Origin of the sequence: Dickeya sp. NCPPB 3274, assembly GCF_000406205.1 — a bacterium.
Classification (GTDB): Bacteria; Pseudomonadota; Gammaproteobacteria; order Enterobacterales; family Enterobacteriaceae; genus Dickeya; species Dickeya fangzhongdai.
In genome coordinates, this window is the sequence record NZ_CM001979.1 from 2,768,922 (window position 1) to 3,169,520 (window position 400,599).

Annotated in this window: 332 protein-coding genes, 3 tRNA genes, 1 other RNA gene and 4 pseudogenes; 152 read left to right on the plus strand and 188 right to left on the minus strand. The window is 55.5% G+C overall.

The window, feature by feature from the left end; all coding sequences use genetic code 11:
- Positions 1-201 (minus strand): annotated as a pseudogene (locus DXX3274_RS12540) (phage tail protein); the annotation flags it as partial.
- Positions 202-282: 81 nt separating this feature from the next.
- Between DXX3274_RS12540 and DXX3274_RS12545 the strand changes: the two are divergent.
- From DXX3274_RS12545 to DXX3274_RS12605, 14 genes are all read left to right on the plus strand, one after another.
- Positions 283-858 carry a recombinase family protein gene (locus tag DXX3274_RS12545; RefSeq protein ID WP_042860036.1) on the plus strand — a complete coding sequence of 192 codons (576 nt, stop codon included), beginning with the start codon at positions 283-285 and terminating at the stop codon, positions 856-858.
- A 163-nt stretch (positions 859-1,021) separates the two neighbouring features.
- On the plus strand, positions 1,022-1,687 hold the full coding sequence (locus tag DXX3274_RS12550) for a phage tail protein (protein WP_042860037.1): 666 nt from the start codon (positions 1,022-1,024) through the stop codon (positions 1,685-1,687).
- A gap of 2 nt (positions 1,688-1,689) precedes the next feature.
- Complete coding sequence (locus DXX3274_RS12555) at positions 1,690-2,301, plus strand: tail fiber assembly protein (RefSeq protein ID WP_042860038.1); 612 nt, start codon at positions 1,690-1,692, stop codon at positions 2,299-2,301.
- Positions 2,302-2,527: 226 nt separating this feature from the next.
- Positions 2,528-3,697, plus strand: a complete 1,170-nt coding sequence (locus DXX3274_RS12560; protein WP_033567520.1) for a phage tail sheath protein — start codon at positions 2,528-2,530, stop codon at positions 3,695-3,697.
- A gap of 14 nt (positions 3,698-3,711) precedes the next feature.
- The gene (locus DXX3274_RS12565) at positions 3,712-4,230 is read left to right on the plus strand and encodes a phage major tail tube protein (RefSeq protein WP_012769535.1); all 519 of its coding nucleotides are present in this window, start codon (positions 3,712-3,714) and stop codon (positions 4,228-4,230) included.
- A 60-nt stretch (positions 4,231-4,290) separates the two neighbouring features.
- Positions 4,291-4,581 carry a phage tail assembly protein gene (locus tag DXX3274_RS12570; protein ID WP_042860039.1) on the plus strand — a complete coding sequence of 97 codons (291 nt, stop codon included), beginning with the start codon at positions 4,291-4,293 and terminating at the stop codon, positions 4,579-4,581.
- Between the two features lie 32 nt (positions 4,582-4,613).
- Positions 4,614-4,733, plus strand: coding sequence for a GpE family phage tail protein (locus DXX3274_RS22880; protein ID WP_071603950.1), 120 nt, complete (start codon positions 4,614-4,616; stop codon positions 4,731-4,733).
- Positions 4,726-5,832: a hypothetical protein gene (locus tag DXX3274_RS12575; protein ID WP_042860040.1), complete on the plus strand. Its 1,107-nt coding sequence runs from the start codon at positions 4,726-4,728 to the stop codon at positions 5,830-5,832. The genes DXX3274_RS22880 and DXX3274_RS12575 overlap by 8 nt, the downstream gene beginning before the upstream one ends.
- Positions 5,833-5,843: 11 nt before the next feature.
- A complete protein-coding gene (locus tag DXX3274_RS12580; RefSeq protein ID WP_042860041.1) occupies positions 5,844-6,338 on the plus strand; it encodes a phage tail protein in 495 nt (164 codons plus the stop codon).
- Complete coding sequence (locus tag DXX3274_RS12585; protein ID WP_042860042.1) at positions 6,335-7,513, plus strand: contractile injection system protein, VgrG/Pvc8 family; 1,179 nt, start codon at positions 6,335-6,337, stop codon at positions 7,511-7,513. The genes DXX3274_RS12580 and DXX3274_RS12585 overlap by 4 nt, the downstream gene beginning before the upstream one ends.
- Positions 7,514-7,609: 96 nt before the next feature.
- Positions 7,610-7,801: an ogr/Delta-like zinc finger family protein gene (locus DXX3274_RS12590; RefSeq protein WP_012769529.1), complete on the plus strand. Its 192-nt coding sequence runs from the start codon at positions 7,610-7,612 to the stop codon at positions 7,799-7,801.
- A 387-nt stretch (positions 7,802-8,188) separates the two neighbouring features.
- Positions 8,189-9,505, plus strand: a complete 1,317-nt coding sequence (gene guaD / locus DXX3274_RS12595; RefSeq protein WP_042860043.1) for a guanine deaminase — start codon at positions 8,189-8,191, stop codon at positions 9,503-9,505.
- Between the two features lie 313 nt (positions 9,506-9,818).
- The gene (locus DXX3274_RS12600; protein ID WP_042860044.1) at positions 9,819-11,633 is read left to right on the plus strand and encodes a diguanylate cyclase domain-containing protein; all 1,815 of its coding nucleotides are present in this window, start codon (positions 9,819-9,821) and stop codon (positions 11,631-11,633) included.
- A 251-nt stretch (positions 11,634-11,884) separates the two neighbouring features.
- Positions 11,885-13,573, plus strand: a complete 1,689-nt coding sequence (locus tag DXX3274_RS12605) for a methyl-accepting chemotaxis protein (RefSeq protein WP_042860045.1) — start codon at positions 11,885-11,887, stop codon at positions 13,571-13,573.
- A gap of 93 nt (positions 13,574-13,666) precedes the next feature.
- On the opposite strand, the gene DXX3274_RS12610 is transcribed toward DXX3274_RS12605, so the two are convergent.
- Complete coding sequence (locus DXX3274_RS12610; protein WP_042860046.1) at positions 13,667-14,905, minus strand: alginate lyase family protein; 1,239 nt, start codon at positions 14,903-14,905, stop codon at positions 13,667-13,669.
- 932 nt (positions 14,906-15,837) lie between these two features.
- Between DXX3274_RS12610 and DXX3274_RS12615 the strand changes: the two genes are divergently transcribed.
- On the plus strand, positions 15,838-17,382 hold the full coding sequence (locus DXX3274_RS12615; RefSeq protein WP_042860047.1) for a PAS domain-containing methyl-accepting chemotaxis protein: 1,545 nt from the start codon (positions 15,838-15,840) through the stop codon (positions 17,380-17,382).
- A gap of 61 nt (positions 17,383-17,443) precedes the next feature.
- Here DXX3274_RS12615 and DXX3274_RS12620 read toward each other — a convergent pair whose 3' ends face one another.
- Positions 17,444-17,713, minus strand: coding sequence for a hypothetical protein (locus tag DXX3274_RS12620; RefSeq protein ID WP_050569952.1), 270 nt, complete (start codon positions 17,711-17,713; stop codon positions 17,444-17,446).
- A 429-nt stretch (positions 17,714-18,142) separates the two neighbouring features.
- Positions 18,143-18,742 carry a metallophosphoesterase gene (locus tag DXX3274_RS12625; protein ID WP_371206777.1) on the minus strand — a complete coding sequence of 200 codons (600 nt, stop codon included), beginning with the start codon at positions 18,740-18,742 and terminating at the stop codon, positions 18,143-18,145.
- Positions 18,743-18,843: 101 nt separating this feature from the next.
- On the opposite strand from DXX3274_RS12625, the gene DXX3274_RS12630 reads away from it, so the two are divergent.
- Positions 18,844-20,133 (plus strand): chloride channel protein, encoded by a 1,290-nt coding sequence (locus DXX3274_RS12630; protein ID WP_042860048.1) that lies wholly within the window; start codon positions 18,844-18,846, stop codon positions 20,131-20,133.
- A gap of 52 nt (positions 20,134-20,185) precedes the next feature.
- Here the strand turns inward: DXX3274_RS12630 and DXX3274_RS12635 are convergent, their stop codons facing one another.
- The 6 genes from DXX3274_RS12635 to DXX3274_RS12660 form a co-directional block, all read right to left on the minus strand.
- A complete protein-coding gene (locus DXX3274_RS12635; protein ID WP_042860049.1) occupies positions 20,186-21,787 on the minus strand; it encodes an ABC transporter substrate-binding protein in 1,602 nt (533 codons plus the stop codon).
- Positions 21,788-21,880: 93 nt separating this feature from the next.
- Positions 21,881-22,564 (minus strand): ABC transporter ATP-binding protein, encoded by a 684-nt coding sequence (locus DXX3274_RS12640; protein WP_042860050.1) that lies wholly within the window; start codon positions 22,562-22,564, stop codon positions 21,881-21,883.
- Complete coding sequence (locus DXX3274_RS12645) at positions 22,557-23,405, minus strand: ABC transporter ATP-binding protein (protein WP_042860051.1); 849 nt, start codon at positions 23,403-23,405, stop codon at positions 22,557-22,559. Before DXX3274_RS12645 ends, DXX3274_RS12640 begins: the two co-directional genes overlap by 8 nt.
- Complete coding sequence (locus DXX3274_RS12650) at positions 23,392-24,261, minus strand: ABC transporter permease (RefSeq protein WP_042860052.1); 870 nt, start codon at positions 24,259-24,261, stop codon at positions 23,392-23,394. The genes DXX3274_RS12645 and DXX3274_RS12650 overlap by 14 nt, the downstream gene beginning before the upstream one ends.
- On the minus strand, positions 24,258-25,298 hold the full coding sequence (locus DXX3274_RS12655; RefSeq protein WP_050569872.1) for an ABC transporter permease: 1,041 nt from the start codon (positions 25,296-25,298) through the stop codon (positions 24,258-24,260). Before DXX3274_RS12655 ends, DXX3274_RS12650 begins: the two co-directional genes overlap by 4 nt.
- A gap of 140 nt (positions 25,299-25,438) precedes the next feature.
- On the minus strand, positions 25,439-26,116 hold the full coding sequence (locus DXX3274_RS12660; RefSeq protein ID WP_042860054.1) for a gamma-glutamylcyclotransferase: 678 nt from the start codon (positions 26,114-26,116) through the stop codon (positions 25,439-25,441).
- Between the two features lie 560 nt (positions 26,117-26,676).
- Here DXX3274_RS12660 and chaA point away from each other — a divergent pair.
- Both chaA and dauA read left to right on the plus strand, forming a co-directional pair.
- Positions 26,677-27,777, plus strand: a complete 1,101-nt coding sequence (chaA, locus tag DXX3274_RS12665; RefSeq protein ID WP_042860055.1) for a sodium-potassium/proton antiporter ChaA — start codon at positions 26,677-26,679, stop codon at positions 27,775-27,777.
- A 360-nt stretch (positions 27,778-28,137) separates the two neighbouring features.
- Positions 28,138-29,853, plus strand: coding sequence for a C4-dicarboxylic acid transporter DauA (dauA, locus tag DXX3274_RS12670; protein ID WP_042862098.1), 1,716 nt, complete (start codon positions 28,138-28,140; stop codon positions 29,851-29,853).
- A 53-nt stretch (positions 29,854-29,906) separates the two neighbouring features.
- Here the strand turns inward: dauA and DXX3274_RS12675 are convergent, their stop codons facing one another.
- Positions 29,907-30,347, minus strand: a complete 441-nt coding sequence (locus DXX3274_RS12675) for a hypothetical protein (RefSeq protein ID WP_042860056.1) — start codon at positions 30,345-30,347, stop codon at positions 29,907-29,909.
- Positions 30,348-30,587: 240 nt separating this feature from the next.
- Between DXX3274_RS12675 and rstA the strand changes: the two genes are divergently transcribed.
- From rstA to DXX3274_RS12695, 4 genes and pseudogenes are all read left to right on the plus strand, one after another.
- Positions 30,588-31,331, plus strand: coding sequence for a two-component system response regulator RstA (rstA, locus tag DXX3274_RS12680; RefSeq protein ID WP_038668381.1), 744 nt, complete (start codon positions 30,588-30,590; stop codon positions 31,329-31,331).
- On the plus strand, positions 31,328-32,683 hold the full coding sequence (rstB, locus tag DXX3274_RS12685; protein ID WP_042860057.1) for a two-component system sensor histidine kinase RstB: 1,356 nt from the start codon (positions 31,328-31,330) through the stop codon (positions 32,681-32,683). Before rstA ends, rstB begins: the two co-directional genes overlap by 4 nt.
- A gap of 75 nt (positions 32,684-32,758) precedes the next feature.
- Positions 32,759-33,154 (plus strand): annotated as a pseudogene (asr, locus tag DXX3274_RS12690) (acid resistance repetitive basic protein Asr); the annotation flags it as partial.
- 367 nt (positions 33,155-33,521) lie between these two features.
- A complete protein-coding gene (locus DXX3274_RS12695; RefSeq protein WP_042860058.1) occupies positions 33,522-34,340 on the plus strand; it encodes a serine protease in 819 nt (272 codons plus the stop codon).
- A 178-nt stretch (positions 34,341-34,518) separates the two neighbouring features.
- On the opposite strand, the gene hrpA is transcribed toward DXX3274_RS12695, so the two are convergent.
- On the minus strand, positions 34,519-38,406 hold the full coding sequence (hrpA, locus tag DXX3274_RS12700; protein WP_071603951.1) for an ATP-dependent RNA helicase HrpA: 3,888 nt from the start codon (positions 38,404-38,406) through the stop codon (positions 34,519-34,521).
- 318 nt (positions 38,407-38,724) lie between these two features.
- Between hrpA and DXX3274_RS12705 the strand changes: the two genes are divergently transcribed.
- The gene (locus DXX3274_RS12705; RefSeq protein ID WP_042860060.1) at positions 38,725-39,330 is read left to right on the plus strand and encodes an FMN-dependent NADH-azoreductase; all 606 of its coding nucleotides are present in this window, start codon (positions 38,725-38,727) and stop codon (positions 39,328-39,330) included.
- Between the two features lie 80 nt (positions 39,331-39,410).
- On the opposite strand, the gene DXX3274_RS12710 is transcribed toward DXX3274_RS12705, so the two are convergent.
- Together DXX3274_RS12710 and DXX3274_RS12715 are read right to left on the minus strand one after the other, a co-directional pair.
- Positions 39,411-39,668, minus strand: coding sequence for a YnbE family lipoprotein (locus tag DXX3274_RS12710; RefSeq protein ID WP_050569873.1), 258 nt, complete (start codon positions 39,666-39,668; stop codon positions 39,411-39,413).
- 23 nt (positions 39,669-39,691) lie between these two features.
- Complete coding sequence (locus DXX3274_RS12715) at positions 39,692-42,295, minus strand: YdbH family protein (protein ID WP_042860062.1); 2,604 nt, start codon at positions 42,293-42,295, stop codon at positions 39,692-39,694.
- 306 nt (positions 42,296-42,601) lie between these two features.
- On the opposite strand from DXX3274_RS12715, the gene DXX3274_RS12720 reads away from it, so the two are divergent.
- Together DXX3274_RS12720 and DXX3274_RS12725 are read left to right on the plus strand one after the other, a co-directional pair.
- Positions 42,602-44,155: a PAS domain-containing methyl-accepting chemotaxis protein gene (locus DXX3274_RS12720; protein ID WP_042860063.1), complete on the plus strand. Its 1,554-nt coding sequence runs from the start codon at positions 42,602-42,604 to the stop codon at positions 44,153-44,155.
- 195 nt (positions 44,156-44,350) lie between these two features.
- Positions 44,351-45,343 carry a 2-hydroxyacid dehydrogenase gene (locus tag DXX3274_RS12725; RefSeq protein WP_039694919.1) on the plus strand — a complete coding sequence of 331 codons (993 nt, stop codon included), beginning with the start codon at positions 44,351-44,353 and terminating at the stop codon, positions 45,341-45,343.
- A gap of 46 nt (positions 45,344-45,389) precedes the next feature.
- On the opposite strand, the gene DXX3274_RS12730 is transcribed toward DXX3274_RS12725, so the two are convergent.
- Positions 45,390-45,668, minus strand: coding sequence for a DUF333 domain-containing protein (locus tag DXX3274_RS12730; protein WP_042860064.1), 279 nt, complete (start codon positions 45,666-45,668; stop codon positions 45,390-45,392).
- Positions 45,669-45,983: 315 nt separating this feature from the next.
- Here DXX3274_RS12730 and DXX3274_RS12735 point away from each other — a divergent pair, with 315 nt between their 5' ends.
- A complete protein-coding gene (locus DXX3274_RS12735) occupies positions 45,984-47,948 on the plus strand; it encodes a methyl-accepting chemotaxis protein (protein ID WP_042860065.1) in 1,965 nt (654 codons plus the stop codon).
- 109 nt (positions 47,949-48,057) lie between these two features.
- Here DXX3274_RS12735 and DXX3274_RS12740 read toward each other — a convergent pair whose 3' ends face one another.
- The 4 genes from DXX3274_RS12740 to DXX3274_RS23770 all read right to left on the minus strand — a co-directional run bounded on the left by DXX3274_RS12740 (position 48,058) and on the right by DXX3274_RS23770 (position 50,456).
- Complete coding sequence (locus DXX3274_RS12740) at positions 48,058-48,555, minus strand: hypothetical protein (RefSeq protein WP_042860066.1); 498 nt, start codon at positions 48,553-48,555, stop codon at positions 48,058-48,060.
- Complete coding sequence (locus DXX3274_RS23760) at positions 48,552-48,926, minus strand: hypothetical protein (RefSeq protein WP_152495262.1); 375 nt, start codon at positions 48,924-48,926, stop codon at positions 48,552-48,554. The genes DXX3274_RS12740 and DXX3274_RS23760 overlap by 4 nt, the downstream gene beginning before the upstream one ends.
- Before the next feature lie 508 nt (positions 48,927-49,434).
- Positions 49,435-49,950 carry a hypothetical protein gene (locus DXX3274_RS23765; RefSeq protein WP_042860069.1) on the minus strand — a complete coding sequence of 172 codons (516 nt, stop codon included), beginning with the start codon at positions 49,948-49,950 and terminating at the stop codon, positions 49,435-49,437.
- Between the two features lie 254 nt (positions 49,951-50,204).
- Entirely contained in the window at positions 50,205-50,456 is a 252-nt protein-coding gene (locus DXX3274_RS23770) for a hypothetical protein (protein WP_042860073.1), read from the minus strand.
- A gap of 2 nt (positions 50,457-50,458) precedes the next feature.
- On the opposite strand from DXX3274_RS23770, the gene DXX3274_RS23775 reads away from it, so the two are divergent.
- From DXX3274_RS23775 to ttcA, 4 genes are all read left to right on the plus strand, one after another.
- Entirely contained in the window at positions 50,459-51,190 is a 732-nt protein-coding gene (locus DXX3274_RS23775) for a pesticin C-terminus-like muramidase (RefSeq protein WP_152495263.1), read from the plus strand.
- Positions 51,191-51,352: 162 nt separating this feature from the next.
- Positions 51,353-51,802, plus strand: a complete 450-nt coding sequence (locus DXX3274_RS12765; protein WP_038668351.1) for a lysozyme inhibitor LprI family protein — start codon at positions 51,353-51,355, stop codon at positions 51,800-51,802.
- A 57-nt stretch (positions 51,803-51,859) separates the two neighbouring features.
- Complete coding sequence (locus DXX3274_RS12770; RefSeq protein ID WP_042860076.1) at positions 51,860-52,297, plus strand: lysozyme inhibitor LprI family protein; 438 nt, start codon at positions 51,860-51,862, stop codon at positions 52,295-52,297.
- A gap of 118 nt (positions 52,298-52,415) precedes the next feature.
- Positions 52,416-53,357, plus strand: coding sequence for a tRNA 2-thiocytidine(32) synthetase TtcA (gene ttcA / locus DXX3274_RS12775; protein ID WP_042860078.1), 942 nt, complete (start codon positions 52,416-52,418; stop codon positions 53,355-53,357).
- Positions 53,358-53,728: 371 nt separating this feature from the next.
- On the opposite strand, the gene zntB is transcribed toward ttcA, so the two are convergent.
- Positions 53,729-54,715, minus strand: a complete 987-nt coding sequence (zntB, locus tag DXX3274_RS12780; RefSeq protein ID WP_042860080.1) for a zinc transporter ZntB — start codon at positions 54,713-54,715, stop codon at positions 53,729-53,731.
- A gap of 152 nt (positions 54,716-54,867) precedes the next feature.
- Entirely contained in the window at positions 54,868-56,499 is a 1,632-nt protein-coding gene (locus DXX3274_RS12785) for an ABC transporter substrate-binding protein (RefSeq protein ID WP_042860081.1), read from the minus strand.
- Positions 56,500-56,890: 391 nt separating this feature from the next.
- Here DXX3274_RS12785 and mpaA point away from each other — a divergent pair, with 391 nt between their 5' ends.
- Together mpaA and tpx are read left to right on the plus strand one after the other, a co-directional pair.
- Entirely contained in the window at positions 56,891-57,625 is a 735-nt protein-coding gene (gene mpaA, locus DXX3274_RS12790; RefSeq protein WP_042862101.1) for a murein tripeptide amidase MpaA, read from the plus strand.
- A 55-nt stretch (positions 57,626-57,680) separates the two neighbouring features.
- Positions 57,681-58,184: a thiol peroxidase gene (gene tpx, locus DXX3274_RS12795; protein ID WP_038668336.1), complete on the plus strand. Its 504-nt coding sequence runs from the start codon at positions 57,681-57,683 to the stop codon at positions 58,182-58,184.
- 88 nt (positions 58,185-58,272) lie between these two features.
- On the opposite strand, the gene DXX3274_RS12800 is transcribed toward tpx, so the two are convergent.
- Positions 58,273-59,685, minus strand: coding sequence for an MFS transporter (locus DXX3274_RS12800; protein ID WP_042860082.1), 1,413 nt, complete (start codon positions 59,683-59,685; stop codon positions 58,273-58,275).
- Positions 59,686-59,819: 134 nt separating this feature from the next.
- On the opposite strand from DXX3274_RS12800, the gene DXX3274_RS12805 reads away from it, so the two are divergent.
- Positions 59,820-60,752, plus strand: a complete 933-nt coding sequence (locus DXX3274_RS12805; protein ID WP_071603952.1) for a helix-turn-helix transcriptional regulator — start codon at positions 59,820-59,822, stop codon at positions 60,750-60,752.
- An 8-nt stretch (positions 60,753-60,760) separates the two neighbouring features.
- On the opposite strand, the gene DXX3274_RS12810 is transcribed toward DXX3274_RS12805, so the two are convergent.
- A complete protein-coding gene (locus DXX3274_RS12810; protein ID WP_042860083.1) occupies positions 60,761-63,088 on the minus strand; it encodes a penicillin acylase family protein in 2,328 nt (775 codons plus the stop codon).
- A 116-nt stretch (positions 63,089-63,204) separates the two neighbouring features.
- On the opposite strand from DXX3274_RS12810, the gene DXX3274_RS12815 reads away from it, so the two are divergent.
- The 3 genes from DXX3274_RS12815 (at position 63,205) to DXX3274_RS12820 (ending at position 64,597) form a co-directional block, all read left to right on the plus strand.
- Entirely contained in the window at positions 63,205-63,753 is a 549-nt protein-coding gene (locus DXX3274_RS12815; RefSeq protein WP_042860085.1) for a GNAT family N-acetyltransferase, read from the plus strand.
- Positions 63,754-63,858: 105 nt separating this feature from the next.
- Positions 63,859-64,395: a hypothetical protein gene (locus DXX3274_RS23995; RefSeq protein ID WP_193747095.1), complete on the plus strand. Its 537-nt coding sequence runs from the start codon at positions 63,859-63,861 to the stop codon at positions 64,393-64,395.
- Positions 64,370-64,597, plus strand: coding sequence for a hypothetical protein (locus tag DXX3274_RS12820; RefSeq protein WP_238556040.1), 228 nt, complete (start codon positions 64,370-64,372; stop codon positions 64,595-64,597). The genes DXX3274_RS23995 and DXX3274_RS12820 overlap by 26 nt, the downstream gene beginning before the upstream one ends.
- A gap of 209 nt (positions 64,598-64,806) precedes the next feature.
- On the opposite strand, the gene tyrR is transcribed toward DXX3274_RS12820, so the two are convergent.
- The 5 genes from tyrR to DXX3274_RS12845 all read right to left on the minus strand — a co-directional run bounded on the left by tyrR (position 64,807) and on the right by DXX3274_RS12845 (position 72,460).
- Positions 64,807-66,372 carry a transcriptional regulator TyrR gene (gene tyrR, locus DXX3274_RS12825; RefSeq protein WP_042862103.1) on the minus strand — a complete coding sequence of 522 codons (1,566 nt, stop codon included), beginning with the start codon at positions 66,370-66,372 and terminating at the stop codon, positions 64,807-64,809.
- A gap of 118 nt (positions 66,373-66,490) precedes the next feature.
- Positions 66,491-68,050, minus strand: a complete 1,560-nt coding sequence (locus tag DXX3274_RS12830; protein WP_042862104.1) for a M20/M25/M40 family metallo-hydrolase — start codon at positions 68,048-68,050, stop codon at positions 66,491-66,493.
- 259 nt (positions 68,051-68,309) lie between these two features.
- Positions 68,310-69,650 carry an MFS transporter gene (locus DXX3274_RS12835; RefSeq protein WP_238556125.1) on the minus strand — a complete coding sequence of 447 codons (1,341 nt, stop codon included), beginning with the start codon at positions 69,648-69,650 and terminating at the stop codon, positions 68,310-68,312.
- Between the two features lie 342 nt (positions 69,651-69,992).
- Complete coding sequence (locus tag DXX3274_RS12840; RefSeq protein ID WP_042860088.1) at positions 69,993-71,048, minus strand: YcjF family protein; 1,056 nt, start codon at positions 71,046-71,048, stop codon at positions 69,993-69,995.
- Positions 71,045-72,460 (minus strand): YcjX family protein, encoded by a 1,416-nt coding sequence (locus tag DXX3274_RS12845; RefSeq protein WP_042860089.1) that lies wholly within the window; start codon positions 72,458-72,460, stop codon positions 71,045-71,047. Before DXX3274_RS12845 ends, DXX3274_RS12840 begins: the two co-directional genes overlap by 4 nt.
- Here DXX3274_RS12845 and DXX3274_RS24000 point away from each other — a divergent pair.
- Complete coding sequence (locus tag DXX3274_RS24000) at positions 72,459-72,611, plus strand: hypothetical protein (RefSeq protein WP_193747030.1); 153 nt, start codon at positions 72,459-72,461, stop codon at positions 72,609-72,611. The genes DXX3274_RS12845 and DXX3274_RS24000 overlap by 2 nt on opposite strands.
- Here DXX3274_RS24000 and pspC read toward each other — a convergent pair whose 3' ends face one another.
- The 3 genes from pspC to pspA all read right to left on the minus strand — a co-directional run bounded on the left by pspC (position 72,612) and on the right by pspA (position 73,930).
- Complete coding sequence (gene pspC, locus DXX3274_RS12850; RefSeq protein WP_042860090.1) at positions 72,612-72,971, minus strand: envelope stress response membrane protein PspC; 360 nt, start codon at positions 72,969-72,971, stop codon at positions 72,612-72,614. It lies immediately after the preceding gene.
- Positions 72,971-73,201, minus strand: a complete 231-nt coding sequence (pspB, locus tag DXX3274_RS12855) for an envelope stress response membrane protein PspB (protein WP_042860091.1) — start codon at positions 73,199-73,201, stop codon at positions 72,971-72,973. The genes pspC and pspB overlap by 1 nt, the downstream gene beginning before the upstream one ends.
- A gap of 63 nt (positions 73,202-73,264) precedes the next feature.
- The gene (gene pspA, locus DXX3274_RS12860; protein WP_042860092.1) at positions 73,265-73,930 is read right to left on the minus strand and encodes a phage shock protein PspA; all 666 of its coding nucleotides are present in this window, start codon (positions 73,928-73,930) and stop codon (positions 73,265-73,267) included.
- 219 nt (positions 73,931-74,149) lie between these two features.
- Here pspA and pspF point away from each other — a divergent pair, with 219 nt between their 5' ends.
- Positions 74,150-75,145 carry a phage shock protein operon transcriptional activator gene (gene pspF, locus DXX3274_RS12865; RefSeq protein WP_042860093.1) on the plus strand — a complete coding sequence of 332 codons (996 nt, stop codon included), beginning with the start codon at positions 74,150-74,152 and terminating at the stop codon, positions 75,143-75,145.
- A gap of 161 nt (positions 75,146-75,306) precedes the next feature.
- Here pspF and zigA read toward each other — a convergent pair whose 3' ends face one another.
- Positions 75,307-76,497: a zinc metallochaperone GTPase ZigA gene (gene zigA, locus DXX3274_RS12870; RefSeq protein ID WP_042860094.1), complete on the minus strand. Its 1,191-nt coding sequence runs from the start codon at positions 76,495-76,497 to the stop codon at positions 75,307-75,309.
- A 264-nt stretch (positions 76,498-76,761) separates the two neighbouring features.
- Here zigA and sapA point away from each other — a divergent pair, with 264 nt between their 5' ends.
- From sapA to fabI, 6 genes are all read left to right on the plus strand, one after another.
- Positions 76,762-78,474: an ABC transporter substrate-binding protein SapA gene (gene sapA / locus DXX3274_RS12875; RefSeq protein ID WP_042860095.1), complete on the plus strand. Its 1,713-nt coding sequence runs from the start codon at positions 76,762-76,764 to the stop codon at positions 78,472-78,474.
- Positions 78,471-79,436: a putrescine export ABC transporter permease SapB gene (sapB, locus tag DXX3274_RS12880; RefSeq protein WP_042860096.1), complete on the plus strand. Its 966-nt coding sequence runs from the start codon at positions 78,471-78,473 to the stop codon at positions 79,434-79,436. The genes sapA and sapB overlap by 4 nt, the downstream gene beginning before the upstream one ends.
- Entirely contained in the window at positions 79,423-80,313 is an 891-nt protein-coding gene (sapC, locus tag DXX3274_RS12885; RefSeq protein ID WP_042860098.1) for a putrescine export ABC transporter permease SapC, read from the plus strand. Before sapB ends, sapC begins: the two co-directional genes overlap by 14 nt.
- A 15-nt stretch (positions 80,314-80,328) precedes the next feature.
- Complete coding sequence (sapD, locus tag DXX3274_RS12890) at positions 80,329-81,321, plus strand: putrescine export ABC transporter ATP-binding protein SapD (RefSeq protein ID WP_042860099.1); 993 nt, start codon at positions 80,329-80,331, stop codon at positions 81,319-81,321.
- Positions 81,321-82,136: a putrescine export ABC transporter ATP-binding protein SapF gene (gene sapF, locus DXX3274_RS12895; protein WP_038668299.1), complete on the plus strand. Its 816-nt coding sequence runs from the start codon at positions 81,321-81,323 to the stop codon at positions 82,134-82,136. Before sapD ends, sapF begins: the two co-directional genes overlap by 1 nt.
- A 151-nt stretch (positions 82,137-82,287) precedes the next feature.
- Positions 82,288-83,079 (plus strand): enoyl-ACP reductase FabI, encoded by a 792-nt coding sequence (gene fabI / locus DXX3274_RS12900; protein WP_042860100.1) that lies wholly within the window; start codon positions 82,288-82,290, stop codon positions 83,077-83,079.
- A gap of 123 nt (positions 83,080-83,202) precedes the next feature.
- Here fabI and DXX3274_RS12905 read toward each other — a convergent pair whose 3' ends face one another.
- Positions 83,203-84,102 carry a LysR family transcriptional regulator gene (locus DXX3274_RS12905; RefSeq protein ID WP_042862106.1) on the minus strand — a complete coding sequence of 300 codons (900 nt, stop codon included), beginning with the start codon at positions 84,100-84,102 and terminating at the stop codon, positions 83,203-83,205.
- Positions 84,103-84,305: 203 nt separating this feature from the next.
- Between DXX3274_RS12905 and DXX3274_RS12910 the strand changes: the two genes are divergently transcribed.
- The 6 genes from DXX3274_RS12910 to DXX3274_RS12930 all read left to right on the plus strand — a co-directional run bounded on the left by DXX3274_RS12910 (position 84,306) and on the right by DXX3274_RS12930 (position 92,743).
- On the plus strand, positions 84,306-86,615 hold the full coding sequence (locus DXX3274_RS12910) for an FdhF/YdeP family oxidoreductase (protein ID WP_042860101.1): 2,310 nt from the start codon (positions 84,306-84,308) through the stop codon (positions 86,613-86,615).
- Positions 86,616-86,788: 173 nt separating this feature from the next.
- Positions 86,789-86,995 carry a hypothetical protein gene (locus tag DXX3274_RS12915; protein WP_042860102.1) on the plus strand — a complete coding sequence of 69 codons (207 nt, stop codon included), beginning with the start codon at positions 86,789-86,791 and terminating at the stop codon, positions 86,993-86,995.
- A gap of 17 nt (positions 86,996-87,012) precedes the next feature.
- On the plus strand, positions 87,013-87,186 hold the full coding sequence (locus DXX3274_RS23780; RefSeq protein WP_238556041.1) for a hypothetical protein: 174 nt from the start codon (positions 87,013-87,015) through the stop codon (positions 87,184-87,186).
- A 141-nt stretch (positions 87,187-87,327) separates the two neighbouring features.
- The gene (locus tag DXX3274_RS12920) at positions 87,328-89,259 is read left to right on the plus strand and encodes an exoribonuclease II (protein ID WP_042860104.1); all 1,932 of its coding nucleotides are present in this window, start codon (positions 87,328-87,330) and stop codon (positions 89,257-89,259) included.
- A gap of 103 nt (positions 89,260-89,362) precedes the next feature.
- Positions 89,363-90,280, plus strand: a complete 918-nt coding sequence (locus DXX3274_RS12925) for an aldo/keto reductase family oxidoreductase (RefSeq protein ID WP_042860105.1) — start codon at positions 89,363-89,365, stop codon at positions 90,278-90,280.
- Between the two features lie 396 nt (positions 90,281-90,676).
- On the plus strand, positions 90,677-92,743 hold the full coding sequence (locus DXX3274_RS12930) for a carbon starvation CstA family protein (protein WP_042860106.1): 2,067 nt from the start codon (positions 90,677-90,679) through the stop codon (positions 92,741-92,743).
- An 87-nt stretch (positions 92,744-92,830) separates the two neighbouring features.
- Here DXX3274_RS12930 and kdgT read toward each other — a convergent pair whose 3' ends face one another.
- Entirely contained in the window at positions 92,831-93,847 is a 1,017-nt protein-coding gene (kdgT, locus tag DXX3274_RS12935; RefSeq protein WP_042860107.1) for a 2-keto-3-deoxygluconate transporter, read from the minus strand.
- A 383-nt stretch (positions 93,848-94,230) separates the two neighbouring features.
- Positions 94,231-94,926 (minus strand): L-ribulose-5-phosphate 4-epimerase, encoded by a 696-nt coding sequence (gene araD, locus DXX3274_RS12940; RefSeq protein ID WP_042862107.1) that lies wholly within the window; start codon positions 94,924-94,926, stop codon positions 94,231-94,233.
- A gap of 330 nt (positions 94,927-95,256) precedes the next feature.
- On the opposite strand from araD, the gene osmB reads away from it, so the two are divergent.
- On the plus strand, positions 95,257-95,472 hold the full coding sequence (osmB, locus tag DXX3274_RS12945; RefSeq protein ID WP_042860108.1) for an osmotically-inducible lipoprotein OsmB: 216 nt from the start codon (positions 95,257-95,259) through the stop codon (positions 95,470-95,472).
- An 83-nt stretch (positions 95,473-95,555) separates the two neighbouring features.
- On the opposite strand, the gene yciH is transcribed toward osmB, so the two are convergent.
- From yciH to pgpB, 5 genes are all read right to left on the minus strand, one after another.
- A complete protein-coding gene (yciH, locus tag DXX3274_RS12950; protein ID WP_193747031.1) occupies positions 95,556-95,885 on the minus strand; it encodes a stress response translation initiation inhibitor YciH in 330 nt (109 codons plus the stop codon).
- Positions 95,882-96,640 (minus strand): orotidine-5'-phosphate decarboxylase, encoded by a 759-nt coding sequence (gene pyrF / locus DXX3274_RS12955; RefSeq protein WP_050569875.1) that lies wholly within the window; start codon positions 96,638-96,640, stop codon positions 95,882-95,884. Before pyrF ends, yciH begins: the two co-directional genes overlap by 4 nt.
- Positions 96,641-96,794: 154 nt before the next feature.
- Positions 96,795-97,964: a lipopolysaccharide assembly protein LapB gene (gene lapB / locus DXX3274_RS12960; RefSeq protein ID WP_038668281.1), complete on the minus strand. Its 1,170-nt coding sequence runs from the start codon at positions 97,962-97,964 to the stop codon at positions 96,795-96,797.
- A gap of 11 nt (positions 97,965-97,975) precedes the next feature.
- A complete protein-coding gene (locus DXX3274_RS12965; RefSeq protein WP_039694962.1) occupies positions 97,976-98,284 on the minus strand; it encodes a LapA family protein in 309 nt (102 codons plus the stop codon).
- A gap of 193 nt (positions 98,285-98,477) precedes the next feature.
- Positions 98,478-99,248 carry a phosphatidylglycerophosphatase B gene (pgpB, locus tag DXX3274_RS12970; RefSeq protein ID WP_042860110.1) on the minus strand — a complete coding sequence of 257 codons (771 nt, stop codon included), beginning with the start codon at positions 99,246-99,248 and terminating at the stop codon, positions 98,478-98,480.
- Positions 99,249-99,503: 255 nt separating this feature from the next.
- On the opposite strand from pgpB, the gene ribA reads away from it, so the two are divergent.
- Positions 99,504-100,097, plus strand: a complete 594-nt coding sequence (gene ribA / locus DXX3274_RS12975; protein ID WP_038919406.1) for a GTP cyclohydrolase II — start codon at positions 99,504-99,506, stop codon at positions 100,095-100,097.
- 58 nt (positions 100,098-100,155) lie between these two features.
- Here ribA and DXX3274_RS12980 read toward each other — a convergent pair whose 3' ends face one another.
- Both DXX3274_RS12980 and acnA read right to left on the minus strand, forming a co-directional pair.
- Positions 100,156-101,775, minus strand: coding sequence for an ABC transporter substrate-binding protein (locus DXX3274_RS12980; protein WP_042860111.1), 1,620 nt, complete (start codon positions 101,773-101,775; stop codon positions 100,156-100,158).
- Between the two features lie 417 nt (positions 101,776-102,192).
- Positions 102,193-104,886 carry an aconitate hydratase AcnA gene (gene acnA, locus DXX3274_RS12985; protein WP_042860112.1) on the minus strand — a complete coding sequence of 898 codons (2,694 nt, stop codon included), beginning with the start codon at positions 104,884-104,886 and terminating at the stop codon, positions 102,193-102,195.
- Positions 104,887-105,340: 454 nt separating this feature from the next.
- Between acnA and gstA the strand changes: the two genes are divergently transcribed.
- Complete coding sequence (gene gstA / locus DXX3274_RS12990) at positions 105,341-105,955, plus strand: glutathione transferase GstA (RefSeq protein WP_042860113.1); 615 nt, start codon at positions 105,341-105,343, stop codon at positions 105,953-105,955.
- A gap of 74 nt (positions 105,956-106,029) precedes the next feature.
- Here the strand turns inward: gstA and pdxY are convergent, their stop codons facing one another.
- The 5 genes from pdxY to anmK form a co-directional block, all read right to left on the minus strand.
- Positions 106,030-106,890 carry a pyridoxal kinase PdxY gene (gene pdxY, locus DXX3274_RS12995; RefSeq protein ID WP_042860114.1) on the minus strand — a complete coding sequence of 287 codons (861 nt, stop codon included), beginning with the start codon at positions 106,888-106,890 and terminating at the stop codon, positions 106,030-106,032.
- 210 nt (positions 106,891-107,100) lie between these two features.
- Positions 107,101-108,378: a tyrosine--tRNA ligase gene (gene tyrS, locus DXX3274_RS13000; protein ID WP_038669566.1), complete on the minus strand. Its 1,278-nt coding sequence runs from the start codon at positions 108,376-108,378 to the stop codon at positions 107,101-107,103.
- Between the two features lie 137 nt (positions 108,379-108,515).
- The gene (pdxH, locus tag DXX3274_RS13005; protein WP_238556042.1) at positions 108,516-109,229 is read right to left on the minus strand and encodes a pyridoxamine 5'-phosphate oxidase; all 714 of its coding nucleotides are present in this window, start codon (positions 109,227-109,229) and stop codon (positions 108,516-108,518) included.
- Positions 109,230-109,326: 97 nt separating this feature from the next.
- Positions 109,327-109,632 carry an MliC family protein gene (locus DXX3274_RS13010; protein ID WP_042860115.1) on the minus strand — a complete coding sequence of 102 codons (306 nt, stop codon included), beginning with the start codon at positions 109,630-109,632 and terminating at the stop codon, positions 109,327-109,329.
- 106 nt (positions 109,633-109,738) lie between these two features.
- The gene (gene anmK, locus DXX3274_RS13015) at positions 109,739-110,851 is read right to left on the minus strand and encodes an anhydro-N-acetylmuramic acid kinase (protein WP_042860116.1); all 1,113 of its coding nucleotides are present in this window, start codon (positions 110,849-110,851) and stop codon (positions 109,739-109,741) included.
- Between the two features lie 345 nt (positions 110,852-111,196).
- Here anmK and DXX3274_RS13020 point away from each other — a divergent pair, with 345 nt between their 5' ends.
- Positions 111,197-111,664 (plus strand): glycine zipper 2TM domain-containing protein, encoded by a 468-nt coding sequence (locus DXX3274_RS13020; protein WP_013318322.1) that lies wholly within the window; start codon positions 111,197-111,199, stop codon positions 111,662-111,664.
- A 395-nt stretch (positions 111,665-112,059) separates the two neighbouring features.
- Here the strand turns inward: DXX3274_RS13020 and slyA are convergent, their stop codons facing one another.
- Together slyA and DXX3274_RS22885 are read right to left on the minus strand one after the other, a co-directional pair.
- Complete coding sequence (slyA, locus tag DXX3274_RS13025) at positions 112,060-112,497, minus strand: transcriptional regulator SlyA (protein WP_038919414.1); 438 nt, start codon at positions 112,495-112,497, stop codon at positions 112,060-112,062.
- Between the two features lie 173 nt (positions 112,498-112,670).
- The gene (locus tag DXX3274_RS22885; RefSeq protein WP_071603953.1) at positions 112,671-112,910 is read right to left on the minus strand and encodes a DUF1289 domain-containing protein; all 240 of its coding nucleotides are present in this window, start codon (positions 112,908-112,910) and stop codon (positions 112,671-112,673) included.
- A 264-nt stretch (positions 112,911-113,174) separates the two neighbouring features.
- Here DXX3274_RS22885 and gloA point away from each other — a divergent pair, with 264 nt between their 5' ends.
- Complete coding sequence (gene gloA, locus DXX3274_RS13030; RefSeq protein WP_033569846.1) at positions 113,175-113,582, plus strand: lactoylglutathione lyase; 408 nt, start codon at positions 113,175-113,177, stop codon at positions 113,580-113,582.
- A 141-nt stretch (positions 113,583-113,723) separates the two neighbouring features.
- Positions 113,724-114,401 carry a ribonuclease T gene (gene rnt, locus DXX3274_RS13035; RefSeq protein WP_042860117.1) on the plus strand — a complete coding sequence of 226 codons (678 nt, stop codon included), beginning with the start codon at positions 113,724-113,726 and terminating at the stop codon, positions 114,399-114,401.
- Positions 114,402-114,511: 110 nt separating this feature from the next.
- On the opposite strand, the gene DXX3274_RS13040 is transcribed toward rnt, so the two are convergent.
- On the minus strand, positions 114,512-114,862 hold the full coding sequence (locus DXX3274_RS13040; RefSeq protein WP_038668251.1) for a Grx4 family monothiol glutaredoxin: 351 nt from the start codon (positions 114,860-114,862) through the stop codon (positions 114,512-114,514).
- A gap of 331 nt (positions 114,863-115,193) precedes the next feature.
- On the opposite strand from DXX3274_RS13040, the gene DXX3274_RS13045 reads away from it, so the two are divergent.
- The gene (locus DXX3274_RS13045) at positions 115,194-116,165 is read left to right on the plus strand and encodes a C40 family peptidase (RefSeq protein ID WP_042860118.1); all 972 of its coding nucleotides are present in this window, start codon (positions 115,194-115,196) and stop codon (positions 116,163-116,165) included.
- A gap of 130 nt (positions 116,166-116,295) precedes the next feature.
- Here DXX3274_RS13045 and DXX3274_RS23785 read toward each other — a convergent pair whose 3' ends face one another.
- Complete coding sequence (locus DXX3274_RS23785; RefSeq protein WP_193747032.1) at positions 116,296-116,385, minus strand: YnhF family membrane protein; 90 nt, start codon at positions 116,383-116,385, stop codon at positions 116,296-116,298.
- 386 nt (positions 116,386-116,771) lie between these two features.
- Here DXX3274_RS23785 and purR point away from each other — a divergent pair, with 386 nt between their 5' ends.
- Both purR and cfa read left to right on the plus strand, forming a co-directional pair.
- The gene (gene purR / locus DXX3274_RS13050; protein ID WP_042860119.1) at positions 116,772-117,797 is read left to right on the plus strand and encodes an HTH-type transcriptional repressor PurR; all 1,026 of its coding nucleotides are present in this window, start codon (positions 116,772-116,774) and stop codon (positions 117,795-117,797) included.
- Positions 117,798-118,218: 421 nt separating this feature from the next.
- Positions 118,219-119,370: a cyclopropane fatty acyl phospholipid synthase gene (cfa, locus tag DXX3274_RS13055; RefSeq protein ID WP_042860120.1), complete on the plus strand. Its 1,152-nt coding sequence runs from the start codon at positions 118,219-118,221 to the stop codon at positions 119,368-119,370.
- A gap of 108 nt (positions 119,371-119,478) precedes the next feature.
- Here cfa and DXX3274_RS13060 read toward each other — a convergent pair whose 3' ends face one another.
- A complete protein-coding gene (locus DXX3274_RS13060) occupies positions 119,479-120,135 on the minus strand; it encodes a riboflavin synthase (protein WP_042860121.1) in 657 nt (218 codons plus the stop codon).
- A 278-nt stretch (positions 120,136-120,413) separates the two neighbouring features.
- On the opposite strand from DXX3274_RS13060, the gene DXX3274_RS13065 reads away from it, so the two are divergent.
- Together DXX3274_RS13065 and DXX3274_RS13070 are read left to right on the plus strand one after the other, a co-directional pair.
- Positions 120,414-121,787, plus strand: a complete 1,374-nt coding sequence (locus DXX3274_RS13065; protein WP_042860122.1) for an MATE family efflux transporter — start codon at positions 120,414-120,416, stop codon at positions 121,785-121,787.
- Positions 121,788-121,948: 161 nt separating this feature from the next.
- Positions 121,949-122,025: transfer RNA gene (locus tag DXX3274_RS13070), tRNA-Val, on the plus strand.
- 266 nt (positions 122,026-122,291) lie between these two features.
- On the opposite strand, the gene DXX3274_RS13075 is transcribed toward DXX3274_RS13070, so the two are convergent.
- Positions 122,292-122,894 carry a helix-turn-helix domain-containing protein gene (locus DXX3274_RS13075; protein WP_042860123.1) on the minus strand — a complete coding sequence of 201 codons (603 nt, stop codon included), beginning with the start codon at positions 122,892-122,894 and terminating at the stop codon, positions 122,292-122,294.
- Positions 122,895-122,937: 43 nt separating this feature from the next.
- Here DXX3274_RS13075 and DXX3274_RS13080 point away from each other — a divergent pair, with 43 nt between their 5' ends.
- Together DXX3274_RS13080 and sugE are read left to right on the plus strand one after the other, a co-directional pair.
- Complete coding sequence (locus DXX3274_RS13080; protein ID WP_042860126.1) at positions 122,938-123,636, plus strand: B3/4 domain-containing protein; 699 nt, start codon at positions 122,938-122,940, stop codon at positions 123,634-123,636.
- 133 nt (positions 123,637-123,769) lie between these two features.
- Positions 123,770-124,087, plus strand: coding sequence for a quaternary ammonium compound efflux SMR transporter SugE (gene sugE, locus DXX3274_RS13085; RefSeq protein ID WP_038668235.1), 318 nt, complete (start codon positions 123,770-123,772; stop codon positions 124,085-124,087).
- 237 nt (positions 124,088-124,324) lie between these two features.
- On the opposite strand, the gene DXX3274_RS13090 is transcribed toward sugE, so the two are convergent.
- On the minus strand, positions 124,325-125,272 hold the full coding sequence (locus tag DXX3274_RS13090; protein ID WP_042860127.1) for an AEC family transporter: 948 nt from the start codon (positions 125,270-125,272) through the stop codon (positions 124,325-124,327).
- 97 nt (positions 125,273-125,369) lie between these two features.
- On the opposite strand from DXX3274_RS13090, the gene DXX3274_RS13095 reads away from it, so the two are divergent.
- Positions 125,370-126,254, plus strand: a complete 885-nt coding sequence (locus DXX3274_RS13095; protein ID WP_042860128.1) for a LysR substrate-binding domain-containing protein — start codon at positions 125,370-125,372, stop codon at positions 126,252-126,254.
- A 417-nt stretch (positions 126,255-126,671) separates the two neighbouring features.
- A tRNA-Val gene (locus DXX3274_RS13100) sits at positions 126,672-126,748 on the plus strand.
- Positions 126,749-126,911: 163 nt separating this feature from the next.
- Here DXX3274_RS13100 and solL read toward each other — a convergent pair.
- The 11 genes from solL to DXX3274_RS13155 form a co-directional block, all read right to left on the minus strand.
- Entirely contained in the window at positions 126,912-128,309 is a 1,398-nt protein-coding gene (solL, locus tag DXX3274_RS13105; protein ID WP_042860129.1) for a solanimycin export family MATE transporter SolL, read from the minus strand.
- A gap of 105 nt (positions 128,310-128,414) precedes the next feature.
- Positions 128,415-128,957 carry a MaoC family dehydratase gene (locus tag DXX3274_RS13110; protein ID WP_050569876.1) on the minus strand — a complete coding sequence of 181 codons (543 nt, stop codon included), beginning with the start codon at positions 128,955-128,957 and terminating at the stop codon, positions 128,415-128,417.
- 301 nt (positions 128,958-129,258) lie between these two features.
- Positions 129,259-130,539 (minus strand): solanimycin biosynthesis cytochrome P450 SolI, encoded by a 1,281-nt coding sequence (solI, locus tag DXX3274_RS13115; protein ID WP_042862111.1) that lies wholly within the window; start codon positions 130,537-130,539, stop codon positions 129,259-129,261.
- A 143-nt stretch (positions 130,540-130,682) separates the two neighbouring features.
- Positions 130,683-136,475: a non-ribosomal peptide synthetase gene (locus DXX3274_RS13120; RefSeq protein ID WP_042860130.1), complete on the minus strand. Its 5,793-nt coding sequence runs from the start codon at positions 136,473-136,475 to the stop codon at positions 130,683-130,685.
- On the minus strand, positions 136,472-139,963 hold the full coding sequence (gene solG, locus DXX3274_RS13125) for a solanimycin non-ribosomal peptide synthetase SolG (RefSeq protein ID WP_042860131.1): 3,492 nt from the start codon (positions 139,961-139,963) through the stop codon (positions 136,472-136,474). The genes DXX3274_RS13120 and solG overlap by 4 nt, the downstream gene beginning before the upstream one ends.
- 103 nt (positions 139,964-140,066) lie before the next feature.
- Positions 140,067-146,972 carry a non-ribosomal peptide synthetase gene (locus tag DXX3274_RS13130; protein WP_042860133.1) on the minus strand — a complete coding sequence of 2,302 codons (6,906 nt, stop codon included), beginning with the start codon at positions 146,970-146,972 and terminating at the stop codon, positions 140,067-140,069.
- Between the two features lie 3 nt (positions 146,973-146,975).
- The gene (gene fabD, locus DXX3274_RS13135; RefSeq protein WP_071603954.1) at positions 146,976-148,868 is read right to left on the minus strand and encodes an ACP S-malonyltransferase; all 1,893 of its coding nucleotides are present in this window, start codon (positions 148,866-148,868) and stop codon (positions 146,976-146,978) included.
- A gap of 71 nt (positions 148,869-148,939) precedes the next feature.
- Positions 148,940-149,209, minus strand: a complete 270-nt coding sequence (locus tag DXX3274_RS13140) for an acyl carrier protein (RefSeq protein WP_038919430.1) — start codon at positions 149,207-149,209, stop codon at positions 148,940-148,942.
- 24 nt (positions 149,210-149,233) lie between these two features.
- A complete protein-coding gene (locus DXX3274_RS13145; protein ID WP_042860135.1) occupies positions 149,234-150,478 on the minus strand; it encodes an aminotransferase class I/II-fold pyridoxal phosphate-dependent enzyme in 1,245 nt (414 codons plus the stop codon).
- Between the two features lie 51 nt (positions 150,479-150,529).
- The gene (locus tag DXX3274_RS13150; protein WP_042860136.1) at positions 150,530-151,519 is read right to left on the minus strand and encodes an NAD-dependent epimerase/dehydratase family protein; all 990 of its coding nucleotides are present in this window, start codon (positions 151,517-151,519) and stop codon (positions 150,530-150,532) included.
- Positions 151,516-167,664 carry an SDR family NAD(P)-dependent oxidoreductase gene (locus tag DXX3274_RS13155; protein WP_042860137.1) on the minus strand — a complete coding sequence of 5,383 codons (16,149 nt, stop codon included), beginning with the start codon at positions 167,662-167,664 and terminating at the stop codon, positions 151,516-151,518. The genes DXX3274_RS13150 and DXX3274_RS13155 overlap by 4 nt, the downstream gene beginning before the upstream one ends.
- Positions 167,665-168,695: 1,031 nt before the next feature.
- Here DXX3274_RS13155 and DXX3274_RS13160 point away from each other — a divergent pair.
- The gene (locus DXX3274_RS13160) at positions 168,696-169,190 is read left to right on the plus strand and encodes a hypothetical protein (protein WP_042860138.1); all 495 of its coding nucleotides are present in this window, start codon (positions 168,696-168,698) and stop codon (positions 169,188-169,190) included.
- A 52-nt stretch (positions 169,191-169,242) separates the two neighbouring features.
- Here the strand turns inward: DXX3274_RS13160 and DXX3274_RS13165 are convergent, their stop codons facing one another.
- From DXX3274_RS13165 to licT, 5 genes are all read right to left on the minus strand, one after another.
- Entirely contained in the window at positions 169,243-170,427 is a 1,185-nt protein-coding gene (locus DXX3274_RS13165) for an esterase family protein (protein WP_042860139.1), read from the minus strand.
- Positions 170,428-170,484: 57 nt separating this feature from the next.
- Entirely contained in the window at positions 170,485-172,083 is a 1,599-nt protein-coding gene (locus tag DXX3274_RS13170; protein ID WP_042860140.1) for a carbohydrate porin, read from the minus strand.
- Between the two features lie 184 nt (positions 172,084-172,267).
- A complete protein-coding gene (locus DXX3274_RS13175; protein WP_042860142.1) occupies positions 172,268-173,665 on the minus strand; it encodes a glycoside hydrolase family 1 protein in 1,398 nt (465 codons plus the stop codon).
- Positions 173,666-173,697: 32 nt separating this feature from the next.
- Positions 173,698-175,593 carry a PTS beta-glucoside transporter subunit IIABC gene (gene bglF, locus DXX3274_RS13180; RefSeq protein ID WP_042860143.1) on the minus strand — a complete coding sequence of 632 codons (1,896 nt, stop codon included), beginning with the start codon at positions 175,591-175,593 and terminating at the stop codon, positions 173,698-173,700.
- 419 nt (positions 175,594-176,012) lie between these two features.
- Positions 176,013-176,864, minus strand: a complete 852-nt coding sequence (gene licT / locus DXX3274_RS13185; protein WP_042860144.1) for a BglG family transcription antiterminator LicT — start codon at positions 176,862-176,864, stop codon at positions 176,013-176,015.
- A gap of 1,196 nt (positions 176,865-178,060) precedes the next feature.
- Here licT and pykF point away from each other — a divergent pair.
- Together pykF and DXX3274_RS13195 are read left to right on the plus strand one after the other, a co-directional pair.
- Positions 178,061-179,473 (plus strand): pyruvate kinase PykF, encoded by a 1,413-nt coding sequence (gene pykF / locus DXX3274_RS13190; RefSeq protein ID WP_038668161.1) that lies wholly within the window; start codon positions 178,061-178,063, stop codon positions 179,471-179,473.
- A gap of 307 nt (positions 179,474-179,780) precedes the next feature.
- The gene (locus DXX3274_RS13195) at positions 179,781-180,017 is read left to right on the plus strand and encodes a major outer membrane lipoprotein (protein ID WP_012769424.1); all 237 of its coding nucleotides are present in this window, start codon (positions 179,781-179,783) and stop codon (positions 180,015-180,017) included.
- Between the two features lie 219 nt (positions 180,018-180,236).
- Here DXX3274_RS13195 and DXX3274_RS13200 read toward each other — a convergent pair whose 3' ends face one another.
- From DXX3274_RS13200 to sufA, 7 genes are all read right to left on the minus strand, one after another.
- Entirely contained in the window at positions 180,237-181,235 is a 999-nt protein-coding gene (locus tag DXX3274_RS13200; protein WP_042860145.1) for a L,D-transpeptidase family protein, read from the minus strand.
- 242 nt (positions 181,236-181,477) lie between these two features.
- Positions 181,478-181,909: a cysteine desulfuration protein SufE gene (gene sufE / locus DXX3274_RS13205; protein WP_042860146.1), complete on the minus strand. Its 432-nt coding sequence runs from the start codon at positions 181,907-181,909 to the stop codon at positions 181,478-181,480.
- A 46-nt stretch (positions 181,910-181,955) separates the two neighbouring features.
- The gene (gene sufS / locus DXX3274_RS13210; protein WP_050569877.1) at positions 181,956-183,209 is read right to left on the minus strand and encodes a cysteine desulfurase SufS; all 1,254 of its coding nucleotides are present in this window, start codon (positions 183,207-183,209) and stop codon (positions 181,956-181,958) included.
- Positions 183,206-184,498 carry a Fe-S cluster assembly protein SufD gene (gene sufD / locus DXX3274_RS13215; protein WP_042860147.1) on the minus strand — a complete coding sequence of 431 codons (1,293 nt, stop codon included), beginning with the start codon at positions 184,496-184,498 and terminating at the stop codon, positions 183,206-183,208. The genes sufS and sufD overlap by 4 nt, the downstream gene beginning before the upstream one ends.
- Positions 184,473-185,219: a Fe-S cluster assembly ATPase SufC gene (sufC, locus tag DXX3274_RS13220; RefSeq protein WP_042860148.1), complete on the minus strand. Its 747-nt coding sequence runs from the start codon at positions 185,217-185,219 to the stop codon at positions 184,473-184,475. Before sufC ends, sufD begins: the two co-directional genes overlap by 26 nt.
- Before the next feature lie 87 nt (positions 185,220-185,306).
- The gene (sufB, locus tag DXX3274_RS13225; protein WP_042860149.1) at positions 185,307-186,806 is read right to left on the minus strand and encodes a Fe-S cluster assembly protein SufB; all 1,500 of its coding nucleotides are present in this window, start codon (positions 186,804-186,806) and stop codon (positions 185,307-185,309) included.
- Positions 186,807-186,820: 14 nt separating this feature from the next.
- A complete protein-coding gene (gene sufA / locus DXX3274_RS13230; protein WP_042860150.1) occupies positions 186,821-187,192 on the minus strand; it encodes a Fe-S cluster assembly scaffold SufA in 372 nt (123 codons plus the stop codon).
- 172 nt (positions 187,193-187,364) lie between these two features.
- On the opposite strand from sufA, the gene DXX3274_RS13235 reads away from it, so the two are divergent.
- Together DXX3274_RS13235 and DXX3274_RS13240 are read left to right on the plus strand one after the other, a co-directional pair.
- Complete coding sequence (locus tag DXX3274_RS13235; protein ID WP_042860151.1) at positions 187,365-187,748, plus strand: hypothetical protein; 384 nt, start codon at positions 187,365-187,367, stop codon at positions 187,746-187,748.
- A 17-nt stretch (positions 187,749-187,765) separates the two neighbouring features.
- Entirely contained in the window at positions 187,766-188,167 is a 402-nt protein-coding gene (locus tag DXX3274_RS13240) for a hypothetical protein (protein WP_042862113.1), read from the plus strand.
- 192 nt (positions 188,168-188,359) lie between these two features.
- Here the strand turns inward: DXX3274_RS13240 and DXX3274_RS13245 are convergent, their stop codons facing one another.
- Together DXX3274_RS13245 and DXX3274_RS13250 are read right to left on the minus strand one after the other, a co-directional pair.
- A complete protein-coding gene (locus tag DXX3274_RS13245; protein ID WP_042860152.1) occupies positions 188,360-188,782 on the minus strand; it encodes a hotdog fold thioesterase in 423 nt (140 codons plus the stop codon).
- Positions 188,782-191,841: an FAD-binding and (Fe-S)-binding domain-containing protein gene (locus tag DXX3274_RS13250; RefSeq protein ID WP_042862114.1), complete on the minus strand. Its 3,060-nt coding sequence runs from the start codon at positions 191,839-191,841 to the stop codon at positions 188,782-188,784. Before DXX3274_RS13250 ends, DXX3274_RS13245 begins: the two co-directional genes overlap by 1 nt.
- A 337-nt stretch (positions 191,842-192,178) precedes the next feature.
- Here DXX3274_RS13250 and ydiK point away from each other — a divergent pair, with 337 nt between their 5' ends.
- Together ydiK and rprA are read left to right on the plus strand one after the other, a co-directional pair.
- Positions 192,179-193,282 carry an AI-2E family transporter YdiK gene (gene ydiK / locus DXX3274_RS13255; protein ID WP_042860153.1) on the plus strand — a complete coding sequence of 368 codons (1,104 nt, stop codon included), beginning with the start codon at positions 192,179-192,181 and terminating at the stop codon, positions 193,280-193,282.
- Positions 193,283-193,515: 233 nt separating this feature from the next.
- Positions 193,516-193,626, plus strand: an RNA gene (gene rprA / locus DXX3274_RS22890) — antisense sRNA RprA.
- A gap of 168 nt (positions 193,627-193,794) precedes the next feature.
- Here rprA and ppsA read toward each other — a convergent pair.
- Positions 193,795-196,173 carry a phosphoenolpyruvate synthase gene (gene ppsA / locus DXX3274_RS13260; protein ID WP_042860154.1) on the minus strand — a complete coding sequence of 793 codons (2,379 nt, stop codon included), beginning with the start codon at positions 196,171-196,173 and terminating at the stop codon, positions 193,795-193,797.
- 316 nt (positions 196,174-196,489) lie between these two features.
- On the opposite strand from ppsA, the gene DXX3274_RS13265 reads away from it, so the two are divergent.
- Together DXX3274_RS13265 and DXX3274_RS13270 are read left to right on the plus strand one after the other, a co-directional pair.
- Complete coding sequence (locus tag DXX3274_RS13265; RefSeq protein WP_038668134.1) at positions 196,490-197,311, plus strand: pyruvate, water dikinase regulatory protein; 822 nt, start codon at positions 196,490-196,492, stop codon at positions 197,309-197,311.
- Between the two features lie 184 nt (positions 197,312-197,495).
- Entirely contained in the window at positions 197,496-198,548 is a 1,053-nt protein-coding gene (locus DXX3274_RS13270) for a 3-deoxy-7-phosphoheptulonate synthase (RefSeq protein WP_042860155.1), read from the plus strand.
- An 89-nt stretch (positions 198,549-198,637) separates the two neighbouring features.
- Here DXX3274_RS13270 and rmf read toward each other — a convergent pair whose 3' ends face one another.
- The 6 genes from rmf to rlmKL form a co-directional block, all read right to left on the minus strand.
- Positions 198,638-198,805 carry a ribosome modulation factor gene (gene rmf, locus DXX3274_RS22895; RefSeq protein ID WP_012769408.1) on the minus strand — a complete coding sequence of 56 codons (168 nt, stop codon included), beginning with the start codon at positions 198,803-198,805 and terminating at the stop codon, positions 198,638-198,640.
- A 428-nt stretch (positions 198,806-199,233) separates the two neighbouring features.
- The gene (gene pqiC / locus DXX3274_RS13275) at positions 199,234-199,797 is read right to left on the minus strand and encodes a membrane integrity-associated transporter subunit PqiC (RefSeq protein ID WP_042860156.1); all 564 of its coding nucleotides are present in this window, start codon (positions 199,795-199,797) and stop codon (positions 199,234-199,236) included.
- Positions 199,794-201,440, minus strand: coding sequence for an intermembrane transport protein PqiB (pqiB, locus tag DXX3274_RS13280; RefSeq protein WP_042860157.1), 1,647 nt, complete (start codon positions 201,438-201,440; stop codon positions 199,794-199,796). The genes pqiC and pqiB overlap by 4 nt, the downstream gene beginning before the upstream one ends.
- The gene (gene pqiA / locus DXX3274_RS13285; protein ID WP_071603955.1) at positions 201,427-202,695 is read right to left on the minus strand and encodes a membrane integrity-associated transporter subunit PqiA; all 1,269 of its coding nucleotides are present in this window, start codon (positions 202,693-202,695) and stop codon (positions 201,427-201,429) included. Before pqiA ends, pqiB begins: the two co-directional genes overlap by 14 nt.
- Positions 202,696-202,975: 280 nt before the next feature.
- Positions 202,976-204,910, minus strand: coding sequence for an ABC transporter ATP-binding protein (locus tag DXX3274_RS13290; protein WP_042860158.1), 1,935 nt, complete (start codon positions 204,908-204,910; stop codon positions 202,976-202,978).
- A gap of 5 nt (positions 204,911-204,915) precedes the next feature.
- Positions 204,916-207,039, minus strand: coding sequence for a bifunctional 23S rRNA (guanine(2069)-N(7))-methyltransferase RlmK/23S rRNA (guanine(2445)-N(2))-methyltransferase RlmL (gene rlmKL / locus DXX3274_RS13295; RefSeq protein WP_042860159.1), 2,124 nt, complete (start codon positions 207,037-207,039; stop codon positions 204,916-204,918).
- A gap of 202 nt (positions 207,040-207,241) precedes the next feature.
- Here rlmKL and DXX3274_RS13300 point away from each other — a divergent pair, with 202 nt between their 5' ends.
- Positions 207,242-208,345 (plus strand): YcbX family protein, encoded by a 1,104-nt coding sequence (locus DXX3274_RS13300; RefSeq protein WP_042860160.1) that lies wholly within the window; start codon positions 207,242-207,244, stop codon positions 208,343-208,345.
- Between the two features lie 222 nt (positions 208,346-208,567).
- On the opposite strand, the gene DXX3274_RS13305 is transcribed toward DXX3274_RS13300, so the two are convergent.
- Complete coding sequence (locus DXX3274_RS13305) at positions 208,568-209,122, minus strand: cell division protein ZapC (RefSeq protein ID WP_042860161.1); 555 nt, start codon at positions 209,120-209,122, stop codon at positions 208,568-208,570.
- A 477-nt stretch (positions 209,123-209,599) separates the two neighbouring features.
- Positions 209,600-210,607, minus strand: a complete 1,008-nt coding sequence (gene pyrD, locus DXX3274_RS13310; protein ID WP_042860162.1) for a quinone-dependent dihydroorotate dehydrogenase — start codon at positions 210,605-210,607, stop codon at positions 209,600-209,602.
- A gap of 386 nt (positions 210,608-210,993) precedes the next feature.
- Between pyrD and ssuE the strand changes: the two genes are divergently transcribed.
- The 5 genes from ssuE to ssuB are packed head-to-tail and all read left to right on the plus strand — an operon-like array spanning position 210,994 to position 215,336.
- Positions 210,994-211,548: an NADPH-dependent FMN reductase gene (ssuE, locus tag DXX3274_RS13315; RefSeq protein ID WP_042860164.1), complete on the plus strand. Its 555-nt coding sequence runs from the start codon at positions 210,994-210,996 to the stop codon at positions 211,546-211,548.
- 30 nt (positions 211,549-211,578) lie between these two features.
- Positions 211,579-212,538 carry a sulfonate ABC transporter substrate-binding protein gene (locus DXX3274_RS13320; protein WP_042860165.1) on the plus strand — a complete coding sequence of 320 codons (960 nt, stop codon included), beginning with the start codon at positions 211,579-211,581 and terminating at the stop codon, positions 212,536-212,538.
- Positions 212,539-212,567: 29 nt separating this feature from the next.
- Positions 212,568-213,716: an FMNH2-dependent alkanesulfonate monooxygenase gene (gene ssuD, locus DXX3274_RS13325; protein ID WP_042860166.1), complete on the plus strand. Its 1,149-nt coding sequence runs from the start codon at positions 212,568-212,570 to the stop codon at positions 213,714-213,716.
- A gap of 10 nt (positions 213,717-213,726) precedes the next feature.
- Positions 213,727-214,518: an aliphatic sulfonate ABC transporter permease SsuC gene (gene ssuC / locus DXX3274_RS13330; protein WP_042860167.1), complete on the plus strand. Its 792-nt coding sequence runs from the start codon at positions 213,727-213,729 to the stop codon at positions 214,516-214,518.
- A complete protein-coding gene (gene ssuB / locus DXX3274_RS13335; protein WP_050569878.1) occupies positions 214,515-215,336 on the plus strand; it encodes an aliphatic sulfonates ABC transporter ATP-binding protein in 822 nt (273 codons plus the stop codon). The genes ssuC and ssuB overlap by 4 nt, the downstream gene beginning before the upstream one ends.
- A 105-nt stretch (positions 215,337-215,441) precedes the next feature.
- Here the strand turns inward: ssuB and pepN are convergent, their stop codons facing one another.
- The gene (gene pepN, locus DXX3274_RS13340; RefSeq protein WP_042860169.1) at positions 215,442-218,057 is read right to left on the minus strand and encodes an aminopeptidase N; all 2,616 of its coding nucleotides are present in this window, start codon (positions 218,055-218,057) and stop codon (positions 215,442-215,444) included.
- 630 nt (positions 218,058-218,687) lie between these two features.
- Between pepN and pncB the strand changes: the two genes are divergently transcribed.
- From pncB to DXX3274_RS13370, 6 genes are all read left to right on the plus strand, one after another.
- Positions 218,688-219,893: a nicotinate phosphoribosyltransferase gene (gene pncB / locus DXX3274_RS13345; protein WP_042860170.1), complete on the plus strand. Its 1,206-nt coding sequence runs from the start codon at positions 218,688-218,690 to the stop codon at positions 219,891-219,893.
- Between the two features lie 178 nt (positions 219,894-220,071).
- Complete coding sequence (gene asnS / locus DXX3274_RS13350) at positions 220,072-221,472, plus strand: asparagine--tRNA ligase (RefSeq protein WP_042860172.1); 1,401 nt, start codon at positions 220,072-220,074, stop codon at positions 221,470-221,472.
- Positions 221,473-221,769: 297 nt separating this feature from the next.
- Entirely contained in the window at positions 221,770-222,846 is a 1,077-nt protein-coding gene (locus tag DXX3274_RS13355) for a porin (protein ID WP_042860173.1), read from the plus strand.
- A 493-nt stretch (positions 222,847-223,339) separates the two neighbouring features.
- Positions 223,340-224,440 carry a porin gene (locus DXX3274_RS13360; protein ID WP_042860174.1) on the plus strand — a complete coding sequence of 367 codons (1,101 nt, stop codon included), beginning with the start codon at positions 223,340-223,342 and terminating at the stop codon, positions 224,438-224,440.
- A gap of 682 nt (positions 224,441-225,122) precedes the next feature.
- Positions 225,123-226,202, plus strand: coding sequence for a porin (locus tag DXX3274_RS13365; RefSeq protein WP_042860175.1), 1,080 nt, complete (start codon positions 225,123-225,125; stop codon positions 226,200-226,202).
- Between the two features lie 185 nt (positions 226,203-226,387).
- Positions 226,388-227,578, plus strand: a complete 1,191-nt coding sequence (locus DXX3274_RS13370; RefSeq protein WP_042860176.1) for an amino acid aminotransferase — start codon at positions 226,388-226,390, stop codon at positions 227,576-227,578.
- A 76-nt stretch (positions 227,579-227,654) separates the two neighbouring features.
- Here DXX3274_RS13370 and DXX3274_RS13375 read toward each other — a convergent pair whose 3' ends face one another.
- The 10 genes from DXX3274_RS13375 to btuC all read right to left on the minus strand — a co-directional run bounded on the left by DXX3274_RS13375 (position 227,655) and on the right by btuC (position 237,965).
- A complete protein-coding gene (locus DXX3274_RS13375; protein WP_042860177.1) occupies positions 227,655-228,293 on the minus strand; it encodes an MBL fold metallo-hydrolase in 639 nt (212 codons plus the stop codon).
- A 64-nt stretch (positions 228,294-228,357) separates the two neighbouring features.
- A complete protein-coding gene (locus DXX3274_RS13380) occupies positions 228,358-228,906 on the minus strand; it encodes a YcbK family protein (protein ID WP_038919485.1) in 549 nt (182 codons plus the stop codon).
- A gap of 202 nt (positions 228,907-229,108) precedes the next feature.
- Entirely contained in the window at positions 229,109-230,797 is a 1,689-nt protein-coding gene (ldtD, locus tag DXX3274_RS13385) for a L,D-transpeptidase (RefSeq protein WP_042860178.1), read from the minus strand.
- 309 nt (positions 230,798-231,106) lie between these two features.
- Positions 231,107-232,558 carry a protein adenylyltransferase SelO gene (locus DXX3274_RS13390; RefSeq protein ID WP_042860180.1) on the minus strand — a complete coding sequence of 484 codons (1,452 nt, stop codon included), beginning with the start codon at positions 232,556-232,558 and terminating at the stop codon, positions 231,107-231,109.
- A gap of 175 nt (positions 232,559-232,733) precedes the next feature.
- Positions 232,734-233,468 carry an EAL domain-containing protein gene (locus tag DXX3274_RS13395; RefSeq protein ID WP_042860181.1) on the minus strand — a complete coding sequence of 245 codons (735 nt, stop codon included), beginning with the start codon at positions 233,466-233,468 and terminating at the stop codon, positions 232,734-232,736.
- Between the two features lie 349 nt (positions 233,469-233,817).
- Entirely contained in the window at positions 233,818-234,834 is a 1,017-nt protein-coding gene (locus DXX3274_RS13400) for a lipoate--protein ligase A (RefSeq protein ID WP_042860183.1), read from the minus strand.
- 46 nt (positions 234,835-234,880) lie between these two features.
- Positions 234,881-235,345, minus strand: a complete 465-nt coding sequence (locus DXX3274_RS13405) for an NlpC/P60 family protein (RefSeq protein WP_038668077.1) — start codon at positions 235,343-235,345, stop codon at positions 234,881-234,883.
- Positions 235,346-235,580: 235 nt separating this feature from the next.
- Complete coding sequence (gene btuD, locus DXX3274_RS13410) at positions 235,581-236,351, minus strand: vitamin B12 ABC transporter ATP-binding protein BtuD (protein WP_042860184.1); 771 nt, start codon at positions 236,349-236,351, stop codon at positions 235,581-235,583.
- Positions 236,352-236,353: 2 nt separating this feature from the next.
- Entirely contained in the window at positions 236,354-236,905 is a 552-nt protein-coding gene (locus DXX3274_RS13415; RefSeq protein ID WP_042860185.1) for a glutathione peroxidase, read from the minus strand.
- A 58-nt stretch (positions 236,906-236,963) separates the two neighbouring features.
- Positions 236,964-237,965 (minus strand): vitamin B12 ABC transporter permease BtuC, encoded by a 1,002-nt coding sequence (gene btuC / locus DXX3274_RS13420; RefSeq protein WP_042860186.1) that lies wholly within the window; start codon positions 237,963-237,965, stop codon positions 236,964-236,966.
- A gap of 347 nt (positions 237,966-238,312) precedes the next feature.
- Here btuC and DXX3274_RS13425 point away from each other — a divergent pair, with 347 nt between their 5' ends.
- Positions 238,313-238,567, plus strand: coding sequence for a hypothetical protein (locus DXX3274_RS13425; RefSeq protein ID WP_038668072.1), 255 nt, complete (start codon positions 238,313-238,315; stop codon positions 238,565-238,567).
- Here the strand turns inward: DXX3274_RS13425 and cobB are convergent.
- The 5 genes and pseudogenes from cobB to lolC all read right to left on the minus strand — a co-directional run bounded on the left by cobB (position 238,559) and on the right by lolC (position 242,721).
- A complete protein-coding gene (gene cobB, locus DXX3274_RS13430; protein WP_042860187.1) occupies positions 238,559-239,383 on the minus strand; it encodes a Sir2 family NAD+-dependent deacetylase in 825 nt (274 codons plus the stop codon). The genes DXX3274_RS13425 and cobB overlap by 9 nt on opposite strands.
- 83 nt (positions 239,384-239,466) lie before the next feature.
- Positions 239,467-239,571, minus strand: a pseudogene (locus tag DXX3274_RS23790) (N-acetylglucosamine kinase); the annotation flags it as partial.
- 3 nt (positions 239,572-239,574) lie between these two features.
- The gene (gene lolE / locus DXX3274_RS13435) at positions 239,575-240,822 is read right to left on the minus strand and encodes a lipoprotein-releasing ABC transporter permease subunit LolE (protein WP_042860189.1); all 1,248 of its coding nucleotides are present in this window, start codon (positions 240,820-240,822) and stop codon (positions 239,575-239,577) included.
- Positions 240,819-241,526 carry a lipoprotein-releasing ABC transporter ATP-binding protein LolD gene (gene lolD, locus DXX3274_RS13440; RefSeq protein ID WP_042860191.1) on the minus strand — a complete coding sequence of 236 codons (708 nt, stop codon included), beginning with the start codon at positions 241,524-241,526 and terminating at the stop codon, positions 240,819-240,821. The genes lolE and lolD overlap by 4 nt, the downstream gene beginning before the upstream one ends.
- Positions 241,519-242,721 (minus strand): lipoprotein-releasing ABC transporter permease subunit LolC, encoded by a 1,203-nt coding sequence (gene lolC, locus DXX3274_RS13445; RefSeq protein ID WP_042860192.1) that lies wholly within the window; start codon positions 242,719-242,721, stop codon positions 241,519-241,521. The genes lolD and lolC overlap by 8 nt, the downstream gene beginning before the upstream one ends.
- Positions 242,722-242,849: 128 nt before the next feature.
- Here lolC and mfd point away from each other — a divergent pair, with 128 nt between their 5' ends.
- From mfd to yegD, 7 genes are all read left to right on the plus strand, one after another.
- Positions 242,850-246,302: a transcription-repair coupling factor gene (gene mfd, locus DXX3274_RS13450; RefSeq protein WP_193747033.1), complete on the plus strand. Its 3,453-nt coding sequence runs from the start codon at positions 242,850-242,852 to the stop codon at positions 246,300-246,302.
- A 97-nt stretch (positions 246,303-246,399) separates the two neighbouring features.
- Positions 246,400-247,905, plus strand: a complete 1,506-nt coding sequence (locus DXX3274_RS13455; protein WP_042860193.1) for an EAL domain-containing protein — start codon at positions 246,400-246,402, stop codon at positions 247,903-247,905.
- Positions 247,906-248,452: 547 nt separating this feature from the next.
- Positions 248,453-250,303 carry a glycosyltransferase gene (locus DXX3274_RS13460; RefSeq protein ID WP_084478783.1) on the plus strand — a complete coding sequence of 617 codons (1,851 nt, stop codon included), beginning with the start codon at positions 248,453-248,455 and terminating at the stop codon, positions 250,301-250,303.
- A 105-nt stretch (positions 250,304-250,408) separates the two neighbouring features.
- On the plus strand, positions 250,409-251,434 hold the full coding sequence (locus tag DXX3274_RS13465; protein ID WP_042860195.1) for a glycosyltransferase: 1,026 nt from the start codon (positions 250,409-250,411) through the stop codon (positions 251,432-251,434).
- A 140-nt stretch (positions 251,435-251,574) separates the two neighbouring features.
- Positions 251,575-253,437, plus strand: coding sequence for a glycosyltransferase (locus DXX3274_RS13470; RefSeq protein WP_084478785.1), 1,863 nt, complete (start codon positions 251,575-251,577; stop codon positions 253,435-253,437).
- Positions 253,438-253,523: 86 nt separating this feature from the next.
- A complete protein-coding gene (locus DXX3274_RS13475; RefSeq protein WP_042860197.1) occupies positions 253,524-255,356 on the plus strand; it encodes an ABC transporter ATP-binding protein in 1,833 nt (610 codons plus the stop codon).
- A 135-nt stretch (positions 255,357-255,491) separates the two neighbouring features.
- Entirely contained in the window at positions 255,492-256,841 is a 1,350-nt protein-coding gene (gene yegD, locus DXX3274_RS13480) for a molecular chaperone (RefSeq protein WP_042860199.1), read from the plus strand.
- 56 nt (positions 256,842-256,897) lie between these two features.
- Here the strand turns inward: yegD and DXX3274_RS13485 are convergent, their stop codons facing one another.
- The 3 genes from DXX3274_RS13485 to DXX3274_RS13495 all read right to left on the minus strand — a co-directional run bounded on the left by DXX3274_RS13485 (position 256,898) and on the right by DXX3274_RS13495 (position 261,643).
- Positions 256,898-257,713 carry an arylamine N-acetyltransferase gene (locus DXX3274_RS13485; protein WP_042860200.1) on the minus strand — a complete coding sequence of 272 codons (816 nt, stop codon included), beginning with the start codon at positions 257,711-257,713 and terminating at the stop codon, positions 256,898-256,900.
- 227 nt (positions 257,714-257,940) lie between these two features.
- Entirely contained in the window at positions 257,941-260,316 is a 2,376-nt protein-coding gene (locus tag DXX3274_RS13490) for a TIM-barrel domain-containing protein (RefSeq protein WP_042860201.1), read from the minus strand.
- A 28-nt stretch (positions 260,317-260,344) separates the two neighbouring features.
- Positions 260,345-261,643 carry an MFS transporter gene (locus tag DXX3274_RS13495; RefSeq protein ID WP_042860203.1) on the minus strand — a complete coding sequence of 433 codons (1,299 nt, stop codon included), beginning with the start codon at positions 261,641-261,643 and terminating at the stop codon, positions 260,345-260,347.
- A 303-nt stretch (positions 261,644-261,946) separates the two neighbouring features.
- On the opposite strand from DXX3274_RS13495, the gene DXX3274_RS13500 reads away from it, so the two are divergent.
- Positions 261,947-263,020: a LacI family DNA-binding transcriptional regulator gene (locus DXX3274_RS13500; RefSeq protein WP_042860204.1), complete on the plus strand. Its 1,074-nt coding sequence runs from the start codon at positions 261,947-261,949 to the stop codon at positions 263,018-263,020.
- An 80-nt stretch (positions 263,021-263,100) separates the two neighbouring features.
- On the opposite strand, the gene DXX3274_RS13505 is transcribed toward DXX3274_RS13500, so the two are convergent.
- From DXX3274_RS13505 to yceD, 23 genes are all read right to left on the minus strand, one after another.
- Positions 263,101-263,640, minus strand: a complete 540-nt coding sequence (locus DXX3274_RS13505) for a glycine zipper 2TM domain-containing protein (protein WP_042860205.1) — start codon at positions 263,638-263,640, stop codon at positions 263,101-263,103.
- A 354-nt stretch (positions 263,641-263,994) separates the two neighbouring features.
- Positions 263,995-265,302 (minus strand): NAD(P)/FAD-dependent oxidoreductase, encoded by a 1,308-nt coding sequence (locus DXX3274_RS13510; RefSeq protein WP_042860206.1) that lies wholly within the window; start codon positions 265,300-265,302, stop codon positions 263,995-263,997.
- A gap of 294 nt (positions 265,303-265,596) precedes the next feature.
- Positions 265,597-266,139, minus strand: a complete 543-nt coding sequence (ycfP, locus tag DXX3274_RS13515) for an alpha/beta hydrolase YcfP (protein WP_042860207.1) — start codon at positions 266,137-266,139, stop codon at positions 265,597-265,599.
- A 35-nt stretch (positions 266,140-266,174) separates the two neighbouring features.
- A complete protein-coding gene (gene nagZ / locus DXX3274_RS13520; RefSeq protein ID WP_042860208.1) occupies positions 266,175-267,200 on the minus strand; it encodes a beta-N-acetylhexosaminidase in 1,026 nt (341 codons plus the stop codon).
- A gap of 94 nt (positions 267,201-267,294) precedes the next feature.
- A complete protein-coding gene (locus DXX3274_RS13525) occupies positions 267,295-268,158 on the minus strand; it encodes a phosphotransferase (RefSeq protein ID WP_042860209.1) in 864 nt (287 codons plus the stop codon).
- Positions 268,136-268,726 carry a penicillin-binding protein activator LpoB gene (gene lpoB, locus DXX3274_RS13530; protein WP_042860210.1) on the minus strand — a complete coding sequence of 197 codons (591 nt, stop codon included), beginning with the start codon at positions 268,724-268,726 and terminating at the stop codon, positions 268,136-268,138. Before lpoB ends, DXX3274_RS13525 begins: the two co-directional genes overlap by 23 nt.
- Positions 268,727-268,747: 21 nt before the next feature.
- Positions 268,748-269,131: a YcfL family protein gene (locus DXX3274_RS13535; RefSeq protein WP_042860212.1), complete on the minus strand. Its 384-nt coding sequence runs from the start codon at positions 269,129-269,131 to the stop codon at positions 268,748-268,750.
- A gap of 7 nt (positions 269,132-269,138) precedes the next feature.
- Positions 269,139-269,489, minus strand: a complete 351-nt coding sequence (hinT, locus tag DXX3274_RS13540) for a purine nucleoside phosphoramidase (protein WP_038668033.1) — start codon at positions 269,487-269,489, stop codon at positions 269,139-269,141.
- Between the two features lie 113 nt (positions 269,490-269,602).
- Positions 269,603-270,664 (minus strand): malate/lactate/ureidoglycolate dehydrogenase, encoded by a 1,062-nt coding sequence (locus tag DXX3274_RS13545; protein ID WP_042860213.1) that lies wholly within the window; start codon positions 270,662-270,664, stop codon positions 269,603-269,605.
- Between the two features lie 282 nt (positions 270,665-270,946).
- Complete coding sequence (gene ptsG / locus DXX3274_RS13550; RefSeq protein ID WP_042860214.1) at positions 270,947-272,380, minus strand: PTS glucose transporter subunit IIBC; 1,434 nt, start codon at positions 272,378-272,380, stop codon at positions 270,947-270,949.
- Between the two features lie 316 nt (positions 272,381-272,696).
- Positions 272,697-273,491, minus strand: coding sequence for a metal-dependent hydrolase (locus DXX3274_RS13555; RefSeq protein ID WP_038668027.1), 795 nt, complete (start codon positions 273,489-273,491; stop codon positions 272,697-272,699).
- A 19-nt stretch (positions 273,492-273,510) separates the two neighbouring features.
- Complete coding sequence (gene holB / locus DXX3274_RS13560; protein WP_042860215.1) at positions 273,511-274,521, minus strand: DNA polymerase III subunit delta'; 1,011 nt, start codon at positions 274,519-274,521, stop codon at positions 273,511-273,513.
- Positions 274,522-274,528: 7 nt separating this feature from the next.
- Entirely contained in the window at positions 274,529-275,173 is a 645-nt protein-coding gene (gene tmk / locus DXX3274_RS13565) for a dTMP kinase (protein ID WP_042860216.1), read from the minus strand.
- The gene (gene mltG / locus DXX3274_RS13570; protein WP_042860217.1) at positions 275,163-276,194 is read right to left on the minus strand and encodes an endolytic transglycosylase MltG; all 1,032 of its coding nucleotides are present in this window, start codon (positions 276,192-276,194) and stop codon (positions 275,163-275,165) included. The genes tmk and mltG overlap by 11 nt, the downstream gene beginning before the upstream one ends.
- 6 nt (positions 276,195-276,200) lie before the next feature.
- Positions 276,201-277,004, minus strand: coding sequence for an aminodeoxychorismate lyase (gene pabC, locus DXX3274_RS13575; protein ID WP_042860218.1), 804 nt, complete (start codon positions 277,002-277,004; stop codon positions 276,201-276,203).
- Positions 277,005-277,128: 124 nt separating this feature from the next.
- Complete coding sequence (gene fabF, locus DXX3274_RS13580) at positions 277,129-278,367, minus strand: beta-ketoacyl-ACP synthase II (RefSeq protein WP_038668017.1); 1,239 nt, start codon at positions 278,365-278,367, stop codon at positions 277,129-277,131.
- 82 nt (positions 278,368-278,449) lie between these two features.
- Positions 278,450-278,686 (minus strand): acyl carrier protein, encoded by a 237-nt coding sequence (gene acpP, locus DXX3274_RS13585; protein ID WP_012765204.1) that lies wholly within the window; start codon positions 278,684-278,686, stop codon positions 278,450-278,452.
- 154 nt (positions 278,687-278,840) lie between these two features.
- Positions 278,841-279,575: a 3-oxoacyl-ACP reductase FabG gene (gene fabG / locus DXX3274_RS13590; protein WP_042860220.1), complete on the minus strand. Its 735-nt coding sequence runs from the start codon at positions 279,573-279,575 to the stop codon at positions 278,841-278,843.
- A gap of 14 nt (positions 279,576-279,589) precedes the next feature.
- On the minus strand, positions 279,590-280,519 hold the full coding sequence (gene fabD / locus DXX3274_RS13595) for an ACP S-malonyltransferase (RefSeq protein ID WP_042860221.1): 930 nt from the start codon (positions 280,517-280,519) through the stop codon (positions 279,590-279,592).
- A gap of 19 nt (positions 280,520-280,538) precedes the next feature.
- Complete coding sequence (locus DXX3274_RS13600; protein ID WP_042860222.1) at positions 280,539-281,489, minus strand: beta-ketoacyl-ACP synthase III; 951 nt, start codon at positions 281,487-281,489, stop codon at positions 280,539-280,541.
- A gap of 6 nt (positions 281,490-281,495) precedes the next feature.
- Positions 281,496-282,542 (minus strand): phosphate acyltransferase PlsX, encoded by a 1,047-nt coding sequence (gene plsX / locus DXX3274_RS13605; protein ID WP_042860223.1) that lies wholly within the window; start codon positions 282,540-282,542, stop codon positions 281,496-281,498.
- A 26-nt stretch (positions 282,543-282,568) separates the two neighbouring features.
- Complete coding sequence (rpmF, locus tag DXX3274_RS13610; protein WP_012769343.1) at positions 282,569-282,739, minus strand: 50S ribosomal protein L32; 171 nt, start codon at positions 282,737-282,739, stop codon at positions 282,569-282,571.
- 16 nt (positions 282,740-282,755) lie between these two features.
- Complete coding sequence (yceD, locus tag DXX3274_RS13615) at positions 282,756-283,277, minus strand: 23S rRNA accumulation protein YceD (protein ID WP_042860225.1); 522 nt, start codon at positions 283,275-283,277, stop codon at positions 282,756-282,758.
- A gap of 160 nt (positions 283,278-283,437) precedes the next feature.
- On the opposite strand from yceD, the gene DXX3274_RS13620 reads away from it, so the two are divergent.
- Positions 283,438-284,022 carry a nucleoside triphosphate pyrophosphatase gene (locus DXX3274_RS13620; protein WP_042862118.1) on the plus strand — a complete coding sequence of 195 codons (585 nt, stop codon included), beginning with the start codon at positions 283,438-283,440 and terminating at the stop codon, positions 284,020-284,022.
- Positions 284,023-284,076: 54 nt separating this feature from the next.
- On the opposite strand, the gene rluC is transcribed toward DXX3274_RS13620, so the two are convergent.
- Positions 284,077-285,033 (minus strand): 23S rRNA pseudouridine(955/2504/2580) synthase RluC, encoded by a 957-nt coding sequence (rluC, locus tag DXX3274_RS13625; RefSeq protein WP_042860226.1) that lies wholly within the window; start codon positions 285,031-285,033, stop codon positions 284,077-284,079.
- Between the two features lie 578 nt (positions 285,034-285,611).
- On the opposite strand from rluC, the gene rne reads away from it, so the two are divergent.
- Entirely contained in the window at positions 285,612-288,797 is a 3,186-nt protein-coding gene (rne, locus tag DXX3274_RS13630; RefSeq protein ID WP_042860227.1) for a ribonuclease E, read from the plus strand.
- A gap of 72 nt (positions 288,798-288,869) precedes the next feature.
- Here rne and DXX3274_RS13635 read toward each other — a convergent pair whose 3' ends face one another.
- On the minus strand, positions 288,870-289,157 hold the full coding sequence (locus tag DXX3274_RS13635) for a putative quinol monooxygenase (protein ID WP_033111932.1): 288 nt from the start codon (positions 289,155-289,157) through the stop codon (positions 288,870-288,872).
- Between the two features lie 180 nt (positions 289,158-289,337).
- Here DXX3274_RS13635 and pyrC point away from each other — a divergent pair, with 180 nt between their 5' ends.
- The 5 genes from pyrC (at position 289,338) to DXX3274_RS13660 (ending at position 292,826) form a co-directional block, all read left to right on the plus strand.
- Complete coding sequence (pyrC, locus tag DXX3274_RS13640; protein ID WP_042860228.1) at positions 289,338-290,381, plus strand: dihydroorotase; 1,044 nt, start codon at positions 289,338-289,340, stop codon at positions 290,379-290,381.
- Positions 290,382-290,491: 110 nt separating this feature from the next.
- Positions 290,492-290,734, plus strand: coding sequence for a DNA damage-inducible protein I (gene dinI, locus DXX3274_RS13645; RefSeq protein ID WP_038668000.1), 243 nt, complete (start codon positions 290,492-290,494; stop codon positions 290,732-290,734).
- A gap of 296 nt (positions 290,735-291,030) precedes the next feature.
- Positions 291,031-291,285, plus strand: a complete 255-nt coding sequence (gene bssS, locus DXX3274_RS13650; RefSeq protein WP_013318447.1) for a biofilm formation regulator BssS — start codon at positions 291,031-291,033, stop codon at positions 291,283-291,285.
- Positions 291,286-291,664: 379 nt separating this feature from the next.
- Positions 291,665-292,219 (plus strand): cytochrome b, encoded by a 555-nt coding sequence (locus DXX3274_RS13655; RefSeq protein WP_042860229.1) that lies wholly within the window; start codon positions 291,665-291,667, stop codon positions 292,217-292,219.
- Between the two features lie 28 nt (positions 292,220-292,247).
- Entirely contained in the window at positions 292,248-292,826 is a 579-nt protein-coding gene (locus DXX3274_RS13660; RefSeq protein ID WP_042860231.1) for a YceI family protein, read from the plus strand.
- A gap of 48 nt (positions 292,827-292,874) precedes the next feature.
- Here the strand turns inward: DXX3274_RS13660 and DXX3274_RS13665 are convergent, their stop codons facing one another.
- Positions 292,875-293,933, minus strand: a complete 1,059-nt coding sequence (locus tag DXX3274_RS13665) for a rhodanese-related sulfurtransferase (RefSeq protein ID WP_042860232.1) — start codon at positions 293,931-293,933, stop codon at positions 292,875-292,877.
- A gap of 209 nt (positions 293,934-294,142) precedes the next feature.
- On the opposite strand from DXX3274_RS13665, the gene DXX3274_RS13670 reads away from it, so the two are divergent.
- The 3 genes from DXX3274_RS13670 (at position 294,143) to mdtG (ending at position 297,648) form a co-directional block, all read left to right on the plus strand.
- Positions 294,143-295,240, plus strand: coding sequence for an NADH:flavin oxidoreductase/NADH oxidase (locus DXX3274_RS13670; RefSeq protein ID WP_042860233.1), 1,098 nt, complete (start codon positions 294,143-294,145; stop codon positions 295,238-295,240).
- Between the two features lie 230 nt (positions 295,241-295,470).
- On the plus strand, positions 295,471-296,391 hold the full coding sequence (locus DXX3274_RS13675) for a Kdo(2)-lipid IV(A) acyltransferase (protein ID WP_042860234.1): 921 nt from the start codon (positions 295,471-295,473) through the stop codon (positions 296,389-296,391).
- A gap of 30 nt (positions 296,392-296,421) precedes the next feature.
- Positions 296,422-297,648 carry a multidrug efflux MFS transporter MdtG gene (gene mdtG, locus DXX3274_RS13680; protein WP_042860235.1) on the plus strand — a complete coding sequence of 409 codons (1,227 nt, stop codon included), beginning with the start codon at positions 296,422-296,424 and terminating at the stop codon, positions 297,646-297,648.
- Between the two features lie 107 nt (positions 297,649-297,755).
- On the opposite strand, the gene mdoH is transcribed toward mdtG, so the two are convergent.
- Both mdoH and DXX3274_RS13690 read right to left on the minus strand, forming a co-directional pair.
- On the minus strand, positions 297,756-300,308 hold the full coding sequence (gene mdoH, locus DXX3274_RS13685; protein ID WP_042860236.1) for a glucans biosynthesis glucosyltransferase MdoH: 2,553 nt from the start codon (positions 300,306-300,308) through the stop codon (positions 297,756-297,758).
- Complete coding sequence (locus DXX3274_RS13690; RefSeq protein WP_371206779.1) at positions 300,301-301,803, minus strand: glucan biosynthesis protein G; 1,503 nt, start codon at positions 301,801-301,803, stop codon at positions 300,301-300,303. Before DXX3274_RS13690 ends, mdoH begins: the two co-directional genes overlap by 8 nt.
- Positions 301,804-302,273: 470 nt before the next feature.
- On the opposite strand from DXX3274_RS13690, the gene DXX3274_RS22910 reads away from it, so the two are divergent.
- Both DXX3274_RS22910 and DXX3274_RS13700 read left to right on the plus strand, forming a co-directional pair.
- A complete protein-coding gene (locus DXX3274_RS22910) occupies positions 302,274-302,738 on the plus strand; it encodes a DUF2946 domain-containing protein (protein WP_071603957.1) in 465 nt (154 codons plus the stop codon).
- 164 nt (positions 302,739-302,902) lie between these two features.
- Positions 302,903-304,387, plus strand: coding sequence for a PepSY domain-containing protein (locus DXX3274_RS13700; protein ID WP_042860239.1), 1,485 nt, complete (start codon positions 302,903-302,905; stop codon positions 304,385-304,387).
- Positions 304,388-304,531: 144 nt separating this feature from the next.
- On the opposite strand, the gene DXX3274_RS13705 is transcribed toward DXX3274_RS13700, so the two are convergent.
- From DXX3274_RS13705 to DXX3274_RS24005, 3 genes are all read right to left on the minus strand, one after another.
- The gene (locus DXX3274_RS13705) at positions 304,532-306,196 is read right to left on the minus strand and encodes a methyl-accepting chemotaxis protein (protein ID WP_042860240.1); all 1,665 of its coding nucleotides are present in this window, start codon (positions 306,194-306,196) and stop codon (positions 304,532-304,534) included.
- A gap of 1,083 nt (positions 306,197-307,279) precedes the next feature.
- Positions 307,280-307,555 carry a hypothetical protein gene (locus DXX3274_RS13710; protein ID WP_013318461.1) on the minus strand — a complete coding sequence of 92 codons (276 nt, stop codon included), beginning with the start codon at positions 307,553-307,555 and terminating at the stop codon, positions 307,280-307,282.
- A gap of 411 nt (positions 307,556-307,966) precedes the next feature.
- Entirely contained in the window at positions 307,967-308,128 is a 162-nt protein-coding gene (locus tag DXX3274_RS24005) for a hypothetical protein (protein ID WP_193747034.1), read from the minus strand.
- A gap of 35 nt (positions 308,129-308,163) precedes the next feature.
- Between DXX3274_RS24005 and DXX3274_RS13715 the strand changes: the two genes are divergently transcribed.
- Positions 308,164-308,349: a GhoT/OrtT family toxin gene (locus DXX3274_RS13715; RefSeq protein ID WP_023637881.1), complete on the plus strand. Its 186-nt coding sequence runs from the start codon at positions 308,164-308,166 to the stop codon at positions 308,347-308,349.
- A 148-nt stretch (positions 308,350-308,497) separates the two neighbouring features.
- Here the strand turns inward: DXX3274_RS13715 and matP are convergent, their stop codons facing one another.
- Positions 308,498-308,962, minus strand: a complete 465-nt coding sequence (matP, locus tag DXX3274_RS13720; RefSeq protein ID WP_038667974.1) for a macrodomain Ter protein MatP — start codon at positions 308,960-308,962, stop codon at positions 308,498-308,500.
- 210 nt (positions 308,963-309,172) lie between these two features.
- On the opposite strand from matP, the gene DXX3274_RS13725 reads away from it, so the two are divergent.
- Both DXX3274_RS13725 and fabA read left to right on the plus strand, forming a co-directional pair.
- Entirely contained in the window at positions 309,173-310,903 is a 1,731-nt protein-coding gene (locus tag DXX3274_RS13725; RefSeq protein WP_042860242.1) for a Lon protease family protein, read from the plus strand.
- Between the two features lie 90 nt (positions 310,904-310,993).
- Positions 310,994-311,512 carry a bifunctional 3-hydroxydecanoyl-ACP dehydratase/trans-2-decenoyl-ACP isomerase gene (gene fabA / locus DXX3274_RS13730; RefSeq protein WP_033567674.1) on the plus strand — a complete coding sequence of 173 codons (519 nt, stop codon included), beginning with the start codon at positions 310,994-310,996 and terminating at the stop codon, positions 311,510-311,512.
- Between the two features lie 172 nt (positions 311,513-311,684).
- On the opposite strand, the gene betA is transcribed toward fabA, so the two are convergent.
- The 3 genes and pseudogenes from betA to betI form a co-directional block, all read right to left on the minus strand.
- Positions 311,685-313,352, minus strand: coding sequence for a choline dehydrogenase (gene betA, locus DXX3274_RS13735; RefSeq protein ID WP_042862121.1), 1,668 nt, complete (start codon positions 313,350-313,352; stop codon positions 311,685-311,687).
- A gap of 17 nt (positions 313,353-313,369) precedes the next feature.
- Positions 313,370-314,842 (minus strand): betaine-aldehyde dehydrogenase, encoded by a 1,473-nt coding sequence (betB, locus tag DXX3274_RS13740; protein ID WP_042860243.1) that lies wholly within the window; start codon positions 314,840-314,842, stop codon positions 313,370-313,372.
- Between the two features lie 46 nt (positions 314,843-314,888).
- Positions 314,889-315,455, minus strand: a pseudogene (gene betI / locus DXX3274_RS13745) (transcriptional regulator BetI); the annotation flags it as partial.
- A gap of 283 nt (positions 315,456-315,738) precedes the next feature.
- Here betI and DXX3274_RS13750 point away from each other — a divergent pair.
- The 3 genes from DXX3274_RS13750 (at position 315,739) to DXX3274_RS13760 (ending at position 318,706) form a co-directional block, all read left to right on the plus strand.
- Positions 315,739-316,377: an RpiB/LacA/LacB family sugar-phosphate isomerase gene (locus DXX3274_RS13750; RefSeq protein WP_042860244.1), complete on the plus strand. Its 639-nt coding sequence runs from the start codon at positions 315,739-315,741 to the stop codon at positions 316,375-316,377.
- A 183-nt stretch (positions 316,378-316,560) separates the two neighbouring features.
- A tRNA-Ser gene (locus DXX3274_RS13755) sits at positions 316,561-316,650 on the plus strand.
- Between the two features lie 451 nt (positions 316,651-317,101).
- A complete protein-coding gene (locus DXX3274_RS13760; protein ID WP_042860245.1) occupies positions 317,102-318,706 on the plus strand; it encodes a methyl-accepting chemotaxis protein in 1,605 nt (534 codons plus the stop codon).
- 68 nt (positions 318,707-318,774) lie between these two features.
- Here DXX3274_RS13760 and phoH read toward each other — a convergent pair whose 3' ends face one another.
- From phoH to DXX3274_RS13810, 10 genes are all read right to left on the minus strand, one after another.
- Positions 318,775-319,563: a phosphate starvation-inducible protein PhoH gene (gene phoH, locus DXX3274_RS13765; protein ID WP_042860246.1), complete on the minus strand. Its 789-nt coding sequence runs from the start codon at positions 319,561-319,563 to the stop codon at positions 318,775-318,777.
- Positions 319,564-320,095: 532 nt separating this feature from the next.
- Positions 320,096-320,608, minus strand: coding sequence for a flagella biosynthesis regulatory protein FliZ (gene fliZ, locus DXX3274_RS13770; RefSeq protein ID WP_042860247.1), 513 nt, complete (start codon positions 320,606-320,608; stop codon positions 320,096-320,098).
- 54 nt (positions 320,609-320,662) lie between these two features.
- Positions 320,663-321,385, minus strand: coding sequence for an RNA polymerase sigma factor FliA (locus tag DXX3274_RS13775; RefSeq protein WP_042860248.1), 723 nt, complete (start codon positions 321,383-321,385; stop codon positions 320,663-320,665).
- 379 nt (positions 321,386-321,764) lie between these two features.
- Positions 321,765-323,192 carry a hypothetical protein gene (locus tag DXX3274_RS13780; protein WP_042860249.1) on the minus strand — a complete coding sequence of 476 codons (1,428 nt, stop codon included), beginning with the start codon at positions 323,190-323,192 and terminating at the stop codon, positions 321,765-321,767.
- A gap of 103 nt (positions 323,193-323,295) precedes the next feature.
- Entirely contained in the window at positions 323,296-324,381 is a 1,086-nt protein-coding gene (locus tag DXX3274_RS13785) for an FkbM family methyltransferase (RefSeq protein WP_042860250.1), read from the minus strand.
- A 190-nt stretch (positions 324,382-324,571) separates the two neighbouring features.
- Positions 324,572-325,705, minus strand: a complete 1,134-nt coding sequence (locus DXX3274_RS13790) for a Gfo/Idh/MocA family protein (protein WP_042860251.1) — start codon at positions 325,703-325,705, stop codon at positions 324,572-324,574.
- A complete protein-coding gene (locus DXX3274_RS13795; RefSeq protein WP_050569881.1) occupies positions 325,702-326,883 on the minus strand; it encodes an acetyl-CoA carboxylase biotin carboxylase subunit family protein in 1,182 nt (393 codons plus the stop codon). Before DXX3274_RS13795 ends, DXX3274_RS13790 begins: the two co-directional genes overlap by 4 nt.
- 86 nt (positions 326,884-326,969) lie before the next feature.
- The gene (locus DXX3274_RS13800; RefSeq protein WP_042862123.1) at positions 326,970-328,094 is read right to left on the minus strand and encodes a DegT/DnrJ/EryC1/StrS aminotransferase family protein; all 1,125 of its coding nucleotides are present in this window, start codon (positions 328,092-328,094) and stop codon (positions 326,970-326,972) included.
- A 128-nt stretch (positions 328,095-328,222) separates the two neighbouring features.
- A complete protein-coding gene (locus tag DXX3274_RS13805) occupies positions 328,223-331,504 on the minus strand; it encodes a methyltransferase regulatory domain-containing protein (RefSeq protein WP_238556043.1) in 3,282 nt (1,093 codons plus the stop codon).
- Positions 331,505-331,896: 392 nt separating this feature from the next.
- Positions 331,897-332,739, minus strand: coding sequence for a flagellin (locus DXX3274_RS13810; protein WP_042860253.1), 843 nt, complete (start codon positions 332,737-332,739; stop codon positions 331,897-331,899).
- A 744-nt stretch (positions 332,740-333,483) separates the two neighbouring features.
- On the opposite strand from DXX3274_RS13810, the gene fliD reads away from it, so the two are divergent.
- The 3 genes from fliD (at position 333,484) to fliT (ending at position 335,817) form a co-directional block, all read left to right on the plus strand.
- The gene (gene fliD, locus DXX3274_RS13815) at positions 333,484-334,941 is read left to right on the plus strand and encodes a flagellar filament capping protein FliD (protein ID WP_042860254.1); all 1,458 of its coding nucleotides are present in this window, start codon (positions 333,484-333,486) and stop codon (positions 334,939-334,941) included.
- A gap of 103 nt (positions 334,942-335,044) precedes the next feature.
- Positions 335,045-335,455 (plus strand): flagellar export chaperone FliS, encoded by a 411-nt coding sequence (gene fliS, locus DXX3274_RS13820; RefSeq protein ID WP_042860255.1) that lies wholly within the window; start codon positions 335,045-335,047, stop codon positions 335,453-335,455.
- The gene (fliT, locus tag DXX3274_RS13825) at positions 335,455-335,817 is read left to right on the plus strand and encodes a flagellar protein FliT (RefSeq protein WP_038667946.1); all 363 of its coding nucleotides are present in this window, start codon (positions 335,455-335,457) and stop codon (positions 335,815-335,817) included. The genes fliS and fliT overlap by 1 nt, the downstream gene beginning before the upstream one ends.
- 193 nt (positions 335,818-336,010) lie before the next feature.
- On the opposite strand, the gene fliE is transcribed toward fliT, so the two are convergent.
- Positions 336,011-336,325: a flagellar hook-basal body complex protein FliE gene (gene fliE / locus DXX3274_RS13830; protein WP_042860257.1), complete on the minus strand. Its 315-nt coding sequence runs from the start codon at positions 336,323-336,325 to the stop codon at positions 336,011-336,013.
- A gap of 332 nt (positions 336,326-336,657) precedes the next feature.
- Between fliE and fliF the strand changes: the two genes are divergently transcribed.
- From fliF to fliR, 13 genes are all read left to right on the plus strand, one after another.
- Positions 336,658-338,379 carry a flagellar basal-body MS-ring/collar protein FliF gene (fliF, locus tag DXX3274_RS13835; protein WP_042860259.1) on the plus strand — a complete coding sequence of 574 codons (1,722 nt, stop codon included), beginning with the start codon at positions 336,658-336,660 and terminating at the stop codon, positions 338,377-338,379.
- The gene (gene fliG / locus DXX3274_RS13840) at positions 338,376-339,368 is read left to right on the plus strand and encodes a flagellar motor switch protein FliG (protein WP_042860260.1); all 993 of its coding nucleotides are present in this window, start codon (positions 338,376-338,378) and stop codon (positions 339,366-339,368) included. The genes fliF and fliG overlap by 4 nt, the downstream gene beginning before the upstream one ends.
- Positions 339,343-340,095 (plus strand): flagellar assembly protein FliH, encoded by a 753-nt coding sequence (fliH, locus tag DXX3274_RS13845; protein ID WP_371206780.1) that lies wholly within the window; start codon positions 339,343-339,345, stop codon positions 340,093-340,095. The genes fliG and fliH overlap by 26 nt, the downstream gene beginning before the upstream one ends.
- Complete coding sequence (gene fliI / locus DXX3274_RS13850; protein ID WP_042860261.1) at positions 340,095-341,465, plus strand: flagellar protein export ATPase FliI; 1,371 nt, start codon at positions 340,095-340,097, stop codon at positions 341,463-341,465. The genes fliH and fliI overlap by 1 nt, the downstream gene beginning before the upstream one ends.
- Positions 341,466-341,473: 8 nt before the next feature.
- Positions 341,474-341,914, plus strand: a complete 441-nt coding sequence (gene fliJ, locus DXX3274_RS13855) for a flagellar export protein FliJ (protein WP_038667938.1) — start codon at positions 341,474-341,476, stop codon at positions 341,912-341,914.
- A 2-nt stretch (positions 341,915-341,916) separates the two neighbouring features.
- Positions 341,917-343,233 carry a flagellar hook-length control protein FliK gene (locus DXX3274_RS13860; RefSeq protein ID WP_042860264.1) on the plus strand — a complete coding sequence of 439 codons (1,317 nt, stop codon included), beginning with the start codon at positions 341,917-341,919 and terminating at the stop codon, positions 343,231-343,233.
- 133 nt (positions 343,234-343,366) lie between these two features.
- Positions 343,367-343,855, plus strand: coding sequence for a flagellar basal body-associated protein FliL (gene fliL, locus DXX3274_RS13865; RefSeq protein ID WP_042860266.1), 489 nt, complete (start codon positions 343,367-343,369; stop codon positions 343,853-343,855).
- 5 nt (positions 343,856-343,860) lie between these two features.
- The gene (fliM, locus tag DXX3274_RS13870) at positions 343,861-344,877 is read left to right on the plus strand and encodes a flagellar motor switch protein FliM (protein WP_038667932.1); all 1,017 of its coding nucleotides are present in this window, start codon (positions 343,861-343,863) and stop codon (positions 344,875-344,877) included.
- Complete coding sequence (gene fliN, locus DXX3274_RS13875; RefSeq protein WP_022634073.1) at positions 344,870-345,286, plus strand: flagellar motor switch protein FliN; 417 nt, start codon at positions 344,870-344,872, stop codon at positions 345,284-345,286. Before fliM ends, fliN begins: the two co-directional genes overlap by 8 nt.
- Positions 345,286-345,702: a flagellar biosynthetic protein FliO gene (fliO, locus tag DXX3274_RS13880; RefSeq protein ID WP_042860267.1), complete on the plus strand. Its 417-nt coding sequence runs from the start codon at positions 345,286-345,288 to the stop codon at positions 345,700-345,702. The genes fliN and fliO overlap by 1 nt, the downstream gene beginning before the upstream one ends.
- Positions 345,699-346,475, plus strand: a complete 777-nt coding sequence (gene fliP, locus DXX3274_RS13885) for a flagellar type III secretion system pore protein FliP (protein WP_042860268.1) — start codon at positions 345,699-345,701, stop codon at positions 346,473-346,475. Before fliO ends, fliP begins: the two co-directional genes overlap by 4 nt.
- A gap of 43 nt (positions 346,476-346,518) precedes the next feature.
- The gene (gene fliQ, locus DXX3274_RS13890; RefSeq protein WP_013318499.1) at positions 346,519-346,788 is read left to right on the plus strand and encodes a flagellar biosynthesis protein FliQ; all 270 of its coding nucleotides are present in this window, start codon (positions 346,519-346,521) and stop codon (positions 346,786-346,788) included.
- Between the two features lie 2 nt (positions 346,789-346,790).
- Entirely contained in the window at positions 346,791-347,573 is a 783-nt protein-coding gene (gene fliR / locus DXX3274_RS13895) for a flagellar biosynthetic protein FliR (RefSeq protein WP_042860270.1), read from the plus strand.
- A gap of 184 nt (positions 347,574-347,757) precedes the next feature.
- On the opposite strand, the gene flgL is transcribed toward fliR, so the two are convergent.
- The 11 genes from flgL to flgB all read right to left on the minus strand — a co-directional run bounded on the left by flgL (position 347,758) and on the right by flgB (position 358,088).
- The gene (flgL, locus tag DXX3274_RS13900) at positions 347,758-348,687 is read right to left on the minus strand and encodes a flagellar hook-associated protein FlgL (protein WP_042860272.1); all 930 of its coding nucleotides are present in this window, start codon (positions 348,685-348,687) and stop codon (positions 347,758-347,760) included.
- 31 nt (positions 348,688-348,718) lie between these two features.
- A complete protein-coding gene (gene flgK, locus DXX3274_RS13905; protein WP_042860274.1) occupies positions 348,719-350,641 on the minus strand; it encodes a flagellar hook-associated protein FlgK in 1,923 nt (640 codons plus the stop codon).
- A 126-nt stretch (positions 350,642-350,767) separates the two neighbouring features.
- On the minus strand, positions 350,768-351,718 hold the full coding sequence (gene flgJ / locus DXX3274_RS13910) for a flagellar assembly peptidoglycan hydrolase FlgJ (RefSeq protein ID WP_042860275.1): 951 nt from the start codon (positions 351,716-351,718) through the stop codon (positions 350,768-350,770).
- Complete coding sequence (locus DXX3274_RS13915) at positions 351,718-352,827, minus strand: flagellar basal body P-ring protein FlgI (protein WP_042860276.1); 1,110 nt, start codon at positions 352,825-352,827, stop codon at positions 351,718-351,720. The genes flgJ and DXX3274_RS13915 overlap by 1 nt, the downstream gene beginning before the upstream one ends.
- A 16-nt stretch (positions 352,828-352,843) precedes the next feature.
- On the minus strand, positions 352,844-353,560 hold the full coding sequence (locus DXX3274_RS13920; RefSeq protein ID WP_033112348.1) for a flagellar basal body L-ring protein FlgH: 717 nt from the start codon (positions 353,558-353,560) through the stop codon (positions 352,844-352,846).
- Positions 353,561-353,693: 133 nt separating this feature from the next.
- Entirely contained in the window at positions 353,694-354,476 is a 783-nt protein-coding gene (flgG, locus tag DXX3274_RS13925) for a flagellar basal-body rod protein FlgG (protein WP_042860278.1), read from the minus strand.
- Between the two features lie 26 nt (positions 354,477-354,502).
- Positions 354,503-355,258, minus strand: a complete 756-nt coding sequence (locus DXX3274_RS13930; protein ID WP_042860279.1) for a flagellar basal body rod protein FlgF — start codon at positions 355,256-355,258, stop codon at positions 354,503-354,505.
- Between the two features lie 21 nt (positions 355,259-355,279).
- Positions 355,280-356,479 (minus strand): flagellar hook protein FlgE, encoded by a 1,200-nt coding sequence (flgE, locus tag DXX3274_RS13935; protein ID WP_042860280.1) that lies wholly within the window; start codon positions 356,477-356,479, stop codon positions 355,280-355,282.
- Between the two features lie 67 nt (positions 356,480-356,546).
- Positions 356,547-357,218 (minus strand): flagellar hook assembly protein FlgD, encoded by a 672-nt coding sequence (flgD, locus tag DXX3274_RS13940; protein ID WP_042860282.1) that lies wholly within the window; start codon positions 357,216-357,218, stop codon positions 356,547-356,549.
- Between the two features lie 12 nt (positions 357,219-357,230).
- Positions 357,231-357,635 (minus strand): flagellar basal body rod protein FlgC, encoded by a 405-nt coding sequence (flgC, locus tag DXX3274_RS13945; RefSeq protein ID WP_012769280.1) that lies wholly within the window; start codon positions 357,633-357,635, stop codon positions 357,231-357,233.
- Between the two features lie 33 nt (positions 357,636-357,668).
- Positions 357,669-358,088, minus strand: coding sequence for a flagellar basal body rod protein FlgB (gene flgB / locus DXX3274_RS13950; RefSeq protein WP_033567706.1), 420 nt, complete (start codon positions 358,086-358,088; stop codon positions 357,669-357,671).
- Positions 358,089-358,254: 166 nt separating this feature from the next.
- Here flgB and flgA point away from each other — a divergent pair, with 166 nt between their 5' ends.
- The 3 genes from flgA to DXX3274_RS13965 all read left to right on the plus strand — a co-directional run bounded on the left by flgA (position 358,255) and on the right by DXX3274_RS13965 (position 359,809).
- Positions 358,255-358,923: a flagellar basal body P-ring formation chaperone FlgA gene (gene flgA, locus DXX3274_RS13955; RefSeq protein WP_042860284.1), complete on the plus strand. Its 669-nt coding sequence runs from the start codon at positions 358,255-358,257 to the stop codon at positions 358,921-358,923.
- A 144-nt stretch (positions 358,924-359,067) separates the two neighbouring features.
- Positions 359,068-359,367 carry a flagellar biosynthesis anti-sigma factor FlgM gene (flgM, locus tag DXX3274_RS13960; RefSeq protein WP_042860286.1) on the plus strand — a complete coding sequence of 100 codons (300 nt, stop codon included), beginning with the start codon at positions 359,068-359,070 and terminating at the stop codon, positions 359,365-359,367.
- A gap of 4 nt (positions 359,368-359,371) precedes the next feature.
- Positions 359,372-359,809 carry a flagella synthesis protein FlgN gene (locus DXX3274_RS13965; RefSeq protein ID WP_038919573.1) on the plus strand — a complete coding sequence of 146 codons (438 nt, stop codon included), beginning with the start codon at positions 359,372-359,374 and terminating at the stop codon, positions 359,807-359,809.
- A 68-nt stretch (positions 359,810-359,877) separates the two neighbouring features.
- On the opposite strand, the gene DXX3274_RS13970 is transcribed toward DXX3274_RS13965, so the two are convergent.
- The 14 genes from DXX3274_RS13970 to flhD all read right to left on the minus strand — a co-directional run bounded on the left by DXX3274_RS13970 (position 359,878) and on the right by flhD (position 374,945).
- Positions 359,878-360,300 carry a flagellar protein FlhE gene (locus tag DXX3274_RS13970; RefSeq protein WP_042860287.1) on the minus strand — a complete coding sequence of 141 codons (423 nt, stop codon included), beginning with the start codon at positions 360,298-360,300 and terminating at the stop codon, positions 359,878-359,880.
- A complete protein-coding gene (gene flhA / locus DXX3274_RS13975; RefSeq protein ID WP_042860288.1) occupies positions 360,300-362,387 on the minus strand; it encodes a flagellar biosynthesis protein FlhA in 2,088 nt (695 codons plus the stop codon). The genes DXX3274_RS13970 and flhA overlap by 1 nt, the downstream gene beginning before the upstream one ends.
- Positions 362,380-363,531, minus strand: a complete 1,152-nt coding sequence (gene flhB / locus DXX3274_RS13980; protein WP_042860290.1) for a flagellar biosynthesis protein FlhB — start codon at positions 363,529-363,531, stop codon at positions 362,380-362,382. The genes flhA and flhB overlap by 8 nt, the downstream gene beginning before the upstream one ends.
- A 227-nt stretch (positions 363,532-363,758) precedes the next feature.
- A complete protein-coding gene (cheZ, locus tag DXX3274_RS13985; protein WP_013318518.1) occupies positions 363,759-364,403 on the minus strand; it encodes a protein phosphatase CheZ in 645 nt (214 codons plus the stop codon).
- 9 nt (positions 364,404-364,412) lie between these two features.
- Positions 364,413-364,802, minus strand: coding sequence for a chemotaxis response regulator CheY (gene cheY, locus DXX3274_RS13990; protein ID WP_013318519.1), 390 nt, complete (start codon positions 364,800-364,802; stop codon positions 364,413-364,415).
- 34 nt (positions 364,803-364,836) lie between these two features.
- Positions 364,837-365,889 (minus strand): chemotaxis response regulator protein-glutamate methylesterase, encoded by a 1,053-nt coding sequence (locus DXX3274_RS13995; protein WP_038667887.1) that lies wholly within the window; start codon positions 365,887-365,889, stop codon positions 364,837-364,839.
- Complete coding sequence (gene cheR / locus DXX3274_RS14000; RefSeq protein WP_042860292.1) at positions 365,889-366,761, minus strand: protein-glutamate O-methyltransferase CheR; 873 nt, start codon at positions 366,759-366,761, stop codon at positions 365,889-365,891. The genes DXX3274_RS13995 and cheR overlap by 1 nt, the downstream gene beginning before the upstream one ends.
- Positions 366,762-367,469: 708 nt before the next feature.
- Positions 367,470-369,170 carry a methyl-accepting chemotaxis protein gene (locus tag DXX3274_RS14005; RefSeq protein WP_042860293.1) on the minus strand — a complete coding sequence of 567 codons (1,701 nt, stop codon included), beginning with the start codon at positions 369,168-369,170 and terminating at the stop codon, positions 367,470-367,472.
- A 117-nt stretch (positions 369,171-369,287) separates the two neighbouring features.
- The gene (gene cheW, locus DXX3274_RS14010) at positions 369,288-369,785 is read right to left on the minus strand and encodes a chemotaxis protein CheW (protein WP_013318523.1); all 498 of its coding nucleotides are present in this window, start codon (positions 369,783-369,785) and stop codon (positions 369,288-369,290) included.
- 35 nt (positions 369,786-369,820) lie between these two features.
- Positions 369,821-371,848, minus strand: a complete 2,028-nt coding sequence (gene cheA, locus DXX3274_RS14015; RefSeq protein WP_193747086.1) for a chemotaxis protein CheA — start codon at positions 371,846-371,848, stop codon at positions 369,821-369,823.
- Positions 371,849-371,865: 17 nt separating this feature from the next.
- The gene (motB, locus tag DXX3274_RS14020) at positions 371,866-372,996 is read right to left on the minus strand and encodes a flagellar motor protein MotB (protein ID WP_042860296.1); all 1,131 of its coding nucleotides are present in this window, start codon (positions 372,994-372,996) and stop codon (positions 371,866-371,868) included.
- A complete protein-coding gene (motA, locus tag DXX3274_RS14025) occupies positions 372,993-373,880 on the minus strand; it encodes a flagellar motor stator protein MotA (RefSeq protein ID WP_038667872.1) in 888 nt (295 codons plus the stop codon). The genes motB and motA overlap by 4 nt, the downstream gene beginning before the upstream one ends.
- 133 nt (positions 373,881-374,013) lie before the next feature.
- On the minus strand, positions 374,014-374,592 hold the full coding sequence (gene flhC / locus DXX3274_RS14030) for a flagellar transcriptional regulator FlhC (protein WP_038669508.1): 579 nt from the start codon (positions 374,590-374,592) through the stop codon (positions 374,014-374,016).
- Positions 374,593-374,594: 2 nt separating this feature from the next.
- Complete coding sequence (gene flhD / locus DXX3274_RS14035) at positions 374,595-374,945, minus strand: flagellar transcriptional regulator FlhD (protein WP_038667870.1); 351 nt, start codon at positions 374,943-374,945, stop codon at positions 374,595-374,597.
- Positions 374,946-375,569: 624 nt separating this feature from the next.
- On the opposite strand from flhD, the gene DXX3274_RS24250 reads away from it, so the two are divergent.
- The 3 genes from DXX3274_RS24250 (at position 375,570) to DXX3274_RS14050 (ending at position 378,167) form a co-directional block, all read left to right on the plus strand.
- The gene (locus tag DXX3274_RS24250) at positions 375,570-375,818 is read left to right on the plus strand and encodes a hypothetical protein (protein WP_042860299.1); all 249 of its coding nucleotides are present in this window, start codon (positions 375,570-375,572) and stop codon (positions 375,816-375,818) included.
- Position 375,819: 1 nt separating this feature from the next.
- The gene (locus DXX3274_RS24255) at positions 375,820-376,101 is read left to right on the plus strand and encodes an iron-containing alcohol dehydrogenase (protein WP_042860300.1); all 282 of its coding nucleotides are present in this window, start codon (positions 375,820-375,822) and stop codon (positions 376,099-376,101) included.
- Positions 376,102-376,439: 338 nt separating this feature from the next.
- Complete coding sequence (locus DXX3274_RS14050) at positions 376,440-378,167, plus strand: methyl-accepting chemotaxis protein (protein ID WP_042860301.1); 1,728 nt, start codon at positions 376,440-376,442, stop codon at positions 378,165-378,167.
- Positions 378,168-378,203: 36 nt separating this feature from the next.
- Here the strand turns inward: DXX3274_RS14050 and dsrB are convergent, their stop codons facing one another.
- Genes dsrB through DXX3274_RS14065 form a run of 3 tightly spaced genes read right to left on the minus strand, consistent with a single transcriptional unit; the run spans position 378,204 to position 379,401 of the window.
- Complete coding sequence (gene dsrB, locus DXX3274_RS14055; RefSeq protein WP_042860303.1) at positions 378,204-378,404, minus strand: protein DsrB; 201 nt, start codon at positions 378,402-378,404, stop codon at positions 378,204-378,206.
- A gap of 56 nt (positions 378,405-378,460) precedes the next feature.
- Positions 378,461-378,880, minus strand: coding sequence for a VOC family protein (locus tag DXX3274_RS14060; protein ID WP_042860304.1), 420 nt, complete (start codon positions 378,878-378,880; stop codon positions 378,461-378,463).
- 41 nt (positions 378,881-378,921) lie between these two features.
- Positions 378,922-379,401: an anti-virulence regulator CigR family protein gene (locus DXX3274_RS14065; protein ID WP_042862127.1), complete on the minus strand. Its 480-nt coding sequence runs from the start codon at positions 379,399-379,401 to the stop codon at positions 378,922-378,924.
- A 420-nt stretch (positions 379,402-379,821) separates the two neighbouring features.
- Here DXX3274_RS14065 and DXX3274_RS14070 point away from each other — a divergent pair, with 420 nt between their 5' ends.
- The 3 genes from DXX3274_RS14070 (at position 379,822) to DXX3274_RS14080 (ending at position 383,560) form a co-directional block, all read left to right on the plus strand.
- Positions 379,822-381,258: an EmmdR/YeeO family multidrug/toxin efflux MATE transporter gene (locus DXX3274_RS14070; RefSeq protein WP_042860305.1), complete on the plus strand. Its 1,437-nt coding sequence runs from the start codon at positions 379,822-379,824 to the stop codon at positions 381,256-381,258.
- A gap of 239 nt (positions 381,259-381,497) precedes the next feature.
- Positions 381,498-381,875, plus strand: a complete 378-nt coding sequence (locus tag DXX3274_RS14075; protein WP_042860307.1) for a cytochrome b562 — start codon at positions 381,498-381,500, stop codon at positions 381,873-381,875.
- 404 nt (positions 381,876-382,279) lie between these two features.
- Positions 382,280-383,560: a cellulase family glycosylhydrolase gene (locus DXX3274_RS14080; RefSeq protein WP_042860308.1), complete on the plus strand. Its 1,281-nt coding sequence runs from the start codon at positions 382,280-382,282 to the stop codon at positions 383,558-383,560.
- Between the two features lie 70 nt (positions 383,561-383,630).
- On the opposite strand, the gene pelL is transcribed toward DXX3274_RS14080, so the two are convergent.
- Entirely contained in the window at positions 383,631-384,908 is a 1,278-nt protein-coding gene (gene pelL / locus DXX3274_RS14085; protein WP_042860309.1) for a pectate lyase PelL, read from the minus strand.
- A gap of 698 nt (positions 384,909-385,606) precedes the next feature.
- Between pelL and DXX3274_RS14090 the strand changes: the two genes are divergently transcribed.
- The 4 genes from DXX3274_RS14090 to lysC are packed head-to-tail and all read left to right on the plus strand — an operon-like array spanning position 385,607 to position 386,996.
- Complete coding sequence (locus tag DXX3274_RS14090; RefSeq protein WP_042860310.1) at positions 385,607-385,918, plus strand: phage holin family protein; 312 nt, start codon at positions 385,607-385,609, stop codon at positions 385,916-385,918.
- Positions 385,908-386,396, plus strand: coding sequence for a glycoside hydrolase family protein (locus DXX3274_RS14095; protein WP_042860312.1), 489 nt, complete (start codon positions 385,908-385,910; stop codon positions 386,394-386,396). The genes DXX3274_RS14090 and DXX3274_RS14095 overlap by 11 nt, the downstream gene beginning before the upstream one ends.
- Complete coding sequence (gene lysB / locus DXX3274_RS14100; protein WP_042860313.1) at positions 386,393-386,833, plus strand: Rz-like lysis system protein LysB; 441 nt, start codon at positions 386,393-386,395, stop codon at positions 386,831-386,833. The genes DXX3274_RS14095 and lysB overlap by 4 nt, the downstream gene beginning before the upstream one ends.
- Positions 386,718-386,996: an Rz1-like lysis system protein LysC gene (gene lysC / locus DXX3274_RS24260; RefSeq protein WP_238556128.1), complete on the plus strand. Its 279-nt coding sequence runs from the start codon at positions 386,718-386,720 to the stop codon at positions 386,994-386,996. The genes lysB and lysC overlap by 116 nt, the downstream gene beginning before the upstream one ends.
- 265 nt (positions 386,997-387,261) lie before the next feature.
- Here lysC and DXX3274_RS14105 read toward each other — a convergent pair whose 3' ends face one another.
- The 6 genes from DXX3274_RS14105 to DXX3274_RS14130 form a co-directional block, all read right to left on the minus strand.
- Positions 387,262-387,459 (minus strand): hypothetical protein, encoded by a 198-nt coding sequence (locus DXX3274_RS14105; RefSeq protein ID WP_042860314.1) that lies wholly within the window; start codon positions 387,457-387,459, stop codon positions 387,262-387,264.
- Positions 387,460-388,114: 655 nt separating this feature from the next.
- Positions 388,115-389,122, minus strand: coding sequence for a tyrosine-type recombinase/integrase (locus tag DXX3274_RS14110; RefSeq protein WP_042860316.1), 1,008 nt, complete (start codon positions 389,120-389,122; stop codon positions 388,115-388,117).
- Positions 389,123-389,128: 6 nt separating this feature from the next.
- Positions 389,129-390,013 (minus strand): BRCT domain-containing protein, encoded by an 885-nt coding sequence (locus DXX3274_RS14115; protein ID WP_042860317.1) that lies wholly within the window; start codon positions 390,011-390,013, stop codon positions 389,129-389,131.
- Between the two features lie 92 nt (positions 390,014-390,105).
- Entirely contained in the window at positions 390,106-391,284 is a 1,179-nt protein-coding gene (locus tag DXX3274_RS14120) for a BRCT domain-containing protein (protein WP_042860318.1), read from the minus strand.
- Positions 391,285-391,363: 79 nt separating this feature from the next.
- The gene (locus DXX3274_RS14125; protein ID WP_038923272.1) at positions 391,364-391,975 is read right to left on the minus strand and encodes a membrane protein; all 612 of its coding nucleotides are present in this window, start codon (positions 391,973-391,975) and stop codon (positions 391,364-391,366) included.
- 15 nt (positions 391,976-391,990) lie between these two features.
- Positions 391,991-392,377, minus strand: coding sequence for a helix-turn-helix domain-containing protein (locus DXX3274_RS14130; protein ID WP_038923273.1), 387 nt, complete (start codon positions 392,375-392,377; stop codon positions 391,991-391,993).
- A 277-nt stretch (positions 392,378-392,654) separates the two neighbouring features.
- On the opposite strand from DXX3274_RS14130, the gene DXX3274_RS14135 reads away from it, so the two are divergent.
- The 10 genes from DXX3274_RS14135 to DXX3274_RS22940 form a co-directional block, all read left to right on the plus strand.
- Positions 392,655-392,867: a hypothetical protein gene (locus tag DXX3274_RS14135; RefSeq protein WP_042860319.1), complete on the plus strand. Its 213-nt coding sequence runs from the start codon at positions 392,655-392,657 to the stop codon at positions 392,865-392,867.
- A gap of 226 nt (positions 392,868-393,093) precedes the next feature.
- On the plus strand, positions 393,094-393,303 hold the full coding sequence (locus DXX3274_RS22935) for a phage filamentation protein Fil family protein (protein ID WP_071526193.1): 210 nt from the start codon (positions 393,094-393,096) through the stop codon (positions 393,301-393,303).
- Between the two features lie 4 nt (positions 393,304-393,307).
- Entirely contained in the window at positions 393,308-393,649 is a 342-nt protein-coding gene (locus tag DXX3274_RS14140) for a DUF5347 family protein (protein ID WP_016940948.1), read from the plus strand.
- Positions 393,650-393,713: 64 nt separating this feature from the next.
- Positions 393,714-393,944 carry a DUF2732 family protein gene (locus DXX3274_RS14145; RefSeq protein WP_019843861.1) on the plus strand — a complete coding sequence of 77 codons (231 nt, stop codon included), beginning with the start codon at positions 393,714-393,716 and terminating at the stop codon, positions 393,942-393,944.
- Positions 393,944-394,168 carry a TraR/DksA family transcriptional regulator gene (locus DXX3274_RS14150; protein ID WP_042860322.1) on the plus strand — a complete coding sequence of 75 codons (225 nt, stop codon included), beginning with the start codon at positions 393,944-393,946 and terminating at the stop codon, positions 394,166-394,168. The genes DXX3274_RS14145 and DXX3274_RS14150 overlap by 1 nt, the downstream gene beginning before the upstream one ends.
- On the plus strand, positions 394,165-395,121 hold the full coding sequence (locus DXX3274_RS14155; RefSeq protein ID WP_042860324.1) for a Dam family site-specific DNA-(adenine-N6)-methyltransferase: 957 nt from the start codon (positions 394,165-394,167) through the stop codon (positions 395,119-395,121). The genes DXX3274_RS14150 and DXX3274_RS14155 overlap by 4 nt, the downstream gene beginning before the upstream one ends.
- 480 nt (positions 395,122-395,601) lie before the next feature.
- Entirely contained in the window at positions 395,602-398,208 is a 2,607-nt protein-coding gene (locus tag DXX3274_RS14165; RefSeq protein ID WP_238556044.1) for a replication endonuclease, read from the plus strand.
- A gap of 93 nt (positions 398,209-398,301) precedes the next feature.
- Complete coding sequence (locus DXX3274_RS14170) at positions 398,302-398,577, plus strand: type II toxin-antitoxin system HicA family toxin (protein WP_038904575.1); 276 nt, start codon at positions 398,302-398,304, stop codon at positions 398,575-398,577.
- The gene (locus tag DXX3274_RS14175; RefSeq protein ID WP_038904574.1) at positions 398,574-398,933 is read left to right on the plus strand and encodes a type II toxin-antitoxin system HicB family antitoxin; all 360 of its coding nucleotides are present in this window, start codon (positions 398,574-398,576) and stop codon (positions 398,931-398,933) included. Before DXX3274_RS14170 ends, DXX3274_RS14175 begins: the two co-directional genes overlap by 4 nt.
- 315 nt (positions 398,934-399,248) lie before the next feature.
- The coding region (locus DXX3274_RS22940) for a retron Ec67 family RNA-directed DNA polymerase/endonuclease (protein WP_152495267.1) at positions 399,249-400,599 on the plus strand (1,351 nt) is incomplete at its 3' end.

Below are 400,599 nucleotides of genomic sequence, written 5' to 3' on the forward strand. Positions count from 1 at the left end.
CAATCCTCGCCCCGCATCCGCCCCGCGCCCATCATCCCAGCCGCGAATAAACTCGCCGCGCAGATCCGGCAGAACCCCGCCGGGGTACGCCAGCGCCAGTTTGGGAAAGGCGTTTTTATCAAACGACTGACCGTTGCATTTAAGCCAGCCCGCCGGCGCCGTAGCCTGCGGCCAGGGCAGCGGTATACCCGCCAGGTCGGCGGTTTTCAGTACGTCGCTTAAACCCAGGTTTGCGAGAAAGTGAGAAGACAAATACAATCCGCCTTTTCAGGAAGTTACGTTATGCTTATTGGCTATGCCCGGGTATCCACCAGCGATCAAAATACCGAATTGCAGAAAAACGCGCTGGTCGGCGCAAATTGTGAGCTGATTTTTGAAGATCAGGCCAGCGGCAAAAACGCCAGACGGCCGGGACTAAAACGGGCATTGCGCAAACTCAAACGCGGCGACACCCTGATCGTCTGGAAACTGGACCGGCTGGGCCGCAGCGTACGGGACCTGATTACCATGGTGTCGGACCTGCAGGGGCGTGGCATTCACTTTCGCAGCCTGACCGATGCGATTGATACCTCAACGCCGGCCGGCCGCTTCTTTTTTCACGTGATGAGTGCGCTGGCCGAGATGGAGCGAGAACTGATCGTCGAACGAACCCGCGCCGGGCTGGCCGCCGCCCGGGCGGCGGGCCGCATTGGCGGGCGGCGACGCATTATGACGCCTGACGCCATCGACCATGCCAAAACGCTGCTGACCAATGGTGCGACCCGCTGGCAAATCGCTAATATTATCGGCGTGTCGGAAAAAACCATTTATAAATATTTTCCGGCGACGGGGAAATCAGTTACCAACCAGTCATTATAAAATGAAATATATGCACAGTGATGATTATAATTAAAAAAGCTACCACAGGCTGTTTCACTCTTCACACAACACGTCCGAAATGCATAACATGTGCTTTTATAAAATAATAAAAATAGCGAAATAATTCGCATTAAAAAACGTAATTAACATTAAGAGAAAACACATGGAAAAATATACCCCCCCCTGTTCACTTGACCTGATTCTGGGCAAGGAGAACCTGTATAAAAACAGCCCGATTAATATCGGCAGTATTTCGTTTGGATGCTGTAAGTGCAACGATGATCAGCAGGACGCCGCCACCACGCAACCCACAGCGACCGATGGATTGAAAGATTTGATCGGTATTCCACAACCCTGGCCGCTGGCGGACGCGCCGGAAGGTTGGCTGAAATGTAACGGTCAGGCATTTGACGCTGCAAAATATCCACAACTAGCAAAATTATATCCAGCCGGGACGCTGCCGGATTTGCGCGGCGAATTTATTCGCGGCTGGGATGATGATGCCAATATTGATACCGGACGCGAATTATTATCAAAACAACACGCCACCAATCTGCGTACGGCGATGCTCGATTACAATGGTTCCGACCTCAATGAAACCAAAGTATATATTGGCATGGCGTATTCCGATGCAGACAGCGTTAAGGCAACGTTTTCCCCTAACGAAATAGCCTATGCGCCCAATGGCACCGATATTGGCAAGAATAATGCCGTCGATAACGGTGTTTACGCCACCTCAAACTATATTATCTTTAACAGCAATAAACCGAACTGGATCAGTGTTCGCCCACGCAACGTCGCCTTCAACTATATCGTTAAGGCAGGCTAATCATGACCACTCAAAATGAAAATAGGGTTCAGTTGAATGAACAGGGGCTGAGCACCAGCAGTGGATATATTCAGGTTTACCATATTGATCCGCAAACGCGGGAATATATCGGCAACACCCGTGAATACCTGATGGAAGGCGTCGGCATTCCGGCGCACAGTTTTATTGATACGCCACCGGCCGCTCAGTCCGGTCAGGCTATCGTGCGCAGTCAGGACGGAGTGACCTGGGAAAGCGTTGCCGATTCTCGCGGGCAGACGGCCTACGATAAGCAGACGCGACAATCCAGCCGGATCAGCCAGCTTGGCGACCTTTCCGACACCCTGACGCTGTTGCCGCCGGCCACCGCTTACGATGTCTGGCAAAACGACGGCTGGGTGACGGATGCTAAAGCGCAGCAGGCCGCACAGGTCAGCGCCGCTCAGCAGCAGCTGGCCGGTTACCTCGCCCAGGCGGAAAAACGTCTGACCGTGCTGCAGTATGCGCTGGAACTGGAGATGGCGACTGAACAGGAGGCCCAGGCGCTGAAGGACTGGAAAACCTATATGGTGCAGTTAAGCCGGGTGGACGTTTCGTCTGCGCCCGCTATCGACTGGCCGACCATGCCCGCCTGAGTCGCCTTTCCCGGTGGCGTGAACTGATGCGCCAAAACCCCCCACAGATGCCGTTGTCACCCCAACGGCATCTGTTTTTTATTTCAATTAACCCATTGTTTTTAATCATTATAAAAACATTATCGGCTTCACCCTGTTGTGCCATCTGATACCAAACCCTATTCGAATGCCTTCTGTTCTCCGGCGAGGCACTATTACTCGCACCCCACAACAGGAGACATTCTTGATGAGTGATTTTCATCACGGTACGCAGGTCGTCGAAATCAACGACGGTACCCGCGTCATTTCAACTGTATCAACCGCGATCGTCGGTATGGTCTGTACCGGACCGGATGCTGACGCCGCCACTTTCCCACTGAATACACCGGTGCTGATTACCGATGTGCTGACCGCCGCGGGCAAGGCCGGTAAAACCGGTACCCTGGCTGCCGCGCTGCAGGCCATCGGCGATCAGACCAAACCGGTGACGGTAGTCGTTCGTGTCGCTGAAGGCGCCAACGAGGCTGAAACGGTGTCCAACATCATCGGCGGCGCCGATGCCAACGGCAAATACACCGGTATGAAAGCCCTGCTGGACGCCCAGGCAGTCACTGGCGTGAAGCCGCGTATCCTCGGCGTTCCGGGGCTGGATTCCCAGCCTGTCGCCACCGCGCTGGCCGCCATCTGTCAGTCGCTGCGCGCCTTCGGTTACGTGAGCGCCTATGGTTGTAAAACCCTGTCCGACGCCATCAAATACCGCGGCAACTTCAGCCAGCGCGAACTGATGGTGATCTGGCCGGACTTTATCGCCTGGAACACCGTGACCAACGCCAGCGCCACCGCCTACGCCACCGCGCGTGCATTGGGCCTGCGCGCCAAGATCGACCAGGAAACCGGCTGGCACAAAACCCTGTCCAACGTCGGCGTCAACGGCGTGACCGGCATCTCCGCCAGCGTGTACTGGGACCTGCAGACCATCGGCAGCGACGCCGACCTGCTGAACGAAGCCGGCGTGACTACGCTGGTGCGTAAGGACGGTTTCCGCTTCTGGGGTAACCGCACCTGTTCCGACGATCCGCTGTTCCTGTTTGAAAACTACACCCGCACCGCGCAAGTGCTGGCCGACACCATGGCTGAAGCGCACATGTGGGCCGTCGACAAACCGGTTACCGCCACCCTGATCCGCGACATCATCGAGGGCATCAAGGCCAAATTCCGCGAGCTGAAATCCAACGGCTACATCATCGACGCCGACTGCTGGTTCGATGAAAGCGCCAACGATAAGGAAACGCTGAAGGCGGGCAAGCTGTACATCGACTACGAGTACACCCCGGTGCCGCCACTGGAAAACCTCACGCTGCGTCAGCGTATCACCGACAAGTATCTGGTGAACCTGGCCGCATCCGTTAACAGCTAAGGAGCGACAGACTCATGGCACTGCCACGTAAACTTAAATATCTCAACCTGTTCAACGACGGTATGAGCTACATGGGCCAGGTGCACTCCGTCACCCTGCCGAAACTGACCCGCAAACTGGAAAACTACCGCGGCGGCGGCATGCAAGGCGCGGCGCCGGTGGATTTCGGGCTGGACAACGACGCGCTGGTGATGGAATGGAACATGGGCGGCCTGCCGGACAGCGCTTTCTGGAGCCAGTACGCATTGCCGGGCGCCGATGCCGTTCCGCTGCGTTTCGCCGGCTCTTACCAGCGTGACGACACCGGCGACATCACCGCCGTCGAAATCGTGCTGCGCGGCCGCCACAAGTCGATTGACAGTGGCGAATCCAAACAGGGTGAAGAGACTGACGTACGCGTCTCTACCCAGTGCACTTACTACAAACTGATCATTGACGGCGTCGACATGATCGAAATCGACACCATCAACATGATCGAGAAAGTGAACGGCGTTGACCGTCTGGAACAACACCGCCGCAATATCGGTCTGTAACGACCGCTTCATGGCCAGCTACGGCTGGCCATTCTTATTGATAGCACTGGAGTTTTTATCATGACGGTTGAAACAACCTCTCAAAACAACGTCATCATCCTGAACGCCCCCATCAAACGCGGCGAAACCCTGATCGACGCCATCACGCTGCTCACGCCGACCGCGGGCACGCTGCGCGGCATCGGTCTGGCGGCGCTGGCGAGTGCCGATGTGGAAGCGCTGATCAAATTGCTGCCGCGTATCACTTACCCTGCCCTGACCGAAGCCGACGTCATGGGGCTGGAACTGCCTGACCTGCTTGAATTCGCCGGCAAGGTGATCGGTTTTTTATCGCCGGGCTCGGTACGCTGACGCTGCCGCCGAGCCTCACGGTTGACGACCTGATGGCGGATATCGCCGTGGTATTCCACTGGCCGCCATCCGCACTTTTCCCCATGAGCCTGGCCGAGCTGATTGACTGGCGAGCCAAGGCGCTACAACGAAGTGGACAAGACTATGCCTAAGCAAACGACTACGCCTAAGCAATCAACCACCCCGAATGGCGGATCGACGACAACCGGCGCCAACGGACGAAACGGCAGCGCCGGGGATAGCAGCATCTTCTCGCCGCTTGGGGATAATGTTTATCTGAATAAAATCAGCAGTGTCTTGCAGGATTTTTTGGCTAAGGCCGGCCAAATCACTCACGGTGCGACGGCTTTCAACGCCGCCGGGTCGCCGAAAAAAAACGCGATGGGCGGAAAAAAAGGCGGCAGACTCGCTGCCGCGGCGCAACTGGGAACCCTGGGAAATCTCGCCAGACGGTTCGACGCGCTGACCGCCATCCTGACGCCGGCCTATTCCGCCCTGAAAACCGCACATGACCGCTCATCCGCGGATAATGCGGCGCTCTCCCGCAACGGACAGTATCCCGACGCCGGCGCAACCCAATCGCTCATCGCTCAGGCCAGCGACGGCGTCAACAGCATCTATTTGTCCGCGACGGCGGCGATGCAGGCGCAACAGCGCATCGCCGGTCTGGTCCCTTCGGCGCAGTGGTCTTCCGGAATCACCGCGCCGTCGCTGCCGGGCAACGTGGCGTCGTTGCTAAAGGCGCAGCAGAGTCTCAGCCTGCCGACAAACCTGCTGCCAACCGTCGGCCCTGACGTCGCTTCGCAGATGGGTACGGAAGGGCTGAACACGCTCGCCGGAACCGCGCAGGAATCGTTCGTCGGCGTGGAAGAAACCAGCCTGATGATGTCTGCATTGAGCAATGCGGATCTGGATGACGGCGACGGCGCTGCCGGAGGGATCGACGCGCTGCAAGCTATTTCCAGTCCGGCCATACAACTGCTCAGTCAGTCAGCGTTGACCAGTCAAAACAGCGTAGAAAACCCGTCAAACCCGCTGTCTGACATGATTAACGGCCATTACAGCGCCCTCTCCCCGGCCGCAAAGCAAAGTTATGTTGACCAGCGAGTGGTGAATAACATCACGATCAACGTGCCGGAGAACAGTAACCTCGACGTGATTAAACAATACATTGACGAGGCACTGAGAAAATACACCCCGAATAGCAGCGCGTATTCCTACAACTCCATGACCTCTAATCTCATTTCATGAGGATAAATACTATGATGCTTGCGCTTGGTTTATTTGTATTTCAATTGCAAACGCTGCCCTACAACACCCTCAGCCGCCATGTCAATTACCGCTGGGCCAACAACGGCCGTATTGGCCTGCGCCCTGCACAGCAGTTTTTGGGACAGGGAAATGAATCCATCAGTCTTAATGGCGTGCTGTGTCCGGAAGTTAACGGCAAGTTCAGCAAACTCTCGCTGTCGGCGCTCGAACTCATGGCGGGAATGGGGCGCGCCTGGCCGCTGATCGAAGGCAGCGGCACCATTTACGGCATGTACGTTATTGAAAGCCTGCAACACACCAACACCGAGTTCTTTTCCAACGGCAGCGCCAAACGCATTGAATTCTCCGTAAACCTGACGCGCGTTGACGAATCGCTGATTGCGATGTTCGGCGACCTCAGCCAGCAGGCTTCCGATCTGTACAGTCAGCAGATCGCACCGGCCATTTCATCCGCCAGAACCGCCATCGGGGGAATCCTGTCGTGATAGTGAATAATCGCATCGGCATTGCCGATCAACTCGCCCCGGATTATCAGATAACGCTGTCGGAAGCGTCAGGCGACGCCAAAACGACCCGCAATCTTAGCCAGCGGCTCATTTCACTGTCGCTGCACGATGTGATGGGCTTCGAATCCGACCAGTTATCGCTGGATATCGACGACAGCGACGGCAAGGTACAGATGCCCAAACGCGGTGAGAAAATTAGCCTCAGGATCGGCTGGAAAGGCAAGGCGCTGGCCGACAAGGGCACCTTTATCGTCGATCAGGTCAGCCATACCGGCGCGCCGGACAGGATCACCCTCAGCGCACGCAGCGTGAACTTTCGCGGCGATTTAAACACGCCGCGTGATGGCTCATACGATGCCACCACCCTGGGCGACATCGCCCGAACTATTGCGGAACGCTACAGTCTGATAGCGTCGATCGAGAACTCGCTGGCCGGCACCGCGATTGCTCATGAAAACCAGTCCAAAGAATCCGACCTGTCGTTTCTTTGCCGTCTGGCCAGAAGATACAGCGGTACCGTGGCGATCAAAAGCGACACGCTGCGGCTTTTCATCGCCGGCACCGGCACCGCCGCAGACGGCAAAAACGTGTCGACCTACCTGATCGAACGTAGCGACGGCGACTCGCACAGTTTTACTATCGCCGACCGCATCGCCAATACGTCCGTCACCGCCAACTGGCATGACAGCAACGATGCGAAAACACATACTGTGAAGATCAGCCGCAAGCGTCAGAGCCAACCGGATACGGTAGCAACCCACCCTAACGCCAAGTCGTCCGCCCAGTCACCCGCACCGTCGACGGACAACTATCTGGCCGGGGAAGAAGAAAGCCAGCAAACGCTACAGACCACCTATTCCACCCAGGACGACGCGACCCAGGCGGCGTTGAGCAAATGGCGTGAAACCCAGCGCGGCACGGTGACGTTCTCGCTCACGCTGGCAAAAGGCATGGAAAACCTGAAGCCCGGCGCGCTGGTCCGGCTTAAAGGCTTCAAACAGGTGATGGATGAACGCCAGTGGACCATCAAACGACTGACTCACACGATTGCGGGCAGTGGTTTTATCACCGCTATCGAACTGGAAGTGTCGATGCTGGATGTCGAATACGACATCAGCTACAGCGTGATCGACAACGCAACCGCAGCATCATGATTCACTTTTCGAATTGTTAATTTGCAAATTCGAATTAAATGCAGTACCATGTGTATAAGATGTTTAACTAACCCGTACACATAAGGTGATTTCAAAATGATGCATTGTCCTCTTTGTCGTCATTCCGCTCATGCCCGTTCCAGCCGCTACCTGTCTGAAAATACCAAGGAGCGTTACCACCAGTGCACCAATGTGAACTGTGGTCACACCTTCGTCACCATGGAAGCCATCACCCGTTCCATCATGGTGCCGGGCAAAACCGAGCCGGTTGACGGCGAACGCAAGTAATTCGCCACGTTTCTCTCCCTCCGTGTTTCCTTACTTTTCTGACCGTCTTTCCCCGCCGCCCGGCGGGGTTTTTTATTCCCCGCAAAATACACAAAAAGTGTTCTCTCCCCTCTCATACTCCTCGCATCGGAAAAACGTATTATTGACGCTGACCGCCGCCGGCTTTTAGTATCGAATTGCTTTTGCTGATTTTCAGTCACTTGCCGCGACGACACCCGCCTGACGGGGTGTTAACGCCGCAAGGGATGAATCCTGCCGTGACGATGGTGCCCTTCCCCCCTTCACCATCAAAAATCAGACGCAGACACCGCTTTGATTAACACGGGTTCAGGAAAAGAGTGATGGGTATACCCCTTGTTTTCCTGTTCCTTAGCAGGGAGAACACCGATGACGGAAACCATCCGCGCTTACCGCGCCAGTCTGTTGCACTTTGTCGCCGACCCGTTGCATGACCCACAGGCCACCCGCTTTATCGAAGACGGCCTGTTGCGGGTACGCGGCGGACGTATTCTGGATGCGGTGCCGTATGACAGCCTCACCGAGGCCGAGCGCCAGGCCATGACGGTGATCGACTATCGCGGCCGGCTGCTGATGCCGGGATTTATCGATACCCATATCCATTTCCCGCAGACGGAAATGATCGCCTGTTACGGCGAGCAGTTGCTGTCCTGGCTCAATACCTACACCTTTCCCACCGAGCGCAAGTTCGCCGACGAGAATTACGCCCGGGAACGGGCCGCGTTTTTCATTCAGGAACTGCTGCGGCACGGCACCACCAGCGCGCTGGTTTTCGCCACTGTACACCCGCAGTCGGTTGACGCGCTGTTCAGCGCCGCCGAAGCCAAAAACATGTGCCTCATCGCTGGCAAAGTCATGATGGACCGTCATGCGCCGGACTATCTGTGCGATACCGCGCAGCAAAGCTATGACGAGAGCAAGGCGCTGATTGAAAAATGGCACCGGCGCGGACGGCTGCGCTATGCGGTCACGCCGCGTTTTGCGCCCACCTCCACCCCGGAGCAGCTGGCGCTGGCGGGTCGATTGTTGCGGGAATACCCGGATGTGTATTTGCACACCCACCTCTGCGAAAACCCGGACGAAATCGCCTGGGTCAAATCGCTGTTTCCCGAACATCAGCATTACCTTGATGTTTACCACCACCACGGTCTGACCGGACGCCGTTCGGTGTTTGCCCATGCCATCCATCTGCAGCCTGACGAAGTCCGCACGCTGGCGCAAAGCCAGTCCGCCGTGGCGTTTTGCCCCTGTTCCAATCTGTTTTTGGGCAGCGGCTTGTTCCGGTTGCACCCGCTAAAAGCGGCGGGGATTCGCATCGGGATGGGCACCGACGTCGGCGCCGGCACCAGCCTGTCGCTACTGCAAACCCTCAGCGACGGCTACAAAGTGCAGCAGTTGCAGGGAGAAAAACTCTCGGCGCGCGAAGGACTGTATCAGGCTACGTTGGGCAGCGCCGCCGCCTTGTCGCTGGATGACCGGTTGGGTAACTTTCTACCGGGCAAAGACGCCGACTTCGTGGTGCTGGACTGGGCCGCCACCCCGCTGCAGCAGTTGCGCCAGCAGCAATCCACCTCGCTGGACGACAGGCTATTCGCCCTGATGATGCAAAGCGACGATAGAAACATCAGCGCCACTTATGTTCATGGCGAATGCGTCTATACCCGTCAAACGCCAGATGACAAGTAAAACGCAGATGACCAGCCAGTCGACTTTCCTGCGCCCTGGCTGATTTACGGATACCGCCACGGACCGCATATCACGGCGGTATCGTATTCAGAGCAGGCAGGTGTGGGGATAAAACGTGCCGGAGTTTTCATCAGAAAGTGATCCATCGCACATTTCACCAAAAAAAATCGCACTGTGCGATGTCGCTTACCGATAACTGTTCTTGAATAATATCGGACAAGCGCTCAGGCCAACGGCGGGATGGCGACATCAGCTGCGCTCTGCTCCTTGCAGAGCGTGCAGCAATCATCACCTGGTACCATAAGGTTTCGTCATGACTTCCCCATGCCATCGTTGTAGCGAAGAACAGCAAGACATCCTCGCGCGCATGCTGAATATCTTTGACACGCAGCCCGCCGAAGAGCTCCCCCGCCTGACGCGCATCACCCGCACCTTTTTTCAGGTAAAGAGCGTGGTGATTTCACTGGTAAACAATGAACGGCAATGGTTTCTGTCGAAGGCCAATTTTCCCCATCAGGAACCGGACATCGCGTTTTCCTTCTGCGTGCATACGGTGAACGCCAACGCGCCGCTGGTCATCCCCGATACCTTGCGGGATGAACGATTCGCGACCAATCCGATGGTCACCGGCAACGACCCGATCCGTTTTCACGCCGGCTACCCGCTGCGCTCCTCGCTCGGTACGCCGCTCGGCGCGCTGTGCCTATATCACCATCAGCCGCGCGCCTTCAGCGATGAGGAAATGCAGCAACTCAGCGATCTGGCGTTTATCGTAGAAACCGTGCTGCATAAAGTGGAGATGCAAGCGCGTGAAGCGATCGCCCAGGAAAAGCTGTACCAGTCGGATTACGTCAGTCAGCAGATTTTCTCCCGCGCCGCCATCGGTCTGGCGCTGATAGCCCCGGACAAGCGGCCGTTGAAGTTCAATCACGCGTTTTGCGACATGCTCGGCTACGACGAGAAAACGCTGCTGACGCTGCCGGTGGACCAAGTGGTGCACCCGGAAGACATGCCCCAACTCATCAGCGATCATGACCTGCTGATGGGCAGTAATCTGCGGGAGAGCACCCAGCAACGCCGCTATATCCGCGCCAACGGCAGCGAATTGTGGGCGCAGGTTTCCATTTCGGTGCTCTACAATCCGGATGGCGCCAAATTCGGCCTGTTGCTGGCGCTGACCGATCTTAGCGATCAGAAAGCGTCCGAGCAGGCGTTGCGCAGTCTGAGTCAGGAACTGGAGCACCGGGTGGAACAACGCACCGCCGAACTACGCCAGAGTCACCAGTTTATTCAGGACATCACCGACCATATTCCGGCGATGATCTCCTGCATCAATCCGAACAACGTGCTGGTGTTCGCCAATCGCCACCTGCGGAAATTGATAGGTCATGAGCATGACACCCTGTACCAGCGCGATATCCACGACATTCTTCGCCCGCAGGACCTGGCGCTGTTCCTGCCGCGGCTGGAGGAGTCACGCCAGAAACAGCTCCCTGCGTCCTTTGAACATGTGCTGGATATGCCCGACGGCCAGCTCATCACCTTTCATACCGAGATGGTGCCCGCCGCTTCCACGGAACTCGGCACCTACATTCTCTCCACCGATATTACCCACCTCACGGTATTGCGCGACCAGCTGGCGTTCGAGGCCAACCACGATCACCTGACCGGCCTGCCCAACCGTCGGGCGGTCATCGGCTACCTGAACCGGCAGGCGGGAAAAAAGCGGCGCGGCGCGCTGGCGCTGCTGTTTTTTGATATAAACAACTTCAAACACTATAACGACCGCTTCGGACACGATTTTGGCGATCGGGTCATCAAAGCCTTCGCCCGTCTGCTGCGCCGTAATACCCGCTCCTACGACTTCATCGGCCGTCTGGCGGGCGACGAATTCCTGATGGTGATTCATGAGCAGCGCAATCTGGCCAACGAAATCCGCGCCATCACCCAAAAACTGAAAGCGAAGATCGAAAAACCGATCACCATTCGCCAGCAGACCATCACGTTATCGGCCAGCATAGGACGCGCGATTTTGCCTCAGGGCGCGCCGCTTAACGCCAACGAGCTCATCCGTCAGGCGGACACCGCCATGTACCAGGCCAAACGTCGCCATGTTTCCCCATCCTGAGTCGACCAGATAATGACTTTTAATTTGCCATAAACAGCAACCCGATTTGCCGGAATGAGAATAATGAAAAACCATAAAAAGAATTAATTCCGGTGAATCATTCCGTTTATTTCTCCTCAACGCGTTAATCCGCCTGACCATTATCCTATAAGTATTTCCTGTGATGAAAATCACGTTTTTTTTAAAGTTCTCACTTTTTATTGCCGATGGCTTTTTTACCGACGTCATTATTCATTTATTGAGAGCGAGCCATGTTCAGGAATATAAAAATTGTCACCGGGCTATTTTCATTACTGCTGGCCTTAAGCCTGCTGCAGCTGGTCAGTTACGGTTTTTTCTTCGGCGCCATGAAAAGTGACAGGAATAACTTTGTCGTCGCGCAAACGCTACGCAAGCAAAGCGGGGAACTGAACGCCTCCTGGATTGCGCTGATCCAAACGCGCAATACCATGAACCGCGCTATCGCTCGGATGATCATGGAAACCAACAATATTCCCAGCGCCGGAAAATCCGCCGATCTGATCGATGTCGCCAACCAGTCGCTGGCGGACGCGGATAAACATTTCGCCGCGTACAGCCAGATTCTGCCCCTGCCGGTGCAGGACGCCGCGCTGGCAAAAAATATTAACGAGAATTACCAGGCATTACGCAGCGTACTGCAACGCATTGTCGATCTGATCAAAACGCAGGATGTCAAAACGATTCAGGCCCTGCCGACCCAGAAAATGCAGGACGCATTTCAACAATCCTTTGATGCGTATTTCCGTCAGAATGACGCGCTGAATGACAGCGCGGTCAGCGGCAGCGGTCAGAATTACCATTACAGTATTATCGTCATTGCCGTGTGTGTGTTGATCCTGTTTTTCGCCACCACCAGCGCCTGGGTATATATTCGTCGGGTTCTGCTGCAACCGTTAAATCGGGTCATTACCCATTTGCACCATATTTCCACGGGCGATCTGACGCAATCGCTGCATATTCAGGCGAAAAACGAAATCGGCCAACTGGCGGACAGCGTTCGCCACATGCAGCATTCGCTGACCGATACCGTGGATAAAGTGCGGGTGAGCGCGCATGAAATTTATCGCAGCGCCAGCGAAATCGCCGGCGGCAATAGCGATCTCTCCTCCCGTACCGAGCAGCAGTCCGCTTCGCTGGTGCAAACCGCCGCCAGCATGGAACAGCTGACCGCCACCGTAAAACAGAATGCCGACAACGCCCGTCACGCGTCCCAACTGGCGCGCGACGCGTCGGACACCGCCCACAAAGGGTTGCAGGTGGTCGATAACGTGGTCAACACCATGGGACAAATCAGCGGCAGTTCGCAGAAAATCAGCGACATTACCGGGCTTATCGACAGCATCGCCTTTCAGACCAATATCCTGGCGCTGAACGCCGCGGTGGAAGCGGCGCGCGCCGGCGAACAGGGCCGCGGCTTTGCGGTGGTGGCCGGCGAGGTGCGTAGCCTGGCCCAGCGCAGCGCCGACGCCGCCCGCGAAATCAAAGGGCTGATCGAGGATTCGGTCAGCCGGGTGCGCGAAGGGTCGGTCCTGGTCGGCTCCGCCGGGGAAACCATGGGCGATTTGGTGAAAGCCGTTACGCGCGTCACCGACATCATGGGCGAAATCTCCTCCGCGTCGGAAGAACAAAGCCGCGGCATCGATCAGGTCAGTCAGGCCGTCAGCGAGATGGATCGCGTGACACAGCAGAACGCGGTGCTGGTGGAACAGTCCGCCAATGCGGCGATGTCGCTGGAAGAACAAAGCGACCATCTCAACCGCGCGGTGTCGCTGTTCCGGCTCCATACCGTCGCATCGCCTTCCGCCGCCAGAACCGCACCGGCCGCCATCACGCCGTTAGCGCCGCCGCAGTTGCCCGCCAGCCGCAGCGTGGCGACCGCCGGCGCCTACAACACCGCCAGCCACTGGGAAACGTTCTAACCCGCGGCCGCCGACAAACGCGACATAGCAAAACGGCCCGCGTACCGGCTATCTGGTACACGGGCCGTATTCTCACGCCATACATGCTGACGGTTATTGCACCAGCGTATACATCAGGGTGCCGTAGCCAAGGTGATCAAATCCGCCGCTATTCGGGCCGTAATCACCGCCGCCGCCTTCCACCCGTACTTTTTCAGCGAACGCCTTGATATTCGGCGCATTCAGTTTTTTCAGTACCACGTAGTGGTTGTAAAGCATTTCCCAGGTCGGGCGCAGAGTACCGCGCCCGGTGGGGGAAATTACCGTCTGCACGATGCCGTCGCTATTGCTGTAAGTCGTATAGGGCACGTCTTTGCCGAGGTTGTAAGCCGCCACGTATTCCGCGCCTTTCAAAATACGATTGTCGGCGTAACCGAACAGGTCATCCCCCTGACTCCAGGCCATTTGCGCCAGCGAACCGACCAACCCCACCGCCAGCGTGGCGTGCCCCTGATCGCGACCGCTCTCCTGCATCTGCCCCATATTGGCCTCCGGATACAGCTTCCAGACCAGATTGTTGATGGCGCCGTTGCCGCTGCCGGTTTTGAAATAACCGATGGCTTCGTTGTAGATATCGCGGTTGTCGGTCAGTACCCCGATAGCCAGAATGGTGTTCAGCTGCGCCAGATCCCAGTTTGACCAGTAGTGATCGATGCTGGCGTTGTTATGGCGGACCAGAAAATCATGGCAGAGCGGATAGAACACTTTCAGCATCATGGTACTGAACCGGTTGAAATCAGCCTGTTTCCAGCCGCGGTAATCACGCACCAGTTCAGCCGCATTGGCCAGTTCATAGCCGTAAATTCCGGCGGCCAGATAGCGGTCGCTGGTGCCGCGAATATCTTTCAACGTGGACGACCAGGCATTAAGGATTTCCACCGCCTTGTCGGCATAGGCGACATTGCCGCTCAGCTTCCAGCGCAGCGCCAGCGCGTAGGCCGCGGCGGCGTCGTTATACAACCGCCCATAATTCTCCGCGCCTTCGCTATTGGCCCCACGGTAGACAATTTCAACCGGATTGGCTTTCCAGTTCAGCGATGCATGGTTATTGCTGATAAGCTTGTTCCAGCCGCTTTTCCAGGGTTCGGCGTCATTCGCCAGTTGGGTTTTTATACGCTCGAAGTCCGCCTGGGTATGCAGCAGACCGGGGTGAACGAAGCCAGTCGCCGCCTGTGCCGGCGCAACGGCCGAGACCAGCAGCGACAACGTCAGCAGACAACGGAGAGACCGGTTTATCCGATCCCCCCGGCGATACAGTGAACGCCATAAAACACGTATGGAGATAAACAGCATGGTGAGATCCTTCTGATTTGCTGAGTAATAGAGTCTGCGCCGGGTAAGCCGCCCGACTAGCCCGCTCTGCGGCGCAACAGCCGCCCATAGACCAGCGGCGCACGGCACGCGTCGACGATTGGCTTGACGGCACGCTCGCATCACCTGGCAGTCAGGCGCGGCCAGCCATCATAGAGCATATTCTGGTGCGATATCCTTTAATAATTCATGACGACGCAGTGGGGGCATACCATTGCGCCACAGCTGCCAGCGCTTATTGGCCGCCTTAAATAAGCCATAGGCTAGAGCAACATGATTCCGTTTTGCCTTTCTTTGCTATCAAAAACTCCACCGATAGCCGTTACCTCGTTTTATTTTCACCGCCACATGCGTTAGCGCATCATTATTTTCTGCGGAAAATGAAATTCTCCAGACAAATGCTAAATTTAAAATGATATCGGATCAGATAGCCCGCATATCTCCGTTATCATTAAGTTGCAGAAGCGTTAACTGACGCAACCGCTGACTTTTCACCGCGGTGATAGTGGGTATATATCGCCAACCCGTTGGCGGGAACCTGTCAATATGGTGAGCAATAGAATTCAATACATTGTTCCATATGGGTATTTTTACAAGCAGGGAGTTAGCCGCCATGTAAATAAAAACGGTTTTCATTAAAAATACACGTTGTCTTTCACTCACGTCTTTGTCGAGAAAATAGTTGTCAGCCAGTAAATTGTTATACCCAAGTTATACCCCAAAATAATGCGAATTGCGACAAGCAGGAACGTGAGCCGCCATGGAAAGAAGAAACGAGACCTAAGGAAAAATACACGTAATAAAGCAAACACGCCTGCAACGAGAAAATAGTTGTCAGCCAGTAAATTGATATGCCTTTTCAATGCGACATACCTTGAAGTCCAGATTAAAAATAATCCTCAAGAGGACCTGAAATGCGCAACAATCAGCCAGTCACACAGCGGGAATACGTTTTCGATAAGGACGCCACACTCATGTCGGTCACCGACGTGAACAGCCATATTGTTTATGCTAACGATGCCTTTATTCAGGTGAGTGGTTTCGAGCCTGACGAGATTGATGGTCAACCGCACAATTTTGTCCGCCACCCGGACATGCCGGTCGAAGCTTTCCGTGACATGTGGCAAACGCTGAAACATCAGGAACCCTGGACCGCGTTAGTCAAAAACCGGCGCAAGAACGGCGATCACTACTGGGTGCGGGCCAATGCGGTGCCGATTGTACGTCAGGGCCGCACGACCGGTTATATGTCCGTGCGCACCCAACCGTCGCGTCAGGAGGTAGACGCGGCGGAAAAGTTGTATCAGACGATGCGCAACGAAGGTAACAACCTGAAACTGCATAGAGGGGTGCTGTTTCGCGCCGGCCTGACCGGGCTGTTTTCGCGCCTGAAGCTGATCTCCATGCGCTGGCGGCTACGCGGATTGATCATGCTGACGGCGCTGATCAGCTACGTCGCTTTCTGGACGATTCATGGCGATTTTGACTCTGACTTTTATATTTCCAGCGCGTTTATAACCGGCATGCTGCTGCTGCTGGATGCCTTGCTTGAATGGCAGTTGATCAAACCGATCGAAATGGTTAAACAGCAGGCGCTGAATATCGCTACCGGCAACGCCAACACCATTGAGTATGAAAACCGCGCCGACGAGATCGGTACGATTCAACGCGCCATCGGGCAACTGGGGTTGATGTTCCGTTGGCTGGTGGACGACATCAGCACGCAGGTGTTGAATATCCGCTCCGCCAGTGACGAACTGGCCAGCGGCAGCGAAGAGATGAACAGCCATGCCGAACGCACCGCCGCCAACGTGCAGCAGACCGCCGCCGCCATGAACGAGATCAACACCACCGTGCAGACCAATACCACCACCACCAGTGAAGCCAGTCAGCAAGCCTCGACCGCCTGCGATGCGGCCATCAGCGGCGGCCGGGTGATCGGCGAAATGGAAAAGACCATGGACAGCATTGTCGCCAGTTCGGAGAAAATCGCCGGTATCACCTCCATCATTGATAACATCGCGTTTCAGACCAACATCCTGGCCTTGAACGCGGCGGTGGAAGCGGCCCGCGCCGGCGAGCAAGGCAAAGGGTTTGCCGTCGTGGCCGGTGAAGTGCGTAATCTGGCGCAACGCAGCGCCAGCGCCGCTAATGAGATCAAACAACTGATCGAGTCCAGCGTAGAGCAGGTTCGTTACGGCTCCACCCACGTCAGGGACGCCGGCGACAGCACACAGAACATCGTGACAAGAGTAAACAGCGTCAGCCAGTTGATTTCGCATATTGCCGATTCAACCAAAGAGCAAACGATCGGGCTGTCTGAAATCGGTCGGGCGGTGGAAGAACTGGAACAGATTACGCAACAAAACGCCTCGCGGGTGAATGCCTGCGCGCAGGCATCAGACCAACTCAAACTACAGGCACACCGGCTGGAACAGGCATTGCACGTATTCCGATAAACCTCTCCGCGACGCGCCCTGATGATGACCTCGGGGCGCGAATCATTGGCGTTGTCATGCGTTACTGCGCGCGTTCGTCGTTTTCTGCGCGCCAGCGCGCCACCCTCTCTTTTGTGACCTCTTCTTTATAACAGAGCGGCGCGGCGCCCCCTTTACGGCTCCAGGCGCTGCGCCCGCCGCAACGGCTGCCGTTTCTGGCCGAACTGTACGGGCAGGCGCAATTCCCCGAATAATCGGCAATCGACTCTTCAATAATGATTTGTCTGATCTGATTATCACTCAAACGGGTATTTTTCGCGTCCGCCGTAGCGGCGAATAAAAAACATGACATGCAGAATAATTGGAAAAGATATTTTTTCACGACCCTATCCTCGCCCAGAAAAATACATATACCCCCAATAAGTCAGGTTGCAGGACAAAACGCTCGCGTGTCGAACAGCCCCTTCAGAGCAAAGTCTGTCTGCAGCGGGCACGCCGCCAAGGCACCTGCAGCTTGAAGAATGACGGGTATACAACGGTTCTTATTTATTGCTCATGTATCGATTCGAATTGAAAATCCGAAGTTTTAATAATAGACCGCTTTATTTAATCAGCCGGGAATAAATGGTCCTGTTGATTTATTTTCCCTGACGCCGGCTTTTCTACTCTTCTTCCGTCTTTACTCTGCACGGTTATTCGCTAGCGTCGCCCTGAATACAGCGTAACGTCAGTTCACCGCCGAACACGGCGCCGGTATCGATATATTGCAGATTCCAGCATGTCAGCACTTGCCGTAACGGCGTATGCCCGAACAGGAAACGATCTGCGCCGCTAATCGGCCCACCGACGCCGGCCATCGCCTGACTGACCCGCTGCCGGTTCCATAACACCTGTATCCAGGGCAACGGCTGGTCAAACTGATAGCGATCCGCCGGGTAATCCGCATGCGCCACCACCGTGCGACACGGTCGGCGGTCGCAATCTCGATGACATACGGTAACTGCGCCGCCAGCGCCAGCAGCCGGCGGGCCAGCGTCTGACGCTCGTCATCCAGTTGGAAAAACCAATCGCCGCCGTTGGCTCGCCACAGCGGAATCCGCGCGGTATCGTTCAACGCGTCCAGCGCCATCTGCTCGTGATTGCCGCGCACCGCGCGAAACCAGCGCTGTTGCAGCAAATCAAGGCAGGCGAGACTCTGCGACCCGCGATCGATCAGGTCGCCCACCGACACCAGCAGGTCGCGCCCGGTATCAAACCCGACCTGCTCCAGCATCGTCATCAGTTGCCGGTAACAACCATGCACATCGCCCACCACAAAGATATGACGCCAGTCGGCGCCGGTAATGCGTTGATAGGCTGACGGATGCCGTTCGCTCGTCATGCTGTTGCCCTCTGTCGCCACATTGCTGCACGGTGACCCGCTGTTGAGGTACAGTCAGTATAATGCGGCAATGCTGTTTTCAAGACCTGATGTGAGCCTGTATGTCCGAGACTATTTCCCCGCGTATTCGTTCCCCGCGCATTCGTTTTGTCATCGCGCTAACGTTAACCGGCGTGCTGGCCGGCCTCGGCGGCATGCTGCTGGCGCTATTGCTTCATGCCATTCAGCATCTGGCCTATGGTTACAGTCTGGACCATATCATCAGCGAAGAAAGTTTTTTACAGGGCGTGTCGGCGGCGGAACCCGCCCGGCGCTTTATGGCTTTGCTGATCGGCGGCGTGGTGGCAGGCCTGGGCTGGTATGCGCTATACCGCTACGGCCGCCGGCTGGTGAGTATCGCTTCGGCGTTGCAGGCGGAAAAACCGGATGTGCCGGTAAACGATATGCCGGTAAAAGAAACCATCATTCACGCGCTGCTGCAGATTGTTACCGTGGCGTTGGGTTCGCCGCTGGGGCGGGAAGTAGCGCCGCGGGAACTGGGGGCGCTGGCCGCCAATCATCTCAGTCGTGCGCTGCGCATGACCCCGGATGATACCCGTTTGCTGATCGCCTGCGGCGCCGGCGGCGGCCTGGCGGCGGTGTATAACGTGCCGCTGGGCGGCGCGCTGTTTGTGGTCGAAGTATTGCTGGCGCGCGTTCAGGTAAAAACCAGTCTGGCGGCGCTGCTGACCTGCTCGCTGGCAGCTCTGGTGGCGCGCGTCGGTCTGGGCGACGAATACCAGTATCACCTTAATCTGCCGCTCAGCGTGTCCGGCGATTTAACCGTCTGGGCGTTGCTCACCGGGCCGGTATTCGGGGTGGCCGCCTGGCTGTTTGTTCGCCTCACCCGTCACGCCCGGCAACATTCGCCGCGGAACGCCCGCCTTATCATCACCAATCTGCTCAACTTCACCCTGCTGGGATTGCTGGTGATCATCCTGCCGCAGTTGGCGGGCAACGGCAAAGGTCCGGCGGAACTGAGCTTCACCAGCCAGCTGCCGATACTGCTGGCATTGCTGCTGTTGGGTTGTAAGGTACTGGTGCAATGGAGCAGTTTGCGCGCCGGCGCGCAGGGTGGCCTGCTGACGCCGGGTCTGGCCAACGGCGCGCTGCTGGCGGTGGCGCTGGGCGGCGTCTGGTCGTGGTTCTTCCCGCACAATCAGCCGGGCGCCTATGCGGTGATTGGCGCGGCTGCGTTTCTGGCGACCTCGATGAGAATGCCGGTCACCAGTCTGGTGTTGATCATGGAATTTACCCGTATCAACAACGACTTCTTCGTACCGATGGCGCTGTGTATCGCCGGCGCGGTCAGCACCAACATGCTGATTGAAAGAATGACGTCGCCGTCCTGACGGCCTTCATTCGCTGCCCGTATCCCGTCAAGCCCGGCAGATTGGGCGCATCTCACGGCGATGTGGGCGCCTCAGCCTTCACCTTGATAATCTCATCAAAATAGAGCATCGAATTGGCGATGCTCTGCCGGACATTCAATATCGTATTGCGCACCGCCACCAGCCGGTTGCCCTGCAGCATCACCACGAACGGCGAGTTTTCCCTGACCGCCTGCTGCAATCGCAGGTAGATGTCGCGCCGCGTTTGCGGATCGCGCTGGGCGGCGGCGGCGTTGGTCAACCGACTCAACTCCGGGATGACCCAGCCCAAGCGAGCCGCCAGCGTACCCGGGGCATCAGGCTGGTTGAGGGCGAACGCGCTGGCATTGCTGCTGGAGTCAATATAGTCCGGCCCCCAGTAGGTGAATACCGCCTGAAAACGCCCGCTGCGCATGCGTGTCCAGAGTTCGCTCTCCACCACCGTCTGCACATCGATGCGAATATCGACGCGGGCGAAACTGTCCTGCAACGCCTGCGCCACCTCAACATAGGGCGGCTGGTTGGCTACCAGCAGCGTAAACCGACTGCCCGGCGCAATCCCGGCGCCGCGCAATAGGCTCCGGGCTTTATCCACATCGAGTCGGAACGGTTTCTCCATCGCCGCGCCGTCAAACCCCTGCGGCAGGAAATTTTGATGCACCCGGAATTGCCGCTTCAGCAAGCGATTGGCGATGCCCTGATAGTCGACCAGCCAGCGCGCCGCCTGCCAGAAAGCAGGCTGACCCAGAAACGGCGCCGCGCTACTGCGGGTGTTGAAACCCAGATAGTAAATTTTCGCCCCCGACGCCAGATTCACATTGATGCCCGGCTGATTCTCCAGCGCGCTGAATTGGTCCGCGCCCAGATCGTAGGCCACATCGACGTCGCCCTGCAGCAGCAACAAACGGCGCACGCTCGGGTCCGCCACGTCTTTCAGAATCACCTGCGCCAGCTCGGGCCGGCGGCGCGCATACGGGTTACTCTCCAGCAGCAATGCCTGCTGCGGCAGATAATGGCGAATCTGATAGCTGCCGCTGCCCGCCGAGCGGCTTCTCAGCCACTGGTTGCCAAAATCACCGCCGTCGCTGTGTTTCTCCACCAGTTTGCTGTCGACAATCAGCGCCACGCTGGCCGATAACAGGCGTAATACCAGTTCGCTGCCGATATCGCTGGTCCAGCGTATCTCCAGCTGATGATCGTCGATTTTCCGGAACTGTCCGTCAATATTCGCCGGCATCCACCCCAGTTCATTCAGAATGAACACCGGGGTTTTGTTGAGCTTCACCGCTCGGGTCAGCGAATAGATGACGTCATCGGCCAGCACCGGATTACCGGAGGCGAATACGGCGTTGGGGTCAAGGGTAAAAATCAGGCTGCGCCCGTCGTGGCCTTCGCGCCAGGCCAGCGCCAGATCGGGGTTCAGTTGGGTAGGTTGATTACGATCGCTCGCCACCAGCCCCTGGTAAAGCGAGGCAAGACAGCTGTTGCTGACGGTTTCGAAACTTTCCGCCGGATCAAAACTGATAATGCTATTCAGAGAGATCGCCACCACCAGCGTATTATCCGGCGTCAATGCCTTTACCGGCGGGCTGGCCATTAGGGTCAGCGTCAGCAGAATGGCAAACCATGCCTTCATCGTTTTTATTCCTCGGTATCACTGCATCAGCGCGAGGATCTGTTTACTAGAAATTCGTCCGCGCCGCCAGACGGCAACGCGTAAAAATTCCGTTCAGCGGGATTGCAGCCGCCCTTCCTGTATCCACACCATGCGGTCACACATATGTTCCATCACATTGCAGTCATGGCTGACCATAATAATGGTCATCTCCTCCGTCTCCCGCCAGCGGTTGAGCAGATTGAGGATACGCGCCTGCCCGACCGTATCCAGCGCCGACGTCGCTTCGTCCAGCAACAGCAGTTGCGGACGCAGCAACAGCGCGCGCAACAACGCCATTTGCTGACGTTGCCCGCCGGACAGTTGATGAGGGTAGTTATCCAGCAAACGGCACGGCAGGCCGACTTGATCGGCGCCCTGCGCGAGCCGCTCATCGATATCCGTCACGCCCATCAACCGCAAAGGGTCGCTCAGGGTTTTACGCAGACTGTGGCGCGGGTGCAACGACGCGTAAGGGTCCTGAAACACCATCTGTACCTGACGCCGCAGAACCGCATCGAACGGCCGGCCGGGGTGGACCGGCTGATCGAGCAGCGTCATGCTGCCTGACCAGTGAGGGTTAAGCCCCGCCAGCGTCCATAATAGTGAGGATTTCCCGCTGCCGGACGGCCCGGTCAGCCCAAAACACGCGCCTTGCGCCACGTTGAAACTGGCGTTATGCACTACCTCATGGCGCTGGTAACCCTGCCAGTGGGCCACGCTGACCTGCTGCAACATCACCGCCATGAGCTCATGCATCACGCGGTTCCTCCGGCTCGTCCGCTGTTGTCGGCAGCGCCTGCCCGTGGGTATGTTTGCCCGGCCGGGCTTGCCACAACGCTCGAGTGTAAGGATGCGTCGCATCCGGCAGGTGCGAGGCGGCCAGTTCATCCACCAGTTTACCCTGGCGCATCACCAGTATCCGGGCGCAATGGTGCACCACCAGCGGCAAATCATGGCTAATCAACAAAAGCCCCATGTGATGTTCGGTCAGCAGGTGATCGAGCAGCGACAGCACCTGCACGCGGGTTTCCCGGTCCAGCGCAAAAGTGCGTTCATCGATAATCAACAGATCCGGCTGAGTGATCATCGCCATCGCCAGCATGACCCGCTGCGCCATGCCGCCGGAAATCTGGTGGGGATAACACGTCAGTACCCCGCTGGGTTCCGCCAGACCGACCGCATTAAGGCTTTCCAGCACCCGGTCGCGCCTTTCGGAACGCGACAAGCTTGTGTGCAGCCGCAGCGGCTCCGCCATTTGCCAGCCGATGGTGCGCATCGGATTCAGCGCGTGCTTCGGCCCCTGCATCACCATCGCCATACGCCGGCCGCGCCACTGCCGCCATTGACGCGGACTGAGCTTCAGTAAGTCCTGCCCGGCCAGCTCAAGCCGCTCGGCCTGCATTCGGCACTCGGACGGCAGCAACCCCATCAACGCCCAGGCCAGCAGCGATTTGCCCGCACCGGATTCCCCCACCAGCGCCACCCGTTCGCGTCGCATGCTGAATGACAGCGGTTGCACCAGCGTTTGCGAGTCGCCGTTATGACGCCGAATCGACAGATTTTCGACCTCAAGCAGCCAGGGTTCAGCGTTTGTCATAACGGGGATCCAGTCTGTCGCGCAATGCGTTGCCCAACATATTAAAGGTCAGGCTGGTAAGGAAAATAGCCAGTCCCGGCATGGTGGCGACCCACCACTGCTCAAGCATCACGCTGCTGCCTTCCGCCACCATCGCGCCCCACTCCGCCATCGGCGGCGGCGCGCCCACGCCAAGAAACCCGAGTCCCGCCGCCGCCAGGATCATGTTGCCCGGCGTCATGGCCGCCCGCGTCAGCGCGCCGGGCAGGCACAACGGCAGCACATGGCCGTACATCAGCCGCCATCCGTCGATACCCTGCATACGGGCGGCAGCCAGAAACTCGCTGTTGCGCAGCGCCATGGTTTCGGCCCGCGCCTGACGGGCAAACTGCGGCCAGGCGGTCAACGCCAACGCCAGTGCGCCATGCAGCAGCCCTGACCCCAACACCGCCACCAGCGCCAGCGCAATCACCAGCCCGGGCAACGCCAGCATGATGTCCGTCAGCCGCATCAACAGCCGATCGACCCAGCCGCCGAGATAACCAGCGCCTACCCCTATCAGCAGCCCGATAGGAATGGTGAGAACCAGAATCAACGCCACCATTATCAGCGCCGGACGGGTGCCATAAATCACCCTTGAGAGCAGGTCGCGGCCGAAGCCGTCGGTCCCCAGCCAGTGGTCCGGGCCGGGTGGCTGCAGGCGATGCATCACATTTTGGCTATAGGGGTCAAACGGCGCCAGCCAAGGGGCGAACAGCGCGAGCAGCGTCAGCAGGCTCAACATCACAATGCAGACATTGAGGCTGTTCAGCACCGACGCGCGGCGCACTGGCCGGCGCGGCTGACGGTCGGTATAGAATGAATGTCGCCGCCTCATCGTGTGCGGGGATCCAGCAAAAAGATCAATGCATCCGCCAGCGCGTTGAGCAGGATGAAACAGACGCCAATCAGCAGCGTCGCTCCCAGCACCGCCGGGATATCGGCGGCAAACAGCGCGGTGGTCAGATAGCGCCCCACGCCCGGCCAGGAGAATACGGTTTCCACCAGTATCGCGCCTTCCAGCAGGCTGGCGTAAGACAGCATCAACACCGTTACCATCACCGTTTGAATATTCGGCAGGATATGAAAAAACAGGATGCGCAGCGGGCTGGCGCCCATCGCGCGGGCCAGCGTCACGTACTCTTTGCCGCACTCTTCCAGAATGGCGGTGCGCAACATGCGGGCGATGCTGGCCATCGACACAAAGCCCAGCACGCAGGCAGGCAGCCACAAATGCGCCAGCGCATTGCGAAACATCGCCAGATCGCCGTTCCAGCCGCCCAGCAGCACAAACCCGGTCGGCAATTCCGCCGAGTACTGATAAATATCATCGAACCGTCCCGGCCCCGCGGACCAGTGCAGTACGGCATAAAACAGCAACAGACTCAGCAGGCCGATCCAGAACACCGGCACCGAATAGCCCAGCAACGTCACGCCGCGCACCAGATAATCCAGCACCCCGCCGGGTTTCAACGCCGACAGCAGCGCCAGCGTGACGCCGCCGCCAAACCCAATCACAATCGCGCAGGTCGCCAGTTCAAAGGTCGCCGGAAAGGTACGCAGCAAATCCTGCAACACCGGTTGCGCGGTGGTGCGTGATACGCCGAAATCGCCCTGCAATAGCGCGGAGAGATAGTGCCAGAATTGCAGCCACAGCGGCTGATCGAGACCCAGTTGATGACGCACCTGGCTGTAGGTGGCATCGCTGGCATGTTCGCCCGTCACAGGCAGAGCCTGATCGATCGGCGCCAGATGGGTTAACAGGAAGGTAAAAAACAACAGACCTAACAGCGTCAGGCACAATGAAAGGAAACCACCCAGCACTTTACCGGGACGCGCCGCAGTTCCCCATATCTGTTGATAAAATGGACTCATTGACGGAGGCCTTGTTGCTGGGAAGGCAACCCCAGGTCGTGACACGTTGCCAGCATGGTATCATCACTGCCGCCGGACGGGTATAGACAACCGCCGTCTCAGTTCACGCCCTCGTCAGGCCCGCGCCGCACAGGTTAAAGCTACGCCTGACCGGCGGATGGGCCCTGCTGCAGTTCCCGCACCCGCTGCGCCAGCGCGCTCAGGCTTTCGTCCGCCATGCCGTAATGCTTCAGTTCCTGTTCCAGCGCGAACAGATACTGGGCGTTGGTGCCGAGCGGCCCGCTGGCGCGGGCAATCAGCGGCGCAATACTCTGTATGCAGGTATCGGCTTCCAGCAGCGGATGCTCAGGGTCGGTGACAAACACCAGCGCGGTGATCGGCTCGCCGCTTTGACAGCGCAGTTCGCACCATAACGGCCGGTAACAGCCGGTCAGCATTTCTCGCTTCCACAGCAGTTCCAGTTCTTCGCGCAGGGTAGTTTCAGGCAACCGGTAGGCCAGTCCGGTGGTTTCGCCGCCGGGTTTTAGCCCCAGCATACGGCCAGGCTGGCTATGGGTGCCGCGGCCGGCGGTGAGGCGCAGACAAAAGGTGCGATGCCAGCCGTTGAGCGTAGCCACGCAAGCCTCTTCGGCATCGAACACCGGATTCCACATCAGGGAGCCGTAACCGAACACCCAGACCGGGCTTTGGTCAGGGCGGGATGCCAGCGTACACGCCAAAGACGCCGCACGCTGCTGAGGGGTCAGCAACAAGGATTCATCAATATTGCCAAACGAGGTTTTACAATCTGCTTTCTGCAAAAAATCACGCGTCAACACTACCCACTGCCCTCACTAAAACGTTTCTTACTGCACGGCGGCATCGCCTCGTCTATTCTGGCCGATCATCAACCCTGTAATCAACGCAGGTATTGCTTATTTCTACGGCAAAATATCGTTAACCTTTACCAGAATTTTGCTAAACGCCCGATACAATAGCGCAGCAGACGTTCATGAACGGTTTCGCAATGATGTCAGGCCACGCCCATCCTTCGCATTCATGGGAAAATGACAACTCTATCTTATTTATGCGTCGTCTAGCTCAAAAATGACAACCTATAAAAAGATAAAATACGTTATCATTTGATAAAAATAGTAAACAAAAAGCACAAAATCTTTTATTATTAATCAGATAAAACATAAAGAATGAAAACACCCGGTAAAAATCCGCTAGAACAGGTTATACCGGGGTTTAAGTAACAATACTTTTGGCTCCGAAGGGGTCGGAGAGGCAGGGGAAAAATCATCCGGGCAAAATCGCAGCATCGCCCCAGTGCGTCAATCAACGCCCGGATGCAATAAAAAACGCTTATCTTTAGACGGTATAAGGAGACCCGACCATGCCGACATCCTCCGACGCGGTGAAAACCCGTCACCACGAATACACCCTGATTTTTCCGTTGCTGGCGCTGCTGGCCCTGACATTATGGGGCGATGCCCGCAGCCTGCCGGCCATGGTTGGCATCAACCTGCTGGCGCTGGTGGGGATCCTCGCCAGCGCGTTCAGCGTGGTGCGCCACGCCGATGTGCTGGCGCATCGTCTGGGAGAACCCTATGGCTCGTTGATCCTCAGTCTGTCGGTCGTGATTCTGGAAGTCAGCCTGATTTCGGCGCTGATGGCTACCGGCGATGCCGGTCCGACGCTGATGCGCGACACCCTTTATTCGATCATCATGATCGTCAGCGGCGGTCTGGTCGGCTTTGCCCTGTTGCTGGGAGGCCGCAAATTCGCCACCCAGTACGTCAATCTGGCCGGCATCAAGCAATATCTGATGGCAATATTTCCGCTGGCGATACTGGTGCTGGTGTTTCCCGCCGCGCTGCCGGAAGGTAATTTCTCCGTGGCGCAATCCATCATCATCGCGCTGATTTCCGCCATGATGTACGGCGTATTCCTGCTAATTCAAACCCGCACGCATCAGAGCCTGTTTGTCTACGAGCACGAAGATGAAAGCGATGATGATAACCCGCACCACGGCAAACCGTCGGTGCACAGCTCCGCCTGGCACGCTATCTGGCTGCTGGTGCATCTGGTAGCGGTGATTGGCGTCACCAAGATGGACTCGCCGCAGTTGGAAGGATTGCTGGAGGCGATGAACGCGCCGTCCCAATTTACCGGTTTCCTGGTAGCGCTGCTGATCCTGTCGCCGGAAGGGCTGGGCGCCATCACCGCCGTACTGCGTAATCAGGTACAACGCGCCATGAACCTGTTCTTCGGGTCGGTGCTGGCCACCATTTCGCTGACGGTACCCGCCGTAACGCTGATCGCCACGCTCACCGGCCGCACCCTGCAGTTTTCGCTCGACCTGCCGCATATTGTGGTGATGCTGTCGGTGCTGGTGCTGTGCCATATTTCCTTTTCCACCGGCCGCACCAACGTCCTCAACGGCAGCGCGCACCTGGCGCTGTTCGCCGCTTATCTGATGACCATCATGCTGTAAGCGCCCCCGCCGGTATCGCCGCCCGGCGATACCGGCATCGTACTATCACGTAATTATCTCGCCGTCTTATCTACTGCTTCCGGTCTACGCTTTCCTGCCTGCGACGTCCTGCCGCATATCGGCAACGCAGCGATTTATACGACAATATTCTCTTCTTGCCCGAAAAAATCCTTTCCATTGATTTACCGCTGGATCTGCGTCAAAAAACAGGCGTATGGTATCGGCTTTGGACTGTGTCCTACCGCGGCGGCTGCGCTTTTTGTTTTCACTTCTCCGGCAACCACCGCAGGCGGCACACGCCCTGGCCGTGACGGGCCGCTGTCGACCCGCCTGTTTTTCATTGTTTGGTTCTTGTTTTCCATGAAATCACACCGAATTAACGGTATCAGACCGTTCAGCGCGCTGATTGAAGCCTGCTGGCGAGAAACCTACACGCTGTCGCGTTTTACTCATGATGTTATTGCCGGGATTACCGTCGGGATCATCGCCATCCCGCTGGCGATGGCGCTGGCGATAGCCAGCGGCGTGCCCCCGCAGTATGGACTTTATACGTCGGCGATCGCCGGGCTGGTGATCGCGCTGTGCGGCGGTTCCCGCTACAGCGTCTCCGGCCCCACCGCCGCATTTGTGGTTATTCTTCATCCCGTGTCCCAACAGTTCGGCATCTCCGGCCTGCTGGTCGCCACCCTACTCTCCGGCGTGTTTTTGCTGTTGATGGGCCTATGCCGGCTGGGGCGGTTGATTGAATACATTCCTCTGCCGGTGACGCTCGGGTTTACCTCCGGTATCGCCATCACCATCGCCACCATGCAGGTAAAAGACTTTTTCGGCCTGACCATGGCCACGGTGCCGGAGCACTATGCCGAAAAAGTGGCGGCGCTGGTACAGGCGCTGCCGACGCTGAACATCGGCGATACGCTGGTCGGCGCGACGACGCTGCTGGTGCTGATCGTCTGGCCAAGGCTGGGCATTCGCCTGCCGGGTCATCTCCCCGCATTGCTGGCAGGCGCCGCCGTGATGGGCGTGTTATCGCTGTTTCACCTTGACGTGGCGACTATCGGCTCGCGTTTCAGCTACCTGCTGGCCGACGGTAGTCATGGTCAGGGCATCCCGGCGATTCTGCCGCAGTTTTTACTGCCGTGGAACATTCCCGCGCCGGACGGTCACACCATGTCGCTGAGCTGGAAAAGCCTGTCCGACCTGCTGCCCGCGGCGTTTTCCATGGCGATGCTCGGCGCCATTGAGTCACTGCTGTGCGCGGTGGTGCTGGACGGCATGACCGGGCGTAAACACCATCCCAGCAACGAGTTGATCGGCCAGGGCATCGGCAACATGGTGGCGCCGTTCTTCGGCGGCATTACCGCCACCGCCGCCATCGCCCGTTCCGCCGCCAACGTGCGGGCAGGCGCGACTTCGCCCATCTCGGCGGTGATCCACGCCGGTCTGGTGCTGTTGTCCCTGTTGGTGCTGGCGCCCTGGCTCTCTTATCTGCCGCTGTCGGCGATGGCCTCACTGCTGTTGTTGGTAGCGTGGAACATGAGCGAGGCGCACAAGGTTGTCTACCTGCTGCGCCGGGCGCCGCGGGACGATATTCTGGTGCTGGTGCTGTGCATGGCGTTAACCGTACTGTTCGATATGGTGATTGCTATTACGGTGGGGATTGTGCTGGCGTCGTTGCTGTTTATGGGCAATGTGGCGCGCATGACGCGGCTGAGCGAGCTGCCGGGCACTATCGCGGGCCAGCGGCTGGTGCTGCGCATTAACGGACCGCTGTTTTTCGCCGCGGCGGAACGCCTGTTCAATGAACTGATGGAACGCGCCCAGCCTTACCCGACGATTGTTCTGCAGTGGGATGCCGTGTCGGTGCTGGATGCCGGCGGCCTTAACGCTTTCCGCCACTTTGTGGAATTGCTGCCGCCGGAAAAACAGCTGATCATTACCGATATCCCGTTCCAGCCGCTCAAAACACTGGCCCGGGCTAACGTCACGCCGATCGCCAACCGGCTGGGTTTCTACGCGACGCTGGAACAGGCGCTGGCGGAAACCATCCCCGTTCCCGACGAGCTGGCTTCCTGATCTTTCACCGGATCCCGCTTTATGCGGGGTCCGATTCGGTACGCCTCAAATGTTCAGCAGAGCAGCCCTGACGGCGCCGTCGATGTGGCGGAACGCACCGTCAGGCACTCCGCATGCTGGCTTAGCGCCAGTTCATGATCGCGGCAAGCCAACCCTATCGCCTGCAACTGCTCGCCGGACAGCGCATAAGGCAGCCGAATGTCCAGCTCCGTCACCCCTTGCTGGCGCGCCAGTGTAATCAGACGGGAAAGATTGGTTTCATCGCTGGCCTGAGTGGACAGTACCTGCATCGCCAGTTCCAGCAGTTTATCCTTACCCGCGCTCCCGGCTACCACGGGTGACTTGGTCACCATGCCGAAAATCGGCATCACGCCGTACAACGCGTCGATAAAGCGCCAACGCTTGCGGCACAGCGCGCCAAGGTACGCGGTATAATCAATGCACATCCGTTCACTTTCAGAGGAGCCCGCAGGCCCGGAATGAGCCTCTTCCATCCTTTTTCTCCTTTCCGTCAACCGACCGTTGGCGTCACGCCATTTCACGTTAACCATTACAACGTAAAAAGGATTAATAAGGTATAGTATCTCCAATAATTGTAGAGCTATTAGGCAAAAGCAGGGACTTTTCTGCTGGCAATGCGATCCAGCGCACCCTACGCTTGCGTCGTAGCCGCCCATGCCGTCAGACGGCGCCGGCATGAGCCATAATACGCGTTCTGTTGTGAGTGGGATGTCATGTATAAAGTTGTTTTTGTTGAAGATGATCCGGAAGTCGGCAAACTGATCGCCGCCTATCTGGGTAAACATGATATTGATGTACGCATTGAGCCGCGCGGCGATAACGCGCTGGCATTCATCGAAGAGCAACAACCCGACCTGGTGTTGCTGGACATCATGCTGCCCGGTAAAGACGGTATGACGATTTGCCGGGAACTGCGCCCCCTCTTCACCGGCCCCATCGTACTGCTCACCTCGCTCGACAGCGACATGAACCACATCCTGTCGCTGGAAATGGGGGCCGATGACTATATTCTGAAAACCACGCCGCCGGCGGTGCTGCTGGCGCGCTTGCGCCTGCATTTCCGTCAGTACGCCGCCGCGCCGCAGCCGGCGGTGGAAAAAAGCGCGCCGGTGAAAACGCAGGTTCAGGTGCATAAATCGTTGCACTTCGGCCTGTTGTGCATTGATCCGGTCAACCGCGACGTCACGCTGGCGGACGAGAATATCGCCCTCTCCACGTCGGATTTCGACCTGCTGTGGCTGCTGGCCACCCACGCCGGACAGATCATGGACCGCGAAGCGCTGCTTAAGGCGCTGCGCGGCGTCAGTTACGACGGGATGGATCGCAGTATCGACGTCGCCATTTCCCGCCTGCGCAAAAAATTGTACGACAACGCGCTGGAACCGGTGCGCATCAAAACCATCCGCAACAAAGGCTATCTGTTCGCCCCCAATGCCTGGGAGACCCTTACGCCATGAAAAAACTGTTTATTCAGTTCTTTCTGCTGCTGTTCGCCAGCTTTTTGGTGATGACCCTGCTGGTGGGGCTGGTGTACAAAGTCACGGCGGAACGGGCCGGGCGCCAATCGATGGATGACCTGATGAAAAGCTCGCTGTATCTGATCCGCAACGAGTTGCGTTCCATTCCGCCACGGGAGTGGCACAAGACCATCAACCAGATGGACCTTAACCTGTCGTTTAAGTTGCACATTGAGCCGATCAGCAAGTACCGGCTCAGCACGCAGGCGCAGCAGCGGCTGATTCAGGGGGAAATCGTCGCGCTGGACGACGAGTACACCTTTATCCAGCGCATTCCCCGCAGTCACTATGTGCTGGCGGTCGGCCCGATTCCCTATCTGTTCTTCCTGCACGAAATCCGGCTGGTCAACCTGCTGTTTCTGGCGCTGATCGGCCTGTCGCTGGCGCTGCCGGTGTTCCTGTGGATACGCCCGCACTGGAAGGCGATGCTGCAACTGGAAAGCGCCGCGCAGCGGCTGGGAGACGGCCATCTGGAAGAGCGGACCCACTTTGATAATACCTCCAGCCTGTTCCGCCTCGGCGTGGCGTTCAACCGCATGGCCGACAACCTCAACCAGTTGATTACCAGTAAAAAACAGCTGATCGACAATATCGCTCATGAGCTGCGCACGCCGCTGGTCCGGCTGCGCTACCGGCTGGCGATGAGCGACAACCTGACCGACGAAGAGCAGGAAGCCATCAACCGCGATGTCGGCCAGTTGGAGGCGTTAATCGATGAACTGCTGACCTACGCCCGCCTCGACCGGCCGCAGGTGACGCTGCATCTCGAAGAGATCGACCTGTCGCAATGGCTGCACAAGCGAATCGAGGATTTCCGGCTGGTGCACGACGAGAAACAGATTGAGCTGGACGTAACCGGCGATAACAACTTCGGCTATGTGGACCTGCGCCTGATGGAACGGGTGTTGAACAATTTGGTCAATAACGGTTTGCGTTTCTGTCAGCATCGCCTGCGGGTAGGGCTAACGCTCGACCAGCATACCGCCTATCTGCAGGTGGAGGATGACGGGCCGGGCATCGCGCCGGAAGACCGCGCACATATCTTCGAACCCTTCATCCGGTTGGAAGCCGGTATCGAAAACAGCAGCGGCGGATGCGGCCTGGGGCTGGCGATTGTTCACGCCATCGTGCGCGCTTACAACGGCACGATCGAGGTGGACAGCAGCCCGTTGGGCGGCGCGCGCTTCCTGTTCCGCTGGCCGATTATCGAGCACAAATCCTCGTCAAATTCTTCGTCTGCGAACCTTGTACAATCCGTTACACGCGGAAACCAAACACTCACAGATCGCTAGCCTATGTTCCCCTATTCTTCAGTCATCGGCCCACCCTGGGGTTCGAAACGTGAACTGGATAATGAGGAATTTACGATGAATAAATTTTTAGTGATGATCGCAGGTGCGGCTCTGGGTCTGTCCTCTGTAGCTTTCGCAGCAGGTACCACTGCTCCGGCTGCTGCTCCGGCCACTACTACTGCTACTACTACTGCTGCTAAAGCTGACACCACCAAAAAACCGGTGAAAAAAGCTGAGAAGAAAAAAACCGATCAGAAAGCACAGGCTGCTAAAAAGCACAAAAAAGTAGCGAAGAAAAAAGCCCCGGCTGCTCAGAAAGCTCAGGCCGCTAAAAAACACAAAAAAAGCCAAAAAACCGGCTGCCCAGAAAGCTCAGGCTGCCAAAAAAGTAGCTAAGAAAAAACCGGCTGCCCAGAAGCTCAGGCTGCTAAAAAACACAAAAAAGTGAAAAAAGCCAAAACCACTCCGGCTGCTTAATTCACCAAAGTGACTGTTAATGGTCATGAGCACCGGTAGTCAGGAGCACGCTCCCCCACTACCGACATGACAATAGCGTTATCAAACACCCGGTTCGCCGGGTGTTTGTTTCATGGGGACCGGATAATGCTGCGACGCTACTCATTTGAAATCGTGCTGTCCTTCCTGCTTATCTGCGCGCTGGTTATCGTGGTGTTCTTCTTATAACCCGGTTTTACTCTCGCCTGCGCGCCCAAACCGGGTCATCCGATTCGCCTGACCAACCAATCTGTCGTTTCCTGCCTGATTCCGGCATGCTACGTTTATAGTGGATTGATGACGGTTAATACGCTGAATTTCATCTTTAAAGGCCATTCATTACATGCGCATATCAGCCTGGTTGTTATGTTCATTGAGCGTGCTCGCCGCTTCTGCGTGGGCCGATAACGAGCCGTCAGCCACGACGGAACAACAAAAACAGACGCTGTTCTTTAACCATGATGACCGCGACAAAGTGCCGGATACCGCCCAATGGCCGTGGCAGGCAATTGGTCAACTGGAAACCGCCAGCGGCAACCTCTGCACCGCAACCCTGATCTCGCCGCATCTGGCGCTGACCGCCGGCCACTGCGTGGTAGCGCCGCCCGGCGTACCGGATAAACCGGTGGCGTTGCGTTTTCTGGCAACGGAAAACGGCTGGCGTTATGAAACCGATAAAATTGAAGCGCTGACCAATAAAAAACTGGCCAGGATGCTGAAAGCAGACGGCGACGGCTGGATTGTTCCGCCTTCCGCCGCACCGTGGGATTTCGCGCTGATTAGGCTCAAGCAGACGCCGCCGGGCATCCGCCCGTTGCCGATCTGGCAGGGAACGCAGGAAGAGCTGAAGACGGCGCTGGAAGCCGCGCAACAGAAGGTCACCCAGGCCGGTTATCCGGAAGACCATCAGGATACGCTGTACCGCCATCAGGATTGCCTGATTACCGGTTGGGTCCATAAAGCGGTGATGGCGCACCGTTGCGACACCCTACCCGGCGACAGCGGCTCGCCGTTGATGCTGAAAACCGCCGGCAGTTGGGTGCTGATGGGCATTCAAAGCTCCGCGCCGGACGCCAGCAACCGCCAACTTGCCGATAACCGCGCCGTGGCGGTCACCGCCATCCGCCAGCAGCTGGAAGCGTTGTCCAAAAAAGATCGTTAATCCGCCTTCGCCGGTATTTCTGCCTGAAATACCGGCCATTCAGCGCCTGATCAGTCCCGCCATTCATCAACGACGGATTAAGCATGACGCTAGCGGCCGCAAACCGGTTTCCTTGTCCTTCGATTAGGCGCCGATAACGTCCTATCGTCAGGATAAACCGCTTACCGTTGGCGGCGGCTTACCCCTCAATCTGCTCCATCGCCTGCAAAATACGTTTATCGGAAACAGGATAAGGCGTGCCCAGTTGCTGGGCGAAGTAGCTGACGCGCAGTTCCTCGATCATCCAGCGGATAGCCTTCACGTCGTCATCTTCCCGCCGTTCCGGCGGCAGCTTGTTCAGCCACTGCTGCCAGGCCCGCTGTACCTGCTCCACTTTTAGCATTTGCGCGCGGTCACGGTGTACGTCCTGCGCCAGCTTATCCAACCGACGCTCGATGGCCTGCAGATAGCGCAGCACATCCGGCAACCGCTTCCAGCCGTTGTCAGTGACGAAGCCGCGGAACACCAGCCCGCTCATCTGCGTCTTGATGTCGCTCAAGGCCAGCGCCAGCGCCATATCCACCCGGCCTTTGAGCCGTTTGTTGATCGAGAAGACCGTGGTCAGAATCTGTTCCACCTGTTGAGCGATATCCACCACCGTGTCATTCAGTTCCGCACGTACCCGCTCATGCAACTGGTGGAACGCGTCTTCCTGCCACACCGGGCCGCCCGCTACCGCCATCAACTTGTCCACGCCGCAGGCGATGCAATCGTCGATCAGATCCAGCACCTTGCCGTACGGGTTGAAATACAGCCCCAGCTTGGCCTTGTTAGGCAGCTTTTCATGCAGATACTTGATGGGAGAAGGAATGTTCAGCAGCAGCAGGCGGCGCTGACCGCGCCACATCATCTGTTGCTGCTGGTGCGGCGAATCAAACAGACGAATCGCTACGCTGTCTTTCTCGTCCACCAGCGCCGGATAGGCTTTTACCGCGTAGCCGCCGCGTTTCTGTTCGTAACGCTCCGGCAAATCGCCAAAACTCCAGATATGCAAATCGCGCTGTTCGATGCCGTCATCCGCCACCGCCGACAGCGTTTGCTGCACCTTCTCCTGCAACTGATCTTTCAGCGCCCGCAGATTCTTGCCTTCCCGCAGCGTTCGGCTTTTCTCGTCCACCACCCGGAAGGTCATTTTCAGGTGATCATCCACCTGATCCCACTGCCAGGCCTCGCGATCGACCGTCACGCCGGTCATCAGCCGCAGCTCGCGCTCCAGCGCCTCCAGCAGCCCTTTCTCCAGCGGCGTCACCCGCGCCAGAAACGCTTCGGCATAGTTGGGCGCCGGCACGAAGTTACGCCGTATCGGTTTTGGCAGCGATTTGATCAGCGCCACCACCACGTCACGGCGCAGCCCTGGGATCTGCCATTCGAATCCGTCCTCTTTGACCTGATTCAGTACCGGCAGCGGGATATGCACGGTGACGCCGTCGGCGTCCGCCCCCGGCTCGAACTGATAGGTGAGCCGCAAACGCAGCTCGCCCTGCTGCCAGTGGTTCGGGTAGTCCAGCGCGCTGACGCGCTCCGCCCCGTCTTTGATCAGCATAGCCTTCTCGAAATTCAGCTGATCCGGGTCGGTTTTCGACGCCTGCTTCCACCAGTTGTCGAAATGACGGCTCGACACCACGTCATGAGGAAGGCGCTGGTCGTAGAACGCAAACAGCGTCTCGTCATCCACCAGAATGTCGCGGCGGCGGGACTTGTTCTCCAGTTCTTCCACTTCTAAACGCAGTTTCTGATTGGCGCGGAAAAACGCATGCTGGGTCTGCCAGTCGCCTTCCACCAGCGCATGGCGAATGAACAGCTCGCGCGACACCACCGGGTCGATGGCGCCGTAATTCACCTTGCGAGCCGCCACCAGCGGCAGACCGTACAGCGTGACTTTTTCCTGCGCCATCACCGCGCCCTGCGCTTTCTCCCAGTGCGGCTCGCTGTAGCTGCGTTTGATCAGGTGCTGCGCCAGCGGTTCAACCCATTCCGGCTCGATCCGCGCGGCGATGCGCCCCCACAGGCGGCTGGTTTCCACCAGTTCCGCCACAATGGTCCACTTCGGTGGTTTTTTGAATAAACCAGAACCGGGGAAAATAGCGAAACGGGTGTTGCGCGCGCCGCTGAACTCCTGCTTTTCAACGTCTTTTTGTCCGATGTGGGACAGCAGCCCGGTCAGCAACGCGCCGTGCAGGCTACGGTAATCCGCCGGTTCGCTGTTGACCGGGAAGCCCAGTTCTTTTACCACCTGACGCAACTGGGTGTAGATATCCTGCCACTCCCGCACCCGCAGGTAGTTGAGGTAATCGCTGCGGCACAGTTTGCGAAACTGGCTGGACGATAGCGCTTTCTGCTGCTCTTGCAGGTAATCCCACAGGTTGACGAAGGCCAGAAAATCGGACTCTTTGTCGGCGAAACGGCGGTGTTTCTCCTCCGCCGCCTGCTTTTTCTCTATCGGGCGCTCGCGCGGATCCTGAATCGACAACGCGGCGGTGATGATCATCACCTCGCGCACGCAGCTGGTCTGGCGTGCTTCCAGCACCATGCGCGCCAGTCGCGGGTCGATAGGCAACTGCGCCAGCTGGCGCCCCTGCGGCGTCAACCGGTAATGGCCGTCGTCGCTGCTCTGGAGTGCGCTCAGTTCCTCCAGCAGCCGCACCCCATCCTGAATGTTGCGCTTATCCGGCGCTTCGACAAATGGAAACGCCGCGATATCGCCCAGCCCCAACGCCGTCATCTGCAAAATGACCGACGCCAGGTTGGTGCGCAAAATCTCCGGGTCGGTAAACGCCGGCCGGGAGAAAAAATCCTGCTCGGAATAGAGCCGAATACAGATGCCCGCCGCCACACGGCCGCAGCGCCCTTTGCGCTGGTTGGCGGACGCCTGCGACACCGGCTCGATCGGCAGCCGCTGCACCTTGGTGCGATAGCTGTAGCGGCTGATGCGCGCGGTGCCGGGGTCGATCACGTAACGAATGCCCGGCACCGTCAGCGAGGTTTCCGCCACGTTGGTCGCCAGCACGATGCGCCGTCCGTGGTGAGACTGGAACACCCGGTTCTGTTCCTGGTTGGAAAGCCGCGCGTACAACGGCAAAATCTCGGTATGCGGCAAGTCCTGCTTGTTCAGCGCGTCGGCGGTATCGCGGATTTCCCGCTCGCCGCTCATGAACACCAGAATATCGCCCGGTCCTTCGCGACACAGTTCGTCCACCGCATCCAGAATCGCCTGCAGTTGGTCGCGATCGCTGTCCTGCGCCTCTTCCACCACCGGCCGGTAGCGAACATCCACCGGATACGTCCTTCCGGACACCTCAATAATCGGCGCATTGCCGAAGTGACGTGAAAAACGCTGCGGATCGATGGTGGCGGAGGTGATGATCACCTTGAGGTCCGGCCGTCTGGGCAGCAGTTGCTTGAGGTAACCGAGAATAAAGTCAATGTTGAGGCTGCGTTCGTGCGCCTCATCGATGATCAGCGTGTCGTACTGCATCAACAGCCGATCCTGCTGAATCTCCGCCAGCAGGATACCGTCCGTCATCAGTTTGACCAGCGTGTTGTCGCCGACCTGATCGTTGAATCGCACCTTGTAACCCACCGTGCTGCCAAGCGGCGTCTCCAGCTCCGCAGCGATGCGGTCCGCCACGCTGCGGGCCGCCAGCCGGCGCGGCTGAGTATGACCGATCAGCCCGGTAACGCCGCGTCCCAACTCCAGACACATCTTCGGCAACTGGGTGGTTTTGCCGGAGCCGGTTTCCCCGGCTACGATCACCACCTGATGATCGCGGATAGCGTTGAGGATCGCCTCGCGCTTCTGGCTAACCGGCAAGGCTTCCGGGTAACGTATCGCCGGCAACGACGCCCTGCGCTGCTCCACCCGCAGCCGCGCGGCGTCGATTTCCTGGCTGATGTCCTGCGCAATCGAAACCTGTGCCTGCGGATTTCCCACTTTCATCGCGCCTTGCAAACGGCGGCGCAGGCGTTGCCGGTCGCGCAGCATTAGCGCATTAAGCTGAGGTTCTAACGCATGGAGAGGTGATGTCACGGTGCAATTCCTTACTGTCTGATTCCGGGTACGGTTGAACAAGGACGTTCAACGCTCCGGCGCCCTGCTGGTACTGCGGGCATAACCTGATTGTATTGCAGGCATAAATAGTGCGGCGGGCATGGTATCACATTGACCGCGCAGGCTATACGCCATCAGGCGGGATTCCGCCGCACCGCATCGCGGTTTCGGAGGCATCGTTCAATAAAATCGAACAAAGGTCTCGAAATATTACGCTATCCCATTGCCGGCAACGCGCCTATGATGCATTCATTCGGCGACGGTTGTCGCCCTGGCACACCTAACAAGGAATTGGCAATGAGCAAAGTACTCGTTCTGAAATCAAGTATTCTGGCTGACTTCTCCCAGTCTAACCAGCTGGCCGATCACTTTACCGCCTCCTGGCAGGCAGCCCACCCCGCCGACACCATTACCGTGCGCGACCTGGCTGCCAAACCGGTACCGGTGCTGGATGGCGAACTGGTTGGCGCGCTGCGTCCTTCCGACAAACCGCTGACGCCGCGTCAGCAGGACGCGCTGGCCCTGTCCGACGAGCTGATTGCCGAACTGCAGGCGCACGATGTCGTCGTGCTGGCCGCCCCGATGTACAACTTCAGCATCCCGACCCAGTTGAAGAACTATTTCGACTTCATCGCCCGCGCTGGCGTAACATTCCGCTACACCGAGCAGGGTCCGGAAGGTCTGGTGAAAGGTAAACGCGCACTGGTGCTGACCAGCCGCGGCGGCATCCACAAAGACGCGCCGAGCGATCTGCTGACCCCGTACCTGCGTCTGTTCCTGGGCTTCATCGGCATCAGCGACGTGGAATTCGTGTTTGCGGAAGGTTTCGGTTACGGCCCGGATATGGCGCAGAAAGCGCTGCAGGGCGCTAAAGAAGAGCTGTCTCAGCTGGCGTCCGCGTAACGGCTACGTATTAACTCCCCTCATACTCGCCGCCGTGTTGCCTTGACAGCAACTATCCGTGTCGCGGTACACGGCGGATTTCACTCTTCCTGTTTTTTATCTTGCATTCTGGCTTTGTCTTGCGCGTCTGTCGGCGCGCTTTTCTTTATTTGATCGCCAATGCGGTTATCCGACTTCTCCAGCAGTTGCACCGTCTCTTTATCCGTGCGGATGCGAATGTCGTGCTCAATGTGCACATTCATGTTGATGGTGATCGGCTCTTTCGGTGCAGCCACCTCAATGCGCGGGGTGCAGCCGGCCAGCAACACGGCAGCCATCGCGGCACAGGCTGTTTTCATCTTATTCCCCTCCTCATCGTTAATTACTCCGCGACCTGCTGCTCCAGCGAGGCCTTCAGGTTATCGCCAAAGCGCAGGCTGTGCCACAGCTGGAAAATGTTCTCCTGCTGGCGGTAATTCAGCACAATGTCGCGCCGCGACTGGTCGTCCATCACACTGTGGCCGGTAATACGCGACACCAGCGTCAATTCGCCGCGCTGGCTGAGTTCCAGCGTTACCCAGGAACGCCCGATCTCCATATAGCGCAGCCAGGCCACCGCCGCGGCGTTGGCTAGGCTATTTTGCGCCAGCTTATCCGCCAGTTGCGGGTCCAGCTGCACCGTCAGCGGCGTGTCATTAGTGAGTTTGCCGTCCTGCACCAGCATCGAAGGATGATTGAAATTCAGTGGCAACACCCCGCTTACCCGGCCGGACATCGACAATTTTTTCGCCCGCAACCCGTTTACCAGTTCGCCGAGATCGATACCCTGCAGCCGCAACACCGCGGCGTCATGCGCGGGCAGGCGCAGCGGCGACAACGACAGGTGACCGTCCAGCACGTCCATATCCAACTGCGCCAGCGTCAGCGGGCGGCGTTCGCTGTAGGGATAGGCGCCGTACACCTGCACGTCGATATTCCGTATCGGGAACACGCTATCCAGCCGGTTGATGCGCAATGTCACCGGCTGGGAAATTCCCAGTTGCCAGCGGTGGTTTTCAAACCGGTACGGCAGTACAAAATTGACGCCGCTGACCTCGCCATCCTGCAGCCAGGCGCCGCCATTTTTCACCACCCAATGGCCACCGGCGCGAAATCCCTGGCCGCGGGCAGCGGAAAACGCGGTCTGCGCGTAAAACTGACCGGTACGAATCGCCAGTTCCCAGGCCGGCGGCAGCAACGTCTGGAACACCCGTAACGGCTGAGGCGACCACCAACCGTTGCCGCGCAGGCGTTTCCCGTCCCAGCGGCCGTTGAGTTGGATCGGGCCGACCGGATCCGCCTGTAACTGGCCACGCCACTGGAAGTCTTGCGGATTGCGCCCGCGAATATCAACGGTCAGCTCGGTGGCGGGCAACATGCCGGCGCCCTGAAAATTCACCTGTTTCGCCGCCAGTCGCAATGTCCCGTGCAGCGAAGCCGCCGCCGGATCGCGTCGCCAGCGCAACGGCTCGGTCAACGTCAGCCGCGGCTGGTCAACCGTCACCACGCCGTAACGTAGCTGGTTAAGGCCGCTGGATAAGGACGCTATCTCTATCAGTTCATCCTGCCAGCGACCATGCCCGGCGATGTCCCAGCGCCCCTGCAACGGCGGCAAATGCCCTTCGCCCCAATAACGCCAGCGCCAGTCGCCGCTATCGGGCCAGAACTGTTGCGCTTTGCCATCCAGATGCAGCCGGAAACGCCCCCAATAGCTATCGCGCACTTTCACAATCGCCTGCAACCGGCCGCTGACGCCCTGCCGGGTGACCTGGATGCCGGCCAGCGGCCAGCGCGCTTCTTCCAGCGTTACCGTCGGGCGCGGCGAACCCCAGGCCCGTAATAACGAACCGGGCAACAGCACCACGGTTGGATCCAGCACGGCGCCCTTCACCGTTCCCGGCAACGACGCGAAAATCGATAGATCGGGCAGATTAGCCTGCCCGGTAAGCTGAAAGCGGATATCGCTGTCGCTCAGGCCCAAATTGCCGGGCCCCAGCGACAACACCGCGTTGGCGCGACCGTTGTGCCCTTGCGTCAGCACATTAAGCCGCGCCTCCAGCCGTAACGGATCGTGCAAATTCAGCACGTCATACAGCGTCAACGCGATGCCGCCTGCCAGCGGCTGGCTGGCGTACGGCCAGCGCCAGCGGCCATCGTGAATGCGAAGGTTGCCATCGCTCACCTGCCACGGCAACGTCAGCAAGGGTTCCGTCATCGACGCCACGCCGACCGTCAGCTCGCCCTGATTGCCATGCCAGCGCAGTGTGGCGCTGGCCGGCTCCGGTAACCACAGCGGCAGTTGCTGCCCCCGCACTTCGCCCTGCTCCGGTAGACGGTTGAGCGCCGGCGCCAGTTGCATCGCGCCGTTGATCTGCAGCGGCGGGCGCTCCGTCGTGGCGCTCATCTGACCTTGTTGTAGCGTCAGCTCGGTGCCGTGCAGTTCAGCCTGTAGCTGGAGCTGGTCGTTCTGAATGCGGAGTTGCTGACGCAATGCGTCAGTGGAGAGTTGCAGGCTGCCGGCCTGCGTCAGCCAGGGGGTGATGGCGAAACGATGCAGTATCAGCTCGGCTTGCGGCAGCCGCTGTTGCCACTGGGCCAGCAGCGGGGTAGTCATGCCGGAGGAAACCGGCCATTGTTGCAGGCAGGCGGCATCCAGCGTCAGCGACTCCGCCTCCAGCCGCCAGCGCCCTTCCCGATAGCGAACCAGCAGGCCCGCCAGCGTAGCCGGTTGGCACTGCGCCAGACGCAGTTGCACATCAGGCAGCCAGAATCCGCCTTGCCGCCAGCCCGGCGGTTCGTGCAGCGCGAGGCTGACCCCGACGGGCAAATAGGGCCGCAGCAACACCGGCAGCCAGCGCGGCATGGTCCAGCAGGCGGTCGCCACGCCCAGCGCCAGCACGAACGCCAACGCAGCCAGCCAGCCTGCATAGCGCATTAACTTCAGCATGGGTTATGTTTCGGGTTGATTCCGGTCGTCATCACTTTGTCATTCAGTGCGAATAGTTACGGTTTATGAACCAAAAGTCACCATTCAGTTCACATTCCCCCGCAAAATCCGTACATGTCAATTACCTGATCGTGATAAAATTTTTACATAAGCGCAGTATCTGACTACACCACGCGCCGGTTACAGGCTCTGTGACGCCGTGGCGCGAGCGTCGATCCGGCCCGGATTATACATTCATCAATATTGTTGCTTATTCAAACAATACGGACCTGCTTTACCCTTCAATATCGCAAAAAGGGATGCTCCATGCGTAAAAATTATCCAGTCAGTCAACGTCAGTATCCGCTGGATGCCAAGATCAAACTGATGTCGGTGACCACCCCTGATAGCCACATTACCTACGCCAACGCCGATTTCATCAAAGTCAGCGGCTACGAGCCGGAAGAACTGATGAATCAGCCGCATAATATTATCCGCCATCCTGATATGCCACCCTCCGCCTTCGCGGACATGTGGAATACCCTAAAAGCCGGAAAAATCTGGACTGGGGTGGTCAAAAACCGTCGTAAGAACGGTGACCACTATTGGGTACGCTCCAGCACGACGCCTTTGAAACGCGACGGCAAGCTGATGGGCTACATGTCGGTGCGCACCGCGGCGACGGCGGAGGAAATCAGCCAGGCCGAAGCGCTCTACGCCCAGGTAAATCAGGGCTTGTTGAAGAACCGCGCCTTCCATCACGGCCTGCTGGTTTACACCGGCCCGCTGAAATGGTTAAGCCTGTTCAAAACCATGCCGCTGCGCTGGCGCATCCGCAGCTACTTTGGCTTGCTGGGGCTGCTGCCGCTGGCCGTCGCGTTCGCGCTTCTGCCCAAAACTGCGCTGGTCTGGGGGCTGTTTCCGGCCTTAATTGCGTTCGCCTGCCTGTTCTGCGAACTGCTGGTGCAACACGTCGCCAGGCCGGTGGAACAGATTCTGGAACAGGCGATGCGCTCCGCGGCCGGTCAGGCCAATAGCCTGGCCCAGCTCAATCGCGCCGATGAAATCGGTATGCTGATGCGCGCCGTCAACCAATCCGGCATGAACTTCCGCACCTTTGTCGATGACGTCAACGCCAACCTGCAGGAGCTGAAAATCGCCTGCAGCGAAATCGCGCAGGGCAATCACATTCTGGCGGAGTGTTGCGAAAAAACCGAAGAGAGCCTGCAGCAAACCGCCGCCTCGGTGGAGCAGTTAACCGCCACGATCAAGAGCAATGCCGACGCCTCGCTGCGCGCATCGCAGTACGCGGAAGACGTCAATCAGGTGGTTAATGTGGGCGAACAGGCGGTATCGGAGGTCGCCAATACCATGGAGGCGATCACCAGCGCCAGCGAACGTATCACCGATATCATCAGCGTGCTGGACAATCTGGCGTTCCAGACCAACATTCTGGCGGTCAACGCCGCGGTGGAAGCCGCCCATGCCGGGGAACAAGGCAAGAGCTTCGCGGTGGTGGCCAGCGAAGTGCGCTCGCTGGCGCAGCGCAGCGCCGCTTCCGCCAAAGACATCGCCGCACTCATCGATAACACGCTGTCCAGCATTCGCGCCGGCGATCAGCAGGTTGCGCATACCAACCGCTCGATGAACAACATTCTGGTCAAAGTGCAGGACGTCACCCATCTGATGAACGATATCAGTCTGGCTACCAAGGAGCAGTCGCAGGGATTGCAACAGATCAACGACGCGGTCAACCGTATCGATGAACTGACCCATCAGAATACGGCGTTGGCCAGCCAATCCAACTCCGCCACCGGGCATCTGCAGCAGCAAATCGCCAGCATGGCGCAGGCGGTTTCGGTATTCGGCGCGTCAAAATAAACGACGTCATCCATTCAGGAGGGGAACTCCCCCCTCCTTTATTTCTCCCGCAGGCTCACCCATCACAACCTTTTCAATCCGTTATCATGACAAGGGTAACAGTTTGTCTGTTCATGGTTTTCTGCTAGCTTACTCTGGCTGCCTCCGTCACCACGTATGACGGCGCGGCTGACAATACCCTGTGGAGAAACAATCATGAAGCTGGCGATTTACAGTACCAAACAGTATGACCGCAAATACCTTGAGCAGGTGAATCAGCAGTTCGGGTATGAGCTGGAGTTTTTCGATTTCATGCTTAGTCCGCGCACCGTCAAAATGGCCGCCGGCTGCGATGCCGTCTGCATCTTCGTCAACGACGAAGCCGGGCGCGAGGTGCTGACGGAACTGGCGAACACCGGCATCAAGATACTGGCGCTGCGCTGCGCCGGTTTTAACAACGTCGATCTGGACGCCGCCCGCGAGCTGGGGATCCAGGTAGTGCGCGTGCCGGCCTACTCGCCGGAGGCGGTGGCGGAACACGCGATAGGCATGATGATGAGCCTGAACCGCCGCATTCACCGCGCCTATCAACGCACCCGCGACGCCAATTTCTCGCTGGAAGGGCTGATTGGCTTCAACATGTATCAGCGCACCGCCGGGGTGATCGGCACCGGCAAAATCGGCATCGCCACCCTGCGCATCCTCAAAGGGTTCGGCATGACGCTGCTGGCGCACGACCCTTACCCGAACCCACAGGCGCTGGAACTGGGCGCGGAGTATGTCGATCTCGATACCCTGTACGCCCGGTCGGACGTCATTTCGCTGCACTGCCCGCTGACGCCGGAGAATCACCATCTGCTCGACCGCGATGCGTTTGCGCGCATGAAAAACGGGGTGATGATCATCAACACCAGCCGCGGAGGGCTGATTGACTCGCAGGCGGCGATCGACGCGCTGAAACAGCAGAAAATCGGTTCGCTGGGCATGGACGTTTATGAAAACGAACGCGATCTGTTCTTTACCGACAAATCCAACGACGTGATTCAGGACGATGTGTTCCGCCGGCTCTCCGCCTGTCATAACGTGCTGTTCACCGGCCATCAGGCCTTTTTGACGGAAGAAGCGCTGACCAGCATCTCCGAAACCACGCTGCACAACATCAAACAGCTTAGTGAAGGCGCGCCCTGCCCGAATCTGGTCAATCCCTGATCGTCCAACCGGTGGCGCCATGCCGCCGGTTATCAGCTAACCCGGCTCACCCCGCCGGACAGCTGCCGTTCATCAACGCCGCTTCGTCGCAGCGCTTGCCATTGGCCAGCAGACAGGTGCCGATGCTCGCCCCGCTCAGTTGACGCGACACCCCCATGCGCCCGCCCGCCAGCGTACAGTTCACCTCCGCCGGCGTGCCCTGTCCCTGCCACATCGCGCGCTGCGGCGCTACCGATTCCGAAACCTGCGCCGATTCCGTTTGTCCGCCACTGCAAGCCACCAGCATCAGGGTGGCGCCCGCCACCAGCCATTGCGGCATAGTCATGTTTTTGTCGACTCCTGTGTCGTAAATATGAAAGGTAGTCAGCCAATTTTACCGCCACACGGCAGAACTCGGCCTAATCCTATTTACCCTACTTCTTTGCCCCACTTCTTTACCACATTTTTGCGGTGTGAGCAGCAACGGTCCGACACCGGTTTTCACCTCTCATGTTTTTACTCACGGTAAGTAACAAATACAATTATTTTCAGGGCGATAAATTATATGATCTTATTTTTCAGCCACTAAAGGCAGCAGATCGTTGGTCGATTAATGGTTAGGCTGATAAGCAATCAGCGCCATCGCCAACGGGAGTAGATAATGGCACCTGCAAGAAAGCGTTTTTTTGACATGCATGTCGCAACCAAGCTGTACCTGGGTTTTGCAATGATTTTGTTTTTAGTGGTTCTTTCCTCAGCACTGAGCATCCACCGTTTTTCGACCATCAAGGCGTACTACGGTAAGACCGACCTGATGCACACCGTCATCATGGATATTTTTCAGGTCAAAATCGCCAGAACAAAATATTTCGCCAGCAATGACAATGAACCTTACGACACCATGCTCAGCTACAGCAATGACCTGGCTAAAAATCTGGCGCAAGGTAGCCAGTTATATACCGAAAGCGAATTCAGGGATCCGCTGGCCCGCATGCAGAAACACCAGGCCGCACTACAGCAATCCATCGGCGAAATGGCCCGCGCCAAACAAGCGCTGACCGACGCCAGCGCCCGGTTCAGCCGTATTCCGGTCGACGGCGCTATCTCCCGCTTTCGCAGCAGCCTGGCGGCCACCGCGTTTGCATCCGACAGCGACCGGGAAAAAGCGACGGCGCTGGCTCTGGCGCTGGCGTCTTACAAAGCGACAGCCGATGCCGTCGTGATTGAGCGCACGCCTGCCGCGCTTAGCACCCTGCAAAGTCGTTTCAGCGATATCGAAAAAAGTTACCGCGATCTGTCCGCGCTGCTCCCGGCCGACCAGAAAACGGCGCTGGATGAATTCTGGGGCAATATCGTCAGCCTGAAAACAGGCGCAGAAGGCTACCTGAACGCTTATCAGGCGTTGTCGGGCGCAGAAGCGGCGGTGAAAACCGATGGCGATAATGTCAGCAATATCGCCAAAGAGGTCATCAGCCGCCTGAGCGAAATCAACACCACGCTCACCAGCGACGCCATCACCGGCGCCACCGCATTCGCCTTGCTGGCGTTGGTGTTCGGCCTGCTGATATCGCGCTATATTACCCGCCAGATTACTGCGCCGGTGTCCCACAATCTGGCGTTGGCGGAACGTATCGCCAGCGGCGACCTGACCGCCAGCATCGAAACCGACCGTCACGATGAACTGGGCCAGTTGACCGCAGCGATGGCGGGCATGAACGAACGGTTGCGTCAGATGATCGGCAATATCCGCGACAGCGTGGGCAGCGTGGCGGCATCCGCGGCGCAAATCGCCCACGGCAACCACGAACTGTCGTCCCGCACCGAGCAGCAATCCGCCGCCGTCGTGCAGACCGCCGCCAGCATGGAACAGCTGACCTCAACGGTGAAAAACAACGCCGACAACGCCCGCCATGCCAGCCAGATCGCGGCGGAGGCGTCCAGAGACGCGCACACGGGCGGCGGCGTGGTGCAAAACGTGGTCAATACCATGAATGACATCGCCGTCAGTTCGAAAAAAATCTCCGATATCACCGACGTCATCAACAGCATCGCCTTTCAGACCAACATCCTAGCGCTTAATGCCGCGGTGGAAGCGGCGCGCGCCGGCGAACAAGGGCGTGGTTTCGCGGTGGTCGCCGGCGAGGTACGCAATTTGGCGCAGCGCAGCGCTCAGGCCGCTCGGGAAATCGCCAGCCTGATCGCCGAGTCCGTGACCCGCATTAATACCGGCTCGGTGCTGGCGGCGGAAGCCGGCGACGCCATGCAGAAAATCCTGCTCTCGGTCTCCCGCGTCAACGACATCATCGGTGAAATCGCCTCCGCGTCCGATGAACAGCGCCGCGGCATCGAGCAGATCGCCAGCGCGGTCGGCGAACTGGACTCCACCACCCAGCAAAACGCGTCGCTGGTGACGGCGTCCGCGTCGTCCGCCAGTTCGCTGGAAGAGCAATCGATACAACTGGAGGCGCTGGTGAGTCATTTCCGGTTGGCGCAGGATAATCAGCCGTTATTGCCCCGGCACACGGCACTGCCCGCCAGTCGTTCCCCTGCTCCCGCCTTGAGCCAGGCCAGGTTGACCCTCGACGCTAAAAACCGTCAGAGCCGGCAGGACTGGGAAAGCTTCTGAACAACCTTTCGCTGTAATCAGCAGTAAAAAAACCGGCAGGGATGCCGGTTTTATGACAGGAAGCCTGGTAAATCGCCACGGACTTTATGCCGTTGCCGCGGTTGTCCGGTTAGCGATCCTCGATCGAATGCGTCTCGACTTTCTCCGTCAGCGACACTTCAACCTTAATGTCATCCGTCAGGGTCAGCATCGCCTTCTTATCCGGGCTTACCACTGCCGTACGCTGCGGGATAATGAACTGGCGCACGCTCTCGCCCTCAATCATATCCTTACCGTTTTCAACGCCATGCCGCGCCGACAACAGATAATTCACCATGCCGTTATAGGTGATCCGATAATCACCGCCGGACGACTCAACCCGATAGTTGAGGGTAATCTTCGGCAACGCCGCTTTATAAGTGCCGCGGATCTCATCCCAGCGCGCCGGGTTACCCGTCAGATAGACGGAATCCACCCAGTTGGTATTGTTCTGCAGCACATGGGCGGTGGTGTAGGAAAAGTAATACGGCGAGATAAACGTACTGTTCAGGCTCGTGGTTTTCGTACTGAATATTGAACATCCTGACAGCATCGCCGTGGCCGCCACGGCCAGGAACAGTTTCTTCATGGGTATTTTTCTCTTTTTGCCAACAGTTTCACCCCGAACAGGGGCCGGGCCAGTTTTTCTGTCATGACCTGCCAGACAACACACACGCAGGCAACGAGTTGCGCCCATAGAATAACAGTGATTCTGCGGGTTGATGGAGTGAAAAAGGGGCAAGTCGGGGGATATTTATCCGTATCGACAACCACCAGCCTGCGCCTGAAATCCATCAACCTGTTTGCTGAGCCGCCAACCAACACGCCTGAATAGTTTAATCGCTCACAAACGATAATATAACGCCATCGTTCTTCTGCATGACGCTGAAATATACCCGACTTCAGATCGTAATAACGCTGAAGCGGCCTCCCATTTATCCAGTTGGCGTTAATTTTCATGATTGACGTCAAATAACATTGTTATTAAACGCCTATGAAAAAAAATAACACCACCCGGAAACAACTCTTCGTCGTGATAAAAAAAACGCGCTCTTTTGCGAAGAAAACAGAAATAACGACCCATTCCCGGCAAAATGGCCGCTACGACTAGCGGCACGGCATCGAGCTATTCCAACCCCCCGTCAGCTGGATTGGACAATATTCGCTTGCCCGCACCGGAAGCCGGCCTGCCGGGCGCTCCTGCCCCTGCCGCCAGCCAGCCGACGCCTCCGGCCGCACCGCCGGTGGCAACCGTTCCGCCGCTGCCCAAATTTAACAAGCCGCACGCTGAAACGGCCGCAGCGCCGTCCGCACCAGCGGCACAACCATCAACCTCCAGCGCGGCGCCGCAGCCCAGCCTGCCGTCCCCGGCACCGGCACCGGTTGCCGCCGCTCCCGCAGCGGAACCCCCGGCAACCCAGGAACCGGCCACGCCGCCGTTTGCACCTGACTATGCAGCAGTTGGAAATCAACTAAGCAAACTGATGTCCGGCATGGCCGCGCCGTTGTCGCGGCTGGCGGGCACAGTACCGGGATTGCTCTCTTCCGCGTCTAAATCCATAACGCAGGCAGCCAAAGCCAACTCCAGCGTGGCCGCCTCTAAGCCGGCTTCGGTTGAATCCAAAGCCACAGCACCAACAGTTAACACCGCGGAAGCCAAGCCCATTGAGGTTAAGCCGATCGAGGTTGATGTTAAAGTCAACGCGGTTACACCGGCTTCTTCGTCTGCTGCATCAACGCCTGCTGCCATGCCATTAGCCGGTAATGCAACAGCATCGTCACCCAAACCTATCGCAACGGTAACCTGGAATCCTGCGACTACAATAAGTTCACTACGGCGCAATGCAGGTAATGCATCCACAAAATATTGTGCAAGAGCCGTTGTAGATGCAATTAGAGCAGGCGGAACACGAATCGAAGGTGCTAACGCAAAGGATCTCGGTCCAAAACTAATTGCCGCAGGTTTTACCGCCATATTTTCCATGCCAAGACCGTCAAGAGAATATGACCGGAGCAATCTCCTTCCCGGCGATGTAGTTGTATTAGAAGGGTTTAATCAAGACGAACGCAAAGGGATAAAAAAAGACCATACTTTTGGCCATGCCGCCATGTACGACGGCAGCAAATGGATTTCCGACTTCCATCAACCCGGATTCTATCCCGGCGAGGATTACCGAAAGGCACTGCCCGGCTACACCATTTACCGAATGGTTGCCACGCAGGCTCAGATTAATGCCATCAACGCTTCTCAGAGGGGCGAGTCGGCACCCCAAACACCGGTAGCAATGCCTTCTGTACCGGCAACGCGCCCGGCCCAGCCATCTGTACCGGTATCTCGCCCTGCGCCGCAAGCAGTGCGACCATCTGCGCTAGCATCGCGCCCTGCGCAGCAGGCAGTACAACCATCTGTGCCAGCATCGCGCCCTGCACCGCAAGTAGTACAACCATCGGTACCGGCATCGCGCCCCGCGCCGCAGGCAGTACGGCCATCTATGCCAGCATCTCGCCCTGCGATCGCCGAATCGCTGCCCACGGTATCGGGTGGGAGCAATTCTCAGTCCGAACCGACAGAAAGTGTCTCAGCACAGGGAAATAGTCGCCAGATACCGACTGTACTCAAAGGGAAGGTGACATATGATGCTGAAGGACGTGAAGAGAGAGGGCAGTATTTTAGTCGACAGATTCACTATCCTGAATCAAAGGACCCCAGTGTTGCAGCAAAGACCGGTGTTACAATCGGTCGAGGATATGATATGGGGGAAAGAACTCAGGCACAAGTTTATAATGACTTAATAGCGGCAGGAATCCCAGCCTCTCAGGCATCAAGGATATCTGTTGCCGCGGGGAAAAAAGGAATAAACGCAAAAATATTTGTTAATGATAATAAAGATATCGGAGAAATTACTACAGAACAACAAATTAAGCTATTCAATAATATCTATCCCGCTTATGAAAGTAGAGCTCAGTTGCGTTATAAAGAAAAAACCAAAGGCATGAGGAATGTAACAAAGTGGGAAGACCTTAACCCCGCCATTCGAGATATTTTAGTAGATATTGTTTATCAAGGATTTCAAGGTAAGCAAGCAATGCCAGCTGCATCACAGAATAACATTGACCAGTTCATAACCTTCCTAAATAATAACAAAGAATATCAGCAGTATGAAAAAGGCCGACATAGGGTCGCCTATCTTCAGAAGGAAAAAAATCGAATCAACAAAAATTAAACTTACTAACAACTTCGCGCCCACCATCGGATTTGGTGGGCAGCGAATTGATGGGCATAGTCGCGTTAATCAGAGAAAGTCATCAAACCAATTGTCACTTTAAACAATTTACACCACATAATAAAAAAGTTATCATCCTCTTCAAACCAAGGAGGACCTTTAATGAAGAAAAAACTCTCACTATTACTACTTTTATTTCCACTGACGGGAATGACAGCCGCCATTGATAAAAATCACTCCGATATCTATCAGCAGTATTATGCCAAAATGGTAGGCAATGTTTGCAACAATCTCACCAACAAAGACAGCGAGATGGGAATCTATCAGTGTGCGACATTAATGAAAAAAGATGCCGACGCAAAACTCACCGCACGCATCAACGAGATTAACCAGGAACTCAGTCAGTTAAGCGATGATGATGATAAAGAGTTTATAAAATCCTTCAAGGAAGATCAGTTGCAATGGGAGCGTTACCGCAATAAGCGTTGCAAATTGCGGGTGGCAAATTTAGAACAAGACTCTCCACAATATATATCTGAAACATTCTTGTGTCAGGCCGTAGAAAGTTACCGCAGGATAGAAGTGCTGATTGATGAACCTGACCGGCCCTGACCTCGTGATGAATTAATATTGCCGCCTTATTCACTTTGCGACAAAAGGACAAATACAATGAAACGAAACAGCGCTCTTCTTTTACTTCTCCTGCTCCCGCTGACAGTCATAGCGAATGACGCTCAGGAAATGAATCCCTACAATGCGTTAAGCGATCAAGCTGAACAAGGATTATGCAAAGACCTTTATGAACACGGCATTTATCTTGAAATGATACAATGCTCATCCCGGTTACAAGAAGACTCGGAGCAAAAACTTAAACAACAACTGGACCTATTAAATAACGCCCTGAAAACCGCAGGAGATACCAAACGTCTCGCATTGCTGGCAGAAGAACAGGCAGAATGGGAAAAATACCGGGCGACACGATGCCGTTTTCGTGGCCTACACGTCATTCCAGAAAGCAGTGTATACTATGATTGGCTGGCTACCTGTCAGGCGGCAGAAAACTATCGTCGGATAGAAACGCTAGACAGCGAACCTGGAATGCCGTAAGCCATTTTTGTCACCCTCGTGTTTATGTGCCGCCAGACTCCCCTGGCGCGCACTTAATGGTACACTTAGCCCCCAGCAATGCTGGAGCACCGGCCCCATGAACACGAGTTACCGTTAAATGTCAGAAAATCAATCTGTTACACCCAAGCAGCAGTACAACCTCAACAAATTGCAAAAGCGCCTGCGTCGCAACGTGGGCGAAGCGATCGCCGATTTCAATATGATCGAAGACGGTGACCGGATCATGGTGTGTCTGTCCGGTGGCAAAGACAGCTATACCATGCTGGAGATCCTGCGCAATCTGCAGCAAAGCGCGCCGGTGAATTTCTCGCTGGTGGCGGTGAATCTGGACCAGAAGCAGCCGGGGTTCCCGGAGCATGTGCTGCCGCAGTATCTGGACAGCATCGGCGTCGAATACAAAATTGTGGAAGAGAACACCTACGGCATCGTTAAAGAGAAGATTCCGGAAGGCAAGACCACTTGTTCGCTTTGCTCGCGCCTGCGTCGCGGCATTCTGTACCGTACCGCGACCGAACTGGGCGCCACCAAGATTGCGCTCGGCCATCACCGCGACGATATCCTGCAAACGCTGTTTCTGAACATGTTCTACGGCGGCAAACTGAAAGGCATGCCGCCGAAACTGGTGAGCGACGACGGTAAACATGTGGTGATCCGCCCGCTGGCTTACTGCCGTGAAAAAGACATCGAACGTTTTGCCGAAGCTCGCCAGTTCCCGATCATCCCGTGTAATCTGTGCGGCTCGCAGCCCAACTTGCAACGTCAGGTGATCAAGGACATGCTGCGCGACTGGGACAAACGCTACCCCGGCCGAATCGAAACCATGTTCAGCGCCATGCAGAATGCGGTGCCGTCGCATCTGTGCGACACCAACCTGTTCGATTTCAAATCGATTCGTCAGGGCAGCGAGGTGGTGGACGGCGGCGATCTGGCGTTCGACCGTGAAGAGATGCCATTACAGCCGGCAGGCTGGCAGCCGGATGAGGACGAAGAAGACAACGCCCGCCCGCTGGAACGACTAAACGTACTGGAAATTCGTTAATTCATCGGCGGCCGAACGGCCGCCATCGCTAGCGCTTTCCGTTATGCAGTCTTTTCTGATAAAAACGGATATTCATGCAAGATTCCCGCATCCACAGGCATTCGTTCAAGAAGGCCGCCTGCTAAAATCGCGGGCAAAAAAAAGCCGACAAAACGTCGGCATGGTGTGAATTAATTGTGCTATGCAGTAATTCAAAAAAGGAAGTAAGACAATATGGAGCGCAACGCCCATCGCTTGACGTTGCATTCACCTGCGAGAGGGATAGTGCCGCAGACATAGACCAAAAATGTTGATATTGCTCAATATTAGCCATGGTTTTTATCACCGCCGGCGGTTGTGTGATATCCCACGCAATAATTTCGCCATGCGGCTCACAACCATTTACTGCGTTTTAACCACCAGGCAACGCCGCTGACCAACAACACCAACAACAGGCAGAATACGCCAAATCCGATGCCGCTGTTGGCGCCCGGAATCCCGCCCAGATTGACGCCAAACAACCCGGTCAAAAAAGTAGTAGGCAGGAAAACCATCGCCAACAGCGACATGGTATAAGTACGCCGGTTCATGGCGTCGGTCATCAGCGTGGTGATTTCATCAGCAATCACGGTCGTACGGGCGATACTGGCGTCCAGATCGTCCAGACCGCGACCAAGACGCTCGGCAATCTCCTGCATACGACGGCGGTCGTCATCCTGCATCCAGCCAAACTTCTCGCCGGACAAGCGCGAGAAAATATCACGCTGCGGCGTCATATAGCGACGTAACACAATCAGTTGTTTGCGAATCAGCGCCAGTTCGCCGCGCGGCGGAATGCGCTGTTCCAGCAACGCATCTTCCAGATCGATGATTTTTTCGTGCAGCTCATCAATGAACTCACTGGTGTGATCCGTTAACGCCTCGGCGATAGACACCATCCAGTCGCCGCTGTTGGCAGGACCGTTGCCCTCTTTCAGATCGCTCATCACCTCATCAATCGCCGCCACTTTACGGCGCCGGGTGGAAACAATCAGGCGGTCAGAGATAAACACCCGAATCGCTACCAGCTCATCCGGCCGGGCATTAGGGTTGTAATTGATACTGCGCAGGGTCACCAGCGTGCCTTCGCCAAGCCGTACTACGCGAGGACGGGCGCTCTCCCCCGCCAGCGCGTTACGTACGCTATCCGGCAACAGGGTGGTTTCATGCAGCCAGCGCACGCTGGCCGGTTGCGTCGAGTCAAGATGCAGCCAGGCAGGCAGCTCCGCCTCCTCGCCCAGAGCACTCTCCACCAGCGGCAGAATGCCTCCCCTGCCGTCCAGTTGACAAGTAAAGACGGCGCCGGTGTGTCGGATAGATTTACTTTCAGTCACTTCCACACGTTATCTCCCTCTATGCACACGGCTTCCATCTTACTGTCTGCATCAATGACTGCAATCGGAAAGGGATGCATCCTCCGCCACATGCACCGTGTCTGGGCGGAGTCGCGGGCGCAATATCGTGTGCAACAAACGGTATGAAGACCCGCCAGTCAGTGTTTCAAAATATAGAGCGTCTGGCTGTAGGCGACATCCTCAGGGTTAGTGATGGGGTACCCTTTCACCCAGGGTTTAATCAACCGCCCGTTGGTGTACTGGTAAATCGGCGCAATTGGCGCCTGCTCCGCCAAAATCTGCTCGGCGCGGTTGTAATCCTCGTTCAGTATCTTTCGGTCAGTCTGCCCGGCGGTATCCGCCATCAGTCGATCATAATCGGCGTTGTTGAAACGGGCGATATTGCCGCTATGACTGGCGGTCAGCAGCGACAGGAAGGTGGACGGCTCGTTGTAATCGCCGACCCAGGAGGCGCGTATAACATCAAAATTCCCCGTATTGCGGCTGTCGATGTAGGTTTTCCATTCCTGATTCACCAGTTTCACGTCTACGCCGAGCTTGGTTTTCCACATCGACGCGACGGCGATGGCGATCTTTTGATGCACTTCCTGCGTATTGTACAGCAGCGTCAGTTTCAGCGGTTTGGACGGGCCATAACCGGCCGCCGCCATCAGCGCTTTGGCCTGCATATCCAGTTCGGCCTGTGAATACTGCTGCAGTTGTCCCGGTTGCGGTTTGAACCCGGCGGTGACATCCGGCGTAAAGCGATAGGCCGGTTTCTCGCCGGTTCCCAACACTTTCCCGGCGATAATCTTACGGTCGATGGCATAAGACAGTGCCTTGCGCACCCGCGCATCGTTGGTCGGCGCGCGCTGCGTGTTGAACGCATAGTAGTAAGTGCCGAGCTGGTCCGGGGTGAAGACCTGCCCCGGCAGGTCCTTCAGCAGTTTCTGGTATTGATTCTTGGGAAACGACTCGGTGATGTCGATATCGCCGGCCTGATAGCGCTTGGTGGCGTTGGACTCCTGATTGATCGGCACAAAGGTGACCTGCGTCAGCCGGGTATTGGCGTGATCCCAGTAGTGGTTATTCGGCACCAGCACCAGTTTTTCATTGACCACCCGGTCTTTGAGCACGAAAGCGCCGTTACCCACCAGATTGCCCGGTTTGATCCACTCGTTGCCGTATTTTTCCACCGTGGCCTGATGCACCGGGTAAAGGCTGAAATTGGCCATCAGGCTGATGAAATAAGGCACCGGCTTACTCAGTTGCACCTTTAACGTGTGAGCGTCAACCGCAATGACGCCCAGCTTGTCGGCGGGCAACTTGCCGGACAGGATATCATCAGCATTGACGATCCCCGCCAGCCGGATAAACCAGCTAAACGGCGAGGTATTTTGCGGCGTCGCCAGTCGCCGCCAGCTGTAGACAAAGTCTTTGGCGGTTACCGGATCGCCGTTCGACCATCGCGCATCAGGGCGCAGAGTAAAAATGAAGGTGCGGTTATCGTTAGTCTGCCAGCGCTGGGCGACGCCGGGAATCGGATTACCCTGCGCGTCCTGATTCACCAGCCCTTCGAACAGGTCGCGAATCACCTGAATCTCCGGCAAACCAACCGCTTTAATCGGGTCCAGCGAAGCCGGTTCATCCTTGATATGACGGACGATCTCCTGCCGGTCCGCCAGAACGGCGCCGGGAGGAACCTGCGCCGCGCCCGCCGGGTTTATCAAGGCTGTCATCAGAACGGCGGAAACCACGCCCACGGAAACTGCGGAATAACGAAATTGCATGTTGTGTCCTTAAACCAAAAAGGCCCTGTCTTCGCCAGCCCACCACATCGCGCCGACGCGGTGGGAGGGATTCAGGAACGACCGGGAGTCATCTCTGCGCCTGGAAGGCGGTACGCGATCATCACCGGTCCAAAAAAGAATCCGTCTATACCCGACATACTTCAAGTTGCAGGCGCGTAAGCTGCCCGGCGCCCCAGAGCATTTAGGGCATATCTACTGAAAAAATCGTTATCAGGCTGGAAGTTATCATAGTCTCAAACCTGCCCTTCCAGCCAGTGGCGCGGTACCGGTTTGCGGAGCGTCCCGCGATTTCAGGCATGCTCCCACGGCCAGCATGGATTTTTTGTTATCATCAGGCAAAACACCGCCGACTATTATTCAGGATGCCGCCATGACAGACGCCGAGTTTCTTCATCGCCCCCGTACCGAACGCGGATTCTTTGCTGCGCCGGGCCGGGAATATGGCCGTTCACGACTGGGGGCGCCGCTACTGTGGTTCCCGGCGGAAGTGGAAGGGAAACACAGCGGGTTGATCCTCGCCGGAACGCACGGCGACGAAACCGCATCGGTGGTGGCGCTCTCCTGCGCGTTGCGTACGCTACCGCCGGGCAGCAGTCGGGCTCATCATGTGGTGCTGGCGGTCAACCCGGATGGCTGTCAGTTGGGCCTGCGCGCCAATGCCGGCGGCGTCGACCTCAACCGTAATTTCCCGGCGGCCAACTGGCAGCCGGATGGCACCCTCTATCGCTGGAGCGAAGACACCCCGGTGCGCGACGTACAGCTCTCCACCGGCGATAGCCCCGGCTCCGAGCCGGAAACCCAGGCGTTGTGCCGCCTGATCGACCAGTTGGCGCCGCCGTGGGTGGTGTCCTTTCATGAACCGCTGGCCTGCATCGACGACCCCCAGCGTTCCGAGCTGGGCGGCTGGCTGGCGCGTGAATTCGCGCTGCCGCTGGTCGACAGCGTGGGATACCCAACGCCGGGTTCGTTTGGCAGTTGGTGTGCCGAGCGCCGCCTGCATTGCATCACCGCCGAGTTGCCGGTGATTGCCGCCGACAGCGCCAATCACCGCTATCTGACCGCCCTGACCCGGCTGCTGACCCATAATTTTTTATACCAATGTTGATCATGTTGCCCTACACTGATCGACATGTTAACCACCTGTAATGAAGGACGTAAGCATGTCAACAAATGTACATTTCCAGGGTAACCCGGTGCCGGTAGCAGGATCTTTCCCGGCGGCCGGCGGCAAAGCACCGGCGTTTTCACTGGTTGCCAAAGACCTCTCTGACGTGGCGCTGAGCCACTACGCAGGCAAGCGCAAAGTCCTGAACATTTTCCCGAGCATCGATACCGGCGTATGCGCCGCCTCCGTGCGTAAATTCAATCAGCTGGCATCCAGCCTGGACAATACCGTTGTACTTTGCATCTCCGCCGACCTGCCGTTCGCCCAGTCCCGCTTCTGCGGCGCCGAAGGCCTGAACAATGTGGTGGTGCTGTCCACCCTGCGCGGCGCCGAATTCAAAGAAAACTACGGTGTGGCGATTGCCGAAGGCGCGTTGAAAGGCCTGACTGCCCGCGCCGTCGTGGTGCTGGACGAAAACGACAACGTGCTGCACAGCGAACTGGTGAACGAAATCACCACCGAACCGGACTACGACGCAGCTATCGCCGTACTGAAATAAGTTCGGTCCCCAATATCCGCGTTAACCATGCCAGTCGACCGACTGGCATTTTTTTATTCAAACCACCTTGCTGTCGCTATTGTCTCCATCAGGCCGTTGGTCGCGGGTGCGCCAGCGTCAACCGGTTACGCAACGCGCACAACACCAATACCAGCATCAGTCCCCATTCCGCCATCAGCGTGGCAATCAGCGCACTGGCAAAATTCCCGCCGCTGGCATGCAGCACCTGCACCAGTACCGTACCCAGCACAATGGGACCCAGCCCCAGCGACGCCTGTTGCATGGTGGAAAGCAGCGCGCTGCCCGCACCGGCCTGATGTGTCTGCACATCAGACAGCCCGATGCGATAAAAGCTGCTGACGATAAACGCCTGACCAAAGCCAATCATCATGGTCGCGGGCAGCAATTGCAGCACCGACACCGGCCAGCGCCACGCCAGCGACGCCATCAGCAGTGCCAGTCCGCTCATCTGGATGGCGCATCCGGTCAGCAACGCCCCTATATTGCCAATGCGGGTGGTGAGACGGCCGCTGAACAGCGACGCAACAAAATAGGACAGCCCCAGTCCGATAAAACTGTTGCCCGACTGCAGCGGGGTAAAACCGGCGCCGGATTGCAGGGTGTAGGCAACGGCAAACATAAAGCCGCTCCAGCTGGAGAAAAACAGCAGCGCCAGCAATAAGCCGAAGCGGATCCCCGGTAGCCGAAACAGTGCGGGCGGCAGCAACGGTGCCGACTGACGACGCTCCACCCGCCACAGCAGCGCAAACCACACCAGACTGCTCAGCAGCACTGCAACGCAGGACCACGGCCAGTGCCAGATTGGCCCCAACGCCAGCGGGAACAGCAGGCTAGCCAGCATTAGCGACAGCAGCACCGTACCGGGCATATCCAGCGCCACCGGTTTTTCGCCGCGGGTATCCGGCAGACGCGCCGGCGCCAACAGCAACACCAGCAGGCAGACCGGCAGATTGACCAGAAACACGCTGCGCCAGCCATAACCGGCGATGTCCAACTGAATCAGAAAGCCGCCCAGCACCTGTCCGACCACAAAGGCCAGCCCGCCGATAGCGCTATAAAAACCCAGCGCCCGGGCATGCTCACGCCCGCGCAGGCAGACGTGAATGGTCGCCAGAATCTGCGGCACCACCAGCGCAGCGCCAATCCCCTGCAAGGCTCGGGCCGCCAGCAGCACCCATACCGCTTGAGCGATGCCGCACAGCAGCGAAGCCACGCCGAACAGCGCCACACCGGCAATGAACACCCGGCAGCGTCCCAGGTTATCGCCCAGCCGGCCGCCCATCGCCAGCGATACGGCAAACGCCACGCCATAAACCGACACCACCAGCTCCAGTTCAGCCGGGCTGGCGGAAAGTGAGTGGGCGATCGCTTCCAGCGCCACGTTAACGATCGAAAAATCGATCATCGGCAACAGCTGGCCGGTCAACAACACCATCAGGCCGATGCCGGTGAGCCCCTGTGAAAGTGAAACCTGTTTCATCGATGTACCCATTGTGCTAATTCTGTGAGGCAGTTAGCATTATCGATAATTTAAACGGGTACCAGTTCCTGTTTATCCTGGTATAAAAACTACCTGTCTGTAATGATTCACCGCGTTATCCGGAGGCTCGCGCTATGGTCATGCCGATACCCACCCCACAGGCCGACACCCGTGTTACACCGTTGCAACCGGATAACCGCAAACGGCTGGGCGCGTTTTTGCGCGCCCGGCGTGAAAGCCTCGATCCGCTGCGTCTGGGCCTGTCGCTGCCCCGTAAACGGCGTACGCCGGGGCTACGCCGCGAAGATGTGGCGCTGCTGGCGGACGTGGGCATTACCTGGTACACCTGGCTGGAGCAAGGGCGGGAAATCCGCGCCTCCGCCAAAACGCTGACCGCCATTGCCAAAGCCCTGCAGTTCAACGAAGCGGAAACCCGGCATCTGTTTATGCTGGCGGGGCTGCCGTTCTCCCCGGCCGCCCAGGCCAGTTGCGAGAAAATCAGCGCCGATAGCCAGCGTATCCTCGATCAGCTCAACCCGTTTCCGGCGGTGATCGTCAACGCCCGCTTTACCATCCTGGGATTTAACCTCGCCTGGTGTCGGTTACTGGATATCGACCTGCACCAGATGGCGCCGGAAGATCGCAACTGCATCTGGCTGGCGCTCACCCACCCGAACTGGCGGGAACGGCTGGTGGACCAGCACGAGCTGTTACCCAATCTGGTGGCGATGTTTCGGGCGCAGATGACGGAACACGCGGGCGAACCGCTGTGGGAAGCGCAATTGCAGCGCTACCTGAGCGCATCTGAAGAGTTTCGCCAGTTGTGGTACCAGCGCTACGAGATTCAAGGCGTGGATGACAAGATCAAACGCTTTCGTCATCCGACGCTGGGCATTTTCACCCTGCGTCAGATCAACTGGTGGAGCGCATCCCGCAACGGTGACCGGATGCTGGTTTACATGCCCGCCAGTGAGCAGGACCATGCGCGGCTGGCGCAACTCGCGCAGTTACCGCCGCCCGGCGAACAGCCTCAGACAAGCCAGAGTGCGCCCCGCGATGTATCATAACCATGCCCTTATGGCTGGGTGGCGGCAGGTTTTAGTTCCAGCCGGCTGGAACCGACGCCCGGCAGCAGCGGCGTCGGCGCTTCGCTCATCCAGCGGCGATACCCATCCAGCCACCAGCGACTGAGCGGATTACCGCTCTGCCCGCCCGGCAGGCTTAGGGTCGCGTTGGCTTCATCGCCCGGCGAAATCACCAGCCGTTCCGAAGCGCCGAACGTTGGGCGATTAACATGCGGTACATGATTGTCCCCGGAGAGCGGTTCCGCCGGTACCCGCAGCAGATGGCCCAGCAGCGGCAGCGACGAGGCCAGCGGGTGAGCGATGCGGCTCTGGTTAACGTCCCCCCATTTACGGCTGCCCTCCCCGTTCTCCCGCCATACCGTCGCCAGCTGTTGCAACGAGAACTGGCACCAGTCTTTAGCGGGCGCGGGCACCCACTGGCGTGCTTCATCATGCATCAGTTGTTGCACCGTCGCATCCCAGCGTGGATTAGCGGCACGGTAGCTGGCCTCCGGCCACGCCTGCGCCAGTTGCTGATCCAGCGTGCCGAACAACCGCTGATAAAGCGTCTCGCGCCAGCGGCTCAGCAGCAGATAAGCCGTTGAGTCGGCCGCCGCCTGCCCGTTCCATTGTTGTAATAACAGGTTGATTGTCGACTGATCCGCGATAACGTCCGGGGCGGAGGCATTCAGGCAATCGAGCAGTTGGTCGCGCCAGCTCGCCGCCAGCAGCGCACGGTTGTCCAGTTGGATACGGTGCATCGCGGCGATATCCGGCTGCCTGACTTCGCCCAGCGCCTGATGAATCGCCGATGCGCGTATACCAGGGTCGGCGCCGCCATCCCCGACGATGTCCCCTTGTTCATCAAACAACAAGCGGTTGTTGGCGGTCACAATCACCCCTTGCGGCGGGTCGACCAGTAGAGGATGGGATGCGGGCGGCAGCGCCGTGTCACGCCAGCGCGCCAGTAAGATGTTCGTCAGCGGAAAACTGTTCTGTACGCCGGGCATCAGCCGGTCCGGCAGCGCTCCGGCCAGCGTCCAGCCGATGTGCCCGTGACGGTCGGCCACCAGCAGATTTTGCACCGGCAGGCCGGCTCGTTGTCCGGTAGCCAGCGCCTCCGGCACCGTGCGGGTTTCCGCCAATGCCATCAGCGACAGATCCAGCGAACCCGGCAACTGCAACACCCAGTGCATCGCCATGCGCCCTTGCCCGGTCTCGACAATCGGTCCCCAGTCGCTGGTTTGCACCGTCATTGACTGCGACTCGCCGTGACTGACCGCCAGCGTTTCCTGCACCAGATGTGGATTGCCCTCGGTGCTATTCAGCTTCACCCAGTCGAAGGTATCGGCGTAACTATTGGTAAAACCCCAGGCGATATGCTCATTGCTGCCGCTGACGATGGCGGGCGCGCCGGGCAGAGAAAGCCCGGTCAGGCGCAGCGTCCCGTCTTCAGTCGGATAGATAAGCTGTGCGCGATACCACACCGTTGGCAAACGCAACCCGAGATGCATGTCGTTCGCCAGTATCGCCCGTTCCGGCGTACGCACCAGCCAGCCATTGCTGCCTTTGGCTTGTTCGCCGCCGCCGGGCGCAAACGCCGCACCGTTCTGCTGCCCCCACCACTCAGGCGGCGCGGCAGGCAACGTCGGCGCCGGCGGCAATTGCCCCACCAACGGCGCATCCCACACGCTGGCGTCCGGCAACAGAAAGTCGGCCTGCTCCGGCGTGCTCTGGCTGGCAATCCAGCCGCGGGCGTATTCGCGGCCGAACTGATTATCCTGCAGATCAAAATACATCGCGGCAATCGTCAGCAGGGTGTCTTCCGGCAGCCAGACTTGCGGTTCAACACGCAGCAGCCAGTATTCGAACGGCCGGGTTTTCAGGCTATGCAACCCGGCATTCACGCCGTCGGCATAGCTACGCAGGATCTGCTGCTGGTCGACGGGCAGTTGTTGCCAGCGTTCGGAAACCTGTCGGCGCAGCAAAAATAACCGGCGCTGGCGGTCCAGCGGCAACGCTGCCGCGCCGACTAACGCCGCCAGTTCCCCTGACGCGCTGCGCCGGAGCAAATCCATCTGGAAGAAGCGATCCTGCGCATGGACAAAACCCAGCGCGAACGCGGCGGACAGGCGGTCGCCAGCCCGGATGATCGGCACCCCGGCATCGTCTCGCTCCACCGTCACCGGCGTATGTAGCCCCGGCACGCCCAGCTCGCCATCCAACTGGGGCAAACTCTGGCGCAACAACATCCACACGGCGATGGCGATCGCCGCCGCCAGCACGGCGCACAGCGCCAGCCCGCCAACCGTTATCCGTAGCCAGTTGTTCAAACGCACTACCCCGTCCTCCCTCGTTATTCAGGCGAGCCATCATGACAATAGCGTGAGGCGGAAAACTGTTGCATTATCATTTGTATCATCCTGTATCTACCATTGTCGCTTTTGGAGGAGATATGTTTCCGTTGCTGACCGCCCGTCTGTGCCTGCGCCCGTTTGTCCCCTCCGATGCCGCCGCGCTGCTCGACGCCATACATGAGTCGCAGGAAACCGTAGGGCGTTGGCTGCCCTGGTGCATGTCAGATTACGATCTGCCGATGGCGCAGGACTGGATAGCCTGTTGCGAACAGCAACGCCACGAGGGTGAGGCGTTTGATCTGGCTATCACCGACCGTACCGCCGGGCGCCTGCTCGGCACCATCGCCATCAACAACATCAGTAAAGCCTATCGCCTCGGCAATGTCGGCTACTGGGTACGCCAGTCGGCGCAGGGGCAAGGATTAATCCCCGAAGCGGTGCGGGAAATCGTGCCGTTCGGTTTCGGCACGCTGGGGTTGACCCGGCTGGAAATCGTCGCGGCGGAAGAAAACCACGCCAGCCGCCGGGTGGCGGAAAAAGTGGGCGCGCATTTCGAAGGGTTGCTGCGCAACCGGATTATTATTCGCGACCAGCCGGTAACAGCGGCCTTGTATTCGCTGATTCCGGGGGATGTGCTGGTTCATTGATAGCAGTCTGAGCACGTTTATTGCGCTATTGTCATAAACAAGAAATTGTGTTTCATACCCGCATTTGCTTGAATGGACGCTCGTTTTTCCAGATATGGACTATCCGTGAATAACCCGATTCAATGGACTGAACCCTTCTCCGATCATTTCGGCAATGGGATGGTTTACAGACAATTTGCTGTGGGAAGTACACTATACGCTGTTGGTTTTGAGCAAATAATGACAATGGATGATCTTACTCGGAAGGGGGTAAACATTCGAACCGCTCATCCAGCCTTCCGCTTCCCCGCAAGCGGGGTATGGGGTGTTATTTTTGACGAAATTAACCCGGCTGAGATGGACTTCAAGGGGTTCCAGCACGTGCAGCATCCAGGGCTTTCCAGTGGCCAGGTACTCTGGAGCGTTGCAAGTATAATTTATGACCATTATACTGTTTGTAACGCAGGTGCTTACGTATTCTCAGCAGCAGATGATCACCAGCATTTGCGCACAACCGACCTGACAGATATCTACTGCAAAGTACTCGGCCTCAACGGAAAGCGGAAGAGTCGGTTGTTTGAAGATGGATTTCCTGGATGGAATGCCTATTGTGATGTACCAACAGGAGGAAGAGGTTATGTCGTCACGACTCAAAGTTATTAATGCTTATTCTACCTCTGCCGAGCATCTTACCCTTGCAATGGGTGAAAGACTTCAAAAAGCTGCTGGTCAGGATTTGAAGAATAAGCTGGAATCAGGTGATATCAAGCTGGTTAACGGCAAATACATAGGCGAAAGTTTGAAAGTTGACCGCCTGTCCGCGTTGAAACGAAGATTGCGTAAAGCATATGTCTCTGCTCAATGAAAAAGGCCCGTTCGCTGGGCCTTTTCTCTTTTTATAGTTTGCTTGCCTAACAGAGCCGCGCAGAGCTTCACCAGCTTGATGGCATTTTTGCAGGATGAGCAATTATCGTTTCCCTCCTCATACCACTTCCAGCCCAAATATTAACTAATACAGTAGTAAAAAGCGGATAGCACAGCCATCCGCTTTTTACTTTCATCGGGCCACCGGAATTACTCGTCCTCGTCCCCACCCTTGCGGCTGCTCAGGCCATATTCCCGCAATTTATTGGCGATGGCGGTATGAGACACGCCGAGCCGTTTAGCCAGTTTACGGGTGCTGGGGTAGGTCTGATAAAGTCGGGTTAATACTGAGCGTTCAAACCGTTTGCTGATGTCATCCAGCGACCCTTCCAGCAAATCGTCGTTGTGGACGATTTCCGGCTGGAAGGCAGGCAGGTCGATATCGCGCAGGCGCAGTTCGTCCCCTTCCAGTTGCGCCAGCGCCCGATAGATGGTGTTTTTCAACTGACGCACGTTGCCCGGCCAGCCATACTGGGGCAACAGGTTACGCACTTCCTGCGCGATGAGCGGACGCGCGATCCCCTGCTCATCGGCAAAACGGGCCACGAACAGCTCTACCAGCGGCATTACATCCGCCGGGCACTCACGCAGCGGCGGCAGTTGCAACGTCAGCACGTTCAGGCGGTAATAGAGATCTTCCCGAAACAGACCACGCTGCACCAGATCCTGCATGTTTTTCTGCGTGGCGCAGATCACGCGCACATCCACATGCACCTCGTGTTCTTCACCCACCCGGCGGAACGTGCCATCATTGAGAAAACGCAACAGTTTGGTCTGCATCTGCGGCGACATTTCGCCGACTTCGTCCAGCAACACCGAACCGCCGTTAGCCTGCTCGAAAAAGCCCTTCTTGCCTTCCAGCGCGTTGGGATAGGCGCCCGGCGCGTGGCCGTAAAGCTCGCTTTCCATCACGTCATCCGGCAGTGCGGCGCAGTTGAGCGCCAGAAACGGCTGCTTGCCGCGGCGGCTGCGCAAGTGACAGGCGCGGGCCAGCATGTCCTTGCCGGTGCCGGTTTCCCCCACCAGCAGCAATGGCGCATCCAGCATCGCCAGCTTGCGCGCCTGCTCCACCACCTGACGCATACGCGGGCTGACCGCCACGATATGGTCGAATTCCCGTTCGTCGTTGACTGGCGTGTCCTGCAACTGACGGCCCATGCGCGCTGCCGACTTCAATGTCACCAGCGCCCCGGCGACGGTAGATTTGCCTTTATCGTCTTCCAGATGAACCGGCGTCACTTCCTGCAGAAAATCCTGCCCGCGGATCACCACACGGGTGGTTTCCGGCTGGCCGCCCTGCTCCTGCCAGCGGGAAAAATGGTAATCATTCAGCAACTGGCTAACGTTAAGGGCGCGGGCTTTTTCCTGCGTCAGCTCAAACAGGCTGAGCGCGGCGGCGTTGACCAATTCCACTTTGCCTTTGAGATCGAACGACAACACCGGCTCCGGCATCGATTCCAGCAGCGCGTTCAGCGCCCGATGCTCTCGCTCGGACGGCATAAACGCCACGGTGCGTACATCGCTGACGCCCGGAATGCGGCGAATCTCCGTCATCAGCTCACGGAACGCATCAAAACCGAGGGTGGTAAAATTGAGGTAGATCCGACCCGTCGGATCAATTTCGATACCGCGCAGGTCGATATGTCGCAGCACCAGCAGATCGAGCAGCTCACGAGTCAGACCAATTCGGTCTTCACAAAATACTTCCAGACGCATCAATAAAACCTTCTTCATCAGGTGCGGCAGGGACGAGAGCTGCATCATACCCTTTCACCGCCACCGGATGAAGTGGGGTGTCAGCAAAAGTTGACACCCCGGCAACTGAAAAGCGGATTTACTTGGTTTTTTCCTCTTCCGGGAGCGGCGTGGTCATCATCGACACCATGATGCGGATACCGTCGATGTAGTTGCCGATGCGCATGTTCTCGTCGCTGCTGTAGGCGTTATTGTCCGCATTCACCAGCGATACCACGGCAAAGGCGCTTTTCAGCGCGGCCAGCGCACCGTTGATCGGCGGCGACACCCCCAGCATGCGGTTCTTTTCCGGATCGCCTTTAAGCGGCGCTTTCACACCGGCCTGCGCCCATTTCGCCAACGGCGACGCCAGTTGCGTACGCACGGCAAACGAACTGCCGGACGACGTCATCATGCTCATCGAAATCAGTTTGGGGTTGTGATTACGCTCCTGCAGCGAGGGCGAGTCGGAACGCACGATATAGAAGCCGTTGGCGGTTACATACTTTTTCAGCAGGTCATACAGGTAATCGGGCGAGGTTTCCGGCACCGTACGAATGTTGATGCTGGCGGTCGCGGTCGACGGAATGGCGTAGATGGCTTTGCGACCGGTATCGCCCGCCTTCAGGCCGATGACGTCCAGCGACGGGTACTGCACCGCTTCCACCGGGTTAGGCGCCATTTTTTCCAGTTGGGTCACCCCATAACGGCTTTCGATGGTGCCCGGCTGCGGCGCCTGCGCGGCCAGCTGTTTGCGTTCGTCATCGGAGATTTTGACCCGGTCATAGAACCCCGGCAACGTCACCCGACCGTTGGCGTCTTTGATCCCGGCCAGCAGGCTCGCCAGCTGTTGTACCGGGTTGACGATCACATTGCCGAACGCGCCGCTGTGGGCCGCCGGATCGGGACCGAACACCGTCATGTCCACCTGTATCGACCCGCGATAGCCAAACGTGAGCACCGGCATATTATTGGTGTTCACCGCGCCGTTAAAAATCACCACGCCGTCATTTTTCAGCCGGGCGGCGTTCTGATTGACCACCGCGGCCAGGTGCGGCGAACCGCGCTCCTCTTCCGAATCGAGCAGCACCTTGATATTCACCGTGGTAGCGGTATTGGCGCTTTTCAGCGCATCCACCGCGGTCAGGAACAGGGAAATGACCCCTTTGCCGTCCGAGGCCGAACGCCCGAACACCCGCCATTCCGGATCCAGCCCCGGCTGCATCAGCCGTTCGTTGGGTTGCGGCACCCAGATACCGCGTGAATCCTTGATTTTCAGCGTCGGTTTCCACGGGTCGGTGCTCCACTCGGACGCGCTGGCCGACTGACCATCAAAGTGCATCAGGAACAGCACGGTCGGGCGGTTGGGTTGCATCGGCCCCAACTCGGCATACAGCATCGGGTGCGCGCCATTGGCCAGTTGCTGGGTGGTAAATCCCCGCTTCTGAAAAGCCTTGTCCAGCCAGTTGAGGTTGCGCTGAATATCCGCCGCCACGTCGGTGTCGTTGCTGAGCGTCAAGCCGTCGAGGTATTCAGGAAAGCTGGCCTGAGCGAAGCGCTGGGCGTCAGTCGGCGTCATGATCCACTGCGCCTGAGCGGAACCTGTCGTCAACAGCGCGCCGAGCGCGCCAGCCAACAGGAGTTTGTTGCCACGAAGCATCATAAGTATCCTTCCAGCCAGAGGAAAAAAAGAACATCCATCATCTGGTTATCGGCAGTATCGGTCATCGCCTGAGCGTTCTGGTCGCGATTCACCTACCGGGTTATCCCTGCCTGGGTTTATCCCTGCTTAGGTTTACCCCTGCTTATAGATAAGCATGCTTCGTGGCTGCGGAATGCGGGCTATATCAAAACCCCCGCTGTTTTTAGGCGGCAACCCGTTCATTTTATGGCTGCAGGAACAGCATTCTCCCCCGATATCAGATATTTTCCAGCCGGACGCCGCGGGTCCGCGGGCCGAATACGCCGACCGTTACCACCACGGTCAGCATACTGATGATGATAAACGCCAGCACGCCGCTGGTGTCGTAATGTTGCAGAATCAAACCGATGACGATGCTGCTGAGCGCCGTGGACAGACGGCTGAAGGAGTAACAGAAACCAACGCCGCGGGCGCGGATCGCCGTGGGGAAAACCTCGGTCTGGTACGCGTGATAGCTGATGGTCAGCCAGGCGTTGGAATAGGTGATCAGAAAGCCACAGACAATCAACCACAGCGGTTGCGTCTGAAAGGCAAACAACGTGCCGAACACCACCGTCATCAGCGACGACAACACGATTTGCCACTTGTTTTCGAGTTTGCCGGCGTACCAACTGCACAGCAGCGACCCCAGCGGATAGGCCAGCGTAATGAAAAACGCGTACAGCAGGCTGTGGGTCACGGTCGCGCCCCGTCCCGCCAGCAGCGCCGGTAGCCAGTTGCCAAAACCGAAGAACCCGATAGCCTGAAAGATATTCATAACCATCAGCATCAGGGTGCGGCGGCGGTAGCGCACTGACCAGATATCAAGAAATCGACCGCGTGACGGCAGCGTAATCTTCGTCTGCGGCTCCAACGCCTTACCCGGCGCTACGCCACAACGGCGCTCCATCTCGGTCATCACCTTTTCCGCTTCCCGGTAGCGTCCGCGCGATGCCAGCCAACGCGCCGACTCCACCAGATTACGGCGCAACAGCCACACCGCCAGCGAGCACACCGCGCCGATGATCACCACATAACGCCAGCCGGATAGCCCCCAGAACGTCTGCGGCACCAGCCACCAGGACATCAGCGCCACCGTCGGCACCGACAGAAACTGCATGAAGAACGCCAGCGCAAACGCCTGACTACGCAAGTGGGTCGGTGCCCATTCGGACAGGTAGGTATCGATAGTCACCAGCTCTACCCCCAGACCAATCCCCACCAGAAAGCGGCAGAGGATCACCCATTCCGCCTGCGTCTGGAACGCCATCAACAGCGAGAACGCGCCATACCACGCCAGCGCAAACATGAAAGCGGCGCGCCGCCCGAGTCGATCCGCCTGCGGCGCCAGCAGGCTGGCGCCGATGAACAGGCCGAAAAAGGTGGCGGATGCAAACGTAGCCTGATCCGACACGCCGAACAATCCCTCCTTTCCGCTGTGGAAGATCTTCTCCCCAATCAGCCCGGTGCTGATGTAAGCCGTCTGAAACAGGTCGTAAAGTTCAAAGAAGCCGCCCAGCGACAGCAGAATGATGAAACGCCACAACCCCCACGATGAGGGTAAGGCATCAATACGCATCGCCAGCGAATGAAGAGGAAGAGGATGATTGACGGCATAAACCGCCGACGCGTTGCGCGCACTGAAAGTAGAGTCCATGGTATTGCCCCTGATTGATGGTCGGTTGTCGTTGGTCAACGTTCTGGCAAACCATAGCGGCAATAATTATCATTTGTTATTGTTTGTCGATAACATTATTTGCAGGATATGAAAGTGCAACCGGGCGGCAATACCCTGAATCGGGGCTTTATGAATGTTATCCAGATGTTATCGCCATCCGCAGCGTGATGGCGAACGATGGGCGATATGACTGGTTACATAACGCACAACCTGTGGAGGTGCTTTTATGCCATACGCCGGGCATTACTCCCCGGACGATGACGGCGTTTTCACCCGAATCCGGCCAATCAGCTCACGCCGGAAATCCCCCAGCCGGGGTTTGTCATCCAGCCACGGTAGCGGTCGACACAGCTCCATCGCGCGAATACCCAGCCGCGCGGTCAGTAGACCAGCGCCCAGCCCTTGCGCCGCGCGCGCCGACAGCCGCGCCGCCAAATCCTGAGACATCCAGTCCATCCCGATTTCCCGCACCAGCTCGCTGGCGCCGGCAAACGCTACATTCAGCAACACCAGCCGGAACAGGCGAATACGGCTGAAATAGCCCAGCTCGATGCCGTACAACCGCGCAATGCGATTGACCAGCCGCAGATTGCGCCAGGCGATGAACGCCATGTCCACCAGCGCCAGCGGGCTGACGGCAATCATCAGCGCCGACTCGGCGGCGGAGCGGCTGATCTCGCGGCGCGCCCGGGCGTCCAGCACCGGTTGCACCAAATGAGCATACAACTCGGTAACTTCACGATCGTTGTGAGTATCGTGCAGCGACGCCTGCCAGCGTTGCAGCGCCGGATGTCCGACATCCAGCCCGGCCTGACGGGCCAGATTCTCACAGAAGGCGCGGGCGCTGCCCGTGCCGTGACTGTTGAGCAAGTCCCGCGCCCGATCGCGTGTTTCCGCCCGCTGGCGCAACCGATAAAACCGGCGCCACTCGACCGCCAGCGCCCCGACGCCGGCGCCGACAATCAGGGTGCCCGCCGCCACGCCGCCGAGCGCAATCCAGTCCTGGCCGATCCAGGCCTGATACAGCGAACGCCCGCCCTGCGCCAGCGCGCTAAGGCCGAACAGCGCCACGCCCAGCCCCAGCATCCTCCGCCACAGGCTCCGGCGCGGGCGCAACGCGTCGCTGACCACCTGCTCGGCGCTCTCGCCGTCATCCGGCTCATCGTCGTCGGCCGTTGCCGCCGGAATAAAACGTTGCGCCTCGCCGTCGGCAAAGGCGACCGACGGCCGCAGCGGCGCGGCGGCTGGCTCCACCGGGGTATTGTCGAAGGTGATGCGGGGTTTCAACGGTTCATTCATCGCAATTTGTCTCCCAGTAAAAACTCCATCACCGTATCCAGGCGGATATGCGGCAACGGCGCGTCCGTTTGCATTTCCAGCGGACGAAACGGTTCAAAGTGGAATCCCTGTTCGCGCCAGAAGGACGGATCCGGCAGCCGCGACGGTACATCGCCGGGATACACGGTGACCGGCTCGCCGTCCGCCAGCCGGTTGCCGCGCAAAGCCGGCAACGACTGCCCCTGATGCGACACCACGCCGCTTTGCGTCGCCTGTACCGAGGCAATCCCCGCACAGTCGATCTCAATCCCCTCGAACGCCGCATTACGCCAGGCTTCCTGCACCAGTTGCTGTAACAACGACACCAGATTGGCGTGCTGATCGGCGGTGATATGGTCGGACTGGCTGGCGGCGAACATCAGCCGGTCGATGCAGGGCGAAAACAGCCGACGCAATAACGTGCGCTTGCCGTAGTGAAAACTTTGCATCAGTTGGGTCAGCGCCAGTCGCATATCGTTAAACGACTGTACACCGTGGTTGAGCGGTTGCAGGCAGTCCACCAGCACGATTTGCCGGTCGAAGCGCACAAAGTGCTGGCGGTAGAACTCGCGCACCACATGCTGGCAATAGTAATCAAACCGCTGACGCAGCATACCGATCAGGGTGTGATCGCCGGCCTGCGCCAGCGCGGCGTCCAGCCGGTCGTCAGGCCACGGCCAGGGAAAGAACTGCAATACCGGCGCGCCGGCCAGATCGCCCGGCAGCACAAAGCGCCCCGGTTGAATGAAATGCAGACCTTCCTGTTTGCAACGCAGCAGGTAGTCGGTGTATGCCTGGGCGATCGCCGCCAGCCGGTTTTCATCCGCCGGCGCCAGCGGGTCAAGTCCTTCGCACATCGCCAGCCAGGGTTGCGCCCAACCGAGCCGGTCGCCCTGCAACATCGTAGCCATCTGGCGCGACCAGTCGGCGTAACTCTGCTCCAGCAGCGGCAGATCCAGCAGCCATTCGCCGGGATAATCGACGATTTCCAGATAGAGCGTGGCGGTATCGCGGAAGTGACGCAGCAGGCTGTCGCGGGAACGGTAACGCAACGCCAGCCTGATTTCGCTGACGCCGCGGGTCGGCGTCGGCCAGGCGGGCGGCACGCCGTACAACGACGCCATGCCTTCGTCATACGCAAAGCGGGGAATGCCCAGATCCCGCTGTGGAATACGCCTGGCGCCCAGCAGCCGGTTTTCGCGCGCTACCGAAAACAGCGGCAGCCGCGCGCCGTGCTGAGCGTTGAGCAATTGATTGACCAGCGACGTAATAAACGCCGTTTTGCCGCTGCGGCTCAGGCCGGTGACCGCCAGCCGCAGATGGCGGTCGGCGCTGCGATTGACCAGCGCGTTGAATTCGTTCTGTAACCGGTTGAAAGGAAGGGAATAAGCCATGACGCTCCTGTTTATTGTCCTGCCAGACGATAACCGCATTATGGTGCGACCGCCGAACAAAAAAAACGAAAAACAACAACATGATGTACGGGATTCGATGGGTGCCGAACCCCGCAGAAGAGATCAGGCCAGCCGTCAGCCGGCGTGGTGATTATAGCTGACGGAACTTACTGCGCAGGCCGTACGTGTCCGATGTGATATAGCGTTCAATGTTACGCAACCGCTGCTCGCTGGCGCTCAGTATCGCATCCGCCTGGTCCAGCAGCGCATTCGGCGAAACGCCGGCGTCGGCGGGCTGGTATACCTCCGGCGGCGCCGGGTCCAGCACGAAGCTGAGAATAATGTAGGCCACCACGGTAATCAGAAACAGTCCGAAGAAAATCGACAGCACGGCGATAAGGCGCACCAGCTTTACCGGCACATCAAAATAACGCGCCAGCCCGGCGCACACGCCTTTGATCATTCCCTCTTCCGGCAAACGATAAAGTTTTCGCTCAAAACGGGTGTTCATCAGGATTGCCTCCAGTTGGGATGCTCCGCATCCAGAATCTGTTCCAGCGCGTCAATCCGCTCGCGCATACGCTGTGCGTCTTCCGTTAATCGGGCCAGCCGCTGCTGTTCAGCCGGATCCCATTGCGGCGCACGGTTGCGGCGCTGGCTGTAGTGCAGCCACAGCCACAGCGGCGCCACAAACAGCAGAAACACCGTCAGCGGAATCATTGTCATTACCAGAGCACCCATTTTTTCTCCTTAATTATTATGGTAATGCGGCAAGGCTGCCGCCGCAGCGGCAGCCGGTGGCGATTACTCCGCCGGTTTTACTTTGGCTTTCAGCGCCGCCAGTTGCGCATCGATCTCATCGCTGGCCTTCAAATCGGCAAACTGCTGATCCAGCGATTTCTGTTTGCCCAGCCCCACGCTTTCCGCTTCGGCTTCCAGCGTATCGATACGGCGTTCGAACTGCTCAAAGCGAGCCATCGCTTCATCCAGTTTACCGCTATCGAGCTGGCGGCGAATATCGCGGGATGAGCTGGCGGCCTGATGGCGCAGCGTCAGCGCCTGCTGGCGGGCGCGGGTTTCGGTCAGCTTATTCTCTAGCTCGCCGATTTCCCGTTTCAGGCGTTCCAGCGTTTCGTCCACTGCCGCCGCTTCCTGCTCCAGCACCGACACCAGTTCCGTTAGCTTCTGTTTTTCCACCAGCGCGGCGCGCGCCAGTTCCTCACGCTCGCGGCGCAGCGCCAGTTCCGCTTTTTCCTGCCACTCGTCCTGCTGACCACGAGCCTGCTCGATGCGGCGGGCCAGCTGTTTCTTTTCCGCCAGCGCCCGGGCGGAGGTGGAACGCACTTCAACCAGCGTATCTTCCATTTCCTGAATCATCAGCCGCACCAGCTTCTGCGGGTCCTCGGCCTTATCCAGCAAGGCATTGATATTGGCGTTCACGATGTCGGCAAAACGGGAAAAAATACCCATACTCTACTCCTCAGTGATTTCCGGCGTCTGCGACGCCCGGTTCGTTATCTCCATCAGCCGTTGCCTGATGACACACTGACATAATCAAATGCCGTGCCAACTTTTTCTTATCGAATAATTCATTGATAAATAACGCATTAACGACCAGCGTATACAGCGTGCGCTATCTTTGCTATGGTCAAATTAACCAACAAGTGGTGAAAAATACAAGGTGATGTCATGGCGCATGAGCAAGAGTCGTTACTGGGCGAGGCCAACAGTTTTCTGGAAGTGCTGGAGCAGGTGTCGCAACTGGCGCAGCTCAGCAAACCGGTGCTGGTGATTGGCGAACGGGGAACCGGTAAGGAGCTGATCGCCAGCCGCCTGCATTACCTGTCGCCTCGCTGGCAGGGGCCGTTCATTTCGCTCAACTGCGCGGCGCTGAACGAAAACCTGCTGGATTCCGAACTGTTCGGCCATGAAGCCGGCGCCTTTACCGGCGCGCAAAAGCGCCATCTGGGCCGTTTTGAGCGCGCCGACGGCGGTACGCTGTTTCTGGATGAACTGGCCACCGCGCCGATGCTGGTGCAGGAAAAGCTGTTGCGGGTGATCGAATACGGCGTGCTGGAGCGCGTGGGCGGCGGACAGTCGCTGCAGGTGGACGTGCGGCTGGTGTGCGCCACCAACGAAGACCTGCCCGCGCTGGCCGCACAGGGGAAATTCCGCGCCGACCTGCTGGACCGGCTGGCGTTCGACGTGGTTCATCTGCCGCCGCTGCGCCAGCGCCAGCAGGACATCATGCTGCTGGCGCAGCATTTCGCGGTGCAGATGTGCCGGGAACTGGGGCTGCCGCTGTTTCCGGGTTTCAGCCCGCAGGCGGAGCGCACGCTGCTGGATTACGCCTGGCCGGGCAACATCCGCGAGCTGAAAAATGTGGTGGAACGCTCGCTGTACCGGCACGGCGACAGCCGCGATCCGGTGGATCGCATCATCCTCAATCCGTTCAAGCCGCTGGCGGCATTCATGCCCGTAGAGGAAACCGCCGCCGCATCGGCGTCGCTCCCCACGCTGCCGCTGGACCTGCGCGGCTGGCAGCACGATCAGGAACGGCAACTGGTGCAGCAGGCGCTGGCCCAGGCTCGCTTTAACCAGCGCAAGGCGGCCGAACTTTTGGGTGTGACCTACCACCAGTTTCGCGGCTTGTTGAAGAAACATGCCATCAATGACAGTGAATGACATGGAAAGGCTATTTTCTACACACCACCTGCAACAGAAGGATCGCTTTGCCTATTGGCGGGAAGTGACGTCTTCGGTGTTTGGCCCCACCTGCAACCAGCAGTTGACCAACGCGGGTGTTGACGGTCGGCTCGGCGTCAAACCGTTGGGCGGCGCGACGGTTACCACGCCTCAAACGGATCGTCTAATTCCAGCCAGCTGTCTACGCCGTCCAGCAATTCATCATCCGTTAGCAGACAGCTATCCAACTGCGCGGTGATCCACGCCTGATCCAGATGTTGACCGATAAACACCATCTCCTGACGCATATCGCCAAACGGTTCCTGCCACTTATTCCTGATAGCCGCCCGCGTTTCTTCATCCTGCGGCCAGCGCTCCGGCGGAATCGCCTTCCAGAACATGCCCGCCAGTCCGTAGCGCAAGATGCCCCCGGCCTGATGCCAGGAACCGGCCTGAAACGGGCGGGTCGCCAGCCAAAAGAACCCTTTGGAACGTAGCAGGCGGCCCGGCCCCCATTCATCCTTGCTCAGGAAGTCATGGAAACGTTGCGGGTGAAACGGCCGCCGCGCCTGATACACAAAGTTGCCGATGCCGTAATGTTCGGTTTCCGGCGTATGGGTGCCGCGCAACTCCTGCAACCAGCCCGGCGCCATAGCCGCGGTTTGCATATCGAAACGCCCGGTATTGAGCACTTCGTCCAGCGGCACCTGACCGTGCGCGATCGGCAGAATACGCGCCGACGGATTCAGGGTGTGCAGAATCGCCACCACTTCATCACGCTGGCTATCGGTCATTTCATCGGTTTTGCTCACCAGCAGTACATCGCAGAATTCAATCTGTTCTATCAGCAGGTCGGTCACGCTGCGGATATCATCCTCGCCGAGGCTCTGCCCCACCGATTGCAGACTTTCCGCCGCCTGATACTGCGACAGGAAACCGGCGCCATCCACCACCGTCACCATCGTATCCAGCCGGGCGAAATCCGACAGGCACTGCCCCTGCTCGTCTTCAAAGGTAAACGTCTCCGCCACCGGCAACGGTTCGGAAATGCCGCTGGACTCGATCAGCAGATAATCGTAACGGCCGGTGCGGGCCAGTTCGCGCACCGCCACCAGCAAATCTTCCCGCAGGGTGCAGCAAATGCAGCCGTTGCTCATCGACACCAGTTTTTCCTGGCGGTGATCGAGCGTCACCTCCTGGCTGACCAAATCGGCATCGATATTCACTTCGCTCATGTCATTGACGATCACCGCCACCCGACGCCCCTGGCGATTATTCAGAATATGATTCAGCACCGTGGTCTTGCCGGCGCCAAGAAAGCCGGACAATACCGTGACGGGTAAAGGTTGCATACACGTGCTCCTGCTCAGAAAAGATTGATCTACGGCCCGAAACGGGATAACCGCTACTCGGGCACGCATATTATCATAATTGATATGTTATAACATAACATATCTCATTCAAGACTCCGACGACGCTCTGTGCGAATAGCTGTCGAATCCTGCTGACAACCTCATCAGTTTGCTGAAAAAACCGGCAGATAAACGTAAGAAATTGGGTGGAATGGCAGAGTGCGGTACACTCTGTATATTGCCGATTGCCTGAAAAAACACCGAATGTCCGGAAAACACACTCTCGCACTGGCGCTGGCCTGGCTGGCGCTGCCGGTTCTGGCACAGACGCCGCCCGCCGCTCCGACGCCGGCGCAAGACATCCGCCACAGCGGTTTTGTTTATTGCGTCAATGACGTGCTCAGCACGTTCAACCCCCAGATGGCCCGCAGCGGGCTGATGGTGGACACGCTGGCCGCCCAGCTCTACGACCGTCTGCTGGGCGTCGATCCGTACACCTACCGGCTGATGCCGGAACTGGCGCAGCACTGGGACGTCACCGACAATGGCTCCACTTACCGCTTCACCCTGCGCCGCGATGTACCGTTCCAGCGCACCAGTTGGTTTACCCCCAGCCGCACGATGAACGCCGACGACGTGCTGTTTAGCTTCCAGCGCATGCTGGACAAAAAGCACCCGTTCCACGACGTCAACGGCGGCGACTACCCCTATTTCGACAGTCTGCAACTGGCGGACAACGTGCAGAGCATCCGCAAGCTGGGCGATTACAGCATCGAGATCCGCCTGCACAGCCCCGATGCCTCGTTCCTGTGGCATCTGGCTACCCACTATGCGCCCATCCTGTCGGCGGAGTACGCCCAACAGCTGACCAGGCTGGACCGGCGTGAACTGCTTGACCGCCAGCCGGTGGGCACCGGTCCTTACCGGCTGGATGAGTACCGTTACGGGCAGTACGTGCGGCTAAAACGCAACGACGATTACTGGCGCGGTCTGCCGCGGATGGAACAAGTGCTGGTCGACCTCGGCTCCGGCGGCACCGGCCGCCTGTCCAAACTGTTGACCGGCGAGTGCGACGTGCTGGCCTACCCGGCCGCCAGCCAGCTGACCATTCTGCGCAACGACCCGCGCCTGCGGCTGTCGCTGCGACCGGGGATGAACGTCGCTTATCTGGCGTTCAACGTGCGTAAACCGCCGCTGGACGATTCCCGCGTGCGTCACGCCATCGCGCTGGCGATCAACAACGACCGCCTGATGCAGTCGATCTACTACGGCACCGCGGAAACCGCCGCCTCGATCCTGCCGCGCGCCTCCTGGGCTTACGATAACGAAGCGCAGGTCACCGAATACAATCCGGAGAAATCGCGCCAGCAGTTGAAAGAACTGGGGATCGCCAACCTGCAACTGCAACTGTGGGTGCCGAGCGCCTCGCAGTCCTACAACCCCAGTCCGGTGAAAACCGCCGAACTGATTCAGGCCGATCTGGCGCAGGTGGGAATCCGGGTGACCATCATTCCGGTGGAAGGGCGTTTTCAGGAAGCGCGCCTGATGGAGATGAACCACGACCTGACGCTGGCGGGCTGGGCCACCGACAGCAACGACCCGGACAGTGTATTCCGGCCGCTGCTGAGCTGCGCCGCCATCCGCTCCCAGACCAATTACGCCCACTGGTGCGACCCCGGTTTTGATCAGGTGCTGCAGGACGCGCTCTCTTCCCAGCAACTATCCCGGCGCATGGAGTACTATCGGGTGGCGCACCATATTCTGGCCGAACAGTTGCCGGTGCTGCCGCTGGCGTCGTCGTTGCGGATGCAGGCCTATCGTTACGACATGAAAGGACTGGTGCTCAGCCCGTTCGGCAACGCCTCTTTCGCCGGCGTCTACCGCGATGACGGCAGTGAGGAAAAGAATGAGGAAAAACCGGATGGCTCCGCCGTGGATCCCTCCTCCAGCGCGCCGATCCAGGGAGAACAACCGTGATTATCTTTACGCTTCGTCGCCTGTTGTTGTTGCTGGTCACGCTATTTCTGCTGTCGCTGATCGGCTTCAGCCTGATGTATTACACCCCGCATGCGCCGCTCAACGGCGCGGCGCTGCTCGACGCCTACCGCTTTTATTTCGCCAGCCTGTTGCAGGGGGATTTCGGCGTCTCCAGCACCAACGGACAGCCGATTAGCGAACAGCTGCGCGATGTGCTGCCCGCTACCATCGAGCTCTGTCTGCTGGCGTTTTCGCTGTCGCTGCTGGTGGGGATTCCGCTTGGCATCACCACCGGCGTACTCCAGCACAAGGCCGCCGATCGGATTATCAGCGCGCTGGCGTTGCTGGGCTTTTCGCTGCCGGTGTTCTGGCTGGCGTTGCTGATGACGTTGTTCTTTTCGCTGCATCTGGGTTGGCTGCCGGTGTCCGGTCGTTTCGACCTGCTCTACCCGGTGCCGCAGGTGACCGGCTTCGCGCTGATCGACGCCTGGCTGTCCGATTCGCCCTACCGGAAAGAGATGATCGCCAGCGCCATACAACACCTGATTTTGCCGGTGCTGGTGCTGTCGGTCGGCCCCACCACCGAAGTCATCCGACTGATGCGCATCAGCACCACCGACGTCGGCACCCAGAATTACATCAAGGCGGCGGTTATCCGCGGACTGCCGCGCTCCACCGTGATCCGCCGCCACCTGCTGCACAATGCGCTGCCGCCGATCATTCCGCAACTGGGCTTGCAATTCTCCACCATGCTGACGCTGGAGATGATCACCGAAGTGGTCTTTAACTGGCCGGGCATCGGCCGCTGGCTGGTCAATGCCATCCGCCAGCAGGACTTTGCGGCGATCTCCGCCGGGGTGATGGTGGTCGGCGCGCTGGTGATCACCATCAACGTGCTGTCCGATATCTGGGGCGCCATGACAAACCCGCTGAAACATAAGGAATGGTATGCACTCCGATAACATCTACGGCGAGAAAGAGCTTCCCAGCCGCTGGCGCGACACCTGGAACGTGTTCCGCCAGGACCGGATGGCGATGGTCGGTTTCTACGGGTTTCTGTTGCTGCTGGGGCTGTGCCTGTTCGGCGATACGCTGGCGCCCTACGCGCTGGATCAACAGTTTCTCGGTTACCAGTTGCTGCCGCCTTCCTGGTCGCGCTATGGCGAAGTGTCGTTTTTTCTCGGCACCGACGATCTGGGGCGCGACCTGCTGAGCCGACTGTTGAGCGGCACGGCGCCGACCTTTGGTTCGGCATTGCTGGTCACGCTGGCCGCTATGCTGGCCGGCATTCTGATCGGCCTGCTGGCCGGGGTGACCCACGGCCTGCGTTCCGCGGTGCTGAACCACATTCTCGACCCGCTGTTGTCGATTCCTTCGCTGCTGCTGGCGATGATAGTGATCGCCTTTATCGGCCCGCAGTTAACGCACGCCATGCTGGCGGTGTGGATGGCGCTGCTGCCGCGCATGGTGCGCACGATTTATACCGCGGTGCATGACGAACTGGAAAAAGAGTATGTGACCGCCGCCCGGCTGGACGGCGCCTCCACGCGCTACATTATCTGGTATGCGGTGCTGCCCAATATCCTGCCGCTGCTGGTCAGCGAAGTGACCCGCGCGCTTTCCATCGCCATTCTGGATATCGCCGCGCTCGGATTTCTCAATCTGGGCGCACAGTTACCCACCACCGAATGGGGTGTGCTGCTGGGTAATTCGCTGGAACTGGTCTACGCCGCGCCCTGGACGGTGATGCTGCCCGGCGCGGCCATCACGCTCAGCGTGCTGATCGTCAACCTGCTGGGGGATGGCATTCGCCGCGCCCTGCTTGCTCAAACCGAATAGTGACGGAACAACACCATGGCATTACTGGAAATTCGTAATCTGACCATTGAATTCCTCACGCCGGACGGCCCGGTGAAAGCGGTGGATCGCGTCAGCATCAGCCTCACCGAGGGAGAAATTCGCGGGCTGGTGGGCGAATCCGGTTCCGGCAAGAGCCTGATCGCCAAGGCTATCTGCGGCATCAACAAGGAAAACTGGCGCATCACCGCCGACCGTTTTCGTTTCGATGACGTGGACATGCTGCAACTCACGCCCCATCAACGACGCAAACTGGTGCGGCACAACATGTCGATGATCTTTCAGGAGCCGCAGTCCTGTCTGGATCCTTCCGCCCGCGTCGGCCGTCAGTTGATTCAATCGATCCCCGGCTGGACCTATAAAGGCCGCTGGTGGCAGCGTTTCAACTGGCGCAAGCGCCGCGCCATCGAGCTGCTGCACCGCGTCGGCATCAAGGATCACAAAGACATCATGCGCAGCTTCCCCTACGAACTGACCGAAGGGGAATGCCAGAAGGTGATGATCGCCATCGCGCTCGCCAATCAGCCTAGATTGCTGATCGCCGACGAACCGACCAACGCGATGGAAGCCACCACGCAGGCGCAGATTTTCCGCCTGCTCGCCCGGCTCAATCAGAACAACAACACCACCATTTTGCTGATCAGTCATGATTTGCAGACCATGAGCAAATGGGCGGACCGCATCAACGTGTTGTACTGCGGTCAGACGGTGGAAAGCGCGGTCAGCGATGAGTTGATCAGCGCGCCGCATCATCCCTACACCCAGGCGCTGATCCGCGCCATGCCGGACTTCGGCTGTTCGCTGCCGCACAAAAGCCGCCTTAACGCGCTGCCGGGGGCGATCCCGTCGCTGGCGCACCTACCGGTGGGTTGCCGGCTGGGGCCGCGTTGCCCCTATTCACAAAAAGAGTGCATGACGGCGCCGCCGCTCATCCCGGTGAAAACCCATTGGTACGCCTGCCACTTCCCGCTCAACATGGAGGAATCCTGATGGTGGAAACCCTGCTGGAAGCCCGTAACCTCACCAAGACCTTCCGCTACCGTACCGGCTGGTTCCGGCGTCAGCACGTCGAAGCGGTGAAATCGGTGAGTTTTACGCTGCGGGAGCGGCAAACGCTGGCGATCATCGGCGAAAACGGCTCAGGTAAATCTACGCTGGCCAAAATGCTGACCGGCGTGATCCCGCCGACCTCCGGCGAACTGGTGATCGACGATCATCCGCTGCAATACGGCGACTATAACTACCGTAGCCAGCGTATTCGCATGATCTTTCAGGATTCGGCCAACTCGCTCAACCCGCGTCAACGCATCGGTCAGTTACTGGAATTGCCGCTGCGGCTCAATACCGACCTGACGCCGCAGGAGCGCGAAAAAGCCATTAACCTGGCGCTGCGGCAGGTCGGCCTGCGCGCCGATCACGCTACCTATTACCCGCACGCGCTGGCGCCCGGTCAGAAACAACGTATCGGGCTGGCGCGGGCGTTGATCCTACAGCCAAAAGTGATCGTGGCGGATGAAGTGCTGGCGTCGCTGGATATGTCGGTGCGTTCGCAGATCATCAACCTGATGCTGGAACTGCAGGAAAAGCACGGCATTTCCTATATTTATGTCACCCAGCATCTGGGCATGATGAAACACATCAGCGACCAGATTCTGGTGATGCAGGCCGGCGAAGTGGTGGAGCGCGGCAGTACCGCCGATGTGCTGGCCTCGCCGCTGCATGACCTGACCAAACGTTTGATCACCAGTCACTTTGGCGAAGCACTAAGCGCCGACGCCTGGCGCCGCGACAGCAGCCACGTCTGACTAGCCGGGCGGAGACAGCAGGATAAGTGGTTGGAGTACCTCTTTAGACGCCACACATGCTAGAATCGCCCGGTTTATTCACACCGATCATGGTAAATAATTATTTTTATTGACGATGATCGCAGCAACAATGATCACAAAGGATACTGCCATGGGTTTTCTTAACGGTAAGCGCATTCTGGTAACGGGCGTTGCCAGCAACCGCTCCATTGCATACGGTATCGCCCAGGCGATGCACCGCGAAGGCGCCGAACTGGCGTTCACCTACCAGAACGACAAGCTGAAGTCGCGTGTGGAAGAGTTTGCCAAAGAGTTTGGTTCGAGCATCGTTTTACCGTGTGATGTTGCGGAAGATGCCAGCATTGACGCACTGTTTGCCGAACTGGCGAAAGTCTGGCCGAAATTTGACGGCTTCGTGCACTCCATCGCCTATGCGCCGGGCGACCAGTTGGACGGTGACTACGTGAACGCCGTCACCCGCGAAGGTTTCGCCATCGCTCACGACATCAGCGCTTACAGCTTTGTCGCTATGGCCAAAGCCTGCCGCAGCATGCTGAACCCGAATTCCGCGCTGATGACCCTGTCTTACCTGGGTGCCGAACGCGCTATTCCGAACTACAACGTGATGGGCCTGGCGAAAGCGTCGCTGGAAGCCAACGTGCGCTACATGGCCAACGCCATGGGCCGCGAGGGCGTGCGCGTCAATGCCGTTTCCGCGGGTCCGATCCGCACGCTGGCGGCGTCCGGCATCAAGAACTTCAAAAAGATGCTGTCTCACTGCGAAGCGGTCACCCCGATCCGTCGCGTGGTCACCATTGAAGACGTGGGCAACGCCGCGGCCTTCATGTGCTCCGATCTGGCCGCCGGTATCTCCGGTGAAGTTCTGCACGTTGACGGCGGCTTCAACATCGCCGCGATGAACGAGCTGGAACTGGGCGATTAATCTCGTCGTCCTGTGCCGGGCAGCCCGTCCGGCACAGCGTTTCCCGTCTTTACGCGTTTCGCCTGTTCCCTTCCCTGCTTTTCCGTTACGACTCACGCCAGCGTTTAGCGGGCAACATCACCATCAATGCGCCTTCAACCACTGCTGCGCCGCCTCAAAGAAATGCTGAGCCAGCATAGTAGCGCGCCCGGCTTCAGCGATCACCACCGCGCCATGACGCGGCATCGGCGTCAGCACCAGCGGCCGCCAGGCCAGCTCCGGCGTCATCACCGGCAACAAGCTGCCATTGGGCACAATGCCGCACCCCAGCCCGACAAATACGCTTTGAATCAATTGCAGCACCGACGCGCTCTCCACCCGCACTCGCGGCGTTATTGCCGCTTCACGGAACTGGCTGTCCAGATAGCGACGGAAATAACGGCTGGGTTCAGCCAGACACAGTGGAACATTGGCGAGATCCGACAGCGTCAACGGACTGTCGCCGTGCAGCCCGGGGAAATGGCGTGGATGATACAGCAGCGACGCGCCCTGCTCCGCCAGTGACGACGCCTGAAAATGCAGCTCGCGCAGCGTGGTCAACTCGAAAAAACCGATCCCGACATCCACCGTGTGAGCGGTCAGCGTCTCCAGCAACCTATCGGCGCTGAACAGCGATACCTGATAGTCCATCTCCGGGTAAGCACGGCTGACCGCCGCCAGTAATTCGGGCAGCGCCATGCTGCATTGCGGCACCGCGCCAATACGCAGCAACCCGCTGGTGCCGCGCGTGAGCGACGCCACTTCCAGCCGCAACCCCTGATACACCGACACCATTTCCCGCGCCCAGGCCAATACCCGCTCGCCTTCGGCGGTAAACCCCTCGAAATTGTTGCCCCGATTGATGAGCGACAGCCCCAGCTCCCGCTCCAGGTTCTTCAAGCGCATCGACAGCGTCGGCTGGCTGACGAAGCTGGCTTCGGCTGCACGACCAAAATGGCGCTCTTTTTCCAGATTGCACAAGTAGATAAGTTGCTTGATATCCATCAGGTTCTCCAACATTGCGGGCCGGGTCAGTATACCACCGCGCAATCTGCATCAGGGGTCTATGCCGCGATAAACCGCCTCTATCCCACTATCACTCCCTTTGATTAGACGCCATACCGCCCGCCGCCTACACTCTTGGTTAGCAAGCAAAGATTTAAAGATTTTTTTACATACTTAAAACATCATCACCTGCGTAGCGAATCATGAAATTCAAATCCTCCATCAAGCCATACCGCGCCGCTGCTGGCGGCTGGGGCTCTCTTGAAGCCACCACCCGTTTTGTCCTGGACAGTAAACAGGCGCTGAAAAATATCCGCAATTTGATGCGAGTCAATAAAAGCAAAGGATTCGACTGCCCCGGCTGTGCCTGGGGCGACGACAACAGCAGCACCTTTAGCTTCTGTGAAAACGGCGCCAAAGCGGTCAGTTGGGAAGCCACCCGCAAAGCCGCCGGGCCAGACTTCTTCGCCGAACACAGCGTCAGCACGTTGCGCCGCCAGAGCGACTATTTTCTTGAGTATCAGGGCCGGCTGACCCATCCGCTGCGCTACGACCGTGACAGCGACCACTACGTGCCGATCGACTGGGACGACGCGTTCGCGCTGATCGCCCGCCATATCCGCGAACTGGACCACCCGGACCAGATGGAACTCTATACCTCCGGCCGCGCCAGTAACGAAGCGTCTTATCTGTATCAGCTGTTCGGCCGAATGGTCGGTACCAACAATTTCCCCGACTGCTCCAACATGTGCCATGAAGCCAGCGGCACCGGGTTGAAACAGAGCATCGGCGTCGGTAAGGGCACGGTGCGACTACAGGATTTCGAACACGCCGACGCCATTTTCGTGTTCGGCCAGAACCCCGGCACCAACCACCCGCGTATGCTGCACAGCCTGCGTCATGCCGCCGATCGCGGCGCGCATATCGTGGCGTTTAACACCTTGCGCGAGCGCGGTCTGGAACGTTTCGCCAACCCGCAGAACCCGCTGGAACTGCTGACGCCGCTGTCCGGCACCATCAGCGAAACCTATCTGCAACCCCATCTGGGCGGCGACATGGCGGCGGTGCGCGGCATGGTGAAAGCGTTGCTGGAAACCCATCGCCAGCGACTGGCCGCAGGCGAAGCGGGACTGTTCGATCAGGCCTTTATCGACCAGCACACCGACGGCGTGGCGGCGTATCTGCAACAGGTCGACGCTACTTCATGGGACAAAATCGTACAGCAGTCCGGGCTGAGCGAAGCGCAGATCCGCTACGTCGCCGGCATTTATCAGCAGTCTGAACGGGTGATCTGCACCTGGGCGATGGGCATCACCCAGCACCGACACTCGGTAGCGACGGTGCGGGAAATCGTCAACCTGCAACTGTTGTTCGGCCAGCTCGGCAAGCCGGGCGCCGGCCTGTGCCCGGTACGTGGTCACAGCAACGTACAGGGCAACCGCACGATGGGGATCGATGAAAAACCCGCTGACGCGCTGCTCGACAGCCTGGCGCGTCATTTCGGCTTTACCCCTCCGCGCGGCCACGGCCACAACACCGTACAGGCGCTGGAAGCGATGTTGCGTGATGAGATCCGGGTCCTGATCGCGTTGGGCGGCAACCTGGCCGCCGCCGCGCCGGATACCGACCGCACCGCACAGGCGCTAAGCCGTTGCGGCCTGACGGTGCACATCAGCACCAAACTCAACCGCAGCCACCTGATTACCGCGCGGCAGGATACGCTGATTTTGCCGACGCTCGGCCGCACCGAGCGGGACATGCAGGCAGGCGGCCCGCAGTTTGTTACCGTCGAAGATTCGTTCAGCATGGTGCATGCCTCGGAAGGCATCAGCCCGCCGCTGTCGGATCAGCAGCGCTCGGAAACCGCCATCGTCGCCGGCATCGCCCACGCGGTGTTGGGCCATGACCGGCTCGACTGGCTGGCGCTGGCCGCCGACTATAACCTGATCCGCGATCACATCGCCGCCACCCTGCCGGGTTTCGCCGACTTCAATCAACGCTGCGCCGAACCGGGCGGCTTCTGGCTCGGCAACGCGGCGGCGGCGTATCGTTTCAACACCGCCACCGGCAACGCACGTTTCGGCGCGGCGCCGCTGCCGGACAGCGTGGTGCCCGTTTCCGGCGACGCGCCCGCGCCGTTCACGCTGCAAACCTTGCGCTCCCACGACCAGTACAACACCACCATTTATGGGCTGGACGACCGTTACCGTGGCGTGTACGGCCAGCGCGACGTGCTGTTCATGCACCCGGAGGATATTGCCGCGCTCGGGTTGCAGGACGGCGACCGGGTGGATATCGAAACCCTGTGGCATGACCATGTCGAGCGCAAGGTCATCGGTTTCCGGCTGGTTAGCTACGATATCCCACGCGGCAATCTGGCGGCCTACTACCCGGAAACCAACCCGCTGGTGCCGCTGTCCAGCTACGGCGAAGACACCTTCACGCCAACGTCCAAATCGGTGCCGGTACGCATTACGCCCAGTGAGGCCGTAGCGCTGCAACGTATTGCCTGATGCACGGGCCGGGTGGGTTCTTGTCGCGCCCGGCTAATGCATCTCCCTATCCATAACTGATGACCCGCAACCAACGACAACGGATTGTTTCGTCGTTATTTGCAACCACGCCATACTCAAGTAAGATTAGAAAATAAAGGGTTTAATCATTGTTGATCCCAAGGAGATAAAACATGTTGAAGGCAACCCGCAGGTATCTTCGCGCCGCCGGCAGCATTTTAGATCTGATGCCAGCGACAAACTATCTGGCAGACATCGACAAGAAAAACGATGCGGAAAGAATGGCCAGTGATTTTCAGGCTATAGGTGACGACCTAAGAGTAGCAATGAATGCATACGGAAGAAAAAAAGGAATCGAATCAGGCATTGCAAAGCGCTGATACGCATAATAGGGAAAATGAAGAAGCCCGAACGCTTGCCGAAAAAGTCGAATCCGCTCCTGTTCATCGCCACTCTTTTTGCCTGGAAGGGTGAAATGGTATTTGCCGGTACGTTAATCACCCTCGATTTAATCGGACTGGCTTCAGTGTTTGTTATCGGAAGATATCGTCCTTCCAATGACAGCGAGTAACCCACCGGCACACCCCAAGACTCAGTTCGAACAAGCCTGCCTTGCGCAGGCTATTCATGTGCAGCAACGCTTGCCGCCAGCGGCCGATTCGCGTAAAACTGTCTGCCGCTAAAGCCACTATTAACCGCAATTCTGGACGCTATGTTTCAAGACAATCCGCTGCTTGCGCAGCTTAAACAGCAACTCCACTCTCAGACGCCACGAGCGGAAGGCATCGTCAAAGCCACCGACAAAGGATTCGGTTTTCTTGAAGCCGACGCGCAGAAGAGCTATTTCATCCCGCCGCCGTACATGAAGAAAGTGATGCACGGCGACCGTATCATCGCCACGCTGCATACCGAGAAAGAACGTGAAATCGCCGAGCCGGAAACGCTGGTGGAACCGTTTCTGACCCGTTTTGTCGGTCGGGTGCAGAAAAAAGACGACCGTCTGTCCATCGTGCCGGACCATCCGCTGCTGAAAGACGCCATTCCCTGCCGCCCTGCGCGCGGGGTTGAGCAGGATTTCAAGGAAGGCGACTGGGCGGTAGCGGAAATGCGCCGCCATCCGCTGAAAGGCGACCGTGGCTTTTTTGCCGATCTGACGCAGTACATTACCAACGGCGACGACCCGCTGGCGCCTTGGTGGGTGACGCTGTCGCGTCATAATCTGGAGCGCGTCGCGCCGGACGCGGACGCGGCCGATCTCGACGACGGCCAACTTGAACGCGAAGACCTGACCGGGCTGGACTTTGTCACCATCGACAGCGCCAGCACCGAAGATATGGATGACGCGCTGTATGTGCAGGACAACGGCGACGGCACGCTGGACATGACCGTGGCAATCGCCGATCCGACCGCCTACGTGCGCGCCGACAGCGAGCTGGACGCCATCGCCCGTCAGCGCGCGTTCACCAACTACCTGCCCGGCTTCAATATTCCGATGCTGCCGCGTCACCTGTCGGACGACATCTGCTCGCTGCGCCCGAACGAACGCCGCCCGGTGCTGGCCTGCCGCATGACCATCGCCGCCGACGGCGCGCTGAGCCAGATTCGCTTCTTTGCCGCCTGGATCGAATCGCGCGCCAAACTGGTGTACGACGAGGTGTCCGACTGGCTGGATCAACAGGGCGACTGGCAGCCGGAAAGCGAGAATATTGCCGGCCAGATCCGCCTGCTGCACCGCGTGTGTCAGGCCCGGAGCGCCTGGCGTACCACCCACGCGCTGGTCTTCCGCGACCGTCCGGATTACCGTTTCCTGCTGGGTGAAAACGGCGAGGTGCTGGATATCGTCACCGAACCGCGCCGTATCGCCAACCGCATCGTGGAAGAAGCGATGATCGCCGCCAACGTCTGCGCGGCGCAGGTATTACGCGACGGGCTGGGTTTTGGCATCTACAACGTCCACAACGGTTTCGACCCGGTCAGCATCGATCAGGCGGTAGCGGTACTGGAAAGCAACGGTATTCAGGCCGACGCCCAGCAGTTGCTGACGCTGGACGGTTTCTGCATTCTGCGCCGCGAGCTGGACGCCCAGCCGACCCAGTTCCTCGACAGCCGCATTCGCCGCTTCCAGACCTTTGCGGAAATCAGCACCGCGCCCGGTCCGCACTTCGGTCTGGGCCTGGAGGCTTACGCCACCTGGACCTCGCCGATCCGTAAATACGGCGATATGGTCAACCACCGGTTGCTGAAAGCGATCATCACGCATACTCCGGCGGAAAAACCGCAGGATGAAGTGACGCTGCAACTGGCTGAGCGCCGCCGTCTCAACCGGATGGCGGAACGCGACGTCAGCGACTGGCTGTACGCCCGTTTCCTGAAAAGCAAAGCCGGTACCGACGCCCGTTTTAGCGCCGAGATTATCGACGTAAATCGCGGTGGTCTGCGCGTGCGGTTGCTGGACAATGGCGCCACCGCCTTTATTCCGGCATCGTTCATTCACGCGGTGCGCGACGAACTGGTGTGCAGTCAGGACACCGGCATCGTCACGGTGAAAGGCGAACCGGTCTACCGTCAGAGCGACACCCTGACGGTGATGCTGACCGAGGTGCGGCTCGAAACCCGCAGCATCATCGCCAAACCGGCGGCCTGATTCGCGCCAGTCCTACGCCATCCATTCGGGTGGCGTTTTTTTATCGTCGGATCGACCGCCGCCTCTCCCCTACACGACATAGCGACATCACGGAGATGTGAACATGAAAAGTATCACACTGGGAAAAAGTACCCTGTCGGTCCCGAACATTGCGCTGGGCTGCATGCGGCTGGCGGGCAAGACGCAGCAGGACGCGGTGACGTTGTTGCAGACGGCGCTCGACGCCGGGATCAATTTCTTTGACCATGCCGACATCTACGGCGGCGGGCGTTCCGAAGAGGTGTTCGCCGCCGCAGTGCGTCAGGCCGGCATCGCCCGCGACCAACTGCTGATACAAAGCAAATGCGGTATCCGCCCCGGCTTTTTTGATTTCTCTAAAGCGCACATTATCGCCGCCGTCGAAGGCAGCCTGAAACGCCTGAATACCGATTACTTTGATGCCTTGCTGCTGCACCGCCCGGACACGCTGTGCGAGCCGGACGAAGTCGCCGCCGCGTTTGACGAACTGGAAGCCAGCGGCAAGGTGCGCCACTTTGGCGTGAGCAACCAGCATCCGTTGCAGGTTGAATTGCTGAAAACCGCGGTGCGCCAGCCGCTGCTCGCCAACCAGTTGCAGCTCAGCATTATGCACACGCCGATGATCGACGCCGGCCTCAACGTCAATATGACCCATGCGCCGTCACTCCACCACGACGGCATGGTGCTGGAATACAGCCGGTTGCAGGGGATGACGATTCAGGCGTGGTCGCCGTTCCAGTACGGCTTTTTTGACGGCGTGTTTGTAGATAACGACAAGTTTCCGCAACTGAACGCCGTCTTGAGCCACATCGCCGGTCAGCACGGCGTGTCCACCACCGCCCTCGCCGCGGCCTGGATCCTGCGTCATCCGGCCAGTATGCAGGTGATTGTCGGTAGTATGGATCCGCATCGTCTGCAAGATATCGCCACCGCTTCCGAACTGCGCATCAGCCGCGAGGAGTGGTACGAAATCTACCGTGCCGCCGGCAACAAACTGCCCTGATATCCCCCGCCCGGCTCTCGCCGGGCGTATCATCCCCACGCGCTTACGCGTTTTTACCCTGACAGCCGGTTTCAGCCTGTACCGACATCACATTTCATCACCGCGCGCCGACGGCCCTTGCCGCTGCAAAAACCGGTGAAAAACCTTTTTCATAACAAAAATATAGCTTTGTTCACATTTTTATCTTGTTCTGGCTACGCCGGCTAACTGCTGCACTATGTTATTTATTGATACACGGTATTTATTGATATCACTGTGTTTATCGATATCCCGGCGTCGATGATGACCCGGTGTTTATGATGTCTCGCGTTATCCGTTTCGCCGTAAGGCGACGCCTTGACAGGCCGTCAGGAATCGCCGGCGGCCGGGAATGACAACCAGTCAGGAGTCAGTGAGATGAAAACCATTAAAAACATATCGATCTGGATTGCCGTAGCCATAGCGGGCGCCGTGGCGTTCGCCATGCTGGCCCTGAACCGGGGTGAGCATGTGAACGCCGTCTGGCTGGTGATTGCGGCTGTCGCCTGTTACAGCATTGCGTACCGCTTCTACAGTCTGTTTATTGCGCGCCGGGTGTTTGAACTGGATGACCGCCGTCTGACCCCCGCCGAGCGCCGCAACGACGGACTGGATTATGTCCCGACCAACAAATGGGTGTTGTTCGGCCACCATTTTGCCGCCATCGCCGGCGCCGGCCCGCTGGTGGGGCCGATTCTGGCCGCACAGATGGGCTTTCTGCCGGGGACGTTGTGGATTTTGATTGGCGTAATGCTGGCCGGCGCGGTGCAGGATTTTCTGGTGCTGTTTATCTCCACCCGGCGCGACGGCCGCTCATTGGGCGAAATGGCGCGTCAGGAACTGGGCTCTTTCGCTGGGGTAGTCACCATGCTGGGCGCGCTGGGCGTCATGATCATCATCCTGTCGGCGCTGGCGCTGGTAGTGGTCAAAGCGTTGGCCAACAGCCCGTGGGGGATGTTCACGATCGCCGCCACCATCCCGATTGCGCTGTTCATGGGCGTCTATATGCGATTCCTGCGGCCGGGCAAGATTGCCGAAGTGTCGCTGATCGGTTTTGTGCTGATGATGATGGCGATTGTCTACGGCGGCGACATCGCCGCGCATCCCTATTGGGGACCGGTTTTTACCCTCAAAGGCACGACGCTGACCTGGGTGCTGGTGATTTACGGATTTATCGCGTCGGTACTGCCGGTGTGGCTGCTGCTGGCGCCGCGTGACTATCTCTCCACGTTCCTGAAGATCGGCGTGATCGTCGGGTTGGCGATTGGCATTGTGTTTGCGATGCCGGAGCTGAAAATGCCCGCGGTTTCGCGCTTTATCGACGGCAGCGGGCCGGTGTTCTCCGGCAGCCTGTTCCCGTTCCTGTTCATCACCATCGCCTGCGGCGCCATCTCCGGCTTCCATGCGCTGGTATCCAGCGGCACCACGCCCAAGCTGGTCGAGCGTGAAAGCCATATCCGTTTTATCGGTTACGGCGCCATGCTGATGGAATCTTTCGTGGCGATCATGGCGCTGATCTGCGCCTCGGTGATCGACCCCGGCGTCTACTTCGCCATGAACGCGCCGGCCGCGCTGATTGGCACCACCGTGGAAAACGCCGCGCAGGTGATCAGCGGGTGGGGTTTCGTCATCACGCCGGATGATTTGACCAACATCGCCAAAGACGTGGGCGAAGCGTCGATTCTGTCCCGCGCCGGCGGCGCGCCGACCTTTGCCGTCGGCATGGCGCATATCATCACGGAGATCTTCAACAGCCGGGCGATGATGGCGTTTTGGTACCACTTTGCGATTCTGTTCGAAGCGCTGTTCATTCTTACCGCCGTGGACGCCGGTACCCGCGCCTGCCGGTTCATGGTGCAGGATTTGGCTGGTTTGGTGGTGCCGAACATGGGCAAGAGCCACTCCTGGCTGGGCAATATGTCCGGGACCACCGTGGCGGTGGCCGGCTGGGGATTCTTCGTCTATCAGGGCGTGATCGACCCGCTGGGCGGCATCAACACGCTGTGGCCGCTGTTCGGCATCGGTAATCAGATGCTGGCGTCCATGGCGCTGATCCTCGGCACCGTGGTGCTGTTTAAAATGAAGAAACAGCGCTATGCCTGGGTGACGATGCTGCCTACCGCCTGGCTGTTCATCACGTCGATGACCGCCGGCTGGCAGAAGATTTTCCACGAAAAACCCAGTATCGGTTTTCTGGCGCAGGCCAAACGGTTCTCCGCCGGCATCGAATCCGGCACGCTGATCGCCCCGGCGAAAAACATGCAGGATATGGCGACCATCGTGTTCAGCAACCAGATTAACGCCGTTCTGTGCGGTTTCTTCATGCTGGTCGCCGTCACCATGCTGGTCGCCGCGTTCTTCGCCATCCGTCGGGCGCTGCGCAGCGACAAACCCACAACGCACGAAACAGCGGCGGCATGGCGTGAGGAGGCGCATAACGGCTGATAGCCCTATCCGCCGACGTTGATGCCCACCGGGCATTTCCGCTGGCGGCTCACGCCTCCTCTTTTGCGGAGGAGGCGTGCCCGGCATTTAACGATGCGCCGCCTGCTGTTGCTCCGCCTGATCTTCCGCCGCGTCTTCCTTCGGCACCGTGCCATCGCCGCCTTTAACGCGTTTTGACCACATCGCGGTGATAATCGGCACCAGAACGGAGGTGACAATCACCGACGTCGCTACCAGCGTGGTTGCGGCCGGCGCCACCGGCTTAAACGCCGGGACCATTTCCGCAATCAGCACCGGCGTCGCTACCGCCGCACCCGCCGAGCTGGACGCGGCGATGCCCGCGGTACCGTCACCGCCGCCCAGCACTTTGTCCGCCACTATCAGCGGAATGCCGGTAATAATAATCACCGCAATGCCCAGCAATACCCCCAACAACCCGGTTTGACCAATAACGCTCAGATCGATGGTATTGCCGAGCGCGAAGGCAAAGAACGGGATCAGCGTCTGTACCGCGCGGCTGAAAAAGTCACGTAATTCCGGATCCAGATTCCCCAGCACAAACCCCACCAGAAACGGCAGCACCGCGCCGACAAACACATGCGGTTCAAACGAGGCAATGCCGGCGGTGCCAAGGATCACCATGGTCATCAGCGGGCCGGACTCCAGCGACATCAGCACGAACGCGCCCGACTCCTCTTTGGTGCCGTACTGTTGCATGATCGAGGCGTACAACCCGCCGTTGGTCATGTCCATCGCCGCCACCAAGGCCAGCGTGGACAACCCGGCAAAAAATCCCGCTTCCACCCCGTGTTCCGGCAGAATGCGCGAGGCTACCGCCGCGACCACCCAGGCCACGGCAATTTTCGTGACGACCAGCGTGCCGGATTTACGCAGCACCGTGCCGGTGGCGCTCAGTCGAATCGACGCCCCCATACAGAAGAACCACACCGCCAGAATCGGCACCGTACCGCTGATCAACCCGTTGGTAAAGGACCCGAAATACTTGCCGGCCCCCGGCGCAAAGGTATGGCACAGCGCGCCGAGGAACAACGGCACCAGCATCATGCCACCCGGAATCTTTTCGATAGAACGCTTGATATGCATAGGATTCATTGCCTGAAAAAGGGACAGAAACCATGAGCAATGCAGACGCCACCCGTCATGATCCTCATCATGACGGATACCGCCCGTTCAGCCCACCCGAAGGCTGGGCTGCGCCACATCCATGCACATGCATCGTCAGCGCGACGACGAAGAAAACGACTCCTGGGGGACACAGCCCATACACTTCTCACTGCTGAAGGTAGTCGTTTAGTCAGGGGATAAAAGTGATCGCCTGCAAATAAATAAAACAACGTTTCTATTTTTACAGATCATTATTTCATTTATATCGCAGCGAAGAGGACGAAATAGACCAAACCTCATCAAACGAGGTGAAAATATCGTTACGTTCGCCAGCCGCCGCGCGCCGACGAACGCTCAGATTCTCACTGCCCGTAGTACGCGTTCTTACCGTGCTTGCGTAGATAGTGTTTATCCAGCAACGCCGCCTGCATCGGCTCCAGCGCCGGGGTTAACTGGCGCGAGAAAATCCCCATATAAGCGATCTCCTCCAGCACCACCGCGTTATGCACCGCGTTATGCGCGTCGCTTCCCCAGGCGAACGGGCCGTGCGCATTGACCAGCACCGCCGGGATATCCTGCGGGGACAGGCCACGCTCACGGAAGGTGTCTACAATTACCTGTCCGGTTTCCCATTCGTAGCGACCGTTGATTTCCGCTTCGGTCATCAACCGGGTACAGGGGATCGGGCCGTAAAAATAATCGGCGTGGGTGGTGCCCCACGGCGGTAAATCCTTCCCCGCCTGCGCCCAGATAGTAGCGTGCCGGGAATGGGTATGGACGATACCGCCCAGCGATGCGAAAGCCAGATACAGCACACGGTGGGTGTCGGTGTCGGACGAGGGTTTGCGCTGACCTTCCACCACCCGTCCGGTTTCCAGCTCCACCACCACCATATCCTGCGCAGTCATGACGTCGTACTCTACGCCCGAAGGCTTAATCACCATCAGACCACGCTCGCGGTCCACCGCGCTGACATTCCCCCAGGTGAAGGTCACCAACTGATGCCGGGGCAAAGCCAGATTGGCTTCAAGCACCTGAATTTTCAGTTCTTCCAACATCATCCGCCCTCCAGTGTGATTTGCTTTATTCTCACGTCCGGTTACCGGCGCAGGTATGGGCTGAATGGCTGAAAAGCAGGCTGCGTTCTGCTGGGACTACAGGAAAGGGATCGGGCCGACACGGGCTTTTAGCAAAAGGTGGGCAAACGCCTTCAGGGCACTGTGAATTAAGAGTTTTTCACCTGTTACGACTCCAACCGGTAATTATACTTGCAGCCAGGTAACACACAGCAGGTAACGGCGGTTTCATGAGCTGAATTCGCGTTACGACAAGATTTTCCATGCCCGCGGCTATGCGGCTCGTGGAATGTGAACAACTGGAGAATAACTATGCAAATCAATAAAAAATTTACAACAGCCGTGCTGGCTATGGTGATAGTGAGCACATTGGCGGGCTGCGCGGGCATGAACAAGCGTCAGCGTAATACCGCTATCGGCGCCGGCATCGGCGCACTCGGCGGTGCGGTGCTGACCAACGGCAGCACGCTCGGTACCGTTGGCGGCGCAGCGGTGGGCGGCATCATCGGTCACCAGACCACCAAATAACCCGCTCCACAAAACAGCACAGGCTCCCGCGGGAGCCTGTGCTGTTTTCACTCTTCAGCCTGCCTATCGCGGCGCATCATGACTTAACCCCCAGCCAGCTTGACCTTCATGCCTTTGGCTTCCAGCAGCAGTTTAAGTTGATCGCGCTTGTCGCCCTGGATTTCGATCACGCCATCCTTCAGCGCGCCGCCGCAGCCACACTTCTTTTTCAATTCCGCCGCCAGCGTTTCCAGCGCCGCGTCATCCAGATCGATACCGGTAATCAGGCACACGCCCTTACCCTTGCGTCCGCTGGTCTGACGCTGAATCCGGACAATACCGTCCCCTTTCGGACGGGCCGCTTTTGCTGCGGGTTCATCAATACGCCCGGTTTCGGTGGAATACACCAGACGGCTGTTGTCGTCGCGCATCATTGGCCTCCCAGAGAAGCCAGAATAGTTTTCAGCGTCTGAGCCGGCTCGGCAGACTGCGTAATCGGACGACCAATCACCATGTAATCCACCCCGGCCTGCTGCGCCTGCTGCGGCGTCATAATACGGCGCTGATCGCCCGCATCGCTGCCCGCCGGGCGAATTCCCGGCGTCACCAGTCGGAAATCCGCGCCGCAGGCCTGCTTCAACCGCACGGCTTCATGGGCGGAGCACACCACGCCATCCAGGCCGCATTGTTGCGTCAGCCGCGCCAGTTTCTCCGCCTGTTCCGCGGGCGATAGAGTAATCCCCAGCCCCTGCAGATCCGCTTCATCCATACTGGTCAGCACCGTCACCGCAATCAGCAACGGCGCGTCATTGCCAAACGGCGTCAGCGCGTCACGCGCCGCCGTCATCATACGTGCGCCGCCGCTGGCGTGCACATTGACCATCCACACCCCCAGCTCCGCGGCGGCGGCCACGGCTCTGGCCGTGGTGTTGGGAATATCGTGAAACTTGAGATCGAGAAACACCTCAAAGCCGCGTTGTTGCAGGTCTTTGACCAGTTGCGGCCCAAACAGCGTGAACATCTCTTTGCCGACCTTCAATCGGCAGTCTTTCGGGTCGATGCGATCGACAAAATCATAGGCCGCACGCTGATCGGCGTAATCCAGCGCAACAATAATCGGAGAACCTGTAACCGTGGTATTCGAAGAGGTGTTTGAGCCGTTCACTGGTATGATCCCGTCGTTAAGCATGAGTGAGTTAAATCATTTCCGCCGCGCATTCTACCCGCCCCTGCCGGTAAATGCCAAACCGCGCGATAGCCTGACCTGACGCGCCGGCCGGCAGGCTTATTAGTATGTTGTAACTAATAGACCAGACAACAAACCATGACGCACGCCGGGGAGTCTATTCCCCGTCCAGCCCCCGGATGGGTTTCACGCTGGCCCAGGTCCGGCAGGAAGGGCAATGCCAGTAGAGCGACTGCGAAGTGAAGCCGCATTTGTGACAGCGATAGCGCGGCTTGGCCTGAATCTGCTCGCCAACCATGTTGCGCAGCACCAGCAGGCTTTCCTTGGCGCGGCCATCTTCCGCTTCACGCTGATGGTAATCGATCAACCGATGGAACACCCGCATGGTGGGATGACGCTGCAACTGGCGGGTGACATAAGTCTGAGCCGATTCGGTACTTTCATACTGTTCCAGCACATCAGCCATCATCAGGTCTGCGGTGGAACCGCTTTTCTCTTCAACGCAGCGGCGCAGAAACGCCGCCCAGCTTTCCGGCTGCTGCAAGTGGCGATAGCACTCTTGCAGCATTGGCAGCGTTTCACTGACCAACTCCGTATCCTGCTCCAGGACCTGCTGCAGCACGGCCACAGCCTGGGCATAATTTTGCTGCGCCATATAAATGCGCCCCAGCATGATAGACACGCGGGCGCATTGGTTATCCGCGGCGGAGGCCTTTTTCAGCATCGCCATCGCCTTGTCGAGATCATCGCTGCCCATCGCCTGTAGCGATTGCTCGCAGTAGAAATGGGCGATTTCGCTGCGCAACTGCGTTTTGCCCAGTTTGACCAGTTTTTCGGCGGTGTCGATGGCGTTCGGCCAGTCGCTGGTGAACTGGTGAATCTGCAGCAATTGCTGCAACGCACCGACGCGAAAGTCTTCTTCGTCCACCAGTTGCTTGAAGATTTCTTCGGCGCGGTCGTACAGCCCGGCAACCATGTAGTCGCGTCCCAGTTGCTGCACCGCCAGCAGTCGCTGTTCAAAACTGAGGGAAGCGCTTTCGGTCAGCGCCTGATGGATGCGGATGGCGCGATCCACCTCGCCGCGCGAGCGGAACAGATTGCCGAGGGTCAGGTGAGCTTCGAAGGTGTTGCTATCATCCTTGAGCATGTCGAGGAACAGCTCGACGGCCTTATCCTGCTGGTTGGACAACAGAAAGTTCACCCCGGTGACGTATTCGCGCGACAGGCGGTTGGTTTCGTCCTGTTTGTCCTGCTGTGCACTTCTGCGCCCCATATACCAGCCATAGGCGGCGGCAACCGGCAGCAACAGAAACAGCAGTTCTAGCATGGAAGCGATCCTTAGTGGGTAGCTGACTCAGCGGAGGAGGCACTGCTGGCGCTCTCCGGGGCAGGCAGTTGCTGCTCAAGACGTTTGATTTTACGTTGTTCGCGCCCCAGCGCAATGCGCAGGCGCAGATAAAACAGGCCGCAGATCACCCAGCCGAGTGCAAAACCGGCGGCAAATAGCGTCGCCAGCAACGTCGACAACCGGTATTCCCCCTGCGCCAGCAGATAGTTGAAGGTAATAACCTGATCGTTATGCGCTCCCAGCGTGATCGATACGATGAATACCGCCAGCACCAGAAAAAAAATCAGCATATATTTCACGTTCGCTTCCTGTGATATCGCCTTAAACGGATGAATTATGCCAAATTTCGGCAGTGAACCCTATTAACTTAACATTTCCTCATCGGAGGGGAAACGCTAACGGGAATAGCGGAGGGAAAAACGGATAACGGCGAGCGATGTGCAGCAGGATGCCAGACCAACCGTCATCCTGCTGCTCGACGAACCTGACCGGTCAGGCGTCCGGACGTGCAGGCTTATGATAGGTTGCGGTCTGCGGCACAGCGGCGGCGAGCGACGGACCGCACCAACGCTGCGCCAGCCACACGGCAACCACCGCCAGCCCGGCGCTAATCAGGGTGGCGGTCGCCAAATCCTGCGGCCAGTGCATCCCCAGCGCCAGACGACTGCCGATAACGCTGTTCGCCCACAAGATGGTTAACAACACCGTCACATAATGGCGTCGGGTCCACAGCAATCCTACCGCCAGCAACGCCCAGGTGGCGGCAAACATGGCATGACCGGACGGGAAGGAATAATCAGCCTGTTCCTGCCAATGCTGACGCTGCCACGGCGGCAATTGTGATTCCTGCTGCAGTTGCTGTTCCAACAGGCTGGCGCGCGCGCTGGCCGGCAGTGAATAAAAATAGCGGTCATCCACCTGGTGCGCCTGTTCCAGCCAGACCACGAACGGCCGGGCTTCCTGCGTCCAGTTTTTCATGACCGATTTAACGCCCTGCCCCAGCACGACGCTGGCGAGCAGTATCGTTACCAGCACCAACGCCGGGCGAATACGCACGCGCAGCAGCCATAAAAACCAGGCCGACAGCACCACGCTGGTCAGAATTCCCCACGGCGCCGACACGGTTTCCGTCATCCAGAACAAGGGCTTAAGCCACCACCCCGACACGGTCGGCTGCCACTGCCATCCCGTCGTCCAGACCAATACGGGCAACACCATCAATGATATTGTGCCAATCAGAATGCGTCTGACCAGGTCGTGCATTATTTCTCCCTATAATTCAGCAGGATATTAGAACAAAATTTTCACAATTTTATCAAAAAAGGGGACATCAGTTGTCAGTATGACGTAAAATACTTGTCAGTTATGTCAACGACACCACGATTATCCCGAATCATTCAGCCACCGGTCAGCGAACGGCTGACCACCTCGCTGCCGGGGTTATAGCCCGGTGGCGTCGATACGTAATTCTCTTCCGGTGAGGAACGGGAATTCATCATTTATGCGTTGGAGATTAACATGCAGCTAAAACGGGTGGCGGAAGCCAAACTACCCACCCCGTGGGGCGATTTCCTGATGGTAGGATTCGAGGAAACAGCGACCGGGCGCGATCACCTGGCGTTGGTTTATGGCGATATTTCCAGTCCCGAACCAGTACTGGCCAGAGTACACTCTGAATGTTTGACCGGTGATGCACTGTTTAGCCTGCGTTGTGATTGCGGTTTTCAACTGGAAGCTGCCCTGAATCACATTGCCGAAGAAGGACGCGGCGTACTGCTGTATCACCGTCAGGAAGGGCGCAACATCGGGCTGTTGAACAAGATCCGGGCTTATGCCTTGCAGGATCAGGGCGCCGACACAGTGGAAGCCAACCATCAACTGGGCTTTGCCGCTGACGAGCGCGACTTCACGCTGTGCGCCGACATGTTCAAGCTGTTGAACGTGGAAGCGGTGCGCCTGCTCACCAACAACCCAAAAAAGGTGACGATCCTGAGCGAAGCGGGCATCAACATCGTGGAGCGCGTGCCGCTGATTGTCGGCCGCAACCCGAAAAACGAGCATTATCTGGCGACCAAAGCGGCCAAGATGGGCCACCTGCTGGACACCGAATAAGTATCATCACCAAATCAGTGCCATCTCGCCAGGCGGTCGCCCGCCTGGCGTGTCATCATCAATGCTTGATAATGTAAATGTCCTTACTGTAGTAATCCCCTTTCAAATCGGGTTGGAACCCGCCCACATACGGCTTCACCATCTGACTGCGCACGTAGTAGTAAATCGGGATCAGCGGCATCTGCTGTTGCAGAATAGTCTCCGCCTGATGGTAGAGTGTGCTGCGGTCATCCAGCGACGACGCTTTCACCGCTTTATCCAGCACCTCATCATAGGCTTTATCATTGAATTTGCCGGTGTTGTTGCTGTCGTTGGCGCGCAGGGTATCGAAATAGGTCGTCGGCTCGTTATAGTCGGCGCCCCAAGAGCTTCTCACCACCTCGAAGTTGCCGGTACGAGAGGTATCCAGCAGCGTTTTCCATTCCTGATTCAACAAGGTGGCTTCCGCGCCGAGATTCTGCTTCCACATTGACGCGGCGGCGATGGCGATCTTCTGGTGCGATTCGGAGGTGTTGTACAGCAACTGGAATTTCAGCGGATGGCTTTCGTCGTAGCCCGCTTCCTTCAGCAGCTTTTTCGCTTCGGCATTGCGCTGCTGCTGCGTCCAACCGGCCCATTCCGGCTGATTGCTGGTATAGCCGGCCATACCGCGCGGCACATAGTTATAAGCCGGCACCTGGCCTTGCCCCAGCACCTTGTCGGCAATCACGCTCTTATCCAGCGCCAGATCCAGCGCGCGTCTGACTCGTGCGTCGTTGAACGGCGGTTTCTGAGTATTGAAGCGGTAGAGGTAAGTTGAGAGATAAGGCGTGACTTTCACTTCATTCGGCAATTCTTCTTTCAGCGATTTAAACAACTGATTGGGCATAGTGTAAGTCGCGTCCACTTCCCCGGCTTTATAGCGGTTCACTTCGGCGGTGTTAGAGACAATCACCAGATACGTCACCTTGTTCAGCACGGTGTGGGCATTATCCCAATAATTGGGGTTACGCTTGGCGGTGATGCGCTCGTTAACCACCCACTCGGAGGGAATAAACGGGCCGCTGCCGACAAAATTGGCGGTCTGGGTCCACTTGTCGCCGAATTTCTCAATCGCCGCTTTAGGGACGGTGATCATCACATAGTGATCCACCATCGGCAGGAAATAGGACAGCGGCTGATCCAACGTTACCTGTACGGTCTGTTTGTCCAGCGCCTTGATGCCCAGTTCCTGCGGGCTCTTTTTACCGTCGATGATGTCGGCGGCGTTCAGCACATGCATACTGCTGACATATGTTTGGTACGGCGACAATGTTTTGGGATCCACCAGACGCTGCCAGCTGAACACCACGTCATCGGCGGTGATCGGGCTGCCGTCCGACCATTTCAGCCCCGGACGCAGATGGAAGGTCCAGACCTGGTTATCTTTATTTTCCCAGCGATCCGCCAGACCCGGCATCACGGTGCCGTCATCGCGCACCGACACCAGTTTTTCGAAAAAATCGTGGATAAGGTTACCTTCTACGTCGCTTTCCACTTTATGCGGGTCCAGCGACGCCGGTTCGGAACCGTTGGCGCGCACCAGTTCCTGTTTATCCGCCAGTTGCACACCGGCAGGCACCGCCGCCGCCTGCACCGAAACCGCAGTAAGGCTCAATACACCCAGTATTGATGCCAGCCAACCCTTGTCTATTGTCATTCCTTGCTCCTCTATCCCGCCATACTTCCGGTTGCAGGTGCATTGGCGTGATGACCCGCCTCGTCGGGGCCGCGGTAAGCCGCACACAACGCCGCTCGCTGCCCCGCTCACTGCTGTCGTCAACGTCCGGGGATGCCGCATCGCCGCGTTACAAGGCTCGTCATGCACGTTGTCCTGAAGGGCCAATACGTTGCGCTGTTCAACACGCGAGCGTTTTATCCTGCAACCTGAATTATTTGGGGTGTGATAATTTTATGTTATGAATCATGGCATTAAGCCATGAAACACTAATACTTCATCCGGACGGTCAGTACAAGTGCGCAATGCACAATTCCCGCAGCACCGCCACAATGGCAAAAAATCAGCCCCCAGAGTGGGGGCTGATGGCAGGCAGAAAGTAAGGTAACCGTTCGGGCATCAGGCATGCGGCGCATCACCAAGCATACGCCGAATAACATAGTGCAGAATGCCGTCATGGCGGAAATAGGTCAGTTCGGTGGCGGTATCGATACGGCAGCGGGTCTGAATAATCCGGGATTCGCCATCCGGTCGGGTGATCGTCACCGCTACCGTCGCTCCCGGCGTCAGGGCTGCCAGATCAAGGACCTCAAGCCGCTCGTCGCCGGTCAGGTGCAGCGTTTTGCGGCTTTCGCCATTCAGAAACTCCAGCGGTAAAATCCCCATTCCAATCAGGTTAGAGCGGTGAATGCGCTCAAATGACTCGGCAATCACCACCCGCACGCCCAGCAGACGCGGGCCTTTGGCTGCCCAGTCGCGGCTGGAACCCGAGCCATACTCCTTCCCGGCGATCACCGCCAGCGGTATGTGCTGCTCGCGGTAGCGTACCGCCGCGTCATAGATCGTTGTCACCTCCTGCGACGGCACATGCCGGGTGAAACCGCCCTCTTTACCCGGCACCATATCGTTGCGAATGCGCACATTGGCAAAGGTGCCGCGCATCATCACCTCATGGTTGCCGCGCCGCGCGCCGTAAGCGTTAAACGCCGGCGGCGCGACGCCCTGATCTTGCAGATAACGCCCGGCCGGGCTGTCAGGCCGGATATTGCCTGCGGGCGAGATATGATCGGTGGTGACCGAATCGCCCAGCATCGCCAGAATGTGCGCACCGCGAATATCCTGCACCGGCGCGGGCATTTTCTGCATATCGTCGAAGAACGGCGTGCGCCGAATGTAGGTGGAGTCCGCCGGCCAGTGGTAGGTCGGATCCTCGCCTACCTCGATCGCCTGCCATTCGGGTGTGCCATCAAACACCGACGCATAGGCTTTGCTGAACAGCCCGGCGCTGACCGTCTGTACCGTATCCGCCACCGCGTCGGCAGACGGCCAGATATCACGCAGATAAACCGGCTGCCCCTGCGCGTCCTCACCCAGCGACTCACAGGTCAGGTCCAGAGACATATTCCCGGCCAGCGCGTAGGCCACCACCAGCGGCGGCGAGGCCAGCCAGTTGGTTTTCACCAGCGGATGAATGCGCCCTTCAAAGTTACGGTTGCCGGACAGCACCGCCGCCACGGTCAGGTCTTCCTCACGAATAGCGCTTTCGATGGCTTCCGGCAACGGCCCGGAATTGCCGATGCAGGTGGTGCAACCGTATCCCACCAGATGAAAGCCCAGTTGCGCCAGCGGTTCGGTCAGCCCGGCCAGTTCCAGATAGTCCGACACCACCCGGGAACCGGGCGCCAGCGAGGTTTTCACCCAGGGTTTAACCTTCAACCCGCGCGCAACGGCATTCCGCGCCAGCAATCCCGCCGCAATCAGCACGCTGGGGTTCGAGGTATTGGTACAGGAGGTGATGGCGGCAATCACCACCGCGCCGTGCGTCAGCCGCGTCGGCGGGTCTTTTTCCTGCGCCGCCGATGTGGCGGTCGCCCGGTTTTCCGTCGTCAATTCCAGTTCCCGACTGGCTTTGAACGCACGGGGCGCCTCGGCCAGCGTCACCCGGTCCTGCGGCCGTTTGGGGCCAGCCAGACTGGTTTCAACACTCGCCATATCCAGTTCCAGCACACTGCTGAAACGCGGCTCATCCCCTGGATGACGCCATAAGCCCTGCTCGCGGCAATACGCCTCCACCAGCGCGACCTGCTCGTCGCCGCGGTTGGTCAGCCGCAGGTAATCCAGCGTGATGTCGTCGATCGGAAAAAAGCCGCAGGTAGCACCGTACTCCGGCGCCATGTTGGCCAACGTGGCGCGATCCGCCAGCGGCAGATGATCCAGACCGTCACCGAAAAATTCGACAAATTTCCCCACCACGCCGTGCTGGCGCAGCATCTGGGTCACCGTCAGCACCAAATCGGTAGCGGTGATGCCTTCGCGCAATTTGCCGCTCAAGCGCACCCCGACCACATCGGGGATCAACATCGAAACCGGCTGGCCCAGCATCGCCGCTTCCGCCTCGATACCGCCGACGCCCCAGCCCAATACGCCAAGCCCATTGATCATGGTGGTGTGCGAATCGGTGCCGACCAGCGTATCCGGGTAAGCCAGCAGCACATCGTCTTGCTGGCGGCTCCAGACCGCCTTCGCCAGATACTCCAGATTGACCTGATGACAGATACCGGTGCCCGGCGGCACCACGCGAAAATGCCGGAAGGCTTTTTGTCCCCAACGCAGAAAGGCGTAACGCTCGTGGTTGCGGGACATCTCCAGACGGGTGTTTTCCACCAGCGCGCGTTCATCGCCGAAATGATCCACCGTGACCGAATGGTCGATGACCAGATCCACCGGCGTCAGCGGATTCACCCGGCTGACCTGCCCGCCCAGCCGTCGCACCGCGTCGCGCATCGCCGCCAGATCTACCACCGCCGGTACGCCGGTAAAATCCTGCATCAGCACTCTGGCGGGATGAAAGGTAATCTCGCGGTCCGCATGGCCGTCGCGCTGCCAGTCCGCCAGCGCCTGCAGATCGGCTTCCTGCACCGTGTCGCCGTCCAGATGGCGCAACAAATTCTCCAGCAGAATCTTCAGCGACTTGGGTAGCCGATCAAGGTTCCCCAGCCGCTGCGCCGCCAGCGGTAAACGCCAGTATTGGTAAGTTTGCTTGTGGACCTTAAGGGTAGCGAGACAAGCATCACGATAAGATTGAGATGACATGATTTCTCCCCGGCAGGCAACCTGCACGGCGGACACACGTCAGTGAACGCCACACAGACATGGCTGCAAAATGATCTGATGGCTAAAAACCATCGGTGTTGCATCGCCTTACGGCGATAGGTATCGCTTATTTAAAGATAACACAAACTACGATTAACGCATTTGCAACATATTGGATGGCAAGATAAGCCACACGCGAGGGTGAATATTCCCGCGATGCAACCGATAACAACAGAAAGGAGACAGTTTATCCCTGGACAAGGATGTCGGGAGAAAGCGATGGCCCGGCAGTACGTTGATTTCACAGCACTCTTATCTTGCGATGCCGCGCACAGCCAGCTCTACTGATTTATTGCAATATGATTTACACGATCGTGTGAAAACGTTTACCGTTGTTAACACCCTTACCTGACACTGCGACTCACCGCAAAGACGTTTACTGAAGGAATGGCGAATGAAACTCTATTACAAACCGGGAAGTTGCTCACTGTTTCCTCACATTATTCTGCACGAGACCCGGACCAAGTTCACGCTGGTGAACGTCGACCTGCGCACCAAAAAAACCGAACAGGGCGATGACTACCTGCTGATCAACCCGAAAGGCATGGTACCGGCGCTGGCGTTGGATGACGGCGCCATTCTGACGGAAACCATTGCCATCGCCATGTATCTGGCGGACAAAGCGCCGCAATACAATCTGATCGCGCCGTCCAGCACGATTCATCATTATCGCGCCATCGAGTGGCTGGCCTACATTTCCACTGAACTGCACAAATCCTTCACGCCGCTGTTCCGCCCCGGCACGCCGGAGCTGTACAAAGATTTGCTGAAAAGCTATCTGGAGCAACGTTTCCGCTATCTGAACCAGGTATTAAGCGAGCACGACTACCTGGTGGGCAACCGCTTTGGCGTCGCCGACGCCTACCTGTTCACCATCTGTCGCTGGGCGCACGATCTGAAGTTCGACCTGATTCAGTTCCCGGCGCTGACGGCTTATCTGGAGCGCGTCTCCGGGCGGCCGGCGGTGGAAAAAGCGTTGACGGCGGAAGGACTTGACGTCAAATACTGACGCCCTCTGATAGCAGGATACCAGGCAGAGGAACACAACGGGACGCCACGCCCCGTTGTTGAACTGATGGCCGTTTAGAGACGAACGGCCTGGAAATGATGGCGTGGCTGCACAATGCCATCCTGTGCCGCCACCAGTTGCAGTTCGTACTGCTCCATTTCTTTCGTCACCAACATCACTTCATAGACCGCCGCGGTGGTATGTTCCAGCGCTTTTTCCGGCGCGACGCCTTTCAGCAGATTCACCAGCAGCAGGCCGCTGGTCAGGTCGCCCACGCCAACCGGCTGGCGCGGCCCGAAATCCACCAGCGGACGCTGGATATGCCAGGCATCTTCCGGCGTCACCAGCAGCATCTCAAAGCTGTCCTTGCTGGCGGCAGCGCGGCTCAGATGCTTGACCAGCACCAGCTTCGGCCCGCGCCGGCAAAGCTCGCGGCTGGCCTGCACCGCCTCATCCACCGTGTGCACGGCACGGCCGCTCAGCAGTTCCAGCTCCGGCAGGTTGGGGGCAATCATATCGCTCGCCAGCAGTGACTGATTACAGTGAAAATCGGTCACGCCCGCCGGTACGATGCAGCCTTTTTCCGGCGTCCCCATGACCGGGTCGCAGAAGTAGATGGCGCGCGGGTTGGCGGCTTTCACCCGGCGAACCACTTCCAGAATATGCCCGCCCTGTTCCGGCGAACCGATATACCCGCTCAATACCGCATCGCAGTCCTTCAGGTGATCGATATTGCTGATGCCCTGAGCAATCTCGGTCAGATGTTCAGCGGGCATCACGCAGCCGGTCCACTGACCATATTGGGTATGGTTGGAAAATTGCACGGTATTCAACGGCCAGACATTCACGCCCATCCGGCGCATGGGAAACTCCGCCGCGCTGTTGCCGGCATGACCGAAAACCACGTGAGACTGAATCGACAGTATGTTTTTCATGAAAGTGACTACCCTTGCCTGCTCAAATGCGATGTGCTTGTTTTTATAAAGCAGCTTGCTATAAAACCGCGCGTTGCCTTTGTTCCGCCGTTCGGCGCGTAACCGATGCGGCGCTATCCGGTGTTGTCAGCCCGTCTCCCATCATGGCGCAGAACGCGGGGAGCGCGCCTAAAAAACAAAGGGAGCATTTCGCTCCCTTTGGTGGATCAATCAGTCTTTCCAGCAGACCAGACAATAGTTTTTCTTGCCCCGGCGCAGCAGGGTGTAACGCCCGAACAGACGATCGGCGCCCGTGAAGGCGTATTCCGGATCTGACTGCTTCTCGCCGTTGATAGTGATGGCGTTGGAAGCGATAGTCTTGCGCGCCTGCCCGCGGGAGGGCTGCAATTCGGAATCCACCAGCGCCTGCTGCAGGTCAGCGCCTGTCGCCAGCTCAACCATCGGCACGCCGTCCTGCGCCAGCTGCGCGAAATCCGCTTCGGTCAGGTCGCTCAGGTTGCCATTAAACAGACTCTGGGTGATGCGCTTGGCCGCGGTCAATCCCTCTTCGCCGTGCACCAGACGGGTCACTTCTTCCGCCAGCACATACTGAGCGCGCGGCGCCACGCCGCTGTTCTTGTCTTCCTCTTCCAGCGCATTAATCGTTTCAATGTCGAGGAAGGTGAAGAATTTCAGGAACCGGTATACGTCAGCGTCAGCGGTGTTGATCCAGAACTGGTAGAACTTGTACGGACTGGTTTTCTTCGGATCCAGCCATACCGCGCCGCTTTCGGTTTTGCCGAACTTGGTGCCGTCAGACTTGGTGATCAACGGAACGGTCAGGCCGAATACCTGTTTCTGATGCAGACGGCGGGTCAGGTCGATCCCGGAGGTGATGTTGCCCCACTGGTCGGAACCGCCAATCTGCAACTCCACGCCGTGCAGCGCGTTCAGCGAGGCGAAGTCATAGCCCTGCAGCAGGTTGTAGGAGAATTCGGTGAACGAAATACCCACATCGTCCCGGTTCAGGCGCTGTTTGACCGCTTCTTTGTTGATCATCTGGTTGACGGAGAAGTGCTTGCCGATATCGCGCAGAAACGTCAGCACGTTCATGGAGCCGAACCAGTCATAGTTGTTGGCCGCCACGGCGCTGTTGTCGCCGCAGTCGAAATCCAGGAACGGCGCCGCCTGACGGCGGATTTTTTCCACCCACTCCTGCACCGTATCTTCGGTATTCAGCTTACGCTCGGCGGCTTTGAAACTCGGATCGCCGATCAGCCCCGTCGCGCCGCCCACCAGCGCCACCGGTTTGTGACCGGCCATCTGAAAGCGTTTCAGGCACAGCAGTGGCACCAGATGTCCCAAATGCAAGCTGTCGGCAGTCGGATCGAAGCCGCAATACAGTGCAATTGGCCCCTGCGCCAGTCGCTCTGCTAACGCGCCCTCGTCCGTTACCTGGGCCACCAGGCCCCGCTCTTGCAATTGTTGAATCAGATTGCTTGCCATCAAAGTCTCCATGTATAAACGACTGCACCTTTGCCGGTACACGACTTTTCGCCTCTTTGGCGAAAGAAAAATTCAGGGTGACATAGAATAAAGCGCCGACACCGGGAGTGCCAGCGCTTAGCGCAACAAATTCCGGTGATTTAGGGCGCCAGCCGGTCGATTGTCCAGCCATCGCCCTCGCGCTGGTACAGAAAACGATCGTGCAGGCGGTGTTCGCCGCCCTGCCAGAATTCCATCGACTCGATAGTGACGCGGAACCCGCCCCAGAAACTCGGCAGCGGAATCTCGCCCTGCTGAAACTTTTGCTTCATCTCGAAGAACTTGCTTTCCAGCATGCTGCGAGCGGAAATGCGGCTTGACTGTTTTGAAACCCAGGCGCCGATCTGGCTGTCGCGCGGGCGGCTATGGAAATACTTCATCACGTCCAGCATCGGCAGTTTTTCCGCCTTGCCCAGCACGATGACCTGACGCTCCAGCGTGTGCCAGGGAAACAGCAGGCTGATACGGGAATTCACCGCCAACTGTTGCGCCTTGCGGCTGCCCATATTGGTATAGAACACCATGCCTTTTTCATCATAGTGTTTCAGCAGCACGATACGCTGATAAGGCTGGCCCTGCTCGTCGACCGTCGCCACACACATCGCGGAAGGATCCGCCAGTTGCGCTTCGCAAGCCTGCTTTAGCCAGCGTTCGAACAGATCGAGCGGGTTGTCGGTCAGATCGTGGCGACGTAGCCCGCCACGGGTGTATTCGCGCCGTAAATCGGCGATATCGACAGCGGTGTTTTTACCGGGCGCGATCGCAACGCGGTTTCGGGTGTCAGGGTTGTGCGCGTCATCGTGTTCTGTGGTCATGAGGTCCTGCCGTTGCCTAACCGGGCGAGAAATAGAGAGGACTCATTCTGCGCCCGCGTCGCCAAAATCTCAACGCCCGCAACGGCATGGACATGGATTACTTCAGCACACAGTCATTGACGATGATTCTGTCGCCTCGCACGATAAACGCCTGATTTCCCTTACTCCAGAAGGCGTATCGATCGTCGCTGTAACGCATGCCGGACGCGGCGGGCACCTGGGGCAACGTGTGAGACTCGCCATCCAGCAGGAAGGTCACGCTGTCGCCCTGCGGACCGGGGTTCAGGGTGACGGTGAGCGGCATGGTGCCGCACTGGTAGTAAAAGGTCTGCGGCTTCGCGGCCGGCATTAAGTAAGCGCAGCCGCTTAATAGCACTACACCGGCAATCAGCAGTGGTTTCATTCTATTTTTCTCCTGTTATTAGCGGATCCCGGCGTCCCATCCGGACAAATCCAATAACGGAGCAGTCTATCAACAGACCGCGGACGGACCTCTCGGCAAAATCCGATTACACGGTCATCGCCGGATAAATGGCGCCCAGCACGGTTTCGCGGCTGGCGCCGGTAACAGACGGCAAATTGCCCGGCAACCCCGACAGGGTACGGAACGCCAGCCAGGCGAACGCCAGCGCTTCCATATCATCGCCACGGATGCCGAAGTTGTCGGTAGCGCTGACCTCAATGCCCGGCAGACGCGCCGACAGCTGGCTCATCAGCAGCGGGTTGCGCGCCCCGCCGCCGCATACCAGCACACGTTCGCAACCGCCGGTCAGCAGCACTTGCCCGGCGATGGTTTCCGCGCTCAGCGCCGCCAGCGTGGCCTGCACATCTTCAGGCCGCAGACGAGGAAAAGCCGCCAGTTGTCTTTCCAGCCACGCCAGATTGAAATACTCGCGCCCGGTGCTCTTGGGCGCCGGCAACCCGAAATAGGGATCGGACAGCATGTGGCTCAGCAACGCGTTGTCCACCTGGCCGGTTAACGCCCAGGCGGCGTCTTTATCGTATGGTTGCGCCCGGTTGCGCCACACCCAGGCATCCAGCAGCATATTGCCCGGCCCGGTGTCATAGCCTTTTACCGGGCGCCCCGGCACCAGCACCGAAATGTTGGCGATCCCGCCGATATTCAGCACAATTCGCCGCTCCACCGGATGCTGCAACAGCGCGTGATGGAATACCGGCACCAGCGGCGCCCCCTGCCCGCCTAACGCCATGTCGCGGCGGCGAAAATCGCCGACCGTAGTGATGCCGGTCACCGCGGCGATACGGTTGCAATCACCAATCTGCATGGTGCAAGGCGCGTCGCCGTCCGGCTCATGCCAGACCGTCTGCCCATGACAGCCAATCGCGGTAATCTCGCTCGCGTTCAACCCGGTCTGGCGCAGCAGCGCCTGTACCGCTTCGGCAAACAGCGCCCCGAGCCGGGTATCCAATCGCCCCAACTCGGAGAGCGTCACGGCCTGGCCCTGGTTCATGCTGAGTATCGTCTGGCGAATCGCCGGCGGAATCGGGTGGCAATAACTGGCTTGCTGTGCGACGGTGTGCTCGTCAATGGCGGCTAGCACCACGTCGACACCATCCAGACTGGTGCCGGACATCACACCAATATATCTTCCAGACCTCATCGGATTACCTTTGTTTTGTAAAATAACCGTCTGTCACGAAATGGCCTCAAATGACCAGGCGATTCAGGCGCGTTGTCGGTATATTGGATTTAGATTTTGTCTTTTTTGTCAGACTGATGCCAGCGTAGGTAAAAAATCGCCATTTGACACGGTTTTTCAGAAAAAGCGGGATTCACAGGGAACTTTATAGCGCGTTTATTATCAATTTAGGCACGCTATTCTATCCTTAACATCAATTGAAACAGTAGAATGGTGCGTTCGACCACACCATAATGTGACAATAGATAATTCGTCGGCTTAGGCTGCGCCCCCGACACAGACACAGCTATAAACAGGAGTCTTTCTATGATGAAACGTTTTCTCGTGATCACTTTAGCAGGTATCACACTGGCCGGCTGCGCCAATACCAGCACCCTGTCAGGAGACGTTTACAGTGCATCCGAAGCCAAGCAGGTTCAGACTGTAACCTACGGCACCGTTGTCTCCACCCGTCCGGTACAGATTCAGGCCGGTGAAGACAGCAACGTCATCGGCACCCTCGGCGGCGCCGTACTGGGCGGGCTGGTCGGTAATACCGTCGGTCGCGGTACTGGCCGCAATCTGGCGACAGCCGCAGGCGCGGTTGCCGGTGGCGTTGCCGGTAACAGCATTGAAGGCGCGGTCAACCGCGTTCAGGGTGTGGAGCTGGAAATCCGTAAAGACGACGGCAGCACCATCATGGTGGTGCAAAAACAGGGCGATACCAAATTCCACGCTGGGCAACGTGTGGCAATGGCCAGCAACGGCCGTTCCATCACCGTCTCTCCGCGCTAAGATTAGATTATCAATCACCACCCGCCGGGTGGTGATTGTCTAATGTCATCAATTCGGCTCGATATATCCAGATAACCATCATTCACGCCATATACTTGTCATACTTCGCGTTGCAGGTGCGCCGGCTTTATTACTAGCCCATCCATGGGCCTCGCCCCTTAGGGGCCGCGACAAACCGCATTCAACCCTGCTCCCGGCGAAGTTACCGCTTATCCCAGTCATTTACTTATGTAAGCGCCTGAGAATTCCACCGGTCGCCGCGTTAAGGCTCATAATGCGCCCAACGCTTTGCGCTGTTCAAAACGAGAGCGTTTTGTTCTGCAACGCGAATTATTTAAAGTATATGTTGCCTGGAATTCGAATTCGCCCGCCAAGACATTTACTTTTTCTATTAATTAAGACTGGCTCTCATGTAATGCCAAAATGTTTTTTTCCAACCTGGAGATAATAGTGGCCAACTCATCCACTTCCTCCGGGGTAATACCATTTAATATTTCGCTGCGTGTCTGATCAATAACGTCATTAACGGCCTGAATGATAGGATCCGCCATATCTGTTAGCAGAATACGCTTGGCGCGTCGGTCGTGGGCGCAGATGTGCCGGGTAATTAACCCCTTGTCTTCAAGTTGATCCAACGTACGCACCAGCGAAGGCTGTTCTATTCCTATCGCTTTGGCTAGCTGAATTTGGGACTGCCCCGGAGGCAGTTGGTGAATATTATGCAGCGTGACCCAGTGCGTCTGCGTGAGCTCCAGAGGCTTTAATCGATGATCAATCAAAGCGCGCCATACACGAACCAACCGGGCTAAATCAGAACCTAACGGCAATTCCATCACTTCTCCTTATAGTTAGCATACTAAGCAACTTCCCTGGATTGCAATCAACTCTGATTTAAAACGAAAGTCTAATAAAAAATGTCTTATTGTTATCAATCTATTCTAGCAAATAATAATTAATTAAAAATGATCTTGAACTTAATTTATATCATTAAATATCACCATGCCGGTTAAAACAAGGCTGGTTGATCCGGCTCGGAGGGTGCTGAATTTTTTTCGCTTCGCTGCGAACGTTTCATCCTTTGTCGACACAAACGCAGCACATCCTGTTTTTGCACATCACTCATCGTTCCCCAATTAAAACGCTCGCTGCGGCTTCGAAAACAACCACGACAAAAGCCCCGGTCATCCGCCTGGCAGATACCCCGGCAAGGGTTGGGAACAGGAAAAAGTTCGAGCTGCTCAGCCACAGGACCTCCTCATCTGACGTCTTTATTGAAACCTTGATTGCCGTCACTGGCAAGCTTTCCGTAACGTTAGCGCGCAATTAACTGCCATTTTCCCGCTTATCACGTCTTTTTTTCAGCAAGCACACCTGCAAAGCGGCGCCCGGCCACAGGTTTGGACTCCCCCCGGCAACGACGTTATACTCAGGCCCTGTTGTTTCAGGCGGTACCGGAACACAACCGGTATCGCCCATGACGGTTAACCCACTGATCAAAATAGGGGTCATTATGCGTTTACTTCATACCATGCTACGCGTTGGCGACCTGCAGCGCGCTATCGATTTCTACACCAAGGTACTGGGCATGCGCCTGCTGCGCACCAGCGACAATCCGGAATACAAATATTCTCTGGCATTCGTCGGCTATACCGAGGAAAGCGAAGGCGCGGTGATCGAACTGACCTACAACTGGGGCGTGGAAAGCTATGAATTGGGCACCGCCTTCGGTCATATCGCCTTGGGCGTGGATGACGTAGCGGGCGCCTGCGAACGTATCCGTCAGGCCGGCGGCAAGGTTACCCGCGAAGCGGGCCCGGTCAAAGGCGGCACCACCGTTATCGCCTTCGTTGAAGACCCCGACGGTTACAAGATCGAGCTGATCGAACATTCACAGGCCGGTCAGGGACTGGGCAACTGATCATCCCGCCTTTGCTGTTCAGGTGCCGACAGGCGCCTGTCTTTCGGGGGAACGGTTATTCGCCGTCATGCACGGCTGCTGCATCCCCCGCCGGAATTTGCCATAATGCGCACTGCATGTTACTGAAGAAATAAGAAACGAATGGCTGAGAAAAATAACCTGAACGCTCTGAACGCGCGTTTTCGTGGCTTTTACCCTGTTGTTATCGATGTGGAAACCGCCGGGTTCAACGCGAAAACCGATGCGCTGCTGGAAATTGCAGCCGTAACGCTGAAAATGGATGAAAGCGGTTGGTTACAGCCGGACGAAACCTTGCATTTTCACATCGAACCGTTTGAAGGCGCTATCCTGCGGCCCGAAGCGCTGGCCTTTAACGGCATCGACCCTGCCAATCCATTGCGTGGCGCGGTGAGCGAATATGAAGCGCTGCATGAAATCTTCAAGGCCGTGCGTAAGGGAATCAAAGATCAGAACTGCAATCGCGGCATCATCGTGGCCCATAACGCGACCTTCGATCACAGCTTTCTGATGGCGGCGGCAGAACGCTGCGGCCTGAAGCGCAACCCATTCCACCCTTTCGCCACCTTCGACACCGCTGCGCTCAGCGGGCTGGTGCTGGGACAGACGGTGCTGGCTAAAGCCTGTATTGCGGCGGAGATACCATTCGACGCCAGCCAGGCGCACTCGGCGCTCTATGACACCGAACGGACAGCGCAGCTATTTTGTGAACTGGTCAATCGCTGGAAGCGTATGGGCGGCTGGCCGCTGGCATCGGGAACCGATACCGAAGCGCCGCTGGCTGTCGGCAGTGAAGAATAAAGCTGCGCGGACGCGTATGACCGTGCAGACGCCTTGCGGTATCAAAGCACCATAATCGTAACGATTAAAACGACATCAGGCAGCGCCGGGCTGCCTGATATAGAAGGGGATTACTGCTGATCCGCCTGCTGGGATCGGTACTTATCGGCAGTTTCTTTAATCAGTTGCTGCAGTTCGCCGCGCTGGTACATCTCAATCACGATGTCGCAGCCGCCAACCAATTCGCCATCCACCCACAGCTGCGGGAACGTCGGCCAGTTAGCGTATTTGGGCAATTCAGCGCGGATATCCGGGTTCTGCAGAATATCCACATAGGCAAAACGCTCGCCGCACGCCGACAACGCCTGTACCGCCTGGGCAGAAAAACCACAGCTCGGCAGTTTGGGAGAACCTTTCATATACAGCAAAATCGGGTTTTCAGCGATCTGACGCTGAATCTTTTCAAGTGTCGTTGTCGTCATTCTATTGCTTCCTCAAGGGCGTGATGACCAGCCCATCAACGGCTGTTCATGTGACTCGCGGCATACCGTGCCGTGCCGCTTCTGTTGTTTTGTATTCTAACGATAGCGACGGCCACAAAAAAACGCTATCTTTTGTAGGGTTTTGTCCGGCTGGTCGCGCGCCAGAACAAAACAACGCCGAATCGGCTGATAATTAAGCAGCAAGCTCCGTTGTTAACGTTTTCTCACTATTTTGTAGTAACAATGCCTTATTCCCCACTTTTTTATCAGGTCATTTTCGGGAATACTGTGAAGATTGAACGATTGAGGACAACATTCGGTCAGAATTATCATGCGTTTATTTATTACGCTCTTCTTATTATTTTTCAGTAATCTGTTTTTTAACCTGGCACAGGCTAATCCACATAGCGCTGCGGTATTGCCGCGCAAAACCGGCGTGGAAACGGCGAATAAAGCTATTGAGGAATCCAAAAAAAGCAAGGTTGCCAAAAATACCAAAAAGGGTGCGGCGCCCACTCATGACAAAAAACCGGAAAAAACCACCAAAACCGCACCTGCCAAAACGACCGCCGCTCACGATAAAAACGTCAAACCGCACAATGATAAAAAACCGGTGACCACCGCGGCCGCGGCCCACACACCCAGCAAGCAACAGAAGCAGGAAAAACGCGTTCAGGCTAAAGCGCCAGCCAGCAAAACCGCGAAAAAGGACACCCCGACACCGGCGAAAAGCAGTCATAAGGCGCACGAAACCGTGATTGCCAAAACGGCAGGTAAAAAAGGCAAGTCGGCCGTCGCCGACGAAGAAACCGCTGCCGCATCACCACACAGCAAAAGTAAAAAAGGCCGCCAGGATAAAGCCGCGCTGACCATCAGCGCCGCTCACCAAAAGCGCTACCAGCATGCCAAACTGACCGCTATGAATAAGCTGATGAGCCAAATCGGCAAACCCTATCACTGGGGCGGCACGACCCCCTACTCCGGTTTTGATTGCAGCGGGCTGGTGTATTACGCGTATAAAGATGTGGTGAAAATCCCGATCCCGCGAACCGCCAATGAGATGTTCCACTTGCGTGATGCCGCGCCTATCAAGAAAAGCGAACTGGAAAGCGGCGACCTGGTATTCTTTCGGATAACCAATCGCGGCGCCGCCGACCACGTCGGCGTCTATCTCGGCAATGGTCGCTTCATCCAGTCGCCGCGTTCCGGCTCCGACATCAAAATCAGCAAACTGAGCGAAGACTACTGGCAGGATCATTACGTCGGCGCCCGTCGCGTGGTCACGCCGAAAACCATTCGTTAAGAAACTTCCGCGGGAGTGGCGATTATCAATACGGCAAAAGGGGCATCACGCCCCTTTTTGTTTTCCGATATCTGTCTTTGACGGCAACGAATGTACTGCTGAGGTTCCAGGCGCCGCCAGTGCCACGCCGTCAGTTCATTACCGCAGTCAGACTAAAGATGATGATCATCGCCAGTGAAGCCACGGTGGTGAACAGCGACATTTTCAAATTGGTATCCATAGTATTCTCCTGTATGTGACTGATGATCGCCATCATCCTGTCATGTCTGAATCAAACCCCAATCCCGGCAGGCGGGGAAACATTATAAAGCATAGGCCTATTATCACCCGGCGGGCGTCAAAAAACCGGTTTCTGCGTCACAGAGATAAAACGAATTGCCTCTTCCACTTTTGCTCTAAATCGGCCAAAATCCGCAGTTTACTGTATACACTGCGTTGGTCGAAGCGTCAGCCCTCCCTTCAAGCTACACACCTCGGCATGTCTCCTCCTGAAATGTTGCCTTGTTGTCTGGCAGGAGAAGAATTCACGCAGGCAAACGATTAACAACATATTTACTGCTGTAACAGACAAGCTACTGTAACAGATGAGTTCAGGAGTCACTTTAGATGGCAACGATCAAAGATGTGGCAAAACGCGCGGGCGTTTCGACCACAACCGTATCACACGTGATCAATAAAACACGTTTCGTCGCCGAAGAGACCAAGGCTGCGGTGCGCGCGGCCATCGATGAATTGCATTATTCGCCAAGTGCGGTGGCCCGCAGCCTGAAAGTCAACCACACCAAATCCATCGGCCTGCTGGCGACATCCAGCGAGGCGCCCTATTTCGCCGAAATCATCGAAGCGGTGGAAAACAGCTGCTACGCCAGAGGCTACACGCTGATCCTGTGCAACTCCCATAATAATCAGGACAAACAGCGCGCCTACCTGTCCATGCTGGCGCAAAAACGGGTCGACGGCCTGCTGGTGATGTGCGCCGAGTATCCGCCGGAGCTGCTGTCCATGCTGGTGGATTACCGCCATATCCCGATGGTGGTGATGGACTGGGGCGAAGCCCACAGCGATTTTACCGATACCATTATCGATAACGCGTTTGCCGGCGGCTACATGGCCGGGCGTTACCTGATTGAACGCGGCCACCGCGACATCGGCGCCATTCCCGGTTCTCAGGGGCGCAATACCGGCAGCGGGCGTTACCTGGGTTTCCTGAAAGCGCTGAAAGAGGCCGACATTCCGCTGCGGGAAGAGTGGGTGGTTCAGGGCGACTTCGAGCCGGAATCCGGCTACAAGGCGATGCACCAGATTCTGGCCCAGAAACAGCGACCGACCGCGGTGTTCTGCGGCGGCGATATCATGGCGATGGGCGCCATTTGCGCCGCCGACGAACTGGGGCTGCGCGTACCGCAGGATATTTCGGTGATCGGTTATGACAATGTCCGTCACTCCCGGTATTTTACCCCGGCGCTGACCACCATCCACCAGCCCAAGGAACGGCTGGGACAGGCGGCATTCTCGATGTTGCTCGACCGCATTACCAGCAAACGCGAGGAAGCCCAGACCATTGAAGTGCACCCGACGCTGATCGAACGCCGCTCCGTCGCCGACGGCCCGTTCCTCGATTACCGTCGTTAAAATTCAGACGATTCCGTTATCTCTGTCTGGCTATTCAATCAAGCGGCAGGCCGCACCACACCTGGCGCCGGCGCACGCTATCGCTGTTGAGCTCATAACTTAACGTGCTGCTTTAACCCAACGAATCTTGTCGTCGGGTTAAAGCAGTCATACACTTGTCACTGTCGTTGACGACAATAATCATGATCAGACGATGCTTTCGGCCTCACGCATCGCCTTACTTTTTCTATCCTGCCTGTTGACCGCTGCGGCTTTTTGTTACGGCCAGGGATAGATGACTTTCGTACCGGCTTTTCTCTTATTTTCCTCTGAGACGTTCAGGGGTAGACGATGGATTGAGTCCACCGAATGCCCTCCGTGGGTACATTTGTCTAATATTGTTCCTTGCAAAGGCATTTTTCCGGCAAGGTAGGGAGAAGTTATGAGTTCATCTTATGTGGAGGAACTGGGTAGCCCTAACCTATCCTGGTTCCAGATTGTTAATGAAATGCTGTCGGCCGCCGACATCGTCATTAACGGTTCGCGCCCGTTTGATATTCAGGTAAAAAATCCCGACATGTATAAGCGCGTGCTGCGCGAAGGCTCGTTGGGACTGGGCGAAAGTTATATGGATGGCTGGTGGGAGTGCGAGCGGCTTGACATGTTTTTCCACCGCGTGCTGCGCGCCGGGTTGGAAAACCAACTACCCCACCGCTGGCGCGATACGCTGCGGATCCTGATGGCGCGGCTGACCAACCTGCAGTCCCGCCATCGGGCCTGGATCGTGGGCAAGGAGCATTACGACCTCGGTAATGATCTTTTCACCCTGATGCTCGACCCTTATATGCAGTACTCCTGCGGCTACTGGAAACAGGCCGAAACCCTGGAGCAGGCACAGCAGGACAAGCTGCGCTTGATCTGCGAAAAACTGCAGTTGCGCCGCGGTATGACCCTGCTGGATATCGGCTGCGGCTGGGGTGGGCTGGCGGAATTCGCCGCACGTCACTACGGCGTTGCCGTCACCGGCGTGACCATCTCCCGCGAGCAACAAAAACTGGCGCAACAGCGCTGCCATGATCTGGACGTGAACATCCTGCTGCAGGACTACCGCGACCTGAACCGGCAGTTTGACCGCATTGTTTCCGTCGGCATGTTCGAGCATGTCGGCGCCAAGAACTACGATACCTACTTCCAGATAGTAACGCGCAATCTTAAACCTGATGGGCTGTTCCTGCTGCACACGATCGGCACTCACACCCCTACGCCAACGGGAGACAAGTGGACCACCAAGTACATCTTCCCCAACGGCAGCCTGCCGTCGATAGAGCAAATCGCCGCAACCAGCGAGCCGTATCTGGTGATGGAAGACTGGCATAACTTCGGTGCTGACTACGACAGCACGTTGATGGCCTGGTATCACCGCTTCCAGCAGCACTGGCCAGCATTGTCCGAGCGTTACTCCGAGCGTTTCCAGCGCATGTTCACCTATTATCTCAACAGCTTCGCTGGCGCGTTTCGCGCCCGCAACATTCAACTCTGGCAGGTGTTGTTCAGCATGGACGGCGTGGAAGGTGGCTTGCGAGTCCCCAGATAATCACCGGCATCGGGCGAGTCGCACCTAACGCGTCGCAGCTAAATAGCAAAAAACCGGCAGCCTGGCTGCCGGTTTTCATATGGGAGAACGTGTCAGGGAAGGAAGGGCTTATTCGCCCTGCTCCGCCTGCGCCGCGGCCTGCTCCTGTTGCTGCTGCGCCTGACGGGCCAGGACGCGTTCGACCGTGTCGATGATGGCCTGGGTTTGCGGGTCGATTTCAATATTGATACGGTCGCCCAGTCGTTTCTGACCCAGCGTCGTGCGCTGGAGCGTTTCCGGAATCAGATGCACGCAAAAACGGCTGCGGGTCACCTCCCCCACCGTCAGACTGATGCCGTCAATGCCGATGAAGCCTTTGTGCAGCACATATTTCATCTGCGATTCATCAGCCAACCGGAACCAGATCTGGTGATTATTTTCCGACGTCAGGATTTTCACAATCTCCGCCGTACACATAATATGGCCGGACATCACATGCCCGCCGATTTCGTCGCCATATTTAGCAGCGCGCTCCACATTAACCCGATCGCCGGCTTTAACTTCGCCCAGATTGGTCAACCGCAGCGTCTCCTTGATCAGGTCAAAACTGATCCGATCGCCATCGATTTGGGTGACGGTCAGGCAACAGCCGTTGTGCGCTACGGAAGCCCCGGTTTCCAGCCCCGGCAACAGTTCGGGCGGCAGTTGAACGACATGAGTGCGGAAATTGGGTTTTTCATTAATCGACACGACGGTCGCCGTGCCCTGAACAATACCGGTAAACATGGTGCTGGTCTTGCCTCCTGAACAGTAATAAGCGTGAACGTGACGCTACAGTGATATGGCGCGGCGAGCCTGCGCTCGGGAGAGACAACGTTCACTAATGTCTGGCAGTGTGCACCATATCCTCAGGAAAACCAAACAGGATCACTCCCGCTCAGTCAGTCATTGGTTTACTGTTGGCAAATCGTTACAATGCTTCATCTTTTTTTATAAATAAAGGATGATTGCCTTTCTCTCCCCATTAGAGATCTCTCTCCATCCTGCTTTAGGAAGGTGTTTTCGTGCAGAAGTATTTATCAGAAGCCCGCCATTTGCTGGCGTTGGCTATTCCGGTCATCATCGCGCAAGTATCGCAAACCTCAATGGGTGTGGTGGATACCATCATGGCGGGCTCCTATAGCGCCACCGATATGGCGGCGGTGGCGGTGGGCACCTCCATCTGGCTGCCGGTCATCCTGTTCGGTCACGGTTTGCTGATGGCGCTGACGCCGGTAGTGGCCAACCTCAACGGTTCCGGACGCCGGGATCGTATCGCTCATCAGACTCAGCAGGCGTTTTTGCTGGCCGCGGCTATCTCCATTCTGACCATGTTCGTGCTCTATCAGGGCAAATACGCCATTAATCTGATGCATGACGGCGCGCCGGAGCTGGCCGACAAGGCGGTGAAATACCTGCACGCATTGTTGTGGGGCGCGCCCGGTTACCTGTTCTATCAGGTGTTTCGCAGCCAGTGCGAAGGTTTATCCAAAACCCAGCCGGGGATGGTAATCGGGTTTATCGGCCTGTTGATCAACATTCCCATCAACTACGTTTTTATCCACGGTAAGCTGGGCATGCCGGAGTTGGGCGGCGTCGGCTGCGGGGTGGCGACCGCCTCGGTATACTGGATGATGATGTTGATGATGGCGGCCTATTCCCGCCATGCCTATTGGCTGAAAGACATTCGCCAGTTCAAAACCCAGCTGAAGCCGGACTGGGCCGTACTCAAGCGTCTGTCCGGCATGGGGCTGCCCATCGCGCTGGCGTTGCTGTTCGAAGTGACGTTGTTTGCGATTGTCGCGCTGCTGGTATTGCCGCTCGGGGTGGTTGATGTGGCGGGCCACCAGATCGCGCTCAACTTCAGCTCGCTGATGTTCGTGCTGCCGCTGTCTGTCGGCGTCGCCGCCACTATTCGCGTTGGCCACCGGCTGGGCGAAGGTTCGGCGGAGGCGGCCCGGGTAGCGGCGCGTACCGGTATCGCTACCGGCGTATTGCTGGCGATGTGTACGGCTATCTTTACCATCACGCTGCGTGAACCCATCGCCATGCTTTACAACAAAAACCCGGATGTGGTGGCGATGGCCTCGCACCTGATGCTGTTGGCGGCGGTCTATCAGATTTCCGACGCGGTGCAGACCATTGGCAGCGGCGTACTGCGAGGTTACAAGGATACCCGCGCCATTTTCTTTATCACCTTCATCGCCTACTGGATGCTGGGGCTGCCCAGCGGCTATACGCTGGCGCTGACCGACATACTGGTGCCGCGGATGGGACCGGCCGGGTTCTGGTGGGGGTTCATCATCGGCCTGACCTCCTCCGCCACCATGATGGTGCTGCGGATCCGTTGGGTGCAACGCCAATCGCCGGCGCGCATTCTGGCGCGGGCGGCACGTTGATTCGTTGATGGCGGCAGAGCGCCGTTTTTTTCGGCGCTCTGCTTACAAGCTCGTCACTCAGTGTGATCTAACGGGAATTTTGCATTTTTCCCCTTGCCAGCGGCCCTATAGCCCGTTAATATTCGTCCCCGCTGTCGCCCTGACAGTTTCAATAACACGATGCGTTCATAGCTCAGTTGGTTAGAGCACCACCTTGACATGGTGGGGGTCGTTGGTTCGAGTCCAATTGAACGCACCATTTCATCTTCTATAGATATAAACATTCAGCCAATGTTTATAACGACGTAAAAATTCTGATTCCCCTATTGTACCGATACGCTTTCCCACGGTTCATTTGCGTTAACGCTTTCCAGTTTGTTTTCTTCCTGATGATCACAGCAAACCAGCGCCAGCGGGAAAACCGGTGACGCCAGCTGTCTTAACATATGGCTATCTCAACGCACTGCTGATGCTAAATATCGAGCATATTGGCGGAACCAATGCCGGTAACGCCCACTATCCCGGCTATTGATGAAGTTCAGCCACCGTCATCGTAAAAATAAGTGTGCTATCGTTTGCGTTTGCGTAGCGATGCGGCACATCGGTTCTTGCCACCGCTGAACACCCGGCAGGAATAATGAGCTCGGTGTTATCCACCTTCATGCTCAACATCCCGCTCTCAACATGGAACAGCTCAAGCGTCCCCTGGGGGTGACCTGGCGACTCGAATACTTCACCGGGGAACATCTCCCAGCGCCACAGTTCTATCATGTTAGGGCCGCTGGTCCCCGCCAGCAGACGCGCCGTACCGCCGTGAGGGCCGTTCCATAACGTTGGAATATTTCCCTGTTCGATCAGGTATACCGCCGGAGCGTCCGTCACGTTGACGATATCGGCGACGGACAAACCAAGCGCCGCCGCGATCTTACACAACATGGCGATACTGGGATTAGCCGTGCACTTCTCTATCTCCACCAGCATACCTTTGCTGACGCCGGCGCGTCTTGAAAGCTCATCCAGCGAGAGTTTCTGCTTTTTCCGGTGCGCTTTAATTCTGCGGGAAACGGCTTCGCTCACCGTCTGGATATCCGCACCCGATTCGGTCGATATATTGACTTTTTTGGTCATCGGTCGATAATGTGAAATAAATTAGTCATTTTAGGATTATCTAATGCTTTCCGTTTTACCGTCAATCGACGCCAGTGTTGCTATACTGGCACCGGGTTTCCGGGCGCTGAGCATCACCGCTGCCGCAACGCCTATCACTGATCCTGGTATCGCTGATGAAGCGCTGACCGCTGCCTGCAAATCGGTTATTGCGGGAGAAGCAAACTGGGCTGATGCACACCTTGCCGCCTGGGCTGATGTTTTCAGGAAGTTCGGCGCTAAACCACAACGTACCCCGTGCTCAGCCGAAGCGCTGCGTAAACGTGTTTTGCGCGATGGCGGCATGCCGGGCATTGATCCGGTGGTGGATCTCTACAACGCCATTAGCCTCCAATATGCAATCCCCGTGGGCGGCGAAAACCTCGCGGCCTATGTCGGTTCGCCCAGACTGACGATTGCAGATGGCACCGAGCGGTTCGACACCATGAAGGACGGCCTGCCGGCTCAGGAGTCCCCCGAACCGGGAGAGGTTATCTGGCGGGATGATGAAGGCGCAACCTGTCGTCGCTGGAACTGGCGTCAGGGAGTCAGAACGCGGCTGAATTCAGAAACCCGCCAAATGTGGTTTATTCTGGAAAGCTTGCCGGTGATGCCGTTGAAGGCATTATATGACGCGGGTGAACGGTTGAGCGATGGTCTGCAACGCATGATGCCCGGGGTCAGCATTGAGATGACTCTCATCGGTTCTGACTGCCGGGAATAAACCTCAGTGAAATAAAATAAACCGTAAGCGTTAATCCTGTCAGAAAAGCCATTCGGCTTTTCCGCCTTGCTGGACGACCTGCAAGCGTTTTTGTTGTGGTGGGGACGACCCCATTATCCATAATGGAGTGGACATGTCCTGGTTAATTCTTTTTCTTGCCGGATTATTAGAGGTCGTCTGGGCTATCGGCCTGAAATATACCCACGGCTTTAGCCGTCTGGTCCCCAGCGTTATTACCGTTGTCGCGCTGTTCACCAGTATCGGGCTACTTTCCTTAGCGCTAAAAAATTTACCGACCGGTACGGCTTACGCCATCTGGACGGGAATCGGCGCCGTGGGTACCGCGCTGGCAGGGATTATCCTGTTTGGCGAATCCGTCAGCCCGCCGCGTATTATCAGTTTGACACTGATTGTGGCGGGAATTATCGGCCTGAAATTCAGTACGCATTAATTCAGTACGTATTAACTTAGTACGCAGTAATAGCCGGTTGCACGCCCGCGTTTAAATGCGGGCGTGACGACAACACCGGCACAGCACGGTTTCCCCATCAGCCTATCGGCCTTCTGTCCGCCAGCATCACGTCAAGTGCGCACCGCCAACATCTCCGCCCTGCTCGTCTGTCTTGGGAAATGAAGCGAATTAACATACCGCCCAGCCATTCCGACCGGCGATAAATACCCTCGTCAGTCAGGTTTCCGGATGAATCCAGGAAAGATAAAGCGTTATCGTCAGAATCGAAATAATGGTGGAAAACAGGACGGTTCGCGAGGTAATGCGTGCTTCCCGGCGGTAAAACTCCGCCAACATGAAGGGCCCGGTTCCCGTCGGCAACGCAGCCAGCAGCACGGCGGTATGGATCAGCAACGGCTGAAGACCCAACACCTTCGCAGCGATAATCCAGGTCACAACGGGGTGCAGCACCAGCTTTAACGTGACCAGCAGACCGACGATAACATTCGGTTGAAAAGGCTCGCTACGGGACGTGTTAGCCAGAAAAAGCCCCAGCGCAATCAGGGCGCAAGGCGAAGCTGTGTTGCCCAGCATTTTCAGAAAGACGTCAATGGGTTGTGGAATGCTTAGCCCGCTAAGAGGAACCAGCATTGCCGCCACCGGCGCGATCAGTAGCGGGTTACGCACCAATGCCCCGGCGACTTTCGCCGCCAGTTGTGCGCGCCGCCTCTCGGTCTGGATCCCCGTTTCAACAATCACGATCGCAAGCGCAAAGAGCACGCAGACCGTGATAATCGTCGCGATCAGGGTCGGCGCCATCGCCGTCGGTCCCAGAAACGCCAACGCCAGCGGGAAACCCATAAACCCCGTGTTCGCATAGCTTGAATTCAGTGCGTCCAGCGCGGCATCGGCCAGATGCCGCGAGCGGGAAATTTGAAACATGAGGGTAACCGCGAATACCAGCACCGCGCCAAGACCAAACGCCATGATAAAACCGGGCTGCCATACATCAGACCAGCGCGCATGCGCGATAATGTCGAAAAGCAGTGCGGGAAGCGCAAGATACACGACGAAGCGGTTGAGTTCTGAGGTGGCATTCGGGCCGAAGATACCGAGTTTACGGAAAAACCAGCCGGCAAAAATAAGTGCGAAAATGGGTAATGCAACAGCAAACGTTGACAGCATGGAAAGCGCCGGTTTCTATTCGAAAAACACAATGTAAAAGGCGGCCACGATATAATCCAATGCGTTTTAAGGCCCACCATGATACCTTTTTGGTATCATGATAGACATTCGACACATCCGCTATTTCATTGCGTTAGCCGAAACCCAGCACTTTGGGCGCGCGGCGCAGCGTCTTAATATCAGCCAGCCGCCGTTAAGCAGACAGATTGCCGCGCTTGAAACCGAACTGGGCGCACGCTTACTGGAACGCCATGCCCACGGAGCCACATTAACCCACGCCGGTAAAATCTTTCTGGAGGATGCCCGCGCCGCCATAGCGGCTTTTGATCAGGCTTGCCGCAATGCCCGGCTCGCCGACCGCGGAGAGTTGGGCAGTCTGGCTATCGGTTTCATGATGCACGCGGCTTATACCAGTGTTCCCGACTTAACCCGGCGTTTTATTACCCGTTATCCGCATGTTCATCTGGAGCTTCGTGAAATCATTCCCGGCGAACTTACCGATGCCGTGCTCAGCGGCCGCTTCGACGCCGGAATCATGTTTAATCCCGGCCCGATTAAGGGGATAGAGACCATCGCATTACATCGGGAGCGCTTATGCCTCGCCATCTATGCCGGCCACCCGCTGAGCAGTCGCGGCGCGCTTGCTGCGGGTGATTTGCAGGAAGAAGCGTTGATCGCCGCGCCGCACGACGTTGCGCCAATGCTGCGGGAAGCGATAGAAGGCTATTGTCGATCGGGCGGTTTCGTCCCTCAATTCAGGCTGGAAGCCCAGTTGCAGCAAACCATTATCAGTTTCGTCGCTGAAGGCCTGGGCATCGCGCTGGTGCCGCAGTCCGTAGCCAAAATCGGCGTGGCGGGCGTTATCTATCGCGATCTCGACGACAGCCCGTATGTGGAACAAGTTTTGGCCTGGCGGAGCGCTAATCGTAATCCATCGTTGCCGCTTTTTTTGGCTGAAATCCCTACGAACACCCGGCGGTAATGGTTTTGATCTCACGCCCGACCACGTAATTGTCATGGCATAAGACATTCCACTATTTTTATATGGATTGGCTTGACGGTGGTATATTCGGATACGCTAGCCAGCTCAAAACTCGCGGCGGTGCCCGCTGCACACAATGACTCTGTGTTCTGATTAACGGCAGCGAAATGCTGTTGTAAGCCGTCGCTGAACGCACCGTAAGCAAGCAGGACAAAAACATACCGGCGATTGTTCTGCTTACTTTCGGCAATGATTTTCAATCAGGCCAAACATTCAGCACTCGATGTGGGGATGGCAACAAAATACTTGTCATTGCATCAGTGCAAGGCCATAATAGCGCCCGTTCAAAACGGGAAGGGAAACAGCATGATTTATCATGTACTTACCTTAAACACCGATAAATGAACACGTCAATTTGCGACCGTAGCTCAGTTGGTTAGAGCACCACCTTGACATGGTGGGGGTCGGTGGTTCGAGTCCACTCGGTCGCACCATTTCATGTTCTATAGGCCTACGCTAGCGTCTATAGTGTCTTGAAAAGAAGATAATTCTTATCTTCTTCTGTTCTAGTAACACCTATCGAATCCGCCCAAATCCAACGATTTTAAGTCCACCGTCAAGTCCATCCTGAATGCAGGTGAATTCGACTCCAGATTGTTACTGAGCAGATGATGTCATTGAATGGCTCAGCCTTGAGCGTTCCCAATCAATCCGTTCAAACAAAATAATCGTTATCGCTGTCATTAATAGGTTAGTGATCGGAAATGCCCACCACAGGCCGGAGATACCTAGCGAGGTATAGTGGGATAATCCCCATGCCAGCGGGATCTGAATCAGCCATTGAGAAACCAACGCCAGTATCATGGTCGTCATAGTGCGTCCTGTGGCGCGAAAGGCGCCATTTAGCGCCATCTGTAACCCAATTAATCCATAACCTGGCGCGATAATATGAAAGAAATTCGTTCCGTAATAAATAACTTGGGTCTGATCGGGTGCGAATAACCCAATAATATAAGGTGTAAAAACGAACCCTATCAGGCCAATAGTGGTCAGGGTTAGAAATGAGATCGTTGCGCTCAAACGGCCAATGGCATGTGCGCGCTTAAATTGTCCAGCGCCAATATTTTGTCCAACAAGCGTTGCTGTAGCAATTGACATACCGATGGCAGGTACAATAACCAGTGCATTAATATTATTAACGACACCGTAAGCCGCCGTAACCGCAGTCCCCAGCCCGGTGACCAGGGTCATCATACCACTCGCGCCCAATGCATGAGCACACAGTTCAATTGACGATGGCATTCCCAGCCGAACGACAGATTTAACCATATCCCATCTGGGTTTCATCGCGCGGAAATAGATCCTAAGGCCAATACGACCAAACCGTAATACCAACAGCCCAGCCGCCATCGCAATGCCTTGATTAATGAGAGTGGCAATAGCGGCCCCCGTTACGCCAAATGCGGGAATAATCCCATAACCAAAGATAAATAGCGGATCCATGACGGCGTTAAGAATCAGTGTACCCAACGTAATCAATAATGGGATACGGACTTCGCCTGCGCCCCTCATCAAGGATTGCAGCATGGCAAAGCCAAAGGTAAATATTAAGCCACTGATGATAACGCGCAAAAAGCTGAGTGCGAACGGAAAGACCTCTTCCTGAGTACCGAGCGAGTGCAACATCCAGGGTGCAAGAAAATACCCTGCCGCCGAGATAGGTATTGAAAATAGCAACGACAGCATGAATACCTGAGCCGCAATATCGTTTGCGTCTTGATGCAAACGGGCGCCGACACACTGCGCGACCAGCGTAGTGCCCGCGATACTCAAGCCAATACCTAACGCAAAAGCAAGAAAAATGATGGGCTGACTTACCGATATTGCCGCCACGGATTTATCACCCAAACGCCCGACCCAGAAAGCATCAATCATGATGTATCCTGACTGTAAAAGATTGGACAAAATAACAGGAACGCCTATTTTGACCAGTGAGCGCACTATTGAACCTTGCAGCAAGGCGTTTGGTTTTTCATCAATCAGTTCAGAAGACAATAATTAATCCCTTAATGTCAGTCGTTATGGGAGACTTACCGTTATGCAAAAACAGTAAGCATGAGAGATTCATTCATACCATGCAACCTCATTACAGTGTAATGATTAAGGCGTCTTGGCCACGTCGCCCCCCTGAAATATAAGAAGCTTACCGAGTAACTCCTGACGAACTTTATTATCCTGACCAATGGTAGAAATATGAATCGTCATCAACGCTCTGTCCGGTTTGGCAGGGGAGATATCTATTCCAGTAATTTTTGCCCTTATTCGTAATATATCACCGGGCCGCGTAGGACGAAGCCAGCTGATCTTCTCAACCCCTTTACCAATGATGCCATGTGCCAGAGGCAAGCTTTTAACCAGTAGATTCATGGTAATGCTTACTGTGTGCCAGCCACTCGCCGCCAGGCCTCTGAAGATGGAATCCTTTGCCAGTTTATCGTCTATATGAAAGGGCTGCGGGTCATATTTTATCGAAAATTCAGCTATTTCTTCCGCACTGACATAATACTCGGAACTATGAAAAACCTGACCGACCTTAAGGTCATCAAAATACAGCTTTGATGGCCTGACATCCCTCACCTCGCTTCCTATAAAGCACTCATTAGCACTACTAAAATAGTCGTTTAAATAATTTTCATCTCGCATATCCACGAGTCTCCCTTACCAACATGAACATATCCGCCGGATGCTAACAGTTAAGTATTCCAATCAACTGTATTTCTCATGCGCAACTATCAGTTAGAATTAAAGCTATAACTTTCTACAAAAACCCATCCAGTCGGTATTATTTCGCCCTCGTCGCATACGAAAATATTAAAACAATCAATTATTCCAGTTACGGCGATGCCGATAAGGATCTACGGATATCGCCGTCCCATTCCCGGTTATTTAAATGATACTCCGACTATATTCCACTGGTGCTGGCACCACATTCCGATGAAGAAAGTTATTCTTTATGAATGATGACTTTCAGATTTTCAAAACCATGTAAAAAATTAGAGTAATTACGCTCCGGCTCTTCCAACACCTCTATTCTGGAAAAACGCTTGAGAATCTCTTCCCAGATAATCGTCAGTTGCATTTCAGCCAGCCGACTGCCAATACAGGCATGTATACCCACACCAAAGGAGAGATGCCGACGGGCACGTTCACGGTCGATGCTGAAGGTATCAGGTTCTTCAATCGCCGAGGCATCGCGGTTGCCGGACGCATACCACATAACGACACGGTCGCCTTTCTGGATGTTTTTGCCACGAATTTCAACATTGCGGGTGGCGACACGGCTCATAAAATTGACTGGCGGATGAAAACGCAGCGTTTCCGATATCATTGGCATCACCAGCTTAGGATTGGCCTTAAGCTTGGCAAACTCGGCGGGATATTTATCCAGCAAGTAAAGGCTGCCTGAAATCGTGTTACGCGTCGTGTCGTTACCACCGATAATCAGCAGAACAATGGTGCCACGGTACTGTTCTAACGTCATATCGCGCGTGTCGGGATGCTGCGCCAATATTGAGATAAGGTCATAGCTTGGCGGTGCATTGCGGCGTTTTTCCCACATTTCCTCAAAGACCTGGTAGCATTTAACGGTTTCTTCCGCCTTTTGCGCCCAGCTTTTCACCAGACCATGTCCCGGCTCAAACATCAGCAGGTCAGACCAATACGTCAGCTTACGGCGCTCTTCAAAAGGAAAATCGAGCAGTGTTGCCAGCACCGTCGCCGTCATCTCCTTGGAGACCCGATCCACCCAGTCAAAGGGTTCGCCAATCGGCAAGCCGTCGAGAATAATTCCCGCACGCTCACGCATTATCGGCGCCATTTGAGCCAGACTGGAGGGGGCTACCGACGGCGCCGCCGCCTTGCGGTGTTTAGTATGCTCGGGGGGATCCATGGTGATGAAACCCACATTTTTCCGCCGTTCATGGCCCAGAGCCTGCATCGCCGCTTCGAGTTTCTCCTTCTCTTCAAGCGATTTCAGATCGATATTCTGGGTGGAGGTGAAATCGCGATAATTATTTCCAACCGTGCGAATATCGTCCCACAGTGTCAGTGACCAGTAAGGCCCAAACTCACTTTCCGGTGTGAAATGCACCGGGTCTTCACGTCTGAGACGCTCAAACACCGGCAATTCAGTTGCATTCACAAACCGATCCCGACGCGCAGGGTTTAATTTCTCTAACGGGATAGCATTAACATCCTCAACAACATCCTGTAATTGTTTCGTCATTTTCATCCACTCATTGTGTTTCTAGAGAATGTGCTACAGCACTGCCGATAGCGTGCATCGATAGCGCTACAGCACGTAACTGCAGAAGGAGCCAACTGGCGAACCCTGCCCCGGCACCTTCCCTGGTACGCAAGCGCAAACCTTTATTGATCCGCACCGGCATGAACATACTGACGCCACCATCGCACCAGCTCGGCAACATGGGGGGCTTTCAACACCGTAAAGTGCTGCCCCGGCCCCGCGATGGTTTCCAGCTCGTTGGCCCAACGGGCCCATCCCGCCGCATCTTCACGTCGGCGCTGAAGATCCGCTTCGGTATTCATCCACGGATCGCGCACCTGTATCAGGTTGACCTGCCCGTGGTAGCGTGCCGCCGGTAGATAATGCGTTTGTCTCGCGGCATAAAAGGTTTGCCACGGGCCTTGCAGTAACCGTGAAGAGGAATTGGCCGGTATTTTCCCCGCGCGATGAAGATGCCGGTGCACCGCAGACAGCATCTGTTCGACGTCGTGACCGGCATAAAGGGATTCATCCATCGCCAGCGCCATCTCTAAGGTGAAGCCGATGCTCTCAACGTACTCGCGCATGCACTCAGCCAGACTCGGCGTGACGACGGCATCCTTGCTGCCAGACGGGGCTTCGGAATCGATCAGCGTCAACGACGCCACAAGGCGGCCTTGAGCCGCTAATCGGCTCGCCATGTCGAAGGCCACCTGTCCGCCAAAAGAGTGACCAAGCAGGTGAACAGGCGTCTTCTCGCTGCTCCCCGCCTGACGCATCGCCGCAAGGTTACGTATAGCCGCCGCCTCAACCGACCGCTCCGGTTCGCCAGCACCATCGATCCCTTTCGGCAGCAGGCCATAAACCGGCTGCCCGCCGGGCAACGCCTGCACGAACGGCAGGAAGTCCGTGACGCTCGCGCCGGCCCCGGGCACACAAAACAGCGGTGCGCTATCGGCGCTACCTTTTTGCAACGTGATGAGCGGCTTGAAATCAGCCGTCGCGGCGAACGCCCGGCCTGTCGCCGGGCGTTGCTGCTCACCGGCCGCTATCGAGTGAGTGCCCACATTGAGCTGGCTTATCGGTGCGTCAGGGTTGGCGACCATTGCTTCAAGCGTTGCGAGATAGCCGGTGGCCATGCGCTCGGCCGTTTCCCGGCGAAACAGATCGACGGCGTATTCCAGAATGCCCTCCATCCCCAGCGGCTCCCCTTCCTGGCTATATTTTTCATACAGCATGACATAGAGATCCCACTTGGCATTCCCGCTGTGGGCGGGGTAGACCTGCGCCGCCAGACCGGGAACAGCAAAGGTTTCCGATGGTGCGTTTTGCAGGATCATCATGGTCTGGAACAGCGGGTAATGCGACGGCGAGCGTACCGGCAATAACTCACTGACCAGCTTCAGGTAAGGAATATCCTGATGACCATACGAGCTTAACGCCTGTGCGCGTACCCGCTCGAGCACCTCATTAACGCGGGGCGCCCCGGAGGTATCAACACGCATCACCCACTGCGTCAGGAAGCATCCCACCAGATCGTTCAACGCTTCGTCACTGCGCCCTGCTGAAACCGCCCCCAGCGGGATATCCTCGCCGGCGCCAATCTGGGTGTAATAGATGCCGAGCGCCGCCTGCAATACCATCGACAGCGTCATGTTGCGCTCACGCGCAAGGGTACTCAGCCGCTGGTGCAAACGGGCATTGATCTGCAAAGGCAACATCTCACCGCGATAGCTGGGCTTGGCCGGGCGCGGGTAATCTTCCGGCAACGCAAGCGTCGCGGGTAAGCCCGCAAGCGTTGTCTTCCAGTACGCCAACTGCTCGGCAAACACGCTGTTCGGGTCATCAGGAGAGCCAAGCAGCTCACGGTGCCACACCGCGTAGTCGGCATACTGAACGGGCAGCGGGGTGAACTGTGGCGCGTGACCGGCGAGACGCGCCTGATAAGCCTGCGTGAGATCCCGAGTCAGCGGCGCCAGTGAAAACGCATCACAGGCAATATGGTGGAATAGCATCACCAGAATGTGCGTCTGCGGCCCCACCCGGAGTATTGCAGGGCGAAACGGCAGATCAACCGACAGATCGAACACCGAGGTAATCGCCGCAAACACCGCCTGTTGAGTCTGTTCTGCGCTCACTTCCGTATACGGGATATCCAAATTTACGGCGGCAAAGGGCTCGATCACCTGCACCGGTTGCCCGTCCACCACGGCAAAACGGGTGCGCAGTGGCTCATGGCGTTCCACCAGATCGTACAGCGCGGCGGTTAACGCCGCCTGATCCAACTCGCCTTCAAGCGAGACGACAATCGGCGTATTGAGCGATGAGTTATCACCACGCGTATTCTGCCCAACCCACATCAACTGCTGGCCGTAGGACACCGGCACCGGTTCTGGACGCGGCTCAACTTTCCTTAACGGCGGGCGCACGTTGGCGTGATCATCAAGCTGTTTCGCCAGGCTCGCCACCGTCGGGTTTTCAAATAACACGCGCACCGGAAGTTCAATACCCAGCCTGGCGCGAATACGCCCGATCAATCCGGTAGCCAGAATCGAGTGTCCGCCCAGCGCAAAGAAGTCATCGTCAATGCCGACTTGCGGCTGCTGAAGCAATTCGGCATACAGCTCGCAAAGCACCGCTTCGCGCGCATTGCGTGGCGCCCGATAGGTGGAGGTATCACTGAATTCAACCGCTGGCAGCGCCTTGCGATCCACTTTCCCGTTAGCGGTAAGCGGGAATTGCGCCAGCACGACGATACGCGCGGGCACCATGTAGTCAGGCAGGCGCTCGCTGAGGTAATCCCGCAGGGTTTCCTCAAAGGATATCGCCTCAGAGAATGCCGGCGAGTCCGCGCCAACGACGTAGGCCGCCAGACGCTTGCCGCTGCCGTTATCCACCGCCAGCACCAGCGCGTTATCGACGCGGGGATGTTCGGTCAAGCGCGCCTCTATCTCACCCAGTTCGATACGAAAACCGCGCAGCTTGACCTGTTGATCGTTACGCCCCGCAAAGATCAGGTTGCCATCGTCCTGATAGCGCACCAGATCGCCGGTGCGATACAGGCGGGCGCGCGAGTCGGCCACCAACGGATTGGCCACGAAACGTTCGGCAGTCAGATCATCACGATTCAGGTAACCCAGCGCGACGCCGTCCCCGCCGATATACAACTCGCCAATGGCGCCTAATGGCACGGGATGCCGATGCTTATCCAGCACGTAGAGCTGGGTATTACCGATGGGACGCCCGATAGGAATGCCGACGGCATGGGTCGCCACGTCACGGATCGGGTAGGTGGTGGCAAAGGTGGTGGTTTCAGTGGGGCCATAGCCATTCACCAGCTTCGCCGACGGCACCGTGCGCAGCACCTGAGCAATAATGTTCGGGTCGAGCGCATCACCACCGATAAACAGCGACGTGAACTGGGCGAGAACCGGGGTCAGTTCGCTATAAAGCTGGTTGAACAGCCCCACCGTCAGCCACATCTGGTTCACGCGATGCTGCTGCAGGGTGCGCACCAGTCGCGCCGGCGTGAGCAAGGTATCCTGATCAATGACTACGCAGCTGCCGCCATTGAGCAACGGCGCCCAAATCTCCAGCGTGCTGGCGTCAAAGGCGGTGTTGGCCGCCAGCGCCATGCGATCGCCGGGCGCAAAAACACCGACGCCGCTGTTTATCACCAATCGGTTGATGGCGTAATGCGGCACCACGACGCCTTTCGGTATGCCGGTCGAACCGGAGGTGTAGATGATATAGGCCGGCGCACTGGCGGAAACCTGCACCTCTACTATGTCGCCACTGACCGCTACTATGTCGCCACTGACCGCTACTATGTCGTCACTGACCGAGCCGTCGCTCGCCTGCGCCGCCTCGGGGCTATTAACATCAATCACCGGCAGGTTGATTGCTGCCGCCGGCGCTTGATGGGCATCGCTTATCAGGAAGCGAGCAGAGCAATCCTCAATAATCCACCTTAGGCGCTGTTGCGGCGCCAGCGGGTCCAGCGGCACGTAAGCCGCGCCCGCCTTGAGTATCGCCAGCGTCGCCGCCAGCAACGCGCTGCTACGCGGCAACAGCAGCGCCACAACGTCCCCCGGTCTTACGCCACGTGCAATCAGCGTCTGTGCCAGACGGTTGGCACGCTGGTTCAGGCTGCGATAGCTAATCTGTTCTTCACCCTCAATCACCGCCACCGCTTGCGGTGTACGTACCGCCTGTCGCTCGAACACGCGGTGGACGGGTTCCTGCGCGGGATAAGGCGCCGCCGTCGCGTTCCAGTCAACCAGCAGTTGGGTGCGTTCGCTGACCGGGAGGATCTCCAGTTCATGCATCGGTGTCGCGGGATTACCGTCCAGCGCCTCGGCCAGGCTTTGCATGGCCTGCTGGAGATAGCCAATAATCCGCGGCGCCGATAACGGTACCGCCGCGAGCACGTTCAAACGCAACGTCTCACCAAAGTCATCCACCGACACGGTCAGCGGGTAATCGGTGCGTTCTTCAAAGCCGTGCCATTCAACGTCATCACGTTCACCGGACACATCCACGCTTTCGTCTTCAGCCTGCTGGTTGTGGCGGTAGTTGAACAGCACGTTAAACAACGCCGTTGGCGGTGCAATCCCGCTGCAACGCTGGGCCAGACTGAGTGAGGCGTGTTCATGGCTCAGCAATGCCGCCAGCCGTTTGTGCGTTAAGCGCACGCTCTCTTCCACGCCCACATTCCCCAGATCAAGGCGGATCGGCAGCGTATTAATGAACGGCCCCATGATCTGGTCGGCGCCCTCCCCGGCCTGCAAACGGCCCAGCAGGATGGTGCCGAACACCACCGTATCGCTGTCGCTGGCGCGCGCCATCACCTGTCCCCACACCAGGTGACAGAGGCTTCCCATACTGACGCCGAGGCGACGCGCATGCGCACGCAAACGCGCGACAACAGCCGGTGCGACATTCTGACGCAGCTCCACCACGCTGGCGTTGCTTGCCGTTCCCGTCGACATGCCGAATGCAAGGGTCGGCGCATCAATGTCGCCCAGCATCTGACGGAAAAATTGCTCGTGCTCCGCCTCCGTCGTTCCGTTGCGCACATTGGCAATCAGCCGCCGGAAGGGTTGCGGCACAGGCAATTGCTGACCACGGCCCAGCAGAAAAGCGGTAATGTCCTGAATCATGATCTGCAACGACGCGATGTCATCGATCAGATGATGCAGCAGCATCAGCATTTCGAAGCGCCCGCTTTGCGGGTCCTGCGCGGTATACAGACTCAGTAGCGGCGCCTGAGTCAGGTCAATACGGTAATGCGATGGATGATAGCGTTCGACCAATTGCGCCATAATCGGCCCCTTGGCCGGATCCAGTTCAATTTCAGTGAGCTGCACGTGTGCCTGACGCAACACCACCTGTGCCGAGCGCGACAACCCGCGCGAAAAAAATGCCGTGCGCAGAATGTCGTGCCGATTAACGGTTTGCTGAACCGCCTGCACGTATTGCGCCATCACCTCGCGGTTAGCCAGCGAGATCCTGGCAAACTGTAGGTAAGGGTCGCCCTTGTCGCTCAACTGGTGCAAAAAGAGGATCCCTTCCTGCAATGGCGTCAATGCGTAGATATCCTGCACATTCGCCACGCCGCCCGGCACATTGGCGACAATGTGCGCGATATCGGCCTGAGTCAGATCAATCAGCGGCAACATATCTGGCGTCAGGTGGGTGGTCGCCGGCGTGATCCGATTCACCGGCACGTTTGAACCATTATTCCCGCCTTGCGAGGACAACGTTCTTCCCTGGCGCAGGGCGTCAACGAGAGCCGGTTTGTGCTCCCGCAACGCCGCCTTGATATCAGGGGTCAACGACCCCTTCACTGCCTTGATGACCAGAGATTCACCATCAAGCGATAAAGCGATGTTGGCCTCATCCAGTGTCCGCAAAAGGTCATCAAAATCGATCATAATCTCATCTCGTCGAGTTCAATGGTACGAGCGGACAGCTCGGCCAGCGTCGGGCTATCGAATAAGGCGCGAATCTCCGTACTCAAATCGCGCTGGCGCAAATGCTCCATTAACTGCACCGCCAACAGCGAATGACCGCCCAGTTCGAAGAAATTGTCGTGACGTCCGATACGTTCAACGCCCAGCAGTTCCTGCCACAGCTCCGCCATCGCAATTTCAACATCGCCTTGCGGCGCTTCATAGGCACGACGAGAGAACGACGAATCATCGGGCTGCGGCAACGCTTTGCGATCCAGCTTGCCATTGGCCGTCAGCGGCAGTTGATCCAGTTTGACGAATGCCGCAGGCACCATGTATTCCGGCAACTGCGCCGCCAGGCTGCTGCGCCACTGCGCAATATGCTCAGAGGTGCTCAGGCCGTCGGCCTGCGCTTGCGCATCAGGAACCACATACGCCACCAGACGCAAATCACCCTGCGCATCACCCCGGGCCACCACCACCGCTTCGCTAATCGACGGCTGTTTGAGTAACTCCGCGTCGATCTCACCCAACTCGATACGGAAACCGCGGATTTTGACCTGGTTATCGTTACGTCCGAGGTACTCGATATCGCCGTCCGCCAGATAGCGCGCCACGTCGCCGGTTCGGTACATCCGGGCGTCGGCATCGGCGACAAACGGGTCGTGAACGAAGCGTTCCGCCGTCAGGTCAGGCCGGTTGAGGTATCCGCGCGCCACACCCACCCCGCCGATATACAACTCGCCCACCACGCCGCGCGGCACCGGGCGCAGGTGCTGATCGAGCAAATAGATGCGCAGATTGGCGATGGGGCGACCAATCGGCACGGTGGCGGTTTCGGGCAAATCTTTCGGACAGGTCCATGACGTCACGTCGATAGCCGCTTCCGTCGGCCCATACAGATTGTGTACCGCCGTGCCCGGCAGCAATTTGTGACAACGGGCCACGCTGGCGGAACTCAGCGCCTCGCCGCTACACACAATGCGGCGCAGTGAACGGCAGGCCGCCACGCTGTCGTTGGCCAGAAACAGATTCAGCATCGAGGGGACAAAGTGCAGGGTGGTGATGTTGTTGGCCTGAATCACCTCGGCGAGCGCCTGCGTATCTTTATGCGCGCCCGGAGGGGCAACCACCAGCGTCGCGCCGACAGAAAGCGGCCAGAAGAACTCCCACACCGACACGTCAAAGCTGAAGGTGGTTTTTTGCAATACGGCATCGCTGCCGTCGAGCTGATAAGCATCCTGCATCCACTGCAAGCGGTTGATCAGCCCGCGATGTTCGTTTTCTACGCCTTTGGGTTTACCGGTCGAGCCAGAGGTGTAGATAACATAGGCAAGATGGCGCGACGTCAGCCCCAACGCCGCGGGCGATAGCGATGCTGTCGATAACGATGAGCGCGCCAGAGACGCCGCATCCAGCTCAAGCGTAACGATGCCGGCGGTATCGAGTTCAGCGGTCACGTCACGACCGCGTTTGTCGAGCAACAACAGTTTCGGCGCCGAGTCTTGCAGAATGTAGGACAGGCGCTCCTGCGGGTAATCAGGGTCAAGCGGCACGTAAGCCCCGCCCGCTTTGATGATCCCCATCAATCCCACCACCATCTCGATACTGCGATCCAGACAGATGGCGACGCGATCATCGGGTTTGACGCCCTGCTGGTGCAAATGGTGCGCCAGCTGGTTGGACAAGGCATTCAGCTCTGCATAGCTCAACTCACGATCGCCAAAGCGCAGCGCCGTTGCCGCTGGCGTCAGCTTCACCTGCTGTTCGAACATCTGATGCGTATAGGCCACATCAGGGTAAACCTTGTCGGTGTTATTCCATTCATTCAACAGTAACCGGCGCTCTGCCTCGGGCAGAATAGCGATCTGCTGCATCGGCGTATTGGGCGCGTTATCCAGCGCCCTGGCGATATTCTCAAGCGCCTGTTGCGTATAGGCGAACAGCAGTTCGGGATCCAGCGAGTCCACCACCTGAATATTCAGGCCAAGCGCGCTGCCGTAGTCGTCCACCGACAGCGTGATCGGGTAGGTAGTGCGCTCTTCAAAGCCATCCCACTGATCGGCTTCCGGCACCACAAAATCCAGCGACTTGCTTTCCGACTCGCGGTTATGGCGATAGTTAAACAGGGTGTTGAACAACGGTGTGGAGCTGCTCACGCCGCTGCAACGCAACGCCAACGCCAGTGATGCATGTTCATGACTCAGCAGTTCCGCCAGCCGTTTGTGGGTGTTGCGTACGCTGTCCTCAACGCTGGCGCCGGACATATCAAGGCGGATCGGCAGCGTATTAATGAATGGCCCCATAATCTGGTCGGCACCGTCGCCGGCATGCATACGGCCAAACAAAATGGTACCGAACACCACCGAATCCTGACCGCTGATGCAGGCCAGTACCTGACCCCATGCCAGATGACAAATACTGCCGAGGCTCACCCCCAGACGGCGCGCATGCGCACGCAGGGTGTCGTTCAAACGCTGGGGAACCTTGCGCGTGACTTCGATTATCTCGAAGTCATCCAGCATATTGACCAGGCCATAAGGCGCGGTGGGCTCATCGATATCCGCCAGCGTCGAGCGGAAATACCGTTCATGTTCTTGCGGGCTTTTACCAAGACGAACCTGCGCAATCAGGCGACGGAACGGTTGTGCCGGGGGCAGCGTGTGGCCGCGCCCGGCCAAAAAGGTATGGATCTCGGCCGACAGGATCAGCACCGAGGTAATATCATCGATCAGGTGATGCAGTACGCGGAACATCTCCCAACGCTCGCTGCGCTTGTCATAAGCGACAAACGCGTGCAGTAACGGCGGCTTAGCCAGGTCGATGCTGTAATGCGACGGATCGAAACGCTCGGCCAGTTGTGCGGCGATAGGGCCGTCCGCCGGATCCAAATCAACCTCCAGCACATGCAGCGTCGCCTGACGCTGCACCACCTGGCACGGGGTCGAGACCCCTTCCCAGTAAAAACCGGTACGCATGATGTCGTGACGATCGATAACCTGTTGTACCGCGGCAAGGTAATTATCGACCTTTTCGCGGCTATCAAATGTCATCTGCCCCGTTTGCAGGTACGGATCGCCTTTGCTGGCCAGCATATGATGGAACAGAATCCCTTCCTGAAGCGGCGCCAGCGAGTAGATATCCTGAATATTGCTCACGCCGCCGGGCACCTGCTCGACCACATGATCGATATCTTTCTGGGTGAAGTCGATAAGGGGCAACAGCTCAGGGGTAATCACCGTCGTCTCCGGCGTAATCTTGTTCTCAGGCACCACCACCTCAAATGCGTTTGACAGGCGTTTGCCATTACGCAGAGCATTCACCATGGTCATTTTGTGCTCGCGTAGCGCACTTTTAATCTCGCTGGTTAGCGCGCCTTTGGCTGAAGTAATAACCAAATCCTCGTTATCCAGCGATATCGAGATCTTCGCCTGTTCCAACGTCAGCAGTAATTGTTCGAAATCGCTCATTTTTTATCCTCCGTGATACTAACCTGTGGTCGATAGTGATTGACGTAATGCCATGCGACGAAACCGTCAGGGCCGTCTGGCCAAAATGTTGGAAATAACCTGCTCACAGTCGGGTCTCCGCAAGCTCGATGGTTCTGGCCGCAATGTCTGCCAGAATAGGCGTGTCAAAAAGTGTGCGAATCTCGATACTGAGCCCTCTGCGACGCAGCTGTTCAATCAAACGCACGGCTAACAGCGAATATCCGCCGAGTTCAAAAAAGTGATCATGACGACCGACCCGCTCGACACCGAGCAGTTCTTCCCAGATAGACGCCATCGTGATTTCCATGTTCCCCTGCGGCGGAACATACGCGCGCCGGGCGAAAGACCTCTCATCCGGCGGCACTAAGGCGTTACGGTCTATCTTGCCGTTCGGCGTCAACGGTAACGCTTTGAGCGTCACGAAGGCGGCCGGCACCATATAATCCGGCAACCCATCCTGCAGGTGTTTACGCAATGCCTTACGGCTAAACAGGCTTTGAACCATATCTTTGAGCGTCACCAGGTGTTCCAGCGCCGATACCGCATTCTCAGGCACGATCCAATCGATCAAACACGCCACCTCATTCACCCCCGCTTCCTGTAGACTCTCGGCCACAGACAGCGCGGATTCCGGCGTACCAATAAATGACAGCTCACGGGTATAACGCCTGAACGCGAACTCCAGCATGCTCTGTTTATCCGCGCTGGGGAGCGTATCGAGGTGAATGTTTTGCTCTTTCAGCCAGCCCGAGAGCAAGCTGAGATGCCCTTCCAGATAATCAAGGAACGGCCCTTTCGCCTGCGTTAACGCCTCGTCGAGGTTCTCCCCCAGGTAGGTATGGATCATCACCGTCACCGTGCCGGTGCGGGGGTCGAACCCCGCGTTTTCACGCGCCGTGCGGTATATCCCGATATGGTGAGCCAGCTTGTCGATATTCTGCGTCAGCAGGTGAGTCAGCAAATTCGCCCCACTGCGACCCGCATACTCAAAGGTTTCCGGCGCGCCAGCAGCGGTTATCCACATCGGCAGCTCCTTTTGCACCGGCGTGGGGTAAATCCGTACCGAGATGTCATTCCCATGATGATCCCGGCGAGAAACGCTACCGCCTTGCCACAGCGTTTTCAGTTCCTCAATGCCTTGATACATCACGTCCCAACGCGCATCGTAGTTCTGCGGCGCCAGCACAAAATCCCGCTGATTCCAGCCAGAAGCGATGCCGATACCGACACGGCCGTTCGACAGGTTGTCCAGTATCGACCAGTCTTCAGCTACGCAGAGCGTGTCGTGCAACGGCAACACCACGCTGCCGGAGCGCAGCTGGATATGGCGCGTTCTGGCCGCCAGCGAGGCGCTTAACAGCGCCGGATTAGCGAACAGCGCGCCGACACTGTGGAAGTGACGTTCCGGCGTCCACACGGCGGTGAAACCGTGCCGATCGCCGAACTCCGTCACCTCGGCGCAATGGTGATATCCCTGTCGGGCGTCAGTATGAGCGCCAAAGAAGAACAGGCTAAAATCGAGGTGACTACTGTCGGGCGATGTCTCTGCTGCACGCTCTTCGGTCGCACCGGGAACCACATACGCCACCAACCGCGTCTCCCCGGAAATATCTTCTCTGGCAACCACCACCGCTTCACGCACCGAGGAATGGCTTAACAGCCGCGCTTCGATTTCGCCCAGTTCGATACGATGCCCGCGTAACTTCAGCTGATGATCGGTACGTCCGAGGAAAATCAGCCGTCCATCGTCCATAAATTGCGCGAAATCCCCGGTACGATAGAGACGCGCGGTCGGATCGGTTGAGAACGGATCGGGGATAAAACGCTCAGCGGTCAGCTCCGGGCGCTGGTGATAACCACGGGTAACGCCGTCACCGCCGATATACAGCTCCCCGATAGCACCCATCGGCACCGGTTTGCCGTGTCTGTCCAGCAGATAGACCTGCGTGTTGGCAATCGGACGGCCAATCGACTGGTTGTATTGCGTGACGTCCTCTGCGTTGACGCGATTGCAGGTTGACCACACCGTGGTTTCCGTCGGTCCGTAGAGGTTCCACAGTGACTCGCCGAAGGCATGCAGACGCCGGGCCAAATCACTGGGCAGCGCTTCGCCGCCGCAGAGAATCTTCAACTGCGGGTGTGGCGTTGGGTCGGTATCCACCAGCAAGCGCCAGGTGGTCGGCGTGGCTTGCATGATAGTGATATTCAGGGTTTGCAACAGATTAAGCAGCGCGTAAGGATCCATCGCCTGAGTACGGCTCGCCAGCACAATCGACGCGCCCGTCATCAACGGCAAATACAGCTCAAGCCCGGCAATATCGAATGAAATGCTGGTGACGGAGAGCAGGCAATCCTCCGCGCTGAGGTGGAATAACGCCTGCATCCCGGTGAGGAAGTTGACCACCTGACGATGCTCAACCATCACGCCTTTCGGCTTGCCGGTCGAACCCGAGGTGTAAATCACATACGCCAGATGTCTGGCGTTGAGCGGTGCCGCATCCGGGTTGCCGCCAGGCAGTTCTTCCCAACGTGCGCCGTCACGCTCCAGATCGACCACCGTAACATCACCGCCGGTCGCAGACCCAAAGAGGTCGCGCCCACGCCGGTCAACCACCAATACCCTCGGTGTGGCATCCTCAAGAATATAGGCCAGCCGGGTGGCGGGATATTCAGGGTCGAGCGGCACGTAGGCGCCGCCGGCTTTGAGGATCGCCAGTAAGGCGATGAGCATGGTTTCGGTGCGTTCCGTACACACCGCCACGCGCGTATCCGGTGCCACGCCTTGCGCTATCAGGTGGTGTGCCAGCCGGTTGGCGCGCTGGTTAAGCTCGGCATAACTGAGGCGGACGTTACCCATTTGCAGCGCCAGCGCCTGGGGATGTTGCGCGACCTGTTGCTCGAACAACTGATGAATCATCGTCATCGCCGGGAACGGCAGCGCCGTATCATTCCAGCTGTTCAGCAGATGCCGGCGCTCTTCTGGCGGAAGCACCGTCAATTCACACAGCGGCACCGGCGCAGCAGACGCCGTGGCCTCGACTTCAAGCGCTTCCACCAGGCTAAGAACACTCTGCTGGAAGTAACCCCAAATGCGCTCGCCAGACAGCGACTCAATCGCCTGAACGCCAATATCAAAGCCGACGTCGGCGTCATCCACAGAAATCGAAACCGGATAGTTGGTGCGCTCGTCAAAGCCGTGCCAGGCCACGCCGTCAAACTCAATCCCCCTTAGCACGTCCATGTCTGTCGGGCGGTTACGACGGTAGTTGAACACCGTACTGAACATCGGCGTCGGCGCCACAATGCCACTGCCCTGCTGCGCCAGCGATAAGGTGGTGAGCTCATGTTTTATCAGCGCGGAGAGACGCTGATGCGTCTGGCGCACGGCATCAACCGCGTACCCATCCCCCACGTCAAGACGCAGCGGCAGCGTATTGATGCACGGCCCCATGATTTTATCGCTGTTCTCGCCGTGCATGCGCCCTGACAGTACCGTGCCGAACACCACGCTATCGCTGCCGCAGGCGGCGCTCAGCACCCGCCCCCAGCTCACATGGCACAGACTGCTCACGCTGACGCCCAGGCGGCGGGCCTGAGCGCGCAGCCGCTGCGCAAGCGCAGCCTCAAACGGACGCCGTGTTTCACTGATGCGCTGGCCGTTAAGATGGCCGCTCTTGAGATTAAACGGCGCCGACGGTTCAGTGATGTCTGCCAGCATGTCGCTGAAAAAGGCCAGTTGCTGTTGGGTATCGCTACGTTGTTGCAGGCGCGCCACGTGATGACGGAATGGCATCGGCGCAGGCAAACTCTCCCCCTTGCCAGTGAGGAATGCCTGAATCTCAGCGAGCAACATCTGCAATGAGGGAATGTCATCCACCACATGATGGATATACATCAACGCTTGCCAGCATGCCTGCTCGTCGTCATAGGCAACCACCATGCGCAGCAGCGGCGGCTGGGTAAGATCGATGCGGTGGGATTGAGGATCAAAACGCGCCTTCATCTGCGCCACCACCGGGCCATGCTGGGCGTCAACGCTGAGCGTTGTGACATGCAAACGTGCATCGCGCAGCACAACCTGCACCGGCGTCTCTACGCCTTGCCAGATAAACGCGGTACGCAAGATATCATGGCGATCGATAACGCGTTGAATAGCCTCAAGGTATCGGTCCAGCGTCTGTCGGTGCGCAAACGACAGATGACCACACTGAAGATAAGGGTCGCCGGCGTCATCGAACAGATGATGGAAGAGAATGCCTTCCTGCAGCGGCGCCAGCGCATAGATATCCTGAATATTGGCAATGCCCCCGGGTGTACGGGCCACGATCTGGTCGATCTGCTGCTGGGAAAGCGACACCAATGGGAACAGCGCCGGATGAAGCGCCGTGGTCTCAGGCGTCACCCGATTAGCCGGAACCACCCACGCCTGCGAAGCGTCATCCTCATGGGTAATCTGTGTCGCCAGATCGGCCAGCACCGGATGAGCGAAAATCGTGGGCGCATCGGTGTAGAGCTGTTGCTCGCGCAGCATTGCCTGCAACTGCATCGCCGACAGTGAATGACCGCCCAGCTCGAAGAAGTTGTCCTGCCGTCCGACCTGATGCACGCCAAGAATGATCTGCCATAACTGCGCCAGCGTCGCTTCCGTACCGGCGTTGGGGGCTTCAAAGTCACGCTGCACGTAAGCGCTGTTGTCCGGTAGCGGCAAGGCTTTGCGATCGATCTTGCCGTTGGCGGTCAGCGGCAGCGACTCCATCACCACAAACGCCGCCGGGATCATATAGCTGGGCAGTTGCGTGGCGAGCACCTCGCGCCATTGCGCAATGGCACCGCCGCCGTACCCCGCCTCGGGCACCACATACGCCACCAGACGCGCCTCGCCGCCACCCGGCGTGATACCGATAACGGTAGCGTCTTTGATGTGCTCAAGCGCGGCAATCCGCGACTCGATTTCACCTAGCTCAATACGGTACCCGCTCAGTTTGATTTGGTGATCGCGGCGGCCAAGAAACTCGATGCGACCATCGTCAAACCAGCGCCCGATATCGCCGGTGCGGTAGACTCGGCCCCCGGCAACCCAGGGGTCGGCGATAAACTGCTGGGCGGTCAATTCAGGGCGATTCATGTATCCCACCGCGACGCCTTCACCGCCGATCCAGATTTCACCCGCCATTCCGGGCGCACAAAGCTGGCCCAGATTATCGACCACGTACATACGGGTATTGGCGATCGGCCGCCCGATACTCAGGCGAGTATCCCGGTTCTGCTCAAAGCCACGCATCCATGCCGACGACATAATGGTGGTTTCTGTCGGGCCATAGCCATTGATGTAACGGCAGCGCTCGCTCCAGCGCGCAATCAGCCCGAGCGTCGGTGCCGACCCCGCGGTCAAAATGGTCATGCCTTGCGGTACGAGAGCCGGATCCAAGTGCGTGAGATACGGCGGCGGGAACGCCGAAAAGCGAATGTCGTTTTGGGTCATGTACGCCATCAACGCGGGCGGATTTTGAATCACCGCAGTCGACAGCAGATGCAGTTCACAGCCGCGGGTCAACGTACCGAAAATTTCGCCCGCAGACGCATCAAAGGTATAAGGCGCGAACTGGGTAATGGGTTGTCCGACGCTAAAAATCCCGATGTGTTCGCACCAGGCGCAGAAATTAATCAGGCTGCGATGCGCTATCTCCACGCCTTTCGGCGTGCCCGTTGTGCCAGAGGTATAGATGATATAGGCAATAGCGTGCGAATCGATGGTGTCAGAGAAGACATCCTCACGCTGCCCGCCCTCCGGCTGCGCCTGCTCCAGATAGTCTTCCACCCACAGCAAGGCGCTGCTTTCGTCCTCGCCGAAACTTGACCGATCGGCCCGGCTGGTCAGCGTCCAGCGCACGCTCGCATCGTTAATGATAAAGGCGCGACGTTCGGCCGGCGCATCCAGACCGACAGGCACATAAGCGGCCCCTAACTTGATGATACCCAGCATGGACGCGATCAGGTTCGGCGTTTTATCCATACTCAGCACGACGCGATCGCCCTGCGTCACGCCGACACGGCGTAGCCCTGCGGCTATCTGTTCGGCGCGTTCGGCGAGCTGCCGATAGCTTAACCGCTCATCACCGGCCACCAGCGCGGTGGCTTCATTTCTGGCCGCGACCTGCTCTGCAAACAGGGCGTAGAGCGAGCGATCCAACGCCGCATCGAGTTCGGTCGCATTCCATTCGTGAATAACGCGTTCACGTTCGGCGCGACTGAGCAGTGACTGTTCACCTACTGTCCGCTCGCTGCCTTGCGCAAAGCTGGACAACAGCTGCTGCAACCGATTGAGAATGTTATGCGCATCCGCATCGCTCATCTCGCCCTGACGATAATGCAGCGTTAACGACAACGTCGCCCCGGCCTGCACGATAAGATGCAGCGGCACGTGCTCGCTGTAGTATTCCTTTTCCGGGCCTTGCTCGTCATACACACCGATCAGTGATTCGAACAGCGCTGGGTTGGATGGGAAGCCTGCACCGTTCGTAAGGGCATCCGGCATCAGATCGGCATGGCGCTGATGCTGCTCAAACACGGCGGCAATATCGCGAAACCAGTGATGCAAGGTGCGGTCGCCATCAATAGTCAACCGCAACGGCAAGGCACAATCTTCCCCTGCGGCGCTGGCAGCGAAGCGCTTGCCGAACAGCACCTCATCCTCGCCGCTGTGCTTGCTCAGCAGCAGGCTCCACGCCGCCGTCATCAGCACATCCCACGACGAGGACTCACGCTGCACCAGCGCCAGTAATTCGGTACTCAGCGCCCGCTCAATGTGGGAGACGAGCACACCAACCTCTTGCGCGGAGGAGGTTTGTGCGGCCTTGGTATCCTCGCTCTCCGTGGCATTAACAAGGTTGGCATTGGCCGTTGTTTGCGCCCCGGTAAGATAGCGCTGCCAATACGCCACGGCAGTGTCCTTACGCGATAAGAGCATATTTTCCTGCGTGATAGTCATGGGTCAGGCTCCCTCCGTGACAACTTGCCTGGAATGATTTTTTATAACATTCAGTAAGTTGGATAGGATTTCGGCGTTCCTGCCGAATTGATTGATGACGGCGCCGTGCTGAATGCGCGCGGCAAAACCGTATTTGATGAACGTTGACAGGGTGCCTGTTGGGCTGAGATCAACAAAAAATGCCTCGTCTTTCGCCGCCAACGCCTGCATTAAGCGGTAGAAATCGACCGGTTCACGCAGGACGCGCCAGAAATACTCGCTATCCCATCGTTCAACCGACGTCCCCAACAGCGCGGAGTACACCGTCATTTCGGGGGGGTGTTTCGGCAAGGTATCGACCAGGGCCCGGAAATCCGCCTCGATGGCGGCGATGCCGGACGAGTGGAAGGGTTGCTCAACCGGCAGCAGCATCGAGATAACGTCCCGTTGCGTCAGACGTTCTTTAAGCGCCGACAGACTCGCGCTATTGCCACTGACCACAAAGTTATTCTGGAAATTAATGCTGGCTAACTCGGTTCCCTGATACAGCGCGGCATGGGTATGGAAATGCGCTACCGGCGCCAGCACACTCATCATCCCACCGCCTGCGCTTTTATCGCGCAGTAAGTGCGCCTGCGACACCACCAGTTTCATGGCATCATCCAGCGTCAATACGCCGGCGACGACAGCGGCGATGCACTCTCCCAGGCTGTATCCCAAGACCGCGTCAGGTTTGACTCCCTCGGCTTTCAGCATATGGCTCAGGCTAACGCCCACGCTGAGTAACGCCACATTCGACAACGCGACATCCGAGAGCGGCAGGTGGCGGCGAGCGTCGTCATACAGCGTATCCAGCAGACTGTAGCCGGTGTGTTGGCGACACAGGGCATCGCAGATGTCCATCTGGCTGCGGAACGCGTCATTCCGACGATACAGCTCATGCCCCATGCCGTAATACTGCGAGCCCTGCCCGCCGAACATAAACACCACGCCGGGGTTGGATGAATCCGCCACGGGGGAATCGGCAACGTTTTTGACCGTGGGCGCCTTTTCATCCGCCAGCGCCATCGGTTGCGCGCTGATTTTCGCAAACAGGCTGGTGAGCACCTGCCCCGGCCCAATTTCGTGCTGATTGACCTCACCGGACGCCAACAGCCGCGAAATACTTTCGTACCAACGGACCGGGTGGCTTATCTGGCGCGTCAACAGCTCAAGGTAATCGGATGTGGGATAGTCATGCGCGGTGTAGTTGGAAATCACCCGCGCATTGAGCGGATTGAAGGTAAAACGCTGCGCAAACTGCGCAAATTGGGTTTCGATATCACGCATGTAGCGGGAGTGAAACGCCGCACTCACGTTCAGCTTGATATAACGCGCACCCGCAGCGGTAAACAGCGTTTCACAGGCAATGATGTCATCATACAGCCCTGAAATGACGATTTGCTGCGCGCAGTTGATGTTGGCAATATCAATGCCGCTAAACGGTGACGACGCCAGCAACGCCGTCACCTGATTCAGCTCGATGCCCAGAATGGCGGCCATCGCACCGCGCGGCGCTGTCGACATCAGCCGACCGCGTTCTTTTACCAGCGCGACGCCGGTGGCAAAGTCAAACGCCCCGGCCGCAAACAGCGCGGCGAATTCCCCCAGACTATGACCGACATAGCAGTCCGGGGCTTCCACGCCGTCTTGTCGATTGGCAAGAACCCCGAGCGCTGAGACAACAAACAACGCCGGCTGGGTGAATTCCGTCTCACCAAGTACGCCCTGCGGATCGTTGAGGCACAGCTCTCGAATCGAGAAACCGAGCACGTCGTCGGCCTCTCTGACGAGTTCGGGGAAACGCTCAAACAGCCCATCCCCCATCCCTTTCTGCTGCGATCCCTGACCAGGAAATACCCAAATTGAAGAAGACATAAATCTCCTATTACTGTTCCCTAGGATTGTCACTTAACGTTGCTTGCTTATCCCACCAGCCGCTCGCGGGGTCAGGACTTGACAGCCTCTGCCGGTAGATGGGCCTCAATCGTGCCGATCAGGTCGCCAAGCGTGTAAATACCGCGCTTGTCGCCGTCGTTGACCTTGATGTGGAGCCGCTTCTCGATCTCGTACCAGGACTCCAGCATCTCGACCGAATCCACGCCAAGCTCGCCGCCGATAAACGAATCCAACTCCACGACATCAGGCGTAAACCCGGTATTTTTGATGCCATTGATAATGTCGAGCACCACCGCGAGAATCTCTTTCTGAGCATCCATTTCTTCTCTCCTTCATCCAATCCATTAGAGTGCGTCAAACTCGCGCGCTACCTCGGTGATAAGCTCAACGACCTGCTCGATCTCTTCCCGGGTATGGGTCGACATCACCGAAATACGCAGGCGTTCTTTATCGGGGGGAACCATCGGGTATTCCATGATGTTGGCGAACACGCCGCGTTCGAAAAGACGGCGATTGATATTGCCTACGACAGAAAGCTTGCTGAAAAAGATCGGGATAATTCCCGATTCGCCGCGAAGAATGTTGAAGCCTTTCGATTCCAGCAGGTCTTGCATGTAACGCACATTGTCATGCAACCGGGCAATACGCTCAGGCTCACGCTCCATCACGTCTAATGCCGCGGAAATCGCCGCAATCGTCGGTTGAGCCAACCCCGAGGTAAACAGGTAAGGGTAAGAGAAGTTCCGCAGCATAAAGATGTGCTCGCGGCTACCGGAAATAAAAGCGCCCTGCGCGCCCAGCGATTTGCTGCAGGTGGACATCCGCAAATCAACCTGACCTAACAGGTCTAAATGTTCCAGCGTCCCCTTGCCGGTGCGCCCCATGGTGCCTAAGCCATGGGCGTCATCCAGAATGATGATGATGTCGTGCGCCCGGCAAATCTCGATGTAACGCTTCAGATCGATGATCGAACCGTCGGTAGAACGCACCCCTTCAACCGTGGAGAAAATCTGGGCATTCGGTTTGGAGCGCGCCCGAATTTTAGGCAGCATCGCCTCAAACTCATCCAGACGCTCGGGATCAAAGGTAAAGAACGGCACGTTAGTCATTTTGACGGCGTTGATCACGCTGGCGTGACTGTTCTGGTCATAGATGATGATGTCGTTACGATTCATCAATCCGTTAACCCAGCACAGGTTTGCCATATAGCCGCTCGGCAGCAGCACCGCGTCTTCGTGGCCGGCCAGCGCCGCCAGGCGCAACTCAAGATCCCGATGTTGCTTGGTATAGCCGGAAAATGCCGGTGACCCGCCGGTGCCGATACCGTATTTCTCTACCGCTTCAACCACCTTACTTTTTACATAAGGATGGTTAGCCAGGCCGAGATAGCTGTTGGAGCCAAACACCAGCACGTTCCTGAAGTCGTCGCTATGCAGATCTTTGTATTGCATCTGCGCATCGACAGGCCCCATCCCCTGGCGGCTGAACATAAAACCTTTTTCTACTTCTTTTAAATAGGTGCCATAACGTAATTTGACGCGTTCTTTGAAAGGCTTACGCTCAAGTTCGACCAGATCATGAAAATCCATTATAAAAACCTCCTTGGTTATTTATTCTCTCTCGGAGAATGCTTCCGATTGCTAAGGCGCAATAAAACCGTTGCCCCGATACCAGGACACGCACTCATCCACCATCTGGCTTAAGGGAGAAGGCTGATAGCCCAGCTCACGCTCTGCTTTGGCGCTGCTAAAGTAATAAACCCCGCCGAAGACACGCAGACGATAGGCGTCCAGCACCGGTTCGCCACGCACCAGCCAGGGCAGCTTTTCCTGAAGCAGCGTTTTCAGATAGACAGACGAATAAGGGGTTTGAGGCCGGTTCGCCTTACACGGCACAACCGCTTCAATGGTGTTGATAAGCTCGCTATAACGGGTATTGGCTCCGGCAATCAGGTAACGCTCACCGACGTTGCCTTTGGTTAAGGCACTGACGTGCGCTTCACCCACCGCGCTCGCGCCACAGAAACTGGCGCCGCCGGGGGGCAGGAACGGCAGCTGGTTATAGGCTACCGCCAGCACCATGCGTCCCCACTGCATGGAATAGTCGTAAGCCCCCAGCACTTCCGCCGGGTTGAGGATGACGGCGGACAAGCCGCGATCGCAGGCACGGTACACCAGCTCCTCCGCCTGCAACTTACTTTTGGCATACGGGTTTCTGGCACGAAACCCGGCAAGCGCCGTGTTTTCAGTCGCCTCGGCGGCCGGGTCGTTATCCGCCCCTATCGTCGAGCTGGTGCTGGTATACACCAGGCGAGAGACCCCGCTCGCCAGCGCCGCCTCAATTACCGATCGGGTTCCTTCCACATTAACCGCCGCCAGCAGCGGCCAGTCACGCGGGTTGCTGCTGGTATTGCCCGCGGTATGGATCACCCCGTCGTGCCCGGCCATTGCGTCTCGCAGGCGCTGGCTATCCCGTAATTCGCCGCGCACCAGGGTGACGCCGAAAGGTTCCAGAAAGCTCACATTAGAGGAAGCGCGCACATAGGCCGTTACCTGATGGTTGGCGGCGACCAGCGCTTTTACCACGTTGAGCCCAACAAATCCGTTTGCTCCGGTGATCAGTATTTTCATGGTGTTTGATCTTGCTGATTAAGTTTTTCAAGCGTTTTCAAAAAGGCCTTACGCCCTTCCCCTTTACTGCGCATCGGCAGCGCCGCCGGATTTTTATCAGGATGGTGGGCCACGCCCTCCAGCAGCAGCACGAACTGCTCAAGCAGTTGATTGAGCTGTGCTATCTGGGTATCCATGCCCCGGCACGCCAGACGCATCTGCACGCCGTTTTCCTCAATGCGAACCAACATCGCCAGACGCAGCTGCGGGTGCGCCGCAAACAACGCCGGGATAGCCGGGTTCACATCGACACCGTCGGCCAGCAGCGCCACCGCGCTATCGAACTGCCCGGCATCACCCACCCAGTGCGCTATCTGCTCAAGCGCGGCCCCGGCATGCTCAAGGCATTTTTCCAGTTGGGTTTCAACGCCGTTGAGCCAGGCGGCGGTCTTATAGCGCCCAACCACCTGAATACGGGCGGGGATTATCTGGAACTGGTCGTCATTGGCGTGCCGGATCAGGCCAAACTGCGCCTGTTTGACCCGCGTATGACGATTGATGAGCAGCGCCCAACCGGCAGCTACCAGCGTCTCCAGCGCGATTTCCTGACGCTGAGTGCAGACTTGCACAGCCGTCACCGTGTCAGGATCGATTAGCTGCTCCACAGACAGGCTAAGCGGTTGAGTCGCCTCGCCGTCCTGCACCGCAGCGCCGCCGAGCAATACCGACGCCGTCAACGAACCGACGTCTTCTTTGGCCTGCAACAACTCCCCCCAGAACGCCTGCAATGACGGGCCATTACCGGCTTCCACGTCGCCCGCCGACACTGCGCGGGCAAACCATGTTTGCGGCAGGTTTACCGGGGCGAGCGCGCCTGCGGCATCCGCCACCACGGGTTCGCGGTGCGGGGTTTGCCGTTGCGGCGCGTCAAGGCGCAGCGCGGCGTAGAGATCGCAGGGTTCTTTCGCAAAGGGATAGCCGGGGAACGGCACGCGACGGCGAGGTTCTCCGTGGTGCAACAGGCTCCAGTCGATGTCGCAGCCCCGGCTCCACAGCGTGGCAACGTTGGCGAGCTGCTGGTTTTGCACCAGCGCACGGATAAAGCTCTTCCCCGCCTCGCCGGCGATCAGTTGCGGGACGTCCTTGCTGTGGCGGACGTTGCCGCTATACATCTCCCGCAGGCTATGTTCAGCGGTCGGTTGGGCAATAAAGTCTTCCAGTTTCGCCAGCAGCTCATCCATGCTGGTCGCGACGATCGCCAGACGATTGTCCAGCGTGACGCGCCCAATCTGGCTGCTGTAGGCAAGGTCAGCGAGCGAAAGCGCATTGCCCTGTTGCTTAACAAAGTCGCGCATGCCGGCTGCATAAGCCGCCAAACGCTCCGCAGACAGCGCCGACAACACCACGATTTGCGGACTATTTGGCGCGTGAACCCTGCCAGTCGCGGTGTGGCGGGCGTGCTGTCTCAGCACCGCGTCGGCAGACTCCACCACGACAAAGGCGGTAGAGCCGCCCATACCATAGGCGTTGATCCCGGCCAGACGCGTGCCTCTGGCATTGGCGTGCCATTCCTGCGCCTCGCGCGGGAACAGGAACGCCGAGGTTTCATGTTCAAACGAGGTGTTGATACGGTGCAGGTTGACGCACGGCGACAGACGCCCGTGCTGCATACTCAGCAACACCTTAATCAAGGAACAGATGCCCGATGCGGCTTCCATGTGCCCCAGGTTGGCTTTGGTGCCCAATGCGCAGAAGCGTTGGGCCTGAGTCTGACGGCGCAGCGCGTTGGACAGCGCCTTCAGCTCAATCGGGTCGCCCAATTCGGTCGCCGCGCCGTGGCTTTCGATGTAGGTCAGTTCGTTAACATCGATGCGCGCCTCGTTGATAGCCCGAACGGCGGTGTCTTCCATCACCGTCAGGTTCGGCAGGTATTGCCCCGCCCCGGTACCGGCATGGCCGATGCTGGAACCCCGCAGCACGCCATAGATGTGGTCGCCGTCAGCCAGCGCCCGACTCAGGCGTTTGAGCACCGCCATGCCGCTGCCTTCGCTCGGGATCAGGCCATTGGCGCGCTCATCGAAGGTATGCTCCTTGCCGTCGGCAGAGAGCACCTTCATCTCCTGCAGCAACATATATTTGCTGGGATGCAGGCTCAGATTAATGCCGCCTGCCAGCGCCATATCGCATTCACCGCCGAGAATGGCTTTGCGCGCGATATGCACGCTCGTCAGCGACGAGGCGCAGGTGGTGGCAACGCAGAAGCTAGGCCCGCGCAGGTTCATCAAAAACGAAATGCGATTCGCCAGCTCACTGACAACCGAACCTGCGCCCGGATAGCGCCCCGTGCGGGCGTAAATCTCGGCCATCACCCAGGTAAAATCTTCGTTCATCGCCCCGACATACACGCCGACTTGTTGCGCGTTAAGCGCCGACGGGGTGTAACCCGCGTTCTCCAGCGCATGCCAGGCGCTACGCAGCAACACTCGGACCTGAGGATCGAGGCGACTGGCTTCCTCGCTGCTCATACGGAACATCTCGGGATCAAAGCAATCCACGTTGTTGAGGAAGCCACCGCGATTCACGTAATGCGGATTGCCGTTATCATCCGGCGCGATAGCCCAACGCGCCTGCGGAATCGGGGTCAGACTCTCTTTGCCGGCCTGAATATCCGCCCAGAAATCCGCCAGATTCTCAGCGCCGGGGAATTCGCCCGCCACACCGATAATCGCCACGGCGTCGCTTTCCGCATTAAAACCGGCGGCACTGGCGGCTGACGACAATGATGTACGCACCATTCGTGAACTCAGGGCATTCCCGGCGGCGGCAGGCATCGTCCGTTTGATATCAGGCGCAACTGGCGCGCCGGCGTGATGACTATCTACCGCGTCTGCAACAGGATGCGGCCGCGTCGCCACGACCTGATCATGCGCCGGCGTTACGCCATAGCGCTCGCACAGATATCCAGCCAGTTTAGCGGTGGTATTAAACTCAAACGGCGCGGTTTTCGGCAGCCCGTCATACTCTTTCTCCAGCACCGCGCGCAGCTCCATCAGCATGACGGAATCCATCCCTAACTGCTCAAAGGTGGCGTCCACCGCGATATCGCCGGCGGGTAGTTTGGTGATAGTAGCAATCCGCTCTTTGAGCGCGCGCTCGCTGCGCAGGTAAGCGCTATCGCTGGGCTGCGTTGCAGTTTCTGCCGGCTGATGACGCGGCGCCTCGGCTGCGGCACTCACCGCGGCTTGCGCGATGGGACGCGCCGTCGCCTCGGCCTGAATGCGCAGAGAACGGGCAACTTTGCTACGGTCGCCGACCGCCACCAGTAATGCCGAACGCTGTTCAAGCAACGCGCGTTCGAGGGCGATAATGCCCGCTTGCTGGCCTAATGCCGCCATACCGGAGAACGCAAACAGGCTGGCATCCTCCTGGTCGATGTTCATCTGACCGCTGGCCCACAGCGGCCAGTTGACAGAGAGCGTCTGGCCGGTGCGCAGCCCTTTTTTCACCATGCTGTTGCGCCATACCGCATGGCTATCCATAAAGCGATTACCGGCGGCGTAAGCGCCGGATCCCAAATCACCGAGTACCGCTGAAACGGAAGAGAAGTTGATAAAGACAGCGAGCGGCTCTTGTGCCGTGGCGCGGTCGAGGGCGACCAGACCGTCCACCTTCGGGCCAATCAGCGCATAAAACTCCTCATCCGACAGTGCCGTGATAGGCGTTGCGCTGGCGACGCCCGCGCAGTGCAGCACGCCGTCTACCGCGCCGAACGCCGCTTTGGCTTGTGCAATCAAAGCCTCCGCCTGCCCTTCCTGCGCCACATCCGCCGCGATGTAGCGCACTTCGGCACCGTACTCACGCATCGCAATCAGTTGCTGCTGCACCGTCTCGTCCGGCTGGGCCGAACGGCCGCTCAACACGATGCGAGCCTGATAGCGGGACGCCAGATAATGCGCCATCAGCAGCCCCAGCTTGCCGGCACCGCCGGTTATCACATAATGACCGCGATGAACAAAATTCAGGTGCGGCTGGCTTCCCATACCGTCTGCATCCGGCGGGGTGATTTCGCCAGGCTGACGCTGGTAGCGGATACCCTGCCGATAGGCCACCTCGACGCCGGCCACCGGCAGCGGGCGTTGTACGAACTCCTGATAAACGTCATTCGCCAGCGCAGCGGCGTTATCCGCATCGCTACGCAAGGTGAACAGCTCGAAGCGATGGTTAATCGTCAGCAACGAACGGGCGTAGCCGCTGAGCGCATCCTTTTGTGGCTCAACCTGCTCCGCTTGTGCGGTATAAACGTTCACGCAGCGTAGCGCCTGCCCCGGTTTTACCGTTTCCAGCGCCACAAACAGGTGCCGTAACGACTGCAATCCCGCATGCAATAACGACGCCGTGCCTGCGACGGGCAAGTCATCAAAGTGCTTGTCCGCGCCGATGGCATGCACAATGTGGGTAGGCCACAGCTGCTGTGCCGCCAACTGCTCGCACAATGCCTGTACGCTGGCCTGGGATTGCGTATCGACGCTGAATCGATGGGCATCGTGCTGGGTAAACGCCTTGGCTGACATCGCCGTAATCACGCTGGCGTCATCGCCGTAACGCACGCGCAGCGCCTCGGCCAGGGTGTCGTCATCACTGAGCACCAGCACCCGCGCCGCTTCAGAATTCACCGCCGTACCGGATACGGTCTCTGGCAGTGGCGATGCCTGCCATTCATAGGCGTAGTACTGCACGTCGGCGTAGTACTGCACGTCGGAGTAGTACTGCACGTCTTGTGACGTCACGGACGGTGCCTTATTGCTGGCATCACTCTCCAGCCGGCGGGCGGCAAAGTCTTTCAGACGCGCCAGTACCCGGCCGGTGGTATCCACCAGCGTAATGTCGTGTTTTTGAATGGCACTGCCCAGATGCTGGCCTGCCGTCTGCGATTGGGCTGGCGTAACATAGGCATAGCACTCTGCGCCGAGCGGGTGGCGGAACTCCAGCTCCCCCAAAGAGAACGGCACGATAGGCGTGGCGTATTCCACCGGCTCCAGCCCCACCGCCAGACAGGTACGCAGCGCCCCGTCCAGCAGTGACGGATGCAGATAAAACGCATCGGCAGAAGGTAGGTCATCCGGCAGGCACAAGTGGCTCAGCGCCGCATCCGCAAAGCGATAACGCTCGCGCGTTACCTGATAGCTCGGGCCATAGGCAAAGCCCATTTTGGCAAAATCGGCGTAGATGGCTGCCTGATCGCTGTCGTGTTTGCCACTGTTACGCAATGCGTCAAGATCGATCCACTCCTCTTCAGGCACGTCCGTGTCCGGGCGATAGACCAGTTCGGCTTCCAGCGAGAGCGTATCGGTGTGGCGGTTACGAATGGCGACCTGTACGTTATCGCCGCCCGCATGCGCCAGAGAGATTTCCACCGCTACCGGCTCGCCGTCTACCTGAATGGCGTTCATCCACATCAGGTTGCGGACTGACGCCACGGTCCAGTCGCTCTCCATCGCCAGTTGGCCCGCCGCATGGATCATTTCGATATAAGCCGAACCGGGTAAGATCATCCGTGCGTCATGGCTACCCACAACATGATCGCGCAGATAGCGCTCCTGTCCGGTCAACTGTTTGATAAATTTCTGCTGCGACAGCGTTGAGGTATTTTCGTCGATCAACGGGTGCAGCGAGTTAACGCGGCCTTGTTTGTCCTGTTCAGAAGGCAGAGCCAGCCAGTGACTGCGCATCATCAGCGGCAACGGCGGGAATGACACCCGACGCACCGCGCCGTTGCCTGCAAGCGCGCCGCCGCCAGTGAAGAGTACCGGCGCGAACTGCGGCCAGTTCACATCCAGCATCGTGGTCCACAACCGCCCTAAACGCAGCAGCTGACGTTCCTGCACCAGCCCAGTGACCAGCTCATCAAGCTGTTTGCCGTCCAGAATGGTATCCAGACGCTCGTTGCCGCCGGCAATGCGCCCACGGAACAGCTGCTTCGCCGCGCCGTCGCGCTGGTATTGCTCAAGCTGGCTCAGCAAGTCGCCCAGACTGCTCGCCACCACAGCAAGACGTTCCGTCATGGCATCGCGCCCGACCAGCGAAGAAAAGGCCAGCGAGTCAAAATCAGGCGCCGTCTGCGGTTCACGTACCGCCTGACTGAGGAAGCGCACCATGCGCTCTACATACCGCGATAAACGCGCCTCACTATCCGCCGAGAGCACGAACAACCGCGGCTCGCCACTCCGCAGGCCGGCCGATGCCAATGCCGGCGCTTCTTCTATCAACACATGGGCATTCGATCCACCCGCACCGAAGGCGCTCAGGCCGGCGCGGCGCGGATGATCAGCCGCCGATTCCCACGGCTCAAGCGACTGCACCACGCGAAACGGCGAGGCAGCGAAGTTGATTTTCGTATTCAGCGTCTGTGAGTGCAGCGACGGCACGATCTGACGATGACGCATCTGTAGCAGGATCTTGGTCAACCCGGCGATACCGGCGGCAGACTCAAGGTGCCCGATATTGCTTTTCACCGAGCCGATGCGGCAATGCCCCGGCTGCAGCGTATGGGCTATCTCCTGTGGTTCGTTACGTTGTGCGTTACGTTGCGCGTTGATAGGCGAAAAGGCTTTGGCAAGCCCGGAGATTTCAATCGGGTCGCCCAGCATGGTGCCGGTGCCATGCGCCTCAACATAATCCACTGAGGCGGGGTTCCAGCCTGCCCGTGCTAACGCGGTGCTGATAACGTTGCTCTGCGCCGCCTGATTCGGCACGGTAAAGCCGCTGGTTTTGCCGCCGTGGTTGATAGCCGTTGCCTTGATCACACCATAAATCTGGTCGCCGTCGGTGATCGCCTGTTGCAACGGTTTGAGTAACACCGCCCCCATCCCTTCGCCGGGAACATAACCATCGCCACCTTCGCCAAAAGCGCGGCAGCGCCCATCGCTGGACAGGAATTGGTTTTGCCCCAGTTGGTAGTACTTCATCGGGTGCACGATCAGATTGATGCCGCCGGCTATCGCCATGTTGCAGTCACCGTTCTGGATCGCCTGACACGCCATATGCAGTGCGGTGAGTGACGACGAACACATAGTGTCCAGCGCCACGCTCGGACCATTTAGATTGAAGTAAAAGGAAACCCGGTTGGCGACCGATGAGTGCAGCGACATGGCCCAGCCGGATTCATGCTGTTTCTCCGTCGTTTCAATACATTGATACTGCGCCCACATCACCCCGACATAGACACCGACCTGTGACTTGCTCAGGGCATGACGGGAATAGCTGGCGTCCGCAATACACTCCCAGGCGGTTTGCAGAAACAGCCGCTCCTGCGGGTCCAACAGCTCCGCTTCGCGGGGCGATATGTTGAAATATTGGCTATCGAACTGATCAATATCATCGATAAACCCGCCCCATTTGCTGTAGACCTTATTCTTCGGCCCCCGCTCCGGCGAATAATGTGGGTGGTAGTCCCAGCGTGACAGAGGAATTTCGGTGATGCTGTCTACGCCGCCGGTGAGGTTGGCCCAGAATTCATCCACATTGCCGGCCCCCGGATAACGGCCGCTGAGCCCGATAACGGCAATGTCATCTTTCACACCCGCCGCTCCAGCTTCGCCCGACGCATTACGCCGCAGCGCATCAAGACGAGAATGGTTTAACAGACTTGCCAACGTCGGGCGTGAAGACGATACCGGCGTCGCGGTGGTGTGCAGAGGCGACGGCTGCTGCGCGGCCTGTATCGCGTCGGCCCACTCAGCCTGCGTCTGATAACGGTAGACGGCGGCGGCATCAACGCCGGCAACACGCGCATCCAGCTCATGCTGTAAGCGAATGAGATCGATCGTATCCAGCGGCCACTGCCAGAGCGGCGTCAGTGCTGAGCAGTTTGCCGCCGCCGAACCGACGGCCGCCGTCAAACTGTCGAACACCGCATCACCGATCGCCGCTACCGGGTTTGTCGATCTATCCGGTTCAATCACGCTATCCGGTGCAACCACGGGGTCCGCGGCGTGACTAACTTTGGGCTGCGACAGCGCTGGCGTGGCTCCCGCCGCCGCAGACGGCAAGGCAGCAGCCTGTTCGGGATAGCTCTCACAAAGGAAATCGGCCAGCGAGTCGAGGTCCTGATACTCATAAAACAGGGTTTGCGACACCTCGCCGAAGGTGGCCGCCAGCTTACCGTTCAGGGCCAGGATCATCATTGAGTCAAGGCCATAATCCGACAACTGCGTAGCCGGTCGCACTTCGCCCGCATCAAGCTTCGTAGCGTCAATAATGCTGGCTACCAGGTAATCCAGCACGTCGTCGCGTACCGGGCGGGGATCTGCTGTTACCGGCGCCAGCGCCGCCACGCTCGCAACCGACGCGATGCCAGCGAACGCCGTCACCTGCTCAGGACTGTTTTCCAGCAGAAAATCAGCCAGCGAAGCGAGGTCTTGGTATTCATAGAACAGGGTTTGCGGCAGGCCATCAAACGCAGCGGCAAGTTTCTCGTTCAGCGCCAGAATCATCATTGAATCCAGACCATAATTCGATAACGGTCCGCTGGCGGTGACTTCGCCCGCATCCAGTTTGGTCACGTCGATGACGTGCGCGATTAACGTATTGACGACGGCATCATGCGCAGAACTGGCGCCGGACGGCTGGTGCGGCGAGGCGGAAATCGCCGATGTCGTCGCAACCGGCTGAGGCGCATCGGCATTGCCGGCACGCATCGGCGCGGTGGATTTCGTCGGCTTCACGACACGTGAAGCGTTCATGCCCAGATGCGGCACCGCCTGGGTCTGCAACTGGGTGAGCCTGACCACCACATTGCCGATGCTATCCAGCAAATCAATGTGGTAGCTTGCCGTCGCCGAGCCGTGCGCGTTGTCGCGGCGGGCGTAGGCATAGCAAACGCCGTCAATCGGCCTGAATATCTGCAACCTTGCCAGCGCCACCGGCACCTCTAGCGTATTCGCCGTTGCGCGAAAACCGCCGATGCCCAGCGCGGTGCGGAATGCCCCATCCAGCAGCGAAGGCGGCAGGATAAACGGCTGCACAACCGGCGTTATCTGTAAGCCGTCAGGAAACTTCAGCTCCGCCAGCGCCTCTTCCGCATTCGCGTACAAACACTCAAGCACCTGAAACGTCGGGCCGAAAGTAAAGCCACGCTGTTTGAACGCCACATCGATATCGTTACGCTGATAAACCTGGCCGTTGGTCAATAACCGTTGCAGGTTAGCAGGCTCTGGCTGAGGCGAGGTCTCTTCACACAAGCGGCCACAGCCATAAATATGGTGTTTCTCGTCGTCCGCCCGGTAAATCTCAAAATCCAGCCCCCCCTGCGATGGCGTCAGAGAGATGGCTATCTCCATAGCATCACTGGCGACCATAATCGGCTGACGCCATTGAATATTCTGCACCTGCGCAAACAGGGGCATGCCGCCTGTAAGCGGCAACACATGGCCTTGCCACGCCAGCTCGCCGGCGCTCAACGCCATCTCAATATAGGCAGCGCCGGGCAGAATACGGTTATCGCCAAGGCGGTGATCGTTCAGGAAAAATTCTTCGGCATGCAGCCGCTTGCGGAATGCCTGCGAGGCCAGAGTGGAAATATTGGCGTCAATCAGCGGGTGCAGCGCGGCAGCGCCCGACACGGCGGGGCCTGACAGCGTGGCAACGGGCAAGGTCGGCGCCCAGCAGTCCTGACGCTGGAACGCATAACCGGGCAGAGAAACACGCCGGCGGACATGCGCCGCGTGTAGCTGGCTCCATTCCACCACATGACCATTAGCCCAGGCTTCGCCCAGCGCGCCAAGGCGCCCCTGCGTTGCCCACTCAGCCAACGGCGGCGTCGAGGTCGCCTGACGCGCGTTGTCGCGATGGCCGGTGATCAATCCAGATAGCTGCTGTTGGCTATACGCTCGCAGCATGTTGACCGCATCCGCCGCGACTTCCGCCACCAAAGCCAGCCGGTATTCGTGCGCAACGCGCCCAACCTGTAGCGTATAAGCCACATCCTGTAGCGACAGTTCAGGATGGCGTTCAATAGCGTCGGCAAGCTGTCCGGCCATCGTCTGCAACGCCGCTTCACGACGGGCAGACAGCACGATTAACGCCGGTTTCCGCTGGTCAGCGGCCGAAGGCGGCGGCGCAATATATTCTTCGACGATCAGATGCGCATTACTGCCACCCGCGCCGAACGAACTGATGCCTGCGATACGCGGAATTTCCCGGCTAACGCGCTGACCATCTTCCTGCGTCACGTCGAGCACCGGGCGCTGCCAGTGTTCCAGTGATTGTTGCACACGGAACGGTCCGCCCTGAAAGTCGATAAACGGGTTAATCGCTGTTGACTGAATGGACGGCGCCAGCGTCTGGTGTTTCATCTGTAGCAGCACTTTGGTCAGCGCCGACATGCCGGCGGCGGCTTCCAGATGACCAATATTGGCCTTGACCGAACCGATGGCGCAGTATTTGGCATTCTCTCCGGCAATCGAAAAAGCCTTATTCAAGCCGCTAATTTCAATCGGATCGCCAAGTTTGGTGCCGGTGCCATGCGCTTCGACATAGCTGATATGACGCGGATTGACATTGGCCGTCTCCAGCGCCTCAGCGATCAACTCCGCCTGGCGTTTCGCGTTAGGCACCGTAAAGCCCGATGTTTTACCGCCGTGGTTAACCGCCGTACCGCGAATGATGCCGTAGATATGGTCGCCATCTTCCCGGGCCTGAGACAACGGCTTCAGCACCACCGCCCCGACCCCTTCTCCCGGCACATACCCGGTACCGCCTTCGCCAAAGCTGCGGCAACGACCGTCTGAAGAGAGGAAGTGCATATTGGATAACAGATGATACTTATAAGGATGCAACGACAGGTTGACGCCGCCCACAATGGCAACCGGGATATCGCCGCTGCGAATGGCATGGCACGCAATATGGATAGCCGTCAATGACGATGAACACGCCGTATCCAGCGCCATGCTGGGGCCGGAGAAGTTGAAGAAGTGCGATACACGGTTTGCCACCGACCAGTAAGACGAGTGGGAGGTGGTCCACTCGTTCTCTGGGCTGGTGATGGCATGAAGCTGGTAATCCCCCCACATGATGCCGACATAAACGCCGACGCGGTTTTCACGCCCTGCCTGCGACGGCGCCAGCTTATCCGCGGTGTAGCCCGCATCCTCAATGGCGTGCGTCGCCGTTTCAAGGAACAGCCACTCGTTCGGATCCATAATTTCCGTTTCTTTCGGCGAAATATTGAAATAACGGAAATCAAAGCGTTCGACGCCAGAAAGGAACCCGCCCCAACGGCTATAGCTTTTCCCTGGCGTTGCCGCACCGGCCTGAAACCAACTCGCGTCCCAGCGTTCGGACGGAACATCGATGATGCAGTCGCGCCCCTGAGCAAGGTTGCTCCAGAACTGTTCCAGACTATCCGCTTGCGGGTAACGCCCGGCGATACCGATAATGGCGATATCGTCATCGTTTACCCTCGGTTGCGTCGTCCGGTGCGCCGCAGCCCGTACTGCATTCGCCGCCGACGAGGCGGTATGAAGCGCAGGCGGCACGACAGCACCCGCCGGTGCGGCCCCCGGCAAACCACGGCAGGCCGCCTGACAGTTCTCAAGCAGGAAGCGACTCAGCTCGTCCATGGTTTGATATTCAAAGAACAGCGTCATCGGCAACGCGCTGCCGAAGGTGTTTTTCAACTCATTGACCAGTTCAATCACCACCACCGAATCGAAGCCATAATCACGAAAAAAACCATGACGCTCGAAATACGGCGGGATGTGCAACTTGCTGGCAAACAAGTCGGACAAATAGCGGATCACCACATCCTGTAATGCGTGAGGGTCATTCGCATCAGTCGTGGCAGCGGCCGCCGAAGCAGGCAGCAGAGGCTGCGGCGCGGGTTCGACAACGCCCAGCACCTCCTCAATGCGCGCACGTTCACCCGGTACGCCCGGCATCACCACTATCTGTGACGCCTGACTTTGCAGGGCATAGTCGAAAATAGCGATGCCGTCTTCGGTCAGCAGCGGCACAATCCCGAACTGGCTCTTCAGGAAACCGGCTTCTTTCTCGGTCAGCCGCATACCGCCGTCCTGCCAGTAAGGCCAGTTCAGCGAAAGGGTTTTGCCGCTGCGTTCTCCCTGCTGTTGCCGGACATTGCGCTGATAGGCGAAGTAATCTTCAAAGGCATTGCCAAAGGCATAATCGCATTGGCCCATATTGCCCAGCACGCCGGTCACCGAAGAGAACAGCACAAAAAAGTCGAGCGGCAAGCCGCAGGTTGCCTCATCGAGCAGCCAGGTGCCGATGGCCTTCGGGGTAATGACCCGCCCGAAAGCGTCAGGGCTTTTACGCAGAATAAAGTTGTCTTCGATGACGCCGGCGGAGTGGATGATGCCGTTCAGCGTGCGGCCCGATGCGCGGATCGTGGCGATCAAGTCATGAACGCTATCAGGATCGTTCATATCACACGCCAGATAAATGGCATTGCCGCCCTGAGCATTAAGCGTATCAAGCTGTTGCCGTCGTTTTTCATCCAGCGCGGAGCGCCCGCTCAGATAAACGGTTGCGTCATAACGAGAGCACAGGAAACGGGCAAAAATCAGCCCCAACGCGCCTAACCCGCCGGTAATCAGGTAGCTTCCCTGTCGGCGCAAGGCCGCCGGGGCGGATACCGGTTGGTTAACCGCGTCGGCCACCTTCGCGCTCGCCGGCGATCGGGGGTGTGCTGAGGACGGTGCATCTGTGACAAAGCGACGCACCAGACGCACGCCCTGCATATAGCGCACATCCGCATCTTTGGAGACGTCGCTGAATTCGGTTTTGATCAACGCCGGGATGACGATGCCCGTATCCGGCGCGCCCTCCGCAACCGAATCACAGTACACCACACGGCCAATGTAGGCCGGTTTTTCAACACGCAATGTCCGATAAAAGCCGCTGATGGCAGCGACATCCGGCAGGCTCTCGTCAGCCAGATGGAAATGGACAAACCGGGCCTTCTTAACCTTACGCATCATTGCCTTCGTCAAGGCAAAAAGGCTATGCGGGCCGTCATTCAGGCGAGCCGCAAAATCAGCGCCGGCCTGCGGCGCACTGGCCCACAGCACACGTTCAAACGTAGCCCCCTGCGCCAACAACGCATCCACCGCCGCGATAAAGTCGTCATGATTGCCCGGACGAACCCACGCGCGATCCGGCTCGCGACTCACATCCGGCGTTGATGCCAACAGGATCCGCTGCATTTGCGGCGGATTTTCCGACTGCGCAATGAGGTTGGCGAGCCAGTCAACATCCTGTTCACCGCCCACCAGCACCACCTGTTCCATCGGTTCATCAGCCTCTGACACCGGTTTTTCAATCCAGTACGGCTGATAGAGGTTGACGCTGTCAGATAGCACAGGCGGCTGATTTTCAGATTTCGACCGTCCGGTCGCCGTGAGGCTGTCATCCAGCACGCGCAAACTTAAGCCACGGAATATCAGCGCCACGCGTTCAGGGTCGCTCGCCTCGCTGACGTGAATATCAACCTTGAAGACGCCATCGTGGATAACATGCTCGCCAGACAAGGTAATGGTTGCGGTCATGGCCGAACGGCAAGGATGCAATAACTCCAGCCCTTCCAGCGCGAAGGGAATGACCAGCGCCCCCTGCTCGTTCCCCTGCTGGGATGCACGCCGTTTCTCGCTCGCCCAGACCACCGCAGCCTGCAAGGCGCCATCGGCCAGCGACGGATGAATCACAAAGTCAGAACTATGCGAATCAGTACTATGCGAGCCAGTACTATGCGAACCAGTACTATGCGCATCCGGCAGAACCAGACGTGCCACACAGGCGCGGTCATCGAAAGTTATCTGCCGGATAGACCTCAGCCCCGTGCCGTAGCACATCTGCAAACTATCAAGCAGGTGGTAGCAGGCCATCGCATCGCGTGTATGAGCATCGTCAGCCGGCATCGCGGTCGGCAACGCCGGGCGCTCATCCCTGGAAAACCCGATAGTTCCCCGACAATAAAGCGTTTGCTCCTGGTCGAGAACCTGGAACAGCCACTGTTTGCCGGGTTCATGCGGATCAAGCTGAATGTACAGTTCTGTCGCAACATCATGGAACTCAAGCGGCCTTAACCAGGCCACCTGGGAGAAACGTAGCGCGTTGATGTCTTTTAAATCAATGGCATCAGTAAAGGCGGCACGGACCAGTTCCAGATAGGCAACCCCCGGCAGTATCGTCTGACCGCCGATCTGATGACCGGCAATAAAAAACTCAGTGCCCTGAAGCTGAGCCTGATAACGAGAACTGCCGACATTCACCACACGATGACGCGCGCCGCACAGCGCCGGGAAAGACGAATCGGCACGGTAACTATCACTCAGCCAAAATGACGTATGAATAAACGGGTAACCAGGCAACGCAATGCGCGCTGGACGCTCGCCGTCAAATAGCCGGGACCAATCGAGCTGCACGCCACGCTGATAACATTCGCTCAGCTGCTGCAACAGCCGGTTTGCTACAGTCGAATCCGCCTCGCGCATCGCATCAAGCACCGCAGCTCCTTCAGCGCGGGCGTTTTCCATTGCCTGCGCATCATCCGCCGCGTGTTCCTGCAACGCCAGCGGGCCTTGCTCAACCGCTTGTGCAAGCGTCTGGATAACCGTCTCAACATCACCGCCCACACAACCATAGCGATAAGCGAAGTGATCGCGGCAAGTCAGCAATGTCGCGCTCACATCATTCAGCGATACGTCGGGATGCTCACCCAGCCAGTCGATCAGATCTTGTTGACGTTGCAACAACGCCGCCGGGCTTTTGGCAGACAGCGCAATCAAATAAGGGATATCCGCCGCAGGCTGGTTTTCCTGATGCGGCGGGTTCACCGGCTCAGGGGCTTCTTCCAGCACGATATGGGCATTGGTCCCGCCGAATCCAAACGAGCTCACCCCCGCCCGACGCGGCGTATTCGCGTCAATACGCGGCCAGTCAGCGGCGTCATCAACGAAGAAGAAAGGCGTTGAAGTCGTGTCAATTTTAGGATTGAGCGCAGAGAAATTTCGTAATGGCGGCAGTGTGCGGTGTTTAAAAGCCTGTAATACTTTGATGATGCCCGCAACGCCGGCCGCCGCTTCAAGGTGACCAATATTGCTCTTAACGGACGTCACGCCGCAGAAAGCCTCATCCAGCGAGGTTTGCTGTTGCTGAGCGAGCTTCCTGAAGGCGTTGGTAAGCCCTTCAAACTCAATGGGATCGCCCTTCGGCGTCCCGGTTCCATGCGCCTCAATGAGGCCAATGGAACGCACAGGCACGCCGGCATGCGCATTCGCGGCAATAATCACCTCAGCCTGCGCTTCGGCACTTGGGTAGGTGAGCGTGTAGGTGGTGCCGCAGTGGTTAATGGCACTGCCTTTGATGACTCCGTGAATAACGTCGCCGTCAGCCAGCGCGTTATCTAATGGCTTCAGTAATAAAACCCCTGCCCCTTCCCCACGGACATAACCATCAGCACGGCTATCAAAAGAGTGGCAGGCGCCGGTAGGCGACAGCATTCCCATTTTGGCAAAAGACTGATGCCGGGTGGAGGTTAAAATAAGATTAACGCCGCCGCTAATAGCAACATCGCAGTCACCATTAGTGATTGCCTGAATCGCACTGTGAATCGCATTTAATGAACCCGAACAGGCGGTATCAATGGCAATACTCGGGCCGTGAAAGCCAAAGAAATGTGAAATACGGTTAGCAATAATAGATGTTGCCGTACCCGTGGAATAATGCGCCTCTATTGGCGCATCGGTGTTTTCCTGTAGTTCTTTATAATCGTTATTGAAAACACCAAGAATAACACCGACTTTATGCCCCCGCAGTGTTGACGGAGCAATACCTGCATCTTCCAAACAAGACCAGGTAAGTTCCAACATAATCCGCTGCTGTGGATCCATTGTCTCTGCAACTTTAGGAATAACGCCAAAGAATTGATTATCAAAACCATCAACGTTATTAACAAAAGCAGCCCATCGTTTTTCACTGGCGTCTGGCCACTGTAAAAACTTTCGGTTATGCGACAACGTATCTTTGTTAGCATCAGAAAATTCAGCAACCGAATTGCGCCGATGAATTATATTTTGCCAGAATTCATTGTAGTCATTGGCGTCAGGGAACCGACAAGCGATCCCTGTAATTGCAATATCCATACCCATTACCCATGTCCATATGTTTATTATTTTCCGCAAAAACTGATGCCATCACCTGAGCTACCAAATATACCCGTCATACTTCACGTTGCAGGGGTGTTGGCTTTTATTACTCGGCCCATCCCTGGGCCTCGCCCCTTCGGGGCCGCTGCCGGCAGAGTTGTCACTCACCCCAATAACTTACTTGTATAAGCTCCTGGGGATTCGCTGCGTCGCCGCCTTCCTGCAACTCGAATTATTTGGAGCATAGTCTTTCTGACGTATGGCTCATTAGTAGGTCAACAAGTTTGATATTCGATTACCATTAAATAAATGGCTTTAACGAATACTGCATCAAAAACATAAACCAGCCTAATGCAATTTTCTTAATTTATTTTTCAATATGTAAATCATAAACAAAACAAGCAGAAAACTCTGATTAATTAAAATACTAAAGCATTGATTTTTAAATAATTATTCCTGAAACAAAAAAACACAACTTACGCCACATTCAGAATGAAACAACCATAAAAAATAAATTTCACTAATGAGATAACGTAGTGCAAATATTTTTTATAATATTATCTATCAGATCTTAATTAAGTCGCTCGCGAATTATTAATTACATATTCAATCATAATAAAAATGTCATAAAAAAATCACACAAACGTCATACTAAAAACCACCACCACTAATTAGCACGCAAAGAATACATTACCACCAGCACCAGGATGAATATAAATTAATACCGCGCATTAAATCGAACATAACAACATCTTTTATTTGGGAGATTTTCATCTATTGAGTTCAATATCCGGCGCTTGATAACGCATTATGCCCTGCGAACATCGATAACAGGTGCTGCCGCTCGATATTCGGTCTGTGCAGGAATCCTATTTATGCCAAAAGTTACAAAAAACCGGATTGAGGGCGGAATGATTTTATTTGTTCAACCAACGGCAGTCAGCTAACATAAAAACGGCGTTTATCGTTATTGATGGCGTTATTGACGACAATTCGTTACCACTGATGAATAGCATATTTTAAATGGAGTTATTATGTTAGAAACTGTAACAGGGATGCCTGCGTGGGTAATTGTGATTTTGGTTTCAACTACTTTTTATTGTATAAGTTTTTGCTTTGAAAAAGAGGTTAGCATTAAGCTGTTGTTACTTATCCCGGGCTGTTTTATGGTTTTTTCGATTATCTCTTTACTACGACAAGGCAACATCCTGATTTCAAGTCTGATATGGTTATTAGGCTGTATTGCCGGCGGGATTGCAGCAAAGCGAATTTTTTCATCTCAGACCTACAGCCCAGGCCGTAAGGAAGGCACAATAACGGTGCCGGGGACGTATTCTATTATTACCATTTTTTTACTCTATTTCCCTCTTCGTTATTATATTGGTTATCGTCAGGCAATCGCGGTTGATCATGTTCTTAGCATTCCCATGATTCTGCTATTAGCCGTCTCTTCGGGAGCTGTTGTCGGTTTTTTCACCCTTCGTTCATATATTATCTTTGGGTGCTATAAAGAGTTGAATATTAAATAGAAAAACGGGCAGGATACCCTGCCCGTTTCCGTAGCTGGCCTAACAGCGGTGGTTATTTGAAGACTTTCTGCACAAATTCGATGTACGCCGGCCGCCAGACATCCATTTCATGCCCTAAACCGGGATACTGCCGGTAATCGAATTTCACGCCTTTCTGTTCCAGTTGCGCTTTCAACCCGGCGATGTCCTTGCCGGTTACCGTATCCTTCTCGCCCACCGCCACGGTGAAATTGCGCAGTTGCTGATTGATGCCGGCGGCGTTGCTCAACTGCGCCGTGACCTGAGCGTTCGGCACCGTTTCGGTGGTCACGCCGCTGAAGGTCGCCAGCCAGCCGAAGTGCTCCAGATGGCTCATCCCGGACACCAGCGCCTGATAACCGCCTTGCGACAGCCCGGCCAGCGCCCGGCCGTCGGCATCGCGTCGTACATTAAACCGTTCGCTGACCAGCGGAATAATGTCGTGGATTAGCTCACGATCGGCTGCCGCCGCGTTACGCGGATAAAACGTCTTACGCCGCTCTTGCGGTGGAAAATCCTCCGCAATGGCGTCGGAAACATCGGTTTCGGTGTCCGGGATCACCACCAGCATCGGCGTAATCTTTTTCTCCGCCAGCAGGTTATCCATAATCTGCGGGATGCGGCCCTGCGTGACGGCGGAATCACCGGCATCGCCAAACCCGTGGTAGAAATACAGCACCGGCAGCGGCTTGCCGGTACCGGTGTAACCCGGCGGCGTCCAGACATAGACCTGCCGTTCCGATTTCAGCGACGCCGAGTGATAGGTCACGGTGCGCAGTTCGCCATGCGGCACCGCCCGGGTATCCAGCACGCTGCCCGGCACCAGAATCATGCTGGTGTTGACCTGACGCTGCGGTTTGGGCAACGCCGAACCGGTATCAATGCTGCGAAAGCCGTCCACATTAAAGAAGTATTCGTACAGGTTGGGCCGCTGCGGCTCGCTGCGCCACGACCAAACGCCCAGATCGTTTTTCGTCATCGGGTGCGCGACCCAGGTTTCCGGCGTCGCGCCGGTCACCACGCTCACCGATTTGGCGTCCGGCGCAAACAGCCGGAAGGTAATGCTGTTATCCGCGTTGACCTGCGACAGGTAGTGCCGGGTCGCCACGTCGGCGCGCGGCAACGCCGGGATGGCGCCCGATTCGGCCAACGCCGCCAGCGGCGCGGATAAACTCAGCGCGGAGAGCAACAGGCACAGACTGGTTTTCCTGATTTTCATTTTCAACCTCTTTTTTATTGGTACAGGGTAAAAACGGGCGGGCTGTGTCATGGGGACTCACCACCAGACCTCAGCCTGAACGCCGGCGGTAAATTGATTTTTCTTGCTATCGGCAAAGGTGAACTGATCCAGTTCGTTATCCAGCACCCGGATATAGGTGCCGTAGAAGCGGATTTCCGGACGGGAAGCCAGCATGCTGGTGTCGACCTTGATGGTGTGGAACAGCGTGGTTTTATAGCCTGACTCGGTGAAATACTTCCCGGCCTGATTCTTGTTGGTCTGGCTGAAATAGCCGAGCTCGACGCCGCTCTGGTTGTAATTGCTCCAGATGTAGGCCGGTCTGACCACCGCGCGCACGCTGTCGAAATCGGTATGGGCGCCGGTGTCATAGCTGTAGACATCCTGCCCGCGGGTATACACCAGCGCGTTAGCCATGATCACATCCGGGCGCAGGTACATTTCTCCCTGCGAAATCAGACGCAGCGCCGTGCCGCCGCTGTGGTCGCCGTAGTATTTACCGTTCACCGCCACAAACGGGCTGGATCCGGCATAGCGCGCCAGACTGCTGGCAATCGAGTTATTGGCCATCTGGGCGGTAAACTCATTAAAGCCGTTGTTCGGCAATGCCTGACGCAGCACCACGCCGCCCAGCCAGGAATCTTTCATCGGGAAATAGTTGTTGCTGGCTTCATTATTTTTCTGGGTATCGTTTTTATTAGCCATCGCGTATTTCCCCAGCACCATCAGGCTGGCGCCGTTCCATAACGGAATGCCTTTATAGCGCGCCTCGACCGCGTTGGTATTCATCTGCTGATATTTGGTCAGGTCGCGGTTATAAACATCGATGTCTTCACGGGTCAGCGCCACATCAATAGAGCCGACGCCCACTTTGATATTTTCCACCCCCACGCCGGCGGCAGAGTCGGTTTTATTACTCTTCCAGTCCAGCATCTGAATTTCATACACCGGCAGCGCATGCTTGCCGACCCAGAAATCCGCCTCCGGCGCAAACGGCAGGAACCCTGTGGTGGTGAGATAAATATCCGAGAACTGCAATTTGTTTTCATTGCTGCTGTCTTCGCCAAACCAGCCGCCGGAATAGGACTGACCGACGTTACCGTCCAGTTTTATCACCCCATAGGCGGACTTGCCGTCTTTATTGAACACCCGTTGTTTAAGGATCAGGTCATACCAACTGGTGTGCTCATTGCCAAACCGCCCCAGCGAACCAATGGCCCAGGATTTGGGCGACCCCTGCGAACCGGTGGCCCAGCCGGAACGGAAATAACCGGAATAGGTAAAACCGATATCCTCTTTTACATACTGGCTGAGTTCATGCAATGTCATGGAAGCGCGACTGTCGGATGATACTGCCACAGAAGACAAGGCGTTATCTGCGATCGGCGTAGCGGTTTTCGCCGCGCTGCCGGCATTATTCTTATTACCCGCACTGGCGGCGGAATTATCCCTGACAAGGGTGATGGTTTTATTTTGCTTCTCCTGTTCTTTATAACGCTGCAACTCCTGTTTGGTTTCCTGTAAATCTTTTTCCAGCGCCGCCAGTCGTTGTTCAACTGTTAATGGCGCCGCTGTGGAAATAAACGACACCGGATATAACAGGCTGGCTATCACCAAATAGCTATTTTTTATTTTCATATTCACATTCCCGTCGGATAATCGGATACAGAAAAAACAACAACTCACGCCTGCCGATTAACGGCGAGCGTCAACAGCCTGCGGATATCACTACCCGCAGGTTGACTTCAGATATATTGATACGCGCTATAATTCACGTTGCAGATACATTGGCTTTCCTGCAATGCGAATAAATTGAGGTAGATTAGCGCGTCAGCGTTTTTCCGTGACTGGCAATAACCGACTGATACCAGTAAAAACTCTTTTTACGTCGACGTTCCAGCGAGCCCTGGCCGGTATCATCGCGGTCGACATAAATAAAGCCATAACGTTTGGACATTTCCGCTTTCGAGGCGCTGACCAAATCGATCGGCCCCCAGCAGGTATATCCCAACACCTCAACGCCGTCGGCAATGGCTTCGCCGACCTGCACCAGATGATCATTCAGGTAGCGGATACGATAATCGTCATGAATATCGCCATTCTCTTCGAGCTTATCTTTCGCGCCCAGACCGTTCTCGACAATAAACAACGGTTTTTGATAACGGTCATACAGGAAATTGAGCAAATAACGCAGCCCCAGCGGGTCAATCTGCCAGCCCCATTCAGAGCTTTCCAGATACGGGTTCGGCACCATATTCAAAATATTGCCGCGCGTTTTTTCGAGTTGCGCTTCATCGGTGCTGACGCAACCGGTCATGTAATAACTGAAGGAAATAAAATCGACGGTGGATTGCAGATCCTGCGTATCCTGCGCCGTGATATTCAGCGTAATGCCCTGTTCCCGGAAATAACGATGCATATATCCCGGATACGCGCCGCGCACCTGTACATCGCCGAAGAACAGCCATTCCCGGTTCTGGTGCAGGCTTTCCATCACATCTTCCGGCTTGCTGGTCAGCGGATAGAGCATCGCCCCCAGTAGCATATTGCCGATCTGCGCGTCGGGAATGATGTCGTGGCAGGCCTTCACTGCTCTGGCGCTAGCCACCAGTTGATGATGGATCGCCTGATAAATCGCCGCTTTGTCGCTGTCCGCCGGTAATCCCACCCCGGTAAAGGGCGCATGCAGCGACATATTGATCTCGTTGAACGTCAGCCAGCGTTTGACCTTGTGACGATAACGCGTAAACACCGTGCGGGCGTAGCGCTCAAAGCAATCGATGGTCAACCGGTTGCCCCAGCCGCCGTGTTTTGCCACCAGTCCGTACGGCATTTCGTAGTGTGACAACGTCACTAATGGCTGGATGCCGTACTTTGCCAGCTCGTCAAACAGCCGATCGTAAAACGCCAACCCCGCTTCGTTCGGTTCTGCCTCATCACCCTGCGGGAAAATACGCGTCCAGGCTATCGATATGCGCAGGCAGGTAAACCCCATTTCGGCAAACAGCGCGATGTCCTGCGGGTAACGGTGATAAAAATCAATCGCCACATCTTTGATACCGCTGTCGCCCGGCTGGCGCGTCACAATCTCGCCGAAGATGCCCTGAGGCTGTAAATCCGACGTGGAAAGTCCTTTACCCTCCGTCAGATAGGCGCCTTCCACCTGATTGGCGGCAATCGCGCCGCCCCATAGAAAATGCGCCGGGAAAGGGTTGCTCATCACTCGTCTCCTTTTTTCTGTTCAATAATCATTCAACACACCAGTTGCGTCAGCGGCGCATTGGCGTCCACCTTGCCGCTGGCGACGGGTTCGACCCCGCGATAGTCTTCGCTGTTGGTAATCACAATCGGGGTGGTGAGGTCATAGCCTGCCGCCTCAATGGCCGGGCCATCGAATTCCAGCAGCAGGTCGCCCTGGCGCACCACATCGCCGACACGCACATGCGGGGTAAAATAACGGCCATCCAGCCGGACGGTGTCGATGCCGACATGCATCAGCACCTCGGCGCCGCCTCGTGAGGCCAGGCCGATGGCATGGTGGGTTTTAAACAGCGACGCCACGGTACCGTCTACCGGCGCGTACAGCCGTCCCTGCGTAGGTCGAATGGCGATCCCCTTGCCCATCACGCCGCTGGCGAAGGTACGATCGGCCACCTGCTCTAGCGGCAGTACCTCACCGGCCAGCGGACTGAACAGCGTCTCGGCACGAACGGCGCCAGCGTTGTCCTGCGTTTCCACCGGTACCGCCGGGCTATCCGCTGCCGCCGGTTGTGTTTCATCTTTCGGCACGCCAAACGACCAACTGGTCAACGCGGCAAACGTAAAGGCCGCCAGCGTGCCGATCACCGCCGCCCAAACGCTGCTGTCCACACCGGTCGGCGGAATCACCTGGGTGAAGGAGAAAATGCTGGGAAAACCGAACGAATACATGGTGGTATGAGAGTATCCCATCACCGCCGCGCCCAGCGCCCCACCGATACAGCCGAAGATAAAAGGGCGACGCAGCGGCAGCGTCACGCCGTACACCGCTGGCTCGGTAATCCCGAAAATCGCCGCGGAAAACGCCGACCCGGCAATCCCCTTGCGCTTCAGGTCACGGGTACGCAGCAACACGCCCAGCGTGGCGCCGGCCTGCCCCAGCACCGCCGGCACCAGCAGCGGCAGCAGAGTATCGTGTCCAATCACACTGAAGTTGTTCAGCATCAGCGGCACAAAGCCCCAGTGCAGCCCGAAAATTACGCACACCTGCCACAACGCGCCCATCACGGCGCCAGCCAGCAATGAATTCAGCCCGTACAGCCACTGGTATCCGCCCGCCAGCATCTGGCTCAGCCAGGTAGCGCTCGGCCCAATCAGCAGAAAGGTCAGCGGAACGCTAATGACAATACACAGCAACGGGGTGAAAAAATTGCGGATATTGGCGTGCAGCCAGCGATTCAGCGGCTTTTCCAGTTTGCAGGATACCCAACTGGCAAACAGAATCGGGATCACCGAAGAACTGTAATTGATAAAGGTAATCGGGATACCCAGAAAATGGAGCGTTGGGTGATCCGGCGCCTGCATGGCGTTGAAAGCGGCGATCATGCTCGGGTGCACCAGCGTGGCGCCAATCACCAGCGTGGTAAACGGGTTGCCGCCAAACTTCTTGCCGGCCGTATAACCCAGCACAATGGGGAAGAAATAAAACAGCGCGTCGCTGGCGGCGAACAGCAATTTATAGGTGCCGCTGCTTTCCGACATAAAATGGGTGGCGACGCCTAGCGCCAGAAAGCCTTTCAGGATCCCCGTCGCCGCCATCACGCCGACAAATGGCGTAAATATGCTGGAAATGATGTCGATAAAACTGGCAAACAGGCTATTTTTTTTCTCCTCTTCCGGCGCGGCCGAGTCGCCAAAGCGGGCCATGCCGTCAAGGGAAAGCAGCGCCTGATAAACATCAGCCACCTGATTGCCTACCACCACCTGAAACTGACCACCGCTTTCCACCACCATGATAATGCCCGGATTATTTTTCAGCGCATCGGCATTGGCGTTGGCATTGTCCCTGAGTTTAAACCGCAGGCGCGTGGCGCAATGTATCACGCTAATGATATTGTCCTTACCGCCTACGCCATCTCTTATTTCACTGGCTAATGTTTCGTAATTCATTGCTACATCCTTAATGCTCGATCCATGCCCGGAGAAAACCGCTGAGTGACCGGTATATACCCGTCATACTTCAAGTTGCAGGTGCGTTGACTGCCCTCGCTCACCCCAGTCACTTACTTATGTAAGCTCCTGGGGATTCACTCGGTTGCCGCCTTCCCGCAACTCGAATTATTTTGGGTATATACGGTTTCAGGACACCCCATTTTCAAGACAAAAAAAAACCTGAACCGTCTCATCGCGGCGCAAGGCTCGCAAAAAACGGTTCAGGTTTTGCCTGTATTTTCCGCTGGGGGTATACAGTCGCAATCCATATTTATCGCTTTACAGATTACCAGTGCGATTTATTCTGACAAGCGTTTCACCCGGGTAATCTGTTATTTTGTGATATCACGCAAACTTCGTTTTTCCGTACCCGAGATTCACTCTGCCGCCTGCTCCTGTAATTCCGAGCGAACCCGTTCGATATGAATGGCCAAAAACATCAATTCTTCCTTGGTCAGGGTATAGTCGTAATGCAGCATAATATGATCCTGAATTTTTTCGGCGCAGTGATACGCCAGCGTATATTTTTCCTTCACCACATCGTGCAGCGATTCGTCTTCGCTAAATACCGGCGTGCGCCCCAATAATCGCTGTGCAAAGAACTTCAGGTGAGTCACGAACCGGTGATAACTGAATGCCTGCTCGTTATAGTCGAGATTCAACTGGTATTTGACGATATTCAGGATTTCCTGCATCACGCGGGTAATCCGCATCACTTCCGGCATATGGCTGTCCAACTGGGCGTTGACCAGATGTAACGCAATAAAGCCCGCTTCATCTTCCGGCAACCGAACCCCCAGCCGCCGGTGGATAATGTCCAGCGCATCCAGCCCGATGGCGAACTCTTTTTGATACAGCCGTTTGACCTCCCACAACAGCCCGTTGCGGATATCCACCCCTTGCCGGTGGCGTTCGATGGCAAAGTGGCAATGGTCGGTCAATGAAATGTAGAGACTGTTCTGCAGGCTGCCGCTCAGCTTCTCTTTCGCCAGCGCGATGATCCGATCGGCGGTGGTCACCACCTCCAACGGGATGCGTTCCAGCACATCGCTCAGGCGGGCGGTCAGCTCGCTGCTGCGCAGAGAAAAGATTTTTTCGATCAGCGCGGCGTCCACCGTATCCCCCGGCCGTTTTTTGAATCCCAGCCCCCGCCCCATCACGACCTGTTCGTTATTCTGTTCATCCATGACCGTGACGACATTATTATTCAATATTTTGGCGATCTTCATTGTCCGACCCCTGAAAACAAAAAAACCAGACGCTCGCCGTAAACGCGAACATCTGGTTTTGCCTGCCAATGGCAGTAGCAACCCCGGATTGCGCACCGCGCCACACAACAATGTCGCTGACCGGGCACAACCTGTAGACGCTAACTTACCACCGGCGCGCGCGGGCTCAACCTCCCGGTGACGGAAACGTGACCGGGATCGACACAAACCCAATAACGCAGCATATTATTAATAGACTTCACAATCCCATATGGATAAAGGGTTTGGACTTCCCCCACATCAGTAGACGAATTCTGTCCTCACGATGAGGCTTCAGGACTGACGCCGCCGAGGTAGCTGTAACGCCGGGTCTGGTTGTCGAAGACGTCAAGGTAATCAACGGTATCCCCCCCAGGCCAGCGAGCGGGCTTCGGTCTGTTTTTGGGCAAAAGCGATCTGCTCTTCGGTATAACGCGTCTTTTTCATGCCGGATGACCTCTTTTTAAGGAGAAGGCGTGCCGGAAACTCTACTTAACGCAGGTACTGAACAATAAGGAAGAGCTCGCCAAAAAGAATCAATCATCAACAGCAGGGTCTTAATCCGGATAGCCGATTTTATCATCAGAAATACCGTCAGCCAGTGTCGCTGGTTAGCGATAACCACCACAATCCATGTAATAAGGAACCGAATTATTACGTCGATTGTTTGATAGCAGGCGATAGTACCTGAATAACGCCGCATCGCCCGCATATACCATTGCCAGACCAGCCGGCAGCGCCCCAGGCGCCGGGCTCATTTCGCACCGACAGGCAGATATTCTTAGTGCATTTGCGCAACAAGTTTGTGTAAAAACAATAAATCGCACATTTTTTTGCGCAAGAGCACGAAAATACGCGTTATCCTTCCGTTCAATGACTTGTATCTCTTTGCCTGATAACTATAATACGGAACGTCGTTTCATTGAATGGTTTCAGCGAATCCACGTGCCACTGACAAAAACACAACTAACAACACAATCCTCAGGGATATTGCCGCCTCGCCCACTCTTGATTATGGGCAATATCCGGTCACGTGCAGCTTCACTCTCCCTCGCCTGTCACCATCTATACTTATCATTCTCTCGCAGTCGCAAACGTATTATCCCCGGAGGTTCAGCTTCGGTTAACCGCCGGTCACCCTGTTTTTTTATCCATCACAACTTGTAGAAACTACCGTTATGAAAAAGACTAAAATCGTTTGTACCATCGGCCCGAAAACCGAATCAGAGGAAGTGCTGGGCAAACTGCTGAACGCAGGCATGAATGTAATGCGCCTGAATTTCTCTCACGGTGACTACGCCGAGCATGGTCAACGCATCAAGAACCTGCGCGCCATCACGGAAAAAACCGGCCAGAAAGCAGCAATCCTGCTGGATACCAAAGGCCCGGAAATCCGGACCATCAAGCTGGAAAACGGCGCGGACGCCTCCCTGACCGCCGGTCAGACTTTCACCTTCACAACCGACCAGAGCGTCATCGGCAATAAGGAACGCGTAGCGGTAACCTATGCCGGTTTTGCCAACGACCTGAGCGTCGGCAACACCGTACTGGTCGACGACGGCCTGATCGGTATGGAAGTCATCGAGATCAAAGGCGGCGAAGTTATCTGTAAAGTGCTGAACAACGGCGATCTGGGTGAAAACAAGGGCGTTAACCTGCCGGGCGTTTCCATCCAATTGCCTGCGCTGGCGGAAAAAGACAAACGCGACCTGATTTTCGGCTGCGAGCAAGGCGTCGATTTCGTAGCGGCATCCTTTATCCGTAAGCGTTCCGACGTGGAAGAGATCCGCGCCCACCTGAAACAGCATGGCGGCGAGCACATCCAGATTATCTCCAAGATTGAAAACCAGGAAGGTTTGAACAACTTCGACGACATTCTGGAAGCCTCTGACGGCATCATGGTAGCCCGCGGCGACCTGGGCGTTGAGATCCCGGTTGAAGAAGTGATCTTCGCTCAGAAGATGATGATCGAAAAATGCAACCAGGCTCGCAAAGTGGTGATCACCGCGACCCAGATGCTGGACTCGATGATCAAGAACCCGCGCCCGACCCGCGCTGAAGCCGGTGACGTCGCCAACGCCATCATCGACGGCACCGACGCAGTGATGCTGTCCGGCGAGAGCGCCAAAGGCAAATACCCGCTGGAAGCGGTCACCATCATGGCAACCATCTGCGAACGCACCGATAAAGTGATGAAATCGCGTCTGGATAAACTGCAAAACACCAGCAAACTGCGCATCACCGAAGCGGTATGCCGCGGTGCGGTGGAAACTGCAGAGAAACTGGAAGCGCCGCTGATCGTCGTCGCTACCCACGGCGGCAAATCCGCCAAATCCATCCGTAAGTACTTCCCGAATGCCCGCATTCTGGCGCTGACCACCAACGAAATCACCGCGCGTCAGCTGCTGCTGAGCAAAGGCGTGGAAACGCTGCTGGTGAAAGAGATCGCGTCTACCGATGATTTCTACCGCATCGGCAAGGAAGCGGCGCTGAAGAGCGGTTTCGCTCAGGAAGGCGACGTAGTGGTGATGGTTTCCGGCGCGCTGGTGTCGAGCGGCACCACCAATACCTCTTCGGTACACCGCCTGTAATTCGATAATGAGAATATTTCAAAGCGCCCTGCGGGGCGCTTTTTATTTTGGCGCCATGTTTATCGCTGATAAATAGCGCGATCGGTTATACAAAAAAGGTATATCCGCGGCCGTGAAGGTCGGAGTAATCTGATAAGATAGCGCTGTTTTCCTTACTTTTTTAACCTGTTTGTAAAACTCGATGATTCTTTGAGCGAACGATCAAAATTAAGCATGTTCCCATCAAAAATTTATTCTCATCAGAAAACGGTTTGTGTAATACTTGTAACGCTACATGGAGATTAACTCAATTTAGAGGGTATTAATAATGAATCGTACTAAACTGGTACTGGGCGCGGTAATCCTGGGTTCCACTCTGCTGGCTGGTTGCTCCAGCAATGCTAAACTGGATCAGCTGTCTTCTGACGTTTCTTCTCTGAACGAAAAAGTATCTGCTCTGACCAGCAAAGTTGACGCTCTGGCTACCGACGTGCAGGCTGCTAAAGACGACGCAGCTCGTGCTAACCAGCGCCTGGACAACCAGGTTCGTACTTACAAGAAGTAAGAACTGGTTGAATGAAAAATGGCGCACTTTGTGCGCCATTTTTTTTGCCCTTCCCTTTGCTCTCATCACACCGTCCTCCTGAGCGTGCCGCTCGCCTTTTATTGCATATCGCGTTACCGGGCATCGCCTTACCAACAACAAGTCTGGCGTGTCAGAACGCCCGCTGATGACGTCCTGACACCGATGGTGGTTAAGATGGTAGTCGTTGAGGGATAGTCGTTAGTGCGATGGGGATGTCACCACCGCCGATATCGGCGCCCCTTGCTGTTGCAGCAGCGGCTGATGAGGAACGCTCTGCCCGGCACTGACCAGCACCGGCATACCGGAACGGCGCACAATGGCGTCTTGAGCCGCTTCGGCATCGGTATCGTCATTGTGGATAAAGGCTTTCACCTTCTGGCTCAGCGCAATCGGCATGGTTTGCGGGTCATCCTTATCGGTGCGCGACAGCGGCTGATGCACTTCCACATAACGTTTCCCATCGGGTTCCACCGCAATCTTGATCGGTTCATTGATGATCTGTACCCGGGTACCTACCGGCACGTCATTAAACAGCGCTTCAATATCTTCCGGACGCAGACGGATACAACCGGAGCTCACCCGCATACCGATGCCGAAATCGGCATTCGTGCCATGAATCGAGTACACGCCGCCGCTTTTTTCCAGCCGTAACGCGAACAGTCCCATCGGGTTGTCCGGCCCGCCGGGTACTACCGCCGGCAGCGTAATCCCCTGCTCTTTATAGTGACGACGAATGTTGGCGGTAGGGATCCAGGTCGGATTCGGGCGCCGCTCGATAACGCGGGTCACCATCACCGGCGTATTGCGGCCAAGCTGACCGATGCCGATCGGATAGACGATCACCGTATTTTTCCCTTTCGGGAAATAGTACAGCCGCAGTTCCGCCAGATTAACCACCACCCCTTCCCGCGGCGTATCCGGCAGCAACATCTGCAACGGAATCGTCAGGCTGGAGCCTGGCTTGGGCAGGTAGGGGTCGGTGCCGGGGTTGGCTTCCAGCATACCGAGCAGGCCAATTTTGAATTTGGAAGCGATGATTTCCAGCGGATGCCCGTCATTGGGCACGGTATAGGTAATATTTTCCCCGATCAGGCGACTGTCAGGGGGTGGCAGAGAATATTCCGTCGCACTGGCAGGCTGCATGCCCGCCAGACAGGAGGTAAACAATAATCCCACCAGGGTAAGCGCACGTTTCATTATCGGTTTCCTGTTTTACTGCTGAAGATCGGGTGAGCGCCAGAGCGTAACACAAGGTCACACCCTAAAAAGGCGCGGGTGAATTGCCGTTGGCAGACACCTTCTTTCTTATTTCTTATCAATAGGTTGAATCTCTTTTCATCATTGGAAGTTCCCAAGGATAAAAGCAAGGTAGCAGGAAATCCACCGGATGGATTCTGAAATGTGACGTATCAGGGCGCGGGAGTCGCGCCCTGTGGGCGTTATACCAACGCAGCCGCCCGCGTCCGTACGGCGCGCAGCATGGCTTCCAGCCCTTGCGATCGTGATGGCGTCAGGTGCTGGGTCAGCGCCAGCGACGCGAAAAAGGGGCGCACATCCTGCTCGACAATCTCCTGGGCGGACAGCCCCTGATACAGGCTGAACACAATGGCAATCAATCCCTTGACGATAGCGGCATCGCTGTCGCCGTGCAGCACCACGTTGCCTTGTTCGTCACAGGCCAGATCGATCCACACCTGACTCTGGCAGCCGGACACCCGGTTGCCGTCCTGACGCTGTGCGTCGTTGAGCGGCGCCAGACCGGCACCCAGTTCAATGATATAGAGGTACTTCTCTTCCCAGTTGCTGCAACGGGAAAAATTCCGCAGCAACTTCTGCGGATCCGGCAGTTGCGCCCTAGCAATTTGCGCCATAACAATGCCCACAATGCTCCAGAAACAATGACTTTCTGCCGTCAGCTCACTCGCCCAACAGACGATGTATACGGTGCAGGCCCGCCACTAATCGGTCAATCTCATCCTGACAGGAATAGAGCGCCAGCGAGGCGCGGCACATGCTGGGTACGCCATAACGGCTCATCAGCGGCATGGCGCAATGGTGGCCGGTGCGAATGGCGATGCCGTACTGGTCGAGAAAGCTGCCGACGTCAAACGCATGGTGACGCCCCAGATTGAAGGCGATCACTCCCTGCCGATGCGCCGGACCGTACAGACGGAGCGTCGGCACCTCGGCCAGCGACGCCAGCGCATAGCGCATCAGTTGGTCCTCATGCGCCTGAATCGCCTCAATCCCCAGCGCGGAGACATAATCCAGCGCCGCCCCCAGACCAATAATCCCGGCGACATGCGGCGAACCCGCCTCAAAGCGCCACGGCGGATCGGCATAGGTGGTACCCTGCGTCAGGCTGACCTCGCGGATCATGGCGCCGCCGCCTTCCCACGGCGGCATCGCCTGCAACAGCTCGCTTTTGCCGTACAGTACGCCGATGCCTGACGGCCCATACAATTTATGACCGGAAAACGCATAGAAATCGCAATCCAGCGCCTGTACGTCGATTGACTGATGCATCACCGCCTGCGCACCATCCACCAGCACTTTCGCGCCACAGGCATGCGCCTGACGGATGATCTCCGCCAGCGGGTTAACCGTGCCCAGCACGTTGGAAACCTGCGTCACCGCCACCAGTCGGGTGCGCTCATCCAGCAATGCCGGCAGTTGCGCCATGTCCAGTTCGCCGTCATCGGTGATCGGCAGAACACGCAGCGTCAGCCCGCGCGCCTGCGCCAGCATCTGCCAGGGCACGATGTTGGCGTGGTGCTCCATTTCGCTGATCACCACGTTGTCACCGGGCTGAAACGCGACACGGCCATAACTGTTGGCCACCAGATTGATGGCTTCGGTGGTGCCGCGCACAAACACGATGTTTTCCGCCGAAGCGGCATGGATAAAGGTGGCGATCTTCGCCCTCACCTCCTCCATCGCGCTGGTGGCGCGGGCGCTCAGGGTATGAATGCCGCGGTGCACCGCCGCGTATTCGTGCAGATAGAAATCCCGCTCGCGGTCGATAACCGCCAGCGGTTTCTGCGCGCTGGCGGCGCTATCCAGATAGGCCAGCGGCTGTCCGTTGACCGATTGCTGCAAAATCGGGAAATCCGCCCGTACCCGATCGATAGGGTAATGATCGACAGGATGATGACCGATGGAATAATTCACGCTGTTTCTCCTCCCAGTGCCTGCAGGCGCCGGGCCACTCGCTCCAGCACCGCATCACGCAGCGCGTCATAGCGGATCGCCTCCGTCAGTTCGGCGGCAAACGCGAAGATAATCATCTGTTGCGCCGCCTGTTCGCCGATACCGCGTGAACGCAGATAAAACAGTTGTTCTTCGTCGATGCGCCCGACCGTCGCGCCGTGGCTGCATTTCACGTCATCGGCATAGATTTCCAACTGAGGTTTGGTGTCCACCTCCGCCAGTCGCCCCAGCAACAGGTTGTTGTTGGTCATCTTGCCGTCGGTCTTCAGGGCGCCGGGCGCCACCTTGATCAAGCCGTTGAACACGCCGCGCGCCCGATCGCGCACAATCGCCTTGTGCAACTGGCGGCTTTCGCCAAACCCCTGATTGTGTTCCAGCCAGGTACGGGTATCGCACACCTCGTTGCCGGTCGGCACCATCAGGCTGTTCATCGACAACGTCACGCCTTCGCCGTTTATCTGCGCGCTGGTGTGATGGCGGGTCAGCCCGGCGCCCAGCAGAAAACTATGGCTATGAAGCTGAGCGTCTCGTGCCAGACGTAAGTCATTGTGAGCGAAGTGATAGCTGTCGGCGGCTTCGAACCCCAGCTTGTAGTGCTCGGTGCGGCTGTTTTCACCCGCATCGATGGTCAGGCGCGCGCCGCTAAAGTGAGATGCCCCTTCCAGACTGGCGTAATGCTCGATCAGCGTGGCGTTGGCCCCTGCGCCGATACGCGCATGATGGCGATAATGCAGCGTATTGAGCGACGCCGGCCGCCCACTGCTGATATGCAGCAGATAGAGCGGCTTCTCCGCCGTCACGCCGTTGTCGACCTGAATCAGCGTCTGTTCCGCCGCCAGGCTCTCCGTCAGGTGCAAAAACACCTCCGGCTGAATTGGCGGCAAACCGGGCTGCCGCCGGGCTGACGGAATCACCTCCACCTGATATGGCCCGGTATCGGCGTCGCTCAGCGCACGGCTGAAGCAACCGTCGACAAACACCAATCGCCAGCCGTCGACCGGCAGCGCCAGCGCGTCGCGCTGCGCCGGCGTGACCTCGCTTGCGGTCGCTACCGTGGTGAATTCATGATCAAGCAGCCGCTCCAGCGGGGTGTACTTCCAGTGCTCCAGCTTGCGGTGGGGAACCCCGAGTTGCATCACCTGTTGCCAGTGCTGCTGCGCCTCATCGGCGCGCGGCGCTGCGGTATCAAACAGGCGTTGCCACTGCTGCAGCGCCTGTTGCGCTTTACTGTTGGTCGGTAAGCCAGCCATAGCCCTGCTCCTCCAACTGTTTCACCAGCGAGAAATCCCCGGATTTCACAATTCGCCCCTGATAGAGCACATGCACGTAATCCGGCCGGATATAGTCCAGAATACGCTGGTAATGGGTGACGATGATAAAGGCGCGCTTGCCGTCGCGCAGCGCGTTGACGCCGCCGGAGACGATTTTCAGCGCATCAATGTCCAGCCCGGAGTCGGTTTCATCCAGGATGCACAGCTCGGGTTCCAGCACCGCCATTTGCAGAATGTCGTTGCGCTTTTTCTCGCCGCCGGAAAAACCGACGTTGACCGAACGCGTCAGCAGGTCGTCCGGCATGTTCAGCAGCCGGATTTTATCGTCGATGAAATCCTCGAAATCGAACCGATCCAGCGTCGGTTGCTGGCGATAAGCGCGCACCGCGTTCAGCGCGGTTTGCAGGAAAAAGCGATTGCTGACGCCGGGGATTTCCACCGGGTACTGAAACGCCATGAAGATCCCTTCGCCGGCCCGTTCCTCCGGCGACAGTTCCAGCAGATCTTTGCCCTTGAAACGCAGCGACCCGCCGGTTACCTCATAGTCCTCGCGCCCGGCCAGCGTGGCGGACAGGGTGCTCTTGCCCGAGCCGTTCGGCCCCATGATGGCGTGAACCTCGCCTGGGTTAACCTGTAGGTTCAACCCGTTGATGATCGGTTTGTCGTCGACGCTGACGTTCAAGTTTTCAATCGTTAACATACTCTTACCCTTCCGGCGTCTTACCCGACGCTCATGATTATCGACACCGCTGCGCGGTGCATGGCGTGCCGTGGTGTTGGCGCATCATCAACCCACACTGTGTTCGAGGCTGATGGACAGCAATTTCTGGGCTTCCACCGCGAACTCCAGCGGCAGCTCCGAGAACACGTCTTTGCAGAAACCGTTCACTATCATCGAGATAGCGTCGTCTTCGCTGATACCGCGTTGCAGGCAATAGAACAGTTGATCCTCGCCGATGCGCGAAGTGGTGGCTTCGTGTTCCAGCTGCGCGCTGTTGTTCCGCACCTCCACGTAGGGAAAGGTGTGCGCGCCGCAGTCGCCGCCGATCAACATCGAATCGCACTGGGTGAAATTGCGCGCATTGGTGGCGCTGGGCATGATCTTCACCAGCCCGCGATAGGTGTTCTCGCTGTGTCCGGCGGAAATTCCTTTAGCGATGATGGTCGACCGGGTGTTCTTGCCGATATGAATCATCTTGGTGCCGGTATCCGCCTGCTGGTGGCCGCTGGTCAGCGCCACCGAGAAGAATTCGCCCACCGAGTAGTCGCCGCGCAGGATCACGCTCGGGTATTTCCAGGTGATCGCCGACCCGGTTTCCGATTGCGTCCACGACATGCGCGAATGGTCGCCGGCGCACAGCGCGCGTTTGGTCACGAAGTTGAGAATGCCGCCTTCGCTGCCCTGGCCGGAGAACCAGTTCTGCACCGTGGAATATTTCACTTCGGCATTCTTATTGACGATCACTTCCACCACCGCCGCATGCAGTTGATAACTGTCGCGCACCGGCGCCGAACAGCCCTCGATATAGCTGACATAACTGTCGTCGTCGGCAATCAGAATGGTGCGCTCGAACTGGCCGGTCTTGGCGGCGTTAATACGGAAATAGGTCGACAGCTCCATCGGGCAGCGCACCCCTTTCGGGATGTAGACAAAGGTGCCGTCCGAAGCCACCGCGGCGTTCAAAGCGGCAAAGAAATTGTCGTTGGCGGGCACCACCGTGCCCAGATACTGGCGCACCAGTTCCGGATGTTCCTGAATCGCTTCGCTGAACGAACAGAAAATGATGCCCTGCTTCGCCAGTTCATCCCGATAGGTAGTGGCGACGGACACCGAATCGAAAATGGCGTCGACCGCCACGTCTTTGCCTTCCCGTACCGGTACGCCCAGCTTGTCGAAAGCGTCCTCCACTTCGCGGGTCAGGTAATTATTGTGGGCGACATCGCCGGCCGGCTGCTGCTGCGCGCCCGGCTGGGAACCGCAGCTGTCGTCGCACTGCCCGCAGGAAGGCGCGGAGTAATAGCTGTAGTCCTGATAATTCAGCCGCTCGTAATGCGCCTTCAGCCAGTGCGGTTCCTCCATCTGCAACCAGGCCCGGTAGGCGCTGAGCCGGAACTCCAGCATCCACTCCGGTTCATTGCGTCTGGCGGAAATCGCCCGCACCACGTCTTCATTGATGCCGTGGGCCAGTTGGTCCATCGCCAGCTCGGTGAAAAAGCCCTCTTTATAACGGCCGTCATCGAGCCAGGTCTGGACATCGTCGGATACGTCTACATTACTACGCGCCATAATCGTGTCGCCGCTTAAAGCCCAAAACTTTCGCCACACCCACAGGCATGCCGGGCTTTGGGATTGTTGAATTTGAATACCTGATTGATGCCTTCCTGGACAAAATCCACTTCCGTGCCGTCGAGAAACGGCATCGCCTTGAGCGGAATGAACAATCGCGCGCCTTCGCGCTGATAGAGCAGATCGGTGGGGTCAGGCTGATGCACCAGCTCCAGTACGTAACCAAACCCCGCACAACCCGATTGCTTAACCGCCAGCCGGATGCCCTGCATCGATTCATCCCGCCGCATCAGGTTACTGATATGGGCTACGGCGCTATCGGTCAGCGTCAATCCCTGCCATGCCTGTTCGTCCAGTGAAAAAGTTTCTACATCGTGCGTTTGCATCGGGATCACCTCGCTTGCTGTTATTGCCCCCCGCACGGCGGGCTGTGATACCGACCGCATGACATCCGTTTCCTGCTGGTTGATCAATTCGGATATCTATACTGTCAGAACTCACACAATGTTAATGATAATTATTACTACATCAACCGGGTGATTGTGGGGGCTTTCCCGGATGATTGTGGGGCTTTTCCCGGATGATTGTGGGGCTTTTCCCGGTTACCGGCTCCAGGACGTTCCATTTGCAACCGGTATTTTCGGCGCTCACTGCCCCAAAAACCAACAACTGACTATTGATATAGCAAACCTTGATAATTTATACCTATGGTTTTGCCTGTTATTGCTATCAACATTTTCTTATCATCAGTATAACACCCCTGAATCAGTCTATTTTCTGAACGCCCCTGCCATGCCAAAAATTCTCCGCTGCGCGCACACGATGATAAATTCAGCACGTTTCATGCAGAAAATGCGATCGCGATCGCCTCTTACCGGCGAATACGCACCGGAAGCGTTGCATGATGGAGCGCTTAAAAATATGATAATGATTCTTATTTAATGTATGAGGTGCCGGTCATGTTCCCGTTCAGAGCCTGGTTGCAGACGCAAATCGATGACTACCGGCGGCAATTGCGTAATGCCACGATGGAATTTTATCTGGCGGAATTATCGCTGGAGCGGGATGACGGCGAGATTGGCGAATTGCGGCACTACTACCTGACCGGTGTCCAAATGGCGGAGCTGAGCCAGCAGCAGGGCGACGAAAACAGTTACCTGTTCAGCCTGATCAAGATCCACCAGCGTCTGATTCATGAAATCAACAATGCCGAGCGCGACCACCTGTTCCGGGTGCAGAGTTACTACTTTGCGCGCCAGACGTTGCAGCGCATCTGCACCCAGTTCAGCCTGATGGGCAGTTGGGACAAAGCCACCGCTTTCCAAACCGATTTTATGCAGCGAGTGGCGTTTATCCCCTGAAGGTTTATACCCGTCATACTTCAAGTTGCAGGTGTGTTGGCTGCGTTCGTTCACCCGAATCACTTACCTGAGTAAGCTCATCGGGATTCACTCTCTTGCCGCCTTCCTGCAACTCGAATTATTTTGGGTATATACCCTGAAGAGAGGCTGCCGGGCCGGGTGCCCGACAGCAGCGTAACGATTGGCGGGAGATCAGGCATCCGGCGTGATCACCGCCGTAGTCAACCGCGAGGTGCAACACAACCGATCCCGGCTGTCAAAAATATCAATCTGCCAGACCTGCATCCGTTTGCCGGTGTGCAGCGCGCGGCAAACGCCGCGCACCTCGCCTTCCGTTACCGCGCGCAGGTGGTTGGCGTTGATTTCCACCCCCACCACCCGCTGCTCGCCTTCCGAACACAGATAACCGGCGATCGACCCCAGCGATTCCGCCAGCGTCACCGATGCGCCGCCATGCAGCAGCCCGAAAGGCTGACGCGTGCGATGATCCACCGGCATCACGCCTTCCAGCGTATCGTCGGTCAGGCGCGTCATGCGGATGCCGATATGACCGGCCATGCCGCCCACCGCCATCTGATTCAACTGCTCAATATCTACGGTACGTTTCCACAGCATCACACCAGCTCCAGCAACGCCTGCAACGGATGTTTCAACCCACGCCCTTCCATACGCTTAACCTGACTGCGGCAGGAGTAGCCGGTGGTCAGACAGCGCGCCTGCGGCAACCGTTGCAGGGACGGCTGCCAGGAGAGAGCATAGATTCCTTGAGAGTGCGCCAGATTACGGCTCTCATGGCCGTAAGTACCCGCCATGCCGCAACAGCCGACGCTGACGTTTTCCAGCCGGGCGCCGAAATGGGCAAAAATGGCCGACCACTGTTGCCCGCTGACCGGCAACGCCGTGGTTTCGGTGCAGTGACCGAACAGATACCACGGATCGTCGCGCAGCGCCGGCGCGCGATCGTCGCGGCTGGTCAATAGCGCCGTCAACCACTCATGCACCAGTTGCACCTGAAAATCGCCGCGCCGATCGCCCAGCACTTCCCGGTACTCATCCCGATAACACAGCACCAGCGCCGGATCCACCCCCACCATCGGCAGCCCAAGGCGGGCCACCCGGTTGAGGAATTCCGCGGTTTTACCGGCGGTTTTGGCAAAGCGCTGCAGGAATCCTTTGATATGCTGCGGCTTGCCGTTCGGCGAAAACGGCAGCAGCACCGGTCGCAACCCCAGCTTTTCCACCAGCCGGACAAAATCCGCCACCACCTGCGCGTCGTAATAGCTGGTAAATGGATCCTGTACGATCAACACATGATCGGCACGCGCCTGCGGCGACATCTGCTCCAGTTGTTCCAGCGTGGTGGTCATCACCCGGTGGCCGACAAATTGCCGGCGCAGCGACGGCGTCGACAGCAACGGCAAATCCACCATACCGATGAACTTGCGGCTGACCGCATTCACCCACGGCTGGCGCAGGAAAAAGTTGAAGGTCTTCGGGCTGTGCGCCATCAGCGGAGCGTAGCTTTCCACGCCGGCCACCAGATAGTCCCGCGCCGGACGCAGATAGCGGGTGTGGTACAGTTGCAGGAAACGAGCGCGAAAACCGGGAACGTCAATCTTGATCGGGCACTGGGTGGAGCAGGCTTTGCAGGCCAGGCAGCCGGACATCGCCTCTTTGACCTCATGCGAGAAGTCATACACGCCCTGACGCGCAGCCAGCGTGTTGCGGGTTTTGGCGATCAGTCCGCGGAAACTGACGCGCTGATGCGGCAGCGCATTTTCCAGCGCCAGTGGATCCACCCCCTGTTCCGACAACAGTCGCAACCACTCGCGCACCAGCGTGGCGCGGCCTTTGGGCGAATGAATACGGTTGCCGGTGATTTTCATCGACGGACACATCGGGCTGCGGGTATCGAAGTTGAAGCACAGGCCGTTGCCGTTACACTCCATCGCGCCGCGGTACGCGGTGCGTACCGTCAGCGGAATCTGCCGATCGTAGGTGCCGCGTTTCACCGCATCCACCTGCATCATCGGCGCGTCCACTCCCAGCGGCGCACAGATCTTGCCGGGGTTAAGGCGGTTGTCCGGGTCGAACGCCGCCTTGACCCGGCGCAACTCTTCATACAGCTCCGGCCCGAAGAATGCCGGGCTGTATTCGGCGCGGAAACCTTTGCCGTGTTCGCCCCACAGCAAACCGCCATATTTGGCGGTCAGCGCCACGATCTGATCGGACAGCTGCTTCATCAGCACTTCCTGCTGCGGGTCGCACATATCCAGCGCCGGACGCACATGCAGCACACCGGCGTCCACGTGACCAAACATGCCGTAACTCAAACTGTGACTGTCCAGCAGCGCGCGGAACTCGGCGATGTAATCCGCCAGATGCTGAGGCGGCACGCAGGTGTCTTCGGCAAACGGAATCGGTTTCGCCAGCCCTTTGCTGTTGCCCAGCAGGCCGACCGCTTTCTTGCGCATGCCGTAAATACGTTCGATGCCCGCCAGATCGCGGCAAATCTGATAACCGATCACCCCTGCCTCGCGGGCAGCCAGCAGCCCATCCAGACGTTCGCACAACGACGCCACCTGGCCGTCGATAAGCGGCTCGTCGTCGCCGGCGAACTCGACAATGTTCAGCCCCAGCATCTCCTCGCCGGGCACATCGGTAATCAGTTCGCTGACCGAGTGCCACACGATGTCTTCGCGCGCCAGATTCAGCACCTTCGAGTCCACCGTTTCCACCGACAGCGCCCGCGCCTCCACCATGAACGGCGCGCTGCGCAGCGCGGAATCAAACGAGTCATATTTGACGTTGACCAGCCGCCGCACCTTGGGCAACGGCGTGATATCCAGCTTCGCTTCGGTAATGAACGCCAGCGTCCCCTCGGCGCCGGTCAGGATGCGAGTCAGGTCAAACGTTTGCATGTCATCGCTGAAAACATGACGCAGGTCGTAACCGGTCAGGAAACGGTTCAGTTTGGGGAACTTTTCTATAATCAGCTCACGGCGTTCACGGCAGCGATGCAATACGGTGTGATAAATGCGACCGATCGGCGAATCGTCCTGCGCCAGCTGTTCCGCCAGCGCCACCGGCATCGCCTGGGTATCCAGCAGTTCGCCGCCCGGCAGCACCGCGCGCAGCCCCAGTACATGGTCCGAGGTTTTGCCATACACCAGCGAGCCCTGCCCCGAGGCGTCGGTATTGATCATGCCGCCGAGCGTGGCGCGGTTGCTGGTAGACAGCTCCGGCGCGAAAAAGTAGCCGAACGGCTTGAGGTACTGGTTCAGTTGATCCTTGATAACCCCGGCTTCCACCCGTACCCAGCCCTGCTCCGGGTTGATTTCCAGAATACGGTTCATGTAGCGGGACATATCCACCACAATCCCGTGATTGAGCGCCTGCCCGTTGGTGCCGGTGCCGCCGCCGCGCGGCGTGAAGACCAGCTCGCGAAAGCGCTCCTCATCAGCCAGACGGGCCAGCAGCGCCACGTCGGCGGTCGAGCGGGGAAAAACCACCGCGTCCGGCAGCAGTTGATAGATACTGTTATCCGTCGCCATCGTCAGGCGGTCGGCGTACTGGGTGGCGATATCGCCGGTAAAACCGTTTTGCTTCAAGGCTTCCAAAAAGCTCAGCACCGGTTGAACGATTCCCGGCGCTTGTGTGATCTGTGGGATCATTATGTGTTGACCCTGTTCGTGCGAGAGGTGTTTGCCAATAAACCAAATGCCGGCAGGCGACGCGTCGGCCATCCGCGGCCCCTTCGTTTTATCACATTTCCCCCGGCTGTGCGTTAATGGATCAATAAAAACTTAGGGTTGCGGCGGCTGGCGCGCCCGCGGCATAACGCTGACGATTCGCCCTCCCGGTCAGGAATCACTGTGCAAACCGGCGGAAATCACGCATGATAAATTCTGGCTCAAATCCTTTGCATTATCAGCCATCAGGGACGACAGCCAGCCCCGTTTTCATCATTTTGCATTAGGCCTGTCGCCTGAATTAACGAGGTAACCTCTCTTGATGAAACAATCTCAGTCACAGCGATTCGACCTCGCGCGAATCCTGTTCAGCTTGTTGTTTATTGGTATTCTGATTATTGCCTGTTTCTGGGTGGTGCAACCGTTTATCCTCGGCTTTGCCTGGGCCAGTATGGTGGTCATCGCCACCTGGCCGCTGTTAATCCGTTTGCAGCAGATACTTTGGGGATCCCGCTCGCTGGCGGTGCTGGTCATGACCGTGCTGCTGGTGCTGCTGTTTGTGTTCCCGACCTCGATTCTGGTCAGTAGCGTGATTGACAATGCCTCGAATCTGATCAGTTGGATCGGCGCGCAGGGGCGGATTACCCCGCCGGAGCTGGACTGGCTGCGGTCCATCCCGCTGGTGGGCGCCAAGCTGCACAGCAGTTGGTATTCACTGGCGCACAGCGGCGGTCCGGCGCTGATGGCCAAAATCCAGCCCTATATCGGCCAGACCGCCTCCTGGGTGGTATCGCAGGCGGCGCATATCGGCCGTTTCCTGATGCACTGCGCCCTGATGGTGCTGTTCAGCGTGCTGCTGTACAGCAAGGGCGATCAGGTCGCGCTGGGCGTGCGTCGTTTCGCCATTCGCCTCGGGCGTCAGGGCGGCGACTCGGCGGTGATTCTGGCGGCGCAAGCCATCCGGGCGGTCGCCCTCGGGGTGGTAGTGACGGCGATTGTGCAGTCGGTGCTGGGCGGCATTGGTCTGGCGCTGGCAGGGATTCCCTACACCACGTTGCTTACAGTGCTGATGTTTCTGTCCTGCGTGGCGCAAATCGGCCCGCTGACGGTGCTGATTCCCGCCATTATCTGGCTTTACTGGAGCGGCGATACCACCTGGGGCACCATCCTGCTGATCTGGAGCTGCGTGGTTGGCACGCTGGACAACATCATCCGCCCGTTGCTGATTCGTATGGGCGCTGATTTGCCGATGTTGCTGATTCTGTCCGGCGTGATCGGCGGCCTGCTGGCATTCGGCATGATCGGGTTGTTTATCGGTCCGGTAGTGCTGGCGGTATCTTATCGTCTGCTGTCGGCCTGGATGAAAGAGTCGCCGGAGCCGCCGCCGATCCGCTCTATTTCCCACCATCACAAAAAACCCTGATTTTCACATCCATTTCCCGGTGCATCACGCATCGGGATTAGTCCTAATATGTAAGATAATTTTATACTTTTAGGAAACCTCTCAGCCGATCTTCATCATTTATGGCAGTTAATCTGCTATTAGATCAGTTTTCCTGACAAAAATTCTTGCATGACAAATCTATTATTCAAAAATAATTAACCATTAGGATGATTCCTAATGACTCCGATCGCCCCAAAACCTAGTATTCATACCCGGAGCTATTGTTAACGTAATGTTTGTCAGTGAGGTTTCTCCTCGTCAGAGCTAGTAACGAATTGCTGTGTGTAGTCTTTGCCCATCCCCTGAGGTGGGCTTTTTTTTATCTGTTGCTTTCCCTCTTTCTCCCGCTGGTGCGCCGGCTCCGTTTTTGTCTCCCGTCTTCTTCTTCGCTCGTCTTATCCCACTTCACCAAACGCGGGCGTAAAAAAACCGCCCGGCGCAGTGCGGCGGGCGGTGGGTATCTCAATAACGCCGAATAGACGGATAACGGCTTAGCGTTTCTCAGCCAGACTCAGCCAGGTCTGCACCACGGTATCCGGGTTCAGCGACAGGCTGTCGATGCCTTCATCCATCAGCCAGGCGGCAAAATCCTCATGGTCCGACGGCCCCTGACCGCAGATCCCGACGTACTTGCCCTGTTTTTTCGCTGCGCGGATCGCCATCGCCAGCAGCGCTTTCACCGCGTCATTGCGCTCGTCGAACAGTTCAGACACCACGCCGGAGTCGCGGTCCAGCCCCAACGCCAGCTGGGTCATGTCATTCGAACCGATGGAGAAACCGTCGAAATGCTGCAGGAATTCCTCCGCCAGCAGCGCGTTGGACGGAATTTCGCACATCATGATGATTTTCAGACCGTTCTCGCCACGTTTCAGCCCCTGACTGGCCAGCTCGGCCACCACGGCCTGCGCCTGCGCCACGGTGCGCACAAACGGGATCATCACTTCCACGTTGCTCAGCCCCATGTCGTTGCGTACCCGTTTCACTGCTTCGCACTCCAGCGCAAAGCAGGCGCGGAAGTCCGGCGACACGTAACGACCGGCGCCGCGGAAGCCCAGCATCGGGTTTTCTTCTTCCGGCTCGTAGCGAGCACCGCCCAGCAGGTTAGCGTACTCGTTGGACTTGAAGTCGGACAGACGCACGATCACCCGCTTCGGCCAGAATGCCGCCGCCAGCGTCGCGATGCCTTCCTTCAGCCGTTCAATGTAGAACTCGACCGGGTCGTCGTATCCCTGCATCAGGATACGGATTTCGCGCTGCAGTTCCTGCGTCTGCTGTTCAAACTCCAGCAAGGCGCGCGGATGCACCCCGATCATGCGGTTAATGATGAACTCCAGCCGAGCCAGCCCCACCCCTTCGTTGGGCAGGCAGGCGAAATCGAACGCCCGATCCGGGTTGCCGACGTTCATCATAATTTTCAGCGGCAGCGACGGCATGGCATCCACCTGCGAGCTTTTCACGGTGAAATCCAGCAGGTCCTGATAGACGTAGCCGGTGTCGCCCTCGGCGCAGGATACCGTCACCTTCTGGCCGCTTTGCAGCCGCTCGGTGGCGTCGCCGCAGCCCACCACCGCCGGGATGCCCAATTCACGGGCGATGATCGCCGCATGACAGGTCCGCCCGCCGCGGTTGGTGACGATCGCCGCCGCCTTTTTCATGATCGGTTCCCAGTCCGGGTCGGTCATGTCGGTTACCAGCACGTCGCCGGCATTCACCCGATGCATTTCGCTAATGTCATGGACGATCTTCACTTCGCCCGCGCCGATGCGATGGCCGATAGCACGCCCTTCCACCAGCACCTTGCCGCCGGCCGGTAAATGATAACGCTCCATCACCTGGCCGTTGGAACGTACGGTTTCCGGACGCGCCTGCACGATATACAGCTTGCCGGTGTGGCCGTCTTTGGCCCATTCGATGTCCATCGGGCGGCCGTAGTGTTTTTCAATCAGCAACGCCTGATGCGCCAACGCCTGCACTTCATCATCGCTCAGACAGAAACGGGTGCGCTGCGCCTCTTCCACATCCTCCACCCGCACCTGCTTGCCGTGCTCCTGCGTGGCGGCGTACACCATGCGGATTTTTTTCGATCCCATATTGCGGCGCACAATCGACGGTTTGCCACTGAGCAACGTCGGTTTGTGTACATAAAACTCATCCGGGTTGACCGCGCCCTGCACCACCATCTCGCCCAGCCCCCAGGCGGCGGTAATAAACACCACCTGATCGAAGCCCGACTCGGTATCCAGCGTAAACATCACGCCGGAAGACGCCAGATCGGAACGCACCATGCGCTGCACCCCGGCGGACAACGCCACGCCGCGGTGGTCATAGCCCTGATGCACGCGATAGGAAATAGCGCGATCGTTGAACAGCGAAGCAAACACATGCTTGACCGCCACCATCACGGCATCAATACCCTGTACGTTAAGGAAAGTTTCCTGCTGGCCGGCGAAGGAGGCGTCCGGCATATCTTCCGCGGTGGCGGAAGAACGCACCGCGAACGACGCGTCCGGCTCGCCGTCCGCCAGTTGCTGGTACGCGTCGCGGATTGCCTGCTCCAGCTCCGGCTGGAACGGCGTGTCGATGACCCACTGACGGATCTGCGCGCCGGCTTTGGCCAACTGGCTGACATCGTCGGCATTGGTACGGTCCAGCAGTTCATAGATCCGCTGGTTGATGCCGCTTTGGTTGAGAAAGTCATTAAACGCCTGGGCGGTTGTCGCAAAACCATTCGGAACCGACACCCCAAGTTCCGACAGATTGGTGATCATTTCCCCCAGAGAGGCATTTTTGCCTCCCACCCGCTCAACGTCGTGCATACCAAGCTGGTTATACCACAGGACATTACGCATATCAGGGCCGTTGTTAGACATCGAAAATAATCCTTTTTGCATACAGTTTCGGTGTAAAGAATTAGGGTGTTAAATATTTCGCCATGAATGAGTTTCGGCTTTATGAGCGTAGCACAGGGTTTCAAAAAGGACGGAAAGGTGAATCGATCAACCTGGTGAAAAAAAGAGGAATTCATGGTTTTGGATTGCCAAAAGTCAGAAAAATCCCAATATTGTAGAATAATACCATCGTAATCATGAAGATAATGAAATGACGTTTTAATAAAAATGTCAGGAAACACCTGATTTCCGGCACAAAAGTCTTATGATAGCCAGCGAAGGCATTGGAGGAGTCTGTATGGAAAGAAGCGTATTTTATGTGTCCGACGGCACCGCCATTACGGCGGAAGTGCTCGGTCACGCGGTGATGTCCCAGTTTCCGGTTAGCACCGTCAGTTATACCCTGCCGTTCGTCGATAACGAAGCCCGGGCGGCGGCCGTCCGCGAGCAGATCGACACCCTGTACCGTCAGCATGGCGTGCGCCCGCTGGTGTTCTATTCGATTGTCACGCCGGCTATCCGCGATATCATCGTCGGCAGCGAAGGATTCTGTCAGGACATCGTGCAGGCGCTGGTGGCGCCGTTGCAGCAGGAACTGAACGTTTCGCCGATGCCGGTGGCCAACCGCACCCACGGGCTGACCGCCAACAACCTGATCAAATACGACGCGCGTATCGCCGCGATCGATTACACGCTGGCTCACGACGACGGCATTTCGTTGCGCAACCTCGATCAGGCGCAGGTGATCCTGCTGGGGGTCTCCCGCTGCGGCAAAACCCCGACCAGCCTCTATCTGGCGATGCAGTTCGGCATCCGGGCCGCCAACTATCCCTTCACCGCCGACGATATGGACAACCTGCTGCTGCCGGAAGCGCTCAAGCCTTATCAGCAAAAGCTGTTCGGCCTAACCATCGACGCCGAGCGGCTGGCGGCCATTCGTGAAGAGCGGCGCGGCAACAGCCGGTACGCCTCGCTGCGACAATGCCGCATGGAACTGAGCGAGGTGGAATCGCTGTTCCGCCGTCATCAAATCCGTTACATCAACACCACTAATTATTCGGTGGAAGAGATTTCCGCCCGCATTATCGACCTGATGGGCATAAATCGACGTATGTATTAGCTGTTTTCACTCATCGGAGTAAGGGGTTGGCTGTGATAGACTATCGCCATCGCGGCCAGGCGGACCCGGAAAAATATCGGTGGCCCCACGGCCACCTCCCCGCGCTTTCTGCCAGACCTGATGGTTATTCATAAAAAAGCCTATACCTAACGGGATAGGCGCCACGTACATTCAGAGACTACACATGCAACCAACTGATGAGCTGCGCAGTGAGCGACTTGCCAGTCTGATGACGCCCCATGAACTGTTGACCGCACTTCCTCTCACGCCGGATGTCGCCGACACCGTCATCGCCTCGCGCGCACGCATAGAACGCATTCTTTCCGGGCAAGACCGCCGTTTACTGGTGATCATTGGCCCGTGTTCCATTCACCATATTGATAGCGCCAGAGAATACGCCCAGCGGCTGGCGGTATTGCGCACCACCTACCAGCACCGGCTGGAAATCGTGATGCGAACCTACTTCGAAAAACCGCGCACCGTGGTGGGTTGGAAAGGGCTGATTGCCGACCCGCTGCTCAACGGCAGTTTCCTGATCAATGAGGGATTGACGCAGGCGCGCCAGCTGTTGCTGGATATCAACGCGCTCGGCCTGCCGACCGCCACCGAGTTTCTGGATATCGTCACCGGGCAGTATATCGCCGACACCATTAGCTGGGGGGCGATCGGCGCGCGTACCACCGAGAGCCAGATCCACCGGGAAATGGCCTCCGCCCTCTCCTGTCCGGTGGGATTCAAGAACGGCACCGACGGCAACGTCCGCATCGCGGTTGACGCCATCCGCGCCGCCCGGGCGCGCCACATGTTTTTGTCGCCGGATAAACACGGCCGCATGACGGTGTACCAGACCCACGGCAACCCGTTCGGTCATATCATTCTGCGCGGCGGCAAAACGCCCAACTACGAAGAGCAGCACATTACCGAAGCCTGTGCCGCGCTGCGGGAATTTGCGCTGCCGGAACGGCTGGTGGTGGATTTCAGCCACGGCAACAGTCAGAAGCAATTCCAGCGCCAGTTGACCGTAGCGCAGGCGGTATGCGACCAGATTCGCAGCGGCGCCAGCGCTATCGCCGGCGTAATGGCGGAAAGTTTTCTGGTGGAAGGCACTCAGCCGCTGCACCATCCGGATCAACTCACCTACGGTCAGTCGATTACCGACGCCTGCCTCGGCTGGCAGGACAGCGAACGTCTGCTGTCCATGCTGGCGGATGCGGTGGACAGCCGTTTTGCGGACTGACGAAAAGCCATTCGGCGTATCGTCCCGCTCTGAAAAAGAAAACCTCCGCCGCGGCGGAGGTCGTTCCCTTTTCGATTGACAAGGTGCGATCAGGCAATCGCCGCCCTGTCCTCCATGGCCTCTCGCCAACCTCCCAACCAGTTAGACCGGGCATCGATCGATTGATAAGGACAGAGCTCCTTGGACCGGCCAACGATACCAGCCTGGTAGCCCCGTGAATGCGCCCGTGCCAGACGATCTCTTTTCTGTCTCTTCATGCCTTGTTTCCCTCATTTCGACTCTGGTGGAAAGAAAACAGTGGTTACTTTTCGCGCAACCACACCCTATGAATAGCCATTCGGGAGGCGAAGATCAAGGCGCAAAATTCACGCCATTGTCATATTTGTGAACCAGAATAAAGAATTTTCTGTGAGACAAAGCCACATTTTGGCCTAACAGGCTGAGACAAAAACAAAACCCCTGGAACCCGATCGCGATCACAAAAACAGGATCCAGAGGTATTTGCTATAACTCAATTCATCCCGGTATATACCCTAAATAATTCGAGTTGCGGGAAGGCGGCAACGCAGCGAATCCCCAGGAGCTTACTCAAGTAAGTGACTGGGGTGAGCGAGGAAAGCCAACGCACCTGCAACTTGAAGTATGACGGGTATAAAAGCGGTCCGGCTTCCACGTTAAGTAGGTATCAGACGCCCGCCTGCAGGCGCTGACGCACCTGCTCCGCCACCTGCTGCCAGCCCTTGCCAAGCGCGCCGATCAGCGCGTCATAACCGTCTTCGGCCTGCGGCACTTCGATGTTGAACGACTGGGTGACGACGTGTTTACTCCCCTTCAGCACCCACTCGCCGCGAATCACCGCCTTGCCGTCGAACCGCCCCTGAAACGCCGTCACATTGACCTGCAAACTGGAGGCGCTATCGCTGGCGGCGCCGGTAGCGGCGACATGCCAGCCCGGCAGGCCGTTGCGCAGCGACGCCACCAACGCCTGCTGCAACTGCTGGTCCAGCGGGCTGGCCCACAGATTATTGGCCGCGATGGTGTAACGCACCGCCGAAGTCTGGAACACGATGCCGTTCCCTGCCAGCGAATCCACCAGGGTGACCGGGGCCACCCACAGTTGGCGCCCTTCGGTCGACGCAACCGAGAGACTGGTGCTCTGTGTGGCGACAGGCAGTTGATAATAGACTTTCTGCGGGCTGCTACAGGCGCCCAGCAACAACACCAGCCACAACGGCCATCCTTTCATCATGGTTTCGCCTTTTTCGGTTGTGGATCACGGGCACCCGGTGCCTCGAAGATCAGAGCATTACTCTTGTCGTTCAGGGTACGCAGCAACGGCTGCAATTCGCGCAACGTCTGATCCAGGCGCTGCATGTCGCCCACCATGCGGTTATAGGCCGGCGAACCAGGCTGTACGCCCTGCAGGCTGCGGTTCAGTTCGCGCAGCGTACGCTGCAAGTCTTCCGGCAACTGCTGCATCGCCTCGCTGTTGGTGAGCTTGTTGAGCGATGCCAGCGTTTTCTGCAGTTCGCGCAGGGTGGACTGGCTTTCCGCCAGCGTCTTCGTCGCCTGCTCCACCATCGGGTTGAGCGGCAGATTATTGATTTTATCCAGCACCGACATCAGCTTCTGCTGGATCTGCGTCAGGCCGCCGTTGACCGTCGGCAACACCGGATAACCATCCATCGAGGTCAGCGCCGTCACGCGGTCTTTCTGCTGCGGATAAAAATCCAGATCCACATACAGCGCGCCGGTCAGAAGATTGGCGGTTTTCATCGACGCCCGCAGACCAGATACGGCGCCCTTGCTCAGTTCCTGTTCCAGATTGATCTGGTCGCGCAGCCCTTGTTTCAGCCGACCCGGCTCGATGCGTACCAGCACCGGGATGCGGTAGTCGCTGTCGAAACTTTGCGGCAGACTGCGCGGGAAGAACGGCACTTCGGCGACGGTCCCCAGCCGGATGCCGCGGAATTCGACCGGCGCGCCCACCTGCAGACCGCGTACCGACTCATCGAAAAACAGCAGGTATTCTTTGTACTCGGTATACAGCGAGTCCTGAATACTGTTCTGATTGTCAAACAGCTGGAATTCGTCGCGCTCATGGGACTGATTACCCTTCTCCCAACCAGTGGGCACATCAAAGCTGACGCCGCCGCTTAACAAGGTGCTGAGCGACCCCATTTCCACCCGCATCCCCTGCGCGGACAAATTCAGCGCCACGCCGCTGTCTTTCCAGAAACGGACATTCGCCGTTACCAGTTGGTCATAGGGCGCGGCGACAAACAGCTGATACTGCATCTTTCTGGCCGTAGGATCAAAATGGCTGGTCTCCACCGACCCGACCCGATAGCCGCGGAACAGCACCGGATCGCCGGCGGTCAACTGCCCGGACTGATCGCTGTTGAGAACGATGCGAATCCCTTTGGCGTCAGGCGACGCCAGCGGCGGCGAATCCAGCAGTTTGAAAGCACGGCTGTCTTCCTTGCTGGACCCCGGCTGAAGCTCGATGAAGGAACCGGACAACAGCGTCCCCAGCCCGGAAACGCCTTCGCGGCCGATCTGCGGTTTCACCACCCAGAACGCCGAATCCTTGCCCAGCAGTTTATCCATGCCGTCGTTAAGACGCGCTTTGATTTCCACCTGATGCAGGTCTTCGCTCAGCATCACGCTTTCTACCACTCCCACGTTCACGCTGCGGCTCTTGATCGCCGTTTTTCCCGCCTCGATCCCCTCGGCGTTACTGGTGGTCAGCGTGATTTCCGGCCCCTGATGACTCACGTGATAAAACAGAATCCAGGCGCCAATCAGCACGGTCACAATCGGTACAATCCATACCGGCGACCAGCGTTTGATGCTTTCGATCTGCGCCATGCCTTGATTAGTTTTCGTCAACGGAACGCTCCTCTCCTTGCACGTGATGCCGATCCCACAGCAGGCGGGGATCAAAAGTCATCGCAGCAATCATGGTCAGTATGACCACGGTGGCAAACAACACCGCGCCGATGGCCGGATAAATGCTCATCAGTCGGCCCATACGCACCATCGCCGACAACACGGCGATGACAAACACATCGATCATGGACCAGCGGCCGACAAACTCCACGACCTCATACACCAGATGCAGCCGCTCAGTATCGTAACGGCGCGAGCCGTAGGCGCACCAGCACAGCCAGCCCATCGCCAGCATTTTCAGCGTCGGCACCATGATGCTGGCGATGAAAATCACCAGCGCCACCGGCCACGAACCGGAATCCCACAGCAGGATCACGCCGGACATGATCGTCGAGGTAATGCTATGACCCAGCGCTTCGGTGACCATAATCGGCATCACGTTGGCGGGCACGTACAGCAACACCGACGTCAGCAGCAGCGCCAGCGTCCATTGCAGGCTGTGACGCCGCCGGGCATGGCCGTGCGTATGGCAGCGCGGACAGCGGACCTCATCGGCGGGCAGAATAGCGCTACAGCAGGTGCAGGCGCGCACGCCTTGATCCAGCCCGCTGCGGCCGGTTTCCAGCCCCGCCGGCATCGGCGGCGGCGGCGCGACGTCATCCCACAGCCAGCGACGATCGAGGCTCTGGAACGTCAGCAACTGCAACAGGCAAAAAGCGATATAGGGGATGAAACTGGCGCCGATACCGATATCGCCATACGACATCAGTTTTACAAAACTGACCAGCACCCCCGCCAGAAAGATCTCCGCCATGCCCCAGCTTTTCAGCTGGAACAGCGTCTTGGTGAACAGACGCCGCACGTTATCAGGCAGCGGCACGCGCAGGCACAGCAGCAGAATCACCGCCATTGAACAGGCCGGCACCAGTTGAGCAAACAGCAGAAACAGCGTCGCCATGCTGGCATAGTTTTCCGCCACCATCACCCGAGGGATTTCCAGTAGGGTAATTTCGCTGCGAATACCGGCGACGCTCATCGAGACAAAGGGAAACAGCATGGACAACAGCAGCATGATCAGCGCGCTAAACGCAAAGCTGGCCGGCCGCCACCGCGGCTCACGCTGACGGCTGGACAACGAGGTTTTGCAACGCGGACACACCGCCCGCTGCCCATCATGCAATGTCGGCAGTTCTACCAGCAAGTCACAGTGCGGACACAGCATATGCCGGTCATAGTGGTGGTGATGAACACACATTCGCCGCCTCCGGTGGCCTGGCTGATACGAAAAATCACGATGTTGTCGATACTGGATTTATGGCGGCACGGTGGCGTGCGAGATAAACCAGCTTGTTTCTTCACAACCACCGCGTCCTTGCAACCACTACGATCGCAGGCCAGGAAAAGGCGCAAACGCCGCCCCGCCCTGGCCTCGAACTCATGGTTAATGATGCCCGTTTGGTTCACCCAACGAAGGCTCGCCCCAGCGCCGCGTTTACGCCAGAAAATCCCCGCTCCCCGTCAACGCCGGCGATACCTCAGCCATTCTTCTGGGCTTCGAGCGTTTCCCAACGCTCGAAGCAGGTTTCCAGTTGCTGCTCCGCTTCAGCCAGCGCCGTCAGCACCGGCTGGGTTTCATCGTGCGGCCGGGAAAAGAACGCCGGATCGTTCATCTGCTGTTGCAGGTTTTCGATTTCCGCCTCAAGCGATTCAATACGTTGCGGCAACTGTTCCAGCTCACGCTGCTGGTTATAACTGAGCTTGCCGCCGCCGCGTTTAGCTGGCTGTGCGGCCGGCGCACTCTGCGCGTTCTCACTGTTGTGATTTTCTTTCTGCGGCGCGCTTTTTACCGATGCTGACGTTCGCAGCGGCGCGGCGGAGGCACGCTGTTGCTGGGCATCATAATAGCCGCCGACATAGCGGCCAATCAGACCATTCCCTTCAAAAATCCAGCACTCGGTCACCGAGTTATCGACGAACTGACGGTCATGGCTCACCAGCAGCACCGTACCCTGATAACTTTCCAGCAACTCTTCCAGCAGTTCCAGCGTTTCCACGTCCAGATCGTTAGTGGGTTCGTCGAGAATCAGCAGGTTGCTGGGTTTCAGGAACAACCGGGCCAGCAGCAGACGATTGCGTTCCCCGCCGGACAGCGCTTTAACCGGCGTCATGGCGCGTTTCGGGTGAAACAGGAAGTCCTGCAGATAACCCAGCACATGGCGCGGACGGCCGTTGACCATCACCTCTTGCTTGCCTTCGGCGAGGTTGTCCATCACCGTTTTTTCCGGATCCAGCTCGGCGCGATGCTGATCGAAATACGCCACTTCCAGCTTGGTGCCGCAGTGAATGCGCCCTGACGTCGGCGCCAGTTGCCCCAGCATCAGTTTCAGCAGCGTGGTCTTGCCGCAGCCGTTCGGCCCGACCAGCGCGATTTTATCGCCGCGCTGCACCTGGGCGGAAAAACCGGACGCCAGCGTCTTACCGTCCACCTGATAATGAACGTCTTCCAGTTCAAATACGATCTTGCCGGAGCGGGCCGCCTCTTCCACCTGCATTTTGGCGCTGCCCATCACTTCGCGGCGTTCGGCGCGTTCCTGACGCATCGCCTTGAGCGCCCGCACGCGGCCTTCATTACGGGTACGGCGGGCCTTGATGCCCTGACGGATCCACACCTCTTCCTGCGCCAGCTTGCGGTCGAATTCGGCATTCTGCAGTTCTTCCACCCGCAGCGCCTCTTCTTTACCCAGCAGGTAATTGTCGTAATCACCCGGCCAGGACACCATCTTGCCGCGATCCAGATCGACAATGCGGGTCGCCATATTGCGGATAAACGAACGGTCGTGGGAAATGAACACGATGCTGCCGGAAAACGTCTTGAGGAAGCCTTCCAGCCAGTCGATGGTATCGATATCCAGGTGGTTGGTGGGTTCATCCAGCAACAGCACCCGCGGCGCGCTGACCAGCGCACGCCCCAGCGCCGCTTTACGCAGCCAGCCGCCGGACAGCGCCGACAGCGGCGTGTCCGCCGATAGCCCCAGTTGCTCCAGCACCTCGTTGATGCGGTCTTCCAGCTTCCACAACCCCTGATGGTCCAGCACGTCCTGGATCTTCGCCAACTGGTTCAGGTTTTTCTCGCTGGGGTCTTCCCCTACCAGCCGCAACGCGACATGGTAGGCTTTCAGGTACTCGGCCTGCGCCGCCACGCCTTCGGCCACGAAATCGAACACCGTGCCGGCCACATCGCGCGGCGGATCCTGCTGCAAACGCGCCACAATCAGGTCCTGCTCGTACACCAGTCGGCCGTCATCCAGCGGTATTTCCTTCGCCAGAATTTTCAGCAACGTGGATTTGCCGGCGCCGTTGCGCCCAACCAGACACACGCGCTCGTTGTCTTCAATATGCAGTTCGGTGTTGTCCAACAGCGGCGCATCGCTGAACGACAGCCAGGCGCCGGATAAGCTGATCAATGACATGGTAGTTATTTTTCCTCGCCGGCGTGTTTCAGCAGCCAGCAGTTGTGAATCTGACGGTTACGGGCGAAATCCTGCGACAAGGTTTGTCCGGTAATTTCTTTCGCCTCCAGTCCCAGCGCGGCCAGTCCGGCCAGATCCATCTGGAATCCGCGTTTGTTGTTGGAAAATAGAATGGTGCCGCGGGGGCGCAGCATACGTTTGAGCTGAGTCATCAGCATCAGGTGGTCACGCTGCACATCGAACGACTCGTCCATCCGCTTGGAGTTGGAGAAAGTCGGCGGATCGATAAAAATCAGGTCAAACTGTTCATGGGTTTCGCGCATCCACGCCAGGCAATCGGCGTGGATCAGCCGGTGCTGGCGACCGGTCAGGCCGTTGAGGCGCAGGTTTTTCTCCGCCCATTCCAGATAAGTGCGCGACATATCCACCGTGGTGGTGGAGCGCGCGCCGCCCAGCCCGGCGTGCACGCTGGCGCTGCCGGTGTAGGCGAACAGGTTGAGGAAATCCTTGCCGTTGCTCATCTCGCCCAACATGCGGCGGGCGATACGGTGATCGAGAAACAGTCCGGTGTCCAGATAGTCGGTCAGGTTGACCCACAGCTTGGCGTTGAATTCCGATACCTGCAGAAACTCGCCTTTCTCGGCCAGTTTTTCGTACTGGCTATTGCCCTTTTGACGTTCGCGGGTTTTCAGCACCAGATGGCTGGCGGGCAACCCCAACACGCTCAGGGTGGCGTTGATCACATCAAACAACCGCTGGCGGGCTTTCTGCGCATCGACGCTTTTCGGCGGCGCATACTCCTGAATCACCACCCGCTCGCCGTAACGGTCCACCGCCACGTTATATTCCGGCAGGTCGGCGTCATACAGGCGATAACATTCGATCCCCTGCTGTGCGGCCCATTTCTCCAGCTTGCGCAGATTTTTACGCAGACGATTGGCGAAGTCCTCGGCGAACGTCGCCGTGTTCTCCGCGCCGTTTTCTTTTTCCGCCAGTTGGTAATTTTTCTGTACGCACTCCAGCGGGCCGTTCTTGGCCTTGAACTGGCGATCGGCACGCAGTTGCAGGCAACTGAGCAGCTCCGGCGAGGCGCTAAACAGCGACAGTTTCCAGCCGCCGAATTCGCTTTTCATTTTGCGGCCGAGCAGGTTATGCAACGCAATCAGCGCCGGCTCGCTCTCCAGACGCTCACCGTAAGGCGGGTTGCTGACCACCGTACCTGTCGGCCCCTGCGGCAGCGGATTTTTCAGTTGCGTGGCGTCGGCGGATTCAAACCGAATCAGGGAACCGACCCCGGCGCGACGCGCGTTAGCGCTGGCGATGTCCACCATGCGGCGGTCGACGTCGGAGCCAAAGAACCGGGAAGACGTGGCTTGCAGGCCGGCCTGGGCGCGCTCCTGCGCCTCAGTGGCGATGCTTTTCCACAGCGTCGGGTTATGCTGCTGCCAGGCCAGGAAGCCCCAGTGCTGACGGTGCAAACCGGGCGCGCGATCCGCCGCCATCATTGCCGCCTCAATCAGCAGCGTGCCGGAGCCGCACATCGGGTCCACCATCGGCGTGCCGGTCTCCCAGCCGGATCGCAACACGATCGCCGCCGCCAGATTCTCCTTCAGCGGCGCCTGCCCAGCCATTTCGCGATAACCGCGCAGGTGCAAGCTCTCGCCGCTCAGGTCCAGCGCCACGCTGGCCTTCTCGCGTTGCAGAAACACATTAATGCGGATATCGGGCTGCTGGCGGGCAACGTCCGGACGCTGGCCGGTTTTGCGGCTAAAGCTGTCCACAATCGCGTCCTTGACCTTGAGCGCGCCGTACTGGCTGTTGCGAATCTCGTCATTGGTGCCGGTAAAATGCACCGCAAAGGTGTGGTTGACGCTGAATACCGAGCTCCAGTCCACCGCCTGCACGCCCAGGTACAGGTCCAGATCGCTGTAGACTTTAAACTCGTTAAGCGGCAGCAGGATGCGCGACGCCAGTCGGCTCCACATCAGGCTTTGGTACAGCAGTCGGTCGTCTCCCTGAAAGTGCACCCCGCCCTGCACCACGGTGCAATGCTGCGCGCCCAGCGCTTCAAGTTCACTTTTTAACAATTCTTCCAGACCACGCGCCGTGCTGGCAAACAGAGAGTTCATATCGCGACTATTACCTTAATGAAGAACTAGTACCTTAATGAAGAACTAGCTTAATAAAGAACGCTCCCCAACCAGAAAGCGCCCTGGAAACACGCGACCCTAAGGAAAACCGGGAGCCTTAAAGAAAATTGAGGCGCATTATAGCTAATCCCGGCGGCTTGTCATAAAGTTGCCGCTTTACGTCAGCAAGGAAATCCTCACCGTGGTCGTGTTAAGTCGGCTTTTTGTTCACCCGGTCAAATCCATGCGCGGTATCCAGTTGTCGCAGGCGATGGCCAGCGACAGCGGCCTGGCGTTTGACCGCATCTTCATGATCACCGAGCCCGATGGCACCTTCATTACCGCCCGCCAGTTTCCGCAACTGGTGCTGTTCACGCCGGCGCTGACCCACGATGGCGTTTTCCTGTCCGCGCCCGACGGCCGGACATGTCTGGTGCGCTTTGACGATTTCGCCCCCGCCACCGCGCCGACCGAAGTCTGGGGTAACCATTTTCAGGCCCGCATCGCGCCGGAAGCGGTTAACCGCTGGCTGAGCGATTATCTGCAGCGTCCGGTGCAACTGCGCTGGCAAGGGCCGGAACCGTCGCGCCGCGTCAAACGCCGCCCGGATATCCCGCTGGGGTTTGCCGACGGCTACCCTTTCCTGCTGATCAACGACGCCTCATTCGACGATCTGCGCCGCCGTTGCAGTGCGGGCATCCGCATCGAGCAGTTCCGTCCTAATCTGATCGTCAGCGGCGCCGAGGCTTACGCCGAAGACAGCTGGCAGACCGTGCGGGTCGGCGAGGTGGTGTTCGATGTAGCCAAGCCCTGTAGCCGCTGCGTGCTGACCACGGTGAGCATCGAACGCGGACGCCGTCATCCGTCCGGCGAGCCGCTGGCGACGCTACAGCAATACCGCACGGCGGAAAACGGCGACGTAGATTTCGGCATGAATCTGATCGCCCGTAACAGCGGCATCATTCGCGCCGGCGACGGCATTGAGATTCTTGCCACCAAACCGCCGCGGCCTTATGGCGCAGGCGCTACCACTGAAAGTTTGACGCCGCAAGCCAGTGCCGTCAAAGCGGTGCAGATAGCGTATCAGGGCCAGCGCTTTACCGGCAACAACCAGCAAATCCTGCTGGAACAGCTGGAACAACAGGGGATCCGCGTTCCCTACTCCTGCCGGGCCGGGTTGTGCGGTTGCTGTCGACTGACGTTGACCGATGGCGACGTGTCGCCGCTGAAAGCCAGCGCGCGGAGCGAAGACGGAACGATTCTGGCGTGCAGTTGCATTCCGGCAGGAGATATTCAGCTAGCCTGATAGTCATCAGTGACGTGATAAAATAGTGACGTGATGAACTGGCGCCGTAATGAATGTATCGCTTCGCCGGGGTGTAGAGCCTATCTCAATAGGCGTAATTGGCGCAGCCAGTTTGGACTCGGACAGCGCAGAGAACCCGGAACGTACACGCAGTACGTGAGGATTTCGAGCACTGCCCAGAGCAAAAATGGCAAGTAAAATAGCCCTATTGGGGATAGGCTCTTAGCCGGCGAAAGCGTAATGCGGCGATGCTTCGTCGTTCCTGTCCGCAACAGGGCGCAGGCGGTCATGCATGATTTTGATGGCGTCGCCCAGTTGCATGGTCTTGCCGCTGATTGCCAACTGCTCCTGCGCCAGCACGCACAGGCTGGCTTTATCCCCGGCTTCCACCACCATGAAATTCGCCGCCTCCGGGCGTTCATTCAACTGCACGCTAACCTGATCGCCGGTTTGCGGTGATGATGCGGCCGCGCCCTGAGCCACAAAGTGCCAGCTTTTCGGCATCATTGGTTTCAGGAAACGGTTAGCCACCAGCGCATTCAGCACCAGTTCAGCCCGGGCTTCGGCGGACAACGCCAGCGCCTGACATTTCTCCTGATAGGTGAAAAACAGCGCGGCGTCCTCCACGCAGAACACGCTCGGCATAAAGGCATCCGGCGTCAGCATTGAGGAAGAAAAACGGGAACGGAATACCACGCCGTTAGCCAGATCGAGCATCAGGCGCGCCTGTTCAGTATCGAAATACCAGCGCCAGCTATCGTCAGGGATTAATTTCATCGTATTACCTTCATTTATGCTTTGCTGATGCCAAAGTACCGGAAAATAGGCCCGGATGAATAATCGGCCACCACATCAATAAGCAACCGAAATGAATTAGCGCAACCAATCTACCGGCAACTCGAATTATTTAGGGTATATACCCGTCATACTTCAAGTTGCAGGTGTGTTGGCTGCGTTCGTTCACCCGAATCACTTACCTGAGTAAGCTCATCGGGATTCACTCACTTGCCGCGTTACAAGGCTCAAATGAGTCTTGCCCTGAAGGGCCAACGCTTCGCGTTGTTCAAAACGCAATACGTTTTGTCCTGCAACTCAAATTATTTAGGGTATTACGCGAGTCGTCGGGTGCAACCGCGTTAAAAATAACCCATCAGGCACGGTGATGCTTTATTTTTGCACAAACGAAGAAAATATAGACCAGCGCGGGGCAGAAATGAAACCCCAATTATCGACAGTATAACGGGAATGAAAAAATCAGATATGGGTAACAATATCTTTAATCAGGCGCGGTCCGCGATAAATAAATCCGCTATAAATCTGAACCAGCGCCGCCCCGGCTGCTAATTTTTCTCTGGCGGCGACCACCGAATCAATTCCGCCTACGCCAATAATCGGCAACCGCCCTTGCAATTCCTGCGACAGACGACGAATCACTTCGGTGCTGCGCGACTGCAAAGGACGCCCGCTTAATCCACCGGTTTGCCCGCAATGATTCAGCCCCTGGATCAACTGACGATCCAACGTCGTATTGGTGGCGATCACGCCGTCGATATTATGGCGCACCAGACTGTCGGCAATTTGGATCAATTCTTCTTCGGAAAGATCCGGCGCAATTTTTACCGCGACCGGCACATATTTCTGATAATGGGCGTGCAGTTCAGCCTGTTTATTTTTTACAGCCTGTAACAAATCATCCAGCGCGTCGCCATATTGCAGCGTGCGTAATCCCGGCGTATTGGGAGAGGAAATATTGATGGCAATATAACCGGCATGGGAATAGACCTTATCCATACAAATCAGGTAATCGTCTTTTCCCTGTTCCACCGGCGTGTCTTTATTCTTGCCGATATTGATGCCAAGCACGCCGCCAAAACGCGACTGTTTGACATTCTCCACCAGATTATCCACCCCGCGATTGTTGAAGCCCATGCGGTTGATCAGCCCTTCGGCTTCCACCACCCGGAACAAACGCGGCTTGTCATTGCCCGGCTGCGGGCGCGGCGTAACGGTGCCTACTTCAATAAAGCCGAACCCCATGGCGCCGAGCGCATCGATACACTCGCCGTCCTTATCCAGCCCGGCGGCCAGCCCCAGCGGATTGCGGAACGACAGCCCCATGCAGGTCACCGGCTTGGTGGGAACCGACTGGCGAACCAACCATTCAAACGGAGTGTGGGTAATGCGGCGCAGCTGATGCAGGGTAAACTCGTGCGCCTGTTCAGGGTCGAGCTGGAATAACGCTTTACGAATGAGGGGATACATGACTTCTCCTGGATTCCCGGTTACAAACCGGGGGCGTATTATCGTCCATCGTCAGGCGAAAGGGAATTGACCTGGGCCAAAAAACGCCGCGACGACGCAATCGTTTTCCTTTATACGCCGCACATTGTGGATTTTTTATTCGTTTTTTCGCTTTCCATTCCACAATAAATCATTTTCCGAACCTCCGCCGCGTCTGCCAGACTGAACAAACTGTTATTAAATCGTAATAATTGATAATTATTGGTTATACCTAAATAATTCGAATTGCAGGAAAAGCGTTGAACGCAGCGTGCTGCGACCCCGCAAGGGAGAGGCCCAGGGATGGGCCGAGTAATAAAGCCAACGCATCGGCAACTTGAAGTATGACGGGTATATAAGGAGTCACCATGCGCGTTATCACACTGGCAGGCAGCCCACGTTACCCTTCCCGTTCAACCGCTTTATTGCATCACGCCGGAAAATGGCTGGAAGCCAAAGGCGCCGAAGTATTGCCGTGGCACCTGCACAACTTTCCGCCGGAAGACCTGCTCAATGCCCGTTTCGACAGCCCGGCGCTGCAAACCCTGAATGAACAACTCGCCGGCGCCGACGGCCTGCTGGTCGCCACCCCGATTTACAAAGCGTCGTTTTCCGGCGGCCTGAAAGCGCTGCTGGACGTGTTGCCGGAGCGTGCGCTGGAACACAAAGTGGTGCTGCCGTTGTCCACCGCCGGCTCCGTCGCTCACATGCTGGCAGTGGATTACAGCCTTAAACCGGTGCTGAACGCCCTGAAAGCACAGGAAATCCTGCAGGGCGTGTTCGCAGATGACAGCCAGATCAGCCACTACGACCGTACCCCGATCTTCAGCGATGCGCTGGAAGCCCGTCTGCAAGAGGCCCTGAATATCTTCTTTCAGGCGTTGATTCGCCGTCAGCCCGAGCCCTTGCGTCAGAGCGCCTGACCGGCTGCTTTATATAAGGAAAGAATGCTTATGTTATCCCGGATTAAACAAGCCGCCCTGACACTGCTGTTCTCCGGCGCGCTCGGCGTGTCCGCCCTCGCCCACGCGGCCAGCGACCCAGAACAGTTGCGTATCGGTTTTCAGAAAGGCTCGGTCAGTCTGGTGCTGGCCAAAACCCACCAGTTGCTGGAAAAGCAGTTTCCGCACACCAGGATCAGTTGGATTGAATTTCCAGCCGGGCCGCAAATGCTGGAAGCGCTGAACATCGGCAGCATCGATGTCGGCAGCACCGGCGATATCCCGCCGCTCTTCGCACAGGCCGCCGGCGCCGATCTGGTCTACATCGGTGTCGAACCGCCCAAACCTAAAGCCGAAGTGATTCTGGTCAAGAGCGATAGCCCGATCAAAACCGTCGCCGACTTGAAAGGCCGCAAGGTGGCGTTCCAGAAAGGATCCAGCTCCCACAACCTACTGCTGCGCAATCTGCAGAAAGCAGGGTTGACATTCGCCGATATTCAGCCGGCCTACCTGACGCCGGCCGACGCCCGCGCCGCGTTCCAGCAGGGTAACGTCGATGCCTGGACCATCTGGGATCCCTACTACTCCGCCGCGCTGCTGCAAGGCGGCGTGCGGGTACTGGCCGACGGTACCGACCTGAATCTGACCGGCTCGTTTTATCTGGCGTCCCGCCGTTACGCCGAACAACACGGCACTTTCCTGCAGCAATTATTGACCACGCTGACCCAGGCCGACGCCCTGACCATCAGCCAGCGTTCGCAAAGCGTTACGTTGCTGGCCAACGCCATGGGGTTGCCGGAAGCGGTTATCAGCACCTATTTCGACCATCGTCCGGTGACGGTGATCAAACCGGTGGATGAACGCACGCTGCAAGCGCAGCAGCACACCGCCGACCTGTTTTACGAAAACCGCCTGATTCCCACCAGGCTGGATGTCGCCAGCCGCATCTGGCGCGCCCCGGCAGCACACTAATCCTGCCTGATTTCATGGAGACGATGACAATGAGTCTGAATATTTTCTGGTTCCTGCCCACTCACGGCGACGGACACTACTTTGGCAAAGGCGAAAACGCTCGCCCGGTTGATTACGGTTACCTGCAACAGATCGCGCAAGCGGCGGACCGGCTGGGGTTCGGCGGCGTGCTGATCCCTACCGGCCGTTCCTGCGAAGACTCCTGGCTGGTGGCATCGTCGCTGATCCCGGTCACCCAGCGTTTGCGTTTTCTGGTGGCGCTGCGCCCGGGCATCATCTCGCCAACGTTGGCCGCCCGCCAGGCCGCCACGCTGGATCGGCTGTCCAACGGCCGAGCGCTGTTTAATCTGGTTACCGGCGGCGACCCGGACGAACTGGCCGCCGAAGGGCTGTTCCTCGATCATGAAGCACGCTATGAAGCTTCCGCCGAATTTACCCGTATCTGGCGACGGGTACTGGAAGGCGAAACCGTCGATTACGACGGCAAGCATATTCAGGTGAAAGGCGCCAAACTGCACTACCCGCCGGTACAACAGCCGCGCCCGCCGCTCTACTTCGGCGGTTCGTCCGACGCGGCGCTGGATTTGGCCGCCGAACAGGTAGAACTCTACCTTACCTGGGGCGAGCCGCCGGCGCAGGTGAAAGAAAAGCTGGATCGAGTACGGGCCAAAGCCGCCGCACAAGGGCGCAGCGTACGTTTCGGCATCCGCCTGCACGTCATTGTGCGCGAAACCAATGAAGAGGCCTGGCAGGCCGCCAACCGCCTGATCTCCCGGCTGGACGACGACACCATCGCCCAGGCGCAAGCATCGCTGAAACGTTTTGACTCGGTGGGCCAGCAACGCATGGTGGCGCTGCACGGCGGTCGCCGCGACAAGCTGGAGATCAGCCCCAACCTGTGGGCCGGCATCGGTCTGGTGCGCGGCGGTGCCGGTACCGCGCTGGTGGGCGACCCGCAAACCGTGGCGCAACGCATTCAGGAATACGCCGATCTGGGCATCGATACGTTTGTTCTGTCCGGCTATCCGCATCTGGAGGAAGCCTACAAAGTGGGCGAACTGCTGTTTCCCCATCTGGATGTGGCGGTACCGGAAGTGCCGCAACCGCAGCCTCTGCGTTCGCAAGGCGAAATCGTCGGCAACGAGTTTGTCCCGCTGCTGAAAGCGGCGCAGAGCTGAGGGCGGCCGCATGCGCAAGACACTGACGCTCATTAGCGAACGCCTGACGCCCTGGCTGCTGCCGCTGCTGCTGGTGGCGGTCTGGCAACTCGCGTCCAGCGTCGGCTGGCTCTCCACCCGGATCCTGCCTTCGCCACAAGCGATTGCCGTAACCTTCTGGCGGCTGACCCGTAGCGGTGAACTGTGGCAGCACCTCAGCATCAGTACGTGGCGCGCGCTGACCGGGTTTGCCATCGGCGGCGCGCTGGGGCTGGCGCTGGGCTTTATTACCGGGCTGTCCCGCACCGGCGAGCGCCTGCTGGACACCTCGGTGCAGATGCTGCGCAACGTGCCGCATCTGGCGTTGATCCCGCTGGTGATCCTGTGGTTCGGCATTGAAGAGAGCGCCAAGATCTTTCTGGTGGCGCTCGGCACCCTGTTCCCTGTCTACCTCAACACCTATCACGGCATCCGCAATATCGATAGCGGCCTGCTGGAAATGTCGCGCAGTTACGGCCTGTCCGGTTTCCGGCTGTTCCGCGAGGTGCTGCTGCCCGGCGCGCTGCCCTCAATCATGGTCGGCGTGCGTTTCTCGCTCGGCTTGATGTGGCTGACGCTGATCGTGGCGGAAACCATCTCCGCCAGCTCCGGCATCGGCTATCTGGCGATGAACGCCCGCGAATTTCTGCAAACCGACGTGGTGGTGGTAGCGATCATTCTGTACGCCCTGCTGGGCAAACTGGCTGACGTCATCGCCCTGACGCTGGAACGCATCTGGCTGCGTTGGCACCCCAGTTGGCAATTAACGGAGGAACACGCATGACTCTCAATACTACCGCTCTCAACGCCACTGCGCTCAATCCCGCTGCGCCGGCCCGCCTTAACGCCGGTACCCCGTTGCTGATCAACGGCGTCACCAAGCGCTATGGTCAGCGCACTATTCTGAATGACGTACACCTGCACATTCCGGCCGGCCAGTTCGTCGCCGTGGTCGGCCGCAGCGGCTGCGGTAAGAGCACCCTGCTGCGCCTGCTGGCTGGTCTGGAGCACGCCAGCGGCGGGGAGTTGCTGGCCGGCCGCGCCCCGTTACATCAAGCGCGCGACGATATCCGACTGATGTTTCAGGAAGCACGGTTGTTGCCCTGGAAGCGGGTGCTCGACAACGTCGGGCTGGGACTGCGCGGCGAATGGCGCACGGCCGCGCACCAGGCGCTGGAAGCGGTCGGGCTGTCATCACGCGCCGCCGACTGGCCAGCCGCGCTGTCCGGCGGGCAAAAACAACGGGTGGCGCTGGCGCGCGCGCTGATCCATCGCCCCGGTCTGTTATTGCTGGATGAACCGCTTGGCGCGCTGGACGCGCTGACGCGTATTGAGATGCAGGGGCTGATCGAATCCCTCTGGCTGCAACAGGGATTTACCGTACTGCTGGTGACCCACGACGTCAGCGAAGCCGTCGCGCTTGCCGACCGGGTGATCCTGATCGAACAAGGCCAGATCGGGCTGGATGTGGCGATCGACCTGCCGCGTCCGCGTCGCCGCGGCTCCGCCAGACTGGCGGAACTGGAAGCGCAGGTGCTGGAGCGGATTTTGACGCCTACTGTGTCCCGCGATGCGCCGCACCGATCGCAGGCGCACGCCTGATATCGTCTCGCCGTTTCGGGTATAAAAAAACCACCGACTGTCGACAGCGGTGGTTTTTATTATTTAAATAATATCAATAAGATACTGATATTATTTGGGTTGTGTTTACGCCCCTAACGCCTTGGTGATCTTCTCGAACAGATCGCCTGACAGGTTTTCCAGCCCTTTCAACGTTTCCAGCGCCTGACGCATCAACGCCTGACGGTTGCTGTCGTAACGTTTGAGGCGAATCAGCGGTTCAATCAGGCGGGAAGCCACCTGCGGGTTGCGGGTGTTCAAATCGCTGAGCATCTCGGTCAGGAACAGATAGCCGCTGCCGTCTACCGCGTGGAACGCCGACGGGTTGCCCGCACAGAACGAACCGACCAGCGAACGCAGGCGATTGGGGTTGTTCAGGCTGAAGGAACGGTGATTCAGCAATTCACGCACCCGGTTCAACACGTCGCTGGCCGGGCTGCTGGCCTGCAGGGCGAACCATTTGTCCATCACCAGACCATCCTGATGCCAGCGTTCGTCAAAGGCCGCCAACAGCGTATCCCGGCACGGCAGTTGCGCGGCGACAGCCGCCGCCATCGCCGCCAGCGAATCGGTCATGTTGTCGGCAGCGCTAAACTGCGCCGCCGCCAGCGCGTCCGCCTGTGAGCGATCGGCAAACGCCAGATAGCTCAGGCACACATTGCGCAGCGCGCGTTTGCCCATGTCCTGCTGATCGACGCGGTAGGACGCCAGTTTGTTGGCGCGATAGACCGCCAGCAGTTCATCCGCCATTTCCTGCGCCAGCGTTTGCATCAACGACTGACGCACCGCGGCGATGGCGTCCGGAGCGATGACGTCAAACAGTTCGGCCATTTCATTTTCGCCAGGCAGCGACAGGATCTGAGACGCCAACATCGGATCCAGTTGGTCATCCAGCAGCACGCCGCGGAAGGCATCCACCACGTGCATCGGCAGCGACAGCGGCTGTTTCTGCTGATAACGCGCCACGTTCAGGCGAATGTAGTTGGCCAGCAGGCTCTGAGCCGCGTCCCAGCGGGAAAACGCATTGCTGGCGTGACGCATCAGGAACGTCAGTTGCTCATCGCTCCAGGAGTAGTTCAGTTTTACCGGCGCGGAGAATTCGCGCAGCAGCGACGGCACCGGCTGGCAGGGAACATCGTCAAACACAAACGTCTGTTCCGCTTCGGTCACGTTCAGCACCGAACCCAGCTTCTGCCCTTTCTGACGCAGTGGGATCACCTGCCCTTCGGTATCGTACAATTCCACATCCAGCGGGATATGCAGCGGCAGTTTGGGTTGCTTATCGGCGCCGACCGGCGTCGTCTGGCTGACGTGCAGGCGGTACTGGCGGGTGGCGGCGTCGTAATCGTCGCGTACCGTCACCACCGGCGTGCCGGACTGGCTGTACCAGCGGCGGAACTGGGACAGATCGACGCTGGAAGCGTCCTCCATCGCCTGCACAAAGTCATCACAGGTGGCGGCGCTGCCGTCATGACGATCAAAATACAGCCGCATCCCCGCCTGGAATTTCTCTTCACCCAGCAGCGTGTGCATCATACGAATCACTTCCGACCCTTTTTCATAAACCGTCAGGGTGTAGAAGTTATTCATCTCGATAACCTGATCCGGACGAATCGGGTGGGACATCGGGCTGGCGTCTTCGGCGAACTGTGCGCTGCGCATAACGCGCACGTTGTCGATACGATTGGCCGGGCGGGAGCCAACGTCGGAGCTGAATTCCTGGTCGCGGAACACCGTCAACCCTTCTTTCAGGCTCAGTTGGAACCAGTCGCGGCAGGTCACGCGGTTACCGGTCCAGTTGTGGAAATATTCATGGGCGATCACCGCTTCGATACCGAGGTAATCCTTGTCGGTGGCGGTTTCAGCCTTAGCCAGCACAAACTTGGAGTTGAAAATGTTCAGCCCCTTGTTCTCCATCGCCCCCATATTGAAGAAATCCACCGCCACGATCATATAAATGTCGAGGTCGTATTCCAGGCCAAAGCGGGTTTCATCCCACTTCATGGCGTTCTTCAGCGAGGTCATCGCCCAGTCGGCGCGGTCGAGATTGCCGCGATCCACGAACAGCTCCAGCGCCACTTCACGACCGGAACGGGTGATGAAACTGTCGCGCAGCACATCAAAATCGCCGGCCACCAGCGCAAACAGGTAGCAGGGTTTCGGGAACGGATCTTGCCATTCCACCCAGTGGCGGCCTTCGCCCAGTTCACCCTGCGCCACACGGTTACCATTGGAGAGCAGGTACGGATAGCGCGCCTTATCGGCGGTAATACGGGTGGTGAAACGCGCCAATACGTCCGGGCGGTCCAGATAATAGGTGATGTGGCGGAATCCTTCCGCTTCGCATTGGGTGCACAGCGCTTCGCCTGACTGATACAACCCTTCCAGCGCGCTGTTGGTCGCCGGGCTGATTTCCGTTTCAATCCGCAGCGTGAATTTCTCCGGCAATCCGGTCAGTTCCAGGCCGCCTTCCAGCACACGGTGCGCCTGCCAGTTCTGACCATCGACCTGCACGCTCAGTAATTTCAGTCCTTCACCATCCAGTTTCAGCGCTGCGCCCTGCTCTCCTTGCAGCACTACCTGACTGACGGCTACCACCCGGGTCTGTTCCGGGTGCAGGTCAAAATCCAGCGCGATGTCGGTAATGGTATAGTCCGGCGCGCGGTAATCGTGCCGGTATTTGACTTGTGGTTGTTGACTCATGACTGATTACCTTAATGACAGCAGTAATGATGACGGCGCGGGATGCACTGGCTGCGCATTCGCTCTTCTTTATATAGATATGAGGAGCAAAAAAACGCGGTTAACACACCGAATGCTACCGGCTACGAAGAACCCGCGCAGCCAGGCAATACTCGCCGTCTTTTATGTATTCACACAGTATGTATTCACACAGTAAACAAGGGTAAACAGCCTCCCTGCGCCGGCATTTATCCGCCGGTAAGCGGGAAACCGCATTATCGCCTGCTCACGCGCCTGATTCCGGCTACTTTGTACGCAGTTCCGTTATTCAACAGGCTGTTACGTCTATTAAAGGGGAGTGCCTGTCGGAATGCAAACTTTCCTGCTTTTCATGTGCTGTCGTGACGGCAAGCCGATTTCCCAGGTAATTTTGTTTAGTATAAAAAACATTATAATTCAACCACTCATGTTAAATAGGCGGTAAAAACAGATACTTTTTTGTCACAATCGCACGATTGAATCTCGCCTTCATCCGCCCAATATGATGTGATAAGCCCCATTGAACAGACAGTTGGCTTTCGCTGTCGATGACCATGACAGTCATTTGCATTAGCTTGTAAATTGTATTAAACGAGGATGCGGTAACGCATTATGACTTTACACACTGCCCCGATACTGACCTCATTGCTGGATACCGACGCCTATAAGCTGCATATGCAGCAAGCGGTCTACCATCACTACCATGATGTGCATGTGGCCGCCGAATTTCGCTGCCGCGGCGATGAGTTGTTAGGGAGCTATGCCGATGAGATCCGGGCACAGGTAGAGGCCATGAGCCAACTGTCGCTGCATGACGATGAGTACGCCTACCTCGCCTCCCTGCCGTTTTTCAAAACCGACTATCTCGACTGGCTGAAAACCTTCCGCTTCAATCCGGCGCAAATCCGCGTCAGCAATCATCAGGGCAAGCTGGATATTCGTATCACCGGGCCGTGGCGCGAAGTGATTCTGTGGGAAGTGCCGCTGCTGGCGGTCATCAGTGAAGTGGTGCACCGCGCCCGCTCGCCCGGCGATCATGTCGCAGCCGCGCTCAGCCAGTTGCACGACACGCTGACGCGCTTTCGCCAGCACAGCGCCGATACCGACCTCAGCCGTTTCAGACTGATGGATTTCGGGACCCGCCGTCGTTTCTCTCGTGAAGTTCAGCACCAGATCGTGCGGACTCTCAAGGCGGAGTTCCCTTACCTGATCGGCACCAGCAACTACGATCTGGCGCGACGTCTGCAACTGACGCCGGTCGGCACCCAGGCGCACGAATGGTTCCAGGCCCATCAGCAGATCAGCCCGACGCTAGCCAACAGTCAACGTGCCGCGCTGGATGCCTGGCTGCAGGAATATCCGGAACAGCTCGGTATCGCGCTGACCGACTGCATCACCATGGACGCTTTCCTGCGCGATTTCGACCGGCAATTCGCCCGGCGCTATCAGGGATTACGGCATGATTCCGGCGACCCGATCGAATGGGGTGAAAAAGCCATCGCCCATTATCACGCGCTGGATATCGACCCGATGAGCAAAACGCTGGTGTTTTCCGATAACCTCAATCTGGAAAAAGCGCTGCACCTTTACCGTCACTTCGGGCAACGCATCAACGTGGTCTTCGGTATCGGCACCCGCCTGACCTGCGATATCCCCGGCGTCAAACCGTTGAATATCGTCATCAAACTGGTGGAGTGCAACGGCAAACCGGTGGCCAAGCTGTCAGACAGCCCGGGGAAAACCATTTGCCAGGATCAGGCGTTCGTCAGCGCGCTGCGCAAGGCGTTTGATCTGCCGCGAGTGAAAAAAGCCTCCTGAACGTCGCGCCTCCCGCACTACTGACTACTCTTTAAGCCGGCAGCACCGGAATCGCGTAAAACTTGGCGCGTTCCGGTGATTTCTGCTTGTGTCCTGCCTAACGACAAGTAACATAACGAAACGCCCGTTGCTGGGCAGTGACAGTTACCCATTAAATTTCACCAATAGAGAGAATGTTATGAGCGTAGTGCCTGTAGTCGACGTACTGCAAGGCCGTGTCGCCGTTGACAGTGACGTCACCGTGCGCGGCTGGGTACGTACCCGGAGAGACTCTAAAGCCGGTATTTCCTTTATTGCCGTCTATGACGGTTCCTGCTTTGATTCGCTACAGGCCGTCGTCAATAATAATCTTGCCAATTACCAGAGCGATGTTCTGCGTTTGACTACCGGTTGTTCGGTGGAAGTCACCGGCAAGGTGGTGGAATCCCCCGGCGAAGGCCAGAGTTTTGAGCTGCAGGCGACCGACATCAAGGTAGTCGGCTGGGTGGAAGATCCCGATACCTATCCGATGGCGGCCAAACGCCACAGCATCGAATACCTGCGTGAAGTTGCGCACTTGCGCCCACGCACCAACCTGGTCGGCGCCGTCGCCCGTGTGCGTCACACGCTGGCGCAGGCTATCCACCGTTTCTTCCATCAGAGCGGCTTCTACTGGGTGTCCACCCCGATCATTACCGCCTCCGATACCGAAGGCGCCGGCGAAATGTTCCGGGTATCCACACTGGATCTGGAAAACCTGCCGCGCAACGATCAGGGCAAAGTGGATTTCAGCGAAGATTTCTTCGGTAAAGAAGCGTTCCTGACCGTATCCGGCCAGCTTAACGGCGAAACCTATGCCTGCGCCCTGTCTAAGATTTACACCTTCGGGCCGACCTTCCGTGCTGAAAACTCCAACACCAGCCGCCATCTGGCGGAGTTCTGGATGATCGAGCCGGAAGTGGCGTTTGCGACGTTGGACGACGTCGCCGCACTGGCGGAAAACCTGCTGAAGTTCGTGTTCAAGGCCGTACTGGAAGAACGTGCCGATGACATGAAATTCTTTGCTGAACGCGTAGATAAAGACGCCGTCAGCCGGCTGGAGCGTTTTGTTAGCTCCGACTTCGCCCAGGTGGATTACACCGATGCCATCACTATCCTGGAAAACTGCGGGCAGACATTTGAAAACCCGGTTTCCTGGGGCATCGACCTGTCTTCCGAGCACGAACGCTACCTGGCAGAGAAACACTTCCAGGCGCCCGTCGTCGTCAAAAACTACCCGAAAGACATCAAAGCATTCTATATGCGCATGAACAGCGACGGCAAAACCGTGGCGGCGATGGACGTGCTGGCGCCGGGCATCGGCGAAATTATTGGTGGTTCTCAGCGTGAAGAGCGTCTGGAGCAGTTGGATCGCCGTCTGGAAGAAATGGGACTCAGTAAAGAAGACTACTGGTGGTATCGCGATCTGCGTCGTTACGGCACCATCCCCCATTCTGGTTTCGGTCTCGGTTTTGAACGTTTGATTGCTTATGTAACCGGTGTACAAAATGTGCGCGATGTCATTCCGTTCCCGCGGACACCGCGCAGCGCCACCTTCTAAGCAAAAAATAACATAAGAAAAACAGATATCTGTAATAAGAAGGGCACCTTATGGGTGCCCTTCTTTTTTTGCTTAATGAATGTGTCATAAAGTTCCCTTATTTTTACATTTTGTAAAATATTTTTTCCAATTATTACGTTTTTACGAAATTAGTATCATTTAAACGGTAGATAAACGAGGGCGTGAATGGAAAACTGCGTGAAGACACAGGAAGACAACTGTGTTCGCAATAAAGTTCCGTTAAGGGTTTTAATTGTGATCCAGAAGTCTGAATAACACCAATGAGGGTAATTAATAATGATGAAGCGCAATGTTCTTGCAGTGGTAATTCCTGCTCTGCTGGCTGCCGGTGCAGCTAACGCGGCTGAAGTGTACAACAAAGATGGTAACAAGCTGGATCTGACTGGTAAAATCGAAGCAGCTCACTACTTTGGTGATGAGTCTAAGAGTCTGTTTGGCGACGGTGATCAGACTTATGCACGTCTGGGTTTCAAAGGTGAAACTAAAATCAACAGCGACCTGACCGGCTATGGTCGTTTCGAATACGAGTTTAACGCAAGCTCTGCAGAAGATACTAACGCCACTGCTGGTAAAACCCGTTATGCTTACGCTGGCCTGAAATTTGGTGATTTCGGCTCGCTGGATTACGGCCGTAACCGCGCAGTCGGCTACGATGGTCTGTCTTATACCGACGTACTGCCAGAGCAAGGTGGTGATTCCGTTTACACCGACAATATCACTGGTCGTAATGCTGGTGTTGCTACCTACCGTAACAAAAACTTCTTCGGTCTGGTCGATGGCTGGGACTTCGCTCTGGGTTACCAGGCTAAGCATAATGACTCTAATCAGCTGAGAAAACAGACTGGTGACGGTTGGGCAATCTCCTCTTCTTATACTGCTCCGTTTGGCGTAGGTGTAATCGGTTCCTATACCGCTGCTGATCGTACTGATTCTCAGATCACCGATGGTCGTGGTGAAAAAGCCGAAGCTTGGGCAACTGGCCTGAAATACGATGCAAACAATGTGTACGTTGCAGCTACATATGGTGAATATCACAACCTGTCTTACAAAAATTCAACTGCTTTGTTTGCCTATGACAAAACCAAAGTATTTGAAGCCGTTGCACAGTATACCTTTGATTTCGGTCTGACCCCGTCTCTGGGTTATGTAACTGCTAAAGCAGATGATGATACCTCTGCAGTGAAAGCTAGCGGCTACCTGAAGAAATATGTCAGCGTAGGTGCTACCTATGCGTTCAACAAGAACTTCTCTACTCTGGTTGAATACGATATCAACCTGATCGATAACGACAACAACCCACACGGCGTTGCTACTGGCAACACTGTAGCTGTTGGCGCTATCTATCAGTTCTAATCAATTATTGATAGCTAGTATTTTAGTTATCTAATACATTAAACGCCGACTGCGTTGTATAAGTCATCAGTCGGCGTTTTTTTGGCAAATCCATGCCAAAACAATAAGCAAACCAGATACTACATTCATTTTCTTTCATGCATATGACAAGTACATGTCATCTTTATTGTAATTTTATTAAAAAGAATAATGAGTTAGAAAACCAATCGACATCATTTCTCTCCGATAAACAAAATCTGAATTCATAAACCCTTCCAATAAATTTCATTTTTTTGACACCGATCGATAAAAGCGCCAACCATTTACATTTTGAAATTTAATATTTCATTTTGTTTCAAAAAGTGGAAATTGGTAGCATTTGTGGGGTAGATAAACCAGAGGGTGGATGGAACACTGCCAACGGGTATAAAGACATCGGCACAACGTAAAAGTTCCATTGAAGGTAAATTTTTGCTTGTGACCGAGATGATATGACTCAATGAGGGTATTTATAATGATGAAACGTAATATTCTGGCAGTGGTAATCCCGGCTCTGTTGGCTGCTGGCGCGGCAAATGCGGCTGAAGTGTACAACAAAGACGGCAACAAGCTGAATCTTAACGGCAAACTTCACGCAGGCTACATTTTCGGTGATCAGAACGACAGCTTATTTCCTCATGGTGATAAAACCTATGCACGTCTGGGTTTCACCGGCGAAACCAAAATCAATAGTGACCTGACCGGTTATGGTCGTTTTGAATATGAATTCAACGCATCAAACGCCGAAGACACCAACGCAAGCAAGAGCAAAACTCGTTATGCGTATGCCGGTCTGAAATTCGCTGACTTTGGTTCTTTTGACTATGGCCGTAACCGCGGTATTGCTTACGACGGTATCTCTTATACTGACGTTCTGCCGGAATGGGGCGGTGATAGCAGCTACACTGACAACATTACTGGCCGTAGCTCTGGTCTGGCTACTTATCGCAACAAAAACTTCTTCGGTTTGGTTCAGGGTTGGGACTTCGGTGTGCAATACCAAGCCAAACATGAAGATTCTAGCGATTTGTCCAAACAGACTGGTGATGGCTGGGGTATCTCTTCCTCCTACACATCTCCGATTGGCGTAGGCGTAGTCGCTTCTTATGCCGCAGCCGATCGTACCAATAGCCAGATGACTTCATCTTCATTTGGTCAAGGCAAAAAAGCTGAAGTTTGGGCTACCGGCCTGAAATATGATGCAAACAATGTCTACCTTGCAGCATCTTATGCTGAATACCACAACCTGAGCTACTCTAAAACCGGTTCAGGATCAGCTGCGACTTACTTTGTTTACGATAAAACAAAAGTATTTGAAGCGGTTGCTCAGTACAACTTTGACTTCGGTCTGAAGCCTTCTTTGGCATATGTGTCAGCTAAAGGCTATGACGATACAACAAACCAACGTAGTGGTGATCTGGTTAAATACATCAGCGTTGGCGCAACCTATTCTTTCAACAAAAATATGGCTGCATCTGTTGAATACGCAATCAACCTGATTGACAAAGATAACAACACTCTGCCTGGCGTGAAAACTGACAACAGCGTCTTCACCGGCCTGACCTACCAGTTCTAATGACAGCATGACTTTCTAAAGTCATATTGTTGTTGTAAAGCCGGGAGCCCTCTCCCGGCTTTTTTAATTATCAACTACCAGCGGGGTCCCGCAATTATTCGTGTTGCAGGCACAAAGTGCCGCTATCAAAACGGTAGTCGATGCACATAGTGGTATGTGAGCAGCGTTTTAGGGGGGTACAGAAGCGCTAGCCCAGCATACTCACCGCTTGTTTGGGCCACAAAATCATGTGGCTGCCTCAAAGCGAATTGACCTCCAGTAATTATCACGCATAACTGTGGGACGGTGCCTAATCCCCCACATTATTGCAGCTCACAAAACATCACTTTATGCTATTGATATCCGCTCTGATATTTCTATTTTTTAATATTCATTAAATTTTATTTAAACCCTTAATTGCCGATTAAAAAACAGAAATAAAATCAAAACATAACCATATTAATTATGAAAAAATAACAACACAAAAATATAATGATAATATTTAAACACCGATAAAAACATAGTATTTCACCAACACCTCATTTGTATCATCTGGAATATAGATCGTCTCCCGCATGAATGAAACACTTCACATGCAAATAATAAGACACCACTCACCATACAGCTCATAAAGTCAATGAACCAATTGGCAGAGGTGTCCGTAATCAATCTGTAATTAGATGATGCAATGAGGGTAATACTAATGATAAAGCATACGATAGCACTGAGCATAACGTCATTGCTGCTGATTAGCAATATGGCTAAAGCAGCCGAAGTCTATAATAAAGATGGAAATAAAATTGACCTATATGGAAAGGCTCGAGCAGGTTATTATTTTGGTAATGAAACAAACAGTTTTAAAGGTGATGGTGATCAGACCTATGCTCGACTGGGCGTCAAAGGTGAAACAAAAATCACCCAAGACATTACCGGCTATGGTAATTTTGAATATCACTTTGATGCCAGTAAAGCAGAAGATACCAACGCTATTAATGGAAAAACTCGCTATGCTTATAGCGGCCTGAAATTTGGTGAGCTTGGCAGCATTGATTATGGAAGAAATAAAGGCATAGCTTACGACGGATTATCCTATACCGATGTGCTGCCGGAATTTGGTGGGGACCAAGGGTACACCGATAATATTACCGGCCGCACTTCCGGCGTGGCGACTTACCGTAATAGAAATTTCTTTGGCCTAGTTGAAGGCTGGGATTTTGGTTTGCAATATCAGGCTAAACATAGTGACTCCAGCGCCCCCGCTCGTCAGGTTGGCGACGGGGTCGGCGTTTCCACTGCCTATAATACGCCTGTAGGGATTGGTGTTATCGCCTCTTATGAAGCAGCCAACCGCACGACAGCGCAGATTGCCTCGGGTGAAGGTAATAAGGCTGAGGCATGGGCAACCGGGTTAAAATACGATGCCAATAGCATTTATCTGGCAGTCACCTATGGCATGTTTCATAACCTGACCCCGGTGGGCGTCGCCAACACGGCATTTGCTGATAAAACCAAGGTAGTCGAGGCCGTCGCACAGTATCATTTTGACTTCGGGCTAACGCCTTCACTGGCCTACGTCTCAGCCAAAGCTAACGATGATACCGGCGCGTCTCAGGGTACAAGCGGCTATGTCACCAGGTACGCCAGTTTTGGATTCAACTACACGTTCAACAAAAATCTGGCGGCCAACATCGCTTATTTGCGTAACCTGATTAACGCCCAAAATACCCCCTTTACCATCAAAACTGACGATACCGTGTTCACAGGGTTAGTCTATCAATTCTAATAATCAGTGAGGGGTGATTTATAATCAATCGCCTGAGACGATGTCAGGCCGTCTTCTACCCTGATATCGTCTACTTATCACGTTGCGCATTAATTTCCGTTTCTTTTGATGCAAACGGTTGGCAAAGCCGGGCGCTGGCGTTAACCTGCTATTTCTGTTTACTCTCTGTCATGGATTACTTCGCAATGTTTGAAAAAATCTCTGCCGCACCTGCCGACCCGATTCTGGGGCTGGCCGACCTGTTTCGCGCTGACGAGCGTCCTCATAAAATCAATCTGGGGATTGGGGTCTATAAGGACGAAACAGGTAAGACGCCGGTACTCACCAGTGTTAAAAAAGCGGAACAGCTGTTGCTGGAAACAGAAACCACCAAAAACTACCTGAGTATCGATGGCATACCGGAATTTGCCCGTTGCACTCAGGAGCTGTTGTTCAGTAAGCAGAGCGAGATCATTGCGAACAAACGTGCACGTACCGCACAAACGCCGGGCGGCACCGGTGGCCTGCGTGTTGCCGCAGACTTCATTGCCAACCAGACCAGCGCCAAGCGCATCTGGGTCAGTAACCCGAGCTGGCCGAATCACAAAAATGTTTTCACTGCCGTCGGCCTCGAAGTCTGTGATTACACCTATTACGATGCGGTTAACCACGCGCTGGATTTTGACGGCATGCTGACCAGCCTCAATGCGGCTCAGGCCGGCGATGTCGTACTGTTCCATGGCTGTTGTCATAACCCCACCGGCATCGACCCAACGGAAGCACAGTGGGCGCAGTTGGCCGATCTGGCGCTGGAGAAAGGCTGGCTGCCGCTGTTTGACTTCGCCTATCAGGGCTTTGCTCGTGGTCTGGATGAAGACGCCGCAGGGTTGCGCATTTTTGCCGCCAAACACCAAGAATTAATCGTCGCCAGTTCTTACTCCAAGAACTTTGGCTTGTACAACGAGCGTGTCGGCGCCTGCACTATCGTGGCAGCCGATGCCGCTACCGTCGACACCGCATTCAGCCAGGTCAAGGCGGCGATCCGCGCCAACTACTCCAATCCGCCGTCACACGGTGCTGCGGTGGTGGCGACGGTGCTCTCCAACGAATCGCTGCGTAACATCTGGGAACAGGAACTGACGGCAATGCGTGAACGTATCCAGCGCATGCGCCACCTGTTCGTCAGTACGCTGCAGGAAAAAGGCGCCAATCAGGATTTCGCCTTTATCATCAACCAGAATGGCATGTTCTCTTTCAGCGGACTGAGCAAGGATCAGGTGCTGCGTCTGCGCAACGAATTTGGTATTTACGCGGTGAACTCCGGCCGAATCAACGTAGCAGGCATGACACCGGAAAATATGGCGCCGCTGTGCGAAGCCATCGTTGCAGTGCTGTAATTAAACTTGTCGCCCTTTAAAAACAAAAAAGCCAGCAAACATGCTGGCCTTTTTATATTGCTCAATAAAACGAGAATCAGTCAGCATCACGCACAAACGGGTTAGTACGACGCTCTTCACCAAATGTGGACATGGGTCCGTGACCTGGAATGAAGGCGATATCATCGCCCAGCGGGAATAACTTGTTGCGGATGGAATCCACCAGCGCCTGATGGTTCCCTTGCGGGAAGTCACTACGCCCTACTCCGCCACGAAAAATCACATCGCCAACCTGTGCGAAACGCGCCTGCTCATCGATGAACACCACATGCCCCGGCGTGTGCCCCGGGCAGTGCAGAACAGATAACACCGATTCGCCAATGGCGACGGTATCGCCTTCCTCCAGCCAGCGGGTCGGCACCAACGGCGGACAATCATTCAAACCGAACATCCGACTCTGGGCGGGTAACCCATCAAGCCAGAAGGCGTCTGCCTGTTGCGGGCCAACGATCGGCACCTGAAAATGTTCGGCCAGCGCAGCGGCGGCACCCACATGGTCCAGATGACCATGCGTCAACAGAATCTGCGTCACCGTCACGCCGGTCTGCGCCACAACCTGCTTGATTTTGTCTGCTTCACCGCCGGGATCGACAATGGCGGCCTGCAACGTTTTTTCACACCATAACAGCGTGCAATTCTGGCTAAAAGCTGTGACAGGAATAATCTGGTACTTCATACCGCTCCGTTTTACTTCAATCCTTGTTCAAGGGAATGCGACTTCGCCCACTCAGTGATTCATGTTACCAGGTGCGAACCGCTCCGGTATCAATGTGCACAAAATTGCTCTGCGGGTAATAGCCAACGCCGCCGGCACGCATTTTCATCGCGGCTTTTCGGATATTAGCCAGTTGGACGCCTTCGATATGGAAATCCATGGCTTTTCCCTGGGTGTGATAGCTCTGTTTTGCTACGCCCTTACTATGCGACCGCAAATCTTCATTGGTGCTGTAAGAACGATAACCCGAGATCAGCTGTACCGGCTTGGCGGAACCCAACATGACTTGCAGGCGGTAGAGCTGATCAAACAGCGCCGGGTCGATGGTTTTGACCTTGTTCGCCCGATAATCGCGGAAGAAATGGTTTAACCGGGATAACTCTTCTTTGTTATAACGACGACCATCGAAGAATTCGACTTTGAGGCGCTCACCGGTATTGATATTGTTCAGCGTAAGAATACGCGGACGAGCAGTGGATAACGAAGCCAGCGATTGACCCGGTAGCAGTGCTATCCCTAACGCCGCGCCGCCGAGCGCCAGCCATTTGCGTCGATGATTATCAATGTGTTCCATAAAGCTTGAGTACCCTGGGCTAAAAAAAGCGAAGAGAAGAACAGCAAGTGAAGCGGTACGTAAAAAATGCACCGCTTCGCACCTTAACTGCCGGCGACAGGCCCGTCAACCGGCTTTACGCCAACTCTGGCGCGGGGTCCCACCGCTTTTCGCCTGACAACGCCCGTCGACGCAACCCGAGAATTGCCCGCATTACGGATACTTACTGTAATAATAATCCAACCTTAGACAAAGCCAGCGCGCCGGTTTTCACCGTATCATCATAATTGTAAATATCTGTGCGGAACTGCGGCTTGCCATCGTCAGCCACCCAGGCGGTCAGGTAGTAAAAATTCACCGGTACTCTTTGGCGCACCGCCACATAAGTGGTGTTGCCCTGCTCAAGGGTTGACGAAATACGGGCATTGTTCCAGCCGGCATCCTGCAATAACAATGCCGCCAGCTCCGACGCCTTGTTGACACGCACACATCCCGAACTTAACGCCCGGATATCTCGCTGAAACAAATTGTGGTTAGGCGTGTCATGCAGGTAGATGGCGTCCGTATTCGGCATATTGAACTTGTAACGCCCCAGCGAATTGCTGTCCCCCGGCGCCTGACGCAGGCGGTACGGGAAGTTGCTGGCCGATACCATCGGCCAATCGATCATCGAAGGATCGATCGGCTGAGCGCTTTCGGTCCAGTCTGACAATACGGTGTAACCGTGGCGCTGCAGATAACTCGGGTCCTGAATCACCTTAGGAATGATGTCCTGACGGGTAAGCGTAGTGGGCACGTTCCACGGCGGATTCATCACCACATTGCTCAGCGAGCTGCTCATCAGCGGCGTCTTGCGTTTAGGCTGACCGACAATCACCTTTGACGACAAAATCTCCGCGCCATTCTGATAGTAACTGAGCGAGTAGTTGGGAATGTTGACCACGATGCCGCTGCTGACCTTGTCCGGCACCAGCCGCAGGCGCTGGATATTCAACGCCAGCAACGTAGCACGCATCTGCGAAGAGACATTGAGCCAGTCGCGGGTCCGTTTGCCGATCACGCCGTCATCCTGCAGCCCTTGCGAGTGCTGGAAGCGTTTCACCGCGTCCACAACATCCCCTTCATAACGCAGCGGCGATGTATTACCTGACGACGCCTCATTAAACAACGGCATCGCGCTACCATCCTGATTCAACATGCCGGTTCGCAGCAGAATCTCTTTTAATACCGGTAATGCGTTGCTTTCATCGCCGGGGCGCAATGAGTCCGCCAGGATGAGTTTCGGCCAGGGACGGTTGTCCGTCAGCATGTTTTTCAACGCGTCGTGCATTTTTGCATACTGGGAATGACGAGGCGCCAGCGACGCAATAAACGTCAGCCCGTTGCCCGATGCGACCGCCCGCTGCCACTGTTCAATCATCTCCGCCGATGGCATGGCCAGCTTATAGGGAACGCTGCTGTACAACCAACTGTTGCCGTTTTTCTCCACCCCGGCAACAAACTGCATGTACCCGAGCATGGCGTCCGACAGCACCACATCGCGGGCAAAACCGTTTAATTTCGGGTCGGTCAACCAGGTGACCCAGGTGGTGAATTGCGGTTGAATACCGGAAAGCGCGACTTCCGCCAGCTGCTGCTGAAACGCCTTGACGACGTGGCTGTCGTTCCACATCGGTTGCATGCGTTGGCGCGTATAAAGCGCGGTCAATTCGCCAAGATAATGAGGTGAAATACCGGCAGGCAAACCAGCGGTAACAGAGGTATGACTTTTTGACGCGGCCGATGACACCACACTGCCCGGTACAGTCGGCGAAGCCGCCTGAGCGGAAAACGAAGTCAACAGACTACCCAGCCAAATCGAGCCGGCCACCCCCAGAAGCAGTCTTTGTGTATTTCGTTTGACTAACAACATCCATTTATCCCCTGTACATAAAATGACACTGCTTTTATCACACTGCGTTTTTCGCAACCGGCCTGTTTCTGTTAGCCAATTATTTTTCGCAACCGATATATCCGTTGCAACAAACCGCCGTGGCGCATCGGAATAGTTCGCCCTGACGGGCAAACCCGCGTCACGAATAATGGCGGGGTACTCCCTAGTTTATACTGATTTTACGGCGTGGCATGGGAAATAATAAGCCAGTTACTCCCCTAATTCTGACCATCATACAGTCAGTTATCTTATCTTTCCCACCGGCTTCGCTTGCCGGGACCACGTATTTTAGCTGGAGCAGGAAATCTCCAGATGTTTGCCCCATGTCGGCGGCAACGCGGCCAGATCGGCCATATCCGGCTGATCCGCATACGGTTGACGCAACGCCTGATGCAAACGCCCGAGTAAGCCGATATCCTCCCGCTCCGCCTGTTCTATCGCCTGCTGAGCCAGATAATTACGTAACACATAACGCGGATTAGCCTGCTTCATCCGACGCTGGCGCTCAGCGTCGTCCACGCTTTCCAGCGATAGCCGCTGACGGTACGCGCGGAACCAATCGTCAAATGCCGGGCGATCGATAAACACGTCCTGTAACGGTGAGTGGCTGCTGTGCCGTTCTGTTTCCGACAATAGTCGAAAAATGTGGCTATAGTCCGCCTGCTCGCGCTGCATCAGCTTCAACAACCCCACCAGCAATTCGTTATCCTGCGCCTGCGGCGTATCAAAACCGAGTTTGGCGCGCATCAGTTCGCCGAAACGCTGCATCAACGCGGGTTCATAGCGATCCAACGCCCGTTGCAGGATATCGCTGGACATCAACCCCGATAGCGACTGCGCCAGGCGGTGCAGGTTCCACAACGCCACCGCCGGCTGATTATCGAATGCGTAACGCCCCTGATGGTCCGAATGGTTACAGATGTAGCCGGGCTGATAATCGTCCATAAACCCGTACGGGCCGTAGTCGATGGTGAGGCCAAGAATGGACATATTGTCGGTATTCATCACACCGTGGGCAAAGCCAACGGCCTGCCAGTGAGCAATCAATCGCGCAGTGCGTTCCACCACATCGCTGAACCACAGGTAATAGCGATCGGTTTCCTGCTGCCACTGCGACCAATGGCATGCGATGACATACTCCGCCAGCTGACGCACTTTCTCCGGCTCGCGGCGGTAATAGAAATGTTCGAAGTGACCGAAACGGACATGGCTATCCGCCACCCGCAATAGCATCGCCCCCCGCTCTTCCTGCTCACGCCGTACCGGATGGTCGCTGCTGACGATAGTCAGTGCACGCGTGGTGGGAATGCCGAGATGGTGTAGCGCTTCCGACGCCAGAAATTCGCGCACCACCGAGCGCAATACCGCCCGGCCGTCTCCCATGCGTGAATAGGGGGTCAGTCCAGCGCCTTTAAGGTGCCAGTCTTGTGTACGGCCATCCGCCAGTTGCTGTTGCCCGAGCAGGATGCCGCGTCCATCACCCAACTGCCCGGCCCAGACCCCGAACTGATGACCGCTGTATACCTGAGCCAGCGGCGCCATGCCCGGCAGCAGCCGTTCTCCGGTCCAGATTCGGCTATTGTCGCCGTCAAACCAGGCGTCCGATAACCCCAGTTCCTGAGCAAGCGTGGCGTTATGATACAGCAAACGCGCCCCCTGCAATGGCGTGGGCGTCAGCTCGGTGTAAAACCCCGGCAGTTGCTGGTGATAATGGTTATTAAACAGAAGGTGATGCGACATAATTCCCCCTTTTCCGTCAGTGTAGAACCGCGGCTGGAGAATTAACACGGAGTAAATACAGGGATATTAGCCGTATGGAAACATTAATGGTGTAAATAAGAATGGTGCAAATAAGATAGACAGCGGATGGCGTACAAACAGCGGGCGTCAGCCGCAGCCAAGCGCCCACATTTGTTCAACCGTAGCAGGCGACCGGCATCAGCGCATTATCCAGCGCTTCCGGCGGCAAGCTCGGCCATAATTGTCCCTGAACAGCGTTGACGTCAAGCTCACATACCTTTTCAAAACTGGCTATATTATCAATCCCTTTCGCCACAACTTTCAGCGAGGGGCAATGTTTTTTCATCACCTGTAACATCGGATTAATAATAGAAACAGACGCGGGTCGGGTTAATAATTTATTGATAAACGCGGCGTCCATTTTCACACTGGCAACCATACCGTCATAAAATGGCTTTAGATTCATTTTCCCGGAGCCGAAATTATCCAGCCATAAATGGAAAGACTGGCTTAATTTAGTCAACTGGGAATTATCCCGCCCACGGGATATATCGGGAAAACTCTCATTAATTTCAAGCTGCAAAAAAGGCAGCGCGCGAAACTCCCGCCCCAGCGACTCGTCGTTAACCAGAAACTCCGTCAATGTATGATCGATCTTCAGCAGCACAGTCACCCGGTTATTGATAAACCAGGCTGATTTATCCTTCAGGATTGCCAGTTGCTCTCTCAGCAACGTTCGCTTCTGTCGGTGGTTCAGCATGCCCAGTAAGATTTCCTGTGGCATGGACAGACTTCCTGCCGTGCTCTGGAAACGTCCGATCATCTCAAGCGCCAGCAACCGTGAATCCAGATGATAAATCGGAGAGAAAAGATACTGACTGACATAGTCAACTTCAAGCTGGATACGCATAGTGTTATAGCCAGATTAAAAAGGTTGAACCCGCCGTAACGGGCAGCCAGACAATACATGCCTGACCTGATCCTATTCGCTGCTACCACTCCAGAAACATTAAAGATTATTAACAATAATACTCAAACGGGGCGCGTAATATTATGTTGATTCAGAAGCTATAATTCCGATTCAACAATCGCGCCCCTAAATACCCGTAAGAAGATATGATAAATAATCCCAATCCTTTTCTTCACGCGAATACCCATTTGGTTACTACCGGAACCGACACTAATCTATAATTCGGCGGTATCGAAAAACAATCCGTTTTTCATTTTTCAGACAAAGCCCTAATACCCATTGCAAATTATTAACGAATGCTTTCCGATAACCAGACAATTAATGCGTTTATTTCGTTATGCTGTTGAGGAAAATCCGCCACCAGCCGCTCGCCAACAACCATCAGCGCATCCGGACGGTATGACACCCCTTCCAGCCGCTCCGCCAGCGCTTCCAGCGGTGTAGGATTAAGGCTATCGGTAAAAAGCTGACAGCGGCTGATTACGCCACGCTCCACGTCGAAATGCAGTTCTACGCCACCCCAGTCAAAGCGGGTATCCAGCATATGGGTAAATTCCGGCGCCTGACCAAAATTCCACGCCCAACTGCTCTGGCGCGCGAACAATTCAGCGAACCCCGGCAGATCCGGTACAACGTCAGGTGAGATAATCTCCGGTTGGCACCGGGTTTGATAATGCTCGAAAAATGCCTGCGTAACGGCATCGCAAACCGTCTCATGGCTAATCTCCGGCAGCAACTCCGCCAGATTGGCCACCCGCGAACGTACCGATGCAATGCCTTTGGCTTGCAGTTTCTTAACATCCGGATTGAGGTAATCGGCCAGACGGGAAAGGTTGGCCGCCAGCAATAACGTCCCATGATGAAAGCCGCGATCGGCGCTTTCCCGATAGGCGGAACCGGAAATCTTTCTTACGCCATCCGCGGTCTCAACCACCAGATCGTTGCGCCCCGATGCCTGCGCCGTCACCCCGCACGTTGCCAGCGCCCGCAGGATGATGCCGGTGGAAACGCTCTTGTCATAGCCGGGTTTGCCCGCCATGAAGGTAAAACAGGTATTGCCGAGATCGTGGAATACCGCCCCGCCGCCACTACTGCGTCGCGCCAGTTTGATGCCATCCTGCTCCATGCGCCGGGTATTACATTCTTTCCACGGGTTCTGCGCCCGGCCGATCACCACGGTTTCAGCATTGCGCCATAAAAACAGCACCCGCTGCGTGGTCGGCATCTGGCGAAAAATGCACTCCTCCACCGCCAGATTGAACCAGGGGTCGACAGAATCGGAAATCAGCAAACGCAGTGCAGGCATGGCGAAACTCCGAATAGCAGCTGACCGCCGCCGGGCGGTCGGAAAATCAGATGCGGCGAGCCTGCCAGTAGGCCCGTTTCCAGTAAACGTTGTTCAGCGACGACCGCATAACACCGCGGCTGGTGGAGGCATGAATAAACTGATCATTATTGTCGTAGATGCCGACGTGCAGCCCATTCTCGCCGCTGCCGGTACGGAAAAAGACCAGGTCGCCCGGCAGTAATGCGTCACGGTCGACGCGAGTGCCGACTTCAGTCTGTTCCTCCGTCGAGCGCGGCAGCGTCAAGCCGAACCGGTCACGAAACGTCAGATAGACAAAACCGGAACAATCGATGCCGTTCTGATCCAGCCCGCCATAGCGATATGGCGTGCCACGCCACTTTGCCAGTTGGGCGTGCAACTGCGCCCGCACCTCACCGGCATCGCCCAGGCGAGTACTCTGCGGAACATGGCTGCTGCATCCAGCCAGAAACAGCGCCATCAGTATTAGCCAAAATCTCCAGAACTTCATGCATCGTGCTCGCTGTTGACGGGGAATAATTGTTGACGAAGAACAATTGTTAACGAAGAACAACCCCACAAAAATCGAATTACGTCATATTATCATTTGCGCCCGAACATTAATCGGCCGAAAACAGAGAATTTTTCTGTTGTGACAGCGCGTTACGAAGAATATTTTGCCTGGCGTCACCCGCGAACCGGCCGGAAGCCACATCGGCCCGGCACCGGTTTTTTCTCCGATACCGTCATTCCTGCTGCGCCAGCATCCAGTGGCGGCCGTCCAGCGCATAACGTGTAAACGCCACCCCGAATACCGGGGACAGCGCTTCCGGCTGCATCACATCAGCGACCGCCCCTTGCGCCATCAACTCGCCACGCGACATCAGCCATACCCGGTCGGCGTGATGCAGGGTATGGTTCAGGTCGTGGCCCGAGGCGATGACCGCAATCCCGGCGCGGCACAGCTCCGCCAGCAATGAATCCAGCGCCACACGCTGGGCTATATCCAGACTGGCGGCAGGTTCATCCAGCAACAACAACCGGGCCAAAGGATTGAGCGTCGGCCAGACTTGCAGCAGCACCGCCGCCAATCTGACCCGCTGCCATTCGCCGCCGGAAAGCCGGGTCAGCGGGCGACGCAATTTATCCGTCAGCGACAATCGCTCGGCCAACTGTTGCACCACGTTATCCACGCTTTCAGCATCGCAGCGCGGCGGCTGGTGCAACTGCAGGTACTGAAACACCGGCATCAGCGCCAGTGCGCTATGGTGTTGCGGCAGGTAGGCGCGTACCCTCGCCAGGTCGCGCGCCGACCAGTCGGCGATCGCCTGCCCCAACAACAGCGTCTCGCCGTCCCCCGGCTGTAATCCGGCCATTAACGCCAGCAGTGTGCTCTTACCCGCGCCATTGGGACCAATAATGTGCGCCAGTTCGCCCGGGCGGCAACGCACCGTCACCGATGACAAACGCCCGGCGACGCTGACGTTGTGCAGGTACAGCAGCGGTTGGACAGACACGGTTACTGCGCCAGCGCCTGCTCAATAGCTTTGATAATCGCGCCGTCATCCGGCGTCATGTCCGGTGAGAAACGCGCTATCACCTCGCCACGGCGATTGATCAGAAATTTTTCGAAGTTCCACAGGATATCGCCCGGATGAGCCGGCGCCTGTCCTTTGCTGACGCGGCGCTCGTAAAATTCGCTCCCCTGCGGCCGCAGCGCCTCCGGTTGAGCCTGAATCAACGCCTGATACAACGGATGACGTCCGCTCCCGTTGACGTCAATTTTGCCAAACATCGGGAACTGTACGCCGAACGTCCCGCGACAAAACGCGTTTATCTCTTCATTGCTGCCTGGCTCCTGCCCGGCAAATTCGTTGGAGGGAAACCCCAGTACCGCAAACCCGCGGTCACGATAGGTTTCATACAGATTCTCCAGCGCTTCATATTGCTTGGTCAGCCCGCATTGCGAGGCGACGTTGACCACCAGCAGCACGTTGTTGCGCCAGTTTTCCAGCGATGCCTGACGGCCATCGATAGTTTGCAGGGGAATTGCGTATAGCGTATTGCTCATCGTCTGTTCCTTTTTCGTCACACCGGCTTGTGCGCCGGCCTGTTCATCATTGCGGGGATCACGCCTGATGGCGCAGCAGCAGCCAGATAAACCAGGGCGCGCCCAGCGTGGCGGTGACTACGCCAACCGGCAGCTCCGCAGTCGCCAGCAACGTGCGCGCCAGCGTATCCGCCAGCATCAGCACAACGGCGCCGGCCAGCCCACACCCGGTTAATAGATAGCGCTGATCGGTCAGCCCGCACAAGCGCAAAATATGCGGGATGACCAACCCGACAAAGCCGATCACCCCAGCCAGCGCCACGCTGATGCCCACCAGCGCGCCCATCGCCAACACCAGCACATTACGCCAGTAAAATACCGCGACCCCCAACTGCCGGGCGGCCAGTTCGCCCAGCGCCAGTTGATTGAGCACCCCGCCGCAACGCGCCAGCCAGACCAGCAGCGGCAGCATCGGTAACATCAATCCGCCGTAACGCCAGTCGACCCCGCTGAATCCCCCCATCATCCAGTACATCAGCTGGCGCAAATCGAGGCTGGTGCTGAAATAGACGACCCAGGTCATCAGCGCGTTGCAGATAATACTCAACGCGACCCCGATCAACAGCAGGCGCGCGTTGGACACCCCGGCGCGGGAAAAGCGCAGCAGCATCAGCGTCACCAGCAGCGCGCCCGCGATGGCGCACAGGCTGAGGCTCCAGACCGGCAGCATCCCCTGCCCGATCAGCACCGCCAGCACCAACGCCACGCCTGCGCCGCTGGATACGCCGAGCAACCCCGGTTCGGCCAGCGGATTATCGAACACCGCCTGCATCACCGCGCCGCCCATCGCCAACCCCGCCCCGACCAGCATCACCGCCAGCGTGCGCGGCAGTCTGAGTTGCCAGATAAACAACGATGAGTCCGAATCCAGCCAGTGCGTCGGTCCAATCCAGCGCTCGCCGGCGCACAAGCTTATCGCCACGCCGACCGCCAGCAACAGCCATAACCCCAACAGCCGCCGGCGATCTCGCTTGTGCTGTTGCTGTTTCAGTTGGGTATAACGCACCGGGGTTGACTGCATGGGGTCGCCTGCAATGAAAAATCGGACAATGGCAATCATGATGCGTATATCCGCTGTGATATCAAGCTGATGCCGTGAATTTTCGCCAGGGAATGGAAAGCGGCTCGCAAAGTATGCCGCAAGGGATCATGACCCATTCCCCCGCCGCATTGTATGAGATGTGATTATCTTATCCAGATTGATTGTTTTTTAATCGCCGCAATCTCGACTACCTTTATACCTATAGGTCATTATCAACACATCTATTATACCCGTCATACTTCACGTTCCAGGTGTGCTGGCTTTCCTGCAACGCGAATTATTTTGGGGATAGATCATCATCAACCAGTCATCCTGCGGGGTAAATTATGCTGACATCCCTTTGGCGCACGCTGTATCGCGGCCGGCGAAAAAACGAAAGCCGGCAGGCCGAGCCATCCGGCAACTGCGTCGAATGCGAATACAGCTTCTACAACCACGAAGCCAACCTGCCATTCGACCAGATTGAAGAGTGCCTGCGCGCCCGCCGTGATGCGCTGATGCAGGAACATCCGCCGCTGACCGACCCCATGCCCAGCGCCATACGCCCGCGCTGGGCGGGCAAGTCATCAGGCTCAGGTTGACGGGTGTCGCGCCAGCCAGGTGCGAACGAATTCCACCACCACTTTGCTGGCAGGGCCATAGATGTGTTCGTCGAACTGGCTCTGCACCTGGCTGGGCTCCAGGTTCAGCTCCACGGTATGCGCGCCGTGCACCTGCGCTTCATGCACAAAGCCGGCAGCCGGATAGACATTGCCCGAGGTACCGATGGCAACAAACAGGTCTGCTTGTGACAGCGCATGATAAATGCGTTCCATCTCCAGCGGCATTTCACCGAACCACACCACGTGCGGACGCAACGGCGCCGGAAACTGGCAGCAGTGACAACGCTCGTCCGCCGAAACGTCGCCCGTCCACTCAAAGACCTGTCCGCTCTGGCTGCAACGCACTTTCAACAGCTCGCCATGCATGTGGATGATGCGCTTGCTGCCGGCGCGCTCATGCAGATTGTCAATGTTCTGGGTTACCAGCAGAAAATGATCGCCAAGCGCCGCTTCCAGTTCCGCCAGCGCCAGATGCGCGGCGTTGGGCGCAATCTCCGGCTGTTGTAACTGGCGGCGACGCTGGTTGTAAAAATTCTGAACCGTTTGCGGATCGCGATGAAACCCTTCCGGGGTGGCGACATCCTCCACCCGATGCTCTTCCCACAGTCCATCCGAGGCACGAAACGTGCGAATACCGGATTCGGCAGAAATCCCTGCTCCGGTAAGGACAACAACACGTGGTGTATTCACGTTTTTGACCACCAGATAATCAAGATGAAAAATGCGGGCACACAAACGCTGATGACGGAGACGCTTTCGCTGCCGAAAACGGTGTAATCGCTGACGCGAGTGCATGTCTGCTCCTTAGATTGTCTTTAGAGCGCATCGATGAATACGCTCTGCGTCCGCCCTGACAGCGGGATTGTCAGTCGTGCCCGTCATAAGGACTGGCGCGGCGCCGGCTGACCCATCAAGTGTAGCAATGCTGCGCCGCGCACGCCGCCCGCATCGCTATAACGGGCTTTTTCAATACGCGGCGCGCGGGTTTACTGGCCGCTCAATATCCGGGCCGGGTCGATACGGCTGGCGCGGCGGGCCGGATACCAGCTGGCAATCAGGCTCAGCACCAGTGAAGTGGCCAGCACGATAATCACGTCCAGCATATGCAGTTCCGACGGCAGAAAATCGATGAAATAAATATCGCCGGACAGAAAACGGTGGCCGGTAAGCGCCTCAAGTCCGCGAATGATCGGGGTCAGTTGCAGCGTGACGACAATCCCCAGGACCGTACCCACCACGCTGCCGAGCAGTCCGGCCAGCAAACCGTACCAGACAAAAATGGCGCGGATCAGGCCGTCGCCCGCGCCCAACGTCCGTAATACGGCAATATCACCGCTTTTGTCTTTCACCGCCATCACCAGCGTGGAAACGATGTTGAAGCAGGCCACGCCGATGACCAGTACCATCGCCAGATACATGATGGTGCGGACCATTTGAATATCGCGATACATATAGCCGTACGTGCCGATCCAACTGCGAATATACACATAGACATTGATGGCCTCGCCGGCGTCACGCACCAGCTTTTGAGCGGCAAACACATCCTGCGCCTTGATGGCGATACCGGTGATGCCGTCGCCCAGTTCCAGATACTGCTGAGCATCGGCCAGCGGCACCAGCGCCAGGCTGTGATCCAGTTGACCGCTCAACTGCAAAATACCGGCCACCTGCAACCGAATGCGTTTCGGCTGCAGCAGTTTCATCTGCGGGTCGCTATTGGGAATCATCACGGTTACCCAGTCGCCGTTTTTCACGCCCAGCGCATCCGCCACGCCCTTGCCGATAATGACCTGCTGCGCGCCGGCATGAAAACGCGACCAGGCGTTGTCCTGCACGAACTGCGGCAAGGCGCTAAGTTTCAATTCCTGTTCGGGGTCCACGCCTTTGAACTGGATCGCCTTCAGGCTGGCGCCGTTTTCCAGCAAACCGGTGAAACTGACGTAAGGCGCCGCGGCAGCGACGCCGGGAACACGTTCAATCTTCGGCAACAGCGGTTGCCAGTCCCGGAACGGCTGGTTGACCGCTTCGATTTCGCCATGCGGCACCACGGCCAGAATACGGTTGTTTAACTCGCGCTCGAAGCCGTTCATCGCGCTCAGACCGACGATCAGCACCGCCACGCCGAGCGCAATGCCCAGGGTGGAAATCACCGAAATCAGCGACACCATGCCGCTGCGGCGGCGCCCACGGCTGAAACGCAATCCGACCAGCAGCGAAAGCGGAGGAAAAGTCATTGCGGCGTCCCCATCAGGGTCAACTCCTGCTGCAACTGACCGTCGCGCATTTCCAACTGACGGCCAAGGCGGCTGGCTAAACGCAGGTCATGCGTCACCACCAGAAAAGCGGTGCCCTGACGCACATTCAGCTCACCCAGCAGTTCGAAAATGGCGTCGGTAGTACGCTGGTCGAGGTTGCCGGTGGGTTCGTCAGCCAGCACCAGCGACGGGCTATTGACCAACGCGCGCGCAATCGCCACCCGCTGACGTTCGCCGCCGGACAGTTCTGAAGAGCGATGCTGGCTGCGTTGCGCCAGACCAACGGCGGCCAGCATGGCCTGCGCCTTCTCTTTCGCCTCTTTCGGCGCCACATTGCCTATCAACAGCGGCATCGCCACGTTTTCCAACGCGGTGAAATCCGGCAGCAGGTGATGGAACTGATAGATGAAACCCAGCTCGCGGTTGCGTATCGCCGCTTTGGCGGCGGCCGACAACTGGTTCAGCGTCTTGCCCTGAAATATCACGTCGCCGGACGTCGGCGCATCCAGCCCGCCCAGCAAATGCAACAATGTACTCTTGCCTGAGCCGGAACTGCCGACGATCGCCATCATTTCGCCAGTCTGCATGTCGAACGATACATCACGCAGCACATCGGTGGACAGGTTGCCTTCCTGATAGCGTTTACACAGCTGACGACACTGCAATAAAGGTGAATTACTCATAACGTAGAGCCTCTGCGGGATGGGTGGCGGCCGCGCGCCAGGAAGGATAAAGCGTGGAAAGCAGCGCCAGCAGCATCGCCACCAGCGCAATGGCGATCACCTGCGCCGGCTGGATCTGCACCGGCAGCGCGCCGCCGTCAATCAGCAGCCCGAGCATCGGCATCAGCGCATTAAGCTGACTGGCCAGCACCATACCCAGTATCGCCCCGACCAGCGCCCCCATCACACCGGCGCCGCCGCCCTGTACCATAAATACCGCCATAATCTGGCGTCGGGTCAGCCCCTGCGTCTGCAAAATAGCGACCTCGCCCTGTTTTTCCATCACCAGCAAGCCCAACGAGGTAATGATATTGAACGCGGCGACGGCCACAATCAGGCTTAGCAGCAGCCCCATCATGTTTTTCTCCATCCTCACCGCCTGGAACAGTTCGCCTTTGCGTTCGCGCCAGTCTTTCCACGCCGTCCCCGGCGGCAACGCCTGCTGACTAAGCGTGTCCACCGCCAGCGGCTGATTGAGCCACAACCGCCAGCCGGTAATGTTGCCGAGCGGGTAGCGCATCAGGCGCGAGGCGTCCTGCTGGTTGACCAGCAGTTGATAGCCATCCACTTCGCTGCGGGCGGAAAAGGTGCCGGCCACGGTAAACAACCGCTGGCTGGGCACGCGCCCCATCGGTGTCAGTTGGCTGGCGCTGGTGACCATCAGCCGCAACTGGTCGCCCGGCTTAACGCCAAGCTGGCTGGCCAGCCGCTCGCCGAGAATCACCTGATACTGCCCCGGCTGCAGTTGCTGCAAACGGGTATTGACCAGATAGTTCGCCAGCGGCTCCTGCTCGTCGGGGTTAACGCCGAGCATCACGCCCACCGCCACGCTGCGGGCGCTTTGCAGCACCACGTCGCCGGTGGTCAGAGGCGCGACACGGCGGATGCCTTTCAGGCTGGACAGCGAGGAAGGCGGCAGAGTCTGTGGGTTAAGGGAGCCTTGCGGCGTGGTGATGATGGCCTGAGGCATCAGCCCCAGAATGCTGTTTTCCAGTTCCCGCTCAAAGCCGTTCATCACCGACAGCACGGTGACCAGCGCCATCACGCCGAGGGTGATGCCAATAGCGGACAACCAGGAAACAAACCGCCCAAAGCGGTCCGCGGCCCGCCCTCGCATGTAGCGCAGGCCGATGAAAAGTGCGACAGGTTGATACATGAAATCCGTCTGGATGAGGTTGCTAAAGCAAAGTGAACAAGGATAATAAAGGGTAGTACCACTTTATGGAACCCTAACCCTCTCTCTTCCCGACTTTTTCTTAGTGGATATCGAGACCTGATAATCGGATGATGCCTGAACAATATCGCTATACCTTGCCTGGCAAAGCGGGTGAACAACGCCTGTTAGGCCAGCTTACCGGCGCAGCCTGCGCCGTCGAATGCGCAGAGATCGTTGAACGTCACGCCGGACTGGTGGTGCTGATTACCCCTGACATGCAGAATGCCCTGCGGTTGCGCGACGAAATTCGGCAGTTTACCGCTCAGCCGATCATGACGCTGCCGGATTGGGAAACCCTTCCGTACGACAGTTTCTCCCCCCACCAGGAAATTATCTCCGCCCGTTTATCCACGCTGTATCAGTTACCCTCGCTGACGCGCGGCGTGTTGATCCTGCCGGTCAATACCCTGATGCAGAAAGTGTGTCCGCACGCGTTCCTGCACGGCCATGCGCTGATGCTGAAAAAAGGCCAGCGCCTGTCGCGCGACAGGCTGCGCAATCAACTGGAACAGGCCGGCTATCGCAGCGTCGATCAGGTAATGGAGCATGGCGAGTTCGCCACCCGCGGCGCGCTGCTCGACCTGTTCCCGATGGGCAGCGAAGAGCCGTTCCGTATCGATTTCTTCGACGATGAAATCGACAGCCTGCGACTGTTTGACGCCGATACCCAGCGTACGCTGAATGAAGTCGAACACATTTATCTGTTGCCGGCCCGGGAGTTCCCTACCGACAAAACCGCCATCGAGCTGTTTCGCAGCCAGTGGCGCGAGCAATTTGAGGTCAGGCGCGACGCCGAACACGTCTACCAGCAGGTGAGCAAAGGCACCCTGCCCGCCGGGATCGAATACTGGCAGCCGCTGTTCTTCAGCCAGCCGCTGCCGGCGCTGTTCAGCTATCTGCCGGCCGGTACGCTACTGGTTAATACCGGCGACATCCAGCAAGGCGCCGAGCGTTTCTGGCAGGATATCCAGCAGCGCCATGACAGCCGCCGGGTCGACCCAATGCGCCCGCTGTTGCCGCCGGATGCGCTGTGGCTGCCGGTTGATATGCTGTTTGCCGAACTCAAGCAATGGCCGCGCGTACAACTGCGCAGCGACACGCTGCCGGATAAAGCCGCCAATATCAATCTGGGTTACCAGCCGTTGCCGGATCTGGCGGTCCAGCACCAGAACAAATCGCCGCTGGATGCGTTGCGCCGTTTTGTGGAGCAGTTCGGTGGGCAGATTGTCTTTTCCGTGGAAAGCGAGGGGCGCCGGGAAACGTTGCAGGAGTTGCTGTCCCGTATCAAGCTGTCCCCGGCGCCGGTGAAGAGCCTGGAGCAGACGGCGTCGCCGGGTTGCTACCTGATGATAGGCGCCAGCGAGCACGGCTTTATCGATACCCTGCGCCAGCGCACGCTGATCTGCGAAAGCGATCTGCTGGGCGAGCGCGTCAGCCGTCGTCGCCAGGACAACCGCCGCACCATCAACACCGATACCCTGATCCGCAATCTGGCGGAATTGCGCCCGGGCCAGCCGGTGGTGCACCTCGAACACGGCGTCGGCCGTTACGCCGGGCTAACCACGCTGGAAGCGGGCGGCATCAAGGCGGAATACCTGATTCTGCATTACGCCGGCGAAGACAAACTGTATGTGCCGGTGTCGTCTTTGCATCTTATCAGCCGCTATGCCGGCGGCGCCGAGGACAGCGCGCCGTTGCACAAGCTGGGCGGCGACGCCTGGACGCGGGCGCGGCAGAAAGCAGCGGAAAAAGTACGCGATGTGGCCGCCGAACTGCTGGATGTCTATGCCCAGCGCGCCGCTCACACCGGCTTCGCCTTCAAACACGACCGGGAGCAGTATCAGCTGTTCTGTCAGGGGTTCCCGTTTGATACCACGCCGGATCAGGCGCAAGCCATCAACGCCGTGCTGAGCGACATGTGCCGCCCGCTGGCGATGGACCGGCTGGTGTGCGGCGACGTCGGCTTCGGCAAAACCGAAGTCGCGATGCGCGCCGCGTTTCTGGCGGTGGAAAACCACAAGCAGGTGGCGGTGCTGGTGCCGACCACCCTGCTGGCTCAGCAGCACTTCGACAATTTCCGCGACCGTTTCGCCAACTGGCCGGTGCGCATTGAAATGCTGTCCCGCTTCCGTAGCCAGAAAGAACAAACCCAGGTGCTGGAGCAAACGCAGGAAGGCAAGGTGGATATTTTGATCGGCACCCACAAATTACTGCAAAGCGACGTGCGCTGGCGGGATTTGGGGTTGCTGATCGTCGATGAAGAGCACCGCTTCGGCGTGCGCCACAAAGAGCGGATCAAGGCGATGCGCGCCAACGTCGATATCCTGACGCTCACCGCGACGCCGATTCCGCGCACCCTGAACATGGCGATGAGCGGCATCCGCGATCTGTCGATCATCGCCACGCCGCCGGCGCGCCGTCTGGCGGTCAAAACCTTTGTGCGCGAGTACGACAGTCTGGTGGTGCGTGAGGCTATCCTGCGTGAAATTCTGCGCGGCGGGCAGGTGTACTACCTCTACAATGACGTAGAAAACATCGAGAAAGCCGCCCAGCGTCTGAACGAGCTGGTGCCGGAAGCCCGCATTGCCATCGGCCACGGCCAGATGCGCGAGCGCGACCTGGAGCGGGTGATGAACGATTTCCATCACCAGCGTTTCAATGTGCTGGTGTGCACCACCATCATTGAAACCGGTATCGATATTCCGAGCGCCAATACCATCATCATCGAACGCGCCGACCACTTCGGCCTGGCGCAGTTGCATCAGTTGCGCGGCCGCGTCGGGCGATCTCACCATCAGGCTTACGCCTACCTGCTTACGCCCAATCCCAAGGCGATGAGCAGCGACGCCCACAAGCGGCTGGAGGCCATCGCCTCGCTGGAAGATCTGGGCGCGGGTTTCGCCCTCGCCACCCACGATCTGGAAATCCGCGGCGCGGGCGAGCTGCTCGGCGAAGACCAGAGCGGCCAGATGGAAAGCGTCGGTTTCTCGCTGTACATGGATTTGCTGGAAAGCGCGGTGGAGTCGCTCAAAGCCGGACGAGAGCCATCGCTGGAAGACCTGATCAGCAGCCAGACCGATGTGGAACTGCGGTTACCGGCCCTGTTGCCGGACGACTTCATTCCGGACGTCAATACCCGCTTGTCGTTTTACAAGCGTATCGCCAGCGCTAAAAACGACGACGAACTGGATGACCTGAAGGCGGAGCTGATCGACCGTTTCGGCAAACTGCCGGATGCCGCTCGCCACCTGTTGCAAGTAGCCGGTTTGCGTCAGCAGGCGCAAATACTGGGCATCAAGCGTATCGAAGGCAACGACAAGGGCGGTTTTGTCGAGTTCAGCCAGCATAATCGCGTCGATCCCACCCATCTGATCGGCCTGCTGCAACGCGACCCAAAAGTTTATCGTCTGGATGGCCCCAGCCGGCTGAAATTTATCAAGGATTTGAGCGGATACCCGCAGCGGCTGGCGTTTATCACTACCCTGTTGGAGGAGATGGCGCAGCATACGTGTGCCGCCTGACTATTTTTCTGCTCAAAATTGTGATGGCCCGACTAAAATCAAAAGAATAACCGCCGATATAGAAAAACTATAAGGTCAGTTAAAGGGCCATACACAAATGAATAAACTAATCGCTTTCTTGACCTTTTTAGCGATGTTCGCCTTGGGCTTATGTGCTATTTACTACCAGGACTATCGTGCTGAGCGTAAGAGCGCTTACGCCAATGCGGAAAGAGCCGTTAAAAATATCGAGGAAATTCTCAACGAAGCCAAAGATGCGGTGGAAGACAGTAAACCGCTATTGGCTCAATCCTGCACGCCTGACGTCATCCGGCGGTTGAATATGACGGCGGCGATCGCCAGCCATCTGCGCACCGTCAGCCTGATCAAAAATGATGTGGTGTACTGCTCGTCGCTGTATGGCGTGGATAATCGCCCGGCGTCGCTGGGACGCTTTCATATGCGGGAACTGGCGTTGTTGCCCGGCAATTCCGTCACGCCGGATAGAACGTTGATTATGTATCTCGGCACCACGGCGGACGGCAGCATTGGCGTGGCGATACATGGTCAGCATTTGACCAACGTGCTGGATCTGCTCAGCAAGCGACGGGAGCTTTATCTGCTGGTCGGCAATACCTGGATATCCCGTTACAATAAGGTATCGGCGTTTAATCCCGAAGATCTGCGCAATTTCATCGTTATTTCTTCCAGCCAATATCATTTTTTCATTCTCTTTCCTCGCGACGATAAATACCCGCTGGCCGACTTTTGGAATCAGGAAAAAATGACGTTGCTGGTGGTCTTCCTGATTGCCCTCAGTTCCGGCTTTCTGGCCTATAAGTATTCGACGCGTTTCAACTCGCCTTATGACGGCATTCGGCGCGCTATCGAAAATCAGGAAGTGGTACCCTACTACCAACCGGTTATCGCCACCGAGTCACGGGAAATTTACGGCGTGGAAGTGCTGGCGCGCTGGCATCACCCGAAGAGCGGTTTTATTTCCCCCGATATTTTTATTCCGCTGTGTGAACAGAGCGGACTGATTATCCCGCTGACCCGCTCGTTAATGAGCAGCGTGGTGCGCGATTTGACATCGCGTCTGGACACCCTGCCGGACCATTTGCATATCGGCATCAATATCAGCGCCCAACACTGCCAGTCCGACGATTTTATTACCGACTGCCAGAACTTCATCGCCGCGTTTAGCGAGAAAAAAGTGCATTTGATGATTGAAATTACCGAACGGGAAAAAATCGAAATGACGCCGGAAACCATCGCCTTCTTCAAACGACTAAGCGACGCCGGCGTGCTGATTGCGCTGGATGATTTCGGCACCGGCTATTCCAATTTTGACTATCTCAGAAAACTGCATGTGAACGTCATCAAAATCGACCAGTCGTTTGTCAGCATGATCGACGAGAACGATCCGCAATCCAGTACGCTGGTGAACTGCGTTATCGACCTGGCGCAACAGATGAACCTGCAGACCGTCGCCGAAGGGGTGGAAACCGAATATCAGGCCGCGTTTTTGTCCCGCAAACAGATCAATTTCATGCAGGGGTATTTCTTCTCCCGGCCGCTGCCGTTTGACGAACTGGCGCAAACCTGGCTCAGCAAAAAGTAAGCCCGCAACGGCTGATGACTGACTCACACAGTGAGGCATGCGTACCGCCCTGGAACCGTGCCTTACTGTCAGTATCGTGGCTCGTGGCGCACAACAGCCGTTGTTCTCTGTAAGAATCTATCCTTTTAGGCGTAATTAGCACTACGGGCGATCTGGGCAGAGCAGTTAACGCGCGAGAAGTTTAAATACGGCCAGATGTAAAATTGCAAGTGAAATAGCCTAATTATACCCGCCATACTTCAAGTTACAGGTGCGTTGGCGGCCCTCGATCACCCCAGTCACTTACTTGAGTAAACTCCCGGAGATTCACTCGGTTATCGCGTTGTTCAAAACGCAAAACGTTTTGTCCTGCAACTCGAATTATTTAGGGTGAAATAAGTTTTTATTATGGAGATCGAATTATTTGGGGTATAGAAACCAATTACTGTAATTGCTAAAAACTAATAGAAAAAATTACACACATAAACTTTAATAAATATTGAATAGTATTTCTAAATGTTAAATTAATTTATTAATCAAACCGCTATCAATTGCAGGGAGCACTGATATGGTTAATATGAATCAATTGGTTACCCATTCACCCAACAATAATTCAGCCGTTATGGCTGAACAATTCGTCATAGAATCTAATTATTCCACGACACGCGAGCTGACTCACTCCCCTTTATCTCAACCACCCATAAGAACTGACGCTGTTCACACAGAAATTATCAAACTTTTGCTTAATGAACAGGATACCCACGCGCTGATAGCGGAACTGACACCCGATAAATCATCCGTGTCGGAGGTTGCCGATGATTATTTACAGACGTGTCTGCGCTATCAGGCTGACATTGGTATCGCCAATTTACTTCACACCGTACAGTTTCCTTATAAACGTGACTATTATTCCCCGTTGTGCGACGTTGCCACCCGCCTGATCGAAAATGAACACATGACCGAAGCCGCCAGGATTATTGCTTACCTTGGCGAGTTTGCGGGCAAACAACCCAGGACACGCCTGCTGCGGTTAAAATACTTGTTTCGCGCGGAAATGCTCGACGAGCTGCATGCGCTGTTCGCCCGAATTCCACCGCAAGATTACCGAGTATCGGAAGAATTGATGATGCTGCGTATCAAATACGAGTGCACCATCGGCAATCCGGAAGGCGGCCTGGCGCTACTGAGCGAATTGGGTCCGCTGGATACATTACCGCCGCAGATGATGCGTTGGGCGATAGACTGCCTGCTCAGCCTCGGCCGTCATCATGAAATCGTTCCCTTACTTGAAGCCTGGTTAAGCCTTGACTTTTGCTACTCAAATGAAGCGCGCCGGGTACTTCCCGTCGCCGCGAGTACCGGTGAAACCGCACGGTTAGTGCGTGCCATCGAGCAATTGCACGGCTGGTTTATGTCACCGGATCTGGTTCAATTACGAACGACATTATTGTGCAATAACCGTGAACAGGAGTCCGCTGCCGCCCAGTTTGCTCAGGCGTCGAATACGGATGCAGAAGTCACAGAACCTCCCCCTGCCGCCATCACTGTGCGTTCGTTATCCCGGCGTGCCTGTTTTTTTTGTACCGATATCAAATTCAACATTCCCACCCTGGTTGCCTTAACGTCACTGGCAATGGCGATTAGCCGGGAAGAAAATCCGCCCGATATTTATATCTTCACGCCAGTCGAGACATTGGCATGGTGGGAGCACATTACCCATAATTTTTCATTTGAATTTAAATCACTTACACTAAGGATTGTCTCCACCCACCCCATGCCGCTTGATGCCAGTCGCGCTCATTTTGGTTTTCATAGCTTTGGCGATGTATTAAGTACCGCGGTCTATGCCAGGTTTTACGCCAGCCGCCACCTCTATCGTCTTGGCATCGCCCGGGCGCTCTACCTGGATTCAGACATCATAATCCAACGCTCACCCCTCTCGTTGCTGGATATGGATATGGACATATACCCGCTGGCGGCGCGGACTGAGCATATAACGCCACTCATCGGGCGAGCTATTCAGTTGCACGACATCCCCAACAGCCGTTATTTCAACGCCGGCATTTTGCTGTTTAACCTGCAACATCCTGCGGCCCATCAGGTTATCGAGCAGGCGATCGCCAATAGCGAACACCCCGACGAAAAACTGCTGTTTCTTGATCAATGCGCACTGAATAAAGCCGTTCGCGGGCTATATATCGCCATCAGCGAAAACTACAACTGGTTTGTTCGCCCCACCCCATCCGCGCTCCCCGATCATCATCAGGCGGCAATTGTGCACTTTGTGGGTACGCCCAAACCGTGGGATAGCAATTACAAAGGCCAGGGCACGGCACTCTGGCAACAATATCGAAACCATGCTGCCAGATTGTTCGGCGAAGATGCGCTCCTTACCGCCGGGGTTACCGCACAGCCATAGACAGCGCGAGACAGAACATCGCACAGACGGTAGATAACGACAGGATATCGTTAATCGCCCATGCTGTTGCCGTTTCCAGAATGAAACAAGAAAAGGAATTCAGATATGAAAAGAGAACAGGCCGCCGTCACGCGTCATTGCTGCTCACCCTCCCGATTGATTTCTCCAGCGGATAGCGTCCGCTCCGCGTTACCGGCAGCAGATGCAACTTCACCGCAAACCGATAAGGAACTCGCCACAGGGAAACAAGCCCCCCAACCCCGCCAGCACGCGATCTTTTTTTGTATCGATGCCAGTTACAATGTCGCCGCCTGCGTTGCGCTGACCTCTCTGGTCATGTCCACTCATCACACCGAAGCACGACTGCCCGATATTTATCTGTTTGTATTACCGGAATCCCATGCTGTCTGGGAAGACATCGCAACGCATCTGTCCCAACATCACCGGGCATTCAGGCTTTACATTATCTCTACACTGGACATACCGCTTGACGAAAGCCGCGCGCAATACGGCTTCCAAAACTATGGGAAAACGCTGAGCATCGCGGCGTATACCCGGCTGTACGCCAGCCGCTATTTACATCAGCGCGGTGTATCGCGCGCACTCTATCTGGACTCGGACATCATTATTCAGCATTCGCCGCTGCCACTATTGCATATAGATATGGCGGGTTTCCCACTGGCGGCGCGAACCGAACGCAACCATCCTCGAGTCAGTCGGGCTATCCGGTTACATCGCATCCCGAATAACCGCTATTTCAACTCCGGCGTGCTGCTGCTTGATCTGCAACATCCCGCCGTCCTTTCCATGCTCAATAGCGCGATTGCTTATAGCGAACAACACCACCACCATTTGCTCTACCTCGACCAATGCGCGTTAAATAAAGCAGTGCAAGGGCTTTATTTAGGGCTGAACGAAAAATACAACTGGTTCATGCTCCCGGAAGGCCCGCTGGCTTACGGCAGCGAACAGGCTGCCATTGTGCATTTCATCAGCACACCGAAACCCTGGGAATCCAGCTATGGGGGATGGGGTGCCGCCTTGTGGCAACGTTACCAACGCCATGCCATCACCACAGTAAGCGAACCTCTTTTTTATGCGCTCAGGCAGTTTGCCTCACGGCGCCAATAGCGCCTGGGTGTGCCGTCGATAAAAATCCGAACGTAGGGTAAACCATCGTCTTAATGCCGGATGCTATATCGCATAAAAAACAACACCATCGCATAGAAACGACATCACACTAAAAAACAGCCACGTAAGGAAACACGGCTATGCCAAAACATACCCAGAAGAGTATTACCGCCCCCGCTCTTGCAACGCCGATTGCCGTTCATGCCTCGCCAATGGCAGTGGCTCAGCGCCACACCGCCAGCACAGTGTTTTACTCACCCCAGACAACGTCTCGCGCGATCAGCGATGTGCATTCCGAATTAATCAAAACTCTGCTTAACCGACAGGATGCAGGCAAAGTTCTCGCTAAGTTACGCCCCAAAATTATCGGACTCGGCAAAATCGATGCCGCCGAAAGCTATTTGAAACTATGTGTCCGCTATGGCGCTGATCGCGGCATAGCCAGTCTATTGCAGAGTACGCGTCTGCCTTACTCACACCACCGCTATAACCTACTGCTCAGTGCCGCGCACCGTCTGATAGACCATCGCTTCACCCAAGATGCCGAGACACTGGTGAGCTATTTACGCGAATACGCTGGTGCGCAACCCACCACGCGTGCGCTTCATTTGAAGCTGCTTTTCAGAGACATACGGCTTGATGAATTACATGAGCAGTTTGCCGGCATCGCTGAGCACGAGTACAAGGCTTCGGAAGCGATGCTGATCAACCGCATCCGGTATGACTGCATCACGGGTCATCCCGAAAAGGGGTTGGCGCTGTTAAATGAACTGGGGCCGCTCGACACTCTGCCGCCGCAGCTCATCCAATGGGCGGTGGATTGTCTGCTCAGTCTTGGGCGTTACGACGAAACCGTGCCACTGCTTGAAGCCTGGCTTGGGCTGACGTTCGTGTATGAAGAAGGCGCCCGGCGCGTTTTACGTATTGCCACCCATACCGGCGAAGCCGGCAGATTGAAACTGGCGGTCGAGCGGGTTCACGGCTGGTTTACCTCTGCGGATCTGGTGCGTTTGCACACCGCCCTGCATCAACTTCATCTGGCGCGACAAGCAGAACAGCACGCAAGCGAGGATGATACCGCATTGCTCGTTGATTATGCCCGCGTGTCGCCCCCAGCCAATACACGCTTACCGTCATCAAAACCTTTGTCCAGCCATGCCATTTTTTTCTGTGCCGATGCCGAATACACCACGCCGGCCATAGTCGCGTTGACATCGTTGGCCATGCAAATCGAACACAGTGAAAACCCGCCGGATATTTATCTGTTTGTTCCCCCTGAGTTATACCCACTATGGGAAACGGCGGCGCAGCGCCTTGAGGATGCGTTTCACAATCTTACGCTACGCATCATCTCCACAGTTCAAGTTCCGCTTGATGAAAGCCGGGCACGCTATGGCTTCCAGACATACGGCCATATGCTGAGCACCACGGCTTACGCACGCATTTATGCCAGCCGTTATCTGCACCAACTGGGCATAAAGCGTGCCTTCCTCGACGCCGACATCATCGTGCAACGTCCTTTGCAGGAGTTGCTATACACCGATATGGAAGGCTTACCGCTGGCAGCCTGCCACGACAGGCCCGACCCGATGGTCAAAATCGCCATCAAGCTGCACAGCATCCCGAATGGCCGTTATTTCAATTCCGGGGTGTTGCTATTTGACATGCAGCACCCCGCCACTCTATCCATCATCGAAAACGCCATCGCTAACAGCGAGCAAAGTGACAGCCAATTGATTTTTCATGATCAATGCGCGCTGAACAAAGCGGTACGCGGCATGTACCTCGCACTGGAGGACAGTTACAACCGTCACCTGCCTCCCAATGGAGCTTTCACGGAAATGTATGAAGAAGCGAGCATCGTACATTTCGTCAATACGCCGAAGCCTTGGCATATGGCTTACTGCGGGGACGGTTCAGCAATTTGGTCACACTATTTTCACCATGCGGCTCGTATCATCGGTGAAGAGTGTTTACCTCCGCTGCTGACACTCAATACCTAAAAACGTGGAAGGTATGACGGCAGAAACAGCATCGTGATTGGGCATGAAGGCCCTTTAAAAATGAATATACCGGAAGGGATTGAGAGATGCTTTTTTATCGCTTTGAAAAGATGATTACCATCTTCCGGGAAGCGCCGGCAACGCCGCTCCCCGATCGACTGTGGCCGTTTTGTGCTCATTATCTGCGCCAAATCTGGCCAGGTTTAACCGCCTTGCTGTCCGTCGGCTTAATCATTTCGCTGATTGAAGTTGGGATAGTCAGTTATTTAGGCCGACTCATCGATCTGATCCGCACCACGCCTGCCGATCAATTTTTGAATAAGTATGGTACGGAACTGCTACTGATGGCCGGTGCAACGTTACTGGTTCACCCCTTCTTCTTCTATTTAAGAAGTTTATTAGTGAATCAATCAATTGGGCCAGCCATGACCAGCATGATGCTATGGCAGAACTATACGCATACGCTAAAACAGAGTTTGTCGTTCTTTCAAAGCGACTTTAGCGGGCGTCTGGTTCAACGGGTCACTCAGGCAAGCCATGCATTACGTGAAGCCACGCTGCAGGCCATCGCTTCAATCTGGCACGTACTGATTTCCACTGTAACCATCCTTATTCTGTTTTCCGACATCGACTGGCGGCTGTTGGCGTTACTCATCGTCTGGATAATCGTCTACCTGCTTACCCTGATTTATTTTGTACCTCGCGTAAAAATACGGGCAGCCGTCTCATCTGAAGCTAGTTCCAAACTCACCGGATGTATTGTGGACAGCTACACGAATATCGCCACCCTCAAACTGTTCGCCCATTCCGAGCTTGAAAGGCACTACATCCGCAACGCTATCACCGAACAAACGGGCAAAGTCTGGTACGTTAATCGCCTGTTGACCAGTATGGATATCAGCGTGACGGCGCTGAACGGCATCCTTGTTGCCAGCAGCACCGGCCTGGCCATCTGGCTTTGGACACAATCAATCGTCACTATCGGCACGGTGGCGCTGATTACCGGGTTAATCATGCGAATTGTTAATATGTCAGGCTGGGTGATGTGGACATTGCATGGCATCTTCGGGCAGTTCGGTCTTCTACAAGACAGCATCAAGACCATGTCACACCCTATCAGCGTCACAGATAAACCCCAGGCACCTCTTTTGAACATCACACGGGGCGCGATAATCTTTGAGCAGGTTCAGTTTCACTACGAACCGTCTTCTCCCGCCATTGCCGGCCTGAATTTAACGATTCGCCCCGGAGAAAAAATTGGGTTGGTCGGGCCTTCCGGTGCTGGGAAAACAACACTGATGAATCTTTTGCTGCGGCTTTATGACCTCAATAATGGCCGGATCCTGATTGACGATCAGAATATCGCCAATGTGACGCAAGACAGCCTGCGAGCGCAAATTGGCATGATTACGCAGGATACATCGCTACTACACCGCTCTCTTCGAGAGAACCTGCAATACGGGAAACCGGAAGCGAGTGACGACGCCTTAATTGACTCGCTGCGCCGTGCGCACGCGGATCATTTTGTTGCCACGTTATGTGATGCCCAAGGACGCACAGGTCTGGACATGCATGTGGGTGAACGAGGCAGCAGGCTGTCTGGCGGCCAGCGACAGCGTATCGCCATCGCCCGGGTACTGCTGAAAGACGCCCCGATCCTGATTATGGATGAAGCCACCTCGGCACTGGATTCGGAAATCGAAGCGGCGATTCAGGAGAGTCTGGACACGCTCATGCAGGGAAAGACCGTGATTGCCATCGCTCATCGTTTATCAACCATCGCCAAAATGGATCGGCTGGTGGTGATGGATAAAGGAAATATCGTCGAAATCGGTAACCATAGCGAATTGTTGGCGAAAAATGGCCTCTATGCGCGGCTTTGGCAACGGCAGACCGGCGGATTCGTTGGGCTTGACTGACGCCCCTACGCGAAAATGCCCTGAAAACGCGAAAAAGCCCGGCTACGCGAACGGGTATGTGGCTTTATCTTTACAAGCCCTGAGACAAGCGGTAAATTCCCGCCCCTTCTCTACTGGCATGGGGATAAAAAAACAATGTTTGTCGGCTTTGACTATGGTACGGCCAACTGCTCGCTGGCCGTAATGGAAAACGGGACGCCGCGCTTGCTGCGGCTGGAGCAACAGTCGCCCTATTTGCAGTCGATGCTGTGCGCGCCCAGCCGCGAAGCGGTAAGCGAATGGCTGTGGCGGCATCATCAGGTCGCGGCGGAAGGTGAAAACGCCCAACTGCTGCAACGCGCCATCAACCACAACCGCGACGAAGATATCCGTGTCCAGCCGGACAGCGTCAGGTTCGGGCTGGCGGCGCTGGCGCATTACATGGATGACCCGCAAGACGTGTGGTTCGTGAAGTCGCCCAAGTCGTTTCTCGGCGCCACCGGGCTGAAAGCCCAGCAAATAGCGCTGTTTGAAGATCTGGTCTGCACCATGATGCTGCACATTCGCCAGCAGGCCGAGCAACAGCTCGACCAGCCGATCGAGCAGGCGGTGATTGGCCGGCCGATCAACTTTCAGGGAATCGGCGGCGAAGAGTCCAACCGTCAGGCGCAGGGCATTCTGGAGCGCGCGGCACAACGCGCCGGGTTCCGGCAGGTTGCGTTCCAGTTTGAACCGGTAGCCGCCGGCCTCGATTTCGAAGCCACGCTGCAACAGGAAAAACGGGTGCTGGTCGTGGATATCGGCGGCGGCACCACCGACTGCTCGATGCTGCTGATGGGGCCAGACTGGCGCGCCCGCCGCGAACGCGAGGAAAGCCTGCTGGGTCACAGCGGCTGCCGGGTCGGCGGCAACGATCTGGACATCATGCTGGCGTTTCGGCAGTTCTGCCCGCTGCTGGGGATGAACGGCATCACCGAAAAAGGCACCGCGCTGCCGGTGTTGCCCTGGTGGAACGCCGTCGCCATCAACGACGTGCCGGCGCAGGCGGAATTCTACAGCGGCGCCTGCGGTAAGCTGCTGCGCGATTTGATCCGCGACGCGCGCGAGCCCGACCGGGTGGAACGCCTGCTGACGGTGTGGCGCCAGCGGCTCAGCTACCGTCTGGTACGGCTGGCGGAAGAGCAGAAAATCGCCTTGTCGCAGGCCGACACCTCACAGGCTAGCCTGCCGTTTATCGCGCCCGAGCTGGAAACCCACGTCAGCGTGAATCAACTGGAAGAGGCGATCGCCCAGCCGCTGGAGCACATCAAACAGCAATTGATTCAGGCGCAGAAAAACAGTCAGACCCGGCCGGATGTGATTTACCTGACCGGCGGCAGCGCCCGCTCGCCGTTGCTGCGCGCCGCCATCAGCGAATGTCTGCCCGATGTGCCGATCGCCAGCGGCGACGACTTCGGTTCCGTCACCGCCGGGCTGGCCCGCTGGGCCGAGACGTTATTCCGTTAAGACATTATTCCGTTAAAACACGGTTCAGCTAAACGCTATTCCGCTCGTCAAACGCCTCAGGACACGGCTGTCGTGAGGCGTTCAAACCAGCGCTGGCTGTCGTAATCGTCGGCCAGCACAATCCCGAATTGCTGTTGCAGGCAGTCCAGATAATCACGATGACTGTCGATCCTTCGTTCGCTTTTCTGCCCATGTCGGGTCACGATCAGGCGGTTGTCCGATAACGTTACTCGCCCTTCCGGCGTCACGCGGGTGCAAAGCGATTTGCTGGTGAAAGGCGACGACGGCGAGGTCTGGTGGTAATGCGCCATATCCGCGTACTCCTCCAGTTGCCGGGGTTGCAGCGTAAACTTGTACTGTGGTTTCCACACGTCGCCTGCCGTCAGTTGTTGCAACTGGTAGCCGTCATCCACGGCCGCCACCCGATAGCTGATCCGTTCTTCGTGGGACACCGCGCCAGACAACGGCACCGGAACACAGAATGAATCGCCGAAACTGATATCGGCGATCACCGCCCCCTGCGGCAGTTCGACTTTCAGAAATAGATGATCGAACGGCTGCCCGTAATGACCGTCGTCGTTCCACACCTGACCGGCCAGCAGTTGTACGTCAAACCTCAATGCCTTCAGCAGCAGATAAAATCCGTAGTTGAGTTCGTAGCAGAACCCGCCGCGTCGCTCATCAACGATCTTGCGATAGATGGCGGAGGGGTCAAGGCGTATCGGTTTCCCGAACACCACATCCAGGTTTTCAAACGGAATGTGCGTAAGATGAGCAAGATGGAGCCGGTGCAGCAGTAAAGCCGGCTCCGCGGGCAATGCACTAACGCCAATACGTTGCAGATAGCGTTGAACTTCTGAATTATCCAGCATATGTCTTCCCGGTGCCTGAATAAAAGCCTATCCCCGTCATACGTCAGGTTGCAGGAAAGCCAATACATCAGCAGCTTGAAATATGACGGTATAAAACCTCCAATGTGCGATTGATAATACCCCTTCGCAGCCTATTGATAAACGGGACGCCGCATCCGGCTGGCAATAAGGCGAGGCCGGTCACGGGGCGGCGCATCAGCCAACCGGGCGTGCGCCGCCCGTTCGGGTTAGTGACTGGCAGGCAACCGATACTGCGCGCTACGCTCGCCGTTGATATAGAGTGCGCGCCGTTCGTCAGGCGGCAGCTGCACGCTCAACATCCGCCACGCCGGAATGAATGCGCCTTCCGGGCGGAAGGTGATGTCAATGCGCCGGGCGCTGCAACACACCTCCCAACGCAGCCACAACGCCTGTCCGTCGCGCCAGCGATGCGTTTCACCGTCATCTTCAAACAATAGCCCTTGCTGCACGCCATTGCCTGTCAGCGGGAAGAGCAACAGGGTGCGCTGGTCATCTTCCGCCGGGCAGGTGAAATCCGTACGCGCCGACAGCGGCACCATCGCGCCGGCCCGAACCAGCAACGGCAACCGTTCCAGCGGCGCGTCAAGCGTCACGGTTTGCCCGCCGCTGAACCAGTCGCCGCGATAAAAGTCATACCAACCGTCGCCGTTATCCGGCAGATAGACCTCCCGCCGGCGTTGTCCCGGCTCCACCACGCTCGCCACCAACAGATCGCGTCCCAGCATGAAATCGTCGGTTTCCTCAAAGGTACGCGGGTCATGCTCATGATCCAAAAAGGTCGGGCGCAACATCGGCTCGTCATCCGCATGCGCCTGCCACAGCAGGGTATACAGATACGGCAACAGCCGATAACGCAGTTGGATGGCGTCACGAATAATCGGCGTCACCGCCGGGTACATCCAGGGTTCGTTGACCGTGGCGTCGTCATTCCACGAGTGAATGGTAAACCGCGGATGCATCACCCCGTTTTGTACCCAGCGCGCAAACAGTTCGGCATCGGGCTTATTGCCGGCGAAACCGCCCACATCATGGCCCACGTTATACAGGCCGGACAGACTCATGCCGACCCCCATACGGGTGTTGTAGCGCAGCGTCTGCCAGCTGGTGCGGTTGTCCCCGCTCCAGGTCTGCACGTAGCGCTGCATGCCGGCGCTGCCGGAACGCGAAATCAGATAAGGCCGCAGCATCGGCGCAAACCGCTGCTGCGCCTCCATCGAGGCGCGCATCATCAGCAGCGGCATCAGCGGACGGATATGCTTGATGGCAATCGGCTGACCAAAGCCATGACAGCGCGCTTCGCCGTCCCAGATCTCGAATTCGTTGTTATCGTTCCAGGTGGAGTCGATGCCTTTTTCCAGCAGTTGCCGGGTCACGTTCTCCTGCCACCAGGCGACGGTGTCCGGATTGGTGAAATCCAGATGGGAGCCTTCGTCGTCCCAGAAGCTGGAGCGTTCCGGATTATCCGACTGCGAATCGCGCACAAACAGCTCTTTGGCCGCCACCTCCTGATAGCGGGGGTGATCCTGTAACAGGCAAGGCTTGATATTGGCCGCCAGGTGCATACCGGCATCGTGAAATGCCCGGCTCATTTGCTCCGGCTGCGGCACTTTGTCGTAGTTCCAGTTGAACACATAACGTTTGTTGCCAATCGAGGTATAGCCGGACGAGAGCTGGAACGAGTCGCACGGAATCGCATGCTGGCGACACAGTTCGATAAAGGACAACAGCTGTTGCTGAGCGTCCGGCGCGTCGGTGTAATGCATGGTGGACCCGCTGTAACCGAGGCTCCATTTGGGGCCGAAACAGGTTTTGCCGGTGAGCCGGACAAAGGCTTTGGTCACATCGAGAATGGCTGGGCCGAGCAGAAAATAATAATCCAGATCCCCGGCGTCGGCCTGATAGCGCCGGTAAGCCGGGTGGTAATTATCGATCTCGTTGCCCAGGTCCAGCCAGGTGGTGCTGAGATTGTCGTAAAACACGCCGTAGCTGGCCCCCGGTTGATTAACTAGGGTGAACGGCAGGTGCTTATACAGCGGATCGGTGCTTTGCGCGTTGTAGCCCATCGCATCCAGATTGCGGAATTCAAAGCGACGACCGGAGCGGTTTAAGTCGCCCGCTTTTTCCCCCAGTCCGTAGCAGCGTTCCTGCGGGGCGCGCCGCTGATAGTGCGCCACGCCGTCGCCGTGCATATTGAGCAGATAGGCGCCGGTCGGCCGATCGGACGCCAGCGGTTGCCACTGCCCTTGCGCATCAAGGTATTCCCATGCCAGCCATAACGGCTGATGTACCGTCGCCCGCAATTGCCCGGTGCTGATCTGCAAGGCATCGCCTTGCCAACTTAGCGTATAGCCCGGCGGCGTAAACCCCTCGCTGCTCTCCCGTTCCCTGCCCTGCCACGGTACGTCCTGCTGCGGCGCGATGCTCCAGGTGCGATTCAACCGCAGTTCGCCATGCTGTTTAATCAGTACCCGCATCAGCCCCGGCGCCAGCACGTACAACAAAAAGCGGTGTGCGCCGTCCACCAGCAGTTCAACCCGATCCTCGGCCTGATGGTGCAATACCCAATGTTTCAATGTCTTCATAGCATCACTCGTCTATTCGGAAGTTCTGTCAGTGCGCGCGCTGGCGACGTTCCGCGATGAACGCAATCAGGAACAGCGCGCCGAATAAATCAAAAAAGCCCATGGCGACAAACAGCGGATTGAATCCAATCCTGTCGGCGGTGACGCCAATCAATAGTGAAAACAGGAAGCTGGCAATCCACGCGCTGGCGCCGCGCATACCGTTGACCGTCGCCATCTGGCCTTTATCGAACGAATCCACCACGACGGCGCTCAACATGCAGGAGATAATTTGGTGGCCGAATCCGCCAATCGAAATCAGGATGATGGCCAGATAGGGATTTTGGGTCACGCTGACCAGCGCGAGCGACAGCATCAGAAACGCGCCGGTCACCGAACTGCCCACCACCGAGTTGATGCGAGAACAGCCAAACCACCGGGCGTAGAGCCGGGTCAGGTAGCCGCTGGCGATACTGCCGAAGTCGGCGGCAAGAAACGGCAGCCAGGCAAACATAGCGATTTGTTTCAAATCCATGCCGCGCTCTTTGGCCAGATACAGCGGCACCCAGAAACTCAGCACCGCCCAGGCGGGTTCCGCCATAAACGCGGGAATGGCGATGCCGTAGAAACGGCGGTTTTTCATCACCGTTTTCATGGCGGTAAAAAACGGTTGTTTCACCGGCTCCGGCTCATTGTCCTGACGGATAAACGCCAGTTCTTCCTTACTCAGGCGCGGGTGTTCTCCCGGGTTATGGTAAAACAGCCACCACAATACCACCCACAACATCGCCAGCACCCCGGCAAACAGGAATGCCCCTTGCCAGCCGAAAGCGGAGTGCGCGACCACGATAATGGGCGGCGCCAGCATCGCACCGATGGAAAAACCCACGCCGGCCCAACCGGCGGCGATGGGCCGTTCCTGGCGGGGGAACCACTCGCCGATGGTTTTGGCGTTGGCCGGCGTGGCCGCCGCTTCAGCCCCGCCCATCATGAAACGCAAAATGGCAAGCTGCACCCAGCTCCCGGCGCCGGCATGCAGCAGGCACATCAGCGCCCAAATCACGGCGCAGATCATGAAGCCCAGCTTTAATCCAATCACGTCGATCAACCATCCGCATAAAGGCTGAAATAGCGTATAGGCCAATTGAAAAGCGCCGACAATCCAGGAGTATTGCTCGGTGGTAATATTCAGCACCGTTTTTAATTCGGGTGCCAGAATACCCAGCGAATTGCGGGTAATATAATTAACCGTCACGCCAAACAGAAATAACGCCAGTATCCACCAGCGCAATTGTTTGAATTTTCGTTTTTCATTGATGACGGGCGAGGAATTAACGTCGAGACTCATGGTGATCTCCTTGCAGCAGACAACAGTGAAACGCCTTTCGACGCAACACCATCCTGATGTTCTAATATTCAGATTTTTATAAATATTTTTATGTCGAGACGACGTATTCCACGGCGTGACGACGCCTGAAGAACCACGACCGATTCAGCGTAGAAAAATTAAAAAGCCGGAGATACTCACTTTTTTGCAACTATTTTCATGGTAGCGTCGGAATATATTCTTTCTGACCATTCATCCGCCATTTGCCGCCTTTTTTCTGGTGATGAAAATTTTTTCACGACTCAAATTGAACGGGATCACAAAATGAAAAAAAACCTCAAAATTCGTGAAATCGCCATGCAAACCGGCTTCTCCGTCAGTACCGTTTCCCGGGTGCTGGCGGGCAAATCCAATACCAGCGATGCGGCGCGGACGCGAATTCTGACCTCCGCCCGGCAATACGGCGTGATGGATCACCTGGCTACCGGCCGTTTGCTGCTCAATAGTCTGACGGTGTTCGCGCCGGAGCGCGCCTTTAATAGCCGGGCGGACATTTTCTACCATAAGGTACTGGAAGGGATTCTCGACTCGCTGGACTCACACGATGTACGTCTGCGCTACTGCGGGCTGGCGGAAAACGACAGCGATGCGGCGCTGTTTCTGGAAAAAATGTCGTCACCGGAAACCGAAGGCGCCATTCTGATCGGCATTGACGATCCTTATATCCACGCGCTGGCGGCCGAATTGAACAAACCCTGCGTGCTGGTCAACTGTCTCGACAACAAAATGAAATTGTCCGGCGTGTCGCCCGCGCATCAGCTTATCGGCGAATTTGCCACCAACTATTTGATCGACCAGGGGCACCGTCAGATCCTGACCCTGCTGTGCCTGCGGCGCTACACCATGGAGTGGCGACTGGCGGGCATTCGCGATGCTTATCAACAGCACAACCTGCCTTTTATTGACGACATTCACTTGCTGACGCCCCGCGGCTTCGGCAGCGCGGAAACAGAACAGGCCGTCACTGATTTTCTGGCTGCCTGCCCGCGGGAACAGTACCCTACCGCCATACTGGCGGGCGGCGACTTTATGGCGGTGGGCGCCATCAATGCGCTGCATAAAGCGAAATTGCGCGTGCCGCAGGATATCTCGGTCATGAGCATGGATGGCGCTAATCTGGCGGCGGTGCACGATATTCCGCTGACATCGGTGCTGATCCCGCGTGAAGAGTTGGGACGAGAGGCGGTTAGATTATTGCAGCTGCAGTTGATGCAGCCGGGACGAGGTACCGGCAATATTCTGCTTAACGGCACGCTGGTGGTGAGAGATTCGGTCAAACGCATTAGGCCCAGCCAGCGCCATTCGCCGGTGCAGGACACCGATTTATATGATGCATGAATGCGTCCGGTGGGCGTGTAGTCGACGGCATCAGGCCCGCGGTCAGCAGTGTGACAACGCGGGCCTGCCTGTCCGTCGCATCAGCTGGACTGGTTGAGAATCAACTGGCCATTGCGATCGAGCGGGATACGGGTGCCGGGATCGCGCTCCATCCGGACTTTTCCTTCCTGATCGCCGATTTTATAGGTGACATCGTAACCCAGCACTTTCTGCGACTTGTCGTACACCGTCTGGCAACGCTGCTGCGTAGAGCTGGTGGTATCACCGTCCTGCATTTTTCCCTGCACCTGATTGCCGGCGTAACCGCCGGCCAGCGCGCCGGCTACCGTCGCCACATCACGGCCACGGCCGCCACCGAACTGGTGCCCCAACACGCCGCCAGCCACGGCGCCCAGCAACGACCCGGCAATACGGTTTTCATCCTGCACCGGCTGGCGATGCGTCACGGTGACATTACGGCATTCCTGACGCGGCGTTTTCACGGTTTCTTTGATAGGTGTTGCTGTCAGCACCTGTGCAAACTGCGGTCTGGACGCAAACACATCCAGACTGGCGACGGCTGCCACACCCAGAGCTGCAGCCATACCAATACCCACACCCGCTAACATTGACTTGTTCACAGGAAACCTCCTGAATAAATAACCACGCATCCCCCACCCCACCCTGCATTGAGCGCTCTCACGGCTCATAACGGGCTGATGGCTTTTAACCCGAAAGCCCCACCTTCCGGGGCGCGGCGTGCGCGCTACGCCGCCTGACGTGATGAAGTCTGCCTAATCCACCTGGTACTCTCAATCGGATTTCTACCCCAAAAGGGTTGTACAGATAACAAAACTGTCACATTTGAGAGTTTTCTTACCTTCAGTTGGTGTTAGTGCAATATTTTATTCTGTGATGTGATCGATATAGCGGGGAATAACAGGTTGCCCGCCGAATGGCGGGCAACCGAGGCGCCAGAGCAGAGCAATCCGGCTTTAATGCAGTTTGAGACGCGGGCGGATCACCCGGTTGATGCTGCCGACCAGCATCATCAGGCCGGTTTTGATGTAGCCATGCAGCGCAATCTGGTGCATGCGATACAGCGAAATGTAAACGAAACGGGCAATCCGCCCTTCCACCATCACCGAACCGCGCATCAGGTTGCCCATCAGGCTGCCGACGGTGCTGAATTTGGACAATGACACCAGCGAACCGTGGTCTTTGTAGACGTAAGGCTTCAGCGACTGATTATTCATCAGCGCCAAAATGTTGCTGTAACAACGCGACGCCATTTGATGCGCGGCCTGCGCGCGTGGCGGCACAAAGCCACCGCCCGGCTGCGGACAGGACGCACAGTCGCCGATGGCGAAAATAGCCGGATCGCGCGTGGTCTGCAGCGTCGGCTCCACCACCAGTTGGTTGATACGGTTGGTTTCCAGACCGGCAATATCCTTCATGGCGTCGGCCGCCTTGATACCCGCCGCCCATACCATCAGATCGGCGTCGATAAACTCGCCGTCCTTGGTGTTCAGGCCGTTCTGCTGGGCGCTGGTCACCATCGTTTTGGTCAACACCCGCACACCGAGCTTGGTCAGTTCATGGTGCGCCGCCGCAGAAATGCGCGGCGGCAGCGCCGGCAGAATACGTTCCCCGGCTTCCACCAGCGTGACGTTGAGCGCCTGATTGCTGAGGCTGTCAAAACCGTAGCTGTGTAGCTGTTTCACCGCGTTGTGCAGCTCGGCGGACAATTCCACCCCGGTGGCGCCCCCTCCGACAATCGCGATATTGACCTTCTCCTGCTGCCCCTGAGAGGCGGAGAATTTGAGGAACAGGTTAAGCATTTCGTTATGGAAACGGCGGGCTTGTTTCGGGTTGTCCAGGAAAATGCAGTGATCTTTGACGCCCGGCGTGCCGAAGTCATTGGAGGTGCTGCCCAGCGCCACCACCAGAATGTCATACGGCAGTGAACGGGCCGCCACCAGCAGTTCCCCCTGCTCACCGCGGATTTCGGCCAGTTGGACGGTACGCTGCTCGCGGTCGAGGTCGGTCATCATGCCCAACTGGAAATTGAAGTGATGATTGCGGGCATGCGCCAGGTAACTCAGCGCATCCATGTCATCATCCAGCGATCCGGTCGCCACTTCGTGCAACAACGGTTTCCACAGGTGGCTGTGGTTGCGATCCACCAGTGTTATTTCCGCCTTCTTCTTGCGACCCAGCTTATGCCCCAGACTGGTTGCCAGCTCCAGCCCTCCGGCGCCACCGCCGACAATCACGATTTTCTTGATTGGCAATGATGTCAAAATGACCCCCTGAAATTTTGTGAACCAATAGTTAATAAAGGGTAAAAAATAATATCCTTATATTACATATGGTTATGATAATGAAAATTGGATATATGCGATGAGAATAGCATGTAAGGTCATTTGGTCATACCAAAATTGATTTATATCAATTTATTTTAGTTACAGATCGTCAGAGCGAAGAATTAGATGTTGAGATCCAACAAGTTAGTGCAGCAGGTCAGCAGAGGGAAAGCGGCTGTCGCCCCAGCCTGACGCGGGTTTGACAGCCACAAAAACAGTGTAGAGGAAAAATCACCCCAGTGATTTAAACGCCTTGATGCGTTGCAGGTGCGGCGAGATATCGCGGAATTTATGGCCTTCGCTCTCATTCCAGATGATTTCGTAGTATTCCCCCAGCAAACAGGCGCTGCGCTGGTTATCCAGCATTTCATCGTGGCGCGACAACACCACCATACAGCGATCGCGGTTTTTCTCGCGGAAATTCTCCACGCACTTGGTGGCGATGTCAGCGTACTCTTCCGGACGATCGATTTTGCCTTCCATGTTTTCTTGCGGGAACAGGTTGGGATTGAACATCACCTGGCGGATATCACACAGGAAACCGATGCGTTCAGCCCAAAATCCGCCCAGCCCGACGCCGCAAATCAGCGGGCGATTATCCGCATTCAATTGCAGCATCTTGTCCACTTCCCTGAGCAGATGCTGCATGTCATGGCGCGGATGCAGGGTACTGTAGCTCACCAGCCGGACATCCGGGTCGATGAACTGCAACTGCAGCACTTTCTCATGATTACCCGGACTGCTTGAATCAAAACCGTGCAAATAAATGATCATCGGTGCCTTCCCTCCAGCCTGATTTAGCGGGTGATTTAACCGGCGGCTTTGTGCGCCTGCCAGCGTTCACTCAGTGCCGTCAACTGCGATGTCGCCTGCTTCCAGCGCGATGAATTCAGTAGTTCCCGACGAGTGATCAACCCCCGATGATAGAGCGTCTCCAGCCCCGGTACTTTGACCGGAGACAGGTTATCCAACACGCTGATCGCGCCCTGACGCTGGTTACAGACCAGAATCATGTCGCACCCCGCATCCAGCGCCGCCTGCGCGCGTTCGGCATAGCCGCCCATCACCGCCGCGCCTTCCATCGACAGGTCATCCGAAAAGATGATGCCGCCAAATCCCAGTTCCTGACGCAGCACTTGTTTGAGCCAGTAGGGCGACCCGCTGGCCGGACGGGGATCGGCATCGGTATAAATCACGTGCGCCGGCATCACCGCATCCAACTGCTGGCGGGCGATCAGCTCCCGAAACACCCGCATATCCCGTTCCCGAATTTGCGCCAGCGGACGTTCGTCCCGCGGCGTTTCCTTATGGGAATCCGCCTTTACCGCGCCATGACCGGGGAAATGCTTGCCTGTCGCCTTCATACCGGCGGCACGCATGCCGGCAATAAAACGCTCCACCACCGCCAGCAAGGTGTCCGGGTCGTCGTGGAAGGAACGGTCACCAATCGCCGCGCTCTGGTGTCCGACATCCAGTACCGGCGCAAAGCTGATATCGATATCCATGGCGATCATCTCCGCCGCCATCACCCAGCCCGCTTCTTCCGCCAGCAGTTGCGCCTGCGGCAACGGGTTCAGCGCGGCAAACGACTGCGCGGCCGGCAGCGCGGTAAAACCGTCGCGAAACCGCTGCACGCGCCCGCCTTCCTGATCGACCGACACCACCAGCCGCTCGCGAGAGGCGCGACGCATCTGGCGCACCAGCTCCGCCAACTGATCGGCGTCGTGAAAGTTACGGCTAAACAGGATCACGCCACCCACCAGCGGATGCGCCAGCACCTCGCGATCTTCCGCGTCCAGCTCATAGCCGGCCACATCTAACATTAACGGCCCCACAAATACCCCTTCTGTATGATTGCCACATCGGCATGATGGAAAAATCGGCCTGGTAATCAAACGGCCCGCGCAAACGCCCCCCAGAGACAAAGGCTCAATCGCGCCATCCCGCGGCCCGCCGCAGTGCGTCAGCCGTCTGTCGGTAATACGCCTCAGCGCTCTGCCGCCAGCGGACTTCAAACCACATCAGCACCAGATAATCCACCCAATATTGCCAGCGCGCCGCCTGCCGCAGCAATGACGCCGGGCGCAGGTGGCGCCAGTGTCGGCAATACGCCTGCAAAAAATCCTGCTGACGCGCGCCATCCAGCTCGCAGGACCGGAACAGCAACGCCAGCTCCAGCCCGATATCGCCGTCCGCCGCGTATTCCCAGTCAATCAATCGCCAGCCGGCCTCGGTACGCAGCAGGTTGCCGGGATGCACATCCAGATGCAGCGGCGCGCTCAGTAACGGCGTCGGCAACGGCTTATCCACCACCTGCTGATAGGCGCGCCTCAGACGCGGCGAGCGCCGGGCCGGGTCCATATGGTGCCAGTGATGCGCCATCAGGCGTTTCAACGGCAACGGATAGCCATAACGCGGCTGATGATGCAAACGCGCCAGCATCGCCGCCAGTTGTCCTTCCGTCAACGCCTGCGCAAACTGGCGCTCATCGGCCGGCTCGCCCGCCAGCCACTCCACCAGCAGCCAGCCATCGCGCCAGCACACCGGATGCGGCGCCAGCGACTGCCCGGCCAGGTGCCGCAGCACATGAAATTCACGCTGTCGGGAGGTGCCAAGCTGGCGCCCCTGCGGCGTTTCGCCGCGCGCCAGCCAGAGTCCGGCTGGAGAATGAACGCGCCAGCTCTGGTGACTAAGGCCGTTGACCGGCTGTAAATAAAAACCGGCGGTCGCTACCGCCGGCAGAGCCTGCTGCAACAGCGCGTTCAGCGCCTCACTGCTGGCGAACCGTACCATTGCCGGACCAGACGATTTCGCCGGTCTGCACCAGCATCAGTTGCATCGACAGATCCGGTGACTTCACGTCCCCGCTGGCGTCGGCATACAGCACGTATTGCGCGCCGACATAACGGGCCAACCCCACCGCTTTGCTGCGCGATTCCAGACTGTCTTCTTCCGATAATCCCAGCGACTGCCGGGCAACGCCCAGTTGTTCGCGAGACACCATCGTAAACTGCCCGGAAGACGCCAGCGCGTTATACAGCGCGGTGGTTGCCTGAGCGGTCTGCAGCGAACCGTTGGTGTTATTTTTAAGCTTGTTCAGCAGCAAAATGCTACCCCTGGCGATGCCGTCGGTTTTCACCATCTGCCCTACCAGCGGTGTGATCGCGGCCGACCAGTCCAGTACCGGTACCTGAATCTTCGGCGGCGTCGGCAATGGCTGACTTTCTGCCGGCGGCAACTGCGGTTTCGACGGTGTGGGGACGGCGGGTTCGATAGTGGCTGGTTGTTCCGTTTGCGGCGCGCGGCTGGTACAGCCTGCAATCACCAGCGCCATCAGCACGATGCCAAGATATTTTTTCATGTCTGTCCTCTCAATCACGCATCAGAGAAAAAGATAAAGCCGTACCTGGCTGGCCGCCGGGTCAGCATGCGTGGCAACAAGGGAGATATCCGTATGGGCAGGGATCACCGCCGTCTGGCTGACACCCAGCGGCGGCACATCCAGCCCTTGCTGATCATACCAGTAAAAACGGTAGTGCAGCGTCACCGGCTGCCCCGACGTATTGCTGATACGAGCCGACGCCTGCTGACCCGCGCTACCGCGCGACAGCGACGGACGAGAGGCGCTAATGCCGGCCGCCATCACCGAGGCGTCCAGCACCAGCGTCTGTTTGGAGTTAATGGTCAGACTGGCCGTCTTGCTGCATCCGACAAGCGACATGCCCAGCAGCAGGGCGGCCAATGCGCCTGATGAGAATACGCGCATGACCGTATCAACCGGCCAGCAACGGCCCCAACGGGCGACCGCCCAGCAGATGCATATGGATGTGATACACCTCCTGACCGCCGTGGCGATTGCAGTTGATGATCAGACGGTAGCCGTCATCCGCAATCCCTTCCTGACGGGCAATGCTGCCCGCGACGGTGATCATGCGGCCGAGCGCCGCTTCATGCTCCGGCGCGCTGTCATTCACGGTGGGAATCAGTACATTCGGCACAATCAGAATGTGGGTAGGGGTACGTGGCGCGATGTCGCGAAAGGCAGTCACCAGTTCATCCTGATACACGATATCGGCGGGGATTTCCCGACGAATGATTTTACTGAAAATGGTTTCTTCAGCCATAACACAGTTCCTTTAAAAACGAGCGCTGTTCAGCGATGCGGCTTGCAGTATGAGTGATAAATCCAATACTTTTCAACTCTCTTTGTCGGTGTTCGCCACGTGTTTCATCGGCGTTATGCCGCGAAAAATGCCGCCGGCATCCCCAGAGAACACCCGGCGTCGGTAATTTTCCGCCACTCTCCCTCAGAAATGGTGATGCCCTCAGCCTGGCGCTGCTGACGGGCCTGACGTTCCGGTTCGCCGGCGATCAGAATCGGCACGGACGGATCCGGCGAGCGCGAAGCGCGGACATACGCCAGCATGGCATCGTACTCCTGTTTCAGCCACGCCATCCCCACCAGTTTAGACGGGTCGATCACAATGGTGGTCATGTTGTTGACGATGGCGCCTTCGCGCGCATTGCCCGGCTGGATGGTGCCGCCGCCGGACAAAATGCCCGCCAGCAGTTCCGCCGCCAGAATCAGGCCGCCGCCCTTGTGACGCGCGATCGGCAGCAACGCGCCGGTCGCCTCGCCTTCCCACATCACCCGCGGATCGGCGCTCGGGCGTCCGTCGCTGTCCAGCATCACCGGCTCATCAAAGGTTTTCCCCGCCAGCCAGGCCACGCGCGTTTTACCCAACGCTACAATGCTGGTGGCGAAGTCCAGGATAAAATCGGGATTGTCGTCGCTGCCTGGGAAGGCAATACAGATCGGGTTGGTGCCAAAACGTGCCTCGCTGCCGCCAAACGGCGCCACCAACGGCGCGATATCACCGACATTAACGAAGTGAATCGAAATCAGACCGGCCTGCGCCGCCATTTCGCCGTAGGTGCCGATACGTCCCAGATGACAGGTCGACGCCAGCGTCATCAGGCAGATACCGGTGGTTTTCACCCGCTCAATCGCCGCCTGCATCGCTTCGCGCCCGGTGCGCTGCCCAAACCCGCGATCGCCGGAGAACTGCAGCACCGCGCCGCCATCCTGCAGCAAACGGGCCGGGGTGTTGGGATGCATGATGCCCTGCGCGATGAAACTGACGTATTCCGGCAACATGCCGACTCCGTGGCTGTCGTGCCCCTTGAGATTCGCGCCAACCAGATGAAGCGCCACACACTCGGCTTCGTCGTGGTCACACCCGGTGTTACGCAACAGTTCATAGGCTATCTGCGTTAAACGCTCAGCTGAAATCTGCATACTGTTCCCTCTGAAAGAATGATGTTGTGGTACGCCGCTGATAGACGATGTTGTTATGGGTGGAGCGGCGTTGGTTATCCACTGTCGTGACTGACAACGGCGTATCACGCACGGCAGCGTCAGTTATCCTACTGCCGAACTTCCGGTGAGGGGAAACGATTCTGTTCTGCCGGGAGGCGTTTTAGAATATAAAAAAGCGGGATGTAAAACAGCAGAATGTAAAAAAGGGGCCGTAGCCCCTTTTCGTCAACTCCCCGTAATCCGTCAGTGGTTACGGATATTTCAGTGATTACGGATGTAATCGTCCATATCGGTTTTCAGGTTATCGGACTTGGTGCCGAAGATCGCCTGCACGCCGGAACCGGCCACCACCACGCCCGCCGCGCCCAGTTTCTTCAGCTCGGCCTGGTCAACTTTGGACACATCCCCCACGCTGACGCGCAGACGAGTGATACAGGCATCCAGGTTGGTGATGTTTTCTTTACCGCCGAATGCGGAAACCAGCGACGCCGCCATTTCAGAGTTGCCCTGAGCGGACTGCTCGGATGAGGACTCTTCGCGACCCGGGGTTTTCAGATCCAGTTTGGCGATCAGCACGCGGAACACGGTGTAGTACACCGCGGCATAGCACAGACCGACGATCGGGAACAGCCACAGTTTGCTGCCGTTGCCGCTCAGTACGATGAAGTCGATCAGACCGTGCGAGAAGCTGGTACCGTCACGCATGCCAAGCAGAATACAGATCGGGAACGCCAGACCGGCCAGCACCGCGTGGATAACATACAGAATCGGCGCCACGAAGATGAAGGAAAACTCGATAGGCTCGGTGATACCGGTCAGGAACGCGGTCAGCGCAGCGGAGATCATGATGCCGCCCACTTTGGCGCGATTTTCCGGTTTAGCCGAATGCCAGATAGCGAGCGCAGCAGCCGGCAGACCATACATTTTGAACAGGAAACCGCCAGACAGTTTACCTGCGGTCGGGTCGCCCGCCATATAGCGCGGAATATCGCCGTGGAACACCTGACCCGCAGCGTTGGTGAACTCGCCTACCTGCATCTGGAACGGCACGTTCCAGATATGGTGCAGACCGAACGGCACCAGACTACGCTCAACGATGCCGTAGATACCGAACGCCAGCACCGGGTTCTGATAAGCGGCCCATTGAGAGAAAGTCTGAATCGCGCTGCCCACCGGCGGCCAAATGAACGACAGCACCACACCGACAATGATGGCGGTCAGACCGGAGATGATCGGCACAAAACGCTTACCGGCAAAGAAGCCCAGGTATTCCGGCAAGCGGATGCGGTAAAAGCGGTTGAACATGTAGGCGGCAATCGCACCGGCGATAATCCCCCCCAGTACGCCGGTATCGGCCATGTGGTTAGCGGCGATATCTGCCGGCGACATATGCAGCACCAGCGGCGCAACCACAGCCATGGTTTTCACCATAATGCCGTAAGCCACCACCGCAGCCAGCGCGGACACGCCGTCATTATTGGTGAAGCCCAACGCCACGCCGATAGCAAAAATCAACGGCATGTTGGCAAAAACCGAATCGCCCGCCTGCGCCATCACGCTGGAAACAACCGCCGGCAGCCAGCTAAAGTTGGCCGACCCGACGCCCAGCAGAATACCGGCGATAGGCAGCACGGATACTGGCAGCATCAGCGATTTACCTACTTTCTGTAGGTTTGCAAATGCATTCTTGAACATATAGAGAGTACTCCTGAGTAATAGTGCTTCTACTTCTGACAGTTCGCCTGAAGGTGGGGAGGTCATCCTTCACGCGGTCGGGATGTGATATGCATCCTCATTAATTTTTACGCAGAGTAAAATAAATGTTGCATCAAATGTTTGATAGCAGTCACGTTTCAACTCATGGGAAACCCACGTTACTATCAGAAGTCTTATGGTTTGTGATCTAACGCTAAAAATTAACCCCGCCACCGTACAGCGCAAGCTGTAAATGACAGGGATTGTCAGCGATTAATTACGAAGCCAAAAAAAACTCGCGTATTCTCAACCAGTATCAGGCCACGGTCAACCGCGCTGCATCAATGTGGAATAGCCGAGCAAAATTTTCGGTAGTGGTGGATGCCAGCTGTTCAAGACTGACATTTTTGAGTACGGCCAGATATTCAGCCACATCGCGCACGTAGGCGGGCTGATTTTCCTTGCCGCGGTAGGGAACCGGCGCTAGCCACGGGGAATCGGTTTCAATCAGCAGCCGGTCCAGCGGCACGTAGCGCGCGACGTCGCGCAATGCGTCCGCATTACGGAAAGTCACAATCCCGGAAAAGGAAATATAGAACCCCAAATCCAGCAGTTTCTCCGCCGTTTCCCGATCTTCGGTAAAACAGTGCAGCACGCCGCCGCACTCGTCCGCTTTTTCCTCACGCAGGATGGCAAGCGTATCTTCACGGGCGGAACGGGTATGCACAATCACCGGCTTATTCAGCGCCCGGCCAACGCGAATATGTTCGCGAAACGATGCCTGCTGCTGCGGGATGGTGTCTTGCTGATAATAGTAATCCAGCCCGGTCTCCCCCAGTGCGACAACCGACGGTAAGGCCGCCAGTGTGCGCAGCTCGGCGAAATCGTACGGTTCTTCCTGACTGAGCGGGTGTACGCCGCAGGAAAACGCCACATTGTCGCGCTCGCCGATCAACTCGGTCATGGCGCGGAATCCCGGTAAGGTGGTCGCTACCGCCAGAAAAAAGCCCACCTCGCGCTCACGGGCCTTGTTCAGCACGTCAGACACGTCTTTGTGCAGCGACTGATAATCCAAACCATCAAGATGGCAGTGGGAATCAACTAACAACATAATCAAGGATATCCGGTATTCAGGAAAAAGATGACGACACCGGCAGCGTTGGAGACGACAACAGGTTCTCCCACGCCAGCAACAGTTCCGTCAATAACAATTCGCGGTTAACGCCTGTCACCGACAGCAGTTGGTGACGACAGTGCAGCCAGCGCCGCAAGCCATAGTGCAGACGAGCGTCGCCAAGCTGTGACGCCAATTGCGCCGCCAGCGGCGCCTGATCCTGGTTGGTCCGCTGAGCGGCGGCCTGATGGCGCCATTTCAGCGCATCCAGCAACAGCGTACTCACCCAGTGAATACGACGATCGGCGTCATCATGATTGAGTACTGGCAACAGCGCCAGCGCATCACCGGACTGCAGGCTCTGCGCCAACTGCTGGCACACGGCCTGACGCGCTTTCCAGCTATCCGGCTGCAGCAATGCTTCCGCGGCCAGCGGCGCCCCCGCCGTCAGTCGCAATGCGGTCTGCAGCGCCAGCTCATCATGATGCCCGCGCCCGCGCAGCCATTGCATCCCTTGCGGCTCAGCCGGCACATCCAGGTACAAATGCAGGCAGCGACTACGCATCGTCGCCAGCAACCGTCCCGGTTCACGGCATCCCAGCAGAAAATAGGTTTGCGCCGGCGGCTCTTCCAGCGTTTTCAGCAACGCATTGGCCGCTGCTTCGGTCAGGCTTTCCGCCTGCGGCAGCCTGACGACCTTCGCACCACCCTGCCGCGAGCGCTGATACACTTGCTCTAACGCATCGCGCACCGCGTCAACGCCCAGGCTGTGCTTACCTTTTTCCGGGCTGAGGGTATGCCAGTCCGGATGGGTGCCGGCGTTCATCAACGCACAGGAATGGCAGCGCCCGCAGCTCTTTGCGCCATCCGGCTGCTGACACAGCAGCCAGCGGCTGAATGCGTACGCCAGCGAGGCATCGCCCATGCCGTCGATAGCATGCAGCAACAGCGCATGATGACCGCGCTCCGCCTGATGCGACGCCAACAACTGGCGGTAAAGCGCATTCAGCCAGGGGTACCACTCCATCAGCCGCTCACTCCCCTTGCCCGTTCAGTTGCCGCAGCCAGTCAGACAAGACCTGACGGATGTCGGCGTTGACCAGCGCCAGGTTGCGGGATGCATCAATCGTCACGATAGAAGCGTCGGCCGCCGCCAGTTGCTGATAGCGGGCGCGGGTACGTTCGAAAAACGCCAGCGACTCCTGCTCGATGCGATCCAGCGCGCCGCGCTGGCGGGCGCGTTTAAGCCCCTGCTCAGGCGAGATATCCAGATAAAGCGTGAAGTCAGGACGGAAATCGCCCAGCACGGTATCCCGCAGCGAGGTCATCAATCGCGCATCGATACCCCGACCGCCGCCCTGATAGGCCTGGGAAGAGAGATCGTGCCGATCGCCCACAACCCAGGCGCCACGAGCCAGCGCCGGTCGAATCACGTTCTCCACCAGCTGCACGCGCGCCGCATACAGCATCAGCAATTCGGCTTTATCCGTCAGCTTTTCATCCGCTACGCCCTGTTTGATCAACTCGCGCAGTTTTTCCGCCAGCGGCGTGCCGCCTGGTTCGCGGGTAAACACAATGTCATCAATGCCGAATGTCCGCAGCGTGTCCACCACCACCGCATGAGCGCTGGTCTTACCCGCGCCTTCCAGACCTTCAATTACGATAAATTTACTGTTCATTCTTTTCCTTTCCGGCGGCAGCCTGCGCGGAACGATACGCCTGCACGGCGCGGTTATGATCGTTCAGGTTGGTGGTAAATTTGTGTCCACCCTTGCCGTCGGCCACAAAATAGAGATAGCCGGTTTTGGCCGGATGCGCGGCTGCTTCGAGGGACGCCTTGCCCGGCATGGCAATCGGCGTGGGTGGCAACCCGCTGATAACATAGGTATTGTACGGCGTGGGAGCCTCCAGCGCACTGCGGGTAATGGTGCCGTTATAGCTGTCCCCCATGCCGTAGATCACCGTCGGGTCGGTCTGCAACCGCATACCGGCGCGCAGGCGATTGATAAATACCGAAGCCACCAGCGGCCGCTCGTCGTTAATAGCGGTTTCTTTTTCAATCAGCGACGCCATTACCAACAGCTCGTCCGGGGTTTTATAGGGTAACCCTTCGTCCCGCCCCTGCCAGACGTCATTGAGCATTTTCGTCATCCGCTGGTGCGCGCGCTGCAAGATCGACTTGTCGCTCATGCCCGCAGTGTGCAGATACGTATCCGGATAAAACCAGCCTTCGGGGTTGGACTTGTCTTTCAACCCCATCGCGTCGGCGATTTCCTGCGGTGTTTTATCATCCAGCGTGTGCTTGAGATAAGGTGCCGACTTCAGCGTTTCCAGCCAGTCTTTCAGGCGCGAACCTTCCACAAACCGCAGCGAAAACTGCGCTTCTTTGCCGCTGGCCAGCAGCGCCAGCATGTCGCGCACCGTCATCGCAGGCGTCAGCCGGTAGGTCCCAGCCTTAAACGCCGCCAGCTCCGGCTCCAGATGCAGCAACCAGGGGAACCAGCCGCTGGCGCCAATAATTTGTTGTTCTACCAGCAGCTCTTTTAGCGCTTCACGATTGGTGCCGGCAGGGAGAGTAAAAATGGTTTCCTGTTTGATAGCCAACGGTGAATCGGCAAGGTGCTGTATCTGTTTCCAGCCCCACCAGGCACCGATCGCCAGCAGAACAATAATCCCAAGACCCCATTTTATTCTCTTCATAACACATCATGACTCACAGTTAGGGCTCAGAAAGTCGAACAACTCTCGTGAGCGATAACACCAGCTATGCGCCTGGTTCACGGGTATCACCGGCATCAACGCATTGCACACCAGCACTTCGTCTGCGTCCGCCAGCGTTTCCAGCGGTTCCGTCACCACATGCAGTTCAAACGCCGATGCCGACAACAGCGCCATAATATGCCGACGCGCGACGCCGTCAACGCCGGCAAGCGATACATCCGGCGTGAAAACCCGCTTTCCCTTGCGCCAGAATAAATTAGCCGCACAGCATTCCACCAGCGCCCCGGAGGTGTCAAGCACCAGCGACTCATCAGCGCCGGACTGTTCAAGATGCATGCGGATGAACACCTGTTCCAGCCGGTTCAGGTGCTTTATCCCCGCCAGCCAGGCGCTCTGCGCCAGCGGAACCGGGCTCAGCGCCAGTCGGATGCCGTCCTGACGCCATTGAACGTAATGTTGCGGGTACGCCGCCTGCATAACGATACGTACCGGCTTGTGGCATCCCGCCGGGCTGTAGCCGCGACCGCCGTTGCCCCGACTGATGATGGCTTTTACCACGCCGTCAGCCCGGCCTTCGGCGGCCTGCTGCATCTCGTCGCTCAGTTGCTGCCAGTCCGGGTCGGGCAACAACAGTTTTTCCGCCGCCTGCTGCAATCGCCGAATATGTCGCTCCAGCCATACAATACGGCCGTTCACAACCCTGGCCGTGGTAAAGCAGCCGTCGCCAAACTGTACGCTGCGATCCGATACCGGCAGGCATTGCTCCGCTTTTCCGTCAATCCACCACATATTCGTCTCCTCGGCCAGGGTGCAAGCCTGTCAGTCGTCTGGGCGTCCGGCAAGCGGCAATATCCGATTTTCAGTCAGACAAAAAAAAGCCCGGCAGAACCGGGCTCTTCATTAAAGCATCGCATCAGACTTTGCGGAACACCACAGAACCGTTGGTGCCGCCGAAACCAAAGGAGTTACACAACGTGTATTCCATATTGGCCACCTGACGAGCTTCGTGCGCCACGAAATCCAGATCACAGCCTTCATCCGGATTATCCAGGTTGATGGTTGGCGGAACAGCTTTATCACGCAGCGCCAGAATACAGAAGATCGACTCCACCGCGCCCGCCGCACCCAACAGGTGACCGATCATGGATTTGGTCGAGCTGACCAGCACGCGGGTATCCGCACCGAAAACCGATTTCACCGCTTGCGCTTCGGCTTTATCACCCGCCGACGTGGACGTACCGTGCGCATTGATATAACCCACCTGCTCCGTGGTAATACCTGCATCACGTAAGGCGTTTTCCATCGCCAGCGCTGCGCCAGCGCCATTTTCCGGCGGAGACGTCATATGGTAGGCGTCGCTGCTCATGCCAAAACCGACGATTTCAGCGTAGATTTTCGCTCCGCGCTTTTTGGCATGCTCATACTCTTCCAGCACCAGAATGCCGGCGCCGTCGCCCAGCACGAAGCCATCGCGATCTTTGTCCCACGGACGGCTTGCCGCCTGCGGGTTATCGTTGCGGGTCGACAGGGCGCGCGCTGCGCCGAATCCGCCGACACCCAGCGGCGTACTGGCTTTTTCCGCCCCGCCGGCCAACATAACATCGGCATCGTTATACGCGATAATACGCGCAGCGTGGCCGATGTTATGCACACCAGAAGTACATGCGGTGGCAATGGAAATAGTTGGACCACGCAGGCCGAACATGATGCTCAGGTGTCCGGCGACCATGTTGACAATGGTGGACGGCACAAAGAACGGACTGATTTTACGCGGGCCACCATGCACCAGCGCGCCATGGTTTTCCTCAATCAGCCCCAGACCACCAATACCCGACCCGATAGCGGCTCCGATACGACTCGCATTGGCTTCCGTCACCTCAAGGCCTGAATCCTGCATGGCCTGAATGCCGGCTGCAACCCCGTATTGAATGAAGGCATCCATCTTGCGCGCTTCTTTGCGCGGGATGAAATCTTCACTATTAAAGTCTTTTACTAAGCCAGCAAAACGCGTTGCATAGGCACTAGTATCGAAATGATCAATCAGGCTGATGCCACTCTGACCGGCAAGCAGAGCATTCCAGGTTGACGCTACTGTATTGCCGACAGGAGATAACATGCCCAGACCAGTCACAACTACTCGACGCTTAGACACGCTGATCCTCCAGGGAGGGAAAAAAATGATACTGAGGTAGAAGAAAACTTAGGCGGTCGAGCGACCGCCTAGATATGTTCGATTACTGCTGATTAGCCTGAATAAAATCGATGGCTGCCTGAACAGTCGTGATTTTCTCAGCTTCTTCGTCTGGGATCTCGGTATCGAATTCTTCTTCCAATGCCATTACCAGTTCAACAGTGTCAAGAGAATCAGCGCCCAGGTCATCAACGAAAGAGGCATTGTTCACGACTTCTTCCGGCTTAACGCCCAGCTGTTCAACGATGATTTTCTTAACGCGTTCTTCGATAGTGCTCATACTCTTAAATTTCCTATCAAAACTCGCTTTCGCGATGGTTTTCGTAGTGTATAAAATGTTGAAAAAGATGCAACAAAATCAAGACTGGTCGAACCAAGATTTTGTGCTTTTTGCAGTTTTCGCTGCAAATTAACGCAAATTACGGTGTTGCTTATCAGATCATATACATGCCACCATTGACATGCAATGTTTCGCCAGTAATGTAACCCGCCTCATCAGAGGCTAAAAACGCTACAGCGCTGGCGATTTCTTTCGCATCACCCAGACGGTTGGCAGGAACATTCGCCAAAATGCCCACACGCTGTTCTTCTGTCAATGCCCGCGTCATATCGGTTTCGATAAAGCCCGGCGCCACCACGTTAACGGTGATGCCGCGAGACGCCACTTCCTGCGCCAGCGATTTGCTAAAGCCAACCAGTCCAGCCTTGGCGGCGGCATAGTTGGCCTGACCAGCGTTGCCGCGGGAACCGATGACAGACCCTACGGTGATGATGCGACCAAAACGTTTTTTCATCATGGCGCGCAACACCGCCTTGGACAGTCGGAAAACGGAGCTCAGGTTGGTATCCAGCACTTCCTGCCAGGCGTCGTCTTTCATACGCATCATCAGATCATCACGCGTAATACCGGCGTTATTCACCAGAATATCAATATCGCCAAACGCTTCTTTGATGCTGGCTAAAACGCTTTCAATCGAGGCGCTATCCGTCACGTTCAGCGCGTAGCCTTTGCCTTTCGGCCCCAGCCACTCGCTGATATCCGCCGCCCCTTTATCGCTGGTGGCCGTACCGATTACGGTAGCGCCGCGGGCAGCCAGCGTCTCGGCAATCGCCCGACCGATGCCACGACTTGCGCCCGTCACCAGGGCAATTTTTCCTTCAAAATTCATTATCTTCACCGTTTTTACTGTTCAAGCGCTGCCGATAAGGAAGCAGGATCATTAATCGCCGTTGCCGTGAGACTATCAACGATTCGTCTGGTCAGCCCGGTCAACACCTTGCCGGGACCGACTTCCACCAGGGTAACCACACCCTGCGCGGCCATGTATTCGACACATTCCGTCCAACGGACCGGGTTATGCAACTGGCGCACCAGCGCGCTGCGAATCGCTTCCGGCGCGGATTCAGCGCGAACATCCACATTATTGACCACCGGTACGTCCGGCGCATTAAAGGTGATCGCTTCCAGCGCGTCGGCCAGCTTACGGGCCGCCGGCTCCATCAGCGCGCAGTGAGAAGGTACGCTGACCGGCAACGGCAATGCGCGTTTCGCGCCCGCAGCTTTGCAGGCTGCGCCCGCGCGCTCAACCGCTTCTTTGTTACCGGCAATAACCACCTGCCCCGGCGAGTTGAAATTGACCGGCGACACCACCTGACCTTGCGCCGCTTCGGCACAGGCCGCGGCAATCGCATCATTATCCAAACCGATGATGGCATACATTGCGCCAGTCCCTTCCGGTACCGCTTCCTGCATCAGTTTGCCGCGCAGTTCAACCAGGCTGACCGCCTGCTTGAAATCCAGAACGCCGGCGCACACCAGCGCAGAATATTCACCCAGGCTATGGCCGGACATCAGCGTCGGCAACGCGCCGCCCTGTTGCCGCCAGAGGCGCCACAGAGCGACTGACGCCGTTAACAACGCCGGCTGGGTCTGCCAGGTCTTGTTCAGTTCTTCCGCCGGTCCCTGCTGGGAAAGCTGCCACAGATCATATCCCAGAACCGAGGAGGCTTCGTCAAACGTTTCTTTGATCAGCGGGAATTTTTCAGCCAGTTCAGCCAACATACCCACCGACTGGGAACCCTGACCGGGAAATACCATTGCAAATTTCGTCATAGTCATACGTCCTGATAAATCAAAAACGAATCAGAGCAGAGCCCCAGGTAAAGCCGCCGCCAAACGCTTCCAGCAAAATCAACTGACCGCGCTGGATACGACCATCGCGGACGGCCTCATCCAGTGCGGAAGGAACGGAAGCGGCGGACGTATTACCGTGACGATCCAGCGTCACCACCACTTTATCCATGCCCATGCCCAGTTTTTTAGCGGTGGCGCTGATAATACGCAGGTTTGCCTGATGAGGGACCAGCCAGTCGAGTTCGCTTTTATTCAGGCCGGACGCATCCAGCGTTTCTTCGACAATATGGGCCAGTTCCGTTACGGCGACTTTAAATACTTCGTTGCCCGCCATCGTCAAATAAGCAGGCTGCGGTTCTTGTCGATCCGCATAAGGCAATGTCAGAAGATCACCATAGCGACCATCTGCGTGCAGGTGCGTGGAAAGGATTCCCGGCTCTTCCGAGCGGCCCAGCAAGACAGCGCCGGCGGCGTCGCCGAACAGAATCAGAGTACCGCGATCGGCCGGGTCGAGCGTTCTGGACAAGGCATCGGAACCGATGACCAGTGCGTAATCCACCGCGCCGCTTTTCACATACTGATCGGCCACGCTCAATGCATAGGCGAATCCCGCGCAGGCGGCGGCAAGATCAAAAGCGATCGTGTCTTTAATGCCCAGCATCTGCTGGATCTGACAGGCCGAACTGGGGAAAGCATGGCTGGACGACGTGGTCGCGACGATAAGCAAGCCGACCTGATTATTGTCGACTCCCGCCATGTCGAGCGCGTTCTGCGCGGCACGGTACCCCATGGAGGCAACGCTTTCACCTGGAGCAGCAATGCGGCGTTCGCGAATACCGGTACGTGTGACGATCCATTCGTCCGACGTATCCACCATTTTTTCTAAATCAGCGTTCGTCCTGATTTGTTCGGGCAAATAGCTTCCCGTTCCGAGAATCTTTGTATACATGTACGCTCAGTCACTCTTGGGTAATACAGCCTTTAGTCGCGACGCAATCCTCTCCGGGAGTTGCCGCTGCACCGTCTGCATCGCCTGTTCAATTGCAACAGCAAACGCATTCTGGTTTGCTGCACCGTGGCTTTTTATGACAGTTCCACGTAATCCTAACAGACATGCGCCGTTATAGTGGTCAGGGTTCAGGTGTCCAAACCGCCTGGCCAGACGCCGTTGCAGCCAGCGCCCTAAAAATTTCAACCACCATGGCTGTGCTTGCCGACCTTCTCCCCTGCCGGACGAGCCCTTCAGGAGAGACAGAAACATTCGCACTACACCTTCCATGGTTTTCAACGTGACGTTTCCCACGAAACCGTCACAGACCATCACATCCGTTTTGCCGGTCAGTAATTCGTTGCCTTCCAGATAACCGATATAGTTAATCGAAGGCATGGTTTTCAATTGCGCCGCTGCGCCCCGGATACTAGCGAGCCCCTTGCTCTCTTCTTCACCGATATTCAGCAACGCTACGCGCGGATTCTGCAATCCGAGCACTTCTTCCGCCATGACGGATCCCATCACGGCGAACTGCACTAACATTGCGCTGTCGCAATCAACATTCGCGCCCAAATCCAGCACCACGCTTTTCCCGTGCTGCTGATGGGGCAGCATTGTCACCAATGCCGGACGATCAATGCCCTCAATGGGTTTGATCAATAATGTCGCCAGCCCCATCAATGCGCCGGTATTGCCTGCGCTAACGCAGGCCTGCGCTCGCCCTTCCCTGATCAACTCCAGAGCGATACGCATAGATGTCCCCCGGCTGGCACGAATAGCCTGGGATGGACGCGCATCGCCAGCTATTACCGATTCAGCCGGCACGATTTCCAAACGGGAAAATAAAGGGGAATCGACTTTAGCGAGTAATGGAGTAAGCGCAGAAGGGTCGCCAACCAGCAGCAAATGGAGGTCTGGATTAGAAGCCAGTGCCTGCAATGCTGCAGGCACTGTAATGCAGGGACCGAAGTCCCCGCCCATTGCATCTAACGCCAAGGTTAGGCGCGTCAAAGTGTTTCCTTGCTAAATCGCAGGAATTACTTGGCAACAACCTTGCGACCGCGGTAGTAACCATCCGCAGTGACGTGGTGACGCAGATGCGTTTCGCCGGAAACTTTATCTACGGATACAGCGGAAGTGGTCAGCGCATCGTGAGCACGACGCATACCACGTTTGGAACGGCTAGGTTTATTCTGTTGTACGGCCATGGACCTTACTCCTTAATTACTTACGCTTTAAACTGGCTAATACGGCAAATGGATTCGGTTTTTCCGCCTCGGCGGGTAACTGACCAAACACCATATCCGTTTCGGACACTTCACAGTGTTCAGAATCATGCACCGGCGCAATGGGCAAAGAGAGGATAAGCTCATCTTCAACCATCGCCAGCAAATCAACCTCACCGAACTCATTGACTTCGATAGGTTCATACGCTTCCGGCAAGGCTTCGGCCTGTTCATCACTGATGACCGGGCTAAAACAGAACGTGGCGTGGACCTGATGTTCGAAAGGCTTGCCGCAGCGCTGACACAGCAACGTCACCGTCACATCAGCCTGTCCATCAATCACCGCCAGCCGTTGGCTGTCAATGCTGAACGACAGCGTCGTATTCACATCACTGTCCACACTAACCACTGATTCGGCAACACGCATCACCTGTTCAGCCGCATAGACACCAACATAATCTAAACGCTTTTGAGCAGTGCGAACCGCATCAAGGGTTAAGGGTAATTTTACCTTTTGCATAGGGCGCGCATATTAACGTCGTAACGACGGAGAGTCAAAGAAAAAGGTGGCGATGTCAGTGCTTTCACCCAAATTTGCCTTCGCACACCCAAATTCGCTTCCAAAGCGGCAGACAGTTTAAAATGCATTCTCTGATTACGCTATGACCTGGTTTGCATTTATGACCCGAATTGTCCTTGCTTCCACCTCTCTCTACCGCAAAGCCCTGCTGGAAAAACTGGGGCTACCGTTTGTCTGCGCGGCGCCTGATATCGATGAAACACCGGCCGACGGCGAAAGCGCCGGCGAACTGGTCAGCCGACTGGCGATCGGTAAAGCCCGCGAGCTGGCCGGGCGATACCCCGATAATCTTATCATCGGCAGCGATCAGGTCTGTGTGCTGGAGGGCGTCATCACCGGTAAACCTCACACCCGGGAAAACGCCATACGCCAATTGCAACAGGCCAGCGGACGGTGCATCACTTTTTATACCGGACTGGCCTTGCTCAACAGCGCAACCGCACGTCTGCAATGCGTGGTAGAGCCGTTCGAGGTGTATTTCCGTACGCTCAGCACACGTGAAATCGAACGCTATGTCGATTGCGAACGTCCTTTTGACTGCGCCGGCAGCTTTAAAAGCGAGGGACTTGGCATCGCGCTGTTTGACCGGTTATCCGGCCGGGATCCCAATACCCTGGTCGGTTTACCGCTGATTACACTGCTGGAATTATTGCGAGAGGAAGGCGTGAATCCGTTATTACCGTGATGATCGCGAGGTGCGAACCGCGTCCCTGCGGGTAGTCAGGGACGCGGCGCCAGCTTATTTCTGGCGCTGCCGCAAAGCTTGCAGACAATGACGTAAGGCGGCGTCAAGCGGCGCTTCAATACGCAGCGTCTCACCGGTGTGAGGATGCTCAAAACGCAGCGCCTGCGCATGCAGGAACAGGCGTTTGAGGCCGGTATCCGCCAGTTGGGCGTCGAACTCACGATCGCCGTAACGATCGTCGAACGCTATCGGGTGCCCAGCATATTGGGTGTGAACGCGAATCTGGTGGGTTCGCCCGGTAATCGGGCTGGCGCGCACCAGCGTAGCGCAATCGAACCGTTCTTCTACCTTAAACAGCGTTTCAGACGGCTTTCCTTCACTATTAACCCGGACGATGCGTTCGCCGCTTTGCAGCACATTTTTCAACAACGGCGCCTGCACCGCCTTACAGTGCGACTGCCACTGGCCGCGGACCAGCGCCAGATAATCCTTTTGCATCCCCTTGCCGCGCAGCTGCTCGTGCAACGAACGCAGCGCCGAGCGCTTTTTAGCCACCAGCAACACGCCGGAAGTGTCACGATCCAGACGGTGAACCAGTTCCAGGAAGCGCGCTTCAGGGCGCAACGCTCTAAGCGCTTCAATCACGCCGAAGCTGAGCCCGCTACCGCCATGCACCGCCGTGCCCGACGGTTTATTCAGGAGCAACAGATAATCATCTTCATAAAGGATGCAATCAGCCAGCGCCGAGACTTTATCCAGGCTGGCGGAAACCGTCGGTTCTTCACGCTCCGACTGACGCACCGGCGGAATGCGCACTTCGTCGCCATCCAGCAACTTGTACTCCGGCTTGATGCGTTTTTTATTCACCCGCACCTCGCCTTTGCGCAGGATGCGATAAATCATGCTTTTCGGCACGCCCTTCAGCCGGGTGCGCAAAAAGTTGTCGATTCGCTGGCCGGCTTCCTCGGCGGAAATCGTCAGAAACTGTACGGTTGGGTTCTCTGTTTTCATGGAGGCGGATTCTAAATAGCACACACCGATAGCGCCACATCTTTTTCTATGCTTAACTGTCAGTCTGGCTTATGAAGATATTGTTACTGTTCGCACCCCGACTGATTTCAGCATCAACTGGCATCAGTTTGGTTAAAAACAGCACAACAAACTTTATATTGACAGGCAAAGTCACCTTGCTATCGACGTATCAGCAATGGAATAATGCTTTGGCTTTCCGTGCTGATTTCCGGTCAAACAAGGGAAATTGCGGAATTATTATCTTTGCCGGATTACTCATAAACGCAGCAATGGCGTAAGACGTATTGAATAATCAGGCAGTTAGCGAGCTGTGGTTTGCAGCTTGGCCGGCATATGGAATCAGATCTGGCAACCTATTTTCAGAAGCTGTTCCCGCAGTAAATGCGCTGTATTCCATCAGGAAATACAGGCTACCGAAACATGCGCCTCTATGCAGGCGACAACCGTGAGGTTGACGCCCCTGCGATAAGACACGAGGCCATCGGTCCCCTCCGGTCATGCCTCCGTTCATCCGCAGCTCTATCAATAATGCAAGTAAAAATAACGAGTTAAGTACGATGAAAAGAATGTTGATTAACGCAACTCAGCAGGAAGAGTTGCGTGTTGCCTTGGTTGATGGTCAGCGGCTTTACGATCTGGACATTGAAAGCCCCGGTCATGAACAGAAAAAGGCAAACATTTACAAAGGCAAGATCACCCGCATAGAACCCAGCCTTGAAGCCGCTTTTGTAGATTATGGCGCAGAGCGACATGGCTTTCTCCCTCTCAAAGAAATCGCCCGCGAATACTTCCCCAGCAACTACAATGCGCATGGCCGCCCGAACATCAAAGATGTGCTTCGTGAAGGCCAGGAAGTCATCGTTCAGGTGGACAAAGAGGAGCGTGGTAACAAAGGCGCCGCGCTGACCACGTTCATCAGTCTGGCCGGCAGCTATCTGGTGCTGATGCCGAACAACCCACGAGCAGGCGGTATTTCCCGCCGTATCGAAGGGGATGACCGTACCGAATTAAAAGAAGCGCTTGGCTCGCTGGAACTGCCGGACGGTATGGGCTTGATCGTCCGTACCGCCGGTGTGGGCAAGTCCGCCGACGCGCTGCAGTGGGATCTGGCGTTTCGCCTGAAACACTGGGAAGCGATCAAGAAAGCGGCGGAAGGTCGTTCGGCGCCGTTCTTGATCCATCAGGAAAGCAACGTTATCGTCCGCGCGTTCCGTGATTACCTGCGTCCGGACATCGGCGAAATCCTGATCGATAACCCCAAAATTCTGGAGCTGGCCAAAGAGCATATCTCTGCGCTGGGGCGCCCGGACTTCAGCAGTAAAATCAAGCTGTATACCGGCGAGATCCCGCTGTTCAGCCATTATCAGATCGAATCGCAGATCGAATCCGCTTTCCAGCGTGAAGTGCGTCTGCCTTCCGGCGGCTCGATTGTTATCGACACCACCGAAGCGCTGACCGCCATTGATATCAACTCCGCCCGCGCGACCCGCGGCGGCGACATTGAAGAAACCGCCTTTAACACCAACCTGGAAGCGGCGGATGAGATTGCCCGTCAGCTGCGCTTGCGCGACCTGGGCGGTTTGATCGTCATCGACTTCATCGACATGACCCCGGTCCGCCATCAGCGCGAAGTGGAAAACCGCCTGCGTGACGCGGTGCGTCAGGACCGTGCCCGCATCCAGATCGGCCGTATTTCCCGCTTTGGCCTGCTGGAAATGTCCCGTCAGCGTCTGAGCCCGTCACTGGGCGAATCCAGTCACCACGTCTGCCCGCGCTGTAACGGCACTGGCACCATCCGTGATAATGAATCGCTGTCGTTGTCGATCCTGCGTCTGATTGAAGAAGAGGCGCTGAAAGAGAACACCAAAGAAGTCCACGCTATCGTTCCCGTGCCCATCGCGTCTTATCTGCTTAACGAGAAACGTGAAGCGGTCAACGCGATTGAGAAACGTCAGGGAGGCGTTCGCGCCATTATCGTACCGCATGACGGTATGGAAACCCCGCACTACTCCGTACTGCGTGTCCGCAAAGGCGAAGAAAAGCAGACCCTGAGCTATATGTTGCCTCAGTTGTTGGATGTCGAATCACAGCCTTCGACGGAGGAGCAGGTGTCCGAACGTCGGGTACCGGAACAGCCGGCTCTGGCGTCCTTCACCATGTCGGACATCCCGCCCGCTGAAACCAAGCCAGCCCCGGTGGTTGCCGCACCGAAAACGGAAAAACAACCGGTTTCTTCCGAACGCGGTCTGTTCGGTCGTCTTGTCGGCGCGCTGAAAGGCATCTTTGCCGCGCCGGCCGACGCCAAAGACAAACCGGCTGAAACTGTCGAAGCGGCATCCGATGAGCAGGAACAAAAGCAGGAACGCCGAAACAACCGCCGTCAATCCGGTCGTCGCGAACGCACCCGCGACAATCGCGAGCCGCGCGAGCGTGACGAACAGCGCCGTAACAAGCGCACGCCGTCGCAGAACGCCGACACCGAAACCGCGCCGGTAGCGGAAGCCTCTGCACAAGACAAAGCCGCGCGTGATGAACAACGTCGTGAGCAGCGTGCCGAGCGTCAACGCCGTCGTCAGGAAGAAAAACGTCAGGCGCAGAGCGAAGTTAAAGAACTGAACACCGTGGCTGCCGACGCCGAAGACGCCGGTGCCGAGCAGGAAAAACCGGCACAGGTGATGCAGCGTCGTCAACGTCGCCAACTGACCCAGAAAGTGCGGGTTCAGGACAGCGATGCCACAGGAGAGAATACCGAAGCGCAGCTTCCCGCCGTTCCATATGTTCAGGAACCGTCCGTGGTTGAAGTGACTGAACCTGTCGCATTGGCTGCTGAGGGAGCTGATACGGAAAATGACGCGGCTGAAAGCAACCGTGAAAATGGTCTGCCGCGTCGCTCTCGCCGTTCGCCGCGCCATCTGCGAGTCAGCGGTCAGCGTCGTCGTCGTTACCGCGATGAACGCTATCCGGCGCAGTCGCCGATGCCGATGGCACAGGCGTCAGCCTCACCGGAAATGGCCTCAGGCAAAGTCTGGATTCGTTATCCGGTTGCCCAGCCGCAACAGCCAGAACTGGTAGAAGAGCAGGTATCCGAGTCCATTGATGCTCCGCTTTTCGTCGCACCGGAACTGGCGGCAGTAGCGGTTGCTACGCTCCCGGAAGCGGTAGACGTTCTGGATACGGCTCCGGCAAGCGCCCCGGCGACGGAAACGCCAGCCGTAGTATCCGCCCCGACGCAGCAAGAAACCGTGTCGAGCGAAGCGACTCAGGATCTCGACGCCAACGTGCAGGAAGAGGCTCCTCAGTCTCAGGAAATACAGGCGCCGGCACCACAGCCCGCGGAAACGGCTGTTCTTGTTGAAGAAGCGACCGAAGAGGCTCCCGTCGCGGTTGTTGCTGCCGAGGTTGTTGTTGCTGACAGCGACGCGACAACCAGCAGCGAACCAGCCGAAACGCAGGTCACTGAACAACCGCAGGTGATTCACGAGCCGGTACAGGTTGAGAATGCGTCAGCCGCTCAGGAACCTGTCGCCGCGCCGGCACCAGCCGAAGCCACGACCGTGGTGTCGGCCCGCCAGCACCACGCCGCCGCGCCGATGACTCGCGCACCTGCGCCGGCATATGTTCCAGACGCACCGCGCGTCAGCGACTGGCAGCGCCCGGCATTTGCCTTCACCGGTAAAGGTTCTGCCGGTGGTCATGCTGCCGCGAATCAAGCCAGCGCGCCGGCGACACGGCCGGTGGAATAATATAAAAAAAGCACCTCGCTTCGGCGGGTGCTTATTCCCATTGAATGCCCGTCTATGACGGGCATTATTTTTTCAGGCAATCGTCTGCAGCAACTTAATGTCCATGCCATCGATCTTGCCTTCCAGTTGAGCGACAAGCGCGCGAAAATGCGCAGTCTGCTCGTGCTCGTTGATAGCTTCCTGACTTTTCCAGCGTTCAAAGAACACGAACGAACCGGTTTTGTTCAGCTCTTCATGCAACTCATACTGCAGATTACCGGCTTCCTGACGGCTCGGCGCAACGACCTGCCGGACAGCTGCCGCAACATCGTTAATGAACTCCGGCTTAGCCTGAACGCTGGCGACGATACGAATTTCCATCATAATACTCCATGAATATAACAACCGATTGAATATCCAACCATAAAACGCCAACTACAGGCTAATTTCAACCTTTTCACAACAAACGGATGCATTCGCTACACTTTCCGCTTATGCTTACCCCCCGCCATATCACTCCCTGTTTCAGGGACGTTATTTACCGACCGCCGGAGTTTTTCCATGACCCCCTTGCCGAATGTTCTGAAGATTCGTCGTCCTGACGACTGGCACCTTCATCTGCGTGACGATCAGATGCTCAAGGCTGTACTGCCCTATACCAGCAGACTTTTCGCCAGAGCGATCGTGATGCCGAATCTGACGCCGCCCGTTACCACCGCGGCCCAGGCTGAAGCATATCGGCAGCGGATTTTGTCCGCCGTTCCAGCCGGCGAGACCTTCCAGCCGTTGATGACCTGTTACCTGACGGAGTCACTGGACAAAAACGAAATTATTTCGGGCTATCAGCAAGGCGTATTTACCGCCGCCAAGCTTTATCCGGCGCATGCCACCACCAACTCCAGCCACGGCGTATCGGATATCAGAACCATCTACCCGGTGTTGGAAGCGATGCAAAAACTGGGCATGCCGCTGCTGGTTCATGGCGAAGTCACCGATCCGGAAGTCGACATTTTCGATCGCGAAGCCCGTTTCATCGAGCGCATCATGGAGCCGCTGCGCCAGCAGTTCCCGGAGTTGAAAGTGGTGTTTGAGCACATTACCACTCGCGAAGCCGCCCAGTATGTGCAGTCTGCCGATCGTTTTGTCGCGGCCACTATCACTCCGCAGCATCTGATGTTTAATCGCAATCACATGCTGGTGGGCGGTATCCGTCCGCATCTGTACTGCCTGCCGATCCTCAAGCGCAACACGCACCAACAGGCTCTGCGCGAAGCGGTCGCTAGCGGTAGCGAGAAATTCTTCCTCGGCACCGACTCCGCCCCGCATGCCAAACACCGCAAAGAATCATCCTGTGGCTGTGCCGGCGTCTTCAACGCGCAGGCCTCATTGAGCGCTTACGCCACCGTATTCGAGGAATTAAACGCGCTGGATAAACTGGAAGCGTTCTGCTCGCTGAATGGTCCACGCTTTTACGGGTTACCGGTGAACGAAGGCACGCTTGAATTACGCCGCCAGCCGGTACAGTTTCCGGAAGAAATTGTCGCAGGCGAAGAAACCATCATTCCGTTTCTTGCCGGCCAAAGCCTGAACTGGTCTGTCGCCTGATAACGCCCCGCTCCCTGCCAGCCAGGGAGTCATTTCTTACGCATTTTCTATTCATGTTGTTGCCTTCCTTGAGATACTGTATAAAAATACAGTCACATAAGGAGGCAACCATGCGTATTGAACTTACCATAGCAAAAACGACCCCGCTGCCCGCTGGCGCACTTGAAGCGCTGACCGATGAACTGAGTCACCGGGTTCATGACATTTACCCGGATACCCCTGTCCACATCCGTTACGCTGCCGCCAATAATCTGAGCGTCTTTGGCGGCAACAAGGACGATAAAGAGAGAATATCGGAAATCCTGCAGGAGACATGGGAAAGCGCTGACGACTGGTTTATTCAAAACGAGTAGTCCTTTCTCCATCCGCACAGGTTACCCAATGGTCAGTCCTCTTGCGTCTGGCCTCTTCATTTTTTCCTCGGGTGTCGCGTTGAATCGCGCATTCACATTAACGAGCTGTACTATTTTTGTTCAGCAATCATCGTTCGTTTCACCAGATAATTAACCGAAACATCCACTTGAGTTTTTTTTACATTTAATTTCCATAAATGAATCTGACAGAGATATACTGATATTGCTCAGCTACAAGAGCCGTCTTAAACCTCGTTTAGTCACTCACGGTAGTAACTAGTCAATAAGGGGTATTTATGGACAGAAAAAATGAGATTATTCAAACGCACCCGCTAGTCGGCTGGGATATCAGTACCGTTGACAGTTATGACGCAATGATGATCCGCCTGCATTACCTTTCTACGGCGGACCAGGCGCCAGATGAGGCGCAGGTTGACCGGACATTATGGTTAACCACGGATGTGGCAAAACAGCTTATCTCGATCCTTGAGGCTGGGATTGCCAAAATCGAATCGAATGAATATCAACCTGCTGACTATCTTAAGCATTAATATTTTTTATATTTATCACCATTCACCAATGTCATTCTTTCCCCTGACACCGCTCTCCAGAGCGGTGTCTCTCCATCGATATCTTCATTACAACAAATTTAGCGACTTATTGGTTTATAAAAAGAAATCCCCCGGAAAATAAAATCAGAAAAACAAATAACGCAATTTAATAACGCAAAAATTATCTCCCTGAATTTAAATAAATAAAGAAATGTTTTAATAACCTTACACAGTCATCCTGAATAATAAATCCACACCACTTTCAAATTTATTGAAATATAAAAATATCATATTGAATAGGTCATTTTTATATTGATTTTATGTTTCCGGATGTTTAATTTCCTGAAACAAAGGTTAACTTACGATAAGGATTTCAATAATGCTTTGGCGTAATACGTCAACCCGCTATGGGCACATTAGCGTACTGCTGCACTGGATTACCGCCGCCACAGTGTATGGCATGTTTGCATTAGGGCTATGGATGGTTGCCCTGGGATATTACGATCCCTGGTATCACAACGCGCCTGAAATACATAAAGGCATAGGCATATTGCTGTTTCTGGCTCTGCTGTTCCGGGTGATATGGCGCTGGGTTTCTCCTCCTCCTCGCCCGCTATCCAGCTATTCCACACTGACACGTATCGGCGCCACGTTGGCGCATGTTTTCCTGTATCTGCTGTTATTCAGCATCCTGATTAGCGGTTATCTGATTTCTACCGCCGAAGGTCAGCCAATTTCCGTCTTTGGCTGGTTCTCTGTGCCCGCTACGCTGAGCGGCATTCAGGATCAGGCGGATACGGCCGGTACCATCCATTTGTATCTTGCATGGGCGGTTGTCATTTTATCCGTCTTGCATGCTCTGGCGGCATTTAAACACCACTTTATCGATCGTGACGCTACGTTAAAACGCATGTTGGGTCGACAGGCGGATTAATTCATTCTGGGTTTAAGGAGAAAGACTAATGTTTAAGAAAGCAATTCTGGGCGTGACTATGGCTTCCCTGTTTAGCTTCGCGGGGGCCGCTACCGCCGCCGATTATAAAATTGACAAGGAAGGACAACATGCGTTTGTTCAGTTCCGTATCAAACATCTGGGATACAGCTGGTTATACGGTACGTTTAAAGATTTCGACGGCGCATTTACCTTTGATGAAAATAATCCTTCCGCAGACAAAGTCAGCGTAACCATCAATACCAACAGTGTTGACACCAATCATGCCGAACGTGATAAACATATTCGCAGCGCCGAATTCCTGAATGTCGCCAAACATCCTCAGGCGACATTTGCATCCACCGACGTGAAAAAAGACGGCGATGAATTGAAAATTACCGGCAACCTGACATTGAATGGCGTAACTAAACCGCTGACACTGGAAGCAAAAGTGCTTGGTCAGGGTAATGACCCGTGGGGGAATTATCGCGCCGGTTTCGAAGCCGAAGGCAAGCTGAAACTGAAAGATTTTAATATCACGACCGATCTTGGCCCGGCTTCTCAGGAAGTGGAGCTGATCATTTCGGTTGAAGGTATTCGTCAGAAATAATAATTTGCGCAGAGTCTCTCATAGGCTCTGCGCTTTTCGCCATCAGCGTTATTTTTTCTCTTCCGGTGCGGGAATACCCAGGGTGGTATTCAGCAATCCTTTAGACTTGTTGAAGATCTTCATACTGATTTCACGATTTTTTCGGCGCTGACGCTGCTCTTCAAGCGGTAGCCGAATCTCATCCTGACACACGGCGCTACAGCATCCCTCATATTTTTCCGCGCACGTCGGACATTGAATAAACAGTAAATGGCAGCCCTGATTCTTGCAGTTAACATGGGTATCGCATGGCTCACCGCATTGATGGCAATGGGCAATCACATCCCCGGATACTCGTTCCCCCATCCGTTCGTCAAATACAAAGTTTTTGCCGATAAACCTGAGGGGCAACCCATTAGCTTTGGCCTGCCGCACGTATTCGATGATGCCGCCTTCTACGTGATAGACATTTCTGAAACCATGATGGAGCATGTAGGCGCTGGCTTTTTCACAGCGAATTCCGCCGGTGCAATACATCACGATATTCTTGTCGCGCGCGTCCGCCAGCATATCCACCGCCATTGGCAACTGCTCGCGGAACGTATCGGAAGGCACTTCAATCGCATTTTCAAAATGGCCGACTTCATACTCGTAATGATTGCGCATATCCACGAACAACGTATCAGGATCGTCCGCCATCCGGTTGACCTCTTCCGCTTTGAGATACTGACCGACCCGGGTCGGATCGAAGCTGGCGTCCTCAATCCCATCAGCGACAATGCGATCCCGCACTTTCATGCGCAATACCCAGAATGACTTACCGTCATCTTCCAGCGCGACATTCAGCCGAATCCCATCCAGAGCCGGGTGCGAGCCGAACAGGGCGCCGCGAAAGTCCTCAAAATGGCTGGCCGGAACGCTGATCTGCGCGTTAATCCCTTCTCTGGCGATATAAACGCGGCCGAATACCTTTACATGGCTAAAGGCGATATAGAGCGCATCGCGGAAGGCTTGCGGGTCGTCCAGCTGGAAATATTTGTAAAAGGAAACTGTGGTGCGCGGCTCGGTTTCAGCGAGCATACGCGCTTTCAGCTCCTCATTGGAAACACGGTTATGTAACACTGGCATGGTGTACGATCCTGTTTTTATTGAGGTGAATGGCGTTAAGATATTATGAAGGCGATGTTGCGCAAACAATAAATTGCCGCCGCATCATACACGAGGGATAGCATACTGTCAGTGAATGACGTGCATATCGGAATGTGAAATCGTTATTTCAGGCGCAGCGACATCTCTGGCAATGTTTCCCGGGTATATCTCAGACGGAGGTTATCTTTATGAGCAAATTGTTCAGCCCATTGGCATTGGGAAACCTGACGTTGCCAAACCGCATCATCATCGCGCCGATGTGCCAGTATTCAGCTGAAAATGGTAAAGCGACCGAATGGCACATGATGCATCTGGGTACGCTGTCGCATTCAGGCGCCGGATTATTGATTCTGGAAGCCACCGCAGTCCTGCCGGAGGGACGCATCTCGCCGCAGGACCTTGGCCTGTGGGACGACGATACCGAACGTGCGCTGGCGCCGGTTGTACGGGGCATCCGCAAACACTCCGCTATCCCGTTGGGCATCCAGCTCGGCCACGCCGGTCGCAAAGCCTCAACCGGCGCGCCCTGGGCCAACCGGGCCTTCCTGCATCCAGAACAAGGCGGCTGGCAGACGGTGGCGCCTTCCGCCTTGCCCTACCACCCGGATGACACCCCGCCTGTCGCCATGAGCCACGATCAAATCAAGAACCTGATTGACGCCTTTGCCGCCTCGGCCAGACGGGCGGATCGGCTGGGGTTCGATTTGATCGAGATCCATGCCGCGCACGGTTACCTGTTGCATCAGTTTCTTTCGCCACTGACCAACCAGCGCGACGATGAATATGGAGGATCGCTGACAAACCGCATGCGCCTGCTGCGCGAGGTTTATACGGCTGTGCGTGAAGTGTTTCCGCCGCATAAAGCCGTGGGCGTCCGCATTTCCGCCACTGATGCCGTCGAGGGTGGCTGGGATCTGGCGCAATCCATTGAGCTAGGCCAACTGTTGCGTCAGCTGGGATGCGACTATATTCATGTCTCCAGCGGCGGTCTGTCGCCCTTACAGCAAATTCATCCCGCTCCCAATTATCAGGTGCCTTTCGCACAAAAAATTCGCCAGGAAACCGGGCTGGTGACCATCGCCGTCGGCTTGATCACTGAACCGGAACAGGCAGAAGCGATTCTGGCAACTGAAGAGGCGGATGCGGTAGCCCTTGCTCGTGCGATTTTGTTCAATCCGCGCTGGCCGTGGCACGCGGCGATCCGGCTGAAAGAAAAAGTTATCGCGCCTCCCCAGTACTGGCGCTGCGAACCGCACTACGCCAAAGGGTTGTTCACCCCGCTATAAATTGATGTCCCCGCCGCACAGTGCGGGGACCGTTTCGCCCAATGTCACCAAACGCTAAAACCCATATCCCTCAGATGTTATTATGGATACCGTGTTGAATTTGCGGATAAAAGCAACAAGCGTATTCTTTCCTTAACCACGCCGCTTTCGGCTATTCTGTTGGAAAGCGCTGATCATTACATTAACCGTCGGCGCGTTGTTCGCCGTTTTTTGATTTTGATACTGAGGCTATGACACAAATCCCCTCTTTCCATCGCTCGCTATTACACCCTCGCTACTGGCCGATGTGGTCAGGCATTGCTCTTCTCTATCTGCTGGTATTGCTGCCTTATCCTCTCATTTACCGCATCGGTACCGGGCTGGGGAGATTGTCCATGCGTTTTCTAAAACGCCGCGTCGCTATCGCCCATCGCAATCTGCAACTCTGTTTTCCGGATATGCCCGCAGAAGAGCGGGAGCAACTGGTGAAGAAAAACTTTGAATCCGTCGGCATGGGGGTGATGGAAACCGGTATGGCGTGGTTCTGGCCTGACTGGCGGGTCGAGCGCTGGTTCAAGGTGATCGGTATTGAAAATATGCAGCCCCTGCGTGAGCAAAAGCGCGGCGTATTGTTGATTGGCCTGCATTTCCTGACCCTGGAATTGGGCGCGCGCATCTTCGGTCTGCAAAATGCCGGGATCGGCGTTTACCGCCCCAATGACAATAAACTGATCGACTGGCTGCAAACCTGGGGCAGAATGCGATCCAACAAATCCATGCTGGATCGCAAAGATTTAAAAGGCATGATTCGCGCCCTGAAACAGGGGGAAATTATCTGGTACGCCCCCGACCATGACTACGGTCCGCGCAGCAGCGTATTCGTTCCCTTATTTGCCGTCGAGAAAACGGCGACCACAGCCGGCAGCTACATGCTGGCCCGAGCCGCCAAACCCGCTATCGTTCCGTTTGTTCCCCGCCGTCTGTCGGATGCCAGGGGCTATGAATTGATTATTCAGCCTGCGCAGTTGGATATTCCGCTGGAAAGCGAAGAAGTGACCGCCGCCTGGATGAACAAACTGGTTGAAGAAAATATCCTGTTGGCGCCGGACCAATATATGTGGCTGCATCGACGCTTCAAAACACGCCCTGCCGGGGAACCTTCGCTGTACTAAGCCCTGGGACAACCCAGTCAGGAAAATACGATGGATAACACCGCCCCGATTGACTGGAAACGCAACCTCTACATCGCCTGGTTGGGGTGTTTCTTTACCGGGGCCGCCTTCAGCCTGGTCATGCCTTTTCTTTCACTGTATGTCGAGCAACTCGGCATACAGGGCCATGAAGAATTGAATCTGTGGTCGGGCGTGGTTTTCAGCATTACCTTCCTGTTTTCAGCTATCGCTTCGCCGTTCTGGGGACGTCTTGCCGATCGTAAAGGGCGCAAGCTGATGCTGCTGCGCTCTGCGTTAGGAATGGCGATAGTGATGGCGTTGATGGGGCTGGTGCAAAATATCTGGCAATTCCTGCTGCTCAGAGCGGCATTGGGTATCCTGGGCGGCTTCGTGCCGAATGCCAATGCCCTGATCGCTACCCAGGTTCCCCGCAATCGTAGCGGCTGGGCACTGGGAACCCTGTCCACCGGCGCAGTAGGCGGCGCCTTGCTCGGGCCGCTATTGGGCGGCTATCTGGCGGATACCTTTGGCTTGCGGCCGGTCTTCTTCATCACCGCGGTGGTCTTGTTCATCTGTTTTCTGATTACGCTCTTTCTCATCCGGGAACGAATTGAACCCGTTCGGAAAAAGGACATGCTCAGCGGGCGCCAGGTGATGATTTCACTGAAAAACCCGCACCTGGTGATGAGCCTGTTTGTGACGACCATGATTATCCAGATAGCCACCGGTTCCATCGCGCCAATTCTGACGTTGTATGTGCGTGAACTGGCGGGGCAGACCGATAATCTGGCCTTTATCAGCGGCGCTATTGCCGCCATTCCGGGCGTATCGGCACTGCTAAGCGCCCCACGGTTGGGAAAACTCGGCGACAAGATTGGCCCGGAGCGCATCCTGATCGCCATGTTGATACTCTCGGTGCTACTGCTAATCCCGATGGCGTTCGTACAATCGCCCTGGCAACTGGCGTTGCTGCGTTTCCTGCTGGGAGCCGCTGACGGCGCACTGTTACCCGCCGTGCAAACGTTGCTGATCTACCATTCTTCTCATCAGGTCGCCGGCCGGATATTCAGTTATAACCAATCATTCCGTGATGTCGGCAACGTGACGGGGCCATTACTGGGCGCCAGCATTTCCGCCAGCTTCGGGTTCAGAGCCGTATTTCTGGTTACCGCTGCCGTCGTGATGATTAACGCGTTCTACTCATGGTTCTCTCTGCGCCGCAAATCCAATCGCCTACCGGTATCCGAACCTGAATAAAGCGTCGTCGCACCGGAGTAGGATGAAAATAACCCTGATGATGGACTGAATTCTGCCCATAAAAAAAGCAACGGACTGGCCGTTGCTTTTTCGTCGATCACCCTGACTTACTGGGCGTTTTTAATCACCGGAGCGGCGAGCGCCTGATAATGGCTTCGCCAGTCGCTGTGAGTATCCGGCTGACTCCACACCCGATGGTGCAGGCGAGCCAACGTTACCGGATCGCTAATCAACGCCAGACGCAGATTGCCATCGACATCCTGAGGTTTGCGACTCAGCGCATCATTGACGCGTTGCTCACGCATATCCTCAATCGGCTTGCTGAAGCGGTGACGCGCCGTCGCCATTGCGCTGGTCAGCGCGTTGATTGACGGGTCAAAGATCGCATGCATGAAGCCATGTTCCAGCTTGCGCTCACGATTGCGACGGAAATACTCATCGGTCGCTACCAGTTCACGCGGCGGATCGTACTCTTCCGGGATCAGCAGCAGCTTGGCGCGTTTGCAGGCCAGCCCCAAGCCGGCGCGGCTGGACAGTACGGATACCAGCGGCGACAGGATCAACGAGAATACGATAGGCGCCAACCACCACAGGAAGCGTAAATCCAGCCATGCCATGCCAATCGCCCAAACCAGCCCCAGCAGTAGCTGAGAACCATGGCGGGTGAAGGCCTCGCTCCAGGGTGTCGCATCATCATCACGCTGCGGTGATTTCCACTGCACCGACCATCCCAGAAACGCGCTGACCACAAACACGGTGTGGAACAGCATACGTACCGGCGCCAGCAGCACGGAAAACAGCATTTCAATCAGCAGAGAGATAAATAGTTTGGCTACTCCGCCGTAAGATTTAGCGCCTTTAGCACACACCAGAATGACGCTCAGCAATTTAGGCAGGAACAACAGAACCAATGTTGTCGAGAACAAGGCTATCGCCAGTTCCGGCCGCCACTGCGGCCATACCGGAAACAGCTGGCGAGGCTGCAGGAAGTACTGCGGCTCCATCAGCGTATGCACCACCTGCAACGCCGTGGAGAGCGCCAGGAACATGAACCACAACGGCGCGGACAGGTAAGACATAACCCCGGTCAGGAACACCGCACGGTGCACCGGATGCATGCCTTTAACCAGGAACAGCCTAAAGTTCATCAGGTTACCGTGACACCAGCGACGGTCGCGTTTCAATTCATCCAGCAGGTTAGGCGGCAGTTCTTCATAGCTGCCCGGTAGATCGTAGGCAATCCACACGCCCCACCCGGCGCGACGCATCAGCGCGGCTTCAACGAAGTCGTGCGACAGGATGGAACCGGCAAACGACCCTTCGCCCGGCAGCGGCGCCAGCGCACAATGCTCAATGAACGGCTTAACACGGATGATGGCGTTATGACCCCAGTAATGGGATTCACCCAATTGCCAGAAGTGCAAGCCGGCAGTGAACAACGGGCCATAAACACGGGTGGCAAACTGCTGGCAGCGGGCATACAGCGTATCCATACCCGATGCACGCGGTGCAGACTGGATAATCCCGGCTCTCGGATTGGCTTCCATCAGCCGAACCAGCGAAGTCAGGCACTCGCCGCTCATGACGCTATCGGCATCCAGCACCACCATATAGCTGTACTGATTGCCCCAGCGACGGCAGAAATCGTCGATGTTGCCGCTCTTGCGCTTCACGCGGCGACGGCGACGGCGATAGAAGATACGGCCGGCACCGCCAACTTCACGACACAGGTCCATCCACGCTTTCTGTTCAGCGACGCAAATATCCGGATCGTTACTGTCGCTGAGCACATAAATGTCGAAATGATCCAGCTCGCCGGTAGCCGCAACCGACTCGTAAGTCGCCCGCAATCCCGCAAACACACGTTCCACATCTTCGTTGCAGATAGGCATGATCAGCGCCGTGCGGTGTTCCGGATTCAGCGGTTCATTGCCGGTCGTTGTCGACGAAATACTGTATTTGTCCTTGCCGATAAGCAGTTGCAGGAACCCCATCAATGCGGTCCAGAAACCGGCCGATACCCAACAGAACAGGATAGCGAACAGGATCAAAATCCCACTTTGCAGCACATAAGGCAGCAGTTGCATAACCGTACGCCATACGTCCTGATGCACCATCGCAAAAGGATCGATCAGCGCCCATCCCTGATAAGGAAGAATGGTCTTCATATACCAGGTGGCAATAGCGGTTTGGAACAGCGTCAGCAACAGCAGAATATAGCGGCGCAATGTCCCTACCCTGCGCCAGCGGTTTTCCGCTTCGTTCTCTTCCGCCGTCTTGTACTGATGACGAAGTGGTTTGGATCGCCCGTTGATCATATCCCACCAGCGCACCATCGGGTTCGTCTGCCAGGCATCGGGGAACATAGAGGCACGGGTGACACGCGGCATCGCCTGCAGCGCAGTCCGCCCTTCACGGTCTTTACCCAGTTGCTTGCCGCCGTTCAGCCCGTCTTCCCATGCCAGTTCCAGACGACGCGGTACGGAAACCAGCGGAATATCATCCAGCGATTGCAGAGTGACGGCAGAATCATCAGACAGAGACTGATGCAGGGAAGACAGATCCTGAGACGAGGACAAACTCTCACGCAAGGCCTCTGCCTGCTCGGCAGGCAGAGGCAATTTCTCGATATACTCGAGAGTAGAAGTTGATTTATTCATTAGCAGGCAGCTGATAGCTCCAGGTTTCAGTCAATGTGGTTTCGCCATTGACCAATGCCGCTCGCATTTCCGTCGGCTGCTTGTTGTCCTTCACTTTCAGACGCAGTGTCAGACGCCAGCCATGGGTTACCGGATTATAGCGAACACTGTTTTCCACAATTTCGCCGTTGTCACCGATACTGACTTGCGGCGCAACCGGCGTATTCGGGTCCAGATCCTTCATTTTGCCGCCGGCAAAATCGACCAGGAATGCAGTGGTGCCGTCCGGCTGACGAATCAGATTGGACTGTTTCACATCGCCGGTTGAACGCATGGTCTGCATCACATAGGCCTGTTCCGGCGAATGCAGCGCTTCTTCATCCTTGGTGAAATGCAGGCGGTATTTAACTTCCAGCGGTTTGCCTTTCTCAGGCAGGTTTTCCGGCGTCCAGAAAGCCACGATGTTATCGTTGGTTTCATCCGCGGTCGGAATTTCTACCAGTTCCACCTTGCCTTTACCCCAGTCGCCTTTGGTTTCAATCCAGCCGCTGGGACGCAAATCGTAACGGTCGTCCAGATCTTCATAACCGGAGAAATCGCGGCCGCGCTGCAGCAGCCCGAAGCCTTTCGGATTCTCAATCGTATAGGTGCTCACCGCCAGGTGTTTCGGATTATTCAGCGGACGCCAGATCCACTCGCCGTTGCCGGCATGGATAGACAAGCCGTTGGAGTCATGCAGCGCCGGACGATAGTTCAGCGTCGGAGACGGCTGGTTCGGCCCAAACAGGAACATGCTGGTCAACGGCGCTACGCCCAGTTTGCCCACTTTGTCGCGCAGATAAACCTTGGCTTCCACATCCATCATGCTGTCGCTACCCGGATAGAGCACAAAGCGGTAGGCGCCGACGGAACGCGGAGAATCCAGCAACGCGTAAATCACCAGGTGTTTGTCTTCCGGTTTCGGATGCTCAATCCAGAATTCGCGGAAACGCGGGAACTCTTCGCCAGACGGCAACGCCGTGTCGATAGCCAGGCCGCGGGCCGACAGACCATACACTTGTCCTTTACCTACCACGCGGAAATAGCTCGCCCCCAGCATACTGAGGATTTCGTCGTGCTTATCCGCTTTGTTGATCGGGTAAAGAACCTTGAAACCCGCGAAGCCCAGATCTTTCACCGTCGCCGGATCGTGGTTGACGGAACCAAAATTGAAATAGTCGGTAGAATATTTGATTTCGTTGACTTCAGTGGCAGTCACTTCATTGATTTTGACCGGAATGTCAAAATACATGCCCTGATGGTAGAACTGCAGTTTGAAAGGCGTCTGGTCCGAATTCCAGTAGGATTTGTCCTGGTTGAAGCGAATCTGCTGATAATCGGCGAACTTCATGTCGCGAAACTGGGCCGGAAGATTACTCTTTGGCGCTTCATACCCCTTTTCAGCAAGCTTTTCCGCCTTCTGTGCAACATCGTCAATGGAAAAAGCCCATGCGTGCAATGATGTCAGAGACAGCATAACCGCAGCTGAAACCCAGCGAAGATTAGCAACCCGCTGCTTAACCCTAAATTTATTAACCAGCACATCTCCCCCTGTATGTGTGCCTAAATCAACTAAAACCCATATTAATGGATAAGTTAGCTTTCCGACAACTTGAGAAAAGAATGGTTCATCATAATAGGTCACGGTTTAAACAACATCGACACGCCTAAATGACAAACCGCCTTTTCAGGATGAAAAACCATAACGGATATCGCCCTAAAAATGCCTAGGAATAGTCCGTTGAGAAACCAGAGTAAATTTTCCTCTCACATGACCGCAGTAGCAAGAAACTTCTGGGCCTGACGGCCATTAACCGGTGTTTTATGGAAAGCGGAACGCAACTTTTTCACCTGAGATGATCAAAAAAGAACATTTTCTTAACCCTTATTCCATGATCGGGTACAGTATCAGCTATGTTGCCTTTTTCTCATCGTCACATGTAACGCATGTCTCTGTTTGAACTGAGACAACGGCGAACCCCAGCCTGGCTGGGGATACTGGCCCTTGTCATGATCTTCCTGGCCCCGCCCATCTCGCAGTCATTGCGGGCCAGTAATCACGTTCAGATATCGTCGCATCCACATCATCATTCGCCTTCCGCCAGCCTCTCTATGCCGGAGCATCACAGCCACCATGCCACGGCTTCTCCTGCTGCGCCAAAAGGAGATATGGATGAGATGGGCATGGGCATGGGCATGGGCATGGGCATGGGCATGGGCATGGGCATGGATCATGCTGCCTGCGGCTACTGCGTACTGCTTTCTCATCTGCCGTTGCTGACATTATCAGCCCTGCTTCAACCTGCCGCCGCCGTCTGGTCGCCTCGCTGGCAAGCGCTTCTCCCCGCTTTTTCCCTGTACCATGATCCACGTTTCCTTTCACCGCTACCCCGCGCCCCTCCTCGTGGATAAGCCATTGCCATCAAAACTCTTTGTTCATTAAAGCCGTGTCTGACACCGCTTACGGTCACTCTTGCTGATGGTTTTTATCACCAGATGCCGCTGAACAACCACGCCTGTCGACAGAAGTAACATTCCTCTTTGTCGGCTGTTGGCTTACCCTATCCGGAGGTTTTATGTCCGAGTCAAAAACCGAGGCATCCTTCATTCAGGCGGGAGCGGTCGCTGACACACCGCAGACGTACGACGCGTCTCGCAATAGTCAGGTCCGCTCACAGCGCGTAGCATTGCAAGCACTGCTGATGCGGTTGCATTTTTATATCGGGCTATTCATCGGCCCGTTCATCTTTATCGCAGCGCTGACTGGCACGCTGTATGTGCTGACGCCGCAGATTGAATCAAAACTCTATTCTCACCAGTTGCTTACTGATGCCGTGGGAACGCCCCAACTGCTGTCGCAACAAATTACGGCGGCGACCCACGCTTTGGGCGAGAAGGCCCAGTACGCCCGGTTGACCGCTGTTCGCCCGGCACCGGAAGCCGGACAGACGACGCGGGTGATGTTTTCCCTGCCTGATCTCGGTCCATCCGAAAGTTTTGCGGTATTTGTAGATCCGGTGTCACTCGACATCCGTGGCGCGCTCACGGTATACGGCACCAGCGGTATTCTGCCGTTTCGCACCAGCCTGGATTATCTGCATCGTAGTCTGTTGCTGGGCGATCTTGGCCGAAACTACAGTGAACTGGCCGCTTCCTGGCTATGGATTGCCGCTCTGGGCGGCCTGTATATCTGGATTTCGACCCGCAAAAACGCTCCTCGCCTGCGTCGCCGCCCCGCCGCAGGGCGCCTGAGTCCAGCCCGGCAACACCAGCGATTACGCAGCAATCACGCGGTTACCGGCCTGCTGTTGTTGGTCGGGTTGCTATTCTTTTCAGCGACCGGCCTGACCTGGTCGCGCTGGGCCGGCGACAACGTCGCCCAGCTTCGTGCGGTCATGGGCTGGCAGACGCCGTCGGTCAATACCCGCCTGGATACGGCGCCGCCGCCCCCACCCTCGGCACATGCCGAACACGACATGATGTCGATGCCAATGCATCCGGCGGCCAACCAGGTTGCGCCGCAAACTTTTGATGGCGTACTGGCCGCCGCCAGAGCAGCGGGAATTGATGCCGGGAAAATAGAGATTCGCCCGGCAGCCAGGATTCAGCGGGCGTGGACCGTGAGCGAAATTGATCGGGCATGGCCCACGCAGGTTGACACCGTGGCGGTTGACCCGATAACGTTCCGCGTCATCGACAAAGTCAATTTTGCCGACTATCCGCTAGTAGCCAAACTGACACGCTGGGGGATTGACGCGCATATGGGGGTACTGTTCGGACTGCCCAATCAACTGTTGCTGTCGGCATTCGGCCTCGGGCTCTGTTCTCTGATCGTCTGGGGATACCGGATGTGGTGGAGCCGGCGGCCAACGCGTCCCTCCGTCCATAGCCCACTGCAGACACTGACGACCGCCTTCCTGCAACTGAACGGCCGCCTTCGGCTACTGGTGCTGGTTGTTGCCGGTGTGCTGGCGGTCAGCCTGCCGGTGATGGGGATCAGTCTGCTCATGTTCCTGTTGGTCGATATCTGGCGCTGGTCGCGACAACGTCAGACGGCGTAGTATTCCCGACTGACCACGGAAGGCCGGTAGACTGAGTCGTACCGGCATGTTGTATCAGCCAACGCTCATGTCCGGTCAGCACAGGCGGACGTAAAAAAACCGCGGTCATAATCGACTGCGGTTTTCATTCAACATCATCGCGAATCAGAAGGTCGCCCATTCAGGTGTATCAGATCCGGTTGCGTCCTTCGCGCCGGGCAAACCGGCCAGCGCCAGCCCCTTTCCTCCCGGCTGCTGCCGCGTCGTCCCTTTGTCGGACCAGTTGCTATTCAGTTTGAACACACTAACGGTTTTCGCCAGCGTTTGCGCCTGTTCCTGCAGAGAAAGCGCCGCTGCCGCAGATTCTTCCACCAGCGCTGCATTCTGCTGCGTCGTGGTATCGATCTGCCCAATCGCCAGGTTAATCTGGTTAATGCCTTCGCTCTGCTCCAGACTGGCTTTGGCGATTTCAGTGATCACGCCATCGGCGTTGTGCGCATTATCAATCACTGCGCCCATAGTCTGTTCCGTATTTTCCACCAGCGACATGCCGTCCTGCACCTTCTGCACCGAGTTATCAATCAGTTCCTTGATTTCCTTGGCTGAATTAGCGCTACGCTGCGCCAGCGCCCGGACTTCACTAGCCACAACGGCGAATCCCCTCCCCTGTTCACCGGCTCGGGCAGCTTCCACCGCGGCATTCAACGCCAGAATATTGGTCTGGAAGGCGATACTGTCAATAACGCCGATAATTTCCGCCATACGCTGGGAGCCGCTGCGGATTTCGCGCATTTCCCGGGTGACATCCGCCATCATTTCGCCGCTCTGACGAACAATCTCGGAAGCCTGCCCCGCCAGCGAAGCCGCATGTTCCGTATTTGCCGCCGTATTCTTGATGGTGGCGGTTAGTTGTTCAATCGATGCGGCGGTCTGTTCCAGAGAACTGGCCTGTTCTTCGGTACGGGCGGACAGATCCTGATTGCCGGCGGCAATCTGTGATGCGGCGGAGGAAATGGTTTCAGCGCCATCACGCACCTGACTGACAATGTTACGCAGGCTGTCATTCATTTCATACAGCGCCCGCAGCAATTTGCCGGTCTCATCCTGCGCACAGGCAGACGCTTCGGTAGTCAAATCGCCTTTCGCGACCTTTTCCGCCAGCGTTAACGCCTCCTGCAGCGGCTGCGTCACACTACGGGTAATCCACCAGGCAATCAGCCCTCCGGCTACGATGCTAATAATAAAAACCAGCCACAAGATCATGCGAATATCGGTATAGCTCTGCTGCACCGCTTCCCGCGCGCTCATCATCTGATCATCCTGATAGTCGATAAACTCGGCTACCTTGTCCTTATATTTTTGCTGCAGCGTCAGGGATACATTAATCAATTCTGCCACCGCCTCTTGCTTATTGCCGCGGCTGGCCAGATCCATCAGTTTATTTCCCGATACGCTATATTCACTGCGAATCTGTTGAATATCGCTTAGCAGACTGGCAGAGCGAGCATCGTTGACATTTTTGCTTAAATCGGCCAGCAAGGCCGTAATCTCCGCAGAGTGTCCTTTAGTTTCTTCATTCTTGCGTTTAATATCTTCATTAGAATCCAGCATCAATATTAGCTGCTGCCCCAACAGGGCATTATTCAGCTCATCGATCAGCTTATTTCCTTTTGCCGTCAGCGGATAAAGTTCGGAAACGGTATAATCCATCTTACGGTTAAAATCGCTCAGATTACTTAACGCCACCGCCCCTGCGATCAGTAGCATAATGATAAGAAATGAAAATCCGATTGCCAGTCTATAGCCTATTTTTAAATTAGAAAAACTCATTGCAAGCCCCTTTAATAAAATCCTTTCGGTTACAATCCAATTAAAAAATCGAGTGGCAAATAATTTATATTTACCAGGCTCCATACCTTAAAAAAGTCATTCCATTGCAAGATGAACCATCGGCAAGCCATCTCTTCCCGGACAGCAGGGAAACGGGGTGAGGTAACAGCACAGAGCTCTTACCTGCACGCCATGCAGCAGAGTCTGAATGATGGAACCCGGTATGGGTGAAGGTCGAACCAATCCAGTTGGCGCAATGAACGCGCCGGCGAGTTATTCCTGTCCTGGGAATCATTTATCCTCCGTGATCATCAATTCCCGCCATGCATTGGCAGGTGAAGTAACCATGCCACGGTTCAGGCCAAAACCTAAACCGCGGCACGGTTATTTATTCCGGCTATTGATTATCAATAATCGGATGCGGCATCCTGCCATCCCCATTATCAGCGCAATCACCTTGTCTGAGACCACGCCGATAGCGGATTGTTTCACATTATAAAAGGAATGGTAAGTGCGTTGTTGTTAATACAAAAAAAATCTTACAGAAATTTTCACATCATCACGCGATAACTCACGTGACTTTTCATGCAAGAAATATCCTTACGCCCAAAATTTTTCGTCTAAAATTGGCGTCAGTCTACGATAGAACAGAAAAATGCTCGACAAATTTGGGGAAAGCCAGTCGAATATTTACGCTTTCAGGATAATTATCTAACAGAAAAGTGAACCTTATTTCATTTAGATACCTTTCGTCTTACCTGCTTTATGATTATTCATCGCCATTACGCTCAGTGGTTCTTACCCGTTTTTAACGATCATCGGCCGGGAATTACCACGCTCTCTCCATTTACCATCCCTTTGAGGTTAAGTAAGTAGAATGCCGTAAGAGTTCCGCCAGATTATCTGAAATCGTCGCCCACGCCTCGTCACGCACGAGTATCATTCACGTCGCCACAGGCGCTTTCGCCCCTGCTGTCCGCTATCCGCGAGCCAAAAGAAAAAAAAAAAAATAAAAGAAGAACAGCATGAAGGTGGGAATAAATGCTGTATCCCTGCGACGGATACAGCATGCGAGAACCGGAATTACTTCTTCCTGGAAACGCCCTTGCCTTTCAGCAGCTGACGAAGTTTTTTGATTTCCTTCGCCGTCAGCGGTTGCTCCACGATCTCTTCCGTATTCTGACTATCAACGATCTCTGCCTCATCAGCGTCATGGGCATGGTCTTCGATATCAAAACTTTTCAGCAAACGAGCACTGACCTCAGCACTGATCGAGACCTCGTTTTCCAGCGCAGCCGCTTTGATCTTTTCTTTCAGATCCAACGGGATTTTCAGTGACAGACTTGATATCTCACTCATTTCATTACCTTTATGGCAGGAGAAAATCTCAAACTATGCCAGTCTCCTGACAAAGTCCATACTGAAACAAAAAATTAATATAAATGTCATGAAAACCACAAAAAAATATAAAACAAGCATACTTTTGATGTGATATAGATCTCAGTTTTATCTCACATTTTTCATCCGTCGTTTTATCTTTGTCTTATCGGCTGTCGGCATCGGATCGATTTAACATTTTCAGCTATCCGTTCCACCATTAAATAAATGGCCGCTGAAAAAATTATCAATTGAGGTTCAGATTCTTCCGGATCTGTATTCTTTGACACGTCCGTCAAAAATAAATGGAGACTCCGCGTAATATATTACAACCAATGCACGGCTGACCGACGGCGCCAACAACGCGATACCACGTTGTTAACATTTTAGTTGTTAACATTTTACCGGCGCATCAGCCGACAGATGGCGATTCGTCGCCGCGTTGACGAGAAACCAGAGCGGCCCGCCAGCAGCTGCGTAGCGGGGTTTGTCCATCCGCGAGCGCATCCGGGCATCAGGCAGGTTAATCGATTGATCGAAAAGTTTTAACAGCATAGAATACGCGCCCCTGCAACCATAAGGAAGTAAATGTGTCACACCATCACCTGTGGGAAATGATCAGAACCCTCTATTTCCTGGGCCTTTCGGTCTCGATGCTATTTACTTTTTTTATGAGCAAAGATAATTCTCTGACCATGCGCTTTCTGGCCTCAATATTAATCGGCGTCACCTGGCCATTAAGTTTTCCAGTGGTGATCGTTTTTTCATTTTTTTAATTATTATCACTTAATGAATTAGCAGACATGATATTTGCTGCCCGGTTCAAAATGCGGGTCGTGCGGGGAATGAGCATTCGGCCAGCGATGATGTCTGTTCTGCTTTAACAGCCAGACCGCTTTCTGTCGCTGGCATACATTAATCAGGCTATTCGTTTTCCGGCGGCTGGTTCAGCATCGCTTGCAGATCCTGCCTGAGCAGCGACATCTGGCTGGCATATTTCTCTTTATGCTCCGCGTCTTCGATCAACTGCACGATCGTCTCCGACAGGGTAACGCCGCGGCGTTGCGCCAGCGCCGCCAGACGCTGCCAGACCAGATATTCAAGATCGATGGATTTCTTGCGGGTATGCTGGTGCTCGGCGTTGAAGTGCCGTTTGCGCCGGGCGCGGATCGTCTGTTTCATGCGGTTTTCCAGCGCCGGATTCATGCACTGCGCAATCCACTCCAGCACCAGCACCGGCTGGCTTTCCATTTTCAGCAACCGACCTACGGCCTCATCGGCCGCGCTTTGCTCGATAAAGCGCGTGACTGGCTCGCCTTCGCGATGTTTTTTGACCAGGTACTTCCACTTCCAGCCGCACTCAAGATTTTTTAGTTGTTGATATTTCATACATTATTCTTTAGTGACCGTGTAACGTGCCTGAACTTATTCCCATTGTTGCCCGATATTCCCGTTTCAGGCAATGCCTTGCTGACCATTTTTCGTCCAAAAATTCGCCAGTGGATGTTCTCTTGTTCGCATCTCCGGACTCAGCGCATATGCAGCCCCAAGAATTCTTGTATAATTGCGGTTTTCCTTTAAACGATTACAGCAGATACTTTGACCAGTAACCGACTCGAATGGCAGCAACTGCTGCCCGATCATACGCCATATCAGACGTTATTCTCTCAGGCAGCCCAACTTGCCCCCGCCGAGTTCTCAGCGGTACAGCCGCGCCTAGCCGATGCGCTGACGATTTTCTGTCATCCCCGCTCGCCTTCCCGATTCATGTTATTGAAGGCGCAGGAGAACAACGCTTATCTGGCATTGATTGCCAATGCCATCGCTCATCTACCTGCCCGGCAATCGGAAACGTTGCATGGTAACCGTTATCAGATCGACGGCCGTCAAATCAGTATCCAGCCAGCCCAGTATCCGGACGACAATTTTGCTGCCACCCTGCGCTGCGGCTATCAGGAGTGGATCGAGCCGGAACAGCTGTTTGGCTGCGTGCGGGTGTACAAAGACGATATCAGCCTGCAGCCCGGCCTGCTCCATCGCGTCAACGGCGGCACGCTGATTCTGTCCGCCCGAACATTACTGGCTCAGCCGCTGATGTGGCTGCGGCTCAAGCAGATCATTATTGACGGTCAGTACCACTGGTTGTCTCCCGACGAACGGCGGCCCTTGCCGGTAGAGATTCCGCCGATGCCGGTCGATCTGCGTCTGATCGTGCTTGGCGATCGTGACAGTCTGGGCGATATCCACGAGATGGAGCCGGAGCTGGGCGAACTGGCGATCTATGGCGAATTTGAATCACAGTTGCAACTGATCGAACCCGAAGACATGGTGCACTGGTGTTCCTACATCAATGCGTTATGTCTGGAAAACCAGTTGCCGCTGCTGGCCGCCGATGCCTGGCCGGAACTGTTTACGCTGGCGGTGCGCTATAGCGGCGATCAGGGCAATGTTCCCTTATGCCCGCAGTGGCTGCTCCATCAACTCAAACACGCCGCGCTCTATGCCCGTCAGGAAGATATCACCGGGCAGGCTATTATTGATGCCGTTACCGCGCGCCGCTGGCGTGAAGGTTACCTGTCCGAACGTATGCAGGACGAAATCGAGCTTGGTCAGATCCTGATCGAAACCGAAGGCGACATGATCGGACAGGTTAATGGTTTGTCAGTGCTGGAGTATCCCGGCTATCCGCTGATGTTTGGCGAACCGACCCGCATCAGCTGCGTGGTGCACCCTGGCGACGGCGAGCTGACCGACGTCGAGCGCAAAGCTGAGCTGGGCGGCAACCTGCACGCCAAAGGCATGATGATTATGCAGGCGTTCCTGATTTCCGAGCTGGAACTGGAACAGCAGCTGCCGTTTTCCGCATCGATCGTGTTTGAACAGTCCTACGGCGAAGTCGATGGCGACAGCGCCTCGCTGGCTGAGCTCAGCGCGCTGGTCAGCGCCCTGTCGCTGCTCCCCATCAATCAACAGTTGGCTGTTACCGGCTCTGTCGACCAGTTTGGGCATGTGCAACCGATCGGCGGCGTCAACGAAAAAATCGAAGGATTTTTCGAGGTATGCCAGCGTCGTGGTCTGACCGGCAAACAGGGCGTGATTATTCCAGCGACTAATCAGCGTCATCTGTGTCTGCAGCCGGAAGTGGTCGACGCAGTGCGCGAAGGGCAATTCCATATCTACATCGTGGATTCGGTGGCCGAAGCGCTGATGCTGTTGACCCAGATGCCGTATGATGACGATCGGCAGCCCAGTCTGCTGGCGGCGATCCGCGAGCGGATCGCGCAGCTGGCGCCTCCGGAACGCCGCCGCTTCCCGTGGTTTTTCCGTTGAGGAAACTGGTTGGTCCAGAAGCAACAGACTTGCTCAGCGTACATCTGTACGCTAACCTGCGTGCTCCACAAAAACAGGGCTTATAGAAACATGGTAGACAAACGCGATTCCTATTCCAAAGAAGACCTTTTCGCCAGCGGACGCGGTGAACTGTTTGGTCCGCAGGGGCCACAACTGCCGGCCGGCAACATGCTGATGATGGATCGTGTCATCTCGATGACCGAAGAAGGCGGTCTGCATGGGAAAGGCTATGTGGAAGCAGAACTGGATATCCGTCCGGATCTGTGGTTCTTCGGTTGCCACTTTATCGGCGATCCGGTGATGCCAGGCTGCCTGGGTCTGGATGCCATGTGGCAGTTGGTGGGCTTCTATCTCGGCTGGTTGGGCGGTGAAGGTAAAGGCCGCGCATTGGGCGTGGGCGAAGTGAAATTCACCGGTCAGGTGCTGCCGGAAGCTAAAAAAGTGACTTATCGCATTCACTTTAAACGCGTTATCAACCGTAAGCTGATCATGGGCATCGCGGATGGCGAAGTTCTGGTGGACGGTCGTCTCATCTACACCGCAACCGACCTGAAAGTCGGTCTGTTCAAAGATACCAGCACCTTCTGATAGCAGATAAAACGCGGCGCTAACGCCGCGTTTTGCTATGAAGGGCAATGCCGACACAGGTTATCCCTTCCCTTCAACACACTCTCTTGCCGTCGCTTTTTATCTGCGATTTTCCTGCACGGCCATTTGCCGTATGACTACGCGCCGCATGGCGGATATTCCTGTTGAGGGTTCATACCTGATGAGCCGGCACGGCGCTCGCGACATAAAAATCCGCTTCGCTGGGTGGTAACGGCGTACGTCCGCGAATGCGATCGGCGATTTTCTCCGCCATCATGATCGTGGTGGCGTTGAGGTTGCCGGTAATAATCTGCGGCATGATCGACGCATCCACCACCCGCAATCCGGAAAGCCCGTGTACCCGCCCCTGACCGTCCACCACCGCCATTGCGTCCTGCCCCATTTTGCAGGAACAGCAAGGATGATAGGCGGTTTCCGCCTGTCGGCGAATAAACGCATCCAGCTCGTTGTCACTCTGCGCCTGCGGCCCCGGACTGATTTCTGCCCCCCGATAACGATCCAACGCCGGCTGCGATATGATTTCCCGGGTAATGCGAATCGCCGCGCGAAATTCCTGCCAGTCCTGTTCGGTTGACATATAGTTGAACAGAATACTCGGGTGCTGACGCGGATCGCCGGATCGCAAATGAATACGGCCGCGACTTGGCGAACGCATCGATCCGACATGCGCCTGAAACCCGTGTTCACGCACGGCCTGAGAGCCGTTGTAATTGATCGCCACCGGTAAGAAGTGGAATTGCAGGTTGGGCCAGTCAACTGTTTCGCTGCTGCGAATAAAACCACCGGCTTCAAACTGATTGCTGGCGCCGATGCCGGTACCGAAAAACAACCATTCGGCGCCAATCTTCGGCTGATTGATCCACTTCAGCACCGGATAAAGCGAAACCGGCTGCTTACAACGGTACTGCAGATACATTTCCAGATGGTCCTGCAGATTCTGCCCTACGCCCGGCAAATGCTGTACCAGCGGAATATCCAGACTGCGCAACAAATCCGCCGGACCGACGCCGGAGCGCTGCAATATCTGCGGCGACGCAATCGCTCCCGCGCACAGCAGGACTTCACGCCGGGCGGAAACCTGCTGCGGCTGATTGCTGTCGCCACGCAGATAACTGACGCCGGTCGCACGCTGGCCGTCGAACCGAAGGCGATCGGTCAGCGCATGGGTCACGATGGTCAGATTCGGGCGATCCCGCGCCATATCCAGATAACCGCGGGCGGTGCTGGCCCGGCGTCCGTCAGGAGTTACCGTGCGATCCATGGGGCCAAACCCTTCCTGCTGATAGCCGTTCAGGTCATCCGTACGCGGATAACCAGCCTGTACGCCTGCGGCGACCATCGCATGAAAAAGCTCGTTGTTTCCCGCTTTGGGTGTCGTCACACACACCGGCCCCCGATCGCCGTGATATGCATCAGCGCCGCTGTCACGCCGTTCCGCCAGGCGAAAATACGGCAGGCAGTTGCGATAACGCCAGTCTGCCAGACCGGGCAAGCTCGCCCAGTGTTCAAAATCCATAGCATTGCCGCGGATGTAGCACATGCCGTTGATCAGCGACGATCCGCCCAATCCTTTACCGCGCCCGCACTCCATACGCCGGTTATCCATATACGACTCAGGATCGGTTTCATACGCCCAGTTGTAGCGCCGCCCCTGTAATGGCCAGGCCAGCGCGGCCGGCATCTGAGTTCGAAAGTCCAGTCGGTAGTCCGGTCCGCCCGCCTCCAGCAGCAGAACGCTGACATCCGGGTCTTCCGTCAGCCGGGCGGCCAGCACGTTGCCGGCAGAGCCGGCGCCAATAATGATGTAGTCATAATCCATGTCATCCTCCGTCAGCATTAAAAAATCGGATTGAAATCTCCCAGTTCGACCTGGATGGATTTGGTTTGGGTGTAGCTTTGCAACGTGACGATGCCGTTTTCACGCCCGATGCCCGAGTGCTTGTAACCGCCGACCGGCATTTGCGCCGGCGATTCGCCCCAGGTGTTGATCCAGCCGATTCCGGCCTGCAACTGATGGATAACCCGATGTGCCCGGCTGATATCCCGCGTCACCACGCCAGCCGCCAACCCATAATCGGTAGCGTTGGCGCGCCGAATCACCTCTTTTTCATCGCCGTATGCGAGGATGCTCATCACCGGCCCGAAAATCTCTTCGCGCACGATGGTCATGTCATCCCGGCAATCGGTGAATACCGTGGGAGCCACCCAGGCGCCGCGAGCGAATGCGTCGCCTTCCGGCGCGCCGCCTCCGGTCAACAATCTGGCGCCTTGTGCTTTGCCGAGTTCGATATAACGCAGCACCGACTCCCGGTGGGCCATGCTTGCCAGTGGACCAAAATTCACCGTTGGGTCGGTCGGGTCGCCCATGCGGATGCGCGCCACGCGCTCAAGAATTTTGTGCTCAAAAGCCAGCTTCAGCGCAGCCGGGATAAATACCCGCGTGCCATTGGTACACACCTGACCGCTACTGAAAAAGTTGGCCGCCATGGCGATATCGGCGGCCCGATCCAGATCGGCGTCATCAAAAATAATCAGCGGTGATTTGCCGCCCAGTTCCATCGTCACCGCTTTAAGGCTGGACTCAGCGGCATTCGCCATCACGGTTTTGCCGCTAGCCACGCCGCCGGTGAAAGACACTTTGGCGATGCCGGGATGACGCGTCAGCGCCTGACCAACGCTCTTGCCGCTGCCGGTCAGCACATTGAATACGCCCGCCGGCAGCCCCGCTTCATGGTAGATCTCCGCCAGTTGCAAGGTTGTCAGCGAGGTCACCTCGCTGGGTTTAAAGATCATGGCGTTGCCCGCCGCCAGCGCAGGGGCGGATTTCCAGAGCGCAATCTGAATCGGGTAATTCCAGGCGCCAATCGCCGCCACCACCCCCAACGGCTCTCGCCGGGTATAGACAAAGGACATCTCGCGCAGCGGAATCTGCTGCCCTTCCAGCGACGGCGCCAGCCCGGCGTAATACTCCAGCACATCAGCCCCGGTGGCGATGTCCACCGTTCGGGTTTCCGTCAACGGTTTGCCGGTATCATGGGTTTCCATCAATGCCAGCTCGTCATTGCGTTCGCGGAGTATCGCCACGGCGCGCTGCAACACCCGCGCTCGCTGTACCGCCGTCATTGCCGCCCATACGCGTTGCCCATGCTGCGCAGACGTGACCGCCCGCTCGATGTCGCCGACCGTGGCTTCCTGTAGCTGGGCGATGACGTCGCCCGTCGCCGGATTAACGGCAGGAAACCTGTCGCTACCGCCGCTGTTGACCCGTTCGCCGTGGATAAACAGCGGCTGTAAACCATAAAGTGACATGATCAGTTCTCCTGTTCAGGTGTGGCGCAGGGCGCGCCAGCAGGCAGTCGATAAAGTGGCAGGCAACCGCCAGAGACGCCTCCCGGCTGCATCCCTTGTCGTTCAGCGCGCTGCGCAACCACAATCCGTCAATCAACCCCGCCAGGCCTCTTGCCGCACGGCGCGCCTCTTCGCGCGGCAAACAGCGACGAAATTCGACGCACAGGTTGGAATAAAGCCTGCGGCTGCTGACGCGCTGCAGCCGATAAAGGTTAGGGGAATGCATGCTGCTGGCCCAAAAGGCCAGCCAGGTTTTCATCGCTGCCGCGCTGGTTTGGCTCGCATCGAAATTACCCGCCACCATCGCCCGTAAACGCAACCCAGGGTCGTCTGACGTCAGCGCGGCCAGACGCGTCCTGACGGCGGTGCCCAGCAGGCGCAACAGGTAGCGCATGGTGGCGTCAAGCAGGCCATTTTTGTCCTGAAAATAGTGGCTGATGATGCCGTTAGAAACGCCCGCTCGTCGGGCAATCTGCGCAATGGACGCCTCATGCAGTCCCACTTCGTCAATCGCCATCAATGTAGCGTCGATCAATTGCTGTCGCCTGATCGGTTGCATCCCGACTTTGGGCATAAACACCTCCTGCGGCGGGCGTATTACGGCTGCGCCAGCCGAATGGTTGTCTGGTTATCAGGGGTCCATTGAAACTTTTTTTAATTGAACGATCAATCAAAAATAAATCCGACCCACAAATCGCAGGAATGACGACAACCGCGAGAGATCGATCAGCTCACGTTTTTGCGATCAATTCCGGTTTCTGGTGGTTTGCGGTTTCTGGCGAGCAAGGTATACTGGGCTATCGAAATGAAATAGTGTTTTAAAAAATGTAGTTGTCCGCACATATAAAGGAACGAACATGAAAATTGCACTGATTAACGAGAACAGCCAGGCCGCAAAGAACGCGATTATCGCCACTGCCCTGTCCAAAGCCGTTGAACCGCAGGGTCACACCGTATACAACTACGGTCAGTATGCTGTTGAAGATGCTGCACAGCTGACCTACATCCAGAACGGTATCCTGGCTGCCATCCTGCTGAACTCCGGTGCCGCTGATTTCGTGGTCACGGGTTGTGGTACCGGTCAGGGCGCCATGCTGGCCTGTAACTCTTTCCCGGGTGTGATCTGTGGTCTGGTTGTTGACCCGTCTGACGCTTACCTGTTCTCCCAGATCAACAACGGTAACGCCGTTTCTCTGCCTTACGCCAAAGGCTTTGGCTGGGGCGCCGAGCTGAACCTGGAAAACCTGTTCACTCAGTTGTTCAAAGAAGAAGGCGGCCGCGGCTACCCGAGCGATCGCGTAGTTCCGCAGCAGCGTAACAAGAAAATCCTGGATGCCGTTAAAGAAGTGACCTACCGGGACCTGATCACCATTCTGAAAGGTCTGGATCAGGATCTGGTCAAAGGCGCTATTGCCGGTCCGAAATTCCAGGAATATTTCTTCGCTAACAGCACCAATGCTGAACTGACCAGCTACATCAAATCCCTGCTGAACTAATTCCGCGGGTATGATTATTCCGACCACCGCCCCGGCGGTGGTCTTTTTTTATCGGTTATTTGGCGTGCTTCTGTTCGGGTCGAACAACAGTTAGCCAGACGTTTCAAAAGCCTGAAATACTGCTTGACCATAACAGGGTGACTCCCTATAGTAGCGCCCCGTTGCCCCTGACGGCGACGATCCGGTGAGGTGTCCGAGTGGCTGAAGGAGCACGCCTGGAAAGTGTGTATACGTGAAAACGTATCGAGGGTTCGAATCCCTCCCTCACCGCCAGAATTAAAAACAAAAACCCCAGACGCAAGTCTGGGGTTTTTGTTTTTAAACCGATGATGGAACGGCGATAAGAATCCGCGACAGCGGTTCGACCAAACAGCGCCTTGCCAGACAACACAGCAACGATAAACCTTCACAGGAAGGAAAAAACACTCCTTAAATACAGGAAATATTAATTATCTTTTATATAATAATCCGTCTCATTTCATCATCTTCAGCACAGCCTTCACAAGTAATGGTCACAATCCCACCAATAAAATCAAGCTATTGATATAAATCAAAAATCAACAAAGCAATATTGATTATCAAGCTTATATTTCCCCAAAAAACTTAAATAAAATCGCTTTTTTATTGCCATTAATGTTCACTTAATCTAAATAAAATAAATTCATCGCGGTAAGATAATTATACTTTTTTATCTCCATCCTCATTTCTGGCGGAGCATTCCAACATGACCATTGTGAAGAAATTAGCTATCGCAATCAGTATTTTTTCCCTGGCGCTGATTAGCGTCGGTGGTTTTGGTCTTCATTCACTTAGCCAGTCAAAAGATCGTCTGGAATATGTGATGACTAACACATTACCCAGCCTTGATAATTTGGTGAAATCGAATAATGCATTAAACGATGCACGTGGCGATCTGGCGCTTATTTTTCTCACCCGGGAAGAGCAACAGCGCAATACCTTAAAACGCGCGCTTGATGACTCGCTGAGCAGCGTTGAAAAACTGAATGCTACATATAAAAAGGATCTGGTCTCTGACAACAAAGATGTGCAGATGGCCAATGATAATCTGCAGTATCTGAGTGACTTCCGCGCCGCCAAAGATAAGCTGTTTCAGCAGTCTCAAACCGATGCTCAGGCCGCAGAGAAAGCCTTTGCCTCTCAGGGCTATGTCACGCTGGCTCAGGAGAAACTAGTAAAAGGTTTCCAGGATCAGTACAACTACAACGTCGGTCTGGCCGGCGGACTGCAGGATCAAAATACCACCAGTTTCAAACAGGCTTTCTTTGGGCTGATCGGGTTGATTGTGATCGCCCTGCTCGCCGCCGGTACCTTGTCCACGGTGATTATCAGCTATGTGCGCGCCAGCCTGAATGCTTTGCGCCAGACGCTGATCACCGTCAGTGAAAATCTGGATTTAACCCTGCAAGCCGACACCAGAAAGAACGATGAAATCGGTCAGACCGCCGGTGCCTTTAACAACCTGATTCAGCGGTTCGCCACCGTTCTGGCTGACGTGCGTTCCGCCAGTGAAAGCGTTTCGACGGCATCCGGTGAAATCGCCGCCGCCAACGAAGACCTCTCCGCCAGAACGGAAGAGCAAGCCTCTTCGCTGGCGCAGACCGCCGCCAGCATGCATGAAATCTCATCCACCATCGAAAGCAATGTCGACAATACCGCACAGGCCAATCGTCTGGGTCAGCAAGCGAGCGTCGCGGTCCAGCATGGCGATGAAGCGGTGCAGCGTATGATGCACGCGATGGAAGAGATCGCTCACGGGTCAGAAAAAGTGGCTGATATCACCAACCTCATTGAGGGCATCGCCTTCCAGACCAATATCCTGGCGCTGAATGCCGCCGTGGAAGCCGCACGGGCAGGTGAACATGGGCGTGGTTTCGCAGTAGTAGCCGGCGAGGTCCGCACGCTGTCCCAGCGTTCCTCATCCGCCGCCAAAGAGATCAAGACGCTGATCGACAGTGCGATTGCCGCCGTACGGCATGGTGCGGTGCAGGCTGACGAAGTCCGTGATTCCATCAATAACGTGAAAGGCGTAATTCAGAACGTGTCGAGCCTGGTCAATGAAGTGTCGCTGGCGTCGGAAGAACAAAGTCGCGGCATATCCCAGATTAACACTGCCATCAACCAGATGGAGGCGGTTACACAGCAGAATGCCGCCATGGTGGAGCAAGCCTCATCCGCAGCGGACTCACTCAACGAGCAGGCAACCAAATTGCGCCAGTCGGTGGAGGCCTTCAAACTGCAGGGGAACGGCCATTTTACCGATTCGTATGCCATGAACGACATACAGCCATTACGCCTCGGCCATCACTGATTGACCTGATGTTTCGGTGAAATAAGGGCTGCTCACGCAGCCCTTTTCGCTTTTACGCCAATCGTGAATCAGGAATACGCCACCAGCGTACGCTGACACAGCTCGGAACGGACGCAGTCCTCTTTGCTAAAGGTGACAATGCCTACCATGTCATCTTCCGTAAATCGCTCCAGCGCGTCGCGCAGGCCCGATTTCACGCCGGCAGGCAAGTCGCACTGCGTAATATCGCCATTGACAATCACCGTGACATTCTCACCCAGACGCGTCAGGAACATCTTCATCTGATTGACGGTAACGTTCTGCGCTTCGTCCAAAATCACCACTGCGTTTTCGAACGTCCGCCCGCGCATATAGGCGAATGGCGAGATCTCCACCTTGGCGATTTCCGGCCGCAAGCAGTATTGCAAGAAGGAAGAGCCGAGCCGACGCTGCAACACGTCATAAACCGGCCGAAAGTAAGGAGCGAATTTCTCCGCGATGTCGCCCGGCAGGAAGCCGAGATCTTCCTCCGCCTGCAATACCGGCCGTGTAACAATAATACGTTCAACCTCTTTATGAAGCAGTGCTTCGGCCGCTTTGGCCGCACTGAGAAACGTTTTGCCACAACCCGCCTCACCGGTGGCAAAGATTAACTGTTTATTTTCTATTGCAGACAAGTAGTGTTCCTGAGCTGGGGTTCGGGCCTCAATCATTGAGGTGTCGCGGCTTTCACGCGCCATACCGATAGCTTCAATGCCGCCCAACTGAACCAGAGAAGTGACCGAATCTTCTTCACGCTGACGATGACTGCGCGATTCGCGTCTGATAACACGTTTGGCTTCACGACGCGCTTTGATCACTGCTTTTTGTCTTCCCATAGTGGCACCTTACAGTTTGTTTCACTGACCGTACGACCCAGGGTCGACGGTGTTTTGTTCACAAATGAGGTTTGGCTTCCTTATTAAGCCGTAACGCAGGTGGAATGAAAAAAGCCGACGCGAAGTTGGCGCAGTCGCCTTTACTGGCATGACGGCGCGTTCGGCATCGGCTTTGAAGAATGGAGCGGGAATCACTCCAGGGACCATATCGCAACAAGCAAGGGACAGTGAGAAAATGAAGCGGGAGGGAGATCCTCCGCATTGCTGAGGCGGTAAATGCGGGCGAATTTGCTGACTATTCCGTCCAGGGAAGGACTCTACCATTCGCGCTCCTCACTGTGACAATAACTATTCGGGTGAATAATGATTGACCGTATCAGGCACCCGACATCTGAGGATGAAATTACCGCCCACAGATGTCATTAAGATGACAGTGCTATATTTTGCCCCGGTATGGCAAGTATTTTCACATCACCATAACATAAAACTATGAGCTGGATTTCCTCCGCCGGTCAGCGGAGGAACGCGAAGGTTAGTAATGCTTCTGCCAGTGCAGATATTGATCGTACTTCCGCAGAGCGCTGCGGTATGTATTCTGCTCGATATCAGGCAAATAATCGCAAACACGCTGCTGAATATTGCCATCCGAGGAGAAGCTCTCCTGCGGGTAATTCTTCGACAGCAGCAATTCATCAAGACGCCGCAAGCGGATGACATATTCCCGCATCGTGCTGTGACGCACCTCAGTCTGTTCGATCAGATACTGCGTAAACGCTTTGATATCGAAATAATTGGCGTGTGTATTGCAGGAAACTTCACTGCAAAAACGACATAAGGGGATGAGTTCTTCCTGCACAGATTCCCAGATAGTGTTGTCAATCAGCCGATCCATCATGGCTATCGACTTTTTATTGATGAGCTGATCGCGAAATACCAGCGAAACACGATCCAGTTCCTTGGCACAATTGGCGCAGTGTGTTTGCCTGTGTTTGAAGTCTTTCAAATAACGGCTCAGAAGCTGCTTCTTCCTGGTTGCTTGAGGCATGAGTCCATTCCTGACAGTAGTGTGGGTACAACTACATATCTGCGCGCTCCAAAATTAAACGTCACTCATTAATTTCGCACGCAGACGCTTTATCGCCTGGCTATGCAACTGACTAACGCGCGACTCTCCGACTTCCAGAACCGCCCCAATCTCCTTTAGGTTCAGTTCTTCCTGATAATAGAGGGTCAACACCATTTTCTCTCGCTCTGGTAGGCTCTCAATCGCGTCCATCACTCGCTGGCGTAAATTCACGTCCATCAGTTGATTTAACGGATTGGCTTCCTCATTGCCTTCCAGTAACGCCTCAGCGCTATCCCCATGCTCTTCCCGCCACTCATCGTAAGAAAACAACTGGCTATTGTTGGTATCCAGAAGAATCTGGCGATACTCCTCCAGCGAGATATTCAGGGTTTGGGCCACTTCCTGTTCGGTTGCAGCCCGGCCGAGTGACTGTTCAGCCTGTTGCATTGCCTGAGCGACTTCCCGGGCGTTACGCCTGACACTGCGCGGCGCCCAGTCCCGGCTGCGCAACTCATCCAGCATCGCGCCACGAATACGTTGCACGGCATAGGTGGTGAATGCCGTGCCCTGCAACGAATCATAACGTTCTACGGCACTGAGCAGCCCAATTCCCCCCGCTTGCAGGAGATCATCGAGCTCGACGCTTGCCGGAAGACGAACCTGTAAGCGTAAGGCTTCATGGCGCACCAGGGGAACATAGCGCTTCCATAATGAATTTTTATCCATTGTGCCTTCAGCGGTATACAGTTCGCTCACAGTGATAAATACCTATAAAATTAAGGTGCTCAGCAACATTATGCGTTTAGCATACTATGGCAATCGGCAGAATAGGTGTAGAAAAAAGGCTTTTTTCAGATATGCAACCGAATCCCCATTTCTGAATATTGTAGCCGCTATAGCGTAAGGTGGGTACCTTCCCCTGGCCGGAGTCGGTCATTTTTGTGATGTACAGTTATTGACTGATAATGCAAGAAACTATTAATACAATAATAGTCATGACGGCAGAAGCGCGATCAGGCTGCTTGCGGATGCATACGGTGATAAACCGTCATTATCGGATAATCAGCATAATAAAATATGACTGAGGAATAAGACACCATCCCACTGGCGCCTTATTCCCGTTGCTCAATAAATGTTAGCCGTTAAGCTTATTGCCATATTTTTCAACAAGATAATCTTTATATTCCGAATAGTGGTTTTGCGCATCCTTGATAGTCGTCACCACCCAGGCGAACGAACTTTCTCTGTGATTGACGTCACAGACAAAAGACGCATCAATCCGCGCAATATGGGTCGATTTCCCCACGCCATCCAGAACGGCAGACAATGCGACCTGATCCAAAAACCAGACAGCATTATTCTTCATCAAATTATTCCATATAAACAAGGCAACTTTTTTGATGAATCGTCTGGATTCCTCACCACCGTTCAGGTAGACAAATCCGGCAATGGCTTTTTCCCAGAACGGCGAACTTTCGCTTTTCGTCAAAGCAATATCCGCTGATGCCACAGTATGCTCGACAAATTGCCAGCCATTCTTCATCAGGCAATCCGCATCGACAATAATCAGCGGCCCCTTGACGATAGGCAACAGATAATTAGCCGCCACAAACCGTCTGCAGGCATAGTGCACATTAATACCGAATACATCAGCAACCGGTTCGGTCGTACAAGAAATATTCAGCTCAGGAAACTGTGCATGTTTCGCTTTGATATCATCAGCCGTCACCTCGTCAATATTATAGACATGAAGGTGTACATTGAATTTTTCACGGTTGGTTTCATAGAGTGAATAAATCAGATGTACGGCATGCTGATGATAATATTTAACATCACACGCGATAAGTATGGTGGGTTTATCATTATCATGATCTCTTTGCTGTAACCATTGATAATGCTCATAATTGATGTTCTCTGTTTTCGATACCAGCGAACTGAAATCAATATATGAGTCAGGACAGCCACCACTTTTGAATATGGTCGAAACGACCATCAGCAACGTTAGCGGGTCTTCGCCAATAAGATAGGAGTTGGCGGTCATTCTCTTGACGAGTAACAACGCATACTCGTAATCGTCCTCCAGAATGCAGGTGAGCAGCAGAATCTTAAAAATAACAGGCACATCCTGCAAAGCGTCCAGATTGTTTTCGATCAGAGAAACGGCATGTTCTATCGCGCCAATCCGGTACAGCAGTTGAATAGAGACGACCAGATATTCAAGATTCGGCGCCAGCTCTAATACGTCGCTAAGATAACGGACAACACTGTCAATATACTCGGCCGGCATATGTACTTGCTGACCACTCCATTTTTCATCCAGCGCCAGATTAGACAAGGCAATCGCATTCAGCAGTAATTTCAGCGCGCGATCCTGAGCTTCTGGCAAATTGCTCTGGCTGGCAACCAGATTTTTGTTCAGGGTATAAACATCACAGCTTCTATTGACAATCACATCAACGATAATCGCTTTCGGCAAGTCGCCAATATCGCCAATCATCAACTCCCGGCTGAACACATCCCGATAATATTGATGCGTCGATTTTACATGCGTGTAATCCGCCATAAACAACCTTCAATTCATTGTATTTACTGTTACGGCAACATGATCAGACATATTACAGAATGCCTTTCCGGATGGTCTGCACAACCACCCGGAAAATAGCTCATCAGTTGGCCGCCGGGATAAAGAACATGATGGTTTCAGCCCATCCTTCGGTATAGTGGCGCAGATAAATGCGATAATCACTCCGCAAGCTCAGGATATATTCGGGAATTTTCCAGAAGTCGCTCGGATAATGATAAACCGCCACTGCCAGCTTCGGGTGATCATCCAGAATATGCTGTTTCATTCCGGTCAGCGCGGCGATTTCCGCTCCCTCCAGATCCAGCTTGATAAAGGTAACGGGCTCATTAACTACGCTATCCAGTGTCGCCACTTCAATTTTTACGTTCCCTTCCTCCGAAATATGACTGGCAGAACCATCGCCCGAGGAAAAGCTCAGCGTCGTATTCCGGTCGAACAGCCCAAGTGGGTGGTAGGTAACGCCATGCAGATGCTGCATATTCTTTTTAGCCAGCACCAGCGTATCGCTGCCCGGTTCGAAGAAATGGATGCCGCCATACCCAGGGCAACGTTTGGCGAACTCCAGGCTGGTAAAACCATCAAACCCGCCGCCATCGACAAAAACTTCGCCATCGGAAAACGCAACGAACGGTTCGAAATACTGTCTGTCGACACAAAAATCGTATTTGTCGATCGCGGCCAGGTTGGCCTCCAGGCGAAAACGTAAAATGTCGTCAAATACCTGGCGGGACTCATCATCAACCAGCAGCCCGCGGATCCACTCGAATTTCGCGGTGTTGGTCGCATACTCTTTACGCATATCGGTAATGCATTCAAGCTGTGGCACTGCGCCGTGGCTCAAATCGGCAAACGCGAAATAGTCCATCACCTCTTTGACGCCTGCTGCCTTCAGTTTTTCCACGCCGGTTCTGGGACGGGAATTGGTCACTGCAGACACCACCATGCTGTCCTTCTCGATTTGATTCAGGCGCAGCACCGGCTTTCCCAGCCATGTCGTCAGGTCGGTGTATTCGTCAATAAAGCCGTCAACCGGCGCGACTCTGGCGACGGCCTCCGCATACTGGTTAACACCCAGTACATAGTGTTTAACACCATCGGCACGGGTAAACCGTTCAAAAAAGTCAGCTGTTGCGCTGTGCGCTGCCGCAGGCTTACTGGCTGTATTCATTCGTCTTCTCTCCAATACCTTCTGATATCGCAATGAGTCATCACCCTCATCATGCACCGCTCCGACATGCTGTTATCAGCAAACGCGGCTTACCAGTAAAAGTTTAGCGACAGTAACACCGGGTGATCTCTAAACCGATACAGTACAAAATCAGCAACACATTGATTTATATATTTATCAAATCGCGGATTTACTCCGTAATTCGAACCTTCTCTCCTTTATGCGCGCTGGCGGCGGCGGCCTGGAGATAACGAATACCGCGCATCGCAACATCGGCGCCAAACACATACTCGCACGCGCCTTCTTTCAGATAAGAAGCGATGTCCTCGTAGTAATTGGCAAACGCTTCAATAAATCCGGCGGGGTGGCCGGCTTTAAACCGGTTGTACCGTGGCTGAGATGCGATCAGGTTATCCGGATGCGTTCTGTCGATCACATAGGAGACGCCGTTGATATTACTGAGTTTCAAATGCTCAGGGTCCATCTGCAGCCATTCAGCCGATCCTTTGCTGCCATAAACCCGGATACGCAGCCCGTTGCGGTAACCCAGCGCCGCTTTGGTATACCAGTAATTGCACACTACCTGATTGGTGTAGCCAGAGATGCAGTGAACCGTATCCACCACGTCCGGGATCTCACCGAACCGATGGTGCACCGCATACACATCCTGCGCCTGCTCGCCGATGATGAAATCCACCATCTGATGGGCATGCACCCCCAAATCCAGCGACACGGTAGGGATCACGCCGTCATGCTGACGCCAGTCCTGCGGGCGCGGCACCGCCCCGTTCTTCACATGACGCAGAAAACCTTCCTGAGGCATTTCAACCATAACCTGCCTGATCTGGCCCAGCTCGCCGCCGGCGATCCGCTGTTTCAGCTCCCTGACCATCGGGTAGCCGGAATAATTGAAAGTGACCAGCAGAGTCCCGTTCATTTGTTCCAGCGCCTGCTGGATCTCGGCCACTTCCGCTACGCTGGTTGCCAGCGACTTCTCACAGATAACCGGCAGTTGATGCTCAATACAGGCAATCACAATATCTTTGTGCGTCGGCGTCGGCGTCAGAATGATGACCGCATCCAGTTTACTGGCTTCCGCCTGCAAAAAGCCGCTCAGATCGCGGTACACGCGGTCTTCATGAATTCCCCAACTGGCGGCGGTTTGCTGATTGATGTCATCATGGCGACTGAAAAAACCTGATACCAATTCGAAGTGGCCATCCATCTGCGAAGCAATCTTGTGCGTTTCACCGATTGCCGAATTAATGCCTCCGCCGATGAACCCGACTTTTAATGCCTCACCGTTGTTTGTCATGCTTTTCATTGATCTTTCCCCAGAAAAGAGTGGCTCACCACCAGGTGATTTTTCAGGTTCACGGTACTTTTCAGCAACGCGGCTTCTTCATCGAAGGTCATAAACACAACGGCAGCCCGATCGCCTGGCGCCGGGTTCAATACTTCGCCGCTTTTTTTCAGCACGACACTCTCTAGTAATTCACCGGGCAACTGGTGATAACGCAGCGCGTTGAAGATCGTTTTTTCAGACACCGATACGGTATGTCTGGCGACATAATGGCGGGCCGTCGGCCGCTTATTGGCAAATGCCGACGGCAGCGACAAAAAAGGCGCCACAAAATATTCCGCATAGGGGATATCGGTGGAATAACGAATCAGCTGGCAATATAAATCGCCCGGGCAGCGCCGGGTCAGTTCGATCAACCAAAAATCGTCGCCCCTGGAGATAAATTGCGTATGCAGCAAGCCATCGCATAACTTCAGGTCGGCGACAATGCTGTTGATACAGTCACTGACGGCATTTTTCAGCGTTTCACTCATTTGATGAGCAACACAACTGCTGTTCACCTGATAAGGGTAGACCGTGCAATATTCATCAACAAAGAACTCACAGACAATCTCGCCGTTACGAATAAACGCCGAATGGCTGTGCAACGAGCCCTGCCTGAACTCTTCTATCACCACCTGACCGCTTACCGATGCCGACGCGGCCGACTGGTAAGCCGGCAGAATATCCTGCTCACGCTGAACCTGAGTAATGCCGCGGCCACTGTAAGCATCGACTGGCTTGACCAGAATCGGGTACGACAGTTGCCCCACCGACTCAATGTCACGCACCGCTTTGGGAATCGGCAGTCCTTTACGCTGCGCATAAGCACGAAACGCATCCTTTTTCAGCAGAATCGCCGTTGTCTCAACCGAATCAAAACCTGGCATGCCCAGCGATTCCGCAACCCAGGCGCCGGTTTCGTAAGAAACATCCGTCACGCCGGGCAAAATAGCCTTAATATTTTCTTTTCTGACAATGCCGAGAATGGCCTCTTTGTCCGAATAATCTTCGACAATCGACCGGGTTGCCCGGATATGACCAGGATCGCCGGGTTTACCGCTGCACACACCAATCGCAACGCCCTGTTCCAGGCACGCTTCCAGCAGAGGCAACGCAGAAAAACCCGCATCAAGCATTAAGGCATCTATAGTCGACATATCCATTCTCTGTTACCAATATTTTCTCAGGCTTCCCGCTGCGACAGGGAACGCACACGCCCCCAGTGCGAGATCAAGCCTGTCACTTAACGCACGTTTTCACTCAACGTGCGCCCAATAATCTCAATGATACGGTCCTGATCGCCGGTTTCCAGGCCTGGATAAATGGGCAGACACAGCACAGCGTTGGCGATGTCGGCCGCCACCGGCAAGTTCTCGGCGCTCGCGCTGCCGAGACCGCGGTACATCGGGAAGCTGCTGATCAACGGGTAGAAATACCGGCGTGACATGATGCCGTGCTCTTTCAGAGCGTCATACAGTTTCTCGCGCACATCGAACGAGTAATCATTAACAAAAAGCGGGAAATAGGCATAATTCCAGTCAATTGAATCCGGCACGCTCAACGTCCTGATGCTATTAATCTGCGCCAGTCCATCGCGGTAATAGCGATAAATGCGTTTTCTGTCTTCCAGCGCCTGATCGATATAATTCAGTTGCAACAAACCAAATGCCGCCTGCACTTCGTTCATTTTGCCGTTAATACCGGGGGCGACCACGGTGGTTTCATCCGCAAAACCGAAGTTTTTCAGATAATCGATCCGTTTCTTCATTTTTGCGTCGGGACAAATAATGGCGCCGCCTTCAATGGTGTTAAACACCTTGGTCGCGTGGAAACTTAGAATCGAGAGATCGCCATAATTCAGAATGCTGTCGCCATCTTTTTTCACGCCGAAAGAGTGTGCGGCGTCATAAATCACCTTCAGGCCGTAAACATCCGCAATGTTCTGGATTCGATCAACATCGCAGGGAATACCATAGCAGTGGACAGGCAGAATGGCGGACGTGAGCGGCGTAATCGCTTCTTCAATCTTTTTGGGATCAAGGTTGCAGGTAACCGGATCGATATCGACAAAGACAGGTTTGAGGTTATTCCACAATAGCGAGTGAGAGGTTGCTACAAACGAATAAGGCGTGGTGATGACTTCGCCGGTGATGCGCAGCGCCTGCAGCGCCGTCAACAGCGCCAGAGTGCCGTTGGTGAATAAACACAAATGCTTGACGCCCAGATACTCGGCCAGAGCTTGTTCAAGCTGCTGGTGAAAAGGCCCGCCGTTCGTCAGATATTTGTTATCCCATATCTTTTCCAGATAGGGCGTAAATTCATCAAGCGGAGGCAGTAAAGGGCTCGTTACGTAGATGTTCTTGCTCATCATTCACCTGTCCTTGCGCTTATGTCGCCATGCATAAAGCAGCATTGTCTGTTTATTATCGCTATTACCGCTGCCTCCACCGCTTTATCATCGAGGTGGAAAGCAGCCCCTTCGGGTTTTACGTAAGCTTATGATTCGTTTTCCCAGTCAATGCTGAATGTTCTGGGCTCATTGCCGTCGCAATAAATCTGCCACGCATTGCGTATTGCGCGTTCGAAATAGACGGACGGCGACAGGACGGAATTCATTCTGGCGGCGATGCGCCCCCGGATTCCGGCACGCACGTCACTGAGTTTTTCCAGTGATTGACGCCAGTACAGCGCCTTTTGTACAAACTCGTCTTCTTCCGTCGAGATAAAGTCATCCAGCCCCAGGATACGCATGGTGACGCTACCCTGACGTGAGGCGATGGACTCGCCTTCACGGGTCAGCACCGGTACGCCCATCCAGGCGGCGTGACTCACCGTGGTCCCGCCGGTATAGGGATAGGTATCCAGCAGCAGATCCACTTCGCGGTGCATTCCCAGATACTCTTTCAGCCCGGTCCGCATGCGGAAAGACAGTTGTTCTTCTTTCACCCCAAACTCAACCAACCGGTCACGGAAATAGTCGATGGTTTCCTGCCCCGTCATGTACCCCATGATCAACCGGGAATCCGGCATCGCCGTCAGAACCTTGGCCCACAGGGCTAACGTTTCATCAGTGATTTTCTGCGGACGGTTGAAACTGGCAAACGTCAGATAACCGTTTTTCAATGCCGGCAGTTCATTCACCTCCGGGCTGTCTTTGACCGGCTCAAAATATTTCACTGAAGGCAGATAAATGATTTTTTCCGTCAGGTATGGATCGAGCGCGCCCCCCTGGAGGTAATGCAAATCAAGCAGGATATAGTCAACGCTCTTCATGCCCGTAGTGCCGGGATAACCAATCCAGGTCATCTGAATCGGCGCGGGTTTCAGCGCCAGCACCGGCAACCGGTTGTAAGCCGTATGCCCGGACAGATCGATCAGGATGTCGATTTCATCTTTATTAATGAGCGTCGCCAGTTCCAGATCGCCCATCTTGTCGACATCATGCCAGCCGGCCGCGGTCTGTTTTAGGCTCTCAGCCTTTTCATCGTGACGCTGAAAACTTGAGTAGGCGTAAAGCGAGAACGTGTTTCGATCAAGCGAATTCCAGACAGGCTCCAGGAAATTCGTCACCGGATGGTTGCCAAAGTCGCCGGAAATAAAACCAATGCGCAGTGGGCGCTGGGCTGCTTTATCGAGGGAGTAGGCAAAATGGCAATGATAGCGTTCAGCCGCTTCTTCCACGCGCTTACCGAATGCCAGGTGCTCCTGGAATAGCGCCAGCGGCGTCACGTTGACATCGTGGGACAACCCTAACAGCAGGTTGCTGTACAGATGAAACGCATGGGGCATCAACTCAATGGTTTTACGGTGGTACTGAATGGCGTCCTTCCGCCCCAGATTATGACAAACCATCCCCATATGACTGATAAAGTTGGGGTTTTCTGGTTCAATCTGCAGCGCTTTCTCCATACATTTAAATGCTGAATCCAGGCTATGGGTGATATTCAACAAGACGGCCAGCGTATCCCACGCCAACCCTTTTTGCTTATCACAACGCAGTACTTTTCTGGTCAGCGCCATGCCTTGGTGCAGTTCGTTCTTTTTCCAGAAACACACCGCCAGATCAACATAAAAATCCCAGTTGAAAGGCATCAGGGCGATTGCTCGGGTAATGATGCTCAGCGCACCATCAAAATCGCCGGTGCGGACATAGGTATTCACGAAGGGATACCAGACCCACAGGTTGTCGGGATAGGTACTGATAATCTCTTCCGCTTTGGTTCTGACCTCGGCAAACTGCCCCAGAGCGGTTAGTCGATTAATCTCTTCGTACACTTTCCGGTTGAGCGGGTTTCTATCCTGCGGCTTATTCTTTTTATGCGCCGATGATTTTTCCGGTTCAACAAAGCCGCCGGCATTGGTTTCACTGGTGTACATCACCAGCGACTGAATATAAACAGCAACCTGTCCGGCATCCGCCGTCACGATCGCTTCCTGCAAATAGTCTCGCCACGCGCGTGGCGTTCCCCATATCACGCCTTTATTACGCAGCGCCCAGAGCTGGCTGTAAAACGCCTTATCCTTATTCAGGGTCGATGATGACAGCTGTTGCAGGAACTGCCGTTCGTTACTATCAAGCGACACCGGCTCATGCCAGAAATTGAATGCCAGATCGGTCGTGGCAATACCGGGCAACCCGGTCAGCGTCTTATGCCTACTGTTCCGGTAAGAACAATTTCCCATCCGCGTGTAGATGCCGCCGATCCCTTTCACAAAAAGATTCTTTAGCGCGTCCAGTACATCCTGCCGATGATTCTCCGCTTCTTTTTCCGGCAACTGAGTATTAAAGACCAATTGATCCAACGTCAAACTGGCTGGCCAGGCTTCCCCCAACGTATCCAGAATACTTAATACCACCGGGTTTTCCGTGCTGATGGTTTCGCCGATACCGGACGTGTGGGCATTCAACGTCCTATCGTCGTCCGCTCTGACACGCTGAAAATTTCCGGCCCAATTGAAGTCCGTTAGTTTTGCAAGATCAGGTTCAGGCAGAATCGCCCCGGACCTTTCCTGCGGGACCAATATGCTGAATCGCTGAGAACGGTTAACAGCAAAATCCAGATATTGCTGGCGCAGATAGGTAGTATTTTCAGGGCAAATCGTCTCGTGCAAGCGCGAAACCTGATCGCCGTAGTGCCCCGCCAGTTCCGTGTAGGCGCGAACATCGCCGACATAGGCAAAGCCGGTTTGGGTAATCTGTGAATAGAAATCAACGAAGTAGCAAGGCTGGTTCAGCCCCTGCAGATAATGCAACGCAAAATCCACATCGGACTGTTTTTCAGCTTGTTCAATAAAGGTTTTCAGCGCTGCATTCTGGGGGTTATCCGGAGACGTTCCCAAAGACAGGTAGGTCAGCATCGCGCGGGCGCTGGCTTGTGCCATCTTTTCATCATTGGCGAGACTGCTGTGAAGCTGAATGGCGTCCCGCAGAATTTCGCCGGTCTTCCATCCCGGATAAGTGTTGTAGCAATAACAGACGATGCCTTCTGCGGTCAGGTGCTCGCTACAGAATCGCAGCAACGCTTCCCGCGTTTCACCGCCAATCAGACTGAACAGACCGTGGATAATGATGTAATCGAATTTCCCAGGATCGCAAGCCAGCAGAGATTCGAGGTCCATGGCAAATAACGCAATATTGTCCAGTTCCAGCTGTTTTACCAGCGCACTGCCTTTTTCAATTTGCTCCGCATCAAGATCGACCCCGACAGACTGCGAATGGGGGTTTGCCAGCGCAAAAGGCAGCAAATTGCCGCCATCCTTGCACCCGATCTCAAGCACGCGCGCATTTTCCGGCGCAGCCGATGTGATGCCGTAAAGATGTGCAGTGGCTTGCAGATGGAAAGGTGCAGTGTAAGGAACGGGAGGGGCCATCGAACTCAATGGAGTTTTACCAGTATCTTCACCCAGGTCGTCATTATTCGCTAAAGGTTGTGTATCTGGCATGGTCACAAGGAATTTCCTTCAATACTTTATGCGGAGATAAAATTGCCTGTAGTATATAAGAAAACCCTTTTCACCAATCCTCTGAGCATCAAATTATAACTTCCCTATTTCGTCGCTTAAGAAGCCGATTTTTATTCTGATTAATTTATTTATCCCGGCTGTGTCACAAAATAAAAAAACCAACCCCGAAGGGTTGGTTTCTGAATTCATCACTGCGTGAACAGAGATTACTGCAACAGTTTCAGAACAGTCTGCGGTACCTGGTTAGCCTGAGCCAGTACAGAAGTACCAGCCTGCTGCAGAATCTGAGCCTTACTCATGTTGGATACTTCAGTCGCGTAGTCAGCATCCTGAATACGGCTACGTGCGCTGCTCAGGTTGTTGATGGTGTTGCTCAGGTTATCGATAGTGGACTGGAAGCGGTTCAGAGTCGCACCGATGTTCGCCTTAGCGGTGTTGATGGACTGCAGAGCAGTATCCATCGCAGCAACCAGCGCCGTAGCGCCTGCAGCAGTAGATACGTCGGTATTGGTAGCTGTGATACCCAGACCACCAGTGGTGGCGTTGATCAGTGCCGCGCTGCCCACAGTGATAGCATCGTTAGCAGTGGTGCCGGCGCCAACCTGGATGTTGAAACCAGTAGCAGTAACAGTGCCGTCCAGCAGCGCTTTGCCGTTGAAGTTTGCGCTGGCAGCAACACGGTTGATTTCGTCAACACGACGGTTGATTTCAGTCTGGACAGCAGTACGGTCGTTAGTACCGTTGGTGTCGTTCGCTGCCTGTAAGGCCAGCTCACGGATACGCTGCAGGTTGTCGTTGATGGTGTTCAGGTTACCTTCAGCGGTCTGTACCAGAGACACACCGTCGTTGGCGTTTTTGGAAGCCTGGGTCAGACCACGAATCTGAGCGGTCATGCCGTTAACGATACCAGAACCTGCGGCGTTGTCTTTGGCGCTGTTGATAGCCAGGCCAGAGGACAGACGTTCGATAGCAGTCTGCAGGGAAGATTGTGATTTGTTCAGGTTGGACTGGGCCAACAGCGACATACTGTTAGTATTAATGACTGCCATAATTATATTCCTTTCATCTCTATTAATGGGGATGGGCTGTTGCCCCCGGTGTCATCACCGTCACTAACTGTATCGGCCGGGGTAAAACAACCTTTAGTTTTTTTTTGAAATTTTCGTATCCCCCGAAAAAAACCAGTCAGGCCGACACTTACGGCAAGGATAATAAAGAAAAGGCGGCAACTTGCAGGGAATGTGATAATCGGTCATTCCATATTCAGCGGCCTGCTATAAAATGTAATGAGGCCGTAAGGGCGGCGTTCGTCACCGCGCTTATCAAACGTCATACGTCGACATAGGCAGCGCGGTGACGAATGAAAAGCGCCCGCTTCATTCTCTCTCTATACTTTATAAAGGTATCTGGCGCATCGACCCAGGTTTACTGACAAGACGCGATGTAAGGTTTCATCGCATGCGAGCCAACATACTCGGTCGATAACACAGTCATGTGGTCAGGTCATGGGCATCCAACGAGTGGATACGCTGTCATAAGCTTCTGAATAGACAACTAACCAAATGGATACTGGCGACACACTCAATGCCTTCGGCAAGCCGAAAACGCCAGATTACAGCTGTTGCTCCCGGCATTATACGCATCGTGACGGGATAAAATCCCGCAGACGGCTCAGGCGCGATGGAAATCAGGGAGGATAACGATTACGCTGAAATTTACATTACGTCTGTAAACTTTTCGTATACAGTGCCGATAAGACTGTCAGTTCACAATTTAAACGGAAGGGTATCTCTATGGCTACGACAGTTAGCAGTAATGCAAGCATTATCTCATCAATAGGCATGAACCTGGGTACGTCAGTCAGTGGTCAGTCGCTTGACTTGAGTTCGCTGCTCACCAAGTTGGAAACTGTCGAAGACCAGAGATTGACACCTTATACCAACAAGCAAACCAGTCTGAGTAAACAAGCGACAGCCTACAGCGCGGTTGAAGCGGCGATGAAGAGCCTGCAGAGCGCCACAACGACGCTGCAGAACATGAAGACGATCACCTCAACTGCGGTGACCAGCACCAATACCTCATTCAGCGCAAGTACCGACAGCACGGCGGTTGCCGGAGCCTACAGCATTTCCGTCAGCCAGCTTGCTCAGGCACAGTCACAAATTTCCGGTAGTTTCAGCAGTGCATCGACCGCTCTGGTATCAGGGGGAACCTCCAGCACCAGCAGCACGATCACGATTGCTCAGTCCAGTCAGTCTACGCCGCTGAAAATTACGCTGACCGATGACAAAACATCATTAAATGATATCCGTGATGCTATCAACAATGCCGGCGGCAGCGTCAGTGCCAGTATCATTAATAACGGTACCAGTAATTATTTGATGCTGACGGCAAAAGATACCGGCACGCAATCCGCTATGACCATTTCAGTCAGCGGATCGCTTTCCAGCTCGTTGGGCAGCTTTACTGAGCAGGTCGCGGCTAAAGATGCGACGTTTACGCTGAATGGCATGTCCGTCACCAGCCAGAGCAATACCGTGAGTAGCGCTATCAGCGGCGTAACGTTGAATCTTAAATCAACATCCTCCAGCGCTACAGCGGAAACACTGACCGTATCATCGGATATCACCAACACTGAGAAAGCGGTTCAGACGTGGGTCAGCGCTTATAATAACGTGCTGGATGTCATTAAAGCGCAGACCAACTACACCGCGCCAAGCTCGACCGAAAAGGCCAATGGTAGCCAATCGTCAAGCAATGGCGCGCTGGTTGGTGATGGAACTATCCGCACCGTCCAGCGGCAGTTGCAGGGTTTGCTGAGTAACTTCCAAAGCAGTAGCGGTTCTCTGCACATTATGGCTGATTTGGGGATTACTCAAGATCCCACAAATAGCGGTAAACTAACCGTCGATACCACCAAGCTGGAAAGTACGCTGAAAACCAGCGCCAACAGCGTGACACAGTTCTTTGTCGGCAACGGCACCACTACCGGATTTGCCACTCAGGCTGGAAATTACCTTAGCAAGACTGTGGACTCGTCAGATGGCCTGATTAAGTCGGCCAAGAACAGCATTACCACCAGCCAGGCAGCTTTGACCAAGCAGATCCAAAGTATTCAGAATAACATTGACTCAACAATGGCGCGTTACAAGACCCAGTTTACTCAGCTTAATACTCTGCTGGCCAAACTGTCGTCAACCAGTACCTACCTGACGCAGCAGTTTAACAAAACCAATAGTAGTTCGAGCTAACTAAGCCAGGAATGTATGACGTGCGGGGATTTATCGCACGTCATACACTTACGAATGTTATTACCTTTTTATTTATTGTTAATCGGTTATCCAACGCATGGTCATGTATAGAAAGAATGTCAGTCAGGCGTATGCTCAGGTGGGAGTGGAAAGCGCAGTAATGAGCGCCAGTCCGCATCAACTGATTGTTATGTTGTTTGACGGTACCAAGAGCGCGCTTGTCCGGGCAAGAATTCTTCTTGAACAGAATGACATCGTCGGAAAAGGGAATGCCCTTTCCAAAGCCATCGATATTATCAGTAATGGGTTGAAACTCGGACTGGATATGGAAAAAGGTGGCGAGCTGGCAGAAAACCTGTCCGATCTTTACGATTACATGGTGCGTCGGTTATTGCATGCCAATATCAATAACGATTTGCAGGCAATCATAGAAGTAGAGGCCCTCCTCAGTAATATTGCGGATGCCTGGAAACAAATTGGACCTGGTTATCAACCAACGACGGAAACGCGCTAATGGAAAACCTCTCTCCATTACTAATTGAGTATCAGGGGTTACTCAAACTCATCCGAAATATCAAGGCAATGGCGCTTAATGGATTATGGGATGATGTTGTTGAACAGGAAATAGTTTATATCCAGTCAATAGAGAGAATCAGCCAGATTACCGTTCCTGCCAATATTCCCAGCACGGTGCAATTACAGTTCCGGCAGCTTCTTCAGGACATACTGGATACGGAATCACAGGTGAAAGAACTGCTGCAGAACAGAATGCAGGAGCTGGCGGTGCTCATCCAGCAGTCGCAGAATCAAAAATCGATTAACAACACTTATGCCGAGTTTTCCAACGATATACTACCGGGAAAACCACAGCCCTGATTAACATCGTTCCTGTATACAAGCCCTGACTTCCCAGAACGGGCTCTTTTTACTTCAAAAAATCAGGCAAAAATCAGGGTGAATAACCATTGGTCATTCACCCTTTTCTCGGGGTGTTTGCCGAATGCAACAATCAACCGAATATAACAATCAATAAAAAGTAGATATAACCGGGCAGTGTTTTGCTTGCCGATTATATCGTCATGTTCATGACTTCCTGGTAAGCCGAGACCAGTTTATTGCGCACCTGAACCCCCATTTGCAAAGCAATAGAGGCCTTCTGGTTGTCAACCATGACGTCATTCAGAGCGACCCCCGGCTTGCCCAACGTAAATGCTTCAGCTTGCGCCTGCGCCTGCGTCCGCGTTTCGTTGATTTTTTCGAGCGCAGCTTTCAGCTCGCCGGCAAAACCAGACTGGGACGCCACGTTGGAATCCGATCCACCGGCCGCTTTGGTTGCGGTAATCTGCATCTGCTGCAATACCGCGTCGATACCCTGAATAGACATGCCTGTTTCCTCAACTAAAGATTGAGAATGATATAAAAACCAAATAAATGATAAACATATGTATATGTAGCAAACGAACTGTGCCATTAGCGCCGTTTATTTCACATACATCTCTTTACAGGTTCAATACGCTACCATATCCATAAGGTAGTAAATCGTATAAATGACATTAAAAATGCCAGCTTATCGACCCATCAATTTTTGCGTAACGGAAAATAATGGCATGCCGGTAAATGTAGGCGATGAGTTTTTATGATTGCGCAATCAGGGAGTTCTGTTTTGTTACGTTACAACGTTACCCATATCGTTCAGCAACCAGGCAGAGATAGAGTATGAACGCCTTAACATCCGGCGCCGCAACCGGTGGGAAAAGCTTTGGCGAGATACTCAACCGTTTGCGTGCCAACCCTAAAATCCCGTTACTGATTGCCTCCGCTGCAACTATTGCGATTGTTGTCGCCCTGTCATTGTGGGCTCGCGGCCCCGATTATCGGGTGTTGTACACCAACCTCAATGAACGTGATGGTGGCAGTATTGTCTCCGAACTGGGCAAAATGAATATCCCTTACCGCTTCACCGAAAGCGGCGCGGCCATCATGATCCCGTCGGACAAGGTTTATGAAACCCGTCTGAAGCTCGCCCAGCAAGGGTTACCGAAAGGCGGTGCTGTTGGCTTTGAACTGCTTGACCAGGAAAAATTCGGCATCAGCCAGTTCAGCGAGCAGATCAACTATCAACGCGCGCTGGAAGGCGAACTGGCGAGAACTATGGAAACCCTGGGGCCGATCCAGAATGCGCGCGTACATCTGGCCATTCCCAAGCCGTCGCTGTTCGTGCGCGAACAGAAATCCCCTTCCGCAGCGGTTACCGTTACGCTGCAACCTGGCCGGGCGCTTGACGATAGCCAGATTAGCGCCATTACCTACCTGGTTTCCAGCAGCGTAGCCGGCCTGCCGGCCGACAAGGTCACCGTCGTTGACCAGACCGGTAAGCTGCTGACGCAAAATGACGGTTCAGGACGCGACCTCAATGCCGCGCAGCTGAAATATGCCAATGAAGTCGAAAGCAATTACCAGCGCCGGATTGAAGCGATTCTGACGCCAGTGGTCGGCGCAGGCAATGTCCATGCGCAAGTCACCGCTCAGATCGACTTCGCCAGCCGCGAACAGACTGATGAACAGTATCAACCTAACCAGACGCCGAATCAGGCTGCGGTACGCTCTCAGCAAACCAGTCAGAGCGATCAGCGCGGTGGTCCTAACGTAGGTGGCGTGCCTGGCGCATTATCGAATACACCAACACCGGCGCCGACTGCGCCCATTTCCACCCCGCCGGCAAACAACGCAAACAATGCCAATAATGCGAACAACGCAAACAACGCTAATGCTAACGCGGCGGGAACCAATACCCAGACGTCTGCCGGCAATGCGGCTAATCAGACCTACAACAGCCGCCACGATCAGACGATTAACTATGAAGTTGATCGCACCATCCGGCACACCAAGCAGAACACCGGCAATATTCAGCGTTTGTCTGTTGCTGTCGTGGTTAACTACACGCAGGGCGAGGACGGCAAGCCGGCAGCGCTCAATGATGACCAACTGAAGAAAATCGAAGCGCTGGTTCGTGAATCCATGGGATTCTCCGGCGATCGCGGTGATACCCTGAACGTGGTTAATACACCGTTCACCATCACAGATGCCACTGGCGGCGAACTGCCCTTCTGGCAGAAACAGGCGTTCTTCGATCTGCTGACCGAAGTAGGCCGCTGGCTGCTGGTGCTGATTGTTGGCTGGATTCTGTATCGTAAACTGGTGCGTCCGCAGTTGCAGAGACGTGCGCAGGTGCAGGAAGCAGCCGAAGCGGCCGCCTCGTTGCGCGGTCAGGATGCGGATGTCACCGTCACGCTCAGTACGATGGAAGAAGAGCTACAGCGGAAATCCGAGCAGCGGGCCCATGCAGAAATGCACAGCCAGCGTGTCCGTGAGCTGGCCGAGAATGATCCTCGCGTCGTCGCGCTGGTAATCCGCCACTGGATGAGTAACGAACTATGAGTTTGACAGGTACAGAAAAGAGCGCCGTATTATTGATGACTATCGGCGAAGACCGCGCGGCAGAAGTTTTTACGCACCTCTCAACCCGCGAAGTGCAGCATCTCAGTACTGCGATGGCCAACATGAAACAGGTCTCTCAGTCTGAGTTGCTGGAAGTGTTGCGCGAGTTTGATCTTGAGGCCGAGCAGTATGCGGCGTTAGGTGTGAATGCCGGCGAATACCTTCGTTCTGTCCTGGTCAAGGCGTTGGGTGAAGAGCGCGCCTCCAGCCTGCTGGAAGATATCCTTGAGAGCAAGGAAACCTCTACCGGTATGGAAACGCTCAACTTTATGGAGCCGCAAAGCGCCGCCGACCTTATCCGCGACGAACATCCGCAGATTATCGCCACCATCCTGGTGCACCTCAAACGCGCGCAGGCGGCGGATATTCTGGCCCACTTCGACGAGCGCATGCGTAATGACGTCATGTTGCGTATCGCCACCTTCGGCGGGGTGCAACCGTCCGCTCTGGCGGAACTGACCGAAGTGCTTAACGGATTGCTGGACGGTCAAAACCTCAAACGCAGCAAAATGGGTGGTGTTCGTACTGCGGCAGAGATCATCAACCTGATGAAAACGCAGCACGAAGAAGCGGTTATCGATGCCGTACGCGAATTCGACGGCGAGTTGGCACAGAAAATTATCGACGAAATGTTCCTGTTCGAAAACCTGGTGGAAGTGGACGACCGCAGTATCCAGCGTCTGCTGCAGGAAGTGGAATCCGAGTCTCTGCTGATCGCGCTGAAAGGTGCCGAACAGCCGCTGCGCGAGAAGTTCCTGCGCAACATGTCGCAGCGTGCGGCGGAAATCCTGCGCGACGACCTGGCAACCCGTGGTCCGGTACGTATGTCCCAGGTGGAAAACGAACAGAAAGCCATTTTGCTCATTGTACGTCGACTGGCAGACAGCGGCGAAATGATTATCGGTGGTGGCGATGACGCGTTTGTCTAACTCTTCCAATCTTGACTGGCAGCCGTGGAAACTGGATGACCTTTCCTCCCCTACACCCGCTGTCGCGGATGTGGGGACGCCAACGTCGTCTTCCCCGGTGTCACCGTCGGCGCAACCGGGAGACAACGACTTCTTCGGCATGTCTGACTTTCAGCAGCCGGAGGATGATCTGGCGACCCTGCGCGAGCAGGTGCTGCAACAAGCGCGGGAGAACGGGTTTGCCGAAGGCAAGCAACAGGGCTACGCCGCCGGTTATCAGGACGGACTCCAGACCGGTACACAGCAGGGTTTACAGGATGCGGCTCAACAGCAGCAACCGGTTATTGCCCAGATGCAACAAATGGTCAATGAATTCCAGCAAACGCTGGACGCTCTGGACAGCGTCATTGTCTCACGCCTGATGCAGTTGGCTTTAACCGCCGCCAAGCAGGTAATTGGCCAGTCGCCGGTTTGTGACGGCACGGCGTTAATGGGGCAAATACAGCAGTTGATCCAGCAGGAACCTATGTTCAGCGGCAAGCCGCAATTGCGCGTACACCCATCGGATCTGGATCGGGTGGAACAGCACCTCGGCCCTACCCTCAGCCTTCACGGCTGGCGGTTGTTGGCGGATAACCAGTTGCATCCCGGTGGCTGCAAGGTCAGCGCCGAAGAAGGGGATCTAGACGCCAGCATTGCTACACGCTGGCATGAACTTTGCCGACTGGCAGCACCGGGAGAACTCTGATGACTGTGCGTCTTTCCCGTTGGCTCTCTTCTATTGATGCGTTTGAAAAGCGTATCGCCAATACGCCTGCGATACGCCGTTATGGACGGCTGACGCGCGCGACGGGATTGGTGCTTGAGGCGACCGGCCTGCACATGCCGCTGGGTTCAACCTGCCTGATTGAGCGTCAGAACGGCAATCAGGTTGACGAAGTAGAAAGCGAAGTCGTCGGTTTTAACGGCCAGAAACTGTTCCTGATGCCGCTTGAAGAGGTCGAAGGGATCATCCCGGGAGCACGGGTCTATGAACGCGTCGGTCTTTCCGGTAGCAGCCAGGGCAAGCAGCTACCGCTGGGTCCGGCATTGCTGGGCCGCGTACTCGATGGCAGCGCCAAACCGTTGGACGGTTTTCCTGCGCCTGATACCGGCTACACCGCGCCACTGGTGACCGCGCCGTTCAACCCGCTCCAGCGTACGCCGATTGAACACGTCCTGGATGTTGGCGTGCGTGCCATCAACGCATTGCTGACGGTGGGCCGTGGTCAGCGTATGGGGCTTTTTGCCGGTTCCGGTGTTGGTAAAAGTGTGCTGCTCGGAATGATGGCGCGCTATACTCAAGCCGATGTGATCGTAGTCGGCCTGATCGGGGAACGTGGGCGCGAAGTTAAAGACTTCATTGAAAACATTCTCGGCACAGAAGGGCTTGCACGCTCTGTGGTGATCGCCGCCCCGGCGGATGTCTCTCCCCTGCTGCGTATGCAAGGCGCGGCTTATGCTACGCGCATCGCAGAAGATTTCCGCGACCGTGGTCATCATGTATTGTTGATTATGGATTCGCTGACGCGTTATGCGATGGCTCAACGTGAAATCGCACTGGCGATTGGCGAACCGCCGGCGACCAAAGGCTACCCGCCGTCGGTTTTTGCCAAACTGCCCGCTCTGGTAGAGCGCGCAGGCAACGGTATTTCAGGTGGTGGTTCAATCACAGCGTTTTATACGGTGTTGACCGAAGGCGACGACCAGCAGGATCCGATTGCCGACTCGGCCCGCGCCATTCTGGACGGCCATATCGTGCTGTCCCGTCAGTTGGCAGAGTCCGGACATTATCCGGCTATTGATATCGAAGCCTCTATTAGCCGTGCAATGACGGCGTTAATAGATGAAAACCATTATTCTGCGGTAAGGCAATTCAAGCAGTCGCTATCCAGTTATCAGCGCAACCGCGATCTGATTAATGTCGGCGCTTACGCCGCCGGTAGCGACCCGCTACTTGATCGGGCAATACAGCTTTATCCGCAGATGCAACATTTTTTGCAGCAGGGAATGTTTGAGCGAAGCTCATTTGAGGAAGCCTGTCAGGCACTGGATAACATTTTCCCGTATAATCGGTAGGAGGGTGAATGAGAACTCAATCTACCTTCGTCATGCTGCGTGATTTGGCCCAAAAAGAGGTCGATGCTGCGACAACGCATCTGGGTCAGGTACAAAAAGCCTATTTGCAGGCTGAACAGCAACTTAATGCGTTGTTAGGTTACCATGATGATTATCGCCAGCGGCTCAATGACTCAATGACCGAAGGCATGGCCAATACCTCCTGGCAAAATTATCAGCAATTTATTTTGACTCTGGAAAAAGCGATTGAGCAGCACCAGCATCAGTTATTAAATTGGTCTTCTCGTTTAAATCAGGCGATGAAAGCCTGGCAGGAAAAGCAGCAGCGACTGAATGCATTTAGTACATTGCAACAGCGTGAACAGACTAAAATGCTGGCGCATGAAAATCGCCTGGAACAAAAGCGGATGGATGAATTCGCCCAACGCGCATCAATGAGGAAAACATAATTATGAACTTGCCAGCAATGCCGATCACCACAACGACTGATGCAAGCACAACTGCGCCTCAGGGGAATTCCTTACTTGCGCTGCTGGGCAAAGACCAGCTACCGGAAAATTTTGTTCAGTTGCTCTCGCAGAAACTGTCAACGGCGCAGTCCGCCAAAAAAACCATTATCAGCGATCAGGAAAGCGCCGACCTCAAAGACGCACTGGCAAAAAGCGGCATTGAAGCAAACAGTGACGAATTGAATGCCATTCTGGGCGCCCTGACTAAGGGAACGTTGACGCTGGCCGACCTGCAATCAGGCAATTCCCTTGAATCACTGCTGGCCAAGGCTCAGAAGAAAGTCAGTGCAAAGGACGAGAAAACGGCTGATACCGATGCGCTAGCTATGCAGGCATTGTTTGCCATGATTCCGGTACAAACTACGGCTCAGACAAAAGCGGTAACTGAAGGCTCGGCGTCCAGCCCGTCTTTATCCGATGGATTGAGTGAGTTGAAAAACGGCAAGACCAGCAGCAGCGTTTTGAGCTCGTTGCTGAGTTCGGCAAAAACCGGCGATTCATCGTCACAAGGCGATTTTACGTTGAATGCATCCGCAACAACGGATAGCTCGGCTGCGTCGTCCCTGACTGCCGCGGGTACCGCTGCCAAAAATACCGGATTGCAGGCGGCGGACCAGTCCAAAGATAGCCCTCTGCTGGCATCCCGTAAGGAAGACAGCGCCAGTAATCCAATAGCCGCATCTGCACCGGCCGATGCCGGCGCCAGTTCGTCATTACAGACGTTGTCGTCGCTGTTCGCCAGCAACGCTACGCCAACGCAACCCGCGGCCCAGCACGTAACCAGCCAGATCAACGCGCCTCTGGGTACTCAGCAGTGGAATGATGCGCTGGGTCAACAGGTCGTGATGTTTAGCCGTAACGGACAGCAGACCGCAGAACTGAAACTTCACCCGGAAGAGTTGGGTTCACTGCATATCATGCTGAAAATCGAAGATAATCAGGCGCAAATTCATCTGGTTTCAGGTAACAGCCAGGTGCGTTCCGCACTGGAGTCCGCACTCCCCCACTTGCGCAGCGCGATGGCCGAGAGCGGTATCAACCTGGGGCAGAGCAGCGTAGGGTCGGATGCCAGCAGTTGGCAGCAGTCACAGCAGCAAGTGGCAAGCAACGCCAATAGTAACGGCGGCGGCAACGCCTCGTCTTATCAGCAGCAATTCGGCCAATCTGGGCATACCGCCGCCGAAGTTGAACCGCTGACGGTACCGGCACAGCTGCAGTCAATGGCAACAGGTATTAATGGCGTCGATATCTTTGCCTAATGAAGAAGTTAACGCTTTTTTTATTGTTTATTCATTGTATTGAAGCGGTGAATAGGCGGGATAATCGTGATATCACGCATTTATCTAATGGCTGACTTTGCCATTAGATACTGATAAATAACAGGATATATCATTGGCTACGTCTAATAAGAAAGCCCAGTCAGGCGGTAATAAGAGGTCCCTCTGGCTGATACTCTTGATTGTTATCGCCCTGGCAGCCACTGCCGCAGCGGGTGCCGGCTGGTGGTTATTGAGTCAGAAAAAAACCGAAACGGCAGCCAGCGAGCCGCCTCCGCCGCCAGCGCCGGTATTCATGCCTTTGGATACATTCACCGTTAACCTGTTATCTCCGGATAACAACCCGGATCGGGTGCTGTATGTGGGGATCACCCTGCGACTGCCGGATGAAGCGACCCGTGCGCGCCTGACCAATTATCTGCCGGAAATTCGCAGTCGTTTGATTATGCTGTTTTCTCGTCAGAGCTCATCTGTTCTGGCAACGGAACAAGGCAAGCAAAAACTGGTTGAAGATATCAAGCAGGTATTAAGCCCACCGCTGGTTCCTGGACAACCTAACCAGGTAGTCAGCGATGTCCTGTTCACTGCTTTCATTTTGCGGTAATCACTATGGGTGACAGCATTCTTTCACAGGCAGAGATTGACGCTCTGCTAAACGGTGACAGTGGCGATAGTAGCGCTGATGCCAGCAACGCTGCTTCGCAGAAAGACGGGGATGTCAAACCCTACGATCCCAATACACAACGGCGCGTCATTCGTGAACGTCTGCAGGCGCTGGAGATCATTAACGAACGTTTTGCTCGTCAGTTCCGTATGGGGCTGTTCAACCTGCTTCGTCGTAGCCCGGATATTACTGTCGGGGCTATCAAGATTCAGCCGTATCATGAGTTTGCGCGTAACCTGCCGGTTCCGACCAACCTCAACCTGATACATCTGAAGCCACTGCGCGGCACGGCCCTGTTTGTGTTCTCCCCTAGCCTGGTCTTTATTGCCGTGGACAACCTGTTCGGCGGCGACGGTCGTTTCCCCACCAAGGTTGAAGGTCGTGAATTTACGCATACCGAGCAGCGCGTTGTGCGCCGGATGCTTAAACTGGCGCTTGAAGCTTACAGTGATGCCTGGAATGCGATTTACAAGTTAGATGTGGAATACGTGCGTTCGGAAATGCAGGTAAAATTCACCAACATCACCACATCGCCGAACGATATCGTGGTGACGACCCCTTTCCATCTGGAAATCGGGACCTTGACCGGTGAATTCAGTATCTGTATTCCGTTCTCCATGATTGAGCCTTTACGCGAATTGCTGGCTAACCCGCCGCTGGAGAACTCTCAGCAGGAAGACCAGCATTGGCGTGAAACACTGGCAAAGCAGGTACAGCACTCGGAGCTGGAGCTGGTTGCCAACTTTGTCGATATCCCGGTTCGACTGTCGAAGGTTTTGAAACTCAAACCCGGAGATATTTTGCCGATTGATAAACCTGAACGCCTGGTGGCTCATGTTGATGGCGTGCCGGTATTGACCTGTCAATACGGTACGTTAGATGGCCAATATGCCTTGCGTGTTGAACACTTGATTAACCCCATTTTAAATTCTCTGAATGACGAGGAACCGCTCAATGAGTGACATCAAGAAACCGTCCGAAGAAACGGATTCCGTGGACGATCTGTGGGCTGATGCATTTAACGAGCAGCAGTCGGCAGAAAAAAGCGCGCCGGGTAGTACCGAAGGTATCTTCAAAAACTTTGATGTGCAGGACACGCAGGGTTCAATGCAGGATATCGATCTGATTCTGGATATCCCGGTCAAACTGACGGTCGAGCTCGGTCGCACCAAAATGACCATCAAAGAGTTGCTGCGTTTGTCGCAGGGCTCCGTGGTAGCGCTGGATGGCCTGGCCGGTGAGCCGCTGGATATCATGATTAACGGATATCTGATTGCTCAGGGTGAAGTCGTGGTCGTCTCTGACAAGTATGGCGTACGTATCACCGATATTATTACGCCGTCAGAACGTATGCGCAGGTTAGGCCGTTAATGACGGGCACCGCACAACAGACTGTCTCTACGATTCAGCAGCCGCCCGCGGCTGCTGAATCCGTTATTTCCGGCGGCGCACTGTTGTCGCAAATCGGCACCGCCTTGTGCGGTGTGCTGTTATTGATCTTGCTGGTCGCCTGGCTATTACGCAAACTGGGTCTCGCGCCGCAGGTCAAAAGCAGCAATGTTATGAAAGTGATGTCGTCGTGTCCGGTCGGGCAACGCGAACGTATTGTGATTGTTGAAGTCGACGATACCTGGCTCGTATTAGGGGTAACTGCCCAGCAGATCACCCATTTGCATACCCTGCCCGCGCGTCCCGTTGGCAACGCGGCATCGGCAGAAAAAATTGCGCCGGCCGATTTTCTCCAGTTTCTCAAGAAAGCGACCAAGCGTCCGGAAAAAACCGAATGAGTACCACCCTGCGTCCGACTTCTTTCTCCGCATGGCTGCGTCTGCTACGTTATCCTGCGGCTTCCATTCTGTTCCTGATCGCACCCCATGCACTGGCGCAGCTGCCCGGTATTATCAGCCAACCCCTGGCTAACGGCGGGCAGAGTTGGTCATTGCCGATTCAGACGCTGGTTTTCATCACATCGCTGAGTTTTATTCCAGCGGTATTACTGATGATGACCTGTTTTACCCGCATTATCATCGTCCTGAGTCTATTGCGCAACGCATTGGGAACACCAACCGCACCGCCCAACCAGGTGTTGCTGGGGCTTAGTCTGTTTCTGACTTTTTTTGTGATGTCTCCGGTACTGAACCGCATCTATGACGAAGCCTATCGTCCGTTCAGTGAAGATAAGATCAGTATGGAAGTGGCTATCGAAAAAGGCTCGCAGCCGTTGCGTGAATTCATGCTCCGGCAAACCCGGGAAGCGGACTTAGCTTTATTTACTCGCCTGGCGCAAATTCCCTCACTGCAAGGCCCGGAAGCGGTTCCGATGCGGGTACTGGTGCCGGCTTATGTTACCAGCGAGCTGAAAACCGCTTTTCAGATCGGTTTTACGATTTTCATTCCTTTCCTGCTGATCGACCTGGTTGTAGCCAGTGTGCTGATGGCGCTGGGTATGATGATGGTTCCTCCGGCCACCATCTCGTTACCATTCAAGCTGATGCTCTTCGTGCTGGTTGACGGGTGGCAATTGTTGCTGGGGTCGCTGGCCCAGAGTTTCTATACTTAGTCGGTGCGGTTACCGCTGTTCACCACATCAGAGGAATGCCTGTATGACTCCTGAATCCGTCATGGCTTTAGGCTATGAAGCAATGAAAATAGCGCTGATGCTGGCAGGCCCTCCTCTTGTCGCCGCGCTGGTCAGCGGCTTGATTATCAGCCTGCTTCAGGCAGCCACACAAATCAACGAAATGACCCTGTCATTCATTCCTAAAGTGCTGACGGTATTTTTCACGCTGGTGGTTGCCGGCCCCTGGATGCTCAGCGTCATTCTTGATTATATGCGCACGATGTTCAGCCAATTTCCCAACATGATTGGATAGACATGGTCACCCTCAGCAGCATCGACATGATCGGTTGGTTCAACCAGTTTTTCTGGCCACTGGTCAGGATCCTCGCGCTTATCAGTACCGCGCCGATCTTTAGCGAACGCTCAATCACTCGCCGGGTAAAGATCGGACTGGGAGTGCTGATTACTATTGTCATTACACCGAGCATTCCCCACACCTCGACTCCAATATTTTCCGCAGCCGGTGTCTGGATGCTATGTCAGCAGGTGTTGATAGGCGCGATGCTGGGCTTCGCCATGCAGCTGGCGTTTGCGGCAATCCGTCTGGCCGGTGAGATTATCGGCCTGCAGATGGGGCTTTCATTTGCGACCTTCTTTGACCCCAGCGGCGGCCCGAATATGCCGGTGGTCGCCCGGTTCATGAACTTGCTGGCGTTGCTGCTTTTTCTGAGCATGAATGGGCATCTATGGTTGATATCGCTGCTGGTTGACAGTTTTCACACCATTCCCATCAGTGCCGAACCGATCAGCGGTAACGTATTTATGACCCTGGCCGAGGCTGGCGGTAGGATATTTTCTAACGGGCTGATGCTTGCCCTGCCCCTCATCACACTACTGCTGACTATCAACATGGCGCTTGGCTTATTAAGCCGGCTCGCGCCGCAGCTAACCATCTTTGCCATCGGCTTTCCCATCACCCTCTTCGCCGGGATCATCACCGTGGGTTTTCTGATCTTCCTGCTCTCGCCTTATGCAGAAAAACTGTTCGGCGAAACCTACGATTTACTGGCTGACTTATTAAGCCGCTTTGCCGGGTAATCCGCCCATTCGTTCGCTATTTTCCTCTGCCTTACTCTGCGGCTTATCCAAAACGAACTGATTCGCATCGCATGCGCATCGAAAAATACACGGCAAAAAAAAGACATGTCATCTTATTAAGGATGACATGCCAAAAAGAATACGCCCGGTTTAAGCGTATCCAAATACGGGTCGCTATTCCGTTTTATTTATTAAGCTGGAACAGCGAAAGACTCTGCATATCGCTAAAGGCTTTATATGAAGCCTGCAGAGACTGTTGTTGCATCATATATGTGGAGATGGTCGCAACCATATCGATGTCAACCAAGTCGCTCAATGTCTGTTTGTTCGCCGTAGTACGATCGGTACCAATGCTATCCAGCGTATCGATCTCCTGCAGCTGAACACCCAGCGTTGCCTGCGCAGAAGACACGTTAGTCAGCGCGTTCTTGAGGCCCTGACTGGCTGCGCTGATTGATGCGGTATTAGCACTCTTCACGGCGTCAGTGGCGCCTTCCAGCGGAGTTTCCAGCGCGCTAATCGCGCTATCCAGCGCACCGAAGATGTCCGCAGTACCGCTCGCGTTGTTAAATACGTCGGAACCGATATGCCCGACCGTCATGATGCGGTCCGCGTCCACCTGCTGGGAAATGGCCTGAGTGCCGCCCACATAGCTAACGGTACCGGACGCATTGGTAGTAAACGGCTGAGAATCGGTCTTATAGCCACCGAAAACAAAGCTGCCATTACCATCCGTACTGTTTGCCAGATTGAGCAATTGAGATTTCAGGCCGCGCAGAGAGGTTGCGATAAGCTGGCGGTCGTTATCATTCTTTGTACCGTCCGCGCTTAACAGCGTCGTGCTGGCCGAGGTCAATGCGGTCGCTACGTTGGTCAGTACCGACAATTCGCTATTCATGCCATTTTCAGCAAAGGTGCGCGCCAGCGTATATTGCTCGTTTTGTGCCTGCGCCTGGTTGACCATAACCGCCTTGGACGCCGCTATCGGGTCATCAGAGGGGGTTAGCACGCGGGTGTTGCTGGCAAGCTGCTGGCCCGTTTTGCTGAAGGACGATAATCCATCTGTGACGCCTTGCATGCTCTGCTGAAAAATAATACTGGTACTCAGTCGCATAACTTATTCCTTACTGTTTCTCGTCACAAATTTAGCTACGGATCGCCAACAGGGAATCGAAGATCGTCGAAGCAGTCTGGATTACCTTGGCATTCGCCATGTAATACTGCTGGAAACGAACCAGATCGCCATACTCTTCATCCAGGTTGACACCGGATACAGACTGCTGCTCGGTCGTCAGCTGCGACACCACATTTTTCTGCGATGTGTCGGTAACTTTGGCGGTACTGGTTTTGTTGCCGATATCTCCGACCAGACTGGCATAGGCCTGACTGATACTGGATTTATTCTCGACAACTTTGCTGGTCTGCAAATTCAGTAACGCTTTAGCGTTGGTGTTATCACTCACGCCACCACCCGCTGACGTCAGCGAAACACCAGCCGCCGCAATCTTGGACGAATCCGTCACTTTCACCGACATATCCACGACGACATCGCGAACACCCTTAACCGTAAACAGGTCTTTCGCTGCCGGCGTACCGGAGATATCCAGTTTCATCCCGTCAAAAATCAGGCTGGCCGACGTCGAACCGCTGGCCGCGGTATACGTCGCAGAGGAAGACAGGTCAGCACCATCCGACAAACGCGTGATCGACCAGTCATTGGCTGCCGGACCAACAAATTTGACGCTATAGTCGCTCGCCTTGATGTAGTTGGAATCGTTACGCGCCAACGAAGCGGCAGAGGTTGAGCCGGTCGGCGCAGTCTGCGAAATGGATGATTGCCCCGGTGATACTTTGAAACTGAAAGTATCGCCTGATGCAGCAGAACCGGAAATATCGATAGTGAAACCATCAAAGGTCAATGCCGAGCCTGACAGGGTTGAGGCTGCTGTCGTGCCGTCAGAGCGGGTAACACTCCAGGACGTTCCATTGTACTGCATCGAGTAAGTATCGCTCAGATAGGAAGAGGTCAACTCGGTAGCAGTCGTATTTTTGGCGCTCTTTAACGTGACAGATGAGCCAACGCCAAAGAAATCCCCTCCCTGAGCATTGTTCAGGTCAAACCCGGCTTTGTGTTGCTGGTTGAAAGCATCGGTAAACGCCAGCGCCATCTGTCCCAACTGATTACGAGCGCTATCCAGCGTACTGGTGCGGAAACTGAGCAAACCGCCGAGAGAACCACCGGTAATGGCGCTTTCTTTTACTTCGCTTGCACCGGCGATGGCGTCGTTATAGGAAACGGTGGTACGCGTCGGGTCGGTGCTGGACTGGGTAGCGACAAGCGTATTGTAACTTTTGCCCTGAACCAGGGTCAGGCCATTTTTCAACGCGATGTTGTAAACGTCGCCGTCCTGGACCGCCACATCCACGCCAACCAGCTTGTTCAGATCGTTAACCAGGTTATCGCGCTGGTCCAGCAGATCATTCGGCGACGCGCCGTTGTTGGCGCCCTTCAGACGAATAATCTGATCGTTGATATCAGCAATCTGTTTGGCATACGTATTAATTTGCGTAACGGTGATGGAAATCTCGCCGTTGATATTGCTGTCCATATCACGCAGGTACTGATCGGTAATCTTGAACTGATTGACCAAAGCTTCGGCTTTGCCCAGCACGGTTTGACGTACTGAAGAGTCGCTGGAATTGCTGGTCAGGTTCTGCAGGTTCTTGAAGAAGTCCTGAATCGTGGTGGACAGGCTGGATGAACTGCTCGATAACAGGTTATCGATCTTGGAGATCTGGCTGTAATACGACGTGGTCGCACTGCTTGTTGTCTGTGCCGCACGTAATTGTTTGGCGATGAAATCGTTGTAGTCACGATTGATGCTGACAACGCTGACCCCGTTGCCAATATAACCGGCGGAAAGATTGGTGCCGTTGTTCTGTGTCAACAGTGCATTTTGACGGCTATACCCTGTAACAGCCTGGTTACTGATATTGTTACTGACGGTACTCAACGCCGCCTGGGCAGCGCTCAAACCACTCATTCCGGTGTTAATCAAGTTGGACATGCTGGGTTCCTTTTACTCTTGCTCATGCACAGACAGGACAGTACCTATTACCGGGCACAAAGAGATATCGCCGTTATAAATTAACTTGTATAGCTATCGGCAGACGGGCTGAAAACTTGAGGAAAATTAGAAAATCCCGCTCAGGTCATGCGTATAGGCCTGAACCGCCTTTTCACCCGAGTTTTTCATCTGCTGAATCATGCTTACCAGCTTCTTCGCATAAGCCGGATCAGTCGCATACCCTGCCTGTTGCAGCGCCACCGCAGCCTGTTCCGCGGTTGCCGCAGCAGAAACACCAGCATAACGGGGGTTCTGCGTCAGCAATTTGGCGTAATCATTTAACGCTTCCAGATAAGAACCATACACACGGAAGGCGGCTTTGACCTTTTTGGCGATGCCCTGCTCGTATTCTGTCGTGGTAACTTCCGTAACCGGGCCATCCCAGCTACTGCCGGCTTTAATACCAAAAATGTTGTGACTGCGACGGCCATCGGCGGTAGGAATCTCACGCTGTCCCCAGCCGGACTCCAGGGCAGCCTGCGCCATGATCAGATGATGTGGAATACCGCTTTGCTGGCTAACCAGCATGGCTGGTGTGGACAAACGGGAGATAAAATCGGTGCTGCTCATCGGCAACGCAGACGATTTTTCCGGCAGTTTGGGGACGGCCTTACGTACCATCTGTTCCAGCACAAACGACGGCATGGCACGGGCTAATTGACCATCGGGTTTGAAAGGCGCCGCCGATGCGGGTTCATTCCCGACAATGCCCTGGCCCATCATCTGTTTTTCAATCACGGAAGCCAATCCCAGCCCCTTGCCCAACGACATTTGCTGGGCCAGTTGCTGGTCATACATTGATGTGAGCATGCGGGTTTGATCGCTGCTGAAAATGCCATCTTTCGGCAACGCGTCACGCATGCTCTTCATCATCATCTGCACGAAGACGCCTTCCAACTGTTTAGCCACAGCGCGGATCCCTTCCCGGCTCTGAGGATGACTGGATACATCCCGCTTCAGCGCGTTAAGTGACTGTGTCTCATAAGCAGGATTGTTAAACGTCTTCATATCGCTCATCAGATAATTTCCAGCTTCGCTCTCAGGCAACCAGCACTTTCCATCGCCTGAAGAATTGACATCAGATCCATCGGCGTGGCGCCAAGCGAGTTCAATGCTCTGACCACACTATTGAGGTTAGCACTGGAGTTGACTCGCTGCAGCGCGCCGCCTTCCTGACGCATGGAGATTTCCGTCTGCGGCGTCACGACCGTTTGCCCGCCTGCCAGCGGCGTGTTCGGTTGACTGACCACATTCTGCTGGTTGATGGTAACGGACAGGTTGCCCTGAGCAACCGCGCAGTTTTCCAGTTGGACATTGCGGTTCATAACTACCGAACCGGTGCGGGAGTTAATGATAACCTTGGCGTCCAGCGTGCCGACATTCACCTCAATATTCTGCATGTCGGCCAGGAACCTCACCTGAGCGCTGTTGCCGGCAGGCACCACAACCCGGACAGTACGCGAATCCAGCGGCGCTGCCGAACCACCGCGACCAAAACGGTTGATGGCATCGCTGATGCTCTGTGCCATGGTGAAATCATCCTGATTTAACTGCAGAATGATGGTATTGCCGGTGCCAAAAGTATTGGGCAGTTCACGCTCGATGATTGCACCGCCGCTGATACGCCCACCCGACAGTTGGTTTACCTGCACGCTGCTGCCGCCCGCGGACGCGCCAGCGCCGCCGATCAATACGTTCCCCTGCGCGATAGCATAGATCTGATTATCCACCCCTTTCAGCGGCGTCATCAGCAGCGTACCGCCGCGCAGGCTCTTGGCGTTACCCATCGAAGAAACGACCACATCCACCGGTTGTCCCGAACGGGCAAACGCCGGCAACTTTGCCGTCACCATAACGGCAGCCACGTTTTTCAACTGCATGTTGGTACCAGCCGGAACGGTAATCCCCAGCTGAGACAACATGTTGTTCAGACTTTGAGTGGTGAACGGCGTCTGCGTGGTTTGGTCACCGGTACCATCCAGCCCCACTACCAGACCATAGCCAATCAGGGCATTATCACGCACGCCCTGAATATTCACCAGATCGCGGATACGCTCAGCCGATGCTGGCGGAGCCACCACCATCAGCAAAGCAAGAAGAACGGTAAAGATTGAAGTGATCCGCATTGTATGCCTCATCAATTTAGAACGGCGAAACATTAAGGAAGAAGCGTTGCAGCCAGCCCATGGTCTGCGTTTCATTAATGTAGCCATTACCCACATATTCCATACGCGCGTCCGCCACTTGTGTTGACGGTACGGTATTGCTGCCGCTGATAGTTCTTGGGTTCACTACCCCGGAAAAACGAATAAATTCGGTTCCCTGATTAACTGCAATCTGTTTTTCGCCCACGACATGCAGGTTGCCATTCGTCAGCACCTGATCCACGGTAACCGTGATGGTGCCGGTGAAGGTATTATTCGCGTTGGCGCCGCCTTTCCCGGTAAAGTCATCTTTGCCGGTGGCGTTAAATGCGGCCCGGTTGTTGCCCAGTGGGCCTTCCAGCAAACGCGGCGTCGTGGTCATACCGAACGAACCGGAAGCATCACGACTGGCATTTGCCGACGAACTCTTACTGGCGCTGACGTTTTCCTGCAGCACAATGGTAAGCGTATCCCCTACATTCCTTGGGCGACGATCCTCAAACATCGGCTGATAACCATAGTTCATCGCCTGCCCGGTCTGGAAAATAGAACCGTTGGGAATAGCCTGTAAAGGCGGTGCAGGCTGCGCTGTCGTTGGCCCGGTCACCACCTTGTCATGAGGTATATAGGCGCAACCGGACAGTGTTAACATCATCACGTATGCCAGCAGACGGGGCCGACATGGCTGCAACGCTGCAACCGACTTCGTATTCATCATCACTACGGATATCGCCTTACTTTCAGTAATCTATCCACATATTGAATCAAGGTGGCCACTTTACCCATCTGCATTCCAGCCGCAAATCAGTAAAACGCCACCCTATTTAACAAGCGCTACCCAGGAGAGATTACAGCTGGGTCAGTTTCTGCAACATCTGATCGGTGGAAGAAATCGCCTTACTGTTGATTTCATACGCGCGTTGAGTCTGGATCATCGACACCAACTCTTCGGCGACGTTCACGTTCGATGTTTCAACGTATTTCTGATAAATCAGACCCGCTCCGTTCAGGCCAGGCGTACTCTGAGTCGGCGCGCCGGAACTGGCGGTTTCCGCATACAGGTTTTCGCCGAGGTTTTCCAGGCCCGCCTCGTTGATGAACATCGCCAGGTTAAGCTGCCCGATCTGCACCGGCGCAGTCTGCCCCTGCTGAGTCACGGTGACCACCCCGTCGCGGCCAACCGTTAGGTTGCTGGAGTTTGCCGGGATAGTGATCGCCGGCTGGACCTGAAAGCCGCTGGATGTCACCAGCTGACCGTTGGAGTCCTGCTGGAAAGAGCCATCGCGGGTATACGACGTAGTTCCATCCGGCATCAGCACCTGGAAGAAACCGGCGCCCTTGATCGCCATATCCTTCACATTACCGGTTTCGGAAAAGGAGCCTTGCGTATGAATGCGCTCGGTTGCCACCGGACGCACACCAGTCCCCAGTTGCAGACCTGACGGCAGTGTGGTCTGTTCTGAAGACTGCGCCCCTGGCTGACGAACTGTCTGGTACATCAGGTCCTCAAATACGGCACGCTGACGCTTAAAACCATTGGTGCTGACGTTCGCCAGGTTGTTGGATATGACATCCATATTGGTTTGCTGGGCGTTCAGACCGGTTTTGGCAATCCATAAAGAACGGATCATCGAGTCACTCCTGTGCGCAAGGGCACTTAATTCATTGCAAGTATCTGATTAGCACGTTGCGTATTATCATCAACGCTGCTGATCACTTTCATCTGCATCTCAAAACGGCGCGAGTTGGAAATCATCTCCACCATCGATTCAACCGTATTGACGTTACTGCCTTCCAGTACCCCCGGCATTACCCTGACGGTTGCGTCATTCTGTAATACCGCGCCGCGCTGCTGCTGCGCGGCCGGGGACACACGAAAAAGCCCGTCGTCGCTACGGGTCACTTCGGTTCCCGTCGCCTTGACCAGCTTCAGGCGCCCGATCTGGGTAACCGTGTTCGCGGCGTCGCTAGGGTTTAACGCGTTGATGGTACCGTCAGGACCGATAGTAAGCTGCGTCTGAGGCGGAACGTCAATCGGACCGCCGTCGCCCATTACCAGGTTGCCCTGAATGGTCAACTGCCCGTTGGCGTTGATTTCCATATTACCGTTGCGGGTATAGGCTTCACTGCCATCCGCAGCACGCACCGCCAGCCAGCCGTCCTGCGACAAGGCAACGTCCATCGAACGCCCGGTATAATCCATCGAACCCGGGGTGGTATCCGCCCCAGGCGTTGATGATATCACCAGCGTACGCGTCTCGTTGGTAACCCCCTGGATCGGCACAGCACGCATCGCAGCCAGCTGCGCGCGAAAGCCCGGCGTCGAGGCGTTGGCCATGTTGTTTGACGTAATGGCCTGTTGCTCCAGCGTCTGGCTTGCTGCGCCCATCGCTGTATAGATAGCGTGATCCATGCAATATCCCCGTTACGATAATTAACGCAGGTTGACCAGCGTGTTGAGAATCTGATCCTGCGTTTTGATGGTCTGCGCGTTCGACTGATAGTTACGCTGGGCAACGATCATGTTGACCAGTTCCTTACTCATATCGACGTTGGAACTTTCCGTCGCCTTACCAACCAGTTTGCCCAGGTTGCCGGAACCTGCCAGACCTACAACAGCCTGACCAGAATTACTGGTTGCCGCCCAAACGTTATCCCCCTGGGGAGACAACCCTTCCGGGTTAGCGAAGTTAGCCAGCGCGATCTGCCCAAGTACCTGGGTTTTCGAGTTGGAATAAGAGCCGACAACCGTACCATCGTTACTGATGCTGTAACCGGTCAATTCACCCGGAGCATAACCATTCTGTGTTGGCGTCTTGGTGCTATTGGAGCCGCTGTTCTGCTGTACTGTGCCGGTAAAGGCAAGCGTAAAGTTGCTGGCGGCAGAACCATTCAACGTCGCCATGGTCAACGTCGCCGGCGTCGTCGTCGTCAGCGCACCACTGGTATTGAAGGTCAGTGCGGTCGGCCCCTGGAAACCTGCGCCGGTAATGCTGGTATCCTGAGCGTACACGTTCCAGCTGTTGGCGGCGGATTTCACAAAGTAGAGCGCAAAGTTATGTTCGTTACCCAGACTATCGTAGGTAGTAATGGAACCCTTGTAGTTTGAGGTATTGGTCGGATCGGTCGCGTTCCAGGTATTGATGCTATCCGATGAGTTCAGGTTGGCGATAATGGATGCCGTGGTCGTCGCGTTGGCCGACATCGTGGTTTCCGGTATGCTCAGCGCCACCGGGTCCGCACCTTGCTGAATGGTCGGCGGAGTACCGGTAGCGGGATAACCGGTCAACTGCAGCCCCTGCGCGTTGACGATATTACGGCTGCTGTCTAACGTGAACTGACCATTACGGCTGTAAGCTACACTGCCGTTACTGTTAAGAAGACGATAGAAACCATTCCCGTTAATGGCTACATCCAGCGAACGAGACGTGCCGGTGATAGAACCGTTGCTAAAGTCCTGCAGTACGGATGCAACTCGGGTCCCCAGGCCTACGTTGGAGCCGGCATACATATCGGCAAAAGAGATATTACTGGCTTTGAAACCAACGGTAGCGGAGTTGGCAATGTTGTTGCCAATCACGTCCAGATTGTTAGAGGCAGCGTTTAAGCCACTGACCGCCTGAGAAAAGCTCATAGTGCTCTCCTGAATATTGATGAACTGTTATTCACTAAAAAAGTGACGCGCGTTATATCCGTAACTGCTACAAAATCTGACGTACATTATCCAGCGTGGACTGGCCGCTCAGGCCCAGGTCCAGTAATGCCCCACTACTATTGCTGACCACGCCATTCACGTACGCGTAGTTCAAAGCTTCTACTACCTGCTGAGTACCATTTGAGGTAGCGGAAACCGAAATTGTATAAGCGCCATCTGGTGCGGCCGTACCGTCGGAGGCCTTGCCATCCCAGGAATAGGCATGAACCCCGGCGCTCAGTGAGCCGAGCTCCATGCTGCGAACCACTTTGCCGGAACTGTCGGTGATATTGACGGTAACGTTCTCCGCCGCATTTTCCAACTCAACGCCGAACGGCGTGGTCGTTTCCTTGCCGACCAGCACTTTGGTGCCCGGCACCAGCACGCCGTGACCAATCAATGATGCCGCCTGAATGGACTGGTTGCTGTTGATTTGCGTGGAAATGGACCCCAGTGTGGTATTCAGCTTCTCGATGCCGCTCACCGTGTTTAACTGAGCCAGCTGAGAGACCAGCTGGTTGTTATCCATCGGGTTGGTCGGATCCTGATTTTTCAGCTGAGCAACCAATAGAGTCAGGAAACTATTCTGTAAGTCAGCACTGGTACTTCCGCTGACAGTCGATGTCGACGTCGTTGATGTAGTACTTTGGACGTCACTGACAGAAGATGTGGTAGCCATGAATTCTCCAGATTACTGACCAATGGTTAATGTCTTCAGCATCATCGATTTTGTGGTATTCAATACTTCCACGTTCGCCTGATAGCTTCGGGACGCCGAAATGGTGTTCACCATTTCATTGACGGGATCCACATTCGGCATGCGGACATAGCCTTTGGCATCGGCCAGCGGATTTCCCGGCTGATAGACCAGTTTTTCCGGAGAAGGATCTTCGACCACTTTGGCGACTTTCACACCGCCAGTCGCCTGCCCCGGAGCAGCATCGACCTCAAAAACCACCTGCTTGGCGCGATAGGGCTGACCGTCGGGTCCCGTAACGCTGTCAGCGTTAGCCAGGTTACTGGCGCTAACGTTAAGGCGTTGAGACTGGGCAGAAAGCGCCGAGCCGGAAATATCGAAAATATTAAGTAACGACATGAGACATCAACCTTATATCTGTCGCCAATGCTGTTATGATGACCCGGACTGAAGTACCGACATCATCCCTTTAATCTGCCCGCCGATGAGCGTCAGGCTGCTCTGATACTTGAGACTGTTGTCCGCGAAATTGGTACGTTCGCGATCCATGTCAACCGTGTTTCCATCAAGAGCCGGCTGGGTCGGGACACGGTAGAGCAGATCGAGTTCGGGCGGTTGTACTGTCTGAGCGGGGATGTGACGTGCAGACGTCAGGCTCAGCGATACAGACTGACCGCTGGCACGCCCTTGCTCCATGACCTTGTTCAGTTCGCTGGCAAAATCAATGTCACGCGCCTGATAACCAGGAGTATCCGCGTTGGCAATATTGGCGGCCAAAATCTCCTGACGCTGGGCACGGAGATTCAATGCTTCTTGCTGAAACCGTAGCGCGGCATCCAATTTATCGAGCATGCTCCCTCCGCAATTTAAACTTTAGTGCTGGTAGGATAATTCTCATCCTGTAAAAATCATCGCAAGAATAGACATAAAATGAAGCGCTATTTATTGCCTTAACTGTAAGCAAGTACCGTTACACTGATACCGTGAAATTAAACGGGTTTTGGAGAGCGTAAGACTGATGCCTGATATCAGAAAATACATACAGTTATCGATTTTGGGTATCTTGTTTGCCCCGGTACTGGTGAATGCTGCCGATCTTGCATCACAAATTTCCCGCTTTTTTTCGGATAACTTTAAAGGCTCATCCAATACGATTAATGTGGTGGTAAAGACACCTGAAGCCCAATGGCTCGTTTGTGAAAATCCGCAGATTTCACTGCCGGGAAATGCCAAAATGTGGGGTAATCTTTCGGTGTCTGTTCGCTGTAGCCAAGAGCGGCGTTTCGTGCAGGTAGAAGTGCAGGTTACTGGAAACTATCTGGTCGCCGCGGCGCCGGTCAGCCGGGGAACAGAACTGACGTCCGGCGATATTCGAACCATTCGCGGCAGGATCGATCAACTGCCTCCCCGCGCCTTGTTCACCCCGGGAGAGGCTCAGGGCGCGGTGGCGTTGCGGGATATCGCGCCAGGCCAGCCCATCACCCAGGTGATGATCAGAAAACCCTGGGTGATCCGAGCCGGGCAAAACGTGCAGATTCTGGCCCAGGGGGATGGCTTTAACGTACGCAGTGAAGGTAAGGCGATGAACAATGCGGCTTCGGGTCAATCTGCCAGAGCACGCACGGCTTCAGGTCAGGTCGTATCCGGCATCGCAACCGACGATGGGATTATTCTGATCTCACAATAATTTGCTAAAGTAATGCTCAATGCTGCCGATATGATGTACATAGTCGCTGATGATATACTGGTTAAATAAATGCCAGTTTTAGATGGTGTTAGCTATCTCATTGATTATCATCATTTATACTTTTCATGACACGAGCACACTACCATGAGCATTGATCGGACCCAGTCAGTCAAACCGGTAAGCCAGGTTCAACCCCGGGATACCGGCGACGTAACAAAATTAAAGCGGAAGGAAGAAACCGGGCAGCAAAGCGGTGTGACCGGTACTCAGGTTAAACTGAGCGATGCGCAGTCCAAACTGATGCAACCGTCGTCGCAGGACATCGATATGCAGCGCGTAGAAACCCTGAAGCAGGCTATTCGTGACGGTTCATTAAAAATGAACGTCGGTAAAATTGCTGATGCATTAATTAAAGATGCTCAGGACTTAATCGCAGGCGACTAACCCTATGGAAAAACTTGTAAAGCTGCTGGAGCAACTCCTGTTCAACATGCGTGAACTTGAAGTTGTGCTGTCTGATGAGCAGTTGTTGCTCTGTGCGGGCCATGTTGATGGGCCAGCTCTGCAAGTGATTACCGATAAGAAGGGCTCTCTGTTATCGACCATCCAGCATTTGGATAAAATTCGTCTGCAGGGAGAATCGGTGTTGCGTGTGAAAGCGCCCTACTCTAGCCATGCAACCCTGGAACAAACCTGGCAACAGATCACCGCGTTAAGTGAATCTTTGCGCGATAAAAACCAGCATAATGGCTTACTGCTTGGTTATCATCTCGATCACAATGAAAAAGCGCTGGCGGTGCTGAAACCTCGTCACGCACAGTCTCTGTACGGACCGGACGGTCAATCTCGAAGTAATTCCATTTCTGGCCGACGAATCAGCATCTGATTTGGGCTAAACTGATCGTTACTCACGCATCTTGTCGTAGAAATATCAGTGTATATAGTTTCAATGCACTATTGATAGTTCACTGATATCTCATTGGATGCCACATCCACCGATGTAACCATCCGCCCGCTTCCGGGCACATAGAACAACATCCTGAACTCGCTGTTGGCGGGTACGCCCTGCAATCCGCGAGTTTGCCCGCTGGCGCCATCCAGATTGACGCAACGATTGGCGGCGCAGAGCTTGACGGCAAGATCTATCGGCGCCGGCGATTTCAGTTGATATCGCCAGTAGATTACCGTCACGGATTGGGCGGCCGTCACGCCCAATCCCGGGGGAGGAAGCAACGCAGGCGAAGAGGCCAGCATGCCCTTGTATTGAAATGATGGCCCGGTCAGGCTTGTATTCCACCCACCTTGTTGAGCGAGGGCGCTGCATGAAAACGCCCCTGTCGCTAAACTAAAAAGACCAACTATCAACATGCTCTTCATCAGGAAGACTCACCAATCATCGACGTCATTCTGATCTGCCGGCTATCGCTGATCTCGAGGTTAGACAATACGGCAATTTGCGGCAGGCTGCGGTGCAGGAAACGTGACAACAATCCGCGCAGTGCGTGGTTAACCAGCAACACCGGCGGCGCTCCCAGCATTTCCTGTCGTTGCAATGCCTGTTTTGCCTGTTCCAATAATCTGTCGCTCAAGCCGGGTTCCAGACCGCCGCCGCCCTGAAGCGCCTGTAACAGCAAACGCTCCAGCGCACTGTCAAGACCAATCACCTGCAGCTCCGTATCGCCCGGGAACCACTGCTGCGTGATAGCCCGCCCCAACGCAATACGCACCGCGGTAGTCAGCTCATAGGGATCGGTTTGCACCGGTGCGTGCTCGGCCAGTGTTTCAATAACCGTGCGCATGTCCCGAATCGAAACCTGTTCGCTTAACAGGTTCTGCAGCACCTTGTGCAGAGTCGTTAAGGTCACTACGCCCGGAATAAAGTCTTCGGTCAGCTTCGGCATTTCCTGAGACACGCGGTCCATCAATTGCTGCGCTTCCTGACGGCCGAACAACTCACTGGCATGCATGCTGAGTAAATGGTTCAGGTGCGTAGCCACGACCGTACTGGCCTCAACCACGGTGTACCCTTGTGTTTGCGCCTGCTCTTTCAGCGCACTTTCAATCCAGATCGCCGGCAGGCCAAAAGCGGGATCTTTAGTCAAATCACCCGGCAAGGTACCTACCGCATTTCCGGGGTTAATCGCCATCCAGCGCCCGGGGTGAGCTTCGCCGCTGCCGATCTCAACCCCTTTCATCAGAATACGATAGCTGGCCGGCTGCAGATCCAGATTATCCCGGATGTGAACGACCGGGGGCAGAAAGCCCATTTCCTGAGCAAATTTCTTTCTGATACTGCGAATACGCCCGAGCAACTCGCCATTTTGCTGAAAATCAACCATCGGAATCAGGCGGTACCCTACTTCCATACCAAGCGGATCTTCCAGTTGCACATCGGACCAACTGGCTTCCACCACCTGAGGTGTAACGGGTGCCGCAGCCGCGGCTTCATTCGCTGCAAATTCCGCTTTGCTTTCTCCTTTCCTCATCCACCAGGCCAGCCCTAACAAAGCGCCGGTGAAAAGCAGGAAAACAAAGTTAGGCATACCGGGGACCAAACCGACCAACCCCAACACCCCGGCGCTCAGGACCATGACACGCGGGTTATTGAACAGCTGGGTCACCATCTGCTGACCAACGTCCTGATCGGTACTGACCCGCGTCACGATCACACCGGCCGCGGTTGAAATCACCAGAGCAGGGATTTGCGCCACCAGACCATCACCGATGGTCAACAGCGTGTAGTTCTCAACCGCCTGTCCCAGCACCATATCATGCTGAACCACCCCGACCAGCAGCCCGCCGATAATGTTGATAGCCATAATCATCAGCCCGGCGACGGCGTCCCCCCGCACGAACTTACTGGCACCATCCATGGAGCCGTAAAAATCCGCTTCCTGGGTCACTTCAGAACGCCGTTTCTTGGCTTCATCTTCACCGATCAACCCGGCATTCAGGTCGGCGTCAATGGCCATTTGCTTACCTGGCATACCGTCCAACGTAAAGCGCGCGCCAACTTCAGCGATACGGCCAGCACCCTTCGTGATAACCATAAAGTTGATCAGCACCAGGATAATGAACACCACAATACCGATGGCAAAATTACCGCCAACCAGGAAGTGGCCGAAGGCTTCAACCACACGCCCGGCGGCGCCGGCACCGGTATGTCCGTCCATCAGAATGACACGAGTCGATGCCACGTTGAGCGACAGACGCAACAGCGTGGAAAACAGCAGAATGGTAGGAAAGGCGGCAAAATCGAGTGTGCGCTGGGTAAACATGGCGACCAGCAGCACCATAATGGACAGTGCGATGTTAAACGTAAACAACAAGTCCAGAACAAACGGTGGCAACGGCAGAACCATCATCGACAAGATGAGCAATATCAGAACAGGTCCTGCCAGAATCTGCCATTGTGAACCTTTCATATTGCCTGGTAGGCGAAGCAAAGAGGCCAGATTAGCCATCGGTTGTTTTCTCTTTAGCAAAATCCAGTGCATCCGGCACAGGTAAGTTTTTAGGTTTACGCGGTATCAAACCGCCTTCACGTTTCCAGCGCTTGAGCTGGTAGACCCAGGAAAGCACTTCAGCAACTGCGGCATATAATCCGGTGGGAATGTGATGCCCAATCTCAGTATGACGGTAAAGGGCGCGTGCCAACGGCGGTGCTTCCAGAATCGGGATACGATGCTCGGATCCCAGTTCGCGAATGCGCAGCGCTATCTGATTGGTGCCTTTGGCCAATACCTTGGGCGCATGCATTTTCTTCTCATCATACTTCAGTGCCACGGCATAATGGGTCGGGTTGGTAACAATCACATCCGCTTTCGGCACATCCGCCATCATTCGACGCTGGGCCATCGCTCGTTGCTGCTGGCGAATGCGGCCTTTGATATGCGGATCCCCTTCGTGTTCTTTGTATTCGTCGCGGATTTCCTGCTTGCTCATACGCAGCCGCTTAATATGGCTCCATATCTGCCAGCCCACGTCAAAAGCCACCATGGGAAAGAGCCCCAGGATCACCCAGAAGCAGCACAGGAAGGCAATGTTCAGCGCATCTTTTATCGCGCTCCCCAATGGCTCAGACACAAGGTGCAGCATGCTATTCCAGTTGTGCTTGAGAAACCAGAAAGTAATGCAGCCGACAATGACGGCTTTGAGGATGGCTTTAAATAATTCGGCCAATACATGGGTTGAAAACATACGTTTCAACCCAGATAGCGGATTCATTTTACCAAAATCGAAGCTGATCGCCTTGGTGCTAAAAATCAGTCCCCCCAGCAATACCGGCGCGGCCAGGGCAACCAGTACCAGACCGAATAAGATGGGGACAAGCGCCATCACCGCCTGCTCGATCAGCGAGCCGACATGGGAAATGATTAACCGCTCATCGCTGATGAATTTATGGTCAAAAATCAATCCCTTGGCCATCATATCAGTCAGTCTGGCCGCCATGCCGGAGCCGCTTCCCCACAAAATCGCCAGGCCGGCGATCAACATAAGCACCGACGTCAATTCTCGCGATCGGGGAATTTGACCTTCTTCTCGGGCTTTTTCCGTTCGTTGGGGGGTGGGAGCTTCTGTTTTCTCCAGATCGCTATCGTCTGCCACTACCAGCCGCTCCTGTTAATGCTCGCTGACATAAAGTTATACACCGTTAGCATGACAAATCCGGCAAATCATGATGGGTAGAAAAAAGGAGAAAATAAGCGGCTATTTATTTTATTGCATAAGATGGGGCGCAGGAATTTACGATCGGGACACGCCCGATCGTAAACATCCACATACCTTACGCCACGATGCCCACTCATACGGATGCAATGGGTGTCGGGGAAAAATCAGAAACCCAGGCTATCCAACAGGTCATCAACCTGATCCTGGTTAGAAACAATACCTGCGGCGGTTTTATCAACCTGAGGCCCATTAAGCAGGCCTTCATTCGCACGACGGGTTTCAGACGGTTTTTCCGGAATGTTTTCCAGCAAGACCATCAGCAGTTGTTTTTCAATTTCCTGAACAACATCCATCATGCGCTTAATCACTTGCCCGGTTAAATCCTGGAAATCCTGAGCCATCATGATCTCCAGCAACTGAGCATTGGTAAACGCAGTATGGTCCGGGACGGATTCGAGGTAGTTGCGCGTATCGGTAACCAACTCACGCGCCTCCGACAGTTCAATCGGATTCTCAAACCACTGATCCCAGCGAACCTTCAGGGATTTGGATTCTTCTTCCAGTTGATTCTGACGAGGCTGGGCGGCTTCAACACAACTTAGTGCACGCTCTGCAGCTTGTGCGGTCATCTGAACTACATAATCAAGACGATCGCGAGCATCAGGAATCGCTTCCGCCGCTTCAGTGATCGCCTGATCCAAACCAAGCTCTTTCAGGCTATCACGCAGCATGCGTGTCAGTTGCCCGATACGAGAAATAATCTCTGTGGCAGACGCATGATCGTTAATGGGCATCGGATGTGGATTCATGGCATCTCCTTACATACCAAGCTTTTCGAAAATCTTACTCAGTTTTTCTTCAAGCGTAGCGGCAGTAAACGGTTTAACAACATAACCACTGGCACCAGCCTGTGCTGCAGCAATAATATTCTCTTTCTTTGCTTCAGCGGTTACCATCAGAACGGGAAGCTTGGAAAGCGTGCCATCGGCACGGATAGCCTGCAACAGCTCAAGTCCGTCCATATTAGGCATGTTCCAGTCAGAAATGACAAAATCGAAACCGCCTGAACGGAGCTTGTTCAGAGCATCAGCGCCATCTTCCGCTTCTTCCACATTGTTGAAGCCCAGCTCTTTTAGTAGATTTCGAACAATACGACGCATTGTCGAAAAATCATCCACTACTAAAAATCTGAGTTCTTTATCAGCCATACCTACTCCTAATATTATTGCTCACCCGGAGCTGCTATATACGTAATGCCTGTCCGGCAGAAACTTGTGCCAGCATCCGCTGACTCACCTGGTGCAAATCCACCACCTCATCGACACCACCGAGTGCAATAGCCTCTCGAGGCATACCGAATACCACACAGCTGGCTTCATTTTGCGCGATCGTATACGCCCCCGCTTTATGAAGTTCCAGCATTCCCGCGGCCCCATCATTTCCCATGCCAGTTAGGATTACTCCTACCGCATTTCGCCCGGCGTACTGTGCAACAGAGTGGAACAGTACGTCAACAGAAGGACGATGACGATTAACCGGCGGGCCATCATGCAATTTTACCTGATAGTTCGCACCGCTACGCGCCAGTTCAAGATGCCGGGCACCAGGCGCGATATACGCATGCCCCGGCAGGACACGTTCACCGTCCTCGGCCTCTTTCACTGTAATCTGACACAGTTTATTCAACCGCTCAGCGAAAGACTTGGTAAATCCCGGCGGCATATGCTGAGTAATCAGCAACGCCGGGCTGGTCGGCGGCAACGGCTGCAAGACATGCCTGATCGCCTCGGTGCCGCCGGTTGAGGCGCCAATTGCGATCAGTTTTTCACTACTGAGCAACGGTGTACTGGGGATCAACACCGTAGGCGCAGGCGTCGCGTTGCGCTGAGGCAAACGCGCTTTGGCAGCCATACGGATTTTTTCCGCGATCAGTTCACTGTATGCCAACATCCCTTCGCGAATGCCCAACTGAGGCTTGGTAACAAAATCGATCGCCCCGAGCTCAAGCGCCCGCAAAGTAATTTCCGAACCTTTACCGGTCAGCGAAGACACCATCACTACCGGCATAGGACGAAGTCGCATTAATTTTTCAAGAAAATCAAGACCATCCATGCGCGGCATTTCCACATCGAGCGTCAACACCTGCGGATTGAACTTCTTGATTAAATCGCGAGCCACTAAAGGGTCAGGTGCAGTGGCAACCACCTCCATATCGGGATGACTATTAATGATTTCGGTCATGATCTGACGCATTAGCGCAGAATCATCAACACATAATACTTTTATTTTGCTCATTATCTTTCCTTAGCCAGCCCATAAACAGTCTGCCCGCGCAGGTAAAATTCCCGACTGATCTGACTGAAGTTCTCTGAATGCCCGGCAAACAATAATCCGCCCGGTTTAAGCAGCGGAACAAAACGACGTAAAATGCGCTCCTGAGTCTCTTTATCAAAATAAATCATTACGTTACGACAAAAAATCGCATCAAAAGGCGCTGGCAGAGACCACTCGGGAGCCAACAGATTCACTTGCTGAAAATGTATCATGTTCGCCAGATCCGGCCGAACACGGACCAACCCGCTGTGCGGCCCGGTTCCCCGCAAAAAGAAACGCTGCATCTGCTGTGGAGAAAGCGAACGCAGATCTTCCTGCCGGTAAATGCCGGCAGATGCTTTCTCTAAAACCTGCGTATCAATATCGCTGGCGACGATCTGACAGTTACTGGCACGGTCGCCATAGACTTCAGCCAGGGTCATCGCCAGTGAGTAAGGCTCTTCTCCCGTAGACGCGGCGGTACACCAGATGCTGTACCCCCCGGGCCGTTTGCGGGCGTGCTCGGCAAGAATGGGGAAATGGTGCGCCTCACGAAAAAACGCCGTCAGATTGGTCGTTAACGCATTAATAAATGCCTGCCATTCGGCACTGTTCGGATCCGACTCCAGCAAAGCAAGGTACTGACCAAAATCGTTGATTCCCAGTAAACGCAGCCGTCTGACCAGACGGTTGTAGACCATCTCACGTTTATGGTCGGCCAGCACGATGCCGGCGCGCTGATAGATAAGCTGGCTGATTCTTCGGAAATGAACATCAGACAGCGGCAACCGTTCAACCATCTGACTCAAAATAGATGTAGAACCTGAACGATTTGGCGATGGTGTATTTTTCATATCTGACCGCCCGAAAATGGATAGATGATTTTATTGTTTTCCAATCAGACTTCCCATTATAGCTATTACAGGTCTCATGCTTTAATCTCCGGCATCCTCTTATGCGATGAACCGGGTACCACCCAGAATACCAGCGGGAAGCGAGCTTTTATCAGCCCTTCTCCGACGGATTAATGGCGATAATCATGCGATGGTTTACATTGATGCCTTTTCGGCATTGTTCATCGTGAAGATTGCTCACCGAAAAATAATGCAATGCTTATCGTCGCCATACGCTCCTGAGTGCTGCAAGCCTGCATCTGACTGACAATCACGCTCAGAATGCCGTTAAAATATGCCTATATAGTTGGCATTACTTATATCAATCGGCCGTATTAAACCTTTCTTTAACTAAAGAAGCGTCATAACGGTAACAAAAATTAAAACTGCAGCCTTTGTCTCAAAACCACAACCGTACCTATACCGTCTGCAGAACATTAAGGCACAGAATCCCTTAAAAATATCTTAAGTAAACATCATTCAATATAGCGTCTCCCTGCCATTTTTTTGTTCCGTGATGCAGCTTTCATTAGTGATAGAAAAGAAAGCTGTAAAAATCATCAGATGAAAATCTATGCTCAGCATTGTTATTGTTGCTCAGGATAAGTTTTCATTATTACCGGTCTATTCATCGGATGGGCCGATAACCTGGCCCATCCGATTCAGCGATTAAAAGGTTTCCCAGTTATCGGTAGTTTTGCTGGCTCTGGCTTTTTTCTCTTTCTCTACGGAAGCAGGCGTTGCCAGGAGAACCGGTTTGGTAACCGGCGCCCGTGAAGCAATCGCAGCGGGGCGCCCGGCCATTGCATTGTCTGACAACCGGAATACGGCTACTGCCTGATTCAATACCCGGACCTGCTCTTCAAGTGCATTAGCCGCAGAAGCAGACTCTTCCACCAGAGAGGCGTTCTGTTGGGTAACACGGTCCATCTCGGTCACCGCCAGGCCAACCTGATCGATACCGCGGCTTTGCTCCTCAGACGCAGAAGCGATTTCACCCATGATGTCAGTAACACGTGTAACGGCACCAACGATCTCGCCCATGGTTTCCCCGGCACTTTCAACCAGTACGGAGCCTTCCTCAACCCGATTTACCGAATCCTCAATCAGAGATTTGATCTCTTTGGCCGCTTGAGCGCTGCGCTGGGCCAGGTTACGCACTTCTCCTGCCACAACAGCAAAGCCTCTTCCCTGCTCTCCGGCTCTGGCCGCTTCAACAGCAGCATTCAGCGCCAGAATATTGGTCTGAAAAGCGATACCGTCGATCACGCTGGTGATATCAGCAATCTTCTGCGAACTGCCGGCAATGTTATGCATGGTTTTCACCACGTTATCAACGACCTTGCCGCCTTTCTGCGCGGTTTCGGAGGCGCTCAACGCCAGTTGGCTTGCCTGCCGCGCATTCTCGGCGTTCTGCTTCACGGTGGATGTCAACTGCTCCATGCTGGCAGCAGTTTCTTCCAGCGCCGCAGCCTGTTGTTCGGTTCGTGACGACAGGTCACTATTGCCAGCGCTGATTTCCGATGCGCCGGTATAAATGGCCTCAGCCCCCTGCCGAACCGCACTGACCGTCGTAAAGAACTCTGTCTGCATATGACGCAGGCTATCAGCCAGGTTCCCCATTTCGTTCGTGCCATGGACATCAATCCGGGTAGTCAGGTCGCCTTTCGCCATATGCCGGATATGTTCAATAAGATTGGTCAATGGCTGAATAAGCGAACGATTGATACCCAGCCAGACAAGCAGAGCCATCACGACAACCAGTACCGCTACCGATATCAGCAGCCATAATGCCGTTGAATAAGACGAATTATTTTCATCTACGGCATTGGCATAGACTTTGTCGTAAGAGTCTTTGTAAGAATAATAGGCCTTCTCGAACTTGTCCTGAAAACTTTGAGTCGGCTGATCAAAAAACTCCTTCAGCCTACCGTTAGAGATAAAAACAATCAGATCGCTTAATGCGCTATTCAACGCGGTGTAATTATCTTTCACCACTTGAGCTACAGCCGGATCCTGCTGATTGGTATAAGGGATCTTTTCATAGTTGGCGAAGTGGGTGTTAGCGATAACCAGCTGTTTTTTCGCCAGTTCAATCAGCTCCTTGGCTGACACGCCTCCAGATGCCCCGCCTGATGCATCCATGGCATAACGCGTTCCGGCACGGTTCAACGTGTTACGCGTCTGCAATAAATAAGACCAGGTAGATTCCAGTTCTGATTTTTGCTGATTAATAATTCGTGTCGTCGTGAAGATATCTCTGTCCGACTTCAGTGCATTAAAAAATAACCCACCAGAAATGATTTGAAGAGCAATAAATAGTCCAAGAACGATAACTAGCCCGGTAACAACTTTTACACGATTCAGCATATTAAGCCTTAATAACAACGATCACTGATGCTTGTGCATCTCTATAACTTTTGAATTCCAGAGATTGAGGGTATCAAATGAGATGGGCCACCGAAGTGGCCCAATATGGCTGGTTTATTAAACCTTCATGACGCTATCAACCAACGCCATTTCCTCGCTGCTGAGTAGCTTCTCAATATCAACCAGAATCAGCATGCGCTCGCCCAGAGAACCCAGCCCGGTGAGGTATTCCGTCGACAGGGTCACCGCGAACTCCGGAGCAGGACGAATTTGATCTGCGGTCAGTGACAACACGTCAGATACGCCATCAACCACGATGCCCACTACACGCTGTCCCAGATTCAAAACAATGACGACCGTATTGTCATCATAGTCGACTTCCTGCTGCATAAACTTGATGCGCAAATCGACGATCGGCACGATGACGCCGCGAAGGTTGGTAACACCTTTAATAAAGCTCGGCGTGTTGGCAATGCGAGTGACCTGATCGTAACCGCGAATCTCTTGAACCTTCAAAATGTCCACGCCGTACTCTTCGTCACCCAGCGTGAAAATCAAAAATTCCTGACCTACTGTCTCGCCTGCTAATTTTGTGACATTTGCAAGTCCAGTCATGTTTCTCACCTTTAATCTATAGCTGTAATTTGCTGTTAAGCTGCGGTTTCAACCACACGCTTTTCCCGATAAAGCGCCTGCAACGCAGAAACATCCACAATCAGCGCTACGCTACCATCACCCAAAATAGTTGCGGCTGAAACGCCTGGTACCTTGCGATAATTGCTTTCCAGGTTTTTCACAACAACCTGATGCTGACCAATCAACTGGTCAACCAGCAAGGCATAACGACGGCCGGCACTCTGCAGGATAACAACGATCCCCTGAGTAGCATCCGTTTTTGCTCCGGCGACATCGAACACCTGATACAGCTCAACCAGTGGCAGATATTCGCCACGAACCTGCAGCACACGCTCTCCTCCAGCCAGAGGATACAAATCTTCGGCCTGCGGCTGCAGAGACTCCATAACCGCGTTAAGCGGCAGGATAAATACATCGTTATTGACCTTGACCGACATCCCATCCAGGATCGCCAGCGTCAACGGCAGAAGAATGCGGATGGTGGTTCCCTTACCTTTCACGAAATGAATTTCAACATGCCCACCCATTTCCTGGATATTTCGTTTCACCACATCCATGCCAACGCCACGACCCGACACATCGGTCACTTTCTCGGCAGTAGAAAAACCGGGAGCAAAAATCAGCATACCGACTTCTTCGTCAGTCATGCTATCGCTCACCGCCATCCCCTGGGACAGGGCTTTGGCCAGGATACGCTCGCGATTCAGACCCGCACCGTCGTCAATCACTTCGATACAGATATTGCCGCCCTGATGTTCCGCAGACAGCGTCAGGTTTCCGACAGCCGATTTGCCCGCTTCAATACGCTTTTCCGGTGACTCGATACCATGGTCCAGACTGTTACGCACAAGGTGCGTCAACGGATCAATAATACGTTCGATCAGGCTCTTATCCAGCTCGGTTGAACTTCCCAATTGGGTCAGTTCAACTTCTTTGCCCAGCTTGGCGGCCAGGTCGCGAACCAGACGCGGGAAACGGCTGAATACATATTCCATCGGCATCATACGGATCGACATCACGGACTCTTGCAGGTCACGCGCGTTTCTTTCCAACTGCCCCATGCTATTAAGTAGGTCGCCATGAGCGACCGGGTCCAGAGCGCTGGAACGCTGAGCCAGCATGGATTGGGTAATCACCAGTTCACCAACCAGGTTAATGAGCTGGTCAACTTTTTCCACCGCTACACGGATGCTGGTATCACCGGCTTTTTGTCTGCCTTTGGCTGCATCATTGCCGCCTGCAGGCTTGGCCGCCGGTGCAGCCGCCACTGGCGCAGCAGGCTGAACGGGGGCAACTGGCGCAGGCTCAGCCGGCTCGACCACCGCAGCAACTGGCGGAGCAGCGTCGGCTGGCGCTGCCTCAGCGGCAGATTTGAAGTTGATTTGGTCCGGTTCCAGCACAAAACACAGCACAGCGCTGATGTCATCTTCGCTGGCTGACGTTTCCAGCGTTAGCTCAACACTGTTGCTGGTCTGCGCCGTATCTTTTACCGTCCCCAGATTCCCCAATTCTTCAAGCAACTGAGGAATATCTGACTCTTTCAGGTTGGTAAGGGCAATACGCAATCCCGAATGACCGCCGGCGGAAGCCGGTGTAGGGGACGCGGAAACCGGTTGTTCAGCATTTACCTTGACAGAGGCCGCTCCGGCAGCACCATCATCTTTGGACTCCAGAGCAAGCTGGCGCAGAGCCTGACAGATATACTCAAAGCTTTCGGCGTTGGGCTCTTGCGAGGTTTTGTAAGCATCCAACTGATCCTGCATGATATCTTTGGTTTCCAAAAACAGGTTGATAATATCAGTGCTCAATCGCATTTCACCGCGTCTGGCACCATCCAACAGGTTTTCTAATATGTGCGTAGTTTCCTGCAATACCGTGAAACCGAACGTGCCCGCGCCCCCTTTAATCGAGTGAGCAGCGCGAAATATGGCATTCATCTGTTCCGTATCGGGCGCTAACGGATCAAGTTGCAATAAATGCTGCTCCATGTCCGCCAACAATTCATCTGCTTCATCAAAGAATGTTTGATAAAAAGCACTCATGTCCATGCTCACGTGGGTCACCTCTGCTGTGAATCGCGGCTTGTTGAAGAAGGTGTCGCCTGGCTATCAGGTGCTGCTGGCAAGGCTGTAGTAGGCTGTCGACGTCCTGTCGTCGACGCGCCATTCGCCCCCGACGCCGGCGCCGTCGTTGCCGGTGCCTGAGCAGGAGCCACAGTTGAGCCAGATGCAGGCGTCCCATTGGTTTCGGGTTGTGGTGTAGCCGTACTGCTACCGTTATCCGCAGGCGCGGTAGCCGGTTTGGCCTTTTCCATCCCCATGTTCTGCAAATTCTCTATTTTATCAATGTTTACTGCGCTGCTTTCAGCATTTTCACGTTCGATGTTTTCCTGTGCCTGCTTGTTCAGGACGACCAGGCTGATTCGCCGGTTGATGGCATCGCTGCCTCCCTTCGCCTGCTTTAGATTCATCGTGTCGGCCATGCCAACTACGCGTAAAACCTTACCTTCAGCCAGTCCACCTACAATCAGTTCACGCCGGGAAGCATTAGCGCGGTCGGCCGACAATTCCCAGTTGCTGTAGCCTCGCTCCCCCATCGCATACTGTGCATCATCAGTATGGCCCGATAAACTGATTTTATTGGGGATATCATTCAAAATCGGCGCGATCGCTCGCAAAATATCGCTCATGTACGGCTCGACCTGAGCGCTGCCGGTTTTAAACATTGGGCGATTGTTGCTGTCAATAATCTGAATACGCAGCCCCTCATCCACCATTTCAATCAACAGATGCGGACGTAACGCTTTAAGACGGGGATCAGCCTCAATCAATTGATCGAGCCGCTCCCGCAGTTTGTTCAGTTTGATTTCCTCAAGACGGCCATCCATGGTGTCAATCTGCCGCTTCACATCGCCTTCTTGCTGAGTAGGATCCGAACCGCCGCCCGGAATGGGGTTGGAGGCATCACTCATCTTCGGACCGGACGTGATGGCGATTTTCAATGGCGTGCGGAAATATTCGGCAATCTGAGCCAACTGGGAAGGTGAGGAAATGGCGATCAGCCACATGACCAGGAAGAGAGCCATCATAGCAGTCATGAAGTCGGCATAAGCAATCTTCCATGAACCACCATGATGAGCGGCATGCCCCGATTTACGTTTTTTGCGGATAATGGGATGCTGGTGTTTCATGCGTCATTTTCCGATGCCTGCTGTGCCGGTGCCTTCACATTACGAATATGCTCTTCCATCTCGGTAAATGAAGGACGCACTGTTGAATAAAGGGTTTTACGACCGAATTCAACAGCAATCTGCGGCGCATAACCATTCAGGCTGGATAACAGTGTCACCTTGATGCACTGAAGAACCTTGAGCTTCTCTGAGTTCTTCTGGCGTAACAGCGACGCCAGCGGCGACACAAAGCCATAAGCCAGCAAAATCCCCAGGAACGTACCCACCATCGCGTGGGCGATCATCATCCCCAGTTCTGCGGCAGGGCGATCAACAAACGCCAGAGAATGCACAACCCCCATGACCGCCGCCACGATACCGAATGCCGGCAAACCATCCCCCATCAGGTTCAGACTGGTAGCAGGTACTTCAACTTCATGCTCGACAGTTTCGATCTCTTCATCCATCAGCGTTTCGATTTCAAACGCATTCATGTTACCGCTAACCATCAGTCGCAGATAATCCGTGACGAACTCTACGATATAGTTATCAGAAAGGATGCGGGGATAATTGGAGAAAATCTCACTCTCTTTTGGGTTGTCGATATCAAACTCCAACGAGAGCATACCCTGCTGACGGGACTTGGCCATCAGCCGGAACAATACCGCCATCAGATCCATGTATACCGCTTTCGTATATTGGGATCCTTTCAACAGCGTGGGAAGCGCTTTCAGCGTCGCCTTGATCGCTTTGCCGTTGTTACCAACAATAAACGCACCCGCAGCCGCGCCACCAATAATCAACAGTTCCGAAGGCTGATACAACGCCCCCAACTCGCCACCCACGATAAGATAACCGCCAAGTATGGAGCCTATAGTGACAAGATAACCCAATATAACCAGCACAAGAATTCCTTATAGATAGTAAAAGGGTGGCGGAGAGAGTTATAAATGCAGTCTTACCAACGACTTATTTGGAGGGAATACTGCCATCGGGCAATGAACGCGCGATGACAGAACCACAAAATCGCCATCAGGCTCAGACTGCATGTTTAACCTGTTCGTCCAGCAGTTGAGGTATCATATCGGCAACATTCGGCGAAAGTTTACGTCTTTTTACTGCTCTGGAGGGTGGCTGGCATAAACTGCAGACAAAACTATTCTTGGGCTGATGCGCATGGGTAATGAACATACCCTTGCAGCAATTACATGAGGACAGTTGCAGCATGCCGCTATCCACAAAACGAACCAATGTCCAGGCGCGGGTCAACGCCAGCAAAGGCACATCGCTTTGGGGAGCACATTGTTCGAGGTAAAGACGGTAAGCCTTGATTACTGCCTCGACACCGGTGCATTGTCCATTTTTGAGTAAAAACAGATAGGCGTTATAGAACATGGAAGAATGGATATTCTGTTCCCATGTCATGAACCAGTCGGTAGAAAACGGCAGCATTCCTTTAGGTGGAGGGCTACCCCGTAATTCTTTATACAGCTTGATTAAGCGACCGCGACTTAATTGCGTCTCGCTTTCCAGCATCTGCAGGCGCGCACCCAGTGAAATGAGTTCCATCGCCAGCTGGATATCCTTAGCTTCCTGAACAATACTTTTCTCCGCCATCATTATGCCCTTTTCTTAGGCAAGCCTTCTTCTTTTGAAGACAGCTCTTGTAATAAATGACTCGACAACAAAATACCGGTATGAATCTGTTGCAGATCATCAACCCGGGATTCTTGTGTTAATAACTTAATCGTATTGTGATCACTGAAGCGGAAATGACATATTAACTGATTGGTTTCAGCGAGCTTTACCATTTGCGGCAAAGTCAGCTGCATCAATGCCTCAGCCATTTCTTCATTGATACCTAACCGGAACATCGCTGATGCTTTTTCGTCGTTTATTAATCGCTGAGCCAGTAACAAATAAGACAAATTGATGTCATAAATGTGCTTGAGCAATTCAGAGGTACCCATATTCCCATCCCGACAGACTATGTTTCAAACATAAGTTAGGTGATAGACTGCTCACCCGCTAAACAATCACTCTCCATAGGTGGCATGAAAACTATCGGTGCCAGATAATTCTACTACTTTATAATCTTCTAATATGACGAAAAATACAGCATCAACGTTGATGCGTCTGAGGCTCCATCTCTTCATAACTCCAGGCTCATCCTTTCTCTGTATTGCGTCCAACATAGAACGTAGGATTAATCCTAATCCTCCGCCACTGTACCGCCTTCGGCCTGACTCATACAACGCAGGCATATCAGCATTTTGATAATTATGTGATCTGAGTCACAAAAATGAAAGAGGCAAAACATAATATTTCACTGATTTTTGCCCTGCTGTGAAATTTTCCTGAACACAATATGATCACAACAGGAGAAAAAAACTCCCCGCAATAGATTTTCGTCTGACACGACAAAAACAATTAATTGATTTTAAAAGTAAAAAATTGACACACACCTGCTTATCAGATTAAACCCTGGCTCTACAACCACTTTGATTTACATTAATATTTCTAATTTTATCACCTGAGTTACTATTTCAGTAGTGCATTTTGTGTCCATATAACGAAATACTGGAGCCATTTTCATGTTGGATTTTGAGTATTTCAACCCGACGAGAATCCTTTTTGGGCCAGGCAAACTGACTGAGATTGTCAAATACATTCCGGAAAATGCCCGCATACTAATAACTTATGGCGGAGACAGCGCCAGAAAATACGGCACGCTGGATGAAATCCGACAGATATTAATCCATTATACCTGCTTCAAATTCGGCGGTATCTTTCGGGCTGGACCATGCGCAAACGCTGGCGGTACTTCTGCCGTCCTTGCTTGATGTGCAGCGACGCACGAAGCATGACAAACTGGTGCAGTACGCCCACCGGGTATGGAATCTTACCGCTACGGATGAGGAAAACCTGATTTCACTGGCTATCGAGAAAACACGAGAGTTCTTTGAAAACATGGGAGTGAAGACCCGAATGCGCGACTACAACCTGCCCGAGTCCGCAATTGACGATATGCTGGCGAATCTGGACAAGTTTCATTTGTTGCCACAGGGGGAACACCAGGATATTGACCGTGCCGTCGCCCAGCGGATTCTGCGTCAAAGTTATTAAACCGCCGTTCCTGATTAGCCGAACACAGTAGCCCAATGCATCACGCGCGTATGCCGTTTCCGGGTACGCGCCTTCCTGTTTTTAGACATCCGTCACGCCGATTAATTGCCTAATAATTGAAATATATAAATAACGTTATCTGATATGCCTCTGCCGCCAGATTCGTGATCGACATCGCATTGAAATTCATGAATGTTTCACATTATATGCCGATGTTAGATTATGTTGGTATTTGAGTACGGATCGCCACACAGCTGTTTCCAGAAACAAAAAAACACCCAAACTACACCTGCGCGTAGTACGGTTGATGCAGATATATTTTTCCTGAAAATGAGCGAATGGATATGAAAATGATGTCAAAGTCTGAACAACAGGGTAAAACCGGCATATTGAGTAATCTTGGACTGGTGCCGTTATTTGTCATCATTCTGGGCGGGATCATGCTGTTATTCGCCCTGGCCATCGGCACCGCCAGCTACTTTTTGGTGCGCGCCAATCAGAGCCTGGATTACGTTACTCAGGAAATTGACGTCCGCCTCGGGCTGTCAAACAGTTCCAACCATCTCAGAACCGCTCGCCTGCTCATTATCCAGGCCGGCGCCGCCGTTCGCGTTGGCGACACGGAAGTATTCAATAACAACCTGAAGCAGGCGGAACAACGCATTGCCTCGTCGAAGGACGCCTTCAACGTTTATGAGAATCGTGCCGTCAAAACCGACACGGATCTGGCGTTGGAGCCGGAACTGAATAAGGCCTATAACGATTACGTAGGAAAAGGCATCATGCCGATGCTTAAGGCGGCGAAAGATGGTTATTTCGAAGAAATACTGACGCACGAATCGGAAGAGGTTCGTGTGCTGGACGAAGCCTACAATAAGCCATTGCTGAAAGCGATTGCCTTCCGAACCGAGCGAGCCAAAGCGCTTAATAGCAATGCGCAATATCAGGCCATGATGGGTTACACGCTGATGGCCGTCAGCTTCGCCATCGCCATCGTCATGACCCTGCTGACCTTCCTGTTCCTGCGCGGTACGCTGATCAAGCCGATGAACCGTCTGGTGCAGCGTATTCAACGTATTGCTCAGGGCGACCTGACCCAGCCTAACGAAACCTATGGCAGAAATGAAATCGGCATCCTGAGCCAGAACATCCAGCAAATGCAGGCATCGTTGGTGCATACGGTTTCCACCGTACGCGACAGTGCGGACTCCATTTATCAGGGAACCACTGAAATCACGGCCGGTAATAGCGACCTCTCTTCCCGTACCGAGCAGCAAGCGGCGGCGATTGAAGAGACCGCCGCCAGCATGGAACAGTTGACCGCAACCGTAAAACAGAACTCCGACAACGCGCACCATGCCAGCCAGCTAGCCTCTAATGCCTCCGGCAAGGCGAAACAAGGGGGCGAAATCGTCGAGAATGTGGTTAACACCATGAACAGCATTTCCGGCAGCTCACGGAAAATTTCTGAAATCACCAACGTGATCAACAGTATCGCCTTCCAGACCAACATCCTGGCGTTGAACGCCGCGGTAGAAGCGGCGCGTGCGGGCGAACAAGGCCGGGGATTCGCGGTGGTGGCGGGAGAAGTGCGCAGCCTGGCGCAACGCAGTGCTCAGGCGGCCAAGGAAATTGAAGGCCTGATCTCCGAATCCGTGTCTCTGGTTCATAGCGGTTCAGAGCAGGTAGACAAGGCGGGTCAAACCATGCATGAAATCGTTCAGGCCGTCAGCAGCGTGACCGACATTATGAATGAAATCGCTTCTGCCTCGGATGAGCAAAGCCGCGGCATCACTCAGGTCGGGCAAGCGATTTCCGAGATGGACAGCGTCACGCAACAAAACGCCGCACTGGTGCAGCAGGCCACTGCCGCCGCCTCATCGCTCGAAGAACAGGCGATGGTGCTGACCCGCGCAGTGTCCGCCTTCAAACTTACCGGCCATCGCCAGGATAAGGGTTACGCCCCGGCTCCCCTTGCGCCAAAACCGCTGTTGGCTACGTCAACCGCAGCGCTGAGTTCTTCTTCCAGCGCTAAATCCGGCAACGATAACTGGGAAACCTTCTGATGTGTGCAGGCCGATGCGGGTGACCGTATCGGCCTGTTATTTCTCCGCGGGTTGACGCGGCTCGACAAAGACCCCCTCCGGGCTGTTAAGCTCGTTGAAGAACCAGATCCCCTCGGGGTAGTCCTCCAGTGCAATCAGGTACATGATTCCTTCCTGAAACGGCTCCACCGCCAGGATGACCCCTTCTCTTCGCACTTCGCCATCGGTCTTTACTGTCACCGCATCATTTACGTTCAATCGTTCACCTCGTCTTCTTTCGTCCCGGCGCTGCCGTACAGCCCATACGAAAACACTTATGCCAATCCGCCGACGGTATTGTCAAACTCCGGGGTATAGACAAAACACAGTTTGTTCCCTTCCGGGTCACGACAGTAAGCGCCGTAATAGTCAGGGGCATAGTGCGGGCGAAGTCCTGGCGCACCTTCATCAGCGCCTCCCAGCGATAACGCGGTTTGCCAAACGTGGCGTACAGCCTGCGGTGAACTGGCGGCGAAGCTGACCTGTGTGCCATTTCCCCAGGTCGCCGGCAAGCCATTGAGCGGAACCTGCACATAAAACTGCGGCCAACGCCGCCCCGGGATATGCCACCCTTGCCCCGCCGGGCCGCCAGGTTCCTCCTCAACCGGGACAAACCCGAGCTCCCCCAGAATAGCAGCATAAAAGCGGACCATAAGGTCGATATCCCGGGCACCGAGGATGATATGACTGAACATCTCTTTTCCTTTATGTCTATTTCACGCTCCAGACCCGACCATCAGTCAAACACACCGTTGATAATGGTGGTCACTACCGCCGTACTGATCGCAATCAATACCAGATCTTTACCAACAATCCGCCATTCATACCCTGGGTAAGACGGCAACCCGCGCAGCATTTCAGGTGGCACGGCACGGCGAGCAATCCCCGGCGGCAGCGGTTTCCCTCTGGCCAGATTTTTCGCAACGCCGGGAGGAAGCCCACGATAACCGGTAAAGCCATGATCGACGGCAAGACGCCGCGCATCATTATATGAGAAACGGTTGCGATCCGGCGATCGCTCGCCATCGTCGGGCATGGATGAACGGGCGCCCCCTGGATGTCCCCCCTGCTGGCGAGGGTTATCGCGCTGCCATTGGTAATCGGGTCCACCATTGCCCGGCCCTTTCCCACCGGGTTCTGCCAATACCGGAACCGAAGCCGAAAAAACAGAGGTAGCCAGCACCATCGCCAGCACTGAAAAAGAGGATTTAGACATGGTACGGCCTTTATAATGAATGGAAACCATAAGGAATATATATAGCGTGAATAGCCGGACGAATAGGGAATTTCTCAGTTTTTATCTATCGGCATACACGGCACATCAGCGCCGCATTCGCGCCACTGACAGATGAATATATCGCCGCATACTTTTAAAACATCGTTTCATCTGAATTGCTGTTTTTCTGATATCACCGACTCCACCTTGCCCAACATACTTTTATAATCACCACGGTGAATAGTTTTATGAACATGCAATTCAACCGCGATGTTCACGGTACAACGCGAAGCCTGTTTGATCTCGGTTTACGCTTGTCGGCGACTGCACTCTGGTTTAGACGCGGAACACGCTCAGTTCGTGATGAAAAAGGCTCGCGACATTTGTCCTCCTTCCGCCTGTGATACGAAGATAGGTAACATGATTTTGAATACAGCCAAACAGCTGTTGAGTACACTGAGAAACACCTCCTGGTACAAAAAGCGTCATTCCAATCGAGTCCTGTTCTGGCGTGAAATTACGCCATTAGCGGTTCCTATTTTTATCGAAGGGCTGTGTGTGGTGCTGATGGGGATATTCAGCACCTTTCTGGTTAGCTGGCTGGGTAAAGAAGCCATGGCCGCCGTAGGATTGGCGGATAGCTTCAACATGCTGATTATTGCGTTTTTCACCGCGGTCGCGTTGGGGACTGCCGTCGTGGTGGCGTTTAGTCTTGGTCAGCGTAATCGTAAACAGGCCCGGCAAGCCGCACGGCAATCGATCTCATTATTGGTGCTGATCTCCCTGCTGCTGGTGGTGCTGGTGGAGTTTGCCGGTCAAATCATCATCGACCTGATTGCCTATAATGCCGAGCCGGCCGTGAAATCACTGGCGCTGACATTTCTGCGCCTTACCGTATGGGGTTACCCGGCGCTGGCTATCACGCTGGTCGGTTGCGGCGCATTGCGCGGCGCCGGCAACACCCGCTTGCCGATGATCATCAATATCGGGATGAATATCCTGAATATTCTGCTCAGCGGCGTATTGATTTACGGCGTGGCCTCATGGCAAGGCGTAGGGTTCATTGGCGCGGGACTGGGGATCACGCTCTCTCGCTATCTGGGCGCGTTATGCGTCGTGCTCGCGCTGACCAAAGGCTTCAACGGCGCGCTGCGCATCCCGTTTCAGAGCTACTTCGCGCCGTTCACCACCACGATTCTCTATGAGGTGCTCAGCATCGGTATTCCGGCCAGCATCGAATCGGTCATGTTTAATGTGGGGAAATTGATCACCCAGCGCTTTGTCGCCGGCATGGGGACCGAGGTCATCGCAGGCAACTTTATTGCCTTTTCAATCGTCGCGCTGATTAACCTGCCAGGTAACGCTCTGGGTTCGACCTCGACCATCATTGTCGGGTCGCGTCTGGGTAAAGGACAACGTATGCAACCGGAACGGCAGTTGAAGTATATCTTCTGGCTTTCCAATGTTGGTCTATGCGCACTGGCATTACTGTCTGTGCCTACCGCCGGATTGATGGCCTCAATGTATACCAACGAACCCGATGTGATTACCGTGGTTAAACAGTTGATCTGGCTGAATGCGTTGTTCATGCCTATATGGGCTGCGTCCTGGGTACTACCCGCCGGCCTGAAGGGAGCCAAAGATGCCAGCTATACTATGTGGGTCGCACTGGCTGGAATGTGGGGTTGCCGGGTGATCGCCGGTTATATTCTGGGCATTATGCTAGGGTTTGGGGTGATCGGCGTTTGGATGGGGATGTTTTTTGACTGGATCGTCCGTGGCGCGCTGTTTTATCACCGTATGGTCAGCGGCAAATGGTTGTGGCGCTACAAACCCACGGTCAACCAGGACAGGTAAGAAAATCGGCATCCTCAAAAACGTATTTAGAAATATGACGTTTAATATTTCAATAAGAATAAAATCATCACAGCAGCTAATCATTTGACCAAGGAAGTGTCACGATTTTCTTTATTTTTAATAATTATCATTATCCTGCAATATAAAATCCATTTGACCATACATATTGGGTCGTGAATACTGCCGAAAACTAATAAGGGTATAAACCCCGCCATCTGGCTAACTAACAGGAGTGAGCAATGAAAAAAACTATTATGGCTATCGGCTTGGCAATCGCGGCGTCTACTGTAGCCCTGCCGCTCGCCAGCCAGGCCGCCGTCAAAGACGAAATGGGCGCGATGGCGAAGAGCTACAAAAGCGCATCCAGCGCCAATGACGCCGCCACGCTGAAAGCGGATCTGCTAAACCTGAAAGCCCATGCGACCAAGGCCAAAGCAGACCCTGAGTTCAATAAGAGCCCGAATAGCGCAGTGTTTAACGAAGGTCTGGAAAAACTGCTCAAACAAATCGACGCGGCTATCGCGCTGGTTGATGCAGGCAAACTGCAGGAAGCCAAAGCCGCCACGGATGAACTGAAAAAAACCCGCGCCGAGTACCACAAAAAACTGGGTGTGTAATTCACCAGTCACCGCAGCAGTGGGGCTTATTATCCCTGCTGCGGCCTTCCCTCTTCACCATCCAGCATGAATAAAACAGCATAGTTGCTCTTTTTCATCGCTTTATATCGCCAGTTTATTCCTCCCAGTGAATGTATTAGGAAACCACAAGGTACCATCAGAAAAATAACACGATTAAGCATTCGTTATGATAATCCACATAATCGGCAAAGGTCGTATTGAAAATTCCGAGAATGAATCGGGCATCTGGATCTACTGTAGAAAATCCACTATAACCTAGAGAGTTTCATCATGTGCGGGTATTGCAATATTGATGAACACACCGACTGAATAGAATAAAATCAATCACGTATTCTATTTACAGTTAACACTGACACATAGTCATATGAAATGGAGATTCATTTATGCTTCTCTCTTATTTGGATGAAAATACCGCTATCGATGGCAAAAAACACGCACCACGTAAAAAACTGTTTCTATCTTGTGCCTGCTTGGGATTAAGCCTTGCCTGCCTTTCCAGTAATGCCTGGGCAAGTGTTGAGCCGTTATCCGTCAACGGTAATAAAATCTATGCAGGTGAAAAAGCCAAGAGTTTTGCCGGCAACAGCTTATTCTGGAGTAACAACGGCTGGGGCGGTGAAAAATTCTACACGGCCGATACCGTTGCCTCGCTGAAAAAAGACTGGAAATCCAGTATTGTTCGCGCCGCTATGGGCGTTCAGGAAAGCGGTGGTTATCTTCAGGACCCGGCTGGCAACAAAGCCAAAGTTGAAAGAGTGGTGGATGCCGCAATTGCCAACGATATGTATGTCATTATTGACTGGCACTCGCATTCTGCAGAAAACAATCGCAGTGAAGCCATCCGCTTCTTCCAGGAAATGGCGCGTAAATATGGCAACAAGCCAAATGTCATTTATGAAATCTACAACGAACCGCTTCAGGTATCATGGAGCAATACCATTAAACCTTATGCCGAAGCCGTGATTTCCGCCATTCGCGCCATTGACCCGGATAACCTGATTATTGTCGGTACACCCAGTTGGTCGCAAAACGTGGATGAAGCCTCACGTGATCCGATCAACGGCAAGAATATCGCCTATACGCTGCATTTCTACGCCGGGACCCATGGCGAGTCATTACGCAATAAAGCACGCCTGGCGTTAAATAACGGTATTGCGCTTTTCGTCACCGAGTGGGGCGCAGTTAACGCAGACGGCAATGGCGGAGTGAACCAGACAGAAACCGACGCCTGGGTAACGTTTATGCGTGATAACAACATCAGCAACGCAAACTGGGCGTTGAATGATAAAAACGAAGGGGCGTCAACCTATTATCCGGACTCTAAAAACCTGACCGAGTCTGGCAAAAAAGTAAAATCGATCATTCAAAGCTGGCCATATAAATCGGGTAACGCCGCCAGCGCAGCAACCGAACCGTCAATCGACCCCACCACAAGCACCACCGTTGATGAACCTGCCACGACCGACACACCGGCAACCGCCGATTGCGCCAACGTCAACGTTTACCCCAACTGGGTTAGCAAAGACTGGGCAGGTGGGCAGCCCAGCCATAACGAAGCGGGCCAATCGATCGTCTATAAAGGCAACCTTTACACCGCAAACTGGTACACCTCATCCGTTCCAGGCAGCGACACTTCCTGGACGCAGGTTGGCAGCTGTAACTGATTGATTAATTTGCTTCACACTAAAAAACAGGGCTGCACGATTGCAGCCCTGATATATAACATCCCGTCACTTAATTGCGTTCAAAAGCGCCCAAATCCGGTGCGCTGCCTGAATAGCTGATATCGCTCTCTTTCGTACCCGCATTAATCAGCTTTGAGTTAGCCGACAGACGGAATAATGAAGTTTCCGGCAACGTACCGTCATTATCACGAGATACGGTCGCAAGAGACGTATCCAGGCTGACGAAATCGGACGCGGAGGCCGCTGGTCCCGTATCCCATGAGTTGGATTTCGCATCCGCATTACTGACCGTTACGGAAGCAGACAGCGACACGTTGTTACGGAAGTAATGTTTCTGCCCTGACTGTACTTTGCTCCCGAAACCATAATTAATGCCGTTTTTATATGACGTGTTATTTATCACCGTAACGCCGCCAGCGTTATTGTTCTGATCAAAGCCTTTGCTCACATTGCCAAAGGCAACAGAACGGGTAATGCGATGATTGCCCACCGCCTGATTTCCGCCCAGTTTAAACCCGTTGCCATTGCCGGCGAACGCGCTGTCATTCCAGTAATTAATGCCATTACGGAAAGCCCAACTGTTTTCAATCACCACTTTCTGCGGACTGTCAAATAAGTCAAATCCGTCATCCGAGTTTTCCCAGGCACGACAACCGACGAAACGGTTACCCGGCCCCTGTTTTTGTTTCGGTCCAAATCCATCGGCCATACTGCCGTTCTTCTTAGGATCATAGTTACGGTAGGCATCCGAATTAATGACCGTGTTGTATGAGCCGCCGTTATTGATTTCAAGTCCGGTATTACGGTTATGATGGAATGCCGTATTCTCAAAGGTATTATGGCTACCGATCACATAAGCCCCCTGATAGCCGGCTCGGGTTACCTCTACGCCTTTGAAATACCAGTAGTCGCCGGTCACATAAAACCCGTAGGACGCCTGTACCCATTGACTGTCCGGGAATGAGAAGTCAAATACCGCCCGACCGCAATTGGCGGCTGCCACATAAATTGGCGCCCCCTCTTTTCCGGATTTATTGAATGTAATCGTATTCCCTTTACCTTGAGTATAGGGAATGGTATAGGTTCCCGGTTTCAGCAGAATCAACTCGCCGGGATTAACCGCCGCCATGGCGGCAGAAAAACTCATTGGGGAATTAAAGCTGTTGCCGTTATTGCTGCTGTTGCCATTCGGCGCAACATAATAAATACGCTTGGTGCTAATTCCACTGGTAAGATCCGAACTGCAATCCGCTGCCAGAACTGATGTGCTATTTACCAGAAAAAATGCCGCTAACCCGGTACTGATAAAACAATTTAAATATTTCATCCTTTGCCTCATGATGTTGTAAAAATTATCTATCCATCGGCCTCAAGATGCATACTCCGGCAAATGTCGTCAGGCGAGAAAAAGGCTGCGATCCGCTACATCTAAAATCGATAGCCAATGAATCAGCTTGTCACTGTGAAAAATTACGTTGGAAGGGAACCATTCCTTCGGTTTTCCTTGAACAGAAGCTGTTCTGAGTACATTGCATCCTGCATATTGAGGTGGCGTGAGTATACTACGTTTACGGTATATGAATACTGACCGTAACTGAATGATATTCGGCTGTTAAAGACACATATGCCATTCATGGCGCATACGTCATGATAAAGCATCAAACAAAATACAAAAAAAGCCATTTCTCGCTCATCTAAATAAAAATTACATTATTAGTGTATTAATTCAGAAATGAGAGCATCATTATATATGTGAACAGAATAACCGTTATATTTAATAGCAGATAAAGATATTGCCGCACGGATGCCCTGCCATCACCATGACTGGCAACACCGACTGTTCACCCCCGTATTACCGTATCCGGCACCCCCGTGTTTGCTGATGGCTGAGCCATCACCCATCGCTGCCATCGTCATACGTCAGTTGGTTTAATGACGGGCATATAACGCGAGACAACGCGTGAAAACATCCTGTTATCTCCGCCGTTATTACTCTGCCTGAAAAACCAACGACTGGACTCACACATGAATGAAACAGATAAAAGCATCGTCTCTCTATTTATTATCGGCACGCTGATTGCCGCCGGCAAAGTGCTGGCGGGCAGTGAGCCCATCACACTGCGGCTGTTTATTGGTCGCGTGATGCTGGGAGGTTTTGTCTCAATGATGGCAGGCATCGCATTAGTACAGTTCCCCGACCTGTCGCCCGTCGCTATCAACGGTATCGGCGCCGCACTGGGCATCGCCGGCTACCAGACTATCGAACTGCTTATTCAACGCCGTGTTCGCCAACTGGGCAAAAAAAGCACATCGGAGAAAAATAACGATGCTCAATAACCCTAACCTTATTGCGTTTTTGGATATGCTGGCCTTTTCCGAAGGAACCGCAACACATCCACTCACCTGTAATCGTGGTTACGACGTGATTGTCACCGGGATTGATGGCAAACCAGAGATTTTCACCGACTACCGGGATCATCCATTCGCCAATGGCCGCCCGGGAAAAATCTTCAACAAGCAGGGGCAGCGCTCCACGGCAGCCGGACGCTATCAGCAGCTCTACCGCTACTGGCCAGCCTACAAGACCCAGTTGGCGTTGCCGGATTTCGGACCCAATGCGCAAGATACGTTAGCTATCCAGCTGATTCGAGAACAGCGTGCGTTGGACGACATTACGCAAGGCCGGCTTGCCAGCGCCATTACCCGGTGCAACAACATCTGGGCCTCACTGCCGGGAGCGGGCTACGGTCAGCGCGAGCATAACACCGAGCGGCTGGTCGCCGTGTACCAGCAAGCGGGCGGGAAACTGGCATGAAAAGCGCCATGATCATCGCTGTCATCATGATTGCGCTTAGCGCAGGGGTGGGCGTGCAGTCCTGGCGACTGCACAACGCCCGTCAGTTAACCGATCAGCAAGCGCAGACATTGTCGTTACAACAGACAGCGCTGGATGAAAAATCCGGCCAGTTGAAAGCGTTGTCCGAACAGGCTGAACGCAACAACCTTGAACAGGCTCGACTGCGCGACATGGCCGCCGAGACTCAGGCGGCGCGCTCTGAACGGCAAAAAGTGGTGATGAGGTTACAACATGAGAACGAAGCGCTTAAACGCTGGGCTGACACTGATCTGCCTACTGATATTATCCGGCTGCGCCAGCGCCCCGCCTTCGCAGGTGGCCGTGCTTACCGTGAATGGCTGTCCCAGACTGACACCCTGCCGGTTCCCGGCGGCCAGTCCGCAAACCAACGGTGAGCTAAACAGCCTGCTGGATGAAACCGAAGCCGCGCTGGCGACTTGCGCCGACCAGGTGGATGCCATTATTGCCTGTCAGGCAAAAAACGATGCTACGCCCGGCGCCACGATTGTATCAGGGAATCAACCGGGCAATAGGGATGCCGCAGCGGCAACGCAATGATCTCCGCCGTTGAGGCAAGATGAATCACAGGAAGGTAAAGTTGGGAAGCGAAGTCTCAGACTGGGATGTCAGGGCGACCGAGCCAGGAAATTGAGGTATTCCCATTCAAGCCAGTCGCTCATAGCCTTCAGCCCAAATCAGGTCGGGTTTTCAGGGCTGGAGGTAGCGGGCTGTTCACGTTTCGACCCGGCGGCTACATAGTGAATAGGCCTGTCGTGACGGCAATAAAAAACCGCCCGCAGGCGGCCATAACTCGTTATAGTAATTAATCGTTCTCTAGCGCACGCTGAATGATATCGGCAGTCTCGGTGATTCTACTACCTATCGCATCCAAAGCGACTTGTACTCCACTTTCGCTGGCACCCTCTTTGATGATCTCGAGTATAGCTGAAATGACTATTTCTCTTTTCTCTTCATCACTTCTTGCGACATCATGCTGATCATAAAAGTAATTCTGAAGCATAAAGACTCCTTTTCATTATCAATGGACGCAGCATATCGCTAAGACTATTCCGAATAAAGCATTATCACAGGTAACCGATGAATGCCTGTTGTTATTCTCCGCGTTTATATGCTTTTTTTGCTCAATCACTGAACCGAACGCATGGAAAACCGTTTTGACTATAAGCACCGGTTCAAAGGCGACGGAGCCGGGTATATAGCCAAAAACATCGGCGATTATGCGTTGAATAACAAGCGGTGCAAAAAGACACCGGCAATCGACTGAAAGATACCTCAGTAGCACTAACATCCTGTGCAGCCGCTAATTATTCAACCATAGTTAACAATAGCGGCTTACCGGAGGCCGCTTTTTTTATGTCTGAAAAATCGGTGCTGCCATTTTGGCACCACTTGCCAAATTACAGGCACAAAAAAACCGCCTCGTGGCGGTCATGTTCTTTTAATTATTTTCTTATATTACAAGGCGTTAGCACATGGTGCCCAGAGCGGGACTTGAACCCGCACAGCGCGAACGCCGAGGGATTTTAAAAAGTTAATGCCCGCTTTTTATATCATAGAGTTACGTTAATTCAATACGTTAGCAGTATTCAATTCAGGTTAATGCGAGCTAATGCGGAAATCTGCTGCCATCGGTTTAACGTGGCAGCGCCCCATGATTATTCATCTGTGGTTAAAGAATCAAACGGGTTGAGGGTCACGGCCGCATCCAGATGATCCGGCGCGAAATGCGCATACCGCATGGTCATAGTGATAGAGCTATGACCAAGTATCTGCTGCAACACCAGAATATTGCCGCCGCGCATCATGAAGTGGCTGGCAAAGCTGTGCCTGAGAACGTGAGTCAACTGCCCTTCTGGTAATTCAATGTGCGCTTTCTTTAAGGCGTGCTTAAATGCCTCATACGCTGGTTTGAAGAGTTGGCCGCGCCGTTTGGGCAACAAGGCGTGCATTCTTTCAGAAATAGGAATGGTTCGGTTTTTCTTCCCTTTGGTTTTGACGAATGTAATCCTGCCGGGAAGGATTTGCGATTGTTTCAGGGTTTGGGCCTCGCCCCAACGTGCCCCCGTCGCCAGGCACAAGCGAACGATGATACCGAGATCTTTATTCTCTGATTCATCGCAGGCAGCAAGCAGGCGCTTAATTTCATCCGGGTAGAGAAAAGCCAGTTCCTGATCGCCTTCCTTAAACTGGCGTATGCCATCCAGTGGGTTTTCTTTTTCCCACTCCCCCATGCGCTTCAGCTCAGAAAACACCGCCCGCAGGTAGGAATATTCGCGGTTCACCGTGGCCTCTTTGATAGCCGTCTTCCCTTTTGGGTTCCATTCGCCTTTTAACCGGCGCTCGCGGTAAACAGCGAACATATTTTTGTCAACGTCTATCGCAAAGGGATTACCCAACCGCTCACAGATCGCCATCAGTTTAGAGTAACGGTCTTCACCTGACTCCAGCGTCTGGCCGTGCATGTCGTACCAGCGCTGGATCAGGTCTTGCAGCGTTGTGCTATTGGTTTCGGTCGATATCCCTTTTTTATCCGCCATCAGGCGGCGTTCATACGCGAGTGCCTCACCTCTGGTAGCAAATTGTTTACGAACGCGCTGACCATCGCGCCCATAGGGGAAGCATTGGCAAAGCCATTTGCCGGATGGAAGTTTGTTTACAGCCATGTAATATTATCCAGTAAAGCTCTGCCACTGTTCTTCACTGATTATTTTCAGTGGAATGCCACGATTATCCCGGTAGTCTATTGCTTTTTCTATTTTCCGACCGTGAGCCTGATATCTCCAATGTTTACAACTCAATGTACCAATAATAAGAAAATCAAGTTTTGCTGTTATATTATCAATCACCTTCCCGCCTGCATCTTCAATCAGTTTTTTACACACTGTTCTTTTTCCATAAAGGAATTCACCTGTCAGACAAACTGTTGCATTGGAAAGAACTAAGCTCTCTATATCATCCACTGGTAAGCGAGTTGCCAACCCATCCACTACACCGGAATCAACATCACTTCCGGTAAAAGCGATTAACGCTTTTTTCAATTCATCACGTTCTTCTGATGTAATGATCCCATCGGCAAGAATCCGGTTAACCAATGCGTATAACTCTTTTCCAGGGTAATTAACTTTGAGCGAAGCATTAGATGATAGCCACCAATTTAAGTATCTTATTTCTGAATCATTAAGTTCATGATTAGCCATCATTCCTTTACATAGGCCTTCCAATAAATGCTTGTCCGCTTCATCGGAGTACAAGTCAAGCTCAGGTAAATCAGACAGCTCTTTTTGCACCTTGATTAAATCAGCTTTCAAATAATTCAATTCATACGGCTCAATAACGCCATCAGACAATATATCGGAAAGTCTATTTGAAATCATCCGCACACAATAGTTTTTACTGATTAAATCAGCATCTTTTATCCATGTATCAAGAAACAAAACCTCTTTCTCATCTATATGACCATCACAGTTTATGCCCTCAATGATATTGATAAGGTTAATAAGTAATTTATCTTTATTCCTTTTATAGTTAAAAAAATCTAGTTTTTCATCTGCCATGAGGTTTTCCTTTGGTATTAATTTCAAAGTCAACTTATAACTACATTTCCAACCGGGAAATCATTTACTCAAAACAATACTGACAAATATTTCTAATTATCACCAAATAAATTTACACGCACTGGTTTTTTTCCTTCATCCTTCTTCCAGTAGTAGCCTGACTGAAGTAATGAGATAAGTTCGTCCTGAGTTATTTTTATCGTATCAAACAGGTCAATTTTACTTCTATCAATACTAGGTTTGAATATATCCAGTGTTATTTTACCCGGATCATAACTCTGACTTTCTATCATGATTGGCAGGTTGGTTAACTTTTTAGGCGTTAGTTGGTGATATGGAATAAAATCACCTGAAAAGAAACCATCAATAGTTGCAACTGGATCATAACCAGAAAAACACTCATATTTGACTTGTAGTGCAACAGCATCTGGTATTTTTAGAAACTCGCTCCACTCACTATAACCCAATTTATCACTATAAAAGACATCACCTCTACCGAAAGAAAAAGAGTTACCTTGCGTCCAATCCTCGTATTGATATTTATTGAAGACAAATTTAGTTAGTTTTATATCTAGTGCATCACGGTGGGATTCTCTTATTGCAAAGCGCCAACCAGCGGCATAACCATCAACAAAACGAGCAATAAGCGCGGAACTCCTGCGTGGCTCTCTGATAGTTCGAAATGTTGAAGTTACCTCATTGTGCAAAATCTCTATTTTTTCATGTATATCCTTTTCGTCAGATTCATAAACCTCTGTCGGTTCTATTGGAATCTCACCTGTATCAACAAATGAAAAGAATTGATCTTTGGAAAGGATGAAACAGTTTTTTTCATTTGCCTGTTTTATTTTCTTCCATCCAGCATTAGGGCCACAACACAGGAAATATAATTTGGCTGTAATACCTTTTCTGACTAACAGTCCTTTTTTTTCAGCGAGTGATTCTAGTTCATCCTTTATGTCTTTATCAAAACCAGTAAAGCAAATCTCCAAACCACGGGGAGTATCTTTCACTCGCCGAGTTTCAATCTTGAGATCTGCTATAGCTAAAGGACTAGCGGCAGAAACCATTTCTTCATTTGAAGAGTATACATCTATTATTCTTTCAAGTTTGAAGGTTCTAAAGCCCTTCTTGTTGATGCAATACCCTTGAAGATAATTATCTTTATATACTGCATCGACAACGTAATTGTTAGACACCTCATTATTAGCATTGATATAAGTAAAGAATATTTCTTTCTCGGTTTTTGAAATCCATTCTTCAAATGTCATAAAAAGCCCTTCTATAAATAGCTATTTGATTTATCTATCTTTAGAGTTGAGATATTTTTTATGTTACTTATCGATACGTCTAACGAAAAAAAATAGCGCCGAGAATTATTCCAGCAACAAACACAGCACTGAAAACCAATGGTTCTGCTTTAAGCACCTCTTGCCAGCTCTGGCGAGTGTTAGGCGTGGTTTGACCGGGAACGCTCGAACACTGACGATCATCCAACCATGAAAGCGCCTGCTGAAGCTGGGATCGGGTCAGTTCAGTTAATCGGCCAGTACCGAAATGAATGTGACAGTAGTGAATTAATTGCTGCCGCTGATCTACCTGCTGGGTGTTCTTCAACAGCAGATGCACAAGCGCATTACTGGCATCCTTTTCCCGGTATCTGTCGCGCAACGCCTGAAGATAACTGACCGCCGTTTGATACTGGTTGACCGTCATATCCTCAATGCTTTTGACGCCAATTTCAGCATGGACGCGCTGCCACACTGAAAAACCTTCTTCATAGCCGCCGTCAGCAATTTCTTTTACCAGTTGGTTTAACTGCTTACGCTGCGCGGGAACCAGTGGGCGTTTTTCTTCATTGGCCGCCGGAATGGCAATATTGATCTTATCGACCGTGATGCTGCTTTCGTAAAAATCCCGCCCGGCTACCCGGTTTTCATTTCCATGAGATTCAACACTCATTCCTGGAGCGTTCCCTTATTTTTTGTTTTCGTGATAATCCCTGCCAGCAACACGCTGACCACTACCCGTTACGTTTATCGAGCCTGTTGATACTGAGCTTCCTGCCGTTAATGCGGCCAGTACAGCAGCTTTTACTGTAAGAGGCGCAGTCCGATAGTTACCAAGCAACTGTTGTTCTTCATCAGTTAACGTGGCAGCAGAACGAACACCTGTAACAACGTACTGCACATCAACACCGATTTTTGATACAGCATTCAGATATGCCGCATCTGGCATCCTGTCGCCTTTTTCATAATTCAACTGGGTTAGTTTTTTTACTCCCCCAATATCTCCCATCGCTACTTGGCTAAGGCCGAGGCGTTCACGCTCCTCTCGCAAGCGAGTGCCGATATAATTTTCCATACCAAATCTCTTGACTGGTATATTTTTTTATACCAAAATGATTTTCACAGGCTAACAGTGGATCACAACATACCATTATGACACAAGAAAATCATGATCAGCGGTCGCGTCTGCCGCGGGGGATTGCATCGCGCAACCCTACCCCCATGAGGCTTTCCGAAGATGAACGCGCCAGGCTAGCAGCGTTGGCTGAAAAAGAAAGCCGTTCACTCTCCAGCATGGCGAGACTGGTTTTTCTCCGGGGGCTGGAGTCTTTTAACGCTGAAGGATAAGCGCCATGAGTAAAGCGTTAACCATCAATATCACCATCCCAACGGCATATGTTTCTCTCAGGAAATACTCAGAATTAACGGGTATCCCCTTTGAAACCTGCCGGGGCATGGTAAAAAGCGGGAAAATCATTATCCGGCCAAAAGAAAAAGCAAACGAGAAAGTAGAGGTGAATCTCGTTGCCATGCTGCGCGATGCCATTGCCAGCAGTGAAATATAAAGGAGCCACATGGAGAATAAAAAATCAGGCCGCCAATACGCAATTACACAATTAAGTAAGCACACAAACGTATATCGGGGCTTCTCAATTATTAAATGTCCGCGAACGATATCAAATCCGATTACCCGATATCGTGTTAGTCAGTCTGGGCAGTCTTACGGTTTATTTGATGCACTGACATTAGCCACCGGTTATATCGATAACCTTTACACAGCGAGGCGATAATATGATTTCCATAGCTCGTCTATTAACTTCTCAGTCACCATCACCAGTAATCCCTAATCAGGGTAAAGGCTGGCTGGAACTGCCAAACGGCCAGCGCGTTAAGCCGTCCGTTAATCAGGTCTATTTCGCACCCTGGAGCCAAAAGCCCTACATGCCAGCGCCTAAGCAAAAGCGCCGCTGGTTTTCCCGTCTCATGGGTATTGCGGCGTAGCGTCATGGCTAATACCGAACCCGCTCGCGCCATTCCGCTGAGTATCGCGGAAAGAACAGACGGGCTAAACCACATAGCCATGCTGCGAGGGAAACACTTCAAGACAAACAGTGAGAAAGAAATGTGCCGCTTTATTGATGATATGCGGGACAAGATTGATGACGATTACCATAAGAATATGCGCGTACTGTCGGCAATATTTGAATTAGCGGATATTGATAAGGAGCGGCATCACTTGAAATTTAATGAACTGACAACTGACGAAAAAGAAAGGCTGATTAAAGCAATGAATAAGCTCCGCGCAGTTGTGAGTTTATTCCCCAAAAACTTAATTCTTCCACTGTAATAAAAAAACCAATTTTAGGCGTAAACCCGCCGGGCTTTCTATTACCTAAAAAAAGGAAACCACAATGAAAAATGCCGAAGTAAAAACCATGACTGTCGCCAATGATGGCGCATTGGTCGAGCTGCTGAAAAAGGCCAGACTGGAGGAACGCAAAGATCAGCATTTTTCCTTCTCATTGCGCCTTGCTGCGCTGGCTGTCCGCGCTCAACAACGCGACCTTTCCGCCGCCGAAATGGTGGAATTGATACGCCAGGAGTCCGAACGTTTTGAGCGCTCCGCTCAGGAGCTGAGCTGATGGACTCGATTGACATGGCTCAGGAGCGCGAAGCGTTCATCCGCGAAACACAAATCCAGAAGGCCCGGCAACAGTCGGGCTGTGCCGTTTCTGCATTCGTCTGTGAAAGCTGTGATGCACCTATCCCCGAAGCCCGCCGCGTGGCCGTTCCGGGTGTGCGTCTGTGCGTGTACTGCCAGGGCGATGCAGAACTGAAAAACAAACACTATCGGGGTGCGTTATGAGCATTATTGCCACACCGCTGAAATGGGTCGGCAGCAAGGCCCGCATAATGGATATCCTGCGCGAGCATTTACCGGCTGGTGATCGTCTGGTTGAGCCGTTCGCCGGGTCGTGTTCGGTCATGATGAATACCGATTACCCGGAATACCTGATCGCTGATATCAACCCTGACCTGATTAACCTGTATCAGGTCATCAAAGAGGATTTGAAGGAGTTTATTGATACTGCCGAAGGTCTGTTTCGCACTGCGAATACAGCAGAAAGTTATTACCGTTTCCGTCAGGTATTTAACCGCAGCAAAGAGAATCGCACCACCTCAGCAGCACTGTTTCTTTATCTGAACCGACACGGTTACCGGGGCGTTTGTCGCTATAACCGCGCCGGTGGGTTTAACGTTCCTTACGGGCATTATGCATCGCCTTATTTTCCATTGGCCGAGATTCAGGCATTTGCCGAAAAAGCCCGCCATGCAAAATTCATCTGCGCCGCATTTGGCGAAACATTGCAACTGAGCCGCCCCGGCGATGTGGTGTACTGCGATCCGCCGTATATCCCGCAAACGCCAACGGCCAGCTTCACCAGTTATCACACTGATGGTTTCACCCACAACGATCAGTATGACTTGTGCTGCGCGTTATCACGCCTGGCCGAGCGCGGGATCCCTGTCATCGCATCAAACAGCGACACTCACCACGCACACAGCCTTTACCACAGGTTTGATATCTGCCGTTTCACCGCGCCGCGTAGCGTCGGTGTTGCGGCTGGTGAGAGCAAGCAGGCCGGGGAAATCATTGCTAAGCGTCTGCCGATTCCTGCTGCCCGAAGCCTGTCGAAAGTTTGCGACGGGTGCGGCTATGAAGGTGGTGGGCACTGCCCTGACTATGGGCCAGTTATGGGTGATGCCACCTATCAGGAAATGGTGGCATCCGGCGCGTTGAACGCGGAGCCGTTCTGAATGCCTGAACAGTGGGCATGACATTCTATCTTGCGAGGAATTATGCCGTATCAAATGAGTAATGAAACCAGAATGCTCGTTCTGGCCGTGATCAAACATTCACAAAAAAGCACTCCTGCGGATGCTATCGATGAGTTGAAGAGGCTTTATCAATGTACCTCTGACTCACAAACACAGAATCATAGCCCCTTAGGCCAAAGTCATATTCCGATGCATCTACAAGATCCAGAGACCGGAGAAATTCACATGCTTCAACGTATTCACCTAGTCCATCACAAGTGATCTCACGGTAAAAAACATTTTCATTACATATTAGTATCTTATAAGGAATTAATGGCGAAGTTTTAGGCTGAAATTCAAGCCATTTGGTTATCGCTTCATCGTAAGACGGAAGGGCGAGCTCTTTTTTCACCTTGAAATACTTATGTTCCATATGAGGGCCTTGTTGTGTCAGAAAGACTTCAGAAGGTGATGTTATAAATGTTCAGAGAGTCTAAGGGAAGGCACTCATCCACACTTCAGTTATGTGCAGGAAATGAGTCAAGCCATGAATGGGCCTATCCCTGGAACGCTCCACGCCCTGCGATCTCCGCACCGTCGGGCGTGACTGATCTCCGTCCCTCTCTATTCGTTACGGATGCGGAACCGCACCCCACCGTCACACGGCATCTGAGCCGGATGGTTAAACGCGCTTTGGCAGCGCCAGGTGATGACCGGAATCTTAATCAAGTCGTAGCACAGTTGGAGCACCGGGAGCCGAACGGCACCCAGTTGCTTATCCGTCGCGGTCTGGCGGAAATAGTACGCCGGGATCATCAGAAAACGCTAAGTGACTGGATGAAAACACCGGAAGGCGTGGAAGCCCGCTTGCACGAACAACCGTTTTTTATCCGTGACGTTTACCGCCAAAAAATCGAATGGCTACGAGCGAACCGCGAGCCGCGACACATCAGCGCCTTTTTCATGGGAACCGTGAAAAAAGCCCTGATGCGTCTGGATGCTGTGCGTATGCAGCAAGGTGTGCGTAATGGCTTTGCATCGGAACTGGCGGCCTATTGGGGGCCGCGTTGGGTGCATCTGGCCGGGTTTACCAAGCATGAGGTGATCAATGCCGCGCATACCCTTGCGGCCGCCATCGCCGAAATGTTTGAAACCGAGTGCGGCCACACATCGCCGGAAAACATGACCGACAATGAAATTCAGTGGCTGTATCGCCATCTGGGGCGCGAACTGCTGGCATTACGTGTAACGCCACCGTGCTGGGGGCTGGTCATCGGTGATGAACAAGCCCGGCACCGCATCTATTCCGCCATTTTACGCATTACTTCACCTGAATGGTGGGGGCGGAAACTGTGGCGACTGCGTTGTGAATGGCGGGAAAATCAGTTTCGCGCCATCGGCGTGATCCACAAAAAACGAATGCCGTATGTCAGCCTTGATGCCCTCAACCAGTGGCAAGAGCAGCGCCGCAAGAATCTCGCTTTTTTCCAGACACATGAACTGGTTGATGAAGATGGCAACATCGCATCACTGGAAAACATGGTGTACGGCAGTATCAGTAATCCGGCTATCCGCCGTCATGAGCTGATGACCCGTATGGCCGGTGTTGAAATGGTGGCAATCGCGCGGGGTGATGAAGGCGTTTTTCTCACTATCACCTGCCCGTCGCGTTACCACGCTAACATCCTGAACGGTCACCAAAACCCTAAGTGGGATCATACCTCTCCACGTCAGGGGCAGCGGTATTTATGCCGCACCTGGGCGCGTGCCATGTCTGCGTTGAATCGTCGTGGCTTGCGCCCTTACGGCTTTCGCGTTGCCGAGCCGCACCACGATGCAACACCGCACTGGCATGTGTTGCTGTTTATGCCACCTGCCGACAGAAAGGCCATCACCGATATCTTGCGAGAGTATTTTATTGCTGAAGACCGTGCGGAGCTGGGGCGCAACACCGGCGCACGATTCAAGGCTAAAATGCTCGATCCAAGAAAAGGCAGCGCTACGGCTTACGTGGCGAAGTACATCAGTAAGAATATCGACGGTTACGCGCTGGATGGCGAGCTGGATAACGAAACCGGCAAGCCATTACGCGAAACAGCAAAGTTTGCAATGGCCTGGGCATCACAGCATAACATCCGACAGTTTCAGCCGTTCGGTCTACCGCCGGTAACGGTATGGCGTGAACTGCGTCGCCTGGCAAACCAACTTACCGCAGTCCAGAAAGAAAACGGCACGTTTAAACGCGGGGCCGCACAGCTTGCTGACCCGGCAATGGATGCCGTGCTGGCATCGGCTGACGCCGGTTGTTTTGCCACATACATCGAAAAGCAAGGAGGCGTGTTGATCCCACGCGAGCGCTACACCGTGCGCATTGCCTATGAAGACGCTGACGAACAAAACACCTACGGCGAGACACCGGAAAAAATCTTCGGTGTGTTCTCTCCACGTCTGGGGGCGATATCCCGTATCTGCACCCGGTTAATCAAATGGAAAATCCGCAAGAAGCAGTCCGCTGACGATGGTGCCAGCATTGGCACCGGGAGTGGTTTGGCCGTTACGTCGCCAACCGGCGACGCTTGGAGTTCTGTCAATAACTCTACGGGCGATGAAAAAACATCCATTCCAACGGGTATAGACGGGGATGACTATGGTAGCTGTGAACTGCCAGATGGAGAGCCTGGCGATACACCCGCTCAAACCTTCGCCGACTTCGAGCGCATGACAGACCCGGAACGCCGGGCGCTGCTGTCAAGGTTGCGAACTCAACCGCCAGATCGGCGGAATAACCAACACTCGTCCACTACTCAACGGAACAAATCGGCTGAAAAACAGGTGGTTGGCAAACTGTCGGACGAGTGGCGTGCCAGTATTGCCGATTTCGCCCGCTCAATCGGCTGGGATATTAGCAATATCGAGATCCAGCGGCTGGCGTTGGGGCATACTCTCACCTTTGCGGATCAGCTATACGTTTCACGCTCTGACGGATGCCTGTATCGCGTTCGGCGAGAACGTCGACCGGAAGATGTTGCCGCTACTGTAAGCAACTGGATAGCACGGCTGCGGATGGAGGGGTATCAGGAAGAATGATAGATTGTCATATACTATTATGACTTCATAATTTGACTTCATTTATGGCGGGTTGGATAATGACTTCATAGAGTGATGTCGTGAGGCGAGGGAATGAAGGAACAGGTTTCATCATTACGGAAAAGGCAAAGAAGCACGCTTGAACAGGTGTTTAAATCCCCTGTCCAGTCAGGTATCAAATGGGCCGATATAGAGTCACTGATAAAGGCTCTGGGTGGGGAAGTTAAAGAGGGGCGTGGTTCGCGTTGTAAGTTTCTCCTCAACGGCAGTATCGCTAACTTCCATCGCCCACATCCTTCACCAGATACAGATAAAGGCGCAGTGGCTAACCTGCGCGACTGGCTTGAAAGCATAGGAGTGAAACCATGAGCAAACCATCTACACCAAACACCATTGAGATAGCCGGACAACCGGCTGTTATCAGCTATGTGCCGGAGCTTGGCACGTTTCGTGGTAAGTTTATGGGTCTGACCGGCTATTGTGATTTTGTTTCGGACAGCATTCAGGGACTGAAAAAAGAAGGTGAGATTTCACTGCGTGAATATCTGGATGATTGCAGCGCAGCGGGCATTGAACCATACGTCCGTCAGGAAAGGGTTAAAACGTTTACGTTACGCTACCCTGAGTCTTTCGGAGAGCGTTTGAATCAGGCTGCAGCTGAGCAAGAAACATCTGTCAACGCCTTCATCATCGAGACGCTAAACGAGAGAATGAAACATGCGTGACAGTAGTTTCAACCGTTGATGTTCCGGCCCGCAAATTCTGGCGGGCTTTTTCTTATGCCATAAAATTCAGTTATTGAAGAGTCTAATCACTGAACGATACGGATGTCGGCCTGTTTTCGTAATACCTTGCCAAACTAAACGCAACACTTTCTATGCTTAAATTTTAGTTGCCTAAATCGATACAATGTAATATTAATAAGTTGAGGGCTATAGGCAGATTTTTTATCACGAAGCGTGATATGTGAAAAGAATGTCCGGCGGAATGCCATCAATGTTTTAAGATCACCGATAACAGTTTGCCGGTGAGCTTAATGAGTGCCTATAGCACCTCAACTCACTATTGTAAAAAATAAAACCAAAACTATGTCGAAAAACAATAAACTTTCAGAACTAAAATCAGCAAAAAATATAACAGACTTAGCAAAAATTATTTCAGTCCCTCGTCAGTCAATTACTTATGTTCTGTATGGCATAAATAGGCTGAATTTAGCCAAGTATCATACTTTTAAGATACCTAAAAAAGATGGCTCCGAAAGAACAATTAATGCGCCAGTCAAAGAATTAAAAGACATTCAAAAGAAAGTGTCATCTCTATTACAGGAATGTTTTAGGATTGTTTGTATTCTGGAAGGACATAGAAATCATCTTAAGAAAATTAATTCTCTTTCACATGGATTTATTAAAGGGAAATCAATAATAACCAATGCTACTCCACATAAAAATAAAAGATTTGTTCTCAATGTTGATTTGAAAGATTTCTTCGGACAGATCCATTATGGGAGAGTTTATGGCTTTTTTAAAAACAACAAGCACTTCCAATTATCAGACGAAGTTGCTAAAGTATTAGCAAATATTACTTGCTATCAGCAAGGATTACCACAAGGAGCGCCAACTTCTCCAGTGATATCAAATTTAATTGCTGGAATATTAGATATAAAACTTGCGTCACTTGCAAAAAAATATAGTTGTTATTACACACGCTATGCTGATGATCTTACATTTTCAACCAACTTAAAAGAATTTCCACCAAGAATAGCATCCATTGAAAATGGAGACGTAAGGATTGGGAGTTCTCTTGAAGGAATAATTAAAAAGTGTGGTTTTGATATAAATCACAAAAAAAATAGACTTCAGTTCTGCAACTCCAGACAGGACGTAACCGGTATTGTCGTAAATAAAAAGGTCAATGTGCCCTACGATTATAGAAACAAGGCTCGTGTTATATGGCATAAACTTAAAAATGGAAAAGAAATCTATGCTATAAATTCCCAGCCAGAAATTAAAAAAGATATTAACTATCTGATTGGTATTTTAAGCCACATACACAACGTAAGACGTGAGCATAGAGTCACAACAAAAGAAGAATATATCATTCCCAAGAAACCTAACAAAAAAACATTTGATGATATATTCGATGCTGATAGCAGAATGTATAGAGATGTCCTTTTCTTCAAAAATTTCGTAAAAAATAAAAAACCGGTCATTGTCTGTGAAGGTAAAACTGATATAACTTACCTACAATGTGCACTTGAGTCACAGGCAGCAAAACACCGCTCTCTAATTATAAAAAAAGAACTGCAAATTAGTTTCTTTAGACCGACAAAAACAATAAGTGAATTATTTAAAGTGACAGGTGGTACAGGAGATATAGGCAATTTGATAAGCT

What these genes read in the sequence shown, in the direction of transcription:
- DXX3274_RS12545 (WP_042860036.1), top strand. Translation starts at nt 283, where the DNA reads ATGCTTATTGGCTATGCCCGGGTATCCACCAGCGATCAAAATACCGAA.
- DXX3274_RS12550 (WP_042860037.1), top strand. Translation starts at nt 1,022, where the DNA reads ATGGAAAAATATACCCCCCCCTGTTCACTTGACCTGATTCTGGGCAAG.
- DXX3274_RS12555 (WP_042860038.1), top strand. Translation starts at nt 1,690, where the DNA reads ATGACCACTCAAAATGAAAATAGGGTTCAGTTGAATGAACAGGGGCTG.
- DXX3274_RS12560 (WP_033567520.1), top strand. Translation starts at nt 2,528, where the DNA reads ATGAGTGATTTTCATCACGGTACGCAGGTCGTCGAAATCAACGACGGT.
- DXX3274_RS12565 (WP_012769535.1), top strand. Translation starts at nt 3,712, where the DNA reads ATGGCACTGCCACGTAAACTTAAATATCTCAACCTGTTCAACGACGGT.
- DXX3274_RS12570 (WP_042860039.1), top strand. Translation starts at nt 4,291, where the DNA reads ATGACGGTTGAAACAACCTCTCAAAACAACGTCATCATCCTGAACGCC.
- DXX3274_RS22880 (WP_071603950.1), top strand. Translation starts at nt 4,614, where the DNA reads ATGGCGGATATCGCCGTGGTATTCCACTGGCCGCCATCCGCACTTTTC.
- DXX3274_RS12575 (WP_042860040.1), top strand. Translation starts at nt 4,726, where the DNA reads ATGCCTAAGCAAACGACTACGCCTAAGCAATCAACCACCCCGAATGGC.
- DXX3274_RS12580 (WP_042860041.1), top strand. Translation starts at nt 5,844, where the DNA reads ATGATGCTTGCGCTTGGTTTATTTGTATTTCAATTGCAAACGCTGCCC.
- DXX3274_RS12590 (WP_012769529.1), top strand. Translation starts at nt 7,610, where the DNA reads ATGATGCATTGTCCTCTTTGTCGTCATTCCGCTCATGCCCGTTCCAGC.
- guaD (WP_042860043.1), top strand. Translation starts at nt 8,189, where the DNA reads ATGACGGAAACCATCCGCGCTTACCGCGCCAGTCTGTTGCACTTTGTC.
- DXX3274_RS12600 (WP_042860044.1), top strand. Translation starts at nt 9,819, where the DNA reads ATGACTTCCCCATGCCATCGTTGTAGCGAAGAACAGCAAGACATCCTC.
- DXX3274_RS12605 (WP_042860045.1), top strand. Translation starts at nt 11,885, where the DNA reads ATGTTCAGGAATATAAAAATTGTCACCGGGCTATTTTCATTACTGCTG.
- DXX3274_RS12610 (WP_042860046.1), bottom strand. Translation starts at nt 14,905, where the DNA reads ATGCTGTTTATCTCCATACGTGTTTTATGGCGTTCACTGTATCGCCGG.
- DXX3274_RS12615 (WP_042860047.1), top strand. Translation starts at nt 15,838, where the DNA reads ATGCGCAACAATCAGCCAGTCACACAGCGGGAATACGTTTTCGATAAG.
- DXX3274_RS12620 (WP_050569952.1), bottom strand. Translation starts at nt 17,713, where the DNA reads ATGTCATGTTTTTTATTCGCCGCTACGGCGGACGCGAAAAATACCCGT.
- DXX3274_RS12625 (WP_371206777.1), bottom strand. Translation starts at nt 18,742, where the DNA reads ATGACGAGCGAACGGCATCCGTCAGCCTATCAACGCATTACCGGCGCC.
- DXX3274_RS12630 (WP_042860048.1), top strand. Translation starts at nt 18,844, where the DNA reads ATGTCCGAGACTATTTCCCCGCGTATTCGTTCCCCGCGCATTCGTTTT.
- DXX3274_RS12635 (WP_042860049.1), bottom strand. Translation starts at nt 21,787, where the DNA reads ATGAAGGCATGGTTTGCCATTCTGCTGACGCTGACCCTAATGGCCAGC.
- DXX3274_RS12640 (WP_042860050.1), bottom strand. Translation starts at nt 22,564, where the DNA reads ATGCATGAGCTCATGGCGGTGATGTTGCAGCAGGTCAGCGTGGCCCAC.
- DXX3274_RS12645 (WP_042860051.1), bottom strand. Translation starts at nt 23,405, where the DNA reads ATGACAAACGCTGAACCCTGGCTGCTTGAGGTCGAAAATCTGTCGATT.
- DXX3274_RS12650 (WP_042860052.1), bottom strand. Translation starts at nt 24,261, where the DNA reads ATGAGGCGGCGACATTCATTCTATACCGACCGTCAGCCGCGCCGGCCA.
- DXX3274_RS12655 (WP_050569872.1), bottom strand. Translation starts at nt 25,298, where the DNA reads ATGAGTCCATTTTATCAACAGATATGGGGAACTGCGGCGCGTCCCGGT.
- chaA (WP_042860055.1), top strand. Translation starts at nt 26,677, where the DNA reads ATGCCGACATCCTCCGACGCGGTGAAAACCCGTCACCACGAATACACC.
- dauA (WP_042862098.1), top strand. Translation starts at nt 28,138, where the DNA reads ATGAAATCACACCGAATTAACGGTATCAGACCGTTCAGCGCGCTGATT.
- DXX3274_RS12675 (WP_042860056.1), bottom strand. Translation starts at nt 30,347, where the DNA reads ATGGAAGAGGCTCATTCCGGGCCTGCGGGCTCCTCTGAAAGTGAACGG.
- rstA (WP_038668381.1), top strand. Translation starts at nt 30,588, where the DNA reads ATGTATAAAGTTGTTTTTGTTGAAGATGATCCGGAAGTCGGCAAACTG.
- rstB (WP_042860057.1), top strand. Translation starts at nt 31,328, where the DNA reads ATGAAAAAACTGTTTATTCAGTTCTTTCTGCTGCTGTTCGCCAGCTTT.
- DXX3274_RS12695 (WP_042860058.1), top strand. Translation starts at nt 33,522, where the DNA reads ATGCGCATATCAGCCTGGTTGTTATGTTCATTGAGCGTGCTCGCCGCT.
- DXX3274_RS12705 (WP_042860060.1), top strand. Translation starts at nt 38,725, where the DNA reads ATGAGCAAAGTACTCGTTCTGAAATCAAGTATTCTGGCTGACTTCTCC.
- DXX3274_RS12710 (WP_050569873.1), bottom strand. Translation starts at nt 39,668, where the DNA reads ATGAAAACAGCCTGTGCCGCGATGGCTGCCGTGTTGCTGGCCGGCTGC.
- DXX3274_RS12715 (WP_042860062.1), bottom strand. Translation starts at nt 42,295, where the DNA reads ATGCTGAAGTTAATGCGCTATGCAGGCTGGCTGGCTGCGTTGGCGTTC.
- DXX3274_RS12720 (WP_042860063.1), top strand. Translation starts at nt 42,602, where the DNA reads ATGCGTAAAAATTATCCAGTCAGTCAACGTCAGTATCCGCTGGATGCC.
- DXX3274_RS12725 (WP_039694919.1), top strand. Translation starts at nt 44,351, where the DNA reads ATGAAGCTGGCGATTTACAGTACCAAACAGTATGACCGCAAATACCTT.
- DXX3274_RS12730 (WP_042860064.1), bottom strand. Translation starts at nt 45,668, where the DNA reads ATGACTATGCCGCAATGGCTGGTGGCGGGCGCCACCCTGATGCTGGTG.
- DXX3274_RS12735 (WP_042860065.1), top strand. Translation starts at nt 45,984, where the DNA reads ATGGCACCTGCAAGAAAGCGTTTTTTTGACATGCATGTCGCAACCAAG.
- DXX3274_RS12740 (WP_042860066.1), bottom strand. Translation starts at nt 48,555, where the DNA reads ATGAAGAAACTGTTCCTGGCCGTGGCGGCCACGGCGATGCTGTCAGGA.
- DXX3274_RS23760 (WP_152495262.1), bottom strand. Translation starts at nt 48,926, where the DNA reads ATGAAAATTAACGCCAACTGGATAAATGGGAGGCCGCTTCAGCGTTAT.
- DXX3274_RS23765 (WP_042860069.1), bottom strand. Translation starts at nt 49,950, where the DNA reads ATGGAAAATATGGCGGTAAAACCTGCGGCAATTAGTTTTGGACCGAGA.
- DXX3274_RS23770 (WP_042860073.1), bottom strand. Translation starts at nt 50,456, where the DNA reads ATGGCCGTACTGCCTGCGGCGCGGGGCGCGATGCCGGTACCGATGGTT.
- DXX3274_RS23775 (WP_152495263.1), top strand. Translation starts at nt 50,459, where the DNA reads ATGCCAGCATCTCGCCCTGCGATCGCCGAATCGCTGCCCACGGTATCG.
- DXX3274_RS12765 (WP_038668351.1), top strand. Translation starts at nt 51,353, where the DNA reads ATGAAGAAAAAACTCTCACTATTACTACTTTTATTTCCACTGACGGGA.
- DXX3274_RS12770 (WP_042860076.1), top strand. Translation starts at nt 51,860, where the DNA reads ATGAAACGAAACAGCGCTCTTCTTTTACTTCTCCTGCTCCCGCTGACA.
- ttcA (WP_042860078.1), top strand. Translation starts at nt 52,416, where the DNA reads ATGTCAGAAAATCAATCTGTTACACCCAAGCAGCAGTACAACCTCAAC.
- DXX3274_RS12785 (WP_042860081.1), bottom strand. Translation starts at nt 56,499, where the DNA reads ATGCAATTTCGTTATTCCGCAGTTTCCGTGGGCGTGGTTTCCGCCGTT.
- mpaA (WP_042862101.1), top strand. Translation starts at nt 56,891, where the DNA reads ATGACAGACGCCGAGTTTCTTCATCGCCCCCGTACCGAACGCGGATTC.
- tpx (WP_038668336.1), top strand. Translation starts at nt 57,681, where the DNA reads ATGTCAACAAATGTACATTTCCAGGGTAACCCGGTGCCGGTAGCAGGA.
- DXX3274_RS12800 (WP_042860082.1), bottom strand. Translation starts at nt 59,685, where the DNA reads ATGAAACAGGTTTCACTTTCACAGGGGCTCACCGGCATCGGCCTGATG.
- DXX3274_RS12805 (WP_071603952.1), top strand. Translation starts at nt 59,820, where the DNA reads ATGGTCATGCCGATACCCACCCCACAGGCCGACACCCGTGTTACACCG.
- DXX3274_RS12815 (WP_042860085.1), top strand. Translation starts at nt 63,205, where the DNA reads ATGTTTCCGTTGCTGACCGCCCGTCTGTGCCTGCGCCCGTTTGTCCCC.
- DXX3274_RS12820 (WP_238556040.1), top strand. Translation starts at nt 64,370, where the DNA reads ATGTCGTCACGACTCAAAGTTATTAATGCTTATTCTACCTCTGCCGAG.
- tyrR (WP_042862103.1), bottom strand. Translation starts at nt 66,372, where the DNA reads ATGCGTCTGGAAGTATTTTGTGAAGACCGAATTGGTCTGACTCGTGAG.
- DXX3274_RS12830 (WP_042862104.1), bottom strand. Translation starts at nt 68,050, where the DNA reads ATGCTTCGTGGCAACAAACTCCTGTTGGCTGGCGCGCTCGGCGCGCTG.
- DXX3274_RS12835 (WP_238556125.1), bottom strand. Translation starts at nt 69,650, where the DNA reads ATGCGTATTGATGCCTTACCCTCATCGTGGGGGTTGTGGCGTTTCATC.
- DXX3274_RS12840 (WP_042860088.1), bottom strand. Translation starts at nt 71,048, where the DNA reads ATGAATGAACCGTTGAAACCCCGCATCACCTTCGACAATACCCCGGTG.
- DXX3274_RS24000 (WP_193747030.1), top strand. Translation starts at nt 72,459, where the DNA reads ATGACGCTCCTGTTTATTGTCCTGCCAGACGATAACCGCATTATGGTG.
- DXX3274_RS12845 (WP_042860089.1), bottom strand. Translation starts at nt 72,460, where the DNA reads ATGGCTTATTCCCTTCCTTTCAACCGGTTACAGAACGAATTCAACGCG.
- pspC (WP_042860090.1), bottom strand. Translation starts at nt 72,971, where the DNA reads ATGAACACCCGTTTTGAGCGAAAACTTTATCGTTTGCCGGAAGAGGGA.
- pspB (WP_042860091.1), bottom strand. Translation starts at nt 73,201, where the DNA reads ATGGGTGCTCTGGTAATGACAATGATTCCGCTGACGGTGTTTCTGCTG.
- pspA (WP_042860092.1), bottom strand. Translation starts at nt 73,930, where the DNA reads ATGGGTATTTTTTCCCGTTTTGCCGACATCGTGAACGCCAATATCAAT.
- pspF (WP_042860093.1), top strand. Translation starts at nt 74,150, where the DNA reads ATGGCGCATGAGCAAGAGTCGTTACTGGGCGAGGCCAACAGTTTTCTG.
- zigA (WP_042860094.1), bottom strand. Translation starts at nt 76,497, where the DNA reads ATGCAACCTTTACCCGTCACGGTATTGTCCGGCTTTCTTGGCGCCGGC.
- sapA (WP_042860095.1), top strand. Translation starts at nt 76,762, where the DNA reads ATGTCCGGAAAACACACTCTCGCACTGGCGCTGGCCTGGCTGGCGCTG.
- sapC (WP_042860098.1), top strand. Translation starts at nt 79,423, where the DNA reads ATGCACTCCGATAACATCTACGGCGAGAAAGAGCTTCCCAGCCGCTGG.
- sapD (WP_042860099.1), top strand. Translation starts at nt 80,329, where the DNA reads ATGGCATTACTGGAAATTCGTAATCTGACCATTGAATTCCTCACGCCG.
- sapF (WP_038668299.1), top strand. Translation starts at nt 81,321, where the DNA reads ATGGTGGAAACCCTGCTGGAAGCCCGTAACCTCACCAAGACCTTCCGC.
- fabI (WP_042860100.1), top strand. Translation starts at nt 82,288, where the DNA reads ATGGGTTTTCTTAACGGTAAGCGCATTCTGGTAACGGGCGTTGCCAGC.
- DXX3274_RS12905 (WP_042862106.1), bottom strand. Translation starts at nt 84,102, where the DNA reads ATGGATATCAAGCAACTTATCTACTTGTGCAATCTGGAAAAAGAGCGC.
- DXX3274_RS12910 (WP_042860101.1), top strand. Translation starts at nt 84,306, where the DNA reads ATGAAATTCAAATCCTCCATCAAGCCATACCGCGCCGCTGCTGGCGGC.
- DXX3274_RS12915 (WP_042860102.1), top strand. Translation starts at nt 86,789, where the DNA reads ATGTTGAAGGCAACCCGCAGGTATCTTCGCGCCGCCGGCAGCATTTTA.
- DXX3274_RS23780 (WP_238556041.1), top strand. Translation starts at nt 87,013, where the DNA reads ATGAAGAAGCCCGAACGCTTGCCGAAAAAGTCGAATCCGCTCCTGTTC.
- DXX3274_RS12920 (WP_042860104.1), top strand. Translation starts at nt 87,328, where the DNA reads ATGTTTCAAGACAATCCGCTGCTTGCGCAGCTTAAACAGCAACTCCAC.
- DXX3274_RS12925 (WP_042860105.1), top strand. Translation starts at nt 89,363, where the DNA reads ATGAAAAGTATCACACTGGGAAAAAGTACCCTGTCGGTCCCGAACATT.
- DXX3274_RS12930 (WP_042860106.1), top strand. Translation starts at nt 90,677, where the DNA reads ATGAAAACCATTAAAAACATATCGATCTGGATTGCCGTAGCCATAGCG.
- kdgT (WP_042860107.1), bottom strand. Translation starts at nt 93,847, where the DNA reads ATGCATATCAAGCGTTCTATCGAAAAGATTCCGGGTGGCATGATGCTG.
- araD (WP_042862107.1), bottom strand. Translation starts at nt 94,926, where the DNA reads ATGTTGGAAGAACTGAAAATTCAGGTGCTTGAAGCCAATCTGGCTTTG.
- osmB (WP_042860108.1), top strand. Translation starts at nt 95,257, where the DNA reads ATGCAAATCAATAAAAAATTTACAACAGCCGTGCTGGCTATGGTGATA.
- yciH (WP_193747031.1), bottom strand. Translation starts at nt 95,885, where the DNA reads ATGATGCGCGACGACAACAGCCGTCTGGTGTATTCCACCGAAACCGGG.
- pyrF (WP_050569875.1), bottom strand. Translation starts at nt 96,640, where the DNA reads ATGCTTAACGACGGGATCATACCAGTGAACGGCTCAAACACCTCTTCG.
- lapB (WP_038668281.1), bottom strand. Translation starts at nt 97,964, where the DNA reads ATGCTAGAACTGCTGTTTCTGTTGCTGCCGGTTGCCGCCGCCTATGGC.
- pgpB (WP_042860110.1), bottom strand. Translation starts at nt 99,248, where the DNA reads ATGCACGACCTGGTCAGACGCATTCTGATTGGCACAATATCATTGATG.
- ribA (WP_038919406.1), top strand. Translation starts at nt 99,504, where the DNA reads ATGCAGCTAAAACGGGTGGCGGAAGCCAAACTACCCACCCCGTGGGGC.
- DXX3274_RS12980 (WP_042860111.1), bottom strand. Translation starts at nt 101,775, where the DNA reads ATGACAATAGACAAGGGTTGGCTGGCATCAATACTGGGTGTATTGAGC.
- acnA (WP_042860112.1), bottom strand. Translation starts at nt 104,886, where the DNA reads ATGTCATCTCAATCTTATCGTGATGCTTGTCTCGCTACCCTTAAGGTC.
- gstA (WP_042860113.1), top strand. Translation starts at nt 105,341, where the DNA reads ATGAAACTCTATTACAAACCGGGAAGTTGCTCACTGTTTCCTCACATT.
- pdxY (WP_042860114.1), bottom strand. Translation starts at nt 106,890, where the DNA reads ATGAAAAACATACTGTCGATTCAGTCTCACGTGGTTTTCGGTCATGCC.
- pdxH (WP_238556042.1), bottom strand. Translation starts at nt 109,229, where the DNA reads ATGACCACAGAACACGATGACGCGCACAACCCTGACACCCGAAACCGC.
- DXX3274_RS13010 (WP_042860115.1), bottom strand. Translation starts at nt 109,632, where the DNA reads ATGAAACCACTGCTGATTGCCGGTGTAGTGCTATTAAGCGGCTGCGCT.
- anmK (WP_042860116.1), bottom strand. Translation starts at nt 110,851, where the DNA reads ATGAGGTCTGGAAGATATATTGGTGTGATGTCCGGCACCAGTCTGGAT.
- DXX3274_RS13020 (WP_013318322.1), top strand. Translation starts at nt 111,197, where the DNA reads ATGATGAAACGTTTTCTCGTGATCACTTTAGCAGGTATCACACTGGCC.
- slyA (WP_038919414.1), bottom strand. Translation starts at nt 112,497, where the DNA reads ATGGAATTGCCGTTAGGTTCTGATTTAGCCCGGTTGGTTCGTGTATGG.
- gloA (WP_033569846.1), top strand. Translation starts at nt 113,175, where the DNA reads ATGCGTTTACTTCATACCATGCTACGCGTTGGCGACCTGCAGCGCGCT.
- rnt (WP_042860117.1), top strand. Translation starts at nt 113,724, where the DNA reads ATGGCTGAGAAAAATAACCTGAACGCTCTGAACGCGCGTTTTCGTGGC.
- DXX3274_RS13040 (WP_038668251.1), bottom strand. Translation starts at nt 114,862, where the DNA reads ATGACGACAACGACACTTGAAAAGATTCAGCGTCAGATCGCTGAAAAC.
- DXX3274_RS13045 (WP_042860118.1), top strand. Translation starts at nt 115,194, where the DNA reads ATGCGTTTATTTATTACGCTCTTCTTATTATTTTTCAGTAATCTGTTT.
- DXX3274_RS23785 (WP_193747032.1), bottom strand. Translation starts at nt 116,385, where the DNA reads ATGGATACCAATTTGAAAATGTCGCTGTTCACCACCGTGGCTTCACTG.
- purR (WP_042860119.1), top strand. Translation starts at nt 116,772, where the DNA reads ATGGCAACGATCAAAGATGTGGCAAAACGCGCGGGCGTTTCGACCACA.
- cfa (WP_042860120.1), top strand. Translation starts at nt 118,219, where the DNA reads ATGAGTTCATCTTATGTGGAGGAACTGGGTAGCCCTAACCTATCCTGG.
- DXX3274_RS13060 (WP_042860121.1), bottom strand. Translation starts at nt 120,135, where the DNA reads ATGTTTACCGGTATTGTTCAGGGCACGGCGACCGTCGTGTCGATTAAT.
- DXX3274_RS13075 (WP_042860123.1), bottom strand. Translation starts at nt 122,894, where the DNA reads ATGACCAAAAAAGTCAATATATCGACCGAATCGGGTGCGGATATCCAG.
- DXX3274_RS13080 (WP_042860126.1), top strand. Translation starts at nt 122,938, where the DNA reads ATGCTTTCCGTTTTACCGTCAATCGACGCCAGTGTTGCTATACTGGCA.
- sugE (WP_038668235.1), top strand. Translation starts at nt 123,770, where the DNA reads ATGTCCTGGTTAATTCTTTTTCTTGCCGGATTATTAGAGGTCGTCTGG.
- DXX3274_RS13090 (WP_042860127.1), bottom strand. Translation starts at nt 125,272, where the DNA reads ATGCTGTCAACGTTTGCTGTTGCATTACCCATTTTCGCACTTATTTTT.
- DXX3274_RS13095 (WP_042860128.1), top strand. Translation starts at nt 125,370, where the DNA reads ATGATAGACATTCGACACATCCGCTATTTCATTGCGTTAGCCGAAACC.
- DXX3274_RS13110 (WP_050569876.1), bottom strand. Translation starts at nt 128,957, where the DNA reads ATGCGAGATGAAAATTATTTAAACGACTATTTTAGTAGTGCTAATGAG.
- solI (WP_042862111.1), bottom strand. Translation starts at nt 130,539, where the DNA reads ATGACGAAACAATTACAGGATGTTGTTGAGGATGTTAATGCTATCCCG.
- DXX3274_RS13120 (WP_042860130.1), bottom strand. Translation starts at nt 136,475, where the DNA reads ATGATCGATTTTGATGACCTTTTGCGGACACTGGATGAGGCCAACATC.
- solG (WP_042860131.1), bottom strand. Translation starts at nt 139,963, where the DNA reads ATGAGCGATTTCGAACAATTACTGCTGACGTTGGAACAGGCGAAGATC.
- DXX3274_RS13130 (WP_042860133.1), bottom strand. Translation starts at nt 146,972, where the DNA reads ATGACTATCACGCAGGAAAATATGCTCTTATCGCGTAAGGACACTGCC.
- fabD (WP_071603954.1), bottom strand. Translation starts at nt 148,868, where the DNA reads ATGTCTTCTTCAATTTGGGTATTTCCTGGTCAGGGATCGCAGCAGAAA.
- DXX3274_RS13140 (WP_038919430.1), bottom strand. Translation starts at nt 149,209, where the DNA reads ATGGATGCTCAGAAAGAGATTCTCGCGGTGGTGCTCGACATTATCAAT.
- DXX3274_RS13145 (WP_042860135.1), bottom strand. Translation starts at nt 150,478, where the DNA reads ATGGATTTTCATGATCTGGTCGAACTTGAGCGTAAGCCTTTCAAAGAA.
- DXX3274_RS13150 (WP_042860136.1), bottom strand. Translation starts at nt 151,519, where the DNA reads ATGAAAATACTGATCACCGGAGCAAACGGATTTGTTGGGCTCAACGTG.
- DXX3274_RS13155 (WP_042860137.1), bottom strand. Translation starts at nt 167,664, where the DNA reads ATGGGTATGGATATTGCAATTACAGGGATCGCTTGTCGGTTCCCTGAC.
- DXX3274_RS13160 (WP_042860138.1), top strand. Translation starts at nt 168,696, where the DNA reads ATGTTAGAAACTGTAACAGGGATGCCTGCGTGGGTAATTGTGATTTTG.
- DXX3274_RS13165 (WP_042860139.1), bottom strand. Translation starts at nt 170,427, where the DNA reads ATGAAAATCAGGAAAACCAGTCTGTGCCTGTTGCTCTCCGCGCTGAGT.
- DXX3274_RS13170 (WP_042860140.1), bottom strand. Translation starts at nt 172,083, where the DNA reads ATGAAAATAAAAAATAGCTATTTGGTGATAGCCAGCCTGTTATATCCG.
- DXX3274_RS13175 (WP_042860142.1), bottom strand. Translation starts at nt 173,665, where the DNA reads ATGAGCAACCCTTTCCCGGCGCATTTTCTATGGGGCGGCGCGATTGCC.
- bglF (WP_042860143.1), bottom strand. Translation starts at nt 175,593, where the DNA reads ATGAATTACGAAACATTAGCCAGTGAAATAAGAGATGGCGTAGGCGGT.
- licT (WP_042860144.1), bottom strand. Translation starts at nt 176,864, where the DNA reads ATGAAGATCGCCAAAATATTGAATAATAATGTCGTCACGGTCATGGAT.
- pykF (WP_038668161.1), top strand. Translation starts at nt 178,061, where the DNA reads ATGAAAAAGACTAAAATCGTTTGTACCATCGGCCCGAAAACCGAATCA.
- DXX3274_RS13195 (WP_012769424.1), top strand. Translation starts at nt 179,781, where the DNA reads ATGAATCGTACTAAACTGGTACTGGGCGCGGTAATCCTGGGTTCCACT.
- DXX3274_RS13200 (WP_042860145.1), bottom strand. Translation starts at nt 181,235, where the DNA reads ATGAAACGTGCGCTTACCCTGGTGGGATTATTGTTTACCTCCTGTCTG.
- sufE (WP_042860146.1), bottom strand. Translation starts at nt 181,909, where the DNA reads ATGGCGCAAATTGCTAGGGCGCAACTGCCGGATCCGCAGAAGTTGCTG.
- sufD (WP_042860147.1), bottom strand. Translation starts at nt 184,498, where the DNA reads ATGGCTGGCTTACCGACCAACAGTAAAGCGCAACAGGCGCTGCAGCAG.
- sufC (WP_042860148.1), bottom strand. Translation starts at nt 185,219, where the DNA reads ATGTTAACGATTGAAAACTTGAACGTCAGCGTCGACGACAAACCGATC.
- sufB (WP_042860149.1), bottom strand. Translation starts at nt 186,806, where the DNA reads ATGGCGCGTAGTAATGTAGACGTATCCGACGATGTCCAGACCTGGCTC.
- sufA (WP_042860150.1), bottom strand. Translation starts at nt 187,192, where the DNA reads ATGCAAACGCACGATGTAGAAACTTTTTCACTGGACGAACAGGCATGG.
- DXX3274_RS13235 (WP_042860151.1), top strand. Translation starts at nt 187,365, where the DNA reads ATGATTGTGGGGCTTTTCCCGGATGATTGTGGGGCTTTTCCCGGTTAC.
- DXX3274_RS13240 (WP_042862113.1), top strand. Translation starts at nt 187,766, where the DNA reads ATGTTCCCGTTCAGAGCCTGGTTGCAGACGCAAATCGATGACTACCGG.
- DXX3274_RS13245 (WP_042860152.1), bottom strand. Translation starts at nt 188,782, where the DNA reads ATGCTGTGGAAACGTACCGTAGATATTGAGCAGTTGAATCAGATGGCG.
- DXX3274_RS13250 (WP_042862114.1), bottom strand. Translation starts at nt 191,841, where the DNA reads ATGATCCCACAGATCACACAAGCGCCGGGAATCGTTCAACCGGTGCTG.
- ppsA (WP_042860154.1), bottom strand. Translation starts at nt 196,173, where the DNA reads ATGTCTAACAACGGCCCTGATATGCGTAATGTCCTGTGGTATAACCAG.
- DXX3274_RS13265 (WP_038668134.1), top strand. Translation starts at nt 196,490, where the DNA reads ATGGAAAGAAGCGTATTTTATGTGTCCGACGGCACCGCCATTACGGCG.
- DXX3274_RS13270 (WP_042860155.1), top strand. Translation starts at nt 197,496, where the DNA reads ATGCAACCAACTGATGAGCTGCGCAGTGAGCGACTTGCCAGTCTGATG.
- rmf (WP_012769408.1), bottom strand. Translation starts at nt 198,805, where the DNA reads ATGAAGAGACAGAAAAGAGATCGTCTGGCACGGGCGCATTCACGGGGC.
- pqiC (WP_042860156.1), bottom strand. Translation starts at nt 199,797, where the DNA reads ATGATGAAAGGATGGCCGTTGTGGCTGGTGTTGTTGCTGGGCGCCTGT.
- pqiA (WP_071603955.1), bottom strand. Translation starts at nt 202,695, where the DNA reads ATGTGTGTTCATCACCACCACTATGACCGGCATATGCTGTGTCCGCAC.
- DXX3274_RS13290 (WP_042860158.1), bottom strand. Translation starts at nt 204,910, where the DNA reads ATGTCATTGATCAGCTTATCCGGCGCCTGGCTGTCGTTCAGCGATGCG.
- rlmKL (WP_042860159.1), bottom strand. Translation starts at nt 207,039, where the DNA reads ATGAACTCTCTGTTTGCCAGCACGGCGCGTGGTCTGGAAGAATTGTTA.
- DXX3274_RS13305 (WP_042860161.1), bottom strand. Translation starts at nt 209,122, where the DNA reads ATGAAATTAATCCCTGACGATAGCTGGCGCTGGTATTTCGATACTGAA.
- pyrD (WP_042860162.1), bottom strand. Translation starts at nt 210,607, where the DNA reads ATGTATCCCCTCATTCGTAAAGCGTTATTCCAGCTCGACCCTGAACAG.
- ssuE (WP_042860164.1), top strand. Translation starts at nt 210,994, where the DNA reads ATGCGCGTTATCACACTGGCAGGCAGCCCACGTTACCCTTCCCGTTCA.
- DXX3274_RS13320 (WP_042860165.1), top strand. Translation starts at nt 211,579, where the DNA reads ATGTTATCCCGGATTAAACAAGCCGCCCTGACACTGCTGTTCTCCGGC.
- ssuD (WP_042860166.1), top strand. Translation starts at nt 212,568, where the DNA reads ATGAGTCTGAATATTTTCTGGTTCCTGCCCACTCACGGCGACGGACAC.
- ssuC (WP_042860167.1), top strand. Translation starts at nt 213,727, where the DNA reads ATGCGCAAGACACTGACGCTCATTAGCGAACGCCTGACGCCCTGGCTG.
- ssuB (WP_050569878.1), top strand. Translation starts at nt 214,515, where the DNA reads ATGACTCTCAATACTACCGCTCTCAACGCCACTGCGCTCAATCCCGCT.
- pepN (WP_042860169.1), bottom strand. Translation starts at nt 218,057, where the DNA reads ATGAGTCAACAACCACAAGTCAAATACCGGCACGATTACCGCGCGCCG.
- pncB (WP_042860170.1), top strand. Translation starts at nt 218,688, where the DNA reads ATGACTTTACACACTGCCCCGATACTGACCTCATTGCTGGATACCGAC.
- asnS (WP_042860172.1), top strand. Translation starts at nt 220,072, where the DNA reads ATGAGCGTAGTGCCTGTAGTCGACGTACTGCAAGGCCGTGTCGCCGTT.
- DXX3274_RS13355 (WP_042860173.1), top strand. Translation starts at nt 221,770, where the DNA reads ATGATGAAGCGCAATGTTCTTGCAGTGGTAATTCCTGCTCTGCTGGCT.
- DXX3274_RS13360 (WP_042860174.1), top strand. Translation starts at nt 223,340, where the DNA reads ATGATGAAACGTAATATTCTGGCAGTGGTAATCCCGGCTCTGTTGGCT.
- DXX3274_RS13365 (WP_042860175.1), top strand. Translation starts at nt 225,123, where the DNA reads ATGATAAAGCATACGATAGCACTGAGCATAACGTCATTGCTGCTGATT.
- DXX3274_RS13370 (WP_042860176.1), top strand. Translation starts at nt 226,388, where the DNA reads ATGTTTGAAAAAATCTCTGCCGCACCTGCCGACCCGATTCTGGGGCTG.
- DXX3274_RS13375 (WP_042860177.1), bottom strand. Translation starts at nt 228,293, where the DNA reads ATGAAGTACCAGATTATTCCTGTCACAGCTTTTAGCCAGAATTGCACG.
- DXX3274_RS13380 (WP_038919485.1), bottom strand. Translation starts at nt 228,906, where the DNA reads ATGGAACACATTGATAATCATCGACGCAAATGGCTGGCGCTCGGCGGC.
- ldtD (WP_042860178.1), bottom strand. Translation starts at nt 230,797, where the DNA reads ATGTTGTTAGTCAAACGAAATACACAAAGACTGCTTCTGGGGGTGGCC.
- DXX3274_RS13390 (WP_042860180.1), bottom strand. Translation starts at nt 232,558, where the DNA reads ATGTCGCATCACCTTCTGTTTAATAACCATTATCACCAGCAACTGCCG.
- DXX3274_RS13395 (WP_042860181.1), bottom strand. Translation starts at nt 233,468, where the DNA reads ATGCGTATCCAGCTTGAAGTTGACTATGTCAGTCAGTATCTTTTCTCT.
- DXX3274_RS13400 (WP_042860183.1), bottom strand. Translation starts at nt 234,834, where the DNA reads ATGCCTGCACTGCGTTTGCTGATTTCCGATTCTGTCGACCCCTGGTTC.
- DXX3274_RS13405 (WP_038668077.1), bottom strand. Translation starts at nt 235,345, where the DNA reads ATGAAGTTCTGGAGATTTTGGCTAATACTGATGGCGCTGTTTCTGGCT.
- DXX3274_RS13415 (WP_042860185.1), bottom strand. Translation starts at nt 236,905, where the DNA reads ATGAGCAATACGCTATACGCAATTCCCCTGCAAACTATCGATGGCCGT.
- btuC (WP_042860186.1), bottom strand. Translation starts at nt 237,965, where the DNA reads ATGCAGTCAACCCCGGTGCGTTATACCCAACTGAAACAGCAACAGCAC.
- DXX3274_RS13425 (WP_038668072.1), top strand. Translation starts at nt 238,313, where the DNA reads ATGCTGACATCCCTTTGGCGCACGCTGTATCGCGGCCGGCGAAAAAAC.
- cobB (WP_042860187.1), bottom strand. Translation starts at nt 239,383, where the DNA reads ATGCACTCGCGTCAGCGATTACACCGTTTTCGGCAGCGAAAGCGTCTC.
- lolE (WP_042860189.1), bottom strand. Translation starts at nt 240,822, where the DNA reads ATGACTTTTCCTCCGCTTTCGCTGCTGGTCGGATTGCGTTTCAGCCGT.
- lolD (WP_042860191.1), bottom strand. Translation starts at nt 241,526, where the DNA reads ATGAGTAATTCACCTTTATTGCAGTGTCGTCAGCTGTGTAAACGCTAT.
- lolC (WP_042860192.1), bottom strand. Translation starts at nt 242,721, where the DNA reads ATGTATCAACCTGTCGCACTTTTCATCGGCCTGCGCTACATGCGAGGG.
- mfd (WP_193747033.1), top strand. Translation starts at nt 242,850, where the DNA reads ATGATGCCTGAACAATATCGCTATACCTTGCCTGGCAAAGCGGGTGAA.
- DXX3274_RS13455 (WP_042860193.1), top strand. Translation starts at nt 246,400, where the DNA reads ATGAATAAACTAATCGCTTTCTTGACCTTTTTAGCGATGTTCGCCTTG.
- DXX3274_RS13460 (WP_084478783.1), top strand. Translation starts at nt 248,453, where the DNA reads ATGGTTAATATGAATCAATTGGTTACCCATTCACCCAACAATAATTCA.
- DXX3274_RS13465 (WP_042860195.1), top strand. Translation starts at nt 250,409, where the DNA reads ATGAAAAGAGAACAGGCCGCCGTCACGCGTCATTGCTGCTCACCCTCC.
- DXX3274_RS13470 (WP_084478785.1), top strand. Translation starts at nt 251,575, where the DNA reads ATGCCAAAACATACCCAGAAGAGTATTACCGCCCCCGCTCTTGCAACG.
- DXX3274_RS13475 (WP_042860197.1), top strand. Translation starts at nt 253,524, where the DNA reads ATGCTTTTTTATCGCTTTGAAAAGATGATTACCATCTTCCGGGAAGCG.
- yegD (WP_042860199.1), top strand. Translation starts at nt 255,492, where the DNA reads ATGTTTGTCGGCTTTGACTATGGTACGGCCAACTGCTCGCTGGCCGTA.
- DXX3274_RS13485 (WP_042860200.1), bottom strand. Translation starts at nt 257,713, where the DNA reads ATGCTGGATAATTCAGAAGTTCAACGCTATCTGCAACGTATTGGCGTT.
- DXX3274_RS13490 (WP_042860201.1), bottom strand. Translation starts at nt 260,316, where the DNA reads ATGAAGACATTGAAACATTGGGTATTGCACCATCAGGCCGAGGATCGG.
- DXX3274_RS13495 (WP_042860203.1), bottom strand. Translation starts at nt 261,643, where the DNA reads ATGAGTCTCGACGTTAATTCCTCGCCCGTCATCAATGAAAAACGAAAA.
- DXX3274_RS13500 (WP_042860204.1), top strand. Translation starts at nt 261,947, where the DNA reads ATGAAAAAAAACCTCAAAATTCGTGAAATCGCCATGCAAACCGGCTTC.
- ycfP (WP_042860207.1), bottom strand. Translation starts at nt 266,139, where the DNA reads ATGATCATTTATTTGCACGGTTTTGATTCAAGCAGTCCGGGTAATCAT.
- DXX3274_RS13525 (WP_042860209.1), bottom strand. Translation starts at nt 268,158, where the DNA reads ATGGTACGGTTCGCCAGCAGTGAGGCGCTGAACGCGCTGTTGCAGCAG.
- lpoB (WP_042860210.1), bottom strand. Translation starts at nt 268,726, where the DNA reads ATGAAAAAATATCTTGGCATCGTGCTGATGGCGCTGGTGATTGCAGGC.
- DXX3274_RS13535 (WP_042860212.1), bottom strand. Translation starts at nt 269,131, where the DNA reads ATGCGCGTATTCTCATCAGGCGCATTGGCCGCCCTGCTGCTGGGCATG.
- hinT (WP_038668033.1), bottom strand. Translation starts at nt 269,489, where the DNA reads ATGGCTGAAGAAACCATTTTCAGTAAAATCATTCGTCGGGAAATCCCC.
- DXX3274_RS13545 (WP_042860213.1), bottom strand. Translation starts at nt 270,664, where the DNA reads ATGCAGATTTCAGCTGAGCGTTTAACGCAGATAGCCTATGAACTGTTG.
- ptsG (WP_042860214.1), bottom strand. Translation starts at nt 272,380, where the DNA reads ATGTTCAAGAATGCATTTGCAAACCTACAGAAAGTAGGTAAATCGCTG.
- DXX3274_RS13555 (WP_038668027.1), bottom strand. Translation starts at nt 273,491, where the DNA reads ATGTTGTTAGTTGATTCCCACTGCCATCTTGATGGTTTGGATTATCAG.
- holB (WP_042860215.1), bottom strand. Translation starts at nt 274,521, where the DNA reads ATGGAGTGGTACCCCTGGCTGAATGCGCTTTACCGCCAGTTGTTGGCG.
- tmk (WP_042860216.1), bottom strand. Translation starts at nt 275,173, where the DNA reads ATGAACAGTAAATTTATCGTAATTGAAGGTCTGGAAGGCGCGGGTAAG.
- mltG (WP_042860217.1), bottom strand. Translation starts at nt 276,194, where the DNA reads ATGAAGAGAATAAAATGGGGTCTTGGGATTATTGTTCTGCTGGCGATC.
- pabC (WP_042860218.1), bottom strand. Translation starts at nt 277,004, where the DNA reads ATGTGGTGGATTGACGGAAAAGCGGAGCAATGCCTGCCGGTATCGGAT.
- acpP (WP_012765204.1), bottom strand. Translation starts at nt 278,686, where the DNA reads ATGAGCACTATCGAAGAACGCGTTAAGAAAATCATCGTTGAACAGCTG.
- fabG (WP_042860220.1), bottom strand. Translation starts at nt 279,575, where the DNA reads ATGAATTTTGAAGGAAAAATTGCCCTGGTGACGGGCGCAAGTCGTGGC.
- fabD (WP_042860221.1), bottom strand. Translation starts at nt 280,519, where the DNA reads ATGACGAAATTTGCAATGGTATTTCCCGGTCAGGGTTCCCAGTCGGTG.
- DXX3274_RS13600 (WP_042860222.1), bottom strand. Translation starts at nt 281,489, where the DNA reads ATGTATACAAAGATTCTCGGAACGGGAAGCTATTTGCCCGAACAAATC.
- rpmF (WP_012769343.1), bottom strand. Translation starts at nt 282,739, where the DNA reads ATGGCCGTACAACAGAATAAACCTAGCCGTTCCAAACGTGGTATGCGT.
- yceD (WP_042860225.1), bottom strand. Translation starts at nt 283,277, where the DNA reads ATGCAAAAGGTAAAATTACCCTTAACCCTTGATGCGGTTCGCACTGCT.
- DXX3274_RS13620 (WP_042862118.1), top strand. Translation starts at nt 283,438, where the DNA reads ATGACCCGAATTGTCCTTGCTTCCACCTCTCTCTACCGCAAAGCCCTG.
- rluC (WP_042860226.1), bottom strand. Translation starts at nt 285,033, where the DNA reads ATGAAAACAGAGAACCCAACCGTACAGTTTCTGACGATTTCCGCCGAG.
- rne (WP_042860227.1), top strand. Translation starts at nt 285,612, where the DNA reads ATGAAAAGAATGTTGATTAACGCAACTCAGCAGGAAGAGTTGCGTGTT.
- DXX3274_RS13635 (WP_033111932.1), bottom strand. Translation starts at nt 289,157, where the DNA reads ATGGAAATTCGTATCGTCGCCAGCGTTCAGGCTAAGCCGGAGTTCATT.
- pyrC (WP_042860228.1), top strand. Translation starts at nt 289,338, where the DNA reads ATGACCCCCTTGCCGAATGTTCTGAAGATTCGTCGTCCTGACGACTGG.
- dinI (WP_038668000.1), top strand. Translation starts at nt 290,492, where the DNA reads ATGCGTATTGAACTTACCATAGCAAAAACGACCCCGCTGCCCGCTGGC.
- bssS (WP_013318447.1), top strand. Translation starts at nt 291,031, where the DNA reads ATGGACAGAAAAAATGAGATTATTCAAACGCACCCGCTAGTCGGCTGG.
- DXX3274_RS13655 (WP_042860229.1), top strand. Translation starts at nt 291,665, where the DNA reads ATGCTTTGGCGTAATACGTCAACCCGCTATGGGCACATTAGCGTACTG.
- DXX3274_RS13660 (WP_042860231.1), top strand. Translation starts at nt 292,248, where the DNA reads ATGTTTAAGAAAGCAATTCTGGGCGTGACTATGGCTTCCCTGTTTAGC.
- DXX3274_RS13665 (WP_042860232.1), bottom strand. Translation starts at nt 293,933, where the DNA reads ATGCCAGTGTTACATAACCGTGTTTCCAATGAGGAGCTGAAAGCGCGT.
- DXX3274_RS13670 (WP_042860233.1), top strand. Translation starts at nt 294,143, where the DNA reads ATGAGCAAATTGTTCAGCCCATTGGCATTGGGAAACCTGACGTTGCCA.
- DXX3274_RS13675 (WP_042860234.1), top strand. Translation starts at nt 295,471, where the DNA reads ATGACACAAATCCCCTCTTTCCATCGCTCGCTATTACACCCTCGCTAC.
- mdtG (WP_042860235.1), top strand. Translation starts at nt 296,422, where the DNA reads ATGGATAACACCGCCCCGATTGACTGGAAACGCAACCTCTACATCGCC.
- mdoH (WP_042860236.1), bottom strand. Translation starts at nt 300,308, where the DNA reads ATGAATAAATCAACTTCTACTCTCGAGTATATCGAGAAATTGCCTCTG.
- DXX3274_RS13690 (WP_371206779.1), bottom strand. Translation starts at nt 301,803, where the DNA reads ATGCTGTCTCTGACATCATTGCACGCATGGGCTTTTTCCATTGACGAT.
- DXX3274_RS22910 (WP_071603957.1), top strand. Translation starts at nt 302,274, where the DNA reads ATGTCTCTGTTTGAACTGAGACAACGGCGAACCCCAGCCTGGCTGGGG.
- DXX3274_RS13700 (WP_042860239.1), top strand. Translation starts at nt 302,903, where the DNA reads ATGTCCGAGTCAAAAACCGAGGCATCCTTCATTCAGGCGGGAGCGGTC.
- DXX3274_RS13705 (WP_042860240.1), bottom strand. Translation starts at nt 306,196, where the DNA reads ATGAGTTTTTCTAATTTAAAAATAGGCTATAGACTGGCAATCGGATTT.
- DXX3274_RS13710 (WP_013318461.1), bottom strand. Translation starts at nt 307,555, where the DNA reads ATGAGTGAGATATCAAGTCTGTCACTGAAAATCCCGTTGGATCTGAAA.
- DXX3274_RS24005 (WP_193747034.1), bottom strand. Translation starts at nt 308,128, where the DNA reads ATGCTGTTAAAACTTTTCGATCAATCGATTAACCTGCCTGATGCCCGG.
- matP (WP_038667974.1), bottom strand. Translation starts at nt 308,962, where the DNA reads ATGAAATATCAACAACTAAAAAATCTTGAGTGCGGCTGGAAGTGGAAG.
- fabA (WP_033567674.1), top strand. Translation starts at nt 310,994, where the DNA reads ATGGTAGACAAACGCGATTCCTATTCCAAAGAAGACCTTTTCGCCAGC.
- betA (WP_042862121.1), bottom strand. Translation starts at nt 313,352, where the DNA reads ATGGATTATGACTACATCATTATTGGCGCCGGCTCTGCCGGCAACGTG.
- betB (WP_042860243.1), bottom strand. Translation starts at nt 314,842, where the DNA reads ATGTCACTTTATGGTTTACAGCCGCTGTTTATCCACGGCGAACGGGTC.
- DXX3274_RS13750 (WP_042860244.1), top strand. Translation starts at nt 315,739, where the DNA reads ATGAAAATTGCACTGATTAACGAGAACAGCCAGGCCGCAAAGAACGCG.
- DXX3274_RS13760 (WP_042860245.1), top strand. Translation starts at nt 317,102, where the DNA reads ATGACCATTGTGAAGAAATTAGCTATCGCAATCAGTATTTTTTCCCTG.
- phoH (WP_042860246.1), bottom strand. Translation starts at nt 319,563, where the DNA reads ATGGGAAGACAAAAAGCAGTGATCAAAGCGCGTCGTGAAGCCAAACGT.
- fliZ (WP_042860247.1), bottom strand. Translation starts at nt 320,608, where the DNA reads ATGCCTCAAGCAACCAGGAAGAAGCAGCTTCTGAGCCGTTATTTGAAA.
- DXX3274_RS13780 (WP_042860249.1), bottom strand. Translation starts at nt 323,192, where the DNA reads ATGGCGGATTACACGCATGTAAAATCGACGCATCAATATTATCGGGAT.
- DXX3274_RS13785 (WP_042860250.1), bottom strand. Translation starts at nt 324,381, where the DNA reads ATGAATACAGCCAGTAAGCCTGCGGCAGCGCACAGCGCAACAGCTGAC.
- DXX3274_RS13790 (WP_042860251.1), bottom strand. Translation starts at nt 325,705, where the DNA reads ATGAAAAGCATGACAAACAACGGTGAGGCATTAAAAGTCGGGTTCATC.
- DXX3274_RS13795 (WP_050569881.1), bottom strand. Translation starts at nt 326,883, where the DNA reads ATGTCGACTATAGATGCCTTAATGCTTGATGCGGGTTTTTCTGCGTTG.
- DXX3274_RS13800 (WP_042862123.1), bottom strand. Translation starts at nt 328,094, where the DNA reads ATGAGCAAGAACATCTACGTAACGAGCCCTTTACTGCCTCCGCTTGAT.
- DXX3274_RS13810 (WP_042860253.1), bottom strand. Translation starts at nt 332,739, where the DNA reads ATGGCAGTCATTAATACTAACAGTATGTCGCTGTTGGCCCAGTCCAAC.
- fliD (WP_042860254.1), top strand. Translation starts at nt 333,484, where the DNA reads ATGGCTACGACAGTTAGCAGTAATGCAAGCATTATCTCATCAATAGGC.
- fliS (WP_042860255.1), top strand. Translation starts at nt 335,045, where the DNA reads ATGTATAGAAAGAATGTCAGTCAGGCGTATGCTCAGGTGGGAGTGGAA.
- fliT (WP_038667946.1), top strand. Translation starts at nt 335,455, where the DNA reads ATGGAAAACCTCTCTCCATTACTAATTGAGTATCAGGGGTTACTCAAA.
- fliE (WP_042860257.1), bottom strand. Translation starts at nt 336,325, where the DNA reads ATGTCTATTCAGGGTATCGACGCGGTATTGCAGCAGATGCAGATTACC.
- fliF (WP_042860259.1), top strand. Translation starts at nt 336,658, where the DNA reads ATGAACGCCTTAACATCCGGCGCCGCAACCGGTGGGAAAAGCTTTGGC.
- fliG (WP_042860260.1), top strand. Translation starts at nt 338,376, where the DNA reads ATGAGTTTGACAGGTACAGAAAAGAGCGCCGTATTATTGATGACTATC.
- fliI (WP_042860261.1), top strand. Translation starts at nt 340,095, where the DNA reads ATGACTGTGCGTCTTTCCCGTTGGCTCTCTTCTATTGATGCGTTTGAA.
- fliJ (WP_038667938.1), top strand. Translation starts at nt 341,474, where the DNA reads ATGAGAACTCAATCTACCTTCGTCATGCTGCGTGATTTGGCCCAAAAA.
- DXX3274_RS13860 (WP_042860264.1), top strand. Translation starts at nt 341,917, where the DNA reads ATGAACTTGCCAGCAATGCCGATCACCACAACGACTGATGCAAGCACA.
- fliM (WP_038667932.1), top strand. Translation starts at nt 343,861, where the DNA reads ATGGGTGACAGCATTCTTTCACAGGCAGAGATTGACGCTCTGCTAAAC.
- fliN (WP_022634073.1), top strand. Translation starts at nt 344,870, where the DNA reads ATGAGTGACATCAAGAAACCGTCCGAAGAAACGGATTCCGTGGACGAT.
- fliO (WP_042860267.1), top strand. Translation starts at nt 345,286, where the DNA reads ATGACGGGCACCGCACAACAGACTGTCTCTACGATTCAGCAGCCGCCC.
- fliP (WP_042860268.1), top strand. Translation starts at nt 345,699, where the DNA reads ATGAGTACCACCCTGCGTCCGACTTCTTTCTCCGCATGGCTGCGTCTG.
- fliQ (WP_013318499.1), top strand. Translation starts at nt 346,519, where the DNA reads ATGACTCCTGAATCCGTCATGGCTTTAGGCTATGAAGCAATGAAAATA.
- fliR (WP_042860270.1), top strand. Translation starts at nt 346,791, where the DNA reads ATGGTCACCCTCAGCAGCATCGACATGATCGGTTGGTTCAACCAGTTT.
- flgL (WP_042860272.1), bottom strand. Translation starts at nt 348,687, where the DNA reads ATGCGACTGAGTACCAGTATTATTTTTCAGCAGAGCATGCAAGGCGTC.
- flgK (WP_042860274.1), bottom strand. Translation starts at nt 350,641, where the DNA reads ATGTCCAACTTGATTAACACCGGAATGAGTGGTTTGAGCGCTGCCCAG.
- flgJ (WP_042860275.1), bottom strand. Translation starts at nt 351,718, where the DNA reads ATGAGCGATATGAAGACGTTTAACAATCCTGCTTATGAGACACAGTCA.
- DXX3274_RS13915 (WP_042860276.1), bottom strand. Translation starts at nt 352,827, where the DNA reads ATGCGGATCACTTCAATCTTTACCGTTCTTCTTGCTTTGCTGATGGTG.
- DXX3274_RS13920 (WP_033112348.1), bottom strand. Translation starts at nt 353,560, where the DNA reads ATGAATACGAAGTCGGTTGCAGCGTTGCAGCCATGTCGGCCCCGTCTG.
- flgG (WP_042860278.1), bottom strand. Translation starts at nt 354,476, where the DNA reads ATGATCCGTTCTTTATGGATTGCCAAAACCGGTCTGAACGCCCAGCAA.
- DXX3274_RS13930 (WP_042860279.1), bottom strand. Translation starts at nt 355,258, where the DNA reads ATGGATCACGCTATCTATACAGCGATGGGCGCAGCAAGCCAGACGCTG.
- flgE (WP_042860280.1), bottom strand. Translation starts at nt 356,479, where the DNA reads ATGAGCTTTTCTCAGGCGGTCAGTGGCTTAAACGCTGCCTCTAACAAT.
- flgD (WP_042860282.1), bottom strand. Translation starts at nt 357,218, where the DNA reads ATGGCTACCACATCTTCTGTCAGTGACGTCCAAAGTACTACATCAACG.
- flgC (WP_012769280.1), bottom strand. Translation starts at nt 357,635, where the DNA reads ATGTCGTTACTTAATATTTTCGATATTTCCGGCTCGGCGCTTTCTGCC.
- flgB (WP_033567706.1), bottom strand. Translation starts at nt 358,088, where the DNA reads ATGCTCGATAAATTGGATGCCGCGCTACGGTTTCAGCAAGAAGCATTG.
- flgA (WP_042860284.1), top strand. Translation starts at nt 358,255, where the DNA reads ATGCCTGATATCAGAAAATACATACAGTTATCGATTTTGGGTATCTTG.
- flgM (WP_042860286.1), top strand. Translation starts at nt 359,068, where the DNA reads ATGAGCATTGATCGGACCCAGTCAGTCAAACCGGTAAGCCAGGTTCAA.
- DXX3274_RS13965 (WP_038919573.1), top strand. Translation starts at nt 359,372, where the DNA reads ATGGAAAAACTTGTAAAGCTGCTGGAGCAACTCCTGTTCAACATGCGT.
- DXX3274_RS13970 (WP_042860287.1), bottom strand. Translation starts at nt 360,300, where the DNA reads ATGAAGAGCATGTTGATAGTTGGTCTTTTTAGTTTAGCGACAGGGGCG.
- flhA (WP_042860288.1), bottom strand. Translation starts at nt 362,387, where the DNA reads ATGGCTAATCTGGCCTCTTTGCTTCGCCTACCAGGCAATATGAAAGGT.
- cheZ (WP_013318518.1), bottom strand. Translation starts at nt 364,403, where the DNA reads ATGAATCCACATCCGATGCCCATTAACGATCATGCGTCTGCCACAGAG.
- cheY (WP_013318519.1), bottom strand. Translation starts at nt 364,802, where the DNA reads ATGGCTGATAAAGAACTCAGATTTTTAGTAGTGGATGATTTTTCGACA.
- DXX3274_RS13995 (WP_038667887.1), bottom strand. Translation starts at nt 365,889, where the DNA reads ATGAGCAAAATAAAAGTATTATGTGTTGATGATTCTGCGCTAATGCGT.
- cheR (WP_042860292.1), bottom strand. Translation starts at nt 366,761, where the DNA reads ATGAAAAATACACCATCGCCAAATCGTTCAGGTTCTACATCTATTTTG.
- DXX3274_RS14005 (WP_042860293.1), bottom strand. Translation starts at nt 369,170, where the DNA reads ATGCTGAATCGTGTAAAAGTTGTTACCGGGCTAGTTATCGTTCTTGGA.
- cheW (WP_013318523.1), bottom strand. Translation starts at nt 369,785, where the DNA reads ATGACTGGACTTGCAAATGTCACAAAATTAGCAGGCGAGACAGTAGGT.
- cheA (WP_193747086.1), bottom strand. Translation starts at nt 371,848, where the DNA reads ATGAGTGCTTTTTATCAAACATTCTTTGATGAAGCAGATGAATTGTTG.
- motB (WP_042860296.1), bottom strand. Translation starts at nt 372,996, where the DNA reads ATGAAACACCAGCATCCCATTATCCGCAAAAAACGTAAATCGGGGCAT.
- flhC (WP_038669508.1), bottom strand. Translation starts at nt 374,592, where the DNA reads ATGGCGGAGAAAAGTATTGTTCAGGAAGCTAAGGATATCCAGCTGGCG.
- flhD (WP_038667870.1), bottom strand. Translation starts at nt 374,945, where the DNA reads ATGGGTACCTCTGAATTGCTCAAGCACATTTATGACATCAATTTGTCT.
- DXX3274_RS24250 (WP_042860299.1), top strand. Translation starts at nt 375,570, where the DNA reads ATGTTGGATTTTGAGTATTTCAACCCGACGAGAATCCTTTTTGGGCCA.
- DXX3274_RS14050 (WP_042860301.1), top strand. Translation starts at nt 376,440, where the DNA reads ATGGATATGAAAATGATGTCAAAGTCTGAACAACAGGGTAAAACCGGC.
- DXX3274_RS14060 (WP_042860304.1), bottom strand. Translation starts at nt 378,880, where the DNA reads ATGTTCAGTCATATCATCCTCGGTGCCCGGGATATCGACCTTATGGTC.
- DXX3274_RS14065 (WP_042862127.1), bottom strand. Translation starts at nt 379,401, where the DNA reads ATGTCTAAATCCTCTTTTTCAGTGCTGGCGATGGTGCTGGCTACCTCT.
- DXX3274_RS14070 (WP_042860305.1), top strand. Translation starts at nt 379,822, where the DNA reads ATGATTTTGAATACAGCCAAACAGCTGTTGAGTACACTGAGAAACACC.
- DXX3274_RS14075 (WP_042860307.1), top strand. Translation starts at nt 381,498, where the DNA reads ATGAAAAAAACTATTATGGCTATCGGCTTGGCAATCGCGGCGTCTACT.
- DXX3274_RS14080 (WP_042860308.1), top strand. Translation starts at nt 382,280, where the DNA reads ATGCTTCTCTCTTATTTGGATGAAAATACCGCTATCGATGGCAAAAAA.
- pelL (WP_042860309.1), bottom strand. Translation starts at nt 384,908, where the DNA reads ATGAAATATTTAAATTGTTTTATCAGTACCGGGTTAGCGGCATTTTTT.
- DXX3274_RS14090 (WP_042860310.1), top strand. Translation starts at nt 385,607, where the DNA reads ATGAATGAAACAGATAAAAGCATCGTCTCTCTATTTATTATCGGCACG.
- DXX3274_RS14095 (WP_042860312.1), top strand. Translation starts at nt 385,908, where the DNA reads ATGCTCAATAACCCTAACCTTATTGCGTTTTTGGATATGCTGGCCTTT.
- lysB (WP_042860313.1), top strand. Translation starts at nt 386,393, where the DNA reads ATGAAAAGCGCCATGATCATCGCTGTCATCATGATTGCGCTTAGCGCA.
- DXX3274_RS14105 (WP_042860314.1), bottom strand. Translation starts at nt 387,459, where the DNA reads ATGCTTCAGAATTACTTTTATGATCAGCATGATGTCGCAAGAAGTGAT.
- DXX3274_RS14110 (WP_042860316.1), bottom strand. Translation starts at nt 389,122, where the DNA reads ATGGCTGTAAACAAACTTCCATCCGGCAAATGGCTTTGCCAATGCTTC.
- DXX3274_RS14115 (WP_042860317.1), bottom strand. Translation starts at nt 390,013, where the DNA reads ATGGCAGATGAAAAACTAGATTTTTTTAACTATAAAAGGAATAAAGAT.
- DXX3274_RS14120 (WP_042860318.1), bottom strand. Translation starts at nt 391,284, where the DNA reads ATGACATTTGAAGAATGGATTTCAAAAACCGAGAAAGAAATATTCTTT.
- DXX3274_RS14125 (WP_038923272.1), bottom strand. Translation starts at nt 391,975, where the DNA reads ATGAGTGTTGAATCTCATGGAAATGAAAACCGGGTAGCCGGGCGGGAT.
- DXX3274_RS14130 (WP_038923273.1), bottom strand. Translation starts at nt 392,377, where the DNA reads ATGGAAAATTATATCGGCACTCGCTTGCGAGAGGAGCGTGAACGCCTC.
- DXX3274_RS14135 (WP_042860319.1), top strand. Translation starts at nt 392,655, where the DNA reads ATGAGTAAAGCGTTAACCATCAATATCACCATCCCAACGGCATATGTT.
- DXX3274_RS22935 (WP_071526193.1), top strand. Translation starts at nt 393,094, where the DNA reads ATGATTTCCATAGCTCGTCTATTAACTTCTCAGTCACCATCACCAGTA.
- DXX3274_RS14140 (WP_016940948.1), top strand. Translation starts at nt 393,308, where the DNA reads ATGGCTAATACCGAACCCGCTCGCGCCATTCCGCTGAGTATCGCGGAA.
- DXX3274_RS14145 (WP_019843861.1), top strand. Translation starts at nt 393,714, where the DNA reads ATGAAAAATGCCGAAGTAAAAACCATGACTGTCGCCAATGATGGCGCA.
- DXX3274_RS14150 (WP_042860322.1), top strand. Translation starts at nt 393,944, where the DNA reads ATGGACTCGATTGACATGGCTCAGGAGCGCGAAGCGTTCATCCGCGAA.
- DXX3274_RS14155 (WP_042860324.1), top strand. Translation starts at nt 394,165, where the DNA reads ATGAGCATTATTGCCACACCGCTGAAATGGGTCGGCAGCAAGGCCCGC.
- DXX3274_RS14165 (WP_238556044.1), top strand. Translation starts at nt 395,602, where the DNA reads ATGTTCAGAGAGTCTAAGGGAAGGCACTCATCCACACTTCAGTTATGT.
- DXX3274_RS14170 (WP_038904575.1), top strand. Translation starts at nt 398,302, where the DNA reads ATGAAGGAACAGGTTTCATCATTACGGAAAAGGCAAAGAAGCACGCTT.
- DXX3274_RS14175 (WP_038904574.1), top strand. Translation starts at nt 398,574, where the DNA reads ATGAGCAAACCATCTACACCAAACACCATTGAGATAGCCGGACAACCG.